This window comes from Massilia sp. 9096 (assembly GCF_000745265.1).
In the GTDB taxonomy this organism is placed as follows: Bacteria; Pseudomonadota; Gammaproteobacteria; order Burkholderiales; family Burkholderiaceae_D; genus Telluria.
Genome location: NZ_JQNN01000001.1, coordinates 967369 through 1428741 on the forward strand (window position 1 = coordinate 967369; position 461373 = coordinate 1428741).

The window sequence follows — 461373 nt, forward strand, 5'->3', positions numbered from 1 at the left end:
CGGCGTGCCGCGCAGCTGCGGGACGGCTTGCCACAGATCGCATCCGATCAGGTCGGCGCGGGTCTTGTGCAGCGGCGCCAGCATCTCGAGCGCGCGGCCATTGATGTAAGTGATGCGCCATGCATGGTCGAGCGCGCAAAAGCCGTCGCTCAGGCTCTCCAGCATGTTTTCCATGCGCGCGGTGGCCTGGGCCAGCGCCGCGCGCGCCGCGTTCAGTTCGGACGCGGCGTCGGCGCCGGACACGCCGGCAGCGGGACGGGGCTGGCCGTATTCCTCGCTCACGGCCCCTCCTTGATGACGGCCGCGCGTGCGCGTGCGTGCGTGGCAGGGTGAGCGGGTTGGCTCGAGTGCGGGAAGTTCCCGATGAAGGATTGCGTCATTGTTCGTAGGACCGGGCGCGCCGGCGCCGCGCCCGGAGATTCCAGGCTCGTGCGCGCGGCAAGGCTTGCGCCGATTCTAGCCCAGCCCGAGCGGTTTGATGCACACCGTTGCCCCATCCTGTCAGGCGCGCACTGCCAGCTGCCGCGCAGCCGCGTCCAGCGCTTGCTGGAGCTGGTCGAGCTCGTAGGGTTTTTGCAGCGAGAGGTAAGGAAACTCGACATGGCGCAGCAGGGTGTCGCCATAGCCGGAAGCAAAGATCACTTGCATCGTCGGCGCATCGGCCACCGCGCGCCGCGCCAGGTCGACGCCGGACATGCCGGGCAGGCTGACGTCGGTGAACAGCACGTCGTAGCGGTTGGCGGCCAGGCGCGCCAGCGCATCGTCCGGATGGCCGACGCCGTCCGCCTCGTGGCCGAAGGCGCGCAGCATCTCGCACACCAGGTATTGCGAATCGAGATTGTTCTCGACCACCAGGATGTGCAGCGGGCCGCCGGCGTCCTGGGTGTCGGCCAGCGTGGGCTGGGCCGCGGCCAGCGCGCACATCACGCCGGCCACGCGGCCATCGGACGCGCGCACCGGCGTCAAATACAGGTCGTAGGCATCGGCGCCGGCGCCGGCGAAGTGCAGGTCGCGCCCAGCGGCGATGGCCGATTCGCCCTGCCAGGCGCGCTGCAGGGCTTCGCCGGCAGCCGCCAGCGGCGGAGGCATGACCGGCGGCACATTCCCGCCCGGCAGCTTGCCGTAGGCCGGGCCGGCCAGCGCGGCATAGCTTTCGTTGAACAGCACCGTCATCTCGCTGCCCCACACCAGCAGCATCGGCAGCGGTGTGTTGAACAGCAGGTCGGCCGTGAGGCGCAGTGCATGCGGCCATGCGCCGGGATCGCCCAGCCGGGAAGTGGACCAGTCGTAGGCGCTGGAAGACATTGCAGGCTTACCGGAGGACATCATGGCGCGTTTGTATATGTTATCGAAACGAAAAGAAGATCAATCGTACACGAAAACGCGCGGGGAGGGCGACACGACTGCCGCGGGCGCACCTCCTCGATATTTACTCATAGCAATGTGCGCAGGCAAAAAAAAGCCCGCTACGGGAGCGGGCTGAATCTATCCTTGGAGGAGAATAGAGGAGACAGGAATCATAATGCTGCATCGCAAAATAAAACGCCAATTTAGAATTGCAATGACCATCATTGGTTTCTTAAATGGCACAGCGTGTTGTACAAGTGGCGCGCACGCTTGGTGCACAAAAGAAAATGTTCTACGATAGCAAAATGTTGAGAAATGTCCCGCCTTCGTCGCGCTGCCCTGCCGCGCCACGATCCACTTTTGCGCACGCCGCCTCCGTTTCCCGATCGCGATCCCGCCGATGCAGCGTCAATTGAATCCCGCTGCGCCGCGGCGCCTGCGCTGTCGCATGGCCGGCTTCGCGATCGCCTTCGCCGCCTCGGTGTGGCTGCAGGGCGGGGCGGCGAGCCCGGCCTCGGCGCAGAACATGGCGTCCAGCACCTCGCTCGAGCGCCGCGTGAAGGCCGCCTTCCTGTATAAATTCCTGGGCTACGCCGAGTTCCCGCAGGGCGCGTTCGCGGACGCCGGCGCACCCCTGGTGATCGGCGTGCTCGATGCCGACGACCTGGCGGCCGAACTGGCGCGCGTGGTGGCCGGACGCACGGTGGGCAACCGCGCGGTCGTGGTGCGCGTGCTGCGCGAAGGCGAGGGCGCGGTGCCGGTGCACATGCTGTTCGTCGGCGGCTTCGAAGGCGCGCGCGTGGCGCGCCTGCTGCGCCAGAGCGGGGGCATGCTGGTGGTCACCGAGTGCGACGGCGGCCTGCCGCCGGGCAGCGCGATCAATTTCCGCATCGTGGACGAGCGAGTACGGTTCGACGTCGCCCTCGATGCGGCCGAACGTAATGGCATCAAGCTGAGTTCGCGGCTCCTGACGGTCGCGAACCGTGTGCAGAAAGGGGCGCAATGATGGGCTTGCGCGACAGCGGCACGGTCCGCGACAAACTGATTCTGATGGCGGTGTCGACCACCCTGGCGGCGCTGGTGGCGGCCGCGCTGGCGATGCTGCTGGTCGACCTGCGCGCCTTCCAGCGCTACTGGACCGACGACCTGATGACCCAGGCCGACATCATGGCGCGCGTGACCGCCCCGGCGCTGGCCTTCAACGACAACGAGAGCGCGCGCCAGAACCTGGCGGTGCTGCGCGTGCGCCCGCAGATCCTGGCGGCGGCGATCTACACCAGCGCCGGCACCCGTTTCGCCTCGTATGCGGCGGTCAAGGATGCGCGCTTCCCCGAGCATCCCGAGGCGTCGGGCTACCGCATCGAAGGCGGCGAGGTGGCGGTGTTCCGCAATATCGTCGAGAACGGCGAGCTGGTCGGCACGGTCTACCTGCGCTCGCGCTACGGCCTGTTCGAGCGCCTGCTCGGCTATGGCGCGATTCTGCTGGCGGTGATGCTGGGCGCGCTGGCGGTGGCGTATTTCGTGGCCGCGCGCCTGCAGGCCGGGATCACCCGGCCGATCGAAGCGGTGACCAGTGTCGCGCGCCAGGTGATGCAGCGGCGCGACTTCAGCCTGCGCGTGCCCGGCAAGGAAAGCGGCGAGATCGGCTTGCTGGTCGACGCCTTCAACGACATGCTGGCCGAGATCGGCCGCCGTTCGCACGCGCTGCAGGAAGCCAACAGCACGCTCGAGCACGAGATGGAAGTGCGCCAGCGCGCCGAGGAACTGCTGCGCCTGGCCGACCGCCGCAAGGACGAGTTCCTGGCCACGCTGGCGCACGAGCTGCGCAATCCGCTGGCGCCGATCCGCACCGGCCTGGACATCCTGCGCCTGCGCAGCGGCGACGCCGCCGCCACCCAGCGCGCGACCGACATCATGGAACGCCAGCTGCGCCAGATGGTGCGCCTGGTCGACGATTTGCTGGACGTCTCGCGCATCAACACCGGCAAGTTCACGATCAAGAGCGGCCGCGTCGAGCTCAAGGCGGTGGTCAACGACGCCTTGGAAGTGGTGCGTCCGACCATCGAGCTGCACGGCCACGAGCTGGAGATCGACTTGCCGGACCGCCCGGTGTTCCTCAACGGCGACGCCACGCGCCTGGCGCAGATACTGTCCAACCTGCTCAACAACGCCGCCAAGTACACCAACCGCGGCGGGCGCGTCAGCCTGAAGGCGACGGTCGAGGACCGCACGCTGGTGCTGGTCGTGCTCGATACCGGCATCGGCATCGCGCCCGACATGCTCGATACGGTGTTCGAGATGTTCGTGCAGGTCGATTCGACGCTCGAGCGCTCGACCGCCGGCCTGGGCGTCGGCCTGTCGCTGGCGCGCAAGCTGGTCGAACTGCACGGCGGCGTGATCGAAGCGCACAGCGCCGGCCTGGGCCACGGCAGCCAGTTCGTGGTGCGCCTGCCGATCGTGGTCGAGCCGGAGATGCCGGCCAAGCCGACCCCGGCCGCCTTCATCAGCGCCGAGACCTACCGCATCCTGCTGGCCGACGACAACGTCGACTTCGTCAACAGCATCGGCGCGTTGCTCACGGCGATGGGGCACAGCGTGGTCATCACCCACAACGGCCGCGATGCGCTGGCCGCGGCGCGGCGCTTCTGCCCGGACTACGCCTTCCTCGACATCGGCCTGCCGCAGATGTCCGGCTACGACCTGGCGCGCGGCATCCGCGACATCCCGTGCGGCGCGCTGACGATCATGATCGCGGTGACCGGCTGGGGCCAGGAAAAGGACCGCCAGCTGGCCTTCGAGGCCGGGTTCGACCACCACATGGTCAAGCCGGTGCGTTTCGAGCAGATCGAGGAAATCCTCAACAACCGCAGCCTGATCAAGAAGCTGCGTACCTGAGTGGAGGCGCGCGCGCGTCCTTTCAAGCGGACATGCGGCCGTCCGGCGTCCACACCATGGTCTGGACGCGGAGATGCGGATGGCTCGCCAAGGGTTCCCATTCGTCGATGAAGACGAAGCCCTGCTTCAGATAGAAGCCGGCGGCCCTGCCGTTGTCGGGGGAGACGTCGAGGAAAATGCGATCCCGGCCTTGTTGCCGGGCGCGGGCTTTGACGGCCTCGACCAGCCGCTCGGCGATGCCGGCGCCGCGCGCCTGCGGTTCGACCCACATGCCGATCAGGTTGTAGCGCTGGGCGGTTTTTTAAACACCGAGGGCTGAGCGGCTTTACTGATCCTGATGCGCGGCCAGTGGCTGCAGCAACCCGGCGGTACGCGCATCCTGTTGCACGAGCCGGCGCAGCCGGGCGTAGGGCAGGGCTGGCGCGCCATGGCGGCGTCCCAGCAGCGCAAGAAAGCCCAGGCCGGCAAGCATGATCCCATAGGCCTCCAGTTCCGGCAGCTGGGCCGGCATGGGAATCGCGCCCTGCGACGCCGCCGCGGCCGCTATCGATGCGCAGCCCAGGGCAAGCGCGGCAATCCATGATGTCTTCATTGCGGACCTCGCTTATTCGCCAAAGAAAGACCTGCATCGCAATCGCGTGATCACGACGCCGGAAAAGCCATCCTAGCAAAATACCGGCGCAAGCCCAGGGCGCGTAGGCACGCGTGCGCACCTTTCGCGCTGCATGGTTGCAAGCGAAAATTTCTTGCAGGATCCGGGTTGAGCCTCTTATTGGGGACAGCGCAGACAGAATGAGCGGCGCGTTGCTGAAAACGATGCTCGCCGGCAGCTCGTGTCGGTCTGATCCCACATCATGACGGGCTGTTGACTGCGCGGGCCGCGTGCTGATATGACGGACGGACAAAGAAAAATGGCCCAGAAATCGCTTTCTGAGCCATTCGTCCTGAAGAAGTTGGTGCGGCTGGCAGGAATCGAACCCACGACCCCTTGGTTCGTAGCCAAGTACTCTATCCAGCTGAGCTACAGCCGCCCGATGCGCGTATTATAGCTGAGTTTTGCCAGTTGGCAAAGTGTCTTGGTCCAGCGCGAGGGAGCCACCGACCGGCACCGCCGTCCAGCGCCGGGTCAGGTCGGCGATCGCCGCGCGCACGTGGAAGGCTGCGCGAATGCGCAAAAGGACAGCGTACGGCGCGTATTGACTTCGTGGCAAGCATGACGAAAGTACGGCCTGAAAAGAAAAATGGCCCAGAAATCGCTTTCTGAGCCATTCGTCCTGAAGAAGTTGGTGCGGCTGGCAGGAATCGAACCCACGACCCCTTGGTTCGTAGCCAAGTACTCTATCCAGCTGAGCTACAGCCGCCCGAGGCACGCATTATAGCAGCCCTTTTCGGATTGGCAAAGTGTCCGGATTTGCAAAGCTCGGTGCGTCGATGCGTTTGCGGGCAGGGCGCACAAAGCGGCTCGACAAAGAAAAATGGCCCAGAAATCGCTTTCTGAGCCATTCGTCCTGAAGAAGTTGGTGCGGCTGGCAGGAATCGAACCCACGACCCCTTGGTTCGTAGCCAAGTACTCTATCCAGCTGAGCTACAGCCGCCCGAGGCACGCATTATAGCAGCCCTTTCCGGATTGGCAAAGCGCCCCCGTTGCCGAGGCTGGCACGCCCGCGCGATCGGCGAAGGCCAAAACGAAAAAGGCCAGATCTCGCGATCTGGCCTTCGTAATAAGTGGTGCGGCTGGCAGGAATCGAACCCACGACCCCTTGGTTCGTAGCCAAGTACTCTATCCAGCTGAGCTACAGCCGCCCGGAGAGAATTATAGCAGTGGCATCCCGATTGCGAAAGGCTTTATTTATTTCAAACGCATCGAGGCTTCTGGTAGATTAACCAGTGTCTTCCGGAAACTCGAGCATATGTCCTTCCTGTTCCATCCCGCGCAGCGCCGGCCCGCGCCCATCCCGTCTTCCCACCCGCTGCCGACGCACCCAGGCTTGTTCCAGGCGCGGCCGGGATGGCTGACCGGTGCGCTGCTGGCGACGTTGGCGACCTTCGCGACCTTCGCCGTCCTGCTGCTGGCCCTGGCCTGGCCCGGCGCCGCCCACGCCGCTACGCCGCGCACGCTGCGTTTCGAGCGCATCGGCCTGGAAGAGGGTTTGCCGCAGGAATCGGTGAACACCGTCCTGCAGGACCGCACCGGCTTCATGTGGTTCGGCACCCAGGGCGGCCTGGCGCGCTTCGACGGCTATCGCGCGCGCGTGTTCCGCAACGATCCGGCCGATCCGCGCAGCCTGGTCGACAATTACGTCCAGGCGGCTTACGAGGACGATGCCGGGCGCCTGTGGTTCGGCACGCGCGGCGGGCTGGTGCGCTTCGACGCCGCCAGCGAGACCTTCGTGCGCTATCCGCTGGCGTCGACCGGCGAACGCGCCACGCGCAACCCCGCCGTCACGGCGATCGTCGGCGACCGCAACGGCGGACTGTGGATCGGCACCGGCGACGGACTGGTCCACGTCGACCCCGACAGTGGCCGCCTGCGCACCTGGCGCCACGATGGGCGCGACCGCGCCAGCCTGCACGACGACCGCGTCACCGCGCTGGCGCTCGACCCGCGCGGCGCGTTGTGGGTTGGCGCCAGCACCGGACTCGACCGCCTCGATCCCGGGGCCGACCGTTTCGAGCATTTCGAGGTCGGCGCCAACAGCGTGCTGGCGCTGTCGATGGGACCGCGCGACACCTTGTGGATCGGCACCGGCGCCGGCCTCGAGGCCTGGCGCATCGGGGAGGGCGCACCCGAGCGCCGCCGCGTCGGCCCCGAGCAAGGCATGAGCGCGACCCGCGTCGCCAGGCTGTACCATGACCGCGGCAACAACCTCTGGGTCGGTACCGACCTGGAGGGCCTGAAGTGGCGCGACCCGGTCAGCGGGCGCTTCATCGGCTATGCCAACCAGCCGCTCGACCGCCATTCGCTGTCGGACAACCAGGTCAGCGCGATCTGGGTCGACCGCACCGGCACGCTGTGGGTCGGCACCAGCCTGGGCGGCGTCAACCGGGCCGACCTCGCCAGCGGCGGCTTCGAGCGTTTTTCGGCGCTGCCGGGGCAGGACGAACAGGGCGGCGTGCGCAAGGTGCGCACGATCGCCGCCGACACCGATGGCCGCCTGTGGCTGGGCACCGGCGGCACCGGTTTGCTGCACCTGGCGCCGGGCAGCGGCCGGGTCGAGCATTTCCGCCACGACCCGCGCGACCAGGGCAGCCTGCCCGACGATTTCGTCACCGCGCTCAAGCCCGGGCGCGCGCGCCTGTGGGTCGGCACCCCGTCCGGCCTGTCCTGGCGCGACCCGGCCAGCGGACGCTTTACCGCGGTCGCGCTGGGCACCGGCGACCTGGGTGCGGGGGCGACCTACGTCCAGGCTCTGATGCTGGACCACCTCGGACGGCTGTGGGTCGCGACCCGCGGCGGCTTGATCATGCTGGACGCCGACGGCCGCCCGGCGCGCACCTGGCGCCACGACCCACTGGACCCGTCCAGCCTCGGCGAAAACTACGCTTTCGCCCTGCTCGAAGACCGCCACGGTGCAATCTGGGTCGGCACCGAGAACGGCCTGGATCGCCTGGACCCCGCCAGCGGCCGGTTCACCCATTTCCGCCATGAGCCGGGCAACCCGTCCAGCCTGCGCCACAACCGCATCTACGACCTGTACGAATCGGCGCGCGGCGATCTGTGGGTCGGCAGCGCCGGCGGCCTGCACCGGCTCGAGCGGCGCAAGGACGGCAGCGTCGGCTTCGTGCTGTTTCCGGTCGCCGGCGGCGCCGACCAGGGCCCGATCGGCGCGATGCTGGAAGACGACAAGGGACGGATCTGGGCCAGCACCATGGGTGGCCTGACCCGCATCGACCCGGTCACGGCGCGCTTCAAGAACTACAGCGCCAAGGACGGGCTGATCGACGGCACCTTCATCGTCGGCTCGGCCGCGGCCGGGCCGGACGGCGAGCTGCATTTCGGCGGCGTCAACGGGATGACCTCATTCCGGCCCGACGAAGTGCGCGACAACCCCTTTCCGCCGACCGTGATCATCACCGGCTTCCAGGTCTTGAACAGGCCGCGTGCGCTGGTCGGCCAGGCCGGCATGGCGCGCACGGTGGCGCTGTCCTGGCGCGATTCGGTGTTCACGCTGGAGTTCGCTGCGCTGCATTACGCCGATCCGCGCGCCAACCGCTACGCCTACCGCCTGCGCGGCTTCGACCGCGACTGGACCGAGACCGACGCCGGCAAGCGTTTCGCCACCTACACCAACCTCGATCCCGGCAGCTACGTGTTCGAGGTGCGCGCCGCCAACAAGGATGGACTGTGGAGCGAACAGCCGGCCAGGCTGGCGATCACGATCGCGCCGCCGTTGTGGAAGACCTGGTGGTTCCGGCTGGCGACGCTGGCGTGCGTGCTGGGCGGCGGCGCCGGCATCTACCGCTTGCGCGTGCGCGCGCTGGTGCAGCAAAAGGAGCGCCTCGAGCGCCAGGTCGGCATGCGCACGGCCGAACTGGTGCTGCAGAAGGAACACGCCGAGCGGCGCAAGCAGGAAGCCGATGCGCAGAGGGAAGCGGTGGAAGAAGCGCGCCGCAACATCGCGCTGTTGTCCGACTTCGGGCGCGAACTGACCGCCAACCTGGACGGCGAGGCGATCATGGCCAACGTGCACGCCCAGGTGCGCCAGCTGATGGACGCCGACGTGTTCGCGGTCGGCGTGGCGGTGGAAACGGGCCGGGTCGACTATCGCTACGTGATGCGCGGCGGCGTGCGCGCCGAAGCCGCCGATTTTTCCGAGCCCGTGCTGCGCCTGGGCGAGCACTGCCTGGCGACCGGCGAAGAGATGCTGGTCGACGACCTCGCGCTGGAATACCCGCGCTACCTGGGCGATCCCGCGCGCGCGCCGGCCTCGTGCTCGCTGCTGTTCGTGCCGGTCATGGTCGGCGCGCGCGTGCTCTGCATGATCTCGGTGCAAAGCCCGCGCACGAACGCCTACCGCCACGTGCAGCTCGACATGCTGAGCACCCTGGCGGCCTACGTCGGCGTGGCGCTCGACAACGCCGATGCCTACCGGCGCCTGAAGGAGACCCAGGCCCAGCTGGCCGCGAGCGAGAAGCTGGCCTCGCTCGGCGCGCTGGTGGCCGGCGTGGCGCACGAGCTGAACACCCCGATCGGCAACAGCCTCCTGATGGCCAGCACGCTGCACGAAAAAACCGAGACGATGGCGGCGCGCTTCGCCGGCAACCAGCTCAAGAAGTCGGAACTGGAAGCGTGGATCGCCGCCGACCGCGAAGCCACCAGCCTGATCATGCGCAGCCTGCACGCGGCCGCCGACCTGGTCGACAGCTTCCGCCAGGTCTCGGTCGACCAGGGCAGCCGCCAGCGCCGCCGCTTCGACCTGGCGCGCGCCTGCCAGGAAATCGCCGCGACGATGATGAACCAGGTGCGCCGCGCCGGCCACACGCTCGAATTGCGGGTCGGCCCGGACATCCGGATGGACAGCTATCCCGGCCCGCTTGGCCAGGTGCTGATCAACTTCATCAACAACGCGATGCTGCACGCCTTCGATGCGCCGGGCGGACGCATGGCGCTGTCGGCGGTGGAACTGGGCAGCGGCCAGGTGCGCATCCAGTTCGCCGACGACGGCCGCGGCATCCCGGGCGAGCACCTGTCGCGCATCTTCGACCCCTTCTTCACCACGCGCATGGGGCAGGGCGGCAACGGGCTCGGGCTGAACATCGCCTACAACCTGGTCACCACGCTGCTGGGCGGGACGATCCGGGTCGAGAGCAGCCCGGGGCAGGGAACGGTGTTCATCCTCGAGCTGCCGCTGCGCGCGCCGGACACGGCGCCACCGGGCCTGCCGCAGGATGCGGCCTGAGCCTGGACCCCGGGCTCAGACCAGGTTGCTCGGCTTGCCCGCCACCCAGGCCTCGAGGTTATCGACCAGCATGTCGGCCAGCGTCTGCATCGCACCGGCGCTGGCCCAGGCGACGTGCGGGGTCAGCACGAAGTTCGGCAGGCGCAGCTTGAGCAGCGGGTTGTCGGGCGCGGGCGGCTCCTTGCTGAGCACGTCGAAGCCGGCGCCGGCGATCACGCCCTTCGTCAGCGCCTCGGCCAGCGCCGCCTCGTCGACCAGGCCGCCGCGCGCCGTGTTGATCAGGATGGCGTTCCTGCGCATCGTCGCCAGTTCGCGCTCGCCGATCATGTGGCGCGTGGCATCGCTGAGCGGCAGGTGCAGGCTGACCACGTCGGCGATGCGCAGCAGCTCGTCCAGCGGCACCTGCGTTACCTGGGGATCGTCCGCATTGTCGATGCGCGAGCGCGAGTGGACCACGACTTCCATGCCGAAGGCGCGCGCGATCTGCGCCACGCGCCGGCCCAGCGCGCCGTAGCCGACGATGCCGAGGCGGCTGCCGGCCAGGTCGCCGATCGGGTGGTCCAGCAGGCAGAAGCGGGTCGAGCGTTGCCACAGGCCGGCGTCGACGTCGGCGGCATACGCCCGCAGGCTGCGCCGCACCGCCAGCATCAGCGCAAAGGTGTGCTCGGGCACCGAGACCACCGAATAGTCGCGGATGTTGGCTACCGCGATCCCGCGTGCGCGGCAGGCGGCCAGGTCGACGTTGTCGGTGCCGGTGGCGGCCACGGCGATCATCTTCAGCGCGGGCAGCCGGGCGATCGCGTCAAGCCGGATCGGCACCTTGTTGGTGATGGCGATGCTCGCGCCCTGCAGCCGTTCGACCACCTGGTCCGCGCCGGTGGCCGAATAGTCGCGCCAGCGGTGGGCAAAAGCCGGCGGGCGAACGGTGGCGTGGAGGCTGTCGCGGTCCAGAAAAACGATATCGTGCATGGCGGTCGTCGCGGAGGAGGATGGAGCCGCTATTCTAGACGAGCATAAAAAAAGACAGGGCGGACCCTGTCTTTTCGAATCGAGTGGGGCTCGAGCCGATTATTTTGCTGCGTCGGTCTTTTCTGCAGCGGTTGCATCCGCTTTGGCTTTTTCGGTTTTCTTGTGGGCCTTGGCCTTGGTCTTGGAGGCGTCGGCCTTGGCGACGGCGACGTCCGCGTTGGCGTCGGCGGCTTTCTTCTCTACCTTGGCGTCGGCCTTGGCATCTGCCTTGGCTTCCTTGGCTTCGGCCTTGGCGACTTTCTTGTCGGCCTTGGCTTCCGCATGGGTGGCGGGCGCCGTCGTCTGTGCGGCAAAAGCCGAGGTGGCGAACAGGCCGGCGATCAGGGCAGCAGCGATTTTGCTCATGGCGTTATTCCTTCAGGTCAGTTTTTGGTATGTAGCCGGATGTTCCGTGCTACTGGTCCAAAAACGCGCCCCGTCCGCGTTCCGTTGACAGCGTTTTACATCCGCTTACAAAGCGTCTGCGCTCAAGGCGAAACGCGCGCCCCCGCCAGCCTCGCTACCCCCGCCAGCGTGGTCTGCGCCGCGTTCAGCCCCAGCATGAAGTCGTCGTCGCTATAGGTCGAGAACAGGTCCGTCGGCTGGTGCCAGTGCGGGTTCCAGCCGGCGCCGATCTGCTGGCCGCGCTCGTTCTCGCGCAGCGAGATCGACGGGACCAGGTCCATGAACGGCGCCGAGTCGGTGTGGGTCATGTGCGGTCCGACCGTGGCCGGGTAGCGCGATGCGTACCGGTTGTTCGCCGCGTGCAGAACCCAGGCCAGCTTTTGCGAACCCTCCATCTGCTTGGAGTCGGACTGGAACTCGATGTTGACGTCGGCTTCGCGCCGCTGCTGCGCCGGCGGGGCGATCACCTGCCTGCCGTGCGCGTCCAGCACCGGCTTGCCGGCGGCGTCGACCTGCGGCACGGGCATGCCGTGGTCGTACATCATCATGTCGTGCTGGATCATGCCCAGCCAGCGCGGTTCCGGATACTTGCCCGAGCCCTTGGGCGACTCGATGCCCTGCAGGGCCTTGCGCTGCTCGACGTAGGCGGTGGCGCCGTTCAGGCCGGTCTCTTCGTTGTTCCACAACGCGAAGCGGACGGTGCGCTCAAGGCTGACGCCGGGCGCGTTCAGGATGCGCGCCAGCTCCATCACGAGCGCCGTGCCCGAACCGTTGTCGTTGGCGCCTTCGCCATAGCCCAGGCCATCCATGTGGGCGGCGACGATGTACATTTCCTCCGGATGGCTGCTGCCGACCTTGGTGCAATAGACTTCCTCGCGCGGGCCGCCGGCCGGATCGGGCTGCTCGGCGTTCAGCGCGCGCAGGCGCGCGTCGGGCTGGGCCATCGGATCCTTGTTGACGCCGGTCGGTGCGACCGTGCCGAACAGCGTGCTGCCGCCGACGCCGGCCGGGCCGCCGCGCATGCCGCTTTGCGTGGGCGCGCGCGCGCCGGCCACGCGCGGGCCCGGCTTGTACTCGTAACGGATGCGTTCGGTCGCGCAGCCATAGGATTTCAGCTGGGCCTCGATCCAGTCGATCGCCTGGCGGTTGCGCGCGGTGCCTTGCTGGCGGTCGCCGAAGCGGGTCAGTTCCTTGATCGTCGCCTTGTAGCGCGCCAGGTCGAGCTGCCCGACCAGGGTGGCGACCGGATCGGCGGCGGCGTTCGACGCGGTACTCGTCGTCGCACTAGCGGCGGCGCCGGTCTGGGCCAGGGCGGGCAGGGTGGACAGGGCGAGGGCGGCGCCCAGGGCAGCGGGCAGGGCGAGACGTGCGGCAGGCTTCATGGAACCTCTTTGGTCAGGGTGGGAATACGGCGGTATTCAATATAGATGAGATTTGTCGAGCTGGAAACACCCGGCGCACTGCAATCGTGCCAATGTTGACAGCGGGATATTTCAGAACTACGCTGTGGCGGCGCTGCCCGATCCAGGCCGCGACCATCACAACTATCGAAGCCAAGAGAACCCCGTGAGAAAACCCGCTTTCGCACTGCTCGCCCTGGCCGCTGCCGCCGCCGCTTTCTGCGCCCAGGCCGCCACGCCCGCCAATACTCCCGTTGCCGGTAACGGCGCCGCCCACATTGATCCCAAGCACCTGGCCGAAGACACCAAGGTGCTGTCGTCCGACGCCTTCGAAGGCCGCGGCCCGAACACCGCCGGCGAAACCAAGACCGTCGCCTACCTGATCAAGCAGTTCAGCGAGGCCGGCCTGAAGCCGGGCGGCGACCTGGTGGGCGGCAAGCGCAGCTGGACCCAGGACGTGCCGCTGGGCCGCTTCGAGATCCAGGGCCCGGTCGACATCTCGGTCACCGACGGCAAGGGCTCGCAGAAGCTGCGCCAGGGCGAGGACGTGGCGTTTCGCGCCGCCATGAACAACATGCGCCTGGTCGACTTCAAGAATGCGCCGCTGGTGTTCGTCGGCTACGGCGTGACCGCGCCGGAGCGCAAGTGGGACGACTTCAAGGGCATGGACCTGAAGGGCAAGCTGGCCGTGGTCCTGATCAACGACCCGGACTTCGAGACCGGCCAGGGCGACTTCGGCGGCAAGGCGATGACCTACTACGGCCGCTGGACCTACAAGTTCGAAGAGATGGCCAAGCGCGGTGCGCTGGGCACGCTGATCGTGCACGAGACCGCGCCCGCGTCCTACGGCTGGAACACGGTCAAGAACTCGAACACCAACGCCCAGTTCGACATCGTGCGCCAGAACCCGACCCAGGCCCATGCCCCGGTCGAAGCCTGGATCCAGCGCGACGTCGCGACCCGGCTGTTCAAGGATGCCGGCCTGGATTTCGACGCGCTCAAGAAAACCGCGCAGTCGCGCGACTTCAAGCCGGTCGAACTCAAAGGCGTGACGATGTCGGCCCACTACGCGGTCGACGCCCAGGTCATCACCTCGAAGAACGTGGTGGCGATCCGCGAAGGCAGCGCGCACCCGGACCAGACCGTGATCTATTCGGCGCACTGGGACCACCTCGGCATCGGCCTGCCGGACGCGAAGGGCGACAAGATCTACAACGGCGCGATCGACAACGCCACCGGCACCGCCGCGCTGCTGGAACTGGGACGCGTTTTCGCCAAGGCGCCGCAGCCGCAGCGCAGCGTGGTGTTCCTGGCCGTGACCGCCGAAGAGAAGGGCCTGCTCGGTTCCGAGTACTACGGCGCCAACCCGCTGTACCCGCTGGCCAAGACCGCCGGCGTGATCAACATGGATGCGCTCGACCCGTACGGCCCGGCGCGCGACTTCTCGATCTCGGGCAACGCCAAGTTCCAGCTGCTCGACGACCTGGTCGCCAAGGCCAAGACCGCCGGCCTGCATTTCAGCCCGGACCCGCGTCCGGAAGCCGGCAGCTTCTTCCGTTCCGACCACTTCTCGTTCGCCAAGCACGGCGTGCCGGCGCTGTCGTTCGAGTCGGGCCAGGAGCTGGAGCAGGGCAGCGCCGCGGCCGGCAAGGCCCATCACGACGCCTACACCAGCGCCAACTACCACCAGCCGTCGGACGAGTTCCATGCCGACTGGCCGTTCACCGGCATGGCGCGCGACCTGGGCATCCTGTACGCGGTCGGCAACGACCTGGCGAACTCCCCGACCTGGCCGAACTGGTCGTCGGACTCGGAGTTCCGCGCGGCGCGCGACAAGAGCGCGGGCGAGCGTAAATAAGCGTCGATGGCAGATAGTTAACTGGCGTACAGTCGGGCACCTAACATCGTCCTAAGCTGGCATCACACTGCGCAAACCAGGTGATGCCATGTCCGACGCCCTCAAGCTGTACAAAGCCAAACGCGATTTTTCGATCACGTCCGAACCCGCGGAGGGCGGCGCGCCGAGCACCGGCGCGCTGACTTTCGTGATCCAGAAGCACTGGGCCACGCGCCTGCACTACGACTTCCGGCTCGAGCTGGACGGCAGCATGAAAAGCTGGGCCGTGCCCAAGGGCCCGAGCTACGACACCCACGACAAACGCATGGCCGTGCACGTCGAGGACCACCCGATCTCCTACTCCGACTTCGAAGGCACGATCCCGCCGCACCAGTACGGCGCCGGCGAAGTGATCGTCTGGGACAAGGGCACCTGGACCCCGCTGGGCGACCCGCGCCAGGGTTATGCCAAGGGCGAAATCAAGTTCGAGATGCACGGCCACAAGATGCATGGGCGCTGGGTGCTGGTGCGCCTGCGCGGCCATGACGACGACAAGCAGGAACCCTGGCTGCTCATCAAGGAAACCGACGAGTATGCGCGCCCGGCGTCCGAATTCTCGGTGGTCGACCAGTTCCCCGACAGCGTCAAGGACCTGCCGATGCCGGCCGCCGAATCCGCCGCCAAGACTGCCACCAAGGCTGTTGCCAAAAGCCCCGGCCGGCGCGGGGCGATGCCCGCGGGCGCGCTCAAGGCCGAGCTGCCCGAGACCCTGAACGCCGAACTGGCGACGCTGGTCGACGGTCCGCCGCCCGACCCCGAGAACTGGATCTACGAGATCAAGTTCGACGGCTACCGCATGCTCACGCGCGTGCAGGGCAAGGATATCCGCCTGATCACCCGCAACGGCAACGACTGGAGCGACAAGCTCGGCCCGCTCAAGAAGGAGCTGGCGCGCATGAAGCTGCCGGACGGCTGGTACGACGGCGAGATCGTCGTGCACGACGAGAACGGCAAGCCCAACTTCAACCTGCTGCAGCTGGCCTTCGACGGCTCCAACAGCGCTCAGATCGTGTATTTCGTGTTCGACGCGCCCTACATGAAGGGCTACGACTTGCGCGACGTGCGCCTGGACGAGCGCCGCCCGCTGCTGGAGGCGGCCCTGGGCGCCAAGCCCTCGGAGATGGTGCGCTTTTCCGCCGAATTCGGCGACGACCCGACCCAGCTGGTGGCCGCCGCCTGCCAGGTCGGCCTGGAGGGCGTGATCGGCAAGCGGCGCGATTCGCGCTACGTGACGCGCCGCTCGCCCGAGTGGATCAAGCTCAAGTGCGGGATGCGCCAGGAATTCGTCATCGGCGGCTACACCGACCCGAAGGGTTCGCGCGTCGGCGTCGGCTCGCTGCTGCTCGGCTACTACGACGACGCGGGCGTGCTGCGCTACGCCGGCCACGTCGGCAGCGGCTTCAACGGCGCCTCGCTACGCCACATGCGCGAGACGCTGGAGGCAATCGGCAGCGACGAGAATCCGTTCCCGCCGCGCGCAGTGCCGGGCCGCGGCAACCACTGGGTCAAGCCGCAACTCGTGGCCGAGGTCAGCTTCTCGGAATGGACTCCGGCCGACATCATCCGCCACCCGGTGTTCCAGGGGCTGCGCAAGGATAAGCCCGCGCGCGCCGTGGTGCGCGAACGGCCCAAGCACGCAGAGGAGGCAAGCGCGATGGCAGCGAACGAACACAAGCAAACCGCATCGGCATCGGCATCGACAGGGGCGCCGGCGAAGGCCAAGGGCCGCACCAAGGCGGCCGCATCGACGCTGCCCGACGGCCTGCCGCCGACATTCAAGGTCACCCACGGCGAGCGCGTGATGGACAAGGAGTCCGGCGTCACCAAGCTCGAGATGGTGCGCTACTACGCCCTGGTCGGCGAATTGATGATGGCGCACCTGAAGGACCGTCCGGTCTCGCTGGTGCGCGCGCCCGAAGGCGTGGGCGGCGAGCTGTTCTTCCAGAAGCACGTGGTCGACACCGCCAAGATGCCGGGCGTGGCGCAGATGGACCCCAGGCTCGACCCCGAGCACCCGAGCATGACCGAGATCGCCACCCTGGAGGGCCTGCTGTCGGCCGCGCAGTGGAACGTGATCGAGATCCACAGCCAGAACGCCACCGGCGCCCATTACGACACGCCCGACCGCATGGTGTTCGACCTCGACCCGGGCGAAGGCGTCGAGTTCGAGCGGGTGCAGGAAGCGGCGCTGCTGATGCGCTCCTTCCTGGCCGACCTCGGCCTGAACGCGTTCCTGAAGACCAGCGGCGGCAAGGGCTTGCACGTGGTGGTGCCGATCAAGCCGAAGCTCGACTGGGACACGGTCAAGGACTTCTCGCATGCGATCGTGAACCACCTGGCCAGGACGCTGCCCGAGCGCTTCTCGGACAAGAGCGGCGCCAAGAACCGGGTCGGACGCATCTTCATCGACTACCTGCGCAACGGCCGCGGCGCGACCACGGTCGCGGCCTGGTCGGCGCGCACCCGGCCTGGCCTGGGCATCTCGGTGCCGGTGCGCTGGGAAGAGCTGCCGCAGTTGACCTCGGGCGCGCACTGGACCGTGCGCACCGTGGGCGAGCGGCTCGAGGCCGGCAACACGCCCTGGGCCGACTACGCCAAGAGCGCGACCACGCTGACGAAGGCGATGAAGACGCTGGGGTTCGCGCCGGCCAAAAAGTAGGCGCTGCTACCGCGCTGCCTGTCGTGCCGCCTACCGCGCCGAGCAGAAGACCGCGTCCACGATGTCCTGGTGCAGCCAGGTCAGCGTGCCGCGGTCCAGCAGCGCCATGACGTCGCTGCCGCCCGGCGCCAGCGCCTTGTTGCCGTTGTCCCACCACACGGTCGGGATGCCGACGGCGTGCGCACCCTTGACGAAGTACGCCGCATGCTTGACCCGCTCGACCGCGTTGTTCTTGTCGGTCGACGCCCATTCGCCCAGTACCACCGGAATGCCCTTGGCGACGAAGCGCGTGTTCAGGCGCGCGAACAGCGCATCGAGCGTCTGGGTGTCCGTGAACACGGCGCTGCCCTGCTGGTTCAGCGCGAAGTCGTAGGGCTGGTAAGCGTGGCTCGAGAGCGCGATCATCGGGTCCGCCGGCAGCACCAGCGGCGCCAGCTGCTGCTCGCCCGGCGCCGCCGCGTACGACGGCAGCATCACCAGGCGGCGTGCGTTGTTCCCGCCGGTGGCGCGGATCGCCGCCAGCGCCGCCGCGTTCAGGCGATTGATCACGTCGTAGTACTCGGCCTTGCCGATCCAGTCGTCGACCCCGTTCACGCTGACTCTCGGCTCGTTCATCGCCTCGAACACCAGCCGATGGTCGTACTTGGCGAAGCGCGTGGCGATCTGGGTCCACAGCTTGGTCAAAGTGTCCTTCGCGTTGGCCTCGTTGGCGTGCGTCGGCGCTTCCCAGCCGTTGTTGTGGTGGATGTTGAGGATGACCGTCATGCCGTCGGCCAGCGCATAGTCGGCGACCTGCTCGACCCGGTCCATCCAGGCCGGATCGATGGTGTGCGCGGCGCCGCTCATGTGGTCGTCCCAGCTGACCGGCATGCGCAGCGTGGTGAAACCGGCCTTGCGCACCGCGTCGATCGTGGCCTGCGTGGTCTTCGGGTTGCCCCAAAAGGTTTCATCCTGCAGCGGCGCCGCGCTGTTGCCGTTGGCGTCGAGCGAATTGCCGAGGTTCCAGCCCTGGCCCATGGCCGCGACGATGTCGGGCGCGCGCCGCACCTGGCAGGCCTGGCCGTTTTCCATGCCGGCGCCGTCGGCGGCGGGTGCGGTGGCCAGGCTGGCGCAGAAGGGCAGGCCCCCGGTGCCTTGCGCGACCGGCGGCTGGTAGGCCGCGGCGCAGGCGGCATATGTGCCGGCGGCCGTGGGAGTGGGTGTGGCCGCGGGCGCGGGCGCGGGCGTCGTGCCGGCGATCGGGGCAGCGGCGCCGGAGCCGCCGCTGCCGCTGCACGCGCTCAGGGCCGCCAGCGTGGCGAGCGCCCACGCGCGCGCAGCCATGTACGCAGGCGGGCGTGCGCCCGCGCGCCGGGCGGGGATGCGATGAAAGGGTGTCATGGATGTCTCCGATGCGCCGGCGCCTGCGTGGGCGCCGCGCTTTTTGATGTGGCTGCGATATGGATGCCCGCCGCCAGCCTACGCCGGCAGCAGCGGGCGCGCAATCGTGCCGGCGGCATCCGTCGCGCCCGGGCCACGCCCGGGTGGCGCCAACGTCATGCCCCCTCCGGCGCGCCCTTCTCGTTCTTGAAGATGCCGCGCACGTTCATCGCGAACAGGCCGACCTGCAGCGCGATCAGGGCCCAGGCCTTGTCGTTCACGCCCCAGGTCACCCAAAGCGCATTGCTGAGGATGAAGGCCCAGAAGCCGAGGATGCGCGTGCGCGCGTGGCGCGAGGCCACCAGGAAGCCGGCGATCAGCGTGACCGCCATCGCCGGCCATTGCAACAGGTCGATCAGATCTTTCCAATCCACGTCAGGCCGCCTTTCGGCGCCGCGCCGGCGCTTTCTCGGTGGCGGCGGACTTGGCGGCAGCGGTCGTTTTCCTGGCTGCCGTCGCCTTCTTGGCGGCGGCGGGGGTCTTCTTGGCCGCGCTGGCGCCCGTGCGCTTGGCGGCGCTGGCCGTCTTGGCATGGACCGGCGCACGTGCAGCCGTGCTCTTGCGCGCGCGCGGCGGCGGGGCGTCGCCGCTGTCCTCGTCGTCGTCGTCGGAAGGCTTCCTCGACTTGCGCGGCGGCGGATCGTCGTCGTCGTCGTCGTCCGCGGCGGGTTTGGCCGGCTTCTTGCCCAGGCTGGCCTGCAGCAGCGCGACCAGGTCGATCACGTTGGACTTGGCCGGCTTGTCCTGCTCCGGCTCCGGCTCGGTCAGGGTCTTGGTCTGGTTGGCCTCGATCTTCTTCTTGATCAGGGCCATGACGTCTTCGCGGTAGGTGTCGTGGTACTGCTGCGGCTTCCACTTCTCGCTCATGCCCTCGACCAGGGCCTTGGCCATCTGCAGTTCCTTTTCGGTGACCTGGGCCGCCTTCGACTCTTCATCGGGGATCTTCAGCTCGTCGGTCGGGCGGATCTCGTCCGGATAGCGCAGCGTGTTGAGCACGATGGTGTCGCCGACGCAGACCAGCGCCGCCAAGTGCTGCTTGACGCGGATGACGACGTTGGCGATGCCGATCTTGCCGACCTCGCGCAGGGTCTCGCGCAGCAGCGCATAGACCTTGTCGCCGCCCTTGCCGGGGGCGAGGTAGTAGGGCTGCTCGTAATAGATCAGCGGGACCTGCTCGGCGTTGACAAAAGCGAGGATGTCGATGGTCTGCGTGGCTTCCGGGTTGGCGCGGCGCAGGTCCTCGTCGGTCAGTACCACGTACTCGCCCGAGGCGTATTCGTAGCCCTTGACGATGTCGTCCCACGACACTTCCTTGCCGGTGCTCTTGTTGTAGCGCTTGAAGCCGATCGGCGAGAAGTCGCGCCGGTCGAGCATGTTCAGGTCGAGCCCGTTGTCGCTGACCGCCGGGTACATCTCGACCGGGATGTGGACCAGCCCGAAGCTGATCGCACCTTTCCACATACTCCTCGCCATGATCGTCTCCTTTCGCTTATTCGCCGACCGAACCCGTAATCGGCAGCACGACCCCGGTCACGTAGCCCGAGCACACGCTCGAGGCCAGGTAGACGTAGGCCGGCGACAGCTCTTCCGGCTGGGCCGGACGGCCGAAGGTGGTAGCCTGGCCGAACTTGGTGATCTCCTCGGGCGACTGGTCGGCCGGGTTGAGCGGGGTCCAGACCGGGCCCGGGGCCACGGCGTTGACGCGGATGCCCTTGTCCAGCAGGTTGGCCGCCAGCGACATCGTGAAGGCGTGGATCGCGCCCTTGGTGGTCGAGTAGTCGAGCAGCTTCTTGGAGCCCTTCAGGCCGGTGACCGAGCCGGTGTTGACGATGGCGGCGCCGCGCTTCATGTAGGGCAGGCAGGCCTTGGCCATGTGGAAGTAGCCGTAGATATTGGTCTTCATCGTCATGTCGAAGCGGTCTTCGGTCAGGTCGAGCAGCGTTTCGGCGTGTTCCTGGAAGGCCGCGTTGTTGACCAGCACGTCGAGACGCCCGAACTTGGCCACGACCTGGTCGACCGCCTGCTGGCAGAACTCCATGTCGCGCACGTCGCCGGCGATGGTCACGCAGCGCGTGCCCTCGGCTTCGCAGTAGCGCTGGGTCTCGGCCGCGTCCTCGTGCTCGTTCAGGTAGAGGATCGCGACGTCGGCGCCTTCGCGCGCGAACAGGATCGCGACCGAGCGGCCGATGCCGGAGTCGCCGCCGGTGATGATCGCGGTCTGGCCGGCCAGCTTGCCGCTGCCTTTATAGCCCTCGGCCATGAACTTCGGCTTGAGCTCCATCTGCGCTTCCAGGCCGGGCTTGGCCAGGTGCTGGGCGGGGAAGTCGCCGGAAGGCTGGTTGACGCCGGTCTGGGCCGCGCCCGAGCTGCTGCCGGAATCGCCTTTCTGCATGCTGCCGTCGAGCTGGTCCTGACGGTTCTGGATGCCTTTCTGCTGGTTTGCGGTATCGTCCTGAATTGCCATGTTGTCCTCCGTATCTTTGATCAGGCCAGTATTCCCGGCAGACGGCGCAGCCAACCGTGCGCTTCCACACACATGAAGCCATTTGCGCACGCCGCGCGAGCGATATGGCAAAATTGTTATGTAGTTAGGCAACTCAGGAGCGAAAAGATGCGGCAGCAGGGCAGGGAAGGCAGGACGAGTACCGGGGTCTATCTGAGCCCGATGGCGCAGCGCCGCGCCGAATTCGAGGACATCTGCGGAATGCTGTTCGCCCGGCTCGAGCTGGCCGACGGCATCGACGCCGCTGCCGACCTGGTGAAGGCCGCCCAGCCCGACCTGCTGGTGCTGGACCTGGACCGCTTCGCGCCCGGCATCGACCTGGAGGCGATGGCCGCGCTGGTGGCGCTGCGCGCCGGCGCCCTGACCTTGTTGCTGTGCCCGTTCGGCAGCGCCGGCTGGATCCCGGCGCTGATGGCGGCCGGCATCGGCGCCAACATGGGCGCCAATCCGGACGCCGATCCGGACGCCCACGGCGTCCATTATGCGATCACGCCGGCGCCGCCCGAGCGCCTGCGCGTGCTGGTGGAGGCCCAGCTGGATGCGCCCGCCGGGCCAGCGGACGCCGGCTTGGCGGGCGCGCGCAGCCTGCTGGCCTTGCGCGCACGCGTGCAGGCGACGCTGCGCGAAGCGGACGATCCGACGCGCCTGGCCGAAGCCTTGTGCGAGGCGCTGGGCAGCTGGCCCGGCGTGGTGCACGCCGCCGTGCTGCGGCGCCAGTCTGATGGCGACCTGCAGATCGAGGCGCAGCTCGGCGCGCCCGGACTGGCCTTGGGCGGCCTGCTTCAGCGCACAGAGCGCCTGTTGCAGGCGCCGCTGCGCCATGCGTTTCCCGGCCTGCTGGCGGCCGCCGGCGGCGAACTGGTGCTGCTGGACGACCCCAGCCAGGCCGGCGAGCCGGACATGGCGGTATTCCTGCGCGAGCACGGGGTGGCGCTGGCGGCCGGCTTGCCGATCCCGGCCGACGGACCGGGCGCGCCACGCGGCGCGCTGTCGCTGCTGATGGACAGCGCCCGCGCCTGGTCGCGCGACGAGTGGGACACGCTGCTCGACATCGCACGGCTGGCCGCCGCCGGCTTTCGCATGGCCGAGCTGCATCAGGAAAACGAGACGCTGCTGGCACGCCTGACGCATGTGTCAACGGTCGATGCGCTGACCGGGGTGGCCAACCGCCGCCACGGCGAGGAGCTGCTGGAAAAGGAGATCCGGCGCGCGCGCCGCTACCGCGTGCCGCTGGCGCTGCTCGCCTTCGACATCGACCGTTTCAAGGCAATCAACGACAACTACGGCCACCCGGTCGGCGACGTCGTGCTGCGCGCGGTGGCCGAGGTGACCCGCGCCGTATTGCGCACCAGCGACGTGCTGGTGCGCTCGGGCGGCCAGGAATTCCAGATCCTGGCGCCGCACACCAGCGCGATCGACGGCCTGAAGGTGGCCGAGAAGATCCGCCATGCGATCGCCCAGGCCGTCATTCCGGGCGTCGACCACGTCACCGTCAGCCTCGGCGTGGCCCAGCTGGGCGAGCAGGAGAGCGCCGATTCGCTGGCCCAGCGGGTCGATGCCGCGATGAGAAGAGCCAAGCGCGCGGGAAGAAATTGTGTCGAATTGGCCATGCAATGAAATGTCGGCACCGCCGCGTCTTGATTTCCATGCGGCGCACCCTATCTGTCCATCATGGTCCAGGCCACGGCGACGCAACGGCAAACGAATCGTGATTGCCAGCAAAAGCCAGCTGTGGCAGGATGGACCTGACGATCATTTTTGAAGGTGTCACCATGTCCCGCTTCGGTACGATCATTCTTGCTGTTCTTTCCATCGTCTTGTTCGTCGCCGGCCTGCCAGCCGCGTCCGTGATCGCCCTGGCCTTCGCCATCGGCGTCGAACTGCTTGCGCTCAAGCGCGCCATGGACGAACAGCGCGCCGCCCAGGCCCTGCGTCCGGTGCGCATCACGCGCACGGTGCGCCAGCCGCGCCGCAACCGCTACTGATCCGCCGCCGCTCGCGTCATCGATCGAGCGGCCACGGCCCGCCGGCCTGCCCGCGCCCGCGGGTGAATCCGGCGCCGCCGTTTTTTATTGTCGCCCCGCGATCTCGATCGCAGGCGGCATGCGCGCCGCCCGGCGTGTCTTTCCGCGTCGCTTCCGCTGTTTTCCGCTTTTCCGCCGCTTTTTCTTCGGTGTGATACTGAACACGTTTTTGCTGCACCAATGTCGTGCGCGCCGTCGCCGCACGTGCCGCTACGGTGCGCACGCATCGGCCGTATCGACCGCATCCGCCGATCCGCATAGCGGGTGAGCCTGCGATGACGGGATGCAAACGCTCTGGCATGCATCCTGCTATATCGATGGTATGCCCGATTGCACCCATCTCGACCGTATCGACGTCCCGCCAGGCTGGCAAGCCAGCCTGGCGCTCGGCTTCGCGCGCGACGGCGAAACCACGCGCCTGGTGCGGCGCGAACACCGCGGCCCGCTGCGCGTGCAAAAGGCGCTGTATCCGGAGGGGCCGCGCGCCTGCCACGTGATACTGGTGCACCCGCCCGGCGGCGTGGTCGGCGGCGACGGGTTGCGCATCGAGCTCGAACAGGGCCCTGGCGCCCAGGTGCTGGCGACCACGCCGGGCGCGGCCAAGTGGTACCGCGCGAATGGCCGCGGCTCCGGCCAGCAGGTGCTGCTGCAGGTCGGCGCCGGCGCCGCACTCGAGTGGCTGCCGCAGGAAACCATCTTCTACGAGGGCGCCGACGTACGTCTCGAGCACGAGGTCGAGCTGGGCGAGGGCGCCTGTTACCTCGGCATGGAAATCCTGTGCTTCGGCCGCCGCGCCGCCGGCGAGCGCTTCGCGCGCGGGCGCGTACGCCAGCGCACGCGCATCCGCGCGGCCGGGCGCACGATCTGGTGGGAGCAGGGCGTGCTGCACGGCGGCGCACCCGGCGAGGGCGCGCTCCACAGTCCGCTCGGCCTGGGCGGCCATCCGGTGTGCGCGACGCTGCTGGCGGTCGGCCGCCCGGCGAGCGCCGCCTTGCTGGCCGAGCTGCGCGCGCTCGATCCCGGCCTGGCGTTCAGCCAGGTCAAGAACGTGCTGGTCGCACGCTGGCTCGGCGACGAGGCGGAAACCGCACGCGCCTGCCTGCTGCGCGCCTGGGCGCTGTTGCGGCCGCACCTGGTCGGCATGCGGGCGGTCGTGCCGCGCATCTGGCATACCTGATTGGAAAGCGCATGGACCTGACACCCCGCGAAAAAGACAAGCTGCTGATCTTCACCGCCGCGCTGCTGGCCGAGCGCCGTCGCGCGCGCGGCCTGAAGCTTAACTATCCGGAAGCGGTCGCCCTGATTACCGCGGCGATCATGGAAGGCGCGCGCGACGGCCGCAGCGTCGCCGAACTGATGAGCGAAGGCACGCGCATCCTGGCGCGCGCCGACGTCATGGACGGGGTGCCGGAAATGATCCCCGAAATCCAGGTCGAAGCCACGTTCCCGGACGGCAGCAAGCTGGTGACCGTCCACGATCCGATTCCATGAGCGACCCGCTGAGCGCCCACTAAGCGACCCGCTGAGAGCCTACTAAGCGACCCACTGAGCGATTCCCATCACGCTGGAGGTTAATGATGAAGATCTGCGCACTCGATGCATCCACCCTAGACGAAGTCCGCCCCGACCTGGTCGAGCTGCTGCTGGACGCGGTCGCCGATGGCGGCCCGCTCGGCGTCGACGCCGCGATCGACCGGCTGGCCGCGCGACGCTATTGGGACGAGGTCGGCGCGGCGATCGCCGGCGGCACGCGCCTGCTGCTGGCGGCCAGCCACGAGGGCAAGCTGCTCGGCAGCGTGCAGCTCGACCTGAGCCAGCAGCCGAACGGCCACCGTTTCGCCGAACTGCAGCAGCTGATGGTGCATCGCCATGCGCGCCGGCGCGGCCTGGGCGGCGTGTTGCTGCGCGCGGCCGAAGCCGAGGCCGGCCTGCTCGGACGCGGCCTGCTGTTCCTCGACCTCGAGGCCGGCTCGGGCGCCGAGCAGCTCTACCATGGCTACGGCTATACCTGCGTCGGCGCAGCGCCGGACAGCGTCTCCCCGGGCGCAGCCAGGCCCGCGATGGCGACGTACTACAAGGCGCTGTTGCCCATGACGCCCCTGGCGGAGCTTGCATGATCCCCGGCGAATACCTGCTCGAGGACGGCGAGATCGAACTCAACGCCGGCCGCCCGACGCTGGTCGTGGCGGTGGCCAACGCCGGCGACCGACCGATCCAGGTCGGTTCGCACTTTCATTTCTACGAAGTCAACGACGCCCTGCAGTTCGAGCGCGAGGGGGCGCGCGGCATGCGCCTGAACATCGCCGCCGGCACCGCCGTGCGCTTCGAGCCGGGCCAGCGCCGCACGGTCGAACTGGTCGCGCTCGCGGGCGCGCGCGCGGTGCACGGCTTCCAGGGACGCGTGAACGGGCCGCTGGATAGGCCGCTGCCTGAACAGGGAGACGCATAAATGGTCAGCATCAGCAGGCAAGCCTACGCCGACATGTACGGCCCGACCACGGGCGACCGCATCCGCCTGGCCGACACCGACCTCGTCATCGAGATCGAGCGCGACTACGCGGCCTACGGCGAAGAAGTCAAATTCGGCGGCGGCAAGGTGATCCGCGACGGCATGGGGCAGTCGCAGCGCCTGCGCGCCGAGGTGATGGACACCGTGATCACCAATGCCGTCATCGTCGAGCACTGGGGCATCGTCAAGGCCGACATCGGCATCAAGGATGGGCGCGTCCATGGCATCGGCAAGGCCGGCAACCCGGACATCCAGCCGGGCGTGACCCTGCCGATCGGCGGCGCCACCGAGATCATCGCCGGCGAAGGGATGATCGTCACCGCCGGCGGCATCGACACCCACATCCACTTCATCTGCCCGCAGCAGATCGAGGAAGCCTTGATGTCGGGCGTGACGACGATGCTGGGCGGCGGCACCGGCCCGGCGGTCGGCACCGCGGCCACCACCTGCACGCCGGGCGCATGGCACATCCACGCGATGCTGCGCGCGGCCGACGCCTTTCCGATGAACCTGGGCTTTTTCGGCAAGGGCAACGTCAGCCAACCCGGACCGCTCGAAGAGCAGATCGGGGCCGGCGCCATCGGCCTGAAATTGCACGAGGACTGGGGCTCCACGCCGGCCGCGATCGACAATTGCCTGGCGGTGGCCGAGCGCATGGACATCCAGGTCGCGCTGCACTCGGACACGCTCAACGAAGCCGGGTTCCTGGAGTCGACACTCGGCGCCTTCAAGGGCCGCACGATCCACACCTTCCACACCGAAGGCGCGGGCGGCGGCCATGCGCCGGACATCATCGCCGCGGTCGGCCAGGACAACGTGCTGCCCTCGTCGACCAATCCGACCCGGCCGTTCACCGTCAACACGCTCGACGAGCACCTCGACATGCTGATGGTCTGCCACCACCTCGACCCGGCGATCGCCGAGGACGTGGCGTTCGCCGAGTCGCGCATCCGGCGCGAGACCATCGCCGCCGAGGACATCCTGCACGACATCGGCGCGATCTCGATGATGTCGTCCGACTCGCAAGCCATGGGGCGCGTGGGCGAGACCATCACGCGCACCTGGCAGACCGCGCACAAGATGAAGGTGCAGCGCGGGTCGTTGCCGGAAGACTCAAGCCGCCACGACAACTTCCGCGTCAAGCGCTACGTGGCCAAGTACACGATCAACCCGGCCATCGCGCACGGCATCGCGCATGCGGTCGGTTCGCTCGAGCCGGGCAAGATCGCCGACCTGGTGCTGTGGCGCCCGGCCTTTTTTGGCGTCAAGCCGTCGATGATACTGAAAGGCGGCAGCATCGCGGCCAGCCTGATGGGCGACCCCAACGCCTCGATCCCGACGCCGCAGCCGGTGCATTACCGGCCGATGTTCGCGGCGTTCGGAGGCGGTTTGAAGACCTCGTTCACCTTCCTCTCGCAGGCCGCTTTCGATGCCGGCGTGGCGCGCCAGCTCGGCTTGAACAAGAGCGCGATCCCGGTGCGCGCCACCCGCGGGTTAAGGAAGCGCGACATGATCCACAACGGCGCCACGCCCCACATGCAGGTCGACCCCGAGACCTATGAAGTGCGCGCCGACGGCCAGCTGCTGGTGTGCGAAGCGGCCAGCGTGCTGCCGCTGGCCCAGCGCTATTTTCTATTCTGATCCGGTTTCAACAGAGAGGTTCGCATGCTGTCCCTGCATACCAAGATCGTCCAGGCCGACACCGTTCACGATTTGCTGGTGCTGCCTTACGACCAGCGCGAGCGCTGCCGCTTCCGCGCGCGCCTGGCCTCGGGCGAGGAGGTCGCGCTGTTCCTGGTGCGCGGCACCGTGCTGCGCGACGGCGAGCTGCTCAGCGACAAGCCGAGCGGCGAAGGCGGCCGCGTGGTGCGCGTGGTCGCGGCGCCCGAGCCGACCTACCTGGTGCGCTGCGTCGACGCGACCATGCTGGCGCGCTGCGCCTACCATCTCGGCAACCGCCACACCCAGGTCCAGATCGGCCAGGGCTGGCTGCGCCTGCGCATCGACCCGGTGTTGAAGGAGATGGTCGAGGGCCTGGGCGCGCAGGTCGACCAGGAACTGGCCAAGTTCGAGCCGGAGCCGGGCGCTTACTCAGGCGGCGGCCATGGGCACCATCACCATGACGGACACGGGCCGCGCGGCTTGCTGGCGCCGGTGCCGCTGCGCCAGAAGATCCACCGGCCGTCGGATCCGGTCCCGGCCGATGCCGGCGCTGGCACTGCGGCTGCAAGCGTGACCGCGCCCGTCACCACGCTGCAGGACGCATGAACGCGGCCAGCCTGCTGCACCTGCTGCAGTTCGCCAGCCCGGCGCTGCCGATCGGCGGCTACAGTTACTCGCAGGGACTCGAAGCGGCGCTGGAGCAGGGCCTGGTGCACGACCCACCCAGCGCCCAGGCGTGGATGCGGCGCTGCCTGCATGAGGTCATGGCGCAGTGGGACGCGCCCATCTTCTGGCGCTTGCTGCGCGCCTTCGCCGCGCGCGACACGGCGGCCGTGGCCGCGTGGAGCGAGTGCTACCTGGCCTCGCGCGACACCGCCGAGCTGCGCGCCGAGACGGTCCAGATGGGCTACTCGCTGACCCGCCTGCTGGCCGAGCTGGGCGTGGCCGAGCCGTCGATGCTGGCCCTGCTCGGTGACACGCGCGACGGGCGTGCCGAGCGTGCAGCCTCGCTGCCGGCCGCGTTTGCCTGCGCGGTCGACGCGCTCGACATCCCGCACGAGGAAGCGCTGGCGGCGTTCCTGTTCGCGTGGCTGGAAAACCAGGTGCTGGTGTGCGTCAAGTCGGTGCCGCTCGGGCAGGTGGCGGGGCAGCGCCTGCTGCTGTCGCTGCGCCCCGACCTGGAAGCGGCTTGCGCACACGCGCGTCTGCTGGAGGACGAACAGATGTCGAACTGGTCGCCCGGCTTGTCCATGCTGTCGATGCGGCACGAGGTGCAGCATGGCAGGCTGTATCGATCCTGATCGCCGATCCTGAAAGAGAAAACATATGACATCGAATTCCACATCCAATCCCCTGCGCGTCGGCATCGGCGGCCCGGTCGGCTCCGGCAAGACGGCGCTGTGCGAAATGCTGTGCAAGCGCATGCGCATGGATTACGACATGGCCGTGATCACCAACGACATCTACACGCGCGAAGACATGGAGATCCTGCTGCGCGCCGAGGCGCTGCCGCCCGAGCGCCTGATGGGCGTCGAGACCGGCGGCTGTCCGCACACGGCGATCCGCGAGGACGCGTCGATCAACCTGGAAGCGATCGCGCGCCTGCAGGCCGACTTTCCGGCGCTGGAACTGGTGCTGGTCGAGTCGGGCGGCGACAACCTGGCCGCGACCTTCAGCCCCGAGCTGTCGGACCTGACGCTGTACGTGATCGACGTCGCCGGCGGCGAGAAGATACCGCGCAAGGGCGGACCGGGCATCACGCGCTCGGACCTCTTGATCATCAACAAGACCGACCTGGCGCCGCACGTCGGGGCGGACCTCGACGTGATGGCGCGCGACGCCAGGGCCCAGCGCGGCAACCGGCCATTCGTGTTCACCAACCTGCGCACCGGCGCCGGCGTGGACGAGGTGGTCGGCTTCATCCGCGAGCAGGGCCTGCTCGATCAATGATTTTTTACGACTTCGGGAGAACGACATGATGCGCATGGCAATCACGACGCGGCGGTTTTCGATGGCGCTGGCGGGCCTGGCCGCTCTGGCCTTCAGCCTGCCGGCGGCCGCCCATCCGGGCCACGGCGAAACCGGCTTCGCAGCCGGCCTGCTGCATCCGCTGACCGGGCTGGATCACCTGCTGGCGCTGCTGGCAGTGGGCTTGTGGAGCCGCCGGCGCGGCTTCCAGGGCCATGGCGGCGTACTGGCGCCGGCCTTCCTGGTGGCGATGGCGCTGGGGGCGTCGACCGGCCTGGTGCCGCCGGCGCTGGAAACCTCGGTGGCCGCCACCGTGCTGCTGCTGGGCGCCCTCGCAGCGAGCGGCTTGCGCATGGCGCCGCAGATGGCGACCCTGCTGGCGGGCGGCTGCGGCTTCCTGCACGGGCTGGCGCACGGCCAGGAGCTGTCCGGCATGGCGAGCGGCGCCGGTTTCCTGCTGGCCAGCGCGCTGGTGATCGGCATCGGCGCGCTGATCGGGCATCGCCTGCGCCCCGGGCTCAGCCGCATCGCCGGCGCGGCGATCGGCGCGGCCGGCTTATGCCTGCTTGCGGGCGTGGTCTGAGGACTTGCCTGAGCCCTTGCCGCTAGCGGGGGCGTCCGGATCGGCCAGCCGGATCGGCGCCGCCAGGTCCGGATAGAGCGCGCGCACGCCTTCGTAGGCCTTGGCGATGGCGGCCATGTCGGCGTCTTCGTCGCCGCTGAGCATCAGGGTCTGGGTGACGTCGACGACCTTGCGGCCGTAGTCGAGCGCCACCAGCAGCACCGGCACCTTGGCCGCGAGCGCGATGCGGTAGAAGCCGCTTTTCCAGTATGGACGGTAGCCGCGCGTGCCTTCCGGCGTGATCGCCAGCCAGAACCAATTCGAGGCCAGCATGGTCCGGGCCAGGCGGCCGATCGCGCCCTGGGGCGAGCTGCGGTCGATCGCGACGCCGCCCCAGTAGCGCATGATCGCGCCCATCGGGCCGCGGAACAGCGAATCCTTTGCCAGCCAGCGGAACTGGATGCCGCACGACCACTTGGCCAGCAAGCCGACGAAAAAGTCGCAGTTCGAGGTGTGCGGGTAGACCACGACCACGCCATGGGGGCCGGGCAGCGGTTTGAAATAGAACTTCCAGCCGATCAGCTCGAGCAGGCGTGTCGCGCTGCGCTGGCCCCAGGTGGGCAGCGCCTCCGGGCGCATCAGGTATTCTTCCATGGTTTCTCCGACCAGGCCGCGGACAGCCTTATGGTTCTTCAACCGGGTTCCGTACGTTGCGGCCCGGCAAGCAAACCGCGCATTCTATCGCCTGAAAAAACGGCGGACAAGCAAAAAAGCTGGAAGCGTTGCGCCGCCGCCGCTATCATGCCTGCGCTTTTATGCCTACGACAATCAGGAATCCATCGATGGACATCACGATCTTCCACAACCCACGCTGCGGCACCTCGCGCAACACCCTGGAGCTGATCCGCGCGGCCGGCCACGCGCCGCATGTGATCGCGTACCTGTCGAGCCCGCCCACACGCGCGCAATTGGCCTCGATGATCGCGCAAGCCGGCCTGTCGGTGCGCGAGGCGGTGCGCAGCAAGGAAAGCCTGTACGGCGAACTCGGTCTCGACGACCCGGCCGTCGGCGACGATGCACTGCTGGACGCGATGATCGCCCATCCGATCCTGATCAACCGCCCCTTCGTGACGACGCCGAATGGCGTGCGCCTGTGCCGGCCGGCCGAGCGGGTGCGAGAAATCTTGTAAGCGCTGGGCCGGTGCGGACACCGGGCGGCGACGATCCGGTGCGGCGCCGCTAGTGCTGGCAGGCGCCGATGTCGATTGCGGCCGCGTGCGCGCGCGGCTTGCCGTTGAAGTCGGGCCCATCGACGCCGGTGTCGGCGCCGGGGCGGGCGCTGGCGCTGGCGCTCGATTCGGCGTCGAGTCCGCTCCCGATCGCCGGCGAATGGGCCGCCAGCCGGAAGTCGGGCGTGCCGTCGCGGCGGTAATCGAGGAAGCGCGGCGCCTGCGTCACCGTCCCGCTGTGCGACATGCCTTTGGCGAGCTGCCAGTCGCCCGCGCCGTTCTGGAACACCAGGTTGTTGCGGTAGCTGTTGTGGGGCCCGGTCGCGCCTTGTTCCGAGATGCCGTGGCGGTTGTCGAACACGATGTTGTTGAACACGCGTGTATGGTCGTTGGGACCCTGCGTATGGTAGAAGTCGCCGCCGCCGACCAGGATGCCGGTGTTCGACGCCGTCACGGTATTGTTGGCGATGACCACCTCGCGCGCGTCGTGCCACAGGTGGATGCCGGCCTCGGCTACGCGGTAGACGATGTTGTTGCGGATGCTGCCCGTGGTCGCGAAATAAATCCCCTGCACATAGCGGCAACCCGGCGGCCCGATGTCGTGCACGCTGTTGCCGTTCACTGCCGAATCCTTGCCGTGGTAATAGCTGTCGACGCCGATGCCCGAGCCGCCGCCGCTGTCGCAGGGCAGGGTGGTGGCGATGTCGTGCACGTGGTTGCCCAGGATGCGGTCGTGCGAGCCGCCGCTGTAGATGCCGATGCGCCAGCGTGCGCCGGCTTCGCCCGGCGCCAGGCTGCCGTCGACCTCGAAGCCCTGGATGTCGACGTAGCTGGCGCGGTTGTCCCAGGCCATCTTGCCGGCCGGTTGCGCGCCGGCAGGCGGCGGCACGATGCGCGCGCCCCAGCGCCGGGTCGAGCGGAACACGATGCGCGCCTCGGGCAGGCCGTCGACCGTGGTGCGAAAGCCGCCCTGGTAGGCGCCGGGCAGCACGTTGACGATGGCGCCCGGCGTGACCAGCTGGGCTGCGCGGGCGAGCGAGCGCAGCGGCGCGGCGGGCGTGCCGGGATTGCTGTCCAGGCCTTCCGGCGCGACGAACAGCTCGGCCGGCACCAGCTGCGGCGTGACGTTGACCGCGTCCTTGTCCCTGACCGTGCAGGCGGCCAGCGCCAGGGCCAGCACCAGCAGCAGAGGAATCAGCAGCAGTACGCCGACCAGCGCATGCAAACGCATGCGGGTATCGGCGTGGCGGCGGGCGGAAGCGGAAGTGTGCATGTCGAGTGCATGAATCGGTCTGCCGCCAGTGTGCCGCAGCAGCCGTGGCCTGACCTTGCCTGCATCAATCTCGTCCTTGCGCCAGCACAAATGGCGTGCTTGCGCGGTCTTGCTTAAATCAAAGCAATTTCTCCTGGGACTCAATCAGGCGCTGTATCGTGCTCGGCCATTCCGTCCGGTTCGCTGTCCAAAATTCATGATTCTGGAGACGCTCGCTCGTTTCGAGGTGTGATCGGCTGTATTTGACTGAATAAGACTCGTTAAACGGAACCGACAATGGCAGCGCCGTTTTCACGCGCCACGGCCACTCGCTGCTGCGCATCACCTCGATGATCGGCGTGGGCGCGATGACGCTGCTGTTCCTGCTGTCCAGCGCCGACGACTTCACCCGGCCGGCGCTGACGGCGGACTACCAGCAGCCGACCGTGGTGGTGCCCTTGGTCGGCAGCGGCAATGGCCTGGAGCGGGTCGGGCCGGAGGGTGAGGGGTCCACGCGCTCGCGCCAGTGATCGTGAATGCAAAGCGCCCGAGCGCCGCGCTCAGCGCTGCGTGCCGCCGACGTGGTCTTTCCAGGTCGCGATCAATTCGCGGTACGCCTCGCCCACCGGCCGGATGTTGCGGTCCAGGTCGAACAGCCCGCGCGGGTTGACGGTGCCGCGCTGCTCGCGCAGTTCGACGTCCCAGTCGATCTGGTCGGTGAGCGAATACCAGGTGAAGCCGAGCACCGGCACCTTGAAGTGCGCCAGGCTGCGCAGCATGGTCCATTGGCGCCGCAGCCACTCGCTGGCGGTGCCCGGGGGATCGTCGTCGCAATTGGTCTCGGTGTACATCAGCGGCACGCGGTAGCGCTCGTGGTACTCGCGCACGATCATCGGGTAGCCGATCAGCTCTTCGGCGCCGCCGCGGCTGCCGTCCGGCTCGACCAGGTGCTCGTTCGAGCTGTAGTAGTCGGTGCCGAGGATGCAGTGGCCGGCGCAGACGGCGTGCTGTTCGAAGAAGCGTATGTCGTCTGCGCTCACGCCATTGTCGAATGCGAAGCTGCGCAGCTCGCCGTCGAGCGCGCGCCCGTAGGTCAGGTCGAGCGACAGGAAACGGCGGTCGTTGCGCGCGTCGGCCAGCGCCAGTGCGTCCGGTGTCCTGGCGTGAAAATACTCGGTCGACTCGCTTTGGATGAAGATGGCGTCGGGCCGATGCTCGAGAATCGTATGCATCGCCAGCACGTTGGCTCGCGCCATGTGCTTGACGGCAGTGACGAAGCTGCGGTCGCTGCGTTCCTGTTCGTTCCACCAGCCGAACAGCGCCGAGGCGCGTGCGCACACGAAGATTTCGTTGACCGGCGTGAAGAGCCGGATCCACGGGTAGCGCTGCGCGAAGGCGGCGGCGTAGTCGGCGAACAGCGCCGGGAAGTCGGGATTCTGGAAACTGGCCAGCCAGTCCGGCAAGCCGAAGTGGCACAGGTCGGCGACCGGCTCGATGCCCAGGCGGCGCAGTTCTGCGAAGGCCTGGTCGGAGAATTCCCAATCGTAGCGGCCAGGTCCCAGCCAGACCCGGAACAGGGGCACGCCGTAACGCAGCGTGCGCAGGCCGAGCTGGTGGACGAGCTGGAAGTCGGTGCGCCAATGGTCGTAGTGGCCACATTCAGCCATCTGATCACGGCGGATGCGGCCGTTGGCGATGGTCGGGCTGCTGTTTTCGATGCCGGTGGCGAAAGTGAACGGGATCATCGGCGTATTATCGCAGACACCCGTGCACTCGTTGGGCAGTCACGACGCCACGCGCAATTGCGATGATCTTGTCCAGCCCGGACAGCGCCCGCGGGCGCAGACGAGTCCGCGTCAATGCGGCCTTCCATCCGCGCCCCTCGACTCACTTCTTTTCCCCCGGCAGGATCGCGCTGAGCACCTGGTGCGCCACGCCGCTCAGCATGCCGCCTTCGTTGGGGTCGCCCTTGAGGATGGTGCTGGTCAGCTTCCTGGCCTGCTCGAAGCTGATGTGCGACGGCAGCGGCGGCACTTCGGGGTCGGTCTTGAACTCCAGCACCACCGGCCGGTCGCTGGCCAGGGCCTGGCGCCAGGCCTCGCCGACCATGTCGGGATCGTCGCAGAAGATACCCTTCAGGCCGATCATGTCGGCGAAGCGGTGGTAGGGCACGTCCGGGATCTGCTGGGTAGCGTCGAATTTCGGGTCGCCTTCCATCACGCGCTGCTCCCAGGTGACCTGGTTCAGGTCCTCGTTGTTGAAGACGCAGCAGATCCAGTGGTGGTCTTCCCACTGTTTCCAGTACTTGGCCACCGTGATCAGCTCGGCCATGTTATTCATCTGCATGGCGCCGTCGCCGACCAGTGCGACCACCGGGCGCTTGGGGTGGGCGAACTTGGCGGCGATCGCATACGGCACCGCCGCACCCATCGAGGCCAGGCCCCCCGACAGCGAATACATCTGGCCACGCTGCACGCGCAGGTCGCGCGCGAACCAGTTGGCGCACGAGCCCGAGTCGCTGGTGACGATGGCGTCGCGCGGCAGCAGCGGCGACAGTTCCCAGCAGACCCGCTGCGGGTTGATCGGGTTGGCCTTGGCCAGCGCGCGGTTTTCCAGCGTTTCCCACGACTCGCGCACTTCCTTTTCGATCTTGCTGCGCCAGCTGTTGTCGCTCTTTTCCTTGAGCAGCGGCAGCAGGGCGCGCAGGGTCTCGGCGCTGTCGCCGTGCAGCGGGACTTCGGCCGGGTAGCGCATGCTCAGCTTTTCCGGATCGATGTCGATCTGCACCGCGCGCACCTTGCCGTCCTTGGGCAGGAATTCGGCGTACGGGAAGTTTGTGCCGATCATCAACAGGGTGTCGCAGTCGTTCATCATCTCCCAGCTGGCCTTGGTGCCGAGGATGCCGATCGAGCCGGTGACCCAGGGCAGGTGGTCGGGCAGCGCGGCCTTGCCGAGCAGGGCCTTGGCGGCGCCGGCCTGCAGGCGGTCGGCCACGGCGATCACCTCGTCGGTGGCGTTCAGCGCCCCCGCGCCGACCAGGATCGCGACCTTGCCGCCGGCATTCAGGACGTCGGCGGCGCGCTGCAGGTCGGCCTCGTAGGGCACGATGCGCGGCCTGGTGTAGCCGACGCCTGAGAACACCGAGCCATGCTTGCGCGGCGGCTCTTCGTACTTTTCGTCCTGCAGGTCGTTGGGCAGCACGATCACGCTGACGGCGCGCTCGGCGATCGCGGTGCGGATCGCGCGGTCGGTGACGTGGCGCGTCTGCGACGGCGTCGACACTTCCTGCACGTACTCGGCCACGTCCTGGAACATGCGCTCCAGGTTCACCTCCTGCTGGTAATGGGCGCCGCGCGCGGTGCGGGCGGCCTGGCCGGAAATCGCCAGCACCGGCTGGTTGTCCAGCTTGGCGTCGTACAGGCCGGTGACCAGGTGGGCCGCGCCCGGGCCGCCAGTCGACAGGCAGACCCCGAGGCCGCCCGAGAACTTGGCGTAGGCCGAGGCCATGAAAGCCGCCATTTCCTCATGGCGCACCTGGATGAAATTGATCTTGTGCTTGGAGCGGTTCATCGCGCCCAGCACGCCGTTGATGCCGTCGCCCGGGTAGCCGAAGATGGTATGGATGCCCCATTCGTGCAGGCGGTCTACGAAGAAATCACCGACAGTCTTGCTCATAATGCCTCGCTGGTCTGGAAAGAGCGGTCCCGCTCCTGTTGCAAAAAGCTTAGCATCAAGCACGGCTGAGGCGCGCTACGTTAGCTTGTTGCAATTATGTATTTACCGGTTCCGTCTGGATTGTTATCGATTCGGCGGGATTCGCGTGCTGCGTTCCGGCAGTCGCTGCTATCGTCGGGTTTTCGACATGGATCGGCTAAGGAGTGCGTATGGAAACGCTGGCGTTACCTTCGGGGCACGGCATCCCCGTGCTGGGACAGGGCACCTGGTATATGGGCGAGGAGCGCGGCAAGCGCGCCGCCGAAGTGGCGGCCCTGCGCCTGGGCATGGAGCTGGGCATGAACCTGATCGACACCGCCGAGATGTACGGCGAGGGCGGCGCCGAGGAAGTGGTCGGCGACGCGATCGCCGGACGGCGCGACGAGGTCTTCCTGGTCAGCAAGGTGTATCCGCACAATGCCTCGCGCGCGGGCGTGCGCGCGGCCTGCGAGCGCAGCCTGCGCCGCATCAAAACCGAGTACCTCGACTTGTACCTGCTGCACTGGCGCGGCAGTGTTCCCCTTGGCGAGACGCTGGAGGCTTTCGAGACGCTGCGCCAGGAAGGCAAGATCCGCGACTATGGCGTGAGCAACTTCGACATGGACGACATGAAGGAGGCGCAATCGTTCGGCGGCGGCATCGGCGTGGCGACCGACCAGGTGCTGTACAACCTGGCCGAGCGCGGCATCGAGTGGGACCTGCTGCCCTGGTGCCGCGAGCTCGGCATGCCGGTGATGGCGTATTCGCCGCTGGAGTCGAGCAGCGGCGGCCAGCGCGCCTTGCTGGGCAATCCGGCCCTGCTCGAGGTGGCGCGCAAGCACGGCGTCACGCCGGCCCAGGTCGCGCTGGCCTGGCTGCTGCGCCAGCACGGCCTGGTGGTGATTCCGAAGGCGACGAATCCCGAACACGTGCGCGCCAACCGCGCCGCGCTCGACCTGGCGCTGCAGGCCGACGACCTGGCCCGGCTCGAGGCGGCGTTCCCGGCGCCGCGCGGCCCGCGTCCGCTGGCGATGCGCTGAACCCGGCGCTGGCCCTGGTCGACGCGCGGTTCGGGACGTGCGGGTCAGCGGCCGCCGGCCAGCGCAGGCGTCGGCGTGAACAGCGGCGCGGTGATCAGGTCGGCGTCGCGTTCACTGTCGAGCGCCGGCTCCGCCGCGCCCGTGACAGCAGGGAGATTGCTGCGCAGCCAGTCGAGCAGGGCGTTCGAGGTCAGCGGCCGGCTGTACAGGTAGCCCTGACCCTTGGCGCACTGCTGGGCGCGCACGGCGGCGGCCTGGGCTTCGGTCTCGATGCCTTCGGCCACGGTGTTCATGCCCAGGCTCTGGGCCACCTTGACCGTGGCTTCGATCAGCACGCGGTGGTGGTTGCTGGTGTCGGCCTGGCACACGAACGAGCGGTCGATCTTGACGGTGTCCACCGGCAGCTGGTGCAGGCTCGACAGCGAAGAATAGCCGGTGCCGAAGTCGTCCAGCGCCAGCGTGACGCCGAGCGCCTTCAATTCGTGCAGCCGCTGTTGCACCTGCTGGTCCTGGGCCGCCAGGCTTTCCGTCACTTCCAGCTGCAGCTGCATCGGCGTCATGCCGTGCTGCTCGAGCACCTCGCGCACCACGGTCGGGAAGCTGGCTTCGGCCAGCTGGGCGCGCGACAGGTTGACCGCCAGCAGGCGCGGGGCGTGGCGCCCGAGCGTGCGCTGCCAGGCGGCGAAGTCGCGGCAGGCGCGCCGCAGCACGAAGTCGCCGACCGCGCCGATCAGACCCGATTCCTCGGCCACCGGAATGAATTCGAAAGGCGGCACGACGCCGCGCACCGGGTGCTGCCAGCGCACCAGCGCCTCGACGCCGGCGCTGAAGTCGGTGGCGCCGTCCGGGCGCAAGCCGACCACCGGCTGGTAGACCACGAACAGCTGGTCTTCGGCCAGCGCCTGGCGCAGGTCGGATTCGATGTCGGCGCGGCGCGCGGCGCGTTCGCGCATCGCGGTTTCGAACAGAACGCTGCGCGCGCCGCCGGCGCGCTTGGCCTCGACCATGGCGATGCTGGCGTCGCGCAGCAGTTCGGCAGCCAGCGCGCCGGGTTCGGCATCCGGGCCCCACACCAGACCCATGCTGAGCTTGCAGACGACTTCCTGGCCGGGAAACTGATACGGGCGCGCGAGCGCGTCGAGCAGGCGCGCGGCGACGCGCTCGGCGTCTTCGCGGCGGCGCATGCCGTCCAGCACCACCACGAATTCGTCGGCGCCGACGCGCGCCGCCATCTGGCCACTGCCGGCCAGCGGGTCGATGCGGTCGCTGGGCGGGCGCAGGGTGGCGCGGATGCGCTCGCCGATCTGCACCAGCAGGCGGTCGCCGGCGCTCTGGCCGAGCGTGTCGTTGATCTGGCGGAAGCGGTCGCAGTTCATGAACAGCAGCGCGAAGCTGGCGCCATGCGCCGGGCCGCCGGCCGGCCGGGCGAGCATCTGCTGCAGCTGTTCCAGCACGGCTTCGCGGTTGGGCATGCGCGTCAGGGCGTCGGTGCGCGCGGCGCTTTTCAGGCGGCGCGTCAGGCGCTCCTGCTCGCGCTGGACTTCGGCGGTGGCGTCGGTCACGGTGGCCATCAGCCGGCTGCTGTCGAGCTTGAGCACGCTCAGCGACAGCACCTGCGGCGCGCCCGGCGCCGCGACGTCGCCCAGCGGCAGGCGCAGGCCTTCGCACACCACGCCCGAGGCCTCGTGGAAGTCCTCAGCCAGCTGGCGCAGCTGGGGCGCGGCGTCGCGCAGCACGTCGAACAGATTGTCCAGGCTGCCGTCGCGCACGAGCGGCATCAGCAGGCTCGACGACATCGGGTTGAGCATGTCGACCGTGCCGTCCAGGCTGGTCTGCACCAGGCCGATCGGCGCGCGGTAGAGAAATTGCACCAATGCTTCGTAGGCGTCGAGCTTATCGGTTTGCATGCTGGAGCCCTTCAGGTTGGCCGAGTTCGGCGTCGACGGATGGGGACCAGTGTTCGACGCGGTTGCGCCCGCCCGCCTTGGCGACGTACAGCGCCCGGTCGGCGCGCTTCATCAGCGTCTCCAGGTTCAGCGCTTCGCCGTCGCAGGCCGCCACGCCGGCGCTGATCGTGTACTCGATGCGTGCGTCCTCGAACGCGACGGCCTGGCGCGCCACCAGCGCGCGCAGGCGTTCGGCCACGGCCAGCGCGCCGTCCAGGTCGCAGGACGGCAGCAGCACGGCGAACTCCTCGCCACCGACCCGCGCCACCACGTCGACCTGGCGGAAGGTGGCCATCAGGAGGTGGCCCAGCTGGCGCAGCACGGCGTCGCCGCCCGGGTGGCCGTGGCGGTCGTTGATGCACTTGAAATGGTCGGCGTCGAGCACGATCAACGCGGTCGGGCGCGGCTGGCGGCGGTTGCGCGTCAGCTCCAGCTCGGCCGCTTCGAAGAAGGCGCGGCGGTTGGCCACGCCGGTCAGGTGGTCGCAGAACACCGACTTGCGGCGGCGCTCGATGGCGTCGTGCTTGTCGCTGATGTCGCGCAGGACCATGCAATAGGCGGCGTCGTTCGGGTCGTCGAGCAGCGGGTCGCGGTCGGGTAGCGGCGAAATGATCGCGCTGGCCCAGAACTGGCTGCCGTCGGCGCGCACGCGCGGGCCTTCGTCCAGGCTCCAGCCGTTCTGGTCGGCGTCGCGCAGGCGGTCGTGCACTTGCTCGGGCGTGGTCGCGTCAGTCGGGTAGAACACCGAATACGGAGTGCCGACCACGGCGTCGGTGTGGCCGGTCACGCGGCCGATGGTGTCGTTCCAGGCGCTGATGCGGCCATCGCGGTCCAGGCCGACAAGGGCATAGTCAGTGATGCTGGTCAGGAGCGCGTTCAGCCACGCGTCGTTCTGGCGCAGCTGGCGTTCGCGGCGCACCTGTTCGGTGACGTCGGACAGCACCGCCATCAGGCGCTCGCCGTCCAGCTTCAGCAGGCTCAGCGACAGCACCTGGGGCATGCGCCGGCCGCGCGTGCCGCTCGCCGGGGCCAGGTGGATGTGCAGGCCGTCGCAAACCATGCCGCTGGCGCGGCCGTAGAGCTGGCACAGCTGGCGCAGTTCGGGCGCCACGTCTTCGAGCGCATCGAACAGGTTGGTCAGGTTGCCGTCGCGCTGCAGCGGCATCAGGAGCTGCGCCGAGATCGGATTGATCATCTGGATCTCGCCGTCGAAACCGGTCTGCACCAGGCCGACCGGGGCCAGGTACAGGAACTGGATCAGGGCCTCGTATTCAGCGCCGAGCTGGGCGTGCGGGTCGTGGTTCACAGTGCGTCTCCTGGGCTGCGATCGACGGGAGGATCAGGGCTTGCGCTGGACCAGCACGTAGCGCACGGCGCTGTCGGGAGCGGCCAGCAGGCGCAGCTTGACCTTGATCGGGCGCATGCGCAGCGTCAGCACGTAGTCGATGGTATCGTCCAGGGCGGCCGCGTCGTCGTGCGCGTCTTCGAAGCGCTGGGCCACCATGAAGTTGTTCAGGCACGGCGCCACGTTGGTAAACAGCGGCTGGCCCAGCACGCGCAGCGCGGTCAGGCCGGCGGCCTCGGACTCGAAGCGGTTGTACCGGCACACATGGGTCGCGTCGTCGAAGCCGATCACGCCGAAGTCGAGCTGGTCGAGATCTTCCGGCTTCATCTGCGCCAAATGCGTGTATAGGCCAGGGGTGGTGAAGGACAGATCGGTGACGGCATTCATGGGCGAGGACTCCGGTTCTCGTTGTGCTGGTAGCATCTGGTTGAAATTCGAGCAGGGCTGCGTGTTGCAGTTAAGAAATGCATGGTGACATGCGCCCATTCCGGTGTCAAATTCAATCGTCGCGTTTTTGACAGTGGTTATGTAGGACAAATGCCACCATAATTGACAGCGTCGTCCCACTTTGCGAACATCGACGCCCACAAATTGCGTAACTCCGAAACGAAATCATGTTCCAGATCGATCGCTCCACCATGTGCGACACCGGCGAAGGCGTCCAGTGGTGGACGCATGCGCCCTCGCTGCACCGCTTCGTCGCCGATTTGCTGTCGGCCGAACTGGGACTGGCCCGTCCGGGACGCCCGCCGCGCGCGACGCCCTGGCCGCTCGACCTGGAGTTCGTGCGCGACCTGGGCGCCGATTCGCTCGAACTGCACGGGATGGCGACCGCGCTGGTGGACGCGCTCGACCTGCGCGTCGCCGGCGTCGACGAGCGCCTGCTGGCGCGGCCCTGCCTGGAAGACTGGCTCGACGCTGCGCGCACGGGCCTGGCCATGGACGCGGTGCGCCTGAACTTCCGGACGTCGGGCAGTTCCGGCAGCCCGAAGCGCTGCACGCATTCCTTGGCCACGATGTGGCAGGAGGTGCGGGAGCTGGCGCGCCTGACGCCCGGCCGCAGGCGCATCCTGACCGCCGTGCCCAGCCATCATATCTATGGTTTCCTGTTCACGATCCTGCTGCCGCGCGCGCTGGGCATCGACGACGTGGTCGACCTGCGCACCGCCAGCCCGGCTGTGGCGCTCGGGCAGGCGCGCGCGGGCGACCTGATCGTCGCCTATCCCGTCTGGTGGGAGGCCCTGGTCCGGCTCGATCCCCGTTTCGAGCCCGATGTCGTCGGCGTCAGCTCGGGCGCGCCGTGCCCGGACGCGCTGGCGGCGCGCCTGGACGCCGTCGGACTGCGCCTGCTGGAGATGTACGGCAGCTCCGAGATCGCCGGTGTCGGCTGGCGCGACCGTGCCGGGAGTGCGTTCACGCTGCTGGCGTATTGGCGCCGCGACCAGGCTGCGGGCGAGCAAAAACCCGACCAAGCACCGGAACGGGAAGCGCAACATGAGCGGGCGCAGCAACAGGATTACGCAGCTAACCATGCGCTGGTACGCAGTCTGCCGGACGGAGGCGAGGCGCGCTACCCGCTGCAGGACACGCTCGCGTGGCAGGACGAGCGCCAGTTCCTGCCGGCCGGGCGCATCGACCAGGCGGTGCAGGTGGGCGGCACGAACGTGTTCCCGGCGTACGTCGCGGACGTGCTGAAACTGCATCCGCGCGTGCTCGACGCCACGGTGCGGATGATGCGCCCGGACGAGGGGCGGCGCTTGAAGGCTTTCGTGGTGCCGCGCCCGGCGCCGGGACCGGCGACATTGCCCGGCGGCGCGGATGAGGGTGGCGAGTTCTTCACCCCGGCCGCCGAGCATGCCGCCCTGGGCGAAGAACTCGCCGTCTGGGCCGCAGCGCGCCTGAGCGCCCCCGAGCGTCCCGCCGCGTTCACGTTCGGCGTGCGCCTGCCGCGCCAGGCCAGCGGCAAGCCGGCCGACTGGATCATCGACGCTGCCTGAGCGCCTCGGCGGCGCGTCATGCCCGGCGTAAACGAGGGTTACGACGGCGCAGGCGCGCCCACCAGCGCGCTCATGTAGGCGTCGAGGAACTCCTGCGGCATGCGCCGCGGCCTGCCGCTCGAGAGTTCGATGCACACGAGGTCCCAGCGTCCGCGCAGCACGGTTGCGCCATCGCGTTCGCGCACCAGCTGGAAGCGCCGCTCCATCGCCAGCTTGCCGTCGCCGGCGACCAGCCAGGTGCCCAGCAGCAGCGCCTCGTCCTGCGCGGTCGGCAGGATGTAGTCGTATTCGCCGCGCCGGATCGCCATCGCGCGGTCGAGGCGCCGGTAGTCTTCCAGCGACAGGCCCAGCGCTTCCGAGTGCGCCCAGCCGGCTTGTTCGCACCAGCGTACGTAGACCGCGTTGTTGGTATGGTTCAGTCCATCGATGTCGGCCGCCTGCGGGGTGCGCGCCAGGGTGAAGGGGTGCGGGTAATCCCAGTCCAAAACATGTCCTTGATGTGAGCTCGGGCGCCGCTATTGTACTGCCGGCTCCGCGGCCGCGCGTCCTCACGCCAGCTCCAGCAGCAGGGGCTGGTGGTCCGAACCGCCGGCGCCGCCGTCGACGCGCACGCTGCGCACGCAGCCGGCCAGGTCGGCGCTGACGAAGGCGTAGTCGAAGGTGAACGGCCTCGCGCCGGGCGAATGGTCGTGCAGGCCGACGGTCGGGGGGTGGGCGCGGCCGGGCTGGGCCACGCGCCAGGCGTCGCGCCAGGCCGGCGTGCCGTCGCCGTAGTCGGCCAGCAGGCGGGTGTAGGCGCTCGAGTCGGGCAGCATGTTGAAGTCGCCGACAAGCACCGCCGCGGACGGCCGCGCGATGTTGGCGAACGGGCCGGGCGCGCCAGGGCGCGGCGCGCGCGCGTGGGCGCATGCTTCCGCGTGCAGCGCGCGCAGGCGCTCGACCTGGGCCAGGCGCTGGCGCGTCGAGAAGAATTCGAGGTGCGTGTTAATAATGCGCAGCATGCCCAGCGGCGTCTCCAGCGTCACCTCGAGCGCGCAGCGCGGCATGCTCATCACCTCGGGGTCGGCCGGCCAGGGCAGGCTGTGGCGCAGTACCTGCAGCACCGGATGGCGCGTAAACAGCATGGCGCCGACGCGGCGTGGCGCACCGTCGGCGTCGGGCGCGTCGAGCGCGATCGCGGACACGGCCTGGCAGTCGGCCAGCCGCCGCGCCAGGCCGGCGAACTGGTCGCCGCCGGGGCGCTTGAGCATGGCCGTCCTTTTCGAAAGTGCTCAGGCTAGCGGCCGAACGTGCGCGTGGACTGATCCAGCTCAGGTGTGTTCGGCGTGCGACGCCGGTCCTGGCCGGCGTTCGGCCTGGGTCAAACCTCGAGCGGAACGGCTGAACCGATCTCCGGCCGCGCCGTCAGATGGATGGAGAGGCGGCAGCAACGCACCAGCAACGCAGCAGGCGCGTCGATGGCATGAAGCGATCGAAGAGCGCGGTTCATTCTTCCTGCTTCCATTGCGCGGAACCGGGACAGGGAACCGAGCCGGCATCGTTGGCGCCGCGGACGCTCAGCACGCCGAGGCTGGGGTCCACGCCACCGGCGACGCTGCCGGTGCGGTAGCACGCGATCCGGCCGCCAACGCGCCGGCGGTAGATCACGACGCCGTCCGGTGAGGTATAGCTGTCCAGGTGGGCGCTCATCGATCGATCGACGTGGGCAGCCTCGAGGCCGCGCTGGAAGCGCGCCCACGGCGTGTCGGCTTCGGTCGGGACACCTGACTTGCCACCGCGCAGTTCACGGTCGATACCGCCAGCCTGGCGCCGGCCCAGGCTGGCGGTAAAGCCGCTATCGGCTGACGCTGATGCCGGCGCAGGGCTGTCGCCGGGCTGGCCAGGGCCTGGGGCGGCGGCGGGATCGGACGCGCTCCCCTGGATGCGCTCCTCGGCGCCGGCCGGCGGCGCAGGCGCGCCAGGCAGGGCGCCGGATGGTGCAGCGGGGGTGGGTTGCGCTGACGGGACATACAGCGGCGGCAGGGTCTGCGGCCGGACGGCTGGCGCGTGCCCGCCAGCGTCGCCGGCAGCCGGCGCGACGCCTGGACGCCGCGGCGTGAGCGGTGATGCGGGTGCGGGTGCGGGCGCGCGGACCGCATCACTCGGACGCAGCAGGATGGTCACCACGGCCGGCGTGTCGGTGGGACGCGGCGGCCGCGCCGGACGTTGCTGCAGCCAGCACCAGGCGGCCAGCAGGTGCAGGCCGACCGTGAGCGCAAGCGCGAAGCGGCTGCGGCGCGCGTGCGCATACGCGTCCGCGCGCACACGGCGCGGCGCCTGCGCTCATGCCTCGACTCGCACGGGTTGTACGGGCGCTCGGCAGGCCATCGGCGGGCGGTCAGCGGGCGGTCACCGAGCCGTCATCGCCTGGCGGATCGCCACGCAGCGCTGCGATTCCTGCAGCGTGTCGAGCAGGGCGCGCCGGGTGCCCGCGGACAGGTCGGTCAGCTTGTCGCTGGCGGCTTGCAGGCGCTTGACGTCGTCAGCGGTGCAGCCGCCCGGGATCAGGCTGGGGCCGTAGGCGCGCATGTAGACCGGGCCAGCGGCCTTGTCGAGTTCCGGCAGCTTGGCCAGGCGCTGGTCCGCGGTTTGTTCCGCCAGGCGGCCCTGTTCGGACGGGTACAGGCTGCCCATCGCGGTGCGCAGCTTCGAGAACGGCAGCTTGGTCTGCAGGTCGAACAGCGTGTCCAGCCACTGGCGCTTGACGGCCGGGTCGGGACGGGCGACGGTGGCGGCGAGTGCGGCGGCCTGGCCGCTGTCGGACTTGTCGCGCGCCTGTTCGGCGTCGATCAGGGCGTTCGCGCCCGGGTAGTCGAAGCGGTTCAGACGCTGGACGATGGCCCAGCGCAGGTCCTGGTTGATCGCCAGGCCGTCGACTTTCTCGCGGCCATCGAGCAAGCCGGCGAGGCGGTCCAGGTCGGCGCGTTCGCTGGCCAGGCCAATGTAGGTGGTGAACCAGCGGCGCTGGAAGTTGTCATCGCCCTTGGCAGCCTGCACACCCTTCCAGGCCATGTCGGCCAGCTGGCGCGTGGCCTGGCGGTTGTAGGTGGCGCCCGGGTCGATCTGGTCGAGGGTGTGCTTGGAGGCGGCGACCTTGCCCAGCACGTCGCCGAGCAGCGTGTAATCCTTCTCTTGCGGTGCGTTGGCGAGCACGGTCGAGATGAAGTCGTTCAGGGGCAGCTTGGCCTCGCGCACGCCGTCCCACAGGCCTTGCCACAGCATCGCGCGCAGCAGCGGATCCGGCACGCCGGCCAGGTGCTGGCGCGCGCTGTCGAACGAGCGGCCGTCGAGTTGCACCTTGACGTAGCCCCAGTCGTCGTAGTTCGGGTACACCAGGTCGGGGCAGGACGCGCCGACCATGCCCGGTACGGCCGTGTCGGCGCCCTTGTAGGTGATGGCGACCGTGCGGTCGACGCGGTAGGCGTCGCCGTTCAGGCGCAGCGCCGCCACCTGCACGCGCTGCTCGCGCAGGGTCGGGAAGGCGGACGGGGCGCTCTGCTTGAGGTGGAAAGCGGCGATCTTGCCGGCCCTGCAGCTGTACTCGGCGGCGATGGTGTTCACGCCCGGCTGATACAGCCATTCACGGGTCCAGCCGGACAGGTCGCGGTGCGCGGCCTGGCCCAGGCTGCCGATGAAGTCGTCGAGCTTCGCATTGCGGTACTGGTACTTGACCAGGTAGTCGTGCACGCCTTTGCGGAACACGTCTTCGCCCAGCAGGTGGCGCAGCTGCACCAGGGTCGAAGCGCCTTTCGAGTAGGTGATGGCGTCGATGTTGTCGAAGGCGTTCTGGGTCGACGGCACCGGCACCTCGATCGGGTGCGTCGTGCTGCGCGAATCCTGTTCGTAAGCGGCCTGCTTGCCTTGCGAGTAAAAGGCGCGCCAGGCATCCTTGAACTCGGTCGCCTCGGCGGTCGCGAGCGTGCCCATGAAGGAGGCGAAGCTTTCGTTCAGCCACAGGCCGTTCCACCACTGCATGGTGACCAGGTCGCCGAACCACTGGTGCGCCATCTCGTGCATGATGACGCCGGCCAGACGTGCGCGCTGCTCGGCCGTCATCTCGGCCTTGTACATGAAGCCGCGCTCGGCAAAGGTGATCGCGCCGGCGTTTTCCATCGCGCCGTACAGGAAGTCGGGCACCAGCACCTGGTCGTACTTGCCGAACTGGTACGGAATGCCGAAGTACTCGTCGAAGAAGCTCAACCCGGCCTTGGTGTACTTGAACCATTCGTCGGGATGGATCTGCGAAGCCACCGACTGGCGCGCGAACAGGCGCATCGGGTATTTGCCGCTGTTGTCTTCCCACTTCTTGTAGGGGCCGGCGTGCATCGAGAAGTTGTAGGGGCTGAGCTTCTTGGTGGTCGGGAAGGTCCAGCGCCGGCCCTCGGTGCAGGGCGCGACGTTGGCTTCGCGCGTGCTCGAGATCACTTCCCAATCCGCTGGCGCGACCACGTTCAACTGGTAGGTCGCCTTCAGGTCGGGCTGGTCGAATACGGCGAACATCTGGTGCGCGGCCGCCGGCTCGAAGTGCGAATAGGTGTAGACGCGGCCGTCGACCGGGTCGACCATGCGGTGCAGGCCTTCGCCGTTGGTGCTGTGCGGACGTTCGTAGGCGACCACGACCGTGTTGCGGCCCTTGGCCAGGCTGGCTGCCGGAAGGGTGATGAACCAGCCGTTGTATTGCGGCGCAACCGCCTTGCCGTTGACGGTGAGCGACTTGATCGTGGCCTTGTCCAGGTCGACGGTCAAGGGCGTGGACGCATCGTTCAGGTCGAAGCGCAGCGTCGTCGTACCGCTGAAGGTGGGCGCGCCGCTCAATACGAAGTCGAGCTGGTAGGCGACGTTCGACACGCGCGCAGCCCGGGCCGCCGCGTCCGCTTGCGACAGGAAGGCATTTTCCGCGCGCGCGGCGGGCGCGGCGGCGGCATCGATGGTCGGGAGCGAGAGCGCCAGCGCGGCGGCGGCGGCGAGCGGAATCAGGCGGGGCAGGCGAGTCTTCACGGAGATCCTTGCAGATTGGCGACAGTATGAAGCGTGCAAGAATAGCATGGAGGCAACGAAATATTGCCTCGGAAAACGGCCTTCCGGACGATTTTTTGCTGGAAACCCTCAAAACCCGGAACGCCAGGCGGATCGACCTATGCATGCCCCTGGCGGTTCGGGAGGTGATTCAGGGCGCACGGACCAGGCCCGGATGCCGGCGCGTCCGCAAGGCGAAGCGGAGGCGCGGCCGACGCGCCCGGGCAGGCGCGTCGGCGCATCGATGATCGCGCGGATCAGACGTTCGCTTGCAGCGCCGGATAGTCGATGTAGCCTTCCGGCGTCGGCGCGTAGAAGGTGGCCGGGCGCGGCTCGTTGAGCGGCGCGTTCTGCTTGAGGCGGGCCGGCAGGTCGGGGTTGGCAATGAACCACACGCCCCAGGCGACGGCGTCGGCCTTGCCGGCAGAGAGCAGCTCCTCGGCGGCTTCCTTGCTCATCTTTTCGTTGGCGATGTACACGCCGCCGAAGATTTCCTTGAGCTGCGGTCCGAGGCTGTCCGGGCCGATCGCTTCGCGTGCGCAAATGAAGGCGATGTTGCGCTTGCCGAGTTCGCGCGCCACGTAGCCGAAGGTCTCGAGCGGGGTCGAGTCGCCCATGTCGTGGGCGTCGCGGCGCGGCGCCAGGTGCATGCCGACGCGGTCGGCGCCCCATACGTCGATGCAGGCGTCGGTGACTTCCAGCATCAGGCGGGCGCGGTTCTCGATCGAGCCGCCGTAGGCATCGCTGCGCTGGTTGGTCTTGTCCTGCAAGAACTGGTCGAGCAGGTAGCCATTCGCGCCGTGCACTTCGACGCCGTCGAAGCCGGCTATCCTGGCGTTCTCGGCGCCCTTGCGGTAGGCCGCGACCACCTGCGGGATCTCTTCCAGGGTCAGCGCGCGCGGGGTCTCGTAGTCCTTGACCGGGCGCACCAGGCTGACATGGCCGGCCGGCTTGATCGCCGACGGGGCGACCGGCAGCTCGCCATTCAGGAAGGACGGGTCGGAGATGCGGCCCACGTGCCACAGCTGCAGGACGATGCGTCCGCCGGCCTGGTGCACGGCGGCGGTGACCTTTTTCCAGCCTTCGACCTGTTCATCGGACCAGATGCCGGGGGTATCGGCGTAACCGACGCCCATCGGGGTGACCGAAGTGGCTTCGGTCAGGATCAGGCCGGCCGAAGCACGCTGTTTGTAGTACTCGACCATCAGGTCGTTCGGTACGCGGCCTTCGCCGGTGGCGCGTGCACGGGTCAGCGGGGCCATGATGATGCGGTTGGGCAGCTCGAGGGCGCCCACCTTCAGCGGGTCGAACAAAGTAGTCATCAATACTCCTGTTTTTGTTGATGAATCGACCCTCATCTTAAGGCACGCACGCAAATCCTGCTGGGGACGCCCCGGTTTTACGCGGTGCTATACTTGCCGCCCTGATTTCGGTGCGTCGTGGGTGCGAGGAGCGTTGCATGAGCTGGTTTTATCTGCTGGTCGCGGGATTGCTGGAAGTGGTATGGGCGGTGGCGCTGAAATACAGCGCCGGCTTCACGCGCCTGGCGCCGTCCGCCCTGACGCTGGCGGCGATGGCCGGCAGCGTCGGCATGCTCGGCCTGGCCCTGCGCGCGCTGCCGCTCGGCACCGCCTACGCGGTCTGGACCGGCATTGGCACGGTCGGCACCGCGGTCGCCGGCATGTGGCTGCTGGGCGAACCGGCCGGGACGCTGCGCCTGCTGTCGATCGCCTTGATCGTGGCCGGCATCGTCGGGCTCAAGCTGCTCAGCCCGCACTGACTGGCTATGGACTGGAGGTGCGCTGGGCGTAGATACGGTCCAGCTCGCCGCTGGCCTTGAGCCGTTCGAGCGCCGGACCGAGCAGGCGCGCGATGGCCGGATCGGCCTTGCGGCTCACCCAGAAATACGCCGGCTCCGTACCGATGACGACCGGCAGGATGCGCAGGCGCCCTTCGAACACGTCGCTGCGCAGGTAGTGCTGCATCGTGATCTCGTTCATTTCGACGAAGCGCCCATGTCCGGCCAGCACCTTGCGCAGATTGACGCCGTTGTCGTCGGTGGCGTCGTCGATCCGCACCCCGGCCGCCCTTAATGTGCCCACGAACACGCCGCCGCGCTGGCCGACCACCAGCGCTCCCATGCGCGCCAGCTCCGTCACGCTGCGCACCTCGATGGCATCATCGCTGCGTGCGGCCAGCCGGTGACGCACCACGTACACCGCCGGGCCGACCCGTTCGGCAATCGCCTGACGGCGTTCGGACGCTATCAACGCACATGCGACGTCGACGCTGCCGCCGTCCAGGCCGGCCTCGATGCCCGGCAGCGAGCGGCTCTGACGATAGCCGGCGAAGCGCAGGCGCGGCTCGATGCGCTCGACCGCCGCAAGAATGTCGGGGCAGATGCCGACCACGCTGTTGCGCAGGTAGACCCACTTCGGCGCCAGCGCTTCCTGTCCGGCGATCCTGACCTCGAGCGCCCGCGCCTGCGCGTGCACGCGCGCGGGTGCGCAGGCAAGGGTGCACGCGATCGCACAGGCGAGCGCGCACGCCAGCGCGCCTTCCAGCGCGGATCGCCGGCGGCCACGCCGTGGCGTCGCCTTGGAAACAGGATTGCGCCGACTCGGCGCGGCAATCGCGTCTGGCTGCATGGGCTCGGTCATCGCTCATTATAAGATGAGCAAAATGATGGCACGAAGTAAAGATGGGCCGCGCACCGATGCGGTTCCGCCCGCTGCACCCCAAGGCTGAGGTTCCCGCGCACGTTTGAGCTGTGTCGGGGTCCGAACCTCCCTGCCGCCCAAGATAGGTCCAGCCAGGCGCAAGGGCCGGGACTCTTTGGGAGAACAGACGATGCCGATGAAAGGAGCGGGCGCCATCCATCCGCCGGGCCCGGCGCCGGCGCGCGCCGCGGGACCCGACGCCGCCGATCCGGACGACGGGGCGCAGCCCGTGCTGTCGATCGTCGTGCCGATGTACGACGAACAAGACAACGTGCTGCCGTTGGCCACGCAGGTGCAGGCCGCGATGGCGGCCTCGCCCTGGCCGTGGGAACTGATCCTGGTCGACGACGGCAGCGGCGACCGCACCGCCGAGCGCATTCGCGAAGCGGTGGCGAGCAGCCCGGACCGGGTCGCGGCGGTCCTGTTGCGGCGGCGCTTCGGCCAGACCGCGGCCATGCAGGCCGGAATCGACCGTGCGCGCGGCAGCGTGGTCGCGACCATGGACGGCGACCTGCAGAACAACCCGCACGACATCGTGCGCATGGTGCGCCGCCTGCTCGACGATGATCTCGACCTGCTGGTCGGCTGGCGGCGCGAGCGCAAGGACAATTTCTGGCTGCGCCGGCTGCCGTCGCGGCTGGCCAACCGGCTGATCGTGGCGGTCACCGGCATCGACCTGCACGATTACGGCTGCTCCCTGAAAATCTACCGCGCCGGCGTGCTGCGCGAAGTGCGCCTGTACGGCGAGATGCACCGCTTCATCCCGACCTGGATGGCGACCGTGACCTCGCCCGCGCGCATCCGCGAGGAAGAAGTCAGCCACTTCCCGCGCGTGCATGGCAGGTCCAAGTACGGGCTGTCGCGCACGCTCAAGGTGCTGCTCGACCTGCTGTCGATGTATTTCTTCGTGCGTTTCCGCGCCAGCCCCGGCCACTTCTTCGGGCGCATCGGCCTGGCCTGCGCGGCGCTCGGCCTGGGCGCGCTCGGCTGGCTGGCCTGGCTCAAGCTGGGCGAGGGCGCAGCGATCGCCAACCGGCCGCTGCTGCTGTTCGGCGTACTGATGATGGTCATTGGCGTGCAGTTCATCTGCACGGGCATCGTCACCGAGATGCTGGCGCGGACCTATTTCGAGGCCGGCGGCGCGCGGACCTACCTGGTGCGGGAAACGCTGGGCGCGGGCGTACAGGCCGGCGCACACGCCGCGCGCGACGGCCTGAAGGGGGAGCCGCCGTGAGGGCCGAGGCTGCGGCGCCCGCAGGCCGCGCGCGCGCACACACGTCCGCGCGCCGGCGCCTGCAGGCGCATGCGCCCGTGCTGGCACTGCTGGCGGCCGTCTACGTCGGACTGTTCCTGCGCCTGGGCGGCATCCCGCTGTTCGACGTCGACGAGGGCGCGTTCGCCGAAGCCACGCGCGAGATGCTCGCGCGCGGCGACTATGTCTCGACCTGGCTGAACGGCCAGCCGCGCTTCGACAAGCCGATCCTGATCTACTGGCTGCAGGCGGCGTCCAGTAAGGTGTTCGGCCTGAACGAGTTCGACCTGCGCCTGCCCTCGAGCCTGGCCAGCTGCGCCTGGATCGCGGCCGTCTACGCCCTCACGCGGCGCTTCACGGACAGGGGCACCGCCTGGGCCGCCGCCTTCATCGCCGCCACCAGCGCGGGCGTGACCGTGATCGGACGCGGCGCGATTGCCGATGCGCTGCTCAACCTTTTGCTGGCGCTGGCGATCTTCGACATCATCCGCTATCAAGCGCAATCGCCGGTCGACACGCGGCCCGGCCTGCGCCGCCGCGTGTTCCTCTGGATCGGCCTGGGCCTGCTGACCAAGGGGCCGGTGGCGCTGCTGGTGCCGGGCGCCGCCAGTGCGCTGGCCTATGCCGCGCTCGGCCGCCTGCGCGAATGGTGGCGCGCGCTGCGCGACCCGGCCGGCTGGCTGATCCTGCTGGCGGTGGCGGCGCCATGGTACTTGCTCGAATATGGCCGGCGCGGCGATGCGTTCCTGGCCGGCTTCTTCATGCGCCACAACGTCGAGCGTTTCATGGCGCCGCTGCAGGGCCACGGCGGCGGCGTGCTGTATTACGCGCCCGCCGTGCTGTTGCTCGTGCTGCCCTACAGCGGTTTGTTCCTGGCGACGCTGCCGACCCTGCGCACCGCCTGGCGCGCGCGGCGCGACGATCCGGCCGGCGTCTTCCTGTGGTGCTGGTTCCTGTTTGTCTTCGTCTTCTTTTCGCTCGCGTCGACCAAGCTGCCGCATTACCTGCTGTATGGGGCGACGCCACTGTTCGTCCTGATGGCGCGTGCGCGCCATCGCCTGCGCTCGAATCTGTCCGGGCATGGGCTCGCTTTTGCGCCGGGGCTGTTGTTCCTTGGTGCCGTGCTGGCCTTGCCCTTCGTGCTGGCGCACTCGGCCCCGGGGATCGGCAATGCCTATCTCCGCGAGGCGCTGGGCCGGCCCGAGGTCTTCGGCCCGGCTTGGCTGGCCGGGGCCGCGCTCCTGTTTGGGACCGTGCTCGGCCTGGTTCTGTGGCGCCGGGCGCCGCTGTGGCCACGCCTGGCGGCAACGGGGCTGGCCTGCGCCGGCGCCACCGGCGCCTTGTTGCTGCCGGCCCTCGCCGAACTGCAGCAGGGACCGGTCAAGGAAGCGGCCTTGCTGGCGCGTAGCCGGGGCTGGGCGGTGCACAGCTGGCGCATCAACGCGCCCAGCTTCTCGCTCTACCGCGGCGCCGTCACGCCGGGCGCGGCCGGTCCCGGCGCCGCGGCCAGGCCGGGGCCGGGGCAGGTGATCCTGACGCGCAGCGACGCGCTGCCGGCGCTGGGTCCGGTGCACGTACTGTACCGCAAGGGCGGGGTCGTCCTCCTGCGGATGCCGGGGTGAGCCGGCATGCGCGCCGCCATGCCTTCCCCCTGGATCTGGGCCCCGCCCGGGGTCGCCGCGCTGCTGTTCCTGCTGGTGCTGGCCACCGGCAGCAACCGGAGCATATTCCTGTGGCTGAACCACGGCGGCCAGGTGCTCGGCCCCGCCGTCTGGCTGCACCTGACGATGCTGGGCGACGGCGGGGTCGCGCTGGCGCTGGTGCTGCCGACGATCCGGCGCGCGCCGCGTGCATTCTGGGCGGCGCTGGTGGCGGCCGTGATCGCCGGCTTGTGGACCCAGGTGACCAAGCAGGTGATCGACCTGCCGCGCCCTCTCGGGGTGTTTGCGCCCGAGTTCTTCTACCAGGCCGGGCCGGCCTACCGCCACGTGTCCTTCCCGTCCGGCCATGCGGCGGCGGCGTTCGCGCTGGCCGGGATCTGGGTGATGGGCGTCGGCCGGCACTGGCTGCTGCGCGCGGCGCTGCTGCTGGTGGCGACGCTGGTCGGGCTGTCGCGCATCATGCTCGGCGTGCACTGGCCGCTGGACGTACTGTGGGGCATGCTGGGCGGCTGGATCGGCGCCTGGCTCGGACTGGCCATGTACGGGCGCCGGGGCTGGCGCACATCGGGGCCGGGCGGTTTCCTGGTCGGCGCCTTGTTGCTGGCGGTGGCGGCCTGGCTGCTGGTCAGCCGCCACATCGGCATCCCCGCGATCATGCCGATGCAGCGCGCGATCGGCAGCGTCTGCCTGGCGTGGGGTGCCTGGGAAATGCTGCGCATGCTGGCGCCCATGGGATGGTGGCGCGCACAGAAAAGGAGATGGGATGGATGAGGACACGTGGTGGCTGCTGCTCGGCTTCGGCGGCCAGGCCCTGTTCATGGGGCGCTTCGTGCTGCAATGGTTCGCCAGCGAGCGCCGGCAGCGCAGCGTGATCCCGGTGTCCTTCTGGTACCTGAGCATCGCCGGGGCACTGGTGCTGCTGGTGTACGCACTGCACCGGCACGACCCGGTATTCACGGCGGGGCAGGGACTGGGGGTGGCGATCTACCTGCGCAACCTGCACCTGATCCGCGCCGAGCGCGCCCGCGCGCGCGCGTAGGCGGGCACGCCCTGGCTATTCGCGTCCGAACTGCGGATTCGGCCGGGTCATGTAATACCATTCCTGGTTCGGTCCGGCATTGGTGTCCGGGAACAGGATGCGGCCCGAGAATTCGGCCGTGACCGGGGTGCCGTCGGCGCGCACGCCGATCTGCTCGCCTTCGCTGACCGCGTCGAAGCTGGCCCATTCGCGCGTGAAGCGGTCGCCCGCATCCAGCTTGTCGTGCACGACGACCATCTGCAGCGCTTCCATCTCCTCGAAAGGGAGCGGCTGAGGCTCGGGCGCGTCCACGACTTTCAGGAAGGCGAGGGTGTTGATGATCGCGCGGTAAGCCACTTCCGGCGCTTGCGGATCGCGGTGCTGGCCGCATTCCAGCGTCAGCGCATAGCCGCCGGTGCTGCGCATGTACTCGGTGGTCCCGACGCCGTAGCGCAGCACGGTCTCGAGTTCGGCCGCGCCAGCGCCGCTGTTGCGCGTGCGGCGCTGCACGCCACCGCCATAGGCCGCCATCCAGCCGGTGACGAAGCGGCGCACACCGAGCCGGCGTGCCAGCGCACGCTCCTGCGCCATGTGGCTGAATGGTTCGAGCGGACCGTCATTATCGGGCGGGCCCACCATCACGAATGGTTCGCCGTGGGCGGCATTGAACGAGTGCAGGTCGAGCAGCACGTCGTGCTGCGCCAGCAGCGGGCACAGCCAGTTGGCAACGCGGTCTTCGAAGTCCTGCGGGTTCGCCTTCGGGAACAGGTCGCGGTTCAGGTTGCGGTCGCCCGAGCGCGTGCCTTGGGCGTAGGCCAGCGGGTTGACGATCGGGACGAAGGTCACGCTGCCACGCTGGATGGCCAACTGGCCGTCGTCGATCTGCGCCATGACGCGCCGGATGGCTTCGGTGCCGCAGGTCTCGTTGCCATGGGTCGCGCCCATGACGATCACGCGCGGACCCGGCGCCTGGCCGGTGTAGTTGAAGGATTTGAAGTGCAGTTGGCTGGCAGCGCTCATGCTCGGGCTTCCGGGAGAAAATGGTGCGGGCATTGTAGCGGGAAAGCGGCGCGCGGCAAGCGGTGGCTGGCGGCGCCGGCCATTGGCGTGGGCGCGTCCAGCATGGCACAATCGGGCGGCTTCGTCGATTCGCACGCTCCTTTGCGAGCTTACCCGCACGCTCATTCATGCGCTCATCCACCCGCTCATCCACCCGCTCATCCACCCTCTTATTTACCCCATCATCTGCACACCCATGAACCGCGCCGACACCACCCATGCCGCACGCCGCATCCACGGCCTGGACACCCTGCGCGCGCTCGCGGTCACGCTGGTGGTGCTGCATCACTACACACTGTTCGTCAGCGATGCGGCCACCTTCGGCTGGGTCGGCGAGATCGGCTGGGCCGGCGTCGACCTGTTCTTCGCGCTGTCCGGCTACCTGATCGGCAACCAGATCTTCAGGGCGCTCGGCCGGCCGCAAGGCTTGTCGATGCCGCGTTTTTACGCGCGCCGCCTGTTGCGCACGCTGCCGAATTTCTACGTGGTGCTGGCGCTGTACGCCTTGTGGCCGGCCTGGCGCGGGTCGACGCCGATGCTGCCGCTGTGGCAGTACCTGACGTTCACGCAGAACATCCACCTCGAGCCGGGCACCGCCTTTTCGCACGCCTGGTCGCTGTGCATCGAAGAGCAGTTCTACATGCTGCTGCCGGCGGCCGCGGCGTTCGGCGCATTCCTGGGACGCAGTGGCACGTCGCCGCGCTGGGCCTGGGCGATGCTGGCGCTCGGCTGGATCGCCGGCATGCTGGTGCGCGCCACGATCTGGCACGACGGCCAGGGCGCCGCCAACTGGATGCATCACTACTACAAGTACGTGTATTACTCGAGCTGGTGCCGCTGCGACGAGCTGCTGGCCGGCGTCGCCCTGGCCCTGCTCAAGAACCGCCATGGCGGCGCCTGGCAGCGCGTGCTCGCGCACGGCAACCGGCTGCTGGCGGCGGGCGCGGCGGCGATCGGGGCGGCGTTCCACTGGTTCGCCGCCGACCATTATGGCCTGTGGACGACGGTGTTCGGCTACCCGCTGCTGGCGCTCGGTTTTTCGCTGCTGATCCTGGCCGCGCTCGCGCCCGGCTCGCTGCTGTACCGCCTGCGCGTGCCGGGCGCGGCCAGCCTGGCGCTGTGGTCGTATGCGATCTACCTGGTCCACAAGCAGGTCAGCGTGATGCTGGCCAAGCCCCTGGCGGCGGCCGGTTACGGGCCCGAGCACCTGTTGACGATCGCGCTGTGCATGCTGGCCTCGGTGCTGGCCGGCTGGCTGCTGTACCGGCTGGTCGAGACGCCCTTCATGCGCCTGCGCGCGCGCTGGGTGCCGGACAACGCCCCGGTGCGCGAGGCGCGTGCCGAGGCCGAGGCGTAAAAACCAGCGGGTGCGCGGGCAAAGTCAGCGCGTGGCGTCGATGACGTCGAAGGCGGCCGGCATGTCGGCCAGGAACGCGGTCAGGTGCGCCACCCGCATCGACGGATCGTAGCCCTCGGTCGAGGCGATCGCCGCGCGCAGGCCGGGCACGGCTTCTTCGGTGACCGGGCTGGCGTAGGCGTCGATCAGCATGCCGACCAGGTCGCCCGGCACGGCCTGCGCACCGGACCCGCGGCGCAGGCGCGCATGGATCGCGGCCAGCAGCGTGCGCTGCATGCGCGGCGTCGGATGTTCGATGTGGGCGAACACGGCCGGCGTGTTCTCGATCGCCGTGCACATGGCGCGCTCGATCGCGTCTGGCTTGAGGTCGGAGGCGATGTCGAAACAAGCCGGGTCCCAGCGCGTGCGCGCGTAGCGGTGGCCGGGCGGGAAGGCGTCGACGGTTTCGAGCCCGAGCGCGCGGCTGGCGCGGGCGAGCAAGTGGGAAAGGACGGGCAGCAGCGGCATCGGCGTCAAAGTCAAACGAAAATCGAACGCCGGCCAGTGTAGCAAAAGATCCGGCGCAAGCCGTGGTCGCGCCTCCGGCCAGCGGTGCCGCACCGCGCGAAACGAAGGCGCGGGCGGGCGGTTCCTGCGACCGCCCGCCCGCGCAGGAAACGATAACGTCAGTCGAACCCGCTCACGCGAACCCGCTCAGGCGAGCTTCCTCAGGCAAAGCGCCCGGCGCGGAAGTCCTCGACCGCCTGGATCAGTTCGGCCTGGGTATTCATCACGAACGGTCCGTACTGCGCGATCGGTTCGCCCAGCGGACGGCCGGCGATCAACAGCAGTCGGCTCGGCTGCGCGGCCTTGATGCGTACGCCGTCGGCGCCTTCCGCATTGTCGAGGATCGCCATGCGCGCTTGCGGCACACCCTTGCCCTCGACCACGACTTCGCCGCGGAACACGTAGATGAAGGCGTTGTGGCCGGCCGGCAGCGGCGCGTCGAGCGTCGCGCCTGCCGGCAGTTCGATGTCGAGGTAGATCGGGGCGGTGCCTTCGCGCCGCACCGCGCCGGCGACGCCGTGCGTGCTGCCGGCGATGACCTGCACCGTGGCGCCCGCGCTGTGCTCACCTCGCAGCGAAAACTTCGGCACGTCCTCGGTCGGGATGTCGCGGTACCAGGGCGCACTCATCTTGTCCTTGGCCGGCAGGTTCAGCCACAGCTGGAAGCCTTCCATCAAGCCCTCGTTCTGCTCCGGCATCTCGGAGTGGGCGACGCCGCGGCCGGCCGTCATCCACTGCACGCCGCCGTCGGTCACCAGGCCTTCATGGCCGGCGCTGTCGCGGTGGCGCATGCGGCCCTTGATCATGTAGGTCACGGTCTCGAAGCCGCGGTGCGGGTGCTCGGGGAAGCCGGCGATGTAGTCGCCCGCCTTGTCGCTGCCGAAGGCGTCCAGCATCAGGAAGGGGTCGAGGCGGCGCTGCAGCGGCTGGGTCAGCACGCGGTTGATCTTGACGCCGGCGCCGTCCATCACGAACTGGCCGCCGACCAGGCGCTCGACGCCGCGCGAGCGCTCGATGCGCGCATCCGGCACGACGGGGGCCGAAGCGGCGGCCTCAGTGGGGGCAGACGGGCTGGTGACTGGTTCGCTCATGATCGATCTCCTCGAAAAAAAATGCCGTCGAAGGACGGCACTGGGCGGCGCCGCCGCAGGGCGCGGCGCCGGTGACTACGGCAGACTGGACTTAAACCAGCGATGCGACGGCGGCGTCGGCTTCGGCCTGGCCCTTGGCCGCGGCTTCCGGACCCATCGCCAGGCCCGACGAGTACACGAAGGTGTTGTCGGTCATGCCCAGGAAGTTCAGCAGCATGCGCACGTGCGGGACCAGCGGGTCGGCATCCGCCGGGTAGATGCCGCCGCGTGCGGTGGCGACGAACACTTTCTTACCCTTGAGCAGGCCTTCCGGACCGGTCTCGGTGTAGCGGAAGGTGACGCCGGCGCGGGCGATGGCGTCGAACCAGGCTTTCAGCTGGACCGGCACGCCGAAGTTGTACATCGGCGCGGCGATCACGACCACGTCGGCAGCCTGGATCTCGGCGATCAGCGCGTCATCCAGCGCCACGCGGGCGGACTGCTCGGCGGTGCGCGATTCGGCCGGGGTGAACAGGGCGCCCAGTGCGGTCTCGTCCAGCACCGGATGCGGCTGCGCGCCGAGGTCGCGCACCTTGATCTGCGCGCCCGGGTAGGCGGCGGCGAACTTGGCGGCGATGCTGCTGGCGACACGGCTCGATTCCGAGGCGGCGCCGCGGACGCTGGAGTTGATCTGCAGAATGTTCATGGTCGTTCCCTTCGTGTTGGGGTGGTGGATTGCGATAGAGACACTTTAGCGGTTCCAAATATAGAGTGGAAGACGATAGAATGGATAACATTATTCAGTCAGTGGAACAATCTGCACGCGATGGACTTGGAACCGAACGATCTGCTGCTGTTTGCCCGCATCGTCGAGGCTGGCAGCTTCAGCATGGCCGCCCAGCGCCTCGATCTGCCCAAGTCGACCGTATCGCGCCGCATCGCGCTGCTCGAGGCCAGCCTGGGCGAGCGCCTGCTGCAGCGCACCACGCGCCGCCTGGTGCTGACCGAGTTCGGCGCCAGCCTGCTCGAGCACGCGCGCAAGGTCGCCGACGAGGTCGAGGCGGCCGGCGCGCTGGCCCAGCATCGCCAGGCCGAGCCGAGCGGCAAGCTGCGCGTGTCGATGCCGCACGACTTCGCCAACCTGGGCATGGGGCCGCTGCTGGCGCGTTTCATGGAGCGCTATCCGGCGGTGTCGCTGGAACTGGACTTGTCGCCGCGCCGGGTCGACCTGGTCGCCGAGAATTTCGACGTCGCCATCCGCATGGGCGAACTGCCGGTCGATTCGACGCTCAACGCGCGCCGCGTGGTGATCAATCGCTTGAGCCTGTTCGCCTCGCCCGGCTACCTGGCGCTGCGCGGCATCCCCGAGCACCCCGACGACCTGGCCAACCACGAGCTGTTGTGCATCCTCAGCCGCAGCGGCGGCCCGGCCCCGTGGATCCTGCAGCGCGGTAAGGTGCACTGGGAACGTGAAATGCGTCCGCGCCTGACCGCCAATTCACCCGAGGTGCTCGCGCGCGTCGCCAGCGGCGGCGCCGGTATCGCGATCAGCTCGCTGCTGTACGCGCGGCCCTTCATCGAACGGGGCGAACTGGTGCGCGTGCTGCCGGACTGGGAGATGCCGGAGAGTAATGGCTGGGCCGTGTTTCCGGGACGGCGGCTGATGCCGGCCAAGCTGCGCGTATTCCTGGATATGCTGGAAGAAGGCTTTTGCAACGAGCAGCGGCGCAGCTTGGGGGGGGGAGCCTGAACGGCGTGCAAAGTTGAATGTCGTTCCCCGACGACATTCTTTCCAAAAATCGAAAAAATCAGCAAAAAGTTTCGATATGGCATTACACTGGTTTCGTATTTACACCTTTGGGCGTCACGTCACCCGATCCCTGGAATGCCATGCTCACTCTTGCCAGCTTTTTTGAAAACGTCCGCCTCCCTACCATTTCCGCAGTGGCCCACGCGCTGATCGCCACGCTCGACAACGACGACGTGTCGACCAGGACCGTCGCCGCCATCATCGGGCGCGACCCCGCGCTCACCGCCAAGCTGCTCCGGCTTGCCAACAGCGCGCGCTTCGGCGCCAGCCGGGCGGTCGCCTCGCTCGATGAAGCGATCACGCTGATCGGTATCGCCCAGTTGCGGACGCTGGCGCTGGCCGCCTGCTTTGCGGATGCGTTCCCGCGATTGCCGGGATTGGACAGCAATGAGTTCTGGCAAAGCAGCAGGGCATGCGCCGGCTACGCGCGCTGGCTGGCCAAAGGGGCCGGCGTGGACGCGAACGAAGCCTGGCTGGCCGGGATGATTCTCCGCCTGGGCGAATTGCTGATCTACCAGGTCGAGCCGAGGGTCTTTGCCGAGATCGAGCAGCTGCCGCACCTGCCGGGCGCACGTTGGGAGCGCGAGCAAAAGCTGCTCGGCATGTCCGAAGGCCAGATCACGGCCGAGCTGGCGCGCCGTTGGAATTTCCCGGAGCGGATCGTCACGGCGCTGGCACGCGCTTCGGCGCCGCACGAGGCGCCGCGGTTCTGCCGCCATGCCGGCGTGGTCCATCTGGCCAGCTTGCTGGCCGATACGCCGGAGGACGACCCGGCCGTGCTGGACACGCTGCCCGCCGACACCGTGGCCGCACTCGGTCTCGATATGGATTGGCTGCGCGCACGCTTTCCGACCCACGATTCGTTCGCGGCGATCGGCTGAGGCCGCCGCGCTTCAGCCCGGCGTCACACCCATCAGCTCGCCGAGGCGCACGCTGCGCTCCGGCGCCCACTCGCCGTTGAAGCGGATCGTATCCGGCTTGAACAGCATCACGACCGTGGAGCCGAGCAGGAAGCGCCCCATCTCCTCGCCCTTTTTCAGGACGATGTTCTGGTCGGCATAGGAAAACTCGGTGACCTTGACCATGCGCGGCGGATTGACCACGCCGTGCCATACGGTCGCCATGCTGCCGACGATGGTCGCGCCGACCAGCACCATCACGAACGGGCCATGCTCCGGCGACTCGAACACGCAGACCACGCGTTCATTGCGGGCGAACAGGTTGGGCACGCCGCGCGCCGTGGTGGGATTGACCGAGAACAGCGCGCCCGGCACGTAGATCATGCGCGTCAGCTTGCCGTCGCACGGCATGTGGATACGGTGGTAGTCCTTCGGCGACAGGTACAGGTTGGCGAAACTGCCATGGCGGAACTGGGCGGCCAGCGCCGCGTCGCCGCCGACCAGCTCGGTGGTGGTGAAGCGGTGACCCTTGGCTTGCAGGATGTGGTGGTCGTCGATCGCGCCGAACTGGCTGATCGCGCCGTCGACCGGGCACACGAAGGCCGCGTTGGCCAGCGGCCGCGCGCCGGCCTTCAGGGGACGCGTGAAGAAATCGTTGAAGCTCTTGTAGCTGGCGATGTCCGGGTTTTCCGCTTCGGCCATGTTGACGCCGTACTTGCCGACGAACCAGCGGATCAGCCGGGTCGTCATCGATCCGCCCTTGGCGCCGGCGACGCGGCCGGCGAAGGTGGTCAGGCGCTGCTTGGGCAGCAGGTATTGCGGCAAGACTTTGAGACGATCGGACACGGTAACCCTCGAATTGAATACGCGCCAATTATAACGGCCAGCCGCGGCCGGGGAACGATTTTTGCCCTCGGGCTCTAAAGCTGCCGCACCTGCACGGGCGCCTGCGCCTGTGCGCGCGCGTGGAACCAGCGCCGCGCCACCAGCATCGCCCCCGCCTGCATGGCCGCGCACAGGTAAAAGGCGCCGCCGACGCGCCAGTCGCCGCGCGGCAGCGTGCCGGCCGCGCCCAGCATCGCCGTGCCGACCAGCGGCATGATCACCAGGCCGAGGCTGCCGATCGACTGCAAGGACCCCATCAGCTCGCCCTGTTCGCGCGTGGAGCTGGTTTTCGACAGGATGCCCTGCAGCGCCGGCCCGGCCGCGAACGACAGCACGTTGCACAGGATGACGGCGTAGATCATCCAGCCCTGTGTCGCCAGGCCGTACAGCAGGAACGCCAGCGCGCCCGATCCCAGGCCGAGCAGCGCCAGGCGCACCTCGCCCAGGCGCCGGATCAGCACCCCCAGCAGGCCGGCCTGCACCACGATCGAGGACAGGCCGACGCAGAACAGCGCGATGCCGTTGTCGGCCGGGGTCCAGGCGAAGCGGAAGGTGGTGAACAGGACGAAGGTCGACTGCAGCATCATCTGCGCGAAGGTCACCAGCGTGTAGACCACCAGCAGGCCGCGGATGTCACGGCGCGCCAGCAGCCGCGCCAGCGCCCCGAACGGATTCACGCGCGCCAGCGAGAAGGGGGCGCGCCGCTCCGGCGGCAGCGATTCCGGCACGGCGATGAAGCCGTAGACGAAGTTGGCTGCGGATAACGCCGCCGCCACGTAGAACGGCAGGTGCAGGCCGACGTTGCCCAGCATCCCGCCCAGTATCGGCCCGCAGATGAAGCCCAGGCCGAAGGCGGCGCCGATCTTGCCGAAGCTTTTCGCGCGGTTGTCCGGCGTCGACAGGTCCGAGGCGTAGGCCGACGCGACCGACATGCTGGCCGACGAGGCGCCGCCGATCACGCGGCCGATGAACAGGCAGGCCAGGTTCGGCGCCCAGGCCGTGGTGAGAAAGTTGATGCACATGCCGGCCATCGAATACAGCAGCACCGGACGCCGTCCGAGCCGGTCCGAGACCGCGCCGAGCATCGGCATGAACGCGAACTGCATCAGCCCGAACACCGCCGACAGCACGCCGTACCACAGCGCCTGCTGGCCGCGCGCGCCGACGTACTCGCCGACCAGCGCCGGCAGCACCGGGACGATCAGCCCGATGCCGAGCATGTCGATGAACACGCAGATCAGGACGAAGTTCAGGTTGCCGGCGCGGGCCGACGCTGCGGTGCGGGACATGAAAGGGCCGGAACAAGACGTAAAGACCCAGTGTAGCACTGTTGACTTGACGTCAACTCGTTCCGCCCGCGCCCGGCAGCGACCGTGGCGCGCGCGCCGCGCCGAGGGCGGCTTCGAGGTCGGCGTGGCGGATCGGCTTGACCAGGTGGGCATCGAACCCGGCCTCGTTCGATTTCCGTTTGTCGCCGCTCTGGCCGTAGCCCGACAGCGCGATCAGCAGCGTGCCTGCCAGAGCCGGCTCGGCGCGGATGGCGCGCGCGACCGCGTAGCCGTCCATCCCGCCCGGCAGGCCGATGTCGCACACGACCGCGTCGGGCCGCAGCGCCATGACTGTTTCCATGCCGCGTACACCGTCCTCGGCGCTGTCGACGCTGTGGCCGTTCAGTTCGAGCAGGCTGGCCAGCATGTCGAGCGCGTCGCGGTTGTCGTCGATGAGCACCACGCGCAGGCCGGCGCCGCCGCCCTGGCCACGCTCGGCATCGGCGCCGGGGAGGGCGTCGGCGCCGGCCGGCAGGCGCACCGTCAAGGTCGAGCCCAGGCCAAGTCCCGGGCTGGACGCCGTGGCGCGCCCGCCATGCAGCTCGACCAGTCCCTTGACCAGCGCCAGCCCGAGCCCGAGGCCGCCGCTGCCGCGCCCCAGTCCCTGGGCGGCCTGGGTAAATGGCGTGAACAGCGTCGCCACCAGTTCCGGCGCCATGCCGGCGCCGTTGTCGCTGACCGCCAGCACGGCCTGCGCGCCGTGCGCGTCGACATCGCGTTCCAGGCGCACCTCGATCCGGCCGCCCTTGCACGTGAATTTCGCGGCGTTGTGCAGCAGGTTGCCGACCACCTGGGCCAGGCGCGTGGCGTCGCCGTCGACCGCGAGCGGACCGTCCGGCAGGTGCAGCGCCAGTTCGACACCGTTCGCTTCGATGGTCGGACGGTAGTCTTCGGCGGTCTGTCGCACGATGCGCGCCAAGTCGCAGGGTTCGCACTGCAGCGCGATGCGCCCGCGCGAGATGCGCGCGACGTCGAGCAGGTCGTCGACCAGGCGCGTGATGTGGCCGACCTGGCGCGCCATCGCCTCGGTGGCGCGCCGCAGCACGGGCTTGTCCGGTCCGAGCATCTGGAACAGGTCGACCGCGGCGCGGATCGGCGCCAGCGGATTGCGCAGCTCGTGCGCCAGCACCGCGATGAACTCGTCCTTGTTGCGGTCGGCCTGGCGCAGCGCGTCCTCGGTGCGCTTCTGCTCGGTGACGTCGCGGATCTCGATCACGGTGGCGACCGGCTTGCCGCCCTTGAACACCGGGCTGGCCGCGCAGGCGACATGGAAGCTGCTCCCATCCTTGCGGAAGAACAGGTCTTCGTGCGCGCGCACGTCGAAGTTTTCCGGCAGCGCGCGGTCGATCGGGCACTCGTGCATCGGATACACGCTGCCGTCCGGGCGGTGGTGGTGTACCAGCGCATGCAGCGGCTGCGATCTCAGCTCGGCGGCGCTGTAGCCGGTCATGTCGACCCAGGCCTTGTTGGCGTAGACGCAGTAGCCGGCCGCGTCCATCATGGCCAGACCCTGGGTCGAGTTCTCGGCGATGATCCTGGCCAGTTCGCCATGGTCGAAGAAGTCGGCATCCTGGGCCTGCGCATCCGGCGCCTGCGCGAACGCCGCCGCTGCGCCGCCGGCCAGTACCTGCGTCCATTCCTCGATCAGCGCCGGCGCCACGCCGAAGCGCGTGGCCAGCGCCTCGACCGGCTGGGCGCCGCGCAGCATTTCGAGCGCGACCGCGGCTTTGAACGAGGGGGGGTAGGAATGTGTGGCTTGCGGCATGAGAAACTGGACCGGTAAAGTATTGTTGAGCGCCAGTGTAGCAAAGCGCGGACCCGCGCGAGGTCAGAGGCAGCTGGAGCGGACGGCGCTGCGCTTGCCGCCGGCGCGCACCACGCCGATCGCTACGCCGCGCCGCTCCACTCGGCCGCGAATGTCGCCCGGAACGCTTCCAGCAGCGCCAGGCGCTGCTCACCCAGCCTGCGTCCGGCCTCGGTGCGCATCATGCCGGGCAATTTGGCCAGCTTGGCCGGGATGTGGTCGAGCGAATATGCCTTGTCGTCGAGCGCGCGCGCCGCCGCCAGCGGGTCGCTGCCGTGCGCCAGGCTGCTGCCCATGCGCCCGGCCGTGTAGAACATGCGCGCCAGGCCGACCGCGCCCAGGCCGTCGAGGCGGTCGGCGTCCTGCACGATGCGCGCTTCCAGCGTCTGCGCTTCGATCCCTGCCGAGAAGCTGTGCGCGGCGATCGCGTGCGCGACCGCGTCCAGGCGCGCGCGCGGAAAGCCGAGCGTCTCCAGTTCGCGCCGCGCCAGCTGCGCCGAGCGGGTCGAGGCCAGGTGACGCTCGGGGTCGTTCTTGGGCAGGTTGACCAGGTCGTGCAGGCAGCAGGCGGCCAGCACGACCAGGCGGTCGGCCTGCGCATGATGGTCCATGATGGCCTGGGCGTTGCGCCAGACCCGTTCGAGGTGGTTGGCGTCGTGGGCGCCGTCGCCGTCGGTGCCTGCCGCTGCGGCGGCCAGGGCCATCAGTCGCGCGCGCCAGGCGTCCAGTTCGGCGGGGTTCGGTTCGGCGGCCTGGGGCGGTTCAAGCGGCGCTGCTGGGTGCGGGGTGTGCATCGGGTTCGGATTCGGATTCAGGGTTGGCGTCGGTGTCGGTGGCGGGCAGAACGCGCTGCGACAGCGCATCGGCCAGCGCGTTCTTGTGGCGCGGCACCCAGCGCAGGTAGACGCGCGCGAAACGCGCCAGCAGCGCGCGCGCGCTGTCGCGGTAGGCGCGCAGCACCGGCGCGGCGTGCGCATCGGGACCGGTGACGTCGCCGATGACGACCTGGCTGTCGCCGTGGATCGCCAGGTCGTCGACGCCGTGCGCCAGCGCGGTCTCGAGCAGGGCGATCAGGGCGCGGTATTCGGCGTCGCTGCTGTCGCCGTGTCCCGCCGCCCGCGCCAGTTCGATGGCGGCGCCGTCGGGGCCGCGCAGCAGCACGCCGATCGCGCAGCGTCCGGGGTTCGGACGGGCCGAGCCGTCGAACCAGGCGCGCCAGGCGGGCGGGCGTGCGTCCCCGGCGGCGATGGCTCCGCTGGCGTCGCCGCCGTCATGGCCGCCGTCATGCCTGGCCTCGCGCCGCGCCTTGGCGGTGGCGCGCAAGGCGGCGCGTGCGGCGGCGCGGACCGACTCGGTTTCGCGCTGGGCCAAGCGCTGGGCCACCAGCGCCGCCAGCCCGGCCTGGCCGGCGCTCAGCGCCAGCGTGCGGCGCAGCGCTTGCGCCTCGCTCAGCCCTTGCGCGCGCGCGAGGCGGCGGCTGGCGGCGCGCTCGGCCTTGTAGGCAATGGCGTCCAGGCTCGCGTCCAAATGAGCGTCAGGATCGAGCGCGGGATCGGTGAGGTCGTTCATGCCGACAGGATAACATTTGCGGCGCCGCGACCGCCAGAACAAAAGGCTGTGTTCGCGTTAGTTAAGTGAACCAAACGGCGTTGCCGAAGTCTTACGCATTGTCGAGTTAGCCCATCGGGAGTGACGATGCAACGGCCCACCTTCAGCGAATTGTTCGCCCTGCTTTCTGGCGCAACATTGTCCAGCAGCGAGCTGGCGCAATTGCGCGCCTGGATCGCCGGCATCCGCGACCCGTCCGAGTGCCTGGCACTGGTCGAAGCGGCCGCGGCAGGCCGGCCCTGTCCGCATTGCAGCGCTGTGCGGCTGCACCGCTGCGGCCGCGCCAGCGGCTTGCAACGGTTTCGCTGCCTCGGCTGTGCCCGCTCTTTCAATGCCCTGACCGGCACGCCGCTGGCGCGGCTGCGCAAGCGCGAACGCTGGCTGCCCTATCTCCAGTGCATGCTCGAGTCGCGTACCGTACGCCAGGCCGCGCGCGACACCGGCGTGCACCGAACCACGAGTTTTCGCTGGCGCCACCGGTTCGGACCGGGCGCCGCGCGCCATCGGCCGTCGACGTTGTCGGCGATCGTCGAAGCCGACGAGACCTATCGCCTCGAATCGCAAAAGGGCGCGCGCCAGTTGACGCGACCGCCCCGGCGACGCGGCGGCGCGGCCAGCCGGCGCGGCGTCAACCGCGAGCACGACTGCCTGCTGGTGGTGCGCGATCGCAACGGCCTGACGCTGGATTTTCATACCGGCCGCGGTCCCGTGACGGCAGCACAATTGCGCTCGCGCCTGACACCCGTGCTTTCTCCAGACGTGCTCTTGATCAGCGACAGTGCAGCGGCGTATGCCCGCTTCGCCGCCGAGACCGGGATCACGCACGCGCCCGTCAACCTGCGCGCGGGCCGGCGTGCACGCGGCGCGATCCATCTCCAGAACGTCAATGGCTGGCACAGCCGTTTCAAAAGCTGGCTGATGCGCTTCAAGGGTGTCGCCAGTCGCTACCTGGCGAACTATTCCGGCTGGCAGCGGTTACTCGATGCACATGAGTTGGAGACACCTGCGCAATGGCTGTGTGCTGCGGTACGTCAAGCTTAGTCAAGGCAGGTGCAAACGTCGACTTAACGCGAACACAGCCAAACAAAAGCGCCGGACGGGCCGGCGCTTGCAAGAGACGAGGAAGGGGTGTCGATCAGCGGCGGTACGGATTGTCCGGCCGGTTGTCGTAGCGGTTGGGCACGCCGTCGCCGTCGCGGTCGCGGTCGAAGCGGTTCGGCACGCCGTCGCGGTCTTCGTCGCGGCGGGGGCCGTGCTCGTAGCGGTCGGGGATGCCGTCGCGGTTGCGGTCATGCTCGTAGCGCGGACCGGCGTAGCGCGGCGCTTCGACCACGCGCGGACCGTAGCCCGGGCCGTAGCCGCCGCGAGGCGCCCAGCGCTCGGGTTCGAGCACCCAGCCGTGGCCGCGCTGGACCCACACCGGCGCACTGTAGACGTAACCGGGGCGTTCCTGCACCCAGTAGCCGCCGACCCAGATGTGGCGGCGGCCGTTCCATTGCCAGTGGCCGGGCGCCCACACGTAGCCATGACGCGGCGCCGGGATCACTTCGACGCGTGGCGGCGGCGGGGCGACGCCGATGAACACGTCGACCGGTGCGGCGTTCGAAGTCAGGGGGACTGCGCCGGCGGACGCGGCGATCAGGATGGCAAGAGCAAGGCGTTTCATGTCAGTCTCCAAAATCGGAAGGTTTCACGAGGTCTGTGAGCGTGAATATAGCGCTGGCGACGGGAAAATTGGAGAGCTGAAGCAAGTGCTTACAAGTGATACAGAATCGCTGAGTTCAGTGTCGCTGGGGGCGCACGGCGCCGGACGCCGATGTCAATGAACAGCGGGCATGACGCGCATGGTGCTGCGCGGGGTTGCCGCAGGCGCGCCGGTCGTCCGGCCGGCCGCGCCTGGGCGAGCGCGCCGTCAAGCGCGGCTCCCGCGCATGTCTTCGGCCAGGCTGCGCAGCTTTTCGATCGTGCTCATGCGCTTGGTACTGACGTGCACCACCGGGATGGCGGACGGGGCGGCGACGGCCGGCGCTGCCATGGCGGCTGAGGCGGCCGGGGCCGTCACGCGGGCCTGCGCCGACGGGATGCCGTCGACCATGACGCTGGCCGCGCCGGCGAGGCCGAGGGTGACGAGGAAGGCGGCTTCCATGTGCTTGATGACGTTCATGATGTCTCTCCTGAGGGGTACGGTTGGTTTGTGTATCGACCGGTTTGCGCTGTCGATGGAGTCACTGTAGGCGCCTGCCGGCGCAGGCTCCAGCGCCCTGCGACAGGCGGTAGGAAACGCGGGACGAAACGCCGATTCGCGCGCACTTTCCGGCCCCCTCCGCTAGAGCTGGGCGCAACCAAGGATGAGTGGAGGAGAGCGATGATCGCAGCGGTATTCGAGGCCCTGGCGGACGGACGCACGCGCTGGCGCCGCGCGCGCAACCTGCGCGCGGGCAGGCGTAACGCGGGCACGGGTACGGGCGCGTGCGCATGGGCGGTGGCGCGCGCAAGGGCGCGGCTGCACGCGGCAGCGCAGGCGCTCGCGCCGGCCCGGTTCGCCGGGTCTGCCCGGACCGCCGTGGCTGCCACCGCAACTTTTGCCGCCGCACCCGCCGCAGCGGCGCCGTCACGGCCACGCACGCCCGCGCCGCTGCGCTGGCTGACGCTGGCCTCGCTGCTGCTGGCCACCGGCGGCGCGCTGCTGATCGGCGTGCATGCGCGCTGGATCGCGGCCGACGCCGAGGCCGCACTCGACCCCGCGGCCGGAACGCGCGCGGCCGCCGTGCTGCGCCAGGCCCTGGCGGGCGCCGTCCTGCACGTGCCCGCCGATGCCGGCGCGCGTCTGCTGCGCCTGCCGCAGGCCAGCGTTCTGATGCTGTCCGGCCTGCGCGCCGAAGCGGCGCGCCGCGTCGACCTGTGCAGCCAGCTCGCCAATCCGGGCGATCCGACCGGCCGCCTGCTGCCGCTGCGGATCGGCTACCGCTTGGCCGATGTCGAGCGCCTGGCCGCGCGCGCCGACGCATCCGGCCAGCCGCTCGTGCTGCGCAACCTGATGCTGGCCGGCGCGCAGGGCGCCATGCCGCGCGTCGAGATCGGCGGCCGCGCGTCGACGCTGGATTCGAACGCGCCGCTGGCGCTGCGCTGGGAAGGCGCAACGGCCGAGTGGATCGCCGACAGCGGCGCCGGGGTGCCGGTGCAGGGGGCCGCCGCGTCGGCCAGCCTGCTGCGTCAGGGCTGGCTGCTGTGGGGCGGCGATGCGGCGCTGCACGTCGAACGCGTGCCGAGCGGCGCCTGCCCGGCGCTGGGCGCGTTGACGCTGCAGCTGTACCACCGCGCCGACGCGGGCGCGGCGATCGGCCAGGCCGGGACGCGCGCGCTGGTGGCCGCTTTCCCGCTCCACGGCGCGCCGGTCGAGACGCGCCTCGCGCCCGGCGACTACCGCGTGCCCGCCGCCGCCCCGGCGCAGATGGAAGACCAGCAGCTGTTCGAGGCCTTGCGCGCGCGCGGCCTGGTGCGCCTCGGGCGCGACGGCCTGGCCGAACTGGCGCCGCCCGATCTGGCCGCCTGGCGCGCGCTCGGCCCCACCGGCTGGGACGCGGTGACGATCGACGCCGCCACCCGGCGCCTGCTGGAGCACTTGTACGGACGCGCCGACGGCGACTTCCTGCGCGAGCAGGTGCGCATCTTCAATAGCGAGCGCCGCCTGCTGGCCTGGCGCGTCGCCGTGCACCCGGCGGACGCCGCTGCGGCCGCCGCCCCTGCGTCCGGCACGGCCGCGACCCTGCACGCCGATTGGCGCGCCGAGACCGCATCCGCAGGCAATGCGGCGCCGCTGCCGCTGGCCGAGGACATGCCGGCCGCCGGCGTGCGCCTGTTCGCGGCCATGCCGCAGGGCTGGGGCGGCTGGCGCCGCGTCGCGGCCTGGCCGGCCGGCGCCGCCGCGGCGCGCCTGCGCCTGGATCTGCGCGGCGCCGGAGCGGCGGACGGGCACGTGCGCGTGATGCTGGCCGGGCGCCTGCTCGACCTCGAGGGCGCCCGGGTGGCGGCGCGGCGCGATGCCTGCGACGGCCGCGCCTGCGCGGCGGCGGACCAGGTGCAGGTGCTCGACCTGGTGCTAGAGCCCGGTGCGCGCGTGCTGGTGCTGGAGGCGGCGCCGCTCGCCATGGATGCGCTGGCCACCCCCGGCGACGCGCGCTACCGCCACCTGGTCGTGCAAGGCGGCCAGCTGGCCTGGCAAGCCTTGCCGTCCACCCCGCTGCACAAGACGGCCGGCGCGGCGGCCGAGGTCATGCTGTTCGATCGCGGCGGCGCGCCGCTGTGGCGCGATGGCGCGCCGAGCCAGGAGGCGCGGGCGGCCGGCTTGTCCACGCTGCTGGGCGTGCGCGCCGAGCAGACCGGCGGCATCGCCGCCATGCTCGGCCGCCTGCCGGGCGCAGGTGGGCGCCACCAGGCCAGCCTGAGCATCGACCTGGCCCTGCAGCGCAGCGCCCAGGCGGCGCTCGACTGCATCGCCATGCGGCGCGGGCGCTGGCAGGACGGCGCCTGCAGCGGCGGCAGCGCGCCCCCGAGCGGACGCCAGGCCGGTATCGTCGTGCTCGACACCGAGACCGGCGCGATCCTGGCGGCGGCTGGCGCCGGCAATGCGCCGGTGGACAACGCCAACTGGACGGAAGCGCGCGACTTCGACCGCATCGACCCGGCCACCAGCCCGCTACGCCTGCCGGCCTTCCAGCATGACGGCGGCGCCAACCGCAGCCCGGGCTCGACGTTCAAGATCGTCAGCGCCCTGGGCCTGGAACTGGCGGCGCAAGCCGATCCGCAGCTCGACGCCTTGCTGGACGGCCTGCCGCTGGCCGGCATCAACGCCTACGCCAGGCGGCGCGGCTGGGCGTTCCGCACCGAGGCCGCCACCTACCCGGTCGACGGCCGCGCGCGCATCACCAATTTCCGCGACCAGGGCCTGGACCGGCGCGCCCAGGACGGCCGGCTCGGCCTGGCCCAGGCGCTGACCTACAGCCTGAACACCTGGTTCGCCTGGGCCGGCGAGCTGTCCGACCGCAGCCTGCTCAAGCGGCCCGATGGCGGCGCGCCCGACCTGCAGCCGCTCGAGGCCGGGGCGCTGGACGGCGTGCGCCCGATCGTCGCGATGGCGCACCGGCTCGGCTTCGGCGCCGCGTTGCGCCTGGACGGCGGCCTGCTGCCGCCGGATTACGCGTGGTCGAGCTGGGACGCGCTGCAGACGACGCCGGCCGGCATCGATCCGGTGCACACCCGCCACGAACTGCGCCAGATGGCGATCGGCTTGCGCATGCAGGCGACGCCGCTGCAGATGGCGCTGGCGGCCGGCGCGGTCGGGCAGGGGCGCGTGATCCATCCGCGTTTGCTGGCCACGCTCGACGGGCGCCGCGCGCAGGACACGCAGGGCGCGCCGGGCGATGCACTCGGCGTGCGCCTGGACCGCATCCGCGCCGGCATGAAGGGCGTGGTCGACGTCGGCACGGCCGCCGGCGCCTTCCGCGCGCCCGAGCTGGCCGGCGTGCGGCGCGGCCTGTCGGGCAAGACCGGCACGGCGCCGGTCGGCGATGGCTCGCAGGCCACGGTCTGGTTCACCGGCTGGCTCGAGCCCGGCAGCCTGCCGCGGCAGAACCACCGGCTGGCGCTGGCGGTGTTCGTCAGCCACTCGGAAGCCACCGGCGGCGAGCATGCGGCGCCGGTCGCGGCCGCACTGCTGGGTTCGCAGGCGGCGCGCAAGCTGAACTTGAACGCGAGATAAGAAGGGTAAACCCGGGCCAGCTGCGCGCCTGACTTTCATGGTTGTATGGCATCATCTGTTGTCATACGAATCGAAAGGAAGGTATGCGTCTGCCGGGAACCCGGTACCAGGAGCCGGGTTGGGAAGAAGTGCGCAAGCTGCTCGGGCAATGCTCGCTGGTGGCCCTGCGCGCCTGCGCGCACGCGGGTCATGCCGACGACGCCGGGGATGGGGCACTGGGCGCCTACGTCGAGCGCATGGGCGCGTTGCTGCACGCCCAGCGGCGCAGCCCGCGCGCCCAGGCCGGCGGCAACGGCTACGGCGAGACCGTGTTCGAACTGGCGCTCGGCCTGGTCTACGAGCTGGGCGCGCGCCCGGGCGACTGGCAGGCGTTTTGCGCGGCGGTCGGCGCCGGATCCGAACGGCTCGGCGCGGGCGTCGACGATGCGCTGTTACGCAAGAAGGTCAACGACATGTATGCCCAGCTGCGCGACAAGGTCGACGCCGACAACTACCAGGCCGCCTGCGGCCGCCCCTGCAGCCCGAACCGCATGTACGCCTACCGCATGCTCGACACCGCGTATGGCGAGATCGCGCGCCTGTTCGGCAACTGGGCCCAGCAACGCGCCCAGGTCGGCGCCATCCTCGGGCGCGCGCTCGACGATGCCGCCGTCACGCCGATCGAGGTGCGCCAGCTGGGTTCGATCGCCGATTGCCGCCCCGAATGGCTGCTGCGCTGGAGCGAGACGCTCGGGCGCTTCGGCGCCGGCCCGGGGCCGCTGCATACGCGCTCGAAGCGCTTCGCCAGCCTGAAGACGAGCCCGGACAAGATCGGCGCGATGCTGCGCGAGATCGGCGAATACGAGACGCTGTCGGCCAACCGCGACGTCGATTTCGCCCAGGACCTGGACGACGCCTCGGTGTGGATGGAAGATTACTGGCGCGTGCTGCAGGAATCGGAACAGGCGGCCGCGCCCGGCCCGGACCGCATCCTCGAGGCGCGCGAGGAGGCGCCGGACGCCGATATAGCCGATGTAGCCGATGTAGCCGCAGTAGCCGCAGTAGCCGACGCGGGCGATGCCGCCGAGGCGTGCGGCGCGCCAGCCGCGGCGGCGCCGGCGCCCGACCCGACGCTGGAAGCGGCCGCCGTCGCGGTTTCACTGCCCCCCGGCTATCTGCACATGGCGGCCGAGGCGGCGGGGGAGGGCGCCGGCGCCGGCGTGATCGCACAGGCTTTCGGCGACGACGTCCTGCCGGTGCGCCTGGCCGTGTACGCGCGCCTGCTCGGCCCCGGCGACGACAGCTACCCGGACGCCTGGCGCGACCCGGCCAGCGGCGAGCTGCCGACCATGCAGCAGCTGGCGGCGCTGGCCGGGGTGTCGCTGCCGACGCTGAGGAAGCGCCGCGACGCCGCCATCGCCCGCCTGCAGGCGCAGGCCCCGCAACCCGCGACGACGAGGAGAGACCGATGAACAACGACAGCGATATCCAGGCGCGCCGCCTGCAGGAAGCGGCATTGCTGGCGCGCCGCGTCGAGGGCGACCGCCTGATGCTTGCCGACGCCGTGCTGGCCGGCGCGCTGGACGGCAGCCGCCCGCTCACCAGCGGCGAACGCGCCGCGCTGCAGGCCTCGCCATTGACCCAGCGCCGCCTGCGCCACCTGGCCCTGGCGCGGCGTGCGCGGGACGCAACGCAGGCCACCCCCTGGCGCGGCAGCCGCGGCCTGCTGCGCGCGGCCAGCACGCTGGATATGGCCGCGCCGGTCAGCGACGACGGCTGGTGGACCCTGCACCTGCTGGGCGAGCAGGGCGCCTGGCGCCTGGTGCTGCAGCTCTCCGGCGGCGCGCCGTTCGCTGCCGGCTTGCTGGCGGCGCGCGCCTCCGTGCGCGTGCGCGACGGCGCCGGCCAGGTAATGCTCGAGGGCCGGCTCGACCTGGACGGCGAATGCGAGGCCGCCTGGCCGTTCGCCGACCCGCCCGCGCTGCACCTGCAGGAGCGCGGCGCGCTGTTCACGGTGGAGCCATGCTAGGGCTGTTCAAACGCACGCAGAAGGTAGCCGACGCCGGCGAACTGGGGCGCAGCATGGTCGCGCTGCCGCTGCGCGCAGGCTGCACGCCTCCGGCCGCCTGCCCGCTGCTGATCGTCGATGCCAGCGGCCACACGCGCCGCGCCGCGCCGGCCAGGCGGGTCGAACTGCGCGACGGCGAGCAGGGCTGGGCCTGGCACCCGGGACCGTACACGGTCGACCTGGCGCCGTTCGCGCAGGCGCCCGAGGTCGGCCTGCGCACGCGCTTCGCGATCGAGCCGGAGCTGGAGGGCGCACGCCAGCGCTTCGAACTGCTGCTGGCGGCCGAAGCCGACGGCCCCTTGCCGCTGGCCGCGCTCGCGCGCGCTCTGGAGTCGGCGCTGCAGCGCGAGCTGGCCGCCGGCGCGCTCGAACTGCCGCCCTGCACCACGATCGAGGAATGGAACGCGTTCCGCCAGGGCTTCGACCAGCTGTGCTACATGCGCTTCGGCCTGAGCGTCGACGATTGCGTGCCGGTCGACCTGGGTGCGTCGGTCGACTACGCGGCGCTGCTGGCGGCGCGCGCGTTCGATGCGCAGCCGTCTTCGGCGCGGCTCGAGCCGGTGCTCGGCCGGATGCCGGCGGCCCGGCCGGCGCGCATCGACGCGCCGGGGCAGGAGGCGGCGGCGCCATGCCCGGTCGGCGATGCGCGTGCACTGCGCCGCCTGTTCATCGAGCTGCCGGGCTTGATGTGCGGCCTGCGCCTGGCCGCGCTGCCGGCCGGGCAGGACCAGTTCCGCCGCCAGCAGGCGCTGCTGCAGAGGCTCGATCTGCTGTCGGTGTCGGCCTCGACCATGCCGGCGCTCGGCCTGGCCGCGCCCGGCCGGCCGCTGGCGATGGACGCGCAGGCACGCCGCGCACGCCATGCCTTGCGCGCCTGCGCGTCGCTGGACGAAGCCTGGGCGCTGCTGGCGCGCTTTCGCGCCCAGGCGGCGCAGGGTGACGCAGGCGGCGCCGATGGCAGCGCCGGCGCCGCCCTGTTGTACGACGAGGCCGAGCGCATCGTCGCCAACCTGGAGCTCGACTGCGGCGCACGGCGCGCCGCCGGCGCCGCGCCTGAACCCGAGGCTGACGCCGACGCTGCTGTTGCCGGTACGGGAGCCATGCCATGAGCGCCCCCACCATCGCCACCTGCCGCAGCGTGCTGCGCGACGGCAGCCTGCTGACCGTCACGGCCACTCGGCGCGAGCGCGCCGGTCGCGCCGACGTCAAGTGCAGCGCGCCGGGCGACGCACGCCTGGCCGAACGGATGCTGGAAGTGGTGCGCCTGGCGCGCCACACCGAGCCGCGCTTCGACAGCCGCGATCAGGTCGTGATCAGCCTGGACCGCAGTCCGGCGCCGGACGAGCGCGATTGGGAGCTGGCCGTGGTGCTGGCCGATCGCATGGTGCGCGGCTTGTGGCGTGCGCGCGGCGAGCCGGTCGCCAACGGCTTTTCGGATGCCTGGCAGCTCGGGCGGCTCAGTGGTCACCTCATTGGTCACCTCAGTGGCCACATCGATGGCCACCCGAGCGGGTCCGCTGGCGCCGACGTGCTGCTGGGCGGCGCGGACGGCCTGGCGCACCTCGGCCAGCTCAGCGGCCACGGCGACCCTTGCGCGGGCGTGTCGAGCGCGCGCGCCTGGTTCCCGCTGCACAGCGGCGGCGCGCACGACAGCCTGTGCTGGGTCGAGGTCAGCGTCCATCCGCTGACTCTGGAGGCGGGCGCCGCGGCGCTCGACGAGGAAGCGACCATCGCGGTGCCCGGCCAGGACGCCGCACGCCAGCTGGCGGTCCGGCAGGTGCTGGGCGGTGCGCGCCACTTCGACGCCCGCGCACCGGGGCGCTGGCGCACCACGGTGCGCTTCGGCGCGCCGCATTTCCAGGGCCGCTCGTACGAGCTGGCGCTGGTCATGGCCGACCGCATGGCGCGCGGGCGCGATTTTCTCCCGCGTGCACGCCTGATCGCGACCGGCTGCTCGGATGCCTGGCATGCCGGACGCGTCGACACGGTCGAGGCCGTGGGCCCGAAATGTGCGCTGCTGTTGCGCGAAGCCGAGCCGGGCGACCGCGTGCTGGTGCCGCGCGCCTGGCAGGGCGCACTGCCGGCCGGGATGGCAAAGGAACTGCGCGCGCGCGGCGCTTCGCTGGCCTGCGTCGAGCGCATCGGGTTGATTTGAATGCACGTCCTGAGCGAGGACGTGCTCGCGCCGCGGCTGCTACAATCGGCCGCGCCGGCACAGGATACGAGGAGTCGCAAATGATGCGGATGTTCGGAATGGGAGGCGCGGCCTGCCCGCGCTGCGAGCGCAAACACGGCGCGCAGGACGGCTACTGCGGCGGCTGCGGCCTGCTGCTGGGCGCGCCGCGCCATGCGCCGGTACTGGTCGAAAACCGCTGGATGCCGGGCGCCGACGAGCTGGCGGTGTTCTTCGGCGTGCGCGCGCTGTCGGGCCTGTTCGTCAAGACCTTGCGCGTGCCGGCCACCTCGCGCGCCTTCATCCTGCAGGGCGGCGCCGCCACCGAGGTGCCCCAGGGCGAATACGAGATCGAGGGCTTCTTCACGCGCCTGAACCACCTGCTGCGCGACCAGCACGCCGAGATCCTGGTCACCAGGAGCGGCCCGCTGGCGGTGGAGTTTTCGCTGTCCGGCCTGGCCAGCGCCGAACACCTCCAGGTCGACGCGCGCCTGTCGCTGCTGCTGCGCGTCGAGAACGTGCCGGCATTCGCGCGCCACTTCATGACGCTGCCCGGGACGGTCGGCGCGGCGCAGTTGCGCGAGCTGCTGCAAGAGCCGCTGCGCCAGGTGGCGCTCGACTTCACCTGCGCGCGCTCGCTGCGCGACATGGCGGGCAAGAGCGAACTCAGGTCGCAGTTCGACCAGCACCTGCAGGGCGGCCTGGCGCCGCTGCTGGCGGACTACGGCCTGGCGGTGGTGCGCGTCGACACGCTGGAGCTGCGCCACGACAAGTACGACGCCCACCGCGCGCGCATCGGCACGCTGTGGCTGGCCGCCGACGAGCGTCACGTCGAACTGGCCCATGCCCGGCAGCTCGACGAACTGTACGACGCCGAGGAAATGCAGCGCATCGCGCGCGAGGAGGCGCACGCGCGCCAGCGCCATCGCCGCGCCGAGCTGCGCCAGGAAGAGAGCCTGGCGGGCGCCGAGCTGTCCTTGACCAACGCTGAACGGGCGCACGCCTTGCGCACGCGCGAGATCGAACTGTACGGCCGCATTGTCGAGGCGAAAACGCGCAAGGAAGCGCTCGCGCGCGGCGCCGCCGATGCGGTCGCCGAACTCGAACAGGAACTGCGCAGCAAGCACCTGGCGCGTCTGGATGAAGCGACCGAGTGGCAGCACCTGCGCGAGCTGGCGGGGCTGCGCATGCGCACCGAGATGGAAGTGGCGCGCGAGGATGCGGCGCAGGCGCGCACCGTGGCCACCCAGCGCTTCGCCCACCAGCTGCTGCAGCAGCAGATCCGCAACAAGATCGAGCAGGCGCGCGGCATCGAAGACGCGGTGCGCCAGCGCGCCGAGCTAGCGCGGCTGCACGAGGAGGAAGGGGCGCTGGCCCAGCGCGCGCGCGCGATCGCCGACGAGGAGCACGCGGCGCGCCTGCGCCTGCTGCAGGTCGAACATGCGGCCCTGCTGCGCGAAACCGAGCGCGTGCTCGAATGGCAGGACGCGGTGGCCTCGGCGCGCCTGCGCGAGCGCGAGCGCGCCGAGGCGCTTGACGCTGAAGCGGTGCAGCAGAAGATCGCCCGGTTGCGGCGCGAAGGGGCCGGACAGGACGCCATCGCCCAGCACGAAAAGCTGCTGCGCACCATCGAGGCCGACCGCGCCGCGCGCGCGATCGATTTCGATGAGCGCGAGGCCGAGCGGCGCCACCAGATCGCGCATGCGCAGGCGCTCGGCGCGCTCGACGACGCCACCAAGCTGGTGCTGGCGCCGGCCGCCAACGCCGGCTTGCTGGCCGAGGTGATGAAGGCGCACCTGCACGCCGATATGGGCGCCGACCAGCTGGCGGCGCTGGCCCAGGTCACCTACGCCGTGCAGAGCCCGGGGGTGGAAGCGGTGCGCGCCGCGCACCAGCAGCTTGACCAGGTGCGCGAGCAGGAGCGCGTGCGGCGCGAGCAGGAGCTCGACAAGGACCGGCGCCACCAGCTCGACTTGCTGGCGCTGCAGAACGACGTCAACAAGACCGCGCTCGAATCGCAGGCGCGGCTCGGCGCCGCCGTGGCGGCCGGCGCGGGGGCTGTCTGCGCGCACACCGGGGCCGCCCCGTCCGACCGTTACTGCGCGGCCTGCGGCGCCGCGCTGCCGGCGCGGGGATGATGCAGACGGCGATCGACAAGCTGCGCGAACTGCGCGCGCTGCACGAAGACGGCCTGTTGAGCCGTGCGGAGTTCGATACCCGCAAGAACGCGATCCTAGACGCGGCCTATGCACTGCCGGCCGGTTCCCAAGCTGACGCCCGCGCCGACGCGCCGGCCGAGCGCGCCGGCACCGAGATCGGCCTGATGGCGGGCCAGGAGGTCGGCCCGTTCGAGCGGCGCTACCGGCTCGAGCGCCTGATCGCCTGCGGCGGCATGGGCCAGGTGTGGCAGGCGACCGATCTGGCCACCCAGGCCGAGATCGGACACAGCGGCAAGGTGGCGCTGAAGATCCTGCCGCCGCAACTGACCGAGAACGGCGCCAACGCGCGCCTGCTGATCGAGGAAGCGGCGCGCGCGCGCCAGCTGGCGCACGAACACATCGTGCGCGTGTACGACTGGGCCCAGGACCCGGCCACCAGCAGCTACTTCATCATCATGGAATGCCTGGACGGCGAAGACCTCGACAGCCTGCTCGCGCGCGAGGGACCGCTGCCGCTGGCGCGCGCGCTCGACTTGCTCGGCCCGGTCGCCGATGCGCTCGACCATGCCTGGGACAAGCATCGGCTGGTACACCGCGACATCAAGCCGGCCAACGTCTTCCTCACCAGCCAGGGCGAGGTCAAGCTGCTCGACTTCGGCATCGCCGCGCGCGCGCGCGCGGGCGCGTCCGGGTTCTCGTCCGTACACGGGAGCGCCGGCGCGGGCGTGGAAGCGCCGGCCAGCTCGGGCACGGCGGGCTACCGCGCGCCCGAGACGCTGGGGGCGCTGGCGCCGGCCGCGCCCGAGCGCGCGCTGGACGTGCACGCGGTTGCGGCGATGCTCTACCGGATGATCGAAGGCCGCCTGCCGTTCGCGCGCGCGCGCGCGGCCGATGCGCTGGCCGCGCGCCCGGCCGCGCTGAGCGACGGCCAGTGGCGCGCGTTGCAAAGCGGATTCGCGTTCGATGCGGCGGCGCGGCCGGCCAGCGTGCGCGCACTGCTGGACGCCCTGGCCGCGCCGGCACCAGGCCTGGACGGCGCCGGCGCCGCTGCCGGGGTCGCCGCCGCCGCGGCTGCGCTCGCGCACCCCGCGCCGGAGCCCGAGGCGGCGCGCCGCAAGGCCCAGATCCAGGCCGCAGCAGCCGCTGCCGCAGTTGCCGCCACCGCGGCCGCCAAGGCGGCGCTGGAGCGCCAGCGCCGTGAGCAGGAAAAGCTGGCGCGCCTGGCCGCCGAGGAATCGCGCCGCGTGCGCAAGGAGGAATTGCGGCGCCAGCTGCAGGCGCGCCGCGCGGCCGACGCGGAACAGGCGCGCCTGGAACGCGAGCAGGCCGAGCGCAAGCTGGACCAGGCCAGGGCCGCCGCGGCCCAGCTGGCCGAGCAGAAGCGCGCGCGCATGCAAGCCGCCGCGCGCAGCCAGGCCGAGCTGGCGGCCCAGATGCCGACGCCCACCAGTCCGGTGGCCGACCTGGAAGGCGTGCTGCGCGACCGCTTCCTTGAAGGCGACGAGCGTGGGCCGGAACTGGTGCTGCTGCCGACCGGCCGCTTCCAGATGGGTTCCCCCGAGCACGAGCGCAAGATCGCGATGGCGGCCGGTTCGCAGCCGTCCTGGCTGGCGCGCGAGCAGCCGCAGCACTGGGTCGGCATCGAGCGGCCGATCGCGATGGGACGCTATCCGGTCACGGTCGGGGAGTGGCGCGCTTTCGTGCGCGCGACCGGCTGGCGCCCGAGCGGCGACGTCGACTGGGAAGCCCCCGGCTTTGGCCAGGGCGAGCGCCATCCGGTGGTCGGCGTGAACTGGTTCGATGCCCTGCATTACGTGCGCTGGCTGAGCGAGATGACCGGCCGCAGCTACCGGCTGCCGAGCGAAGCCGAGTGGGAATACGCCTGCCGCGCCGGCACGAAAACCGCGTTTTCCTTCGGCGACACGATCTCCACCGACCAGGCCAACTACGACGGCAACTTCACCTACAACGGCGGCGCGCGCGGCGAGTACCGGCGCGGCACCACGCCGGTCGGCCTGTTTCCGGCCAATCCCTGGGGACTGTACGACATGCACGGCAACGTCTGGGAGTGGGTGCAGGACGTCGTGCACGAAAACTACGTGGGCGCGCCGCCGGACGGCAGCGCCTGGGAAGAGGGCGGCGACGGTGCACGCCGCATCCTGCGCGGCGGCTCCTGGCTGTATAACCCGCGCTACCTGCGCTCGGCGCTGCGCAACGGGTTCTCGAGCGCGCTGTCGAACGACATCGTCGGCTTGCGCGTGGTGCGCGAGCTGATGTAGCGCGCCGGGTCCAAGCGTACGGGGGTCAGGCGCCCAGGGCCAGGCGCGCCCCGGCCTGCCTGGGGCGGGCGCCATCGTCGGTGCGGAAGGTGCCGACCAGCGCCGCCAATGCCTGCGCCTGGTCCTGCAGCGAGCCCGCCGCGGCCGCGGCTTGCTCGACCAGGGCAGCGTTCTGCTGGGTCACCTGGTCCATCTGCACGACGGCCTGGTTGATTTGCTGCAGGCCGGCGCTCTGTTCCTCGCTGGCGTTCACGATTCCGCCCATGATGCCGGTCACGCGTTCCACGCTGGTCACGATCTCGTCCATCGTCGCGCCGGCGCGTTCGACCAGGGCGTTGCCGGCGTCGACGTTGCCGACCGAGGCCGTGATCAGTTCCTTGATTTCCTTGGCGGCCGCCGCCGAGCGCTGCGCCAGGCTGCGCACCTCGCTGGCCACGACGGCGAAGCCACGCCCCTGTTCGCCGGCGCGCGCCGCTTCCACCGCCGCGTTCAGCGCGAGGATGTTGGTCTGGAAGGCGATGCCGTCGATGACGCCGATGATGTCGACGATGCGGCGCGAGGAGTCGTTGATCCGGCCCATGGTCTGCACCACGTCGGCGACGATCAGGCCGCCGCGCTGGGCGACCGCGGCGGTGTCGAGCACGAACTGGTTGGCCTGGCGCGCATTGTCGGCGTTGTTCTTGACGGTGGCGGTCAGCTCTTCCAGCGAGGACGCGGTCTCTTCCAGGCTGCCGGCCTGCTCTTCGGTGCGGCTCGAGAGGTGCAGGTTGCCGGCGGCGATCTCGCTGCTGGCGCTGGCGATCGAAGCGCTGCTGTCGCGCACGCTCAGCACGGTGCCGGACAGTTGGCGCTGCATGGCCGCCAGGCCTTCCATCAGCTTGCCCATCTCGTCGTTGCGCTCGGCCGCGATCGGAGTGGCCAGGTCGCCGCGCGCCATCGCTTCGAAGCAGCGCAGCGCCTGGTTGAGCGGGCCCATGATGGCGCGCATCAGCGCGACCGAGGCGGCCGCGATCAGCAAGGCGCCGATCACGATCCCGCCAATGCTGGCGTGCAGCACGTTGTCGCCCAGTCGCTCGGCATCGGCAAACTGGTCGCTCGCTTGCCTGACCTGGTATTTGTCGAGCGCGATCGAGGCCTCGTTGAAGGCGCCGTAACTGGTGGTCAGCTTCTTCATCGCCAGCAGGTCGAGCGCGGCGGCGTCATGCTGGCGCACCGCGTTCGCCACCGCGCGCAGATCCTGGATGTAAGCTTCGCGCTTGGCGCCGGCCGCCTGGGCCAGGCTGTCCTCGACCGCATCGCGCGGCAGGGCGAGATAGGCTTGCCACGCCTTGCCGGAGTCGGCCAGGAAGCCTTCGGCCCTGCTGATGGTCTTGTCGACGTCGGGCGCATCGGGATGAAGGGTCGCGCGGTCATAGGTAAAGCGCGCGCGGCTAAGGAAATTCTTGGCGGCGTCGATGTCCTGGCTGCCGGTCAGCTGGTTCGCATACATGTCTTTCAGCGAACCCAGCATGGTGCGGGTCGAGTAGATGCCGGTCAGGCCGAACAGGAGGATGATCAGGCCGAGCAGGCCCATGGTCGACAGCACTCGGGTACGAAGCGTGATGGAACTGAGCATAGTTAGGCATTGAGCAAAGGGATGAGACTCAAGCCTATCTGCAAAATATGATGCCCTGTATGACAAAGTATTTATTTAAGGAAATATTGAACATTTAGTTGTTTTACGGCGACGGTTTCCGCATGCGAACGCAGGCGCCGGCGCCGTAAACGAAAAAGGCCGCCGGGCGCGCCTTTGCGCGGCCGGCGGCCAGCTCACATGCTTCAGGCAGTCAGGGCGAGCCGCTTGGCGTGATTGCCCGGCAGGGCATCGGCCGCGTCGATGCGGAAGCTGCCCACCAGATGCGCCAGCGCGTGCGCCTGGTCCTGCAGCGAGTCGGCGGCGGCCGCGGCTTCCTCGACCAGGGCGGCGTTCTGCTGGGTCACCTGGTCCATCTGCACGATCGCGCCGTTGATCTGCTGGATACCGGCGCTCTGTTCCTCGCTGGCGGACATGATCTCGGCCATGATGTCGGTCACGCGTGCGACGCTGGTCACGACTTCGCCCATGGTGGCGCCGGCGCGTTCGACCAGGGCGTTGCCGGCGTCGACGTTGCTGACCGAGGCGGTGATCAGTTCCTTGATTTCCTTGGCGGCGGCGGCCGAGCGGTGCGCCAGGTTGCGCACCTCGCCGGCCACGACCGCGAACCCGCGGCCCTGTTCGCCGGCGCGCGCGGCTTCGACGGCCGCGTTCAGCGCCAGGATGTTGGTCTGGAAGGCGATGCCGTCGATGACCGAAATGATGTCGACGATCCGTTTCGAGGAGTCGTGGATGCTGCCCATGGTCTGCACCACGTCGGCGACGATCTGGCCGCCGCGCGCGGCCACTTCCGACGCGCCGATGGCCAGCTGGTTGGCCTGGCGCGCGTTGTCGGCGTTGTTCTTGACGGTGGCGGTGAGCTCTTCCAGCGAAGACGCGGTCTCTTCGATGCTGCTGGCCTGCTCTTCGGTGCGGCTCGACAGGTTCAGGTTGCCGGCGGCGATCTCGCCGGTGGCGGTGGCGATCGAGGTGCTGCTGTCACGCACGCTCTTGACGGTGCCGGCGAGCTGGCGCTGCATGTCGGCCAGGCCCTGCATCAGCTTGCCCATCTCGTCGTTGCTGTCGACCGCGATCGGGGTGGACAGGTCGCCGCGCGCCATCGCCTCGAAGCAGCGCAGCGCGCTGTCCAGCGGACGCATGATGGCGCGCATCAGCGACAGCGACGACACCACGATCAGCAGCCCGCCCAGCACGATGCCGGCGACGGCGCCGTTCTGCACGCGGTCGCCGAGGCGCTTGGCGTCCTCGTAGTGTTCGCGCGCCTGCTTGACCTGGAAGTCGTCGAGCTTGATGGCGGCGTCGTTGTAGGCGCCGTAGGCCGCGGTCAGGGTCTTCATCGCCAGCTTGTCGAGCGCTTCGGCGTCGTGGGCGTGGACCGCGCGGCCGACGGCCAGCATGCCGTTGTCGATGTAGGCCTGGCGGGTGTCGCCGGCGGCCTTGGCCAGCACGGCCTCTTCGCCGTCCTGCGGCAGCGCCATGTACTTCTGCCAGGCCTTGTTCGAATCGGCGATGAAGCCGTCGGCCTTGGCCAGGGTCTTGTCGACGTCGGCGGCGTCCGGATGGAGGAAGACCTTGTCAAGGTTGAAGCGGGCGCGGCTCAGGAAGTTCTTGGAATCGTTGACGGCCTGGGTCGAAGCCAGCTGGTTGGAGTACAGGTCTTCGATCGAGGCGGACATCGAGCGCATCGACTTGATGCCGGCCAGGCCGAACACCAGGATGATGACGCCGAGCAGGCCCATGGTCGATAGAAGACGGGTACGGAGCGTGAGTTTGCTGAACATGAAAGTGAACCGGAAAGAGCCGCACGGCGGCGTAGGTGGATCGAGTACTTGCAAGCGAGCGTGACGTCAGGCGCCAACGGATTCGAATGTAGGACTATACCGACAAAATTTCCGAACGGCAATCATTGTGCCAGTAATTGTGTCTTTTGACGGACAAGTCAGGCTGTTGGCGCATCGATCCGCCATGATCGTATTCACGTCTTGGCACCGCAGGCGTGGCGCCCTGATTGGCGCTCTGCCGACGCCGCAGCGTAGTCAATCTTGAAATGGCGGCATGCCAGCCGCAGCTAGCGCCATGCGTTCCATCCACGGAGGCCATCATGCGCATTTCGAAAGACATCCAGATTCCGCTGATCGTGTTTTCCCTGCAGGCCGTGCTGTTGATCGGCACGGCGCTGGTGTTCATCGTGCTGATCCCGCGCTGACGCGGCCCGGGGGCATCGGGCGCGGGCTCAGGCGCCCAGCAGCGCCGGCGGCGGGGCACGGCGGCGTTCGCTGCGCTCGTCCGCGTGCCTGCGCGCGACCCAGTCTTCCGGGCGCGGTCCCCCGGCGAAGCGCACGCGTCCGTGCACGCCGGCGAGGCGCTCGAGCAGCGTCGATGGCGCCAGCGCGGTCTCGACGCCGGTGGCCGGGTCGAGGTGCCAGAAGCCGCCGTCGCGGTGGAACAGCAGCGGCAGGGCGGCCGCGCGCGGCAGCGCGTGCGCGCCCAGGGGCAGGGTTGGCCGGCATCCGGGCGCCAGCAGCATGAAGGCTTCGGCCGCGCCGCCGGCGTCGACCCGATGCAGCACCACGCCGTGCGGCAGAAGCGCCGTGACGACCAGCGTCGCCACACCCTTGATGCTGGCGGTGAATTCGATGCGCATTCCGAGGCGCAGCGGCACCGGCATGCCCTTGCCCGGCCATACGCCGTCGAGCAGGATGCCATAGCGCGACACGTCCTCGATCTCGAAGCCGTTGCCGCCACGCCGGATGAGCGCGTGGCGCGCGGAGATGCGCCGCGTCAGGCCGTCGAGCGCGGGGCCATGTTCGTCGTAGTGCTGCAGCAGCAGGTCGGCCTCGGCGCCGGCTTCGTACCGGCCGAGCACGCATTCGTCGAGCGCGAACAGGCGCAGGTGGCGCTGGGCGCCGGCGTCCGGTTCGGCCAGCACCAGGCAGGCGCTGTCGGTGCTGAACGGATGGGCGGGCGCGCGCGTGCCGCGCATGCCGGGGCGCGCGGGCAGCGCATCGCGCGCCGGGCTGCGCGCGGGCGCATGTGCGAGCTTGCGTGCCGGGTTGCGCGATTCGTCGATCTCGATCAGGTCCTCGTCCCAGGCGATGGTCGGCAGCGCCAGGTCGATGCGGCCCGCATGGGCGGCGCAGTTGGCATGCGCGCCGCCAGGTCCGCCGGCCAGCTGGGACAGGTCGAGTTCGGCGATCGAGGCGTTGCCGGCACGGATGTCGATGTCGAGCGTGCCGCCGCCGTCCAGCCCGCGCAGGCGCGCGATCGAGGCGTCGTCGGCGCTGATGCGCACGTTCTTGTGGGTCGACAGGAAGGTCTGGTGGATTTCGCCCAGCGAGGCGTCGGGACGCGGCACCAGCAGCACCAGCGTGCAGACCCAGGTGCGCGCCGGGCCGGCTTCACCAGCGGGACGCGCGTGCAGTTCGACGTCGATGCGGTACTGGCCGTGCTCGCGTCCGCGCGAGGAAAATTCGACGAACAGCGGGCGCCATTCGCCGCGCATACTGCGCCCGAACTGCTGGCGCGCCGCGCCGCCGGCCAGCAAATCGGATTGCAGCAGCACGGTCAGCTCGCCCACGGCATCCGGCACCAGGTCCGGCCCCACGCCACGCAGCTCGAGCTTGATGGTCTGGCGGCCGCCGGCGGCGCGCGGGTCGAACCCGCTGATATGAAGGTGCGGGTGGGGTGCGGGGGCTGCGGCGGCTTCGACGCGGCCGGCGCGCAGGCGGCCGAGCATGTCGAAGCTCGAACCCAGCGGGTCCGCCGCGCCCGTTGTACCTGTTGCGCCGGTTGCGCCGGCTGCGTCCGCGCGCGCCGCCGGCTGCGCATGGCCGTGCGCGCACACCGGCTCGCCGGGCATGACCCAGACGGTACAGTGCGGATGTTCGGGGCTGCTGCAGCGGTTCATGGTCGGAAAGTCGTCGATGGGCGCGTGGTTGGGTCGAAGCTTACGCGATTCTAACCGGACGCGGCGCGCGCTCGTTCCTCAAATTGCAATACTCATTTCTAAAATACATTTTTGCCACGCCGGCTTGGACATCGAAGTCCATCTCAGGCGCCCGGCAAAGCGGTCTCGTCGTGCCCGTGCGCCGCGGGCACGCGCAACAACACGGCGCTGACGTTGTCGGGGTAGAAAAACGCCGCCGGGTGGGCGTCGTAGGCGTCCAGCAGCCGGGTCAGCATTGCCGCCGCGTCCAGCTGCGTACCGGCGCGCTCGGCCAGCAGCTGCGGCCATCGGCTGACCCAGCCGGCCGGGTCGGAGCACGACCACAGGCCGTCGGTGGCCAGCAGGTAGGACGCGCCCGGCTTGAGTGCAATGGCGCGCCGGTCGGCCAGCGCGCCGAGCCACGGCGGCAGGATCGACGCGGTCAGCTCGAACAACGGATCGTTCAGCTGCATGGTGTCGGAAAACGCGTTGCCGAGGATGAAGGCTTGCGAGACCTGGGGCCGGTGCTCGCCATGCACCTGCTGCCACCATTCGGCCTGGCCAAGCAGCCCACCCATCGCGAACGCCGTGGCCGGCACGTGGTCGACCGTCAGCGGCGCCACGCGCGCGTGCGTGATCTCGTACAGGCGCGAGTCACCGACGTGGTACAGCAGCGGCGTGCCGCCTGCCGGCAGCTCGAGCAGCGTCAGGGTGGTGCCGGGACGCGGTCCGGAAGCGCCGGCGAAGTGGCGCTGCAGGTCGGCGTGCAGGGCGTCGAGGCGGCGCGCGAGTTCGCCGGTCGAGTCGCACGGCGGCAGCGCCAGCAGGCCGGCGGCGACCGCTTCGGCGGCTTCGCGCCCATGTCCGTGGCCGCCCATCCCGTCCAGCACGGCGATGCGCGCGTGGCCTGGACGCCAGCCTTCCAGGCGCTGGCGCCGGGCCTGGGCGTCGTGCAGGCACACGGCCTCGCCGTCGACGTCGATGAGCACCACGTTGTCCTGGTTTTCCGCGCGCAGGCGCGGGCCGGCCCCCAGTCGCGAAGCGGCGGCGACGTCGAAGGCGCCGAAGCGCAGGCCGGCGCCCAGGTCGCGGGACGGGTCGAGGGACGGATCGTGAAGCTCGGAAGACGGCGGAGTCGGCATGGCGTTACTTTACCCGCAAATGACGCAATGCCAACACACGATCAGATGGGTGTTTTGCCCTTTCCTGTCGCGAGCACGGCGGCGTTGACCAGCACGCAGGCGCCGGCCGCGGCCAGCGCGGCGCGTACGCCCCAGGCATCGGCCAGGCATCCCCAGAACAGGCTGCCGGCGCTGTAGCCGCCGGCCATCACGACCAGGTAGATCGCCAGCGTGCGCGCCCGCACCGCGGCCGGGAACGACAACTGCGCGGCCGCGTTCAGGGTCGAGATGGTCGCCGACCAGGCCATCCCGCCGCATACGATCAGCGGCACCAGCGCCGCCAGCGAACGCAGGAAGGGCAGCGCGACCAGCATCGCGCCGTACACGGCCAGCGCCCCGGCCAGGATGCGCGTCTTGTCGACGCGCGCGCGGATCGCCGGCAGGAAGAAGGCCGCGACCACGGCGCCGGCGCCCAGGCTGCCCATCAGCGTGCCGAACACGCTGGACTGCATGCGCAGCACGTCGCGCACGAACACCGGCAACAGGCCGGCGAAGGCGATGGTCGAGAAGAACACGGTCAGCACGTTGCGCAGGATGCGGCGGTAGCGCGGGCAGCCGAAGGCGAGCTGCAATCCCTCGCGCAGGCGGGCGCGGAACGGCGCGCACGCGCCCGGCTGGGCGGGGCGATCGGCGCTCTCGCGCCACCACGCCAGGTAGACCCCGAGCAGGCCCGTGAAAGACAGCGCGTTGAGCAGGAACAGCGGCCCCGCGCCGACCCAGCCGAACAGCACCCCGCCCAGCGCCGGGCCGAGGATGGCGGCGACGTTGTAGGACAGGTTGTTGAGGGTGGCGGCGGCTTCGACCTCGGCCGGTTCGACCAGCGAGCACATCGCCGCCTGCCAGGCCGGCCACATGAAGGCCGAGCCGCAGCCAAGGCAAAACACCAGCGCCAGCACCAGGCCGTGCGGCGCCTGGCCGCCGCTCGCCGCGACCAGGCCGGCCATCGCGCAGGCGCAGGCGGCCATGAAGGCGTTACAGAAGAACAGGAACATGGGCCGGTGCACCCCGTCCGCGACGACGCCCGCGAACAGCGCGAACAGGAATACGGGCACGTAGGTCGAGGTCTGGACAAGGGTGGTGCTGGTGGCCGAGTGCGAGCTGGACGCCACCAGCCAGGCCGAGGCGAAGGTCTGCATCCAGGTGCCGAGATTGGACACGAGGTTGGCGCACCACAGGCTGCGGTAGCGCGGATGGCGCAGCGGCCGGGTCAGCGGCACCTTGGCGCGCGCCGGGGCCGCCGCGGCGGGGACGGCGAGACTGTGTTTCGACATAGAAATAGTCTACGGAGCGGCGGCGCGGCGGTCAACGCGTCATCGGTGTCTCGTGGCCGATTCCTGCGCCGATGCGTGCTTTTCCCAACACCGGGCTGGCTGTCGCGCAGGGTGCGGGGGCGCTCAGCGGCGCTCGCAGTCGCGCGGCGCGGACGCCGATGCTGCCTGGAGCGCACGCAGGCAGCCGGCCGGCAGCGACTCGAAACGGATCTCGTCGAGCTGGGCGCACAGCGCCGGGTCGCCGCGCACGAGCTGGCCGGCCTCGACGCGGCACTCGGCCATCGGGTCGTGCGCTTCCTGCGGGCTTTCGATCCAGGCGACGTGGCCGGCGGCGTAATGCGCGACCGTGATCGCCGACCAGCCGCCGTCGTCCTCGGCCCACAAGGTCTGGCAACCGCCATAAGCCGGACCGATGTCGGGATTGCGCGGATAGACCTTGACCAGCTGGCCCATGCTGCTGTCGATGCCCGCATCAGGCGGCGGCGCGGTCAGACCGCAGTTCGGTGGCGCTGGAAGCGCGGCAGCAGGCGTCGGCCGTTGCGGTCGCTCGGCGGCCGTGGCCCGGCCCGCCAGCAAGGGCAGGGCGAGCAGGAAGATGGCGAGGTGGGGGCGGTCGAAGGTCATTGGCGGGATCGGAACAGGCGCGGCGATTGTACCCGAGCCGGGCGCGCCGGCGCATGCTATCTTGTCGATATGACCAGTTCCCCTGCCATCGGACCCATCATCCGTCCGTTCGCCGATGCCGACGTGGCACCGGCCGCCGCGCTGCTGCGCCGCGCCGCGCTCGACTTCATCGTGCACGAGTCGACCCGGGACGGCGCGCGCGACTTCCTGGCGCGCCACGACGAGGACGGCCTGCGCGCCAACATCGCCGCCGGCTTCGTGTACCACGCCGCGCTGGCCGAGGGCGAGCTGGCCGGCTTCATCGGCGTGCGCGACCGCAGCCACGTGTTCCACCTGTTCGTCGGCGCGCGCTGGATGCGGCCGGCGCGGCGCACCCGGGCGTCTTCACGGTCAATGCGTCCAACCATGCGCTGCCGTTCTACGCCTCGCTGGGCTTCGTGCGCACCGCGCCGATGCAGGTGGCGGCGGTGCTGTACAACCCGATGCGCCTCGGTGCGGCGGGCGGCGCGGCTTCAGTCCTCGTCGCTCCGGCGTAGCCACAGGCTCGAGGTCCAGCCGCTTTGCAGGCGGCCGTCGATGCGCGCGCGCACCTGCCACCAGTCGCCGTCGACCGCGCCGGTGGAAATCACGCCGCTGCCGGCCGGCAGCACGGCCAGGCGCGCCGCGTGCACGCCGCTGCCGCTGCGCAAGTTCAGCGGCGCGGCCACGCGGTAGCGCGCGCCCGGCGCCGGGGTCTTCTTCAGCGCCGCCGGGAATGCGGCCGCGGGCAGCGGCGCCTGCACCGGCTGCGCCGCCAGCGCCGGCACCGGCGACGGCGGTCCGGCCAGCGGCCACGCGGGCGGCAGCAGCAACAGCAATAGCGTGCCGAATGCCAGCGTGCCACCCGCCAGCAAGGCGCCGCCGCGCAGCGTCGGCCGGCGCCACCAGTGGCGTGGCGTGAAGCGCGCGGCCAGCGCCAGGCTCAGGGCCAGCGCGAGCGCGTAGGCCGCCAGCGCGATCGGCCAGGCATGGCCGCCCATGCCGTGCGCAGCGAAGGGAAGGCTCGGCATGGACGTCTACGCCTCGAAGCGCAGCACGTAATGGCCGGCGACCAGATGGTGGCCGGCCGGCAGGCGATACGGCTGCTCGGGCGTGGCGGCCTTGACCTCGGCGACGAACGCCAGGTCCGGGTCGAGGTGGTACAGCGCCTGGGTCGCGGACAGGCGTGCGATGCCGTAGCCGTCCTCGAGCGCTTCGAAGCTGAAGGCGTTGCGCGACAGGCCCAGTCGGTCGGCGCTGGTGGCGGACACGCCGTCGCCGTTGCTCAGGAAGGCCGGCGAATCGAGCACGCGCAGCCCGGCCAGCATCGGCGCGCCACGCCCGAACGCGAAGCGCGCACCCGGCGCCACCGGCAGGTTCGGCGCTTGCGGCAGGCGCAGCAGCGCGCAATAGCGGTCGGCCAGCTCCGGCGCCGCCGCCAACAGCTCGACGGTGGTGCCGTCGAGCGGGTTGAAGCTGGCCGGCGCGGCGATGCGCTCGCGCCCGGCCGCGGTGATCGCGTGCAGGCGGTCTTCGTCATCGACCGACACGCTCAGGAGGGCGCCGCGGCCCGGCGCGGTCGGGGCCAGCGAGCGGTCCAGTCCGATCTGCAGCGCACGCGCGCCGGTCTCGCGGTAGCGCGACAGGCGCGGCAGCGCCAGGGCCGCCAGCGCGACCCGCTGGCGCGCGACCGGGGCGAAGGTGGCGTCGAGTTCGGCCTGGGCGAACGCCGGCGCCCGGACCGGCGCCGGCCTGACAGGCGCCGGGGGCAGCGGCAGCGCCGTCATGTCGATGCCGGCGCGCGTGGCGATGGGCGTCGCGGCGCTCGACTGCGCCGGCGGCTGGGCGGCTGCGCGCGGCTTCCACACGGCGGGGCCGGGCGATGGCATGGCCGCGCCGGGCGCCGCGCTCGCCCGCGCGGACGCGCCCAGGTGGGCAGGCGTCGGGGCGCCTGTGGGCACCGGCATCGACGCCGCAATGGGCGCCGGGACGGACGCGGGCACGGGCGCCGCCGCGATCGGGCGCGCTCCTGCCTGCGCCGGCGCGGCCGGCGTCACGCGCAGCAGCAGCCGCAGCGGCAGGCCGGCGCCATCGACCGCGCCGCGGCGCGAGCGGATCGTGTAGTAGCCGGCGGCGGCGTCGTAGCTGCAATCGAACATGTCCTTCGGCCGCACCTGCAGTTCCAGCGGCGCGCCGGGGCCGTCGTTGATCAACAGGACCGCGCCCTCGGCGCCGAACGGCCAGCCGGGCGCGGCCCAGGTGGCGCCATGCTCGTCGTTGCCGATCAGCGTCAGGCGCTGGTTGGGGTAGATCGCACACACGGTCTTCCAGACGGCGCTGTCGCGCGAGACCGCCACCGTGTACTGCACTTTTTCGTTGGGCGCGGGCAGGTACACCGCGTGGCCGAACTTGACTTCGACCTCGCCCGGGGCCAGGCGCTCGGCGCCGACCACGTGGTAGCGCACCTCGTCGCCGGACAGCAGGTCGCCGAAATCCTTCTGGTGCAGCGCCGCCAGGCCCTGGGCCAGGTCGCGCGTGCGCGCGCCGCGCGTGAGGTGGCGGTCGTCGTCGACGTCTTCCTGCGGCAGCATCAGCGTGACGTGCGAGAAGCAGCGCGTGGCGGAGCGTCCGCGCAGCTCGCGCGGGCTGCGCTCGAGCAGGTCGCGCAGCAGGGGCCGGCGCGAGAACAGCGCCAGGCCCGGCGCCTGCCACAGGGCGTCGGGGTCGAACACATCGTCGACCTTGCCTAGGACTTCATGTTGGACGTAGACCGGCATGTTCGTTCTCCTCTAAAGATTGGCTGCTGGCGGCAGCGAGGCCTAGCAGGGGGCAGATGAAAAACAGCAGGTGCGAGCCGCCGGCCGAGAGAAAACTCATCGGCTGGCCCATCACCGGGAAGATCGCCAGGTTGGTGCCCCAGGACAGCAGGAAGTGGCCGAAGGCGAAGGCGGCGCAGCCGACCAGCAGGAAGCAGCGCAGGCGCGCCAGCCAGGCCAGGCGAAAGTCGCGCGCGTTCGACGCTTGCAGCCAGCAGCGCAGCGCGGTGCGTGCGAGCAGCGCCAGGAACAGCGACTGCAGCAGCCACAGGCCGAGCGCCGCCGCCAGGCCGTGGCGCTCGAGGAAGAACGAGGCCGCGAAGTCGTCCTGCACGGCCGGCACGCGCAGCGCCGGACCGGCGTCCTGGCCGAGCGACAGCAGGCCGAACATGCCGTCGGCGCCGCGCCAGTCGCCGGCCGCGATCGCGCGCGCGCCCAGCAGCAGCTGCTGGCCGGTGTGCGGGTGGGTGAGCGGATCGAGCCAGACCAGGAAGCGGTCGGTATAGAAATTCCATTGCGCGACCTCGCCCGCGCCGGCGCTGCGCAGGAACGCGACCCCGGCCACGCCAAGCAGCGCCGCCCCGATCAATCCCGCGCCCAGCAGCGGCTGGCGCGTGGCCCAGGCGTGCGCCAGCGCCAGCGCGCCGCCCCAGACGGCCAGCAGCACCAGCGGCGAATAATCGTCGACCTGCACCAGCGCGACGGCCAGCAGCACCAGGAACAGCAGGGCCGGCGCGCCCACGCGCAGCCAGCGCCGCAGCGCCCCGCCGCCGCCCTGGCCGGGAGCCGCGCCCGCCAGCGCCAGGCTATGCGCGGCCAATGCCGACAAAGCCAGCTTGGCGAATTCGACCGGCTGCAGGTCGAATACCCCGGTCTCGTCGCCGAACACGACTTCCAGCAGCAGTCCGGCCAGCGCCACCCCGGCCAGCAGCAGCAGGCCGAGTTCGACCCGCGCCTGCGACGGCGGCCGCGCCGGGCGCAGCAGGCGCAACAGGGGAGCGGCGCCGGCGGCGATGGCCAGCACGGCGCTGCTGCGCTCGAACGCGCGCAGCCACGACGATTCGGTCGCGCCCAGGCCGAGTTCGAGCTGGGCCAGCAGCCCGACCGCGAGCAGCAGCAGGCCGGCGCCGAGGACGCCGGGCAAGCGGCGCGGCGCCAGCAGCGCGAACCACAGCGCACCCCAGGCGGCGAGCAAGCCGATGCCGGCGCCGGCTGGATCGCCGCTGCGTTGCAGCGCCAGCAGCGTCAGCCCGGCGCCAAGCAGCAGCGCGCCGCCGAGCGCATGGACGATCTCACGAGGCTGGCGGCGGCGCGTGCGCTGCAGCCGCGCCAATCCCCAGGCCGCCCATGCCAGCGCGAGCGCGACGGCGCCGGCAAACACCGGCGGCGCCTGCGGCGGCAGGTTCCACAGCGCGCGCCGGGTCCAGGTCCATTCGAGGCCGGGCGGCAGGCGGCCCCGGTCGGGCGCGGCGTACAGGGCGACGTGGCTGACGGGCAGCAGCGCCAGCGCGGCGCCGGCCCGCCGCAGGGCGTAGCGGGTGCGGCCGAGCACCAGGCCGCCGGCGCCGTCGAGGCTTTGTTCGCGCTGCGCCAGCAGGGACGGCGCGTCTTCGGGGCCGGCCTGCATCAGCAGGGGAGTGTCGGAGGACGACAGCAGCAAGCCCTCGGATGTGCGGGCGATGCGCGCCGCGGGCGCGGGCAAGCCGGCGATGCCGATGCGGTTGCCGCAATCGAGGTTGCCGCCGAAGACCAGCGGGCGCGCCAGCGTCAGGGCCAGCGGCATGACGCGGTTCCACAGTGCGGCCAGGCGCACGCCGAGATGGGCGTCGGGGCAATCCGGCTGGGCGGCGCCGTCGCGTGTCAGGGTGGCGCCGTCGAAGCGCCAGCGCGCGCGCGCGCGCGCACCTGCGTCCGCGTCCGCGTCCGTGAGGGTGATGCGCGCGCCGGCGCCGCCTTCGGGCGGTTCGGCCGCGAAGGCGGCGGCGCCGAGCTGGAAGCGCTGGCCGGGCGCGAGCAGGATGCTGCCGCTGCGCGCCTGGCGCTCGCCGCGCAGCACGCGCAGCGGCGGTGCGTCTTCCGGGCTGGCGGCCCACCAGGCGCCGGCGCCATCGCGGCGCAGGCGCAGCGCGCGTTCGGCGGCGCCCGGGGCCGCCAGCAGGTCGCGTCCGAGTACGATATCGGCGTCGGGCGCCAGCGCGACCGTAATCTGCGCAGGCATCCAGGCCGCCGGCGCACGTAGCAGGGCCAGCATCTGCAGCGCGCACAGCAGGAGAAGGACGGCGCCGGCGAGGAGACGGGCGGGCTTCATGCGGCGCTCCGCAGCCGCGTCGCCGCGGCCGGGCAGGCGCCGGCAGGCGCAGCGATGCCGGCGCGCGCCGCGGCGATCAGCCGGCTGATCTCGAGCGCATGGCGCGGGCGCCGTTCGGGACGCGGCTGCAACAGCGCGCGCAGCAGCGCCAGCGCCGGCGTCGGGTCGGGGGCGGAGGCGGAGGCGGGCCGCCCGACGCCGCTGTTTTCCATATCGCCGGCCGCCAGGCGCGCGAACAGCGCCGCCTCGTCCTGCGCCAGTACCGGCGGCAAGCCGTTTCCGGGCTGCGCCAGCAAGCGTGCGCCTGCGGCCGCGCCGTGTGCGCGCAAGGCGCAGGCGCAGGCGTTCGAATAGCGCAGCAGGCTGCCCGTGACCAGGTAGTACAGCAGCGCGCCGAGGGCAAAATAGTCGCTGCGCGCATCGGTGAGGTAGCCTCCGTCGATGCCGAAGAACTGCTCGGGCGCCTGCCAGGCGGCGGTGCCGGTGTAGGCGTGCGCGGCACGGTCGGCCAGCGCGCGGCTGGTGCCGAAGTCGGCCAGCTTGAGCGCGCCGTCACGATCGAGCAGCAGGTTCGCGGGTTTGAGGTCGAGGTGGCGCCAGCCGTAGCCGTGCACCTTGGCCAGCGCGGCGTTGACCTGGGCCAGCCAGTCGAGCGCCTCGAGCGGTGCGGGCGCGCTCCCGCGCGCGCGCAGGGCGGCCAGGTGCTGCGCCAGGTCGGTCTCCAGCAGTTCGAGCGCGGCCGCCGGCAAACCCTCGTGCATGCCGCTGTCGAGCAGGCGCACGATATGGCGCCGGTCCCACGGCTGCAGGGCGCGCAGGAAGGCGATCTCGGTGGCGGCGGCCTCGCACCAGCGCGCGCGCTGCGCCGGCGCGGCCAGTGTCATCTGCGCGCTGTTGACCAGCTTGAGCGCGGCCGGCTGGCGCCCGGCGAGCGATTCGGCGCGCCACAGCACGCCGTAGCTCGACCCACCCAAGGGTGCGCACAGGCGCCAGGCGTGGCTGCCCAAGGTGATGATGTCGCCCGTTTCCAGCATGCTGCTCCTCCTGCGGTCGGTTCGTAATGCACGAAGCCGTTCGCTGCCGGATAGCGGAGGGGGAGGGAAAACGAGGGCGGAAAATGAAAACACCCTGGAAGCCTGGACTTCGCAGGGTGCAGGGGACCATCTGATTCACCGCGCACGCGGCGCGGTCGGTTCGGTCGCAAGGTCGCGCCGGTCAGGCCGGCGCCGGGCGATCAGCGGCGATGGTGGTCCCAGCCGCCGCGGTCGTAGTAGCCACGGCCGTGGTCGTAGTAGCCGCGCCCCGGGTTGACGTAGACTACTTCCGGACGGTCGCGGTAATAGTAGCGCGGCGAATCGACGTAGACCGGAGCCGGTTCGACATACACCGGACGCGGCTCGACGTAGACCGGGCGCGGCTCGACATACACCGGGCGCGCTTCGGCGTATACCGGGGCCGGCTGGTAATAGCTGCTCGAGTAGCCGCGGTTGCCGTAGTAATAATCGTCGCGGGTCGGCTGGGCGTTGCCGACCGCCGCGCCGAGCACGCCGCCGACGATGGCGCCGTTACGGCCGCCGACCGCGCCGCCGAGTGCCGCGCCGGCCAGGCCGCCGACGACCGTGTTCGTGCCCCGATCCTGCGCCATCGCTGCCGTGGACGACACCGCGGCCGCGGCCAGGAGCACCGCACCAAAGCAAGTTTTTTTCAACATGGCATTTCCTTGAAGCCTAAACGGGGATCGGGATGATCACGTCTTCGTCAGGCATGGATGTATCCTATTCCTGCCAATTCCTGGTGCCACGCGTTAATACGAATTCTTACATGTGCATCCTGGCCGGTAACACATTTTGGACAACCCTTGCACTCGGGCCAGACTGCCCCATCTACTGGGCTGTTCTTTCTTTCCTTCCCGCATCCATGGCCCGCCGACGATCCTCCGTTTCCGTTCTCGCCATCCTGGCCCTGCTGCATTTGTACATCGGGCTGCGCCTGTTGCCCGCGATGGAGGTGGGGGTGGTCGGCGCCGTGCTGGGCATCGTGCTGCTGGCGGCCTCGGCCGGTCTGGTGCGCATCGGCCTGGTCGCGCCCAGCCTGCGCCGCACGCGCTGGTCGGAACCGCTGGCCTGGGCCGGCTTGTTGGCGATGGGGCTGTTTTCCTCGCTGCTGGTGCTGACCCTGGTGCGCGACCTCGTCTTGCTGGTGATGCACCTGGCCGGCGCCGGCAAGCCTGGCGTGATGCGCGATTCGGCGATCGCCGTGCCGCTCGTGGCGTTGGCCGTGACCGCGATCGGCTTCGTGAATGCGCGCCGGCTCGCGCGCGTGGTCAAGGTCGAGGTGCCGATCGCCGGGCTGCCGGCGCCGCTGCACGGCTATTCGATCGCGCAGATCTCCGACATCCACGTCGGTCCGACCATCAAGCGCCCCTATCTGAACGCGATCGTCGACCGGGTCAATGGCCTGAAGGCGGACGCCATCGCGATCACCGGCGACCTGGTCGACGGCAGCGTCCAGCGCCTGGCGCCGCACACCGAGCCCTTGAAACGGCTGGCGGCGCCGGACGGGACGTTTTTCGTGACCGGCAACCATGAGTACTATTCCGGGGCCGAGCAGTGGGTCGCCGAATTGCGCCGTCTCGGATTGCGCGTGCTGATGAACGAGCACGTGATCTGCAGGCGCGACGATGCCGCCATCATGATCGCCGGCGTCACCGATTATTCGGCGCAGCATTTCAATCCGCTGCACAAGAGCGATCCGCAGCAGGCGGCGGCCGGCGCCCCGAGCGGCGTCGCCGTGAGGGTGTTGCTGGCGCACCAGCCGCGCACTGCGCCGGCCGCGGCGGAGGCCGGCTTCGACCTGCAACTGTCAGGCCATACCCACGGCGGCCAGTTTTTTCCGTGGAATTTGTTCGTGCCCTTGCAGCAGCCTTTCGTCGCCGGCCTCAACCGGGTGAAGTCGCTGTGGGTCTACACCAGCCGCGGCACCGGCTATTGGGGTCCACCAAAGCGCTTCGGCGCACCATCCGAGATCACGCTCGTGACGCTCGTGCCCGCCTGAGGTGCATCGCCGGGCATGACCGGTTTGCAATGATGTATTTACGGCAATAATTCCTTCAAAAGACGGCGGGGATGCGCTATTGTTGTAGGTTTTCAACCTGCACCAGAGGAATCTTCGCATGAACCGTCGCCGCTTTCCCGCTTTGACTCTAGCTGCCGCCTGCCTGATCGGCGCCTTCGCGAACGCCGGCGCCGCCGACCCGGCTCCCGACACCGTCCTGGCCAAGGTGCGCGACACGGCGATGAGCAGCGACTACGCTTACGGGCGCCTGGAAGACCTGACCGACCTGGTCGGCCCGCGCCTGTCCGGTTCGGCCGGCGCGGCGGCGGCGGTGGAGCAGGTGGCCGCCGAACTGCGCAAGCTGGGCGCCAAGGTGACGCTGCAGCCGGTCAAGGTGCCGCACTGGGTGCGCGGTGCCGAATCGGCCGAGCTGGTCGATTACAAGGGCCGTCCTGCGGGCATTACCCAGAAGATCGTCTTGACGGCGCTGGGTGGCTCGGGCGCGACGCCGGCCGCCGGCCTCACCGCCGACGTGCTGGTGCTGCACAGCTTCGATGAGCTGAAAGAGCGCGCGGCCGAAGTCAAGGGCCGCATCGTGCTGTTCGACGTGCCGTTCGACCAGAACATGGCCGATCGCGGCCTGGCCGGCACGGCCTATGGCCAGGCCGGCGCGTATCGCTTTGCCGGCCCGCAGCGCGCGGCCGAGCTCGGCGCCAGCGCCGTGCTGGTGCGCGCCGTCGGCGGCGCCGCCTTCCGCATCGTGCACACCGGCATGACCCGCCTGAACGCGCAGACCCACGTCCCGGCGGCCGCGGTCACCATCGAAGACTCGATGCTGATCACGCGCCTGGCCAAGCGCGGCCCGGTCAAGATGCACCTGACCCTGACCCCGCAGACGCTGCCGGACGCCGACAGCTACAACGTCATCGCCGACTGGCCGGGCACCGACAAGGCCGACGAGATCGTGCTGGTGTCGGGCCACCTCGACTCCTGGGACCTCGCCACCGGCGCCAACGACGATGCTTCCGGCGTGGTCAGCGCCATGGGCGTGATCGACACGCTGCGCCAGCTCGGCGTGCACGGCCACCGCACCATCCGCGCGGTGGCGTGGATGAACGAGGAAAACGGCGGGCGCGGCGGCCAGGCCTACAACGCCTCAGTCAAGGCGCACGCCGACAAGCAGTTTGCGGCCTATGAAGACGACAATGGCTCGGGCCGCCCGTTCGGCCTGCGCGCCGGCGTCAGCCTGCAATCGGCCAAGCTGTTCGCTCCGCTGCAGGCGGCACTGTACCCGATCGGCGCCGGCGCCTTCCGCCGCGAGGACGTGATCGGTTCCGGCGACTTGAGCGAGCTCGAGGAGTCGGGCGTGCCCAGCTTCGAGCCGTGGATCGATTCCTCGGACTACTTCAATTACCATCACACGACCGCCGACACCTTCGATAAGATGAACCCGGACAACCTGCGCCGCCACGTTGCCGTCATGGCAACCACGGCCTGGTTCCTGGCCAATGTGGAGACGCCGATCGGACGCGCCAACATCGCTGCCGGTCCGAAAGCGGCGGCCGCGCATTAAGCCGTACTAAGCGTCGGCGGTCGTCCGAGCATGCCGGCGCTTCGGCCCGGCGTGCTCGGACGGCAGCGGTAGGGCAGGGCGGCGCTTGCGGATGCGCCACGAAGTCAGTACAGCGGTCGGCGCGTCGCGAGCAGGCGCACCGCACCCTGACTGCTCTTGGACACCTGTCCAGCTGCCACATCCTTTAGCGCGCCGGAACGGCCCGGCTCATACACCGTTCAGGCGCCGCACCGCGCGCGCATGCCCACGGAACGGCCTGCCGTACACGGTCTGGATGCCGCTGGCAAAATTTTGCCCCCAGACCAGCTGCGCCCGCGTTTCGTGCTGCTCGCTCGACCAGTACCAGACACGCTCGAATTGCTCGCGCTGGTTGGCGAACAGCAGCGCGAGCTCGCGCCGGTTCGGCAGCAGGCCTTCGCGCCTGGCTGCCCATTCGGTCGCGGCCGGCCAGCTGACGTCGACGGCTTCGTCGGGCATCAGCACGAGATGATAGTCGGGCTCGCCGTTCTTGCCGAGAATGAGCCCGGCATACGATTCGCCTTCCCGCAGCATTTCTTGAATCCTCAGGTATTCACCCATTGCGTAATCCTCCTGGAAGCCTTGCGATCTCTTGTTTATGACCTTGATCGCTCCGCTTGGTTGCGACGTGGGATACGACGTAGCTCATAACGCATTTTCTTTTCCTCAGGTTCCGAATTTGCTTACCGTACTGTCGCCCCGCCAAATTGTTACATCGGCGATAGAGCACGGCGGATGCACGTACGAATAGTTGCAATTGGATGTTCATAAACACCTGATTATTAGAAGCAAAATCCTTTATTCGTTCGTTATCTAGAGAATTTTTTTTTAAAAAAGATTGAACTTAGGAAGTTTCCACCTATCAAAGGGGTACATTCTCTTTTTTTGGTAAGGAAACTTCAGATGAAAAAACTAGTTACTTTTGCTTCGGACATCCGCATCAACGCCCTGCTGTGCTGCAGCGCCACGGTTCTCCTGACCGCGTGCGGCGGCGCCATGAACGACACCGGCGGCGGCGCGCAAGCGCAAACCGCCGCCTACGTGCAGAGCGATGTGGCTGGTTCCGACGCAAACAGTGCTGCCACGACGCCGAATGCGGTCGATGCAACCGCGGCGCAAGCGGCCGAAGCTGCCGGCAACGGCAACTTCGAACTGGTCGGCTACGACACCCATCCGCTGGCGGCATCCACCGCCGACGCGGCCGTTGCCCCTGCTGCGCAGGACGCATCGACCGCCGAGGCCGCGCCGGCAAATGGTGCGCCCCGTCTCCTGGCGATGGTCAGCAGCGTCCCGACTACGACTACAACCACGACTGAGGCAGCAGCTGTGACCAACACCGCGCAAGAAAGCGCCACCGTCCAGCTGTCGACCCCGGCCACGACCTACAACTACTACGTCTCGCCGACCGGCAACGACTCGGCCGCGGGCAGCAAGGCCGCACCGTTCAAGACCCTGGCCAAGGCCGCCAAGATGGCGACCAAGGCGAGCACTACCGTGTGGGTGGCCCCGGGCACCTACGCCGGCGGCATCAAGACCACCGCCAGCGGCGCCGCCTCGGCACGCATCTACTGGGTCTCGACCACCAAGTGGGGCGCCAAGGTGGTTCCGCCGTCGAGCTCGAGCAACAACAACGCCTGGGATAACCGCGGCAATTACGTCAGCATCATCGGCTTCGATATCGACGGCAGCAATTCGGGCAGCGGCACCGCCTGGACCCACGGTATCTACACCGGCGGTTCCTACGGCATGATCGCGAACAACCACATCTACAACGTGGCGCAGAAAGTGGCGTGCACCAGCGCCGGCGGTTCGGCGATCGGCGTGGACAGCTACTACCACGGCGTGCTGACCGACGTGATCGGCAACGTCGTCAACGACATCGGTCCGAAGGGCTGCACCTACGTCCAGGGTATCTATTTCTCGACCTCCGGCACCATCAAGAACAACCTGGTGTACCGCGTGGGCGCGGTGGCGATCCACCTATGGCACGACGCCACCAACGTGACCATCACCAACAACACGGTGACCACCTCGAACTTCGGCATGGTGATCGGCGGCGGCGACTTCTATTACAACAAGACCGGCGCCAACAACGTTTTCGTCGCGAACAACATCGTGTACGACAACAAGTACGGCATCTCGGAGCAGGGCACGACTGGCAAGAACAACCAGTACAAGAACAACCTGATCTACAAGAACCCGTCGTACAACATCTCGCTGCGCAACGGCCTGACCGCCAGCGGCACCGTGAGCTCGGATCCGCTGTTCAAGGCGTATTCGACCACCGCCGCGACGCCGGACTTCCACCTGAGCAGCAGTTCGCCGGCGATCGGGCGCGGCATCGCGACCAATGCCTACGCCACCGACCTGGACGGCAAGGCGCGCAGCGCCTCGACCGGCTACGACATCGGCGCTTATCAGCACTGATGGCAGGGATCGCCGCTGACACGGCGGCGAACCGCTGAGGACCCTCTGGTGCGCCGTGCATGCGGCGTGCGAGTTTGGCCCGCACGCCTTTGGCCTGCGGGCTTTTTTACGTCCAGAGAGGGCACGTGCGCGCGGTACGCGTACGCGCGCGAACCTGTTTTCGATCGATCAGTCTTCGATCGGCTGGGTGATGTCGGGGCCGTCGGCGCCGGCGCGGTTGACCGCCTTGCTGACCTTGTGCCACTCGAAGGCCTCGGACGGCACCGCCGCCTGGCGCGCCAGTTCGATCGCCTGTTGCGGCGTGAGTGTCGGGTCCATCCACAGCGCGGCGTCCTCGGCCTGCAGCACCACCGGGCGGCGGTCGTGGATGTCGAGCATGCCGCCGGACGCATCGTCGGTGACCAGCACGAAGCCGGCCTCGGCGCGGTTTTCCTCGAAGCTGCCGAAGTTGGCCAGCGCCAGCAGATACAGCGTGCCGTGGTCCTTGCGGTGGATGTGCCAGGGCTGCTTGTGACCTTTTTCGCCGGTCCACTCGTACCAGCCTTCGGCCGGCACGATGCCACGCCCGCGCTTGACCAGGCTGGCCCAGTAGCGGTTGGCAAGCTTGTCCAGGCGCGCGTTGATGGTGATCGGCACCTTGCCTTCGGCCCACTTGGCGCGGTAACTCCAGAACACGTCGTCGATGCGCCGCTCGCCGTCCTGCAAGTGCATCACGGGGCGGTAGGTGCCGGGGGCGGCGTTGGTGGTCGGCCCGGACTCGCTGTCGAACACGGCGTCGGTCCAGCCGAACACATTGGCGTAATGGCGAGCCGTCTGGCTCTGGTCAAATCGTCCACACATGCAGTCATGGTAACGCAGACGCACGGCGGGGCGCGTTCGCTAGCGCCGGGTGTCCGGCGCCAGCCCGGGCGCAGGTACCGATCGGGAGGCTCACATCACCAGGCGCCGGCCCGGGCGCCAGCGCGCCAGCAGCCGGGTCAGGGCCAGCGCGCCGGCGAACACCAGTGCGACGTACAGCACGTCCCAGGCGGGCCAGGCGCGCCAGCGCTCGTCGAGCGGGCGCAGCCAATCGACGAACAGGTAGTGCGAGGCGTAGATGCCGAGCACCAGCGGTCCGAGCGCGGCCAGCGCCGGCAGGCGCAGCGCGGGCGCATCCGACAGCGCCATCAGGCCCGCGCACAGGCCGTACAGCCAGGTCGAGGCCACGAAATCCTGCACCGGGGCGGCGCCGAAGCGCAGGTGCAGCCAGCGCACTTCCAGCAGTTGCAGCGCGCAGCCGGCCAGCGCCACCAGCAGGCCCGGCCAGGCGGCCGCCGGCAGGCGCCAGCGGCGCAGCTCGATGCCGGTCACGAAAAAGAGCAGGCCGAAGAAGGGACCGTCGCGCAGGTTGAAACGGGTCGGCCAGCCGAGCGGCGTGAGCGCATATGCCTTGCCGGCCAGGCCGAAAGCGAACAGGACGATCGCCAGCGCGATCAGCAGTGCACGCTGGCGGCGCGCCAGCAGGGCGCCGCTGATCAGGACCGCGCAGGCCAGCGCAGGCAGGTACCACAGGTGGGGCGTGAGGCCCTCCAGCAGGACGCGCTGCACGCCCATCCGGTGGCCGCGCCAGGCCGCGGCCAACTCGTGCAGCGCGGCCGGCGTGCCGGCGTTCCAGATTGCGCCGATGGCGCCGACGGCCGCGTACACCAGCACCCAGCCGGCGTACACCGTGAGCACGCGCCGGCACAGGCGCACTGCGCGCAGCCATCGAGCGTGCGGGCCGGCGCCGCCCCGGGCCCAGAAGTAGCCGGACAGGATGAAAAACAGCGGCACGGCGAAGCGCTCGGCCCCGTCGAGCAGGGTCGGCAAGTCCCATCCGTGGCCGACCGCGCGTTCGCCGTCGTGGCGCGCCGTATGCAGGGCGATGACCGCGACGATGGCCAGCACGCGGAAGGTGTCGGCGCTGCGGATCCGATCCATGCCCGGTGCAGTCGTTTGATGCCTGGTCAGCGGTGTCAGCAGCACGATGTCACTCGAATTGCCTTCTGATTGTGCGATTTTTCCGACGCGACGACGGGAAGAACGCCATGCGCCGCGGGCCTTGTAGACCCGCACGCCAACCCTATCTCGTACCTGTTTCGTCAGCGATGTTCGCTGTTTCTCGTGTCTCCACCTCAGTCATCGGCTGAGCGTTTAGGCCGCTGCCGCGCATGCGTCAGCGGCGTTTTTTTCTTCCTCAGGCCGACAATGCCGCCAGCAGCCTGGCGCCATCCGGCGAGCCCCACCCGGTGCAGGCGTCCCAGCCCGGTGCGGCGCTGTAGGCGCCATTGTTGCCGCTGGTGATGTCGTGGAAGGCGCCGCTGCCGGCCACCGGACCGTACAGCAGCGGATTGAGGAAGCCGACCGGCCTGCCCAGCGCCTGGTTCAGCCGCGCCGCCAGTCCGGCCCACAGCGGCGACACCGCGCTGGTGCCGCCGACCACGAAGCTCAGGTAATCGACGCACACCTGGTAGCCGGTGGCGGGCGAGGCGTTCCCGGCCACGTCCGGCACGCCGCGTCCCACGTGCGCGCCCGCGTTGACCGAGGCCGGCACGTGCGCATCCTTTTGCCAGCCGGGCAGGCCGAACACGTCGCTGACGCCGCCGCCGGTGGCGCTGGTGGCGGGCTCGTCGTCCCACACGGTCTCGCTGGCGATGGCGTTGCCGCTGGCGACCAGGCGGGTGCCGCCGCAGCACAGCACGAATCGGCTGGAGCCGGGAAAATGCGCATGCGCCAGCCCGTCCGGCGTGCCGTTGGCGGGGTTCCGGTGGCCCGAGCCGGCGTCGCCGGCGGCGCAGCAAACCGTGACGCCGAGCGCCGCGGCGGCCTCGAACGCGTCGTTCATTGCGGCGAGGGCCTGTGCGGTCCACTCGGATTCCGGCGCGCCCCAGCTGATCGAGATGACCGACGGCTTGTTGACGCTGTCGTGCACGGCGCTGGTGATGGCGTCGATGAAACCCTGTTCGCTGTTCGGCGCGAAATACACGGCGATGGCCGCGCCCGGGGCCACCGCGCCGGCGATCTCGATGTCGAGCGCCACCTCGGCGTCCGCGCCCCAGGGCAGCGACGGACTGTTCTTGCCGCCGTCGACCGAGACCGGGGTGACCTTGGGCGTGTTCAGGCCGAGTTTCTTGAAATAGGCTTTCAGGTCGGCGCTCCGGTAGCCGCCGCCGAGCTCGATGATGGCGATGCATTGGCGGCCGCCGTCGACGCCGGCCGGGAAATCGTAGAGGCGGGCGACGTCGACCGCGGTGAACGAGCCGGCGGCCGCGGCCGCGTCGGCGGCGCCGTCCTCCGGGTCGGCGTCGGGCCGGCCGGCGGGGCTGCCCGCCGGGTCCTGGCTCGCGATCTGGAAATGCGGACGGGCGATCGGGGTGTCCTCGATGCCGAACACGCCCTGCACGATCCCGGCCAGCTCGGGCGGCACGTGGATCGGCGCGGTGCGCCTGCGCGAGATGCCGGCGCCATGCTCGACGCGTTCGATGCTGGTGCCAAAGGCGCTGGCGACCTGGTCGACCGTGCCCGACAGGTAGACGCTGCGGCGCGCCGGGCAGCGCTCGACCACGCTCAGGCCGCCGCGCTGGGCGAAGGCCGCGACCGCATCGATGTCTTCCTCGCTGGCGCCGTAGGCGGCCGCGTGTTCTTCGCGCGTGAGGTAGCGGCGCGTGGCCAGGCGGCCGTCGAGCGCCAGCGGCGCCGCCGCGGACATCGGCGGGCGCCGCCGCAGCACCGTGATTTCGAAGCGTTCGTCGGCCGGGGCCGGCCCGAGGGAGCGCGCGTCGGCAAGGGGCGCGGGCACACTGCCTGGAAGTTTGACCATGCTTGATCTCATCAAATGAGAACTGCGGGAGAACTGCGGGAGAGCTGCGGAAACATCGCGCAAGGGCTGCGAGCAAGGCTGCTGGATGACCCGGATCAGTATGCTCGTGGTGGTGGTCGCGCCTTTGATCAAAGGCAAACCGTTGCCGAGGTCGCACGGCAGCGCGCGCGACAGCAACATCGGCATTTGCAGGCGCTCCGAAGCAGGCGTATGCTGGAATCACAGCAAAGCCCATTAGAGGAGACAATCATGAACGTTCGGCTCGCGTCAGCCCAGCTGGCAACCCAGTTTCATCGTCCCTTGCGCTTTGGCCGCCTATGGCGCGGTCACGAGCTCGCACTGCGCGCCTTCCAGGTCGTGCTGATCCTGTTCCTGGCGGTATTCGGCGCCAGGCTGATCGCGCACGGCATCGCCCTGGCCAGCCAGGCGATCGCCCGGCTGATATCCTGAACCTTCCCTATTAGCGGCCGCGGCTGTAGTAACCGCAGCAGCCTCAAGCGCCTGCGCTGCAGCCGGCCGTGCGCGAACCCGCCCAAGCGCGCGCGTCGGTAGCGATGCGCGCGCCGAGCGCCGCGATCGCCGCTTGCTGCGCCTGCACCAGCTGCACGTAATCGCCTGACGCCGGCCGTTCGAAACTGCCGCGGCAGGTCAGCCGTGCGTTGCCGCTGTCGTCGGCCACGCCGATGCTCCAGTCGGCATCCATCTGCACGCGCTGGCCCGGCCAGGCGTCCATCCGGCGCACCTGCACCTTGATGCGCACCAGCGGCTTGCCGGCAGGGCGCGGCAGGCCGGCGATGTCCTGCGTGCCGAGATCCTGGCTGATCTCGGCCGACAGCGCAGTGCGGATGCCGTCGGCCAGCGGCCCGGCCCAGCGTTCGCCGTCGAGGATGGCGAGACTGCCGTCGGCCTGGTGCACGACCATCTGTGCCTGGTCGAGTTCGGCCGGGATCCCGACTGCCAGCACCTCGACCAGGAACGGCGCCGGCTGCGCCGCCGCGGCCGCGCCGGCTGCGTTCGGTTTGGGCGGCGCCAGCAGCGAGTGGTAGTGCACCGGCGGCGTCGAGGAGCAGGCTGCCAGAGCGAGGGCGGCGGCGGCCATGGCCAGGCCTGAGGTGAAGCGGGGGCGAATCGTCATGGCTGGTGCTCCGAAGCGGGCGAGGTTGCGGGTGCGGATACGGGCGCGGACGGGGGCGCAGTGACGGGCGCCGGCGTCCCTTTGTCGGCAGGACGCTGCTCGGCTTCCTTCAGGCCGCGCAGCAGCGCTTCCGGGTGGCGTCCGAGCAGGTCAGTCAGGGTACGCACCGAGCGCGCCGCCTTCTGCACTTCCTGTAGCGTGGCGCCGATGTTCTGCTGCAGCGGCGCGTCTTCGGACAGCACGCTCTGCGCGGCGCCGAAGGTGCGCTGGGCTTCCTGCAGCGTCTGGGCGCCTTGCTGCAGGGTCTGGGTGCTTTGCGGGATCAGCTGGCCGTTGACCTGCTTGAGGGTCTTGTCGAGATCCCCGAGCGACTTGTTCAAGTTGTTGCCGATCGATTCGAGCGGGATCTTGTCGACCTTGTTGACGATGCCGGCGATCTGGTCCTGGATCTGGTCGAAGCTGCCGCTGACGGTCGGCACGACGATCGGGCGTGCGCCCGGATCGAAGGTCGCCTTGGGCGCGTTCGGCACGAAGTCGAGCGCAATGTACAGCTGGCCGGTCAGGAGGTTGCCGTTGCGGGCGCGGGCGCGCAGGCCATGCGCCACCAGTTCCCCGAGGAAGGCGGCGGTCTGCTGCTCGTCGTCGCCGCTCAAGGCCGGCAGCTTGGTGCGCGCGCGGCCCAGGCGCTGCGGGTAGATCACGGCACTGACCACGGTCGGGAAGCGCTTCTTGACCGGATCGAAGTCGAGCTCGATCGAGGTGACGCGGCCCAGGTCGATGCCGGCGAACTGCACCGGCGCGCCGACCGACAGGCCGCGCAGCGGACGCTGGAAACGCAGTTGCAGGAACTGCGGCACGCCATCGGGCGGCGCCAGCGCGGTGCGCTGGTCCTGCGCCATCGTGAAGCGCGTCTTGGGGTCGGCCGGGCCGGCCGCGCTGCCATCCGGGACGTCGAAGGCGATGCCGCCGGCCACGATCGTGGTCAGCGACTGGGTCTTGAGGCGCAGGCCGTCGGCGTTGACCGAGGCGTCGACGCCGCTGGCGTTCCAGAAGCGCGCGTCGGCGGTGACGAAGCGGTCGTAGGGCGCGTCCACGAAGATCTGCAGGTCGACGCGCTTGCCGTCGGGGCTGAGCTGGTAGGACGTCACGCGGCCGACGTGGATGCGCTTGTAGTACACCGGCGAGCCGATGTCGAGCGAACCCAGGTCCTCGGTGCGCAGGTTGAACGGCTTGCCGGGCGAGCCGCGGATGACGGCCGGCGCGGTCTCCATGCCGGTGAAGCGGTCGGCGGTGTCGTCGAGCACGCCGGGGTCGGCGCCGATGTAGGCGCCGGACAGCAGGGTGTCGATGCCGGACACGCCGCTGGCGCTGACGCGCGGGCGCACCACCCAGAAGCGGGTGTCCTTGCGCGTCAGCCGCTTGGCGCTCTTGGCCAGCGCGACCTTGACCTCGACGTGCGAACCGTCGTCGCTCAGCGTGATCGCGGTGACCTTGCCGACGCTGACGTCCTTGTACTTGATCGCGGTCTTGTTGGCCTCCAGGCCGGCCGCGGTGCGGAACGAGATCGTGATTTCGTCGCCGGCGCCGAGCCAGGTATGCACCAGCATCGCCAGGCCGACGATGGCCGCGACGGCCGGGACCAGCCAGACCAGCGAGACGCGCCAGCGGCGCCGCACCATCGGCGGCTCGTTAGGCTGCGGTACGGGCCGCGGATCGGGTTGCGGTGTCGGTTGTGTAGGTGTGTCGTTCATTGTTCTTGCCCGTCCCAGTTGAGGCGCGGGTCGAAATTCATCGCTGCCAGCATCGTAAGAATCACCACCAGACCAAAAAAAAGTATGCCGATGCGCGGTTCGGCGTCGCCGATCGCGCCGAACTTGATCGCCGCCGAGGTCACGCCGACCACCATCACGTCCAGCATCGACCAATAGCCGATGAACTCGATCATACGGTAGAGCTTGGCTCTCTCGCGCACGGCTCGCGGACTGCGCCGCTGCGCCATCACCAGCAGGATGGCCAGCACCAGGAATTTGGTGCACGGGACCGCCACGCTGGCGACGAAGATCACCAGCGCGATCCCGTACGAGCCGCTCTTCCAGAACTCGATGACGCCGTTCAGGATCGTGCTCTCGGCGCCGCTGCCGAGCAGCGTGGTGTTCATCACCGGGTACAGGTTGGCCGGGATGTACATGATCAGCGCGGCGACCAGGAAGGCCCAGGTGCGCGCGATGCTGTCCGGGCGCCGGCGGTGCAGGCCGGCGCCGCAGCGCGGGCAATGCGGATGGCTGGCCGGATCGGCATGGACGTGGGCGTGCCGGGCCGGGTCGGCGCCGCACACCAGGCCGCAGTCGTGGCAGGCGACCACGCCCAAATGGTGCGCGCGCGGGACCGGGTCGACGGGGTCGCGCGCGCTCATGCGGTCTCCTCGGCCGCCAGGTCGGGCGCCGGCGCCGGTTCGGTGGCGTCCCACAGCGTGCGCAGGTCGCGCTGGGTGATCAGGGTCAGCAGCACCATCGACGCCGCCATCGCGCCCAGGCCGACGCCGGGGATCACCTTCATGTAGCTGGACAGCTTGATCGCCGCGACCAGAATGCCGAGCAGGCCGACTTCGACCATGCTCCACGGCCGCAGCGCGACCAGCAGGCGCAGCGCCAGCGCGAACCCGGGCGCGCGCCGGCGCACGCGCGCGAAGGCCAGCGTCCAGACGAACAGGGCGATCTGCAGGGCCGGCACGATGATGATCGACAGCGCCAGCGGCACCGCGATCGGCCCGGCCGCGCCATAGTCGAGCGCGCGCGCCGCTTCCCACAGCGTGGCGTCGTTGCGCAGCGACTGCAGGCTGAGGCGGATCACCGGCGAAAGGTTGGCGATGGCGAACGCGATCGCCGCCCCCAGCGCCAGCGCCAGCCAGCTGTCGACGTCGTGGCGCCCGCCGCGGTAGAGCAGGGCGTCGCAAGTGGCGCAGTGCGCCTGTTCGTAGAAGCGGCCGGGGCGGCGGCGGTAGACGCTGTCGCAGTGTTCGCAGACGATGTAGTCGGGATAGGTCTTCATTTCCAAATTGGGTTCAAGCGATCAGTAACTTTGGGCCGGGATCGTATGCCAACTTTAACCGCGAATGGCTGTGCGGGAATGTTCTGTTGCCGTGCGCCAAGCATAACGCACGGCTGGCCGACCTCGACTACCGCTGTGAAACGATGATATGCAACTAACCGACAGAGGTCGCCGCCAGCCCGAACCACCGCGACCAAGCCGGCTCGCCGGCCAGCGCGGCCGCGCAACCGCGGCGCGGATCGCGATCGGCCGGGCGCGGTCCGGCCCGCTCAAGCGGCAGGTTCCGGCCGCGCCAGGATCCGGTCCATCCGCTCGGCTTCGCCGGTCACGACGAAGCGGCGGCGCGCGGCGTCGACGTCTCGAGCACCCAGGTGCGCTCGAACGGCGCCCAACTGGCGCAGCTTGCCCGATTGCTGGATGGGGGCGCGCTCCGCGTCGCCATCGACAGCCGCTTTCCGCCGGCGCAGGCCGCGCGGGCGCACGAGCGCGCCGCGCGCGGACACACATCCAGGGCAAGCTGGTGCTGACGGTGGATTGACCCATGCGTGGACAAGGCAAAGCGGCGATGGCCGCAGGCACCTGCTAGTCCGGCGCCGGCGCGTCGATCAGCAGGCCGGGATCGAGCAGTCGTACGCGCGGCTCGACGTAATAGCCGCCGGCCTCGACATACTTCAGCGCAGCGCGTGAACATACCTCGCAGCGCAGGACCTCGCAGCGGTTGTAGGGAAAGTGGCGTGGCGCGATCGGCGCGGCGGCCGACCAGTACGAGGTGCCGGCCGGGTGATATTCGGCGTAGGTCGCTTCCACGTACGGGTCGTCGGCGAGGGTGCCGACGATGTCCATCTGCGCTTCGGGGAAGGTCGCCGGAATGCGCGTCCATTCGTGGTACGAGGCCAGGTCGCACACGCACGCGCGGGCGACCGCATGCGAAGTCCCGGCCAGCCGCATCAGATCGTCGAAGTTCAGCTTGGGAGCGGTGGGCATGGGCAAGGGTGGCTGCGGTAAATTAAACGGGGCCGATTATACCGTCCTGGCCGACCGGCTCGGCACGTGAACCCATCCAGCGCGCTGTCCAGGCGCCGTTCAGTCAACCAGGAGAGGTGACGGCTGTTCGGTGAGGGCGATCGGGGCTGCGGGCGGCGACGCAGGAGGCGCCACGGCAGGCCTCGGGACAAAGTGGGCGCGTTCGCGGCCTCGCTGCAGCAGCGTCCATTCCGAGCCTGCGGCGCCGCCGCCGACATCGAAGTATTCCTGGCGATCGCACACCGAGCAGACACGGTCCTCGTCGGAGTGGTACTGCCAGGTATGCTCAGGGAACATATTTCGGCGATATCGTTTCAGCTCGGCGACGAGTCCGGCGATCGGGTGTAAAAGGCTGCGCATGGTGAGGTTTCAAGGCCGGCATCTTTGCGTGCCGCTTCGCTCAGCAATAATACGCTGTCAAATTTGCAAAAAAATCACCAATAATCACCGCGGGCCATATTTTCCCGTGTGACAGGCACGCATTGGCGCGTCATGCGCAGGGTTGGGGCCGATGCCGCCCCTGCCTTGGCAAGGGCAACGGCATGAACGATGGGAACCAGAAAAGCGGGGAAGGAGGATGTGCGGCGCTAGGCCGTGGTGCCCGGAGCCGGGATCGAACCGGCACGCCATTGCTGGCACGAGATTTTAAGTCTCGGGTGTCTACCAGTTTCACCATCCGGGCAGCGGGCGAATTCTAGCATAGCCGGACCCGCACCGGGTCAATTTGGAGTCGGATGTGCAATATTGCCGAACGACTTTAGTTGAGTCCCGGCATGGTGTAGCATGCGAACCCAATGGCTGAAGTTAACCAGTCAGCCCCGAAGCACATGCAAGGACACGAATTGAACATCACGATTAACGACGAACTGCGTACCTACGTCGACCCGCTCACCCCCGCCGAACACGAAGCCCTGGAACGCAGCCTCCTGACTGAAGGCTGCCGCGAAGCGCTGATCCTGTGGCGCGACGTGCTGATCGACGGGCATAACCGCTACGCCATCTGCACCCAGCACGACATCCCGTTCCGCACCGTCCAGAACGACAGCTTCGATTCGATCGAAGACGTCAAGTTGTGGATGATCGACAACCAGCTGGCGCGCCGCAGCGTCAGCGATTTCCAGCGCGGCCTGATGGCGCTGCGCAAGAAGGAGATCCTGGCCGCGCGCGTGGTGCCCAAGCTCGAGGGCGAACTGCAGAGCGAGGCCGACCAGGCCGTCCCGTTCACGCCCCCTTGGAACACGCGCGAGGAAGTGGCGCGCGCGGCGCGCGTCTCGGCCAATACCATCAGCCAGATCGAGCGCATCCAGAAGGCGGCGGCGCCGGAACTGGTCGACGCGGTGCGCGCCGGCCAGATCTCGGTGAGCGCGGCGGCCAACGTCGCCTCGCTGCCGCGCGAAGCCCAGGTCGCGGCGGTGGCCGGCGGCAAGAAGGAACTGCAGCAGGCGGCGCGCCAGGTGCGCGAGCAGAAGTCGGCGACCAAGCCGAAGAAGGACAAGGACATGTCGATGGACCCGCCGGAAGACCAGATCAAGGCGCTGCGCGCCCAGGTCGGCGAATTGAAGGACCGGGTGGCCTCCCTGATGACCGAGAACGAAGTGCTCAAGCAGAAGCTGGCCGCGCGCGGCGGCTGAGTCTTTCCTGCGGCCGGACGCCGCCGCTGCAATGAACCCGCGACGATAACGACAATTAGGAGTGACCTGATGCAGACTTCCCGCTTCCTCGTCCGGCACGCGCTGCGCGCCGCTTTCGCCTGCAGTGCAGTGGCCACGCTCGCGCCGGTCCAGGCCGCGCAGGCGCCGGCATCGGCCGCCGGGTCCACGGCGGCGACGGCCGGCCTGCATGCGGCGTCGTTTTCGCCGGCCGAACTGGCGCGCATGAAGGCCACCGCCGGGCGCGTCACGATCCTGCGCGACAAGTGGGGCATCCCGCACGTGTTCGGCAAGACCGACGCCGATGCCGCCTTCGGCATGCTGTACGCCCAGGCCGAGGACGACTTCAACCGCGTCGAGATGAACTTCATCAACGCGATGGGCCGCCTGGCCGAAGTCGAGGGCGAGGGCGAGATCTGGCGCGACCTGCGCATGAAGCTGTACATCCGCCCGGACGACATGCGCGCCAAGTACGCGGCCAGCCCGGCCTATTTGAAAAAGCTGATGGACGCCTGGGCCGACGGCTTGAACTGGTACCTGGTCGGCCATCCGCAGGTGAAGCCGAAGCTGCTCACCCGGTTCGAGCCGTGGATGGCGCTGTCGTTCAGCGAGGGCAGCATCGGCGGCGACATCGAGGAGATCGACCTCAAGGCGCTGGAAGCGTTCTACGGCAAGGCGCCCGTGGCCGCATCCGCAGTTGCGCCCAAGGTGGCGCTGGCCGAACTGTCCAACAACGGCTTCGACCCCGAGCCGACCGGCTCGAACGGTTTCGCGATCGCCCCGTCGCGCACCGCCGACGGCCACGCGCTCCTGATGATCAATCCGCACACCTCGTTCTACTTCCGGCCCGAGATCCACGTGGTCAGCGACGAGGGACTGGATGCCTACGGCGCGGTCACCTGGGGCCAGTTCTTCGTCTACCAGGGCTTCAACCAGCACGTCGGCTGGATGCACACCTCGGGCGGCGGCGACGTGATCGACGAGTATCTGGAAACGGTGGTCGAGCGCGGCGGCAAATTCTTCTACAAATACGGCGCCCAGGAGCGGCCGCTGCGCAGCATCGACATCGACCTGTCCTACAAGACCGCGAACGGCATGGCCAGCCGCAGCGTCACGGCCTACTTTACGCACCACGGTCCGGTGATCCGCTCGCAGGACGGCAAGTGGGTGTCGGTCAAGCTGATGGACGACCCGGTGCACGCGCTCGAACAGTCGTACGGACGCACCAAGGCGCGCAACTACGCCGAGTTCCTGAAGGTCATGCAGCTGCGCACCAATTCGTCGAACAACACCGTCTACGCTGACGGCGACGGCAACATCGCCTACTTCCACGGCAATTTCATCCCGCGCCGCGATACCCGCTTCGACTGGACCAAGCCGGTCGACGGCAGCGATCCGGCCACCGAATGGAAGGGGCTGCACGAGGTCAATGAGACGATCACGCTGTTCAACCCCAAGAGCGGCTACATCTCGAACACCAACAACTGGCCCTGCACCGGTTTCGGCGAGAGCAGCCCGGATTGCTCGAAGTACCCGGCCTACATGTGGTCGCTGCCGCAGAACGCGCGCGGCGTGCACGCCGAACGGGTGCTGCACGACGCGCGCGGCCTGGATCTGGATGGCCTGATCGCCAAGGCCTACGATTCCTACCTGACCGCGTTCGAGCCGCTGGTGCCTGCCGTGGTGAAGGACTGGGAGGCGCTGACGGACGCCGATCCGCGCAAGGCGCGCCTGGCGGAGCAGGTCGCCGCCTTGCGCGGCTGGGACCTGCGCTGGTCGGCGCAATCGGTGCCGACCGCGCTGGCGGTGTACTGGGGCCAGGACATGGTCAAGGCGGCGGCCCCGCGCGCGCGCGCGGCGGCGATCCCGGTGGTCGACTTCATCCAGACCCGCTCCAGCCCGCAGGAACGCCTGGATGCGCTCGCGCGCGCCAGCGACAAGCTGGCCGCCGACTTCGGCTCGTGGAAAACGCCGTGGGGCGAGATCAACCGCTTCCAGCGCCTGTCCGGCGACATCGCCTTGCAGTACGACGACAGCAAGCCCAGCATCCCGGTGCCGTTCACGTCGGCGGTGTGGGGTTCGCTGGCCTCGTTCGGCATGAGCGCCAAACAGGCGACCAAGCGCATCTACGGCGACCGCGGCAACTCCTTCGTTGCGGCAGTCGAGTTCGGCCCGCGCGTGCGCGCCAAGAGCATCCTGGCCGGCGGCGAAAGTGGCGATCCGAAGTCGCCGCACTTCAGCGACCAGGCCGAGATGTACGCGCGTGGCCAATTCAAGGACGTACTGTTCTACAAGGAAGACATCGAGAAACAGCTCGAGCGCAAGTATCATCCTGGCGAGTGAGGTCAAGTTCTCGCTGGAAACATAGAAGTGCGAACGGTGCAAGCGGTCGCAGCAATCTGAGCGCACTTTTATGCACCGCAAAGCGCCCTGAAAAGCGGGGTTATCCGCATTGCATCACGTATTGTCCTGTTATCTACTGATGGGAGCCCCAGGGCTGTCCATCCACCTTTAACGGGAGTACATCGTGAGCAAAAAACTGTTTCCGCTGAAAGCGCTCGGCCTGGCCGCCCTGCTGTGCGCAAGCGCGGCCGCCAACGCCGACATCACCGTCTACACCAGCGAGGCCGCCTTCAACGCCGCCGTCGCCAACCGCGGCGTCGATACCTTCGACGACCTGCCCCTTGGCCTATTGGGCGAGACCCTGACGCGCAGCGCCGGCGCCTACGGCTACACCGCCTCGGCCGAGAACGGCCTGTGGGGCGCCGGCGTCCCCGGCGACACCTGGCTGTCGACCAACTTCCGCACCGACTCGGTGGTGTTCTCGAATTTCACCGGCCACGTCAGCGCTTTCGGCGGCAATTTCTTCGGCTCCGATATCATCGGCGACTACGTGCCCGGCGGCGACCTGGTCCTGACCGCCACCGACGGCTTCACGCTGACCTACAGCCTGAACGGCACGACGCAGTCGTCCTTCCTCGGCTTCGTCTCGGACAGCGACCTCGGTTCGGTGACCGTGACCTCGAGCGGCGGTTCGGCGCTCTGGCCGACCGTCAACAACCTGGTGCTGGCCGTGCCCGAGCCGACGACCTACGGCATGTTCCTGGCCGGCCTGGGCTTCATGGCCGTGATGGCGCGCCGCCGCCGCGGTTGATCGTCGGTCCTGTCTCGCGCCGGTCTGCCGAGGCTGGCGCGCCCCGATGCCGGATTGCTATAATCGTCGGATTGTATTTCGTGTGAATCCGCTTTCAGGCAGGGAAGGGCAGTGGCCAAACTCTATTTCAGGTATTCGGCGATGAACGCCGGTAAATCGACGTCGCTGCTGCAAGTGGCGCACAACTACGAGGAGCAAGGCCAGCGCGTCATGCTGTACACCGCCAAGATCGACGACCGCTACGGCGTCGGCCAGATCACCTCGCGGCTGGGGCCGCATCGCCAGACCGACGTGTTCGACACCAACACCAACTTCTTGGAAAGCACGCCCGACGTCGCCTGCGTGCTGGTCGACGAAGCGCAGTTCCTGAGCACGGCCCAGGTCGTGCAGCTGCACCAGCTGGCCCAGGTGCGCGGCGTGCCGGTGATCTGCTATGGCCTGCGCAGCGACTTCCGCGGCGAACCGTTTCCCGGCTCGGCCTACCTGCTGGCGCTGGCCGACGACATCGAGGAAATCAAGAACATCTGCACCTGCGGGAAGAAGGCGACGATGAACATCCGCGTCGACGCGCACGGGCGGCGCATCCGCGAAGGCGAGCAAGTCAGCATCGGCGGCAACGAAAGCTACCGCCAGGCCTGCGGGCGCTGCTTCTACCGCGGCTGAGCGGGGACCGGCGATGGCGCATGGCTGGACGGCGCTGGCCAACGCCTGGGCCACCACCGGGTTCACTGGCTGGTCCAGCGCCTGGTCCACCGCGTGGTCCACGGCGGCGCCCGCCGGTACCTTCTGGCACGCCCTGGCCGATCTGCTCGCGCAGCTGCCGGCCTGGGCGCGCGGCGGCGCCGACATGCTGCTCTACCTGACGCCCTCGATCGCGCTGGCTTTCCTGATCTGGATGCTGACCGCCCTGCATCCGCTGTTCTTCGTGTTCAGCGCGGCCGGCACGCTGTGCCACGAACTCGCGCATTTCTCGGTCGGCCTGCTGCTCGGCGCCGAACCAACCGGCTTTTCGATCGTGCCGCGCCGCCAGGGCCGCACCTGGGAGCTGGGCTCGGTCACCTTCGCCAACCTGCGCTGGTGGAACGCGGCGCCGGCGGCGCTGGCGCCTTTCCTGGTGCTGCTGGTGCCGCTCACGGCGGCCTGGTGGCGCACCCGAGGCGACTGGCATTTCGGTGCCGCCGACCTGGCGCTCACTTTGCTGCTGGCGCCGCAGTTCCTGTCGTTCTGGCCGTCGCCCGTGGACTGGCGCCTGGCGCTGCGCAGCTGGCCGTGGGCCGTGCTGATCGGGCTCGGCGGCATCGGCTTGTACGCCTGGCATCATGACCTGTTTCAATTTGTAAAAGCGTGAACCGTAGAGCGGAGCGCGACTTAAGCTGCGCTGAAGAAGCGCACGAGCCGACTCTGCGTCGTTGCGCTATCCTGTAGAATTGGTTGCACGCGCCGTCCAGTCGGCGTGGCTGCCGAATCCTTCCTCAAGGCGGCCGCCTTACCAAATCCGTTCGGAGAAACGAAGAATGAAGAAGCAGATGTTGATGGCCGCGATGGCGCTCGCCGTATCGGCCCACGTGGTGACGGCGCAGCCGCAACCGGGCCAGGCGCAAGCGCCGGCCTCGGGTCAGGCGGCCCAGCCGACCGCGCTGCCGCAGCTCAAGCCCGCCGCCGCCCAGACCCAGGCCGCGCTGTGGGCTTCGCGCGTGCTCTCGCGCTACCACTACAAGGCCACGCCGCTCGACGATGCGATGTCGGCCAAGATTTTCGATGCTTACTTCAAATCGCTCGACGGCGAAAAACTGTATTTCACCCAGGCCGACATCGACGGGTACGCGCCCGCGCGCACCAAGCTCGACGATGCGATCAACAACGAGGACCTGACGCTCCCGTTCCAGATCTATAACACCTACCAGCAGCGCTTCAGCGACCGCATGGCCTACGCACGCGAGCTGGTGGCCAAGGGCGGCTTCGATTTCAGCACAGCCGAATCGCTCCAGATCGACCGCGAAAAGTCGCCCTGGGCCAAGAACGAAGACGAGGCGCGCGATCTGTGGCGCAAGCGCGTCAAGAACGACTGGCTGCGCCTGAAGCTGGCCGGCAAGGACGATAAATACATCCGCGAGACCCTCGACAAGCGTTACGAGGGCTACCAGAACCGTCTCAAGAAGCTCAACAACGAAGACGTGTTCCAGATGTTCATGAACGCCTACGCGATGGCGATCGAGCCGCACACCAACTACCTCGGCCCGCGCGCCTCGGAAAACTTCGACATCGCGATGCGCCTGTCTCTGGACGGCATCGGCTGCGTGCTCGAGCAGCGCGACGACTACACCGTGATCCGCGAAGTCGTGACCGGCGGCCCGGCCGACAAGTCCGGCAAGCTGAAGGTCGGCGACCGCATCGTCGCCGTGGCCCAGGCCACCGGCCCGTTCACCGACGTGATGGGCTGGCGCATCGACGACGTGGTCGATCTGGTGCGCGGCCAGCGCAATTCGACCGTGCGCCTGGACGTGATCCCGGCCGACGCCGGCCAGGACGGCAAGCACATCACGGTCTCGCTGGTGCGCCAGAAGATCAGCATGGAAGAGCAGTCGGCCAAGAAGCAGATCATCACGGTCAAGGACGGCGGCGTGACGCGCCGCATCGGCATCATCCAGCTGCCGACCTTCTACCAGGACTTCGACGCACGCCGCAAGGGCGACAAGGACTACAAGAGCGCGACGCGCGACGTGCAGCGCATCCTGGGCGAACTCAAGAAAGACAAGGTCGACAACGTGCTGATCGACCTGCGCAACAACGGCGGCGGCTCGCTGATCGAGGCGGTCGAACTGACCGGCCTGTTCATCGACAAGGGCCCGGTGGTGCAGCAGCGCAGCGCCGAAGGCCGCATCGAGGTCGAGAACGACACCGACGCCGGCCTGGCCTGGAGCGGCCCGATGGGCGTGCTGATCAACCGCGGCTCGGCCTCGGCGTCGGAAATCTTCGCCGCCGCGATCCAGGATTACGGCCGCGGCGTCATCATCGGCGAACCGAGCTTCGGCAAGGGCACCGTGCAGACGCTGATCAGCCTGGACCGCTTCTCGCAAAGCGACAAGGTCAAGTACGGCGAACTGAAGATGACGATCGCCCAGTTCTTCCGCATCAATGGCGGCACCACGCAGCTGAAAGGCGTTACGCCCGACATCAAGCTGCCGGTCACCGCCGATGCCGAGACTTTCGGCGAGTCTTCCTACGAGAACGCCTTGCCGTGGACCCAGATCAAGCCGGCGACCTACATGCCGGCCGGCGACCTGAAGGAGCTGTTCGCGCCGCTGCAGAAGAAGCACGACGTCCGTATCGCCAAGGACAAGGACTTCCTCGACATCGAGTCGGACATCGCCGAGGCGATCAAGCTGCGCAAGGACAACCTGATCTCGCTGAACGAGAACGTGCGCCGCAAGGAGCGCGAGACCCAGGAAGCCAAGGCCAAGGCACGCGAGGCGCGCATGGCCTCGACCCAGGGCACGCCCGACGATGCGACCGCGAATACGAATTCGGGCAACAAGGACCAGCGCGCCAAGGTGCCGACGCCGACGGCGCCGAAGAAAGCCGTTTCGGTAAAAGGCTTGCCGACGTCGGATGACGGCCTGCAGGGCAGCGAGCGCAGCTTGAGCGCCGAACTGGCGGCGGAAAAGGCGGCGAAGAACGCCAAGGACGTCTACCTGCAGGAAGCGGCGCACATCCTGTCGGACGAGGCCGGTATGCTCAAGGCCGACAACCGGATGGCTTCGCGGACGATGCCGTACTTGTCGCAGGCGAAATAAACGTGATCGGTTTCTGTGGCTGGCTTTGCAGCTAGAATTCGTCGCCGCAGTAAATTGAAGTAATGTTAAAAAATCTGAAAAAAGCGGGCGCTCCCTCTGGAATGTCCGCTTTTTTTATGGTATGCAATTGAACACGCTACTTTTTTAACCCATGCTACGCTCGGTATGCAGTTGATTTTAAAGTAACTTTCCCGACCATGTTAGGAGATTATGATGTCAACACGTGAACTCATCGCGGCTTTGCTGATGACCAGCAGCTGCGCAGCCTTCGCACAAACCGCAGCCCCACGCAGCGCGCACCAGATCACCGAGATCCGTCCGGCCATCCTGGCTGACCACATCGCCACGACCAGCCCGCTGGCAAGCGCCGTTGCCAGCGACCCGGCAGCCCTGCCGCCGAGGACCACCGTCGACGCCCCGCAAGTGACGGCGCCGCCGGTTAGCGCCGTGCAAGCAGCCGCCGATGGGACCGCTCTGCCGGAGCCGTCGTCGATCGCGCTGATGGCCGCCGGCCTGTTCGGCGCCATCGGCTTGCGCCGTCGCCGCAACAAGTAGTGGCAAGAACATCGTTAGCGCACATCAGAGCGGGCTTCGGCCCGCTCTTTTTTCGTCTGCGCTTTTCTCCATCGGGTGCTGCAGCCTTGCTTGAACGTCACGCTTTTCAGGTACAATCGTTTGGAACGGTCGTGCTTTTTTAATACAAAAAAACGCTACGGAGACAGAATGGACCTGAACACCACCGACGACGACCTGGCTTTCCGCGACCAGGTGCGCGCCTTCCTCGCGGCCGAATTGCCGGCCGACCTGCGCCGCAAGGTGCTGGATCACCTACGCCTGAGCAAGGACGACTATGTCCGCTGGCACAGGATCCTGGCCAGACAAGGCTGGGTGGCGCCGGGTTGGCCGGTCGAGTTCGGCGGTCCGGGCTGGACGCCACTCCAGCGCCATATCTTCGAGGAAGAGTGCGCGCGCGCCGGCACGCCGCCGATCCTGCCGTTCGGCGTGAACATGGTCGCGCCGGTGATCATGGCCTTCGGCAGCCCGGAGCAGAAAGCCCACTTTTTGCCGCGCATCCTGTCCTGCGACGACTGGTGGTGCCAGGGTTACTCGGAGCCGGGCGCCGGCTCCGACCTGGCGTCGCTCAAGACCACGGCGGTCAGGGACGGCGACCATTACGTGGTCAATGGTCAGAAGACCTGGACCACGCTGGCCCAGCACGCCGACATGATCTTCTGCCTGGTGCGCACCGACCCCGGCGTGCGCAAGCAGGAGGGCATCTCCTTCCTGCTGATCGACATGCACACGCCCGGCATCACCGTGCGCCCGATCGTGATGCTCGATGAAGACCACGAAGTCAACGAAGTCTTCTTCGACAACGTGCGCGTGCCGCTGTCCAACCTGGTCGGCCAGGAAAACCGCGGGTGGACCTATGCCAAGTACCTGCTCGGGCACGAGCGCACCGGGATCGCCGCGGTCGGCCGTTCCAAGCGCGAGCTGGCGGCCTTGAAGCGCCTGGCCCTGCGCGAGCAGAAGAACGGGCGCGCGCTGCTGGAGGATCCGCTGTTCGCCGTCAAGGTCGCCGAACTGGACATCGAATTGATGGCGCTCGAGATGACGGTGTTGCGCGTGCTGGCCGACGCCGGCAAGGCGCCCGGTCCCGAGGCCTCGGTGCTGAAGGTGCGCGGCACCGAGATCCAGCAGCGCTTGAGCGAGCTGATGGTCGAAGCCGCCGGACCGATGGCGCTGCCGTTCGACGAGGACTATCTCGCCGGTGCGCGCGAGCACAGCCTGGTCGACGACGACTTCGCCGCGCCGCTGCTGGGGCATTACTTCAACTACCGCAAGACCTCGATCTACGGCGGCTCGAACGAGATCCAGCGGAATATCATCTCCCAGATGATCCTGGGCCTGTAAGGAACCGACATGGACTTCAACTTCAACCCGGAACAACAGCAGCTGGCGGACGCCCTCAAGCGCTGGATCGCGCGCGACTACGACTTCGAGAAGCGCCGCGCCATCGTCGACTCGGAATCGGGCGTGTCGGAGGCGGCCTGGTCGACGTTGGTCGAGCTCGGCCTGACCGCGCTGCCGGTGCCGCAAGCGCAGGGCGGTTTCGACGGCGGCGCGGTCGACCTGTTCGCGGTGATGCAAGAGCTGGGGCGCGGCCTGGTGGTCGAGCCGTATTTCGCGACCGTGCTCGGCGCCCGATTCCTCGCGCTGGGCGGCGGCCACGACGCCGAACTCGAGCGCGTCGCCACTGGCGAACTGAAGCTGGCCTGCGCGCTCGGCGAGCGCCAGTCGCGCCACGATCTGCGCGACATCGCAACGACAGCCACACCGGACGGCGCCGGCTGGATCCTGGATGGCGAAAAGAAGGTGGTGCTGCACGGCTTTGAAGCCGGGATGCTGGTGGTGTCGAGCCGCACCGGCGGCGCCCAGCGCGACGAGGGCGGCATCAGCCTGTTCCTGGTGCCGCGCGACGCGCCGGGCCTGCGCATCGCCGGCTACCGCATGCTCGACGGCCAGCGCGGCGCCGACGTGGTCCTCGACGGTGTGCGCGTCGATGCGGCGCAGCTGGTCGGGGCTGCGGGGCAGGGCTGGGCGATCCTGGAAGCGGCCGCCGATTACGGCGCCGGCCTGCTGTGCTTCGAGGCGGTCGGCGCGATGGATGCGCTGTTTGCGGCCACGCTCGAGTACCTCAAGACGCGCCAGCAGTTCGGCGTGCCGATCGGGAAGTTCCAGGCGCTGCAGCATCGCATGGCCGACATGTACATCCACCTCGAGCAGGCGCGTTCGATGGCCTTGCTGGCGGCCGTCAGGCTCGACGGCGCCGGCGCGGATGCGGCCGAGGAACGGCGCAAGGCCGTGGCGGCCGCCAAGTACCGGGTCGGCCAGGCGGCGCGCTTCGTCGGCCAGCAGGCGGTCCAGCTGCATGGCGGCATGGGCGTCACCGACGAGCTGCCGGCCGCGCACTATTTCAAGCGCCTGACGACGATCGAGCTGACACTGGGCGACAGCGACCACCACCTGGCGCGCTTCATCGAGCGCCCGGGGTTTCGCGCGCAGGAGGCGGCATGAGCGGCGATGCCAAGGCCAGTGCCGACTGGTACTTCGAAGACTTTTATCCGGGCCAGGAGATCGACCTCGGCACGCGCCCGGTGAAGGAAGACGAGATCATCGCCTTTGCCAGCCAGTTCGATCCGCAGCCCTTCCATGTCGACCGCGCCGCCGCGGCCGCCTCGATCTACGGCGGCGTGATCGCCAGCGGCTGGCACACCTGCTCGATGATGATGCGCATGGTGGTCGACGGCCTCATGGCCAGGTCCTCGAGCATGGGCTCGCCCGGGCTGGACGACGTGCGCTGGCTGGCGCCGGTACGTGCCGGAGACACGCTGCACGTGCGCTACCAGACCGTGCGGGTCAAGGCGTCGGCTTCCAAGCCGGACCGCGGCGTGGTGTGGTCGAAGTGGGTGGCGAGCAACCAGCACGGCGCGACCGTGTGCACGGTCGAGGGCATGGGCATGTTCGCGCGCCGCCAGGAAGCGGGAAGGGCGAAGCGGGACGGCCCTCAGTCCGCGCCCGCCCCCGCACGGTAGCGGTTGCGGCCGTCGGCCTTGGCCTGGTACAGCCGCGCGTCGGCCACCTGCACCAGGTCGGCGGGAATCGTGTGTTCGCCCGGGATCATGCCAGATATGCCCATGCTGGCGGTGAGGTAGGGCGCGGTCGGCGAGGCGGCGTGCGGGATCGCCATCCGTTCCAGTTCCAGGATCAGGCGCCTGGCCACGCCGACGGCGCCGCGCGCGTCCAGCTGCGGCAGCAGGATCGCGAACTCTTCGCCGCCGTAGCGCGCCACCAGGTCCTGGGTGCGCCCCGCCGCGCGCCGCAATGCGCTCGCGACCTGGATCAGGGTGTTGTCGCCGGCCGGATGGCCATAAAAATCGTTGTACAGCTTGAAGTGGTCGACGTCGACCAGCAGCAGCGCCACCGGCAGCCCGCTCCGGCCGCAGCGGCGCCACTCGGCCATCAGGCGCTCGTCGAATGCGCGGCGGTTGGCCACGCCGGTGAGCGCGTCGGTCAGCACCAGGGCGCGCAGGGCGTCGCGCTGGCGCTTGACGGTCAGCTGCGTGCGCACGCGCGCGCGCACGACGGCCGCGTTGACCGGCTTGCTGATGAAATCGGCGGCGCCGGCGCCGAGCGCGCGCGTCTCGTCTTCCGGCGAGCTCAACGCGGTGACGAAGATGACCGGGATGTCGGCGGTCTCGGACGCCGTCTGCAGTTCCTTGATCAGCGCGTAGCCGTCCATGCCCGGCATCACCGCGTCGAGCAGGATCAGGTCGGGATGCTGGGTGCGCGCGATCTCGAGCGCACGCGGACCGTCGAGGGCGAACAGGACCTCGTGCTCGTCCTGGAGGGCGGCATGCAGGATGCGGATGTTTTCCATCGCATCGTCGACCACCAGGATACGGCCGTTCAGGGCCAGGTCGGACCAGCTCATCCAGTCTCCATCGTCGTCATGAGTTCCCGCAGCGTGCCGGCGGCGTCGTCGAAACGCAGCTCGGCCACCGCATCGGCAAGGACCGCCTCTGCGTGCGGTGCGAGGCGTTGTAGTGTGGGGCGCAGGGATTCCCACAGCGCCATCGCCTTCATGTTGTTATTCTGTAGCAAATCGACCAGCTGCGCCAACGCGCGTGGCAGATCCGGGTCATCTGCGGGTCGGGCGCCGGCGGCGTCGACGCCGGGCGCGTGCGCCGCGGCCAGCGTTTGCGCGCTCGCGCGCACGACCCCGAGCGCGGCGTCCAGGCCGGCCAGGCGCGACTCCAGCGCCGCCGTGTCGCCGCTCGGCAGCCGCTGTTCCAGTTCCGCCGCGAGGCGCGCCACCTCGGACGCGCCGAGGTTGGCGGCCACGCCGTGCAGGCGGTGCGCGGCCTGGGCGGCGCGGGTGCGCCTTCCTTCGGCCAGCTCGGCGCGGATACGCTCGGCGTCGTCGGCGTGGCTGGCCGCGAAGCGCGCCAGCAGCTCGGCCAGCACCTTGACGTCGCCCCGGATGCGCGGCAGCGCGGCCGCCAGGTCGATGCCGGGCAGGGCCGGCGCGGCCGCCGGCGCCGCCACGGGCGCCTGCGCCGGCGCTGCGCCCGCCGCGCGCCCGGTCACGCGCGCCAGCGTCGCCACCAGCTCGTCGACGTCGATCGGCTTGGCCACCCAGGCGTCCATGCCGGCCCCGAGCGCGCGCCGGCGGTCGTCCTCGAAGGCGTTGGCGGTCATGGCCACGATCGGCACCGGCAGGCCGAGCCGGCGGATCGCGCCGGTCGCTTCGAACCCGTCCATCACCGGCATCTGCAAGTCCATCAGCACGGCGTCGTAGCGCATCCCGCCGGCCAGCAGGTCGACGCCGATGCGGCCGTTGCCGGCGAAGTCGACCGTCGCTCCGGCCTGGGCCAGCACGAACTGCGCGACTTCCTGGTTGAGCGGATTGTCCTCGACCACCAGCACGCGCAGGCCGGCCAGGCGCGCCGCCAGGGCGCTGCCGACGCGCAGCGGGTGGCTGGGTTCGTCCGGCACGGCGCCAAGCAGCGCCGCCGCGGCTGCGTCCACCGCCTGCGGCGTGAACGGCTTGGCCAGCAGGGCGTCGACGCGCAGGTCGGCCGCCATCGCGTCCAGGCGCTCGTGGTCGGGGTCGGCGGCCATCAGCGCCACGCGCGGGGGCGCGCCGGCGTGAGCGCGTGAGCGCGCGAGGACCGAGGCGCCGTCCAGGTCCGGCATGGCGCTGTCGATGAAAGCCAGGCAGTAGGCGCCGTGCGCCAGGAGCGCCAGCGCCTCGACGCCGCCGGCCGCGACATCGACCTGCCAGCCGCGTGCGCGCAGCATGGCCGCCAGCGCCGCGCGGCTGCTGGCGTTGTCGTCGGCGACCAGCACGTGCAGCGCCGCGCCGGCGTGTGCGGCCGGCGGCGCTGCATCCGGCCCCTGCATCGGTCCCGGCGCAGGCGCCAGCGCGAACGCCGCGCTGAAGCCGAAGGTCGCGCCCTCGCCGGGGCGGCTGTCGACGTCGAGGTGGCCGCCCATCAGGTCGACCAGGCGCCGGCTGATCGCCAGGCCCAGCCCGGTGCCGCCGTACTTGCGGCTGGTCGAGCTGTCGGCCTGCGAAAACGCCTCGAACATGCGCTGCTGCTGCGCCAGGGCGATGCCGATGCCGCTGTCGCGCACCGAAAACGCCAGGCGCACGCCGCTGTCTTCGCTGCCCGCGTCTTGCGCCTCGACCCGGATCGACAGCACCACTTCGCCCGACTCGGTGAACTTGATCGCATTGCCGACCAGGTTCAGCAGCACCTGTTCCAGACGCATCGGGTCGCCCAGCAGGTGGCGCGGGACGTCGGGCGCGACCGCGAACACCGGTTCGATGCCCTTGTTCCAGGCGCTGGTGGCGGTCAGCAGTGCAATGCCGGACAGGACGTCGTCGAGCCGGAACGCGGTGCGCTCGAGCGCCAGCTGGCCGGCCTCGACCTTCGAGTAGTCGAGCACGTCGTTCAGCATCGACAGCAGCGACTTGGCGGCCATCCCGATGCGCGCGACGTAGCCGCGCTCGCGCCGCCCGAGCTGGGCTTCCTCGAGCAGGCGCGCCAGGCCGATGATCGCGTTCATCGGCGTACGGATCTCGTGGCTCATGTTGGCCAGGAACTCGCCCTTGGCGCTGCTGGCCGCCTCGGCCGCGCGCAGCGCCTGCTCGAGGCGCGACTGGGTGCCTTTCAGTTCCGTGACGTCGGCGTGCAACATGTAGAAGCCGCGCACCCGGCCCTCCAGGTCGAGGTCGGGAATGTAGCTGCCCCAGGCGTAGATCACCTTGTCGTAGCCGCGCCGCTGCAGGCGCCGCTCGAAGAACTGCGCCCGCCCGGCCAGCACGCCGTCGAGGTAGGGCTGGACCTGAAACATCTGCTCGGCGTCCATCAGCTCGGCGGCGGTGTGGCCGATCACCTCCTCGACGCTGCGCCCGAGCCACTCGAGGTAAGGGCGGTTGGCGAAACGGCAGCGCAGGCCGGCGTCCCAGTAGCCGACCAGGCCCGGCAGGTGGTCGGTGATGGCGCGCACCATGCGCTCGCTCCGCTCCAGGCGCAGCTCGGTCTCGACCCGCGCCGTGATGTCGCGGATGGTGCCTTGCAGGATGCGGCGGCCGCCCATGTCGACCGCGGTCAGCAGCACGTCGGCGTGGAACAGGCTGCCGTCGCGGCGCTGGTGCAGCCACTCGAAATGGCAACCGCCTTGCGCCAGCGCGCGCATCATGGTTTCGTGCGCAAGTTCGCTCGACCTGCGTCCGTTCGGCTGCAGCTCGGGCGAGGTGTTGGCGGGCGACATCGCCAGCAATTCCTCGAGGCTGGCGCAGCCGTACAGCTTGACCGCGGCCGGGTTGGCGCTGATGAAGCCGGCCTCGGGCACGAGCAGCACCTGGGCGTCGCCGGCGCCTTCGAACAAGGCGCGGAACAGCTCCTGGTTGTCGCGCTCGCGCTGCTCCTGCAGCTTGCGCTCGGTGATGTCGAGCACCACCGCGTTGATGCCGGCCAGTTCGCGCTCGGGTCCGTACACCGGGTAGTAGCTGCAGATCCAGTAGCGCATCACGCCGGGTTCGGCTGGCACCTCCACGCTGTCCTCGACGTCGATCAGCGCCCGCCCGCTGGCCAGCACGCGCCGGTAGGGCGCCTCGAAGTGCACCCCGCGCTCGCCCAGCAGCTCGGGGAGCGTGCGCCCGATGTGGGCGGAGGCCGTCAGCGCGTTGACCGCCGCCAGGTAGTCGTTGACCATCACGATGCGCAGGTCGGCGTCGAGGTAGGCCAGGCCGACCGGCGCGCTGGCGTACACGGTGGACAGCAGCGCGCTGGAGCGGCGCAGTTCCTTGGTGCGCTCGGCCACCAGCGCTTCCAGGCCGGCGCGGTACTGCTGCAGCTCGCCTTCGACCTGGCGCAGCGCGGCGGCCACCGATGCCGCTTCGCGGATCGCCAGCGGCGGAATCGCCAGCGCTTCGCCGCGGCCGAGCGCCGCCGCCGGCCCGGTCAGCGCGCGCACCGAACGTGCGATGCCGCCGCCGATGACCCAAGCCAGCGTCAAGCTCAGCGCCAGCATGGCGCCGATCCCGGCCAGGCTCGTGGCCGGATCGGTGCCGAGGATCTCGCGCTCGGCGTGGTAGGGGTAGCCGATCGTCACCGCCCAGCCGTGCCCCAGCGTGCGCGCGTAGGCGATGTAGACGCGCCCGGCGTCGCGCCCGAGCAGCGCGACCTGGCCGAGGTCGGCGTGGGCCAGCGCCTGCGCCAGTTCGGGACGGATCGGCATGCCGATCCCCCGTTCGGCTGGGCCGCTGCGGGCCACCAGGCGCTGGTGGTTGTCGAAGATGCGTGCATTCCAGCTCTCAGGCAGTTGCTGGCCTGCCAGCAGCGCGTTCAGCCGCTGCGGGCGCAATTCGACCGAGAGCGCATAGGCCACCCGGCCGTCGCGCCAGACCGGCACCGTGATCGAGGCCAGCCACGGCTGGCCGGGGCTGGCGCGGTGCAGGCCCGAGGTCACGGCATTGCCGGAGGCGAACACGGCGCGCACGTCGGCCTCGTTGCCGTTATCCGGCGGCGCGGCGCCGAGCGGATGACGGGCGTCGAGCAGGGCGCGGCCGTCGGCGCCGCTCAGCTCGAAGCCGGCGACCGGGAATTCGGGCCGCAGCAGGCGGCGTGCGGCCATTTGGAAAGCGGCCAGGTCGCCGGTCGCCAGGCTGCTCTGGTTGGCCAGCACGCGCGCGGCGGTGGCCGCGCTGTCCAGGTCGCGGTCGACCGCGGCCGCGAGCGCACGCACGATCATGTCCGCGTCCTGGGCGATGTGGGCCCGCTCGCGCCGGTCGGCGTCGTGGGCGAAAGCGAGGTAGCCGGCCACGATCGGCGCGGCGCAGGCCAGCACCAGGATGATCAGCTTGGAACGGATGGAGGGTAAAGAACGACCTTGTGAAAACAGCAATGCACAGCTCCGCGGATGCGCGCGGAGCCGATGCGCCGCCGGGAGACATGGTAGCCGAGCGGCCCGGCGGCGGCAAACGCACGCGCTCAAGCGGACCGGCGCGGCCCGGCGCGGCGCGGCGTCAGGCGTACTTGCCCAGCTCCAGCTTCGCGATGGCGTTGCGGTGCACCTCGTCCGGGCCGTCGGCCAATGCCATCTCGGCCATCGGGCGGGCGGCCTTGCCGTTTTCCAGCGCCTGCGCGTTGCTGGCGGTGCCGTCGACGTAGCGCTTCATGATGCCTGCATGATGCCGGCCAGGCGGAACAGGTCGTAGGCCAGATAGAAGTTCATGTCCTCGGCGCGCAGCTGCACTGGCCGCCCCTGATGTCGGAAATATTTACAAACACCGGGCTCGTGATTCGGGAAAATCGGCAAGTCCTTGTTCGAGAAGCGAAAAAATTCCTGGCTCGATTCCTGCGTCAGGGTTTGCGCAAGCAAGGCCACTCTCGACAGATGGGATCCCCATGAAAACCACCATTGCCGCATTTGCCGTCGCCGCCAGCCTTCTGTGCCCTGCAGTCGCCAGCGCCAGGATCCTCGAGGTCAGTTTCACTGCAAGCCAGTTCAGCGCCAGAGACGGGGCTGCCGCGCCACAAGATCCGGTCGCAGGATCGATCTTGTTTACCACGCCATTGGAGGACAACGCCTTGCCCGTGGTCCTGGCGATCGACCTGACCATCGGCGGCCACACCTACGCGGTCGACGACATCCTCGCCGGGCCGCGCGGCGGCGGCTATGCATTCGGCGCCAAGGCGTCCGGTCTGGACGACCTCATGATCGGCAGCGACGATTTCTATCTCTACTTCCTGGGCCGCGGCCAGGGCTTCGGGTATTCGACGGCGGGCTCGAACGACTCCTGGACCACCCGCATCATCAGCACGAGCACCGAGGAAATCGCCAGCGTCCCCGAGCCGGGCAGCCTGGCGCTGCTGCTGATCGGCGCGGGCGCGGGCGCTGCCGCGACGCTGCGGCGCCGGCGCAGCGCTTGAGCGTCCACCGCGCGGGCGGCCGAACATGTGGAAACAAGAGTGACAAGCCGCAGGACGCAGCGGCAGCGCCTCACATCCCGCGCCCGCGCCGGTACTGCTCGAACAGCAGCTCCATGGTCGTGCTGCGCGCTCCCGGCTGCAGCACGCCGCGGATTTCCTGCAGCTCGGGCCAGAGCTCGGGCTGCGCCGGCGCGGCGCCCGGCGCCAGTTGCGCCAGCACGCGCGCGGCCGTCTCGACGGTCCTGGGCAGGCCGGACACGATGACGCGCTCGAACGCCACGCCCGCTTCGCGGAATGCCAGACCGGCGCCGTCGGCCTGGGCGCGGCCGTCCTCGTTGAGCGGCACACTCTCCGGCAGGCGTGGTTTGCCGTCGGTGTCGAAGTAAGTCACGCTGCCGTGGCGCATCAGGAAGATGCGGCGGCGTCGGGTGTGCGTCATGCGTCGGTCTCCTACTCGGCTGCACCAGTGGTCATTCCGACCATCTTTGTTGCTCGTCTTGCACGCTCATCACGGCAGGCTGTCGCGCCGGCGCCGCGTCTTTACGGCACTAATATGATTCCCTGAGTCAATTTAACCCTTTTCTGACATAGAATCACGGGTTGAGTCTTACAGGAAATAATAGGGGTGCTATGGCAAGGCCAGAAAAAGTCCGTCTCGGCGAAATATTGGTGCAGCAAAAGCTGCTGACGGAAGAGCAGCTGAACCAGGCGCTGGCCGACCAGAAGCGCACCGGCCGCAAGCTCGGCCGCGTGTTCGTGGAAAGCAGTTTCGTCACCGAGGAGCAGATCTCGGGCGCGCTCGCGCGCCAGCTCGGCATCCCCTACATCAATCTCAAGTTCTACAACATCAACCAGGACGTGGTGCGCCTGCTGCCCGAGACCCAGGCGCGGCGCTTCCGCGCGCTGGTGCTGGAAGACCGGGTTGAAACCGTGCTGGTGGGCGTGTCCGACCCGACCGACCTGTTTGCCTACGACGAGATCGCGCGCCTGCTGAAGAAGGGCATCGAGCTGGCCGTGGTCAACGAGACCGAGGTGCTGCAGGCGATCGACCGCATCTACCGCCGCACCGGCGAGATCACCGGCCTGGCGCGCGAACTCGAGCAGGACCTGGGCGAATCCGGCTCGATCGACTTCGGCGCGCTGGCCGCCAATCCGGGCCTGGAAGAAGCGCCCGTGGTCAAGCTGCTGCAATCGGTGTTCGACGATGCGGCCCAGGTGCGCGCCTCCGACATCCACATCGAGCCGCAGGACGGACGCCTGCAGATCCGCTTCCGCATCGACGGCGTGCTGCACCTGCAGACCGAGGCCGACATCAAGATCGCCACGCCGCTGGCGCTGCGCCTGAAGCTGATGGCCGACCTCGACATCTCGGAAAAGCGCCTGCCGCAGGACGGCCGCTTCGCAGTCAAGGTGCGCAACCAGCGCATCGACGTGCGTATCTCGACCATGCCGACCCAGTTCGGCGAATCGGTCGTGATGCGTCTGCTGAATCAGGTCGGCATGAACCTGCGACTGGACGCGATCGGCATGCCGCCGCGCCTGGTCGAGCGCTTCCGCGCCATCGTCCAGCGCCCCAACGGCCTGGTGCTGGTGACCGGCCCTACCGGTTCAGGCAAGACCACCACGCTGTACAGCGCGCTGGCCGAACTCAATTCGGTGGAAAAGAAGCTGATCACGGTCGAGGACCCGGTCGAATACCGCCTGCCAGGCATCAACCAGGTGCAGGTCAACGACAAGATCGAGCTGAACTTCGCGCGCGTGCTGCGCTCGGCGCTGCGCCAGGACCCGGACATCGTGCTGGTCGGCGAGATGCGCGACCAGGAAACCGCCCAGATCGGCCTGCGCGCCGCGATGACAGGCCACCTGGTGCTCTCGACCCTGCACACCAACGATGCCGCCTCGACCCCGCTGCGCCTGATGGACATGGGGGTCCCGCGCTACATGGTGGGCGGCTCGCTGCAGGCGGTGCTGGCCCAGCGCCTGGTGCGCGTGATCTGCGAAAGCTGCAGCGAACCGTTCCAGGCGCCCGCGCCCGAGCGCGCGTGGCTGCGTGCGGAGCTCGGCGACAAGGCCGGGATCGTGCCGCTGTTCCACGGGCGCGGCTGCTCGCACTGCAACGGCACCGGCTACCGCGGCCGTACCGGCGTCTACGAACTGCTGGAGATGACGCGCGGCGTGAACGAGGCGATCAACCATCCGGACCCGTCGCACTTCCTGAAGGTCGCGCACAGCGAGATGCGCGGCGAGACCCTGCGCCGCGGCGCGGTGCGCCTGGCGATCCAGGGCCGCACCACGGTCGCCGAAGCGATGCGGATCAGTAACCAGGTCGACGACTGAGGCCCCACCCGATGCCATTCTTTGCCTACAAGGCGCGCAACGCGCGCGGGGACCTGCTGCAGGGCGTGCTCGAAGGCGCCGACAGCGGCGCGGTCGCCGACCAGCTGTTCGGCACCGGCGCCACGCCGATCGAGATCGTGCCGAGCAAGCGCGCCGTCACCAGTCAAACCGCCAGCAATGCCGCCAGCGCGGCCGGCGGCGTCGCCGGCGCGGTGGGCGTGGCATCGGAAGGCGGCCTGTGGCTGCGCCTGACCCGCAAGAAGGTGACGTCGCTCGACGTGCAGCTGTTCAGCCGCCAGCTCTACACGCTGCTCAAGTCCGGTGTGCCGATCATGCGCGGCCTGGGCGGCCTGCAGGAATCGAGCACCAATCCCGCGTTCGCCGTCGTCATCCGCGACCTGCGCGAATCGCTCGACGCCGGCCGCGAACTGTCCAGCGCGATGCGCCGTCATCCGAAATGCTTCTCGGCCTTCTACCTGGCGATGGTGCGCGTGGGCGAGATGACCGGCCGCCTGGAAGAAGTGTTCCTGCGCCTGTTCGACCACATGGAGTTCGACCGCGACATGCGCAACCGCGTCAAGAGCGCGATGCGCTACCCGAGCTTCGTGGTGGTAGCGATGATCCTGGCGATGGCGGTGGTGAACATCTTCGTGATCCCGCAGTTCGAGAAGGTGTTCAAGACCTTCCACTCGGAATTGCCGCTGATGACGCGCATCCTGATCGAGACCTCGCGCTTTTCGGTGCATTGGTGGCCGGCGTTCGCGCTGGCCGCGATCGGTTCGGTGCTGGGTTTCCGCGCCTGGACCAACACCACGGCGGGGCGCCTGGCCTGGGACCGCTACAAGCTGCGCATCCCGGTCGCCGGCAAGATCGTCCACAAGGCGACCATGTCGCGTTTCGCGCGCAGCTTCGCGCTGTCGATGCGCAGCGGCGTGCCGATCGTGCACGCGCTGACGGTGGTCGCCCAGACCTCGGACAACGCCTATCTCGCCTGGCGCATGGACCAGATGCGCGACGGCGTCGAGCGCGGCGAAAGCATCCTGCGCACGGCGACCCATGCCCAGGTGTTCACGCCGATCGTCCTGCAGATGATCGCGGTGGGCGAGGAATCGGGTTCGCTCGACGACCTGATGGACGAGATCGCGATCATGTACGAGCGCGAGGTCGACTACGAACTCAAGACGCTGTCGAGCCAGATCGAGCCGATCCTGATCGTCTTCCTCGGCGCGCTGGTGCTGGTGCTGGCGCTCGGCATCTTCCTGCCGATCTGGGACCTGGGGCAGGCCGCCTTGCACGGCAAACAATGAGCAGTCGCGCTGGTGTCTGTACGGCGCGACAGATTTGTTGTCACGAAACTATGTTTTCATAAAAACTTTTGTTGCGGTGGATCAAGTTTGCTCTGATTCCAGTTAGAATTGCCCTACAGCATGGGGCGCGACCCCGCTGATCCAACAGCAACGCGGCGCGGCCGCACCCCAATTTCGGAGATTTCAATGAACAAGAATTTCAAGGCCGGCGCCCAGGGCGGTTTTACCCTGATCGAGTTGATCGTCGTGATCGTGATCCTTGGCATCCTGGCGGCGACCGCGCTGCCCAAGTTTGCGAACCTGAGCGCCGATGCGCGCCTGGCTTCGCTGCAGGCCGCGAAAGGTTCGATCGCTTCGGCCTCGGCCATGATCCATGGTAAGTACCTGGTCAACCCGACCGCCAACGGCACGACCGTGACCGTCGAAGGCAAGACCATCAACCTGACCAATGGCTACCCGAGCGCCGACACGACCCTGGCCGACGCCGCCGGCATCAGCAGCGACGACTACAAGATCGACACCACTGCCGCCGGCAAGGTGACCGTCTCGCCGAAGGGTGTCGCAGATCCGACCAAGTGCAGCATCGTGTACACCGCCGCCACCTCGACGACCTCGGGTGCGACCATCGCTTACCCGACCACGACCAGCAACCCGAGCGGCAGCCCGGTCGTCACCCCGGTCTGCGACTAAGCCGCAAGCTGTATCGCAAGAGCGTGACGGATGCCCGGCCGATTTCCTGAACGAGCAGCGCACGCTCATCCCCTTCGCCGCCAGCGCGGCTTCACCGTGGTCGAACTGATCATGGTGATCGTCCTGGCCGGCATCCTGGCCGCGTTCGCGGCCTCGCGTTTTTATGTGCGCACCGGCTACGACGTCGCAGCCTTCGCCGAGACCATCCGCGCGATGGCGCGTTACGCGCAAAAGCTCGCCGTGGCCCAGAACCGGGTGGTCTGGGTCACCGGCACGGTGGACGCTGCCGGCAACGTGCTCGGCGTCGGCCTGTGCTACACCAATTCGACCAACTGCCCGACCGCTCAGCAGGTCGCGGTCCCGAACGGCACCAACAGCGGCAACCCGAACACGCGCGCCATCTGCGCGGTCGGCGGCGTGTATGCGCCGACCTGGTATTGCGAGTCGGCGCCGTCGAACGGCATGACGATGAAGCTTTCCAGCGGCAGCTTCTCGCCGTTCTTCTTCAACGGTCTGGGCAAGCCCTTCATGCCGAATGACGTGGCGGGCGCGGCCTCGACCTTCCAGACCACCAAATACATCTTCAGCGGCGACAACGTCTCGGTCCCGGTCACGGTGTACCAGGAAACCGGCTATGTCAACTGAGCCGCGCGCCGTGCCGCGGGCGCCGCGCCAGCGCGGGGTGACCCTGATCGAGATGATCGTCTTCATGGTGATCATCGGCGTCGCCCTGGCGGCCATCGTCGGCGTGATGGCGCTGACCACGAGCCAGAGCGCCGACCCGGTGCGGCGCAAGCAGGCGCTGATCCTGGCCGAGGGCCTGCTCGAGGAAGTCGAGCGCGCCAATTTTTCCTACTGCGACCCGTTCGACCCGAACGCCGCGACCGCCGCCAGCAGCAAGGACTGCACCATCCCCGAAGCCTGGGGCCAGCTGGGAGGCGAGCCGAGTTCGTCCGGGCGGCCCTACGACAACGTCAACGATTACGTGGCGGCCGCCGGCACCGCCAATGCCGCCTTCGACGTCGGCGGCAAGCTGGCCGACGCCAACGGCAACGTGCTCGATCTGGCCGGCTACAGCGCGAGCGTGACGATCACGCCGGTCGCGCTCGGCCCGGACGGCGCCCAGGTCGGCGCCAACAACCCGTCCGCCGGCGTCTCCACCGGCAGCAGCGCCGACAACGAAGCCCTGCGGATCACGGTCACGGTCAGCTACGACGGCCAGACCCTGACGCTGGACGGCTACCGCACGCGCTACGCGCCCAACGCCTTATGACGCTCCACGCACACGCACACGCGTACGCACACCCGCCTGCACGCCCGCGCACCCACGCGCGTGGCTTCACGCTGATCGAGGTGATCGTCTCGATCGTCGTGATCGGCATCCTGTCGGCCATCGTCGCCGTGTTCATCCGCGCGCCGATCCTCGGCTACCGCGACACGGTCGACCGCGCCGAGATCACCGACCAGGCCGACCTGGCGCTGCGCCGCATCGCGCGCGATCTGCGCCTGGCGCTGCCCAACAGCGTGCGCATCGCCAGCGACGGCGCCGGCAACACCGTGATGGAATTCCTGCAGACCAAGACGGGCGGGCGCTACCTGTCGATCGACGACGACGGCGTCGACCCGACCAGGATCCTGAACTTCGAGGACCCGATCGACACGGACTTCACCGCGATTGCGCCGCTGAACAGCTTCGCCCAGGTCGCGGTGGGCGACTACGTCGTGGTGTACAACCTCGGCCCCGGCCTGGAGCCGGCCAACGCCTACGTCGTGCAGAGCGCGGCCTGCACCAAGGGCGACGCCACGTCGGCCGCCGTCAACGCCGGCAACATCGCCCAGATCAGCAAGATCGTGACGCCGAGCGCCAGCGGCCTGGCCGACGCGGTCGACATCACGCTGGCCGTCAATCCCTTCGCCTGCCAGGCGCCGCCGATGTCCTCGCCGAACTACCGCTTCCAGGTGGTCTCGGGCCCGGTCAGCTTCTACTGCACCGCCCGCAGCGACGGGACCTGGGACTTGTGGCGCGCCTGGGGCTACAAGATCCAGGCCGGCCAGCCCACGAGTACGCCGAGCGACGCCAAGACCGCCATGCTCGCCAGCCGCCTGACCCGCTGCGACAAGCTGTTCAGCTACAGCACCGCCGCCAACCAGCGCACCGGCCTGGTCGGCATCGACATCTCGCTGCACGGCCGCAACGACAACACCGCCGCGATCCGCCTGGTGCACCAGGTCCACGTCGACAACACCCCATGAACATGCGTATTCCTTCCATGCGGCGCCAGGCCGGCGTCGGCATCGTCACCGCAATCTTCCTGCTGGTCGTGCTGGCCGGCCTGGCCACGGCGATGGTGTCGCTGTACACCGCGCAGCAGACCAGCGCGAACGTCGACCTGCTCGGCGCGCGCGCCTACCAGGCCGCGCGCGCCGGCATGGAGTGGGGGCTGTTCCGCCGGACCCGCAACGGCAGCTGCGCGGCGTCGAGCCGCTTCGCGCTGCCGGCCGGCACCTCGCTGTCGGGCTTCACGGTGGTGGTGCGCTGCGCCGCCAGCGGCAGCGCCAGCCTGGCGCACGCGACCATCACGTCCAGCGCCTGCAACCTGACCGACAGCGAAGGCAACTGCAACTGCGACGGCGGCACCGGCAGCTGCGTGCCCTCGACCAGCCCGGACACGGTCAACCGCCGCGTCGAGGTGCAGCTGTGACGGCGTGGCTGCGCGCGCTGCGCCTGTCGTCGGCGCTGGCCTTGCTGGCGCTGCTGGCGGGCGTGCCGGCGCGCGCCGACACCGCGCTGTCGAACATCAAGAGCTTTCGCGGCAACGTCAACTTCACCGGCACCGAAGTCACGCTGCGCAGCAGCCCCAACGGCACGAATGCCTGCCAGCTGGTCAGCAACGGCAGCGCAAGCGCGACGCTCACGGGCATTCCCTCGGGCGCGACCATCGAGAGCGCGCAGCTGTACTACGCCGCGTCCGGCAGCACGGTGGACAACACCGTGACCATGGACACCACCAGCTACACCGCCAGGAATACCTACCAGTCGAGCAGCGTCGGCTACGACTATTTCTCGGGCGTGGTCGACGTGACCGCCGCGGTCAAGCAAAAGGGCAACGCCACCTACACCTTCAGCGGCCTGAGCGTCAGTACCGGTAGCCCATGGTGCGCGGTACAGGGCGTGGTCGGCGGCTTCGCACTGGTGGTGGTCTACTCGATCTCGAGCGAGCCGTTCCGGATGCTCAACATCTACGAAGGCTTCCAGTACTTCCAGAACAACGGCTTCACGATCAACCTCGGCAACTTCAACGTGCCCAATCCGCTGCCGAGCAACGTCACCGGCCGCATCGGCCACATCACCTGGGAAGGCGACAATACGATCTCGGGCGGCGGCGAAACGCTGTTGTTCAATAACATCGAGCTGACCGACGCGATGAATCCGTCCGGTAACCAGTTCAACTCACAGAGCAATATCAACGGCGACTATTATTCCTACGGCGTCGACTTCGACGCCTACACGCTGACCGCGGCCAACGGCACGCTCACGCCCGGCTCGAGCAGCGCGACCACCACCTACAAGACCGGCCAGGACCTGGTGCTGCTGAGCGCGGAAATCGTGGCCATGCCCTACGTCGCCAACGCCGACCTGGCGCTGACGATGACGCGCAGCGGCGACCTCACCGCCAACTCGACCGCCAGCTACGCGATCACCGTCACCAACAAGGGCATCGACACCGAGATCGGCCCGGTGACCGTGACCGACACGTTGCCGTCCGGCCTGAGCTACGTGTCGGCGACCGGCGCCGGCTGGAGCTGCACGAGCGCGGCCGGCAGCAACGGCGCGACGATCGTCACCTGCAGCCAGAACGGCCCGGTCGCGCCGGGCGCGACCATGAGCACGCTGGTGCTGAACGTGGCCGCAAGCGCCAACGCCAACTACACCAACACCGCCACCGTGTCCGGCAAGACCGGCGACGACAACGCCGGCAACAACAGCGCGTCCAACACCTACACCATGCCGGCATCGTCGACCTACGGCTACCAGGCGGCGTTCACGCGGGAGACCTGCAAGGTGGGCGACCCGATCGTGGTGCTCGACAGCGCGGTCGGCTGCCACACGTTCATCGGCCCGGTGATCGCGGCGGACAGCGCCACCAAGATCTACATCACCGGCGTCACCACCAACAGCAAGGGCCAGCAGATCGCCAGCGCCGTGTCGGGCTCGAGCACCAGCGTGCCGATCAATTTCGCCGCGACCTGCGCACCGAATTCCGGTGTCGCCATCAGTTATGCCGGCGTCACGCTCGATTGCAAGGGTACTGCCGTCACGGCGACCGTGACGGTCAGCGGCAACCAGGCGACCGCCGCGAACGTGTCTTCGTTCTCGTACGCCGACGTCGGGCGCATCACGCTGACGGCCACCTACAACGGGACACAGGTCGGCAGCATCACGTTCATCTCGAAGCCTTACGACATCCGCGTACGCGCCGCGATCCGCGACCTCGGCGCGACGACGGAATACTACGACCAGAAAGGCACCAGCGCCGACAGCTTCAGCAAGCCCGACCTCGCCTTCGTCAGGGCCGGCGACCCGTTCATCCTGCGCCTGGGCGCCTGGATGGCGAACGGCGCCTGGGCGCCGAGCTTCGGCAAAGAGCCGGCTGAACTGGCCGGCAAGATGGACCCCAGCCTGCTGGTGTTCAAGTTCGGGCTCGACAAATTCACCGTGACTTCGCCGCAGAGCTCGCCAGTCACGCAGCTGACCCAGATCACGCTGCCCGGCCAGAGCGCCGCGGTCAGCCCGGACAGCCTGGTGCAGAACGCGTTCGTGTTCAACCAGCCCTTCACATCGAACGGGGCGGCCGGAGCGTTCGACGCCAACGTCAGCTGGTTCGAGGCGGGCAACCTGGCGCTCGTGCCCTCGCTCGAAAACTACCTCGGGGCAGGCACGGTGCCGTCCGCAGACAACACGGCGTCGGCCACCCGCATGGGCCCGACTACGCGCGTGATCGGCCGCTTTTATCCCGATCACCTGGACACCGACATCACCAAGGCCTTCGACTGCCCGGCGTCGCTGAATTGTCCGCCGGCGGCCTACGACGCGGTCAAGCCGAGCTGGCCGATCGCGGGCGCCGTGTATTCCAGTCAGCCGTTCGCCGTCAACGTCCACGCCTATGGCCGGCCGATGGCGGACGGCAGCCTGCCGCAGCTGCGCCTGTTCCAGAACGTCCCGCCTTCCAACGTGACTGCGCCGATGTCCTCGAGCGCCCGCACGACGATCGTGCTGAGCGCGGCGCCGCTGCCGAACGCCAGCGGGGCCGTGATGAGCAGCACGAAGCAGCCGGTCAGTTTTTCCAGCCAGGCGGTGCCGTACTCGAGTGCCAGCACCGATTACCTCGACCTCGGCACCAGCGCCACCATGACGTTGCCGGTCGCTTTTTCCGCCGCCAATCGAACCGCAACCAACGTCGGCGCGCCGACCTTGTTCTACGTGCGCGCTTCGATGACCGAAACGCGCCAGGCCAGCACCGGCGGCGCCGCGCAGGTCATCACCATCAATTCGATCGCGCCCACCACGCCGGCCGGCACCCAATACGAGGATGGCCTGATGGCGGTGAACGGCCGTCTCCAGGTCGGCAATGCGCTCGGTTCCGAGGCGCTGCGCCTGCCGGTGCCGTTGACCGCCCAGTACTGGAGCGGCACCAGCTGGCTGACCAACACCGCCGACAATGACAGCCTGGTGGCCGCGACCGCACCCTGGACCGCCAGCACGCCGGCGCCGTCCTGCAGCGGCGGCCTGGCGTCGAGTCCGCCCGCCACCGCCTGCAAGAGCGGCGTCGTCAGCGCCGTCAACAGCGGTACCCCGATCCGCCTGAACGCGGGCAGGGCGACCATGGTGCTGCAGCAGGCGGCCCCGGGGCGCCTGAACGGCAGCATCGATTACCAGGTCACGGGCGGCGGCTCGGCCGCGTGGCTGCCGAGCACCCAGGCGCGCGCCAAGTTCGGCCTGTACAAGGCGCCGGTGATCTATCTGCGTGAGGTGTACTGACAACGGCGGACGGTCATCCTGTGACAAAAACTGAAAATATTTCCGTAGGATAAAAAAATGGTATCGGCTTTTTCCTACAGTTGAATATAATCAAGGGTCTATAAAACTTTCCTCGAAACATCCTCGACCGCCGCGCATGCGTTTTTTTAATCGATCAAAGAAGAGTGGGGCCTGGCTGGCGCTGGTGCCGCAACGCGACGGCGTCCTCGCCGCCACCGTGGCGCGCCAGCGCGACGCCAAGCCGGCGGTGACCATGGCCGCGTTCTTCGCCGGCACGCCCGGGGTCGACGTCCTGGAACGCGCCGGCCGCGAGACCGGGAGCGGCGCCTACCGCTGCATCACCGTGCTGGCCAACGGCGACTACCAGCTGCTGACCGCCGAGGCGCCCGGCGTCGCGCGCGAGGAACTCAAGGCGGCGATGCGCTGGAAACTCAAGGACATCCTCGACTTCCCGATCGACGACGCCACCTTCGACGTGTTCGACATGCCGCCCGACCCGAACGGCGCCGGGCGCAGCCAGCACAACGTGTTCGCGGTCGCGGCCAGGAACAACGTGGTGCGCGCGCGCCAGGAGCTGTTCCATGCGGCCAAGGTCGGCCTGGCGGTGATCGACATCCCCGACATGGCCCAGCGCAACGTCGCGGCCCTGCTCGAGCCGGAAGGGCGCGGCGTGGCGCTGCTGGCCTTCGGCGAGGACGGCGGTCTGCTGACGGTGTCGTGGCGCGGCGAGCTGTACCTGTCGCGCCGCATCGACGTCACGCTGGCCCAGCTGCGCGAACCCGACGCAGAGCGCAGGCTGGGGGCGTTCGACAGGATCGCCCTCGAGCTGCAGCGCTCGCTGGACAATTTCGAGCGCCAGTTTTCCTTCATCAGCGTGGCCAAGCTGGTGCTGGCGCCGGGCATCGGGCGCGACCTGTACGACTACCTGTCGAGCAACCTGTACACGCGCGTGCACATGCTCGACCTGGGCGACGTGCTCGACCTCGAGGCGGTGCCCGAGCTGCTCGAGCCGGCCATGCAGCAGCGCTTCTTCGTGCCGCTTGGCGCCGCGCTGCGCCAGCTGGAGGACGCCGCATGAGCCAGCAGATCAATTTGTACAACCCGCAGTTCGAGCACCAGGTCGAGGTCTTCACGGTGCGTTCGATGGCGACGGCGCTGGGCGTGCTGGTGCTGGGCCTGATCGGCGTGATCGCGACCGCCGAGCTGCGCGTGGCGCGCCTGCAGGGCGAGGTCGACGCCGGCGCGCGCCGCGTGGCGCACGCCGAAAAGCGCCTGACCGAGGCCAACGCCTCGTTCGCGCCGCGTGCCAGGGATTCGCGCCTGGAGGCCGAGCTGGGCGACGCCGATGCGCAGCACGCGGCGCTGCAGCGCGTGGCCGAGCGCATCGCGCGCGGGGAGCTGGGCGACACCCACGGCTATGCCGAATACTTCCGCGCGCTGGCGCGCCAGAACGTCGAGGGCTTGTGGCTGACCGGCGTGAGCATCGACGGCGCCGGCAGCGAGATCGGCGTGCGCGGGCGCGCGCTCGACGCGGCCCTGGTGCCGGGCTACCTGACGCGCCTGCGCAACGAGCCGGTGCTGCAGGGTAAGGCGATCGGCAGCATGGTCATCAGGCAGGCGGCCCCGGTCAAGACCCGCGCCGCCGACGGCAAGGAAAGCGAAGCGGCCGCGCCCTACGTCGAGTTCACGCTCGGCACGACAGCCGCCGGCGCGGACGGCGTCCAGGCGAATGGAGGTCAGCGATGACCGCCGCCATCGCCCAACGCTGGCAGCGTCTGGCGGCGCGCGTCGAGGCCATGGCCCAGCGCGAGCGCATGCTGAGCTTCGCCGCCGCCGCCGCGCTGCTGCTGTTCGGCGCGCAGATGGCCGTGCTCGGTCCGCTGGCGCGCAAGCAGGATATGCTGCGCGCCGCCAGCGCCGAGCAGGCCGGCCGCGTGGCCGCCATCAACGACGACATCGCGCGCCTGGTCGCTGCCAGCGCCCAGGACCCGAACCAGGCATTGCGCGTCAAGCTCGATGCCGTGCGCGCCGACACGCTGCGCCTGTCCGACCAGATGCGCACCATGGAAAAAGGCCTGGTGCCGCCGGAACGCATCGCGCCGCTGCTGGAATCAATGCTGCGCGCCAACGGCCGCCTGCAGCTGGTGTCGCTGCGCACGCTGCCGGTCGACACGGTCGACGGCGCCAGCGCGGACGCCGGCCCCGCCGGCAACCCCGGCGCCGCCCCGATGCGCCCGGCCGCGCAGCTCGATGCCGCCGCGGCCGCGCTGCGCGCGTCGGCCGGCTCGTCGGCTGCCGGTGCGGTGGCCGGCGCCGCGGCCTCCGGCGCGGTGCTGTACCGCCACGGCGTCGAGCTGACCGTGCGCGGCGGCTACCTCGACATGGTCGATGCCATGGGCGCGCTCGAGTCGCTGCCGACCCAGTTGTTCTGGGGCCGCGCCCAGCTCGACGTCGAGGACTACCCGAACGCGCGCCTGACCCTGACCCTCTACACCCTGAGCCTGGACCCGAAATGGATGAAACTCTGATGCGCCGCACCGCGGTCTTACCGGCCGCCTGTGCGCTGGCCGCCAGCCTGCTGTGCGGCGCCGCCGGCGCCAGCAACGTGCTGCAGGACCCGACCCGTCCGCCAGCCGCCTTGAGCGCGCCGCGCGGCGCCGCCGTGGCGCCGGAAGCCGCCCCGATGCTGCAGTCGGTGCAGGTCGGCCGCGCACCAGGGCGCAGCGCCGTGATCGACGGCGAGAGCGTGCGCGTCGGCGCGGACTTCCGCGGCGCGCGCGTGGTGCGCATCGCCGACAACGAAGTCGAGCTGCAGCGCGGCCGCGAACGCCAGGTGTTGCGCCTGTATGCGGCGCCCGAAAGCGGCATCACCCGCGTCAAAGGACAATAATGACTGACATTCGCCACCGGACCCCGATGCGCGCCGCCGCCGCCACGCTGGCGCTGGCCCTGGCCGGCTGCCAGACCCCGCCCGCCAACAGCACCTTCGATGCGATCCAGCGCGACATGGCCAATACCGCGGCCAATTCGACCGCCGCCGGCGCCAGGCGCCCGGCCGCCGCGGGCGTCGACGCCGCGGTCGCCGACGCGCTGCTGCCGCCGGCGTCCAGCCTCGCCACCCAGCTGCCCAAGGCCCGCCCGGCGCTGGAAGAGCGCTTCAACGTCTCGTTCAACAACGTGCCGGCGCAGCAGTTCTTCCGCTCGATCGTGGCCGGCACGCGCTACAACATCCTGGTCCACCCGGACGTCGGCGGGACCATCACGGTCAGCCTGAAGGACGTGACGCTGCAGGAGACGCTGGACGCGGTACGCGAGATGTACGGCTACGACTACAAGATCGAGGGCACGCGCATCTCGATCAAGCCGCTCACCATGCAGACCCGCATGTTCCATGTGAACTACCTGGTCGGCAAGCGCCAGGGCATGTCGAACACGCGCGTCAGTTCGACCTCAGTCGCCAACGCCAACACCAGCGGCAACGGCTACTCGAACATGAACGGCGTGCAGAACGGCCCCAACAACGGCGGCGTGGGCAGTCCGAACGGGCAGAACGGGCAGAATGGCCAGGTGCTGGACAGCACCGACGTCGGCACCACCTCGACCAACGATTTCTGGGGCGATCTGAAGTCGGCCCTGGAAGCCATCGTCGGCTCGAAGGAGGGCGGGCGCAGCATCGTGATCAGCCCGCAGTCGGGCGTGGTCGTGATCCGCGCCATGCCGGAAGAACTGCGCAACGTCGACGTCTACCTGAAGGCGACCCAGCTGGCGGTCGACCGCCAGGTCATCCTGGAAGCCAAGATCCTCGAGGTCGAGCTGAACGACAGCTTCCAGAGCGGCGTCAACTGGGCTTCGTTCGCCAAGCTGCGCAGCGGCCACGACAACCGCACCTCGGCCGGCGTGGTCGGCCCGGGCGCCGGCCTGGCGCCGCTGCCGTTCGCCGGCGGCCAGCCCGCCACCATCACCGACCCGAGCACCGGCCTCTCGGCCAGCACCGGCTTCTCGCTGTCCAATGCCGCGGCGACGGCCGGCTCGATGTTCGGCCTGGCCGTCCAGACCAGCAACTTCGCGCTGCTGATGTCCTTCCTCGAAACCCAGGGCACGGTGCACGTGCTGTCCAGCCCGCGCGTGGCGGCGGTCAACAACCAGAAGGCCGTGCTCAAGATCGGCACCGACGAATTCTTCGTGACCGGCGTGCAGACCACGACCAACTCGACCAACGCCGGCAATACCACCACGCCGAGCGTCACGCTGCAGCCGTTCTTCTCCGGCGTGGTGCTGGACGTGACCCCGCAGATCGACGACAAGGGCAACATCCTGCTGCACGTGCACCCGTCGGTGAGCCAGGTCTCGACCGTGACCAAGCAGATCGACCTGGGCTCGGCCGGCAACCTGACCTTGCCGCTGGCGGCGTCGGACACCTCGGAGCTGGACAGCATCGTGCGCGGCGGGAACGGCCAGGTAGTCGCGATCGGCGGCCTGATGCGCCAGTCTTCGACCAACGACCAGTCCGGCCTGCCGGGTTCGACCAACGTGCCGGTGATCGGCGCGCTGTTCGGCCAGAAGAAGCGCGTCAACCAGAAGCGCGAACTGGTGGTGCTGATCAAGCCGACCATCGTCGACGGCGCCAACAACTGGAACGACGACCTGATCGAGACCAGCCGCCGCATCGACCAGCTCGATCCGCGCCGGCGCCAGCAGTGATACGGGGAGGGCGATGATGTACACGACTCACTTCGGGCTGCGCGAGGCGCCGTTCGGCATCACGCCGGATACCAGCTTCTTCTTCGGCAGTCCGCGCTCGCAGGAAGCGCTCAACACGCTGCTGGTGGCGGCGCGCGGCGGGGAAGGCTTCATCAAGATCACCGGCGAAGTCGGCACCGGCAAGACGCTCCTGTGCCGCAAGTTCATGGCCACGCTGGGCCCGGACTTCGTCACCGCCTACATCCCGAACCCCTACCTGGAGCCGCGCACGCTGATGCTGGCGCTGGCCGACGAACTCGAGGTCGCCTACGAGCGCGACATCGACCAGCACCAGCTGCTCAAGGCGATCACGCAGCGCCTGCTGGAGCGCGCGGTCGAGGGCAAGCGCGTGCTGCTGTGCCTGGACGAGGCGCAGGCGATCCCGCTCGAGACGCTGGAAGCGCTGCGCCTGCTGACCAACCTCGAGACGCAAAAGCGCAAGCTGCTGCAGATCGTGTTGTTCGGCCAGCCGGAACTGAACCGCAAGCTCGAGCTGGAGTCGATCCGCCAGCTGGCCCAGCGCATCACCTTCCACTATCACCTCGGACCACTGTCGCGCGACGACCTCGACTTCTACCTCGCGCACCGCCTGCGCGTGGCCGGCTTCGACGGCGCGCGCCTGTTCTCGCAGGGCGCGGTCAAGCGGCTGTACGCGGCCAGCGGCGGCGTGCCGCGCCTGGTCAACATCCTGGCGCACAAGTCGCTGATGTTGTGCTACGGTCAGGGCAAGGCGCAGGTCGCGCGCGCGCACGTGGGCGCGGCCGCGCGCGACACGCTGGCCAGCAAGCGGCGCCGTCTGTGGCCCTGGCTGGCCGGCGGCATGCTGACCGCAGGCGTGGCGGCGGCCGGCATGACCTGGGCGCTGACGAGGTAAGCCGATGAGCCTGATTAACAAGATGCTGCAGGACCTGGATGCGCGCGGCACGCCCGGCCAGGACGCGTTTCCTTCGAACGTCAAACCGGTGTCCGCACCCGAGCGGCGCGCCCCGGCGCTGCGCCTGGCCGCGCTGTCCGCCGGCGCGCTGGCGGTCGCGGGCGCGCTGGGCTGGTTCGCATGGGATCGGCTGCACGCGGCGGCGCCGGACAAGCCGGCGGCCGTGCTGGCGCCGGTCGTGCACAAAGCCGACCCCGCCAAGCCGGGCCTGGCGATGACCGGCACGATCACGCAGCTGCCGGCGACCGTGCCGGGGGCCGTTCCCGCCGTGCCGGCGCCGGTGCAGATTGCGTCTTCGTCCGCAGCGCCGGCGACAGCCGCTGACGTGGCGCCGTCGATAACCGCCGGCGTGGCGCCCCCCACGCCGCAGCCGCAGGCCCCTTCCGCGCCCACCCGCGCCGCGCAAGCGGTCCAGGCGGACGGCGACGGCGCGCCCGCGCCGCGCCCGCGCTTGGCCGCGCGCGAGGGCATGCCCGCGCGCGAGCACGCGGGCGCACGGATGCGCGAGGACGAGCCGGCGGCCGCAGCGGCGGCGCCGAAAAGTTTCCTGCCGATGGAACCCGACAGCCCCGAGGCGCGCGAGGCGCGCCGTGCGGCCGTGATCGAACTGGCCACGCGCCAGGCGCGCCTGGCGCGTATCGCACGCCTGTCCGCGCCCGCCGCCGGCCACAAGGGCGCCGCGGGCGCCGAAGGCCGGCAGGAGTCAAACGCCCAGCGCGCCGAAAACGAATACGGCCGCGCGCTGGCCGATTTGCAGGACGGCCGCATGACCGAGGCGCTGGCCGCGCTGCAGGGGGCGCTGCGCATCGACCCCGGCCACGACGCGGCGCGCCAGACCCTGGTCGGCTTGCTGGTCGAGGCGAATCGTCCGGAGGAAGCGATGCGCGAACTGGAGAGCGGCCTGGCGCGCGACCCGCGCCAGCCGGCGCTGGCGATGCTGCTGGCGCGCCTGCAGATCGAGCGTGGCGGCAGCGGCATCGAGACCCTGACGCGCAGCCTGCCGTATGCCGGCAGCGGGTCGGCCGAGAGCGCCGAATACCACGCTTTCCTGGCCGGCGCCCTGCAGCGCCAGGGCCGCCAGCGCGACGCCGCCGAACAGTACCAGCAGGCGCTGCGCACCGTGCCCGGCAATGGCGTGTGGTGGATGGGACTGGGTATTTCGCTGCGCGCCGACAAGCGCAACGCCGAGGCGCTCGATGCGTTTCAGAAGGCGCGCACGAGCGGTGGCTTGAGTACCGAGCTGCAGGCGTTCGTGGAGCGCCAGATCGCGCAGATCGGCCGCTGAGCTCGACGCCGGCCGACGGCGGGCCTTATTGGTGGAGACTGGATCGAGGCTGCGCGCGTAGCGCAGGCGCATTCTCGAAAAAGAAGGCCGCCACCGTGACGACGCTGTGCATCGCCACGGTGGCGGGGCGTTGGCCAGTTACGTCGAACTAGCCAAGCTGGGACGGCAACGACGGCTTACGACGGGTTGCAGAAGTAGATGGCTTTGACGTTGTCTGCACGCGTCGTGAACGACCAGGTCTTGTCGATCGCCGTGCCGCTCTGGGAACCCACGAAGTGAGCCGTGTACTTGGTCGACAGCTTCAACGGCTGGTACGGCATGATGTAGGCGGCGTTTGCGCGCGCATACGCCGGGTTGGCGTCGGTCGCTTGCGTCGACAGCTGGACGTTGACCGCCGCGCCGCTTGCAGCTTCCACCAGCGTGAAAGTGGTCGTGGTCAGCGTCGCATCGGGCCGAACCTGGACCGAGACCGGATAGCCCGCGCATTGGCCATTGTTCGTCGGGATCGGATTCGGGCTCTCGCCGAACGAGCTGTACAACACGCCCGTTGCGCCATCCGCCGGCCACACGCCAACCCAGCCCTTGGCCGGAAGTTGCTGCTGGACGCCTTGGGCCACGCCGAAGTTGGTCACGATCGTATTTTGAATGCCCATGGTCTGGTTCGGCAGGCGGGCCGTCACGTGCGCGTAGCCGACGTCACGATTCGGATCGAGCATCGAGAAACGGTGATACGGACCGGACATCAGCGTATCGATGGAAACGATGCCAGGATCGCTGGGCACGCCGTCCGTCGCCTCGATGCTCGTCAGGTCTTCGCCAACCTGCGAAGCCGCATACTTTGCATAAGCAATGCGGTCGGCCGGCAAGGTGCCGGTGAAGCCGGCGTTGGCCGAGTTCTCGGCATGGCCGACGGCACTGGAATCACCGACCTGAAGGCGGGCATTGATATAGTTCGCGTGATTCTGCGCGGCCGTGTCGAGCAGGCCGTTTTGCGCCACCTGGCCGACACCATAGCTCGTGCGGATCTGGTTCAGCTCGGTGAACGCGGACAGCTCGATCGAGTTGGGTGCGTATGTCGGGGCCGGGACGGTGGTCTGCAGCGCGTTCGGGTCCGTGCCCGGAGTGGTCGGGGTCGACGTGGTCGGCGTCGACGTGGTGGGCGTGGACGTGCTCGGCGTCGACGTGGTTGGCGTCGACGTGCTTGGCGAGGAAGACGACGGCGTCGCTCCCGAACCGCTGCTTCCGCCGCCACCACCGCCACAAGCCGTCAGTGCAACAGAGCTCGAAATTGCCAATGCGATCAGTTTGAGTTTCATAATTTTTTCTACGTAAGTTTATTATTTCAATGGTTTATCTTTTCGCGCGGTGTCTTGCCTTGGCAACTGCTGCCCGCCCACTGCGATCACTTCTCTTCAAGGAAACTTTGGTCGATTTCATCTCGTAATGATTGCGACGACGCTCATTGTTTTCTTTATGCTAACAGCTTTTAAAAAATGTTGTTGTTCAGTACAACATGTGTGCAACACGTCAGATACATTCCATAAATGTTCGAATCAGGCGCGAAGCGGGTGACGGGCGTCGATGACGCGGGGGGGGAGGTGTTGGCCGGATCGAGCGCTGTCGCCGCAGGTTCGTCGGACCGGATTGGCTTTGCCGCTGGGTGCTGCCAGGGCACATCAGGGGCGCCGTACGCGAGCCGCGGCGTCTTCCCTTCGTGGCGGCCGCATGACCGGCCGCTCGACGTCGACTTCAGAACAGCTGCGAGAACAGCCAGTACAGCGAGCCGGACAGCAGGATCGCGGCCGGCAGCGTCAGCACCCAGGCCAGCACCAGGTTGCGTACCGTGGCCATCTGGACACCCGAGTGGCTCGCGACCATGGCGCCCGCCACGCCCGAGGACAGCACGTGCGTGGTCGACACCGGCAAGCCATAGGCGTCGGCCGCGCCGATGGTCAGCATGGCCACGACTTCGGCCGAGGCCCCTTGCGCATAGGTCAGGTGGGCCTTGCCGATCTTTTCGCCGACCGTCACGACGATGCGTTTCCAGCCGACCATCGTGCCTAGGCCGAGCGCGATCGCGACCGCGACTTTCACCCAAAGCGGGATGAAGCGGGTGGCGCTGTCGAGCTGGTGCCTGAACTCCTTCAGATTGTCCGTGGTCTCCTTGTCGAAATGCACGCTCGGTTCCTTCTCGAGATGGCGCATCGTTTCCGCAGCCAGGTACATGTCGTTGCGCACGTTGTTCACGGCACGGGCCGGCACGTTCGCCAGGGTGCCGTAGGCGCGCACGGCGTTGCCGATGTCCCCCGACAGGCTCGACAGTGACGGCAGCACCTCCGGCGCCATCTTCCGCTCACGGATATAGCGCTCGAGGGACTTGCGCGCGGCGCCCGGCGCCGGCAGCGGCGCGCCCGGGGCGTAGCGCGCCAACGATTGCTGGGTGACCTGGCTGACGGCGGCGAATTGCGTCACCTGTTCGGTCGGCAGCGCGCGGTTCAGCGCATAGGCCATCGGCATGGTGCCGACCAGGATCAGCATGATCAGGCCCATCCCTTTCTGGCCGTCGTTGGAGCCGTGCGCGAACGACACGCCGGTACAGGTCAGCACCAGCAGCGAGCGGACATGCCAGGGCGGCGGCGTGTCGCCGTGCGGCGCGTCGTACAGCGCGCGGTCGCGCACGAACTTGCGCAGCGCCGTCAGGAGCAGCGCGGCGCAGACGAAGCCGACCAGCGGCGACAGCAGCAGCGAGTAGCCGACCTTGGCCGCCTGCGACCAGTCGACGCCGCTGGTCCCGCTGCGGCCATGTATCAGCGCATTGGCGACGCCGACGCCGAGGATCGAGCCGACCATCGTATGCGAGGACGACGCCGGCAAGCCGAACCACCAGGTGCCCAGGTTCCACAGGATGGCGGCGATCAGCAGCGCGAAGACCATCGCGAAGCCGGCGTGGGAACCGACCTGGAGGATGAGCTCGACCGGCAGCAGCGAGATGACGCTGAAGGCGACCGCGCCGCTCGAGAGCACCACGCCGATGAAATTGAAGCAGCCGGACCACAGCACGGCGACGTTGGCCGGCAGCGAGTTCGTATAGATTACCGTTGCGACCGCATTCGCGGTGTCGTGGAAGCCGTTGACGAATTCGAAGCCGAGTGCGATCAACAAGGCCACGCCGAGCAGCAGCCAGGGCAGCCAGGTGGTCGCGAGCGGCCCGGCGTCGACCAGGTCGGCGCGCAGGCTGTAGGCGCTGTAGCCGATGCCGGCCAGGAGCAGAACGATGAAAAGCGCAATCGTGGAGGGCGAGCTGCGGCTGTCGCGCAGGCGCGCGGCGGGTGCGGCAACTGTTGCATGGGTACGCATGAAGGTTGACTCCGGGTCAATGGTGTCAACCGACTGTAAATTTGGATTGTGACGGCACGATGACCGTCCAGCGCGCGTGCGCGCCACCTCGGCCCGGCCACTCAGCGCGGCCGCTGCAACCTTACCAGCAGCCAAGCGACCACCGCCGTGAACGCCGCGGTGAAACCGAGCACGATCCAGAAGCCGTTGGCATGCTGGGCCAGCGGCACCCCGCCCACGTTCATGCCGAGCAGGCCGGCGACCAGGTTGATCGGCAGCGCCATCACGGTCACGATGGTCAGCAGGAACAGGCTGCGATTGTTGTCCTCGTTGACCTGGGCGGCGATTTCTTCCTGCAGCAGCTTGATGCGTTCCTGCAGTGCGGCCAGGTCGTTGAGCACCACCGAGAATTCCTCGGTCGCCTGGCGCAGGTCCTGGCGCGCTTGCGCGGCCAGCCACTCGGGCGGACGCTGCAACAGCCGGAACAGCGCGGCCGGCTCCGGCGCCAGCAGCCGCTGCAGGCGCACCAGCACGCGCCGCAGCGCGCCCAGGTCTTCGCGCTTGCGCGTCAGGCGGCCGGCCAGCAGCTGGTCTTCGGTGGTGTCGACGCGCGCCACCGCGTCGCGCACGATGCCGACCAGGATATCGGCCTGGTCTTGCAGCAGATGGATCAGCAGGTCGATCGGCGTGTGCAGCGGTGCCCCGTGCAGCACGGCCTGGCGCAGGCGCTCGACCGACTCGAGCGGCTTGCGGCGCGCGCTGATCACGCCGTGCGGCGTCACGTGGACCCAGAGCGTGGAAATCTCGGCGGCTTCGAAGGAAAACTTGTGCAGCACGTCGTTGACCACCGCGATGAGCGCATTGTGGGCGATCTCGATGCGGGTCGAACGCGAGCCCTGGTGCAGGATTTCGTAGAAATCGTCGCCGAGCTGCGTCTGGCTGCGCAGCCAGCGCTCGCTGGCGCTGTTCGACAGATTGAAATGCAGCCAGACGAACTGGCCGGGGACCGGGTCGCGCAGCAGGAGCGCAGCCTGGCGCGCATCCAGCGCGGCGCTGGCGATGCCTTCGCCGATGCGAAAGCCCCAGACCAGGCCGGAGTCGTCGGAGCCGTAACTGAACGCGGTGACTGCCATGTCGATCCCATGCAAAACGCAATCCCGCGATTGTAGAGCAATTGCGCTCGCAATCGGGCCGCGGCGGGCCGGCGTCAGATCCTGGCGAGCCGCTCCAGCGCCGTCTGCAGCGTCTCGTCCTTCTTGGCAAAACAGAAGCGCACGATGCCCGATTCGCGCGCCTGGCCCGCCGTTTCACCATAAAAGGCCGATACCGGGATCGCGGCGACCTTGATCTCGCGCGTCAGCCACTGGGCGAAGTCGGACTCGGTCTGGCTGGAGATCGCATCGTAGCGCACGCATTGGAAATAGGTGCCGTCGGACGGCAGCAGCGTGAAGCGGGTCGCGGCCAGGCCGGCGCGGAACAGGTCGCGCTTGCGCTGGTAAAAAGCGGGCAGCGCGAGGTAGGGCTCGGGATCGGCCATGTGCGCGGCCAGGCCGTGCTGCATCGGCGTATTGACGCTGAAGACGTTGTACTGGTGGACCTTGCGAAATTCCGCCGTCAAGGCGCTAGGGGCGGCCACGTAGCCGATCTTCCAGCCGGTGACGTGATAGGTCTTGCCGAAGCTGGAGACGACGAAGGCGCGCTCGGCCAGGACCGGGTGGCGGCTGACCGACGCATGTTCCTGGCCATCGTAGACCATGTGTTCGTAGACTTCGTCGGACAGCACCAGTAGGTCGGTGCCGGCGACGATGCCGGCCAGCGCCTCCAGGTCGGCCGCGCGCAGGATGCTGCCGGTCGGGTTGTGCGGCGTGTTCAGCATGATCATGCGGGTGCGCGGCGTCACCGCGGCGGCGACCTGGTCCCAGGGCACGCTGTAGCCAAGCTCGCCGAGCCGCATCGCCACCGGCACCACCACGCCGCCGGCCAGCGTGATGGCCGGCGCGTAGCTGTCGTAGGCCGGCTCGATCACGATCACTTCGTCGCCCGGGTGCACGGCGCACAGGATCGCCGTGGTCAAGGCCTGGGTGGCGCCGGCGGTGACGGTGATCTCGCTGGCGGCGTCGTAGGCGCGCCCGTACAGGCGCCCGATCTTGGCGGCGATCGCCTCGCGCAGCTGCGGCGCGCCGGCCATCGGCGGGTACTGGTTCAGGCCGGCGCGCATGGCGTCGTTGACGTGGTCGAGCAGGCGCGGATCGCAGCCGAAGTCGGGGAATCCCTGGCCGAGGTTGACCGCGCCGTGTTCGACGGCGAGGGCGGACATCAGGGTGAAGACGGTGGTGCCAACAAAGGGCAGGCGCGATTCCAGGGCAGGGGTCGTCATGATGGTGCGGCGGTGTCTCTGGTTGTGGGTGCGCTCATTCAAGCGTGACGGCGGCATGGGCCTTGACCCAGGTTTCCGGGGGCATGATGTGGAACAGGCCTGCGCGCGCGGCGCGGCGCGCCAGCTTGAGCACGGCCTTGTCCTTCGAGATCAGCACCGCCGCGCCGGCGTCGCGCGCGATCTCGAGGAATTTCTGGTCGTCGCGGTCGGTGCAGACGGGCAGGCGCTGCGCGCGCGAGGTCGGCGCGACGACCCGGATCAGCGCGTCGAAGCGCGCCGCCGCGTGCGCGCGGGTGCCCTCGTCGAGCGGCAGGTGCGGGTAGTGCAGCACGTGCAGGTATTCGTCGCGGCAGTCGGCGCGCGTCACCGCATCGAGGGCGCCGGTCTCGATGGCCTCGAGCAGGGGCGCCCAGCGCGGGTCGTGGAACACGAACAGGTCGAGGCAGACGTTGGTGTCGAGGACGATGGTCGCCGGCGTGGCGGCGTCACTGGGTTTCTCTAAAGCAGCTGCGGCAGGTATCATGTCGGGCATTCTACTGCCGTACCGTTTTTTCGACCATGCTGATCGTCCTTTCTCCTGCCAAATCGCTCGACCTCGACTCGCCCCCGACCACCCGGCAGCGCACCACGCCGCGCTTCATCGACCATGCGAGCGCGCTGATCGACGTGCTCAAGCCCTATTCGCCGGCCCAGGTGGGCGCGCTGATGGCCATCTCGGACCCGCTGGCGGTACTGAACGTGACCCGCTACGCCGACTGGCACCCGGACCATGGCCAGGCGCGCCAGGCCGTCATGGCCTTCGACGGCGACGTCTACACCGGCCTGGATGCGCGCACGCTGGCGCCGGCGGCGCTGGACTGGGTGCAGGCGCGCGTGCGCATCCTGTCCGGCCTGTACGGCCTGCTGCGTCCGCTCGACGGCATGCATCCCTACCGGCTGGAGATGGGCACCCGGCTGCCAAATGCGCGCGGCAAGAATCTGTACGACTTCTGGGGCGAGCGCGTCACCGAGGCGCTCAACGCCGACGCCCGGGACGCTGCCGCGTCCGTGCTGGTCAACCTGGCCTCGGAAGAGTACTTCAAGTCGGTCAGGCCGAAGCTGTTGGACGTCGCGGTCGTCAACCCGGTGTTCGAGGACTGGAAGAACGGCAAATACAAGATCATCTCCTTCTTCGCCAAGCGCGCACGCGGGATGATGGCGCGCTACGCGGCCGAGCGCGGGATCACCGATCCGCAGGCGCTCAAGGACTTCGACGTCGACGGCTACGCTTTCGTGCCCGAGGCGTCGAGCGAGCGCGACTGGGTGTTCCGGCGCCGCCAGGAGGCCTGAGGGGCGGCGTGACAATGTGCGCATGTTGAGCCTGCGTGCTTGCGTAATATGGAGGGGATGAAAATCCTCGTCCCTGCCTTCGCCCTGGCGCTGGCCCTGAGCACGCCGCGGGCGGGCGCCGCGCCGGCACAGGCCGGTCCGGCGGCGGCAACACCGCAGGCGGCAGCGCATGCGCGCGTCCGCTTCGACTACCACAGCGGCTTCCTGCTCAACCTGCACCACTACCTGTATAACCTGGCGGTCCACCCGAAACAGGAAGCCGTGGCCCTGGCCGCCGCGACCGCCGGCGAGGCCGATGCCATCCGTGGCGCGCTGGCTTTCTATCGCGCGCACTACGCCGACAGCGACATGATGTTTGGCGAAGACATGGCCGCGATCAAGCGCGCGCTCAGCCTCGGCGACGACGCCCGGCGTGATCCGCACGGCCTGATGCTGCCGCACGGTCTGGCCGACGCACTGGCGCTCGCCGCTCCCGCGTATGCGCGCCTGGCCTGGGCCCATGACGATGCAGCCAACCGCGCCTGGATCGCGCGCGTGTCCGCGCTCGACGCCCGCTACGGCGCCCAGGTGCAGGCGCGCGTCGAACGGGCGCTGGAGGCCGGTTTCCCGGCGCGGCCGGTGCGCGTCGACCTGGTGTCCGAGACCGGGACACGGCAGGGCGGCTACACCGATACCCAGATCGTGATCCCGTCCGGGCGGCCCGAGTACCAGAACCTGGCCTCGCTCGAGATGCTGTACCACGAGGCCGCCCACGTGCAGACGTCCGCGCGCCTCGAAGAAGCGATCGCCGCGCGCGCGCACGAACGCGGGCGCGACGCCGATTCCGAGCTGTGGCACGTGCTGCACTTTTATACGGTCGGCGCGGCGGTGAGCGAAGCGCTGGCGCGCGAGAACATCGCCTATGTCCAGTATGCCGAGCAGCGCGGCCTGTACGCCAGGCCCTGGGCCGGCTACATGGCCTCGGTCGAGGGCGACTGGAAGCCCTACCTGGCAGGGCGCGAATCGTGGGCCGCCGCCATCGAGCATATGGTGGAGCGGCTGCCGGCGGCGAAATAAGTCCACGCTGAACGAACCGGGCGCGCAAAAAAAACAACGCCCGCGGCTGCGGGCGTCGTGCGAGGGTATCAGAACCGGCCGCGACTCACTGCGGCTTAATGCCGCTTACTGCGGCGCCTCCAGCGCATCCTTCGGCGACGGCTCCGGACCCCACTTCGACCAGAACTTCCACCACGGCGCGTCGCCCGAGCCCTTGCCGCCCATGAAGCGGCTGTCCGGGTAGTTCTTGGCGAAGATGCGCTGGGTATCGTCGCGCATGTCGTACATGCCGAGCTTGTCGTAGCAGCGGATCATGAGGAACAGCGCTTCCTCGCGCGCGTTCGCCTGGCTGAACTGGGTGACGGCGCTCTGGGCGCGGTTCAGCGAGGCCAGGTAGGCGCCACGGCGGTAATAATAGTTCGCCACGTGCACTTCGTACGATGCCATCGCGTCGATCAGGTAGTTCATGCGCGCGATCGAGTCGGCCGCGTATTTGCTGTTCGGGAACTTGTCGACCAGTTCCTTGAACGCGGCGAAGGATTCGCGCGTCGCCTTCGGATCGCGCTCGGTCGGATCCTGCGCGTAGATGAAGTTCATGAAACCGAGCTGGTCGTTGAAGTTGATCAGGCCGCGCAGGTAGTACATGTAGTCGACCTGGGGGTGATTCGGGTGCAGCTTGATGAAACGCTCGACCGCCGCCAGCGCCTCGGCCTGGTCGTTGGCCTTGTAGTGGGCGTAGGCGATATTCATCTGCGCCTGGGCCGCGTAAGTGCCGAACGGGTAGTTCGATTCCAGTTTCTCGTACAGCTTGATGGCGGCTTCGTAGTGGCCGCCCGACATTTCATCCTGCGCGTCAGCGTATAATTTCGACGCTGACACGTTCTTGCTCTCGTCCGTACTCTTGGAAAAGAGACCGCAACCGGACAAACCGAGCAGGGCACACGTCACGACCAACACAGACAATTTTTTTTGCATAGCTTTTTGCAAAAGAGTTTTTACCGAAAGGACTCCGACGCGCGCTTCGGCGGCTGTCGACGTTCCTGAGATTCAACGAACAGCTGATTATAGCTGATGGGACTACCGTGATATTAACTGCTGCGCCGAATTCGGCGGAAATGCCTTTTGACCCCGACCTCGACGATGATCTCGACACCGATCTCGACACGGAGCTCGACACCGGCGGAGGAGACGCTTCCGGCGGACTCGACGCCGGTCCGATCACCCTGGCCCTGAACCCCGAGCACTGCGGCCAGCGCCTCGACAAGGTGGTCGCCGCGCTGGTGCCGCAATTCTCGCGCAGCCGCCTGCAGCAGTGGTTCGAGGAAGGCCACATCACGGTCGACGGCAAGCCGGCCAAGGGCAAGAACACCGCCTACGGCGACGAGACCGTCGTGGTGTCGCCGCAACCGGCGCCCGAGGACACCGCGTTCACCCCGGAAGCGATCGCGCTGGACATCGTCTACGAGGACGATGCCATCATCGTCGTCAACAAGCCGGCCGGGCTGGTCGTGCACCCGGGTTCGGGCAACTGGTCGGGCACCTTGCTCAACGGCTTGCTGCACCACTGCCCGCAGCTGGTCTCGGTGCCGCGCGCCGGCATCGTGCACCGCCTGGACAAGGATACCAGCGGCCTGATGGTGGTGGGCAAGACCCTGGCCGCCCAGACCGACCTGGTGCGCCAGCTGCAGGCGCGCAGCGTCAAGCGCGAGTACCTGGCGCTGGTGTGGGGCACGCCGCGTCCGTTCGGCACCATCAATTCGCCGATCAGCCGCGACGCGCACGAGCGCACCAAGATGGCGGTGTCGAACAGCCCGTCGGCCAAGCCGGCCATCACGCATTACGAATGGATCGAAAGCGGCGAACTCGAGCGCCGTCCGGTGAGCCTGGTCCAGTGCCGCCTGGAAACCGGCCGCACGCACCAGATCCGCGTGCACATGCAGTCGATCGGCTACAGCCTGGTCGGCGACGCCGTGTATGGCAAACAACACCTGCGCAGCTTCTTCCATCGCCAGGCGCTGCAGGCGCGCCGCCTCGGCCTGAGCCATCCGGCCACCGGCCAGCACATGGAATGGGTGGTCCCGCTGGCCGCCGATTTCGCCGCACTGCTCGAGCAGGCCGGCATCGAGGAACCGGAAGCGATCTGATGCTGGAGCCCGACGTGCTCGAGGCCGTCCTGATCCGGCCGTTCTGGCCGGACCTGCCGGCCAATGTCGGCGCGCTGGCGACCACGCGCGCCGGCGGCGTCAGCGCGGCGCCGTATGACGATGGCCGCGGGGGTGGCGGCCTCGACCTGGGCCTGCACACCGGCGACGACCCCGAGGCGGTGCTCGCCAACCGCGCGCGCCTGGGCGCGGCGCTGCCGGGCCGGCCGGCCTGGATCCGCCAGGTGCACGGTATCGCGGTGGTCGATGCCGCCGCGGTCCAGGCGGGCGGGCCGACGCTGGAAGGCGACGCCAGCATCGCGACGGCGCCCGGCGTGGTCAGCGCGATCCTGACCGCCGATTGCCTGCCGGTGCTGTTCGCCAGCCTCGACGGCAAGGTGGTCGGCGCCGCGCACGCGGGCTGGCGCGGCCTGGCCGGCGGCGTGCTGCAGGCGACGCTGGCGGCGATGCGCGCGGCCGGCGCGGGCGAGATCACCGCCTGGCTCGGCGCGGCGATCGGGCCGGACGCCTTCGAAGTCGGGCCCGACGTCCTGGCCGCGTTCGAGCGCGCGCTGCCCGATGGCGACGCGCAGCAGGGCTTCCGGCCTTATCCCGGACGCGAAGGCAAGTATCTGGCCGACATGGTTTGGCTGGCGCGCCGCCTGCTCGCGCGCGCGGGCGTGACGCGCGTCGCGGGCGGAGAGCGCTGCACCTTCACCGAGCGTGAAGCGTTCTATTCCTATCGCCGCGACGGCGCAGCCAGCGGGCGTCAGGCAAGTCTGATCTGGATCAAATAAGACGGGCGGCTCGCGGGCATACTGCTCAGCTTTCCGGCGGAGCGGCGGTTTTGGCGCGTGCGGCTGCGCGCCGGCGCCGGCCGCCGGCCAGGTAGAGGACGATTGACAAAGGCAACACGCCATATCCGAAAAAAGTCATAATGCCGCCAACCACGGTCGGCTCGGTTGCCGCCATCAGGGTCACGACGTACATCCATCCTATGGCGACGATCCACATGAGAAAGGCCCTCCGAAGCAATCACTCGATTCTAATCAATGGACGCCGTCATGAATACGCCTGAAGCCTTTTCGCAGATGCTTGTGCCGAACTGGATGTCACAGTTTTCCGATCCCGCCGCCTGGCAAGCCTGGATGACGGCGCCCATGGGACTCGGCGGCGCCGCTGGTGGGGCCGCTGCTGGGGCCACGGACGGGGCTGCAGCAGCGGCTGCAAATGCGGCCAATCCTGCCGCCGCCATGGCCCCGGTGATGCGCATGCTCGGCGAGGCCGGCGCGATGCTCTCGCCCGCCAAGCTGGACGCGCTGCGCAACGACTACCTGCAGAAGGCCGCCAGGCTGTGGCAGGAGCTCATGACCGGGCAGATCCCCGCGTTCCGCGACAGGCGCTTTGCTGCGGCGGAATGGAGCGCCAACCCGATGTCGGCGTTCAGCGTGGCGTCCTACCTGTTGAATTCCGAATTCCTGCTGGCCATGGCCGACGCGATCGAGGCGCCTGCGCGCGAAAAGCAGAAGATCCGCTTCGCGGTGCAGCAAATCGTCGATGCGGTGTCGCCGGCGAACTTCCTGGCGACGAATCCGGAAGCCCAGCAGAAAATGATCGAGACCAACGGCGAAAGCCTGAGCAAAGGTCTGCAGAACATGCTGAGCGACCTGCAGAAGGGCCGCATTTCGCAGTCGGACGAATCGGCGTTCGAAGTCGGCCGCAACGTCGGCGTGACGCCGGGCACGGTCGTGTTCGAAAACGAACTCTTCCAGCTGATCCAATACACCCCGAGCAGCGAAACGGTGCACGCGGTGCCGCTGTTGATGGTGCCGCCTTGCATCAACAAGTTCTACATTCTCGACTTGCAGCCGGAAAACTCGCTGGTGCGCTACCTGGTCGAGCAGGGCAATACGGTGTTCATGATGTCCTGGCGTAACGCGGACGCGAGCATGGGCAACGTCACCTGGGACGATTACGTCGAAAAAGGTGCGATCGAAGCCTTGGGCGTCGTGCGCGAAATTTCTGCGCAGGAAAAGGTGAACGTGTTCGGCTTCTGTGTTGGCGGCACCATCGCCGCGACCGCGCTGGCCGTGCTGGCGGCGCAGGGGCAGAACCCGGCCAACAGCCTGAGCCTGTTCACCACGCTGCTCGACTTTTCCGACACCGGCGTGCTCGACGTCTTCGTCGACGAGACCCAGGTCATGCTGCGCGAGCAGACGCTGGCGCGCGGCGGCCTGATGCCGGGGCGCGACCTGGCCACGACCTTCTCGTCGCTGCGCCCGAACGACCTGGTCTGGAACTACGTGCAGCAGAATTACCTCAAAGGCAAGACGCCGCCGGCCTTCGACCTGTTGTACTGGAACGCCGACAGCACCAACCTGCCGGGGCCGATGTATTGCTGGTATCTGCGCAATACGTACCTGGAAAACAAGCTGAAGGTGCCGGGCGCCTTGACGGTCGCCGGCGTACCGGTCGACCTCGGCAAGATCGATTGCCCGACCTTCATCTACGGTTCGCGCGAAGACCACATCGTACCGTGGGAAGCGGCGTTCGCGTCGACCACGCTGCTGAACCCGAAGCAGGGCAAACAGGACCCGCAGCCCAACCGGTTCGTGCTGGGCGCGTCGGGCCACATCGCCGGCGTGATCAACCCGGCCTCCAAGAACAAGCGCAGCTACTGGGTCAACGAGGCGACGGGGCGCAATCGTCCGAACAGCGCCGCCGAGTGGATGGCCGGCGCCACCGAACACAAGGGCAGCTGGTGGCCCGAGTGGGCGCGCTTCCTGGCCCAGTACGGCGGCGAGGACGTGACCGCGCGCGCGACCCCCGGCAGTGCGCGCTACCAGCCGATCGAGGCGGCGCCGGGACGCTACGTCAAGGCACGCGCCGACTGACACCACGCGCAGGGCGGGGCGGCCGTCGTCGGTCACGTGCGCGTGCGCGCGGCCGCGCTCGGCACCGTTGTGGTGCAATAGATTGCAAGAAAAATAATTCCTTTGTTCATAGAATAAATGCTGCACCTGCGTTCGCAACGTGGTATTTTTGAAGCCTATCCTCTTGGATTCGGAGACGACGCAGGCGATCCCTGCGCTGCCGCATAAGAAAGCGCCCACGGCGCACACAATGGAAACATGAGATGAGTGGTACGAAAAAAAGTGCTGAACGCCTGATCAAGAAATACCCGAACCGCCGGCTGTACGATACCCAGACCAGCTCCTACATCACGCTGTCGGACGTCAAGCAGCTGGTGCTGGACGCCGACGAGTTCACCGTGGTGGACGCCAAGAGCAACGAAGACCTGACCCGCAGCATCCTGCTGCAGATCATCCTCGAGGAAGAGGCGAATGGTGCGCCGATGTTCTCCAGCAGCGTGCTGTCCCAGATCATCCGCTACTACGGTCACGCCATGCAGGGCATGATGGGCTCCTACCTGGAAAAGAACGTCCAGGCCTTCACCGATATCCAGAACAAGTTCCTGGCCAACTCCACCGCCGGCGCCGGCGCGCTCGAAGGCAAGCCGTTCTCGACCGAGATGTGGACCCAGTTCATGAACATCCAGGGCCCGATGATGCAGGGCATGATGAACAGCTACATCGACCAGAGCAAGAACCTGTTCATCCAGATGCAGGAACAGATGCAGAGCCAGAGCAAGGCGATGTTCGGCAGCTTCCCGTTCGGCGTGCCGCCCAACACCGACAAGAAGTAAGCCGGGTTCGCGCCGGGGTAGCTGTCGCAAAATCGGCCCCCGGTTCTCCGCAAGTCCCCACATCCTGTACAATCGCGGATTGCCCAGAATTTTCGTCGCAATCCCATGCCTGAACTCCGCCGCAATCCGCTCCCCGCATCTCATCCTGTCGCCCATGGCGCCGACGTCACGACCCTCGACCCGGTCACCGGCGCCATCGAAGTCGCGCCGAACGCCGCCGCGATTCCGCCTGCGCCCGTGCTGGCCGGCGGCGCCGCACCCAAGGTCGGCTTCGTCTCGCTCGGCTGCCCGAAGGCGCTGGTCGACTCCGAGCAGATCCTGACCCAGCTGCGCGCGGAAGGCTACGAGACCGCCAACTCGTATGCGGGCGCCGACCTGGTCATCGTCAACACCTGCGGCTTCATCGACGCCGCGGTGCAGGAATCGCTCGATGCGATCGGCGAGGCGCTGGCCGAGAATGGCAAGGTGATCGTCACCGGCTGCCTGGGCGCCAAGAAGGATGCCGCAGGCGACGACCTGATCACCAAGGTGCACCCGAAGGTGCTGGCCGTGACCGGTCCGCATGCCGTCACCGAAGTGATGGAGTCGGTGCACCAGCACCTGCCCAAGCCGCATGATCCGTTCATCGACCTGGTGCCCGACCACGGGGTCAAGCTGACCCCGAAGCACTACGCCTACCTGAAGATCTCCGAAGGCTGCAACCACCGCTGCAGCTTCTGCATCATCCCGTCGATGCGCGGCGACCTGGTCTCGCGCCCGGTCCACGAGGTGCTGCAGGAAGCCGAGAACCTGTTCAAGGCCGGCGTCAAGGAACTGCTGGTGATCTCGCAGGACACCAGCGCCTACGGCGTCGACGTCAAGTTCCGCACCGGCTTCTGGAACGGCCGTCCGGTCAAGACCCACATGACCCAACTGATGGAAGAACTCGGCAAGCTCGCCAGGCAGCACGACGCCTGGGTGCGCATGCACTATGTCTACCCGTATCCGCACGTCGACCAGGTGATTCCGCTGATGGGCGAGCACGTCGTGCCTTACCTGGACATCCCGCTGCAGCACGCGCATCCGGACGTCCTCAAGCGCATGAAGCGCCCGGCCAGCGGCGAAAAGAACCTGGACCGCATCCTCGCCTGGCGCAAGATGAACCCGGACCTGGTGATCCGCTCGACCTTCATCGCCGGCTTCCCGGGCGAGACCGAAGAAGAATTCGAATACCTGCTGGACTTCCTGCGCGAGGCGCAGATCGACCGCCTGGGCTGCTTCGCCTACTCGCCGGTCGAGGGCGCGACGGCCAACGAGCTGGCCAACCCGGTGCCGGAAGCGGTACGCGAGGAACGCCGCGCGCGCGTGATGCTGCTGCAGGAAGAGATTTCGCTCAAGCGCCAGCAAGCCAAGATCGGCAAGACGATCCGCGTGCTGGTCGACGAGGTTGGCCCGCGCGAAGCGCTGGGCCGTTCGCGCGCCGATGCGCCGGAGATCGACGGCGTGGTCCACATCAAGCGCGCGCTCGCGCCGGGCAAGGCCAAGCCGGTGGTCGGCCAGTTCATCGACGTGGTCGTGACCAAGGCCGACGCGCACGACCTGTGGGCGACGGTGGCTTGACAAGGACCCGATCATGAAAAAGTCGCTCCCGAAGTCGCTCCAGACCGCGCTGCAGACCGCGCTGCAGAACAGCGACTACCGCCCGCCGGAAGGCTTCGCGGCGTACCCGACCGCGATCCACCACGCCTCGACCGTGCTGTTCAAGGACGTGGCCAGCATGCGCTCGGGCGACTGGAAGGACAAGAGCGCCTATACCTACGGCCTGCACGGCACGCCGACCAGCTTCACGCTGGAAGCGCGCCTGGCCGAGATCGAAGGCGGCGAGCACTGCCTGCTGGCGCCGTCGGGCCTGGCGGCGATCTCGATGGTCGACCTGGCGCTGCTCAAGACCGGCGACGACGTCCTGCTGCCGGATAACGTCTACAACCCGAACCGCGAACTCGGGCGCTGGCTGACGCAGGACTTCGGCATCAGCGCGCGCTTTTATGATCCGATGATCGGCGCCGGCATTCTCGACCTGATCCAGCCGAATACGAAGCTGATCTGGACCGAGTCGCCCGGATCGGTGTCGATGGAAGTGCCGGACCTGCGTGCGATCTGCGCGGCGGCCAAACAGCGCGGCGTGCTGGTCGCGCTCGACAATACCTGGGCGGCCGGCATCGCCCTGAACGGTTTCGAGCTGGGCGTGGACATCGTGATGCAGGCCTTGACCAAGTACCAGTCGGGCGGCTCGGACGTGCTGATGGGCGCGGTGATCACGCGCGATCGCGAGCTCAACGACCGCATCGCCATGGCCCACATGCGCCTGGGCATGGGCGTCGGCATGGACGACGTCTACCTGGTGCTGCGCGGCCTGCAGACCATGAAGCTGCGCTTCGACGCGCACGACGCGGCGGCGCGCAAGGTGGCAGGCTGGCTCAAGGCGCGTCCGGAAATCACCAAGGTGCTGCATCCGGCCTTCGAGGATTGCCCCGGCCACGCGAACTGGAAGCGCGACTTCACCGGCGCGGGCGGCCTGTTCTCGGTGCTGTTCGACCCGCGCTACACGGAAGAGCAAACCGACCGCTTCGTCGATGCCTTGGCCCTGTTCGGCATCGGCTTCAGCTGGGGCGGCACGCACAGCCTGGCGGTGCCATACCGCATCCAGGCGATGCGCAAGGATTGGCCCGACGCCGGCATCCTGGTGCGCTTCAACATCGGCCTTGAAGATCCGGATGACCTGATCGCCGACATCGAGCAGGCGCTGGGTAAGCTGTAAATAAGCTGTAAATAAGCTGTAAAGTCGAGCTGTAAGCTTAATCTGTAAAAGAAAAGCCGGCGCGATGCCGGCTTTTTTTACACCGGCATCGCCCGGTTGTTGTTCAGGTCCATGAAGCCGCGGATGATGCGGTAGGCCATCCATAGCCACGCCAGTCCCCAGATCGCCATCGCGATCGGGATGCCGATAAACGTGATCCAGACGAAGCCGCCGACGATCATCCACAGCGCGTAGAACCAGAACGAGCGGATCATCCAGGTATGGTGCGAATACACCATCGTGCCCAGCGTTTCCGGCCGGCGCACGTAGTTCACGATCAGCACCAGGATCGAGAGCGTGCCGAGCGAAAAGAAAAAGGTGAGCGCGTGCGCGATGTAGAGGATGCGCGCGAACTGCTTGGCATCCTCGATGCCGCGTTCATAGACGAGTTCCTGGGCCATGCGGTACTCCATAGTGGTTGCAGCTGCGCTCAAAGGCGCGGGATTGTCATTACGATACCGTAAATCGTGCGTGCCGTGGCGCGTTTCAAACCGGCTCAGGCGCCAATCTTCGATTGCACCCAGCCGGCGATGCTGCCGGCATCCATCGCCCCGGCCTGGCGCGCGACCTCGCGCCCACCCTGGAACAGCGCCAGCGTCGGAATGCTGCGGATGCCGTAGCGCGCCGCCAGGTCTTGCGAGGCTTCGGTGTCGACCTTCAGCAGGCGCACGTTCGGCTCGAGCCGGCCGGCGGCCTGCTGGTAGGCCGGCGCCATCATGCGGCAGGGCCCGCACCAGGCGGCCCAGAAGTCGACCAGCACCGGGATGTCGTTGCGGCTGACGTGCTTGTCGAAGCGCGCGCTGCTCACGTCCGTCGGCTTGGCGCCGAACAGCGCGTTGGCGCATTTGCCGTAGACCGGCTGGTCGCCCAGGCGATCGACGGCGACGCGGTTGACGGCGTCGCAGTGCGGGCAGACGATGTGCTTGGGTTCGGCCATATCTTTTCTCCTTGTCGTGCATGGATTGGCGTGCGACGGCGACCGCGCTTACGCCCTAGAATCAATCATCGACAGCACAGATGGGGATCGATGAGCCAATTGCAAACACCGTCGCCGGGCCGGCGCCTGATCGGCTGCGCCGGCTGGGGCATCCACAAGGACATCGCGCACGCGTTTCCGGAGGACGGCAGCCAGCTCGAGCGCTACGCCGCCGTGCTGCCGGCGGTCGAGATCAACTCGTCGTTCTACCGCCCGCACCAGCCGCAGACCTACGCGCGCTGGGCCGCCAGCACGCCCGACGGATTTCGCTTTTCGGTCAAGCTGCCGCGCACCATCACCCACGACGCCAGGCTGCGCGAGGCCGACGCCTTGCTCGACCGGTTCGCCGGCGAGGCCGGGCAACTGGGCGACAAGCTCGGCTGCGTACTGGTCCAGCTGCCGCCCAGCGGCGCCTTCGACGAGGCGGTGGTGCGCGATTTCCTGCCGCGCCTGCGCGCGCGCTTCGGTTGCATGCTGGCGCTCGAGGCGCGCCATCCGACCTGGTTCGGCGACGCCGCCACCGAGGTGCTGCGCGAGGCGCAGGTGACGCGCGTGATCGCCGACCCGGCCGCCGGCCAGCCCGGCCCGCATGTGCCGACCACCGCCGCCGGCTACCTGCGCCTGCACGGTTCGCCGAGGATCTACTATTCGAACTATCCGCGCGAGACGCTGCGCCGGGTCGAGCAGGATGTGGCGGCACGCGTGCGCGACGGGGCCGATTGCTGGTGCATCTTCGACAATACGGCGGCGTTCGCCGCGGTGCCGAATGCCCTCGAGGTCTTGCATGGGGTGCTGTCCGGAGACTGAGTCGATGGTCTGCGCCACCTTCCGTTTCTACGATGGCCTGAACGATTTCCTCGCGCGCGAGCGGCGTGGGCGCGAGTTCGACACGGCCTGCGCGCGCGACGCCACCACCAAGCACATGATCGAAGCGCTCGGGGTGCCGCACACCGAGGTCGAGCTGATCCTGGTGAACGGCGTCTCGACCGGGCTGGACACGATCCTCGGGGACGGCGACCGCATCGCCGTCTATCCGCGCTTTTCCAGCCTGGACGTGACGGACACCGCGCGCATCGCCACGCGGCCGCCCGGGCGCCTGCGTTTCGTCGCCGATGCCCACCTGGGCGGGCTGGCGCGGCTCTTGCGAATGGCCGGGTTCGACACCATCTACGACAACGAATTCGATGACGGCGCCGTCGAGGCGCGCGCGCTCGAGGAAGGCCGCATCGTGCTGACCCGCAACCGCGAACTGCTCAAGCGCCGCGCGGTCGAATACGGCGCCTACGTGCGCGCCCTGAAGCCCCAGGACCAGCTGCGCGAGCTGTTCGAGCGTTTCGGCCTGGCCGAGCGCGCGCGGCCGTTCACGCTGTGCCTGCATTGCAACGCGCCGCTGCGCATCGCCGCGAAAGAGGAAGTGCTGGACCGTTTGCCGCCGCTGGTGCGCGCCGTGCAGCACGAATTCTCGACCTGCGACGTGTGCCGGCGCGTGTACTGGAAAGGCTCGCACTGGCAGCGCATGGCGGGCATGCTGGACAGCGCCGCCGGTGCGCGTGCTGGCGAGGATTGACAGGGTCGAGTTCGCCTGCGCCCGTCGCGCCCTTTCTGTTTTACACTGCGCTACATTGAGATCGTCTGCAGTTGTCGACCACTTGAACCCATGCTGCAACAAGTTTCCATACCGATCCGTACCGAATGTCCGCCAGGCGCTTGCGTCTGCGACCGCGACCGCCTGCTGGTCGAGCCCGACGCCGACATCCGCCCGCTGCGCCTGACCCGCCTCGAGGAACAGCTTCTGCTGGAACGCATCGCGACGATCACGAGCTACGAGCAGCTGCGCAAGCTCCAGGCGGCGGTCGAGCGCAACCTCGGCACCACGCTCGTCATCGAGCCGGGACCGAACGAGGTGCGCACGCTGCGCGGCATCGTCATCCGCCTGGAAGACCGCCCCGGTTTGTGCAAGAAAGTGCGCCAGTCGGTGCCGGGGGCGGTGCGCAAGCTGCTCGAGCGCGAGCCGGCGATCGCCTATGCGATCCTGGATTCGCGCGACCTGTTCGGCCAATAGTTCGACCGCTGCTCAGGCGGGCGCCGACTGCCTCCGCAAAGCCCCGTACCCAACCATGATCCTGGCCGGCTGCAAGACCGGTATCGTCGCGCCGGGCAAGTCGGTGCTGGCCACCGCGACTGGCCGCGCCGCCGGCGACGGCAAGCGGGAGGAATCCGATTTCGGGCTGCGGCGGCCGATCGCCCACATCAAGGGAAGCGCACTGTAAGCGTCCGAGCGCCCGTCAGTTCGGCGGCGACAGCAGGGCCGACACGTACAGCAGCAGCCGGTTTTCCATGCGCGTGAGCGCCAGGCCGGTCAGGGCTTCGATGCGGCGCAGGCGGTAGTCGAGCGTGTTGCGGTGGATGTGCAGGGCGGCCGCCGTTTGCGCCGCGGCGCCGTCGTTCTCGAACCAGACGTCGAGGGTGCGCCGCAGCGCCGCGCTGCTGCGCTCGCGCGCCAGGCGCGCCATCGGCTGGCGCAGCTGGTCGGCCTGCCAGCCGGCGTCCAGGTGCGACAGCAGCACCGGCAGGGCCAGGTCGTAGTAGCTGAGCTGCAGTCCGGCATCGCCCCGTTTGATGGCCGGCGCGCCCTGAGCCTGGCGGCGCCGGCCGATGCGCGCCGCCGCGCGCGCGCTCTGGTAGGACACCGCCGCGCCCTCCAGACCGGGCAGCGGCAGGCCCATGGTCAGCGTGAAGGGCAGGGCGCAGGCATCGCGCACCAGCGCCGCCAGGGCCTGGTGACGGCGCCGCGCCTGGGTTTCGAGCGCGCGCGGGTCGGCATCGAACGCGTCCAGCAGCGCCATCTCGGTCGGGCTGACGGTCGCGCACAGCAGATCGGGGCGCTGCGCCAGCCATTGCAGCTGCAGGCGCTGGATCCCGGCCAGCGTTGCTTCCTCGCCGCCGCTCCCGGCATCGAGTTCGAGCACGAACATCAGCCAGGTACGCCCGAGGTCCAGGCCGAGGCGGCGTGCCCACGCTTCGCGTTCGGGCCTGCCTTCCGGATCGTCGCGGATCAGGTTCAGCACGAAGGCTTCGCGGTAACGCGTATCGCGCTGCAATTCGCCGGCCAGGCCGGCCTGTTCCAGGATCATCTCGGCGGTCAGGCGCACCAGTTCGCCGAACTGGCGCACCTCGTCCGGCGCGCCGCTCAACCCGACCGCGCCGCACAGCTGGCCGGCGACCATCAGCGGCAGGTTGACGCCCGGGCGGGCGCCGTGCAGGCGTGGCGCCGAGGCAGCGTCGACCTCGACCGTCGCCTTGCGCGCCAGCGCCAGCAGCGCGCCGTCGTGCAGCTGGCCGACCCGGGCGGCGTCGCCGCTGGCCAGGATCACGCCGCGCGCGTCCATGACGTTGACGTTGAAAGGGATGATGCGCATCGTGCGCGCGACGATGTCGTGCGCGAGGGCGGGGCTGAGATTGACCATCCCTGCACGATACACGTCGGCCAGTTTTGTGCCAAGCGACAACACTGACTGCGGGCGGCCCCCTCGCTACGGCGTCGAATTCGTGCCGATGCCCAAAATGACCCGGCACTGTTCGCGCAAACTCGTGCACGGCGCCGACGCGTGGCGATGACGCTTTCATCATAATATGAGGCGACGCCGGCGAATATTCCAGACCACCCACGGCGGACATCACGGAGACTTATATGAACAACGGCACGAGCACGGGCGCCGCCCACCCCGCCGGCGGGTTCGCCGACACCGGCGCCCTCGAGCGCGGCTACCGCAAGGCGACCTGGCGCCTGATCCCCTTCATCTTCATCTGCTACCTGTTCAACTACCTGGACCGGGTGAACGTCGGCTTCGCCAAGCTGGAGATGCTCGACGCGCTCCACCTGAGCGAGACCGTGTACGGCCTGGGCGCCGGCATTTTCTTCGTCGGCTACGTCACCAGCGGCGTGCCGAGCAACCTCATCCTGCACAAGCTGGGCGCGCGCCGCTGGATCGCGCTGATGATGATCCTGTGGGGCGGTCTGTCCGCGGCGATGCTGCTGGTGACCGGCTCGGTCTCGTTCTACGTGCTGCGCTTCCTGACCGGCGTCGCCGAGGCCGGCTTTTTCCCGGGCATGGTGTACTACTTCAGCGCCTGGTTCCCGTCGCACAAGCGCGGCCAGGTGATGGCGCTGTTCATGTCCGCGATTCCCGTCTCCGGCCTGATCGGCGGACCGCTGTCGGGCTGGATGCTGGCCCATTTCAGCGGCGGCCAGGGCGGCCTGGCCGGCTGGCAGTGGCTGTTCCTGTTGCAGGGCGTGCCGACGATGCTGCTCGGCGTCGCGCTGTTCTTCTACCTGGCCGACAGCCTGCAGGGTGCGCGCTTTCTGGCGCCGCAGGAAAAGGCGGCGATGCAGGCGGCCCTGGACGCCGACGAACAGGCGCGCCGCGCCGGCAGCCACGCCGTGCATTCGTTTTCCGCGGTGCTGCGCAACGGCCACGTGTGGATGCTCGGGGTGATCTATTTCAGCATCCAGATGGGCGTCTACGCGATCAATTTCTGGCTCCCCTCGATCATCAAGGCGCTCGGCTTCGCCAATCCGGTCACGGTCGGCTGGCTGAGTGCCTTGCCTTACCTGTGCGCCGGCGTGTTCATGGTGCTGGTCGGACGCTCGGCCGATGCGCGCCGCGAGCGCCGCTGGCACCTGTCGCTGCCGCTGGTCACCGGCCTGGTCGGCCTGCTGTTGGCGGCGAACTTCTCGCACAACGTGGTCATCGTGATGATCGGCCTGAGCCTGGCCACGATGGGCACGCTGACCGGCCTGCCGATGTTCTGGCCGCTGCCGGCGGCCTTCCTGGGCAGCGCAGCGGCGGCCGGCGGCCTGGCGCTGATCAATTCGCTGGGCCAGATCGCGGGTTTCCTCAGCCCCTTCCTGGTCGGCTGGATCAAGGACCGGACCGGCAGCACCGACCTCGCCCTGTACATCCTGTCGACCGTGCTGCTGGTGGGCGCGGTGCTGGTGATGCGCATGCCGGCGCGCCTGGTGAACCGCTGACACGACTTCGACAACGCTTTTGGAAACCCGACCCATGAAAATCGTCATCGCGCCCGATTCGTTCAAGGAGAGCCTGTCGGCGCTGCAGGTCGCCGCCGCGATCGAGGCCGGCATGCGTGAAGTGTGGCCCGACGCCGAGTACCTGAAAGTGCCGGTCGCCGACGGCGGCGAAGGCACGGTACAGGCGCTGATCGACGCCACCGGCGGGCGCCGCGCCGCGGTGCGCGTGACCGGGCCGCTGGGCGAGCCGGTCGACGCCTTCTACGGCCTGGTCGACGACCGCGACGGCGGCGAAGGCCTGCTGGCGGTGATCGAGATGGCCGCCGCCAGCGGCCTGGAAAGCGTGCCGCCGGCGCGCCGCGATCCGCTCGTGACGACCACGCGCGGCACCGGCGAACTGATCCTGCATGCATTGGACGCCGGCGCGCGCCGCTTCGTGCTCGGCGTGGGCGGCAGCGCCACCAACGACGGCGGGGCCGGCATGCTGCAGGCGCTCGGGGTGCGCCTGCTGGACGGCGGCGGCGGCGAGATCGGAGCGGGCGGCGGCGCACTGGCGCAGCTGGCGCGCATCGACGCCTCGGCGCTGGACGCGCGCGTGCGCGACAGCGACTTCCAGGTCGCCAGCGATGTCGCCAATCCGCTGGTCGGCCCGAACGGCGCCTCGGCCATCTTCGGCCCGCAAAAGGGCGCCACGCCCGAGGTGGTGGCGCAGCTCGACGCGAACCTGCGCCGCTACGCCGCGATCGTCGAGCGCGACCTGGGCCAGGACGTGGCCGAGGTGCCGGGCGCCGGCGCCGGCGGCGGTATCGCGGCGGCGATGATGGTATTCCTGAACGGTCGCATGCGCCCGGGCGTGGAGATCGTCACCGAGGCGGTCGGGCTGGCCGGCGCGCTGGCCGGGGCGGACCTGGTGGTGACGGGCGAAGGCCGCATCGACGGCCAGACCGTCAACGGCAAGACGCCGATGGGCGTGGCGCGCGTGGCGGCGCGCCACGGCGTGCCCGTGATCGGCATCGCCGGCTCGCTGGCGGCGGACGCCGGCGCGGTCCATGCGCACGGCATCGAGGCGGTCAGCGCGGCGGTGACGCGGCCGTGCAGCGTCGCCGAAGCGCTGGCGGCGGGCGAGGAAAACCTGCGCCATGCGGCGCGCAACGTCGCCGCCTTGCTGCGCCTGGGCGGGCGGCTGGGGCGCTGAGGCAAAAAAAAAGGCCGCGCCCGAAGGCGCAGCCTCTATCGTGCCGCATTCGTCCAACCCGGGACCCGCTCGAGGCGGGTCCGGTAGCCGGACGTCAAGCGATAAACGTCAAGCGATCAGCGGTGACGCCAGCCGCCGCGATAGCCGCCGCGGTAACCACCGTAGTGGCCGCCGTGGCAGCACCAGTTGCCGAAGCTGAACCCCAGGCCGATGCTGACTGGCGGGTACCAGTACGGGTCGTACACCGGTGCGGCGTACACCGGGGCCGGCGAATACACCGGCGACGGCGCGTAGACCACGCTCGGCGCGCCGCTGTAGCTGACGGCGCCGGCGTTGCCGTTGGCGGCGACCGCGGCGCCGGTGCCCGGTGCGACCGGGGTCACCGACGTCACTTGCCAGCCGTTGGCGTCAGGTTGCGCATAAGCCCGGGTCGCGTAGGCCGGGGCCGGATAGTAGGTTGCACAGCCGCTCAGCGCGGCCATGGATGCGATGATGATAGCGAGCTTTTTCATGGCGGTTCTCCTCAGGTGCTAATCATAGACCTTTCGGCCGCGTGCGCTCCGGGTTTTACAAGCGGTTACAGCTATCCACTTTCCGAAATAGAAGCTGCGCGAACGCCGTGCGTTTTGCACGGCTTGCTCAGGTCGAGAAGAACGACAAGGGCACCGCTTGCGCCAGCGCGGCGTAGCCGGCGTCGTTCGGATGCAGGTGGTCGCCGCTGTCGTAGGCCGGGTTCAGGCGCGTCGGCTGGTTCGGATCGCGCAGCGCCAGGTCGAAGTCGGCGACCGCGTCGAAGCTGCCGCTGTTGCGAATCCAGTCGTTGACCTGGCTGCGCACCGCTTCGCGCGCCGGCAGGTAGTAGGACAGGCCTTCGAACGGCGTCAGCGTGGCGCCCAGCACGGCGATCCCGCGCGTGCGTGCGCGTGCGACCAGTTGCAGATAGCCGACCGTCATGTCCGCCGCCGGAATCGGGCTGAACGCAGGACTGTAGACGATGTCGTTGATGCCGATCAGTAGTGCCAGCCAGCGCACCCCGGCCGTGGCCAGCACGTCGCGGTCGAAGCGCGCCGCCGCCGAGTGCCCGGCGATCAGTGCGCTGGCGTATTCCGTCAGCATGCAGTTGCCGCAGATGCCGCGGTTGACCACGCCGATCGGCATGCTGCCGGCCGGGCGCGCCCACTGCAGGCGCTGGGCCAGGTAATCCGGCCAGCGGCGGTTGAGGTTGCCGCTGCTGCGCGCACCGTCGGTGATCGAATCGCCCAGCGCGACGACGCTGGCGCCGCCGCTGTCAGCCCCGGCGGCATTGGCGGCGACGTCGACCTCGGCCAGGAAGGGCCAGGACTGGATGGTGCTCTGCACCGGCAGCGCCGGCGCCGTGGCGAAGTTGCCCGCGCTGGACACGTAGCAATAGGTTTGCGCCATGTCGTGCGTGGTCGTGGCTTGCACGTTGTCCGGCAGGTACAGGCTGATGGCGAGGTCGGCGAAGGCCGGGAAGTCCAGGTCGACCGGATCGGACAGCAGGGCGGCGCCGGGCGGAATCACGGCGCTCGCGCGGTTTGAAAACAGCAGGCCGCGCGCGCTGCCGGCGACCAGGCTGGCGCCGCCCGAACGCAGGCCGATCCCGGCGGCGCCGATCCGAAGCGGTGTGGCGCCCATCTCGTTGCTCAGCCGCACGCGCACGCGGCTGCCGCCGGCGCTGGCGTGGACGATCAGGCGCAGCGTCTGGTTGCACAAGGCCAGCATGCCGGACGAGGCCGGCGGACCGGCCGGGGCCGCGCCCCAGGTTGCGAACCAGGCCTCGAGCGGACCCGGGCTGGCATGCGAGGCGGCCGGCGCCAGCGCGAGGGCCGCTGCCGCCGCCGGGCCGGTGCGCAGGAACGCGCGCCGGGCGGCTTGCGCGGGGTCGTATGATTGCGTCGACATGGTCGTCCTCCGATGGGCGTGGCGGCAAAGCGCCGCCGCATGAGGACAATCTATTCGCGCCGGGTGAGCGCAACGCAGCGCAAACGCAGAGGTGCGCTTGCGCTGGATCGAAGCCCGCCGTGATTCCAGTCAGGAAAGGTTCAGCTGGCCCGGCCCGGGACTTCGGCGGGCTTGCGCTCGAGCGGCCGGCGCATGCCGCGCCGGGTCAGCCAGGCGCGCACCGGGATGTCGTAGAAGTGCAGGAACAGCCAGGCCAGCAGCACCGCCGCCGCGAACGCCGCCGCCATCACCGGCAAGCCCTCGGCCAGTGGCACGTCGTGGTTGCGCACCCAGGCCGTGTAGGCGTAGATGAAAGGGTAATGCGTGATATAGAGCGGATAGGACAGGCCGCCCAGGAAGCCGCACAGGCGCGCCGCCGCGCCGGGTGTCGACGACGGTCCGAGCGAACCGCTGGCGCCGAGCCAGACCACCAGCGGGAACACGACCACGATGCACAGCGATTCGTACAGGCCGTTCATCCACAGCGACTCCGGCCCGCCCACGCGCGGCCAGGCCAGCACCGCCACCACGATCAGGCTGCACAGGGGGAAGGCATGCTTGATGCGCCCGGGCGCGACGGCGCGCGACAGCAGCAGGCCGGCAAAGAAGGGGTAGAGCAGGCGCATGAAGCCGATCGGCACCTGGTCCGCCTCGAGCGACCAGCCGCCGATCACGTCGCCGGTCGGCCCGGCGACCAGGTAATGCACCAGCGCGGCGCCGGCCACGAACACGCACAGCCCCAGCAGCAGGTTGGAGAAGCGCCGCACCACCAGCGCATACAGGATGTTGGCGACGTATTCGTAGAACAGCGACCAGGCCGGCCCGTTCAGCGGGTGCATCTCGCTCCAGCCGCGGATGTCGAACGCCGGCCCTACCGGGATCAGGGTCATGCCGATCAGCGTCATCACGACCAGCAGCCATAGCGGCGTGTCGTGGATCAGCGGGAACACCGCATGGCTGTCCTCGAAATAGAACATCAGCGCGCCGACCAGCATGCCGGCGACGATCATCGGATGCAGGCGGATCAGGCGGCGCTTGAAGAAATCCATGGTCGACATGCTGCGCCAGCGGTCGTCGTAGGCGTAGCCGATCACGAAGCCGGACAGCACGAAAAAGAAGTCGACGGCCAGGTAGCCATGGTTGATGTGCTGGGTGAAGCGGTTGTTGTCGGCGTGCGCTTCGAACAGGTGGAAGACCACGACCATCAGTGCGGCCACGCCGCGCAGGCCGTCCAGAATCGGGTAATGGCGTTTGCTGTCCGCGAAGCCTGCGGACGGGGTGGGTGTTGTCACGGCATCTCCTCGTCTATGCCAGCAGCGTAACATGGTTGCCACGAATGCATCAGTTCGTTATGCTGGTCGGCCCGTCAACAGGAGCTTCGATGAATCCACGTTTTCGCATGGCCGGCCTGGCGCTGGCAACCGTGCTGGCCGCTGCGCTCGGAGGCGCGCACGCCCAGGATGCCAAGCCGCTGCCGGCCTTCAAGGGCAGTTGGCCGGGCGCGCCCAAGCCGCAGGAATGGACCCCGGCGGTGGTGTCGATGCCGCCCGCCAGCGCGGTGCCGGCCTCGCCCCAGCGCGGCGGCCGCGGCCCGCAGATGCACCACGTGCTGGTCCTGGGCGGCACGCACGGCTGGCACCACGACTCGATCCCGAGCGGGATGGCGGCGGTGTTCAACTGGGGCCGCGCCACCCACCTGTGGGAAAGCGAACTGCGCACCGAGTTCAGCCTGGTCAATGGCGGCGGCGGCAAGCCGATGAACTCGGGCTTCCAGCCGCAGGGCCTGCACGACTTCGACGCCATCGTCGTGGTCAGCGCGACCGGCGACTGGGGCCTGGACGCGAGCCAGAAGGCGGCGCTGCTCGATTACGTGCGCGGCGGCGGCGGCCTGGTCGTGATGCATGGCGGCCTGGACGGCAACCATGGCTGGAAGGAGTACATCGACATGATCGGCGGCGAATTCGTCGCGCACCCGTTCAACACCAGCACCTGGCCGCTGTTCCCGTTCCCGCTGCTGAACGAAAACCCGAACACGCCGATGACGTCAAACCTGCCGCACCAGTTCATCAAGCAGGACGAGATCTACGTGGTGCGCAACTTCTCGCGCGAGGACACCGACGTCCTGCTCAGCATCGACCGCGACGCCTTCGACATGCGCCCGTCCCAGATCTGGCTGCCGCCGGACCACGACGTGCCGGTCGCCTGGATCAAGAATTATGGCAAGGGCAGGGTGTTCGCCTCGAGTATCGGCCACGCCAGCGAAGCGTTCGACGACCCGGACGTCGCGCGCATGTACACGCAGGCGATCGAGTGGGCGATGCACCTGGTAGGGCCGGAGCCCCGGCCGCACAAGCGCTGACGCGCAGGTGAGATCCAGGTGCGCGACTCAGGCCAGGATGGCCAGCAAGCCATCCAGCCCGCTGAAGTTGAGCGCGACGTCGGCCTGGGCGCGCACCACCGGCTTGGCGCGGAACGCCACCGACAGCCCGGCCACGCTCATCATCCCGAGGTCGTTTGCGCCGTCGCCCATGACGATGGCCTGGCGGGTATCGATGCCGAGCTGCGCGCACACGCGCTCGACGGTGCGGCGCTTTTCCTCGGCGTCGACGATGCCGCCGACCACGCGCCCGGTGAGCTTGCCGTCCTGCGCTTCGAGCAGGTTGGCGTGGGTGAAGTCCAGGTCCAGGCGGGTTTTCAGGCGCTCGGTGAAGAAGGTGAAGCCGCCCGAGACCAGCAGCGTCTTCAAGCCCGCCGCCTGCGCGCTTTGCAGCATCGCCTCGCCGCCATCCGAGATGCGCAGGCGCTCCTCGTACACGCGTCCCAGCGCCTCGACCGGCAAGCCTTCCAGCAGCGCCACGCGGCGCGTCAGGCTCTCGGAAAAACCGAGCTCGCCGCGCATCGCCGCCTCGGTGATCGCGGCCACCTGCGGCTTGAGACCCTGCATGTCGGCGATCTCGTCGATGCATTCGATCGTGATCAGCGTCGAATCCATGTCCATCGCGACCAGCTTGAAGTCGGAAAGCAGGCGCCCGGCGTCGATGAAGGTGGCGTCGACGCCGGCGTCGAACGCGGCGGCTTCGACCTGCGCCTTCAAGTCCGGCGTGAAGTCGAAGCCGTCGGCGCGCAGCGCGCGCGCGTGGAGCATCGTGGACGATGCCGGCGCGGCCATTGCCGCAAGGCGTTCGAGCGTGGCCTGGTCGGCCTGCGGGCCCTGCAGGATCAGTTTCATGGACATGGCAATCTTCTTGGTCTCGTTATTGTTATGGTTGCGCTAAGCGAGCAGCTGGCGGATGGTCTGCTTGACCTGGTTCACGCGCGCCTGCAGGTCCGGCATGCTGGCTGAAATGCGCAGCTTGTCCTGGCCGGCCAGCTTGATCTGGCGGTTCTTCTGGATCAGCGTGATGATCTTGATCGGATCGATCGGCGGCTTTTCCATGAACTGCATGTTGGCCGCCTCCGCGTGGGCGTCGATCTTGACGATGCCGACGCCCTTGGCCAGGATGCGCAGGCGGTGCGTCTCGATCAGCGCCTTGACCGGCTCCGGCAGCTTGCCGAAGCGGTCGATCAGCTCTTCCTGGATGTCGTCGATGCGGTCCTGGGTCTCGCAGTTGGCCAGCCGCTTGTAGATCGACAGGCGCTCGTGCACGTCGCCGCAGAAATCCGCAGGCAGCAGGGCCGGCACGTGCAGGTTGATCTCGGTGGTCGAGGACAGCGGCGCGGCCAGGTCCGGCTCGCGTCCGGCTTTCAGGGCTTTTACCGCTTCGTTGAGCATGTCGGAGTACAGCTGGAAACCGACTTCCAGCATCTCGCCCGACTGGTTCTCGCCCAGCACCTCGCCGGCGCCGCGGATCTCGAGGTCGTGCATGGCCAGATAGAAGCCGCTGCCCAGTTCCTCCATCTGCTGGATCGCGTCCAGCCTGCGCTGCGCCTGCTTGGTGAGATTGAGCGCATCGTTGACCAGCAGGTAGGCATAGGCCTGGTGGTGCGAACGGCCGACGCGCCCGCGCAGCTGGTGCAGCTGGGCCAGGCCGAACTTGTCGGCGCGGTGCATGATGATGGTGTTCGCGGTCGGCACGTCGATGCCGGTCTCGATGATGGTCGTGCACAGCAGGATGTTGTAGCGCTGCTGGACGAAATCGCGCATCACCTTTTCCAGCTCGCGCTCGTGCATCTGGCCGTGCGCCACGCCGATGCGCGCTTCCGGCAGCAGCTCGCGCAGCATCGCCAGGCGGTTATCGATCGTGTCGACTTCGTTGTGCAGGAAGTAGATCTGGCCGCCGCGCTTGAGTTCGCGCAGGCAGGCTTCGCGGATGGTCGAGCCGTCCTCGCTGCGGACAAAAGTCTTGATCGCCAGGCGCTTTTGCGGCGCGGTGGCGATGACGGAAAAGTCGCGCAAGCCTTCCAGCGCCATGCCGAGCGTGCGCGGGATCGGGGTCGCGGTCAGGGTCAGCACGTCGACCTCGGCGCGCAGGGCTTTCAGCGCTTCCTTCTGGCGCACGCCGAAGCGGTGCTCCTCGTCGATGATGACCAGCCCCAGGCGCGTGAACTTGACGTCCGGCGACAAGAGTTTGTGCGTGCCGATCACGATGTCGACGGTGCCGTCGGCCATGCCCTTGATCGCGTTGTTGATCTCCTTGCCGGTGCGGAAGCGCGACAGCTCGGCGATGCGCACCGGCCAGTCGGCGAAGCGGTCGCTGAAGGTTTGCGCGTGCTGCTCGGCCAGCAGCGTGGTCGGCGCCAGGATCGCCACCTGCTTGCCGCCCATGACGGCGATGAAGGCGGCGCGCAGGGCGACCTCGGTCTTGCCGAAGCCGACGTCGCCGCACACCAGGCGGTCCATCGGGCGGCCCGAGGTCATGTCCTTGATCACGTTGCTGATCGCCTCGGCCTGGTCGGGCGTCTCGTCGAAGCCGAAGCTCTGGGCGAAGTTCTCGTAATCGGTGCTCGAATATTCGAAGGAATGGCCCTGGCGCGCGGCGCGGCGCGCGTACAGGTTGAGCAGCTCGGCGGCGGTGTCGCGCACCTGTTCCGCGGCTTTTCGCTTGGCCTTGTCCCACTGGCCGGAACCGAGGGTGTGCAGCGGCGCGTCTTCGGGCGAGGCGCCCGAATAGCGCGAGATCACGTGCAGCTGCGAGACCGGCACGTAGAGTTTGGTTTCTTTAGCGTACTCGAGGTGCAGGAACTCGGCATCGCCTTCGCCCAGGTCCATGCTGATCAGGCCCATGTAGCGGCCGATGCCGTGGTTGATGTGCACGACCGGATCGCCGACCTTCAGCTCGGACAAGTCGCGCACCATCGACTCGACCTGCGAGCTGGCTTCCTGTTTCTTCTTGCCGGCGCGGCGGCCGCTGCCGGCGTACAGCTCGGTCTCGGTGATGAAGACCAGGTGGCCGCACTTGGCGTCCATCAGCTCGAACCCGGCCTGCAGCGGCGCCACGCCGAGCATCGTCCTGGCATTCGACGCGCACAGCGCGGGGTAGCCCTCAACGGCGGCCAGCTCCAGCTTGTATTCGTTGAAGTACTGCTGCAGCGTCTCGCGCCGGCCGGGCGAATCGGCGCAGATCATCACCTTGGCGTCGGTGTGGGCCAAAAAGGCGCGCAGGCTGGCCAGCGGGTCGTCCAGGCGGCGGTTGACGGCGATGTCGGGGATCGGCGCGGACAGCTCCGATGCCCCCACATCGGCGTCCTTGGCGATGGCCCAGCGTGCGTGCGGCTTGGCGCAGGTGAAGAAGGCCTCGCTCGACAAGAAGATTTCCTTCGGCTCGAGCAGCGGGCGTTCGCGGTCGGCCTTGAGGAATTTGTAGCGCGACTCGGTGTCCTGCCAGAAGCGCCCGATCGCGCCTTCGATGTCGCCGACCAGGGCCAGGCTGGCCTCTTGCGGCAGGTAGTCGAACAGGGTCGCGGTCTCCTCGAAGAACAGCGGCAGGTAATACTCGATGCCGGCCGAGGCGATGCCGTTGCCGATGTCCTTGTAGGCCGGCGAGCGGGTCGGGTCGCCCTCGAAGCGCTCGCGCCAGCGCCCGCGAAAAGCGGTCCGCGCCGCCTCGTCCATCGGGAACTCGCGGCCCGGCAGCAGGCGCACTTCCTTGACCGGATACAGCGAGCGCTGGGTGTCGGCGTCGAAGGTCCGGATGGTTTCGATCTCGTCGCCGAACAGGTCGAGGCGGTAGGGCAGCGCCGAACCCATCGGGAACAAATCGATCAGGCCGCCGCGCACCGAGTACTCGCCCGGCGACATCACCTGCGACACGTGGCTGTAGCCGGCCAGGGTCAGCTGGGCCTTGAGCTTGCCTTCGTCGAGCGTCTCGCCCTGGCGGAAAAAGAAAGTGTAGGCGGCCAGGAAGGACGGCGGCGCCAGGCGCACCAGCGCCGTGGTGGCCGGCACGACCAGCACGTCGCACTGGCCATTGCGGATCTCGTGCAGCGTGGCCAGGCGCTCGGACACCAGGTCCTGGTGCGGAGAAAACGCGTCGTAAGGCAGGGTTTCCCAGTCCGGCAGCAGGTGGCAGGCCAGCTTGCCGTCGGCGAACCAGGGGATTTCGTCGAGCAGGCGCTGGCCGTCGCTGGCGTTGGCGACCACGACGGTGAGCATCCGGCCCTTCTGTTTCAGGGCCAGCGCCGCTTGTGCGAGCGCATAGGCATCGGCGGAGCCGTGCAGTTGCGGCAGCGCGAAGCGTTGTCCGGATTTGGGGAGGTGTTGTATGAGGTCGAAAGGCATTGACGCGTGCAGTCCACGATCGGCGAAACGAAGCCTCATTATAGTCGAACAGTGATGCCGCCCGCTGGCGTGCGCCCGGCCGGCGCGGCCTTGGCCGCAGCGCCGCGCCGGCCCTCAGGCGGGATCGGGCGCGAGGCGCTCGAACACCTGCGCGGCATGCGCGTCCAGGCCGGCCAGCGGCGCCGCATCCGCGGCCAGTACGCCGTGATCGAACAGCAGGCGCAGCCGGGCCAGGCGGTCGGCCTGGGCGAGGGCTTGGGCCAGCGGTGTGGCCGGCTCGTCTTCGTGGCCGGCCTGCAGGATGGCGGCGGCGATCGGCGGCGGCAGCTCCCAGTGCAGCGCGATGCGGGCCGACAGCCGGCGCGCGCCGGGGGCGAGCGTGTCCAGCAGCGCCGGATCGGGGCCGGGGCCGCCGGTGCTTGCCTCCAGGCGGTCGAGCAGGCGCAGCGCGACCACCAGGCCGACGTCGATCATCAGGCCGGCCAGGTAACCCTCGAACGGGTCGGCGCCCAGGCGCGGCGCCAGCAGGGCGCAAGCGCGCGCGCAGCGCTCGGAATGCTGCCACAGGCGCGGCGCGGCCGTGCGCGCGACGCGTCCGCTTGCCACGCCCATCACCGGGCGGAACGCGACCCGCGCCAGCAGCATGCGCAAGCCGTTCTGGCCGAGCACCAGGATCGCCGCATCGACCGTGCGCACCGGCTTGGCCTGGCGGTACAGGGGGCCGTTGGCTTCGCGGATGACTTCGGCGACCAGCACCGCGTCCTGGGTCACCTGGCGCGCCAGCTCGGCGCCGGACACGCCTTCCTGGCGCAGGCTGCGCAGCAGGCGCGGAATGACCTCGGGTACGCGCGGGACCAGGTCGGCGGCGTCGCCGGGCGCGCGCGCCAGGCGCGCCAGCTCGTCCAGCACCAGGCCGGCCGCCGCCGGGGTCTCGGCTTGGCTGGCGGCGCTGGCCGTCGGGGCATCGCACAGCCAGCGCCAGAACGGCAGGCCGGCGGGGTCCTCGGCGCCGCTGGCCGAGTGCGCAGTGGCGGCAGCGGCGGCGCCAGGGGCGGCGGCCGGTTCCGGCGCGGGCGCGGGCGTGGGTGCGGGCTCGCCGGCGCCGCCGAGCAGGCGCGCAATCCAGTTCTTCATCGTGGTCCGCCGGGCCGAGTCATCATGCGCGCATTGTACCCCTTGCGTCTGCGGCGGAACGGGCAGGGGCGGCGTGAAAAGCGCAGTGAACAGCGCGATGGAAGACGAATAAAAAGGCTGTGTTCGCGTTAAGTCGACGTTTGCACCTGCCTTGACTAAGCTTGACGTACCGCAGCACACAGCCATTGCGCAGGTGTCTTCAGCTCGTGCCCATCCAGCAGCCGCTGCCAGCCAGAATAGTTCGCCAGGTAACGGCTGGCGACACCTTTGAAGCGCATTAGCCAGCTTTTGAAACGGCTGTGCCAGCCATTGACGTTCTGGAGATGGATCGCGCCGTGTGCACGCCGGCCTGCGCGCAGGTTGACGGGCGCGTGCGTGATCCCTGTCTCGGCGGCGAAGCGGGCATACGCTGCTGCACTGTCGCTGATCAAGAGCACGTCGGGAGAAAGCACGGGTGTCAGGCGCGAGCGCAATTGTGCTGCCGTCACGGGACCGCGGCCGGTATGAAAGTCCAGCGTCAGGCCGTTGCGATCGCGCACCACCAGCAGGCAGTCGTGCTCGCGGTTGATGCCGCGCCGGCTGGCCGCGCCGCCGCGTCGCCGGGACGGGCGCGTCAACTGGCGCGCGCCCTTTTGCGATTCGAGGCGATAGGTCTCGTCGGCTTCGACGATCGCCGACAACGTCGACGGACGATGGTGCGCAGCGCCCGGTCCGAACCGGTGGCGCCAGCGAAAACTCGTGGTTCGGTGCACGCCGGTGTCGCGCGCGGCCTGGCGTACGGTACGCGACTCGAGCATGCACTGAAGATAGGGCAGCCAGCGTTCGCGCTTGCGCAGCCGTGCCAGCGGTGTGCCGGTCAGGGCATTGAAAGAGCGGGCACAGCCGAGGCAGCGAAACCGTTGCAAGCCGCTGGCGCGGCCGCAGCGCTGCAGCCGCATGCCGCTGCAATGCGGACAGGGCCGGCCTGCCGCGGCCGCTTCGACCAGCGCCAGGCACTCGGTCGGGTCGCGGATGCCGGCGATCCAGGCGCGCAATTGCGCCAGCTCGCTGCCGGATAATGTTGCGCCAGAAAGCAGGGCGAACAATTCGCTGAAGGTGGGTCGTTGCATCGTCACTCCCGATGGGCTAACTCGACAATGCGTAAGACTTCGACAACGCTGTTTGGTTCACTTAACTAACGCGAACACAGCCAATAAAAAGCGGCAGGCGGACGGCGCACCCGGTGGGTGGCGCGTCCGCCTGCCGCACGCCGGGCGAACCCGGCGGTGTGTACTGGCCGGAACCGGGATCAGTGGCCGGTGCTGCTGGTACCGGTGCTGTTGCCCGAGGTGTCGGTCGAGCCGGTGGCCGAGGTGCCGGTGCTCGAGCCGCTCGCGCCGGCGCTGCCGCCCGTGGTGGCGCCGGTGCTGGTGGTGCCGCCCGAGCTGACGCTGCTCGAGCCGGTGCCGGTGCCGGTGGCGCCGCTGGTGGTCGAGCCGGCGCCCGAGCTGCCGGACGACATGCTCGAGCTGTCGCCGCTGCTGCCGCTGCCCATGTCGCTGCCGGTGGAGCTGCAGGCCGCCAGGCTGATGGCCATCAGGCCGCCGATGAGGATGCTTTGATAGGTCTTCATGATCGATCTCCTGATTTATTTGCCGTTGGTGGCGCCGGTGGTCGAGGCGCCGGTGCTGGTGCTGCCGCTCATGCCCGAGGTGTCGGTGGTGCCGGTCGACGACATGCCCGAATTCGAACCGGTCGAACCGGTCGAGCCCGAACCGCCGCTGGTGGCGCCGCCGCCGGTCGGCGAGTTGCCGTGCGCCGACATCGGCGAGGTGTTGTCTGCTGCGCTGCTGGTGGTGCCGCCATCGGTGGAGCTGCAGGCGGCCAGGCTCATTGCCATCAGCGCGCCGATCATTACGCTTTGATAAGTCTTCATGATGCTCTCCTGTTTTGATTCACGTTGCCATGATGGCACAGCGGCGCGTGTTCAAAATAGGATGAGCCCGGGATGCCGTGTAGGAGACGACGCACATTCAGGAAGTAAGAACCTGCGCACAAATGCTTCCATCACGGCCGAGGCCCGCTCAAGGGCGCTGCAGCAGGCGCCCCATCAGCACGTCGATGAAGCGAACCTGGTCCGACGCCAGGCACACCGCCGCGTTGGGCGTCCCGGGCCGCTCGCGCGTCAAGCCGTCGTCGCCGATGTCGATGTGCAGCGGCGTCGGCCGGCACACGCGTGGATCGATCAGCCAGGCCACCGGCACCACGTCGAACAGCGAAGGCATGTTGCTCGACCACGGCTGGTAGGCATCGATCCATTGGTGATACAGCAGCGCCAGCGTGTCGGTCACCGGCGAACCGTGGCCGAACAGCGCGTTGCGTTCCACTTCGTCGAGGCGGATCTGGGTCGCGTCGAGCGGCATCATGACGATCGGCACGCCGGCGCCGAACAGGGCGCGCGCGCCGGCCACGTCGGAGGCGATGTTGTATTCCTTGTCCGGCGGACGGTTCGGCACGTACTGCGACTTGCGGTAGCCGGCGCGCACCGAGCCGCCCATCATGACCACCTGCTTGAGCTGGCGGAACGCCGCCGGGTCGCGCGCGATGGCGGCCCCGACGTTGGTGAGCGGGCCGAGCGCGAGCAGGGTGACCTGGCCGGGCCGCAGCCTGGCCTGGCGCAGGATGAAGTCGACCGCCTGCGGCGGCGGCGAGGCGGGCGGCACGCCGCGCGCGGCATAGCGCGCCTGGGTGAAGGGCTGGGGGCTGGCGGTGGCGATGCCTTGCGCGACCGGGATCCCGGGATGGCCGGTGTCGCGCAGCAGCCGTTCCAGTAGGCGCACGCGCAGGGCGGTGTCGCCCCAGGCGGTGGTGATGCCGACGATCTCGAATTCCGGGCTCTCGAGCAGCAGGCCGAGCGCGAAGGCGTCGTCGATGTCGTCGCCGATGTCCATGTCGACGATGACGGGCGTGCGGCCGGCGGGCATCGTCTGCGCCCGGGCCGGCGGCGCGGCCAGGCAAGCCAGCAGCAGCGCCAGCAGCGCTGCCAGCGGCGCCGCGAACTTCGCCGCCGGCGTCGCGGCCGGTTGAATCGTGCGGGACGGCGCGCGCGCCGGGAAAGGGAAGGCGGTCATGGTGGACGGGGGGCAAAAGGCCGCCATCTTACCGCATCGCCGGATCTGCATCTCAGCAAGGCCGGGCGGGTCGCGCGCGTTCGCGCCGGCGGGATTGCGCAGCGGGACAAGTCGGCGTGAAATGAAAAAGGGCGCGCAACGGACCAGGTGGCCCGATGTGCGCCCTCGTGTGCCCGCTCTCCGGTCAGAACAGGCTGTTGGCCGGCGCCTGCTGCGAACCCGCCGGCGGCTGGGCCGGCGCACCCGGCTGGGCCGCACCCGGGTCCACGCTGCCGTCCGGCGCCACCGCCGGCTGCTGCTGGTCGAGGTCGATACCGCTGAAGGCCGTCGATCCGGCGTATTCGGCGTAGACCCAGTCATCGTTCTCGCGCACCAGGCCTTCCGGCTGCACCGGCTCCTCGCCGACCGGGCGCTTGGCCAGCGCCACCCGCATGTAGTCGATCCAGATCGGCAGCGCCAGCGTGGCGCCGAATTCCTTGCCGCCCAGCGAGCGCGGATCGTCGTAGCCCATCCAGGCCACCGCCACCACCTTGCCGCCGTAGCCGGAGAACCAGCCGTCCATGGCGTCGCTGGTGGTGCCGGTCTTGCCGGCGATGTCGTTGCGGCCGAGCGCCTTGGTGGCGGCGGCGCCGGTGCCGTAGCGGGTCACGTCGCGCAGCATGCTGTCCATGACGAACACGTTGCGCGCGTCCAGCACGCGCTGTTCCTCGGTGTGGCCGGCCGGCACGGTGGCCTGGCGGATCACCTTGCCGTCGGCATCCTCGATCCTGCTGATCAGGTAGGGCTGGACGCGGTAGCCGCCGTTGGCGAACACCGCATACGCGTCGGCCATCTGCAGCGCGGTCACCTGGCCGGTACCCAGCGCCAGCGTGAAGTTCTTCGGCTGGCGATCCAGGTCGAAGCCGAAGCGGCCCAGGTACTCGTGCGCGAACGGCACCGACACCGCGCGCAGCAGGCGCACCGAGGCCACGTTCTTCGACTGCGCCAGCGCCTGGCGCATGGTGATCGGGCCGTCCCATTTGCCGTCGTCGTTCTGCGGCGCCCAGGTGGCGCCGGCGTTCTCGCCCGCCATCTCGAGCGGCGCGTCGAGGATGCGCGTGGCCGGCGAATACCCCTTGTCCAGCGAGGCCGAGTAGATGAACGGCTTGATGCCCGAACCCGGCTGGCGCCAGGCTTGCGTGACGTGGTTGAACTTCTGCAGGTTGAAGTCGAAGCCGCCGACCAGCGCGTGATAGGCCCCGGTGTCGGCGTCGAGCGCGACGAAGGCCGCCGCCACCTGCGGCACCTGGGTGATGGCCCAGCCCTTGGCGTCGTTCTTGCCCTCGTGCGCGACCCGCACGATCGCGCCCGGCGTGATGCGTACCGTGTCCTTGGCGTTGGGCGAGAGCGCGCCGGCGGCGAACTTCAGGCCGGCCCCGGTGACGTCGACGGTATCGCCGTCGATGGTCTCGACGCGCACCGCCTTGGGCGAGCTCGACAGCACCACGGCCGGGATCAGGCCGTCGCTGGACGGGCGCTTGCCGAGCGCTTCCGAGATCGCGTCCTCGCGCTCCTGGGCGTCCGAGGGCAGCTCGATGCGGCCTTCCGGACCACGGTAGCCGTGGCGCTGGTCGTAGGCGATCACGTTGCGGCGCACCGAGGCGTAGGCGGCGTCCTGCTCGGGCTTCAGGATCGTGGTGTAGACCTTGATGCCCTTGGTATAGGCGTCGTCCTTGTATTCGTTGTAGACGGCCAGGCGCGCCAGTTCGGCCACGTACTCGGCGTGGGTGTCGAACGCCTGGCCGCGCTGGTTGACGTGCAGCGGTTCCACCAGGGCTGCCTGGTACTGGTCTTCGGTAATGAAGTTCAGCGCGCGCATGCGCCCGAGCACCGCGTGCTGGCGCTCGCGCGCGCGCTGCGGGTTGCTCACCGGGTTGTGGCGCGACGGGTTCTGCGGCAAGCCGGCCAGCATCGCCATCTCGGCCACGGTCAGGTGATCCAGGTCCTTGTTGAAGTAGGTGCGCGCGGCGCTGGCGAAGCCGTAGGCGCGCTGGCCCAGGTAGATCTGGTTCATGTACAGCTCGAGGATCTGGTCCTTGGTCAGGGCGCCCTCGATCTTGTAGGCCAGAGCGATCTCGTTGAGCTTGCGGTCCAGGTGCTTGGCGCGCGACAGGAAGAAGTTGCGCGCCACCTGCATCGTGATGGTCGACGCGCCGCCGGCGCCGAAGCCGTGGCGCAGGTTCGACGCCACCGCGCCCAGGCCGCGCTGGAAGTCGATCGCGCCGTGCTGGTAGAAGCGCGCGTCCTCGATCGCCAGCAGCGACTTTTTCATCAGGTCGGGGATCTTGTCGATCGGGACGAAGTCGCGATGTTCTTCGCCGAACTCGCCGATCAGGACGTTGTCGGCGGTGTACACGCGCAGCGGAATCTTGGGACGGTAGTCGGTCACGGCGTCGAGCGCCGGTACGCTGGGCAGTACGCGCAGCACCACGTAGCCGACGACGGCGGCGACCAGCAGCAGGATCGCGGCCAGGGCGAGGAAAATGAAGCCGCGCAGGCGGCTGGGGCGGCGTTGCGCCGGCTTGCTTTGATTTGCCAAAACTGAACTCTCCGACATGACCGTAAGGACGGTCTAGGAGGAAATTATAATCCGCTTTGCTTCCCGTACAGCATGTGCGATAGTTCGCCCTTAAGTCGGCTTTAAGGGCCCGCAACACGGCCCCGCACGTCCCGCCCCACGATACTGCCAACGTAATAACAGAACGTCACCATGCCTTACGATCCCCATCCGCCCGCCGTCAAGCCCTACATTCCCGCGTCCGCACAGTTGCCCGAGATGACGCTGCGCGCCCTGGTCATGGGCACGATCCTGGGCATGGTGTTCGGCGCCTCGTCGCTGTACCTGGTGCTGAAGGTCGGCCTGACGGTCAGCGCCTCGATTCCGGTCGCCGTGATCGCGATCACGCTGTTCGGCCTGGCCAAGAAGGCGGGCGGGCGCGAATCGACGATCCTGGAAAACTCGATCACCCAGACCGCCGGTTCGGCCGGCGAGTCGCTCGCCTTCGGCCTGGGCGTGACCATGCCGGCCATCATGATCCTCGGCTTCGACCTCGAGATCTCGCGCGTGATGCTGGTCGGGATACTGGGCGGCCTGCTCGGCATCCTGATGATGATCCCGATGCGCCGCACGATGATCGTCGACCAGCACCGCGAACTGAAATACCCGGAAGGCACGGCCTGCGCCGAGGTGCTGAAAGCCGCCGCCACCGAAACCTCGCGCGAGGCGGCCGGCGAAGTGCGCGCCGAAGGCTCGGACGAAGCCGCCGAGGCGCGCCGGCGCGCCTTCATCATCTTCGGCGGGTTCGGCCTCGGTCTGCTGTACAAGGTGCTCGAGATTTCGCTGAAACTCTGGAAGGACACCGTCAACTTCGTGTTCGGCGCGCCCTTGAAGGCCGGTTCGGCCGGCGCCGAGATCTCGCCCGAGCTGCTTGGCGTGGGCTACATCATCGGCCCGCGCATCGCGATGACGATGGCGGCCGGCGGCGTGCTGTCCTATCTGCTGCTTATCCCGATGATCAAGTTCTTCGGCGAGCTGCTCACGGTGCCGCTGGCCCCGGGCACGATGCTCATCAAGGACATGGGGCCGGACGACATCCGCAGCGCCTACGTGCTGTACATCGGCGCCGGCGCGGTCGCGGCCGGCGGCCTGGTCAGCCTGGCGCGTTCGCTGCCGACCATCTGGAATGGCCTGAAGGGCGGCCTGGCCGGCTTCAAGAAGGGCAGCGCTGGCGACAGCAACCTGCGCACCGACCAGGACATCCCGCTCAAGTGGGTCGTGATCGGCTGCCTGGGCATCATCGCCGTGATCACCTTTGCCGCGCCGCTGCACATGAACCTGCTCGGGGCGCTGCTGATCCTGGTGTTCGGCTTCCTGTTCGCGACCGTGTCCTCGCGCCTGACCGGTGAAGTCGGCTCGTCGTCCAACCCGATCTCGGGCATGGCGGTGGCCACGCTGCTGTTCACCTGCCTGATCTTCCTGCTGATGGGCTGGACCGGCGGGCGCTACTACGTGACCGCGCTGTCGGTCGGCGCCATCGTCTGCATCGCCGCCAGCAATGCCGGCACCACCTCGCAAGACCTGAAAACCGGCTACCTGGTCGGCTCGACACCGAAATTGCAGCAATACGCGATCCTGGCCGGCGCGCTGGCCTCGGCGCTGGTGCTGGGTCCGATCCTGCTGAAACTGAACGATGCCGGCACGGTCTACATGCCGGCGGCGAAGGTGTCGCCGCAGCTGGCCGCGGTGCATGTCGATGCCGCCAGGCTGACCGATACGGCGCAGCTGCAGGGCCCGCAGGCCGCGTCGGACAAAGCGAGCTACAAGGTCTGGCAAAAGACGGACACCGTCAACGGCCCGGCCGGCAAATACCTGGTGCGTGCCGACGGTTCGCTGGCCTACCTGGTCGATCCGGGCATCAACGGCCAGTACCACACCCGTCCGGACGGCAGCGAAGTCAAGAAGTACGATGCACCCAAGGCCGTGCTGATGTCGTACATCATCAAGGGCATCCTCGACCAGCAGCTGCCGTGGACGCTGGTGCTGTTCGGCGTGATGATCGCGTTGGTGCTGGAGATGGCCGGCATCCAGTCGCTGGCGTTCTCGGTCGGCGTCTACCTGCCGCTGGTGTCGACGCTGCCGATCGCGATCGGCGGCTTGATCCGCTGGATGGTCGACCGCCGCAACAGCAAGCTGCCGCAGTACGCCAGCCTGGACGAGGAAGAAATGCAGGCCGCGGGCGACCGCAGCTCGGGCACGCTGCTGGCCTCGGGCTATATCGCCGGCGGCGCGCTGGCCGGCATCATCATCGCCATCACGGCCGGGGTGCTGACCGATTTCGACAACGCGATGAACAAGTGGGCAGTGGCGTTCAACCCGTTCTTCAACGATGCGCGGGGCGATTTGCTATCGGTGATTCCGTATGCGGCGATCTGCGTGCTGCTGTATTGGGTCGGGCGCGAGAAGGCCGGCAAACCAGCCGTGAAATAAGCCGGGCGCCGAGCGCGGCGCGCCGTCATCGTCACTTCAATCGTCACATCAGCACGGCCTCGGCATCGACGATGTCGACGCCCTGCAGCTGGCCGAGCCAGGCGTCCAGGCATGGCTTGTGCGTCGCGCCGATGATCGACAGCACGCGCGCGCCCGGGCGCTCGCGGAAGGTCTCGCGGATGTTGGCGACGATGCGCAGGTTGCGCGTTTCCCAGCCAGCGACCCACATCTGCGAATAGTGCTGCGGCGACGTGCCGCGCATGGCCGAGCGCACGTTGCCGTCGGCGCGCACGGCGAGCCGGGCCGGGTCGTTCAGCGCGCGGTACAGCGGCAGCAGGTCGGCGCCATCCCGGCAGGGCACGAACAATCGGATATGCACGTGTGGCGCATCGTGCACTCGCGCGCGCGCACGAGCGAAAACGAAAACGGCGACCCGCAGGCCGCCGTCCATCGTACGAATTGGGGGCGATCGATGCCCCCAGCATCGGTGATCGATGCCCCCAGCATCGATCACTTCACGCCATGCATCAGCTTCTGGATCAGCGGCGCGATCAGGAACAGCAGGAGGCCCGAGCCGATCAGCGCCCAGAAACCGAAGGTGTAGCCGGACAGTGCCGATTCCACGGTCATGCCTTTTTCGCCGGAGACGATGCTGGCGAAGATGCCCGACAGGTTGTTGCCGATGCCGGTCGACAGGAACCAGCCGCCCATGCCCAGGCCGACCAGGCGGGTCGGAGCCAGCTTGGTGACCATCGACAGGCCGATCGGCGACAGGCACAGTTCGCCGATCGACTGGATCACGTAGACCATGAACAGGGTCCAGAACGGGATCTTGCTGTCCGGGCCGACCAGGAACTTCAGCGCATACCACAGCAGCACGAAGGCAAGGCCGTTGAAGATCAGGCCGAGGCCGAACTTGCGCGGGATCGACGGATTGGCGCTGCCCATCCAGACCCACACCGCGGCCACCAGCGGCGCGCACACGATGATGGCGAGGGTATTCACCGACTGGAACCAGCCGGTCGGGAAGATCCAGCCGCCGAAGTCGCGGCGCACGATGTTCTCGGCCAGGAAGGTGAACGAGCTGCCGGCCTGTTCGAAGAAGCACCAGAACATCACGTTGAAGAAGAAGATGATCATCATCGCGATGACCTTGTCGCGCGCCACTTTACCGTTGCGCACGCCTTCGACCACCAGCATCGCGGCCAGCGCCAGGAACAGCACGGTCAGGATGCCCTGCAGCTTTTCCGCGCCCATCTGGAGCAGGAAGTACACGCCCGGGATCACGACCAGCGCGCCGACGATCACGCCGATGATGCGCGCCGGGCTGGCCAGCGGTCCGGTGGCGGCGCCGATGCCCTTCAGGCCGCGGCGGCCGATCTGGAACCAGATCAGCGACAGGATCATGCCGATGCCGGCGGCGAAGAACACCGTCTTGTAGGCCGGCACCCCGGTCTGGGACGACAGGCGCTCGGCCAGGATGCCGGTCAGGATCGGCGCGATGAAGCCGCCGCCGTTGATGCCCATGTAGAAGATGGTGAAGCCGGAATCGCGACGCGTGTCGTGGATGCCGTACAGCTGGCCGACCATGGTCGAGATGTTCGGCTTGAACATGCCGTTGCCGACGATGATCGTGGCCAGACCGAGCTTGAAGATGTCCGGGTTCGGCACCGTGATCGCGAACAGGCCGAGCACCATGAAGGCAGCGCCGACCAGGATCGAGCGCTGGTAACCGATGACCCGGTCGGCGATGTAGCCGCCGAACACGGCGCCGGCGTACACCAGTGCGAGGTAGGAACCGTAGGTCAGGTTGGCGTCGGCCTGGCCGGCGCCGCTGCCGCCGTAGAACTGCGCGACGATGTAGAGCACCAGGGCCCAGCGGATGCCGTAGAAAGCAAAGCGTTCCCAGAATTCCGTCATGAAGAGCATCCACAGCGGCGCTGGGTGGCCCATGATCTGGCGGAATTCCGGCGTCGCTTTCTGCTCGGCGGATGTAGTAGCTGCACCGCTCATGCGGTTCCTCCCGAAAATCGTTTTGTCTCGTTGATGTCGTGGTCAGACCGTATGGACGGACTGCCAATAGCGTCGCATTGTAGTGGAAATCCCCCACGGCAAGGCAAGTTTTTCCAGCTCTTCCATAAGAGTGCAAACGCCTGTCCGAACCGGGACGCAAACTCTCGTGAGTTGTCGTATATTGGTGCATTAGCCACACCCGCACCAAAAAGATTCAGACCAGAAGAAGAGAGGAAATGCATATGAACTACGAAGTCGTCGATACGCTCATTTCGCCCGAAGGCCGCCTGGAAGTACTGTCCAAGGCCGAGGTGGCGAAGCTGCTCGACACCAGCCAGGGTGGTCTTTACCAGATATTCCGCAAATGCGCGCTCGCGGTCCTGAACTCCGGCAGTTCGATCGACGACGGCAAGGAGCTGCTGGAGCGCTACAAGGATTTCGAGATCAGGATCATCCAGCGCGAGCGCGGGATCAAGCTCGATATCCGCGGCGCGCCGGCCCACGCTTTCGTCGACGGCAAGATGATCAAGGGTATCCACGAGCACCTGTTCTCGGTACTGCGCGACATCGTGTACGTGAACTTCGAGGTCACCGACAACCCGCGCTTCGACCTGCACAGCCCGGAAGGCATCACCGACGCCGTCTTCCACATTCTGCGCAACGCCAACGTGATCCAGCCGCAGCGCAACCCGAACCTGGTGGTGTGCTGGGGCGGCCACTCGATCAACCGGGTCGAGTACAACTATTCCAAGCACGTCGGCTACCACCTCGGCCTGCGCGAACTGGACATCTGCACCGGCTGCGGCCCGGGCGCGATGAAAGGCCCGATGAAGGGTGCGACCATCGGCCACGCCAAGCAGCGCCTGCAGGGCGGGCGCTATCTCGGCATCTCGGAGCCGGGCATCATCGCCGCGGAAAGCCCGAACCCGATCGTCAACGACCTGGTCATCATGCCGGACATCGAGAAGCGCCTCGAAGCGTTCGTGCGCACCGGCCACGGCATCGTCGTGTTCCCGGGCGGCGCCGGCACCGCCGAGGAAATCCTCTACATCCTGGGCATCCTGCTCCACCCGGAGAATGCCGACATGCCTTTCCCGCTGATCTTTACCGGCCCCTCGACCGCGGCCGACTACTTCAGGCAGATCGACCAGTTCATCGGCCTGACGCTCGGCGAGGCGGCGCAGAAGCGCTACAAGATCATCGTCGACGATCCGGAAGCCGTGGCCAAGGAAATGCAGACCGGGATCCGCCAGGTGCGCGAATTCCGCAAGGCGCGCAGCGACGCATACTACTTCAACTGGGGCTTGAAGATCGATCCGGAATTCCAGAAGCCGTTCAAGCCGACCCACGAGAACATGCGCAGCCTGTCGCTGCACAAGGGCCAGGCAACCCACCTGCTGGCCGCCAACCTGCGCCGCGCGTTTTCCGGCGTGGTGGCCGGCAACGTCAAGGAAGAGGGCATCCGCGAGATCGAAAAGTACGGCAAGTTCGAGATCCACGGCGAGGACGAGATCATGGCGCCGATGGACCACCTGCTGCAGTCCTTCGTCGAGCAGAGCCGCATGAAGCTGCCGGGCAAGGAGTACATTCCCTGCTATCGCGTGGTGCGCTGAGCATGACGGCATGAAAAAAGCCGCGGAACGAGAAATCGTCCGCGGCTTTTTTACGTCTCACGCGCGCATCATGCACGCGTGCGCGCGACCGGTCAGTCTTCCTTGCGCAGGTGCGGGAACAGCAGCACGTCGCGGATGTTCGGCGAATCGGTCAGGATCATGATCAGGCGGTCGATGCCGATGCCGCAGCCGCCGGCCGGGGGCATGCCGTACTCCAGCGCGCGGATGTAGTCGGCGTCGTAGTACATCGCTTCCTCGTCGCCGGCGTCCTTGGCGTCGACCTGGGCCAGGAAACGCGCCGCCTGGTCTTCCGCATCGTTCAGCTCCGAGAAGCCGTTGGCGATCTCGCGGCCTACCATGAACAATTCGAAGCGCTCGGTGATGCCTTCGCGGGTGTCGGACGCGCGCGCCAGCGGCGAGACTTCGACCGGGTAGTCGATGATGAAGGTCGGCTCCCACAGCTGGGCTTCGGCGGTCTCTTCGAACAGCGCCAGTTGCAGCGCGCCGGTGCCGACGTGGGCCATCGGCTTGACGCCGAATTTCAGCAGTTCGGCGCGCAGGAAGGCGTCGTCATTGAGCTGCTCGGTGGTGTAGCCCGGCGCGTACTTGTCGATCGCCTCGACGATGGTCAGGCGGTGGAAGGGCTTGCCCAGGTCGAGCGCGCGGCCGCCGTAGGTCAGCTCGGCGGTGCCGTGGGCGTCGATCGCAGCCTGGCGGATCACGGCCTCGGTATAGTCCATCACCCACTTGTAGTCGGTGTAGGCGGCGTAGAACTCCATCATCGTGAATTCCGGATTGTGGCGGATCGAGACGCCCTCGTTGCGGAAGTTACGGTTGATCTCGAACACGCGGTCGAAGCCGCCGACCACCAGGCGCTTCAGGTACAGCTCCGGTGCGATGCGCAGGAACATCTGCATGTCGAGCGCATTGTGGTGGGTGATGAAAGGCTTGGCCGCGGCGCCGCCCGGGATCGGGTGCAGCATCGGGGTCTCGACTTCCATGAACTGGTTGTCCTGCATGAAGCGGCGCATCGACGCGATCGCGGCGGTGCGCGCCTTGAAGGTGCGGCGCGTCTCTTCGTTCATGATCAGGTCGACGTAGCGCTGGCGGTACTTGGTCTCCTGGTCGGCCAGGCCGTGGAACTTGTCCGGCAGCGGGCGCAGCGACTTGGTGATCAGGCGCAGGTTCGTGACCTTCACGGTCAGCTCGTCGACCTTGGTCTTGAACAGCGTGCCTTCGATGCCCAGGATGTCGCCCAGGTCGTAGCGGCGGAACGCTTCCATTGCCTCTTCGCCGACGTTGTCGAGCGTGACGTAGATCTGAATGCGGCCGTCGGCGCGCGGGCCCGAGGCGTCCTGCAGGGTCGCGAAGGCGGCCTTCTTGCCGGCTTCGCGCTTGAGCATCATGCGCCCGGCCAGCACCACCGCCTGCGGCTCGGCTTCGAGCTGCTCGCGGGTCCAGCCGCCGTAGGTTTCGGTCAGGTCGGCGGCTTTGTGCTGCGGGACGAAGTCGTTCGGAAACGCCACGCCCTTTTCGCGGATCGCGGCCAGCTTGGCGCGGCGCTCGGCGATGATCTTGTTGTCATCAAGCTGCAGGCTGGTGGTCTGTTCCTGGCCGGTTTGTTCTTGGCTTAGTTGTTCTTGATTGTGAGTGCTCATATCAGGTTCTGTTTCTAGTTTTGGGTCACAGCCGGATCGCGGCCTCGAATCACAGGCCGGCCAGCAGGTCCTCGACCGACAGCTTGTCGTAATCGGTCACGACCTTGATGACGTTGTCGTATTCCTCGAAGGCCTCGGCCGGCAGCGTGGTCGTGATCGCGACCGCGCGCATGCCGGCGCGGCGCGCCGCTTCGACGCCCATCGGCGCGTCTTCGAACACGATGCACTCGGCCGGGGCCAGGCCCAGCTTCTCGGCCGCTTTCAGGAACACGTCCGGATGCGGCTTGCCGTGCTTGACGTCGGCCGCGCCGACCACGGCGTGGAAGTGGCGGCGCAGGTCGAGTTCGTCGAGCGTGAACACGATGTTGCCCGGCGGCGCCGAGGTGGCCACGGCCAGCTGGATGCCGCGCGCGTCGGCCTGCGTCACGAAGGCCTCGAAGCCGGCGATGGCGGCGCGGTGCGGACCGTACATCTCGCGGTACAGCGCATCCTTTTCCAGGGCCAGCAGGGCGATCTGCTCATCGGGGACGTCCGGGCCGAGGCGCGCGCGCAGGATCTCGCGGCCCTGGGCGCCGGCGGTCTCGCGGAAGAACGCGTCGGGATCGTATTCCTTGCCGCGGCGCGCGAAGAACTCGAGCCAGGACTTGGTGTGGTAGGCCATGTTGTCGACGATGGTGCCGTCCATGTCGAAAATGAATGCGCGCGCTGCGTTGCTTGTCGTGCTGTGCATCGAGCTGTGACTCCTCGTGGGTTCTTACACGCCTTGCTTGAGCGAGGCGGAAATGAAATCGTCCAGGTCGCCGTCCAGCACGCCCTTGGTGTTGCCGGTTTCGAAGCCGGTGCGCAGGTCCTTGATGCGCGACTGGTCGAGCACGTAGGAACGGATCTGGTGGCCCCAGCCGACGTCGGTCTTGGAGTCTTCCAGCTTCTGCTGTTCGCTCATGCGCTTGCGCATCTCGAGTTCGAACAGCTTGGCGCGCAGCATGTCGAAGGCTTCGGCCTTGTTGCGGTGCTGCGAGCGGTCGTTCTGGCACTGCACCACGATACCCGATGGCGCGTGCGTGAGGCGCACGGCGGAGTCGGTCTTGTTGATGTGCTGACCACCGGCGCCCGATGCGCGGTAGGTGTCGATGCGCACGTCGGCCGGGTTGATCTCGATCTCGAACGACTCGTCGACCTCCGGGTACACGAACAGCGAGGTGAACGAGGTGTGGCGCCCGTTGGCCGAGTCGAACGGCGACTTGCGCACCAGGCGGTGCACGCCGGTCTCGGTGCGCAGGTGGCCGTAGGCGTACTCGCCCTCGACCTTGATGGTGGCGGTCTTGATGCCGGCGACCTCGCCCTCGGACAGTTCCATCACCTCGGCCTTGAAGCCCTTGCGCTCGCAATAGCGCAGGTACTGGCGCATCAGCATCGACGCCCAGTCCTGGGCCTCGGTGCCGCCGGCGCCGGCCTGGATGTCGATGAAGCAGTTGGCGTGGTCCATCGGGTTGCTGAACATCCGGCGGAATTCCATCGCCTCGATGACCTTCTTGATCTCTTCGGCGTCGCCTTCGACCGATTCGATGGTGTCGTCATCGCCTTCTTCGCGGGCCATGTCGAACAGGTCGCGCGAATCGATCAGATCCGATTTGGCTTTTTCCAGCGTCAGGACGACGCCTTCCAGGGCTTTCTTTTCCTTGCCGAGGTCTTGCGCGCGCTTCTGGTCGTTCCAGACCGTCGGGTCTTCCAGCTCCTGGTTGACCTGTTCTAGTTTCTCCGACTTCCGATCGAAGTCAAAGATACCTCCGAAGTTCGGCTTCACGGCTGGTCAGGTCGTTCAGCAGGGCGGAAAGGGCATTGATGCGTTCAGCTTCCATGATCTTGGGCTTGTTTTAAGTAGTTGAATCGAACCCTCGATTATACCCGATGTCGCCGCCGGCGCGATCGCCTTGCCGCGCCGTATCGGGCTCGCTTATGATGGCCGCCAGATCGCCCATCCCTTATCCGTCCATCATGATCCTCCGTCCCGCCCATCGACTCTGCCTTGCGCTGGCGCCCGTCCTGCTGGCGGCCGGCCCGGCGTCCGCCGCAAGTGCTGCGGCTGGCGCCCCGGCCAACGCCGCGCGCGTGCGCGCAGGCGCGAGCGCCAGCCTGGCCATCCTGGAAACCACCGACCTGCATGCGAACGTGGTCGGCTACGACTACTTCAAGCTGGCCGCCGACCCGTCGCTGGGCCTGGACCGCGCCGCCACGCTGATCGAACAGGCGCGCCGCGAGTTTCCCAACACGCTGCTGTTCGATAACGGCGATACGCTGCAGGGCACCGCGCTCGGCGATTACGAGGCCACGCCCGGCACGCTCGCGTGCGGCCAGTCGCCGGCGATCTACCGGGCGATGCACAAGCTCGGCTACGACGGGGCCAGCGTCGGCAACCACGATTTCGACTTCGGCTTGCCCTACCTGGGCCGGGTGACCGGCAACCGGATCGAGGCGCCGGGCGTGCAGCCCGAGCGCTGCGCCGGCCCGGGTTTCCCGGTGGTGCTGGCCAACGTGGTCAGCCTCGCGACGCACCAGCCGATCTTCGCGCCATATAAAATCATCGAGAAGCGCGTGCAGGCGGTCGGCCCAGGCGGCAAGCCGCTCACGGCGACGCTCAAGGTCGGCATCATCGGCTTTACCACGCCGACCATCGCGGCGTGGGACAAGCGCTGGCTGGACGGCAAGGTCACGACCGAGGGGGTGGTCGAAACGGCCAAACGGTATGTGCCCGAGATGCGTGCCAAGGGCGCCGACCTGATCGTCGCGATCTCGCACGGCGGGCTGGACGCCAGCCCCTACGCGCCGACGATGGAAAACGGGAATTACTATCTGGCGCAGGTGCCGGGCATCGACGCGCTGCTGCTCGGCCATGCGCACCTGCTGTTTCCCGACCCCGCCGCCAGGTCGCCGCAGTTCGACCTGCCGAACGTCGACAAGGTGAAAGGCACCGTGTTCGGCGTGCCGGCCGTGATGGCCAATTTATGGGGCAAGAACATCGGCGTGATCCAGATGCGGCTGCGCTACGACGGCCGCCACTGGCAGGTCGAGCGCGAGCGCACCGTGGTGGAGACGCGCGCGACCCAGCAGCTCGATAAATCCTTCGTCGCACCCGACGAAGGCGTCGACGCGCTGGTGCGGCCGGCGCACGAGGCGACGATCCGCTACGTGCAAACGCCGGTCGGCAGCACCGACTTTCGCATGGCCAGCTATTTCGCCGACGTCGGCGACCCGTCGGCGACGCAAGTCGTCAACCAGGCGCAGACCGCCTACGTAAAAGAGTATGTGAAGGCCAACCTGGCGCAGTACGCCGATCTGCCGGTGCTGTCGATGGCCGCTGCGTTCAAGGCCGGCGGGGCGGGCCTGCAGGACTACACCGACGTGGCGCCGGGCCCGCTGGCGCTGAACAACGCCGCCGACCTCTACCTGTACCCGAACACGGTCAGCGCCGTGAAGATCGATGGCGCTGGTTTGAAGGCCTGGCTGGAAAAGGCGGCGGCGCGCTTCAACACGATCGACCCGGCCAGGCGCGAGCCGCAGGAACTGGTCAACGCCGCGTTTGCGACGTATAACTTCGACACGGTCACCGATCCCGATTTTCACTATGAGATCGACGTCACCCGGCCGGCCGGCGGCCGCATCCGCAACATGAGCTGGCAAGGCAAGCCGGTAGGCGCGGAGCAGCTGTTCCTGGTCGCGACCAACAACTACCGCGCCAGCGGTGGCGGCGGCTTTCCGGGACTGGGATCGGACAAGACCGTGGTGGCGGCGCCGGACACCAACCGCGAGGTGCTGATCGGCTACGTCAAGGCGACCCGGCAACTGACGCGCACGGGCAACGGTGGCGCGCGCAGCTGGCGTTTCGCGCAGCTCAAGACGGCAGGGCCGGTGGTATTCCATGCGCCGCCGGGCAAGCTCGAACTGGCGCGCGCGGCGGGATTGGACAATGTGTCCCAGCTGACCGAGTCGGATGGGCAGGGCAAGGGATTTGCCCTGTATGCGGTCGATCTGTCGAAATAAGTGGACGAAACGAGCGGCGCGTGCGCCCGCAGGCGCACGCGCAGGAATCAGCCGGGACGGTTGCCGGACTGGATCTCTTTGGAGGCGATTTCGGCCAGGTCGAGCAGGCTCTGTACCTCGGCTGCGCGCAGGCGGCGCGGCTCGCGGTCGATCACGCACAGCGTGCCCAGCGGCTGGCCCGACTTGTCGCGCAGCGGCACGCCCGCATAAAAGCGGATGTGCGGATCCTGCTGCACCAGCGGGTTCCGGCGGAAGCGTTCGTCGGCCATCGCATCTTCGACCACGAACAACTCGTTCTGCATGATCGCGTGGGTGCAGAAGGCCCAGTCGCGCGGGGTTTCCTGGACATCCATGCCGACGCGCGCCTTGAACCACTGGCGGGTCGAGGTCAGCAGCGAAATCAGGGCGATCGGCGAGCCGGTCACCATCGAGGCCAGGCGCACCAGGCGGTCGAAGCGCGCTTCGGCGCCGGTGTCGACCAGGCCGCTGGCGGCCAGGGCCGCCAGGCGCGCGCGTTCGTTACCAGGGGCCGGGTACTGCGCATCGGCGGCCGGCTGGTATTCCGGATCGTTGCTGGGGTTCGGGGTGTGGCGGGCGTCGTCGTCGCCGTGGATCAGTCCCTGGATCAGGCTGAGCCGGGTGCGACGGTGGCCGCCCGGGGTTTTCCACGACTGAATGGCGCCACTCTCCATCCAGATCTGGACGGTACTGGTTGCTACGCCCAACAGGCGCGCCACTTCGCTCGTGGTCAGGATTGGGTCGTCTTCTTTCATGGTGCTCTGCATAACTACCTCACATCCTGTCAAGTATAAAGCATTCGGACAAAGCTATCCGACCATTATCTCCGCAGGATGATATTACTGTCGAGAAATTCCTGAGCAGAATGCTCCAGTATTACATAACTTGTCAATCAGTGTTGTGAATACGCGAGTCCAAAGGTGCGATCAGTGCAGTTTGCGCTTTTCGGGCTGGACCAGCACGAAGGGGCTGACCACCGAGGCCCACAGCTGGACGTCGGCGGCCTGCCAGCTCTGGGCTTGTACATCGGATACCTTGGCGATCTTGCCATCGGCCATCCAGCGTGCGATCGTCGCCTTGTCGTCGTGGGCGATGCGCATGGCCGCCTCGACCAGGTCGAGTTCCTCGCTGACCCAGACCACCGCGCCATGCGCGAAATGGCGCTCCAGTTCCGACCAGCGCACGCGTGCGGTCTCCTGGTTGATCTTGTCGTGCAGTTCGGTGTCTTTCAGTGGATCGGTTTTCATGGCGTTTCGGGAATGTCTTATTAAATAGTGTCGATGATGGGCACGGGCGAGCCGGACCAGGTCAGGCGGTAAGCCTGCCCCTTGCGCACGTTGCCCACCAGTGCCGGCCGAAAGCAGGCCAGGTTGGTGCCCTCCGGCCGGCGTACGCTCGGGTAAATGATGCCCATCGAGCCCAGCTCCAGCAATTCGGCGGCCAGCTTTTGCGAGGCGACGTAGCTGCCCGGGTCGAGGCAGGCGCGCCAGGCATCGCTGCCGCGCAGGTCGTGGAAGGGCGCGCCGAAGTCGGCCAGCAGCGCCTGGTAGCTGACGCTGTCGTCGAAGCGCTTGATTTCCTGGTACTCGACCGCCTTGTGAAAAGCGATCTCGGCCAGCGCGGTTTCAAGCTCGAAGGCGCAGTACCAGGCGCCGCGCTCGGCGTCGTTGAAGCGGCTGCCTTCCGGGCGCGCATAGGTGTAGGCGGCGTTGATGATCCGGAAGTTCGGCACGCCGAACACCAGCTCGTCCATGCCGATGCCGGGCAGCTGGCCGGATTCCCCGCGCAGGCGTTCGTTGGTGGCGTTATCGAGGTCGAACAGGTCGCGCAGCAGCGCGTCGTCGCTGCCGGCCAGCGGGCCCAGCACCGAGTCTTCCAGATCGGCGAAGCGCGACGGGATCAGACGGCAGGTATCCACCAGGCGCAGGGCGGTCAGCCGTGGCACGAGTTTCACTCACAGACCTCCGCGGCGCGCGTCGAGCAGGCGCCGCACGGTCTGCATGGCCAGCAGGCCGCCGCCCAGCATGTAGGCGAGCGGCGTGCGGCCGTTGAAGATCGGGTTGGTGTTGGGCAGGTGCACCCATTCGTCGGCCAGTTGGTCGCCGTACAGGATATGCAGCGCCTTGTAGATGCCCAGCAGATAGGATACGCGCGTGATGCGGTCGACTTCCAGCACCCGGTCCGGCTGCTTCTTCCATTCGTAGAACGAGGACGAGGACAGGCCGCCGAGCAGCTCGCGCGCATCGTCGTCCCGGACTTGCCAGGATGACATCAGGCGAAAAAAACCGACCAGCGCCGCTTTCGACAGGCGTTCGCGTTCGGCTTTGGCATTCAGGTCGACCAGTACGGCGGGTTCGAAACGGCTTTTCGGGTAAGAGTAGGCGAGGCTCATGGGAATTCTCCGGTTCTGGAGGTTTTATACTCTATTATCGGACCGATTGCAAGTGCTTGACAAAGTTGCATGCCGTGCGAGAATCATTTGAGAAGCAATCAATATTCCGGCGAAAAGGTGCGTCCATGCGTCTGCTGTCGATTGGGGTGATGGTGATGAGCATATTGATGCTGGCCGTCGCCACGTCGGCGCGGCCGTCGAACGCCGACCTCGCACGCCAGGTCATGGCCGCCGAGCGCGCGTTTGCCGCCACCATGCGCGCGCGCGACCTCGACGCCTTCAGTGACTTCGTCGACCAGGAAGCGGTGTTCTTTTCCGGCGTGGCCCCGGTGCGCGGCCGCGCCGCCATCGTCGAGGTCTGGCGCCGCTATTACCAGGGGCCGCAAGCGCCGTTTTCCTGGGCGCCGGACCGGGTCGAGGTGCTCGATTCGGGCACGCTGGCCTATAGCGGCGGGCCGGTCTACGATGCCGCCGGCCGCCAGGTCGGGCGCTTCAATTCGATCTGGCGGCTGCAGGCGCCGGGGAAATGGAAGGTGGTGTTCGACCGCGCGGAAGGGATGTGCGATTGCGGGCCAAAGGCCCCGATGCATTGAGGATGGCGGACCGATGTCGCGGCATCGGCTGGACCGCCGGCAAAGGGCAGCCGGCGCCCGGTTCGGATCACAGTCTTTATTTCGGCTTTTGCACCTTCGCAACCAGCGCGTCCACCACCTGGAGGGTCTGCTGGAACAACTGCCGCTCGTCCTGTGCGTGGGTCGTCTCGGCCACCTGGGCCGGCGAGACCACGTATTTGCCGTCGACAACGAGGGTCGGCACGGTGTTGATCTTGTAGTTGTTGAACACGATGCCGGGCTCGCGGCTCAGCGCCGTCTTGACCCCGAACGAGTTCCAGGTATCCATGAACTTGGCCTTGTCGATGCCCGGCAGCTGGGTGCCCAGGTCGAGCACCTCCTGCTCGCTCAGCGTCTCGGAGCGCTTGCGCTGGACGATCTGGCCAACGCTGTCCATGATCCTGGCCTGGTACGCTTCGTTCTTGCCCATCGCCTGCAGCGTCAGGAACAGATGCGATTCCGGATCGTTGGCGCCCTGGTAGGGCATGTGGATGCGCTTGAAGACGATGTTGTTGCCCTGCTTTTGCACCCACTGCTCGAGGATCGGTTCCAGCGCATGGCAGTGCGGGCAGTGGTACATGAAGAACTCGGTGACCTCGACCTTCTTGCCGACGGTCCGGCTTGGCTGCGGACTCGAGAGCACGGTGTACTCGGCGCCAAGCTTGGGGTCGGTCGGCGACGCGAACGCGGTGCTGACGATCAGGCTGGCAGCGGCAAGGGCGAAACGCAAGACAGGCATAAGGTTCCTTATTGAAAGAATCAGGCGGACGACCACGAGATTATCACTCGGTGCGGTATGGAACGCGAACCTGCGCCCGCTTTAAGTCTTGTTTAAGTGTAATTGCCAGCGGCGTTCAATCCCTGACCTTGCCGCGCAGCGCCTTGACCTGCCCGCTGCGCGCCTTGGACTCGAGCCGGCGGCGCTGCGAGCCGCGCGTCGGGCGCGTTGCGCGGCGCACCGCCTGCACCACGCTGGCCCCATCGACCAGTTCCTGCAGTCGGCGCAGCGCATCTTCCTTGTTCGCTTCCAGGCTGCGCGACTGCTGCGCCTTGAGAACGATCACGCCGTCCTCGGTGATGCGGCTGTCGTGCAGTGACAGCAGCCGCTCCTTGATCCAGGCCGGCAGCGACGAAGCCTTGACGTCGAAGCGCGCATGCACGGCGTTCGACACCTTGTTGACGTTCTGCCCGCCCGGCCCCTGGGCGCGGATCTGGGTGAACTCGACCTCGCGCGGATCGATGGCGATGGACATGGCGCTACCGATGCCTCAGGCCGGCTCGGCGTGCTCGACCAGCAGCTGCACCTTGGTCACGCCGTTGTACTCGTTGGCGTCCAGGCGGAACGCCACGCGCGCCTTGTCGCCGAGGGCGTCGGTGTGGCCGAACCAGATCGCATCGTAACGCCGGCCGTTACGCTCGAGCAGCAGCTTGAGGTGCTTGTCCTTCAGGATGCGCTGGCTGACCACGCGGAACTCGTCGACGAACACCGGCGGCGCGAAGCCCTGGCCCCAGACCTGGCCGTCGACCAGCTCGATGAACTGGGTGCTGTAGAAGTCGTCCTCGAGCGGGCCGTCGGTCTCGACCACGCGTTCGAGCTGGGCTTCGTCGAGCCAGGCGCGTCCGACCGTCTCGAAGGCTTCGGCAAAGGTGTCGAAGTGCTCGCCGCGGATGGTCAGGCCGGCCGCCATCGCGTGGCCGCCGAACTTGTCGATCAGGCCCGGCACTCTTTTCGAGACCAGGTCGAGCGCGTCGCGCAAGTGGAAACCGGGAATCGAGCGGCCCGAGCCCTTGATCCAGCCGTCGCCGGCCGGCGCGAAGGTGATGGTCGGGCGGTAGAATTTTTCCTTCAGGCGCGAGGCGACGATGCCGATCACGCCCTGGTGCCAGCCGTCGTCGAACACGGCGATGGTGTTGGCGTGGGCCGGCTGGAAGTCGTCCAGGTGGAGCAGGGCGGTGCCCTGCATCTCGGCCTCGATCTCGCGCCGTTTGAGGTTGATCTCGTTGAGCTGCTGCGCGATGGCCCAGGCGCGCCCCTCGTCGTCGGTCGTCAAGCACTCGATCCCGAGCGACATGTCTTCCAGGCGGCCGGCGGCGTTCAGGCGCGGCCCGAGCGCGAAGCCGAGGTCGAACGGCGAGGCGTTGCGGGCGTCGCGCCCGGCCACGCGGAACAGCGCCGCCACACCCGCGTGCATGCGCCCCGCGCGCATGCGCTTGATGCCTTGCGCAACCAGGATGCGGTTGTTGGTGTCGAGCTTGACGACGTCGGCGACCGTCCCCAGCGCGACCAGGTCGAGCAGGTTGTCCAGCTTGGGCTGGGTCTGCGCGTCGAACACGCCGCGCCGGCGCAGCTCGGCGCGCAGCGCCAGCAGCACGTAGAACACCACGCCGACGCCGGCCAGGTGCTTGCTCGGGAAGCCGCATTCCGGCTGGTTCGGGTTGACGATCACGCGCGCGTCCGGCAGGGCGTCGCCCGGCAGGTGGTGGTCGGTGACGACCACGTCGATGCCGCGGCGCCTGGCTTCCTCGACGCCTTCGATGCTGGCGATGCCGTTGTCGACCGTGATGATGACGTCGGGCGCGTGCGTGCGCGCGGTCAGCTCGACGATCTCGGGCGTCAGGCCATAGCCGTACTCGAAACGGTTCGGCACGATGAAGTCGACCGCGGCGCCCATCGCGCGCAGGCCACGCAGCGCCACTGCGCAGGCGGTGGCGCCGTCGCAATCGTAGTCGGCGACGATGGTCATCTTCTTGCTAGACGCGATCGCGTCGGCCAGGTAGACGGCGGCGGCGTCGACGTGGCGCAGCGCGTTCGGTGGCACCAGCGCCTGCAGCTCGCTGGCGAGCTCGCGCGGGTCGGTCAGGCCGCGCGCGGCGAACACGCGCGCGAGCACGGGGTGGATGCCGCCCTGGCGCAGCATTTCGGAATGGCGCACGGGACAGGGGCGGATGGCGATACGGGTCTTCAAGTCAAAGCTTCCAGGCTCGGACGGCGCCAGAACTTACGCTGGGCCATCGTGGTGGTGAGTAGGTCGAGGTGGCCGTCGCGGTGGCTCAGCACCAGGCGCAGGCGCTTGATGCGCCCGCGCGCGACTGCTTCGTGCAGCGGCGCGAACAGTCCCGCTTCCAGGCGCTCCATCTCGGCCAGCCAGCCGGCCCAATCGGCGGCGATGGCCGGCGCGGCGACGTTGCCGCAGGCGATCAGCAGGTCCTCTTGTGCGCCGGCGGCTGCTGCGACCACGGCTTCCAGCGAACCGAGGCGCAGCGCGGGTTCGGCCAGCGCCGTCAGCCAGCCCGGCGCCTCGAACGCGGCGACGCGCGGCCGCGCGGCCGGCTTGCCGCTGGCCTGGGCAAGCAGGCGCTGGGTGTGTTCGGTGGCGATGCTGGCGCCGGCCCAGGGCCAGAAGCCGTTGACCGCCGCCTGGCCGCGGCGTTCGCGCGCGGCGTTGACCGGATGCGTATGCCAGGCCATCTGCACTTCGTTTTGCAGCTTGCGCAAGGCGCGCGCCGGCGCGCCGGACGGCATCCAGTCGGTCAGGTTCATGCCCACGGCGGCGTCCGGGCTGGCGGTATGCAGCTCGTCCCAATCGTCGGCGCCCAGGAACCAGGTGCCGGCGTCGCCATAGGCCAGGGCGTGGCCGGCGTAGTCGGCGGCCTCGCGCGCGGCGTCGAACAGGGCGCGCGCTTCGTCATCGCGCAGGTCGAGCTGGCGCACGTCGCCCAGCATCAGGTGGCTGTGCGCGATCTGGATGTGGGCCGGGTTGACCACGAACCAGGTGCCGGTGCCCGGGTCCAGGCCGAGGCCGCGCATCGCCGCCGCGCCGAACGCTGGCGCCAGGCCTTGCGCGAGCCCGAGCGCGCGTGCGATCCACAGCTCGTGCGGCAGCACGCGCGCCGCTCCTTCCAGCGGATGCCGGGCCGCGCCGGCGTGGCGCGACAGCAGCGCCGCCAGCGCCGGTGCGTCGAGGGCGCGGATCAGGTCGGAGGCGAATTCGGGGGCGGGAAGGGCGAACGGCAGGACGAGCGAAATGTGGGCCATCCGCATATTGTAGGCCATGTCTGCCAGAAATGCGCGCCGTATGCGGGCATGGCCGGGCGCCGAATGCCATGGGTCCTCCTGGACAAGGTGGGCCGGCCAAGCGACGGCCCGCTGGTACGATAGGCAGCGAGCGCTGAAGTTCCCCGGAAGTTCCCGGATGGCGGCGCGCACCTGCAGCCAATGGATTCCAATTGTGACAATCGCCACACGGATGAGTTTTGTATGGCAAACTGCGGGACCTAAGCATTGACCACGGAGCCCATGAGCATCATCCAGAACCTGCCGTACGAATGGCTGGTCGGCCTGCGCTATACGCGAGCCGGCAAGCGCAGCAGCCGCAACAGCTTCATTTCCTTCATTTCGCTGATCTCGGTGTCCGGGATCGCGCTCGGCGTGGCGGCGCTGATCGTCGTGCTGTCGGTGATGAACGGCTTCCAGAAGGAAGTCACCGACCGCATGCTGTCGGTGCTGGCGCACATCGAAGTGTTCGATGCGCGCGGCAGCATGCCCGACTGGCGCCAGGAAGCCCAGGCGGCGTTCAGGAACCCGGCGGTGCGCGGCGCCGCGCCGTTCGTCGAGACCCAGGGCCTGCTGGTACGCGACGACACCATGAAGCCGGCCGTGATTCGCGGCATCCTGCCGTCCGAGGAACACAAGGTATCAAGCGTGGCCAAACAGGTGCGCCAGGGCAGCATCGAGAGCCTGCAGCCGGGCCGCTTCAACATCGTGATCGGCTACCAGCTGGCGCGCCTGCTCGGCGTGGGTATCGGCGACAAGGTCAACATGCTGCTGGCCCAGGGCCAGATGACGCCGGCCGGCATGGTGCCGCGTTCGCGCGTGTTCACGGTGTCGGGCATTTTTGAAGCCGGCCATTACGAATTCGACTCGGCCTTCGCCTTCATCGACATCGAGGACGCGCAGCGCATGATGCGCCAGGACGCGCCCTCGGGCCTGCGCCTGCGCATCGCCGACATGAACGCGGCGCCGCAGGTGGCGCAGGAACTCAAGCGCAGCATGCCGGGCGACCTGAACATGCGCGACTGGTCCAAGCTCAACGCCAACTGGTTCGCCGCGGTGCAGACCGAAAAGCGCATGATGTTCATCATCCTGACCCTGATCGTCGCGGTGGCCGCCTTCAACCTGGTTTCGACGCTGGTCATGACCGTGACCGACAAGCAGGCCGACATCGCCATCCTGCGCACGCTGGGCGCGTCGCCCGGCTCGATCATGAAGGTCTTCATGATCCAGGGCGCCCTGGTCGGCATCATGGGAACGATCGCCGGCGTGCTGCTGGGCGTGATCGTGGCGCTCAACATCGACGTCATCGTCCCTTTCCTCGAACGCCTGCTGCACGTGCAGTTCATGTCCAAGGACATCTACGCGATCAGCGAGATCCCGTCCGACCTGCGCTGGCCGGACGTGGCCAAGATCGGCGTCGTCTCGATCCTGATGGCCTTCGTGGCGACGATCTACCCCAGCCGCGCGGCCGCGCGCGTGAAACCTGCCGAGGCCTTGCGCTATGAATGACATGATCCAGACCACCTCCGACTCATCTATTGACAACGCCGCCGCCGGCGCGCCGGTGCTGGCCTGCCGCGGCGTGGCCAAGACTTTCCGCCAGGGCGAGTATGCGGTGCAGGTGCTCGAGCACATCGACTTTTCGATCGGGCGCGGCGAGCGTGTCGCCATCATCGGCGCCTCGGGTTCGGGCAAGTCCACGCTGCTGCACATCCTTGGCGGCCTCGACACCCCGAGCAGCGGCGTGGTGCAGCTCAAGGGCGAGGACTTCGCCACCCTGTCCGAATCGCGCCGCGGCGAACTGCGCAATGCGGCGCTCGGCTTCGTCTACCAGTTCCACCATCTGCTGCCGGAATTCTCGGCGATCGACAACGTCGCCATGCCGCTCCTGATCCGGCGCCTGCCGCGCGCCCAGGCGGTCGAGCAGGCGCAGGCGATGCTGGCGCGCGTCGGCCTGGCCAAGCGCGCGATCCACCGCCCGGGCGAACTGTCCGGCGGCGAACGCCAGCGCGTGGCCCTGGCGCGCGCGCTGGTCACGGGTCCCGCCTGCGTGCTGGCCGACGAGCCGACCGGCAACCTCGACCACAGCACCGCGCAAGGCATCTTCGACCTGATGCTGGAACTGTCGCGTACGCTCGGCACCGCCTTCGTGATCGTCACCCACGATCCGGAACTGGCGCGCCGCTGCGACCGCGTGCTGCGCCTGACCGAACACGGGTTGCAGGATATGACGGGTCAAGCGTAAGCGAGCGGCCTACGCGATGTGGATCGATACCCACTGCCACCTCGACGCCCATGAATTCGGCGCGGATTCGCTCGCCATCGCGCGCAGCGCCGCCGGCCTGGGCGTCGGCATGATCGTGATCCCGGCGGTCGAGCGCGGCAACTTCGAGCTCGTCAAGCAGTTGGCCGCCGGCACCCCCAACGTCAGTTATGCGCTCGGGATCCACCCGATCTTCGTGCCCCAGGCGCAGGACGAAGACCTGCTCCTGTTGCGCCGGACGGTCGAAGCGGCGATGGCGGATCCGCGCTTCGTCGGCATCGGCGAGATCGGCCTGGACTTCTTCATTCCGATGCTGCGCGAGCCGGCCATGGTGGACAAACAGGAACGCTTCCTGCGCGAGCAGCTGCGCATCGCGCGCGATTTTGAACTGCCGGTGCTGACCCACGTGCGCCGTTCGCAGGACCAGGTGCTCAAGCATATCCGCCAGGTGCGCCCGAACGGGGGCATCGCGCACGCGTTCAACGGCAGCTTCCAGCAGGCGCAGGCCTTCATCGACCTGGGTTTCCATCTCGGCTTCGGCGGCGCCATGACCTTTACCCGTGCGCTGCAGATCCGGCGCCTGGCGACCCAGCTGCCCCTGGATTCCATCGTGCTCGAGACCGACGCCCCCGACATCGCCCCGAGCTGGGTGCACCCGGGCCGCAACAGTCCCGAGCAGCTGCCCGCCATCGGCCAGGCACTGGCGGAGTTGCGCGGGCTCGAGCTCGCTACGGTGCGCGCGGCTTCGCAGCGCAATGCGGTCGCCGCCATCCCGCGCCTGGGCGCCCTGGTCGGCGCCTGATCTTTCTCCGGCACGCGCGCGCATGATGCGCGGATGATGCACGCATGATGCATATCTGCGACGCATGCGTCGCGTACGTGCTTCTCTTCACGCGTAGGCATGCGAACGCTGGACGACCATCCGGCACGCGCACGGTTCCCCCACGCTGCGCCGGTCCACCTTGCGCACCTCGCAGGCGCGCTGCGTGCGACCTGCCGATCCATCCGCGCTCGTTCGGAAACGCCATGACCCACGTTAATCCCACGCTGGATGAAGCGTGAAAAAATGTTTCCTCCTGCCGCACTGCGGTAACGACAAGGGAGGGAATGTGGAGAGCGCGAGCGAGTTCCTCAGGGTCCTGCAGCACGAGAAGTCCCTCAGCACGGCCCACCGGCCATTGCGCCTGCGCCTGGCCCAGGCCGGCGAAGCGCGCGCCCAGGCGCTGATCGATGCGCTGCTGCCGCAGCGCGTGGTCGGCAGCGAGAGCGTGTGCGGTGGCGTCGAGTACCGCATCGCCTGCCTGGCCGGCTCGCCCGCGCTCGCGCTCAAGGCATTGATCGCGCTGCCGGCGGAACTGCAGTTCGTGACGGACCGCGGCCAGCTGCGCAGCGTATGCGGCATCGTCGCCGAGGCGCGCGCCGGCGACGCCGACGGTGGCCTAGCCGCCTACGAACTGGTGCTGCGCGACGTGTTCGCGATCATGGAAAAGCGCACCAACAGCCGCATCTTCCGCTACCTGAACGAACTCGAGATCGTGCAGACGCTGTGCGACGAATGGCGCCATGCGAACACGGTGCTGGCCAGCGCCTTCGAGCTCGAACTCGACCTGGCGTTCGACATGCGCCGGTTTCCCGCGCGCGAACAGACCATGCAGTACAATGAATCGGATGCCGCCTTCATCCGGCGCCTGCTCAAGCGGCGCGGGATCGCGTGGGTGTTCCGGTCCGGACGCAGCAGCGCCAGCGCGGTCGATCCGCTGCACGACCGCACGCCGGCGCACACGCTGGTGCTGTTCGACGACCCCAACAAGCTGCCGCGCAACGCCGCCGGCAGCGTGCGCTACCACCTCGACCCCGTCGCCGACGGGCGCGACACGATCCAGTCGTGGAGCGCCGCGCGCCGCCTGCAGCCGGGCGTCGCCACGCGCCACAGCTGGGACTACAAGAACCCGGCCGGACCGCAGTTCATGACCGTCAGCAGCCGCGGCACGGTCGACCAGGGCCCGAGCGGCAACCCGCTCGCCGCCACCCTCGACGATTACCTGGTCGAGCTGCCGCACGCCGGCAACGACGTCGAAGACCACTGGCGCCTGGGCCAGGTGCGCATGAGCCGCCACGTGTTCGAATCGAAGTGCTTCCATGGCGAAGCCAGCGTGCGCGACTTCTGCGCCGGCGAGTACTTCACGCTCGAGGCCCATCCCGAAATCGACACCCATCCGGCACCCGAGCGCGACTTCGTCATCACCGAGCTGCACGTCGTGGCCGACAACAACCTGCCGCGCGAGCTCGACCGGCAGGCCAGCCGCCTGATGCCGGCCGGCGCGCCGCCCGGGATGCAGGCGCCGCTCGAGCGCCCGCACGCGGGCGATGCGCATGCGCGCGTGCGAGTGAGCTTTACCGCGGTCCGGCGCGGCATCCCGATCGTGCCGGCCTACGATCCGCGCATCGACCTGCCGCATCCCGAGCTGCAAAGCGCGCTGGTGGTCGGCCCGAGCGGCGAGGACGTGCATTGCGACGCGCTCGGACGCGTCAAGATCCGCTTTCCCGGCATGCGCGCGGCCGACCATCGCCATGCGCATGGCGCCGGGGCCTCCGATTCGCCGGCCGACTCGGCCTGGGTGCGGGTCGCCTCCAACTGGGCCGGCAACGGCAACGGCAGCCAGCAGCAGTCGGGCTTTCTCGGCCTGCCGCGCGTCGGCAGCGAGGTACTGGTCGCCTTCCTCGGCGGCGATCCGGACCGGCCCATCGTGCTGGCCCAGCTGTACAACGGGCGCGGCAAGCCGCCGGCCTTCAGCGGCGTCGGCGATTTGCCGGGCAACCGCTACCTGTCCGGCACCCGCTCTCGCGAAGTCAAAGGCATGCGCAGCAACCAGCTGCGCTTCGACGACACCACGGGCCAGATCAGCGCCCAGGTCGCAAGCGACCATGGCGCGTCCGAGCTGAACCTGGGCTGGCTGGCGCGCCCGCGCGAGAACGGCAGCGCCACGCCGCGCGGCGAGGGCGCCGAACTGCGCAGCGAACTATCGGTTGCGCTGCGCGGCGCCCAGGGCGTGTTGATCAGCGCCGAACCGGGCCGCGGCGCCGACGTCGCCCAGCTCGAGCGCGGCGGCTTGCTCGGCCTGGCCCAGGTCATGCAGGGCGTGCTCGACGAGGTCGGCCGCCTGGCCGCCGTGCACACCGAGGACGAACCCGCCAAGCAGCGCCTGGCGGCCCTGGCCGACAAGCTCAGGCACTGGCACGACGGCAGCAACGTCGGCCAGGCCAGGCCGGGCGGCGAGGGCGGCGCGCCGATCGTCGCCGCCAGCGCACCGGCCGGCATGATCCTGGCCAGCGACGACAATCTGGCGCTGGGCGCGGCCACCAAGATCGACGTGGTCAGCGCGGGCGACGCCGAGGTCTCGACCGGCCGCAACCTGTTCCTGCGCGCCGCACGCGCGGTCAGCATGTTCGCGCATCAACTGGGCCTGAAGCTGGTGGCGGGGCGCGGCGACATCATCGTGCAGACCCACCTGGGCAATATCCAGATCAAGTCGGCCGGTCGCATCAGCCTGGTCGCTGCCGAGCGCATCGAACTCGAAGCGCCGGCCGTCAAGATCATCGCGCCGGGCGCCGCGAGCGACTGGGCCGACGGCATGATCACGCACCAGAGCAGCGGGCGCCAGGTGCAGAAGGCGTCCGAGCACATCCACATCGCACCGGGCGGCGCGACGCCGGAGGGCTTGAATCTGCCGACCTCGCATTTGCATACCGACGAATATGCGGTGCTGCGCCACAAGCAGACCTTCGCGCCGGTGCGCAACCAGCGCTACAAGGTCAAGCTCGCCAACGGCAAGATCGTCACCGGCCGCACCGACGAGCAAGGCCGGACGTCGCTGCTGATCGGCGAGATCATCGGCGACGTCGAAGTCACCTACCTGCCCGACGAACCTGCCCGCTGAGCGGGGCCGCATCGATCACGACCGATCACAATAACGGAACACGCATGGCCGACCCGACCCGCCCCTTGCCCAATCTCATTCCCATGCCGGACGGCAGCTGGACCGGCCATACTGTCCTGACGCCTACGGCGCTCAAGACGCGCGCTCTGTTCACGTTGCCGCCGTCGAAGGTGGTGCCAGTGATCGTGGTGCCCGGCATCATGGGCAGCAATCTGCGGGCCGCGACGAGTCCGTCGATGCACGCGAACGAGGCGCTCGGTCCCAACGAACCGGCGTGGCGGCCGCCGAACGGAAAGGTGCAGGGCATCCGCGCCGGCCGCCTGTGGAGCAACCGGAGCGGCAAGACGCGCCAGAAGCTGCTCGACCCCCAGACGCTCGAAGTCGACAATCGCGGGGAAATTTATTTGCCGAAGGAAGCCCGTGATTTCGGCATGGGCGAAGACGAGGCGCGCGATCGCCGTTGGGGCGAGGTCCACTGGGAATCCTACGGCGATCTCCTGTGCAGCTTGTCCATTAGCCTGAATCACACCTTCGACATCGATCCGCTCGACGACCAGCGTGTGCTGCGCCGCTATTGGAAGGACGTGATGGAATGCGAACCGGCGCGCTGGGGCATGCGCTCGATCGACAAAATCACCGAGGCGGAGTTGGAGAAGCATGCGGGTTATTACTATCCGGTGTATGCGTTCGGCTACAACTGGCTCGCGTCCTGCGATGACGCGGCAAGACGCTTGCGGGCGCGCATCGAAAAGATCATCACATTCTGGAATCAGGGCAATCGCGTCTGCCATAAAGTGATTCTCGTGACGCATTCGATGGGCGGCCTGGTCGCACGCGCCTGCGCGAAGCAGATTCCCGACCAGATCCTGGGCGTCATCCACGGCGCGATGCCGGCGCATGGCGCGCCGGTCTGCTATCGCCGCATCGCCAGCGGCACGGAACGCAGCAACCCCAGCGATGGTCCGCTCGATAAGCCCGTCACCGGCATCATTGCCGACATCCTGGGAGACACGCCCGAGCGCACCATGCCGGTCATGTCGCACTCGGCTGGGGCTTTGCAGCTGCTGCCGAATCACCTCTACGCGCAGCCCTGGCTGAACGTGTGCGTGGTCAGCCGGGTCAACAACAAGGACACGGCGCGTGACGTCGTGAGATTGCCAATTGGCAACCCGTACGATCTCTACAGAGATATGCGGTCATGGTATCGGGTCTTCGACCCGCGCCTGGTCGATCCTGCTGGAAAGAACCGCGGCGACGAGCGCAAGATCGCGCATGATGTGTGGGTGGTCATCGACAGTGCGGAGCGCTTTCACCGCGACACCCTGGGTGAGTATTACCATCCGAATACCTATGCATTCTACGGCGCGGACCCGGGTCATCAATCGTTTGGCGCTGTCCGCTGGGTGGCCCGCGACCCGGGCTCGGGCGCCGTGTTCACCGAAGCCAACCTGCGCGCCGCGGCGACCGTCGGCTACGGCGCCCAGGGGGGACGCCGGATCCGGGTCGAAGACAAGACCGCGCTCAGCTTCCAGCCGGCGCATCAGGACAGCGCCGGCGACGGCACTGTGCCTCAACAGTCCGGCGCCGCGCCGCGCGGGAAAATACGGCAACTGTTCGAGATGCGCGGTTTCGATCACCAGGGCGCGTACAAGAACGATGCCGTGCTCATGTTGACCCAGCACCTGATCGTCAAGATCGTCCAGGAGCTCCAATGACCCAGACGCTCGAACCGGGACGGCCTGCAGTCGCCGTTCCGTGGGCCGCGCTCGCCTTGAAGAACACGGCGCCGGCGCCTGATGGCCACACATTGGAATCGGCAGACAAGCCCAGGATTGACACGGTCGAAGAAGGTGCCGTCGCGTTTCGGGATAGGATAGCCGCACGGGGGTTGGCGCCGCCGGCAGACAAAACGCAGGCCATTTCCAAGCGGTCAGCCGGCACGGCCATGCCCCGGAACCTGCACATTCCTCGCATGCCCAGGTACCCCGACATCGATGGCATCATTTGCGCCGTCTTCGAACGCAGGACCGATGCGCCGCGGCATGCCGGTTTGGTGGCGCTGGTTCAGCAGCTTCTCGCCAGAAAAGCAAAGCATCGGCCATGACGCGAGCAAGAGTACGCGGATGGCGCGAGCTAATCGTCCTGCTGGCAGTCCTGGCATGTGCCGGCAGTTGGGCAGCGGGGCAGGTCCGCAGCATGCGGGACAGATCCGAGGTGGCACAGATGACGGAAAAGACAAAAACGGTTTGCGTCGGGCGCTACCTGGTCGATGTGCCGGCGCAGGCTGCAGTCAGTCTGTCGGGCGGCATGCTCGACGGCTTCGACATCGCGACCACTGAAGAGGACGAGGCGTCGTTTCGCGCACGGATCGCGGCGCGTGAAGCCGAGATCGTCAGCAGCGCCGCCGCCGTGGGGCGCGATGGCCCGGGCGGCATCATCGAGGCGCGCGACCTGCGCGTCCCCGGGATGGCGGGGCGGTTTTTCGTGTACGGTCGCACGCGCACCCATGGATTCGAAGGGGAGCAGCGCGTCGAATCCGAATTCGTTTCGGTCGAGTCGCACGGGCATACCGGAGGCTTGAGTTTTTCGCTGCACATGAAGTATGCCTACGACAATGACATCAAGGCGGCCGAGGCCCTGTTGACCCGCCTGCGTGTCCGCGGCGAGGACGAGATTCCGCAGGCGCCCGGGTTTTGCATACGCCGTGGCGTTTTCCTGGACCCCTTGCCTGAACACAAGAACGAACACATGGTCATGCATCTCGGCGTGCCCGCCCATCCCGATCTGGCCATGGTTCTTTTCAGTATCGCGGGCGGCAATGCCGAGCCTGGCTTGCTGGCGCGCGTGGCGCATACCGATGCCGCGAGCAGTGCCGATGACCTGTTGCGGGTTTCCAGGCTGCGCTCGGACAGGCGCAAGATCAACGGCCTCGATGGCGAGGAGCTGGTCGAACGCGTACGCGAGTACAACTTCACGACCGGTTACGCGTTCAACTGGGAGACCAGCGGCGCCGGCGACGACGTTCTGCGGCCCTATCTATCGCTCGAAATGCAGACCGGCGTCAGCGAACGTCCCGGCGGCAAGCCGACCGACACCAGCCTGCATGAAGACGCGCTGCTGGCTTTGTGGGACAGCATTTCATCCAGCATCCGCCTGCGCCGGAGCGAACCGCCGTCTCCGTCCGGCCCGCCACCCGAGCCGCCCGGACCGAAGCCAGGCGCCGTCGTCCACGCCGGTCAGACCTGTCCGCAAACCGGCTGGTGGCAATGCGACGCCGGTGGGCATGGGCTCGACGTGCACGGCGGCTCAGTGCAGTTCCTGCGCAAGGGCGACCGCATGCATCAGGCCCTGCTGTTGCCGCGGCAGAGCTTGTGGCAAAAGGTCAAGCGCATCCAGCCGAGCATGGAGAGCGACAAGCTGACGGCCTGGACGCTCGTCGACAAGCGCCATCGGCCGCGCAATGCGCCGGCGGTCGCGCTGGCCCAGCCCGGCGCGCCGGCGGCCAGCCTCGATCTGACCGCGGACCTGGCGCCGGCGGTCGCGCTCGGCGCCTATGCCCGGACCGGCGAAGTCTGTCCGGCCAGCGGCTGGTGGCGTTGCGAAGAGCTGCACGCACTGGACGGCGCCCGCTGGTTCGCACGCGGCAGTGTGTTGCCGCCCGCAACCTTCCAGGTGCCGACTGGCGTGTTCGCGCGCCCGGGCGGTCCCGAATTCATCCAGCGCCGTAGCGCGTGGCAACTGGTGCGCCTGACGGACATGCGGGTCGGATCCGAGGCGCCATTGAGCGGCTTGCCACTGAGCGGCATGCCGCTGTCCGGCGCATGAGTCCGGGCTACTTCCACCCTGACTGATGCGCAGCGCCATCCTCGGCTTCGTCGCCGGCGCCTTCTGGCTGCAAAATTGCGCGACGCTGCCATCCACGCGCCTGCAGGCGGCCTGCGCGCTGGCCGCGCTGCTGGTGCTGCTTCTCGTGCGCGCGTACGGGCACGGGCGCGCAGGCATGCCCACGCACGTGGGCGTGCGCGCGGGCGCGACGCTGCTGGCCGGCGTCCTGTCCGGCTACGCCTGGGCTGCCTTGCTGGCCCAGGCGGCATTGACGCCACACCTGGCGCCGCAGGACGAGGGCCGCGACCTGGCGGTGGTCGGCGTCGTCGAGAGCCTGCCTTACGTGTTCGAGCAGGGCGTGCGCTTCAACTTCCGCGTCGAGCGGGCCCTCGAGCCGGGTCTCGAGCTGCCTCCGCACCTCGCGCTGGCCTGGTACGCGGCGGACGCCAGCCGAGGCGGCGGCCGCCGCAGCGCCGACTCCCGTCCGGTCCCCGCGCTGCGGCCCGGCGAGCGCTGGCAGCTGACGCTGCGCCTGCAGCGCCCGCACGGCAACGCCAACCCGGGCGGCTTCGATTACGAAGCCTGGCTGCTCGAGCAAGGCCTGCGCGCCACCGGCTACGTGCGCGCCGGGCCGGGCAGGGAGGACGCGGACAACCGGCGGCTCGATGCTTTCGTGCCCTCGGCCGGCGCGATCGTCGAGCGTGTCCGCGCGCTCCTGCGCGCGCGCATCCTGCACGCGCTGGCCGGCAAGACCTATGCGCCGGTGATCGTCGCGCTGGTGATCGGCGACCAGCGCGGCATCGGGCAGTCCGACTGGCAGATGTTCAACCGGACCGGCATCGGCCACCTGATTTCGATCTCGGGCCTGCACATCACCATGATCGCGGGACTGGCCGCGCTGGGCGTGTCGGCGCTGTGGCGGCGGTCCTTCTTCACCGGATTGCAATTGCCGCTGCGTTTGCCGGCGCAGAAGGTCGCGGCGCTGGCGGGGGCGGGAACGGCGCTGGCCTACGTGCTGCTGGCCGGCTTCGGCGTGCCGGCCCAGCGCACCTTGTACATGCTGGCCGTGGTCGCACTGGCGCTGTGGACCGGGCGCAGCGCCGCTGTCTCGCACGTGCTGTGCTGCGCCCTCGGCATCGTGGTCCTGCTCGATCCCTGGGCCGTGCTGTGGCCGGGTTTCTGGCTCTCGTTCGGCGCGGTGGCGATCCTGCTGTACGCCGGCCACGGCCGCATCGGGCCGGCCGCGCGCGCTCTGGGCGCCAGCCTGATCGGGGTGGGGCGCACGCAATGGGCGGTGACGGCCGGGATGGTGCCCTTGTCGATGCTGCTGTTCGCCCAGGTCTCGCTGGTCAGTCCGCTCGCCAACGCGATCGCGATCCCGCTGGTCAGTTTCGTGGTCACGCCGCTGGCGCTGGCCGGCAGCCTGCTGCCCGACCCGCTGTGCGGCTGGCTGCTGCATCTCGCGCACGCGGCGGTGGCGGCCCTGGCCGCGCTGCTCGCAGCGCTGTCGAACTGGCCGGCGGCGGTGTGGCGCGCGCCGGCCCCGAGCTGGTGGGTGTTCGGGTTCGCCCTGGCCGGGACGCTCTGGCTGCTGGCGCCGCGCGGCTGGCCGCTGCGCTGGACCGGCGTTCTGGCCTGGCTGCCGCTGCTGCTGGCCGCGCCCGACACTCCAGAACGCGGCGACGTCCGCGTCACCGCCTTCGACGTGGGCCAGGGCATGGCGCTGCTGGTCGAGACCGCCGGCCATCGCCTTTTGTACGACACGGGGCCCGGCTATGCGCCCGGCAGCGACGCCGGCAGCCGGGTGATCCTGCCTTACCTGCGCAAGCGCGGCATCGTGTCCCTGGACGGCATGGTGATCAGCCATGCGGATGCCGACCATAGCGGCGGCGCGCCGGCACTGCTGGCGGAGCTCGACGTCGGCTGGCTTGCCTCGTCTCTCGGCGACGGCCACCCGGCACTGCAGGCGGCGCGCCGGCCGCTGCGCTGCATGGCGGGACAGCAGTGGACGTGGGACGGGGTGCGCTTCACGATGCTGCATCCGCCGGCGGCGAGCTACCTCGACGCCGGCCTGAAGACCAACGCGCGCAGCTGCGTATTGCGCATCGACGATGGCCGCCACCCGCTGTTGCTGGCCGGCGACATCGAAGCGGCGCAGGAAGCAGCCCTGGTCGCCGCTGCAGCCGGTGCGCTGCGCGCCGACGTCCTGCTCGCGCCGCACCACGGCAGCGGCACATCTTCGAGTCCCGACTTCCTGCAGGCGGTGGCGCCCGAGGTCGGCGTGTTCCAGGTCGGCTGGCGCAACCGCTATCGCCATCCGAAGGCGCAAGTCTATGCGCGCTACGGCGAACTCGGCGTCGCCCGCTTGCGTACCGACGAGCTCGGTGCGCTGACGCTCGACTTCGGCGCAGAGGTGCAGAGCAGCGGCTACCGCATGGCGCACGCACGCTACTGGTACAGCCATTGACACATGGTCAAAGCTGGCTGGAAAACAATGTGTCTTACTATGTGACAATGATGTCGGGAAATTTTACAATCGGAAAAGATTCCAGACGTCACGTAAATGCAAGTGATTGATAACAATACAGAATGTTTTGTAGGCACAATTGTTGCGTACCTTACTCGTGTTGCTTAACTGACTGGGTAAACTCATGAAACAATTCTTGGTTGCGGCGATCGCCGCCATGTCGATTCACGCTAGCAGCCACGCTGATGTGATGTACCGCTGGACCGACGTCACGGACGGCAAACCGGCGAACGCCGCGATGACGCTGGTGTTTTCGGACGACGCCGTGGCGAAGGGCACGTTCAGCTACCATCTGGCGCCGACGAACACGATCTCGGATGGAAACGGCTTGAAGTCGTTCGGCTTCAGCATCGACGGCATCACGCCGATGAGTTACACCCCGGGCGCCGAACTGTTCCGCTATGGCCTGGGCCAGCTGGACCTGAACCTGAGCTTCGATGCGGCCGGCTACCTGACCGGTTCGATCTCGGCCAATGACCAGAACAGCGACTTCGCCATGGCCAGCAGCAGCGCCGGCCTGTTCTCGTTCAGCCGCATGGGTTCCGACCAGGACCCGATGGGGACCAAGTTCAGCTGCGGCGCCTACACCCGCTACACCTGCACCTCGACCGGCATGATGGAGCGCGTGTCGCTGGTGCACACCGCCGCCGTACTGAGCGCGGACGTGCCGGAGCCGGGCAGCCTGGCCCTGATCGGCGCCGGTTTGCTGGGCTTGCTGGGTCTGCGCCGCACGGCCAAGCGCCGCGGCTAAGTCGACCGGCTGAGTCGACCGGCTAAGTCGAGTGGTTGATGCCGGCCGCACGGGTGGCGGCGACTGCGCGCGGCAGCGAAATCGTCACGCGCAGTCCGCCGCCCGGCCGGTTGGCGGCGGCGATGCGCCCGCCGTGGTTCTCGATCACGCGCTTGGCGATCGCCAGGCCCAGCCCGTGGCCGTCGACATTGTTGCGGGTCGGGTTCGAGCGGAAGAAGGGTTCGAAGATCTCGCCCAGGTGTTCCTCGGCGATGCCGGGACCGCGGTCGAGCACGTCGACGTGGACCTGGTCGTGGTCCGGATGCAGCATCAGTTCCACCTTGCCCCCGGCGCCGCCATGCTTGACCGCGTTGCGCACGATGTTCTCGACCGCGCTCCACAGCAGGTCGGGCGCGCCGCGCACCGTCATCGGCAGCGCGGCCTCGACCTCGATCCGGGCGCCGGCCTCGAAGCGGGCGTCGTCGGCGATCTGGTCGACCATCTCGACCACGTCGATCAACTCATCGCCGGCCTGTACGGTCGCCGCTTCCAGGCGCGACAGCGTCAGCAGCTCGCCGACCAGGCGGTCCATGCGCACGCTTTCGCGCTCGATGCGCTCCAGCGACGCCTGCAGCTTGTCGGGCTGCTGGTGCGCCAGGCCGATCGCGGCCTGCAGGCGCGCCAGCGGCGAGCGCAGCTCGTGCGACACGTCGTGCAGCAGGCGGCGCTGGCCCTCCATCAGCGCGCGCAGCTGGGCGCTCATGCGGTCGAAGTCGTGGCCGAGCTCGGCCAGTTCGTCGCCGCCGACGCCGATCCTTGCGGCATCGAACTTGGGCGCCAGGTCGCCGGCGGCGGCCGCTTCGAAGGCGATCCGCAGCGCGCGGATGGGGCGCGAAAAATACCAGGCCAGCAGCACCGCGAACAGCAGGCTGGCCAGCGTGGCCGCGGTCAGCGGCAACCAGCGGTTGACGTGATGGCCGAATTCGGGCGGGAGACCGAACCAGCCGCCGCCCGGACCACCGGGTCCGCCGGGGCCGCCCGCAGCGCCCGGCATGTCGGGCATGCCGGGCGCATCGCCATTCCCCGGCGCCCCCGCGCGCAGCCCGGCCACGCGCGACGCAAACGCCAGGTAATTGCGGCCGTCCGGCCCGCGCAGGCGCGCGACCGCGTGGGTCGCTCCGCCGTTGTCAAGGTTGCGTTCGACTTCTTCGCGCAGGCGTGGCGAGACCGGACGCCCGAGCAGTTCGTGGCCCTCCTCGTCGAGCACGAACAGGCGGATGCGGCGGCTGCCCGCAGCCAGCTCGCGCAGGCCATCGACGCCGCCGTGCTTGAGGGTGGCGGCGGCCGCATCGAGCATGATGAAGGCCGGCGGGCCGAGGTCCAGGGTCGGCTCGCCGCTGCGCTGGCGCGCCTGGTCGCGCAGCCACAGCGTGCCGCCGATGCCGATGGTGGCGGCGACCTGGGCGAGCAGGATCGACAGGAAGAACTTCCAGAACAGACGGCCCATTGCGGCGCCTATTCGCGGATCAGCTGGTAGCCGAGCCGGTACACCGTCTGCAGGCAGGAGCGGCCGTCGGACAGGGTGCCGAGCTTGTGGCGCAGGCTGGACAGGTGGACGTCGATGTTGCGGTCGAAGCGCGCCAGCGGACGTCCCAGGCCCTGCTCGGACAGATCGTTCTTGCTGACCGGGCGGCCGGCATTGCGCGCCAGGACTTCGAGCAGGTTGAATTCGGTGCTGGTCAGTTCCAGCGGCTGGCCTTCCCAGGTCGCGCGGCGCTGCTCGGGCAGCATGGTCAGCTTGCCGACCGTGAGCGTGATGCCGGGCCCCTCGTTGCCGGTATGCTGGGTGCGGCGCAGGATCGCACGCACGCGCGCGGTGAGCTCGCGCGGCGTGCACGGCTTGGTGACATAGTCGTCGGCGCCCAGCTCGAGGCCGAGGATGCGGTCGGCATCGTCGCCGCGCGCGGTCAGCATCAGGATCGGCATGCGGCTGGCGGCGCGGATGCGGCGCAGCGTCTCGATGCCGTTCACGCGCGGCATCATCACGTCGAGAATGGCGATCGCATACTGTCCGCTCAGCGCTTCGCGCGCGCCCAGCTCGCCGTCGTAGGCGCAGCTGACGCGGAAGCCCTCCTGTTCGAGGTATTCGGAAAACATGCCGACGAGCTCGATGTCGTCATCGATGAGCAGTACTTGGTTCATGCTCGCATCTTAGCAAAGGCGGGCAGGGCGCAGGCCGTTGGCGATGTGTCTTTACCCCCTTTTACATCGGGCAACACCGATTAACGGGCGCGGCCCCCAGAATGCAGTCTCCGATTCGACACAGATCCAAGGATGCTCACCATGAAATTGATTCGCCACCGCATGGCGGCTGCGCTGTTGTCCACCGCCATCGGCGCCTGCTGCGCCGGCTCCGCCTTCGCCGCCGGCGCGCCGGAGGCGCCGCCGGCCGAACCAGGCACGGGCGGCCCAGGTGGTTCGCACGGTTTCGGCGGACCCGGACCCGGCATGCCCGGTCCGGAGATGCCTTTCGACGCGGCGCCAGGGATGCCCGGCATGCATGGCGCCCATGATGGCCTCATGGGCCACCTGCACGGCCTGAACCTGAGCGAAGCCCAGCAGGACAAGCTGTTCGCGATCCACCACGCGGCCCAGCCCGAGCAGCGCGAGCACATGAAGGCGGTCCGCAAGGCGCACGAGGCGCTGGCCGAACTGGCGCGCGCCGTGCGTTTCGACGATGCCCGCGCCGCCGCGCTGTCGCGCGACCTCGGCCAGGCCATCGCCGCCGAGGCGCTGCTGCACGCGCGTACCGAAGCGCAGGCGCTGGCCGTGCTCACGCCCGAGCAGCGCGAGCGGCTGCAGCGTCACCGCGCGCCCGGTGCGCAGATGCACGCCGGCCGCGGCGCGCAGGGCCAGCAAGCGCCGCAGGGGCAGCCTGCCCAGCCGGCGGCGCCTGCACGCAACTGAGCGGCAACTGGGCGGCAACCGAGCGGCAACCGAGCGGCAACCGAGCGGCAACCGAGCGGCAACCGAGCGGCAACCGAGCCGCGAGCGCATGGTCGATCGAGCAGGTGGTCGAGTAGGCGCTCGCCTCTAATCGCGGCCGGCATCGGCGGCGCAGACCGTACAATGGGCCTTCGCCACCGACCCTTGCCGCCAATGACCGCGCCGTCCACGCTTCCGCTGCTGCATTTTACCCACGGGAACAGCTACCCGTCCGGCGCCTACGGCCGCCTGCTGGAGGCGCTGGCGCGGGACTACGACGTGCGCGTCACCGACATGCTCGGCCACGATCCGCGCTTCCCGGTCGACGAGAGCTGGCGCTCGCTGGTCGACGAACTGATCGCGCGCCTCGAGCAGCATGCCCGCCCGGCGATCCTGGTCGGCCATTCGCTCGGCGGCGCGGTCAGCACGCTGGCGGCCTGGCGCCGTCCCGACCTGGCGCGCTGCGTCGTGATGCTCGATTCGCCGGTGGTCGCCGGCTGGCGCGCCCAGGTGTGGCGGCTGGCCAAGGCGCTCGGGCTGGGGCCCAGGCTGTCGCCGGGCACGATCGCCGAGCGCCGGCGCGACACCTGGCCCTCGCGCGCGGCCGCGTACGAGCACTTCATCGCCAAGCCGATGTTCCAGGCCTGGGCGCCCGGCGCGCTCGACGATTACCTCGAGCACGGGCTGGTTGCGGACCCGGCGGGCGGCGTGCGCCTGCGTTTCCAGCGCGACGTCGAAGCGGCGATCTACGCCAGCCTGCCGCACGGCATGGGTGCGCTGTTGCGCCGGCCGTTTCCGGTGCCGGTCGGTTTCATCGCCGGCACGCGTTCGAACGAGCTGCGCCAGGCCGGCCTGGCGGCCACGCGCCGGCTGGTCGGCGACAATTTCACCACCATCGAAGGCACGCATCTTTACCCGATGGAGCATCCCGCACTCACCGCTCGATTGACGCGCGCGATGATCGAACGGCTGCTGGCCGGGCAGGGGGCGCCTGCGGGGCACGGCGCCATCGTCGCGTAGTCGTCCCATCATCGCCGCATCATCGCCGCATGATCGTCGCATCCCCGGTGCCTTTTGCCCGTCCTTCGCGTAAAATTGCGGGAATTTCAATTCCACCCAGCACTGGACGTCAGCGATGAGCATCAAGAGCGACAAATGGATCCGCCGCATGGCGGAAGAGACCGGCATGATCGAGCCGTTCTCGCCGAACCAGGTCCGCGAAAGCGAAGGCCGCAAGATCATTTCCTGGGGCACCTCCTCGTACGGCTACGACATCCGCTGCGCCGACGAATTCAAGGTGTTCACCAACATCAACAGCACCATCGTCGACCCGAAGAACTTCGATTCGAACTCGTTCGTGGACATCAAGAGCGACGTCTGCATCATCCCGCCCAATTCCTTCGCGCTGGCGCGCACCATCGAATACTTCCGCATCCCGCGCAACGTGCTGACCGTCTGCCTGGGCAAGTCGACCTATGCGCGCTGCGGCATCATCGTCAACGTGACGCCGTTCGAGCCGGAATGGGAAGGCTACGTGACGCTGGAATTTTCCAACACCACGCCGCTGCCGGCCAAGATCTATGCGGGCGAGGGTTGCGCGCAGGTGCTGTTCTTCGAGAGCGACGAGGTGTGCGAAACCTCGTACAAGGACCGTGGGGGCAAGTACCAGGGCCAGCACGGGGTGACGCTGCCCAAGACCTGAAGCGGCAGGAGTGTGCCATGCAAAAAGGGAGACCGTGGTCTCCCTTTTTCATGTCCCGCTCCCTGATCGGGCTTCAGCCGCCGCGCTGCGCCAGGCTTTCGAGGTCCTTGATGCGCTGTTCGGCGCGTTGGCGCATACATCCGAGGAACATCTGGGCGGCGGCGGTGCCGCCGGCCCAGCGCGCTTCCTCGGCCGCGCAGTCGGCTTCGCGGAACTTGATCCAGGCGCGCTGCGCGACGATGACTTTCTGCTTGAGTGCCGCGGCGTCGGCGCTGCCCAAGGCCTGCATCGTGTGCGCATAGGTCGCGTTCAGCTTGTCCTCCATCGCCTTCTGCTCGACTTGCGCGCATTCGTTCAGGTCGATCGTCGAGTACGCATTCCTGCAGTCGAGCGCGAAGGCGGACCCCGACGCCGTGCCCAGCCCGATGGCCAGCACGGCGCGGAGGATGCCGGCACAAGCAGGGCGGCGAACGCCTGTCATGATCAATCGTCCTGCCGCACGCAATCCACGAAGTAGCCCAGCTTGCCATCCACCTCGCGCTTGACCAGCCCGTGCACGTCGGTCTCGAAGCCCGGGAAGCGCTCGTTGAAGTCGCGCGCGAAGCGCAGGTAGTCGACGATGGTCCTGTTGAAGCGCTCGCCCGGGATCAACAGCGGGATGCCCGGCGGGTAGGGCGTCAGCAGGATCGCGGTGATGCGGCCTTCGAGCTCGTCGATCGCCACGCGGTCGATCTCGCGGTGCGCCATCTTGGCGAAAGCGTCCGACGGCTTCATCGCCGGGATCATGTCCGACAAGTACATCTCTGTGGTCAGGCGCGCCACGTCGCGCGACTTGTAGAAGTCGTGGATCGACTGGCACAGGTCGCGCAGGCCCCAGGATTCGTAGCGCGGGTTGACCGTGCAGAATTCCGGCATGATGCGCCACATCGGCTGGTTGCGGTCGTAGTCGTCCTTGAACTGCTGCAGCGCGGTCACCAGGGTGTTCCAGCGGCCCTTGGTGATACCGATCGTGAACAGGATGAAGAACGAGTACAGGCCGCACTTCTCGATGATCACGCCGTGCTCGGCCAGGTACTTGGTCACGATCGAGGCCGGGATGCCGGACTCGCCGAACGAACCGTCCAGCGCCAGGCCCGGTGTCACCACCGTGGCCTTGATCGGGTCGAGCATGTTGAAGCCCGGCGCCAGGTGGCCGAAGCCGTGCCAGGTGTCTTCGGCGTGGATCATCCAGTCTTCCTGGGTGCCGATGCCTTCCTCGCTGGTGACCTTCGGGCCCCAGACCTGGAACCACCAGTCTTCGCCGATTTCCTCGTCGACCTTTTGCATCGCGCGGCGGAAGTCGAGCGCTTCGTAGATCGATTCCTCGACCAGCGCGGTGCCGCCCGGCGCTTCCATCATCGCCGCGGCGACGTCGCACGAGGCGATGATCGAGTACTGCGGTGAGGTCGACGTATGCATCAGGTAGGCCTCGTTGAAGGCGTCCTGGTCGAGCTTGACGGTTTCCGACTCGCGCACCAGCACCTGCGAGGCCTGCGACAGGCCGGCCAGCAGCTTGTGGGTCGACTGGGTCGAGAAGATCATCGACTGCTTGGCGCGCGGCCGGTCGCGCCCGATCGCGTGCATGTTCTTGTAGAAGTCGTGGAAGGTCGCGTGCGGGATCCAGGCTTCGTCGAAGTGCAGGGTGTCGATCTCGCCGTCGAGCAGCTCGCGCAGGGTCTCGACGTTGTACACCACGCCATCGTAGGTCGACTGCGTGATGGTCAGGATGCGCGGCTTCTTGTTCTTGGCTTCGCGTGCGAACGGGTTCGCTTCGATTTTCCGACGGATCGACTCCGGCGAGAATTCCGACAGCGGGATCGGACCGATGATGCCGAGGTTGTTCCGGGTCGGCATCAGGAACACGGGAATCGCGCCGCACATGATGATCGAGTGCAGGATCGACTTGTGGCAGTTGCGGTCGACCACGACGATGTCGCCCGGCGCCACGGTCGAGTGCCAGACCATCTTGTTCGAGGTCGAGGTGCCGTTGGTCACGAAGTAGCAGTGGTCGGCGTTATAGATGCGCGCGGCGTTGCGCTCGGACTTGGCCACCGGGCCGGTGTGATCCAGCAGCTGGCCGAGTTCCTCGACCGCGTTGCAGACGTCGGCGCGCAGCATGTTCTCGCCAAAGAACTGGTGGAACATCTGGCCGATCGGGCTCTTCAGGAAGGCGACGCCGCCCGAGTGTCCCGGGCAGTGCCAGGAATACGAACCGTCGTTGGCGTAGTTGACCAGCGCGCGGAAGAACGGCGGCGCCAGGCTGTCCAGGTAAGACTTGGCTTCGCGGATGATGTGGCGCGCGACGAATTCCGGCGTGTCCTCGAACATGTGGATGAAGCCGTGCAGCTCCTTCAGGATGTCGTTCGGGATGTGGCGGCTGGTGCGCGTTTCGCCATAGATGTAGATCGGGATGTCCGAGTTCTTGTGGCGGATTTCCTGCACGAAGGCGCGCAGGCCGGCCAGCGCGACATCGGCTTCCTCCGCGCTGCCGCCGCCGAATTCCTCATCGTCGATCGAGAGCACGAAGGCCGACGCGCGCGACTGCTGCTGGGCGAACTGCGACAGGTCGCCGTAGCTGGTCACGCCGACCACCTCCATGCCTTCTTTTTCCATCGCCTCGGCGAGCGCGCGAATGCCGAGACCCGAGGTGTTCTCGGAACGGAAGTCCTCGTCAATGATGACGATAGGGAAACGAAATTTCATGGACAGCTCCAAAGACAAGCGCCGCGCTCCCCATTCCGCTCGTTGAGGAATGGCCGGGCACGGCACCGAAAAAAATCAAGATGCGGATTTTCGCAGAAAATGCTGCGCGCGGTGCAAAAATTTTTGCTAGGTTAGCCAGACTCGGCCGAGAGCGGCGCACCGTTACCGCTCGGGGCGCCGATCCGCCGCGTAGGATAAAAAGCCGACCGTTCGCTTTGCGTTAATCGGCTAACGGAACAGCCCGCCATGCGGCCATAAAGTGATCGAACGGTATCCGCAGCGCACGCCGATACCGGCCGCTATCTTTACGCAATCGAGGTTGTCATGAGCACAGTCAGCGTCACGTTCGAAAGCAAGGTCCCCGCCACCCCCGGCGACCTGTGGAAATGGAGCACCTCGGTGCACGGTGTCGACGCCGAGATGGCGCCGGTGCTCAAGCTCGATTTTCCGAAAGGCATGGAGCAGATTCCGGAAGACCGCAACTCGCTCGGCAAGCCGCTGGGCAACTGCAAATTCCTGCTGTTCGGCCTGATCCCGGTCGACCTGTCGCGCCTGACCTTCGTCGAGGTCGAACCGGGCCGGCGCTTCGTCGAACAGTCGCCGCTGCTGTCGATGAAGGACTGGCGCCACGAGCGCGTGATCGCGCCGGGTCCGGACGGCACGCGCGTGGTCGACAAGCTCGAGTTCACGCCGCGCTTCGCCACCGGCATGGTCAAGTGGTTCATCTCGCAATTCTTCAAGCACCGCCACACGGTGCTGCGCCGGACGTTCCAGGAGCGTCGTTCGCAGGCGCGGGTGCAGCGCACGTCGCCGTACGCGAGCGTATAAACGTCCAACCCAGCGCGCCCGCGCGCGCCGCCTCAGTGCGCGGCCGCCGGGGCCTGGATTTCCGCTTCCGGCGCCACCAGGCTGCCGAGCGGATCGAAGTGGGTCCAGGCGAACGCGCCCAGCACGAAGCCGACCACGGCCACCGCATAGGTGACGGTGAGCAGCCAGCGGCGGCGCGTAAGCAGTGTGATCGCCGCCAGCGAGATCGCGATCTGCTCGGCGGTGGTCGCCAGCGCCCACTGGTGATGGGTGTGCAGCGCGTGCTCGGACTTCCTGTTCCACTCTTCGGATGACGCTTCCAGCTTCTCGGCATCCTTCTTGATTCTGGTTTTGTCGGCGTCGTACTGGGCCATCTTGGCCTTGTACTTGCCCTGGTCGGCGCCGGGCAGATTCATCGCCATCTCGGCCAGGTTCTGGCGGCTCGACTTGGCCTGGTAAAAATTCCACTGGTCGGAGGCGGCGGTCTTGTCGATCGCGGCGTTGCTCTTGTACAGGGCGGCGTCGTTCTGGGTGGCGCCGCCCATGTAGCCGAACAGCGCGCCGACGGTCGCCAGCACGGCGGTCATCACCGCGATCTTGTTGGAGAAGCCGTCGCCGCCGTGTTCGGCGACGTGTTCGACCGCGTGGTCGTGCGGCCCGTGGACGTGGAAACCGTGTTCGGACATGGCGTTACTTTACTTTTTCGTAGGTGACGAAGGAAAAATCGAGGTCCTGTTCGCTCGAATGCTGCGGCTCGCGCGCGACGGCCGCCCATTGGGCCGGGTCGATCTCGGGGAAGAAGGTGTCGCAGCGGTATGCGCGCTCGATGTGGGTGACGATCATGCGGTCGGCGAGCGCCATGCTCTCGCCGAAGATCTGGGCGCCGCCGATGATCGATGCCGGCGCCTCTCCCGCCAGCGCCACCGCGTCTTCCAGCGACGCCGCGACCTCGACGCCCTCGAAGCGCCAGTCCGGGTTGCGCGTGACGACGATGTTGCGCCGGCCCGGCAGCGGCCGCCCGATCGAGTCGAAGGTCTTGCGGCCCATGATGATCGGCTGGCCCATGGTCACGCGCTTGAAGTGCGCCAGGTCCTCGGGCAGCTTCCAGGGCAGGGCGTTGTCGACGCCGATGCCGCGCTGGGCGTCCATCGCGACCACCAGGGTGATGTGCTTGGCCATGTCGTGTCTCCTGCGTTAGACGGCGACCGGCGCCTTGATGGCCGGATGCGGGTCGTAGCCGACGATCTCGAAGTCCTCGAACCGGTAGTCGAACAGCGAGTCCGGCTTGCGGCGGATGACCAGCTGCGGCAGCGCACGCTCGTCGCGCGACAGTTGCAGCCGCACCTGCTCCATGTGGTTCGAGTACAGGTGGCAGTCGCCGCCGGTCCACACGAAGTCGCCGACTTCCAGGCCGGCTTGCTGCGCCATCATGTGGGTCAGCAGCGCGTACGAGGCGATGTTGAACGGCACCCCGAGGAAGATGTCGGCGCTGCGCTGGTACAACTGGCACGACAGCTTGCCGTCGGCGACGTAGAACTGGAACAGCGCATGGCATGGCGGCAGCTTCATCTTCGGCACGTCGGCCACGTTCCAGGCCGAGACGATCATGCGGCGCGAGTCCGGATTGTGCTTGATCTGGTCCATGACCTGGCTGATCTGGTCGATGTGCTCGCCGGACGGCGTGGGCCAGCTGCGCCACTGGTAGCCGTAGATCGGCCCGAGTTCGCCGTCGGCGTCGGCCCATTCGTCCCAGATCGAGACGCCGTTGTCCTTCAGGTAGGCGATGTTGGTCGAACCGGCCAGGAACCAGACCAGTTCATGGATGATCGACTTCAGGTGCAGCTTCTTGGTGGTCACCAGCGGAAAGCCGGCTTGCAGGTCGAAACGCATCTGGTGGCCGAACACCGAGCGCGTGCCGGTGCCGGTGCGGTCGGTTTTGACCGTGCCGTGCTCGAGCACATGGCGCATCAGGTCGAGGTATTGGCGCATCGGAAAATGGTGGGTATGAAAAGCCGCATTTTAACCGATGGCCGCGCGGAAGACTTCGCTCCTTATTTTACCGTAATAAATCAATGACGGATCAGCGGTTCAGCTTAGTTGCCTGTGTCGCTGGGTCACCGCGCCACCGCCTGCGCCAGCAGCGCCACCGCTTCGCGCACGCGCGCGTCCGGCGTGTCCAGCAGGTTGTCGCCCACGTACAGCTCGAAGTAGCAGGTCTCGGGCAGCGCCGCGTGGTTGACGCGGTTGAACAGCCAGATGCCGTGGCGTTCGGCCAGCTCGGCGCGGATCGCCAGCGCGCGCTCGCGGCTCACCGGCAGGTGCAGGTGCAGCATGTTGGCTTGCGGCGCGGCCGGATTGACGCGGATGACGGGATAGTCGCGTAGCACCTCGACCAGGAACTGGGTGCGCCGGAAGTAATCCGGCATGGCGGCCAGGCGCTGTTCGAACTGCATCGCCGCCGCCACCACGTAGGGCGAGCGGTGGATCACGTTGCCGCCCTGGCGCTTGAACCACTCGGCCGCGCGCGCGACAAATGCGTGCGAACCGGCCAGCATCGCGCCGCCCAGGCCACCGATGCCTTTGTACAAAGAGACGTAGACCGAATCGAAGCCGCTGGCGATCTCCGCCGCGCCGCGGCCGTAGCCGGCCTGGGCTTCCCACAGGCGCGCGCCGTCCATGTGCAGATGGATGCCGTGCCGGCGGCAGTGCGCCTTGATCGCTTCGAGTTCGTCCCACTCGGACAACTGGCCGCCGATCTCGCGCATCGGGATTTCCAGCGCCACGGCCGAGAGACGGTCGGGAATCGTGGTGATGTCGGCCGCTGCCCAGGGACGGTGGCGGTCGCCCACCTGCAACGCATCGAAGTGGCCGAGCAGCTGGTAGTTCGAGCGTTCGTGCACGATGATGTGCGAAGTCGGATGCAGCGCCACCGGGGCCATGCCGCGGTCGAGCGCGGCCAGGCGCAGCGCGGTCACCTGGGTCAGGGTGCCGCTGATGCAGAATACCGCCGCCTCGAAGCCGAGCAGGCGTGCGATGCGCTGTTCGAACTCGCGGATCAGCGGTCCGTCGCCGTAGACGTCGTGCTGCACTTGATTGGCCTCGCACCAGGCGGCCATCGCCGCGAAGGTGTCGGCGGGCGTGCGCGCGCGGTGGCCGGGCAGGATGGTGGTGCAGCGATCGAGCAGGTCGGACAAGGTGGGCTCCGTGATGGCGTTGGTCGGCGCGTGATGCGCATCGCCCCGGTCAAAGCCGGGGCGACGGACGCATTACTTTACACGGAATGCCCCTCGCGCGCACGCGTGGGCGCGAGGCTTCAGCCGGCGTTCAGGAGCGGACGACCCGGACCGGTGAGCGCCACGGCCGTATCGGCGGCGGCGTCCAGCTTGAACAGTCGCACCGCTTGCGCCAGCTGGGCCGCCTGCTCGTGCATCGCCTGGGCGGCGGCGCTGGCCTGCTCGACCAGCGCGGCATTCTGCTGGGTCACCTCGTCCATCTGGCCGACCGAGCGGTTGATGTCTTCGATGCCTTCGCTCTGCTCGCTGTTGGCGGCGCTGAGGCGCGCCATGATCGTGGTGACCTGGCTGGCGCTGGCCAGCACTTCCTGCATCGTGTGACCGGCGTCGCCGACCACGCGGCTGCCGGCGTCGACTTCCGCGTTCGACGCCTGGATCAGGGCCTTGATTTCGCGCGCCGCGGCCGCGCTGCGCTGGGCCAGGTTGCGCACCTCGCTGGCGACCACCGCGAAACCGCGGCCCTGTTCGCCGGCGCGCGCCGCTTCCACCGCGGCGTTGAGCGCCAGGATGTTGGTCTGGAAGGCGATGCCGTCGATGACGCCGATGATGTCGTTGATCTTGCCGGAAGACTGCTTGATCGAATTCATGGTGTCGATCACCTGCGACACCATGCGGCCGCCTTCCTGCGCCACCGTCGACGTGTTCACGGCGAGCTGGTTGGCTTGCTGGGTGTCGCCGGCATTGCGGCGCACGGTCTCGGTCAGCTCGTGCATCGCGTTGGCGGTGCTGGCCAGGCTGGCGGCCTGTTCTTCGGTGCGCGAGCACAGGTCGAGGTTGCCGGCCGAGATTTCGCTCGAGGCGGTGGCGATCTGCTCGGCGCCGTTGCGCACCTGGCCGACCACTTCCGACAGGCCGCTGGTGATGTTGTTCATCGCCTGGGCCAGCAGGCCGATCTCGTCGCGCCGCGAGGCGGCGAGGTGCACCGTCAGGTCGCCGTGGGCGATGCGTTCGGCGGCGTCGCGCGCCGCATCCAGCGGACGGGTGACGATGCGCTTGATCACGCCCTGCAGGATCGCGGCGAACACCGCCAGCGCCACCAGGCCGATCACGATGTAGCGGTTGCGCAGCTGCGCCGCTTCGCGCGTGATCTCGTCCTCGTAGGTGGTGCCGACGATCAGCCAGTTCCAGTCCTTGAACAGCGTGAAGGCGGCGACCTTGGCGCGCACCGCGGTTTCGCCTTGCTCGGCGTTGGCCCACGGGTAGGTGGTCAAGCCTTCGTGCTTGTCCAGCATCTCGCGCACGAATTCGCGGCCATCGCTGTCGCGGCTGGCGAGGATGTTCTGGCCTTCCTTGGCCGGGTGCACGATCACGTCGCCGTAGGTCGCGCCGGGCGTGGCCTTGAGCACGTAGAAGTAGCCGGTCTCGCCGATCTTCATCGCCTTGATCTTTTGCTTCATGAAGTTCATCGCGTCGTCGATGTCGACGCCGACGTACAGGATGCCGATGGTGCGGCCGCCCGCATCGCGGATCGGTTCGTAGTCGGTCATGTACTGCTTGCCGAACAGCTTGGCCAGGCCGATGTAGGGCTTGCCGTCGCGCAGCGCCGCATACGCCGGGCTGGCGTGGTCGAGCACGGTGCCGACGGCGCGCTCGCCGTTTTCCTTCTTGACCGAAGTGCTGATGCGCACGAAGTCCTCGCCGTCGAGCACGAACACGGTGGCGTTGCCGCCGGTCTGGCGCGTGAACTGGTCGGGGTGCGAGAAGTCGAGGTTGACCGGCTTGCCGCCGCTCTCGAGCGTGGGCACGTTGCGCTCGCCGATCTTGACCGTGTGCGCGGTATCGAGCGTAAAGGCGCCGTCGAAGCCGGTGGCGAAGATGCGGCCGTAGCTGACGGTCTGGCTGCCCAGCGCCTTGTTGAACAGCTCCACCGCGCTGACCAGGCTGCGCAACTCGCCCTGCATCTTGTCGACGGCGCGGTCGTGCAGCATCGACGAGGTAGTCCAGCTTAGGGTGACGAGCAGGCCGGCGAGGATGGCCCCGACCAGCGCGAAAGTGAACGCCGTGATCTTGGAACCGACGGTCCAGTCGGCGAAACTGAGCAATTTGCTGCGCATAAGTTGTTCGAATTGGACAGGAGATTACCGGATGGTAACCGAATGTCCGCATGGAAACACGCAAATCCGGTAATTCGAACATAAATACAACAGTGAATTACGACTGCAATGACTGTTGTTATATTTATTTATTTGAGCAAATCATTCAGTATGCGGTCTATCCATGCTCGACCTGTACGTGATGAAACTGCAGCGCCGCCAGGTTCGCGTAGATCCCGCCGAGCGCGACCAGCGAGGCGTGCGTCCCGGTCTCGACGATGCGGCCGTCTTCCATCACGACGATGCGGTCGGCGCGCTGCACGGTCGCCAGGCGGTGTGCGATGACCAGGGTGGTGCGCCCGACCATCGCCGCTTCCAGCGCCTTTTGCACCAGGCGTTCCGATTCGGCGTCGAGCGCGCTGGTGGCTTCGTCGAGCAGCAGCAGCGGCGGGTTCTTCAGCAGCGCGCGCGCGATCGCGATGCGCTGGCGCTGGCCGCCCGACAGGCGTACGCCGCGCTCGCCCAGGAACGAGGCGTAGCCTTCCGGCAGGCGCTCGATGAATTCGTGGGCGGCGGCCATTTTTGCGGCGGCGATCACTTCGGCGTCGGTGGCATCGATGCGGCCGTAGCGGATATTTTCCATCGCGTTGGCCGAGAAGATGATGGTGTCCTGCGGGACGATGCCGATCGCGCCGCGCAGCGTGTGCAGTGCCAGCGCGCGGATGTCGACCCCATCGAGCAGGATCGCGCCCGCTTGCGGATCGTAAAAGCGCAGCAGCAGCTGGAACAGCGTGCTCTTGCCGGCGCCCGAAGGGCCGACGATGGCGACCGTCTCGCCCGGCCTGACGTCGAGGCTGACGCGGTCGAGCGCCGCGCTGTCCGGCCGCGACGGGTAGTTGAAGGCGACATCCTGCAAGCGCAATGTGCTGCCTCCGGCCAGGCGCGGCGGCAGGGCTGCGGGCGCCGCCGGTTCCTGGATCGGCGAGCGCACCGCCAGCAGTTCGAGCAAGCGCTCGGCGGCGCCGGCCGCGCGCTGGGCCTCGCCCATCACTTCCGACAGCGCACCGATCGCGCCCGAGACGATCGAGGCGTACAGGATGAACTGGCCGAGGTCGCCGCCGGTCATGGTCCCGGCCAGCACCGCGTGCGCGCCTAGCCACAGCACGAAGACGATGGCGCCGAAGATCAGCACGATCGCGACCATCGTCAGCCAGGCGCGCGCGCGGATGCGCCGCATCGCGGTGGCAAACGCGCTTTCGACCGAGGCGCCGAAGCGCCCGGCTTCGCGTGTCTCCTGGGTGAAGGCCTGCACGGTCGGCATGGCGTTGAGGATCTCGCCGGCCAGCGCGGAGGCGTCGGCGATGCGGTCCTGCGAATCGCGCGAGAGCGTGCGCACGCGCCGCCCGAACAGCACGATCGGCACCACCACCAGCACCAGCAGGCCGAGGATGATCGAGGTCAGCTTGGGGCTGGTCACGAACAGCATCGCCAGGCCGCCGGCGAACAGCAGCGTGTTGCGCAGGGCCAGCGAGATGCTGGTGCCGACCACCGACTGGATCAGCGTGGTGTCGGTGGTCAGGCGCGACAGCACTTCGCCGGTTTGGGTGGTCTCGAAGAATTCCGGGCTCTGGGCCACCACGTGGCGGTAGACCGCGCTGCGGATGTCCGCGGTGACGCGCTCGCCCAGCCAGGACACCATGTAGAAGCGCGCGGCGGTCGCCACCGCCAGCAGGCTGGCGACGCCGAACAGCGCCAGGAAGGTGGCGTTGACGTGTTCGATGCCGGCCTGGCCGGCCTGGGCGTTGAAGCCGTGGTCGATCATCTGCTTGAAGGCGTAGGGGATGGTCAGCGTGGCGCCGGCGGCGAGCACCAGCGCGATCCCGGCCAGCAGGAACTGGCGCCGATACGGCGCGAGGAAGGGCAGCAGGCCGCGCAGGGCGGCCAGGCTGCCCTTGGCGCGGATGCTGGAAGCGTTGGCGCTGTGCGTGGAAGGCGCTTCTTGCGGCGCCGCTGGAGGTCGTGAATCGTTCATCGTTCTTTCAGTTCAGAGATGCATGGCTTGGACGTAGCCGGTCAGTTCGAGGTAGCCGCGCCCGGCCGGCTGGCCGTCGCGCTCGAGGCGCACGGCGCCTTCCCAGTACACCGCGCCGGTCGAGCGGCGCGAGTCGAGTTCCTGGTCGTTCTGCAGCGGGGCCAGGCGCCAACGGGTTGTGCCGGTGTTCAGGACGGTCGCCACCGGATAGCTGGCGCCGGTGCGCGGCGAGGTCCAGTGCGTCTGCGGTGCGAAGCTCACCTGGCTGGTGTCGTACTGCGTGGTGCGGCCGTCGCGTTCGCGCAATGCCGCGTGCGCCCACAGCTTGCTGCCGTCCTTGGCGCGGATCTGGAAGGCCATCAGCGCGGCGCCGTCGTCGAGGTTGGCGCCGACCCAGTCCCAGCCGGCGGCATCCGGGTCGAGCACCTGGCTGGACCATTCGTGGTCGAGCCAGGCGGTGCCGCGCACGCGCGTGCCCGCGTCCGCGCCCGTGCCCGCGACGGTGCCTTCGACCGCCAGCTGCGGCTCGCTGTAGTAATAGCTGGCGTGGCTCGGATCGGCGCCTTTTTGCGAGAAGCCGGCCTGGCCCTGCAGCAGCACCGGCTGGGTCGGGCGCAGCGTGAGGTCGAACGACAGCGCGCCCGAGCGCACGCTGACCCGGTAGCGGCCGTCGCTCTGGCGCCGCATGGTCCAGTCCTCCAGCTTGACGTCGGTGTCGCCGGTCTTGGCGTAGGCCAGGCCGAAGCCTTCGCGCGCGATGCGCTGGTCGTGCACCAGGTGGCCGAGCGCCGGATCGGACAGCGCGGCGTGGCCGATGATCAGCTGCTTCGGCGCGAAGGCGCTCGGGTTGGCGGTGTCGGAGGCGCCGCGGCTGCGAAAGAACGTGACCTGGAAGCCGAGCGGCTTGCCGCCTGGCGTGTCGAGCCAGCCTGTGACGTACCACCACTCGGTGCGGTAGTCCGGATGCGCGCCGAAGTCGTTCGGGAACGCGAGCGTGCGCCCGGGCGTGACCGGGGCGTACACCGGCGGCGCGGCGTGCGCCAGCGCGGCGATGAGGCCGAAGAGCAAGGCGAACAGGACGCGCATCACCAGTCCTCCCGCACCGCGCGCACCGGCCCGCCGGACAGCGCGTACCGCCCCGACACCAGCGCCGTGGCCACCGAGGCCGCGACCAGCACCGCCGCCACGCTGGCGAGCAGCGGCCAGGGCAGGTGCAGCTGCATGGTCCAGTGGAACGATTGCGGATTGACGACGAACACCAGGATCAGGCTGATGAGCAGGCCGAGCACGAAGCCGGTCGCCACCCCGAGCGTGGTCAGCGCGCCGCCTTCGATCGCCAGGATGCGCAGCACCTGTCCGCGCGTCACGCCGACGTGGCGCAGCATGCCGAATTCCTTGGCGCGCGCCAGCGTCTGCGCCGAAAAGGTCGCGGCCACGCCGGACAGGCCGATGACGATGGCGATCGCTTCGAGCAAATAGGTGACGGCGAAACTGCGGTCGAAGATTTTCAGGCTGGCGGAGCGGATGTCGCCGGGTCTCATCAGCGCCAGTGCGCGCCCGAAGGGCAGGGCCCGTACCGCGGCCTCGAGCTTTTCGACCGGCACGCCGGGCGCGGCCCACAGCGCGCAATCGGTGACGGTGGCGTCGCCGGTGAGTCGGCGGTAGTCGGCCAGGCGCACCACCGCCGAGCCGCTCTGGTTGGCGTAGTCGCGCCAGACGCCGGCCACGAAAAAGGGTTCGGCGCGTCCGCCCAGCGGCAGCATGAGGGTCTGGCCCGGGTGGACGCGGTACAGGTCGGTCATCGCTTCGGACACCCAGACCGGACGCGCGCCGGCCGGGAGCGGGACGCTCTCGCCGACCAGCGCCAGCAGGCGGCCGGGATCGGCGGCGTCGATGTCGCGCGCGACCAGCACGATGCTCGGACGCGCGGCGTCCAGCGACAGCGGCCGGGTGCGCAGGAAGGCGGCGCGGCCGGCTTCGGGAAGATGCGCCAGCGCAGCCTGCTCGTCCGGACCAAAGGCGCCGGTGTTGCCCCCGCTTGACGTGCGCAGGTACAGGTCGGCCGGCAGGATGTGCACGATCCAGTCGTCGACCGAGACGCGGAAGCTGGCCACCATGATGCCCATCGCGACCATCAGGGAAAAGCTGGCCAGCACGCCGCCCAGCGCGATCGAGGCCTGGCCCGGGGCATTGGCCAGGCGCGCCAGCGTGAGCGCGAGCACCGGCGACGCGCCCGCGCCTGCATGTGCGCCTGCGCGTGCGTGCGCGCGGCGCTGCTGCAGCCGGTCGAGCGCGCGGAATACGCTCGCGGCCAGGCGCGGCATCAGGCCGATGCCGCCGACCAGCAGCAGCGCCACCGCGAAGTAGCCGAACAGCGGCAGCCCGGCCACCGGCGGTGCGAAAGCGAACAGCGCGGCCAGCGCCAGGCACGCCAGCGAAGGCCGGACACGCGCCAGGCGTTCCAGCGCGGCTTCGTCGTTGCCCGACTTGAGGGCGACGGCCGGCTTGGCGCGCGCCGCTTCCAGCGCCGGCGCCGCGCAGCCGAGCAGCGCCACGCCCAGGCCGAGCGTGAAGAACACCAGCGCCGCGACGGGTGCGAACTGGACCTGCGGATGCACGCCCGGAAAGTAGCCGGCGCCGAGGTCGCCGCCGAACAGGTCGAGCGCGGCGGCCGCCAGCCCGTAGCCGGCGCCGATCCCGAGCAGCGCGCCGAGCACGCCCAGGCTGGCGCCTTCGACCAGCACCTGGCGCAGCAGCGCGCCGCGCGACAGCCCGAGCGTGCGCAGCAGCGCGAACTGGCTGCGCCGGCGCAGCACCGACAGCGCCTGGGTCGAAAACACCAGGAAAGCGCCGGTGAACAGCGCCACCAGCGCCAGCACGGTCAGGTTGACGCGGTAGGCGCGGCTGAGGTTATTGTTGCGGCTTTCCTGGTTGGCGTCGTTGGGACGCGCGACCAGGAAGCGGCCCGGGTAGGCCTGGTCGAGTTCGGCCGCCAGCTCGCGCTCGAAGCGCGCGCGGTCGACGCCGTCGCGCAGCTTGAGGTCGATGCGCGACAGCTTGCCGACCTGGCCGAAGCGCCACTGCGCGGCGCCGATGTCCATCACGCCGATGCGCTGGCCGCTGCGCGCACGCAGCACCGGCCCGGCCACGCGCAGGGGCACGTCCCCGGTGCCGGCGCGCAGAGTCACGGTGGCGCCGGCCGCCTTGCCGAGCCAGGCCTGGCTGGCCGCTGAGAGGAAAATGGCGTCGTCGGCCAGTGTGTCGAACGGCCGATCCTTGTCGGGCACGCCCATCAGGTCGGGCGAGATATAGCTGGCGCGCAGCGCATCGAGGCCGATGATCTTCAGTGCACCGGATACCTTGCCGGATGACGGCGCCACGGCGGCGTCCAGCTCGAGCACCGGCGAGGCGACCGCCACGCCGGCGTGCGCGGCCAGGCGCGGATAGACCGCTTCGTCGAACAGCGCCTCGCGGCCGCTCACCTGGACGTCGGCCTGGCCGGCCAGCGACTGGATCGCCGCCGAGAACTCGTTGAAGGCGGCGGCATTGATCAGGTGGATCGCAAAGCCCATCGCGACGCCGACCGCGATCGCGACCGTGGCGAGGAAGGCGCGCATCGGGTGCGCGCGCCACTCGCCGAGCAGCAGCCAGCGCGAGAGCTGGCTCAGGCCGGACATTGCACCGCCATCGATTCGGCGTGGCGCCGCAGCTTGGTGCGCAGCCCCTCCTGCTGGGCCGGCGTGTGCGCCTTGGACAGGTCTTCCTGCAGCCATTTCTGCTGCAGGCGCAGCTGGTCGCAGTGCTGCACCTGCTTGACCTCGACGCGCCCGCTGCGCGCCTGGGCGCGCCGCTCGCGCTCTGCCGCGGCCTGCGCTTTGGCCGACTGCCTGGCCTGCTCGCGCGCCAGCGCCACCTGGTCCCTGGCCAGTGCGGTACGTTCCTTTTCCAGCTCGAGCAGGGCGCGCGCGTCGCCGGTGCCGACGTCGGCCGCTTCGCCGATGGACACGCCGGCCCCGATGCCGGCGCCGCCCTGCATCGCGGGCGGCGCCAGCGTCTCGCCCTTGCCGTCGGCGCAGGGGCGGTCGCTGTAGCTGACCTTGCCGTCGGCGCGGCATTTGTAGACCGGCTGGGCGGCGTGGGCGGCCGCGCTCAGCAGGGTGCCTGCAAGAAATACGGTCGAGATTTTCAACATCGCCATCGAAGGTCTCCTGGTCATAGTATTTTGCCAGGGTTCATGATGCCGAGCGGGTCGAGCGCTGCCTTGAGCGCACGCATCAGGTTCAGCTCTACCGGCGACTTGTAGCGCGCCAGCTCCTCGCGCTTGAGGGCGCCGATGCCGTGCTCGGCCGAGATCGAGCCGCCGAACTGCGTCACGCTGTCGTGCACGATGCGGTTGACCGCGGCTTGTTCAAACAGGAATTCCTCGTGACCGATGGCTTCCGGCGGCGCGACGTTGTAGTGCAGGTTGCCGTCGCCGAGGTGACCGAAGCACACCACTTGCACGCCTGGATAGGCGCGCGCCAGCAGCGCGTCGGTATGGCGCACGAAGTCGGCGATGCGCGAGATCGGCAGCGAGATGTCGTGCTTGATGTTCTTGCCGGCCGCGGCCTGGGCCAGCGGGATATGTTCGCGGATTGCCCACAGGCCGCGCGACTGGGCGATCGAGGTGGCGACCACGGCGTCGCGCGCGACACCGGCCTCCAGCGCCGCCTCGATCGCGTTTTCCAGCAGCGCCACGGCGTGCGCTTCGGATTCGTGGCTGGACAGCTCGAGCAGGGCGTATTGCGGATAGTGCTCGGGGAAGGGCTGGGGCAGGGCCGGGAAATGGCTGGCGACCAGGCGCAGGCAGATGTCGCTCATCAATTCGTAGCCGGTCAGGGTCGGTCCGCAGGCGTTTTCCGCCAGCTTGAGCAAATCGAGCGCGTCGCGCGCGCTGCCCAGCGCCACCAGCGCCGTGATCGCGGCCTTCGGTTGCGGGAACAGCTTGAGCACGGCGCCGGTGATCACGCCGAGGGTGCCCTCGGCGCCGATGTACAGGTCGCGCAGGTCGTAGCCGGTGTTGTCCTTGCGCAGGCCGCGCAGGCTGTCCCACACCTCGCCCGCGGCGGTGACGACTTCCAGGCCGAGGCACAGTTCACGCGTGTTCCCGTAGCGCAGCACGCCGGTGCCGCCGGCATTGGTCGACAGATTGCCGCCGATGCTGCAGCTGCCTTCGGCCGCCAGCGACAGCGGGAACAGCATGCCGTGGCGGGCGGCTTCCTGCTGGATGTCGTGCAGGATGCAGCCGGCGTCCACCGTCATGGTGCGGTTGAACGGGTCGATCGCGCGGATGCGGTTCAGGCGGCGCAGCGACAGCACCACCGCGTCCCCGCTGGCGTCGGGCACGCTGCCCAGCACCAGGCCGGTGCGGCCGCCCTGCGGCACCAGCGGCACCCGGAACTGCGCGCACAGGCGCACCAGCTGCGCGACGGCGTCGCCGTCGGCCGGGCGCAGCACGGCGCGGCAGCGGCCGGTGAAGCGGCCGCGCCAGTCGGTCAGGTACGATGCGGTGTCGGCCTGCGCCGTCGATACGTGCTCGGCGCCGATGGCCGCGCGGCAGGCCGCCAGGAAGGCATCACTCATCGGCGGCGCCTGGAGCTTCAGTCATGCGGGACCTTGACCTTGTCGAGCAGCTCCTTGGCGAGCTTTTGCGCCTGCTTCTTGTACGGGCGCAGGTAGAGCAGCGCAAACACGAAGTAGCAGCACACCAGCAGCGCCTCGCCGAGCGCCATGATGCGCGACAGCTCGCTGCGGTCGCTCCAGGCGCGCACGGCGCCTTCGACGAAGTAGACCAGGATGACCATCGACGACCATTGCAGCGTGTACAGGTCGCGCTTGATGACGCCGCGCAGCGGCAGCAGCAGCGGCAGCGCCTTGAGCGCCAGCAGCGAGCCGCCCGGATGCAGCGGCGCGACCGCGATTTCCCAGGCCAGCAGCCAGACGCACAGAAGGACCAGGCTGGTCACCGCGCCCGTGTGAAACACCCTTTGCACTTGCATCGCTATTCCATCCCATGCAACTTGCGGCTGGCCGTCGCGAGGCGCCGGCCGAGCGCGATCGCAAGCCGCTTCTCATCGTCGGTCACCGGGCGCTTGCCGTCGACGCCGGCCCAGTGGGTCGCGCCGTAGGGGCTGCCGCCGCTCTCGGTGGTCATCAGTTCCGGCTCGGTGTAGGGCAGGCCCATCACCAGCATGCCGTGGTGCAGCAGCGGGATCATCATCGACAGCAGGGTCGCTTCCTGGCCGCCGTGCAGGCTGCCGGTGGAGGTGAACACGACCGCCGGCTTGCCGGACAGCGTACCCGACAACCATTGCGCCGCGGTGCCGTCGAGGAAATACTTCATCGCCGCCGCCATGTTGCCGAAGCGGGTCGGCGAACCCAGTGCCAGGCCCGCGCATTCGGCCAGATCCTCGGGCTCCACGTAGGGCGCGCCCGAACCCGGAATCTCGGGTTCCGTCGCTTCGGCCACCGTCGACACCGCCGGCACCGTGCGCAGCCGGGCTTCCATGCCCGGCACGCTGTCGATGCCCTGGGCGACCAGCTCCGCCAGCCGGCGCGTCTTGCCGTGACGCGAGTAATACAAAACGAGGATAATCAGATTGGTTGGGTTCATCGCATGTATTATAGGACGGTTTGCAAAGTGATATGCCCCCGGCGAACGCCATTTGCGCTCCCGTTCCGAATCGATCCATGCTCCCGAAATCCGTCACCGAATTCTCCCGTTCCACCAGCGAGATGATTAACGTCAGCGTCGACATGATGCGCGGCCTGACCTGGGGCGAGACGCGCGACCTGGTGCGTTTCGCGCGGCGCCGCCTGCGCGAGGAAAAGCTGCCGCAGGTCGCCGGCAGCCTGACCTTCACCACCACGCTGGCGCTGGTGCCGCTGCTGACCATCGTGCTCGCCATTTTTACCACGTTCCCGATCTTCGGGCAGCTGCGCACGGCGCTGGACCACTACTTCGTGCAGATGGTGATGCCCAGAGCCATCGCCAACACGATCACATCCAACCTGACCCAGTTCGCCAGCAAGGCGACCAAGCTGTCGGCGCTGGGCGCGATCGCGCTGGTGTTCACCTCGGCGGCGATGATCGGCACCATCGAGCGCGCCTTCAACCAGATCTGGCGCGTGCGCCAGGCGCGTCCGCTGCTGCAGCGCGTGCTGGTCTACTGGGCGCTGGTCACGCTGGGGCCGCTGGCCTTCGGTATCTCGCTGACGCTCACCTCGCAGCTGTTCACCGCCACCAACGGCCTGACCGAGGCGGTGCCGTTCGTCGGCGCGCTGTTCTACACGGCGGTGTCGGTCGCCTTGACCACCGCCGCTTATGCGCTGCTGTACATGACGGTGCCGAACCGCTACGTCGACTGGCACGATGCGCTGTGGGGCGGGCTGGTGGCGGCGATCGCGTTTGAAATCGCCAAGCGCGTGTTCGCCGTCTTCATCCGCCAGTTTCCGACCTACGCGATCATCTACGGCGCGCTGGCCGCGCTGCCGCTGTTCCTGCTGTGGATGTACCTGTCGTGGCTGATCACGCTGGTCGGCGCGCTGCTGACGGCGGCGCTGCCGGTGGTGAAATACGAGCGCTGGTGGTACGAGCCGGTGCCGGGCGGCGCCTTCGTCGACGCGGTTGCCGTGCTCAAGGTGCTGCACGGCAGCGCCACGCTGACCGGGACGACGCTGGTCTCGAGCGCCCAGATCCGCGCCCACACGCGCATCGGCTACGACGAGATGACCGAGCTGCTGCAGCGCATGACGGCGGCCGGCTGGGTCGGACGGGTCCAGCACGACGCTGGAGCCCAGTCCTTGTTCCCCTGGGGCGCGCGCGAAGGCCTGGACTGCTGGGTGCTGCTGCTCGATCCGGGGCAGATCCGCCTGGCGGACGTCTACCGCCTGTTCGTGTTCGGCGGCTTCGCGCCCGACGCCGGCGGCATGGGCGCCGAACCGCTGGTCTCGCCGCTGGCGCTCGACACTGGAACGCTGGCGCGCCAGGTCGAGTGCGCGGTCGAGGACGGGTTGCAAGTGACGCTGGCCGAGCATTTCGCGCCGCAGGCGGTGGCCGGGCGGCCGCTGCCGGCTTGAGCCGGAACGTCGAGCGTCTGCCGCGCCGATGGCCGCGCTCGGCCCGGCTTGACACGGCCGTGTTGTTTTTTCGCGAGTAGAAATGGAACAGCGTAGTTAGTTGCGCACAGGATATTTCCAAGCGGAATTGCCGAGCCTATCCTGTTTCTTCATGGATACTTTAAATGCCGCTTTCACTCATTCCCGTCGCGCCGCCGCCTGCGCGCTCGTGTCCCTGCTCAGCGCCTGCGGTGGCGGAGGGGGCGGGTCCGCACCGGACGCCGTCGCCAGCAGCGTAACGCCGGTCGCGCTGCCGGCCGGTAGCGACGTCGCGGTCCTGGGCGCGCCGGGCAGCGCCGGCCCGCTCGTGGTCCCGTCGCCGCCCGACATGTCGATCGCGCCGCCGCCCGGCACGGTCGTCGCGCCGGCAGCGCCCGACCTGTCCGCCAACGCCGTCTCTGCCGGCGCCACGATGGCCGCCAGCGCCGCTGCGCCGGCGAGCGCCCTCACGCTCGGCGACCCGGTCGCCGTCGACCTGCCGGAGGGCGCCACGGCCTGCCAGCCGAGCACCTGCCCGGCGTTCGCCGTCAATGGCTCGGTGACCAATACCCAGGGCGCCGACGACCCGAGCGCGGCCCACGGCTACCTGCTGCCGCCGGACGGCCTGGCCAGCGGCGGCTACCCCGACTTCGGCAACCTGCCGACGATGATCCTGCCGTCGGTGGCGGTCACGGTCGGCGAAGCGCTCAATGCTCCCGACTGAGGCCGAGACCGAGGCGGCGCCGCTCAGCGCATGGCCGAATAAGCGGTCGGCGCCAGGAAGCTGTTCTCGATGCGTTCGACGATGATCTTCTCGGCTTCCGACGCCGCGCGCGCCGCCAGCCACTCGGGGTCGCTCGAGAACGCGCCCCATTTGCGCTCGCGCTCGGCCATGTCGGCCCAGCGCAGGATGTAGGTCAGCTTCTGGTTGCTGTCGCCGACGACGGTGGTCCAGAAACCGACCTGCTCGATGCCGTATTTCTCGAAGAATGCCAGCGTCACGTTGCTGAAGCGGTCGTTGAGTGCGCCGATGCGGCCCGGCGCGCAGTGGTAGATGCGCAGTTCGTAGAGCATGTCGATCCAAAAAAAGGTTGAGACGATCCAGCCGGCTTGCCGGCCTGGCTTACCAGCTCAGCTTCCCGGTCAGCATCTGCCAGTACATGATCCAGTCGGCGCGGAACGAGTACAGCGGATAGCCGAAGGTCGCCGGCTTGTTCTTTTCGAAGAAAAAATGGCCCACCCAGGCGCCGCCGTAGCCGCATGCCAGCGCGAACAGCAGCCACCACGCGTGCCGGCTGACCAGGGCCTGGGCGATCGCGCCGAGCGCCAGCGAGGTCCCGATGAAATGGGCGCGCCGGCACATGCGGTGGTCGTGTTGATCCAGGTAGTAGGGATAAAACGCGGCGAAGCTCTGGTAGCGCACGGCGTCCATGTCGGTCTCCTCGGTGTTTCCTGTTCATTCTACCGTGCCGGCGCCGCCGCCCGCGGCGAGGGCGAAGCCGAGCAGTGCGTCGCGCACGGCGCCGGCCTGTTCGGTCATCAAGGCATGGCCGCAGTCGAGCTGCAGCACCTGCGCCTGCGGCAGCGCGTCGGCCAGCGCACGGGCCGCACGGGGCGGCGTCATCGCGTCATGCCGGCCGAGGATGAACAGCGTCGGACAGGTCACGTTCGAGGCCGCCGCGACCCCACCGGCGTAGGCGTTGCAGGCCGCCAGATCGGTGTGCAGCAGCTGCGCCGGATTGCGCGCCGCCATGCGCTGCATCAGGCGCCGGTTTCCGGCCGGCGCGCAAACCCCAGGCGCCAGAGGCAGGCAGGCCAGCGGCGCCGCGTGCGACCACAGGTTGACCATGTCGATCGCGCGCGCCTCGTCCTCGCGTGCGCGGGTCAGAAGCGCCTCCGACACCTTCATCGGCCAGGCGCTGCCGAGCAGCGCCAGCCCGTGCACGCGTGCGCCCGCGCGCGCGGCCGCTTCCAGCGCCACCAGCGAGCCCATGCTGTGCCCGGCCAGCACGGCCGAGGCGACGCCGGCGCCATCGAGCAGCGCCAGCAGCCAGTCGGCCATCGCTTCGACGCTGGCCAGCGCCGGGCCGGGCGTGCGGCCGTGGCCGGGCAGGTCTGGCGCCAGCACGCGCCAGCCTTGCTCGAGGAAGGCGCGGGTTTGCAGCGCCCACACCGAGTGGTCGTGCTGGGCGCCGTGAATGAAGACGATGGCGGGCGCCGCCGCGCCGGCCGTGCCGCGGCCGCCAGGGCCGGTGTAGGCATACGCGCTCCGGCCGGGGAAGCGGCCGCCGAGGACGAATTCCATTCAGTCTCCTTTGTGCGCGAGCTTGAGCGCGCGCGCCAGGTCGTCGATCAGGTCGTCAGCGTCTTCCAGTCCGACCGAGAGCAGGATGGCGCCCGCGCCGGCGCCGTGCGCGCCCAGGCAGGCCGCGTGCGAGCGGGCGCCGCCGGCAGGCGCCGAGGGCGAAAACAGGCGCAACGCATCGAGCAGGCGCTTGCCGGCCGAGGCGCCGCCATGCGCACGCAGGACGATGGCGGCGCCGGCGCCGCGCGCCAGCAGCGTGCCGGCCAGGGCGCGGTCCGGATGGCCGTCCAGTTCCGGATAAGCGAGCGCTGCGACCGCGCCGTGGCCGGCCAGGAACGCGGCGATCCTGCGCGCGCCGGCGACGTGGCGCTCCATGCGCATTCCGAGCGTCTCCAGGCCGTGCAGGATCGCGCCGGACTCGCTCGGACCGATGGCGGCGCCGAAGTCGGGAAGAACCTCGCGGCGCGCGCGCAGGGCAAAGGCGCCGACCGTCGATTCCTCGGCGTACACGATGCCGTCGAAGCGCGGGTTCGGTTCGCACAGCGCCGCAAAGCGGCCGCTGTCTTCATGCGCGCGCTGCCAGTCGAAGGTGCCGCCGTCGACCAGCAGGCCACCGGCCGCAGCGCCGTGGCCGCTCAGCAGCCCCGCGGCCGCGTGCAGCACCAGGTCGGCGCCGTGTTCGAGCGGCTGCAGCAGCCAGGGCGTGGTGGCGCTGGCGTCGACCAGCAGGGGAAGGCCGTGCTCGTGGGCGAGCGCGCCGATGCGCGGCAGGTCGAGCACGGTCAGTCCCGCGCCGCCGATGGTCGGGCCGACCAGCAGCCGGGTGGCCCGGCGGATCGCGCCGCGCCATGCGTCCAGGTCGCGCGCCTCCACGAACGTGGTCTCGACGCCGAACCTGGGCAAGCCGTGCGCCAGCAGGTCGCGCATGGCGCGTGGCAGCGTGGTGGCGGCGACCACGTGGCTGCCGGCCTGGGCGATGGTCGCGATCGCCAGGTGCAGGGCGGCCTGGGCGCTGGCGCAGGCGATGCCGGCCACGCCGCCATCCAGCGCGGCGATGCGCGTCTCGAGCATGGCCGCCGCCGGCGCCGGGCCAGACGCGGCGGCGTGGCCGGCGTGGGTTGAGAGCGTGTCGAAACCGGGGAGCCTGGGACCCGTCATGGAAACCTCGTCGGCGCTGATGAACAGGATGGCATGCTAGCATCCCGCCGCTATCCGCACCACGGCGGGGCGCAGGTCTGGATTTTTCCGCTTGCATAGGCTAGAGTCGGACTTATGAATCGTACAAGCCAAAGCTCTCCAACCAGGGAGGTCAAAATGAAAGTCTCCGAGATTTTGCAGGTCAAGGGCGACATCCTGTTCACCGTCTCGCCGGACACGGCGCTCGCCGACGCTGCCGAGACCATGGCCGAGCATGACATCGGCTCGCTGGTCGTGATGGAATACGGCGACCTGGTCGGCATGCTGACCTTCCGCGAGGTCATCAAGGCGCTGCACGCCAACGGCGGATCGGTCGGCGCCGGCACGGTGCGGCGCCACATGGACGACAGCCCGATCACGGTCACCCCGGACACCGAGGTCAACGAAGTGCGCCGCATCATGCTGGAAAAGCACGCGCGCTACCTGCCGGTGATGAACGCGCGTACCCTGCTGGGCGTGATCTCGTTCTACGACGTGGCCAAGGCCGTGCTCGAGGCGCAGAGCTTCGAGAACCGCATGCTCAAGGCCTACATCCGCGACTGGCCGGCCGAGCAGGCGGCGGACGACTGAGCCGCCCGCGCGGCATCGATCTCAGGCGGCGGGGCTGAGCGCCTCGCCGTCGAGCCATTCGATCAGCTGGTCGGCCGGCAGCGGCCGTGCGAACAGGTAGCCCTGGGCCAGCGGGCAGCCCAGCGCGTGCAGGATCTGCGCCTGGCGCTCGTCTTCCACGCCTTCGGCCACGATCGACAAGCCGAGGTTGCGCCCCAGCTCGATCACCATCTCGGCGATGCTGCTGCCGCGCGCCGAACCGGTGATCTCCGAGACGAAGGCGCGGTCGATCTTCAGGCGGTCGACCTGCAGCCGCTGCAGGTAGGACAGCGACGAGAAGCCGGTGCCGAAGTCGTCGATCGCGATCGACACGCCCAGGCGCTTGAGCTGGGCCAGGCGCTCGATCAGCAGGCCCGGCTCTTCCATCGCCATCGACTCGGTGATCTCCAGCTCGATGCATTCGGGCGGGGCGCAGGTGTCCGCCAGGGCGCGCGCCACCATCTCCAGGAAGTTCGGGTGGCGGAACTGCACCTGCGACACGTTCACCGACATCGTGAAGTCGAGGTGGCCGGCTGCGCGTACCCGCATCAGTTCGAGGCAGGCCTGGCGCAGCACCCATTCGCCGATCTCGATGATCAGGCCCGAGTACTCTGCGATGGGGATGAAGCGGTCAGGGGGCACCAGGCGGCCGTCCTCGGGGCGCCAGCGCAGCAGCGCCTCGGCGCCGAAGGCGCGCCGGCGGCTCAGGTCGACCTGCGGCTGGAAATTCAGGAACAGCTCGCCGCGCGTGAAGCCGCTGCGCAGCGCGTGCATCATGCGTACGCGCTCGCGGATTTCGACGCCCATGCTGCGCGAGAACCAGAAATGGCCGCCGCGCTGCTGGGTCTTGGCGCGCTTGAGCGCGATATCGGCGTCCTTCAGGGCGTCGGCGCCGTTGCCTTCGTGCTCGCGCAGCCGCACCAGGCCGAGCGTGGCCGAGACACGCACGTCCTGGCCCTCGATCGAGAACGGACTGGCGAACAGGGCGCCGAGCGCGTGCGGATCGACTTCGGTGGCCGGTCCCAGCACGCAGAACACGTCGCTGCCGATGCGCGCCAGGCTCACGCCCGCGTCCGCGCGCGCGTCCAGGCGCGCGCGCAGGCGGTGCGCGACCGCGGCCAGCAGGGCGTCGCCGAACTGGTGGCCGAGGGCGTCGTTGGTCTCGGCGAAGTGGTCGATGTCGACCAGGCACAGCACCGGGTCGGCGCCCGCGCCGTCGCCGGCCGCCGGATCGACCGGCAGGCGCGCCTCGAGCAGCTCGACCAGGCGGGTGCGGTTGGGCAGGCCGGTGAGCGGGTCGTAGAAGGCGGCGCGCTGCAGGTCGGTCATCAGGGCCACGTTGTCCAGGCTGACGGCGATGCTGGAGGCGAACACTTCGAGCAGGCTGCGGCGCAGCGGCTGGATCGGCTCGTGCGGGCGCGCCAGCGGCAGCGCGGCGGCGAAGTCCACGCCCGACTTGCTGGGCAGGTACAGCGCCAGCACGCCGTCGCGGATGGTGTTGGCGCGCGTGGCGAAGCAGCGCGCGATCGCGGCCGCGGCCGGGCCGGCCCCGGCGTCCAGCAGGGCGGCCGGGGCCAGGGCGGCGCTGGCGCCGGCGCTGGCCAGCACCGCCCACGGACCGTCCGGGCCGTCGCGGCGGCAGGCGCACAGCAGGCCGTCCGGGTGCTGCCCGAGCAGCCTGGACGCCTCGGCCAGGATGCCGTGCGCGACGTCGTCGACCGAGTGCAGCGCCATCAGCCCGGCGTTGGCGCGCACCACCTGGGCCAGGGCCTCGCGGCTGTCTTCCAGCGCGCGGATCTGCTGGTAGGCGCGGATCGCCGCCGCCACGCTGGTGTACAGCTTGGTGCGGGTCAGTTCGGACTTGGTGCGGTAATCGTTGATGTCGTAGCCGCGGATCGCGTCCATCTCGGGCGCGTAGCCGGGCTGGCCGGTGCGCAGGATGATGCGCACGTCGTGCATGCCGAGCGTGTCGCGGATGTGGCGCACCAGGTGCAGGCCGGCGTCGGCCTGTTCCATCACCACGTCGAGCAGGATCACGGCAAGCTCGGGTTCGTGCGCCAGCAGGCGCTCGGCCTGGGCACGCGAGTGGGCGTGGACAAATTGCAACGAACGGCCATGGACTTCGAGGCCGGCCAGCGCGAAGGTGGTGGTCGAATGCACGTCCGCGTCGTCGTCGACGACCATCACGCGCCATGCGTCCGGCGCCGCGCGCGCGGACTTGTCTTGAGCCGCCCCGTCGGCCGGACCATGCGCTGGCGCGGGAGCCTCGTCGGCGAAGACCAGGTCCTCTTCCTGCGCGACGCCGTCAGGCGGGTTCGATGCGGGCATTGCAACGTCTCCATGAGCTCGGATAATGTGGTCCTAGTATATCTGTTATGGTATGCAGCGCGGGAAAAAATTCCTTAAAGCAACTTATACCGGTCCAGATCGTTGTTTCCAGGCGGCAAAATCCCGTGGACTGCGCCATACTGGTAAAATCTTCGGTTCCATTCGAACAATTCAAGCAACCATGTCCGGCAATACTTTTGGCAAGCTGTTTTCCGTTTCCACTTTCGGCGAGTCGCACGGCCCCGCGATCGGCTGCGTGATCGACGGCTGCCCGCCGGGCCTGGCCTTGTCGGAAGCCGACATCCAGCCTGAGCTCGACCGCAGGAAGCCGGGCACCTCGCGCCACGTCACCCAGCGCCAGGAAGCCGACAGTGTGCAGATCCTGTCGGGCGTGTACGAGGGCGTCACCACCGGCACCCCGATCGCGCTGCTGATCCCCAACACCGACCAGCGCAGCAAGGACTATGGCAACATCGCCGAGACTTTCCGCCCCGGCCACGCCGACTACGCCTACTGGCACAAGTACGGCGTGCGCGACCCGCGCGGCGGCGGGCGCTCGTCGGCGCGCCTGACGGCGCCGGTGGTGGGCGCCGGCGCGGTGGCGAAAAAATGGCTGCGCGAACAGTACGGCACCGAATTCATGGGCTGCATGCGCGCGCTGGGCGACATCGAGGTGCCGTTCCAGGGCTGGGAACACGTGCACGCCAATCCGTTCTTCGCCGCCACCGCCGACGCCGACCTGCTGGCGCGCATGGAAGCGGCGATGGACGAGCTGCGCCGCGCCGGCGACTCGATCGGGGCGCGCATCGACGTGATGGCGAGGAACGTGCCGGTCGGCCTGGGCCAGCCGCTGTACGACAAGCTGGACGCCGACATCGCCTACGCGATGATGGGCATCAACGCGGTCAAGGGCGTGGAGATCGGCGCCGGCTTCGCGTCGGTGGCGCAAAAAGGCTCGGAGCACGGCGACGAGCTGACGCCGGAAGGCTTCGCGTCGAACAACGCCGGCGGGGTGCTGGGCGGGATCTCGACCGGGCAGGACATCACCGTCTCGATCGCGATCAAGCCGACCTCGTCGATCCGTACGCCGCGCCGCTCGATCGACAAGGCCGGCAACCCGGTCACGGTCGAGACCTTCGGACGCCACGACCCCTGCGTCGGCATCCGCGCCACGCCGATCGCCGAGGCGATGCTGGCGCTGGTGCTGATCGACCATGCGCTGATGCACCGGGCGCAGAGCGGCGACGTGCGGGTGGATACGCCGCGTATTCCGGCGCGGATCGCCGGCTAGTCGTCAGTCGCAGGCGGTACGACGCGCGTGCAAGGCCTCATCAATTCCCGAATTTGTTTCGTTGGGAATTGATCGTGGCGTGAAGCGAGCCGTTTTTCTACACGGGCAAAGTGCGGATCGCGCAGGACCGACGGCGGCCTGCGCTCAGGCCCGGCCCGCCGCCAGCTCGACCTGCTGGCGCCGCTCGACCGTGCGCACCACCAGCGCGCGCAGGTCGTTGAGCAAGCCGAACTCGGTCTGGCTCAGGTAGACCGAGGGGAAGCGGTCGTCCCAGTCGCCGTAGATGAAGCCGACCGGCTCGCCGTTGGTGCACAGCGGGATGACCACGAAGCAGCGCGCATCCTGCAGCGCACCCTTCCACCAGTCGGGGAGCTTGCTGGCGAACTTCGGGTCTTGCGCGTTCTCGATGAAGATCACGCGGTCGCTGCCGAGCGCGGCGAAGAACACGTTCGCTTCGTAGGCGTCGTCGAACACCAGTTCGGGCAGCATGGCCTTGGCGCCGTCGCCCAGGCCGATGCGCGCGCCGTACCTGCCGTCGCGGCGATTGCGCAGGAAGCCGAAGGCGCGCGTGAACGACAGGCCGTGATACGCCGTCTCGATCGCCATCGACATCATCTGGCCCGGCGTCGCGCCGGCGACCGCTTCGCGCATCTCGGCCACGCCCTCGAGCAGCACGCGGTTGCCGGCCTCGCGCATGCGCGTGGCGGCGGCGGCGCGCGCGCGCTTTTCCGGCGGGTTGGCCAGCGGCGCGATCGACAGGTCGGCGATCGCTTCTTCCTTGGCCTTGTCGACCGCGCTGACGATACTGTCGGGCGTGATGCCGATCAGCGGCGCGAACCCGGCCGCGATCGCCTTGATCTGCTCCACGCCGGCCTCGTCGCCGTTCCACAGCGAGTCGGCGCATTGCGAGGACATGGTGCCCAGCGCGGCCAGCCAGTCGTCGTGGCCGAAGCCCTCGCAACGCTCGCCCGGCTGCACGCGGCGCATGCCGGCGACCAGGTTGCGCGGCAGGCCCCAGTGCTCGGCGGTGGCGCGCCCGATCTGCTCGAGCGTCAGGCCGAGTTCGGCGTGCACCGCGCTCTCGCCGGCTCCGGACTGGACGATGCGCTCCCAATGCTCGGGCAGGTAGAAGGTGACCATCATCCGTCCGAGCGAATGCAGGATCGAGCACACCACGGCTTCTTCAGGATCGCGGCTGGCGGCGCTGGCCGCGACCTGCTGCGCGACCATCCCGGCCAGCACCGCCTTTTCCATCTCGACCTGGGCCTGCAGCGAATCCGGGCTCGACTTGGCCAGCTCCTCGATCAGCTTCAGGCCGAGCGCGAGGTGGCCGATGGCTTCGGTGCCGAGCACCAGCACGGCCTTGGAGACCGTGGTGATGCGCTGCCCGAACGCCGAGTACATCGGGCTGTTGGCCAGGCGTAGCACCTTTTGCGTGAGGACCGGGTCGGTCAGCACCGTCTGGGTCATGGAAAAGTCGCGCTCGTCCTCGCCGCGCATCGAGGCCAGGATGGCGTTGATGGCGCGCGTGAAGCCGGGCATGTCGCCGCGCCGGCGGATGCGCTCCCACAGCAGCGACAGGGTGGGCTCGGCGCGCGCCGAGCGTTCGATGGTTGCAGTCTGGTTCATGGTTGGCCCGCGCGTAGTTCGTCCGGCAGCATCGCCTGGTGCAGGTTCTCGGTCAGCGCGGCGATGGCCACCTGGGCCGACATCGGCTTGCCGGTCAGGTAGCCCTGCACGTAGTCGCACCCGCGCGATTCCACATAGTTCAGTTGGTCTTCGGTCTCGACGCCTTCGGCCACCACCGACAGGTCGAGGTGCTTGGCCAGGTCGAGCACGGCGTTGCAGATCGCCGCGTCCTTGCTCGACGCCGGCAAGTCCTTGATGAAGGCGCGGTCGATCTTGAGCACCGAGATCGGGAAGCGTTTCAGGTAGGCCAGCGACGAGTAGCCGGTGCCGAAATCGTCGATCGCGATGCGTGCGCGGCGCTCGGCCATCTTGCCCAGGATGGCCTCGGCATGCAGCGGGTCGACCATCAGCGTGCCCTCGGTGATCTCGAGCACCAGCTTTTCGCCCGGCACCCCGGAAAACGCCAGCGCGTCGTCCAGCACGGTCAGGAAACGGTCGTTGCGGAACTGGCGCGGGCTGATGTTGACCGAGATGTAGAGCGCCCGCTTGGCCGCTTCCTCGAACTGGCGCAGCTGCACCAGAGCCGCCTTGAGCGCCCAGGCCCCGAGCAGGTTGATCAGGCCGTTGGTCTCGGCGATCGGGATGAAGCGCACCGGCGGCACCATGCCCAGGGTCGGGTGCTTCCAGCGCATCAGCGTCTCGAAGCCTTCGATCTGGCGCGTGCTGGCGCACACGATCGGCTGGTAATACAGCAGGAATTCGCCTTCGCGCACGGCCTGGAACATCGCCGCTTCGAGCGAGATGTCGTGCTGCGGCGGCCCGTTGTCGCGAGGGGAATAGACGACGCTGCGCCCGCCGCCCGATTCCTTGGCCCGGCCCATGGCGGCGTCGGCCAGCGCCAGCAGGCGCACCTCGTCTTCGGCGTGTTCCGGATAGGCCGACACGCCGATCGAGGCGCCCAGGTACACGGTGTGCTTGTCGACCTCGAAGGGTGACTGCAGCGCGGCCATCATGCGCCCGCTGACCAGCTTGACCTGCTCCGGGGTAGCGGTGGCGGGCAGGACCGCCACGAATTCGTCGCCGCCGACGCGCGCCAGGGTGTCGCTGTCGCGCAGCGTGCCGCGCAGGCGCGCCGCCGCAAGGCGCAGCACGGCGTCGCCGACCGGGTGGCCGAGGCCGTCGTTGACCTTCTTGAAGCCGTCCAGCCCGATGCTGGCGATCGAAAAGCCCTGGCCCGAGCGGCGCGCGCTGGCGATCACCATGCGGATCCGGTCCGACAGCAGCAGCCGGTTCGGCAGTTCGGTGAGGGCATCGTGGGTCGCCATGTGGCGCAGGCGCTGTTCGGTGGCGCGCTGGCCCGACATGTCGCGTCCGACCGCCAGCAGCTGGTGGCCGCCGGCGATCGGCGTCACGCGCAGCTCGAACCAGGTGCAGGCGTCGAGGTCGCCGCCGGAGTCGTCGGTGGAATGGGAAGCGCCGCCGCGCAGGCGCAGCTCGACCAGCACGCTTTCCTTGCGTGCGCAGGCATCGACGATGGCGGCGCGCAGCGCGGCCTGGTCGACCTCGGGTGCGAGCGCGACCAGGGCACTGCCGGCGCCCAGCGCGCGCTCGCCGGCGAAGCGGCGCGTGCGCTGGCTGGCATGGAGAATCAGCCCGCTCGGGTCGAGACGGAAGGCGACGTCGCCCACCGCATCCATGACCTCGTCCAGGCCGGCCGCCTGGAGCGCATGGCGCTGGTCCTCGTTCGCTGCTGCGGTTGAACTGGGGCGCATCGTGGTATCTCTGCTTTCTAAACTGGACAGGTCCGAAAACCCTTCTGGCCGCCCGGGCAATCCGGAACAGTTTTACTCTGTGGGCTTTCCCTGTAACACAGCGGGGAGTGTACCAAACACCAAGAAATGTATCACGGAAACATTCCTGGAGGCACCGAAAAAGACAATGCCTGAGCCAGGGCGCGTTGCGCTTGATGCGCCGCAGGCGATGCGCCTGGCGCTTGCGCTTGCCCGGGATGACGCTTTCCGCTAGCCTTGTTGCCTGGTCGATAACTCGGTCCCGCCGAGCCTTTGCATTGTCGCCGATGCAGGAGAAATAAGAAACCGATGCAGTGCAAATAGGAAAGGTTGATTTGCTGTTGCGATGCCGCCGTACGACACTTTGTTGTCAGCTGACACGGCCACCGATCCCGAGGAGACCCGCATGAACCGTTTCGAAACGCACGAGGTATTCAACCAGGCGCCGCCGTTTGGCGACCTCAATCTGTTCCGTTGCGATCCGGCGCTGGTCGAGGCCGTCGCGCGCGAGGGCGCCGACTGGGCCGCCGCCTGGCTCGACGGCCTGGGCGCGCGGCTCGGCAGGGCGGAGGTGCTCGACCTGGCACGGGTGGCCAACGAGTTCGCGCCGCGCCTGGTCAATTTCGACCGTAATGGCCACCGCATCGACGAGATCGAGTTCCATCCGGCCTGGCACGGCTTGATGACGATGCTGATCGAGAATGGCGCCCATTCGCTGCCGTGGGAAGCGCCGCGGACGGGGTCTCAGGTGGCGCGCGGCGCCGCCTACCTGTTGTTCGGGCAGGTCGAGAACGGCTCGCAGTGCCCGGTCACGATGACCTATGCCTCGGTGCCGGCGCTGCGCCAGAACCCGGCGGTCGCCGCCCGTTGGCTGCCGAAGATCCTGTCGCGCGAGTACGACCCGCGCTCGTTGCCGGTCGAACAAAAGCGCGGCGCCCTGATCGGCATGGGCATGACCGAAAAGCAGGGCGGCACCGATGTGCGCGCCAACACCACGCGCGCGGTCCGGCTCGATCCGGGCGCGGCGGCGCGCTTGGGCGAGGAGGGCGCGGATGCCTGGCGCATCGTCGGCCACAAGTGGTTTTTCTCGGCGCCGCAGTGTGACGCCCACCTGGTGCTGGCCCAGACCGACGAGGGCTCGAGCGCGGGGTTGAGCTGTTTCTTTGTCCCGCGCTTCCTGCCGGACGGCAGCCGCAATGCGATCCGCGTGCAGCGCCTGAAGAACAAGCTGGGCAACCGTTCGAACGCCTCGTCCGAAGTCGAGTTCCAGGATGCGCTCGGCTGGATGATCGGACGCGCAGGGCGCGGCATCCCGACCATCCTCGAGATGGGCAGCCACACCCGCCTCGACTGCGTGCTGGGCACGGCCGGCATCATGCGCGCCGCGCTGTGCCATGCGCTGCACCACGCGCGCGCGCGCAGCGCGTTCGGGCGCGCGCTGGCCGGGCAGCCGCTGATGCAGAACGTGCTGGCCGACCTCGCGCTCGAATCGGAAGCCGCGACCGCCTTCGCGCTGCGTCTGGCGCGCTGTTATGACCAGATGCGCGACGAGGGGGCCGACCCGCAGCAGGCGCTGCTGGCGCGCATCCTGACCCCGGCCGGCAAGTACTGGCTGTGCAAGCGCGGCCCGGCCTTCGGCGCCGAGGCGATGGAGGTGCTGGGCGGCAACGGCTACGTCGAGGACGGTCCGCTGGCGCGCCTGTACCGCGAGTTCCCGGTCAACTCGATCTGGGAGGGTTCGGGCAACGTCATGTGCCTGGACGTGCTGCGCGCCTTCGCCAAGGGTCCGGAGACCATCGACGCGCTGGGCGCCGAGCTGGCGCTGGCCGGTGGAATCGACGCGCGTTACGACGCCTGGTGCGAGCGCCTGCTGTCCGGCCTGGCTGGCGCTGACGCCGACGAGTTCGGCGCACGCCGCCTGGCCGAGCTGCTGGTGGTGGCGGTCCAGGCCGGCCTGCTGCTGCGCCACGCGCCGGACTACGTCGCGGACGCGTTCGTGGCGTCGCGCATCGCGCGGGATGCCGGCGGCGCATTCGGGCGCTTGCCTAGCGGCATCGATGCCGCGGCGATCCTGGCGCGCGCACTGGTCGAGTAGACAAAAAACGCGACAAACCGGCGCTTGGCTGGGATAATGCCGGCTTATCAAGTTAACAGCACCGACTTCGAACCTGACAATGAAACAAGATTCGCGTTTTCCTAACCTGTTCATCCTGGACCATCCCCTGATTCAGCACAAGCTGTCGCACATGCGCGACCGCTGCACCTCGACGCGCACGTTCCGCGAGCTGCTCAGGGAGATCACGCTGCTGATGGGTTATGAAATCACGCGCGACCTGCCGCTGACCACGCGCGAAATCGAGACGCCGCTGATGACGGTCGATGCCCCGGTCATCGCCGGCAAGAAGCTGGCGATCGTGCCGATCCTGCGCGCCGGCGTCGGCATGAGCGACGGCCTGCTGGAACTGGTGCCGTCGGCGCGTGTCGGTCATATCGGCGTGTTCCGCGACCCGGCCACGCACCATCCGGTCGAGTACCTGGTGCGCCTGCCGGACACCGACGCCCGCACGTTCATCCTGTGCGATCCGATGGTCGCGACCGGCAACTCGGCCGTGTACGCGGTCGACGTGCTGAAAAAGCGCGGCGTGGCCGACGACCAGATCATCTTCCTGGCGCTGGTCGCGGCGCCGGAAGGGGTTGAGGTGTTCCACAAGGCGCACCCGGACGTCAAGCTGTACGTGGCTTCGCTCGACAGCCACCTGAACGAACACGCCTACATCATTCCCGGCCTGGGCGACGCCGGCGACCGCATCTTCGGCACTAAGTAAGCGATGTCGTTCATGCGCGCCGAGGCCGATGCCGACTTCTTCGCCCGCCTGTCGGTATTGAACGACAAGTTCGCCGCCAGCCTGCCGGACACGCTGGGACGGCTGGCAGACGCACGCGCGCGCCTGGATCCGGCAGCGCCGAGCGCGACGCTGGTCGGCGAGATGCACGCGCTGCTGCACACGCTGGCCGGCTCGGCCGCGACCTTCGGCTTCCGCATGCTCGGCCAGCAGGCGCGCGTGCTGGAGCAGCGCATGCGCGTGTTCACGACTTTCGACGCGGTCGCGCCGCAGGACTGGGAGGATTGGCTGGCGCAGCTGGACGTGTTCGTCAGCTGGGGTCGGGCCGATCCCAAATCGGCGTATCCCAGCGATGAGTCTGCTGTTTAGATTCCGCACAAGAAGATTGTCCAAAAGTCGTTTGATCTAAGACAAACTTCTGCCGTGTCGATGACCTATATTCTGCGTACTGCCGACGCAAATCGACGGGGATGAAAGTTGACGGAGATAAATCAACAGGACATGCCGTCTTTATTTTGCGAAAACCGTGTATATTCGGTTTTATTCGGTATAATACGGGATCGTTGGATTCGAGGTAGCAGTGCAGTTAGTCTGTCATTTGTTTCTTGCTTCTTCAAACGATCGTAAACGGGTGAAAACCCACTTCAACTGAAATAGGAAATTGTAATGGCAACTGGCATCGTAAAATGGTTCAATGACTCCAAAGGCTTCGGCTTCATCACCCCGGACGAAGGCGGCGAAGATCTGTTCGCTCACTTCTCGGCTATCCAGAGCCAGGGCTTCAAGTCGCTGCAGGAAAACCAGCGCGTCTCGTTCGACGTGACCTCGGGTCCGAAAGGCAAGCAAGCATCCAACATCCAGCCGCTGTAATACGCTGAATTGTTAGGCAAAAAATCCTCGGAGTTTCCGGGGATTTTTTTTGCCTGTTAGAATCATCTGGAATACCGTTTGCTCAGCCTTTGCAAGCGGACTCATCAAAACGATTCGCGCCAGTAATCCGGCCGTGAATACGCATGGCGCAAAAAATCGACGAACACGCGTATCCTCAGCGGCAAATGGCGGCGCTGCGCAAACACGGCATGGATATCGTTGCCGGGCGCCGCGAAATCGTCCAGCACCGGCACCAGGCGCCCGGCCTCGATATCGGCGCTGACTTCCCACAGCGAACGCCAGGCCAGGCCGCGGCCGGCCAGCGCCCATGCGTGCAGCACTGCGCCATCGTTGCATTCCATATTGCCCGATACCTTGAGCGTGACGACCTTGCCGTCCTCGCTGAAGCTCCAGCCGCGCTGGCTGCCGGCGCGGCCGATCGCCAGGCAGTTGTGGCGCGCCAGCTCATCCAGGCTGCGCGGCGTGCCGTGGCGCTTCAGGTAGGCCGGCGCAGCCACCACCACGCGCCGGTTGTCGGCCAGCTTGACGCCGACCAGGTTCGAATCTTCCAGCGTGGCGATGCGGATCGCCACGTCGACGCCTTCGCCGATCACGTCGACCACGCGGTCGTTCAGGTTCAGGTCGAGCGTGACTTCGCGGTGTTCGAGCAGGAAAGAGGGCACCAGCGGGGCCACGTGCAGGCGCCCGAAGCCGGCCGGCGCGGACACCAGCAAATGCCCGCTGGCATGCGCGCTGCGCTCGGACACGGCGGCTTCGGCTTCCGCCAGTTCGGCCAGGATGCGCTGGCAATCCTCGAGGAAGGCGGCGCCTTCGTCGGTCAGGGCGAGCTTGCGTGTCGTGCGCTGCAGCAGCTTGACCCCGAGACGCGCTTCGAGCGCATCCAAACGCCGTCCGATCATGGCGGGCGCGATGCCTTCCGCGCGCGCGGCCGCGGACAGGCTCCCGCGCGCGATGACTTCGACGAAGGTGGAAATCTGGCGAAATTGTCCCATGCGAACTCTCCATGTGCGGCCCCCGCATCACTTCATCTGTGACGAAAACGCACAGATGAATGTATTTTTTGTCTCGTTTAGGTGAGCGGAAGTGAATATACTTGACCGTATGGCAAACGCCAAGCGGTTCGACCATTCATTATTCAAACCAGAACAGGAGCACACGATGACCATTGCCACCCCAGCAGGAATGGAAATCCGCGGCGCGATGCAGCCCGGCTACGAAAATATCCTCACCCCGGAGGCGCTCGCTCTGGTCGCCAAGCTGAGCCGTGAATTCGAGCCGCGCCGCCAGCAGTTGCTGGCCGCCCGCGTCGAGCGCACCCAGCGCCTGGACGCCGGCGAGCGCCCCGACTTCCTGCCCGAGACCGAGCACATCCGCAACGGCGACTGGAAGATCGCCCCGATCCCGCAGGCGCTGGAATGCCGCCGCGTCGAAATCACCGGTCCGGTCGAGCGCAAGATGGTCATCAACGCCCTCAATTCCGGCGCGGACAGCTACATGACCGACTTCGAGGATTCGAACACGCCCAACTGGGACAATCAGATCACGGGCCAGCTTAATATGGTCGACGCCGTGCGCCGTACGATTGCGCTGGAACAGAACGGCAAGCAGTACAAGCTGAACGACAAGGTGGCGACCTTGGTCGTGCGTCCGCGCGGCTGGCACCTCGACGAAAAGCACGTGCTGGTGGACGGCAAGCGCGTCTCCGGCGGCATCTTCGACTTCGCGCTGTACATGTTCCACAACGCCAAGGAGCTGCTGGGCCGCGGCGCCGGTCCGTATTTCTACCTGCCGAAGATGGAATCGCACCTGGAAGCGCGCCTGTGGAATGACATCTTCGTGATGACGCAGGACGAGCTCGGCCTGCCGCAGGGCACGATCAAGGCGACCGTGCTGATCGAAACGATCCTGGCCGCCTTCGAGATGGACGAGATCCTGTACGAACTGCGCGAGCACAGCGCTGGCCTGAACGCCGGCCGCTGGGACTACATCTTCTCATGCATCAAGAAATTCAAGCTGGACAAGAACTTCTGCCTGGCCGACCGTCCGAAAGTGACGATGACCGCGCCGTTCATGCGCGCGTATGCGCTGCTCTTGCTCAAGACCTGCCACAAGCGCGGCGCGCCGGCAATCGGCGGCATGTCTGCGCTGATTCCAATCAAGAACGATCCGGAAAAGAATGCGACTGCGATGGCTGGCGTCATCGGCGACAAGTCGCGCGACGCTACCGACGGCTACGACGGCGGCTGGGTGGCCCACCCGGGACTGGTCGAGGCGTCCATGGCCGAGTTCAAGAAAATACTCGGCGATAAGCCGAACCAGATCGAGAAGCAGCGCCCGGACGTCGAAGTCACGGCGGCGCAGTTGCTCGACTTCAAGCCGGAAGCGCCGATCACCGAGGCCGGCCTGCGCTACAACATCAACGTCGGCATCCATTACCTGGGCGCCTGGCTGGCCGGCAATGGCTGCGTGCCGATCCACAACCTGATGGAAGACGCGGCCACCGCCGAGATCAGCCGGGCCCAGGTCTGGCAGTGGATCCGCACGCCGAAGGGTGTGCTCGACGATGGCCGCAAGGTCACGGCCGAGATGGTGCGCGCGATGATCCCGGAAGAACTGGCCAAGGTGAAAGAGGCGGCGCCGAACGGCGACAACCCGAGCTACGCACGCGCGGCCCAGATCTTCGAGCAGATGTCGCTGTCGGATGATTTCGCCGAGTTCCTGACGCTGCCGCTGTACGAAGAAATCTGATCGAAGAAATCGGATGCGCGGCGGGACGGCTGGGCCGATGTTGGCATGCGCGGTCAACAGGCCGGCGAACAGCACCGGCACCAGCACCAGCACCAGCTCGGCGCCGGCCGCCTCGATGCGGCCGCTGTCCTGCAGCGCCAGCCAGACGTAAGGGCTGACCGGATCGACGTAGCATTCAACTTCGTGCATGGCGATCGGTCTGATGCGTTAGGCCTCAGAAGACGTTCTTCCACTCACGCAGCGCGGCAAAGGCGTTGACCGGATCGGCGTTCGTGGACAGCTTGCCGGCCGCCACCAGGCTGTCGAGCACGCCCGGCGCGCGCACGCGCAGGAAGGGATTGGTCGACTTTTCGATCGCGATCGTCGACGGGATGGTCGGCAGATGGGTGCCGCGCTTTTCGCTGTCGGCCACCAGGCGCAGCTGCACGGCCTGGTTGCCCGGTTCGACCGCCTCGGCAAAGCGCAGATTCGACAGCGTGTACTCGTGGGCGCAATACACCAGCGTGTCGTCGGGCAGGGCGGCCAGCTTGGCCAGCGACGCCATCATCTGCGCCGGCGTGCCTTCGAACAGGCGGCCGCAGCCGGCGCCGAACAGCGTATCGCCGCAGAACAGCCAATGCGTGTCCTCGCCATCTTCGCCATCGCTGCGCACGTAGGCGATGTGGCCGCGGGTGTGGCCCGGCACCTCCAGCACCGACAATTCCAGCGCGAGGCCGGGCACGGCGATGCGGTCGCCTTCGTCGAGCGGATGCGTTACCGCGGCAATGCCGTCGTTTCTCGGACCAAACACCGGCACCGGGCTGTGCGCGAGCAAAGCCGGGACGCCGCCCGTGTGGTCAGCATGATGATGGGTGAGTAGAATGGCGGTGAGGGTCAGTCCATTGACACGCAGGGCCTCGAGGATGGGGCCGGCATCGCCGGGGTCGACGACCGCCGCATGCGCGCCGTCATGGATGAGCCAGAGATAGTTGTCCTTGAATGCAGGAACGGTCAATACCGAAAGATTGCGGGGCGATGAAGGCATGGGTGGGATCGTAAAAGGGAAGGCATGGACAGCGCAGCATCCGAAAAATCCATTATAGCGCTCGACCGCTGGCTGCAATCGCCGGCGGGGGCGTACGTGCGCGCGTGGGAGCAGGCCTGCCTGGACGAGCTGACCGCCGACATCTTCGGCTTCAACGCCGTCCAGATCGGCGTGCCGCAGATCGACGCGCTGGCGGCCAACCGCATGCCCAACAAATGGCAGGCGGCGACGCGCACCTCGACGGCGGACGAGCTGGCCTATGCCCGCAACAACAAGCAGATCGCGGTGGCGCTCGACTTCGCCGACCTGCCGTTCGCGTCGCAAAGCCTGGACCTGGTGGTGCTGCCGCATGTGCTGGAATTTGCCGCCGAACCGCACCAGGTGCTGCGCGAGGTCGAGCGCGTCCTGATCCCGGAAGGGCAATTGATCATCTGCGGCTTCAATCCGGCCAGCATGTGGGGCGTGCGCCAGGGCATGGGGCGCATCACCAGCAGCAATTACCTGCCGACAGCGGGCGAGTTCATCTCTATGCTGCGCCTGAAAGACTGGTTAAAATTGCTCAACCTTGGGGTGACGCGCAGCCATTTCGGGTGTTATGCGCCGCCATTTCGCAGCAGCCAGTGGCTGGAGCGCTTCCACTTCGTCGAAGGCGCCGGGCAGCGCTGGTGGCCGTATTTCGGCGCGGTCTACATCATCCACGCCATCAAGCGCGTCAAGGGCATGCACCTGATCGGCCCGGCCTGGAACAAGAAGTCGAGCCGGGCGCCGCAGGCGGTGCCGGCCACCAACCGTAACGAACGCAACAAATCATCATAAGAACATGACAACCAAAGTAGAGATTTTTACCGACGGCGCCTGCAAGGGAAACCCAGGCACCGGCGGCTGGGGCGCGCTCCTCGTGGCCGATGGCGGCCATGAAAAGGAAATCTTCGGCGGCGAGCCGAACACCACCAACAACCGCATGGAATTGCGCGCCGTGATCGAGGCGCTGGGCGTGCTCAACCGCCCGTGCCACGTGGTGCTGCACACCGACAGCCAGTACGTGCAGAAGGGCATCTCGGAATGGATCCACGGCTGGAAGGCGCGCGGCTGGAAGACCTCGGCCAAGGAGCCGGTCAAGAACGACGACCTGTGGAAGGCGCTCGACTCGGCCCAGCAGCAGCACGCGGTCGAATGGCGCTGGGTGCGCGGCCACAACGGCCATCCGGGCAACGAGCGGGCCGACGCACTGGCCAACATGGGCGCCGCCTCGGTGCGCCGCTGAGCGCCCGGGCCTGCGCCGCCGCGCCGTGTTTGGTACAATAACTCTTTGATTTTCTTTGCGAATTCGTATTCTCTAAGCGCATGCGCCAAATCGTCCTCGATACCGAAACCACCGGTTTCAACCCGCGCACCGGCGACCGCATCGTCGAAGTCGGCTGCGTCGAAATCTTCAACCGCAAGCTGACCGGTAATAATTTCCACCGCTACGTCAACCCCGAACGCGAGTCCGACGAGGGCGCGCTGGCGGTGCACGGCCTGACCACGGAATTCCTGAGCGATAAGCCGAAGTTCCATGAGATCGCCGAAGAGCTGCGCGCCTTTTGCGCCGACGCCGAAATCATCATTCACAACGCGCCGTTCGACCTGGCCTTCCTGAACTACCAGTTCGAACTGGCCGGCCTGCCGCCGTTCGTCAAGCATTGCCGCAGCGTGATCGATACCCTGGTGCACGCGAAGGAACTGCACCCGGGCAAGCGGAACTCGCTGGATGCGCTGTGCGACCGTTACGGCATCTCGAACGCCCACCGCAAGCTGCACGGCGCGCTGCTCGACTCCGAACTGCTGGCCGACGTCTACCTGGCGATGACCCGTGGCCAGAATACGCTGTCGATGGACGTGGAAGTCGAAGCGGCCGGCGGCGATACACCCGTCGAAGCTGGCCCGCTGGGCGAGATCCTGGTGCTGTCGGCCAGCGTGGACGAACTCGCGTCGCACGACGAGTTGCTGGCCGCGCTCGACAAAGGCGTCAAAGGCGAATGTGTTTGGAGAAAATATTCTCTGCAGGGGTGACAAAACGCAAAAGTCCCCCTATAATGCTCGTCATTGCAGCGACACAATCGCAGCAAAGCAGTAAAAAGTAGGGCGGTTAGCTCAGGGGTAGAGCACAGCATTCACACTGCTGGGGTCGCAAGTTCGAAACTTGCACCGCCCACCAGAATTCAGCGAAAAGGCCGGCAGAGATGCTGGCCTTTTTGTTTTTCCATTTCCGTGTTGCCTCGGCCGCCACCGACCCATCGCCGTCTCAGGGAATCCGGACGATCGGTTTCAGCGTGCTGCCTTTTTCGCTGTCTTCGGCTGCCTGGTTGATCTGGTCGAACGCATAGAACTTCACCAGTTTGTCGAACGGGAAGCGGCCTTGCATGAACAGATCCACCAGCTGCGGAATGAAGATGTCGGGTACGCTGTCGCCTTCGACGATGCCGAAGATGTGCTTGCAGTTCTGCATCAGGTCATTCACGTCGAGCGCGAGGTCGGTGCCCGGCTTCGAGGCCCCGGCGATCCCGCATTTGCCGCGCGGCCTGAGGGCCAGGACCGCCGAGCGGATGACGGGAGCGATACCGGTCGAATCCAGCGCGAAATCGACGCCGCTGCCGGTGACCTGGCGGATCACCTCGACCGGATTCTGCTCGCGGCTGTTGATGACGTGGGTTGCGCCGAGCTCCCTGGCCAGCTCCAGCCGTGAGGGCACGACATCGATGGCGAAGATAATTGTCGCACCGGACGCGCGTGCCGCGAGCACGGCGCTCAAGCCCACCGCACCGCCGCCGAAGGCCGCGAAACTGCTGCCCGGGCCGACTTTGAGGGCATTGATCACGGCGCCCGCACCGGTCTGGATGCCGCAGCCCAGCGGCCCCAGCAGCTCCAGTGGAGCATCCTGGCGGACCTTGATCACGTTGCGCTCGTTGGCGATGGCGTACTGGCCGAAGGACGACTGGCCGAAGAAGCGATCGTTCAGTACCTCTTGCTCGTGATCGTGCAGGGCGTGCGAGCCGTCGTGGCGCTGACCGGAAAAATTCAGGTCGTTGAAGCGCTCGCAACTGGCTGGGGCGCCTTCTTCGCAAGGCCGGCAATAGCCGCACGAGAGGAAGGTCAGCACGACATGGTCGCCGGGCGCCACCTTCCTGACCGAGGGACCGACGGCATCGACTACGCCAGCGCCCTCGTGCCCGAGTACGATCGGCTGCGGGACCGGGTACATCTGGTCGCGGGCGACCATGTCGGTATGGCACATGCCGGTGGCGACGACGCGCACGCGCACCTCGTCGTCGCGCAGATCCAGCAGGCCGACGTTTTCCAGAACGAACGGACCGCCTTGCTGCCGTACGACCGCGGCCTGAAAGCTGTCGCGGGAAATATCATTCATCGTGTTTGCTCCTGAAGTCGGCAATTACGAGGCGGCCCGGTTGGCCGGTAGCGCCAGTCACTGCAATCGTCATGTTGTACTCCTCGAAGGGTTCGATGCGGACGCCGCCTGATTATATGAACACAACTTCCGGTATGGAGGCGCGCACGAATATGGGTTACCGCATCCAGGACCTTTTCCGAGCGCCTCATGTCGAGTACGCGAGTCGCTCGCGAGGAATTGCCATTTGCCAATCACGTCACCCATGCGTACACTTGCCCCACCGTTGCGCGAGCGACGGCAAAAGCTAGGGGTCCTGTGTCGTCCAGTCCGACGCGCGGGTGAGAGAGTCCCTTCGAACCTGATCTGGGTAATGCCAGCGAAGGGAAGCTCGAGAAGCCTGTGCGGACTGCCCGCTGACCATTCTTCTGCGCCCCTGCTGGATCGCCAGTCCTTTGCGATTTGAGGAGTGAACTTGAACGTCATCGTGTTGGGAGCGGGCGTGGTCGGCACGGCCTCGGCGTGGTACTTGCGCCAGGCGGGTCACGACGTGACCGTGCTCGAACGCCAGGGCGGTCCGGCGCTGGAAACGAGTTTCGCGAACGGCTGCCAGATCTCGGTCTCGCATGCCGAGCCGTGGTCCAATCCCGCCAGCCTGCTCAAGGTGCTGCGCTCGCTCGGGCGCGAGGACGCGCCGCTGCTGTTTCGCCTGCGCGCCGATCCGCTGCAATGGCGCTGGTGCCTACGGTTCCTGCGCGAATGCCGGCCGGCGCGGGTCGCCGCCAACCTGCGCCAGATCGTCGCACTGGCCGACTACAGCCGCCGCAGCCTGCAGGCGTTGCGGGCGGAAACGGGGATCGAATACGACAACCTGGCGCGCGGCATCCTGCACTTTTATACCGACCAACAGGAATTCGACAAGGCCTGCCGCGCCGCGGCGGCGATGCGCGCACTGGGCTGCCCGCGCATGACGATCGATGCCGACGAGGCGGTGCGGCTCGAACCGGCATTGGGCGCGGCGCGCCCCAGGCTGGTCGGCGCCGATTTCACGGCGACCGACGAATCCGGCGACGTCTACAAGTTCACCGCGCAGCTGGCGGCCCGGAGCGAGACCATGGGTGTTCGTTTTCGCTACAACACGACCGTGACGCGCCTGCTGGTCGACGCCGGCCGGGTGGAGGGCGTCGAGGTCATCGACGGCGAAGGCCGGCACCGGGTGCTGCATGCCGACGCCGTGGTCGTCGCCCTCGGCAGTTTTTCGCCGGTGCTGCTCGCGCCGCTGGGGCTCAAGCTGATGATCTATCCCGGCAAGGGCTATTCGGCGACCTATCCGGTCATCGATCCGGCCGCGGCGCCGACGGTGTCGCTGACCGACGACGGCCACAAGCTCGTCATGTCGCGGCTGGGATCGCGCCTGCGCGTGGCCGGCACCTGCGAGTTGAGCGGCTATTCGCGTGAACTGAACACGGTGCGCTGCGAAGCGATCACGAACCGGGTGCGCGCACTGTTCCCCGATGCCTGCGACTACACGCAGGCCAGCTACTGGGCCGGCCTGCGGCCGCTGAGGCCGTCGAACGTGCCCTATGTCGGCAGGACGCGCTATGCCAACCTGTACCTCAATACCGGTCACGGCACGCTTGGCTGGACGATGAGTTGCGGCTCGGGGCGGGCGCTGGCCGATATCGTGTCGGGACGCCGGCCGGACCTCGAGTTCGGATTTTCGCTAGACTTACGGAACCGTCTTCCCTAGCCAGGCCATGCTTGTCAATGCTGCTTATTAATGCCGATTTCTCCTTGCCCGCGATCGTCACGCCGGACGACTATCGCTGGGTCGAGTCGCCCCAGGGCGGCGTCAGCCGGGTCATGCTCGACCGCGTGGGTGCAGAGCAGGGCCGTGCGACCAGCATCGTCCGCTATGCGCCCGATTCCTTCTTTCCCCGCCATCAGCACACCGGCGGCGAGGAGATTCTCGTCCTGTCCGGCACGTTCTCGGACGACCAGGGACAGTATCCGGCCGGCTGGTACCTGCGCAATCCTCCCGGCTCGAGCCGCCAGCCGTTCAGCGTCGACGGCCCCCTCATTTTCGTCAAGCTGCGCCAGATGGCCGCGTGCGAGCACCGCCCCATGCGTATCGATACCGGCGACGCATCGAACTGGCGGCGCCTGAAGCACCTGCGTCCAGAATATTTGCAACTAACCGACACCCACCGATAACACCAGCTGGGCCGGCAAGAACGGCGGCGGCGCTCGATCGGGCGTCCACCCGCGTGACGTCTGATATAGTCCTTGCCTCCTTCTTGAATCGAATTGGCCGTACCTGAAAACGAGAACGCATGGAAGAAGCGTGGACCTATCATCCCCAGCTCGACGAGCATGGCCGCAAGCACCGCATTCATGCGCCGTCCTGCGAAGCCAATCTGGCAAACCTGGCGGACGCGCAAGCCGGCCTGACCTTCATCCCCGGCAGCACCTGCGCGCGCATGCTCAACGGGGTGGAACTGACCCGTTGCACGCAATCCGAGATCGACCACGCACTCAAGCAGGCGAGCACGGGGCCGAGCGTGGCCGCGCCGCCTCATCTGGCGCCGGCCGGGATGCGTGCGGCTGCCGGCGCGGTCGTGCTGGAACCGGACGGCAGGATCTGGCTGGTCGCGCCGTCGAACGGCTTTGGCGGCTACCAGGCCACGTTCCCGAAAGGCCGCGTCGAGCCTGGCGCGTCGCTGCAGGCGACCGCGATCAAGGAAATCTGGGAAGAGTCGGGTCTGCTGGTGGCGCTGACTGCATACCTTGGCGACTTCAGCCGCACGCAAACGTTCACCCGGTTTTATCTGGCGCGCCGGGTCGGCGGGCACCCGGCCGACATGGGGTGGGAATCGCAGGCGGTCCACCTGGTCACGCCGGCGCGCGCGCGCCAGCTGTTGAACCGGGAAACCGACCATGCCGTGCTGGACGCCGTGGCCGTGTTCATGGCCCGATGAATGCGGCGCCATAAAAAAAGGCCGTTGACGATGCGCAATCCATCATCAACGGCCTTGTCGTTGGCGGCCAAGGCGCAGCGCCCCGGCCAGGCACGCGGCGCTGCCGAGCGTCCTCAGCCTTCCATCTGCTCCAGTTCCTTGCCGCGCGTTTCTTGCACGCTGCGCACCACGAAATAGATCGACACCACGGCGGCCAGGGTGTACAGGCCGTAGGCGCCGGCCAGGCCGATGCTGGTGAGCAGGATCGGGAAGGTCACGGTGATCAGGAAATTGGCCGTCCACTGGGCCGCGCCGGCGACCGCCAGGCCCGAACCGCGGATCTGGTTGGGGAACATTTCGCCGAGCATCACCCACACCACCGGGCCCCAGGACACGTTGAAGAAGATCACGTAGACGTTTGCCGCGACCAGGGCCAGCACACCCATCGTGCCGGACATCGCCAGTTTGCCGCCGGCGTCGATCGAGGCGCTGGCAAAAGCGAGCGTGACCAGGCCGAGCGTCACCGCCATGCCGATCGAGCCGACCCACAGCAGCGGCTTGCGGCCGATGCGGTCGATCAGGAACACGGTGACGATGCAGGCGCCGATGCTCAGGCTGCCCGACAGCACGTTGATCAGCAAGGCGTCGTTTTCAGAAAAGCCGACCGCCTGCCACAGCACGGCGCCGTAGTAGAACACCACGTTGATGCCGACCAGCTGCTGGAAGGTCGCCAGGCCGATGCCGACCCAGACGATCGGGCGCAGCTTGCCGGTCGCCTTGCTGACCAGGTCCGACAAGCGCGGACGGTGATGGTCCTCCGACAGCGACACGTCGATCGCGGCGAATTTTTCGCGTGCCGAGGCGGCGCCGTACAGGCGCTCCAGCACGGCCAGCGCCTCGTCCTTGCGCTTCTTGACGACCAGGAAGCGCGGGCTTTCCGGGATCGTCAGCAGCAGCAGCAGGAACAGCGCGGAGGGCACCGCCATCATCCAGAACATCCAGCGCCAAGCTTCCTGGCCCAGCCACAGCACGCCGACCGAGCTGCCGGCCGCCTTGGCCAGCACGTAATTGCTCAGGAACGCGCAGGTCAGGCCGCTGATGATGGCGATCTGCTGGATCGTCGCCAGACGGCCGCGGTAGCGGGCCGAGGCCACTTCGGCGATGTAGGCCGGCGACATCACGCTGGCCGCGCCGACGGCGAAGCCGCCCAGCACACGCGCGCACACGAAGACGACCGAACTGGTCGCAAAGCCCGCGCCCAGCGCCGACACCAGGAACATCAGCGACGAGATCAGCAGCACGGTACGGCGTCCCCAGCGGTCGCCCAGGCGACCGGCGGAGAAGGCGCCGACGGCGCAGCCCAGCAGCATCGAAGCGACTTCGAATCCGAGCTCGGCGGAGGTGGAATGGAAGGCCTGCTTCAGGCCGTCGACGGTACCGTTGATGACGCCGCTGTCGAATCCGAACAGGAAACCGCCGATGGTGGCGACGCAGCTGATCAGAATGATGAGGCGGGTGTTTTCCGCCTCCGGAAGGGTACGGGTGCTCTCCAGAGCAACGCTGTTCATAAATGTCTCCTGGGTTTGTTATTGCGTTGGCGATGCATGTTTAACATTCCCTACCATTAAACACATAGCGCTAACATATCCGTTGAGTCTCGCCGGTTTTGATGCTCGTGTCAAATGTTTAAGACGCAATACAGCCCGGGGTATGATGGTCGAGGCAGCAGGCCGATTGCCGCGTAGCAATTTACGCGCTGGTCGGCCGGCTTCACGCTTTTCCGTGAAAGGCAATAACCGGACGCGCCAGCGGATGTTCGAATGGGGGGATGCCCGACAAGCTCTTCAGTGCGCCAGCAGCAGCGGCGCCGGCGCACGCTCGAGCAGCTCGCGCGTGGCGCCGCCCAGCACCCACTCGCGCAAGCGGCTGTGGCCGTAGGCGCCGCTGACCATCAGGCCGGCGCCGCAGTTGCGCGCGATGCCGGCCAAGGCGTCGCCGACCGTCGCCCGGGTGCGCTCGACCACCACCTCGACCTTCACACCGTGGCGCGCCAGGTACAGCGCCATGTCGGCGCCCGGTTCTTCGCCGTGCAGCTCGGACAGCTCGTTCGGATTGACCAGCGCCAGCTTGACGCCGTCCGCCGCCTGCAGCAGCGGCAGGGCCGCTTGCATCGCGCGCAGCGCGCACATGCCGCCATCCCAGCCGACCACCGCCGTCCCGGGCAGCACCGCGCCCTGCCAGGCGCCGGGCACCAGCAGGACCGGACGCACGCCGTGAAGGGCCACGCGCTCGGGCAGGCCGCGCACGCGCGCACCCAGGCCGGCGCGTGGGCTGGCGTCGTCGTCCTGGCTGAGCACGATCAGGTCGGCGTAGCGCGACTGCATCAGCAGCGCGTAGTCGGCGATGTCCTCGACCGGGCGCGCCTCGTACGATGCCACCCCGAGCGCGGCGGCCTGGACGGTGAACGCGCGCAGGCGCTCGGCGGCGGACTCGCGCAGGGCGGTGAAATCGTCGGCAGGAATGGGCGCGCCGGCCGAACCGGTCAGCAGCGCGAAATCCATCCAGGAGATGCCGGTGGCGGCGCTGCCGACCAGGTGCGCGCCGTGCGCATCGGCGAGCATGGCTGCGGCGCGCAGCCGGCTGGACTGATGCGGGCCGCCGTCGATGTAAACCAGGATCGTCTTGTACATGACGGGCTCCAGTCGTGGGTCGTTTTCGTTATACCAGCGGGAACGGGATCGAATCTTTGATGCAGATCAAAGCTGCGCGGGCAGGTTCGGCATTGAGCGCGACCTGTCCGCGAGTGTCGATGCGCGGGATGTCGGTCGGCCAGCCGGCGCCGGGAACCCGTGCGCGCATGAGAACGAATCTGCTAATATCGTCTTCCAATCAATCCGTTCGTCACGTGTTTTGATCAGTCCGGAGGGCTCGCGACATCATGAGCGCCACCACTGCGCAGCAGATCCAGCGCCGCTTCGACGATCTGCTCGACCATTTGCCGGCCGGCGTCGTCGTGCACGGCCCGGATGGCCGCCTGCGCTCGGCCAACGGCCTGGCGCGCCAGCTGCTGGGACGCAGCGACGCGCAGCTGCGCGGCAGCAGCGCGGACGCGGCGACCTGGGGCTTCATCCTGCCCGACAAGACGCCGATGGCGCCGCACGACTACCCGGTCAACGTCGTGCTGCGCACACGCGAGAAGGTCATGGACCTGATCGTCGGCGTGCCGGCCGATGCCCCTGAACCGCTGCGCTGGCTGATCTGCAACGCTTATCCCGGATTCGACGCGGACGGCAGGCTGACCGAAGTGGTCGTATGCTTCACCGATTGCACCGCGCTCAAGCGCGCCAAGCAACACCTGGAAAAGTCCGAGGAGCGGCTGCGCCTGGTCTTGCGCGGCTCGACCGATGCACCCTGGGATTGGGACATCGCCGGCGGCGAGACCTATTATTCGGAGCGCTGGTGGAGCATGCTCGGCTACGCGTCCGGCGAACTGGCGGCGGACGCCGGGCTATGGGCAAGACTGGCGCATCCCGACGACAAGCCGGCGGTGGCGGACCTCATGGCCAAGCTGTATGCCGACCGCGGCGATGCCTATGGCGTCGAATTGCGCCTGCGCCACCGCGACGGGCATTACGTGCCGGTGCTGGCGCGCGGCTACGTGCTGCGCGATGCGAGCGGCCGTCCGCTGCGCGTGTCGGGCACCAACACCGACCTCTCCGAACGCAAGGCGGCCGAGCGGCGTATCTACCGGCTGACGAATTTCGACCCGCTGACCGGATTGCCGAACCGCCTCCATCTGGCCGAGGAACTGGACAAGGTCCTCGCGCACGGCGAGCGCGCCGGCCGCTTCGGCGCCGTCCTGGTGCTCGATCTCGACAATTTCAAGCTGATCAACGACACGATGGGGCGCGACGCCGGCGACGCGCTGTTGCGCCAGGTGGCGCAACGCCTGCGGCATGTGCTACGGCACGGCGACCAGCTGGCGCGACTGGGCGGCGACGAGTTCGCGATCGTGCTGGACGAGCTCGGCCGGACGGCGACGCAGGCGGTGGCGGAGGCCAACCTGGCGGTCGGCAAGATCCTGGCCGCGCTGGGCAAGGCGTACCGCACTGCGGGCCGGCGCCTCGTGACCTCGGTCAGCATCGGCGTGGTCATCGTCGACGGCACCACGGCGAGTGCCGAGACAGTCCTGACTCAGGCCAGCCTCGCCATGCAGCGCGCCAAGGCCGACGGGCGCAACCTGGCGCGCTTCTTCGACCCGGGCATGCAGCATGCGGCCGAGCGCCAGGCGGCGCTCGAGCGCGCGCTGCACGACGAGGTCTCGCTGCGCCAGTTCGTGCTGTTCTGCCAGCCGCAGTTCAGCGACAAGGGCCGCCTGATCGGCGCCGAAGTCCTGGTGCGCTGGCGCCGCGAAGACGGCGAACTGGTCGGGCCGGACGACTTCATCGGCCTGGCGGAGTCGTCCGGCCTGATCGTGACGCTGGGCCGCCATGTGCTCGAGCAAAGCTGCCGCGCGCTGTCCCGCTGGCGCGCCGACCCGGCGCTGGCTGGGCTCAAGCTCGGCGTCAACGTCAGCGTGCAGCAGCTACGCGAGCCGGCCTTTGCCGAAACCGTGGCGGCGATCCTGGCCAGTACCGGCGCGCCGTCGGAAAAGCTGTGCCTGGAGCTGACCGAGAGCGTGTTCGCCGACGACATGGCGCTCATGAACGAGACCATGCATCGCATCCGCGCCCAAGGCGTGCATTTTTCGCTCGACGACTTCGGCACCGGGTATTCGTCGCTGGCCTACCTGAAACGCTTTCCGCTGGGCGGCCTGAAGATCGACCGCTCCTTCGTGCACGACGTGCACGTCGACCCGAACGCGGTCCCGATCGTGAAGGCGATCATCGCGCTGGCGCGCACCCTCAAGCTCGACATCGTGGCCGAAGGCGTGGAGCACGAAGCCCAGCGCAAATTCCTCGTCGAACGCGGCTGTTCGACGCTGCAGGGATTCCTGCTGGGCTTGCCGGTGCCGATCGAAGACTTCGAGCGCGCGCACGGCGTCCCGCCGGCATGAGCGCGCCGAGCAGAATGATGCCTATAATCTACAGTGCACGGGTGTTCGCCATCTGCCTTTATCCTTGGGCCTCCACCGCTCGCCGCGCGGCCGGCGGTGTTCACTCACCGGAAAAAGGAAACCCATGAAAGCACTCGTCTACAACGGACCCTGCGACGTCCAGGTCAAGGACATGCCCGACGCAAAGATCGAAAAGCCCACCGACGTGCTGGTGCGCATCACCACCACCAACATCTGCGGCTCCGACCTGCACATGTACGAAGGCCGCACCAGCATGGAAGCCGGGCGCATCCTCGGTCACGAGAACATGGGCGAAGTGATCGAAGTCGGCAACGCCGTCGACCGCGTCAAGGTCGGCGACATGGTCTGCCTGCCGTTCAACATCGGCTGCGGCTTTTGCGAGAACTGCGAGCGCGGCCTGTCCGGCTTCTGCCTGACCGCCAACCCGGGCACGGCCGGCGCGGCCTACGGCTTTGCCGGCATGGGCCCGTACAGCGGCGGCCAGGCCGAACTGCTGCGCGTGCCGTACGGCGACTACAACTGCCTGGTGCTGCCGGAAGACGCCAAGGAAAAGGAAAACGACTACGTGATGCTGTCCGATATCCTGCCGACCGGCTACCATGCGACCGAACTGGCCGGCGTCAAGCCGGGCGAATCGGTGGTGATCTACGGCGCCGGCCCGGTCGGCCTGATGGCCACGATGTCGGCCTTCATCAAGGGCGCCAGCGAGGTGTTCGTGGTCGACACCCACAAGGACCGCCTGGCGCTGGCCGAGAAGCTGGGCGCGGTCGCGATCGACGACACCGAAGGCGGCGGCGTGCAGAAGATCATGGACCTGACCGACGGCAAGGGCGCCGACTGCGGCTGCGAGTGCGTCGGCTACCAGTGCTGCGACAAGCACGGCAAGGAAGTGCCGAACCTGACCATGAACAACCTGGTGCAGACCGTGAAGGCCACCGGCGGCATCGGCGTGGTCGGCGTGTTCCTGCCGCAGGACCCGGGCGCCAAGGACGCGCTGGCCAAGGAAGGCAAGCTGGCCTTCGACTTCGGCAATTTCTGGTTCAAGGGCCAGCGCATCGGCACCGGCCAGGCCAACGTCAAGCATTACAACCGCTACCTGGCCAAGCTGATCCATGCCGGCAAGGCCAAGCCTTCGACCATCATCTCGCACGAACTGGCCCTGGCCGAAGCGGTCAAGGGTTACGAGCAGTTCGACAAGCGCGCCGAAGGCTGGACCAAGGTCGTCCTGAAGCCCGGCAAGTGAGGGGAGGGCGCCGTCGCCCGCGCGGCGGTGCTCAGTGCGCAGCCGGCAGGCGTTCGGCCAGCGCATGCGTCAGCGCATCGCCCAGCGCATCGCCCAGCGCATCGACCAGCTGGGTCACGCGCGCCACCGTCTGCTTGGCCTTGGGCCAGACGACATGGATCGGCAGGCCCGGCGTCGCATGCGCTGGCAGGATCTGCAGCAGGCGGCCGGCGCCCAGGTCGCCATCGACCAGCCAGGTCGGCAGCTGCGCGATCCCCAGGCCGGCCAGCGCCAGTTCCAGCTGGGCCTCGGCGTTGCCGGCCACCACCTGGGCGTCGTGGATCCTGCGTTCGATGACGGCGTTGCCGCGCTGGAGCAGCCACGGACTGACCGCGCCGTCGCCCCTGGCGTAGGCGATCGCCGCGTGGGCGTCGAGCGCTTCGACCGAGTCCGGCACGCCGCGCGCGGCCAGGTAGGCCGGCGCGGCGCAAAAAATCTTGCGCTCCTGGCCGAGGAAGCGCTGTCCCAGCGACGCCGGCCAGGCCTGCGGCGTGCCGATGCGCACCGCGACGTCGATGCCTTCGTCGTCGATGTCGACGAAGCGGTCGGTGAACGACAGCACCGGCTGCACGCGCGGGTAGCGCTGGAAAAACGGCAGCAGCAGCGGCAACACGATCCTCCTCCCGAAAGTGGCCGGCAAGTCGATGCGCAGGCGCCCGGACGGCAGGTCGGCGTCAAAACGCAAGGCCTGTTCGGCGGCTTCCAGGTCGCCCAGCACCTGGCTGCAGGCCGCCAGGTAGCGCGTGCCGGCATCGGTGAGCGCGAGGGTGCGCGTGGTGCGTTCGAACAGGCGCACCTGCAAGCGTGATTCGAGCCGCGCGATCGCCTTGCCGACCGCCGAGCCGGTCAAGTTCAGGCGCTCGGCCGCGCGCGTAAAACTGCCGGCTTTCGCCACCGCGACGAAGACGTCGACACCCTTGAGGCGCTCGCTGCTCTGCATGATCGATTCCGGAATTTAGTTCCGCTAATTATAGAGAAAATACCCGAGATAGGAATTCTGGTTACAAATAGGATGGCAGGCCAACCCACTTGACAATAAAAACACAGCCATGCCACCAGAATCCCTAGCGCCAGGCTTCAGCGCGACCCCGGGCCGTCCGGGCAGCGCGATCTCGATCCTGATCCTCGCCATCGCCGCCTTCGTCATCGTCACCACCGAGTACCTGATCGTCGGCCTGCTGCCGGCGCTGTCGCGCGACCTCGGCATCTCGATTTCGCTGGCCGGCCAGCTCGTGACGCTGTTCGCGTTCACGGTGATGCTGTTCGGGCCGCCGCTGACGGCCCGGCTGTCGCACCTGGACCGCAAGCGCCTGTTCGTCGCGATCCTGCTGGTGTTCGCCGCGTCCAACGCGCTGGCGGCGCTGGCCTCGAACATCTGGGTGCTGGCGCTGGCGCGCTTCATCCCGGCGCTGGCGCTGCCGGTGTTCTGGGGCACGGCGAGCGAGACCGCCGGCCAGCTCGCAGGTCCCGAGCAGGCCGGGCAGGCGGTGTCGAAGGTATACCTGGGCATCTCCGGGGCGCTGCTGTTCGGCATTCCGCTCGGCACCGTCGCCGCCAACAGCATCGGCTGGCGCAGCGCGTTCTGGCTGCTGGCCGTGCTGTCGCTGCTGATCGCCGCCGCGCTGTGGGCGCTGATGCCGGCCGTGGCGCGCAGCGAGCGGCTCGACTTCAAGCAGCAGGCGCGCCTGTTCCGCGAGCCGTACTTCCTGGCCAACGTGGTTCTGTCGGTGCTGGTGTTTACCGCCATGTTCACGGCCTACACCTACCTGGCCGACCTGCTCGAGCGCGTCGCCGGGGTGGCGCCGGCCCGGGTCGGCTGGTGGCTGATGGGTTTCGGTGCGATCGGCCTGCTCGGCAACTGGGCCGGGGGCAAGGCGGTCGACCGCGCGCCGCTCAAGGCCACCGCGCTGTTTTGCGCCTTGCTCGCGCTCGGGATGGCGCTGAGCGTGCCGCTGGCGCATGCCGGCCTGGCTTTCTGCGCCGTGTTGGCGCTGTGGGGCATCGCCTACACGGCGCTGTTCCCGATCTGCCAGGTGCGCGTGATGAAGTCGGCGACCCATTCGCAGGCGCTGGCGGGGACCACCAACGTGTCGGCGGCCAACGCCGGCATCGGCATCGGCGCGATCATCGGCGGTGTCGCGATTCCGCTGTGGGGGCTGGACAAGATCGTCTACATCGCCGCGGCTGTCGCCGTGCTGGCCGCCGCGGCCGCCCCGGCGGTGGCGCGCCTGCGCCGCTGAAGCCTGATGCACCGTAGTCAACCTTTCAATCTCAACCGCTGGAGGAACACCATGAGCACCGAGTTCGATCGTAGCGATAACCTGCATCGTCCCCCGCTGGGACAAACGCGCGAAGGTGGCACGGCGCCGCTGATCGTGACCCCGACCTTCGTCAGCCGGGTCGACGATACGGCGCGGGGCGAGCGTCCGCAGGATGCGGGCGCGTCGAAGAGCCGCCACGGGCACGAAGTGCACCTGCCCAACTGGCGTCCCCATGCGCTGGCGCTGGAAGGCGATCCCAACCTGGCGTTCGAGCACTGGGACGAATACTGGCGCAAGGTGCACGGTCCGAAGTTCGCCTGGGACGAGCCGGGCAGCTCGTCGGCGCTGGTGCTGCGCTATGACCAGGTGCACCGGATCGCCTCGGGACCGTCCTCGATCTTCCCGCCGCCGTACCGCGCGATGGTCGACGAGGCCGGCCGCCTGCCGTCGGACCCGCACAAGCGCGTCCCGCCGCTGCGCCGTCCGCGCTGGGACGGCTTCGCCTACATCGCCTACGCCGACCAGGACGATATTCAGCGTACGCTCGGCCAGGACAAGTTCGCCGAGCGCATCGTCGCCGACGAGCAGACCGCCTTTCGCATGGTCACGCGCGAGATCACGCGCGAACTCATCCTGATCCCGAGCGAGCGTCACCGCGATCCGGTCAGCCTGGTCAAGATTCACATGCGCGCGCCCGCGCTGTCGCGCGAGGAGTTCCAGCGCCGCCTGCTGCGCGAGCACGCGCCGCTCGTCATGGCCAATGCCGCCACGCGCGAATTCGTGCGACGCTACGCCCAGCTGCACAACATCGGGTCGACCCAGCACGATCCCGAGGGGGGCAAGATCGACGCGGTCTCGGTGCTGTCGTTCGCATCCCTCAACGACGTCGAGGACTACCTGGTCAGCGCCGACCACGCCGCGATCGAGGCGTCCGAGAACGCGCTGCAGGGCGAAGGCTCGGAATGGTGGACGGCGCTGAACTACAGCGTGATCAACCGCATCCTGCCCGAGCGCGCGACCGACTTGTCCTGATCGCTCAAGTCCCTGGACCGCGCGCCAGGCCACGCGCCAGCGCCGGGCGGTCCAGGCTGCGCTCGAACGCCGCCAGCACCAGGCACGCGAGCGCATGTCCGGTCAGGTTGGTCAGCAAGCGGCACTTCATGGTGCGGTCGATCGCGACCAGCATCGCCACGGTCTCGGGCGGCACCACCTGCAGCAGCGCCGCCGTGGCCGCCACGGTCGCCAGCGCCGAGCCGGTGACGCCGGCGGCGCCGCGGCTGCTGACCAGGCCGACGCCCAGCATCACGCCCAGTTCGCGCCAGCCCAGCTGGACGTGCGAGGCCTCGGCCAGGAACACCAGGGCGATGCCGATGTACAGGTAGGTGCCGGCCAGGTTCAGCGAATACGAGAAAGGCAGCACGACGTCGCTCAGGCGGCGCGGGCAGCCCAGGCGCTCGAGCTTGTCGCCCAGCGGGGCCAAGGCCGCCAGCGTCGCCCCGGTGACGGCGACCAGCAGCAGCTCCTCGCGCAGGAACACCAGCAGGCGCGCAAGCGAAACGCGCGCCAGGCGCGCCACCGCGCCGTAGACCACCACGACGAACACGATGCTGACCAGGTTGATGGCGGCGATGAAGCGCAGCAGCGGCAGCAGCGCGCCCAGGCCGCCATGCCCGGCCGCCGACGCCATCGCGCCGAACGCCGCGAACGGCGAAAACCACAGCAGCACGCGCACCGCCGCCAGCAGCGTCGTGCGGCCGCGCTCGACCCAGGCCAGCAGCGGCGTGCGCGGCCACAGGCTGGCGGCCATCCCGACCGGCACGGCCAGCGCCAGCGCCACCAGGTTGGTGGCCGGCAGCGCCTGGAAACGATTGATCCATTCAGGCAGCGCGCGCTGCGCCAGCGCCGCGTGATGCGCCAGCACGGCGCCGCCGTCGGCCACCGCCGCCGTGTCGATACCCGGTTCGAGCAGCCAGCCCGCGACCAGGCCGGCCAGCATCGACAGCAGCGACATCGCGCCGAAGTACGCCAGCATCGCCAGGCCCAGGCGGCCGAGTGCGCGGTTGCGGCCCAGGGCCGTCGTGCCGTCGGCCAGCATGCAAAAGATCAGCGGACACATCAGCCACCCGAGCAGCTGGATGAAGCCGTCGCTGAGCACGTGCGCGCGCGTGGCCGCCGCCGGCGCGATCAAGCCGAACGCGAGTCCGGCGCCGATGGCCAGCACCAGCGCCAGGACCGAAGCGCGGGAGGAAATGCGCAAAGCCGGTCGCAGCCGGGCTACAGCCGGCCGATGCGCATGTGGATCGGCCAGCGCACCGTGCGCTCGACCGCCGGGTCACCCCAGGCCGTCGCCAGCTCGCCAGCGAAGTCGGCCAGCAGCGCCTCGCGGCCGGCTTCCCTGGCGTTGCGCAGCGCCGACCAGGTGCTCAGGTAGCCGAGGAACTGCGGCAGCGACCAGGCGCAGCGCAGTTCCAGCGGCGCCGCGGCCAGTTCGGGGAAGGGAAAGTCGATGGTCGCGTAGCCGCTGTCGACGAGTTGCCGTTCGGGCGGCCAGTAGGGGCCGATCTCGTCGCGGTAGAAACGCCCGAAGCGCTCGGCCAGCGGGTTCTCCAGTTCGAGCACGCCGTAGCTGACCAGCGCCAGCACGGCGCCGGGCATGGCGATGCGGCGCGCTTCGCGATAAAAGGCCGGCAGATCGAACCAGTGCGCGGCCTGCGCCGCCGTGACCAGGCTGGCGCCGGCGTCGGCCAGCGAGATATGCTCGGCGGACGCCTGGCGGTAGTCGATCCGGTCGTCGATGCGCTGGTCGACGAAGGCGTTGGCGATCTGGTCGGCGCTGGGGTCGATGCCGACCACGTGCTCGAAGCAGGGCGCCAGCAGGCGCGTCAGCTGGCCGTTGCCGCAGCCGACGTCGACGGCCAGGCGCCGGTCCGGCGCCAGCTCGGCAAGGCGGGCCGCCAGCGCGGGCGGGTATTCGGGCCGGAAGCGGGCGTAGGCGCTGCCGCCCTGGTCGAACCAGTTGCGCGCGGCTGGGGCGGAAGTCGGCATGGGCTCTGTCCTCGAAACGTGTCGGCCCCCATGATACCCGCAGCGGCCGGCCGCATGCTCATGCCCGCGCTCAGGCGGCCTTGTGCTCCCTGACGATGCCGCGGTAGATCAGGAAGGTGGCGAGCAGGCTGACCACGCCGGCGCCGGCCATCCAGTAACCGGGCGCCGCCTTGTCGCCGGTGGTTTCGATCAGCCAGGTCGACAGCAGCGGCGTCATGCCGCCGAACAGCGCCGTGGCCAAGCTGTAGGCCAGCGAAAAGCCGGTGGTGCGGATCTGGACCGGGATGATCTCGGTGAGGGCGACGATGGTGGCGCCGTTGTAGCTGCCGTACAGGAAGGACAGCCACAGTTCGATCATGACCATGTGGCCGAAGCTCGGGTTGGCGATCAGCCAGGACAATGCCGGGTAGGCGGTGATGGCGGTCAGCGCGGCGCACACCGCCATCACCGGCCAGCGCCCGATGCGGTCCGACACCGCGCCCATGACCGGCAGCCAGATGAAGTTCGACAGGCCGACGCACAGCGTGACCAGCAGGCTTTCCTCGGTCGTCAGTTTCAGCACGCTCTTGCCGAAGGTCGGCGTGTATACGGTGATCAGGTAGAACGCGACCGTGGTCAGCACCACCAGCATGGTGCCGGCCGTGACCAGCGCCCAGTTGGCGCCGATCGTGCGCATCATCTGGCCGAAGGTCGGGCGGGTCTTTTGCGCCAGGTAGGCTTCGGTTTCCTGCAGCGACTTGCGGATGTAGAACACCACCGGGATGATCGAGCAGCCGATGAAGAACGGAATCCTCCAGCCCCAGTCGGCGATGACGTCCTTCGCCATGGTCTGGTTCAGCGCATAGCCCAGGGCGGCCGAGCAGATCACCGCGAGCTGCTGGCTGGCCGACTGCCAGCTGACGTAAAAGCCCTTGTTGCCGGGCGTGGCCATCTCGGACAGGTAGACCGACACGCCGCCCAGTTCGACGCCGGCCGAAAAGCCCTGCAGCAGGCGCCCCAGCAGCACCAGCAGCGGCGCCATCAGGCCGATGGTCGCGTAACCCGGCACGAAGGCGATCAGCGCGGTGCCCGAGGCCATGATCGCCAGCGTCAGCACCAGCCCCTTGCGGCGGCCGATGCGGTCGATGTAGCTGCCCAGGAAGATCGCGCCCAGCGGCCGCATGAAGAAGCCGGCGCCGAAGGTCGCGAAGGTCATCATCAATCCGGCGTATTCGCTCGTGGCCGGGAAGAACGCGGCGGCGATGTGCGTCGCGTAGAACCCGAACAGGAAGAAGTCGTACATCTCGATGAAGTTCCCGCTCGTCACGCGGATGACGGTCGACAGCTTCGAGTGGCGGCGCGCCGGCTGCGGGTTCGCGTCCGATACGCCCGGCGCCGCGCGCTCGGCGGGTTTCAATTTCGCTGCGGATTGAATCGACATGGTGAGCTCCTGTGACGTGGATCAGCGTGCGGGCGCGGCCGGTTCCAGGCCGGACGCGGCGACGACGGGTGCATTGGCCGGCGCGCTCAGGAAGCGCAGCAGCGCGCGTCCGGCGTCCGGATGCGGCGCGCCGCGCACGATCGCGCCGGAAAACTCGGTCTTCATCTGCACCTCGTCCGGCAGCAGGCCGACGATGTCGATGCCCTTGACCGGCGCCAGTTCGCTGCGCTGCTGGCAGCCGAAATCGGCGTCGCCGTGGGCGACGATTTCGCCGACCGGCGTGGCCGGGATCTGCGCGGCCTTGCCTTCCATCTGCTGGCGGATGCCGAGCTTGTCTATCAGCTGGCGCTTGATGTATTCCCCGCTGGCGCTGTCCGAGTAGGCGACGTGCGAGGCGTGCAGGAAGGCCGCACGCAGACCGGCGACGCTGCTGATGTCGGGGTGGGGGGCGCCGTGGCGTACCGCGCAGGCGATCGGCGAGTTGGCCAGGACGACCTTGCTGCCGGCTTCCAGCTTGCCCTCGGCCATCAGCTTGTCGAGCGCGTCGCCGACCATGATCACGACGTCGATCGGCTCGCCGCGCGCCAGGCGTGCGGGAATCGCATTCTTGGTCGCGCCCATCGACGGGCCCCATTCGGACACCAGGTGGTCGCCGCTGGCGCGCTCGAACGGGCCGGCCAGGTCCTTGTAGGCCTGGGCGAAGCCGCCCGAGCTGACCACGTGCAGGTCGGCGGCCTGGGCGGCGCTGCCGCCGGCCAGGGCCAGCGCGGCCAGTGCCGCGAAGGTGAAGTGCTTGAGGTGATGTGCTCGCATGATCGATCTTGTCTCCGTCAGAATTTTTGTTTCAGGCCGAGCGTCAGGCCGCTGCCGTGGCGGTCGTTGGGCTGGCCCGCGGTTTGCCCGGCGGCGTCGGCCAGCCAGGTGGTGGTGTCGGCTTCGAGGTAGGCGGTGGTGCGCGGCCCGAGCGTCTTTTCGACGTACAGGAAGGCGCGGTTGAAGCCGTCGTCGCGCCAGCCGGTCGCTGCGCGCCGCACGCCGTACCAGGCCGCCGTGACCAGCAGGCCGTGGCCGATCGCACGGCTCACGCCGACCGATGACACGCGCTGGCTGACCGTCTTGGCGATGCCGGTGTCGGCATGGTTGCGCGCGAAGTTGGTCTTGAACTGCCAGCTGGCCAGCTTGAGCGCCGCGCCCAGGCTCCAGGCGTCCAGGGCCAGGTCCTCGCGGCTGCGCAGCTGCATGGTCGCCCCCGAGACCGCCCATGCGTCCTGCTGGTAGGCCAGCGCCACGCCGTGGCTCGACATGGCCGACGCATTGCCCGCGACCTCGCCGGCCGAGTAGGCGGCGCGCGCCTGCCAGGGGCCGACGTCGGCGCTATACTTGATCGTGTTGTCGAGGCGGTAGAAATTGTCGGCGTAGCCGCTCGGTCCGTACTGGGTGCCGAACGAATGCGCGCCGAACTTCGTGTTGCTCAGGCCCGCGATGTTGATGTCCGGGTTGAAGCTGGCGAAGCGCTTGCCGAGCGGATCGACGAGCATCAGCTGGTCGGAGATCAGGTTGGGCTGGCGCCCGAGCGCCACCGTGCCGTAGGGCGACCCGAGGGCGATCCAGGCGTGGCGGTCGAACAGGCGGTCGCTCTTGGCCGAGGTGCCGGTGTCGCCGTTGACGCCGCCCTCCAGCCGGACCAGCGCTTTCCAGCCGCCGCCGAGCGACTCCTGCGCCTTGATGCCCCAGACGCTGGTCTGGTCGACGCCACTGGCGAGCGAGGTCGAGTAACTCGATGGCACGGGTGCATTGTTGGCGCTCATGCCCCACAGCGGGCGCACCCCGATGTCGAGGATGCCGTAAGGGGTGACGCTGGTCTGGGCGATACAGGATCCGTTCGCGACGAGCAAACCCATTACCATACATGGGTGACGCATATTGTCTCCGGTTTTTTGTCGGTCGACGGCCCTCTTTGCGGGACCGGTCTGTTATGGACGCATGATCCGCCAGTTCGAGTGATTTGATAATTGCAATTTTCTGGCGTATTCTTGTGTCATGCGCATCAATTACGACATCCTCGATCTGCAGGCTTTCGTCGCGGTGGCGGAACGGGCCAGCTTCCGCCAGGCGGCGGCCGACCTGTTCCTGTCGCAGTCGGCACTCAGCCGGCGCATCGACAAGCTCGAGGAAAGCCTGGGCGTCAAGCTGTTCGAGCGCACCACGCGGCGCGTGCAGCTGACCAACGTCGGCGAGACCTTCCTGGTCAACGTGCGCACCGCGCTCGGCGGGCTGGAAGACGCGGTGCTGGGCATCGCCGACCTGGCCGCGCACCGCACCGGCACCGTCACCTGCGCATGCGTGCCGTCGGCGGTGTGGCATTTCCTGCCGGAGGTGCTCAAGCGCTTCAGCGAGCGCTACCCGCGCATCCGCGTGCGCGTGCACGACGAAAGCGCCCAGGACGTGCTGAACCTGGTCCTGAGCGGTGAGGCGGACTTCGGCATCAACTTCGCCGGGGCGGAAAATCCGGAGATCGTGTTCGCGCCGATCCACGTCGAAAACTACGTGCTGGCGATGCGGCGCGACCATCCGCTGGCCGGGCGCGCCGTGTTGAACTGGAAGGACACCGTCGACGAGCGCTACATCTCGGTCGCCAAATCGAGCGGCAACCGCAGCGTGATCGACGCCGCGCTCGCGGGCGTGGAAAAGCACCCGGTGATCCTGTGCGAGGTGAACCACGTCGCCGGCGTTTTGGCGCTGGTCGAAGCCGGCCTCGGCGTGGCGGCCGTGCCCGGCCTGTCCGTACTGCCGGGGCGTCCGGACGGCATCGTCGGCGTGCCGCTGGCCAACCCCGAGATCAAGCGCACGCTCGGCTTGATCAGCAAGCGCGACCACAGCATGGCGCCGGCTGCGCGCACGCTGTTCGACATGCTGACCGAGGCGCTGCTGCCCGCGGCGACTGACGCGAGCGCTATTGGGGTCGCAGCGCCATGAAACGCCGATCCAGCCGTACGCCGGCGTCGACCTCCCAGCTCGATCTGCCGTTCGCCCAGGCCGGGGCGGCGCAGGCGCTGACGCACGACCTGGCCTACTACGTCGGCCTGTGCACGCTGTTCGCGGCGCACCACAAGCGCTGGCCGACGCCCGCGTCGACGCGCGAAGAATTCCGCAGCGCGCGTGTGCCGGAATACGACGGCACGCGCATCGAGCGCGAGCTGCGTTTCCCCAGCCCGGCGCTCGAGGCCGACCCGGCCTACGCGGCGCTGCTCGAGCGCTGCCGCGCCGACGGCGACGAGGTCGGTATCCATGCCCTCGATCCGCGCTATCGCGACACGCTGGAGCCCGAGGAGGTGGCGGCGCTGCTCGACGGCTTACGCCTGCCCGAAGATGCGGGTCCCGGCACGGTGCGCTACGCGACCGGCCTGCCGGCGCACGCCGAGGACGAGTTGACGCTGCGGCCAGGCGACGCCTTGCGCGCGCAGGCGCTCGCGCGCGCCGGCCTGGATGCCGCCAATGCACGCGTGCGCGCGAAGGCGTTCGCGCTGCGCGTGCGCGCGACCCCGGCGTTACGCAACTTCATGGAGAGGATCGGCATGGCGCCGCCGCCGGCGCCGGAATGGCTGGCCGACCACTACCTGCTGGCGGCCGACGACGAGGGACGGCTGTTCATCCGCTACCAGCTGCTGGCCGGTGGCCGCTATGCCGGGCGCTTCGAGCCGACGGCCTTGGTCGACACGCTGGCCGGCGTGTATGCGGCGAGCGCGGGGCTGGGCCGTCCGGGCAGCTAGATGAGCAAAACAGCGAGCCACAATACGGCTGACGGATCGCGCCACGTTCGGGAAAGGGTTGGCGCAGTCGAGCGATCAATCAGCGCTATACTTGTCAGATAACAACGACCGGAGGAGCGCGCATCGCCATGGCTGTCACACCCGTCCGAACTCTCTGCGCCGCCTTGATCGTGGCCGCCCTCACCACCAACCCCGCAGGCGCAACGGCGCCCGCCATCAAGTCAGGAAGCGCCATGAGCAAGAAGGAAAATTACCCCGCCATCGACGTCATCAAGCGCCAGGAACAGGCGCTGCAGTTCACGTCGTTCGACAACGACACCGCGCTTGCGATCGGCAACCACATCATCGAGCAGGCGAAGGCGGACAAGGTCGCGGTCACGGTGGACGTCACCGTCAACCGCAACCCCTGGTTCTTCCACGCGATGACCGGCACCAGCCCGAACAACGGCGACTGGATCCGCCGCAAGAGCAACCTGGTCAACCGTACCGGCCACGCATCGTTCTTCACACACGTCCAGGCCATCGACAACGGCCAGGACTTCAACAACCTGCCGACCTTCGACACGAAGGACTTTGCCGCCCACGGCGGCTCGTTCCCGATCATCCTGAAGGGCACGGGGCAGATCGGCACCATCACGGTGTCGGGCCTGGAAGGCGTGGACGATCATGCGATGGTCGTTCGTGCACTGAAGTGGTACCTGAAGCAGGACGCCATCCCGCTGATCTGATCCGTCGCTCGCAGGCGCCGTCTTCGACATGCCCTGCGTCCTGAGCGCCATGGCGCCGCAGCGGCGCGGTCTACACGACGTTTTGCGACGATGCGAAGACCCTGCCGACTAATCGGAGTCGCGCAGCCACGACTTGCCCTTGTCGCTTGCGGCGCTGCGGGTGGGGGCGATCGCCGGCTTGGGCGGTTTGAATTCGCGATCCGGCGAGTTGCTGCGCTTCGGAGCAGGGGATTTCGGCGTCAGAAGCGATTTCACCCCCATCATGCATCGGTAAACAGCCGCTGCGGTGGCGACGATGGCCGCGCTGATCGTGATCGCCAGCCCATCAGGCCGGGTCGCTACGATCAGGATGCCCGCCACCACGATGAGGTCGACGAGCACCATGTAGTTGAAGCTTGTGTTTGGATTGTCGGCGGAGCTTTGCTTAGGCATTACGGATCTGGAGCACGCGTGAGGTCGGGGTCGACCGCACGGCGGCATTGTACTGCATCCGCTAAAAACGTGCAGTACGGCAACATTACCACTGGCGATCAAAACGGTGACGCCGGAACCCATGGAGACACGGCCGGCAGCACAACGCGTCACCCGACGTCGTCCTGCCAGAGCGTCCGTCCAACCCGTGTGCCGAACCTCGAATGCGGCAACAGCGTCCGGAACCGGTCCGCCCGGCGGAATCGGTCGCCCTACCTGCGCCCCGCACGCACACGGCGCGCAGCCGGCGCGGCGTCGGCGCCGCCGAACAGGTCGGGCTGCACCGGCGCCGCCGTGGGCAGCGGGGTGGATGGCGGTTCGGCGCTTGTCGCCTCGACGGCAAGCGGCTCAGGCGGTTCGACCGGCGCCACCGACCCGAACGGATCGATCTCGGCGGCCAGGCGGTTGGTGTGCGCCAGCACGTCGTCGAGGATGCGGAATTTGGCCGGATCGACCGGCTCGGTGGCGGCGGCCAGCTTGCGCCGGCACCCGGCGATGGTGGCGCGCACGCTTGCCACCGTGCGGCTGCCGGGGATGCCGGTGATGAGCTTGTCGAAGCGGTGTTCTTCCCACTTGTCCTGCTCGCGCGCGGACAGCGTGCGCGGGAAGTGGCGCGCCTTGTAGCGCAGGAACAGGTCGTCCAGTCATGGGTCGGTAAAGCCCGGCTTGACCGCGGCCAGGCCATCCGCATCGAGCGTACGCAGCTGGTCGAGCAGGCGCCGGTCGGCGCCGACGAAGCCGGCGTACAGCGCCTCCTCCGGGTCGCGCTCGACGGGCTCGCGCGCAAACGCGACCTGCAGCAGCAAGGGCAGCTCGACCGCTTCGAGCACTTCGCGCAGGTCGGCCAGGTTGGCCAGCGCCGCGCCGACGTCGACGCCCAGTTCGGCGGCGCGCCCGCGCGAGAGCAGGCCCAGGTCCTTGAACACGGCCGGCGAGCGGTTCGCGGCGACGCAGTGCAGCGGCATCGGCCGGAACCTCTCGGGGCGCGCCTCCTGCTCGGTGAACAGGCGCCGGCGCAGCGTTTCGGCATCGATGTCGAGCAGCTGGCGCGGGTCCTCGCTCAGGTCCCAGGCGATCACCTCGTTGCGGTTGGTCGGGTGCATGGCCACCGCCAGCATGATGCGCACGCCCGCCGTCGCCGGCGCGCCGCGGCCGACGTGGATGAAGGGCGCCGGCTGCGCCGGGTCCGCCGGCAGCATTTCCTGCAGCGCCAGCGCCTTGTCGTGCATGGCGAAGCAATGCGCGAACAGTTGCGGCTGGCGTTCGCGGATCAGGCGCGCCAGCGCGATCGTGGCAAGCACGTCGGACAGCGCGTCGTGCGCCGATTCGTGCAGCAGGCCGTTGGCGCTGCTGATGCGCTCGAGCTTGAACGAGACTTTGCCCGCCTCGTCGCGCGGCCACTCCAGCGTCTCGGGGCGCAGCGCGTGCACGGCGCGCACCAGGGAGATGAGGTCCCAGCGCCCGCAGCCATCCTTCCATTCGCGCGCATAGGGATCGATCAGGTTACGCCACAACATGAAGCGGGTGATCTCGTCGTCGAAGGCGATCGAGTTGTAGCCGAAGGCGATCGTGCCGGGAAGGCTGAGCTGGCGGTGTACGTCCTCGACGAACTGCAGCTCGGGCAAGCCGACTTCCTCGCACAGCTGGGGCGTGATGCCGGTGACGATGCAGGCGTCCGGGTCCGGCAGGTGGTCGGGCGCCGGCTGGCAGTACAGCGTGGTGGGCGCGCCGATCACGTTCAGGTCGAGGTCGGTGCGCAGGCAGGCGAACTGCATCGGACGGTCGCGGCTCGTGTCCAGGCCCGTCGTCTCGTAGTCGAACACCAGCAAACTGTTCATGGAAGCCTCGCGTGATCGAATTGGCATCATTATAGGCGGGCGGGGCGCAGGGGCCGCGCACCGACGCGCCGCGCACTCAGTCGAAGCTGAAACGCTGCCCGGCGACCGTTACCGTGGGCGGCCCTCGCGTACGCTCGACGCGCGCGCGCGGACGCTTGCAGCCGATGTCGAGCAGCACCATGAATTCGGCCGGGGCGGCGCCGTCGTTGTTCAGGTAAAAGGCGCCATGGTCCTCGGTCACCCCCTTTTTGGGTGGCGGCCCGCTCCACCTGGCGAACGGCGCATTGCCGTTCAGGTCGCGCAGGCACACGGCCTGGCCGCCGGCGGCGATCTTCACGCTGGATCCGCTTTCGAGCTTCATCACGCTCGGTGCGTGCACGTTGAATTCGTAGGTGTGCGGCGCCTTCGCCGCCAGCGTGTCGCGCACCACGATCGCGCCGGCATGGTGCAGATAGACCACCTGGCGCCGCGCCCGCGTCAGCTGGCCGCCGTAGGCCGGCGTGGCGTCGCCTTCGGCGTAATCGTAGCCGGGGCGGGCGGCGAAGGCGGTGATGCGGCCGTTGCGCTGGAGCTGCTCGCGGTAGCCGTCGATCCGCTGCCCCTTGCCGCCATCGAAGGTGATCGCGTTCTGCGCGCGGGTCTGGCGGTACCAGTCGCTCCACAGCGGCGAGCCGTACCAGTCGTACCAGCCGGCCTTGACCAGCAGCGGCCGGCCGGCGACGTTCAGGAGCAGGCCGTTCTGGTCGCCGTGGCTGTGGTTGAACGAGCCGTAGGGGCTGGACTTGAAGTAGAACGCGGTATCCTGGCTGGCGCCGATGTCGCTGTGGACCGCCACCCAGCCGATGCTCGGGAACCAGGCCGAGTTCGACGGCGCGATCCCGCGCCGGGTTGCCGTCACCGGCATCGGGTAGGGCGCTTCCAGCACCGCCAGCGCATCCTCGGTCGCGTCCAGCCGGCTCGCGTACCAGGCGGCCTGCGGCGACGCCATGCGCCTGGCGAACGCGCGCAGCACGCGCAGGTCGGGCCGGGTCTCGGACCCGTCGCCGAAGGCGTGCACCGGCGCGCCCGGCGGCACGAACTCGATGAGGAAGTCGAGAAAGCCGGCGGTCCACGGCTTGAGGTACATGTTCACGCCGGTCGCCTGCAGGATCGGGTCCCACAATGCGATGAAGTAGCCGGCCGTGTACTCGGCGTAGGCGGTGCCGTTGGCATAGCCGCCTTCCGGCCCCGACCACGGCTCCGGCTTGCCGGCATGGGCGCGCAAGCTGAAGTCGAACCATTTTTGCGCCTCGGGCAGGTCGCCCAGCGCCAGCGTCGAGACCAGCGCCAGGTAGCCCTGCAGCGTGGCGCCGTGCGAATCGAAGGGGTGCTGGTCGAGGCGGCCACCATCTTGCGTCAGGTTGGCGAACATCTCGCCGGCGCGCACGCGCACGACATTCAGCCACTGCACCTTGCGCTGCCTGCCCAGGTCGGCGGCCAGCAGGTCGGTGGCCTTGACCAGCGCCAGCGCGATCTGGCGCGTCGCCTGGTCCTGGTGGGCATAGCTGGTCGGCCCCTGCGGATCCAGGGCCGCCAGCTGGTCGCCGCGCTTGAACGCTTCCTGCAGGGCCGCCGTATCCTTCTTGAGGCGCCACAGGATGGCCGCCGCTTCCAGCTGGCGCGACGCCTCGTCGATGCGGTGCGCGATCTCGCTCTGCTGGGCCGCCATCGCGGCGGTCAGCGGCGAGGTGATCGGCAGCGGCCAGCGTGCGTCGGCCAGGTCGGGCAGCGTCCCGGTCTGCAGCCTGACTTCGTTGGCCAGGCGGCTCAGGTAGGGTTCCAGGTCCTGCTTCCTGGCCGGGCTCCAGCTGGCGTACGGCGTGAACGACGGCGCCAGCGCGCGCGGGCGCGGGCGCGCGAGGATGCGCGCGCGCAGCGTGGCATTGTCCGGCACCTCGAAGGTGGTCGAGCCGGCGTCGATCGAGAACGCACGCGGGTCCGACCAGTCGTTCGTGCCGGCCGCGCGCACGCGCCAGGTGTAATTGCCCGGCGCCAGCGCGCGGGTCGGCAGGTACCAGTTGCGATCGGCCGTCGCGCCGGACGCCGGCCCGTCGCGCGGCTGGATGCGGATGTCGTAGCGCGCGGCGCCGCCGGGATACCGCGCCCAGGTGAAAGTGGGCGGGTTCTGCCGCTGCGCCACGCCGTCGGCCGGGGTGGCGCGCACGACCAGCGGATCGGGCGACTGCGCCCAGTCGGCATGGGCGGGCGCGGGCCATGGCAGCGCTGCCAGCAGCGCAGCCAGCAGCGTCTCCGCCAGCGAGTGATGGCCGGCGGTGGCGGCGATCCTGCGTCGATGCGATCTCCTGCCCATGCCCTGTGCGTATCGTTCAACCAAGCGGGAAAACAGCGTATGTGGACAATGGTTGAGTCGATTTGGCCTGGATAAGTTCCCGCGCGTACAATGCAGTTTGAATTTCATTAAGGGAATCGCCGCGTGAATGCAGTCGAAAAAGCCAGCGCCTTCGTGGGCAAGACGTTTTCTTTCTGGGTGCTGCTGTTCGCCTGCTTCGGCTTTTTCGCGCCCCAGCTGTTCGTCGGCTACAAGACCTGGATCACGCCGCTGCTCGGCATCGTCATGTTCGGCATGGGCCTGACGCTGTCGACCGCCGACTTTCGCGAAGTGCTGCGCCGCCCGCGCGACGTGCTGGTCGGCGTGGTCGGGCATTACCTGATCATGCCCGGCATCGCGTATCTGCTGGCGCTGGCGCTACGCCTGCCGCCGGACATCGCGGTCGGCGTGATCCTGGTCGGCTGCTGCCCGAGCGGCACCGCGTCGAACGTGATGACCTTCCTGGCGCGCGGGGACGTCGCGCTCGGGGTGTCGATCGCGCTGGTCTCGACCCTGATCGCGCCGCTGGCCACGCCGGCGCTGGTGTCGCTGCTGGCCGGGACCTGGATGGACATCAATACCGGATCGCTGTTTCGCGACATCGTGCAGGTGGTGATCGTGCCGATCGCGCTCGGCGTCGTCGTCAAGACCCTGTTTGCGCGCCAGGCGGCGGCCAGCGTCAAGGCGCTGCCGCTGGTGTCGACGATCACGATCGTGTTCATCATCGCCATCATCGTCGGCCTGAACCAGGCCAAGATCCTGTCCAACGGCTTGCTGATCCTGGGCGCGGTGGTGCTGCACAACCTGCTCGGCCTGGCGCTCGGTTATGGCTTCGCGCGCCTGTTCGGCATGAACCTGGCCAAGCGCAAGGCGGTGATGCTCGAGACCGCATGCAGAATTCGGGACTGGGTGCGGCGCTCGCGGCCGCCCACTTCAATCCGCTGGCGGCGGTGCCGAGCGCGCTGTTCAGCGTGTGGCACAACCTGTCCGGATCGGCGCTGGCCACCTGGTTCGCGCGCCGCCCGGACTGATCAACGCGGTGCCGGCTCAGTGCCAGCGCACCGGCATCATCATCTTGGAGCGGAACCAGCGCGCCAGCACGTTGGCGGCCATGCGCACCGGACCGAGGTGGCCCATCACGTGGCGCTGGTAGGTCAGGCCGTACATCGCCAGCGCGAACGTGCCCTTGACGCGCACGTTGTGCTTGCCGATCGCGCGGCGCAGGATGCCGACGGCGTCGCCGCGGCCGAGCGACACCAGCGTGCCGTAGTCGCGGTACTTGAAGCCCGGCAGCGCGTCCGGCTGCGCGTGCGTCAGCAGGTTGGCCAGGTAGATCGCCTGCTGGCGTGCGGCCTGGGCGCTGGGCGGCGCGATCGCGCTCTTGTCCGGGTTCTGCAGCGTGCAGCAGTCGCCCAGCGCGTGGATCTCGGGGTCGCTCACGCTGCGCAGATGCTCATCGACCAGCAGCTGGTTGCTGCGGTTGAGCAGCACGTTCAGGTGCGTGCTGAAGTCCGGCCCCTTGACGCCGGCCGCCCACACCGTGATCGCGGCCGGGAACACGCGTCCGTCGACGGTCGCGACCGCGTCCTCGCGCACCTCGGCAACCGCGGTGTCGGTGCAGATCACGATGCCCATCGCTTCCAGCTTGCGCCGCGCCAGGTTCGAGGCCTCGGCGTCCAGCGACGGCAGCACCTGCGAGCCGCGCTCGACGATGCGGATGCGCACCTGCTGCGGCGCCGCCAGGCCGGACAGGCCGTAGTGGGCCAGCGTGTCGACGGTCTGGCGCAGGTCGGCGGCCAGCTCGATGCCGGTCGGGCCGGCGCCGACGATGACGATGTCCAGCGCCGAGTTGGCCTCGGGCTGCGCCTGGCGCCGGCGTCCGGCCGCATCGCACAGCTGCAGGAAGCGCTTGCGGAAGGCTTCGGCGCCGGCGACGCTGTCGAGCGCCATGCAGTGCTGCTCGGCGCCCGGGATGCCGAAGAAGTTGGTCACCGAGCCGTAGGCCAGCACCAGGCGGCCGTAGTCGAGGACGGTGTGGCTGTCGGCCATGTCGTCGAAGCGGCTGCGCACGGTCAGCGTGCGTTGGACGCGGTCGACCTGCACGACTTCGCCGCACACGAAGGTGAAGTGGTTGTCGATCGCCTGGCGTGCGTAGTCGATGGTGTGGCTGGCCGGATCGATGGTGCCGGCGGCGACTTCGTGCAGCAGCGGCTTCCAGAAGTGCGTCGGCGCGGTGTCGATCAGGACCACGCGGTCCTTGTGGCGTGGGCCGAGGGTGCGCCCGAGCCGGGTCGCGAGTTCGAGGCCGGCGACGCCGCCCCCGACGATGACGATGGATTGCATGGGTGTACTCCTGGTAGTCGAATTCGGTGTGACGTGGCTCGGTGGCGCGGCTCAGTGGCGTGCGTCGGCGGCGCGGCTCGATGGCGCGGCGCGGCGGATCGTCGGGCGGCTGCCCTGCACGCCGATGCGCGCCGTGCGGGCGGCGGCGATCGCATGCGCCGAGCCGGTCACGGCCAGCGCCTCGTCGGGCGGCACGCCGAGCTGGTTCAGCACCACGGCGTAGGGCGCCTTGTGCCCGCGCGTCTTGAAATCGGCGCCGGTCAGCACGACCGAGAAGATGTGGTGGGCGGTGTCGCCGAAGCGCCGGCGCAGCTGCGGCTCGGCCTGGGCGTACGGCAGTTCGGAGATCAGCGCGCAGGGCAGGCCGCGTTCGACCGCCTGGCTCAACAAACGCTCCGCGTCCACGCCGGCGTCGCTGGCGCTTTGCATGCCCGGGAATGCGGATAAGTCGAAGATGAGCGCTTGTGCCGTCATGATGATGTCCTTTAGTGAAACCTTGTCGTCAATGTTTCCACTATACGGCTGAGCGAGCTAAAATAAAAATAAAGAATATTCGGAAATCGATCAGGTAAAGCTTATGTATCCAGCCAGTTTCAAGCAACTCCAGGCGCTCGTGCTCGTCGCGCGCCACCAGAGCGTGTCGCGCGCGGCCGAGGCGATGCACGTGACCCAGCCCGCCGTCTCGCTGCACCTCAAGCTGCTGGAAGAAGTCGCCGGCGTGCCGCTCACCCGCCGCCAGGGCCGCACGATCCAGCTGACCTCGGCCGGCGAGCTGCTGGTGGGCTACGCCGAGCGCATCCTCGGCCTGTGGGAAGAAGCCGGCGACGAAATCGCCGCGCTCAAGGGCGTGACCAGCGGTACGCTGCGCATCGGCGCGGTGATGACGGCCGACTACCTGCTGCCGCCGATGCTGGTGCGCTTCACCACCGGGCGGCCGCACGTGCGCATCCGGCTGCAGGTCGGTTCGCGTCCCGAGGTGATCGGCATGCTCAGCCGCGACGAGATCGACCTGGCCATCATGGGCACGCCGCCGCGTGAATTTCCGACCGTCGCCAGCCGCTTCGCACGCCATCCGATGGCTTTTTTCGTGGCGCCCGGCCACCCGCTGCTGGCCTTGCCGGCGCCGACGCTGGCCGACATCGCCGACGCCAACCTGCTGGTGCGCGAGCGCGGTTCGGGCACGCGCGCGGCGATCGAGCGCGTTTACCAGGAGAAGGGCGTGGCGCTGGCGATCGGGTCCGAGCTGTCGAGCAACGAGGCGATCAAGCAGATGACGGCGGCCGGCCTGGGCGTGGCCTTTTTATCGGTGCACGCCTGCACGCTCGAGCTCAGGAACCGGATGCTGTCGGTGCTGGCGGTGCCGGGAGTCGAGGTGGAAAGCCACTGGCACGTGATGCACAAGGAGGCGCGCGCGATACCCAAGGTGGCGGCGTCGTTTCAGGAATTCATGGTCGAGCACGCGCAGCAGGTCATTTCGGACGAGCTTGAGAGCATGGCCTGGCGCACCGGCGGCGCTAATCCTGCTGATGCCGGTCCTGCTGCGCCTGCGGCGCCAGCGGCAGCGTGACCACGATGCGGGTGCCGCCGCCCGGCCGGCTGTCGACCTCGAAGGCCCCGCCGAGCAGGCCGACGCGCTCGCGCATGCCGCTCAGGCCGGCGCGCCCGGCATGCGCCAGTTCCGCCTGGCGCGAGGGGTCGAAGCCGGCGCCGTCGTCACGCACGATCAATTCGAGTTCGGTGCAGGCGGCCCCGCCGTTGACCTCGACGACGGCATGGCGCGCGTGCGCGTGGCGCTGGATGTTGGTGACGCTTTCCTGGACGATGCGAAACACCGTGATCTCGATTTCGGGTGCGAGCCGGCGCGGCAGGCCGGCGTACTCGAATACCCAGGCCGGCCCCTGGCTGAATTGGCGCGTCAGCAGTTCGCGCAGCGTCGGCTCGAGGCCGAAATAATCCAGGCCGGGCGGGCGCAGCGACACCGACATGTCGCGCACAAGTTCGACCATCGCCCCGATCTCCCGCTCGGCCTGGCGCCACCACGCGTGCGCCTCGCCGGCGTGGAAGTAGGGCAGGGAACGGTGCAGCAGCATGTTCAGGGCCGTCAGGCGTTGTCCGAGCTCGTCGTGCAGCTCGCGCGCCACCGCCTTGCGTTCGGCTTCCTGGGCATTGATCAGGTCGAGCGACAGGCGCGCCAGCTTGTCGCGCTTGCAGTCGAGCCGCTCGATCAGCTGCGCGTGCTCGGCCGCCACCTGTTCCAGCGTGGCCACCAGCGAGCGCTCCCGCGTCACGTCATGCTGGGCGCCGATGTAATGCGTGATCGTGCCGTCGGCGTCGGGAAACGGAAAAAGGTGCAGCTTGTTCCAGAACATCTCGCCATTCTTGCGATAATTGCGCATCAGCACCTGGATCGCGCCGCCGTCTGCGAGCGTGCGGGAGACGGCGGCGCGCTCCGGCTGGTCGCAGTCGTCGTTCTGCAGGAAGCGGCAATTGCGGCCCAGCGCTTCCTCGGGCGTGTAGCCGGTCACCCTTTTGAAAGTCGGGTTGACGAAGACGATCGGGTAGTCGGGCGCACGCGCGTCGGCGATCACCACCGACGAGTTGCTGGCATTCAGAAAGGAAAGCAGGAACTGCCACTTCTCGTCCTGCATGTCATGCTGCATGTCATCGGGTGTCATGGCTCGGCTCTTTCACACTTTTTTAACAATCCTAAGCGAGCTGGATCATACGCGTCGCGCGACCGGCAGCCTGGCAGGCTGGGGTCGTTACCAGCACGTCCCTGGGCAAGAGGATTGTGCCTACCAGTGGCGCGTCGTTGTTTTAGAGAATCCAGGAAATTTCCTGAGACTTAACAAGGTAGAGCCGGCGATCAGTCCGGCTTCTTGATCAGGCCGTGCTTGACCGCGAACAGCACCAGGCCCACCACGTCCCTCACGCCGGTACGCTCCATGATCTGGGCGCGGTGGGCGGCGATGGTCTTTTCACTTAAGTCGAGCTCATAGGCAATTTCTTTAGTCGACTTGCGGCTGGCGATCATCGTGAGGATCTGTTGCTGGCGCGCCGTCAGGATGTCGAGTGGCTTCTCGGCGACAGCCGGCTTGCGCACGAAGCGGTCGATCATCTTCTTGGACACCGCCGGACTGAGGTAACTGTCGCCGCGCACCACGGCATTGAGCGCGATCTCGAGTTCGCCCGGCGCCGATTCCTTCAGCAGGTAGGCCGACGCGCCCAGGCGCAGCGCCTCGGCCACCAGCTCTTCGGAAGCGTGCATGCTGAGGATGATGACGTGGGTGGCCGGGCTGGCGGCGCGCACCGCGCCGAGCAGGTCGAGTCCGCTTTCATCGCCGAGCGTGATGTCCGCCACCACCACTTCGGGGCGGAACTGGCGCACCAGTTCCATGGCGTCGCGCAGATTGCTGGCTTCGCCGACGACGTTGAAGTGATCGATCTGGTTGATCAGGTTGCAGATGCCGGCGCGCACCAGCGCGTGGTCATCGACCAGTATGACTTGCATGGCGGGTCTCCAGGGAATGCAGGGGCAGGGTGGCGCCGCGTCGGGTCGAAGCCGACGCCGTCGTCGCGTACGATCGGTTCCAGTTACAGTTCCGCGCCGGCGCCCCACCGTTGATGTCGACGACCACCTGGCGCATGCGCGCATGGCGCACGATGTCGTTCAGGCTGTTCTGGACCAGGAAGAACACGCTGATCGCGGTGGCCGGGTCGACGCGCTGCGGCAGCTCCGCATCGAGCACCGAACCGTCCAGCAGCAGGCGGATCGGACCGGCGTCCAGCGCCCCGTCGTCGTGGCTGCGGTCGCCGGCGCAGGCATTCGCGGCCGGACGCGTCGTGGCGTGCATGGGTTCCTCTCGCGCGCCGTGGCGACGTACAGACGGCGCTGTTTGTGACATCTTATACAAGCGTATGACACGATGTCGCACAGCTCGTCTCGACAAAGGTTCAGGCGCCCCAGCCCAGCGCCCGCTCGACGCTGTTGCGCAAGACCGCGAACGGCGCCGGTTTGGGCAGCACCGGTATATCTTCGGGCAACGCCATCGCCGCAATGGTCGACCGGTCCAGGCCGCTTATCACGATCACCGGCATACCGGCATAGGCGGGGTTGGCGCGCAGCGTGCGGATCATGCGGAATCCGTCCATGCCCGGCATGGTCAGGTCGCTGATCAACAGGTCCGGACGCGCTTCGCCGATCCGGATCAGCGCTTCGTAGCCGTTGCCGGCCGTGATCGTCTCGACGTGCAGGCCCCAGCCCCCGATTTCCAGCTCGTGCAGGCGCAACAGGGCCGGGTCGTCGTCGACCAGCAGGATCCTCCTGGGTGGCGTAGGCGGCGCGGGCGTGACGACAGCCAGCGCCTCGGCGCGCCCGGACATCACCGCGTGCACCGATGCTGTCGCGATGCGCCGGTGTCCACCGGACGTGCGCCACGCGTGCAAGGTGCCGTTCTCGACCCAGAGCTGGATTGTGCGATGCGATACGCCGAGCAGGGCGGCGGCCTCGGCGGTGGTGCAAACGTCGATGGCGCCGCTGTCCGGGTCAGCGGCGCTGTGCGGATGCGCGTCTTTCATGTTGGTGTGGATACTCGGTTGGTGGTACGGGAGCGTTGCCGGGAGGCAGGGACGGGCGCTGTATTGACAAGCGCATTGGCAGTGTAGACGGGCCGGACGGACGTTGGAATCGGGATTGTCCCTAGGGAGCACAGGAGTTTCCTTAGGGCATGCGAGTATTTTCCCTAGGAAGCTCCGATGCGTGCCTTGCGCAATCGGACACTGAAAGCAGTCGGCATGCGTGCGGCACCGGCGGCAGGCCCGTGAAGCGCGCGCAGTTCCGTCAGCGCGATTAAGCCGCGTCAAACCAATGTCGGGCCGAATGCCTACCCTGAACGGATAAGCCGAACAGGGAGAAAGGGATGCTGTGCGCGATGCGATGCGCGAAACTGCGCGAGCGAATGTGCGTGAACGAAAAAGGCGGGCCGTGAACGCGCCACGTCCGTTCGCCATGATGCGTCGGCCTGCGCTGCGCTGCGCCGGGGTCATCCTATCGGCCATCGCTGCGGCGATCGCGGCTTCCGTCATATCCCCCGTCGCGCGCCGGGCGGGGGCCCGCGTTGGCCTGCTGGCCGGCCTCGCGCCTGCGCTGCTGCTGGGCGCATGCCGGCGCAACGATCCGCCTTCCGTAGGGGCTGGCGCGCACGAGCCGCCGACGCCCACCGTCACCGTGGCGCCGGCGCGGCCCGCGCGCTTGCCCGTCACGGTCGAACTGCAGGGCCGCGTCAATCCCGTGCGCGTGGCGCAGGTGCGCGCGCGCGTGGACGCGATCGTGCTCAAGCGCGAGTTCCGCGAAGGCGCCGACGTGCGCGAGGGGCAGCGTCTGTTCAAGATCGATCCCGCCCCCTGCCAGGCCAACCTCGAGAGCGCCCAGGCGTCGCTGCTGCGCGCCGAAGCCAATGTGCGCGCCCAGGAACTGCAGGCCGGGCGGTACCAAGAGCTGGTCGCGAGCAATGCGGTCAGCCGCCAGGACTACGACAACGCCATCGCCTCGCAGGGCCAGGCCTCGGCCGACGTCGCATCCGGGCGCGCTTCGGTGCGCCCGGCGCGCATCAATCTCGGCTACACCGACGTGGCCGCGCCGATCACCGGCCGGGTCGGCATCGCCGCGGTCACCGAGGGCGCCTGCGCCAGGACCTGTCCGCCGGCCGCGTGCAGACCGCCGGCCCCAACCGCGCCCGCGTCAACCTGATCCTGGAAGACGGCAGCCGCTACCCGATCCCCGGGACGCTGCAGTTTTCGGACGTCACCGTCGACCGCGGCACCGGCACGGTCCGGGTGCGCACGATCGTGCCCTATCCTCCTTCGCCAGCGGCCGCTGGACCTACGGTTCGCCCAAGCTGGAGCGCTAAAACGGCGTCTCCTCGTTCGAGATCCAGGGGCAGGGCGCGCCCGGCCACAGCACCGGCGAGGCGATCGAGGCGATGGAAAACCTGGCCAGAAAGCTGCCGCCCGGCATCGGATTCAGCTGGACCGGCATTTCGCTGCAACAGGTCGAGGCCGGCGCCCAGGCCCCCATCCTGTATGGCCTGTCGGTGCTGGTCGTGTTCCTGAGCCTGGCCGCGCTGTACGAAAGCTGGTCGATTCCGGTGTCCGTGATCATGGTGGTGCCGATCGGCATGCTCGGCGCGCTGTCGGCCGCGTTCGCGTTCGGCATGGCCAACGACGTCTATTTCCAGGTTGGCTTGCTCACCACGGTGGGGCTGTCCTCCAGGAACGCCATCCTGATCGTCGAGTTCGCGCGCGAACTGGCGGCGCAGGGCCGCAGCGCGGTCGACGCCGCACTCGAAGCCGCCGACATCCGGCTGCGCCCGATCCTGACGACCTCGCTCGCCTTCGGCCTGGGCGTGCTGCTGGCCGCGACCTTCATCGCCACCTTCCTGATCCCGATGTTCTACGTGGTCGTCGCCGACAAGCTGCGCACGCGGCGCACGCCGTCGCCGCCTACGCCGGCCGGTTCCGACGCCCCGCCCGCGGGTCCTGTGCGCGACGGCAACACTTGAACGGCGTAAATCCGCAACGCTCGCCCCCGGCCGACCCGTTGTTGCACTACAATACGGGCACAACCGCACGACGCGCATTCCGCACGCGCGCCGGCGCGCTCGCATCGGAAAAGTCATCGGAATGCTTCACCCGCAGAACACAATGCGCCGCCGCGCGTTCGCAATCGCCTGCCTGGCCATGGCGCTGGCCCAGCCTCCCATCCAGCCGGCCGCCGCCGCGCCGGCACAGAATGGCGCGAGCGCCTACCTGGAAGACCTCACTTCGCCGGAGCTGGGCGCGCGCATCGCGGCCGGCGCGGCGACGGTGCTGGTGCCGATCGGCGGGACCGAGCAAAGCGGGCCGCACATCGCGCTCGGCAAGCACAACGTGCGCGCGCACGTGCTGGCGGGACGCATCGCCGCGCAGCTGGGCAACGCCGTGGTGGCGCCGACCGTGGCCTACGTGCCGGAAGGATCGATCACCCCGCCGGTCGGCCACATGCGTTTTCCCGGCACGATCTCGATTCCCGACGGGGCTTTCGAGGGCCTGCTGGAAGGCGGCGCGCGCAGCTTTTGCCAGCATGGCCTGCGCGAGATATTCTTTTTGCAAGACCACGGCGGCTACCGCAAGAACGTCGACCGCGTCGTCGCGCACCTGAACGGCGATCGCGCCTGGGCGGCGCGCGGCTGCCGCGCCCATGCCTTGCACGACTATTACGACGCGACCCAGGCCGGCTACGTGGCCGACCTGCAGCGGCGCGGCTACAAGGATGCCGAGATCGGCCTGCATGCCGGCCTGGCCGACACCTCGCTCATGCTGGCGGTCGACCCGGCCCTGGTGCGCGGCAACCAGCTGGCCGCCGGCGCCAAGGCGGGCCCGGGCGGCGGCGTGCGCGGCGATCCGACCCGCGCCTCCGCCGAACTCGGCCAGATCGGCGTGCAGCGCCAGGTCGACGAATCGGTCAAGGCGATCCGCGCCGCACTCAGCCAACATCCCCAGAATCCAACCCAGCCAAAGTAGAAGGTCCAACGTGTCATTCAAAGCATCCACCGGCATCTGCCTGGCCTTAGGCGCCGCCACCGTCGCCGTCGTCGCCACCCGCGTCGTCGACGCCCAGAATTCGCAAGGGCCGGCGCATGCGCCCGCCGCAGCCGCGGCAGGCAATGCCGCGCCGGGCGCCATCGTCACCGTGCCCGGCATGCCGCGCGTGGTCGACGCACGCAACCTGTACAGCGAGATCGGCCCGACCCACATGAGCCCGGCCGTGCACGGCGACCTGGAGCGCATCTACGTGCCCAACCTGCGCACCGACGACGTCTACGTGATCGACCCGAATGCGATGAAGGTGGTCGACCGCTTCAAGGTCGGCGAGAGCCCGCAGCACGTGATCCCGTCCTGGGACCTGCGCACGCTATGGGTGGCCAACAACGCCGAGCGCCGCAAGACCGGCAGCCTGACGCCGATCGATCCGACCACCGGCAAGCCGGGCCAGAGCGTGCCGGTCGACGACCCCTACAACATGTACTTCTCGCCGGACGGCAAGTCGGCGATCGTGGTGGCCGAAGCGCGCCACCGCCTCGACTTCCGCGATCCGCACACGATGGCGATGCAGTATTCGATCGAGGTGCCGCAGTGCGGCGGCATCAACCACGCCGAATTCTCGATGGACGGCAAGTACGCGCTGTTCACCTGCGAATTCGACGGCGCGATGGCCAAGATCGACATGGTCGACCACAAGGTGCTGGGCTACCTGAAACTGACCATGCCGTCCACCCGCATCCGCGAAGGGTTCGACCCGAGCGCGCCGGGCGCCAGCGAGATCTGCTCGAGCAAGAAGGGCATGCCGCAGGACGTGCGCGTCTCGCCGGACGGCAAGCTGTATTACGTGGCCGATATGGAAGCCGACGGCGTGCACGTGGTCGACGGCGACAGCTTCAAGCAGGTCGGCTTCATCCCGGTCGGCATCGGCACGCACGGCCTGTACCCGAGCCGCGACGGCAAGTTCCTGTACATCGCCAGCCGCGGCACCCACCGCATCCACGGCAAGCGCCACGGCCCGGGCGGCGTCGGCGTGCTCGATTTCGCCACCGGCAAGATCGTCAAGTACTGGAAGATCCCGGGCGGCGGCAGCCCCGACATGGGCAACGTCAGCGCCGACGGCAAGTCGCTGTGGCTGTCCGGCCGCTTCGACGACGTGGTCTACCGCATCGACACCACGACCGGCGACGTGCGCCAGGTGAAAGTCGGCGGCGAGCCGCACGGCCTGACCGTGTGGCCCCAGCCGGGCCGCTATTCGCTGGGCCACACCGGCAACCTGCGCTGAATGGAAAATGGTCCGCCGGCGCGGACCTCGCCGATGAAAAAGGCCAGCATCGCGCTGGCCTTTTTTACGTCACCGATGCGCGGGCCGCTTCAGGCAGCGCCTTCCTTGGCAGGGGTGCGCTCCGGGGCGGCAAAGGCCAGCGCTTCCTCGAACGAGCGCAGCACGATGTCGACATGCTTCTCGACGATCGACATCGACACCGTCGAGCGGGCGTCGGTCACGCGCAGCGCCGCCAGCAGCGCGTCCGGCAGGCGCACGTGCAGCTCGTCGACGATGGCCAGCCACAGCTCGAGCGACTCGTCGACCGGGTAGGGCAGGATCACGCTCGAGATCAGGTCGGCGCGGTCCGGACCCGGGCTGGGGTCGCGCGGGTCGATGGTGGTGCTGCGTGCGTCGATGTCGGCTTCGCGCAGCGCCCGCACCAGCAGTTCGCTGAGCGCCTCGTCGCGTTCGGCCGGCAGGCCGGCGCACAGCACGATCGAGCGCGACGGCACGTCCAGCGACCCTTGCCAGCGGCCGTGGCGTTCCTCGCGCATCTGGCGCAGGTGCGCGCCCAGGCTGGTGTCGAGCAGGGCCACGTCGCGGCGCCGGCGCGCGCGCGTGGGCGCGCCCGACTCCGGCGTCAGCGTGCTGGCCACGGTGGCGATGATGATGCGGATCGCCGACACCTGGGTGCCGTCGATCTTGCCGGCGCGGTTGTCCGCCACCGCCATCGCCAGGCCCGGCAGCAGCACCTGGTCGCAGTAGCGCGCGAAGCTGGAACGGCGCAGGTAGGCGTAGGCGTCGGACAGGATGGTATTGGTGTCGCCGGCCAGCATGCGTTGATAGAAGCGCTGGGCCCCGCTGACGCTGGGCGCGTCGCCGAGCAGGATGGTGACCGGCTCCAGCCCGCGCAGGTGGCGTCCGGCCACCACCAGGCACAGCGTCAGGGGCGTCGACAGCAGCAGCCCGACCGGGCCCCACATCGCGCCCCAGAACACCGCCGAGACGATCACCGCCAGCGGCGACAGGCCCGAGCTGTGGCCGTAGATCTTCGGCTCGACCACGTTGGCCACCAGCAGCTCGAGGCCGGCGAACACCAGCATGCACGACACCGCCAGCGTCCAGCCCGGGTCGATCGCGGCCACGAACACCGAGATCACCACGCCGGCCGCCATGATGCCCAGGTAGGGCACGAAACGCAGGATGCCGGACAGCGCGCCCCACAGCGCCGGATGCGGCACCCCGGCCAGCCACAGCAGGAAGGCGACCAGGGTGCCGAAGGTGAGGTTGACCAGCAGCTGCGACAGGAAGAAGCGCGATACGCCCTGGGCGGCGTCGCCCAGCGTCTTGATGGTGCGGCTGACGTCGTCCTGGCCGGCCAGGCGCACCAGGCGGTCGCGCAGCGATTCGTGCTCGAGCGAGATGAACACCAGCAGCACCAGCACCAGGCCGGTCTCGCCGAGCGGTCCCCAGGCCATCGAGAAGGTGCGCGCCAGGGCGTCCTGGGTGGTCAGGCGCGGCGCGCGGATCTCGACCGGCAGCGGCTGGTCGGGGCGGACCACGATGGTGGTCATGTTGCGCCGTCCGCTCAGCGCCGCCGGCGCTTGCGGCGCCACGGCGTTCATCTCGGCTTCCAGGCGCGCGAACGGCCGCTCGGTCAGCTCGCGCACGGCCGCGACCTTGGTGCGGATCGCGGCCCGGTATTTCGGCAGGTCCTCGGTCACGCCGCGCAGCTGGAAGAACAGGACGATGCCGATGCCGACCACGCAGGTGCCCAGCGCCAGCACCGACAGCAGCGTGGCCGGGAATTGCGGCAGGCCGATGCGGCGCAGCGTACGGATCAGCGGCGCCAGCGCGAGGCTGAGGATGGTGGCCAGGGCCAGCGGTTCGAGGACGTCGCGGCCGACGTAAATAAGGCCGAGGACGCAGGTCGCCGTGACGATCGAGCCCGAGGTGATGTGCTTGAACAGGGAAGAAGAATCGCGCATTCGCGGGGCGGTGGATGGGCGGCGGCGCAGCCCGGGGCATCGAAAGCCTCAAATGTAACGAAAAACTGGCTGCGGAGCAAACTGAGTCGGCAGTTTTCCCTCCCGGCGATAGGCTTGCGCGGCGGTTCCGTAACCGGCGGTAACGTGCGGGGTGTCCAAAATCACGCTGATATGATGATTCTCATTCCCTGACACGAGCCCGAGAGGACCATGATGAAAGCAGTCGTATTCCACGCCATCGGCGACATTCGCCTCGACGACGTCCCCGAACCGCAGATCCGGGATCCGCAGGACGCGATCGTGCGCATCACCACCAGCGCCATCTGCGGCACCGACCTGCACTTCGTGCGCGGCACCTTCAGCGGCATGAAGCAGGGCACCATCCTCGGCCACGAGGCGGTCGGCGTGGTCGAGAGCATCGGCCCCAACGTGCGCAACCTGTCGATCGGCGACCGCGTCGTGATCCCCTCGACCATCGCCTGCGGCTACTGTTCGTATTGCCGTTCCGGCTATTACGCCCAGTGCGACAACGCCAACCCGGGCGGGAAGACGGCCGGCACCGCCTTTTACGGCGGCCCGGAAGCGGCCGGCGGCTTCGACGGTCTGCAAGCCGAAAAGGCGCGCGTGCCGTTTGCCAACGTCAACCTGGTGCGCCTGCCCGACGAAGTCACCGACGATCAGGCGATCCTGCTGTCCGACATCGTCCCGACCGGCTGGTTCGGCGCCGACATGGCCAACATCAAGCACGGTCACACGGTCGCGGTGTTCGGCTGCGGCCCGGTCGGCCAGTTCGCGATCGCCTCGGCGATGCTGATGGGCGCCGGGCGCGTGCTGGCGATCGACCACCTGCACGACCGCCTCGACATGGCGCGCCGCCAGGGCGCCGAGATCATCAACTACGACGAGGAAGATCCAGTCCAGACCATCCTCGACCTGACCGGCGGCGTCGGCGTCGATTGCGTGATCGATGCGGTCGGCGTGGACGCCGAATGCCCGCACCACGGCCCGGCGGCGAAAAAGGCCGAGGAAAAGAAAGCCGACTTCCAGGAAGAAGTGCAGAAGATCGCTCCCGAGCAGCACCCCGACGGCAAGAACTGGGTGCCGGGCCAGGCGCCGTCGCAGGCCCAGGAATGGGCGGTGCAGGCGCTGGCCAAGGCCGGCACGCTGTCGATCATCGGCGTGTACCCGCCGGCCGACAATTTCTTCCCGATCGGCGCGGCGATGAACAAGAACCTGACGATCCGGATGGGTAATTGCAACCACCGTAAGTACATCCCGGACCTGGTCGAGCTGGTGCGCACCGGCGCGTTCGACCCGACCGCGATCATCACCCAGCGCCAGGAGATGCATTCGGCCATCGACGCCTACAAGGAATTCGACCTGCGCCAGCCGGGCTGGCTGAAGGTCGAACTGATCCCGTCGCGCGAAGGGGCGCCGGCGCCCGTCGGCAAGCCGACCTGATCAAGCCTAGCTGATCGTTACGCGGCCAGGCCGAGGTCGAGCGCCGCCAGCATCCGGGACGGCACGTCGGCCGATGGCGACCTGCCGTCCCGGATGCTGCGGCGGCAGGCGGTCGCCGCGCCCGCGCGCCTGGTGGCGCAGCGTGGCGCCCTCGTAGTCCTTGCGGTAGCGTCCGCGCCGCTGCAGCTCCGGCACCACCAGCTCGACCACGTCGCGCATCGATTCGTGGGCCACGGCGAAGGCCAGGTTGAAGCCGTCGGCGCCGGTGTTGTCCTGCGCTGCGCCAGGCGCGGCGCGTTCAGGCGGCCGTGCAGCCGCAGCGGAAAGGCGACGTTGTCGAACACGCTCAGGTTGCGCAGCAGGTTGAACTGCTGGAAGATCATGCCGATGTCCTGGCGCGCCGCGCGCAGCGCGGGTTTCGACAGCGCGGTCAACTCGCGCCCGGCCACTTCGGCCCGGCCGGCGTCGGGGCGCTCGAGCAGGTTGATCATGCGCAGCAGCGTCGACTTGCCGGCGCCGCTGCGCCCGGCGATGCCGAAGATCGCGCCGCGCCGCACGCTCAGGTCGATGCCGCGCAGCGCGTTCACGGTCCCGCCGGGGAGCGCGAAGGACTTGGCGAGGTTCGACAGGCGGATGATCGGATCGGCGGCCATGGTTGCTCGGTGGTTCACGGGTGGCTCACGAATACGGCGTCGGTTCGGGCAGGCTGCCGTCCAGCGCATAGCGGCCCAGGTCGCGCAGCTTGTAGTCGACCGGGTCATGCAGCGTGTGCACGCGGGCATTGCGCCAGAAGCGGTCGAAGCCGTACTGCGCCCCGGTCGAGCGCGCCCCGGTCAATTCGAACAATTGGCTGCCGATGTCGAGCGCGGCGCGGTGCGCCAGCACCTTGGCTTCGGCCACCGCCACCGCGACTTCGCCGCGTCCGGCCGCATCCAGGCCGGCGCCGCGGCGCCAGGCGGCGTCCAGCTTGCGCCCGGCCTCGTCGGCCAGTACCTGGGCCGGGCGCACTAGCAAGTGGAACTGGCCGAAGCGGTGCTGGATGAAGGGGGCGTCGACCGCCGCCGCGACGCCGGAGGCGATCCAGGGCCGCGCCCCCTCGCGCAGGTAGCCGCGCGCGGCGTTCAAGGCGCCTTCGGCCAGGCCGAGATACAGGTTGACCAGCACCAGCTGCGCCACCTGCGAGCGCAGCGTTGCCTGCGCGCTGGCCGGCTTGCCCGGCGCCCGCAGCACGTCTTCCTCGGGCAGCAGCACGTCCTTGAAGTGGACGTTGCCGCTGTCGGTCTGGCGCTGGCCGAACGCGTCCCAGTCGGCCTGTACCTCGATGCCGGCCTGGCGCGCCGGCAGCACGCCGATCAGCGGCGCGCCAGCCAGCGGGTCCCAGGCCGAGACGGTCAGCCGGTCCGCGCCGACCGAACCCGAGGCGAAGCTTTTCACGCCGTTCAGTACCCAGCCGCCGGCGCTGGGCGTGGCGATCAGGCGCTTGTCGAGCGGGTTGAGCGCATTGCCCCAGAAGTGGCGTGCGGCGATGGTCTCGGCGTACAGGCGGCGCTGCTGGCGCGCGTTGCCGTACAGCGTCAGGCCGGCCAGCTGCAGGTGGTGAAAGCCGAGCAGGTGGGCCAGCGCGCTGTCCGCGCGGGCGACGATGCGCACCGCCTGGTAGACCGTGCTCCAGTCGGCGCCGATGCCGCCGTACTCGCGCGGCACCGACAGCGCCAGCAGGCCGGAGTCGCGGATCCACTCGCGCTCGTGCGCCGCGTGGCCTCCCGCGCGGTCGCGCTCGACGGCGCTGGCGGCGAGACGCCCGGCCAGCGCCTCGGCGGCGGCGGGGGCATCGAAATCTTCAATCGGTTCCTCGAACGGAGCCGGTGGCGAAACCTTGGAAATGGCCAGGGGCATGGTGAATATCCTGTTCAGTGACCGCGCCAGTATTGCAAACGACGATGGCTGCGTGAACGAAGATATTCAGGATTGCATATTTGCTAAACGCTAAAACGAAAAGCGGATAGGCAAGCGCGCCGGTGCCGGTGCCGGTGCGGGCGCACTGCGGGCCGGCCGCGGCGGCGTCCCGGCGTCAGGCGCCGAGGCGGTCGGCCAGCTCGCCCAGGTCGGCCACGTCCAGGGTCGGACGGTCGGCCAGCGGGAACGGGCGTTCGCCGTCGCGCGCGACGAAAGCGGTCTGCAGGCCGGCCCAGCCGGCGCCGGCCGTGTCCCAGCCGTGCGCGGCGACCAGCATGGCCTGGCCAGGCGTCACGCGCATGCGCCGCACCGCCTCCAGGTAGACGCGCGCATGCGGCTTGTAGACGCCCACTTCGTCGACGCTGAAGGCGGCGTCGAAGTAGCGGGCGATGCCGGCATAATCGAGCTGGGCGCGCAGGCCGGCCGTGGTCGAATTGGACAGCGCCGCCATGCGCACGCCCGCTGCGCGCAGGCGCGCGAGCGCGGGCGCCACGTCCGGGTGCGCGGGCAGGCGCGTGATCGGGCGGAGCGCGGCCGCGGCCTGCGCGGGGGCCAGCTCGATGCCCTTGCCGGCGGCCAGCATGCACAGCACGGCGGTGCCGATCTCGGGCAGCGGCGCGTGGCGCCCGGCCAGGCTCATCGCCATCGCGTGCTGCAGCATCGTGGTGAACCACAGCTTGGGACTGTCGGCGCCGGGCAGGATGGCGCGGATGCTGGCTTGCAGCGGCGCCAGGTCGAGCAAGGTCTGGTTGATGTCGAACAGCAGCAGGGCGGGGCGGTTCGGATTGGCGGCATCACGCATACGTTAGCGGCTGGGAAGTGGCGATGGCCTATTGTGGCCCCCGGCCGGCCCAACCGGGCGCACGCTTCACGCGCCGTGCGCCGTCGTGGTCTCCGTTGCCCCAGCAGCCGGCGCATGCCGCGCCAGCACGTCCATGACCTCCAGCACGCCGATGCGGTCGACCCAGTCCTGCGCGCGCTGCACCGTGATGACGGTGCTGTTGGCCTTGTCGATCGGCGCCCAGTGCGGGGTTTTCTGGCGCATCAGCGCGATCACGGGGACGTGCACGGCATTGGCCAGGTGCATGACCGCGGTCTCGACCGAGACGATCAGGCTGCACAGGCTCAGCACGGCCGGGAGCTGGAAAAAGTTGTCCTCGGCGCTGAACAGGTGGGTGCGATCGAGCCCGGCGGCGGCAAACAGCGCGCGCGCCCGCGCCAAATCTTCCGGGACCACGTTGACCACGAAACCCGCCCCGCGCCAGGCTTGCTGGGCCTGCATTGCGCGGATCAGTTCGATGATGCGGTCGAGCGGCCAGCTGCGCTCGACCGATTTGGAATAGGCGTTCAGGAACAGCACGGGCGGCGCGCCCGGGCCGGTGGCGAAACCCCAGGCGGCGAACTGCGCGCGCGCGTAGCGGCGCCAGCGCTCGCCGACGGCCAGCACCGGGAAGCGCGCCGCCGGGGCGATGTGCAGGCCGAACAGGCGCGCGAACCAGCCGGCATAGATGTCGCTGATGTGCTGGCCGCCGTATGCGGACGAGGGCAGCGCCAGAATGAAGGCGTCCAGCCTGCGGTAGATGGTCTTCTTGAAGAAGTCGAAGCGGCGCACCGGCTTTTTTTGTCCGACCACGAAACCCTGCGGACTGATCTTGCGGGCCAGGATCGCGTACTTGTGGCGCTCGAGTTCGGCCAGCGAGACGACGACGGGATAGCCTTCGCGCCGGGCCTCGGCCAGCGAGCGGCGGTACAAGGCCGGGCTGTAGGTCTCCTTGTAGACCTTGTCGAAACACGGGCACTCGTCGAGCCAGTCGTACAGCGCGTATTTTTTCAGGTGCGGCCAGGCGGCAGGCTTGCGCGTGCGGCGGCGCTCGTCGACCCACAGGTGGATTTTCAGCTGCGGGTGGGCCTGCGCAAAGGCCTGGAAGCAGCTTTGCAGGTAAGTGAAGTCGCCCAGCGCCAGGTGCGCGATGAACAGGATCTTGTCGGCGCCGGCCAGCAGGGTCGGATCGATTAGCGGCGGCTCGCCTGCGGGGACGGACGCTGCGGCCTGGCTGACGACGTGGCTGGCCGCATCGATCGCCGCAGGGATCGCGGCCCGCTGGCCCGGCGGGTGCGCCGCGTCGATGCCGGAAGCGGTCGCATGGGGCGCCGGACGAGCGGCGGCGGCAAGGGCTTGGCGGCGTTCGATCACGTGCGCTCTCCGTGGTGATATTGCAATGTCGGTTATTATATTTTGGAATCGTGACACCGGGTCGTCGACGCCCGTAAAAGTGTGTAAAGCCCGGTTGCGACCTTAGCATGTGCCGGCAGCGGTGTCGTATGCGTGCGCTATCGTGTTGCGTTCGATGGGCAACGGCGAGCGCGGAAACGACAGTGTCGCGCGTAGGCGCGTCAGCGCGCGACGATCAGGCGCACGCCGAGTCCGATGAAGATCGCCCCGGCGATGCGGTCGAGCCACATGCCGGCACGCGGCCTGCGGCCCAGCCAGGCGCCGACGGCGCCGGAAAAGAAGCCGAGCAGTCCGAACAGGATGGCCGCCTGGACCGTGAACACGATGCCGAGCAGGCCGGTCTGCACGTTGGCGTCACCGCGCCCGGCGGCCACGAACTGGGGCAGGAACGACAGGAAGAACAGCGCGACTTTCGGATTGATGGCGTTGGCGAACACCCCGCGCAGGAACAGCGTGCGCGCGGATTCCACCACGCCCTCGGCGCGCCCGACCGCCGCGCCGCCCCGGCTGCGGATCGCCTTGAATCCCATCCATGCCAGGTACAGGCCGCCGCACACCTTGAGCGCCGCGAACGCCAGCGGCGAGGCCGCGATCAGGGCGCTCACCCCGATCACGGCCAGCAGCGTATGGCTCAGGCACCCGAGCGCGCAGCCCAGGCCGAAGGCCATCCCGCGTGCGCGTCCCTTGGCCATGCCGATCCCCAGCACCATCATGTTGTCCGGCCCCGGGGACAAGGTCAGCAGGATGGCGGCGGCGAGGAAAGCGAAGAACTGGTCGGGCGTCAGCATGGCCGGTCGGGGGAGGATAACGGGACCCGCATCTTACCCGGCCTTGCGTGCCGGCACTACCATTCATGGCACGGTGATTGCAAAAGCGCGCCTGGCGCCCCGGGTCCAGTGTAAAGTTACGGTTTTGCAAGATAATCGTATGCCAAAAGCGAAACGTAACCGCTTCGTCCAGGGCGCCACCGAGCGCCTGCTGGGCGCGGTCCTCGCGGGCGGGGTCGCCGCGCGCCTGAGCTACCGGCTCGGCGGGCTGGGCCGCGTCGGCGTTACCCGCCACGAGGTCGCGCTGCCGCCCGGGCTGCGCCTGGCGCGCCCGCTGCGCGTCGGTTTCGCGTCCGATTTCCACGCCGGCCCGACCACCGCCCCGGCCCTGTTCGACGACCTGCTGGCGGCGATCCGGCGCGAAGCGCCCGACGTGCTGCTGCTGGGCGGCGACTACGTCTCGTTCGCCGCGCACCATATCGATGCGTTGCAAGCCTTCCTGCGCGCTGCGCATGCGCCTTTCGGCACCTTTGCGGTGCTCGGCAACCACGACGTGTGGAACGGGCGCGCGTGCGTCGAGGCCGGTTTGCGCGATGCCGGCATCGAGGTGCTGGTCAACCGCAGCCTGCCGCTGCCGGAACCGTTCGGGTCGGTCAGCATCTGCGGCATCGACGATCCCTGGCTGGGCGCGCCCGCGGCCGGCCCCACGTTCGCGCAGGCCGGCCCGGTGCGCATCTACCTGATGCATTCGCCCGACGGGTTGCACTGGCTGGACGGCCAGCAGTTCGCGCTCGGCCTGGCCGGCCACACGCACGGCGGCCAGATCGCCCTGCGCGACGGCACGCCGCTGTTCCACGCCGGCGGCCCATGGTCGCGCGAGCACACCTACGGCCGCTTCGAGCTGCCGGGCAACGGTACCCTGGTCGTAAGCCGCGGCGTCGGCTGCTCGGCGATTCCGCTGCGCATGAACGCCGATCCGGAGCTGCTGATCTGTACGCTCGCCTGAGCGTCGCCGCCCCGGCAATGAGATGTCAGCGTCCATCATCGGGTCTGTTTTGGGACTGTCATGCTCCCAGGGTTGAATTTTTGAGTATTTCCTTTGATTCTCGATAACTTAATGGCGATAATGTGACGCCACAGATGCTTCCGCCCGGCATTGTTCTTGCATGCTGTACGGGTGCAGGCCCGCGACCGAGAGGAGACGGTGTACATAACAACCAGGTCCCGGGATCTATCTACTATCGTATTGGAGAACGCAGTGAGTCTTTTCAGAACCAAGAATCTCGACAACATGGTGGCCAGCACGCAGGCGCCCGGCGGCCTGAAGAAAGTGCTGGGGCCGATGGACCTGATCCTGATGGGGATCGGGGCGATCGTCGGCACCGGCATCTTCGTGCTGACCGGCACCGGTGCGCTGACCGCCGGTCCGGCGCTGACGATTTCCTTCATCGTCGCCGCGATCGCCTGCGGCTTCGCCGCCATGTGCTATGCCGAGTTCGCGTCGACGGTGCCCGTGGCCGGTTCGATCTATACCTATAGTTATGCCGTGCTGGGCGAAGTGGTGGCCTGGATGATCGGCTGGGACTTGCTGCTCGAATATGGCTTGGCGACCTCGACCGTGGCGGTCGGCTGGTCGGGCTACTTCCAGTCGCTGCTGCACGGCTACGGACTGGACCTGCCGACGGCCCTCAGCGCCGCTCCGGGCGCGCGCGTGGGCGTGCACACGGTGATGAACCTGCCGGCGCTGTGCATCATGCTGTTCCTGACCTGGATGCTGTCGCTGGGCGTGCGCGAATCGGCGCGCGTCAACAACGTCATGGTGGCGATCAAGATGACCATCGTGCTGCTGTTCATCATCTTCGGCTTCGGCCACGTCAACACCGCCAACTGGCAGCCGTACGCGCCGTTCGGCGCCTCGGGCATCATGAGCGCCGCCGCGCTGGTGTTCTTCGCCTTCATCGGCTTCGACGCGGTGACCTCGGCCGCCGAGGAAGTCAAGCGTCCGGCGCGCGACCTGCCGATCGGCATCATCGGTTCGCTCGGCATCTGCACGCTGCTCTACGTCGTGGTGGCCGCCATCATGACCGGCATCGTGCCGTTCCAGAAGTTTGCCGGCGTCGACCACCCGGTCTCGCTGGCGCTCGAATACGCCGGCGTGAACTGGCTGGCGCAGTGGACCAACGTCGGCGCGATCCTCGGCATGACCACCGTGATGCTGGTGATGGCCTACGGCCAGACCCGCATCCTGTTCGCGATGTCGCGCGACGGCCTGCTGCCGGCCAAGCTCTCCACCGTGCACCCGAAATACGGCACCCCGTACTTCGCGACCTGGCTGGTCGGCATCGTGTTCGGCGTGATCGCCGCCTTCGTGCCGCTCAACGTCCTGGCCGAGCTGGTCAACATCGGCACTTTGGCCGCTTTCTGCCTGGTGTCGGTGTCGGTGATCGTGCTGCGCAAGAAGCGCCCGGACCTGAAGCGCGCGTTCCGCTGCCCGGGCGTGCCGGTGGTGCCGGCCATCGCCGTGGTGTTCTGCCTGGCGCTGATGTCCTTCCTGTCGGCCCTGACCTGGATCGCCTTCCTGGTCTGGCTGGTGCTGGGTCTGGTCGTGTACTTCGGTTATGCACGTAGCCGTTCGGCATTGAACGGTGTGACCCAGTAATAGACCATGCGTGGCGGCATGCCGCCACCTGTCCGAAGCCGGGTTCATGCCCGGCTTTTTTCATTTTCGCGGGGCGTTTCCGGGTCAACTCAGCAGCTGGTGAATCAATGCAATTTTTGTAAGTTCTGTCTGACATGGACAGAAGGTTCCTACCGATTACGCCAGGATTGCCGGGTGCGCATAATCGGATTAGAACATTTACTAGAAGATTCATCATGAACCAGACTTTTGTGGCGGAGACCCGCACGGCACAAGCCAATACCTCGGCCCGCCTGATCCAACCCCCGCGCTCGAAAGCGCTGTACTTCTCGCTGCTCGACACGCCGGATGGCGCCGCCGTCGCCGCCGCGCGCGACTACCTGCGCGCCCAGATCGAAGTGGCGCGCGCCGAGCCGGCCGACCTGCCCGACACGGTCGCCGAGCTGCCGGGCTGGATCCACGGCCGCGCCGAGAGCGTCGGCCTGGCCTACCGCGAATACCTGGCCGGCCGCAAGCAGGGCGCCCCGCGCCGCTACTTCGGCAGCATGTCGCACGCGCTGTACTTCCTGAAAGGCGCGGCGCCGACCAAGCTGGTCGACGGCGCCTGGCTGTACGGCACGCTGTCGCACTGGGAAAACCCCGATTTCCACGCGCTGATCAAGACCTACCTGGAAGAGCTGGGCGACGGCGTGCCCGACAAGAACCACGTCACGCTGTACCGCCGCCTGCTGGCCGCGCATGGCTGCGAACACTGGGAGTCGCTGTCCGACGAACATTTCGTGCAGGGCGCGATCCAGCTGGCGCTGGCCTACAACGCCGACGCCATGCTGCCCGAGATCGTCGGCTACAACCTCGGCTACGAACAGCTGCCGCTGCACCTCCTGATCACTTCGTACGAGCTGAACGAGCTGGGCATCGACCCGTATTACTTCACGCTGCACGTCACCGTCGACAACGCCGGCAGCGGCCATGCGCACAAGGCCGTGGTGGCGCTGCGTAACCTGATGGCGCAGTCGAGCGACCCTGCGGCGTTCTACCGCCGCGTGCTGGACGGCTACCGCCTGAACGAGCTGGGCGCCGGCACCAGCGCCATCATCGGCTCGTTCGACCTGGAAGCGGAACTGGTCGAGATCTTCCGCGCCAAGGCCGTGATCGGCCAGAACATGCACTCGGACTACTGCCGCGTGGGCGGACGCTCGGTCAACGACTGGCTGTCCGATCCCGAGCAGACTCCTGGTTTCCTGCGCGCCCTGGAAGACGCGGGCTGGATCCAGCGCGGCCAGGAAGTCGAGCAGAGCCGCTTCTGGCGCCTGATCCAGGGCGAGCGCGCCGAGATGTTCGGCGTGTTCTCGAGCTACGAGCAGCAGGTCCTGCGCGACTGGATCGTCACCCCGGTCGAGGCCGATTGCGCGGTGCGCACCGGCCGCGTGCTGAGCCACCGCGCGCGCCAGCGCACGCTCGACAAGCTGAACCAGGCGAACGCGCGCAGCGGCTATCCGGAGCGCGGCCTGATCCGCCGCCGCAACGCCGGCGCCGAGGTCGCCGGCGACAACGAACTGCGCCAGCTCGAGGAGCGCGTCGCCGCCGCCACCGGCAAGCCGGAGGCGATGTCCATGCTGGCGCGCCTGATGTCGCCTTCAGTGCATCATACGGCCATCGGGCTCATGGCTAGCCGCATGTATTCGCGCCTGCTGGACGCCTGAATAGCGACAACTGAAGACATAAGCGACACGCGAGGACGCGGCCGGGAGGCACGCGTCCCGTTTCCATGACAAGGATTTTCTGTGCAGATACTCGAACAACGTTTCCTGCGTGGCCCCAACATCCACGCGGACACTCCATGCCTGCTGTCCGTGCTCGACCTTGAAGACCTGTACGGCGTCTCGACCCGCGAACTTCCTCAATTTACCGAAGCCCTGCTGAACCTGCTGCCCTCGCTGGCGGACTACCTGGTCCCGACCGGCCAGCCGGGCGGTTTCGCCCAGCGCCTGCGCGAAGGCACCTACCTGGCGCGCGTGATCGAACACGTCACGCTCGGCCTGCAATGCCTGGCCGGCGCCCCGGTCGCCTTCGGGCGCACGCGCCCGGTCACCGGCGAGCCCGGCCTGTACCGCATCGTCTGCGCGTACCAGATCGAAAAGCTGGCCCAGCCGGCCTTCGCGCTGGCGGTCGAGATCGTCGACGCGCTGGCCCACGATGAACCCTTCGAACTCGAAGCGCCCCTGCAGGAGCTGCGCGAGCTGGCCGAACACTATGCGATCGGCACCAGCACGGCGGCGGTGCTGGCCGCGGCGCGCGAGCGCAACATCCCGGTCCAGCGCATCACCGAGGACGCCAACCTGTTCCAGCTCGGCTGGGGCGTCAAGCAAAAGCGCATCCAGGCCACCATCACCGGGGACACCAGCAACATCGCGGTGCGCATCGCCAGCGACAAGCAGCTGACCAAGCAGCTGCTGGCCGAAGCGGGCGTGCCGGTGCCCAAGGGCGAGACGGTCGGCTCGATCGAGGAAGCCTTGAGCGTCGCGCGCCGCCTGGACGCGCCGGTGACCGTCAAACCACTCGACGCCAACCAGGGCAAGGGCGTGACCGTGAACTGCCGCAGCGCGGCCGAGATCGAGCAGGCCTACGCGTTCGCGCGCAAGCATGGCCGTCGGATCATCGTCGAGCGCTTCATCGAGGGCGAGGACTACCGCGTGCTGGTCGCCGGCGGCAAGGTCGCCGCGGCCTCGCGCCGGCACCCTGCGCACGTGGTGGGCGATGGCCAAACCAGCATCCAGGACCTGGTCGCGCGCGAGAACGAGAACCCCGCGCGCGGCGAGGGCCACACCAACATCCTGACCCAGATCCGCATCGACGCCCATGCCGAAGACCTGCTGCGCAAGCAGGGCTACGCGCCGGACGCGGTCCCGCCCGAGGGCGCCACGGTCTGGCTGCGCGGGAACGCCAACCTGTCCACCGGCGGCACCGCCGAGGACGTGACCGACCTGCTGCCCGAATCCACGCAGCGCCTGTGCGTGCGCGCGGCTTCCAAGATCGGCCTGGACGTGGCCGGCATCGACATCGTCTGCCGCGACATCTCCCAGCCGCTGGCCGAGCAGGGCGGCGCCGTGATCGAAGTGAACGCCGCGCCCGGCATCCGCATGCACCAGTACCCGGGTAGCGGCACGCCGCGCGACGCCGGCGACGCGATCGTCGACGGCCTGATGGGCAATTCGGACGGGCGCATCCCGATCATCGCCTGCACCGGCACCAACGGCAAGACCACCACCACGCTGCTGATGGCGCACACCGCGCGCCTGACCGGGCGCGTCACCGGCGCGACCACCACCCATGGCGTGTACGTCGACGGCAAGCAGATCGTCAAGGGCGACTGCACCGGCTACTGGTCGGCGCGCACCGTGCTGGCTTCGCCGGATGTCGAGATCGCCGTGCTGGAAACGGCGCGCGGCGGCATCCTCAAGCGCGGCCTGGCGTTCGACAAGTGCGACGTCGGCATGGTGCTGAACGTCTCTCCGGACCACCTCGGCCTGGACGGCGTCGACACCGTGGAAGACCTGGCGCAAGTGAAAGCCGTGGTGCCGCTGTCGGCCACGCGCGCGGTCGTGCTCAACGCCGAAGACGCGCTGTGCGTGGCAATGGCGCGGCGCGTGCACCCGGACGTCGAGATCATCTATTTTTCGATGGAAGCCGACAATCCGGTGCTGCTGCGCCACCTGGAAGAGGGCGGCCGCGCCACCTACTTGCAGGACAATGCGATCGTGATCGCCGACGCCACCTACCACCAGCAGCTGGTGCGGGTGGAGTCGATGCCGATCGCGATGGGAGGCCGCGCGCGCTACAACATCGCCAACAGCCTGGCCGCCGCGGCCGGCCTGCTGGCGGCCGGGTTCTCGAACCTGCAGATCGCGACCGGCCTGTCGACGTTCGTCAGCGACGGCAAGAACAACCCGCTGCGCACCAACGTGTTCGACGTGCGCGGCGTGACCGTGATCATCGACTACGCCCACAACCCGGCCGCCTACCGCGCGATGGCCGAGCTGGGGCGCTCGCTGCTGCCGGGCCAGCTGGTCGGCGTGATCTCGGCGCCGGGCGACCGCCGCGACGACGACCTGCGCGAAGTCGGCCGCGTGTGCGCCGCCAGCTACGACGAGATCGTGGTCTACGAATCGGCCTCGCGCGGGCGCGCGCACGGCGAGACGCTCGACCTCATCATGCAAGGGGCGGAGGAAGCGGTGGGCAAGAGCGATACGCTGCACCGCGTGCCCGACGTGGCCGAGGCGGCGCGGCGCGGCCTGGCCCTGTGCCAGCGCGGCGACGTGCTGCTGTTTTCGTGCGCGACCACGGTCAAGGATTTCGCCGATGCGATCCGCACGGTGGACCCGGAAAGCGCCGAGAAGATCGAGGCGCAGATCGGGTGAGGGAGTTCGCCTCCGCGCGCCTTTCGCCGGCACGCGGACGCAGGCAGTACGGCGGGCCATCCGGCCCGTTTTTTTTATAATTACAACAAGGAGACGGAGAGTTGGCTCAGTTGGAAACCCAGTTGCAAAAAAAGGAACGCAGGACCAAGCCGTATTTGATTTTGTCGGTCGCCGTGGTGATGAGCGCGCTGCTGCTGTCGGCGCTCTGGCACGTGCCCTACATCGATACCCTGACGGCGTTCGCCGGCCTGGCCTTCGTCGGCCACCTGATCACGGTCGACGAGGACATGCCGGGCGGATGGAACAACCCGGACGGCAAGTCGCCCTTGCGCTGGCGCGGGCTGGTCGTCAAGGGCGCGCTGCTGGTGCTGCTGGCGGCATGCGAGATCGGGGTGCCGGCGCTGAGGGAGTTCGGCGCCTGAGGTAAGGGTTGACGCACGACTGCGCGGCGTATGGAGTGAAACGCCCCATCCGGCTTCGGATGGGGCGTTTGGTTTTGCGGCGCCGGGCAGGCTTACACGACCTGCGCCTCGATCCTGCTGGCGGTGGCCGGCGACGTCGGCCGGATGGCGTCGGTCAGTTCGCTGATCGACGAGCCGCAGCCGAACACCAGCACGTCGCCCGGTACGCAGCGCGCCAGGCCGGCGCGGATCGCGGCGTGCACGTCGAGTTCGACCTGCAAGTGGTCCAGCTCGAACCTGCCCTGGCGCGCACCCTGCAGCAGCAGCTGCGATACCGTACCGGCGGCGCGGCCGCGGTTCTCGGTTTCGTAGATCACCAGCTCGTCGAAGCCGGCCGCGCAGGTCTCGCCGATCTCGACCAGGTCGGCGTCGCGGCGATCGCCCGGCGCCGCCACCACGCCGACCACGCGGCCCGGCGTCATCTCGCGCGCGGTCGCGGCCAGGGCGGCGTAGGCGGCGCTGTTGTGGGCGTAGTCGAAGATGACGGTCACGCCGTCGACGTCGAACACGTTCGAGCGCAGCGGGTTGTGCTTCCAGTCGGAGACGAAGGTGCGCAGGCCGTCGATGATCTCGAGGTTGCCAAAGCCGGTCGCGGCCAGCGCGCCAACGGCCGCCAGGCTGTTGGCGATGTTGTAGCGCGCCGCGCCCTTGAGCGTGACCGGCATGCTGCGCACGTCGAGCAGCGCCTCGTGGCGCGCGCCGTTGGCCAGCACGATGGCTTCATCCTGCAGGTAGACCGCGCGCCCGCCCTGTTCGAGGTGGCGCAGCAGTACCGGGTTCTCGGCGTCGAGCGAGAAGTAGAGCACCTCGACCTCGTCGGCGAGGCGGCGCGCCATGGCGACGCAGCGGTCGTCCTCGGCGTTGAGCACCACCGCGCGGCTGGCGCGCTGCGCCACCGTGAACTTCACGTTGGCGAGTTCTTCCACGGTGTCGATGCCGTCCAGCCCGAGGTGGTCGCTGGTCACGTTCAGGACCACGGCGACGTCGCACTTGTCGTAGGCCAGGCCGCGCTTGAGGATGCCGCCGCGCGCCGTCTCCAGCACGGCCAGCTCGACGTCCGGCGAACTGAGCACGGTGCGCGCCGAGCGGAATCCGGTGCAGTCGCCGGCGCTGATGCGCTGGCCGTCGATGAACACGCCTTCGGTGGTGGTCACGCCGGTGCGCAGGCCGGCCATCCGCGTCGCGTGGGCGATCATCAGCGTGGTGGTGGTCTTGCCGTTGGTGCCGGTCACGGCGACCACCGGAATGCGGCCGTCGTCGGCGCCGAACAGCGCCTCGACGATGGCGTCGCCGGCGTCGCGCGCGGTGCCGCGGCTGGGGTACTGGTGCATGCGGATGCCGGGCGCGGCGTTGACTTCGATGATGCCGCCGCGCTGCTCGCGCAGGCTCCGGCCGATGTCTTCGCAGACGATGTCGATGCCGGCCACGTCCAGGCCGATGGTGCGCGCGGCGCGGATGCAGATGTCGCGCGTCTCTTCCGGCAGCGCATCGGTCACGTCCTCGGCGGTGCCGCCGGTGGACAGGTTGGCGTTGCCGCGCAGTTCGACCGTGGCGCCCGGTTCGGGCACGGACTCGAACGTCAGGCCTTGCTTGGCCAGCACGTCTTCGGCCAGCGCATCCATCGGGATCCTGGTCAGGATGTTGGTGTGGCCGTCGCCGCGCGCCGGGTTGCGGTTTTCGATCTCGACCAGTGCGCGCACGCTGTGGCGCCCGTCGCCGGTGACGTGCGGCGGACGGCGCCACGAGGCGGCGGCGATCTTCTTGCCGGTCACGAGCACGCGGTAGTCGCGCCCGCGCAAGTGTTCTTCGACGATCACGTGGCGGCCGTATTTCTGGGCGAATTCGAAGGCGCGCTCGACGTCTTCCGGCGTCGTGCAGGCCACGGTCACGCCCTTGCCCTGGTTGGCGTCGAGCGGCTTGACGGTGACGGCGCCGTGGTTGGCGATGATGCGGCGCGCCACGCGCTGGGCCTGCTGCAGCGTGGTGACGGTGTCGCCAACCGGGACCGGGCAGCCGGCCTGGTCCAGCAGGGCCTTGGTCAGCTGCTTGTCGCTGGCGATGCCGACCGCGATATTGCTGGTGGCGCCGGTGATGGTCGCTTGCAGGCGTTTCTGGCGGCTGCCCCAGCCGAGCTGGAACAGGTTAGCGTTGTCGGTCAGGCGCAGGCTCGGGATGCCGCGCTTGTGGGCGGCAGCCAGCACGGCGGCGGTCGAGGTGCCGATCGCGTGGCGGCGCGCGCTCTCGCGCAGTGCTTCCAGGGCCGGCTCGAGCTCGAGGCGTTCGCCTTGCGCGATCGCGCGGATCATGCGGCGGCCCAGGGCCAAGGCCTCGGTCGCGACCTGTTCGATCGCGTAGCCGCACACCACCCGTGCCGCTTTTTGCGAATGGGCGGGGTTCGCAGGGTTGACGATGGTGCGGCTGAACTCGGCGGGGGCGCCGGCCAGGCGCTGCAGTTGCATCACGATCGGCTCGAGCGCGTCGAGCGGCGACTGGCAGTCGGACAAGCGCGCCGACGGTTCCGGCGCCATGCCGGGCAGCAGCTCGAGCAGGCGCGCGCCCAGGCCGGGAATGCAGTCCGGCAGCGCATTGGCCGCATGCCCGGCCTGGTCGTCGAGGTCGATCACGGCCAGCAGGCAGGGGGTGGCGGCATACAGGTTGGGACCGCGCAGGACGCGTTGTTCAGTGATTCTCATGAAAGCGGATTCCGTTTCGTTACATTTTCAATAAATTCGAGCAGGGACGCCGGGATGCGCGTGCGGTCCTCGCCTTCACGCGGCAGGGTGTACTTGCTGCCCGACGGCAGCAGATGCAGGCGCACGTCGATCAGTTCCGGCGTCTCGCGGTTCGAGATGTCGGCGATGTTGGTGCTCATCTGGCGGCCGTCGACGATGGTCACGGCGCCCTGGCCGAGCACCTCGATGCCGACGCCGCGCTCGACCACCAGCGCGGTGTCCTCGTCGATGCCGATCCCCTGCAGATACGGGTTCTGCGCCACCACCGACAGCAGGCGCGACAGGCGCTGGCGTTCCGAGAAGTGCTGGTCGACCACGACCTTGTGCAGGAAGCCCAGGCCCGCGCCGAGGCTGACCGAGCCTTTTTCCGGGTGCAGTTCGGCGCGGCCCTGGGCCAGCATGTGGCCCGACATGGCCGACGCGCCGGCGCTGGTGCCGCCGATGCAGGCGCCGCGCAGCTTGAGCGCGGCGTGCATTTCTGCGTCGAGCGCGGTGCCGCCGATGATGGCGAGCAGACGCTTCTGGTCGCCGCCGGTCATGAAGATGCCGGTCGCATCGACGATGTCCTTGATGTAGTCTTCGTTGTTGGCGTCGTGGCGGCTCTGCAGGTGCAGGTGCCTGCGGTTTTCCACACCCAGTTCGCCGAAGGTGCGGTCGTAGGTGTCCCACATGTCTTCGGCCACCGTGCTGGCGGCCGTGATGACGACGATCCTGGCCTCGGCGCCGCCGGACAGCTCGACGAAGCGCTTGAGGATGTCCATGTCGTTCTGCTTGTCCTCGTGGCCGCCGATGATGACCAGGTGGCCATGGCTGTGGGCGATCTGTTCGGCTTGCGTGGCCTGGCGGCTCGCCTGGTCGGGTACGTTCTCGTTGGTCATGGCGGTTGTCAAGGTTGGATGATCGTTGCTTGCGGCATGTCGCGGTTGGCGTGGACGGCAGCCTCGGTGCGCGAGACGGCGATCAGGCCGACGGCGATGGCCGGGTCGAACAGGTCGACGCCGCGCTTCAGGGCTTGCTCGAGCGGCATGCCGTCCTCGATCCAGCCGTACACGGTGCGCGCCAGCAGGTGGCGCACGATCTGTTCGCCGATGCCGGTGGCGGCCACGGCGCCCAGCTTGCCGGCATAAAAGCCGCTGCCGATGATCGGCGAGTCGCCCACGCGTCCCAGCAGCGAGGGCGCCGAGCCGCCGGTCGAGACGGCGACGGCGAAATGCCCGTCCGGTGCGCGCACCACGGCGCCGACCGTGTCGCAGGCCATGTGTTCGGGCAGGTTCAGCGGGCTTTGGTAGTTCCAGAAGCGCAGGAAGGCCTGGTTGCTCACGCCCGGCATGGCCGGCACCGTCCCGGCCAGTTCCTTCAATACCTTCTGGTGCGCTTCGCGCTGGTGCTCGGAGATCTGGTCCCAGGTCGGGTGGCGGATCGCGTCGGCGAAGCGCCTGGCGCCTTCGCCGGCCAGCAGCCAGTGCGGGCTGTCGGCCACCGCGCGCGCCAGCAGCACCGGGTTTTTCACGCCCTGCACGCAGGCGACCGCACCCAGGCGGCCGCGCGTGTCCATGACCGACGCATCCATCTCGACGGTGGCGCCGTCCAGGCACAGCACCGAACCGGAGCCGGCGTTGAAGCGGCCGTCGTCTTCCATGGTGGTGACGGCGGCCATCGCCGCCTCGAGCGCATCGCTGCTGAGCGCCAGTTCGTCGGCCGCGGCCCGGGCTGCGCGTTCGCAGCCGTCGTCGTAGTCGCGCGGGCTGCCGGCGCCGCCGTGCACGACGATCGCGTAGCCTTCCATCTCCTTGTTCATTCTTGTTCTCTCTGCCAATGTCATACCGCATTATGCAATTGATGCAGAATTTGTAACATCGGTACCCTCGCCGTGTGGTTGTAAGAGCCCGCTTACACCGATCAGCCAAGTCGACGGGAGATCAGAGTGAAACGCGCAGGGGTTTTTGTAGGACTGGGGGGCGAGCGGGCGCGCCAGGCAAAGGCCCGCGGTGTTTCGCAGGCGAAAGTTTGTGTCTTGACGGGTTATCGAGAGCTCAGGCCAATCACTGCATCGCCGACCTGCCGCGCAGCGCCTGGCGCAGCTCGCGTTCGACCTGGCACCGGCGCGCCTCGCTGACGAAGCGGCCGATCTCGACCTGGTCGCCGCGCGATTCGAGCCGGATCAGCGGCCGGCGCCGCTCGTCGGGCGCCAGCACCCGGGTCCAGAGCGGATCCAGGCGCGCCTGCCGGCAGCGGTCGGCCTGGACGCATTCGACCAGCAGGCAGGTGTCGGCAAGCAGGATGTGCTCGCGGTCGAGCGCATGGCGCGCGTAGACGATCAGCGCCAGCCCGACCAGCGCCAGCTCGAGCAGGCTGAATGCCAGCACCACCCAGATCCCGTGCAGCACCAGCAGGGCCAGGCCGACCGTCAGCGAAAACGCGCATAGCATGGCGTACGCCAGCGCCACCTGGCGCGGGGCCAGGGAACAATTTCGCTGCAGGGTCCATTCACGCGTCATCGCCGCTGCTCCGGGCTCGTTTCGCTCCATAGTCGGGGCCTCCGCCAATAGTGCTCATGCATTGCTGCGGCGCCAAGGCCTGCGCGGCGTCCTTACACTGTACGGGCCCGGGCCGGCCCGCACGATTGAAAATGTCGTGGCGGTGAGACAGCTTGGAGGAGATTCCGGTTCCCACTGGTTTCTGGTAACATCTCGCCCCTTTCCCCTCCAAAGGCTTCCATGGCGATCGCTTGCGGCGTCGATTTCGGCACATCCAATTCCACCGTCGGCTGGGTTCGTCCCGGCCAGCCCAGCCTGCTCCCGCTGGAAGACGGCAAGACCACCTTGCCCTCGGTCGTGTTCTTCAACGCCGACGAGGACGCGGTGCGCTATGGCCGCGCCGCGCTGCTCGACTACCTGGAGGGCTACGACGGGCGCCTGATGCGCTCCCTGAAAAGCCTGCTCGGCACGCCGCTGATGGAAGGCCAGACCGAGGTCGGCGGGCGCGCCTTGCCGTTCCGCCAACTGCTGGGCCAGTTCATCGGCGAACTCAAGGGACGCGCCGAGACGGCTGCCGGCCGCGAGTTTTCCAGCGTGGTGCTGGGCCGCCCGGTGTATTTCGTCGACGAGGATCCGGATGCCGACCGCCTGGCCGAGGACACGCTGGCCGGCATCGCGCGCGCCGCGGGTTTCAGCGACATCGCCTTCCAGTACGAGCCGATCGCGGCCGCCTTCGACTACGAATCGCGCATCGAGCGCGAGGAGCTGGTGCTGATCGCCGACATCGGCGGCGGCACCTCGGACTTTTCGCTGCTGCGCCTGGGCCCCGGCCGGCGCGAGCGCCTGGACCGGCGCGACGACATCCTGGCCACCGGCGGCGTGCACCTGGGCGGCACCGACTTCGACAAGTACCTCAGCCTGGCCGCGGTGATGCCGCTGCTCGGCTACGGCAGCAGCCTGGCTTCGGGCGCGGCGATCCCGTCGAGCTATTATTTCAACCTGGCGACCTGGCACACGATCAACCTGGCCTACACGCGCAAGAGCGTGGTGCAGCTCGACGACCTGGTGCGCGACGCGGCCGAGCCGGCCAAGTTGCGCCGCCTGCGCGCACTGGTCGAGGACCGCGCCGGCCACTGGCTGGCGATGCAGGTCGAGGGCGCCAAGATCGGCTTGTCGGGCGCCGAGCAAGTCGAGCTGGAGCTGGACCGCCTGTCGCCGCCCGAACGCCTGCGGGTCGAACGCGCGACCTTCGTCGACGCGGTCGAGGGGCTGGTCGACGGCATCGGCGCGGCGGTGCGGCGCCTGCTGGTCGAGGCCGGCGTAACGCCGGGGCAGGTCGACACCGTGTTCTTTACCGGCGGCTCGAGCGGCGTGGGCGCGCTGCGCGAACGCATCGCCGCCATCGTCCCGGACGCTCGGCGCGTCGAGGGCGACCTGTTCGGCAGCATCGGCGCCGGCCTGGCGATCGACGCCGTCCGCAAGTTCGGTTAATTGAAAGGATCGCAAACCGTGTTCGAACGCCCCATCGTCATGCTCGACTTCGAGACCACCGGCCTGTCGCCGGAAGCCGGCGACCGCATCACCGAGGTGGCGGCGCTGCGCATCGAGGCGGGGCGCGTGGTCGAGCGCTTCGTCTCGCTGGTGAACTGCGGGGTGCGCATTCCGCCCTTCATCGTCGAGTACACCGGCATCACCCAGCAGATGGTGGACGGCGCGCCGCCGGTCGAGGAAGTGGTGCCGCAGCTGATCGACTTCATCGGCGCCGATACGCTGGCCGCCCACAACGCCAGCTTCGACGACAAGTTCCTGCGCGCCGAAGCGGCGCGCCTGGGCGGCGCCTGCGCACACACCGGCCTGGTGTGCTCGCTGAAACTGTCGCGCCGGGTGTTTCCGGGCGTGGGTTCGTACAAGCTGGGCCAGCTGTCGCGCGCGCTCGGCATCGCCTTCAAGAGCCGCGCCCACCGCGCCGAGGCCGACGCCGAAGTGACCGCCGAGCTGCTGCTGCACATCGGGCGCCACCTGGGCAAGCAATATGGCCTGGACAGCCTCGATCCGGGCTTGCTGGAATCGATCAACCGCCTGGCTGCGGCCAAGGTGCCGCGCTATCTGGGCGACTACGCGGCCGATCTGCGCGCGCGCGCCTGAACCAGGGCTGTCGATACCGATGCCGGGGCGCGCGCGGCGGACGGCCGGGTGGCGCGGTCCCCTTCTTTCAAAATAAATCGTTATCGCAGCATTGCCTGGGTCGCACGACGCGGCCTGGCCAGTGCCGTCCTGTGCGACTTTCGCGACGGCGGCAGCACATGCGCATGCACGGGTGCTGCCGATCAAGCACGCGGTCAAGCACGTCTGCCGGGCCGGTTTTTCGACGCGGGACGGCGCATGCGATTGAGCGACCTCACAAACGGCTCCGTCCTCGACATTAGACTTTTGTCAATTATTCGGTGCGCATCGCGCGCCGTGGCCCTTATCCAAGCCTGACAGGAGAACCCGATGCAAGTCCCGCAGCCCAAGCCGATCGATTCCGACCGCGACTGGTTCGCCCGTGCCGCCGAGCACGGCAATCCGTATGCGCAGTTCAACCTCGGGATGCTGTACCGGAACGGCGAGGGCGTCGAACAGGACGATGCCGAGGCGGTGCGCTGGCTGATGTGCGCCGCCTGCCAGCGCCTGGCGTTCGCCCAGAACCAGCTGGGCAGCATGTATTACCTGGGGCGCGGCGTCGGGCAGTCGGACATGCTGGCTGTGTACTGGTTCCGCCTGGCGGCCGAGCAGGGCGATCCCTCTGCCCAGCAGAACCTCGGCGACATGTTCCGGCTCGGGCGCGGCGTGCCGCGCGACCCGTCCGAAGCCGTGGCCTGGTATTTCAAGGCCGCGGAGCAGGACACGGCGAGCGCCCAGCGCATGCTCGGCGCCTGCTACCTGAACGGCGACGGCGTCGCGCCCGACCACGCGCTGGCGCTGGCCTGGCTGCGCAAGGCGGCCCGCCTGGGCGACGCCGACGCCGAGGTCAGCCTCGGCCTGATGCACCGCCGCGGCCAGGGCGTGGCGCCGAGCGAAGCCCAGGCCGTGCACTGGTTCCGGCGCGCGGCCGGCAAGGGCAACGCGGCCGGGCAGCGCCTGCTCGGCCTGGCCTGCCTGGAGGCCGGCGACGTCAAGGGCGCCTGCCTGTGGCTGAAGCGCGCCGCCGGCCAGGGCGAGGCCGAGGCCCAGTTCCGCCTGGCGCTGCTGCTGGCCGGCGGCCCCGGCGCCCCGACCTCTGATGCGCTCGACGAAGCCGGCGCGCTGAACTGGTACACGCGCGCCGCCGAGCAGGGCCACGTGCTGGCGCAGTACAACCTGGGCGTGCTGTACGCGCGCCGCCACGGCGCCGGGCAGGCGCCGGATTTCAGGCGCGCCGCCTACTGGTATCGCCACGCGGCCGAGCAGGGCATGGCCAAGGCGCAGTTCGCGCTGGCGGTCGCGCACGCCAAGGGGCAGGGCGTGCCGCGTGACGAGGTCCAGGCCGCGCGCTGGTACCGCCGCGCCGCCGAGCAGGGCGACGCCAGCGCGCAGAACAACCTGGGCGTGATGTACGCCAACGGCCAGGGCCTGCGCCAGAACGACGCCGAGGCGGTGCGCTGGTACCGCAAGGCGGCCGAGCAGGGTCACACGCTGGCCCAGTACAACCTGGGCGGCATGTACAACAGCGGCCGCGGCGTCGAGCGCGACAGCGTGCGTTCCTACATGTGGATGCTGCTGGCGGCCGATGCCGGCGACCCGGCCGCCAGCGCCAACAAGGCGGTGCTGGCCGATTGCCTGTCGCCGGGCCAGCTCGACAGCGCCCGCGACATGAGCCGGCGCTGGCGCGACGCGCGCGGCGCCGTCACGGGCGAGCGGCGCGCGGCTTGAGACGGTGAGCGGCCGGCCACTGCAACGGCGCCGCCGCCATGGCAAGCGTGTCCGAGTGCGACCGGCCTGGCCGGCTTGTGGTTGGATCAGCCCGGCGGCGGCCCCAGCCGGGCGATTTCCAGCGAGCCGCCCATGTCGTAGATGGGACAGGCGTCGGCCAGGCGCACCGCCGCGTTGAAGTCTTCAGCGGCAATGACGCAATAGCCCGACAGGGAGCTGGTCGACTCCTTCGGCCCCAGCAGGCGGCTCGGGATCTCGACGGCGGCCGCGTCAAGGGCGCCGCGGTCGAGGGCGTTCGCGCCGAGCGCGTCGAACCAGCCGGTCCAGCGCTGTGGGTCGTGTGAAGCCTCCGGCGTCGCGCCGGGGGCGCCGCGATAAACGATCAGGAATCGTTCCATGCTGGCTCCTGTGCTGGGTTGGCTCCGTGCACATTAGCAGAAACGCCGGCCGCCGGGCGCACCGTGTCCAGGTGCGCGAGCACGCGCTCGAGCGGCATCGGGCGGTGGAACAGGAAGCCCTGCAGGTGCGGGCGCCCGTGCGTGCCGAGGAAGTCGGCCTGCTCGGCCGTCTCGATGCCTTCGGCGACCACGCGCAGGCCGAGGTGGGTGGCCATTGCCAGGATCGACTGCACGATCGCGGTGCCGTTGACGTCGCGCGGCGTATCGCGCATGAAGCCCTTGTCGATCTTCAGTTCGTACAGCGGCATCTTCTTCAGGTAGGCCAGGTTCGAATAGCCGGTGCCGAAGTCGTCGATCGAGAAGCGGACGCCGATCTCGGTCAGGGCCTGCATGCGCGCGATGGTCTGGTCGATGTCGTCGATCAGCAGGCCTTCGGTCACTTCGAAGATGAAGCGGTCGGGCGGCGCGCCGGTCTCGCGGAAGATCGCGCGCACCTGCTCCACGAAGTCGGGCTGGCGGAACTGGTAGGGGCTGACGTTGATCGACAGCGTCAGCGGGTGGCCTGCGCGCGCCAGCACCTGCCAGGCGCGGCAGGCTTCGCGCAGCACCCAGTGGCCGAGCGGCACGATCAGGCCGCTCGATTCGGCGGCCGGGATGAACACGTCCGGCGGCACCATGCGGCCGTCCGCGCGCTGCCAGCGCATCAAGAGCTCGGCGCCGTCCGGGGCGCCGCTGTGGTCGACCTGCAGTTGCAGGTGCATCGACAGCTCGCCGTTCTCGAGCGCGTGCGCCAGGTCGCGTTCGAGCGTCAGGCGGCGCTCGGCCTCGGCCAGCATCCCCGTCTCGAACAGGGCGACGCCGTTGCGCCCGCTGGACTTGGCGTGGTACATGGCGGTGTCGGCTTCGCGCATCAGGTCGTGCGCGCCGCTGGCGCCGTGCAGCGGCAGCGCCACGCCGACGCTGGCCGAGGTCTGGTAGGGCTGGCCCTCGATCTGCACCGCCTGTGCCAGGCGCGCGCGGATGCGTTCGGCCACCGCCAGCGCGGCCTGCGTGGCGACGGCCGGGTCCGGGTCGAGGCCGCCCAGCAGCACCACGAATTCGTCGCCGCCGATGCGCGCCACGGTGTCCCGCTTCGACACCGCCTGGCCCAGGCGCGAGGCGACGTGCCTGAGCAGTGCGTCGCCGGTGGCGTGGCCACGCGCATCGTTGACGTTCTTGAAGTTGTCGAGGTCGAGGTAGAGCAGCGCGCCCAGCGCGCGTCCGGTCCGGGCCTGCAGGACCATTGCTTCCAGTCGCTCGGTCAGCAGGCGCCGGTTCGGCAGGCCGGTCAGGCCATCGTAGAAAGCCAGGCGGTGGATGGCGTCGGCCGCGTTGCGGCGCTCGGTGACGTCGCGTCCGACCACCACCCAGTGGCTGACGTCCGCGCCGCCGCTGGAGAACGGCATCATGTCGAGTTCGACCCAGAACGCGTCGCCATCGCGCGTACAGCTTTTCAGCTCGGCCGTGCAGGGCTGGTTGGCGGCGATCGCCACCAGCAGGCGCGCGATCTCGGCCTGGTCCGTGTCCGGACCCTGCAGCGCGCGCAGGCTGCGCCCGAGGATCTGCTCGCGCGCGAAGCCGGTGCGGCGCAAAAAGGCGTCGTTGACGAAGATGACCGGCTGGGCGACGTCAGGACCGGTCTCGGCGCTGGCGATGATCACCATGTCGTTCAGGCGCGCCACCGCCGCCGAGGTCAGCATCAGTTCCTTGTTCAGCTCGCGCAGTTCGGCCTGGTTGCTTTCGAGCGAGGTCGAAAAGCTGCGCAGGTCCCTCAGGGTGCTGGCCAGTCCCTGCAGGAGCTTGCTGCAGGTCAGGGTCAGCATGCCGCCGACGCTGACGTAGTTGGAGGCCGCGACCAGCGCGGATTTCACCGGATCGTGTTCCCAGCCCGGCACGCCCAGCGGCAGGTGGCCGCTGGCGCCGAAAGCGACGATGGTGACGGCGCCGAGCGCCAGCGCGAGCAGGGCGGGGCGCATGCTCAGCAGCAGGCCGGCGACGATCGGCGGACCCAGCAGGTAGCTCAGGCTGGCCGCGCCGACCTGCAGCATCAGCACCACCGACAGCAGGTACACCACCGCCAGGAAGTGCATCACGCGCGCGTTGTACGACATGCGCTGGAGGCGCCAGATGGCGAAGATCCAGGCCAGCGCCACCGTGTCGACCAGGGCAACGGGCCACATGTTCAGGTGGATCAGGGCGGGCAGGATCGCGACCGTCGCGAGCGCGCCGATGGACAAGATGATCGGCAGCATCGACAAAAAGATCCGGGTTCGCCAGGCGGCGATGTCGTTGACGCTGTCCATGTTCCCCTCGGCCGGGTCACGCGTCCCCGGCAGTCCATTCTATTTGCAATGCAACATTATGAATTGCCCATAGTCAACTGTCACGCGATTTCGTCAAATGCGCGCGCGTATTTACTTGGAAAGTCAACGATGCACAACAACCAGCAAGGCTTTGGCTTCAAATTTGCCGAGATTGCGGATCACGTGGGCCTGGTCCGCCGGATAGCGCGCGGTGGCGCCGTGCTTGACGCGGCGTTTTTCCGCCCCGACTTCGAGCTCGACCGTGCCGGACAGCACGGTCAGGTGTTCGCCGGTGCCGGGGTCGTGCGCCTGCGACGCCAGCTCGCCGCCGGGCGCCAGGGTCAGCTCGTACCACTCGTACTTGCCGGCCAGGTCCATCGGGCCGAGGATGCGCAGCGCGTAGCCGGCGTGGTTGCCGGGCAGGGTCGGGATCTCGTGGGCGTCGACCACGCGGATCAGCTCGACCGGGCGCACTTCGGACGACAGCAGCTCGCCGATCTGCACGCCCAGCGCGTTGGCCAGGCGCCAGGTGATGGCGATGGTCGGATTGGCCTTTTCGCGCTCGATCTGCGACAGCATCGATTTGCTGACGCCGGCGATGCGCGACAGGTCTTCCAGCGTCAGGCCGCGCGCCAGGCGCAGGCGCTGCAGCGTGGCGCCGACTTCGGGTGGGGCGCTGGTGGGTGCTGCGAGATTCGGTAATACGGTTGCCACGTTAGTCATCCAGGGTCGCTTGCCAAGTTCAATGGCCGGGAGTAAGATTCATTATATTGAATTTTTGTTTGATCTTGTTCGACATACAGAACCCGGTTCAATACATCGAACAAACGGATCAACGGTACAACATCCGCCAACCCGCGGTCAAGACAAGGAAGAGGACACCCATGAGCGACCAGGCCTTCTACAGCGACCTCCAGCAGAAACTCGACACGCTCCGCAGCGACGGCCTGTTCAAGCCCGAGCGCGTGCTCGCATCGCGCCAGGGCGCCGAAGTGATCGCCGAAGACGGCCGCACGCTCATCAATATGTGCGCCAACAACTATCTTGGCCTGTCGGGCGATCCGGAGACGCAGAAGGCGGCCGAAGCGGCGCTGCAAAAATACGGCTACGGCCTGTCGTCGGTGCGCTTCATCTGCGGCACCCAGACCGTGCACAAGGAACTCGAGCAGAAGCTGTCGAACTTCCTGGGCACCGAAGACACCATCCTGTACGCCGCGGCGTTCGACGCCAACGGCGGCGTGTTCGAGCCGCTGTTCGACGAGAACGACGCGATCATCTCGGACGCCCTGAACCACGCCTCGATCATCGACGGCGTCCGCCTGTGCAAGGCGGCGCGCTACCGCTACGCCAACAACGACATGGCGGACCTCGAAAAGCAGCTGATCGCCGCCACGGAAGCGGGCAAGCGCCACAAGATCATCGTCACCGACGGCGCCTTCTCGATGGACGGCACCATCGCGCAGCTCGACAAGATCGTCGCGCTGGCCGAACAGTACGGCGCGCTGACCATGATCGACGAGTCGCACGCCTCGGGCTTCATGGGCAAGACCGGGCGCGGCACCCACGAGCATTTCAACGTGATGGGCAAGATCGACATCATCACCGGCACGCTGGGCAAGGCGCTGGGCGGCGCGATGGGCGGCTTCACGTCCGGGCGCAAGGAAGTCATCGAGATGCTGCGCCAGAAATCGCGTCCCTACCTGTTCTCCAACACGCTGGCGCCGATGATCGCCGGCGCCTCGATCGCGGTGCTCGACCGTATCGGCAAGAGCACCGAACTGCGCGACCGCCTGATGGAAAACACCGCCTACTTCCGCCGCGAGATCGAGCGCATCGGCTTCACCATCAAGCCCGGCACGCACCCGGTGGTGCCGGTGATGCTGTTCGACGCCCCGGTAGCGCAGAAATTCGCGGCGCGCATGTTCGAACTCGGCGTGCTGCTGTCGGGCTTCTTCTACCCGGTGGTGCCGATGGGCCAGGCGCGCGTGCGCGTGCAGCTGTCGGCCGCGCACACCCGCGCGCAGCTCGACACGGTCTTGAAAGCCTTCGAGCAGGCCGGCCGCGAGCTGAAGATCATCAGCTGAGCGTCAAGGCTTAAATCCTTATTAGCGGCCGATCCGGCCAACCACGCATCGACCGGCCGCCGCAGCCCAACCGGCGCGGCGGGCCGCATCGATGCCGATCTTCGCAACTCATCCGGTTGCACGCACACAGAAAGACAGGTAACACGCATGGAACGTATCCTCATCATCGGCGCCAACGGCCAGATCGGCAGTGAACTCGTGAGCGCGCTGGCGCAGCAGCATGGCGCCGCCAACGTGATCGCCTCGGACATCGGCGCGGACAACCTGTACGGCGCCGCGCGCTATGCGCGTCTCGACGTGCTGGACAAGGATGCGCTGGCGCGCCTGGTCGAGCAGGAGGGCGTCACCCAGGTCTACCAGCTGGCCGCGCTGCTGTCGGCTACCGGCGAGAAAGCGCCGCTCAAAGCCTGGACGCTGAACATGGACGGCCTGCTCAACATCCTGGAAATCGCGCGCGAGCGCGTCGAGGCAGGCAAACCGCTGAAGGTGTTCTGGCCGTCCTCGATCGCCGCCTTCGGCCCGAACACGCCGGGCGACGCGCCGCAGTACGCGGTCATGGACCCGACCTCGATCTACGGCATCAGCAAGCTGGCCGGCGAGCGCCTGTGCGAGTACTACCACGCCAAGTACGGCGTCGACGTGCGCAGCATCCGCTACCCGGGTATCATCAGCTTCAAGTCGCCGCCGGGTGGCGGCACCACCGACTACGCCATCGCGATCTTCCACGCGGCCCTCAAGGGCGAGACCTACGAATGCTTCCTCGGCCCGGACACCACGCTGCCGATGATCTACATGCCGGACGCGATCCGTGCGACCATCCAGCTGATGGACGCGCCGGGCGAGCAGGTGAAAATCCGTTCCTCGTACAACGTCGCCGGCGTGTCGTTCAACCCGCGCGAGCTGGCCGGCGCCATCAAGGCCAAGTTGCCGGCGTTCGAGATCGCCTACAAGCCCGACAGCCGCCAGCAGATCGCCGATTCCTGGCCGAAGAGCCTGGACGACGAGCGCGCCCGCCAGGACTGGGGCTGGCAGTCGCGCGTCGGCGTCGACGAGATGGTGGCCGACATGCTGGCGAACGTGCAGGTGAGCGTGGACGCCGCCGTCCAGGCTTGACCGCTAACGGCGGGCGCCTGACTGGCCGTCATCGATCTTGCAAGGCGGCATCCCGACCGCATCTAATAAGAAGGCGTTCACGCGCCATCAATGGAGACAGCTCATGGACATGAGCGTATTTGACCTTTTCAAGATCGGCATCGGCCCGTCGAGTTCGCACACCGTCGGCCCGATGGTGGCCGGACGCCGCTTTCTGCTGGAGTGCGGTCCGCTCGAGGACGCGGTTGGCGTCGAGGTCCACCTGTACGGCTCGCTGGCACTGACCGGCGTCGGCCACGCCACCGACAAGGCCGTGATCCTCGGCCTGATGGGCGAGACGCCGCAGGACGTCGATCCGGACAGCGTCGAAGATAAACTCGCCGAAGCCGAGCTGGACGGCGTGATCCGGCTGCTAGGCGCGAAGGAAGTGCCGTTCAGCGCGGCCACGTCCCTGGTCTGGCACAAGCAATCGACGCTGCCCGAGCACCCGAACGGCATGCGCTTCGTGCTCAAGCTGCGTGATGGCAGCATCATCGAACGCATCTATTACTCGATCGGCGGCGGCTTCATCACCGCGGCCGGCGAAGCGCAGAACGGCCAGGCCGCGCTCAAGGATGTCGTCGGCTCGGTCGACGACGTGGTGCAAGGCGCGGTGCCGTTCCCGTTCGACACCATGCGCCAGCTGCTCGAGCAGGGCCGCCGCCATGGCTTGTCGATCCCGGCCATGCTGCGCGCCAACGAATGCGTGCGCATGACCGAGGCTGAGCTGGACGCCGGCCTGGACCGCATCTGGAACGTGATGCGCGACTGTATCGCGCACGGCCTGGTCACCGAAGGCCAGCTGCCCGGCGGCCTGAACGTCAAGCGCCGTGCGGCCAAGCTGTGGCGCCAGGAGCAGGCCACGCGCTGCACCGCCAACCACTTGCCGCACGACGCCGTCAACCAGGTCAGCCTGTACGCGATGGCCGTCAACGAAGAGAACGCGGCCGGCGGCCGGGTGGTGACCGCGCCGACCAACGGCGCGGCCGGCATCATCCCGGCGGTGGGGCGCTACTACTTCGAGGATTGCCGCCCGACCGACCCTCGACGCGGCATCCGCGAGTTCCTGTTGACCTCGAGCGCGATCGGCATGCTGTGCAAGAAGAACGCCTCGATTTCAGGCGCCGAGATCGGTTGCCAGGGCGAAGTCGGCGTGGCCTGCGCGATGGCGGCGGCGGGCCTGGTGGCGGCGCTCGGTGGCACCAACGAGCAGATCGAGAACGCGGCCGAGATCGGCATCGAGCACCACCTGGGCATGACCTGCGACCCGATCGGCGGGCTGGTGCAGATCCCGTGCATCGAGCGCAACGGCATGGGCGCGATCAAGGCGATCACGGCGGCGTCGCTGGCGCTCAAGGGCGACGGTACCCACTTCGTCAGCCTCGACGACGTGATCGAGACCATGCGCCAGACCGGCTACGACATGCAGGCCAAGTACAAGGAAACCTCGCTGGGCGGGCTGGCGATCCACGTGGTGACGGTCAACCACGCCGCGTGCTGAGCGGGCTGCGCCTACGCTTTCTGAACAATATTCGGTAAAACGGCAACATCCGGCTGGCCGGACTATAATAAAAGACCAACGCCAGCCAACCGGATCTTTTACCGTTCATACCGTATGCACTATGTGTCCACCCGCGCCAGCAGCGCGTCCGCAGCACGCAATCCCGAAACCTTTTCCACCATCCTGCTGGGCGGCCTGGCGCCGGACGGCGGGCTGTACCTGCCGGCCGACTACCCGCAGGTGAGTGGCGCCGAGCTCGACGCCTGGCGCGGCTTGTCGTATGCCGAGCTGGCGTTCGAGGTGCTGCGCAAGTTCGCCACCGACATCCCGGAAGCCGACCTGAAGGCGCTCACCAGCAAGACCTACACGCCCGAGGTGTACCGCAACGCGCGCGCCGACGAATCGGCGCAGGAAATCACGCCGCTGCGCGTGCTCGAGCAAGCGCCCGAGGGCACACTGATCCTGCAGGGCTTGTCGAACGGCCCGACGCTGGCGTTCAAGGACATGGCGATGCAGTTGCTGGGCAACCTGTTCGAGTACGCGCTGGCCAGGAACGACGATGAGCTGAACATTTTTGGCGCGACCTCGGGCGACACCGGCAGCGCCGCCGAGTACGCGATGCGCGGCAAGCGCGGCATCCGCGTGTTCATGCTGTCGCCGCACAAGAAGATGAGCGCCTTCCAGACCGCGCAGATGTTCAGCCTGCAGGACCCGAACATCTTCAACATCGCCGTCGAAGGCGTGTTCGACGATTGCCAGGACCTGGTGAAAGCGGTGTCGAACGACCTGTCGTTCAAGGCGCGCCACAAGATCGGCACCGTCAATTCGATCAACTGGGCGCGCGTCGTGGCCCAGGTCGTGTACTACTTCCGCGGCTACCTGAAGGCGACCACGTCGAACGACCAGAAAGTGTCGTTCACGGTGCCGTCGGGGAACTTCGGCAATATCTGCGCCGGCCACATCGCGCGCATGATGGGCCTGCCGATCCATAAACTGGTGGTGGCGACCAACGAGAACAACGTGCTCGACGAATTCTTCCGCACCGGCGTCTACCGTGTGCGCAAGTCGAGCGAGACGTATCACACCAGCAGCCCGTCGATGGACATCTCGAAAGCCTCGAACTTCGAGCGCTTCGTCTACGACCTGGTCGGGCGCGACGCGCAGCGCACGCATGCGCTGTTCCGCAAGGTCGAGAGCCATGGCGGCTTCGATCTGTCCGGTGCGCCGGGCAGCGATGGCGACGAGTTCAAGCGCGTGGCCGAGTATGGCTTCGTGTCCGGCAGCTCGACGCACGAGGACCGGCTGGCCACCATCCGCGAGGTGTTCGACGACTACGGCATCACCATCGACACCCACACCGCGGATGGCGTCAAGGTCGCGCGCGAGCATCTCGAGCCCGGGATCCCGATGATCGTTCTGGAAACCGCGCTGGCGGCGAAGTTCAACGAAACCATCCTGGAAGCGCTCGGCACCGACGCCGCCCGGCCAGGCGGTTTCGAGGACATCGAGAGCCTGCCGCAGCGCTTCACGGTGATGCATCCGGACGTGACGCAGATGAAGGCCTTCATCGCCGCCCATACCGGCCTGGAACACGTTGCGGAGGCGGTGCAATGAACGCCCCCGCCCGCAAGCCGATGGTGAGCGTGCAGCAGGCGCTCGACTTCCTGCTCGACGCCGTGCGCCCGGTGCAGGACGTCGAGAGCGTGCCGACCCTGGACGCGAACGGCCGCGTGCTGGCCGCGGACCAGGTCTCGCTGCTCGACGTCCCATCCTTCGATAATACCCAGATGGACGGTTACGCCGTACGCGCCGAGGACTGCGCCGGCGGCGCGGCGACCTTGCGCGTGGCCCAGCGTATCCCGGCCGGCCACGTCGGCCAGCCTCTGGAGCCGGGCACCGCCGCGCGCATCTTCACTGGCGCGCTGATCCCCGAGGGCGCCGACGCGGTGGTGATGCAGGAACAGTGCGAAGCGGATGGCGACGAAGTCACGGTGCGCCATGCGCCCGAGGCCGGCGAATGGATCCGCCGGCGCGGCGAGGACGTGCGCGACGGCTCGGTGATCCTGCCGGCCGGCACCCGCCTGCGCAGCCAGGAGCTGGGCCTGGCCGCCTCCGTCGGCCTGGCGGCGCTGCCGGTGCGCCGGCGCGTGCGCGTCGCCGTGTTCTTTACCGGCGACGAGCTGGCGATGCCGGGCGAGCCGCTGGCGCCGGGCGCGATCTACAACTCGAACCGCTTCACCCTGCGCGCGCTGCTGGAGAACTTCGGCTGCGAGTTCACCGACTTCGGCATCGTGCCGGACACGCTCGAGGCCACGCGCGCGACCCTGCGCGCGGCCGCGCGCGCGCACGACCTGATCATCACCTCGGGCGGCGTCTCGGTCGGCGAGGAAGACCACATTAAGCCGGCGGTGGAGGCAGAGGGCACGCTGAACATGTGGCAGATCGCGGTCAAGCCGGGCAAGCCGCTGGCCTTCGGCGTGGTGCGGCGCGAGGCGGCGGACGGATCGGCGTACTTCCTCGGCCTGCCGGGCAACCCGGTATCGAGCTTCGTCACCTTCCTGCTGTTCGTGCGGCCGTTCCTGCTGCGCCTGCAGGGCGTGAGCGGGCCGGTGGCGCCGCTGGCGATGCCGGTGCGCGCCGACTTCGACTGGCCGAAACCCGACCGCCGCAACGAGTTCCTGCGCGCGCGCATGAACGCGGACGGTGGCCTGGAACTGTTCCCGAACCAGGGCTCGGGCGTGCTGACCTCGACCGTGTGGGCCGATGGGCTGGTCGACAACCCGGCCGGACAGGCCATCGCGCGTGGCGACGTCGTGCGCTTCATTCCGTTCGCGGCTTTACAACACTGAGCAACCCTGAGCAACACCAATGCATATCAACCTGCGATTTTTTGCCAGCGTACGCGAAGCCGTCGGCAGCGGCTCGGAAACCATCGATTTGCCGGACGGCGTGGCGACGGTCGGCGCGGTGCGCGACTTGCTGATCGCGCGCGGTGGCGCCTGGGCCGAGGCGCTCGGTCGCCAGCGTGCGCTGCGCATGGCCTTCAACCAGCAGATGTGCGCTCCCGATACCAGGATCGCGGCGGGCGGCGAAGTGGCGTTCTTCCCGCCGGTGACCGGCGGCTGAACCGGCCGGGTGGCCGGTGGCGCCGCCGTCCGGCTCACGCCACCGTCTTTTCCGCCAGCGACATCAAGCGCGCGCAGTTGGCATTGCGCCCCGCATAATCCTGCCAGGCGGTGTTGCGCGCGATGTCCTGCCATTTGCGCAGCGCGGTAGCGTTCAGGTCGACGGTGCGACCGCCGGCGCCCTGGAACAGCGCCGCCACCGCGGCATCGTCCATCTGCGCGGAGCGCTGCGCGAAGCTTTCCAGGTCGGCGCCGATCGCCATCAAGGTCGCTTGCTGGTCGCGCGGCAGCTTTTCGAAAGCGGCGCGCGACATCAGGAGCGGCTCCAGCATGAACCAGTAGGCGCCGCCGCGCGCCGTGGTCACGTACTTCGAGACCTCGTCCAGGCGGAACGAGATCAGCGAGGACGACGAGGTCATGGCCGCGTCGAGCTGGCCTTGCTGCATGGCCTTGCGGATCTCGTTGGACGGCATGTCGGCCACGCTGGCGCCGGCTTTTTCGAGGATCATGTTCATCTCGCGCGAGCCGCCGCGCACTTTCAAGCCCGCGGCGTCCGCCGGGTCGACGATCGCCTTGCCGCGCGAGGCCACGCCGCCGGCCTGCCAGATCCAGCTCAGGATCACGATGCCGCGGTCCATCAGCACGCGCTGGAATTCCTTGCCGATGTCTTCGTTCTTCCAGGCGTAGCCTTGCCGGTACGAAGTCACCAGGCCTGGCATCAGGCCGATGCTCACTTCCGGGATCTCGGCGCCTGCATATGACAGCGGCACCAGCGACATGTCGAGCGCGCCGTGGGACAGGGCCGGGATCTGGGCCTCGCTCTTCATCAGCGACGAGCCGGGGTAGATCGAGAATTTCAGCTTGCCCTTGGTGCGGCGTTCGGCCTCGGCCGCGAACATGCGGCACAGGCGGTCGCGGAAGTCTCCCTCGGCGACGCTGCCGCCCGGGAACTGATGCGAAATCTTGAGGTTGGTGGCTTGGGCCCAGGCAGTGTGAAGCCAGAGCGGGCTGGTCGCGATTGCGCCCAGCAGTGTCCTGCGAGTCATGACCGACGACATAAACATCCTCCAAGATGGCGCTACGGACTACTTGTCGAATCGCGGACCCCTCGGGACGACGCCGAGGCGTGCATCGTTCGTTTTTGAACGTATAAGCATAGGCTCAGCCATGCAGTTGTCAAGAAATTATTTACTGGAATATCACCTATTCACAACAGTTATGTGTTGCGGATGGCAATAGTTCGGTAAGAGTATGTCGAACGCATGAGCTTGCTCTTTGCGCTGGCTCAAACGATTCGCTGGCGGCCAGTGAAACGCCGCGGCGATGACGGCCGCGGCGTTGGAGGAGGGAAGCTCGAATCAGGGAGGGAAGCTCGAATCAGCGTCCCGGCAGCGGGTAGGTCGCCGGGCTGACGTTGCCGTCCTTGTCCACGGCCTGGACGCCGAAGATCAGGTTGTCGTGCGACAGCTCGAGACGGGCGCTGGTCACGTTGCCGACGAACTTCGCGCCTTGCCACAGCGGCGCGGTGGTCTCGCGCCACACCACCCGGTAGCCGGCCAGGTCGGGTTCGCTGTTCGCCTTCCACGCCAGGTCGGTGCCGTTGTCGAGGTTCTTGGTCAGCACCTTCACGCCTTCCGGCGCGGCCGGCGCCAGCGCCAGCGAGGCCAGCGAGGCCGCGTTCACGCGCGTGACCTGGGCGATGTAGTCCGGGTCGACGAATTCAGCCAGGTCGCCGATCTTCTTGCCGTTCTCGCTGCGCAGGTCCTGGTGCTGGTGGTCGAAGTCTTCGTGCGGCTCGGTGAAGCGCACCGCGGCGTAGCCGGCGTCCAGGAAGGGGCTGTGGTCGCCGCCGCGCAGGTAGCGGTCGCGGCGGTAGATCAGGTCGACGTGGAAGTTCGGCACATAGGCTTCGCCGGTTTCCTTCACGTAGCGGCCCAGCTGGCGCGTGATCGAATCGTTCTCGCCGCCGGTGGCGATCAGGGTGCGCAGCTCCGGCGTGATCAGATTGGGCGGCGGCACGCCTTCGGCGAACAGGCGCACGCGCGAGCCGTCCTTGTTGCCTTTTTCGTCGTGCGAGCTGCCGATGATGTCGTTGTCGAACATGCCGGCGATGTTCAGGTGGCGCGCCTTGGCCAGGGCGGCCCAGTTGGCGGCGCCGTACAGGCCCTGTTCCTCGGCGGCGACCGTCATGAACACCAGTGTCGCGTCGAATTTGTGCTTGGCCATCACGCAGGCCATCTCCATCACCGCCGCGGTACCGGAGGCGTCGTCATTGGCGCCCGGGGCGTCGGCCGTGTAGTTCATGACGTCGGTGACGCGCGAGTCGTAGTGGCCGCTGACCACGTAGTAGCGGTCCTTCGAGGCCGCCTGGGTGCCGGGCAGGGTCGCGACCACGTTGACGATCTCGGTCGGGCGCGAGATGCGGCTGTCGACCATGTGCATGTGGCTGTCGAACTGCACGTCCAGCTTGCCCGCGCCGCAGCGCTCCAGCTCGGCCTTGATCCAGCGCCGCGCCGCGCCGATGCCGCGCGTGTTCGACGTGGTGTCGGACATGGTGTGGCGGGTGCCGAAGCCGACCAGTTTGTCGTCATAGGCCTTGATGCGCGCCGGCGAGATCTCGCGCACGATGGCGTCGATTTCGGCCTGGTGCGCGGGCAGGACGGGATCGGCGGCCTGGGCGGAAGCGAGCGAACCGGCGCTGGCCAGCAGCAGGGGCAGGGTGTTCTTGACGATGCGATGCATGTGACTCCTTACACGAACATGAAAGCGCCGGTCGTGGCCGGCGCCGGGAAAAGCGTGAAAGCGCCGGCTCGTGGCCGGCGCCGGGAACGGCAATGCTTGTTTCGATACTTACTTGAAGCTGTAGGTCAGGTTCACGTAGGCGAAGCGCCCGCGCGGATCGGCGTAGCTGACATCGTATCCGCCGAGGAAGTTCGAGGTCAGGTTGGTGTACGGCGGATCGCGGTCGAACAGGTTCTTGATGCCGACCGCCAGGTGCGTGTTGCGAAAGCCATTGTAGGCCAGTTGCAGGTCGAAGGTGTCATAGGCGTCGACCTTGGTCGGCGCCGAACCGGCCGGCGCGCGGCTGGCCAGCGCGTCGGTGTAGCCCTTCTGGTAGTTCTGCTCCAGCGTCGCTTCGTACGGACCCATCTGCCATGTCGCGCTGGCGTTGTGCTTCCAGCGCAGGACCACGCCGCCGGAGGCGTTCAGCGCCTGGTCGAGCGCACTGGTGTAGCTGCCGTCCGGGCCCTGGGTGTCGTACTTGCCGAGCCAGGTGCCCGACAGGCGCAGCAGCAGGCGGTTGGCGTTCGGCAGGCGCAGCGCCCAGCGGCCGTCGATGTCGGCGCCGGCCACGTTGGTGCGGAACAGGTTGGCGTTGGTCTGCAGGATGCTGACGATCGGGCCGGCGCCACTGGCGTTGCCGTCCGGCGCGCCGCGCTGGATGTACTGGGCGTACTGCAGCGCGCGGTCGGTGCTGGCCAGGAAGTAGGTCGAGGACAGGCCGCCGACCACGATCGCATCCTTCAGGTTGACCTTGAAGCCGTCGACGCTGAACGAGATGTCGCGGGTCGGCTCGAACATGATGCCGGCCGTGACCGACACCGACTTCTCGGGTTTCAGGTTCGGGTTGCCGCCGGTGACGGTGGTGAACTGGAAGTTGCAGTCGTTCGGCGCGCCGGTGGCGATGTTCGGGCAGCGCACCGGGTCGCGCGTGCCGTTGGCGGTGATGCTGGTGGCCTGGGGCGTGTACAGGTCGGTCAGCGAAGGCGCACGGTAGCCGGTGCCGACCGAGCCGCGCACCAGCCAGGCGCTGGTCGGCTGCCAGCGCAGCGAGGCCTTCGGGTTGGTGGTGCTGCCCACGCCCTGGTAATGGTCGTAGCGCACCGCGACGTCGCCGTCGAGCGTCTTGACGATCGGGACGCTGGCTTCGACGTAGACGCCCTCGACGTTGCGCTGGCCGGTCACCGGGAAGGCGTTGCCGCCCAGGCCCGCGATGTCGCCGGTCTGGATCGCCACCGACGGGTTGTACGAGAACTTCTCGCGCCGCACCTCGCCGCCGACCGCGATTGCCAGCGCACCGGCCGGCAGCTGGAACAGCTCGCGCGTGCCCTTGAAGTCGAGCGAGGTGGTCGAGGTCAGGCTGCCGTACGACGTGCCGCGGAATTCGGCGTTGCGCACGCTTTGCAGCGCCGTCGCGTCGGTGGTGTCGCCGAACGGGTTGATCACGCCGGAGTTCAGGATCGGCAGCACTTTCGAGTACTGGGCATAGCCGGCCAGCAGGTCTTCGTACACCTTGCTCTGGCTCCACATCAGGCCGGCGTCGACGTCCCAGCCGGCCAGCGTGCCGCGCACGCCGCCGAGCGCGCGCGTGGCCTGCGCGGTGTCGCGGGTCTGGCGCACGCCGTTGGCGACGTCGCGGTACTGCAGCGGCAGCGGCAGGCCGAGCATGGCGGGGTCGTTGGCCGTCAGCCAGGCGGTCGGGTAATAGGGGCTGCCTGGCACCAGCACGAAACCGCCGATGCCGTAGTTGTACTTGGCGGCGCCCGGGTACCGGCCGATCAGCGCCTTGTAGGCGGGCACGTAGGGATTGGTCGCGGTGGTGATGGCGTTGTAGGCCATCGGCACGGCCTGGGTGGTCGACAGGATGCGGTTTTCGGTGTAGCCCGTTTCGAAATAGGCTTCCAGGTCGCCGGTGAGCTTGCGGCGGCCGTTGAGCAGCAGGCTGAGCCTTTCGGTGCTCGGCTGCAGCGACACCGAGGGGCTGTTGTCGAAGCTGCAGCGGGTGCTGGTGTACGGCGACACTTCGGACACCGGGCCGCAATTCGGCAGCATCGGGTTGCCCAGCGCGTTCTTCTTGTCGAGCATGGTGACGTTGGCCGGGAAGCTGATCGACGAGGTGTAGTCGTTCATGTGGCCGACGTCGAGGCGGCGCGCGTAGGCGCGCTCGTAGCCGTAGATCGCGCTGGTCTTCTGGGTCGACAGGCCGGCGGTCAGGTTGTAGCCGTCGTTTTCGAAGTCGCCCTTGCCGGCGAAGATGCTCAGCTTCTGGTCCTGGCCATGGCCGCCGCGGGTCGGCTGGCCGTCGCTGGCGGAGATTTCGACACCCCTGTAGTCCTTGCGCAGGATGAAGTTGACCACCCCGGCCACGGCGTCGCTGCCGTACACCGCCGAGGCGCCGTCCTTGAGCACCTCCACCCGGTCGATCGCGCTCAAGGGGATGCTGTTGATGTCGACCGAGGAGCCGGCGCTGCCGGCCGAGCCGCCGCCGTACACCGACATGCGGCGGCCGTTGACCAGCACCAGCGTGCGCGCGCTGCCCAGGCCGCGCAGCGACACGGTGGCGATGCTGCCGCCGCCGTAGCCGGACGAGGTGGCCGCCGTGGTCGAGGTGCCGGCGCTGGACAGCGAGCTGAGCTGCTTGACCAGTTCCTCGGTCGAGGTGGCGCCGCTGCGTTCGATGTCGGCGCGTTTCAGCACCTGCACCGGGAGCGCGGTCTCGCCTTCGATGCGCTTGATCGACGAGCCGGTGACGACCACCTGTTTCATCAGGCTGTCGTCGGCCTCGCTCTGCGCCAGCGCGCCCTGGCTGGCAAAAGCGGCGAGGGCGGCGCCGACGATCAAGGCGGTCGGTTTGAGTCTCAATACTGCAAGGGTCATGCGGTAACTCCTGTAGTCGACGAAAGGGAAACCTGGGCGCACATCGCTGCAAACGGGGCCGGCCTGTTGCGTAAACGTTGCTGATGAAAAAATTATATGATTTACGCATAGGAAAGTTTTGCTATAGTGAGCTCTCGCTGCACTGCAACACGCAACGTTTATTTCAATTTCGTGACATCGACGCAATGACTACATCGCGACTGGACCGGGTGGATCTCCAGATCCTCGAACAACTGCAGGACAATGCGCGGCTGTCGAGCGCCGACCTGGCCGAGCGCGTGTCGCTGTCGACCTCGCCGTGCTGGCGGCGCGTCAAGCGGCTCGAAGAAGATGGCGTGATCCGCGCCTACCAGGCACGGCTGGACCCGGCCCGGCTGGGCTACCAGGTGACGGCATTCGTGCACATCTCGCTCGACAAGAAGGACACGCGCCACCTGCAGGCCTTCGAGCGCGCGGTGCAGGGCATCCCGCAGGTGCTGTCCTGCCACCGCATCTCGGGGCGCTACGATTACCAGCTGATGGCGCTGGCCAAGGACCTGGAAGCGTATGGCGTGTTTTCGGAAAGCTGCATCAATGCGCTGCCGAGCGTGAAGGAGGTCTACACCTCGTTCGTGATGCGCGAGGTGAAGGCGGGCGGGACCGTGCCGCTGCCGGGTGAATGCCGGGCCGGCCCCGCCCCGGGCCGATCAAAGCGTTTTCAGGAAGCTGGCGATGGCATCGTTGATTTTCTGCGGCTCGTCGAACATCGCGAAGTGGCGCGCCGGCGCCACCGGCAGCACCTGCAGCTTCGGCGTGCCTTCCATCAGCCTGGCGTAATAGCCGGCCTTGTCCTTTTCGCCGATGCCCTGCGAGGCGCCGTCCTGGTCGTAGAACGGCGCGATCACCAGCACCGGCGCCGTGATCGTCTTCAAGCCCGGCCTGAGGTCGAGCGCCACCACGTCGGCGGCGTAGCGCGCGCTGGACACCGGGTCGCTGCGCGCGGTCAGCTTGGCCAGCTCGCCGGCCATGTCCATGTCGAGCACGCCGATGGTACGCATGTAGCTCTGCTGCTGGCCGGCGAACGCGTCGCCCCTGGCGCTCGCCATGCTGGCGCGGATGCGCTCGGCCGCGGCCGGACGCGCGCCTGGCGGCAGGTCTTCGGTCCCGGGGAACACCGCCAGCCCGTCGATCGAGACCAGACCGCCGATGACGTCCGGGCGGTCCTCGGCCACGGCAATACCGAGCGTGCCGCCGATGCTGTGGCCGACGATGACCGGCTTGGCCAGCTTGCGGCTGGCGATCAGTTCCTCGACCGCGGCGCGCGCATTGGCGAAGGCGTCCGCACCGGCCGCGGGACGGCCGTCGAAGCCGGGCAGCGTCAGCACGTAGATCGCGTGGTCCTTGCTGAAGGCGCGGATCGTGTCTTGCCAGACCCAGCTGCCGCTCATCAGGCCGGGGATCAGGATCAGCGGGCGGCCGCCGCTGCCGTGGCGCTCGACCAGCACGCCGCGCACTTCGAAGCGCTCGGCCGGGGCGATGGTGGCGGCGAAGCGGTTGGCCGCCGGCGCGGACGATGCAGCAGCCGAGGGCGCCGCCGGGGTGGGAGCGGACACGGTCTGGGCGTCCGATTGGCGCGCCGAAGCGAGGGCGCTGAGGATGGCGGTGATGAAGATGGCGCGGGCGACGGCGGGTTTCATGCTGGCTCCTGGTCTGGATAAAAGATCGTTTCGATCGCTTGGTCGAACAGCTTGGATATCGCGAAGGCAAGCGGCAGGCTCGGGTCGTAGCGCCCGGTCTCGATCGCGATCACGGTCTGGCGCGACACCGACAGCTGCTCGGCCAGGTGGGCCTGGCTCCAGCCGCGCGCGGCGCGCAATTCTCGGATCTGGTTCTTCATGGTCGATGGCTTTTGTTCATTCTCGCTCACGCCACGCGCGCGTGGCGCAGACCAGCGCGAAGCTGCCGGCCAGCGCGATCCACACGGCGAACATCGACAGCCTGGGGTAGCCGGCGGTCTCCAGGAAGCCGTAGCTGAAGCTCAGCGCCGCGGTGATGGCGGCGGCCAGCGCGACGTTTTCCAGCAGGCGCACGCGCTGGTACTCGTCGATGCGCGCGGCGTGGCGCACCAGCGCGCGGATCATCAGGGCGAAGCCGATCATCGGCGCCAGCAGGACCAGGGAGCGGGGCAGGCCCTCGTCCATCGGCCGGCCGAAGCGGATCGATGCGAGCAGCAGCAGCGCGTACACCGCCAGCGACACGAGCAGCTCGAGGTTGTAGGCACGCGAGACGCGTTTCTCGTACATGGCTTCCTCCTGATGTAAAGTATGCTTTACATCGTAGGCGCGCCTGGGGAGGATGTCAAGCTCCCTTTACATCGTTTGTTCGCGCCTTTTTCCGGCTCGTGCACTACAATGCCCGGTTTCCGGTTTTCCCATCCGTCCCGCCATGAACGTCACTCCTACCGCAACGCGCCGCGCCATCGTCGTCGGCGCCGGTCCCGCCGGCCTGATGGCGGCCGAAGTCCTGGCCGCGGGCGGCGTGCAAGTCGACGTGTACGACGCGATGGCGTCGTGCGGCCGCAAGTTCCTGCTGGCGGGCAAGGGCGGCATGAACATCACGCACTCGGAGGACATCGACGCTTTCAAGGGCCGCTACGGCGTACGCCGCGGCGAGGTGGCGCGCTGGTTAGAGGGCTTCACGCCGCAGCAGGTGCGCGCATGGATCCACGGCCTGGGCATCGACACCTTCGTCGGCAGCTCGGGGCGCGTGTTCCCGACCGACATGAAGGCGGCGCCGCTGCTGCGCGCCTGGCTGCACCGTCTGCGCGAAGCCGGCGTGCGCTTGCACATGCGCCATCGCTGGACCGGCTGGCGCGACGGCCGGCTGGTGTTCGCCACGCCCGAGGGCGAGCGGCTGGGAAGCGCCGCCGCGACCGTGCTGGCGCTGGGCGGCGCCAGCTGGTCGCGCCTCGGTTCGGACGGCGCCTGGGTGCCGCTGCTGCGCGAACGCGCGGTCGAGGTGGCCGACCTGGTGCCGATGAATTGCGGTTTCGAGGCCGACTGGAGCGAACACTTCCGCGAGCGCCATGCCGGCGCGCCGCTCACCACCGTGGCGCTCGGACTGGACGGCGAGGATGGCCGCATCGCCTGGCGCAAGGGCCAGTTCGTGGTCACCGCGACCGGCATCGAGGGCAGCCTGGTGTACGCGCTGTCCGGCGCGATCCGCGACCGCATCGCGCACGCCGGCCAGGCCACGGTCCGGCTCGACCTGCTGCCCGACCACGGCCTCGAGCGCGTGCTGGAGGAAGTGACACGTCCGCGCGGCTCGCGTTCGCTGTCGAGCCATCTGCAAAGCCGGCTCGGCATCGCCGGCGTGAAGGCCGGCCTGCTGCGCGAATGCCTGGGCAAGGCGGAATTCGCCGATCCGGTGCGGCTGGCGCACGCGCTCAAGGCCCTGCCGCTGACCCTGCTGCGCGCGCGCCCGATCGACGAGGCGATCAGCAGCGGCGGCGGCGTGCGCTTCGAAGCGCTGGAGGGTGCGGGCGGCATGCTGCGCGCGCTGCCCGGCGTGTTCGTGGCCGGCGAGATGGTCGACTGGGAAGCGCCGACCGGCGGCTACCTGCTCACCGCCTGCTTCGGCAGCGGACGGGCGGCCGGACAGGGCGCGCTCGACTGGCTGCGCGGCGCGCAGGCCTGACCGCAGACTCGCCCGGGCCGACGCGCGCAGGCACACGCGCGTGCACACGTATACGCGTGCGCGCGGCGCCACGCTTCGAAATGCGGCCGGCGCGCTTCCGCTATAATTGTCATATGCACAAACTCGTCAAACAAAAGGTCGCCTGGATCTGGATCGCCGCACTGGCCATCCTGTTCAGCGCCCTGGCGCCGACGATTTCGCACGCGATGGCGGCGGCCGCCCCGGCGGACGAGGAAGTGCAGGTGTGCACGATGGAAGGCATGAAGACCATCGTCATCGCCAATGGCCCGGCCCGCAAGTTCGATCCGCACCGCTTCGAGCACTTCCTCGAGCATTGCCCCTACTGCGCCGTGCACGCCGGCCCGGCGCTGCTGCCTTCGCCGCTCCAGAGCGTCTTCGCGGCGCCGCTGGCCCGCCCGGCCCATCCACCGCTGTTCTACCAGTCGATCGCGCCGCTGTTCGCCTGGACCCCTTCGAGTCCGCGCGGGCCGCCTGCCTCCGTCTGAATCCATCCCTGTTTGCCGCCGTGACGCTTTATCGCATCCGCAAGGACGCGCTTTGCGTGCGCGCCAATGCATGCCGCATCGTGCGTGGCAGTCTTTGCCGGCCCGCGACGCCATGCTGACGCGCGCCGTGCGGCGTCGATGAATCCAGTTCGAGGAACCCCAATGTCCCAACCCATCCGCCTGTCCAACGCTTCCGGTAACACCCGCGCCACGCCGATCGCCGTGGCCCTGTCGTTTGCTTTCCCTTTTGCCCTCGCTTCCCATATGGTGCCGGCGCGCGCCGGCGACGAGACCGCCCCCCAGGCGCTGCCGACCGTGACCGTGCACGGCGCCGCCGAGGGCTACCAGGCCGCGAGCGCGGCCAGCACCACCCGCAGCGACGCCCCGCTCAAGGACCTGGCGGCCTCGATCCAGGTGGTGCCGCACGAAGTCCTGAGCGACCGTGGCGTCACCCGCACCGACCAGCTGCTGGAAAACGTCAGCGGCGTGCTGGCCGAGTCGACCTACGGCGGCAATGGCGCGACCTTCTTCAACATCCGCGGCTTTTCCGAAAACAACGGTTTGCGCGACGGCTTCCGCGACTATGGCTACCTGGCCTTCCGCGATGTCCAGAACATCGAGCGCGTCGAAGTCTTCAAGGGTCCGGCCGGCGCCTTGTACGGCGGCGTCGGCGCCGTCGGCGGGTACGTCAACACGGTCTCCAAGCGTCCGCAAGCGGAGGATTTCGGTCAAGTCGCCCTGACCGCCGGCAGCTACGGCCTGTACCGCGGCATGCTCGACGTCAACCGCGCGCTGGACAGCGGCCTGTCGATACGCCTGAACGGCGCGGTCGAAAAGAACCACGGCTACCGCGACGATGCCGGGTACGACTCCTGGTCGCTGGCCCCGGCGATCAGCTGGACCGACAAGCGCGGCACCTCGATCGTGTTCCTGGCCGAGTTCAACCATCTGAGCCGGGACGGCTTCGACTTTGGCGTGCCGAACATCGCCGACTACCGTGCGCTGCCGCCGACCCGCTACTACGGCCTGCGCGACGGCATGGCGCCGGGCGCCGCCGGCGACTATGGCAGGAACGGCACCCAGGCCGCGTCGCTGCTGTTCGAGCACGCGCTGAATGACGATTGGAAGCTGCGCATGGCCGCGCATTACGCCTATGCGCACCAGCGCTCGCAGCAGAGCTTTCCGAACCTGGACGGCTACACCGGCGGCAATCTGCTCGACTATTCGGTGTACAGCGCCGCCAACGAAGCCTCGCGCCAGTACGACGTGCAGGCCGAGCTGGCCGGGCGCGTGCTCGCGGCCGGGCTCAAGCATAACCTGCTGGCCGGCATCGACTACGGCTACCTCGAGCAGGGCGGCGCCGGCTCGCCGGTGGCGACGCTGACGCTCGACCTGTCCAACCCCGCCGCGCTGTTCCCGCTGGCGCCGACGTCACCGGCCGGGCCCTACCACCAGGCCCAGGGCAAGGACTTGGGCGTGTACCTGCAGGACCTGGTCGACCTCGCACCGCAATGGAAGCTGCACCTGGGCCTGCGCGCCGACCGCTTCGAGAACCGCGAGCTGCTGGGCGGCGCCGAAGTCGCGCGCAGCTCGCAGAACGCCGTCTCGCCGCGCATCGGCGTGGTCTGGCAGCCGGACGAGCGCACCTCGCTGTTCGCCGACTGGAGCCGCAGCCACGCGCCGAACGTCGCCCACGGTGTCAGCACCAGCACCTACGACGCCGAGATCGGCCAGCAGACCGAGGCCGGCGTCAAATACGAATTCGTCAAGGACCGCCTGAATTCGACGCTGGCGATCTTCAACCTCGAGCGCGAGAACATCCTGACGGCCGATCCGACGGACCCGATGCGCGAAGTCCTGACCGGCAGGCAGCGCAGCCGCGGGCTCGAATTCGACGTCGCCGGCACGCTGGCGCCGAACTGGAAGCTGATCGCCAGCTACACCTGCCTCGACGCCACGGTCGTGAGCGACAACGTGCTGCCGGTCGGCGACGCGCTGTCGAACGTGCCGCGCCACCACGCCAGCGCCTGGAGCACCTACGAATTCCAGGCGCCCGCCTTGCACGGCTTGGGCGTCGGTGCCGGCCTGTACTACGTCGGCGCGCGCGAAGCCAACCTGCCCAACACCTGGCGGTTGCCGGGCTACGTGCGCGCCGACGCGGCCGTGTACTACCAGGCCGGCCGCTGGCGCACCCAGTTGAACTTTACCAACCTGTTCGACCGCCGCTATTACACGGGCGGTTCGGCGAGCGTCTTCAACTACACGCTGGCACCGAGCCAGCCGTTCTCTGGCCAGCTGACCGTGGCCTACCGCTTCTGAGATGAGCAGCCCATCTTCGATCGAGGCGGCGCGCCGACCCTGGCTCGACTACGTCAGCGTGTGGCGCTGGCATTTCTACGCCGGCCTGTTCTGCATGCCGTTCTTTTGCTGGCTGGCGATCACCGGTTCGGTCTACCTGTTCCGCCCGGATATCGAGGCGATCCTGGACCGGCCCTACGAGGCGCTGGTGCTGGACGGGCCGCGCGCGGCGCCCTCCAGCGAAGTGCGCGCCGCGCTCGCCACGCTGCCGGGCGCCGCGTTCGACCATTACGAGCCGCCGGCGACCCCCACCGGCGCGGCGCAGGTCGTGCTGCGCCGCGATGGCCAGCCCGTGCGGGTCTACGTCCACCCGCGCACGCTGCAGCCTCTGAAGACGATCCGCGACGACGACCGCATCATGGACGTGGTCTCGCACCTGCACGGCGAACTGCTGCTCGGGCCGCGCGGCTCGATGCTGGTCGAACTGGCCGGTTCCTGGGGCGTGATCATGATTCTCAGCGGCCTGTATCTCTGGCTGCCGCGCGACCGATGGCGCCTGGCCGGGATGGTCTATCCGCGTCTCGAACAGCGCGGGCGCGCGTTCTGGCGCGACCTGCACGCGGTGGCCGGCCTGTGGATCTCGCTGGTGACCTTGTTCCTGCTGCTCAGCGGCCTGCCGTGGTCGGCCAACTGGGGCAACTACCTGACCTGGGCGCGCAATCACTGGGCCGCCACGCGCGGCGCGCCCGACTGGACCATCGGCGGCGAGGCGCCCGGTCCGCAGCGTTCGACCGCCACCGCGTCGGGCGAGCCGGCCGAGGATGCGATGGCCAGCATGCCCGGCATGAGCGCCGCCGAGATGGCGGCCATGACCCCGCGGTCCGGCGGCCACGACATGGCGCACCCAGACCAGAGGCAGGATCTGCGCCCGCTCGACCGCCTGGTCCCGCTCGCCGCGCGCCTGCAGCTGGCGCGCCCGGTGTGGATCGCGGCCCCGGCCGCGGGCGTGCGCGACTGGTCGATCTCGTCGCACGCCCAGAACCGGCCGCAGCGCATCACCTACAGCGTGGCGCCGGCCAGCGCCGCCGTCACCGCGGTGCAGGGCTTCGCCGACCAGAACATCGTCGACCGCGTCGTCAACGTCTCGGTGGCGGCGCACGAGGGCCAGCTGTTCGGACGCGCCAACCAGGCGATCCTGCTGCTCAATGCGATCGGGATCGTCCTGATCACGGTGAGCGGCGTGGTGATGTGGTGGCGCCGCCGCCCGGCGCGTTCGCTGGGCGCGCCGCCGCAGTCGAAGCGGACCACGGGGCGGGCGCGGCCGCCGGCTTCGCTGATCGCGGCGGTGCTCCTGCTGGCGCTGCTGCTGCCGCTGTTCGGCGCTTCGCTGCTGCTGGTGCTGCTGATCGAGTGCACGCTGCTGCGCGGCCTGCCGTCGGCGCGCCGCTGGCTGGGGCTGCGCCAAAGCTGAGGCGCGGCATGCCACGCCACGCCGTGCTTCAGTCGTGGAAGGTGACGCTGCCGCTGCCGCTGCGTGTGACGGTCCTGCGGTCGGGATTGCCGTACACGGCGATGTCGCCGCTGCCGGTGAGCGTCACCTCGGCCTGGCGGCGCGCGTAGATGCTGCTGCTGCCGGAGCCCTGGTGGGTCAGCGTCGCGACCTCGGCGCGCAGGTGGCGCGCGTCGAGCTGGCCCGAGCCTTGCACCCCGGCGTTCAGCGATTGGGCGGCGCCGACCAGGGTCAGGCTGCCCGAACCGGTCAGTTCGGCGTTCATCGCTTCGCAGTTGCCGCCGGTGAGTTCGAGGTCGCCGCTGCCGTGCACGCCGACGTGGACGATGCGGTAGCGGCCGTTGAAGCGCATGCTGCCGGTGCCGTCCATCGACAGCGCCAGGCGCTCGCCGGAAAAGCCGCTGACCGTGTGCTCGCCGCTGCCGTTGATGCGCAGCGTGCTCAGTGCCGGCAGCGTGACGCGCACCTCGATCGGCTGGCGGTGGCGCAGCAGGATGCCGCGCGGGGCGATGCGCAGCGTGTCGCCGTCGATCGTGGTGTCGACGTTGGCCAGCACGCGCTGCTCGCCGCGCACTTCCAGCGCCGGCGCCGGGCCCTGGCGCAGCACCAGGTTGAATGGACCGCTGAGTTCGACCGTGCCGGGGCTGCGGTCGAGCGGGCGGCTTTCGCTGGCCGCCAGGCGGTTGCCTGCAGCAAGCGCGCCGCTGGCGACCTGGGCGCGCAGCATGCTGTACGAGATCCCGATCAGCAGGAAGGCGAGCAGCAGCAGCGTGAAGCCGGTCTTGAGCAGGGCACGCATGTCAGCCTCCGTGGCCGCGCAAGAGCGACCAGTTCATGTGCAGGTAGCGCTTGAAGCCGATCCAGGTGTAGCGCGTGACGGTCAGGGCCAGCAGGCACAATCCGATCCCGCCCAGCACCATCGCGAAGCCGAACGCGGTCTGGGCGCTGCGCGAGCCGGCGTCCATGCCGGTGCTGATGCGCACGGTGCTGTCGGCCATCGCCTCGGCGCCGCGCAGCACGCGCGAGCGGGCGCGGCGTTCGCGCGCACGCGCGCTGCCGGTGTCGTCGTCGCCGGCCTCGTCGTCGTTACCTGCGCTGTTGTCGCCGGCGCGGTCGTCGGCGCGGTCGTCGGCCAGGGCCGGCGCGCGTTCGGGATGCACGTTGATGCCGCGCTCGCCGATGTCGATGCGCAGCTGGCGCGGGCGGCCGTCGTCGGCGCTGATGTCGGCGAAACGGGTCGGCCAGTCGAGCACCAGCTCGTTGGTGCCGGCCAGGCCGCTGGCGGTGGTGGCGATGCCGGCCAGGTAGAACGTCAGTGCGCACACGTACACCGCGGCCAGCAGCGCCGACACCACCAGCGCCGGCACCAGCATGAACAGGTTGAACACGGCCAGGCCCGCGCCCGACACCAGCATGCGCAGCATGCGCGCCGGGTTGCGCATCCCGGTTCCGCCCTTGACCGCGAACGATGCGTTCGGCGCTGCAGGCGCTGCCGGCGCGGCTGCCGCAGCTCCTGCCGCTCCAGCCGCTCCAGCTGCTCCTGCCGCCGCGCCGGCGCCGAGCGACTGCAGATGCGCGCTGGTGCGCAGCGCGAGCGCGACCTGGTTCGGGTCGTCGAGTTCGCGCCCGACGTCGAGCTCGTCGCGCCCGGCCGCTTCGCCATCGACGAAGCGCTGCTCGTAAGCGGCCAGGGTGCGCGCCTGCATCTCGGGCGGCAGGCCCAGCATGGAGCGCTTGAGGGCATTCAGGTAGTCGAGTTTTCCCATCGTGGCGTTCATCGATCCTTCATCGGCATTCGCGGCGCCGGCTCAGCTGCCCGCCAGCACCAGCAGCGTCTCGAGGGCCGGGTGGCCACCGGCCAGCGCCGGATGCACCAGGACCACGGTGGCCGCGGTCACGACGGCCAGGAGCAGCAGGGTGCGCACGCCAAGAGTCAGGTTCATTGCCTATCCGTTCACAGGGGTTTCGATGCTGCCACTGTAAGCAAGGCGCCCGGACGCGGCCACTGCCGTGCGACAAACTGCGTTTTTCGCGGGGCAGGCGGTTGCCCGCGCCGACGAGGGGCACGCGGCGTCATCGCTCATTGGCCGCCCTTTGCCGGCGCGGCTGCCAGCGCCGCCGCCAGGCCGCTGCGCACCGCCGACTCCAGCGTGGCCGGATAGTCGCTGGCGGTATAGTCGCCGGCCAGCAGCAGGCCACGCGGGCCGCTGTCGACGCCGGGGCGGTCCAGGTCCGGCGTGCAGGCGAAGGTGGCGCGCTTTTCGGCGATCACCTGGGTCCACGCCGGCAAGCCGAGCGCCGCGTTCCCGAAGGCCTCGGCCAGCTGGCGCGCCACCGCCTCGGCGAGCAGCGCCTGCTCGAGCGCGATGGCGCGGCCGGCGCTGCTGACCACCACCGCCAGCAAGCCGTCCTGGCTGGCGTCGAGCTGGCCGCGGTCGAAGGCGAACTGGCCCCAGGCGCCGGCGTCCGGATCGTCGAGCAGGGCGCAGAAGGGCAGCGGCAGCCGCGTTCCGGGCGCATATTGCAGGTAGACCGTGCAGATCGGCTCGTAGGCGAGGGCCTCCAGGCGGCCGACCAGGCTTGCCGTGCCGGCCAGCGGGCGCAGCAGCGACGCGCTCTGCCAGGGCGCGGTGGCCAGCACCACGGCGTCGTACCGTGCGTCGACTCCGCCGGCGCGCACGCTCCAGCCTCCGTCTTCCAGCGGTGCGATCGACTCGACCCGGCTGCCCAGCAGCACGCGCGCGCCGGCCGCCTCCAGGTGGCGCCGCGCCGCCTGCGGGAACAGTTCGTCGAGCAGCACGCGCGGCAGCAGCATGTCCGACGCCGCGCGTTTCGCGCCCAGGCTGTCGCGCAGCACCGCCAGGAACACGCGCGCCGATGCCTGCGCCGGGTCGGTGTTGAGCGCCGCGATGCACAGCGGGCGCCACAGCAGCCGGTACAGGCGCGGGGTCTGGTCGAAGCGCTCCAGCAGTTCGATGACGCTGCAGTCGTTTTTCAGATGCCAGTCCATCCAGCGCGCGCTGGTGGTGAAACGCGCCAGCGCCAGCTTGTCGGCGCGCTCCAGCCCCTGCGCGCGCAGCAGCGCCACCAGCACGTGCAGCGGCGCCGGCAGGCGCGGCGCGGCGAAATCCAGCAGGGCAGGGGCGTCGTGACCGGCGGCGGGCGGATAGCGCATCTGCAGCGGCAGGCGCAGCATCGTCTGATTCGGGTCGAGGCCGACGCGCCGCATCAGCCCCAGGCTGTCGCGGTAGGCGCCGAGCAGGATGTGCTGGCCATTGTCCAGCACGCGTCCGCGCGCCTGCACCGCGCGTGCGCGTCCGCCCAGCGCGCGCGCCGCCTCGTGCAGCGTGACCTCGCAGCCGCGCGCGCTCAGCTCGAGCGCCGCCGCGCAGCCGGCCCAGCCGCCGCCGATCACGGCGACGCTGCGCCGGGCGGTGCCGGTCTTAGTTGCGGACATAGGTCTTCCACGCCAGCCACAGCTTGCGCAGCGGCGTCAGGGAAATCTTCTGGTTCAGTACATGAAAGCCGTCGCGCTCGATCTCGTCGAGCAGCGTGCGGTAGATCGCCGCCATCATCAGCCCCGGGCGCTGCGCGCGCCGGTCCTGCTTCGGCAGCAGCGCCAGGGCTTCGTCGTAGAAGCCCTGGGCGCGTTCGGCCTGGAACTTCATCAGCGCGACGAACTTGTCGGTGTGGCGGAAGCTCATGATGTCGGCCGCGGTCACGCCGAACTGCTGCAGTTCGTTGACGGGAAGGTAGATGCGGCCCTTGCGCGCATCCTCGCCGACGTCGCGGATGATGTTGGTCATCTGGAACGCCAGGCCGAGCTTTTCGGCATACTCCAAGGTCCGGGGATCGGTCACGCCGAAGATGCTGGCCGACAGGATGCCGACCACGCCGGCCACGTGCCAGCAGTACTTGCGCAGGCCCGGCCAGTCCAGGTAGCGCGACTGGTCCAGGTCCATCTCCATGCCGTCGACGATGGCAAGCAAGTGTTCCTGCTTCAGATCGAAGGCTTGCAGGTGGGGTTTCAGGGCCTGGCTGACCGGATGGGTCGGCGCGCCGGCGTACAGCTGGGCGATCTCGCCGCGCCACCAGGCCAGCTTGATGCGCGCCACCGAGGGGTCGGTGGTTTCGTCGACGATGTCGTCGACTTCCCGGCAAAAGGCATACAGCGCCGTGATCGCGCGGCGCCGCTCGGGCGGCAGGAACAGGAAGCTGTAATAGAAGCTGGAGCCGCTTTGGACGGTCTTTTGTTGGCAGTATTCGTCGGGGGACATATCGTAGTGTTGGTGTTGGCCCGCTATATTAGCCGATGGCAGATGGGCGATGGCGGATCGGGTGGTCGCAGCCGCGTTTACATCCGGGCCGCGCGCCACAGCAGCATCACCCAGTCGACTTTGCCGAGCTGCGGGCGGTGGCGGAACACGTCGTAGCGCGCCGCTTCGATGGCTTCCAGGATGCGCAGGCCGCCCTGCACGACCAGGCGCAGCTCCCAGCCGATGCGGCCCGGCAGGCGCGTGGCCAGCGGCGCACCCTCGAGCATCAGCGCGCGCGCCCGCTCGACCTCGAAGCGCATCAGCGCCTCCCAGGCCGGCCCGGTGCGCGCCTGGCGGATGTCGTCCTCGCCCACGTTGAAACGCGCCAGATCCTCGAGCGGCAGGTAGATCCGGCCCTTGTCGATGTCGATCGCCACGTCCTGCCAGAAGTTGATCAGCTGTAGGGCGCTGCAGACCGCATCGGACTGGCGCAGGCTCAGGGCGTCGACTTCGCCGTACAGCGCCAGCATCAGGCGCCCGACCGGATTGGCCGAGCGTCGGCAATAGTCGAGCAGCAATGCATAGTCGGCATAGCGTTTGGTGACCACGTCCTGCTTGAACGCGCTGAGCAGGTCGCGCAGCGGCTGCAACGGCAGGCGGTATTGTTCGATGGCCGCGGCCAGGCGCGTCCACATCTGGGCGGCCGGCGGCGCGCCGGCGTCGATCATGTCAAGCGCCTCCTCATACCCCTGCAGCGCGGCCAGGCGCTCGTGGGGCAGGGCGTCGCCCTCGTCGGCGATGTCGTCGGCGCTGCGCGCGAAAGCGTAGATGGCCTCGACCGCCGGCACCAGGCGGCGCGGCAGCAGGATCGAGGCGACGGGGAAGTTTTCGTAATGGTCGACGGCCATGAGCAGGAATCTGGATTGAGCGGCCATTATAATTGCTGGGTTGTCGATCCGGACAGATTGGCGAACCGGCAAGCGCGTCGGTGTGGCACGCTGATTCTTCGGCGAAAAATTGCCAGTCGCGCACGGTATTAAAAAACTGGCCAATCGTGTCAGAAAATCCAGTAAAATATCGGGTTGAAGTTGTAGCCCCTAAGCAAAAAGGGTGTCGAACACCGTCATTGGCGGCATTCAATGCGACGCGCGTGCGGTTATCGGGATACCCGTGAGGCGTGCAGGGCGGCCGGTATTCAGTCGGGCGCCCTTTGTTTTTGTGGCAAGAAGCAATCCTGAGCGAGGATGGCGAAATTGGTAGACGCACCAGGTTTAGGTCCTGACGCCAGCAATGGTGTGGGGGTTCGAGTCCCCCTCCTCGCACCACGAATAATTATTTTTTTGGACGATTTTTACAATGGCAACTGCAGTCGAAAACCTGGGTAAACTCGAGCGTCGCTTGACGATTACTTTTCCGCTGAGCGACGTTCGTACGGAAGTTGAAAAGCGCCTCAAGAAGCAGGCCAAGACCGCGCGCGCTCCGGGCTTCCGTCCGGGCAAGGTGCCGCTCAAGATGGTCGCTGCCCAGTACGGCTTCCAGATCGAGTCCGACGTGCTGAACGACAAAGTCGGCCAGGCCTTCGGCCAGGCTGCCGACGAAGCCCAGCTGCGCGTCGCCGGCATGCCGAAAATCGAGCCGAAACAGGACGCGCCGGAAGGCATGCTGGCCTTCGACGCGACTTTCGAAGTCTATCCGGAAGTGTCGCTGCCGGACCTGGCGAGCGTCGAAGTCGAGACCGTCAAGGCCGACGTGTCGGACGCCGAAATCGACAAGACCATCGACATCCTGCGCAAGCAGCGCGTGCACTACCACACCAAGGGTGAATCGGGCGAGCACGGCGACGGCGGCGAAGCCGTGGCCGCTGATGGCGACCGCGTGACCGTGGACTTCACCGGCACCATCGACGGCGTCGAGTTCGATGGCGGCAAGGCGGAAGACTACGCCTTCGTGCTGGGCGAAGGCCGCATGCTGCCGGAATTCGAAGCCGCCACCATCGGCCTGAAAGTCGGCGAGAGCAAGACCTTCCCGCTGGCCTTCCCTGAGGATTACCACGGCAAGGACGTGGCCGGCAAGACCGCCGAGTTTACCATCACCCTGAAGAAGCTGGAGTGGGCGCACATGCCGGCAGTCGACGAGGAATTCGCCCGCTCGCTGGGCATCGAAGACGGCAGCGTCGAGAAGATGCGCGAAGACATCAAGGTCAACCTGGAGCGCGAAGTCAACGCCCGCATCAAGGCGCGCAACAAGGAAACCGTGATGGACGCCCTGGTCAAGCACACCGAAATGGACGTGCCGCAAGTCATGGTCGCCCAGGATTCGGAGCGCCTGGCCGAGCAGACCCGCCAGGACATGGCCCAGCGCGGCATGGACGTCAAGAGCCTGCCGTTCCCGGCCGACCTGTTCGCCACCAAGGCCGAGCGCCGCGTGCGCCTGGGCCTGATCCTGTCGCAGCTGGTCCAGGAAAACAGCCTGCAAGCCAGCCAGGACCAGGTCAAGGCCCAGATCGAAGACTTCGCACAAAGCTACGAAGATCCGAAGGAAGTGCTGAAGTACTACTACAGCGACCGCCGCCGCCTGGGCGAGATCGAAGCTCTTGTATTGGAAGAAAACGTCGTTAACTATGTGCTGGGCAAGGCAAAGGTGACGACCAAGGACATCGGCTTCGACGAGCTGATGGGCAGCGCCGCCCAGGCTTGAGACTGAAACGGTCTCAGGCTTCCTTGCCGGGAGCCCTTTGACGCCGCCGCGCACCGTTTGCGACCGTACGCAGGATCCCGCGCCTGCCGCTGTACAATAACAGCGGTAGGCAGTTCAGGAGCCGCGTGCGGCCAGCGACCGGATCGCGGGCCGTCGGGGGCTCCCTTAACTTTTCTGAAAGGACATTGGCAGGTATGAATCATAATCCGGCATTGGATACCCAAGCCCTCGGCCTCGTGCCGATGGTGATCGAGCAGAGCGGCCGCGGCGAGCGCGCCTATGACATCTACTCGCGCCTGCTGAAGGAGCGAGTCATTTTCCTGGTCGGCCCTGTCAACGACCAGATGGCCAACCTCATCGTGGCCCAGCTGCTGTTCCTGGAGAGCGAGAATCCGGACAAGGACATCTCGCTGTACATCAACTCCCCGGGCGGTTCGGTCTCGGCCGGCCTGGCGATCTTCGATACGATGAACTTCATCAAGCCGGACGTCTCGACCCTGTGCACCGGCCTGGCTGCGTCGATGGGCGCCTTCCTGCTGGCCGCCGGCGCCAAGGGCAAGCGCTTCTCGCTGCCGAACTCGCGCGTGATGATCCACCAGCCGTCCGGCGGTTCGCAGGGCATGGCGTCGGACATCGAGATCCAGGCCAAGGAAATCCTGTACCTGCGCGAGCGCCTGGCGCGCATCATGGCCGACAATACCGGCCAGACGATCGAACAGATCCACAAGGACACGGACCGCGACCGCTTCATGTCGTCGGACGAAGCCGTGGAATACGGGCTGATCGACAAGGTGCTGACGAACCGCGCCTGACACGCTTTTTTGAGCCATCCTTAGCTGTTGCTCAAATACGCCCGGACGCGACAGCGCTTCGGGCGTTTATTTTTCATTTGCGGTAGCATGGAGACGTGCGCTCTTGTTGCGCCCCCGTATTAGCGTTATATTCGAAGCAATTCAACAGAAACCTGCCCCATGTCTGACAAAAAATCTTCCAGCGGCGAAAAACTCCTGTACTGCTCGTTCTGCGGCAAGAGCCAGCACGAGGTCAAGAAGCTGATCGCCGGACCTTCGGTCTTCATCTGCGACGAGTGCATCGACTTGTGCAACGACATCATCCGCGATGAGACCTCGAACGTGGAATCGGTGGCGGGTGCCAAGTCCGACCTGCCGACGCCACACGAGATCGCCGAACTGCTCGACCAGTACGTGATCGGCCAGCAGACGGCCAAGCGCATCCTGTCGGTGGCGGTGTACAACCATTACAAGCGCCTCAAGCACCTGGGCAAGAAGGACGATATCGAGCTGTCCAAGAGCAATATCCTGCTCGTCGGCCCGACCGGTTCCGGCAAGACCCTGCTGGCCCAGACGCTGGCGCGCATGCTCAACGTGCCGTTCGTGATCGCCGACGCCACCACGCTGACCGAAGCCGGCTACGTGGGCGAGGACGTCGAGAACATCATCCAGAAGCTGCTGCAGAGCTGCAATTACGAAGTCGAGAAGGCGCAGCGCGGCATCGTCTACATCGACGAAATCGACAAGATCTCGCGCAAGTCCGACAACCCGTCGATCACGCGCGACGTCTCGGGCGAGGGCGTGCAGCAGGCGCTGCTGAAACTGATCGAGGGCACCATGGCTTCGGTACCGCCGCAAGGCGGTCGCAAGCACCCGAACCAGGATTTCGTCCAGATCGACACGACCAACATCCTGTTCATTTGCGGCGGCGCGTTCGACGGCCTCGACAAGGTGATCCAGAGCCGCTCGGAAAAATCGGGCATCGGTTTCGGCGCCAGCGTCAAGAGCCAGACCCAGCGGTCGGTCAGCGACGTGCTGATGGAAGCGGAACCGGAAGACCTGATCAAGTTCGGCCTGATTCCCGAGCTGGTCGGCCGCCTGCCGGTCGTCGCGACCCTGGCCGAACTGACCGAGGATGCGCTGATCCAGATCCTGGTCGAGCCGAAAAACGCCCTGATCAAGCAGTATTCGAAGCTGCTCGACATGGAAGGCGCTGAACTCGAAATCCGTCCGGCCGGCCTGCATGCGATCGCCAAGAAAGCGCTGGCACGCAAGACCGGTGCACGCGGCCTGCGTTCGATCCTGGAACACGCGCTGCTGGACGTGATGTACGAATTGCCGAGCCAGCAAAACGTCGTGAAAGTCGTGATCGATGAAAACACGATCACGAACGGCGCAAAGCCTTTGCTGATTTACAGCGAAAGCCCAAAAGCCGCCGGAGAAAATTAAAAAATTTCCCGACGCAAACACAACAAAGGTATTGAATCGCCCCGTTGAGACGGTACAATAAATCTCGACAAAAGGCGGTTTCCCACGAAAAGCCACTCGTGACCGCGGTCTCGACGTGGCTTTTTTATTCGAAAAACGTGTTTTTGTTGAAACGGCTATACTCCAGGCCTAGTTATAGAACTTTTATCTGGAGAAATATTTATAGGGCCGGTCTTGTGTTTTGGGGGTGTGCTCCCACATCGAAAACACGCTTTCTATAAGGTATGCCATGACAACTTCTAAATTGACCGAGCAAACGACACTGCCGCTGCTGCCGCTGCGCGATGTGGTGGTGTTTCCGCATATGGTGATACCGCTTTTCGTCGGCCGTCCCAAATCCATCAAGGCGCTCGAAGCCGCGATGGAACAGGGTAAGAGCATCATGCTCGCTGCTCAAAAGGCAGCTGCCAAAGACGAACCCTCGGCCGCAGACATCTACGACATCGGCTGCGTGGCCAATATTCTGCAAATGCTGAAGCTGCCCGACGGCACCGTGAAGGTGCTGGTCGAAGGCGCGCAGCGCGCCCGTATCAATCACATCACCGATGGCGCCAGCCACTTCATCTCCGACCTGACGCCGATCAATTCGGAAGTCGGCGACGATTCCGAAGTCGAGGCCATGCGCCGCGCCATCGTCCAGCAGTTCGACCAGTATGTCAAACTGAACAAGAAAATCCCGCCCGAGATCCTGGCTTCGCTGGCCGGCATCGACGACGCGGGCCGCCTGGCCGACACCGTCGCGGCCCACCTGCCGCTGAAACTCGAACAAAAGCAGGTGATCCTCGAGATCTTCAACGTCGCCAAGCGCCTCGAGCACCTGCTCGGCCAGCTGGAAGGCGAGCTCGACATCCTGCAAGTCGAGAAGCGCATCCGCGGCCGCGTCAAGCGCCAGATGGAAAAATCGCAGCGCGAGTACTACCTGAACGAACAGGTCAAGGCGATCCAGAAAGAGCTGGGTGAAGGCGAAGATGGCGCCGACATCGAAGAGCTCGAGAAGAAAGTGATCGCTGCCAAGATGCCGAAAGAGGCGATGGAAAAGGCGCAGGGCGAGATCAAGAAGCTCAAGATGATGTCGCCGATGTCGGCCGAAGCCACCGTCGTGCGCAACTACATCGACACCCTGGTCGGCCTGCCGTGGCGTAAGAAATCGAAGGTCACGATCGACCTCGAGAAAGCCCAGGAAGTGCTCGAGTCCGACCATTACGGCCTGGACAAGATCAAGGAACGCATCCTCGAGTACCTCGCGGTGCAGCAGCGCGTCGACAAGCTGAAAGCCCCGATCCTGTGCTTCGTCGGTCCTCCGGGTGTCGGCAAGACCTCGCTGGGCGAGTCGATCGCCCGTGCGACCGGCCGCAAGTACGTGCGCATGGCGCTGGGCGGCGTGCGCGACGAGGCCGAGATCCGCGGCCACCGCCGTACCTACATCGGCTCGATGCCGGGCAAGGTGCTGCAATCGCTGTCGAAAGTCGGCGTGCGCAACCCGCTGTTCCTGCTCGACGAGATCGACAAGATGGGCGCGGACTTCCGCGGCGATCCATCCTCGGCCCTGCTCGAAGTGCTCGACCCGGCGCAGAACCACACGTTCTCCGACCACTACGTCGAAGTCGACTTCGACCTGTCGGACGTGATGTTCGTGGCGACCTCGAACTCGTTCAACATCCCGCCGGCACTGCTGGACCGGATGGAAGTGATCCGCCTGTCGGGTTACACCGAGGACGAGAAGACCTCGATCGCGCAGCGCTACCTGCTGCCGAAGCAGATCAAGGCCAATGGCTTGAAGGACGAGGAGATCAAGGTCGAAGAGGCCGCGATCCGCGACATCATCCGTTACTACACCCGTGAAGCGGGCGTGCGTTCGCTCGAGCGCGAAGTGTCGAAGATCTGCCGCAAGGTGGTCAAGATGCTGCTGCTCAAGAAGGACGGCAAGCGCGTCGTCGTCGGCGCCAAGAACCTCGACAAGTTCCTCGGCGTGCGCCGCTACGATTTCGGTGCGGCGGGCAAGGAAAACCAGATCGGCCAGGTGGTCGGCCTGGCCTGGACCGAGGTGGGAGGCGACCTGCTGACCATCGAAGCCGTGGGAGTGCCTGGCAAGGGCGCGGTGATCCGTACCGGTACGCTGGGCGACGTCATGAAGGAATCGATCGAAGCCGCGCGCACCGTGGTCCGTTCGCGTGCACCGCGCCTGGGCATCAAGAGCGAGGTGTTCGAGAAGACCGACATCCACATCCACGTGCCGGAAGGCGCGACGCCGAAGGACGGTCCGTCCGCCGGTATCGCGATGACCACCGCGCTGGTGTCGGTGTTCACCGGCATCCCGGTCCGCGCCGACGTCGCCATGACCGGCGAGATCACGCTGCGCGGCGAAGTCCTGCCGATCGGCGGCCTGAAGGAAAAACTGCTGGCGGCGCAGCGCGGCGGCATCAAGACCGTGCTGATCCCCGAGCAGAACGTGAAGGACCTGGCCGACATTCCGGACAACGTCAAGAACAAGCTCGAGATCGTGCCGGTGCGCTGGATCGAGAAGGTGCTCGAAGTTGCCCTGGAACGCCAGCCGGAGCCGATCGTCGACGTGCCGGCGGTGCCGGTCGCGCCGGCCGCCCCGGCCGCCACGGCCGAAGGTCCGGGCGGCGTGGTCAAGCACTGATCGTCGTCATCCGACGGGCGCCCACGCGGCGCCCTATGCAAGGCGCCCATGCGGCGCCTTTTTTTATGCCCAGGACCCGGAACATGCGCCTCGCCAGACTCGAACCCGAGACAAACCCGGCCGCGGACAAGCTCGGCGCCGGGGTCTGCAAGATCGTCGCGGTGGTGATCGTCGGCCCGCTGCTGGCGCAGCTGGACGCGACCATCGTCAACGTCTCGCTGTCGAACCTGGCGCAGGAACTGCACACGACGCTGTCGACGATCCAGTGGTCACCAGCGCCTATCTGCCGGCCCCGACCCTGGTGCTGCCCGCGAGCGGCTGCCTGGTCGATCGCGCCGGGGCGCGCGCCGTCTATCTATAGTGCTTCGCGCTGTTCACCGCCAGCCCGGCGCTGTGCGCGCTGGCCTGGTCGGCGCCCTCGCTGATCGGGTTCCGCATCCTGCAGGGCGTGGGCGGCGGCCTGCTGGCGCTGTTCTGGCGCGTGCAGAGGCGCAAGGGCAAGCATGCCTTGATCGACCTCGGCCAGTTCGCAACCGCGTGTTCAACGTGGCCGCGGCCGCACAGTTCCTCACCAACGGCGTGTCGTTTGCGGGACAGATGCTGATCCCGCTGTTTCTGATCGAGGCGTGCGGACAATCGCCGGCCGCGATGGTGTGGCTGCCGGCGCCGCTCGGGCTGGCGATGATGGTCAGCTATCCGTCGCCCGGCGCACCGGTCGCGCATTTCGGGCCGCGCGCGGTTGCGCTGGCCGGCGCGGCGCTGGCGCTGGCGCGGGCCGGGACGCGGGCGCTGGCCTGCAGGCCGGGCGCCCGCTGATCTTGCCGCTGTTGCCGCCGGCGTTGTTCATGCGCGGGATCAGCCAGGGCGCGCGCACCGGCGCGTGATCGAGTGGCTTGCAAGCAACTGAACGCGGTCTATGCGGTGCGGATGCGGCTCCGAGGCATACCCGGCTTGACACAAGGCATTTCCGAAATGTCTAATACGCCCTTACGGTTTGCCAGCGGTCAATTTCTGACGTAAAAAAACAAGCCGTGTCCAGAACGTGAACGAGGGAAGAGAGTGAACAAAACTGAACTGATCGAAGAAATCGCGAAGTCCGCGGACCTGACCAAAGCCTCTGCGGCGCGCGCCCTCGATGCGATGATCGACGCCGTGACCCAGACCCTGAAGAACAACGACAGCGTGACCCTGGTGGGTTTCGGCACCTTCACCGTGGGCGAGCGCGCCGCGCGCACCGGCCGCGATCCGCGTACCAAGGAAGCCATCACGATCAAGGCCGCCAAGGTCCCGAAATTTAAGGCTGGCAAAGCCCTGAAAGATGCAGTAAACTAATGCCTCCGCTGCGCTGACACGCAGCAGGAAGCATCCTGGACCGTTGTGGGTTCCCGGCCGGTCCGGATGACGCAGTACCCAGTATTTCGTGGAGCGGTAGTTCAGTTGGTTAGAATACCGGCCTGTCACGCCGGGGGTCGCGGGTTCGAGTCCCGTCCGCTCCGCCACGAATTTAGTCGCCGTAGCGACGTCCCTGCGGACGTCGCGGTCGGGGCTCGAAGGGATTCGCTTGCAAGCGAATCCGCGGCCGGCCGCAGGTCGGCGAGTCTCCCGATTCTTCGGCGCTAAGCAGTAAAGTGGCTAAGAAATGCAAAGATTTTGGAGCGGTAGTTCAGTTGGTTAGAATACCGGCCTGTCACGCCGGGGGTCGCGGGTTCGAGCCCCGTCCGCTCCGCCAGACTGTCGAGAAAGGGCGAACCCACGGTTCGCCTTTTTTTTTGCGGTTTTTTTGAAACGCATCTTCAACCTTGATTGGCTGACCATGTTTGAATTTATCCGTAATCACCAGCGCCTGATGCAGTTCCTGCTGTTGCTGCTGATCCTGCCGTCTTTCGTGCTGGTGGGCGTGAGCCGTTACAACGACCGTGGCAGCGACAGTGGCGTGGCCACCGTGGACGGGCGCGAGATCACCCGCCAGGAATGGGACAACGCGCAGCGCCGCGAGATCGACCAGGCGCGCCAGCAGATGGGCGCCCGCTTCGACCAGAAGCTGTTCGATTCGCCGGAAGCCAAGCAGGCCATTCTCGACAACCTGGTGGCCGAGCGCGCCGTCAACGCCGAGGTGACCCGCGAGCACCTGACCGTCAGCGACGCCGCGCTGCAAAAGGCCATCCTGGACATCCAGGCCTTCCGCAAACCCGACGGCAGCTTCGACATGGACCAGTACAAGGCCGCGCTGGCCGCCCAGGGCATGACCCCGGAGATGTTCGACGCGCGCATGCGCCACGACATGGCGGTGCAGCAGCTTGCCGCCGGCGTCCAGGCGACCGCGTTCGCCCCGCGCAGCGTCGCCGCGCGTCTGTCGGACCTGAACGACCAGCAGCGCCAGGTTCAGGAACTGCTGTTCCCGGCCGCGAACTACGCGGCCCAGGTCAAGGTCACCGACGATATGGTCAAGGCCTACTACGACAAGCATCCGGAGCAGTTCCAGGTGCCGGCCACGGTCAAGGCTGAATACCTGGTGTTCGACCAGGCCGCCGTCGAGAAGGCGGTGACGGTGTCCGACGCCGAGATCCTCGATGCCTACAACAAGGGCAAGGCGCGCTTCTCGACCCCGGAGACGCGCAACGCCAGCCACATCCTGATCACGGTCGCCAAGGACGCGCCGGCGGCGGCCGATGCCGCGGCCAAGGCCAAGGCCGAAGCGATCCTCGCCGAGGTGAAGAAGAACCCGAACGATTTCGCCAGGATCGCCAAGGCGCAGTCGCAAGACCCGGGTTCGGCCGAACTGGGCGGCGACCTCGGCAACATCGGAAAGGGTGTGTTCGCCAAGCCGGTCGAAGACGCGATCTATAGCCTGAAGGAAGGTGAGATCGGCAACCTGGTCAAGTCGGAGTTCGGCTACCACATCGTCAAGGTCACCAAGGTCGTGCCGGCCGCGCAGCAGACGCTGGAACAAGCCAAGCCGCAGATCGTCGCCGAGCTGAAAAAGCAGAAGATGTCGGCCAAGTACACCGAACTGGCCGACAGCTTCGCCAACACCATCGAAGACCAGTCCGACAGCCTGAAGCCGGCCGCGGACAAGCTCGACCTGAGCATCCAGACCGCCGACGGCCTGACCGCCACGCCGAACCCGGCACTGGGCGCTTCGCCGGTCAACAACGAGAAGTTCCTCAAGGCGATCTTCTCGAACGACGCCCTGACCAACAAGCGCAACACCCAGGCGATCGAAGTCGCGCCGAGCACCCTGGTGGCTGGCCGCGTGGTCGAGTTCAAGCCGGCTTCCAAGCGCTCGCTGGCCGAAGTCGCAGGTAGCATCCGCCAGCGCGTGACCCAGGAGGAAGCGGCACGTCTGGCGCGCCAGGCCGGCGAAGCCAAGCTCGCGGCGGCCAAGGGCGGCGACGCCGCCGGTTTCGGCGAGGCCAAGACCCTCTCGCGCACCCAGCAGCCGCCGATCAACCCGGCCGCCGCGCTCGCGGTGCTCAAGGCCGACGTCAGCAAGCTGCCGGCCGTGGTGGGCGTCGACATCCCGAACGTGGGCTACGGCGTGTACCGTATTACCCAGGTCACCCAGCCGGCCCAGCCGGACGTGACGCGCCGCCAGCAGGAGGCGCAGGAAATCGGCCGGGCCGTCGGCAGCGCCGAGATGTATGGCTACGTCGAAGCCCTGAAGCACAAGGCCAAGGCCAAGGTCAACGTCAAGGCCGCCGATCTCGGCGCCACCAAGAACGACGACTGACCGGGCCCGTCCCGCCAATGTCGAAAAGCCCGGCCGCGCGAGCGGACCGGGCTTTTTTCATGGGGCCGGGGCCTTAAGCCGTATAGTGCGCGCTGTCGCCCGCCGTGACGTCATAGGTCGAACCGGAGATGCGGGCCGCCTCGTCCGAGGCCAGGAACACCGCCACCGGCGCGATGTCGGCCGCGTCCAGCCAGGGCAGGTGCATCGGGCTCTGCTTGGCCAGGCCGGCCGCGACCTCGTCGATCGACGGCGGCTGCGCCGGCGGTTCCGAGTGCTGGATCTCGGCGATCGCGCCCTTCAGGCGGGTCGGGTTGCGCGTCAGCAGGGTGTCCACCAGGCCCGGTTCGATGCAGTTGACGGTGATGCCCTTGTCGGCCAGTTCGAGCGACACCGACTTCATCAGCCCGATGATGCCCCATTTCGAGGCCGAGTAGCTCGAGCCGTTCTTCCAGCCCTGGCGGCCCTGGCGCGACGCGATCATCAGGATGCGGCCGTTCTTGCGCGCCACCATCGACGGCGCGAAGGCGCGCACCGTGTTGGCATAGCCGTTCAGGTTGACGTCGATGACGTCGCGCCACTCGTGGTCGTCCATCTCGATCAGCGGCTTCATGGTCTGGATGGCGGCGTTGGCGATCACGATGTCGATCTTGCCGAATTCGTGATTCGCGCGGTCGGCAGCCTTGCGCAGCGCGGCGACGTCGCGCACGTCGGCCACCACCGGCACGAACTTGCGGCCGTAGCCCTGCACCAGGCGCGCTGTCTCGTCGAGGTCGGCGCGCGAGGACGGCGTCGCCTCGGAAATCGCGCTGACCGGGCCGGCGATGTCGATGCCCATCACGTCGGCACCCTCGGCGGCAAAGGCCACCGCCAGCGCGCGCCCGATACCGCGCGCGGCGCCGGTGATCACCACCGACTTGCCTTGCAGGCGGCCTTTCTTTTGCACCTTGATGTCGCCCGGCGGCGCCATCGGCACGGCGCCGGCAGCGTTGCCGGTTGCGCCGGCGGCTGCGGCCGCGCCGGCGGCTGCGCTCATCAGGAAAGCGCGGCGTCCAATTTGTTGATTCGAGTCCTGCTGGGGCAGGGAATCCGGAGTTTCCATTGTATTTACCTCCCTATTGATTCGGTTTAGAAGTAATTTCGTCAATTTACTTCAGCGAGTATAGGGAAGGGCGGACAGGGCGGGCGCTCGCTAGCGCAGCGCCGCCATCAGGCGATGCTGCCGTGCTCCAGCGGCTATTCGGTGGGTCGGCGATGCCGGTGAAGCATGCCATGACGCAGCTCCGGGTGTCTTGCCGGCGCAGGATAGCGCGGCCACGCGCACGCGCGCACGGCCGGGCGCGTGCAGGCCTGCACCCGGGGCGCGTGGATCAGGCCGCGTGCAGCGTACGCGCGGCGGCCAGGAAATCGTCCTGGCCGATGCCGGGCAGGACCAGCGCTTGCGCCTGAGGATACTGGACGAAGTTGCGGTCGATCGAGCGCAGGTAGGCCGGGTCGTAGTGCTGCACCAGCAGCTGGTCGACCAGTTCCGGCATGCCGCCGCCGTGCGCCAGCTCGCGCCAGGCGTCGATCCTGGCGCGCCCGTGCAGTTGCACCAGGTGCTCGAGCTGGACCAGCAGGGCGTCCGGGTCGCGCGCGAAGTGCTGGTAATCCTCCATCAGCAGGTCGACCCGCTTGGGACGATCGAGCTGCAGCGCGATGCAGGGCGCGGCGCGCATGCGTTCCATGACGGCCTCGGGCACGCGCAAATTGCCCACCTTCTTGCTCTCGGACTCGACGAACACCGGACGCGCCGCATCGAAACGGCGCAGCTTGTCCCAGATCTCGGTCTCGAAGCGCTTCTGGCTCGGCTGCGGTTCGCCCGGGAGCTGGCCCAGCACCGAGCCGCGGTGGGCGGCCAGGCGTTCCAGGTCGAGCACCTGGGCGCCGATCGACTCCAGCGTCTCGAGCAGGCGGCTCTTGCCGCTGCCGGTGGTGCCGCAGATCACCCGGAAGTCGAGTTCCGGCGGGGTGTCCAGCGCGCCGTTGACGTAGTTGCGGAAGGCTTTGTAGCCGCCGTCGAGCTGCACCACCGGCCAGCCGACCTTGGCCAGGATGTACGCCATCGAGCCGCTGCGGTTGCCGCCGCGCCAGCAGTAGACCAGCGGCTTCCAGTCTTTCGGTTTGTCGGCGAACAGCGTGTCGATCGCGTGCGCGATATTGCGCGCGACCAGCGGCGCGCCGATCTTTTTCGCCTCGAATGCGCCGACCTGCTTGTAGGTGGTGCCGACCAGGATGCGCTCCTCGTCGTTCAGCACCGGGCAGTTGATGGCGCCGGGGATGCGGTCGAGCGCGAACTCGGACTCGCTGCGCGCGTCGATGATGGTATCGAAGGCGTCGAGTTGGGGCAGGATGTCGGCAAAGCTCAGGACGGCGGGGTATTTCATTGTCGTTGTTGTATCGCGTTGGATGGGCGCGCTGTTATCGTTTGAGGAGCGGCGCCAGTTGGGGCCAGATATTGTTGAGGATGGTCGGATGGGCGGTCGCCAGCGGATGCAGGCGATCGGCCTGGAAATTGGCCGGCACCAGCGCCACGCCGTCCAGCATGAACGGCACCAGCGGCACCTTTTCCTGCGTCGACAGGTCCGTGTACATGCCGGCGAAGCGGTCGGTGTAGGCGCGGCCGTAGTTGGGCGGCATGCGCATGCCGACCAGCAGCACCTTGGCGTGCGCCTGTTCGGCCATGTCGACCATCGCGCGCAGGTTGTCCTCGGCCGATTTCACCGGCAGGCCGCGCAGGCCGTCGTTGGCGCCCAGTTCCAGCACCACCACGTTCGGATGGTGCTGGGCCAGCAGGGCCGGCAGGCGCGAGCGGCCGCCGCTGGTGGTGTCGCCGCTGATGCTGGCGTTGACGATGGTGGCGTCGATCTTTTCGGCGCGCAGGCGCTGGTCCAGCAGCGCGACCCAGCCGGTGCCGCGCACCAGCCCGTACTCGGCCGACAGGCTGTCGCCGACCACCAGAATGGTTTTTGGTGCAGAATACGCGTTCCCGGCGGCGGCCAGCGCGAAGGCCGCGCCCAGGCCGACGATCCATTTCTTCATATGAGCAAGCATGCGTGATATTCCCGAGGCTTCAAAAAACGAGGTGCCAAATCCGGCTGCGAGCGTGGCAGCGAGCGTGACGGCAGGCGGCGATACCGGCCGCGACGGCCGCAACGGCGCGCATCCGGCGATCGAGGTGATCGGCCTGTCCAAGCGCGTCGCCGACGCCAGCGGCGAACTCACCATCCTGCACGAAGTGGATTTTACCGTGCAACCGGCCGAAACGCTCGCCCTGGTCGGCGCATCGGGGTCGGGCAAGTCGACGCTGCTGGGCCTGCTGGCCGGCCTGGACACGCCCTCGACCGGCAAGGTGCTGCTCGACGGGACCGACATCTTCGCCCTCGACGAGGACGGCCGCGCCGCCTTCCGCAAGGCCAAGTTGGGGTTCGTGTTCCAATCTTTCCAGTTGCTGGCGCACCTGAATGCGGTGGAAAACGTGATGTTGCCGCTGGAATTGCGCGGCGACGGCAACGCGCGCGCAAAAGCCGAGGCGATGCTGGGCCGGGTCGGCCTGTCGAGCCGCTTACGCCACTACCCGAAATACCTGTCCGGCGGCGAGCAGCAGCGCGTGGCGCTGGCGCGCGCTTTCGTCACCGAGCCGCCGCTGCTGTTCGCGGACGAGCCGACCGGCAGCCTGGACGCCGCCACCGGCGAAGCGGTGGTGCAGCTGATGTTCGAACTGAACCGCGAGCGCGGCTCGACGCTGGTGCTGGTCACGCACGACCCGTCGATGGCGGCGCGCTGCGGACGGACGCTGACGATCGCCGCCGGAAAGTTGGTCGCCTGAGTTGGTGGCCCGAACCGGCCGCCTAGCGCGCCTGGTGGTCGACCACCAGTGCATTGAGCGCCGCGCGGATCGCCGCCGGCAGCTCGCCGGCCGTGATCCCGATCGGCCCCACGCCATCCGCCACCAGCCGGTCCGCCGCCGCCCCATGCAGCCACACCGCGCCCAGCGCCGCTTCCCACGCCGGCCAATGCTGGGCCAGCAAGGCCGCGCATAACCCTGCCAGCACGTCGCCGGTGCCGCCGGTGGCCAGGCCCGGGTTGCCGGTCGGGTTGATCGCCACCGCGCCGTCGGGCCGCGCGATCACGCTGCCGGCGCCTTTGAGCACCACCACCGCGTTCAGGCGCATCGCCAGCTCGCGCGCGTTTTCCAGCCGGTCGGCCTGGATGACCGCCGCGGTCACCCCGAGCAGGCGCGCCGCCTCGAGCGGATGCGGGGTCAGGATCGCCGGCTCGTGCCGGGCCGCCACGCGTGCCTGCAGGTCCGGACTGGCGGCGATCAGGTTGAGCGCGTCGGCGTCCAGCACCAGGGCCTTGCTTGCCTCCAGCGCCTTGGCCAGCACGCGCGTGGCGACCGCCGAGTCGCCCATGCCGGGGCCGGCGGCGGCGGTGCGGTCTTCAAAAGCGAAGCCGGCCGCGTCGCGGAACATGATCTCCGGATGGGTTGGATCCACCCCGAGCCCCGGATCGATGGCGGCGGCGAACACCTTGCCGGCGCCCGCGTACAGCGCGGCGCGCGCGGCCAGCAGCAGCGCGCCGGCCATGCCGTGGGCGCCGCCCAGCACGGCCACGTCGCCGTAGCTGCCCTTGTGCGAGTTCTGGCGGCGCGGCCGCAGCTGCGTCCTGAACAGCGCCGGTGCGTTCATGCCGGCCCGGGGCGGGGCCGTCTGCGCCGGGTCGACGCCGAGCCGCTCGACCCGTACCCGGCCGGCGTGGTCGCAGCCGTCGGCGGTGTGCAGGCCGGGTTTGTCGCCCAGGAAGGTGAGGGTGTGGGTGGCGCGCACGGCGACGCCGTCGTGGCCAACGATAGCGCCGGTATCCGCGTCCAGGCCGCTGGGCACGTCGAGCGCCAGCACCGGACAGGCGAGCGTGTCGAGCTGTTGCACCAGTGCGCGCGCGCGTCCCGCCAGCGCGCGCGCGAGGCCGATGCCGAACAGGCCGTCGAGCGCGAGCCGGTAGCCGCGTCCAGCGTCGATCTGGTGGACCCAGCGGACCGTGGCGGCGCGTGCGCGCGCCATGGCCTGCGCCGCCTCGGGCGAGGGCGCCGGCGCGTCCGGGACCAGCAGCACCAGGTCGAGCTCGACCCCGGCGTCGGCGAGGTTGGCGGCGCATTCGAGCGCGTCGCCGCCGTTGTTGCCGGGGCCGGCCAGCACCAGCACCGGCCCCTTGGCGCCGGCCAGCAGCTCGAGCGCCATGCTCGAGGCGGCCTCGCCGGCGCGCCGCATCAGCGTGCCCGGCGCCAGCCTGGCCTGGGATTCGGTTTCGATCGCGCGGATCTCGGCGACGCTGTACAGCGCGCCCGCGCTCGACTGGTCACTACGCGGCTGGTCCATGCAGACTCCATCGTGGTCGGGATGTCATTGTCGCACCGCACGGGCGATTGCGCCTGCACGACGCGCCTGCACTACAATGTGGCCTCGTTTCGACAGCATGGAGTACGCATGGACTGGCAGTTCTGGATCGACCGCGGCGGCACTTTCACCGACATCGTGGCGCGCCGCCCCGACGGCACCCTGACGACGCATAAACTGCTGTCGGAGAATCCCGAGCAGTACCGCGACGCGGCCGTGGCCGGCATCCGCCACCTGCTCGGCCTGAAGGCCGGCGAGGCCTTGCCGTCCGGCGCCGCCCGGTCGATCAGCGCGGTAAAGATGGGCACCACGGTGGCCACCAACGCCCTGCTCGAGCGCAAGGGCGAGCCGACGCTGCTGGTCATCACGCGCGGCTTTCGCGACGCGTTGCGCATCGCCTACCAGAACCGGCCGCGCCTGTTCGACCGCCACATCGTGCTGCCCGAGCTGCTGTACGCGCGCGTGGCCGAGATCGACGAACGCATGGGCGCCCACGGCGACGTGGTCCAGCCCCTCGACGAGGGCCAGGCGCGGCGCGCGCTGCAGGCGGCGTTCGACGCCGGCCTGCGCTCGCTCGCCATCGTCTTCATGCACGGCTACCGCTACAGCGCGCACGAGGAAGCGGTGGCGCGCATCGCGCGCGAGATCGGCTTCACGCAAATCTCCACCTCGCACGCGGTCAGTCCGATGATGAAGCTGGTCGCGCGCGGCGACACCACGGTCGTCGACGCCTATCTGTCGCCGATCCTGCGCCGCTACGTCGACCAGGTCGCGAGCGAGCTGCCCGGCGTGAACCTGCAGTTCATGCAATCGAGCGGGGGCCTGACCGATGCGCGCGCCTTCCAGGGCAAGGACAGCATCCTGTCCGGCCCGGCCGGCGGCATCGTCGGCATGGTGCGCGCCAGCGAACTGGCCGGCTTTTCCAAGGTGATCGGCTTCGACATGGGCGGCACCTCGACCGACGTGTCGCACTATGCGGGCGAATTCGAACGCGTGTTCGAGACCCAGGTCGCCGGGGTGCGCATGCGCGCGCCGATGATGAGCATCCACACGGTGGCCGCTGGCGGCGGCTCGATCCTGCACTTCGACGGCAGCCGCTACCGCGTCGGTCCGGACAGCGCCAGCGCCAATCCGGGCCCGGCCAGCTACCGGCGCGGCGGGCCGCTGACGGTTACCGACTGCAACGTCATGCTCGGCAAGATCCGGCCCGAGAATTTCCCGCGCCTGTTCGGGCCGAATGCCGACCAGCCGCTCGACGTCGACGCCGTGCGCGCCGGTTTCGAGGCGATGGCGGTGCGGATCGGCGCGGCGACCGGGGAGAAGCCAGCGCCGGAGGCCGTGGCCGAAGGCTTCATCCGCATCGCCGTCGGTAACATGGCCAACGCGATCAAGCAGATCTCGGTGCAGCGCGGCCACGACGTCACGGAGTACGCGTTGACCAGCTTCGGCGGCGCCGGTGGCCAGCACGCCTGCCTGGTGGCCGACGCGCTCGGCATGAAGACCGTCTTCATCCACTCGCTGGCCGGCGTGCTGTCGGCCTACGGCATGGGCCTGGCCGACCAGAGCGCGATGCGCGAGCGCGCGATCGAACGGCGCCTGCTCGATCTCGAGCCCGACGCGTTGGGAGCGCAGCTCGATGCGCTGGCCGCCTCGGCGCGCGCGGCCTTGCTGGCGCAGGGCGTGCTTGGAGAGCGGATCGACGTGATCCGGCGCGTGCACCTGCGTTACGAAGGCACCGATTCGGCGATCGTGGTCGGCTTCGACGCTGTCGGTGCGATGCAGGCCGCGTTCGAGACGGCTTACCGCCGCCGCTTTTCCTTCCTCATGCCGGGCAAGGCGCTGGTCGTCGAAGCGCTGTCGGTCGAGGCGCTGGGGCGCTCGGACGCGCCGCCCGAGCAGCCGGTGGCGATCGACGCGCCGGCCGCGCGCACGCCTGCGCGCGCGCGCGAGGCCGTGCCGATGTTCGGCGACGGCCAGTGGCGCGACACCGCCGTCTACCAGCGCGCCGACATCCGGCCCGGTGACGTGATCCGCGGCCCGGCCATCGTCGCCGAGGCGAATGCGACCACCGTGGTGGAGCAGGGCTGGCAGGCCGAGGTGACGGCCTACGACCACCTGGTGCTGCGCCGCGTCGAAGCGCTGCCCGAGCGCCACGCGATCGGCACCACGGTCGATCCGGTGATGCTCGAGATCTTCAACAACCTGTTCATGTCGATCGCCGAGCAGATGGGCCTGCGCCTGCAGAACACGGCGTATTCCGTCAACATCAAGGAGCGCCTGGACTTCTCGTGCGCGATCTTCGATGCGGACGGCAACCTGGTCGCCAACGCGCCGCACATGCCGGTGCACCTCGGTTCGATGGGCGAGAGCATCAAGACGGTGATGCGCCAGAATGCCGGCCGGATGAAGGCCGGCGACGTCTACGTGCTGAACGACCCGTACAATGGCGGCACCCACCTGCCGGACGTCACCGTCATCTCGCCGGTGTTCGACGAGGCCGGCCAGGAGATCCTCTTTTACGTCGGCTCGCGCGGGCACCACGCCGACATCGGCGGCACCACGCCCGGTTCGATGCCGCCGGACTCGACGCACATCGAGCAGGAGGGCGTCCTGATCAACAATTTCAAGCTGGTCGACGGTCTTGATGGCGTGCTGCGCGAGCCTGAAACGCGCGCCATGCTCGGCGCCGCGCCCTATCCGGCGCGCAATCCCGACCAGAACATGGCCGATCTGCGCGCCCAGGTCGCGGCCAACCAGAAGGGCGTCGACGAATTGCGCAAGATGGTCGCCTACTACGGCTTGCCGACGGTGCGCGCCTACATGGGCCACGTCCAGGACAACGCCGAGGAAGCGGTGCGGCGCGTGGTCAAAGTCTTGAAGGACGGCGCCTTCACGGTCGACCTGGACAACGGCGCGCGCATCCAGGTGGCGATCCGCGTCGACCAGGCCGCGCGCAGCGCCGAAGTCGACTTTACCGGCACCTCGGCCCAGCTGCCGAACAACTTCAACGCGCCCTCGAGCGTCTGCATGGCGGCGGTGCTGTACGTGTTCCGCACGCTGGTCGAGGACCAGATCCCGCTCAACGGCGGCTGCCTGAAACCGCTGAAGGTCATCATCCCGCCGGGCTCGATGCTCAACCCGCATTATCCGGCGTCGGTTGTGTCGGGCAACGTCGAGACCTCGACCTGCATCACCAACGCGCTGTACGGCGCGCTCGGCGTGATGGCGGCCTCGCAGGGCACGATGAACAACTTCACCTTCGGGAATGCGCGCTACCAGTACTACGAGACCATTTCGGGCGGCTCGGGCGCCGGCGACGGCTTCGACGGCACCTCGGTGGTGCAAACCAACATGACCAACTCGCGCCTGACCGATCCGGAGATCCTGGAATTCCGCTTCCCGGTGCGCCTCGACAGTTATGCGATTCGTGAAGGTTCGGGCGGGGCGGGGCGCTGGCATGGGGGCAATGGCGGCACGCGCCGCATCCGGTTCCTGGAGCCGATGACGGCGGCGATCCTGTCCAACAACCGGATCCATGCGCCGTTCGGGATGGCCGGCGGCGCGCCCGGGGAGAAAGGACGCAACCTGGTCGAGCGGGCGGATGGGCGCGTCAAGCAGCTGGGACACATCGGCAAGACCGAGATGGGGCCGGGGGATGTGTTCGTGGTCGAGACGCCCGGCGGCGGTGGCTACGGCGTTTGATCTGCGCTGCCGGCGATGGCGGCAGCCTCACGACGGCGCGATACCGACCTGTCGCAGTTCACCTGACGTAGCTCGGATGGCGTTCCCGAATCTCCTCGATATTCGATAGCGTGCCCGAAAGATGGCGGCGCAGCACCGTCTGCGCCAGCGCCGCGTCACGCTGTTCGATGGCGCCCACCAATTCGGCATGGTCCGCGAGCACACGTTCGCGCTTGCCCGGCGAGGGCAGATCGAGACGTCGCAGGCGGTCGATGTGGCCGCTCTGGCTGCGCACGATATGCCACAGGTTCGGCACGCCTGCTGCCACGTACATCATCTGGTGAAAGGCCTGGTCGGCCTGGCTGAATTCATGCACGTCGTCTTCTTCGGCAAGGGCGCGCTGGCGTGCGAGGTTGGACTTCAGTCTCGCGATCAGGGTGGCGTCCTGTCGCTCGGCCAGCGTGTGCACGACCTCCAGTTCGATTGCGCTGCGTAGAAAATGGGCTTCGCGCGCCAGCGCGACCTCGATCGGCCGCACGACGGTCGCATGCTGCGGAAAGATGTCGACCAGGCCTTCCTCGCCCAGGCGCTGCAGCGCGTCGCGGATCGGCGTCTGACTGAGTCCGAAGCGCGCCGCGAGTTCCGTGCGCGACAGAACCGTCCCGGGCGTCAGGGACATGTCGATGATCATGTCGCGCAGCCGCTCGAACACCTGGGGCGCCGCATGGCGCGAACGGTCGAGCGTGAATTCCGGCGATTGAAGAAGTGCATTCATGGCGGAAAGTTCGAAAATCATTATAAGAATGTACCGGCATCATAGCCGATTTGGTCCGATACAAAGTTTTTGACACACTAATATATTAGTGCTTTAATGCTTTAACTACTCCGCTTAACTGGATTACCGAGGCACGATGATCACTAAAAAAACGCCCGAAACGCTGCGCAGCGCGCGCTGGTTCGCTCCCGATGACCTGCGTTCTTCCGGCCACCGCTCCCGTATCATGCAGATGGGCTATTCACCAGATGAGTTCATGGGAAAGCCCGTCATCGGCATCATCAACACCTGGTCCGACATCAATCCTTGCCACCAGCACTTCAAGCAGCGCGTCGATGACGTCAAGCGCGGGATCCTGCAAGCTGGCGGCTTCCCTGTCGAGTTGCCGGCGATTTCGCTGTCGGAGAGCGCCGTCAAGCCGACCACGATGATGTACCGTAACCTGCTGGCCATCGAGGCGGAAGAGTTGATCCGCATGCACCCGATCGACGGCGCGGTGCTGATGGGCGGCTGCGACAAGACCACGCCCGGCCTGCTGCTGGGCGCGACCAGCGCCGCCGTGCCGGCGATCTACGTACCGGCCGGTCCCATGTTGCGCGGTAACTACAAGGGCCAGGTATTGGGTTCCGGCTCGGACGCCTGGAAATTCTGGGACGAGCGCCGCGCCGGCAACATCACCGACGAGCAATGGACCGGCATCGAATACGGCATCGCGCGCAGCGCCGGTACCTGCATGACGATGGGAACGGCCAGCACGATGATGGCGATCGCGGAGTCGATCGGCATGACGCTGCCGGGGGCGTCGTCGATCCCGGCCGCCGATGCCAACCACATCCGCATGTGCGCCAACGCCGGCCGGCGCATCGTCGACATGGTCTGGGAAGACCTGACCCCGAAGCGCATCCAGACCCACGCCGCGTTCGAGAACGCGATCACGGTGGCCATGGCGATGGGCTGCTCGACCAACGCGGTGATCCACCTGATCGCGATGGCGCGCCGTGCCGGTCATGCGATCGGCCTGCAGGACTTCGACCGCATCAGCCGTACCGTGCCGGTGATCGCCAACATCCGCCCGAGCGGCGAGAAGTACTTGATGGAGGACTTCTTCTACGCCGGCGGCCTGCCGGCCCTGATGGGACGGATCCGCGACAAGCTGCACCTGGACTGCCTGACCGCGAACGGCAAGACGCTCGCCGAGAACATCGAGGGCGCCGAGGTCTACAACGACGACGTGATCCGCACGCCGGAGAACGCGCTGTATCAGGAAGGCGCACTGGCCGTTTTACGCGGGAACATCGCCCCGGACGGATGCGTGATGAAGCCGAGCGCCTGCGAGAAGCGCTTCTACAAGCATACCGGTCCGGCGCTGGTGTTCGACGACTATCCGAGCATGAAGGAAGCGGTCGAGCGCGACGACCTCGACGTCACCGCCGACCACGTCCTCATCCTGCGCAACGCCGGTCCGATGGGAGGCCCAGGCATGCCCGAATGGGGGATGCTGCCCATCCCCAAGAAGCTGGTCAAGCAGGGCGTGCGCGACATGCTGCGCATGTCCGACGCGCGCATGAGCGGCACCAGCTACGGCGCATGCATCCTGCACGTCGCGCCCGAAGCCTACCTGGGCGGACCGTTCGCGCTGATCCATACCGGCGACATGATCTCGGTCGACATCGAGGCGCGCTCGATCCACCTGGACGTATCGGACGACGAGCTGGCACGCCGCAAGGCCGCGTGGACGCCGCAGCCGCCACGCTTCGAGCGCGGCTACGGCTGGATGTTCTCGCAGCATATCCGGCAGGCGAACGAAGGCTGCGACTTCGATTTCCTGCAGACCGATTTCGGTGCGCCGGTCGGAGAACCGGACATCTTCTAAGCAGCATCGCAGACAAAAACCATAACGGAGACAGGTATGAACAAGGCAACATTCGCAACGGCGGTCGCGCTGGCTGCGCTCGCGCTGACGCAACAGGCGGCGCGGGCGCAAACCGGCGTGACGATCTACGGCGTGGTCGACGGCGGCGTCGCCTATGAGTCGGGCAACAAGGCCGGATCAATCACCAAGGTTACCGGCGGCAACGAGTCCGGCTCGCGCCTGGGCTTCAAGGGCACTGAGGACCTCGGCGGCGGCAACACGGCGCTGTTCCTGCTCGAAAGCGGCATCCAGGCCGACACCGGCTTGTCGGGGCAGGGCGGCATCCTGTTCGGGCGCCAGGCCTACGTCGGATTGTCGAACCGCGACTTCGGCACCGTCACGCTGGGCCGCCAGTATGCGCCGCACTACCTGGCGGCGGTGTTCGTCGACCCCTTCGTGAGCGGCACCTCGGGCGACGAGAAAAACCTGATCAACGCGGTGTCCGACGGCGGGCGTCTGAACAACAGCATCAAGTACGCCAGCCCGATCTGGGGCGGCGCCAGCGCGGAACTCGTGTACGCGGCCGGCGAAGTGGCCGGCAGCGCCACTGCCGGGCGTTCGATGGGCCTGGGCCTGGCCTACAACAACGGGCCGCTGGCGCTGCGCTTCGCCTTCCACGACAAGAGCAACGAGACCGTCGCCAGCACCCTGCCGAGCGCGCGCAACACGCTGATCGGCGGCACTTACGACTTCAAGGTCGCCAAGCTCTACCTAGCCTACAACGTCAACAAGGGTCCGCTCAGCTCGACGCTGCGCAACAGCACCAATCCTTATGGCTATGCGGTGGCCCCGACCTCGACCTCGGTCACCTGGGACAGCACCGACACCCTGGTCGGCGTATCGATCCCGCGCGGTCCGCATACGCTGCTGGCATCCTGGATCCACAAGGACGACAAGACCGCAGCCAGGAGCGACGCGGATCAGTTTGCCGCAGGCTACCGCTACAACTTCTCGCGCACGACCGACGTGTACCTGGTTTACGCACGCATGCTCAACAAGAACGGCGCCAGCTACACGCTCGGCAACGCCGCCGACGGCGGCACCGGCGACCGCGCGATCGACATCGGCATCCGCCATCTTTTCTGAACCGAATCCTCCAAGGAGAACACCATGGAACGTATGAAAGACTCGACCCGCCAGAAACTCAAGGGCGTCAGCGTGGCGACCCTGTGCACCGCCCTGTTCAAGCGCGGCCTGCGCAACCAGTACATCCAGGACGTGCGTCCGCTTAACCCGGCCGGCGGCACCATGGTCGGCGAAGCGTACACGTTGCGCTACATCCCGGCGCGCGAAGATCTGAACCCGATCACGGTGTTTCAGGACCGCGGGCATCCGCAGCGCAAGGCGGTCGAGGAATGTCCGCCGGGCGCCGTGCTCGTGATCGACAGCCGCAAGGACGCGCGTGCCGCCTCGGCGGGCTCGATCCTGGTGTCGCGCCTGATGGTGCGCGGGGTGGCCGGCATCGTCACCGACGGCGGCTTCCGGGATTCGCCCGAGATCGCCGCGCTGGCAATCCCGAGCTACCACAGCCGCCCATCGTCGCCGACCAACCTGACCCTGCACCAGGCGCTCGACATCAACGTGCCGATCGGCTGCGGCGACGCGGCCGTGTTCCCGGGCGATGTCGTGGTGGGCGATGCCGAGGGCGTGATCGTGATCCCGGCCGGCATCGCCGACGAGATTGCCGACGAGGCGGTCGAGATGACCGCGTTCGAAGACTTCGTCACCGAGCAGGTGCTGGGCGGCCGCACGATCCTCGGCCTGTACCCGCCGACCGACCCGGATGTGAAGGACACGTTCGCGACCTGGCGCCAGGCCAAGGGGCGCTGAGATGCGCGGCTTGTGCCGACGCCGCTAGCCGAGCACGATTGAAGTAAGCTCGGCGCAGGCCACGCCTCTGGGCCGGTCGAGAACAATCAAGGAGACATTCGTGAAACCAACCAATACCAGCGCAGCGCAGACTGCGACGACGCCGGCCGCCCACGGCGCCGGTCCTGACCTGGCACGGGCGATCAGCAAGGTGAATTGGCGCGTGCTGCCGCTGTTCGTCATCATGTTCATCGCCAACTACATCGATCGTGTCAACATCGGTTTCGTGCGGCCGCACCTGAAAGCCGACCTTGGCATCGGCGCGGCGGCGTTCGGCCTGGGCGCCGGCCTGTTTTTCATCGGCTATGCGATTTTCGAGGTGCCCTCGAACATGTTGTTGCAGCGCTTCGGCGCGAAAGCGTGGCTGACCCGCATCATGGTGACCTGGGGCCTGGCGGCCACCGCCATGGCCTTCGTGCAGGGCGAGATGTCGTTCTATGCCTTGCGCTTCCTGCTGGGCGTGGCGGAAGCCGGCTTCTTTCCGGGCGTGGTGTTTTATTTCACGCGCTGGCTGCCGCGCGCAGACCGCGGCAAGGCGATGGCGGTCTTCCTCAGTGGTTCCGCCGCGGCCTCGGTCCTGTCCGGGCCGGTCTCCGGCGGCCTGCTCCAGGTCGAGGGCATGGGACTGCACGGCTGGCAGTGGATGTTCATCATCGAAGGCCTCTTCTCCGTCGTGCTCGGCGTCGCGGTGTGGTTCCTGCTCGATTCGGAGCCGCGCGACGCCAAGTGGCTGAGCGACGCCGAACGCGAGGCGCTGACGCACGAGATCGCGGCCGAACAGAAGGAGCGCGAGGCCGACCGCCCGGTCGGCGTCAGCGGCTGGGCCCTGCTGCGCGACGCCCAGATCCTGTTGTTCTGTGCGATCTACTTCCTGATTTCGTTGACGATCTACGGCGCCACCTTCTGGCTACCGACGATCATCAAGAAGATGGGTCACTACAGCGAGTTCCAGGTCGGCCTGTTCAACTCGATCCCGTGGCTCATCTCGATCGTGGCCATGTACGCGTTTGCCGCGCTGTCGAGGCGCTACCGTCATCAGCAGGGCTGGACTGCGGCGGCGTTCGCGGTCGCGGGCGTCGGCATGTTCGCGTCGGCCGCCACATCGGATCCAGTGTATGGTTTCGTCGCGATCTGCTTCGCCGCGATCGGCTTCAAGGCCGCGTCCTCGCTGTTCTGGCCGATCCCGCAGTCTTACCTGGACGTGCGTGTCGCCGCCGGCGTCATCGCCTTGATCAATTCGCTCGGCAACCTGGGCGGGTTCGTGGCCCCGGCGGCCTTCGGCATCCTCGAGCAGCGCACCGGGTCGATCCAGGGCGGTCTGTATGGACTGGCCTTTTCCTCGCTGCTCGGCGCGGTCGCGGTGATGTTCGCGCGATCGCGGCCCACGACCGGTACGCCAGGTACGATCCCGGCCGTCAGCAGCATGAAGTAGGGGAGTCGCTTCGTTCGGGTCCGAGCCCGAACGAGCGGCTGGCTGCCTGTGGATGGCAAGCCTGAGTGCCGATCAGCCCGAAATGCCGTACTTGCGCTTGCAGGCCGCCAGCTCGCCATCCAGCGCCGCCAGGCGCGGATGTGCAGGATCGAGCGTGCGGATATTCTCCAGCTGCTCCTGCGCCAGCCCCGCCAGCGGATGATCCCACCCCATCTCGGCGATCTGCCTGAGCACGCCGCCGACGGTGGCGATCATCACCTGCAGGTTGCCCGGCGCCATGTGCAGCGCTTCGAGCAGCGTTTGCACGGCGCCGCGCACGTCGCCCATGTTGCGCTTCTCGTCGGCCACGCCGAGCAGGATCTGGGCCTGGGCGCGCAGCTGCCGGCCCATGCCGTCGGCCAGTTCGGGACGGCCGGCCTGGATGAACACGTCGACCGCCTGCTGCGGCGTGACCGGACCGGCATCCGGGCCGGCGCCGGTGTCGGCGTTGCTCATCGCGCCGATCATCACCTCGGCCGCTTCCTGGTCGAGCCGGTGCGCCAGGCAGGAGCGCGCCACGCCGACGCGCAAGACGTTCGACAGCGCGGCGCCGCTGCGCAGCGCCCCGACGGTCTGCTTGAGTTCCGCCACCGCCGCGCCGGCGTTGCCGGTGGCGTCCAGCAGCAGGGCGCTCGACAGCGACTTGCAGGCTTGCGCTTCGAGTGTGCCACGCAGCGAGCGTTCGAGGTCGCGGATCACGTTGCCGGCGCCCACGGGGTCGCCCTTGCCGACCAGCGCACGCACCAGGTTGACGTGGTCTTCGGGATTGCGGAATTCCGAGTGGCGCGAGCGCGTCACGACCTGCCTGAGCGACTTCTCGGCGGTCTCCATGTCGCCGCTGTCCAGCGCCACTTCGCCCAGCTTGCGCAGGCGCCGCAGCACGTGGGGCGAGATCGCCACCGCGCCGGCCAGCGTCTTTTGCGCCGCGGCCGTCTCGCCGCGCGCCTCGTGGCAGCGCGCCAGCAGGTCGTAGGCGGCCATCAGGCGCGGGTTGTCGGCGATGAGTTGTTCCAGATGCTCGGCCGCTTCCGGCGCGCGGCCCTGGGCGAACAACGCGCGCGCCAATCCCAGCCTGGCCCAGCCCAGGGCATGGCTGGCGACCACCTGGCGGTACAGGCTTTCCGCCTCCGCGTGTTCGCGCAGCGCCGTGTGCAGCTCGGCGCGCAGGCGCGCGAAGTCGAGCGCGTAGCGCGGCTGTTCCTTGGCGGCTTGCGCGCACACGGCGATCGCCGCGCGCAGGTCGCCCTGGGCCGCCGCCGTGTAGGCCGGCAGCAGGGCGGCGCGGCGCGCCAGCGCGCGTGCGATGCGCCCGTTGAGCGTCTCGGCGGTGAACGGTTTCAGGACGTAGTCGGTCGGCTGCAGCTCGGCGGCGCCGAGCACGCGCTCGTAGCTGCCCTCGGAGGTCAGCATGATGAAGATCGCCCACGGCGGGATCAGCTTGTGGTGGCGCAGGTCTTCCAGCAGCTGCTGGCCGTCCTGGCCTTCGCCGCTGCCGCCCGTCGCGCCGCGCGCGCCGCCGAGGTCGTACTCGCACAGGATGACGTCCGGCTGGCGCCGCTGCAGCTGCTTGACGGCGGTGGCGGCATTGACCGCGTATTCGATGCGCGTGATGCCCAGCGCGTTCAGCATGTTCTGCAGGTTGGCGCGGATGCCCGGATTCGGGTCGATCACGAGCACCGTGAGCTGGGTGTTCGGCTGGACGATCGATGGCGCGTTCGGCGCGCTGGGAGCTTGGCTGGGTTCTGGCATGGATGGGCGCGTCGGGCGTGTTGATCCGCACTACGATACCGCTTCCTCCGGCGCAGGGCAACCGCTGGCCGCCGCCTCGGTCAGGGGCGGGACGGCGGGTTGTCCGACACTGTATAATAACGGGCTATCTTCCACCCGCAGCCACGCTGCATCAACCGACTTCCAAGCCATGTTGATTCTGCCGGGTTCCAACGCCCTCTCTGCATTCCGTAGCCAACGCCTCCTCACGCAACTGCAAACCGTCGCTCCGACGGTCGCCGCCGTGCAGGCGCGCTACGTCCATTTCATCGACGCCAGCGCCCCGTTATCGAACGAGGACACGCAGCGTCTCACCAGCATGCTCACCTACGGCGAGCCGGTGCCGGAAACGCAGTACGAGGGCGTGACCGAAAGCTTCTTCGTGGTCCCGCGCCTGGGCACGATCTCGCCGTGGGCCTCGAAAGCCACCGACATCGTGCACAACTGCGGCATGGCCCAGGTGCACCGCGTCGAGCGCGGCGTGGCCTTCACGGTGGTGCTCAAGAGCGGCCTGTTCGGCACCGGCCTGGGCGCGCCCAAGCAGCTCTCGAACGAGGAAGTCCAGGCCGTGGCGGCGCTGCTGCACGACCGCATGACCGAGACCGTGTTGCGCTCCACCGAGCAGGCCGAGTCGCTGTTTTCCGAACTCGAAGGCCGTCCGCTCGAGCAGATCGACGTGCTGGGCAAAGGCCGCCAGGCGCTGGTGGACGCCAACGTCGACATGGGCCTGGCCCTGGCCGAAGACGAGATCGACTACCTGTTCGACGCCTTCACCCGGTCCGAGCGCAACCCGACCGACGTCGAACTGATGATGTTCGCCCAGGCCAACAGCGAACACTGCCGCCACAAGATCTTCAACGCCGACTGGACCATCGACGGCGTCAAGCAGGAGAAGTCGCTGTTTCAGATGATCAAGAACACGCACCAGCTGCAGCCCAAGGGCACGATCGTGGCCTACAGCGACAACTCGGCGATCATGGAAGGCGCCGAGGCCGTGCGCTTCTTCCCGCGCGAGGGCAACGAATACGCCCCGGCGACGGATCTCACGCACACGCTGATGAAGGTCGAGACCCACAACCACCCGACCGCCATCTCGCCGTTCCCGGGGGCCTCGACCGGCGCCGGCGGCGAAATCCGCGACGAAGGCGCGACCGGCCGCGGCGCCAAACCCAAGGCCGGCCTGGCCGGCTTCACGGTGTCGAACCTGAACATCCCGGGCGCTGAGCAAGCTTGGGAAGACCCGGCCTACGGCAAGCCCGAGCGCATCGCCTCGCCGCTGCAGATCATGGTCGACGGGCCGCTGGGCGGCGCCGCCTTCAACAACGAGTTCGGGCGTCCCAACCTGGGCGGCTACTTCCGCACCTACGAGCAGAACGTCGGCGCCACCGCGCTCAGTGGCAATACCGGCAGCACCGTGTTCGGCTACCACAAGCCGATCATGATCGCCGGCGGCATCGGCAACATCTCGGACGCGCACACCCACAAGAACGACATCCCGGTCGGCAGCCTGCTGATCCAGCTGGGCGGTCCGGGCATGCGCATCGGGATGGCCGGCGCCGCCGCCTCGTCGATGGCGACCGGCACCAACACCGCCGACCTGGACTTCGACTCGGTCCAGCGCGGCAACCCGGAGATGGAGCGCCGCGCCCAGGAAGTCATCAACAGCTGCTGGCAGCTGGGCGGCGCCAACCCGATCATCTCGATCCACGACGTCGGCGCCGGCGGCATCTCGAACGCCTTCCCGGAAATCACCAACGACGCCAAGCGCGGCGCGACCTTCGATCTGCGCAAGGTGCCGCTGGAAGAATCGGGCATGTCGCCGCGTGAAATCTGGAGCAACGAGTCGCAGGAGCGCTACGTCCTGGCGATCGCGCCCGACGACCTGCCGGCCTTCGCCGCCATCTGCGCGCGCGAGCGCTGCCCGTTCGCGGCCGTCGGTGTCGCGACCGAAGAGCGCCAGCTCAAGCTGATCGACCCGGAGACGAATACGACGCCGGTCGACATGCCGATGGAGGTCCTGCTCGGCAAGCCGCCCAAGATGTCGCGCAACGTCCGGCACGTCAACAATGACTTCCAGCCGGTCGACTTGACCGGCCTGGACCTGGAAGAGGTCGCGCGCCGCGTGCTGCTGAACCCGACGGTGGCCGATAAATCCTTCCTGATCACGATCGGCGACCGCAGCGTCGGCGGCATGACCGTGCGCGACCAGATGGTCGGCCCGTGGCAGGTGCCAGTGGCGGACGTCGCCGTCACCACCATGAGCTTCGAGGGCTATCGCGGCGAAGCGATGGCGATGGGCGAGCGTACCCCGGTCGCCGTGATCGACGCCGCCGCCTCGGGCCGCATGGCGGTCGGCGAGGCGATCACCAACATCGCCGCCGCGCCGATTGCATCGATCGAAGACATCAAGCTGTCCGCCAACTGGATGGCCGCCTGCGGCCAGCCGGGCCAGGACGCCGCGCTGTTCGACACCGTCAAGGCGGTCGGCATGGAACTGTGCCCGGCACTGGGCCTGTCGATCCCGGTCGGCAAGGATTCGCTGTCGATGCGCACCACCTGGAATGACGATGGCGAATCGAAAGCTGTCATTTCTCCGGTGTCGCTGATCGTCTCGAGCTTCGCCCCGGTACCGGATGTGCGCAAGACCTTGACCCCGCAGCTGCGCATGGACCAGGGCGACACGGCGCTGATCCTGGTCGACCTGGGCCGCGGCAAGAACCGCCTCGGCGCCTCGATCCTGGCGCAGGTGACCCAGCAGGTCGGCAACGACACGCCGGACCTCGACGACCCGGCCGACCTGAAGGCCTTCTTCGCCGCGATCCAGCAATTGAACGCAGACGACAAGCTGCTGGCCTACCACGACCGTTCCGACGGCGGCCTGTACGCGGCGCTGGTCGAGATGGCCTTCGCCGGCCGCGCCGGTGTCTCGGTCAACCTCGACATCCTGACCATGGAAGGCGAGCATGCGTCGGACCACGGCGACGCCAAGAACTGGGCCGCGCAAGTGGCCGAGCGCCGCAACGAGATGACCCTGCGCGCCTTGTTCAGCGAAGAACTCGGCGCAGTGCTGCAGGTGCGCCACGGTGAGCGCAGCGAGGTGATGAACGTGCTGCGCAGCTTCAACCTGGGCGCCTGCAGCCACATCATCGGCAAGGTCAACGACCGCGGCGTGATCGAATTCACGCGCGACACCAAGGTCATCTACCACCAGCGCCGCAGCGAATTGCACCGCCTGTGGAGCGAGACCAGCTGGCGCATCGCGCGCCTGCGCGACAACCCGGCATGCGTCGACCAGGAATACGAGCGCCTGCTGGACGAATCGGATCCTGGTTTCACGCCCAAACTGGTGCACGACACCGACGTCGACATCGCCGCGCCTTTCATCAATACCGGCGCGCGCCCGAGCGTGGCGATCCTGCGCGAGCAGGGCGTCAACTCGCACATCGAGACCGCGTGGGCGGTGCACCAGGCCGGCTTCAAGGCGATCGACGTGCACATGAGCGACCTGATCGCCGGGCGCGTGACGCTCGAGCAGTTCAAGGGCCTGATCGCGGTCGGCGGCTTCTCCTACGGCGACGTGCTGGGCGCGGGCGAGGGCTGGGCCAAGACCATCCTGTTCAACGACAAGCTCAAGGACGCGTTCGCGGCGTACTTCGCCAAGCCCGACACCTTCAGCCTGGGCGTGTGCAACGGCTGCCAGATGATGAGCAACCTGAAATCCATCATCCCGGGCGCCGAGGCGTGGCCGAAGTTCACCCGCAACAAGTCCGAGCAGTTCGAAGCCCGCTTCGGCATGGTCGAGGTGCTCGACTCGCCGTCGATCTTCTTCAAGGACCTGGCCGGCACCCACGCCCCGCTGGCGATCGCGCACGGCGAAGGCTTCGCCGACTTTTCCGTGACGGGCGACCAGTCGTCGGTCATCGGGGCGCTGCGCTACATCGACAACCGCGGCCAGGCGACCGAGCAGTATCCGTTCAACCCGAACGGTTCGCCCGGCGGCCTGACGGCGGTGACCACGCCCGACGGCCGCTTCACGGTGATGATGCCGCACGCCGAACGCGTGGCGCGCACCGTGACGATGTCGTGGCATCCGGAGAACTGGGGCGAGAACTCGCCTTGGGCACGCATGTTCCAGAATGCGCGCAAGTGGGTCGGCTGATGCGGGTTTGATGCGCACTTGATGTGATGCGTCACGAAAAAGCGCTCCTCACGGGGCGCTTTTTAATTCCCCGCCCGCTTGATTGCAAGCCTGCCGCGGCCGGTAAACGCCATCCCATTGAGCCGTCACAACACGGCACAGAGGCGCCAAAGCGCATGCGAACCGGCCGCCCACGCACCTGTCCAACCTTGCGACAAGAACGAGCAAGAGAGGGATGCGCATGGGACTCCGACTGGCTAGCTTGATAGAACGTTTCGGTGGCCGACTGCACGGCACGGCCGACCTGGAAGTCACCGCCATCGCACCGCTCGACCGGGCCGGCCCGGCCGACATCAGCTTTCTCGCCAACGCAAAACTGCGCGCCCGGGCTGGGTGCAGCGGGGCGGCGGCGCTGATCCTCGCGCCGGGCGATGATGCCGCCGTGGCCGCGAACTACCGCGGCGCGCGCATCGTCACGGCCAATCCTCACGCCTATTTCGCGCGTGTTGCGCAGTTGCTGGTGCCCGCCAGGGCCGATGCGCCGCCGCCCGGCGTCCACGTCTGCGCCGTCGTGCACGAGACCGCCCGCATCGACCCCACCGCGCGCATCGGCCCGCTGGTGACGGTCGAAGCCGGCGCGGTCGTCAAAGCCCGGGCGGTCATCGACGCCGGCTGCTTCATCGGTCGCGAAGCCGTGATCGGCGAGGAGACGCACCTGTTCGCCAACGTCAGCTTCCACGCCCGCTGCATCATCGGCAAGCGCGGCACGATCCACTCGGGCGCGGTGATCGGCGGCGACGGCTTCGGCTTCGCTGTCGAGGATGGCGTCTACGTCAAGATCCCGCAGATCGGGCGGGTGGTGATCGGCGACGACGTCGACATCGGCTGCAACACCACGGTCGACCGCGGCGCGCTGGACGACACCGTCATCGAAGATGGCGTCAAGCTCGACAACCAGATCCAGATCGGCCACAACACCCGCATCGGCGCCCACACGGCAATGGCCGGCTGCGTCGGCGTGGCCGGCAGCGCGCGCATCGGCCGCCACTGCACCTTCGGCGGCGCGGCCATGGTCAACGGCCATATCGAGATCGCCGACCACGTCGACATTACTGCCGGCACGCTGGTGGCGAATTCGATCAGCGAGCCGGGCCGCTACACCGGCTTTTATCCGATCACGCCGAACGCCGACTGGGAACGCAACGCGGCGCTGCTGCGTAAGCTGCCGGCGCTGCGCGAGCGCATCCGTATGTTGGAAAGGCAGCTGAAGGCGTTGGGCGCCGAGGCGGGGGCGAGCCTCGGCCGGCACCCGGGCAGCGGGCGCAGCAGCAGTGCCGGACCTCCGTCAACCGAGCCCTGAGTGCCGGCGCGTGCTGCGCGCAGGCGTGCACGGTCACGGCGCCGGCTCTGTAGATGCCGCGCTCGCCAGCGCGCGCTGGAGGTCGTCCACGCTGGCCGGCTTGGTGAGGTGCAGGTCGAAGCCGGCCGCGCGGGCGCGCTGGACGTCCTCTTTCTGGCCGTAGCCGGTGAGGGCGACCAGCCGCAGCCCGCGCGCCTGCGCAGCCGCGTCCGCGTCCACGCCCACGCCCATACGCGTGCGCGCGCGCAAGGCCGCCGCCAGCGCATAGCCGTCCATGTCCGGCAGGCCGATGTCGAGGATGGCGACATCGGGCGCCAGGTCGCCGGCGAGTGCCAGCGCCGCGGCGCCATCGTGGGCGATGCGCACGCTGTGGCCCAGGCTTGCGAGCAGGCTGGCCGTGGTCTCGGCCGCGTCGCGGTTGTCGTCGACCAGCAGGATGCGCCGTGCGCGCGTGTCGTGCGGCGCGGCCGTGGGGGCGGGCGCGTGCGCGGGCTGGACGAGCGGCAGCACGACCTCGAAACGGCTTCCTTGGCCCGGGCCGGCGCTGCTGGCGCTGATGCGTCCGCCGTGCAGTTCGACGATGCGGCGCACGATCGCGAGGCCCAGGCCGAGGCCGCCGGTGGCGCGCGCCAGCGCTTGCGGCGCCTGGAAGAACGGCTCGAAGATGTGCGGCAGGTGCTCGAGTGCGATGCCGGCGCCGTTGTCGATCACGGCCAGGCGTGCTTCGCCCTCCACGACCTCGAGCACGACGCGCGTTCGGGTGCTGCCGAAGCGCGCGGCGTTCGACAGCAGGTTGCCCAGCACCTGCGTCAGGCGGCTGTCGTCGCCCGTCACCCAGGCGGCGTCCGGCGCCTCGAGCGTGACGGCCTGGCTGTTCAGCGCCGCCACGGCGTGGCGCACCGTGTCGGCCAGGTTGAGTGGACGCGGTTCGATCGTGAGCTTGCCGGAGGCGATGCGCGAGACGTCCAGCAAATCGTCGACCAGGCGCTTGAGGTGGGTCACCTGGCGCCGCATGATGCCGCGTTCGCGCCGGGCCGAGGGTTCGTCGCGCATGTCCATCAGGTCCAGGGCGGTGACGATCGGGCTGAGCGGATTGCGCAGTTCGTGGCCGAGTACCGCCAGGAACTCGTCCTTGGCGCGGCCGGCGCGGCGCGCCTGCTCGAGCGCGTCGTCCTGGCTGCGCAGCGCCTGTTCGAGCGATTCCAGCAGGCGCGTACGCTCCTGCTCGTGGCGGTCGCGGCGGCGGGCGGCGGCTACGAGCGCCTGGCCCATGGCGTCGATTTCACGGATGCCCGACGGCGCGGGCAGAACCGGTGCGCCGGCGCCGAGCGCGGCCGCGCCCTGCGCCAGCTGGTCGATGCGGCGTGCGATGCGCCCGGCCAGCCAGGTGGCCAGCGCCACGCAAGCGACCAGCGTCGCGCCCAGGCCGCTGCCGTACAGCGCCAGGCCGGCGGGCGCGCTGCTCGGCGCCGCCCCGACCGCGACCACCCAGCCGTAGCGCGACAGGGTGGTGTAGGCGGTGCTCACCCGCCGTCCTTCCATGGTGACCGTCTCCCCGGTGTTTTCGAGGCCGCCCTGGCGCATCAGGGCCAGCAGCGATGCGCTCGGCGCCCGGGTGACGGTGCCGTCCTGGTCGATCGAGCGCGCCACCATCGAGCGCGACCCGTCCAGCACGCCGATGACCGAGCCGCTCGGCGCGCGCTGGCGTTCGACCACGCGCAGGATGCGGGTCGGGCGGATCACCGCCGTCAACACGTACAGCCGGCCGGCGCTGTCCGTCACCGGGACCCGGACCGGCACCGCGGGCCGTCCACCGCCGCCGCGCGCGATGCGGCCCGCGACCGGGTGGCGCAGCGCCAGCGCCTGCTGCAGGCTGGCCGGATCGGCGATGGGCGCCGGCGGCGCACCGTAGGGCGCCATGGTGCGAAACAGCATCTTGCCGTCGGCATCGGCCAGCATCACGCCCAGCCACTCCGGGTGGACCTGCGACTGCTGGGCCGCAATCGCGTAGAAGGCGGGGATGTCGCCGCGCAGCAGCGCCGGGGAGCGCGCCATCCCGCTTAGGGTGGCGACAGTGCCGTCGAGTTCGGCGTCGACCGCGCTCGCGAGCGCGCGCGCAAGGTCGAGCAGACCGCGTTCCTGCTCGCGCAGCCGGTGCTGGCCGGCGGCGTCGATGCTCCACACGCCGAGCAGCGCCAGCGGCAGCAGGCCGATCGCCGCCAGCAGGATCAGCAGGTGGCGCAGCGACAGGGTGGTACCGGCGGCAGTGCGCATGAGTTCCCCTGGCTCCTGTCAGCGCACCAGGGCGTCCAGCGCCGGCGCCATCGCGTCGGCCCAGATCCGGTAGCCGCGCTCGTTCGGATGCAGCAGGTCCGGCATGATGTCCTTCGACAGCGTGCCGTCCGGCGCCAGGAAGGCCGCGCCGATGTCCAGGAAGACGACCTGGCGACCGTCGGCCAGGCCCGCCAGCTGCGCGTTGACCTGCGCGTTCAGCCGGCGCCCCGGGTCGTCCGGGCCCGCGCCGCGCGGGAAGATCGCCAGCAGCAGGATGCGCGTGCGCGGCAGGCGCCGGCGCAGTTCTTCGATATCGGCGCGCACGCCCGCGACGGTGGCCTCGGGCGCATCCTGGCGCGCGCCGCCGTTGTTGGTGCCGATCATCAGCACCGCGGCCTTTGGGTCGATGCCGTCGACTTCGCCATGGCGCAGGCGCCACAGCAGGTTCTCGGTGCGGTCGCCGGCAAAGCCGAGGTTGAGCGGGTGCAGCGCGGCGTAGCGTTCGGCCCACACCGTCTTGCCCTGGTTTTCCCAGTTATTCGTGATCGAATCGCCGATGAAAACGACGCCGGTCGACTCGGCGGCCTGGCGCCGCCGTGCGATCTCGGCCAGCACGGCGGCGTGGCGCGGCATCCACCACGCCAGCGACCAGGATTCCTCGAGCGGCGCCGGCGTGACCGAGGCGGTGCGGTAGTCCGGGCAGGCCGTGTTCGAACGGCCGTGCGCCTCGATGCGCACGTTGGCCACCTCGACGTCGCCGGCTCCGGTGCCGTCCAGCGCGAACGGGTGGGTGACGGCGCCGTAGTCGTCGCCGTCGCGCCAGAAGCAGCGCAGCGCATAGCTCAGGCGGCGCCAGCCCTGGCCCTGGGCCGCGCGTGCGGCGACCACGTCGACCACCTTGCGCTCGCAGCCTTCGCCGCAATCGACGCGGTAGGCCAGGCCGCCCTGCGCCAGTTCGTTGACCTTCAGGTCGAACGACAGCGTGCCGTCGGCGAGGTAGGGGCGCAGGTCGAGCGGCGCGCTGTCGATGCGCAGCGTGGCGATCCAGCTGTCCTTCCAGCGCAGGCCGAGCGCGGCGCCCGACCCTGGCGCAGCGCCCGCGGGCGGCGCCACGCGGCGCGCTTCGATCACGGCGCCGGGCTGCTTGGGGTCGACATCCATGCGCGCGGCCGCGCTGGTGGCGGCGTCGAGCGTCTGCTGGACGTCGGCGTCACCGAACACGATGTGCGCGCCGGCGACCGGCTTGCCGTCGTACAGGGACAGGGCCGGCGCGGTCTGGGCATGAACGGCGCCGCCGCTGCAGGCCAGCACGCCCAGCAGCATGGCGGAGACGACCGGGGCAGCGGCCGCTGCGCGACTGCGTGTACGAGGAAAAAGGAACATGCGCCCTCCATGGCGATGATTGGTGAACTGGCCCGCGGCGCGAACGGCAAAGCGCCGGGCCAAAAAAAAGCGCCCCCGCGGGAGCGCTTTTGCTGGCCGATCCGGATTATTGGATCTTGGCTTTCTTCATCAGGTCGTCGCGGAAGGCGGCGACGCGGCGCTGCTGCAGCGATTCCGCGATCTGCTGCTTGACGTCGGCCAGGGCCGGGACCTTGGCCGGACGCACGTCTTCCAGCTTGATGACGTGGTAGCCGTACTGGGTCTTGACCGGAGTCTGGGTGACTTCGCCTTTTTTCAGCGAGGTCATCGCTTGCGAGAACTCAGGCACGAAGTTGGCCGGGCTTGCCCAGTCCAGGTCGCCGCCATTGGCTGCCGAACCCGGGTCCTTCGACTGCTTGGCCAGGTCTTCGAACTTGGCGCCGCCTTTCAGCTTGGCGATGATCTGCTTGGCTTCGTCTTCGGTCGCGACCAGGATGTGGCGCGCGTGGTATTCCTTGTCGCCGACCTGGGACTTGTACTTGTCGTACTCGGCCTGGATCTCGGCGTCGGTGACCGGGTGCTTCTTGACGTAGTCGGCCAGCATCGCGTTGATGATGATGCTCTGGCGAGCGTTGTCGATGGCGTTCTTGACGTCCGGACGGGCGCCGACGCCTTCCTTGTCGGCTTGCTGGATCAGGACTTCACGGCTGATCAGGTCCTTCTTGATCGCATCGCGCAGCTGCGGGGAGTCGGTGGCCTTGCCTTGCGCGACGACCTGCTTGACCACCTGGTCAACCTTGGACGCCGGGATGGGCTTGCCATTGACGGTCGCAACGTTTTGCGCGAACGACGGCAGAGCTACCATCGCGATCATGGCGAACAACAGGCGGGCGGGCTTCACAATCATGTATCGATCCTATTCATTCCAAACGAAACAGTCGCCGCGGCGACGAAAACCGGCGGTCGAAACCGCCGGGAGACAGCATCTTACTGCACCTTGGCGTTCTTGACCATTTGCTCCTGGTAAGCAGCCAGTTTCTGCTGCGCCAGGGCATCGGAGATCTGGGGCTTGACTTCATCCAGCGACGGCAGCTTGGCGGCGCGCACGTCGTCCAGCTTGATCACGTGCCAGCCGACCTGGGTGTGCACCGGGTTCTCGGTCACCTGGCCTTTTTGCAGGCCGGTGAAGCCGGCGGCGAACTCGGGCGGGAACGAGGACGGGCTCGCCCAGTCCAGGTCGCCGCCGTTGTTGGCGGTGCCGGTGTCCTTCGACTGCTTGGCCAGGTCTTCGAACTTGGCGCCGCCCTTGATCTTGGCGATGATCGCCTTGGCGTCGGCTTCGTTCTCGACCAGGATGTGGCGCACGTGGTATTCCTTGTCGCCGGTCTGCTTGGTGAAGCGGTCGTACTCGGCCTTGATTTCGGCATCGCTGACCGGGTGCTTCTGGATGTAGTCGCGGGCCAGGGCGTTGACGACGATGGTCTGGCGGGCGTTCTCCAGCGCCTGCTTCACCTCGGGATTCTTGTCGTAACCTTCCTTGACGGCTTCCTGCATCATCACTTCGCGTGCGATCAGGTCTTTCTTGACCGCGTCGCGCAGCTGCGGGCCGTCGGTCGCCTGGCCCTGCGCTACGACTTGCTTGACGATGGCGTCGGCGCGCGAGGACGGAATCGGCTTGCCGTTCACGACGGCAAGGTTCTGCGCGAAAGCAGGCGTAACGGCGATGGCGATCAGGGCTAACAGCAGCCGTGCTGGCTTAAAAGTCATTTTCATTCCTGTGAGGGGGTTGCTTGGACGAGGTTGGATTAATTCTTATAGTCAGTGCGTATTGTCGAACAGAATTCTTAAGACTCCCTGAAACCCGCGATCAAGACAGTTCCGAAGGCGCAAGGGCGGTGATCGCCAGCGCGTGAATGTCGGTATGCATCATACCTTGCACGGCATCATACACCAGCCGATGACGCATGACGAGCCTCTGCCCTTCGAACCGTTCGGAAACGACCCGAACGCTATAGTGGCCGCCGCCCGAGGCTGCGCCGGCATGGCCGGCGTGCAGGTGGGAGTCGTCACCGACCGAAAGTTCGACCGGCGCCAGCGCCGCCTGCAGCGCGGCACGGATGCGCTCGACCCGTCCGTCGGCGCGCGTATTCATACTAGTGTCGGCGGCGCTCATGCGTCCTCCTGGATGTATTTGGACAGCATGAAGGTCTGCGCCACCACGAAGGCGAACAGCAGGCCGGTGGCGCCGAACAGCTTGAAGCTGACCCAGGCGTCGGTGTTGCCGCGGAAGACGACGAAGGCCATGAACAGGTTCAACAGGCCCATCGCGGCGAAGAACGCCATCCAGGCATAGCCGACGCGGTTCCAGACCGCATCGGGCAGCTTGATCTGGCTTTCCATCGCCGCACGCATCAGGTTGTTGCGGAAGCCCACCTGGCCGACCAGCAGCACCAGCGCGAACGCCCAATACAGGATGGTCGGTTTCCACTTGATGAATTCTTCATCGTGGAAATAGATTGTCAGGCCGCCCATCACGACGATCACCGCCAGCGACACCCACAGCATGCCGTCGACCTTGCGGCCGCGCACCAGCAGGTAGCCGATCTGCAGCACCGTACCGACGATGCCGACCACGGTGGCCAGCAGGATCGGCGCCTGGTCGGCGGTGATGATGCCGCCGGAAACGAAGCCGCCCAGGGTGTGCTGGGTCAGCGCCTGCGCCGCGTCGGGCTGCAGCTTCGCCACCTTGTAGGCGAGGAAGAACAGGATGACCGGAAACAGGTCGAACAAAAACTTCTTCATGCGCAGTATCCGATCAGAGCGGCTCGAAGCTCAGCGCGGCCGAGTTGATGCAGTAGCGCAGGCCGGTCGGCGGCGGGCCGTCCGGAAACACGTGGCCCAGGTGGGCGTCGCACACCGCGCAGACGATCTCGGTGCGCACCATGCCGTGGGTGCGGTCTTGCTTCTCGATGACGTTGTCCGGATCGAGTGCCTTGAAGTAGCTGGGCCAGCCGCAGCCGGACTCGAACTTGGCGTCCGATTCGAACAGCGCGGTGCCGCAGCAGACGCAGCGGTAGATGCCGTGTTCGTGGTGGTCCCAGAATTTGCCGGTGAAGGCGCGTTCGGTGGCCGCGTGGCGCGTCACCTGGTATTCCATCGGGTCCAGCTGGGCGCGCCATTCGGCGTCGGTCTTGGTCACTTTGTCGCTCATGATGTGCTCGTCGTGTTTATATAGGGATGATGCGGGGCCGGCTCAGGAAGAGCAGCTGACCTCGAGCTGCGCGGCCCAGTCCGGCGGCAGCTCGGCGTAGGTCTCGTGCTCGGGCTGCTCGTCGAAAGGACGCGACAGGATGTCCAGCAGTTTCGAGACCTCGCTGAAGTCGCCGTTCTGCGCACGTTCGATCGCAGTCTGCGCCAGGTAGTTGCGCAACACATATTTCGGGTTGACTTTGCGCATTGCAAGCTGGCGTTCGGTATCAACGCTGCCTTCGGCGCGCAGGCGTGCGCGGTAGCGCAGGGCCCAGACGTCGAAGGCCGGGCGGTCGATGAACAGGTCGCGCAGCGGGGCGTCCGCGTCCGGGACCTCGGCCTCGGGCACGTCGACACGCAGGTCGGCCAGCTTGCGAAAGAACTGGGTGAAGTCGACGTGGCCGGCCTGCATGGCCTGGAACATGGCGTCGAACAGGGCCTTGTCGTCTTCCAGCGCCGTGGTCAAGCCGAGCTTGGCGTGCATCAGCCGGTCGAACTGCTCGCCGTAGGCGTCGATATAGGTGTCGAGCGCGGCTTCGGCGCCTTCCTTGTCGCCGATCAGCGGCATCAGGGCATTGGCCAGCGCGTAGCAGTTCCAGTGGCCGACCGGTACCTGGTTCGAATACGAGTAGCGTCCGCCCTGGTCGGTGTGGTTGCAGATGTGGTCGACGTCGAAGGCTTCCATGAAGCCGAACGGGCCGTAGTCCAGGGTCAGGCCCAGGATCGACATATTGTCAGTGTTCATCACGCCATGCATGAAGCCGACCGCCTGCCAATGCGCGATCATACGGCCGGTGCGCTGCGTCACTTCTTCGAGCAGCGCCAGGTAAGGGTTGGCGGCGCCGCGCAGCTCGGGATAAAAGCCATCGATCACGTAGTCGGCCAGGATGCGCAATTCCTCGTGCCTGTTGTTATACGAGAAGTGCTCAAAAGAACCGAAACGCACGAAGCTGGGCGCCATGCGGGTCACCACGGCGGCGCTCTCGACGGTTTCGCGCACCACGCGCTGGTTCGATCCGGTGACCATCAGCGCGCGCGTGGTCGGGATGCCCAGGGCCGCCATCGCTTCCGAGCACAGGAATTCGCGGATCGACGAGCGCAGCACCGCGCGGCCGTCGCCCATGCGCGAGTAAGGCGTCATGCCGGCGCCCTTGAGCTGCAGTTCCAGCTTGCCGCCAGGCCCCGACAATTCGCCCAGCAGGATGGCGCGGCCATCGCCGAGTTGGCCTGCCCAGTGCCCGAACTGGTGTCCGGAATACACGGCGGACAACGGCTTGGCGCGCGGCGGCACCTGGTTACCGGTGAATACGGTGACGAAGTCCTCATGCGACAGTTCGGCCGGGTCGAGCCCGACCAGCGCAGCCGCCGACGCGCTGCCCGCCACAAAATAGGGCGCTGGCAACGGCGTCGGCATCAGTCGCGTGTAGAACGCGGGCGGCAATTCGGCAAACGAATTGTCCAGTTGCAGGTCATCGGCGCGGATAGGAGTTCCTTCAGGGTTGGCGCAATCAATGGCGGGATTCTACCGCAGCTGCGCAAATTGCATGGCGACGCTTGCGCACGGCACACGCGCCTTGCATCTGCTAACGCATCGTTAATGAATAGAAAGACAATGCCTGCGGTGGCGGTGCGCCGCAGCATCGAAATCCATTGACGCTGCTTTATGACGCGCGCAACACTCGTCCTTGCCACGAGCGCTCGGCGGTTGGCCACGATGCGCGCGGGCACCAAGCACGGAGGAGATGATGGACACCGCACCCAGAGCGCTTCCAGGCCAGATGATGATCGAGCCGCTTATGATCTCGAGCATCATCCGCTTTGCGGCACGTCACTACGGCGCCAGCGAGATCGTGTCGCGCCGCACCGAGCCGGCACTGCAGGGCGAGCTGCACCGCAGTACTTACCGTGCATGCGAACGGCGCGCGCGCCGCCTGGCGCAGGCAATCGAAGATTGCGGCGTCAGCATGGGCGAGCGCGTCGGCACGCTGGCCTGGAACGGCCATCGCCACCTCGAGCTGTATTACGCCGTGTCCGGTTCGGGCGCCGTGCTGCACACGATTAATCCACGCCTGCATCCCGAGCAGATCGCCTGGATCGTCAACCACGCGCAAGACCAGATGCTGTTCTTCGACCTGGGTTTTCTGCCGCTGGTGGAAAGCATCGCCGCGCTGTGCCCGACGGTGCGCCATTTCGTGGCGATGACCGAACGCGCCCACATGCCGGCCGCCTCCAGCATCCCGGACCTGCTGTGCTACGAAGACCTGCTCGACGCCTCCGCATCGGCCGGCGACGCGTATGCGTGGCCGCAGTTCGACGAGAACGCGGCCGCCTCGCTGTGCTACACCTCGGGCACCACCGGCAACCCGAAGGGGGCGCTGTACTCGCACCGTTCGACCGTACTGCATGCCTACGCGTCGAGCATGCCGAACGTGCTCAACGTCAGCGCGGCCGACACTGTGCTGCCGGTGGTGCCGATGTTCCACGTCAACGCCTGGGGCTTGCCGTATTCGGCGTTATTGAGCGGCGCCAAGCTGGTGCTGCCAGCCGCGGCGCTGGACGGCAAGTCGCTGTACGACCTGTTCGAGGGCGAGGGCGTGACCTTTTCGGCCGGCGTGCCGACCGTCTGGCTCGGCCTGGTCAACTACGCGCTGCAGAACGATTTGCGCTTCTCGACCTTCCGGCGCACGGTGATCGGCGGTTCGGCCTGCCCGCCGGCGCTGATGGACACGCTGGTCGACCGCTTCGACGTGCAGGTCGTGCACGGTTGGGGCATGACCGAAATGTCGCCGCTCGGGACCACCGGCGGCCTGCTGGCCAGGCATCGCAGCCTGCCGAAGGAAGCGCAGCGGCGGATCCTGCAAAAGCAGGGCCATGCGATCTTCGGGGTCGACATGAAGATCGTCGACCAACACGGCGCCGAGCTGCCCTGGGACGGCGTGAGCGCCGGCGACCTGCTGGTGCGCGGGCCGTGGATCGTCGCCAGCTACTTTCGCGGCGAGACCGACCCGCTCCAGGACGGCTGGTTCCCGACCGGCGACGTGGCCACCATCGACCCGGACGGCTTCATGCAGATCACCGACCGCAGCAAGGACGTGATCAAGTCCGGCGGCGAGTGGATCGGCTCGATCGACCTGGAAAACATCGCGATGTCGCACCCCGGCGTGCTGCAGGCGGCCTGCATCGGCGTGCGCCATCCGAAGTGGGACGAGCGCCCGCTGCTGCTGGTGGTGCGCCGGCCGGGCGTCGAAGTCACGCGCGAGGACATCCTGGGCGCGTTCGAAGGGAAGATCGCCAGGTTCTGGATGCCGGACGACGTCGTGTTCGTCGATGCGCTGCCGATCGGCGGGACCGGCAAGGTGCAGAAGAACCGGCTGCGCGAGGCCTATGCCCGCCATCTGGAGGAATAACACGACCGTTCTTTTTGGCGGTATAGTGTGGCGCAGTGTTGTCACTCTAATAGAAGATCAAGGAGACCCATGAGCGCCGATTACCAGGTCCTGAACAATGTGGCCGTCATCACCCTGAACAACCCGCCGGTGAACGGCCTCGGTCTGGAGACGCGCACCGCGGCGGTCGCGGCGATCGAACGCGCCGGGCTCGACGACGCGGTCAAGGCGATCGTCATCACGGGTGCCGGCAAGGCCTTTTCGGGCGGCGCCGACATCCGCGAGTTCAACTCCCCGAGAGCGCTGACCGAGCCGACGCTGCACACGCTGATCCGCACCGCCGAGAGCGCCGCCAAGCCGACCGTGGCCGCGATCCACAGCGTGTGCATGGGCGGCGGCCTGGAGCTGGCGCTGGGCTGCCATTACCGCGTCGCCGTGCCGGGCGCACAGATCGCGCTGCCGGAAGTCAAGCTCGGCCTGCTGCCGGGCGCCGGCGGCACCCAGCGTTTGCCGCGCGTGCTCGGCCTGGAAGCCGCGCTCGACATGATCGTCAGCGGCGCGCCGGTCGCCTCGGAAAAGCTGCCGGCGCTGTTCGACGCGGTGTTCGCCGCCGGGGCCGACCTGGTGGCCGCCGCGGTCGACTTCGCGAACGGGGTCGCCGACGTGCGCCCGCTGCCCAAGGTACGTGACCGTCAGGTAGCGCACCCGGATGCGCAGGCCTTCCTCGCGCTCGCGCGTGCGCGCGTGGCGAAGGAAGCCGGCCCGTTCCCGGCGCCGCGCGAGTGCGTCGAATGCATCGCCGGGGCCGTCGACATGCCGATCGAGGATGGCCTGGCGTTCGAGCGCGCGCGCTTCATCGCGCTGACGCAGACCCCGGAGTCGAAGGCGCTGCGCCATGCCTTCTTCGCCGAGCGCGCCGCCAGCAAGGTGCCCGACGTTCCGCCGGATACCCCGATCCGCGCGATCAAGTCGGCCGCCGTGATCGGCGCCGGCACCATGGGCGGCGGCATTGCGATGAACTTCGCCAACGCCGGCATCCCGGTGACGATCCTCGAGATGAAACGGGAAGCGCTCGACAAGGGCCTGGCGACCATCCGCAAGAATTACGAAAACACCGTCAGGAAGGGCAAGCTGAGCGCGGAACAATGCGAGCAGCGCCTGAGCCTGGTGAAAGGCACGCTGTCGTACGAAGACATCGCCCAGGCCGACATCGTGATCGAAGCCGTGTTCGAAGACCTGGGCGTCAAGGAGGTCGTGTTCCGCGAGCTCGACGCCATCATGAAGCCAGGCGCGATCCTGGCCTCGAACACCTCGACGCTGGACCTGGACAAGATCGCCGGCTTCACGGCGCGCCCGCAGGACGTGATCGGCCTGCACTTCTTCAGCCCGGCCAACGTGATGAAGCTGCTCGAGATCGTGCGCGGCCGCGAGACCGGCAAGGACGTGCTGGCCACCGCGCTGGCGCTGTCCAAGAAGCTCAGGAAGACCGGCGTGGTGTCGGGCGTGTGCGACGGCTTCATCGGCAACCGCATGGTCGAGCAGTACGTGCGCCAGGCCGGCTTCCTGCTCGACGAGGGCGCGCTGCCCGAACAGGTCGACCGCGCCATCGAAGAATTCGGCTTCGCGATGGGGCCGTTTCGCATGGGGGACCTGGCCGGGAACGACATCGGCTGGGCGATCCGCAAGCGCCGTTACCTGGACATGCCGGACGTGAAGTACTCGAAGACCGCCGACCTGCTGTGCGAGGCGGGCCGCTTCGGCCAGAAGACCGGCGCCGGCTGGTACGACTACCGGCCGGGCGAGCGCACGCCGCATCCGTCGCGGCGCGTGAACGACATGATCGTCCAGCATTCGAAGGACCTCGGCATCGAGCGGCGCCGGATCGGCGACGAGGAGATCGTCGAGCGCCTGGTCTATGCGCTGGTCAACGAGGGCGCCAGGATCCTGCTGGAAGGGATCGCGCTGCGGGCTTCCGACATCGACATGGTCTACCTGACCGGCTATGGTTTCCCGCTGTTTCGCGGCGGGCCGATGTTCTACGCCGATACCGTCGGCTTGCCGAAGGCGCTGGAGGCGATGCACAAGTATGCGCGCGGCTACCACGGCGAGGCGTGGCAGCCGGCGCCGCTGCTGGTGCAGCTGGCGCGCGAGGGCAAGGGGTTCAACGCCTGACTCAAGGCGTGACTCTGGGACTGACTCAGGGCCTGGCTGCCTGCCACAGGGTCCACGCGGCCGCCAGGTTCCAGAGCGGCTGCAGGGCGGTCAGCATGATGAGGCTATGTGGCGTGATCGACATCCCCGCCACCACGGCCGGGCACGGCAGCACGGCGGCGGCTGCCCGCCGGCGCATGCGTCATCAGCCACCCGGCCATGGGCGGGGTGGTAAAGCCGTCCAGCAGCATGGCCCTGAGGCGCGGGATGGCGGCGGCGTGCTAGGCTGTCAGGTCTGCCACCGTCATCACGCCAGTCCAGTGAAAAATGTCTTACTGATCGCCTCCGCCTGCCTGCTCGGCATCCTGTCCACCGTCGGCGCCTCGTTGCCGTACCCGATCCTGCCGCCGCTGTTCGCCAACGCGGCGGCGGGCGACAGCCTGACCCATTTCCTCGGCCTGCCTCCCAAGCTGCTGTTCGCGATCGCGCTGATGGTCAACCCGGTCGGCCTGCTGATCGGCACCGCCACGCTCGGTTCGCTGTCGGACCGCTACGGCCGCCGTCCGTTGCTGCTGACGACCGCGCTGGGCGCCGCGCTCGGGCACATGCTCACGGCCTGGGCGCTGGCGATCCGCTCGTATCCGCTGTTCCTGCTGGCGCGCTTCTGCACCGGCCTGCTCGAAGGGAACGGCTCGATCGTGCGCGCGATGCTGGCCGAGCGCCTGCAGGGCATGCTGCGCAACCAGGCGCTGTCGTGGCTGAACGGCTCGTTTTATCTCGGCTGGCTGGTCGGGCCGCTGCTGGCCGGCTTGACCATCGGCTGGGGCTTGACGGTGCCGTTCTACGTCGCCGCCGGTTTCCTGCTGCTCGGTGCGCTGCTGGTGACGCTGGCGCTGGAGCGCGAGGTCAAGCCCGCCGGGGCAGCCTGGTGGCAGGTCGCGCGCGAACGCCATGCCTTCAACCTGCTGCGCCACCCGGGCCTGCGCACGCTGTTCGGCGTGCAGCTGGCCTACACCTGCGGCGTCACCGCGTTCTACGAGTTCTATCCGCTCTGGCTGGTCGAGGTCGGCCACTACGGCACGCGCGCGATCTCGCTGGCCAACGTCGGCATGTGCGGCGTGATGACGGCGTCGTCCCTGGTCGCCGGGCGCCAGAACCGCGACGACCCGCTGCGTCGCGCGGCCTGGCTGGCGGCCGTGGTGGCGCTGGCGATCGCCACGCTCGGCACCGGCAAGCTGTGGATCGGCCTGGTCGGGATCGTCGCGTTCGGCTTGCCGCACGCGTTCTACAACGCCATCGTGCAGGTGTGGGCCGCCGACCGCTTTTCCGACCATGGCCAAGGCGCGGTGATGGGGCTGTTGTCCACGACCTTCTGCCTGGCCAACATCGTCATGGCGGCGGTCGGCGCGGTGCTGACGCTGGTCGACACGCGCCTGGTGCTGGTACTGGGCGCCCTGATGACGGCGTGGTCGGCCACGCGCATGCGCGCGTGGGCGCGCGTGCCGGCGTCCGATCCGGCAACGGATCCGGGGCGCGACGGCGGCGCCGCTCAATAATCCTGCGCGTAGATATTGTTGTCCTTGGTCTCCCTGACGAACAGGGCGCCGATCACGAAGGTGATCAGGGCCACCACGATCGGGTACCACAGCCCGAAATAGATGTCGCCGCGCGCCGCCACCATCGCGAACGCGAAGGTCGGCAGCAGGCCGCCGAACCAGCCGTTGCCGATGTGGTAGGGCAGGGACATCGAGGTGTAGCGGATGCGGGTCGGGAACATCTCGACCAGCATCGCCGCGATCGGGCCGTAGACCATGGTCACGTACAGCACCAGCACGAACAGCAGCAGCACCACCATCGGCCGGTTGATCTGGGTGGCGTCGGCCTTGGCCGGGTAGCCGGCGGCCTTGAGCGCGGCGCCCAGGTCTTTCTTGAGGGCGGCGTCGCGCGCCTTGCTGGCGGCGTCGAAGTCGCGTCCGGCGGCCGTCATCGTGGCGTTGAACGAGGGATAGACGCGGTCGCCGACCTTGATGCTGGCGATGGTGCCGGCCGGCGCGTCCTGGCGCGTGTAGCTGACCGAGGCCGCGGTGAGCTGGGCGGTGGCGATGTCGCACGAGGACGGGAACTTCTCGGTGCCGGTCAGCTTGAACTGGAAGTGGCAGGATTGCGGGTCGGCGACCACCACCACCGGCGAGCTGGCCAGCGCGCTGGCCAGGGCCGGATTGCCGTAGTTGGTCAGGCCCTTGAAGATCGGGAAGTAGGTCAGCGCGGCGATCAGGCAGCCGGCCAGGATGATGCGCTTGCGCCCGATCCGGTCCGACAGCGAGCCGAAGAACACGAAGAACGGCGTGGCGATCGCCAGGGCGATGGCGAGCAGGATGTTGGCCAGCGCGGCGTCGATCTTGAGCGTTTGGGTGAGGAAGAACAGCGCGTAGAACTGGCCGGTGTACCACACGACGGCCTGGCCCATCGTCAGCCCGAGCAGGGCCAGCAGGGCAATGCGGCCGTTCTTCCAGGTCAGGAAGGCTTCCGACACCGGCGCCTTCGAGGTCTTGCCCTCCGCCTTCATCCGGGCAAAAGCGGGCGACTCCGACATCGACAGCCGGATCCACACCGAGATCCCGAGCAGCAGCACCGAGACCAGGAAGGGTATCCGCCAGCCCCAGGCGTCGAAGGCCTGGGTGTCCATCGCCGCGCGTACCCCGGTGATCACCAGCAGCGACAGGAACAGGCCGAGCGTGGCCGTGGTCTGGATCCAGGAGGTGAAGAAGCCGCGCCGGCCCTCGGGCGCGTGCTCGGCCACGTAGGTGGCGGCGCCGCCGTACTCGCCGCCCAGGGCCAGGCCCTGCAGGATGCGCAGGGAGACCAGGATGATCGGCGCGGCGATGCCCCACGAGGCATAGCCCGGCAGCAGGCCGACGATGAAGGTCGAGGCGCCCATGATCAGGATGGTGATCAGGAAGGTGTACTTGCGCCCGACCATGTCGCCCAGGCGCCCGAACACGAGGGCTCCGAACGGACGCACGATGAAGCCGGCGGCGAAGGCCAGCAGCGCGAAGATGAAGCTGGTGGTGGGGTCGCCGGCAAAGAACTGCTTGGCGATGATCGCGGCCAGCGAGCCGTAGAGGTAGAAGTCGTACCACTCGAAGACGGTGCCGAGGGACGAAGCGAAGATGACCTTGCGCTCTTCCTTCGTGAGTCCGCCGCTGGACGGCAGCGACTTGCCGCCCGCAGCCATGCCAGGTGTGAATGCCATCATGGTCTCCGTATGTTTGTTATCGCATCCGACTGTGCGCCGACAAGCTTACGCGATGCTGTCACCAGCCCCCAGGGCGCGGGCTTGATCGGCCTCAAGCATCAACCTGCCGCGTCGCCGTCACCGGGTTCGCCGCCGGGTGTGCTGTGTCGTTCGACATCGGAATCGTCGTCCGGTTCAGCGCCGGGCTCATCTTCGGGATTGGTGCGCGCGTATTTGTAGGCCGCGGCCGAGCGTTCCAGCGCCAGGCCGAGCACGCCGGTCAGTTCGCCCTGCGAGGTGCCCTGGCGCAGCTGCTGGTTGGCGAAGGTGTTGCGCAGCGTGCGCCCGCCCGCGCGCGCGATGGCGATGCCGGCGCGCTCGAAGCTGGCGCGCACCTGGCGATAGACGGTGGCCTTGTGCAGCGGGTCGCCATCCAGGTTGGCCGGGAAGGCCAGCTCGCCCGGGATCTTCAGGGCGGCGCGTTCGGCCAGCCAGGCGCGCAGCTCGGCCACGCCTTCGCGCGGCAGCGTGGTGGTGTGCTCATGGCTGGTCGGGTGCTTGCTTTCCGGCGTGATGTTCAGTGCGACGCCGCCTTCGAGGTCCGGTTGGCGGCCCACCTCGCCGACCAGCAGGCCGATCGCTTCCGCCACGCGCAAGCCGGCCAGCGCCATCGTCACCTGCATCGCGCGGTCGCGCCGGCGCTTCCAGGCGCCGGCGCCCTCGTTCCTGTCGCCGGGGCCGGCGGGCAGGGCGGCCAGGAAGCGCTGCAGCTCCTCGGCGGTCAGCGCGGTCATCGGCGCATCCTTGGCGATCTGGGCGCGGTCGGTCAGCGCGATCGCCTGGCGCGCCGGGTTGGGCGAGCGTTCCAGGTAATCGAAGCAGCGTTCCAGCAGGCGCAGGTAGCGGTAGGCGATCTTGCTGTTCAAGTCGCGCTTGCCGTCGCTGGCGAGGGCGATGAAGCGCTGCAGGTCGGCCGCGTTCACGGTCGTCATCTTCAGCTTCTCGCTCACCATCCAGCCGGCGAACTTGCCGAACATGAAGGTATAGACCGCCGCCGACTCGGCCGAGACCGGGCGCGGCACCTCGGGCTGGCGGCTGGAGGTCATAACGAAGTCGGGCGACGCCACGAAGGCGGCGAAGGCGACGTTGGGACTGCGGTCCCAGGCGGCGATGGAATGCGGGTCGATCGATGGCGTGGTCATGGGGCACCTTGGATGAGTTTTGCTGTTGACGCTATTTTGCAACTAACCGACCAATAAAACAAGCCAAACCAAAAAACCGCCACCAGCACCGACGGCGCCGGCAAGAGGGATGCCAGCAACGCCGGCCCGCCGGCCCTGGACCCAGGCTGGCAGCCGGGCCCGTACCCGGGCTCGCCATCGCGCCCGCGAACCGCTATGCTGGCCGTATCCATGATCAACCAGAATCGAAACGGAACACCATGCTCAAGCACATCGTCATGTGGAAGTTGAAGGACCACGCCGAAGGCGCCGACCGCGCCGCGAACGCCCTGGAAATGAAGCGGCGGCTGGACGCCTGCGCCGGCATCGTCCCCGGCATGGGCGCCTTCGAAGTGACGCTCGCCCAGCCGGGCCTGGAAGCGACCTATGACGTGGTGCTGTATTCCGAGTTCGACGACCAGGCCGCGCTGGAGGCCTACGCCAGCCATCCGACCCACAAGGCGCTGGTGCCGTTCATCGGCGCGATCCGCGAAGCGCGCCAGTGCATGGACTACATCGTGTGAGGCCGAGGTAGCGAGCGCCCAGGTCGCAAACGCCGGACGCGCGCCGTGATTGCAGTCTCAGTACGGTCCGCGGATGTATTCGCGCACGTGTTCGCGGTACAGCTGCGCGAGCGCCTCGTGGGTTTGCGGGTCGAGCGGGGGCAGGGCGGCGGCGCTGACGTTGGCCTGGACCTGCTGCGGCGAACTGGCGCCCGGGATCACCACCGACACCGCCGGCTGGTCGAGGATCCAGCGCAGCGCCGTCTGGGCCATCGTGACGCCGGGTGGGATCAGCGCGCCGACACGCTCGCTGGCTTCCACGCCGCGCGCCTGGCCAAGGCCGGCGAAGGTTTCGCCGACGTTGAAGGCGGCGCCGTCCTGGTTGAAGTTGCGGTGGTCGTCCGGGCGGAAGGTGGTGGCGCGCGTGATCTTCCCCGCTAGCAGGCCACTGGCCAGCGGCAGGCGCACGATGATGCCGACGCTGCGGGCGGCAGCCTGCGGCAGCAGTTCCTCGAGCGGCTTCTGGCGGAAGATATTCAGGATCACCTGCAGCGAGGTCAGGCCGTCCTGCTGCAGGCAGATCAGGCCTTCCTCGACCGACTCGACGCTCGCGCCCCAGCGCTTGATCAAGCCCTCCTGCTGCAGTTCGCGCAGCCAGTCGAACACGTGGCCCTGCCGCAGCACCTCGGTCGGCACGCAATGCAGCTGCGTCAGGTCGAGGCTGTCCACGCCCAGGCGTTCGAGCGAGCGCTGGGTCGCTTCGCGCAGCGATTCGCGCGTGTAGCCGTCGGGGTAGATGCCGGCGCGGCCCAACTTGGTGGCGACGAACAGGCCGGCGTCGACGCGGCTGCGCAAAAAGCGGCCGATCGAGCGTTCGCTGGCGCCATCGCCATAGACATCGGCGGTATCGATGAAGCGCACGCCGGCCCCATACGCGGTTTCCAGCGTCTGCTGGGCGACGTCGTCGTTCCAGTCGTCGCGCCAGCCGCCGCCGAGCTGCCAGCAGCCCAGGCCGATTTCCGGAACTTCCACGCCGTCGCGGCCGAATCTTCGTGATTGCATGCTATCTCCTTGTATGTCTTGTGGCGGCGTCGTGCCGAACGCTCCGAAGTGTACGCGGGGTTTGTTGCGTGCAGCGCAGGCAAGAAAAAAGAAGGCATGCCGATGAAATCGATTACACGAGAAAAGTCCGGAAAATGTTAACGGAATCATTGGCGATTCAGATTCCTTGGAGCAATATATCGCCTGTATTTACGTGAGAAAGCGCGTAATTGTGTTGCGTATTGCACCATATTTCCGATATACATTGACCAAACTTTAATTTGTGCCTACTCTTTGCAAATACGTGATGAAATCCATTTCATAAGGATTCGCACGCAGCGGTGTACGCCCAGGAAGGTGCGGCACCGCTTCAACTGATGCAGTCCCTATAACAAGAACAAAAGGGGCAAGGTGAGATTTTGCAAGACCACCGCCGGTGCCGGCCCTAAGAGCGCGGCATCACTATTCAGAGAGAGAGAGGAGACGACGTGCCGTACCATACCAAGGGGACAACCCATCAACTCAACACGCGCCATCGGCTGATCAGCCTGGCCGTGGCCGGCGCCTGCGCGGCTTTCATCGCGCCGGCGTTCGCCCAGCAGACCGAAACCGGCGCATCGGCTGGCGTCGCCACGCCGACCGATCCGGCTGCAGTCACGCCAAATTCGAGCGCGGGCCAGTCGGGCAACACCATCGAGGCGGCCAACACCGTCCATGTGACCGGTATCCGCGCCGCCATGCAGTCGACGCTGAACCTCAAGCGTAACTCGGACGGCATCGTCGACGGCATCGTCGCCGACGACATCGGCAAGTTCCCGGATACCAACCTGGCCGAGTCGCTGCAGCGCATCTCGGGCGTGTCGATCGACCGTAACCGCGGCGAAGGCTCGCAAGTGACGGTGCGCGGCGTCGGTCCGGACCTGAACATGGTCCTGCTGAACGGCCGCCAGATGCCGACCGCTAACCTGGGCGACCAGGCCGGCCGCGCCTTCGACTTCTCGAACCTGGCGTCGGAAGCGATCTCGCAGATCCAGGTCTACAAGAGCGCGCGCGCCGACACCCCACCGGGCGGCATCGGCGCCACCATCAACGTGATGACCGGCCGTCCGCTCGACCTGGGCAACCAGGCCAGCGTCGGCATCAAGGGCGTGTACGACAAGTCGAACAACAACTTGCCGGACAACGTCAAGATGGGCAAATCGCTGACGCCGGAAGTCTCGGGCCTGTACAGCAAGGTCTGGCACGACGGCGTGTTCGGCATCTCGGTTACCGGCAGCTATCAAAAGCGCGACCTGGGCGTGAACCAGGCTGCGATCACCAACGGCTGGCTCGGTCCGTTCCAGGGCAACACCGTGTCGGACACCCCGGGCCCGATTCCGGTCAGCGGCGTCGGCGTGACCAACGCGCCGAAGCCGACCGACATCTACTCGACGCCGCAGAACATGTCGTACTTCGTGCGCGGTTCGCAACGCGAGCGCACCAACGGCCAGGTGACCTTCCAGTTCCGTCCGGTCAAGGAACTGACCACCACGCTGGACTACACCTACGCGCAGAACAAGATCCACACCAAGTACAACGAGCTGTCGATCTGGTTCAACCATCCGATCAACGCGCAGACCAGCACCTGGACCAACGGCCCGAACGCCTCGCCGCTGTACTACCAGGAGAATGTCCCGAACCAGGACATCGACATGAACGGCGGCGACTTCGCCACCAAGTCGACTCTCGAGTCCTTCGGCTTCAACACCCAGTGGAAAGCCACGCCGGACCTGCGTTTCTCGTTCGACGCGCACCACTCGGTCGCCAAGGCCGGCGCGGATAGCCCGTTCGGCTCGAACAACGACCTGGGCACCGCCAGCTTCAGCCGCAATGTGTCGGCGGTCGACTTCACGCAGGAGATGCCGATCATGATCATCGGCGGCGCCGACTACAATCGCGCGCCGAGCCAGGTCATCGGTTCGTGGTTCCAGGACGGCGAGAACGAGATGCGGATCAATCAGGTGCAGGCCGGCGGCAGCTGGAAGCTGCTCGAGTCGTCGAACCTGAACTTCGGCGGGTCGTACACCAAGGTCAACAACCGCTCGGTCTTCCAGCAGGTCCAGCGCGACACCTGGAGCGGCACCTCGTCCAATCCGGGCGTGGACTACAACCAGGCGCTGTGGACGCCGGCGGCGATCGCCCCGTACTTCAGCAAGGTCGGCGGTTCGGGCGACCCGCGCATGTACAACCAGTTCATGCTGTTCAACTTCGCCGACGTGCGCGCCAACGCGATCAAGGTCACCGGCGACCAGGCCGGCTATACCCCGAGCCTGGCCAACCCGAGCTTCGACCGCACCACCGTCGAGAAGACCAAGGCCTTGTACATGCAGTTCAACACCGAGTGGGATCTGGCGATGCCGATGCACACCGGCGTGGGCTTCCGCTACGAGAAAACCGACGTCGCCTCGACCGGCCTGTCGAAGACCCCGACCCGCGTCGACTGGATCTCGCAGAACGAGTTGCCGCTGGTGTTCGGCAGCCAGATCCACCAGACCCAATACGGCAGCTACAACAACTTCCTGCCGACCGTCGACTGGGACATGGACGTGCGCTCCGACCTGAAGGTACGCGCCAGCTACGGCGTGTCGATCGGCCGTCCGCGCTACGACCAGATCCAGGGCGGTACCACCTACAACACCACCGCGACCGTGAACGGCACCACCGCCAGCAGCGGCAACCCGGCGCTGACGCCGGTGAAGTCGAAGAACCTGGACCTGTCGGCCGAGTGGTACTACAGCAAGCAGAGCATGGTTTCGCTGGGTCTGTTCCACAAGAACCTGGATGGCTATGCCGGCCAGACCGTGATCAACGACCCGTCGACCAGCGCCACGACCCCGGTCGGCGGCAAGTACTGGAACGCGGCGATCGCATCGGGCTGCGTGGCGACCGATACCAACTGCATGCGCGACTACATCCTGGGGAACTTCAACGGCCAGCCGGGCGTGACGCGCACCGGTGTCAGCCCGACGACGGGCCACCTGACCGGCACGATCAGCGGCATCGCCGGCGATCCGGCGCTGATCTACCAGACCACCACCTACATCAACGAGGACAAGGCGACGCTCAAGGGCGCCGAGGTGAACTGGCAGCACATGTTCTCCAACGGTCTCGGCTTCCAGGCCAACTACACGTACGTGAAGTCGGACCTCACCTACGACAACATGGGGCTGGGTAACCAGTTCGCGCTGATCGGCCAGGCCAACTCGGCCAACCTGGTCGGTATCTACGAAGACCAGCACTGGTCGACGCGCCTGGCCTACAACTGGCGCGGCGAGTTCCTGGCCAACGTGGCCGACAACGGCCGTCCGAACCCGGCCTACGTCGAGCCGTACGGCCAGGTCGACCTGAGCGTCGGCTACAACGTCAACAAGAACCTGAGCCTGACGCTCGAGGCGATCAACCTCACCGACAAGCACCAGCGCACGCATGGCCGCACCGACCAGCAGGTGCTGACCGTCACCACCGGCGGCCCGCGCTACATGGTGGGCGCACGCTACAAGTTCTGATGATCGTTTAGCCGTGACAGCGGGCCGCCGGCAGCATCGGCGGCCCGTTTTTTTTCTTTTCGCACGGACGCAACCGTGCGACACTGACACCCCATGAGACCTCGCGAGATCAACCACATCGTCATCGTCGGCGGCGGATCGGCCGGCTGGCTGACCGCCTGCGTGATCGCCGCCGCCCATCCACGCGCCGCCGGCTCCGGGCTGCAGGTGACGCTGCTCGAGTCGCCGGAAGTGGCGCCGATCGGCGTCGGCGAGGGCACCTGGCCGAGCATGCGCGAGACGCTGCAGCGCATCGGCGTGCTCGAATCGGACTTCGTGCGCGCCTGCGACGCCGCGTTCAAGCAGGGCTCGCGCTTCGACAGCTGGATCGACGGCGTCGACGCGCACCGTTACTATCATCCCTTCGCCGCGCCGCACGGCTACGGCGAAGCCAACCTGGCGGCGCGCTGGCGCGCGGCCTATCCGCAAGCCGCGTTCGCCGAGCTGGTGAGCTACCAGCCGGTCCTGTGCATGGAAGGGCGCGCCCCCAAGCAGCCGGGCACGCCGGAATATGCGGGCGTGGCCAATTACGGCTACCACCTGGACGCCGGCAAGTTCGGCGAGTTCCTGCGCGCGCACGCGTGTACGCGCCTGGGCGTGCGCCACGTGCGCGACCACGTGGTGGCGATCGACGCCGTGCCCGATGGCGCCGCGCAGGGCGACATACGGGCCTTGCAGACACGCGAACACGGCGCCATCGAAGGCGATCTGTTCGTCGATTGCACCGGCTCGCGCGCGCTGCTGATCAAAGGGCATTTCGGCGTGCCGCTGCGTTCGCAGAAACACCTGCTGTTCAACGATAGCGCGCTCGCGGTGCAGGTGCCGTACGCCGGCGCGGATTCCCCGATCGCCTCGCCGACGGTGTCGACCGCGCGCGCGGCCGGCTGGATCTGGGACATCGGCCTGCCGAGCCGGCGCGGGGTCGGCTACGTGTATTCGAGCGCGCACATGGACGACGCCGCCGCCCAGCGCGTGCTGCAGGATTACCTGACGCTGACGGGCAGCCCGGCGGCCCTGGCGGCGCCGCGCAAGCTGAGCTTCGAGCCCGGTTACCGCGAACGCTTCTGGGCAGGCAACTGCGTGGCCGTGGGCCAGGCCGCCGGCTTCATCGAGCCGCTGGAAGCCTCGGCGCTGGCGATGGTCGAGCTGTCGGCCGCGATGATCGCCGATACGCTGCCGGCTACCGTCGACACCATGCCGCTGGCGGCGCGCCGCTTCAACGACACCTTCGGCTATCGATGGGAACGCGTGATCGAGTTCCTCAAGCTGCACTACGTGCTGTCCAAACGCCGGGATTCGGACTACTGGCTGGATAACCTGGCGGCCGCCTCGATCCCGGAACGGCTGCAGGAGTCGCTGCTGCTATGGAAGCACCGGCCGCCGTCGCGCCACGATTTTCCGCGCATCGAAGAGATCTTCCCGGCCGCCAGCTACCAGTACGTCCTGTACGGCATGGGGTTCGAGACCGCCTACGGCGACGTCGTGCGCGACACCGACCAGCCGCAGCTGGCGGACCGTTATTTCCGCGAGACCGCCGCGCTCACGCGCCGGATGCTGGGCGGCTTGCCGGCCAACCGCGAGCTGCTCGAGCACCTGCGCCGGCACGGCATGCCGCGCGCCTGATTCAGGCCGCGGCCGCGCTGCCCGTCTGCGCCGTCGGCTGCGCACCCGGTTGCAGCACGCGCTCGCGCAGCTCCGGCGGCGCGTCGCGGTACAGTCGCACCACGGTCGAGGTGCGGGTGCCGTAGCCCTCGATCTCGATGCACACCGCCGAGAGCTGGCGTTCGACCTCGATCGGCACGCCGGTGTCGGGCAGGCGCAGGTCCGGTGCGCGCGTGGTGTCGGCCAGCATCTCGAAATACGCTTCTTCCGGCGCGCCCTGCAGCAGCAGGCTGGCGAAGCTGGCCTTGGTGCGCAGCACTTTCGGCCAGGGCGCATCGAGCAGTCCGTTCGAAACGCCGTAGATGCCGGGCTCGAGCGCCTTGCCATTGCGCGGATCGTCGCCGGCGCGGTTCGAGAACCAGTAGATGCCGTCGCGGTCGCCCAGGATCAGGTTGAAGCCGTTGTAGACGCCGGCGGTGGGCGCGATCGCCGCCAGGTAGTCGAGCGCGTCCATGTCACCCTTGAGGAAATCGGCGACCAGCGCGCCGCGCGTGGGCGCATCGGGCTTGACCTCGTGCGGTGCGCGGATGTTGGTCAGCGCCGCGAACTTCGGGCCGTGCGCGCCTTCCTTGGTCACCCCCATCCAGCTGCCGCCACCCTGCAAATCGCGGCCGGCGACGACGTTGGGGTTGTCCGGCCATGGTGCGGCCGGGGTGGCGGGGCGGTCGTAGAATTCGTCGCGGTTGGCGCAGGCGATCAGGGGCATGCCGGGGATCACCCGCCATGCGAAAACAATCAGGCACATGGTAAATGTCCTAAGGGATCAGATCTACAAAGATTTCCGAATGGCGCGGCCCGGCAAGCAGGGCGTTGAAGCCCGCCCGGCCCACGGCATCCTCCAGCTGCGCGCCGAACTGCGCGTCGACCGCCGGATAGACTTCCATCCAGGTCTGTACGCCGTCGCGCGCTTCCGGGCGGCGTTTCAGCTGGCCCTGCACGCCATGCCGGGCTTCGAGCTCGGCCTGCAGCGCGCGCACGCGCGGCGCGAGCGTATCGGCGTCGCCGGCGCGCACCTTGTAGTAGACGTACAAGTCGATCATGGCGCGTTATGCCTCGGGCGCGTCGACCGGGTAGGGCAAGGGTTGGAAGCGCAGCAGCGTGCCGCCCGGCGCGCCGTGGCGCACCTCGTGCTCGAGCGCGGCCAGCTTGATCTCGACCAGCGCGTCGGCGCCGCCCAGTCCGTTGGGCGCGGCATTGACGATCATGCCGGACGGCTGCGACGGGTCGTCGCTCGCATAGACTTCGTCGCCGGCGCGCGCCGCGGCGTCCTCGAGCGTGGCCAGGGCCATGCGGCGTTTCAGCTTGCCCAGGTACTGGCTGCGCGCGACGATCTCCTGGCCGGGGTAGCAGCCTTTCTTGAAGTTGACGCCGCCGATCAGTTCGAAATTGATCATCTGCGGGACGAACTGTTCCTGCGTCGCCAGCGCCACCTGCGGCACCCCGGCGTGGATCTGCGACAGCTGCCAGGCCGCGTTGCCGCCCAGGGCCAGCGCCGGTTGCAGCGCGCCCAGCGCGGCGATCGCGGTCTCGGGCGCGCTCACCCACAGCAGGCGCGGCGCGCCGAAGGCGTCGGCCAGGCGGATCACGGTGCCGAACTCGCCCGCGACGGTGCGGTAGGGTGCATCCGGCAGGGCCACGCCGAGCCGGGCCGCCAGCGCCTCGAAGGCCTTGGCGCCGCCCAGGCCGAGCACGGCGCCGGTCGCGGCTTCGTCGGTGGCGTCGCGCAGCTTGGCCTTGGCGCGCAGTACGAACATGCTCAGGCGTTTTTGCAGCGGGGCCTGGATGGCGCGCGGCAGCTGCAGATAGACGTTGTCCGCGTCGCGCCACATCAGGAAGGTCGCCTGCAGGCGGCCCTTGGGCGTGCAGTAGCCGGCCAGGCGCGCTTCGCCCGTGCCGAGGTGTTCGACGTCGTTGGTGAGCTGGTTGTGCAGGAAGGCGGCGGCATCGTCGCCGGCGACCGCGATCAGCCCGAGGTCGGTGAGCGGGGCGACGAAGCCCGCGGCAAGGTCGGACGGCGTCAATACGCGCCCGAAGTCTTCGATCTGGCTGGCTTCATCGGCATGAAAGCGCGCGCCCAGCGTTGACAGGTGTTCGATCCAGTGGTTCATACGGATTTATTTCCGGTTTGGCAGTAACGGCTATATGATTACGGCCTCATTATAGGGTTATCGATCAATCCTCGCCGGGATCGGAAAAAACAACACAGAATGGCACTATTCAAAAAACTCATCTTGACGGGCGTGATCGTGTCAGTCGCGGCCGTGGCGGGCTTCCAGTGGTGGGCCAGGCAGCCGATCGCCGGCGCCGGCGCCGGCCAGGTCATTCCCTTCGCCATTGCGCAAGGCAGCGGCGTGGCCGCTGCCGCGCAGCAGATGGCGACCGCCGGCGTGCCGGTCAATCCCTTCCTGTTCGGGGTGCTGGCGCGCGTGACCGGCAAGGCCGGCCAGATCAAGGCCGGCAGCTACGAGCTCAAGCCCGGCACCACGCCGCGGCGCCTGTTGAGCCAACTGGTGCGCGGTGAGTTCGCCCAGGAGTCGCTGACCATCATCGAGGGCTGGACCTTCCGCCAGATGCGCCAGACGGTCGACGCCGCACCCAACATCAAGCACGAGACCGCGGCCCTGTCGGACCGGGAGCTGCTGGCCAAGGTGCTCGGGCCGGACGAAAAATACCCGGCCGCGGAAGGCCTGTTCTTTCCCGACACCTACCTGTTCGCCAAGAACGCCAGCGACCTGTCGATCTACCGCCGCGCGCACGACATGATGATGAAGCGCCTCAAGAGCGCCTGGGACAAGCGCGACCCTGACCTGCCGTACGGCGACCCCTACCAGGCCCTGATCATGGCCTCGCTGGTGGAAAAGGAAACGGGCTTGAAGAGCGACCGGCCGATGGTCGCCGGCGTGTTCGTCAACCGCCTGAAAACCGGCATGCTGCTGCAGACCGATCCGACCGTGATCTACGGCCTGGGCGACAAGTACGACGGCAAGATCCATAAAAAAGACCTGGAAACCGACACGCCGTACAATACCTATACCCGCCCGGGACTGCCGCCCACGCCGATCGCGCTGCCGGGCGCGCCCTCGCTGCTGGCCGCGACCGCGCCGGCCAAGACCGACGCCCTGTATTTCGTCTCGCGCGGCGACGGCACCAGCCACTTTTCGGCCAACCTGACCGAACATAACAAAGCGGTCAACCAGTATCAGATTCGTAATGACGCACGCAAGTAACACCCTGGCCGACAGTGCCGGCTCCTCCCCGGCGCGCGGGCGCTTCATCACTTTCGAAGGCATCGACGGCGCCGGCAAGTCGACCCACATCGGCTTCGTCACGGGCTGGCTCAAATCTGCGGGGCGGCGCGTGGTCTCCTCGCGCGAGCCGGGCGGCACCGCGGTCGGGGAAAAGCTGCGCGATTTGCTGCTGCACGAGAAGATGGACCTGGAAACCGAAGCGCTGCTGATGTTCGCCAGCCGGCGCGAGCACATCGCCCAGGTCATCGAACCGGCGCTGGCCCAGGGCAGCTGGGTGCTGTCCGACCGCTTCACCGACGCCAGCTTCGCCTACCAGGGCGGCGGGCGCGGCCTGCCGCTGGCGAAATTGGACGCGCTCGAAGCCTGGGTCCATCCGCACCTGCAGCCCGACCTGACGCTGCTGTTCGACGTGCCGCTCGGCGTTGCGCGCGCGCGCCTGGACGCCACCCGCACGCTCGACAAGTTCGAGCAGGAAGAAGCCGATTTCTTCGCGCGCTGCCGCGCCGAATACCTGCGCCGCGCCGCCGAACATCCCGGGCGCATCGTCGTCATCGACTCGACCGCCTCGATCGAGGACGTGCGCCTCGCGCTGGTGGCTGCGCTGGAGAAGCTGTCGTGAGTATCTATCCCTGGCAACAAGATGCGTGGACGCGCCTGCAGCAGATGCGCGCGCGCCTGCCGCACGCGATCCTGTTCCACGGCCCGGCCGGCATCGGCAAGGCCGATTTTCTGGAGGCGTTCGCCCAGGCGCTGCTGTGCGAGAACGTGCGTCCCGACGGGCACGCGTGCGGGCAATGCGCGTCGTGTAATTGGTTTATCCAGGGCAACCACCCGGACTACCGCCGCGTCCGGCCCGAAGCGCTCGAGGACGAAGCCCCCGCCGCCGAAGGGGAAGACGGCGCCGCCGGCGACGGCGAAAAGAAATCCAAGTCCAAGACCGCCTCGAAAGACATCAAGATCGAGCAGGTGCGCGCGCTGGCCGACTTCATGAACATCTCGACCCACCGCCAGGGGCTGCGCGTGGTCGTGCTGTACCCGGCCGAGGCGCTCAACATGCCGGCCTCGAATGCGCTGCTGAAGACCTTGGAAGAGCCGCCGCCGGGCACCGTGTTCCTGCTGGCCTCGAATGGCCTGGACCGGCTGCTGCCGACGATCCTGTCGCGCTGCCGCAAGTTCGCGCTGCCGATGCCGGACCATGCACAGGCGCTGGCCTGGCTGCAGGCGCAGGGCGTGAACGATGCCGACGGCTGGCTGCGCGAGCAGGGCGGGGCGCCGCTGGCGGCGCTGGCCCAGGCCGAGGGCGGCAGCCGCGACGAGCTCGACACGCTGCTGCAGATACTGGCCCAGCCGAGCGTCGAGGGCGCGTTGCGCGCTGCCGACAAACTGAGCAAGGCTCCGCTCGGATCGCTCGTGGCTTGGCAGCAGCGCTGGCTTTATGACGTATTTTCGTACAAGCTCTCGGGCGTGATCCGCTATTATCCGCGCTACCAGCGCGAGCTGGCGGCGCTGGCCGGCCGCGTGCACACGGCCAAGCTGATGCGGGCGATCAAATCGGCCAACGAACGGCGCGCGGTGGCGGACCACCCGCTGTCGCCGAAATTGTTTGTCGAAGACATGTTGCTTGATTACACTGCCTGCTGCACCTAGATAAACACCCGAGCAAAGGACCCCGATGACTGGCACGACCGTAGACCCCAACGCCCCGCAAGCGCCGCGGCCGTCGGTGCTGTCGCTTGCCATCAAGGAAAAAGCCGCGCTGTATGCGGCCTACATGCCTTTCCTCAAGAACGGCGGCATGTTCGTACCGACCGCCAAGCCGTATAAAATTGGCGACGAGATCTACCTGATCCTGTCGCTGATGGACGATCCGAACAAATACCCGATCGCCGGCAAGGTCGCCTGGATCACGCCGCCCGGCGCCAACAACAACAAGGCGCAGGGCATCGGCGTGCATTTCCCGGCCGACGAAACCGGCCAGCGCGCCAAGCTGCGCATCGAAGAGATCCTGGGCGCCGCACTGCGTTCCTCGCGCGCGACCCACACGCTTTAATTGTCCGTTCCATCACCTCCAGCAATCCCAAGCAATCCATGCCGTCCGATTCGAACTCCAGCGTGCAAGCCACGCAGCCAGTCAACTACGTCCACCGCCTCGCCACGATCGAAGACCTGCCGGCCATCGTCGCGATCTACAATTCGACCATCGCGTCGCGCGAAGTCACCGCCGACACCGAACCGATCACGGTCCAGTCGCGCGAAGGCTGGTTCGCCGACCACACCCCGGAACGCCGCCCGCTGTGGGTGATCCACGCCGCGGACGACAAGTCCGGCCAGCCGGAAGTGGTCGGCTGGCTGTCGTATTCGAACTTTTACGGCCGCCCGGCGTATTCCGGTACGGCCGAGCTGTCGATCTACATCGCCGAGGCCTGGCGCGGCAAGGGCATCGGCCGCTACTGCCTGGAACAGGCGATGGCGTATGCGCCGAACGTCAAGGTGCACACGCTGCTGGGCTTCATCTTCGGCCATAACGAACCGAGCCTGGCGCTGTTCCGCAAATACGGCTTCGATACCTGGGCGCATTTCCCGCGCGTGGCCAACCTGGACGGCATCGAGCGCGATCTGATCATCCTGGGCAAGCGCGTCGCCTGAGGCGCGCGATCGGCTTCGCGGATGGGCCGTTCGCGCGGCCCATCGTGTTTCAGCCGCGCCAGCGCGCCCGCATCCCCAGCACCCCGAGGCCGGCCAGCAGCAGCGCGAACGTTTCCGGTTCCGGCACTGGCGGCGTCGGCGTGCCGGCGGTGGTCAGGTCGATCATCGCCATCGAGTTCGCGCCGATGTTCAGGCCGGCTTCGTTGACGAACACCTGGTTGCCGCTGAAGGTCACCGCCGGTGCATACGTGCTGGCCGGGTCCAGCGTGGCGCCGGTAATGGCCGGGGCGTTGGCGAAGCTGAACACGAATCCGTTGAAGCCGCCCGCCGTGGCGGCGCCGCCGGCCGAATAATTGAGTTCGATATAGGCGGTGCCGACATCGATCGCGACCGGCAAGGGCGCCAGGCCGCTCGTCAGCGAGGTGAAGCTTCCGGTGGGAAACTCGGTGCCGGGGCCGACGGTCTGGGTCAGCGCATTCGTCACCTGCGTGGCGGCGCCCGGGGGCGAGGTGCAGCAATAGCCGGCGACGGTCACCTGGGCGCCGGCCAGGTCTTGCGCCTGTGCCGCGTGCGCCAGCGATAATGCGGCGACGGTGGCGGTGGCGGCGCTCAAGGTCTTGATGTGGAAAGCTCGGGTTGCCATGGGGTCCTCCTTGATCTGAATCGTTCAGTAGGAGCTTTTCAATATCAAGGTTTGCTTGAGTTATCGTTTGATACTCGTCAATTAGATGTCAGCCGTTTTACGGTAGCGCACTCGGCCTTCACCTGGGCCGCGCCGCCGCGCCGCCCGCGCGTCTGACGTACAATGGCGCGATGTACATCGATTCCCATTGCCACATCAATTTCCCCGAGCTGGCCGCCCGGATGCCCGAGGTCCTCGCCAGGATGGCCGAGAACAAGGTGACGCATGCGCTGTGCGTCTCGGTCGACCTGCCGGCGTTTCCGAGCGTGCTCGCGCTGGCCGAGCAATACCCGCACATCTACGCCTCGGTCGGCGTGCATCCCGATTACGAGGACACTCCCGAGCCGAGCGTCGAGCAGCTGGTCGACATGGCGCAGCACCCGAAGATCGTCGCGATCGGCGAGACCGGCCTGGATTACTACCGCCTCGAGGGCGACCTCGAATGGCAGCGCGAACGCTTCCGCACCCACATCCGCGCGTCGCGCGCGACGCGCAAACCCTTGATCATCCACACCCGTTCGGCCAGCGCCGACACCATCCGCATCCTGCGCGAAGAGGGCGCCGGCGTCGAGGCGGGCGGGGTGGCCGGCGTGATGCACTGCTTTACCGAGTCGCTGGAAGTGGCGCAGGCGGCGATCGAGATGGGTTTTTACATCTCGTTCTCCGGGATCGTCACCTTCAAGAGCGCGAAAGACCTGCAAGCGGTGGCCAAAGCACTTCCGCTGGACCGCATATTGATCGAAACCGATTCGCCGTATCTCGCGCCGGTCCCGTATCGTGGGAAAATGAACGAACCGGGATACGTGCCGCACGTCGCGGAGTATCTCGCCACGCTCAAGGACGTGCCGCTGCGCGAAGTCGCGGACCGCACGACCGAAAACTTCTTCGATCTGTTCAACGTGCCAAGGGACTGAACGATGACCACGCGCCGCCGCTTCCTGACCCTGTCTTCGCTATCCGTGCTGTGGCTCGCCGCCGCCGGACTCGGTCCCGGGTTCGGCATGCCGGCGACGGCGGCGCCATCATCGAATGCGTCGCCGGAGCAGGTGCGCGACTTCTTCCGCGCCGTGCAGATGGACGACACGCGTACCGTGCAGAGCCTGTTGCGCGTGGTCGACCCGAACGGCCTGAACCCGGTCGGCGGCGAGCCGGCGCTGGTCGTGGCCGTGCGCGAAGGCTCGATGAACGTCCTCAAGCTGCTGCTGGCGCATCCGGGCACGCAGGTCGACGCCAGCGCCATGAACGGCAACACCGCGCTGATGATGGCGGCCTACAAGCGCAACATGGCGGCGGTCGAAGCGCTGCTGGCCAAGGGCGCCGCCGTCAACCGCCCGGGCTGGACCGCGCTGCATTACGCGGCCGCGGGCGGCGACAACGACATCGCGGCCTTGCTGCTCAAGCGCGGCGCGCGCGTCGATGCGGTGTCGCCGGCCGCCAGCGGCGCCTACACCCCGCTGATGATGGCGGCGCGCGAAGGCCACGAGTACAGCGCGCTGTTCCTGCTCGAGCGGGGCGCCAATCCCATGCTCAAGAATGGCGAAGGCTTGACCGCCGCCCAGATCGCCGAGCGCGCCGATCACAAGGCCATCGCCGGCGCGATCCGGGCGCGGCTGCGCGTCGCCCCCTGATCGTGCGCACGCGTCACCGGCCGCGGCCGCATGTTCGCGCGCGAGCTGATGTTTCGCTACGGCATCAATCCGGCGAACTGGCGTCGGATTCCCCCTCAGCTTGGCTCATCGCCGCATGGCCCCGGATCGCATAATGTCGGCATACCACCACTTGGGACGACCATGCTGAACGAACGCGAAATCGAAAGCTGCTACCTCGGACAATTCATTCCGGTCCACTATCACCACAACATGCTGATGGACCAGAACCGCATGCACAGCTTCAAATCGGCGATCTTCCACGCCGTCAAGCCGGGCATGAAGGTGCTCGAACTGGGCGGCGGCACCGGCGTGCTGTCTTTCTTCGCCGCGCAGCAGGCGGACAAGGTCTACTGCGTCGAGTTCAACCCCGACATGGTGCGCGAAGCGCGCCGCTTCCTGGCGATCAACGAGAACGGCCACAAGGTCGAGGTGATCCACGCCGACGCCTTCGAATACTTGCCGCCCGAGCCGGTCGACATCGTGATCTGCGAGATGATCCACGTCGGCATGCTGCGCGAAAAGCAGGTCGAGGTGATCGAATCGTTCAAGCGCCGCTATGCCGCGCGCTTCGGCGGCCCGCTGCCGATCTTCATGCCCGAGGCGGTCATCATGGCGGCCCAGCCGCTGCAGCAGGAATACGATTTCGAAGGTTTCCACGCGCCGATCGTGCAATTCCAGCAGACCAATGTGGTGTCGCCGGGCACCGTCGAGCTGGCCCAGCCGGCCGTGTACGGCATCATCGACTTTGCCCAACCGGTCGACGGCCAGTTCGCCTGGACCGGCCAGTTCCTGGTCGAGAAGGCGGGGCGCCTGAACGCACTGCGCTTCATCACCAAGAACGTGTTGTCGATCATCGAATCGCGCGGCACCACCATCGACTGGCTGAACCACTACATGATGCTGCCGCTGGCGCAGCCTGTCGACGTGCAGGCCGGCGACGTGGTGCAGGTGAGCTTCGCCTACCGTGCCGGCGGTTCGATCCCGTCGCTGGAAGCCTCGATGCAGGCCGCCGTGGTGGGACGTGTGACGCAGGAGCAGGGGGCTGACGCGGGCCTGGCCGTGTTCGCCTGAGCGGCGCGGCGCGCGGCCCTTGCGCCGCGCGTTGCATCAGCATCAGCATCAGAATCAGGGGCATCGCCGGCAGCCGTCCCGCTCATCCCCGCTTTCCCACCGCTTATCCTTCCTCCTCGCCATCCATCGCATCCGGATTGCGGCCGCCGCGTGCCATCCTTACAGTACACTCCGTAACGTTTCCATTCGGTTTCCATACGGAGTCTGCGATGCTGGGTTTCCTCTTCTGGTTGCTGCTGCTGTTCCTGTGCTGGCCGCTGGCCCTGCTGGCGCTGGTCCTGTATCCACTGTTCTGGCTGGTCCTGCTGCCGTTCCGGCTGGTGGGCATCGGTGTCGAGGCCGTATTCTCGCTGCTGCGCGCCATCGTGCTGCTGCCGGCGCGCGTGCTGGGCGGCGGTCCGGTGCGCTGAGCGGGGACGTTTCTCCCTTGATGCCCAGCCAGTGTGCGTCGATTAACAGACGCTGGATTGTCGTTCGCCTATCGTGAAGCTACTGATGGCTTTCGCCTCAATAACTTATAAAACCATTCATAGGAAACGACTATGCGCCTGGATATCTACCGCAGAGCCGAGCAGGACGGCAAATTCTCCTACCTGGCCGTGCCCGAGACCAAAAACATCCCCGAGGAAGCCACCAACACCGACTGGGAAGTCGAAGCCCGCGCACTCGAAGTCGACGATGGCGCCCAGCAACTGGACGACTACGACATCCAGAACCTGTCCGGCCAGCTGGACGAAAAAGGCTACGCAGTCACCTCGAACGAGCACCTGCAGCACTGATCCTGCCGGCAATCGGCGGGTTGTCGCGCTCGCACGACAACTCGCCGCCGTGCCGCCCGGATCATGCCGAAGCGGGCGACACACCCTCCAGTCGAGGGAGTGTCGCCCTACGGCCGTTGAACGCCTATGGTATCCTTGCGACCTTGATTCGAAGTGTCTGGAGGCGCAATGAAGTGGGCAGTTATCGGTTTTCTCATCCTTTCCGTTCTGCACATCCATTTCCGCGGTAAGGTGCGCCTGCCGTTCGGCCGCCAGTTGTTCGACCATTCGTCGTTCATGGCGCCGATCAATATCTTCATGCACTTGTTCTCGCGCGTGCCGAGCACCCCGTACATCCCGGTGCGCGAGTTCCCCGAGCTGTCCGTGCTGCAGGAAAACTGGCCTGTCATCCGCGAGGAGGGCCTGAAGCTGATCGAAATGAAGAAGATCAAGGCCTCCGAACAGAACAACGACGCCGGCTTCAATTCCTTCTTCAAGACCGGCTGGAAGCGCTTCTACCTGAAGTGGTACGACGCCAGCCACCCGTCGGCCGAGCGCCTGTGCCCGCGCACCCACGCGCTGCTGGCCGGCATCCCTTCGGTCAAGGCCGCGATGTTCGCCGAGCTGCCGCCGGGCGCCAAGCTCAACCCGCACCGCGACCCGTTCGCCGGTTCGATGCGTTATCACCTGGGCCTGGCCACGCCCAACGACGACCGCTGCTTCATCGAAGTCGACGGACAGCGCTACAGCTGGCGCGACGGCCAGGGCGTGATCTTCGACGAAACCTATATCCACTGGGCCGAGAACACCAGCGGCCAGGACCGCCTGATCCTGTTCTGCGACGTCGAGCGCCCGATGCGATTCCGCTGGGCGCAGGCGGTCAACCGCTGGCTGGGCCGGACGATGATGACCGCCGCCGCTTCGCCCAACGAGACCGGCGACCAGACCGGCCTGGTCAGCAAGCTGTTCAAGATCTCGTATGTGATGGGCCAGTACCGCCGCCGCTACAAGGCCTGGAACAAGACCGCGTACAAGGCGACCAAGGTCGCGCTGGTGGTGGCGCTGGCCGCGCTGGTTTACTACATCTGATCCTGGCTCGAGCCAAAACGAAAGGGACCACGCGTGGTCCCTTTTTTTATCGGTGTGGCACGCGTCACGCGAATTCACGTGACGCGTCACGTCATCACAGGTTGAACGGCACCCGCACCATCAGCGTCACGTCCGGGGTGTCGCGCGTCATGCCGGCGCCGACCGAGACGCTCAGCGAGCGCTTGTCGTTCAGCTTGTACGAGTAGCCCAGCAGCAGCGTGCCGAGCTGGACGCGCACCGAACCCGGCACCACCACGCCGCCCTGGTAGGTGCGGCCGACCGAGTTGTGGTCGTAGCCGATGCTGAACGACGCCTTTTCGTTGAGCGCCAGGCCCATGCCGAAGTTAAAGCCGAACACGTCGCCCGGGCGCACTTCACCCAGGTATTCCTGTTCGCCGCTCAGCACGGTGCGGTAGACGTTGTCGCGCTTGAAGTTCTTGGTGTAGCTGAAGGTGCCGAAGAAGATCGCCGGGTCGGACGGCATCAGCCAGGTCAGGCTCGGCTGCAGCGAGTAGAAGCCGGAGCCGGTCGGCAGGTCGAGCGGGAGGCCGGTGCCGGTCACGTTCTGGCCGATGCAGCGGGTCTGGCAGTCGGTCACGACCTGGAACGGATCGCGTCCGGTGCGGGTCTTGAAGCGCAGGCCGCCGATGAAGTAGGGCTTGTCGACGCCGCCGTCGTTGAGCTGGTAGCGCCCCGCCAGTTCGATGTCGCCGACCGCCTTGCCGCTGGTCTCGAACACATTGTCCTGCGAGGTGCCGGTGAAGATCTCGCGGCTGATGGTCGAGTCGCTGCGGTAGATGTAAGGCACCTTGGCCTCGACTTCGACGCGGTTGGTCAGGCCGTAGCGGAAGGTGGCGGTGGCGCTGGTGGTGTTGTTCTTGACCTCGCGCACGTCCAGCAGGCCGATCAGCAGCGCGGGGATCACGGTATAGCCGACCAGTGCCACGCGGTTGCTCGACGAATAGCTGTACGACACCGACGGCTCGAACACGGCGTGGCCCTTGGGCGTGAGCACGCCCGGCGTTTCGAACAGCGTCGAGGCGGCGACCGCCTGGGTCTGCTGTTGCTGTTGCTGTTGCTGGCTCTGGGCCGGCGCCGCGCCGACCGGTGCGATCCCGGTCTGGTCGGCCGCGGCCACCGCGCCTGCGCCGCGCAGCGGCGCCAGGTTCGACGGCGGCACGTAGCCAGGCGCGTACGGCACCGGGCCGGCCGCGGCCGGGATGGCGGTCGGGACCACCACGCCCTGGGCCGGGTAAGCGCCGGCGACGGCGGCCGGGACCGGTGCCGGTACCGGTGCAAGCGCGGGTGCAGGGGCCGGCGATGTCGCAACCACGGGCGCAGCTTGCGCCTGCGGATCCTGCACCGGGCCGTTGCCGGTGCCGCGCAGTCCCGACAGTTGGGACGCGCTCGCCGCGGGGGCGGGCGCCGCGCCGCCGGCGCGCAGCTGGCGCTCGAGGTCGTCGACGCGCGCACGCTGCTCTTCCAGCTGCTGCCGCATGATCTTGATCTGCTCCAGCAGTTCCGGGCCGGTCTGGGCTGCCGCTGGGAGGGTTGCCAGGGCCAGGCTGGCGCCGATCACGCTGGTCAGCGCTGGAAGTTTTTGCATATTCTTTTCTCCGTGTTGGGATTGCTACCTGCCGTTGGCGGCCGTGTTCAATGCGTTGGCGAGGGTGGAGCCGAAATTCATGCTCTGCAACATGCCTCGCGCGTTCACGCTGGCGTTAATGATAGTCTGATTATTGATGAGCTGGTCGTTCAGTGTGTTCTGGATCACGGTGCCGCCCAGCGCGTTCTGCCCGAGATTGACCGCAAGGTTGTTGCCGACCCCGTTCTGGACCAGGCGCAGCTGGCCGATGGCCTCCTGCGACAGCGTGGCCTGGCCGCTGGTCAGCTTGCCCAGGTCGCCGAAATTGATCTGCGTCTGGTCGACGGTGATGCCGTTGATGCTGACGATGCGCTCGAGGCCGAGCGTCACCGACATGCCGTTGTCGGTGGTGAAGCCGCCACGGTAATCGTCGAGCGAGCTCGCATCGACCGCGTTGGCGGCGCTGAACAGGTCTGCTTGCCCTTCCTGCGCGCGCGCGCTGCTCTGCAGTACGAGCGCGGCGCAGGCCAGGACGAGTCCGATCGGGACGTTCAGGCGCATGGTGTCTCCTGTTAAAAGTCGCCGGGACCGAACTTCGGCAAGGCGAAGGTGGTGTCGAGCGCGGATTGGCTGACGCCTTCGCCCAGCGGCGCATGCGGTGCGGCGCGCCAGTCCATGGCGGTGTTGAACTGTGGCTTGGTGGGCGCGTCGTGGATCACGAACAGCAGCCGGGTCGGCCAGATGGATTCGAAGTGCGCGCGCGTGATCGCGCGCGTGCCGCTCGAAGGATCGCCGAGCAGGACGCGGCCGTCCTCGGCGCCCTTGATCACGACGAAGTGGTTGTAGCCGTGCTCGGTGATCAGCACGATCGCCGGCAGCTTGCTGTCGATGAGTTTTTGCAGCGGCACGGTAAAGCCGTCCGCCTTGAAGCCGATCTCGGCCAGGTAGCGCTGCATGTCGAGCAGCGAGAACCCTTCGCGGCGGATCTTGGCCTGGTCGCCGCGTTCCCACATGGCCTGGAAGGCGGTGGTCTCGGAAACCGGATAGCCGTAGTGATAGGTCAGCAGCGTGGCCAGCGCGGCCGAGCCGCAGCTGAAGTCGTACTGCTGGCGCGTAATCGAGCGGAAGCGCAAGGCCTTCATGCTGTGCACCGGGACGTCGTAGCTGGAACTGCCGGCAATCGACAGGTCGGCGGCCAGGGTGTTGGCGGCGCCCAGGGCGCCCAGCGCGGTGCAGATGAGGGTCAGGAACAGGCGTTTCATTTGAACTGCAGGTTCACGGTGGTGGAGCTCTGGATCAGTACGTTGGCGCCGGTGTTCTGGATCACCACCGGAATGCCCGCCATGTTGGCGAAGGAGCCGGCGTCGATGGTGTTGCTGCCGGTAACCACGTTAATGGCGTTGTTGTCGGTCACCGCACCGCTGATGCGTGTGTTGTTGGTGACGTTGCTGGTGTCGGTACCGCCGCGCGACTGTTCCAGCTGGCCGAGGTCGGCTGCCTGGCCGAAGTCCATGCCGTCGAGCTTCGCACTGGACGGCGCTGCCGCCAGCGTCACTGGCTGAGCCAGGGCTTGCGCGGCCTCGAGCGGCATCGCCACAGGCGCGGCGCCGAGCGCGCGGGCCGCCAGGGCATTCTCGACACCTTCCGGCGCGGCCCAGGCTGCAGACGCGAACGCCGCGAGCACAGCGACGCTGCACACGCGGCCGCAAATTGTCTTGAACTCAGGTTGCTGCATTATTGTCCCCCGTCGCTTGAAAAAACTGCCGTGCCCGGGGGCACGGCAGTCCGACTGCTTATCGCATTACTTGCCGACGCCCAGGTTGCTTTGGACGTTGACGTTTTGCTGGATCAGGGACGAGAAGCCGTTGTTCTGGCTCACCACCATGATGCCGGCGGCCGACTGGCCGACGCCGCTCATGTTGTTCGACATGTCGAACGAACCGGCGTTGACGCTGTTCGAGCCGCCTGCACCGCCGGTGCCGGCGCCGCCCAGGCCACCCACGCCGTAGCCGGCGCTGATCGAGGCCAGCGAACCGCCGTTGCCGCCGGTCGACGAGCCGCCCGAGCCGCCCATGCCGCCGTTGCCGCCGGTCGAAGCGCCCGAGGTCTGGGAGCCGGTAGTGGCCGAACCGCTGGTGGCCGCGCCGCTGGTCGACGAACCGCCGGCTGCGCCGTTGCCTGCCGTGTTCTGGGCCAGGCCGCTCGAGGCGCCCGCGCCGCCGGCTGCACCGGCACCGCCAACGCCTGCGGTGGCGGTGCCCGAAGCACCTGCACCGCCTGCGCCGCCCGCGCCGCCGGTGCCGGCTGCGCCGGAACCCGCGGTGCTGCTCAGCGCTGCGCCGTTACCAGCCGAGCCGCCGGTGGCTGCGCCGCCTGCTGCGCCGCTGCCTGCCGTGTTCGAAGCCATCGCGCCCGCACCGCCTGCGCCGCCGGTGCCGCCCGCTGCACCCATGCCGCCGGCGCCGCCTGCTGCACCCGCGCCGCCTGCCGCGCCTGCACCGCCCATGCCGCCGGCGCCGCCGGTCGAGGTGCCGGCCGTAGCGGTTGCGGTGCCCGAAGTGGTCGCGCCGCCGGTGCCGGTCGGTGCGCCCGAGGTAGCGCCGCTACCCGACGGGGTGCCCGTGCCGGTACCGGTGCCCGAGCCGGTGCCCGGGGTGGTGGTGGCGTAGGAGCCGCCGGCGCCGTTGGTCGAGCCGGTTGCGCCGGTGCCCGAGGTCGCATCGGTACGGCCAGCCAGGCCGCCGGCTGCGCCAGCGCCGCCCATGCCGCCTGCCGCACCGGCGCCGCCGATGCCGCCTGCTGCGCCACGGCCGCCCATGCCGCCTGCCGCGCCCGAACCGCCCATGCCGCCCGTTGCCGAGCCGGTGGTGCCGCCTGCGCCGCCGGCGCCGGCGGTGATCATGCCGTTCGAGCCGCCGTTGCCGCCCGACAGCGAGCCGGAGCCGCCGCCGTTGCCGCCCGAAGCCAGGCCGCCGGCTGCGCCAGCACCGCCCAGGCCGCCGGTTGCGCCGGCCGAGCCGCCGGTTGCGCCGGAACCGCCGGTGCCGCCGTTACCGCCCATGCCGCTGGTGGCCGAGCCGGTGGTGCCGCCTGCGCCGCCCAGTGCGCCGCTCGACGAACCGGTCGTTGCCAGGCCGGCCGTTGCCGAGCCGCCGCTTGCCGAGCCGCTCGACGCCGAGCCGCCGGCTGCGCCAGCTGCGCCGTTCGATGCGCCGGCCGAAGCGCCGTTGCCGGTCATGGCCGACACCGAGCCGCCGGTGCCGGTCGCGCCGTTGCCCGCGTTGCCCTGGGCGCCGTTGGCGTTACCGAGGTTGGTGGCGACGTTGCCGATGTTGGTGATGTTGTTGCCGTTGACCGAGCCGGTCAGGGTGGCGTTGGCGTTGGCGTTCGAGGTGTTGAACGAGTTCGAGAAGCTCGAGGTGGCCGTGCCGCCGTTGTTGGCGGCGATCGCGCCTGCAGCCGAAGCGGCGGAGCCGCCGCTGCTGTTGTTCTGGCCGGTGTGGCTGTCGGTATTGGTGTTGGTGTTCGTGCGGGTGCTCGAATCGCTGTTGTTGCTGTTGGTGTTGGTCGACGCGGTGCGCTGGCTGTTGTCGCTGTTGTCGGTCGTGGTGGTGTGGCTGTCGGTGTTGGTGTTCGCGGTGTTATGCGAATCGGTGCTGGTGTTGTTGGTCGTCGACGCCTGCGTGTTGTTCGCGGTGTTGGTGCTGGTCGAGGCCTGGTTGTGCGAATCGGTGCTGGTGTTGTTCGAGGTGTTGTAGCCCGAAGCGCGGTTGCTGCTGTCGGTCTGGGCGCTCGTGTTGTTGGCCGTGTTGTAGCCGGAAGCGTTGTTGCTGTTGTTGGTGCGGGTCGTGGTGTTGTAACCCGAAGCGCTGTTGCTGTTGTCGGTCTGGGTGTTCGAACGGTTGCTGCTGTCGGTCGACGTCTGCGTGTTGGTGTTCGTGTTGGTGTTGTAACCCGTCGCGTTGTTGCTGCTGTTGGTGTTGGTGTTGTAACCCGAAGCGTTGTTGCTGTTGTCGGTCGGGGTGCTGGTGTTCGTCGTGGTGCTGGTGTGGGTGCTGCTGTCCGTTGCAGTGTTGTAGCCAGACGCTGCGTTCGTCGTCTGGGTCGCCGTGCTACCGCCACGCGCGTCGAGCGAGTCTTGTGCCTGGGCGCTCACGGAGAAAGCGAGCGAGATGGCGGTCACGAGCAAAGTCTTGTTCATTCTGAATTCCCCTCTGGGTATTGGTTGGTAATGGATCGGCCCTATTTCGCCGATACCTTGTTCTTTGCACAATCAATGCCAGCACACTCGTAACAAGTTGTAAGTGCTTGTTTTTGCTGGCTTTGTGCGATTTGTCTTACGCCGGTGTCAGAGAAGAACTTGGGCAAATTGTTGAAATTGTCGAGAATGTGTACCGTTCCCGGTACAGTTGTGTCACATTGGGTGAGGGACGTACACCTTTCCTGTACACGTGTAGCGCTAACCCTGCTACACGTGTACAGGTCGCGGCTCAGGAGCGCATGCCGTGCTTGCTCAGCAGGCGGTACATGGTGGTGCGCGACACGCCCAGGTCGCGCGCGGCCCGGCTGACGTTCTGACCGCTGCGGTCGAGGCATTCGCGCAGGGCGCTGCGCTCGGTGCGCATGCGCGCATCGTCCAGGGCGGGGGCATTGACGTGGATGGCGCGCGCCAGGCCCAGGTCTTCCGGCATGATCAGGCGGCCGTCCGCCATGACCATCGCACGTCGGACGCGGTTGATGAGTTCGCGCACGTTGCCGGGCCAGTCGTGGTCGAGGATGGCCTCGATCGCGCGCGTCGAAAAACCTTTCAGGCGTGGCGATTTTTCGCTGGCGTACACCTGGAAAAAGTGTTCCGCCAGCGTGACCAGGTCGTCGGTGCGCTCGCGCAGCGGCGGTACGGTCACCGGCAGCACGGCCAGGCGGTAGTACAAGTCTTCGCGGAAGTCGCCCTTGGCGACGGCTTGCTGCAGCTGCACGTGCGAGGCCGCGATGACGCGCACGTCGACCCGCAACTGGCGCGTGCTGCCCAGGCGCGTGATGGTCTTCTCCTGCAGGAAGCGCAGCAGGTTGGCCTGCTGGTCCTTGGGCAGGTCGCCGATCTCGTCGAGGAACAGCGTGCCGCCGTCGGCCGATTCGATCAGGCCGGCCTTGGCGCGCTGCGCACCGGTGAAGGCGCCGCGCTCGTAGCCGAACAGCTCGGAATGGATCAGGCTGGGCGAGATGGCGCCGCAATTGATCGGGATAAAAGGCCCGCTGGCGCGCTCGGAGCTGGCGTGGATCGCCTGCGCCGTCAGTTCCTTGCCGCTGCCGCTTTCGCCCCAGATCAGCACCGGCGCCGCCACCTTCGCCACCCGCTCGACCTGGGTGCGCAGGTGCACGATGGCGTCGCAGCTGCCGATCAAGGGCGAATCGTCGTCGCGCGGGGCGGCCTGCATGCCGGTGCTGCGCCTGAGCATGGCCCAGCCGTGCGCGTGGCCGAGCGTATGCGCCAGGCGTACCGGATCGACCGGGGCGGTATGATAGTCGCACAAGTGTTCCACGACCAGGTCGCGGCAGGACGCGGTTTCCAGGTCACGCGGCTGGAATACGCCGACCCACTGGATGTCGCTGTGGCGGCGCAGGAAGGTATCGACTTCGGCGGGGCGGTTCAGTTCGCGGTGGTGCATCAGCAGGCCGACCAGGTAGCGGTTGTTGCGCAGTTCACGTCCGGCCTCGGCCAGGCTGCCGACGCAACGTATGTCCCAGTCGAGCATCACGTCGCGCAACAGCATGTCGGCGCGATTGGCGTCAATGGCAATGCAAAGCAGGCGCTTTTGGGTCATCCATCCTCCTTGTCATTCTCGGTTTTTGCCGTAGCGGAGGGCCGGTCTGCACAAACTGCTGTGATGGCAGATGAGCAACGCGTCATGCGTCGCTTTACGGCTCTTCTTCCAGCCGCGCGCTGACGGAAAACCAGTCAATATTATTTTCGAGTGTAACCAGATGTAAGACTTGACGGTTTACAGTAGCCGCCAGGCAACTTCTCTTGGCTTATTAAGATTTCGTTAAGATTATGGCCTGATGAGCAAAACCATGTCGGACGATATGGAAGCGTTGCGTCAGAGGGCAAACCGGACGCGGTGGGGATGTGTGCAAGTATATTTATCATCATGCAGTTGGTGCGCAGAATGTTTCACAATTGCACCTACCGTCCGCAGAGGTGTGCCGAGATGGTTACGGTTTTGTGACTTACGGTAACTGTGGGGCATGGTGGCGAGTGCCATGCGCAGGCGCAGCCGAAGCACTCCGGTTTTTTCGGTTCCAGCCAGCGCAAGGGGCAAAGCCGCGCGCGGCAGGCCGCGTACACAGGACGGCCGGGCAGGCGAATGCGGCGCGGCCAGCGGCTGGCCGCGCAAATGAGCGCAATAGAAGAGGGTGAGCCTGGAAAGCCTGACGTGGAGCGCGCCGCCAGGCGCGCGAGGGTGGGAAGCGTGCCGTCAGGGCCGCGCGAGCGGCGGTTCAGCGCACATCAGCGCACGCGGCGCACCTTGGGCGAGTTGTTAGTGCCGGGGATCTCGAGGAACATGGTGCCGAACAGGTTGCGCACGATGCGCACCTTGGGGTCCTGCACCGGCGCCAGTACGGCTTCGCTGCCGTCGACGACGCGCCAGACCTGGCCGTTGGCGAGCTTGAACCGGGTGTTGGGGCCCCAGCCCTGGAAGACACCGGAAATGGCAGTTTCGATAAATTTCGGCTCTTCCGGCTCGGCGCGCTTGACCGTGGCCATGCCGAAGCTTTGCTCGGGCGTCGGCGTCGGCACGGCGGCAGGAGCGGGCGCCGCAACGGCAGCCGGATACACAACGCGGCCGGGCGCGAGCTCGATCGCATCGTAACAGGCCAGGCGCTCGCCCGTATCGTTGAGGGCGCGGCAGCGCAGGAGGGCGGCGTCGTCGGCCAGGGCGGCGCCGGCGGCGAGCAGCAGGGGGAGGGCGTACAGGGATTTCATCGTGGCGGGATTATACGGACTCAAGCGCGTGGGCGCTGCTTGTGGAACACCAGCGGGCTGTATGGAATGTTGGAGGGCGGCGGCGAATTCAGGATGCCCGGCTTCATCGCGCCGACGATGTGCATCTCGCACGGCTTGCAGTCGAAGCGCAAGGTGTATTTTTCCTCGCCCGACACCAGCGTCATCGGCTCGGCCCGCACCTGGCCCTGCACGCCCTGCACGCCCTTGGCCTGCTTCGGGCACAGGTTGAACGAGAAGCGCAGGCAGTGCTTGGTGATCATCAGCGAGACTTCGCCCGGTTCCTCGTGCGCCTCGTAAGCCGCGTCGATCAGTTGCACGCCATGCTTGTGATAGAACGCGCGCGCCTTTTCGTTGTAGACGTTGGCCAGGTAGCTCAGCTGGGTGTCCGGGTAGGTCGGCAGCGGATCGAGCGGCTTGGCGCGCTCCGGACGCTGCCAGCCCGCCAGGCGCGCCGCCTCGTGCGCAGCTACCGCATCGCGACGCAATCCGTTGATGACGCTGGACGGCACGAACGGCGCCGGCGCCAGGTCGAGCGTCACTTCGCCGGCCTCGAACATCGTGTTGCCCAGCTTGGCCAGGCTGGCGCGCAGGCCGGCCAGCGCCTTGTCCTGCTGGTCGGCGCTCTGCAGCGCTGCGCTCGCGACGGTGCTGCTGGCGATGCCGTCCTCGTCGACGAGGTCCAGGCGCAGGCCGTCAGGCGTGCCGGACAGCCGCAGGTCGATGCGCACGCGCCGCTCGGACGACTTCTTGGTCAGCGCCGCTTCCCACTGGTGGTCGCGGTTGCGGTGGATGGCGGCGCCGACCTTCAGGCCGGGCAGGCCGGAGATCGGCTCGTTCGGGAACACGCGCCAGCGCTGGCCATCCGCGTCCTCGCCGAGCTTTTGCACGACGTTGGCCTGGATGCCGACCGTCTCGCGCTTGTGCATGTAGTTCAAGCCGTCGCCATTGGCCATCGCGTCGTTGGCGAGAACGTCGAAGTTGTCGCCGCCGATGCGGGTCACGCTGCCCAGTTCGATGCCGACGTACTTCGGCGAATCGAAGGCGCCGATGGTCTCCTGGCGGCCGTTGGCGAAGTAGTCGGTATGACCGCGGTGGAAGTTCTTGTCGACGTCCGGGGTGAACAGGATCTCGGTCCGGCCGCTCGAGGCGCGCACCAGTTCCGGACGGCGTTCCAGGATCTCGTCGAGCAGCAGGCGGTAGTTGGCGGTGATGTTCTTGACATAGCCCATGTCCTTGTAGCGGCCCTCGATCTTGAAAGAGCGGATGCCGGCGTCGATCAGCGCTTCCAGGTTGGCGCTCTGGTCGTTGTCCTTCATCGACAGCAGGTGCTTTTCGAAGGCGACCACGCGACCCTGGCCGTCGGACAGCGTGTAGGGCAGGCGGCAAGCCTGCGAGCAGTCGCCGCGGTTGGCGCTGCGCCCGTTGTCGGCGTGCGAGATATAGCACTGGCCCGAGAACGCCACGCACAGCGCGCCGTGGATGAAATACTCCAGCGGCGTGTCGACCGCGGCGTGGATCTTCCTGATCTGTTCGATCGTGAGTTCACGCGCCAGGACCAGCTGCGAAAAGCCGGCCTGGCCGAGGAATTTCGCCTTTTCAAGCGTGCGGATGTCGCATTGGGTCGAGGCGTGCAGCTGGATCGGCGGCAGGTCCATCTCCAGCAAGCCCATGTCCTGCACGATCAGCGCGTCGACGCCGGCCTCGTACAGCTGCCAGATCTGCTTGCGCGCCGCGTCGAGTTCGGCGTCGTGCAGGATCGTGTTCAGGGTCACGAAGATGCGCGCGCGGTAGCGGTGGGCGAATTGCACCAGCGCCGAGATGTCTTCGATGCTGTTGCTGGCGTTGTGGCGCGCGCCGAAGGCCGGGCCGCCGATGTACACCGCGTCGGCGCCATGCAGGATGGCTTCGCGGCCGATCTCGGCAGTCTTGGCGGGTGACAGGAGTTCGATCTGATGGGAGAGCAGCGACATGGAGAATCCTCGGAGGCGAAGGCCGAAATTATAGCCAGATCAAGCAGTTATGTCACCGCATCGGGACCCGTGTTGGCGCAATCGCGTCGCTCGCGCCGGCGTGACGCGTCACGAAAAAGCCTCGCCGGTCCGCAGGGTATGTTCGCCAACTGACATGGGGCTGTGTCGTAAACGCTGCAAACGTCAAATACGTGCTGCGCGGCAATTAAAGATCGTGTTACTCTGCGGAAAAATAAGACACGAATCCACTTCACATGCCGTTTCGCACGTCCACCTTTCCCAAGCCGCGGGGACTCGCCGGCTACATGGCCCTGGCCTTCACCCTGCTGTCGGTGCTGCTCACCTTCATCATCGTCGCCGTGGTCGAACGGAAGACCACCGAGCACGTCGAGCAGACGATCGGGCGTGGCCTGGCCGAGCTCGCCGTCCAGACTGTCGACAAGCTCGACCGCGGCATGTACGAGCGCTATCGCGAGATCGCGCTGCTTGCGCGCCGCCGCGAGCTGGGCGACGAGACCCGGTCGATCGAGGCGCGGCGCGAACTGCTGGACGATGTCCTGACCAGTTACCGCTACTACGGGTGGATCGGCCTGGCTGGCCTGGACGGCAAGGTCGAAGTCGCCGGCAACGGCTTACTCGAAGGCGCCGACGTGTCGCAGCGGCCATGGTTCGGCAATGCCCTGCGCGGGCTGCACGTCGGCGACGTGCACGAGGCCAAGCTGCTGTATCGCCTGCTGGCCCCGCAGGCCAAGGAGCCGATGCGTTTCGTCGACGTGGCCTTTCCCTATCTCGGACGCGACGGCAAGCCGCGCGGCGTGGTCGGCGCCCACCTGTCCTGGGCCTGGGCCAAGGACGTCCAGCAATCGATCATCGCGCCGCTCGAAGCCAGCCGCAAGGTCGATGCGATGATCGTCGACGCGCGCGGCAAGGTGCTGCTCGGCCCGCCTGGCCTGCAGGGCACGCGCCTGCCGGCCAGCGCGATGGGCCAGCTGGCCAACCGCGACCGCGGCTTCGAACAGCAAATGTGGCCGGACGGCCAGCATTACCTGGTCGGCATGGCCGGCTCGCAGGGCTACGCCGATTATCCGGGCCTGGGCTGGAAGGTGCTGGTGCGCGAGAACCTCGACACCGCGCTGGCGCCGGTGCAGCTCCTGCGCCGCTATGCGCTGGCCAGCGGCGTCGGCCTGGCGCTGCTGTTTTCCGTGGCCGGCGCTTTCGTCGCGCGCTGGATCACCCGTCCGCTGAACCGCCTGGCCGGCGCGGCGCGCAACCTGCGCGAAGACGACGACCAGCTGATCGACGGCGGCGCCAGCAGCTATGAAGAGGTGCGCGAGCTGGCCGCGTCCTTGAACCGCCTGGTGCGCGACCTGGTCCTGCGCCGCGCCGACGTCGAGAAGCTGAATGCGACGCTGGAGCGGCGCGTGGCCGACCGGACGCTCGAACTCGCCGCGGCGCTGGACGAGGTCAAGGCCGGCGCCGACCGCGTGCGCGACATCATCGAGATCGCCCAGGACGGTTATGTCGCTGTCGACCTGGACGGCGCCATCGTCGACTGGAATTCGCAGGCGGCCACGATGTTCGGTTGGCGCCGCGAGGAGGCGCTTGGCCAGCCGGTCGCGCGGCTGGTGCCGGAACGCTTCCGCGACAGCGTGCGCAGGAGCCTGAGCCAGTTCGTGGCGACCGGTACGCTCGGGGTGCTGGGGCGGCGCGTCGAGCGCATCGTATGCGACCGCGACGGCGCCGAATTCACGGTCGAACTGACGATCAACCTGGTCGGCAGCGGGCCGCGCCCGTTCTTCAGCATCTTCCTGCACGATATTTCCTTGCGCAAGAAGGTCGAGCGCATGAAGAACGAATTCATCGGTACCGTCTCGCACGAGCTGCGCACGCCGCTGACCTCGATGCGGGTGTCGCTGTCGCTGTTGGCCCAGGGCAACGTGGGCCAGCTCGATCCCGAAGCCCAGGAACTGGCCGACATCGCCCATCGCCACTGCGAGCGGCTGGTGCGCCTGGTCGACGACATGCTCGACATCCAGAAGATCGAGGCCGGCGTGCTGGGCCTGCGCACCAGCCAGCACCTGCTGTTGCCGATGGTCCAGGAAGCGGCCGGGGCGATGCGCGGGCTGGGCCGCGACCGCAGCATCGTGGTCTCTTGCGCCAGCGCCGGCGGCTGCGCCGAGTTGGCCGCCGAGATCGATTACGACCGCATGCTGCAGGTACTGACCAACCTGCTGTCGAACGCGATCAAGTTCTCGCCGCCGGGTTCGAAGGTGGACATCACCGTGGCCGCGAATGCGGGCGGGGCGCGCATCTCGGTGGCCGACCACGGACGCGGCATCCCGGCGCCGTTCCGCGAGCGCGTCTTTAGCCGCTTCGCCCACCATGGCAGCGGCGGCGGCAGCGGCCTCGGGCTGTCGATCTGCAAGGGCATCGTCGAGGAGCACGGCGGACGCATCGGTTTCGTGTCCGAAGAAGGCAAGGGCACGACCTTCCACATCGATTTGCCGGCCAGCGCGGTCAAGGCCGTGCCTGCAGCGGCGCCGGGCGTGCCGCACGTCGCGGCGTGAGCGCGGCCTGAGCCGGCGCCCGCCGGCGGCCGCCCGGTCCTCTACTCAGTCCCCACCGAGCCGCCGCGTGCCGCGCGGCGCCAGGCCAGCGGCGCCATGCCGCTGCGCTCGCGGAAGGCGGTCGAAAAATTCCGTGCGTTCCTGAATCCCACCAGCACGGCAATCTCTCCCACACCCAGATCGGTCTCGCGCAGCAGCTGCAGCGCGCGCGCATGGCGCCGTTCGCGCACGTGCTCGAACACGCTCATGCCCAGGCGCTCGTTGAACAGCGCGTTCAGGCGCTCGCGGTAGGTGCCGGCGGCGCGTGCGATCTCGGGCAGGGCCGGCAGGCTGGCCAGGTTGGCGTCGATCACCCGGCAAGCCGTGGCCAGCACCAGCATGTCGAGCTCGAGCGGTCGCGCCGCCTCGCCCGTGTCGTTCAGCGCCGTCGCGGGCGCGCCCTCGCGCGCGCGCGCGGCCAGGCCCAGGTGTACGCGGATGCGCGCCAGCAGCTCGTCCATGTCGTAAGGCTTGCTCAGGAAGTCGACGGCGCCGAGCAGCAGGCCGGCCGTGCGCTCGCGCGGGCCGGCGTCCGCCCCCACCAGGATCAGCGGAATCGCCGCGCAGGCGGGATCGGCTTTCAGCAAGCGGCAACAGGCGTAGCCGTCGACCTCGGGCAAGGCCAGGTCGGCCACGATCAGCTCGGGCCGGTCGAGCGCGGCCAGGCGGCAGCCCGGCAGGGCCGCCCCGGCCAGGCTGACCGGATGGCCCGCGCGGCCGAGCGTCGCACCGAGCAGGCTGCGCTCCGGGCTGTCGGGAAAAATCAGCAAAATGCGTTGGCGTGATTGCGGCATAGGTCAAAAACGTTGTAAATCGAGTCAACGAGTTGCGATTTTATCGTCATTTCGCATCCAGCAGATGGTTTATCTCATCCAGAAGACTTACTGGATTTGCTGAATTAACTGGAATTTGCGATAGTTGTCACACGGAAACACAACACCGCAACTTTCATCGAATCAGGCGTAAAGGAGAATCCCATGTCGACGTCCAAGTCCAAGCTGCTGGCGGCAACCCTCATCGGCGCACTGGCGCTGCCCCTGGCGGCCCAGGCTGCCACTTACAGCAACGGCAGCAAGAGCTCGACCATGGACGTCAGCATGAAGATCGTGGCCGACTGCACGATCGCCGCCAACGGCATGGATTTCGGCCAGAACCAGGGCGTGCTGAGCGCCGCGCTGACCGCCAGCTCGTCCATCAACGTGACCTGCACCAACACCACCCCGTACAACGTCGGCCTGAACGCCGGCACCGGCACCGGTTCGAGCGGCACCACCCGCTACATGAGCGGCACCGGCGCCAACGCCGGCACGGTGCGCTTCAACCTGTACCAGGCGCCGGGCGCCACGGCCTGGGGCAACACCCAGGGCACCGACACCCTGGCCGGCACCGGTACCGGCGCCCAGCAGACCCTGACCGTCTACGGCGAAGTCCCGGCCCAGCAGACCCCGGCGCCGGACGCGTACAAGTCGACCGTCACCGCCACCGTGTACTTCTGATTGCGCGGCTAACCGAGATTACGGATCAATGATGCCACGTCACGCTTTCCTCCCGGCGCTGGCCTGCCGCTTTCTTCAGGCCCTGCATTATGGCCTGTTCGCCTGCGCCGTGGCCTGCGTCTGCCTGGCATCGGGCGGCGCCACGGCGGCCAACCTGCAGATCTCGCCGGTCTCGATCGCTTTCGCCCCGGACCAGGGTGCGGCCGGCATCAACCTGCAGAATTTCGGCGACACGCCGCTGTACGGCCAGGTACGCGTCTACACCTGGGCGCAGAAGGACGGCGTCGACGTGCTCACCCCGACCGGCGACGTGGTGGCCAGCCCGCCGATCATCGAAGTCGCGGCCAAGTCGACCCAGACCATCCGCCTGGTGCGGCGCAGGGCGGGCCAGGACGGCGTCGAGCGCAGCTACCGCATCCTGATCGACGAGATCCCGCGCAACGAGGTGGGCAGCGGCGTGGCGATCCGGCTGCAGTATTCGGTGCCGGTGTTCGTCGCGCCCGCGACGGCCGGCGCGGCGCCCGATGTGCGCTTCAGTCTCGGACACCGCGACGGCGCCCTGGTCCTGCGTGCCCGCAACGACGGCGCGCTGCATGCGCAGCTGGGCGCCACGCGCGTGCGCGCGCAGGGCGGCGCCGAGGTCGAGGTCAGCAAGGGCCTGCTCGGCTATGCGCTGGCCGGCCAGGCGCGCGAATGGCCGCTGCCCAAGGACAAGGCGGCGCAACTGTCGGCCACGTCCAGCGTGACCGCGACCGTCAACGGGCGCGAGCAAACCTTTCCCGTGGCCGCCGGCGCCGACTGAGTCGTGGCGGGCAAGGCAAGCGCGGCCTGGCGGCCGCTGTCGGTATTCGCGCTGGGGCTGATGGGCCTGGCGCCGTGCGGCGCGCGCGCGCAGCTGGCCGCGCCCGCGCGCGCGAGCACGCCCGCCCCCGCGCGCGAGGGCGAAGCGGCGCCCGCGGCGAACGACGCCGAGCTGTACCTGGAAGTGAGCATCGACGGCCAGGACAGCGGCCAGGTCGCCCCGTTCACCCAAGGTCCGCGCGGCTTGCGCACCCAGGTGCAGGCGCTGCGCGACCTGGGCCTCGATCCGCTGCGCTTCGGCGTCGACGGCCAGGACAGCTTCGAGCTGGACGCCGTGCCGTCGCTCACCTACACCTACGATCGCGCCGGCCAGAGCATCGACCTGCACCTGGGCGGCGCCCTGCGCGCTCCCCTGGCGCTGCTGGCGCGCCCCACGGTCGAGGCGGGCGCGGGGGCGGTGAGCCCGGGCGCGCTGCTCAACTACGATTTGTACGGCCAGCTCGGCGGCAGCGGCGGTGCCGCGCTGCTGCACGAAGCGCGCTGGTTCGATGCGCACGGGGTGCTCAGCAGCACCGGCAACCTGGTGTTGCGCGGGCCGCAAGCCGGCTACGTGCGCTACGACACGGCCTGGAGCCATTCCGATCCGGCCAGCCTGGCCACCTTCCTGGTCGGCGACACCGTCACGCCCTCGCTGTCCTGGACCCGCTCGCTGCGCCTGGGCGGGGTCGAATGGCGCAAGAACTTCGCGTTGCGCCCGGACCTGCTGACTTATCCGCTGGCGGCGCTGAGCGGCTCGGCGGTGGTGCCGAGCAACGTCAGCCTGTACGTGAACGGCATCCAGCAGTACAACGCGGCGGTGCCGAGTGGCCCCTTCGTGCTGAACGGGGTTGCCGGCCTGAACGGCGCCGGCCAGGCCACGATCGTCACCCGCGACGCACTCGGGCGCGCGGTCTCGGCCAGCGTCCCGCTGTACGTCGACACGCGCATGCTGGCGCCGGGCCTGGTCGACTATGCGTTCGACCTGGGCGCGCTGCGGCGCGGCTACGGCGTGCGCTCGTTGGCCTACGATCCGGCCCCGGTCGCCACAGGTTCGCTGCGCTACGGCCTGAACGAGCGCCTGACGCTCGAGGCGCATGCGGAAACCGGGCATGGCCTGGTCAACGGCGGCGCCGGCCTGCTGTGGCGCCTGGGCCAGCTGGGCGTGTTGTCTGGTTCGCTGGCGGCGAGCCAGCACGGTGCGCAGGCGGCACTGGGCTACCAGTACGTGTCGCCGCGCTTTTCGATCGATACCGAACGCCGGCGCGCCAGCCGCGCCTATGCCGACCTGGGCACGGCGGCGGGAACGCCGGTCGACCGCGTGAGCGACCGCCTGAACCTGAACCTCGCGCTGCCGCGCGCGCAGAGCCTGGGGCTGTCGTATGTCGCGACCCGGCAAGGCTTGCAGGATGGGCGCGTGCGCATCGCCTCGCTGGTGTGGTCGGCCAGCGTCGCCCGTGTGCTGTACCTGAGCCTGTCCGCTTACCGCGACTTCAAGGACCGCGGCGTGCGTGGCCTGGCCTTCAGCCTGAGCATGTCGCTCGGCGGGCACGTCGGCGCCAGCGCCAACGTCGGCCGCCAGGGCAATGACACCACGCGCAGCGTGCAGCTGTCGCGCGCGCCCGACTACGGCGGCGGCTTCGGCTGGGCGCTGCAAAAGGGCAGCAGCGCGCGCTACGGCTTCGACGCGGCCCAGGGCCGCTATCTCGGCAACGCGGGCGAAGTCATGCTGTTCACCCAGTCCAGCGGCGGCGCACGCAGCACCTCGGTCGACGCCAGCGGCGCGATCGTGGCGATGGACGGCAGCGTCACCGCGGCGCGCCAGGTCGGCAGCGGCTTCGCGCTGGTCTCGACCGGAGTGGCCGGGGTGCCGGTGATCCATGAGAACCGCGAGATCGGCCGCACCGACGCCTCCGGCCACCTGCTGGTGCCGAACCTGGTGCCGTACATGCCGAATCGGATCGCGATCGATACCAGCAACTTGCCGATCGACAGCCATATCGGCGCGGCCAGCGCCAGCGTCGTGCCGCAGCGCCAGGCCGGTGTGCTGGCGTCGTTCAAGATCGAGCGCTACGCCGCCGCCACCGTGACCGTACAGGGCGCGGACGGCAAGCCGATGCCGGATGGCACCCCGGTGCTGAATGCCGACAGCGGCGCCGCCACCGTGGTCGGCTACGACGGCGTGCTGTTCGTCGACGGCCTGAAGGAACACAACCGCCTGCTGCTCGGCAGCGGCGCCGCGCGCTGCGAAGTGCGCTTCGATTACCGCCCGGGACCGGCCGGCGAGCTGCCGGCCATCGGCCCGCTCGCCTGCAAGCCTGCGGGCGGCATCCAACCAGAGAACGATCCACGAGGAGCCCAACAATGATCCGACGTATCCTGATGCTGGCCGGCCTGTGCTGGCTGCTGTTCGGCTGCCAGCCGGCGCGCGCCGACGATTGCAGCGCCGCCGCCACCGATGTCGTGTTCGGCGCGGTCAGCCCGATCGCCGGCAGCGATTACTACGCCAGCGGCACGATCACCGTGACCTGCTACTGGAATTTCTCCGGCGGCACGCTGCTGGGCACCTCGGCGGTCCTGCTGCCGAACGCCACGGTGTGCATCAACCTCGGCCTGGGCAGCCCGACCAGCGGCGGCGCGCGCGCGATGGGCTATGGCGGCGCCGTGCTGTCGTACGAGCTGTACCGGGATTCCACCTACGCCGCCGGGTCTGTCTGGGGCGGCGGGGCCGGCATGCCGACCAGCGCCAAGCCGGTGACCACTACCTTTACGGCTTTGCTGGCCTTGAGCGTGCAGACGGCCACGTTTCCGGTCTACGCGCGCATCCCGGCCGCGGCGCTGACCGGCCTGAAACCGTCGGGCGCGGGCACACCGTACACGGCCAGTTTTGCCGGGTCCGGCAGCATCAGCTACAACTTCTCGACGCTGGTGGGCGCCGGCTGCAGCGGCGGCAAGACGGCGTCGTTCAGCTTCCAGGTCACGGCCAACGTCATCAATGACTGCCAGATCACGGCCGGCAGCCTGGTGTTCGGCAGCAAGGGCATCCTCAGCGGCGCCGCGCGCGCCAGCAGCACACTGTCGGCCAAGTGCAGCGCCGGCACCACATACCAGGTCGCGCTGAGCGGCGGTACGGTTGGCAGCCTGGCGCTCGGGCGCAAAATGAAGAACGCGGCCACTGGCGAGACGATCGCCTATTCGCTGTCGCGCACGCTCGATGGCCCGGTCTGGGGCGATGGCGTCAGCGCCAGCGCGAGCGACGTCCTGTCCGGCATCGGCACTGGCGTGGTACAAAGCATGACGGTGTATGGACTCGTGCCCAAGCAGAACACGCCCTCGCCGGGCGACTACCAGGACCGGGTGACGGCGACGATCGTGTTCTAGGACTCAGGCGGCGCGCGAGCTGCGCGCCATATAGGCAGGGACGGGAACGGGGCGCTGCGGCGCCTTTTTCTTTATGCGCAGGGGGATCAGAAGGCCACGGTGATGACCGGGGCGGCAGCCGTGGCGCCGGACGGAGCCGCCTGGATCGAGTAGGGGCTGCCCTCTTTGCACTCGACGCTGGCGCCGGTGCTCGGGCTGGTCTGGATCGCGCAGGCATCGACGATGCGCAGGCCGACTTCCATGCTGGCGCTGCTGCTGTGGGTTGCGACGGTACCGGCTGCCTGGGACATGGTGGTCCATGCCAGCAGTACCAGGGTCAGCGCCTTCAACCGTTTCAGCTTCATTCTATCCTCGCGTTGCGATATCAATACAGTGATTGCATTATCGCGAAGGCTGGCAAAGCACGCAAGTTGCGTATTTACATCGCAAAAACGGGCGGCAGGAAAGGGAGTTTCGGTTTAGCGGCTTTCGAGAACGTTTCTTAAGATTGCATTAAAGAAATAAGAGATTCTCATAAGAAACTTCATTTGCTGTTGCTGCTTTTATCGATTCGAAGCGCGAAAAATATATTAGAGGTTTTCCTCTAAAGCGCAGCTCAGTCTGCGAGGAGGCTGGACGCCGCCTGAACCAGACTTTCGGGGCTGAACGGCTTGACGACATAGCGGTCGGCACCGGCAGCGAGCCCGGCCTCGACGTCGCTCTGCTGGCCGCAGGCCGACAGCATCAGCACCTTCGGAATATGCCCGGCAGCGCCGGCTTTCAGTTCGCGGCAGACCTCCAGCCCGTTCAAGCCGGCGCCGAGCCACACGTCGAGCACCAGCAGCGCAGGCTGCTCAGTGCGCACCAGCTCGATAACCGCGCGCGCGTCCGCATGGGCGCTGACGCGGCCGAGTTGTTTCAGGGTGAGGCGAATCAGCAGGCGCAGGTCGTCCTGGTCCTCGATGACGAGTATCGTTTTTTCCATGGTCAGGTCGGGACGCCTGCGGGCAGCACCATCGTGATACTGGTGCCGCTGCCCGGCGTCGAGGTGAGTTCGACCGTGCCGCCGTGCAGGTCGATGATTTCTTTGAAGATCGTCATGCCCAGGCCGCTGCCTGTGGCGCCGGACGCGTTGTCCGCGCGGTAAAAGGCGTCGAACACCTGCGCGACCTGCTCGGGCGTCATGCCGATGCCCTGGTCGCGCACCCGGATCGCCACCGCCGGCGTGGCCTCGAGGAGGGCAGGGGCAGCGTCCAGCAGGATCGGGCTGCCCGGCGCCGAGTATTTGACGCTGTTGCTGACGATGTTGGTCAGCGCCTGCTGCAGCTTGTCGGCATCGCCCAGCAGCGGCGGCAGGCTATCCTCCAGCGTGACCTGGATGCGTGCGGTGTCGCCCAGGCCGACCAGGCCGGCCAGCGTCTGTTCGATCAGCTCGGGCGCCGCCAGCGCGCGGATGTCGAGCGACTCCTTGCCGCCGGCCTCGATGCGCGCCAGGTCGAGCAACTGGTTGATCAGGGCCACCAGGCGGCTGGCCTGGCGGTGGATGATCTCGATCAGTTCGCGTCCGGTGGCGGGGTCGAAGTCGCGTTTCAGCAGCAACTCGGAAAAGCCGAGCACGCTGGCCATCGGCGTGCGCAGCTCGTGGGTGGCGGTAGCGAAGTACTTGCGGCGGCGCTCGTCGGTGGCGCGGTTGCTGTCGTCGACCTGGCGCCGTATCGAAATGTCGCGCACGATCGCGGTGATGCGGCGCTCGCCGGCCAGCAGCATGCGGTTGATGGTGAACTCGAGCGGGAACTGGCTGCCGTCGGCGCGCCGGCCCACGGTCTCGACCGCCTGCAGGTTCGGCAGGCTGCCGGGCGCCGCCCAGGCGCGGACGTCCGGCTCGGCCAGCAGGCCCAAGGCCGAGCGGCCGACCAGGTCGCCCGTCGTGCGCTGGAAGATGCGCTCGGCGGCGGGGTTGACGAACAGGATGTTGCCGGCGGCGTCCAGCAGCAGTACGCCTTCGGGCATGTATTCGATCAGCGCGTGCATGCCGGCTTCGCTCTCGCGCTGGACCTGGATCGCGCGGTTCAGCTCGACGGCCGCAAGTTCGTTGGCCACGATCGCCGCCAGGTCGCGCAGCGTGGCCGCTTGTTCCGCGCTGAACGCGCGCGGCGCGCGATCGATCAGGCACAGCGTACCGACTCGGCTGCCGTCGGGCGCGACCAGCGGCGAGCCGGCGTAGAAGCGGATGTTGGGGTCGCCGCTGACCAGCGGGTTGGCGACGAAGCGGGGATCTTGCAGTGCATCCTCGACCACCATGACCTGCTCTTGCTTGATCGCATGGCTGCAGAAGGACATCGAGCGGTCGGTTTGCGCCACAGCAAGACCTTGGCGCGACTTGAACCACTGGCGGTTGGCATCGACCAGGCTGACCAGGGCGATAGGGACGTTGAACAGACGCGAAGCGAGGCGGGTGATGCGGTCGAACCGCTCCTCGGCAGGGGTGTCGAGGATGTTCAGGTTGAGCAGAACTTGGAGGCGGTGCGCTTCGTCGTCGTTGTTCGGTGTTTCAGCCATGGTCGGTCAATAAGCGCGTCTAACAGATGATGTCAATCTTCCAAGAAGAAATTGCAAGCTGTCAAGTCGCGACCCGGAGTTGACACCGATCAAGCCGCTTTTGTGAGCACCTGGTCGACGGCCTTGCGTAATTCGACGAAGGGAACCGGCTTGGAAAACACCGGAATATCTTCCGGCAAGCCCATCGACTTGATGGTCGCACGATCCAGGCCGCTGATGACGATGATCGCCATGCCGCTATACGCCGGATCGGCGCGCAGCGTGCGGATCATGCGGAACCCGTCCATCCCGGGCATGCTGAGGTCGCTGATCAGGAGGTCGGGCTTGGCTTCGCCGATCTTGATCAGGGCCTCAAACCCGTTGCCGGCCTTGATCACGTCGAGCGGGAGGTCCCAGCCGCCGATTTCCAGCTCGTACAGGCGCAGCATGGTCGAGTCGTCGTCGACCAGCAGCACCTTGCGTTCGAGCGAGACGCCGTCGTGGGCGGGCGGCGGCTGGATCGCGTGGCTGCGCTGGTCGACCAGCCGGTTCACCGACGCGAGCGCGATGCGGCGATGCCCGCCGGCGGTTTTCCACGCCTGCAGCACGCCGCTCTCCACCCACAGCTGCACCGTGCGATGGGACACGCCCAACATCGTCGCTGCCTCTTTGGTGGAGCAGAAGTCGGCTGCGTCGTAGCTGTGCTCCCGCACACTCTGACTGCTATGCAATTTCATATTTATCGATTTTACGTTGTTTGCTGGTACTGTCAAGCAGGATTAGCAGAAATACATCGAATGATTCCTTAAGGAACGCAACAGGGTAGCATCTTATCAAGCGAAAAGTGTATTTACAGCTGTATCCGTGTGCTCAAGCTCATGCTTATTGATTACAGCTGCAATTGTTCTAACTGGCATTTTAACCGCGTATCACGCCTTGTTGTCCACTAATGTGTGAAGTCCTTGCGTTTTTTATTAAGTTTCGATTCTATCGAATTATCACCTGCAGTGACAGCGAAAACTGCATTTCGTCAATTTATTGCATAACCCATCTCGCCACATTTGTGACAATGTTTGTTGTATCTAAACAATATTAGACCGCTACTGTATCGTCACCGTGACCGTCACCTGCCCGGTGGCGCCCGGCGCCAAGGTACCGCTGAAGCGCCACTCGACCGCGCCGCTGGCCCCCGGCGCCGGGCTGCTGGCCACGTTGCAGCCGGTCAGGCCCGAGCCTGGTGGCAATGGACCGCAGGTACTGGCCGCATAGGTCGTGAACGGTGGCGTCGTGTCCGTGATCTTCAGGCCGCTGAGCGTCGCGGTGCCAGTGTTGGTGTACGCGATCGTGTAGGTAATGGTCGAGCCCGGGGCAGCGCCGGTCTTGTCGACGGCCTTGGTCAGCTTGAAGTCGTCGCAGGCCTGGCAGATTCCGTCCACCGTCACGACCATCTGGCCCAGGCCAATGCCGAGCAGCTGCAGCAGCGGGTCGGCGATTCCAGTGAGGATCTGGGCCAAGACCGGATTGAGCGCACCGACCACCAGCGTTTTCAGCACCGGCAGCACGGCCGCGTCCAGCAAGCCCAGCGAAGGGGCGATCGTCAGGTCGAGGTTGTTCATCAGGCTGCCGGCCAGGTTGGTGGCGAAGGCCGTGCTGGTGCTGACAGTGCGGGTCTGGGGGAAGGCCCCGCTCATGGTGACGCTGGTGGCGAACGGCGCCTGGCCGCGCGCCGCGCTCTTGACGCGGATGTCGACCTTGGCGCCGTTCAGGATCAGCTGGCCGATGACGCCGTAGCCGACGTCCGAGGCCGACAGCGTGCGCGTGCGGTTGAAGAATACTTCGTCGGCGATGCTGCCGATGTAGGCGTCGGCCACGCCGGGGGTCACCTGCAGCGTCACCGATTTGGCGGCGGCATCGACTGCCGACAGCGCGCCGTCACCGCGCGCGCTTTCTATATAGACGTCGAGCTTGCTGATGGCGATCGAGGCCGCATACACGCCGGGAATCGCAGTCAGCGCGGTGGTCGCGGGGCTCAGCGTCACCAGGTCGAGTTTGAGCTTGACGCGCACCGCCGCCGAGTGGAAGCTCGAGCCCGCCGGTCCGCAGATGTAGACCGGCGACTCGATCACCTGTGCGGACAGCAGCAGGCTGTTGACCACGCCCGCCATGCCCAGCGCGCCGCCCGAGACGCCGACCGGGGTCGGGGTGCTCAGCACGTTGCGCCGGTTGTACAGCTGGACCAGGCCGCTGAGCATGTCGAGCGAATTGATGGCGGTGTTGGCCAGCGCGGCGGGCTCGGCGCTCACCTGCAGCAGGTCGGCCAGGCGCACGGTGGCGCCGGCGACGGCCAACTGGCCCTGCAGCCTCGACAAGGCGCCCGACAGGCTGGTGTTGGCCTGGGCTTGCGCCTGGGCCTGCAGCGCGGCGGCGACTTGGGCCAGCGTCACGTTGGCGGCCAGCGCCTGGGACGGGCTGGACACGTTGGCGCCGGCGTGAAGGGCGTTGAGCACGCCGAGCAGATTGACGTCGCCCTGGGCCAGCGCATTCCAGTCGGCCGCGGTCAAGCTGATATTGGTGCCGGTCAGGCTCGAGAGCAGCGGGCCGAGCAGGGCGCTCTGGGCGGTGCTGACGCTGGCCAGGCGCGGACCGGCCGAGACGCAGGCGCCGATCGAGCAAGCCGCTCGGGCCGGCTGGATCGACAGCAGCAGCGCGATCAGGGGCAGGATCAAGGCCGAGGCCAGGCTGCCCGCCAGCCAGCGCAGCACGGCGCAGATGCGGTTCAGGGTCGGATTCGAGTACGGGTTCGGGTGCGGGATCATCACGGTGTCCGGATCTGTTTTTGGTATGCGGGCGCTCATTTCATTGCATCGGCCGCCAGCAGCCCGTCGAGCGAGCGCTCGTCGAACTTGATGCGCAGGCGCGCGTAGATGCCTTTGGCGGTGGCGTCCTGGCCGGCCAGGTCGCGCTCGTGGAAGCCGAGCAGGTTGTAGCCGACCGAGACCCAGGTGTTGCGGCGCAGCTGATATCCGGCTTCAAGGCCGGCGCCGAACTGGCGGCTGCCGGCGGAGACCAGCACCTGGGCCACCGCGCCGACGTCCCAGTCCTTGCCGAGCTGGCGCGTGAGGTGGCCGCTGACCAGCTGGGCGACGCTGCGGCTGGCGATGCCGCCCGAGCGGTCCGCGGCGGCCTTGGCGGCCCAGCGCGCCGACAGCACGGTGGCGCTGTCCGGCTGCCAGTTGGCGTTGGCGGCGACCAGGTGCACCGTGCGCGCGAAGTCGGCCGGCCCATTGTCCTGCTCGCGCTTGAGTTCGTATTTGGCCAGGCCGTTCCAGCCGATCGTCTCCAGGCCGCGGTAGGCCACGCCGGTCTGCAGCCATTCGGTGCCGCGCACGCTGTGGCCGTTGACACCGCCTTCGGCGCTGCGGTTGGCCGACAGCGTGTTCTTGCCCAGCAGCGCCCAGCTGTCCGACAGCTTGTACGCCAGCGCCAGGGTGTTCAGCACGCTGTCGGCGTCGGCGCCGTGGCGCAGCTCGAGGCGGGCGTTGGCCTTCCAGCGCGGGTCGCGACTGTATTCGATGGCGCCGGCCACGGCGATCGCCTGGTCGGCGTTCGAACCGGCGATGACCTGCACGCGCTCGAAGCTGGTGCTGCCGCGCACGCCGTCGGCGATGTTCCACAGGTTGCGCAGGCCGATCGCGGCCTCGGCCTGGCGCGCGCCGCTGGCGCCGCTGGCGCCGATGCCGGTCATGCCGTCCTGGGCGCCGCGCGCGCGATATTCCGAAAAGACGCGGCCATCCTTCATGTAGTCGGCGTCGATGCCGAACACCGTGGCGTTGCGCTGCTGGCCTTCGTTGAGCGCGTAGTTCGAGCCAAGGCTGCTGATCAGTTCATGGCGGCCGTACAGGCGGGCGCCGTTGTTCATGCGGTACTCGCCGCCCAGCGCGGCCATGCGGCGGCCGCTGTCGCGCACGTCCTGTTCGGCTTCCACGTACACGCCGGCCTGGGGCAGGCCCGGGATCTGGCTCGAGACCTTGGCGCGCAGGCTGGTCAGGTCCGGGCTGGCCAGCACGGTGTTGGCACCAGCGACTTCATGGGCGCGGCGCACGCCGCCCTCGACCTTCACGCCGTTGCCGAAGGCATAGCTGCCGGAGACCTGCACGCCGTCGCGCGCGGCGCCAGTGGTCAGGTCTTCGGTATGCAGCAGTTCGCCCTGCACGCCGACGCGCTCGAGCGCCTGCCAGCGCACGCGCGCCCCCGCATCCACGCGCCCGCGCGGGAGGCTCGAGCTCGGGTTGTCGAAGCCGAGATCGGCGCGGCCGGCGTACACGCGGGTGTCCAGGCTGCCGTCGCTGTGGACGGCGTCGATGCGCGCCGCGCGGCCCGCCGCGCCGGCCTTGTCCATCTGGGCGGCTTCGATCGTCACACTGGTTTTCTCGCCGGCGCGGACGGTGGCGTTCACGCTCGACAGGGTGGTCGGCAGGGCCGGGTTGCGGTCGTCGACGTGGCTGGCGCCGAGCTCGACGTGCTCGCCGATCTTGTATTGGATGGCGGCGCCGCCGACCCAGAATGCCGGCTCGCCCTGGTCGACTTCGTAGCTGATGCGCACGGTCACCGGGTTCAGGTCGGCGTCCAGGCTGGGAACCGGGGCGCGGAACAGGATGCGGCCGGTGAGCGGCTCGATGTCGTAGTCGACGTAGCGCACCTGCGCCTTGCGCGACAGGATCATGCCGCTCTGGTTGCGGTCCCGCACCAGGATCTCGATGCGCTCGCTGTTGACGACCATCGTGCCGCTGCCGGTGTGGTACGGGCCCGAGGTGCCGTTGGCGGCCGTTTCCTCGACCATCTGGCGGGTGCTGTCGTGGCTGGCGAAGGCGTCGACAGCCAGGCTACCGAACTCGGTGTGGGTGCGCAGGCCGTTCAGGTTGCGGGTGTAGGCGCCCAGGTTGCGCTGCGGCGTCGCGCCCGGCGGGGTCATGTCGCCGAACAGCAGCCACGACTTGTCGCGGTCGGCGCGCAGGTACAGGCGCACGCTCGACTGGGCGTCGAAGCCGCGCTTGCTGTCGTCGCCGTAGGTGGTGTAGTAGGCGTTCGGGTCGAGGTCGCGGAACAGTTTGCCGTCGCTGGCCTTGTCCGAATCGTAAGCGGCGGTGAGCAGCGTATTCTCGCCGACCTTGCCCTTCATGAACATCGCGGCGCGGGCCCCGACCTGGGTCTGGTCGCCGACGTGGCGCAGCTGGTCTTCGAAAGCGTCGAACTCGCGCACCGGGTCCGAGGTGTTGCCCTTGCTGCGGTTCAAGCTGACCGCGCCGTCGAACACGCCGGCCGCGACCAGCGGGCGCAGCTCGGGCACGAACGACAGGCCGGTTTCGGCGCTGACGTTGCTGGAAGCGGCGCGGATGCGGGTCTCGCCCGGTTCGACCGGGGCGCGCAACGCAAAGTCGGCGCTGCCGCCTTCGACGAACACCTGCAGCCCCGGGGTACGCGGGTCGAGGTCGGTCTGCTGCCACAGGCCCAGTTTGCTGTCGATCGTGAGCGGGGTGCGCTCGGTCACCGCCAGGCCGTTGACGTCTTCCAGGCGCACGCGCAGCATCGCCGTCGCCTTGCCGTCGGCCGGCACGGTGGTCTTGTCGAGGTCGATGCGGATGCGTTTCAGGGCGCCGGGCGCCTTGACGTCGATGCGACGGCTGCCGCGCGGATTGCCGAACTGGTCGATCTGGCGTACTTCGAGCACGTTGCTGCCCGGACGCAGTGCGACGCCGACGAATTCCCAGCTCTCGAGCTGGCGCGCATCGACCTTGCTGCGCCGGCCGATGCGGGTCTCGGCCACGGCTTCGCCGTTGACGATCAATGCGAAGGTCGAGCCGACCGTGCCCTTGACGCGGATGGTGGCCTGGGCGCGCGGCAGGATGGCGCCGTCTTCGAGGTCGACGAAGCCGAGGGTGTTGTCGAGCGCGGCCAGGTCGGCGCCGGCGTTGTTCGCGTCGGCGGGCTTGTTCCGGGCGGCGGCGGGCTTCGCGCTCTGCTCGGCGGCACGCAGCTGGGCGCGGCGCGCATCGATGTCGGCGCGCAACCGGGGCGAACAGCCGGCCAGGGCGAAATCGGCCTTGGCCAGTTCGCCGTCCTTGAGGTCGACGAAGCGGCTGCCGGCGTCGCCCGCGTTGCGCCCGGAGGTGATGGCCAGCATCGCTCCGGCCGGCAGGGTGAAGCCGTCCAGCTTGGCCACGTGGGTGCGCGGACGCACTTCGGCGAAGCTGTAGCGGCCTTCGGCGTCCGTGATCGACCAGCTGCCGTCTTCCAGGTAGATGCGCACGCCCGGCACGCCCGGTTCCTGCGCGGCCTTGACGCCGTCGCCGTCGCCGTCGCAATCGGCGAACACGCGGCCGACGATGAAGCCTTTTTCGCTGAACACGCCGGCCTCGACCTTGACCTTGGCGGCGGCCACGCTGCTGGCCAGCACCAGCGGGGCGGCGCTGGTGGCGCGCGCGCGGTTGATGCCGTCGCCCTGCAGCGCACCGGCGCCGATGCGTACGCGGTAGCGCAGGGTGCGCACGCCGCCGGCGGCCAGCTGGCCGACCTCGACATGCAGTTTCGAATCGTTGGCCCCGGGCGCATCGGCCTGCGCCGCGTCGTCCAGGCGCAGCGTGCCGGCCTGGTAGTGGAAGCCGGCCGGGAGGTCGTCGTCGACGATCACGCCCTGCAGGTTCTGCTCGGCGGCGTTGTGCACGCGGATCGTGTAGTCGACGAAGTCGCCCAGCTCGGCGTTGGCGCGCGAGGCGCTCTTTTCCAGGTAGAGCGCGCCCGGGACCGGGTCGAGCGGGACATCGAGGGTGACCGCGCCGGTGGCTTCGTTGACCGGGAAATTCGCGCCGTACGAGCCGTACAGGTGGATGGTGCGGCCGGCCGCGAGCTGCGATGCCGGGACTTTCGACGGGTAGGTGTAATTGGTCGGGGCGGTCACTTGCAGGCGGTACAGGCTGGGGCCGACCAGCGGGAACACGTAGCCGCCGTTGGCGCCGGTGACCAGGGTGCTCGGGGCCGGCGTGACGCCGTCGACGTCGAACACGCGCGCCGGGCCCCCCGCATGGCCGCCGTTGCCGGCGCCGGTGACGTCGATCAGGGTGACGGTGGCACCGGCCAGCGGCTGGTTGGTATGGCTGTCGAACACCACGCCGGACGGGTCGACCAGGATCGAAGTCGTGCTGACGCCCGTGCCGCAGCCTTCGATGGATGCGGTCAAGGTGTCGTTCTTGGCCGCGGCGAGTGCGCCGTCGCCCGAGGTCACCTTGGTGCTGTCCTCGTCGCTGCTGACGGAGCGCGACGTGGCGGCCGTATTCGAGGCGGACGTCACCACCGGCATGGCGTTGCGCGGCACGCGGAACACCCCGCTGTCCGGCGAGGTTTCGATGGCGGTGAAGGTCTCGATGTCGCCGCTGTTGCTGGAGCGGACGTCGATCTTGATCGTGTCGAGCTCATTCGGGTTGGCGTTGCAGGCGGGGGCGACGGCTTGCATGTACAGAAGCTGGCCGGCGGCGGTGATCGCCGCGCGCTTCGTATAGTCGAATCCGGTGAAATACGTGATGGTGTTGCGTTGGGTCCCCAGCGCGCTGACGATGTTCGACCGCTGCGCAGGGCTGGCTGCGGCGGGGCTGGCGAAGCTGACGCTGGCCTGGTTGACGACCTGGGCGCCGCAGACGGAGGTCAGCAGGGCCAGGCAGGTGCAGAGAAAAAATCGGAACAGGGCTTGCATGATGGGGGCCGTAGCTGCAAACGTTTCAGGTTCGGGCAGTGCCCGCGCCGGTCGGCGGCGCGGGATCGCTATGGGGTCGGCATTACGGGTTGATGCGCACGCCGAAGTTCATGGTGGCGGACTGGCCGGGGCTCAGCACGCCGACGTTCGCCGACACCACGCCGGTCGTGCCGGCCACTGGCGCCACCACCGCGCCCAGCGTGCTGTTGGCGGCCACGCTGGCGTGATAAGTGGTGTTGGCCGGCACGTTGTCGTTGATGACGACGGTGTTGACCGGCGTCGCCCCGCTGTTGGTGGCGGTGATCTGGTAGCGGATGCAGGCGCCCGGGATCGCGCCGGTGGTGATCGGGCTGCTGCTGAACGCGGTGTCGGCCACGCCGTCGCAGTTGGCGTCGATCGCCTGCACCTTGGTCAGCGTGACCTGGATCGCGTTGGCGGCGATGGTGACGGCGTCGTGGATGCGGTCGGACACGCCCGAAGTGGGCGACAGCGCGCGGAAGTACAGGTCGGTCGTGCCGACGGTCGCGCCGGCGGCCGGGGTCACGTCGGCGTACACGACGTTGCTTGCGCCCGGGTTGACGGTACTGGAAGTGATGACGGCGCCGCTGGCGTCCTTGAACACCACGGTCCAGCCGCTCGGGAGCGAGATGCTGCCGAAGCTGCCGTCGGTGCTGGCGGCCAGGTTGAAGGTGTCGGCGCTGCCGCCCATGTTGTTCAAGTACAGCGTGAAACGGGTGGTGCTGCCGGCGGTCGTGATGTTGGTCACCACGGGGCTGGATTCCACGCCCGGGCCCGCGCCGGGCGCGCTGCTGCCGGCCGAGTTGGCGGTGATGTCGATGGTCGAGGCGGCGGTGACGGTGGTGGTGTCGGTGGCGGCGGCCGAGATCGCGCCGTTGAAGACGCTGGTCGCGGTCACGACCATCGCGTTCGTGCTGCCGACGCTGGCCGAACCCGGCAGCGTGGCGACGGCGACGTAGCGGAAGGTCGTGCCGGCGGACAGCGGACCGGTGCTGGTGATGGGGGTCGCGTTGTCGGCCACGCCGTCGCCGTTGGCGTCGGCGAAGAACTGCACGTTGGCCATGGCGTAGGCGCCGCTGTTGGCCGCGGTCAGGTTGAAGCTGTCGCTGCCGTTGCCGGTGTTGGTCACGCTCTGGGCGTACACGACCTGGGTGCCGGCGGCCGCGTTCTTGGCTTCGTTAGGGCCGACGCTCAGGCTGGCGACCTGCTGGACCGTGGTGATCACCGTGTTCGAGGTCGCGGTGTGCGCGCCCAGGGCGGCGTCCAGGTAGGTCGCACTGGCGGTGTTGGTGATCTGGGTGCCGGCCGCGGTCGCGGCTTGGGCGCCATGGGCGGCCGCGAACATCACGGCGGCGGCGACGACGGTAAGACGGGGGTTCATGGTGTGCGCTCCTTGTGTGCTTGGGGGTTATGGATCAGGACTGCTTGTCGTTGGTGGAGGGCAGGCGCATGCGCGCGCTGACCGTGACCTGCTGGCCGGCGGCGAGGTCGCCCAGGTTCCAGCGCAGGAATTTGTATTCGGATGGGGGTACGGTTTCGCTCACGCGCTTGCCCTCGCGCGTCACTTCGCGCTTGAGCGGCGCCGGAGCGAAATGCACGCCGTCGAGGCTGGCCTGCAGCAGCCCCGGACTGGCGCTGCCGTCCAGGTAGGCCATCCCGCCGGCCGGCACCGGCAGCGTGGCGGCGACCTGCCTGGCGGCCGCCTTGGCCGGGTTGCGGCAGGTGACCTGGTATTCGATGACGTCACCGGGACGGGCCTCCAGCGTCGGCACCAGCTTGCCGCCCAGGGCGGCATTGACCTGGAAAGCACGCAGCGTGACTTCGACCGGGGTCGAATCGGCGGCGAGGGCAAGGCCGGTCCACAGCATCAGTGCGCATGCCGCTACCAGCGAGACTATTCGATTCATCATCTTGTGTTCCTCATGTCGGAAAAGGCGTCGCCGTTGCGACGCCGAGGTTTCGAATTTGCCGATTACGCGGCATTCAGAACAGTATCACTTTTGCCGAGTTTCTCAAGAAAAACTTTCTAAATTACATTTATGTTGTACTTACGAAACAACAATGCGGGTCGAATCAGACGGATTTGCACGGAAAAGCGCAGGGAAGAGCGAGCAATCCAATGCCGCGCAATGAAAGGCACGGTCCACATGCTTGGGAAAATCAAGTGCGCACAGACGTGCGCTGCGTAAGGCGTTGCCACTCTACAACGCAAATACGCAAGTTCCGTTTTTATCGGCTTTGCGTGATTTACGTTTGGAAAGATTTGCGAGATGATGTCGTTAAGCAATAACGCGGCTGACCCAGAGGGCCAAACGGGCCTGCCGGCCACCCCACTTTCTTTCGATACGACGACATGGACCAACATCAACCGGAATCCCAAGGGGCCTTGCAGGAACTGCGCGCCGCCTACGCCGCACTGGACAGTGCGCAAGCGATCATCGAGTTCTCCGCCGACGGCATCATCCAGCGCGCCAACGGCAACTTCCTGCGCCTGACCGGCTACGGCGCCGACGAGATCGTCGGCCGTCACCACGCGATGTTCTGCGAGCGCGACTTTGCCGCTTCGGCCGAATACAAGCGCTTCTGGGAAGAGCTGAGCATCGGCATCGCCGATCGCGCTGAATACAAGCGCGTGGGCAAGGACGGCAAGGAGTTCTGGATCAACGCGTCGTACAACCCGGTGGTCGACGCCGAAGGCCGCGTGTCCAAGGTGATCAAGTTTGCGACCGACATCACCGAACAGAAACTGCGCAACGCCGAGCACTGCGGCCTGGTCACCGCGATCGGCAAGGCCCAGGCAGTGGTCGAATTCGACATGGAAGGCCAGCTGCTGAGCGCCAACCGGAATTTCCTCGAGCTGCTCGACTACGAACTGGCCGACGTGCAGGGCGAACACCACCGCGTGTTCTGCGAAGACGAGTACGCGGCGAGCGCCGCCTACCGCAAGTTCTGGCAAAAGCTCAACCGCGGCGAATTCGACAGCGGCCGCTACAAGCGCATCGGCAACAACGGCAAGCAGGTCTGGATCCAGGCCACCTACAACCCGATCTTCGACCTCAACGGCAAGCCGTTCAAAGTGGTCAAGTTCGCCACCGACATCACCGAGCAGGTGCGCCTGGAGGAGGAAACCGCCGCGCGCACCGAAGCCGAGCACCGCAAGGTCGGCTGCCTGCTGGCCGTGGTGGCGCGCGCCGCCCAGGGCGACCTGACCGGCGCCTGCGACGTCGAGGGCGACGAGCCGCTCGACCAGCTGGCGCGCGGCGTGATGCAGATGATCGGCGACCTGCGCACCGTGATCGGCGACGTGGTCAGAGCCGCCGACCAGCTGTCCGATTCCTCGCGCGCCATCGCCGAGCGTTCCAACACCGTCGCGGCCAGCGCCCAGGCCCTGGGCGCCACGGTCGAGCAGATGAACGCCTCGGTCGACGGCCTGACCGCCTCGATCGAGACCATCGCGCGCAGCACCCAAGACGCCAACACCCTGGCCCAGGCCACCCACAACGAGGCGGAGCTGGGCGCCAAGGCCATCGCCCGCTCGATCGAGGCGATGGGCGCGATCAACCAGTCCTCGGAAGACATCGGCGAGATCGTCAAGGTGATCGGCGAGATCGCCAGCCAGACCAATATGCTCGCGTTCAACGCCGCGATCGAGGCGGCGCGCGCCGGCGAACACGGCCTCGGTTTCTCGGTCGTGGCCGACGAGGTGCGCAAGCTGGCCGAGCGTTCCTCGCAGGCGACCAAGGAAATCTCCAAGCTGATCAACGAATCGGTGCGCCGCGTGGCCCAGGGCAGCGACATCTCGCGCCAGGCCAGCGAAGCATTCGACCGCATCAGCACCGGCGTGCAAAAGACCTCGCTGGCGATCGCCGATATCTCCGCCAGCGCCGGCGAGCAGTCGCTGACGGCCAAGGAAGTGGGCGTGGCGATCTCGTACATCGCCCAGGAAACCGAGCGCTCGGCCGGTTCGTGCGACAGCATCGCGCGCTCCACCGAGGGCTTGAACAACAACGCCGAACGCCTGTCGAGCGCGGTCGGCCGCTTTTCGGTCTGATTGCAGTTCGAACGGGAGACGACGATGAACATGGGAGCCAGCATGGAACTGGGTGACGAGGACCTCGACGCGGTGATCAAACTGGTGCGCAGCCACACCGGGATCGCCATGAACGGCACCAAGCGCGTGCTGCTGCAGGGCCGCCTGCTGCCGCGCATGCGTGCGGTGGGCAGCGCCAGTTACCGCGACTACATCGAGACGGTGCGCCGCGGCGGCGCCGAGGTGACCCGCTTCGTCGACGCGGTCACGACCAACGACAGCGCGTTCTTCCGCACCCCGGCAGTGTGGTGGTACCTGAGCGACGAGTTCCTGCCGACCTGGCAGGCGCGCATGACGGCCAGGATGAATGCGCGCCCGCTGCGGATCTGGTCGGCGGCGGCGGCCACCGGCGAGGAAGCCTATTCGCTGGCCATGATCTGCCTCGAATTCCAGCGCCGCCATCCGTCGTTCCGCTTCGCGATCGAGGGCACCGACATCTCGTCCCAGGCATTGGAAGCCGCGCGCGCCGGCGTCTACCGCGGCCGCACCGTGGAGCGTTTCGAAGCCACCCGCCCGGAGCTGTTCCAGCGCTACCTGGAAGGTGGCCCGGAGCGCTATACCGTGGCGCCCGCGCTGCGCGACCACGTCGGCTTCGCGCCGCACAACCTGCTGGAAGCGCCGCCCAGCGTGGCGCGCTACGACCTGGTAATGCTGCGCAACGTGCTGATCTACTTCGACGAACCGCACCAGCAGCGCGTCCTGGCCCAGGTGCGCAAGGCCATGTGCCCGGGCGCCAAGCTGATCCTGGGCGAGCAGGAATCGATCACCCGCCTGAACACCGCGTTCGCGTTCGAGCAGGCGCACGTGTATCACATCGACGAGGAGGCAGCATGAACCGCATGACTGGCGCGACCCTGGCGCGCACCCAGCCGATGATGCCCGGCCTGGTTCCCAGGTATGTGCCGGACGGATGTGCGCGCGATGCCCGCCGCCACGTCTGGACCGGCCAGATCGAAGTCGGCCGCGGCGGCGACGTCCTGACCGCGCTGCTCGGTTCCTGTGTGGGCATCGGCATGATCTGGCGCGCGCGCGGCGTGTGCGCGCTGGCGCATTGCCTGCTGCCCGAAGGCGTGCTGGACAATGGCATGCACAGCGCGCGCTACGTCAGCACGGCGGTGCCGGCGCTGCTGGCCGCCTTGGGTGTGCGGCGCGAGCAGTACGACGAGGTCGAGATCGTGATCGCCGGTGGCGCACGCATGCTGCGCCTGCCGGGCGGCGATGCGGCGGTCGGCTGCCGCAACATCCTGGCCGCGCACGCGCAACTGGGCTCGCGCGGCCTGCAGGTGGCGTTCGAAGACGTCGGCGGGCACCAGGGCCGCCGCTTGTCGATCGACTGTGCCGCCATGAGCTACAAGATCGAGCGGGTGGCGCAGACCGATCCGGCGCCTGCGCGCCGCGCCGTCGGGTTGGGCGCAGGGGCGGCCGTATGACCGCGCACATCATGCTTCAAGCGCACAGCCTGGCGCCCGCCGCGGCGCAGGCCGACGCGGTCAAGGCCGCCCTGGCTGCCGAGCAGGCGGCGCGCGCCGCCGCCGGCGCCGTGCTGGCCCAGGCCGCCGGCTGGGCATTGTTCGGCAGCTTCTACCTGGACGGCCAGGAATTCGCGCTCGACGCCGCCTGCATCCGCGAGGTGGTGGGCATGCCCGGGCGCATGACCCGGCTGCCGCTGTCGCCGGACTGCCTGGAGGGGATCTTCATGCTGCGCGGCAGCGCCATTCCCGTGCTGAACCTGGCGCGCATCTTCGATCCGTGCGCGCCCGCCGCCGGCGCGGAACAGCGGGTGGCGATCATCGAACACGAGGAAGTGCTGGTCGGCCTGGTGTTCGACAGCACTGGCGAAGTGCTGCGCGTGCGTCCCGAGCAGCGCCATCACCTGAGCCAGCCGGCCGCCTGCGGCCGGGATAGCGTGATCGCCGGCGCCCTGGCGCTGGACGACGGTGCGCGCCTGGTGCAGGTGCTCGATCCGGCCGCGCTGGTGCGCATCGACAACGTGCCCCAGGTGCGCGCCCAGAGCGCCGCGCGCGATGCCGAGCGCCTGCGCTTCCTGCGCCGCGCCCAGGGCCGCAAGGCGCTGGCCTTCCGCGCCGGCGGCCTGGCGTTCGCACTGGCGATCGACGCCGTGCAGGAAATCATACGGGTGCCGGAACTGCGCTCCTCGGTCATGCTGGGCAAGCTGTGCAAGGGCTGGCTCGACCTGCGCGGCCAGGCGGTCGGCGTGGTCGACCTGGGCGCGCTGCTGCAGTGCGCGGTCCCGGAGGCGGACCCGGAGCACCGGCGCATCATGATCGTGCGCGTGCAGGACGGCCTGCTCGGCCTGCTGGTCGATGCGGTCGACGACATCCGTCCGTATTTCGATGCCGACGTGCTGCCGATCCCGATGCTGGGGACGCGCCGCGCGGCGATGTTCCGCGGCTGCCTGCCGAACACCGAACGTGGCGACCTGCTGTTCCTGGCCCACGAGCAGATCTTTTCGGAAGGCGAGGTGGCCGAGATCTGTGCCGGCCACCGGCGCCTCTACCAGCACGAGCTGGACGGCAGCCAGTGCGCCGCGGCGCGCACCCGGCGCCAGGTGTATCTGGCGTTCTCGCTCGATACCGGCTGGGCCACCGACATCGGCCAGGTGCGCGAGATCGTGGCGCTGCAGGACGGCCTGACGCGTCCGCCCGGCCTGCCCGATTGCGTGCAGGGCATGATGCAGCTGCGCCAGCAGATGATCTGCGTGGTCGATCTGCGCCGCCTGTACGGCATGGCGCCGGGGCCGGAATCGGAAGCCGAGCTGGCCGAGCGCCGCGTGCTGGTGCTCGAGCACGAGGGCGAGCGCTACGGCGTGGTCGTCGACCGCGTCGACAGCATCCTCAACCTGGCCGACAGCCAGCGCCGTCCGTCGCCCAAGCTGCTGCGCCAGAACGGCCCGCAGGACATGCGCCAGGACGCCGGCGAGGTGCTCGAAGTGCCGGGCGAGGGCGGGGAAGAGGTGCGCACGCTGTTCGACAAGGCGCGCTTCATGGCGACGCTGCGCGCCGCGCTGGACGCCTGAAGTACGGTGAGGGGTCCCCCGGCGCGGGCCGGGGCCCGGTTACCCCCCATCCTGCGGCAGTTGCAGGATATTCGCCCCGATCTCCTCGTTCTTGACCCGCTCCAGCCGGCGCTCGTGCAGCACGATCGTCACTTCGAGCGATCCACGCCCCACCGTCAGGCCGAGCAGATGCCCCCCGACCGTGGTGTAGTGGGCCCCGCCGCCCACGCCATGCGCATGGATCGACGGCTTGCCGTCCTGCCAGGCCAGCGTGCCGCTGATCCCGGTCATCTCCCGCTGGTGAAAACGCGCCGGCCGGTATGCCTTCTTCTCGAAGTCGAAAAAGCCGATGGTCACTTCCCCGGCGAAGCCGAAGGCGGTGAGGCTGGCCGACGGCACCTGCTCGGCGATCATCAGCATCGTCAGGTGGGCGAAGAAATCGTCGCCCTCCGTCAACACCATCAGGTAGCCGGTCGGCGTGCGCATCCATTTTGCCGCGTGCGTCATGAAAGCCTCAATGCAGGTGGCGTTTGCTGCCGCCGCCAGTGGGCGTGACGCGGATATCGATCGACTTGGCGGCCGGCACCTTGCTGTCCTTGGCGTAGTGCCACAGCGGGATCAGGGGATTGCACTCGGGGTAGTAGCCGGCCACGCAGCCTTCCGGGATCGGGAACTCGACCACGCGCAACTTGTCGACGCTGCGCTTGACCGTTTCCTCGACGGCGGCGCTGGCGCTGACCCAGTCCCCTTCCTTGAGGCCGAGGCGCTCCATGTCGGCGCGCGCCATGAACAGCACCATGCGGTCCAGCACGCCGCGGAAGCGGTCTTCCAGGCTGTAGATCGTGGTGTTGAACTGGCCGTCGCTACGCACCGTGAACAGGCGCAGCGCATCGGGCGCGCGCGGCATGTCGGGGTCGGCGTTCAGGCCTCCCGGGACCGTGAAGTTGGCCTTGCCGGTCTCGGTCTTCCATTCGCGCTTGGCGGCCGCGACCGGCTTGCGAAAGCCGCCGGGCGTCCACATGCGCGCGTTAAATTCATGGAAGATCTCGGGGTAGGTCTCGGCGATGGCGTCGCGGATCTTGCTGTAGTCGGCGACCCAGGCGTCCCAGTCCAGCTTCGGGTTCGGCGCCAGCGTCGCCTTGGCGATGCCGGCCACGATCGCCGGCTCCGACAGCAGCGTATCGGCCACCGGCTCGACCTGGCCGCGCGAGCCGTGCATGCAGGCGGTCGAGTCTTCCATCGACACCGCCTGCTCGCCGCTGGCCTGGCGGTCCTTCTCGATGCGGCCCAGGCACGGCAGGATCCAGCTGTCCTGGCCGTGCACCAGATGGCTGCGATTCAGCTTGGTCGAGATCTGCACGTTCAGCGGCAGATTGCGGAACGCCGGCTCCATCACGTCGCGGTCGGGCACCGCGCGCACCAGGTTGCCGCCCAGGCTGATCAGGGCCTGCACCTTGCCGGCGACCATGGCCTCGCAGGCGTCGATGGTGTTCATGCCTTTCTCGCGCGGCGGCTCGAAGCCGTACTGTTGCGCGAGCTTGTCGAGCGGGACCAGCTCGGGCTTTTCGCTGATGCCGACGGTGCGCTGGCCCTGCACGTTGGAGTGGCCGCGCACCGGGCAGATGCCGGCGCCCAGCTTGCCGATGTTACCACGCAGCAGCAGCAGGTTGACCAGCATGTTGATGTTCTCGACGCCGTTGCGGTGCTGGGTCAGGCCCATGCCGAAGATACCGATGACCTTCTTCGCGCGCATGTACTGCTCGGCGGCTTCGCGCAGCGCCAGCCGGGTCAGGCCCGATTCGCGCTCGATCTCGTCCCAGTCGGCGGCGCGCGCGCTGGCTGCGAATTCCTCGAAGCCGTGCGCGTGCTCGGCCAGGAAGTCGACGTCGAGCACGCGCGCGGCCCCGCGCATGCGCGCGTCGTCGTCGCCCTCGATCACGATCTTGCAGATGCCCATCAGCGCGGCCAGGTCGCCGCCGGCCTTGAGCTGGTGGTACTGGGTGCTGATGCAGGTCTCGGCGCCGCTGAGCATTTCGATGGGGGATTGCGGGTTGACGAAGCTGACCAGGCCGCGCTCGCGCAGCGGGTTGAAGGTCACGATCGGCACGCCGCGTTTGCGCGCGTCCTGCAGCTGGTGCAGCATGCGCGGGCTGTTCACCCCGACGTTCTGGCCGAAGAAGAAGATACAGTCGGTGTTGTCGAAGTCGTCCAGCACCACGGTGCCGACCGGCACGCCGATGCTCTTGGGCAGGGCCACCGAGGTGCTCTCGTGGCACATGTTCGAGCTGTCCGGCAGGTTGTTGTTGCCGTAC

The 461373-nt window shown here is 68.2% G+C and carries 387 protein-coding genes, 9 tRNA genes, 7 pseudogenes and 1 riboswitch (2 of these 404 cut by a window edge); of the genes and pseudogenes, 194 read left to right on the forward strand and 209 right to left on the reverse strand.

Annotated elements, in window-relative coordinates:
• Positions 1–282 carry the start of an ATP-binding protein gene (locus FA90_RS04230; protein ID WP_239700530.1) on the reverse strand. Its footprint begins 2769 nt before the window's first position, so the window shows 282 of its 3051 coding nt (coding positions 1–282); the start codon lies at positions 280–282; its stop codon lies beyond the left edge, outside the window.
• 219 nt (positions 283–501) lie between these two features.
• Entirely contained in the window at positions 502–1305 is an 804-nt protein-coding gene (locus FA90_RS25480) for a response regulator (RefSeq protein ID WP_239700531.1), read from the reverse strand.
• A 442-nt stretch (positions 1306–1747) separates the two neighbouring features.
• Between FA90_RS25480 and FA90_RS04240 the strand changes: the two genes are divergently transcribed.
• Together FA90_RS04240 and FA90_RS04245 are read left to right on the forward strand one after the other, a co-directional pair.
• On the forward strand, positions 1748–2353 hold the full coding sequence (locus tag FA90_RS04240) for a YfiR family protein (protein WP_156116580.1): 606 nt from the start codon (positions 1748–1750) through the stop codon (positions 2351–2353).
• A complete protein-coding gene (locus FA90_RS04245) occupies positions 2350–4242 on the forward strand; it encodes an ATP-binding protein (protein WP_081933634.1) in 1893 nt (630 codons plus the stop codon). The genes FA90_RS04240 and FA90_RS04245 overlap by 4 nt, the downstream gene beginning before the upstream one ends.
• A 22-nt stretch (positions 4243–4264) precedes the next feature.
• Here FA90_RS04245 and FA90_RS04250 read toward each other — a convergent pair whose 3' ends face one another.
• From FA90_RS04250 to FA90_RS04275, 6 genes are all read right to left on the reverse strand, one after another.
• The gene (locus FA90_RS04250) at positions 4265–4522 is read right to left on the reverse strand and encodes an N-acetyltransferase (protein ID WP_307172377.1); all 258 of its coding nucleotides are present in this window, start codon (positions 4520–4522) and stop codon (positions 4265–4267) included.
• Between the two features lie 45 nt (positions 4523–4567).
• Positions 4568–4834 carry a hypothetical protein gene (locus FA90_RS04255; RefSeq protein ID WP_036166269.1) on the reverse strand — a complete coding sequence of 89 codons (267 nt, stop codon included), beginning with the start codon at positions 4832–4834 and terminating at the stop codon, positions 4568–4570.
• 362 nt (positions 4835–5196) lie between these two features.
• Positions 5197–5273, reverse strand: a tRNA-Arg gene (locus FA90_RS04260).
• A 253-nt stretch (positions 5274–5526) separates the two neighbouring features.
• A tRNA-Arg gene (locus FA90_RS04265) sits at positions 5527–5603 on the reverse strand.
• Between the two features lie 157 nt (positions 5604–5760).
• Positions 5761–5837, reverse strand: a tRNA-Arg gene (locus tag FA90_RS04270).
• 131 nt (positions 5838–5968) lie between these two features.
• Positions 5969–6045: transfer RNA gene (locus FA90_RS04275), tRNA-Arg, on the reverse strand.
• Between the two features lie 107 nt (positions 6046–6152).
• On the opposite strand from FA90_RS04275, the gene FA90_RS04280 reads away from it, so the two are divergent.
• Positions 6153–10142 (forward strand): two-component regulator propeller domain-containing protein, encoded by a 3990-nt coding sequence (locus FA90_RS04280; RefSeq protein ID WP_081933636.1) that lies wholly within the window; start codon positions 6153–6155, stop codon positions 10140–10142.
• Positions 10143–10157: 15 nt separating this feature from the next.
• Here the strand turns inward: FA90_RS04280 and FA90_RS04285 are convergent, their stop codons facing one another.
• The 3 genes from FA90_RS04285 to FA90_RS04295 all read right to left on the reverse strand — a co-directional run bounded on the left by FA90_RS04285 (position 10158) and on the right by FA90_RS04295 (position 12937).
• Positions 10158–11111 (reverse strand): D-2-hydroxyacid dehydrogenase, encoded by a 954-nt coding sequence (locus tag FA90_RS04285; protein ID WP_036166272.1) that lies wholly within the window; start codon positions 11109–11111, stop codon positions 10158–10160.
• Between the two features lie 99 nt (positions 11112–11210).
• The gene (locus FA90_RS04290) at positions 11211–11516 is read right to left on the reverse strand and encodes a hypothetical protein (protein ID WP_036166275.1); all 306 of its coding nucleotides are present in this window, start codon (positions 11514–11516) and stop codon (positions 11211–11213) included.
• A 122-nt stretch (positions 11517–11638) separates the two neighbouring features.
• Positions 11639–12937: a M20/M25/M40 family metallo-hydrolase gene (locus tag FA90_RS04295; RefSeq protein WP_036166278.1), complete on the reverse strand. Its 1299-nt coding sequence runs from the start codon at positions 12935–12937 to the stop codon at positions 11639–11641.
• A 184-nt stretch (positions 12938–13121) separates the two neighbouring features.
• Between FA90_RS04295 and FA90_RS04300 the strand changes: the two genes are divergently transcribed.
• Entirely contained in the window at positions 13122–14813 is a 1692-nt protein-coding gene (locus FA90_RS04300; RefSeq protein WP_081933637.1) for a M28 family metallopeptidase, read from the forward strand.
• Between the two features lie 88 nt (positions 14814–14901).
• On the forward strand, positions 14902–17511 hold the full coding sequence (gene ligD, locus FA90_RS04305) for a DNA ligase D (protein ID WP_036166281.1): 2610 nt from the start codon (positions 14902–14904) through the stop codon (positions 17509–17511).
• A 30-nt stretch (positions 17512–17541) separates the two neighbouring features.
• On the opposite strand, the gene FA90_RS04310 is transcribed toward ligD, so the two are convergent.
• The 4 genes from FA90_RS04310 to FA90_RS04325 all read right to left on the reverse strand — a co-directional run bounded on the left by FA90_RS04310 (position 17542) and on the right by FA90_RS04325 (position 21394).
• The gene (locus tag FA90_RS04310; protein WP_156116581.1) at positions 17542–18891 is read right to left on the reverse strand and encodes a glycoside hydrolase family 5 protein; all 1350 of its coding nucleotides are present in this window, start codon (positions 18889–18891) and stop codon (positions 17542–17544) included.
• 155 nt (positions 18892–19046) lie between these two features.
• Positions 19047–19304 (reverse strand): hypothetical protein, encoded by a 258-nt coding sequence (locus FA90_RS04315; protein WP_036166284.1) that lies wholly within the window; start codon positions 19302–19304, stop codon positions 19047–19049.
• Position 19305: 1 nt separating this feature from the next.
• Positions 19306–20403: a Ku protein gene (locus FA90_RS04320; RefSeq protein ID WP_036166286.1), complete on the reverse strand. Its 1098-nt coding sequence runs from the start codon at positions 20401–20403 to the stop codon at positions 19306–19308.
• A gap of 16 nt (positions 20404–20419) precedes the next feature.
• Entirely contained in the window at positions 20420–21394 is a 975-nt protein-coding gene (locus FA90_RS04325; RefSeq protein WP_036166288.1) for an SDR family oxidoreductase, read from the reverse strand.
• 147 nt (positions 21395–21541) lie between these two features.
• Here FA90_RS04325 and FA90_RS04330 point away from each other — a divergent pair, with 147 nt between their 5' ends.
• Both FA90_RS04330 and FA90_RS26190 read left to right on the forward strand, forming a co-directional pair.
• The gene (locus tag FA90_RS04330) at positions 21542–23050 is read left to right on the forward strand and encodes a GGDEF domain-containing protein (RefSeq protein ID WP_036166292.1); all 1509 of its coding nucleotides are present in this window, start codon (positions 21542–21544) and stop codon (positions 23048–23050) included.
• A gap of 122 nt (positions 23051–23172) precedes the next feature.
• Positions 23173–23418, forward strand: coding sequence for a hypothetical protein (locus FA90_RS26190; RefSeq protein ID WP_156116582.1), 246 nt, complete (start codon positions 23173–23175; stop codon positions 23416–23418).
• A 16-nt stretch (positions 23419–23434) separates the two neighbouring features.
• Here the strand turns inward: FA90_RS26190 and FA90_RS26195 are convergent, their stop codons facing one another.
• Positions 23435–23758: a hypothetical protein gene (locus FA90_RS26195; RefSeq protein ID WP_197065242.1), complete on the reverse strand. Its 324-nt coding sequence runs from the start codon at positions 23756–23758 to the stop codon at positions 23435–23437.
• A gap of 21 nt (positions 23759–23779) precedes the next feature.
• On the opposite strand from FA90_RS26195, the gene FA90_RS04335 reads away from it, so the two are divergent.
• The 9 genes from FA90_RS04335 to FA90_RS04375 all read left to right on the forward strand — a co-directional run bounded on the left by FA90_RS04335 (position 23780) and on the right by FA90_RS04375 (position 30179).
• Complete coding sequence (locus tag FA90_RS04335; protein WP_156116584.1) at positions 23780–24634, forward strand: urease accessory protein UreD; 855 nt, start codon at positions 23780–23782, stop codon at positions 24632–24634.
• A gap of 11 nt (positions 24635–24645) precedes the next feature.
• Positions 24646–24948, forward strand: a complete 303-nt coding sequence (locus FA90_RS04340) for an urease subunit gamma (RefSeq protein WP_036166296.1) — start codon at positions 24646–24648, stop codon at positions 24946–24948.
• Between the two features lie 83 nt (positions 24949–25031).
• Complete coding sequence (locus tag FA90_RS04345) at positions 25032–25574, forward strand: GNAT family N-acetyltransferase (RefSeq protein WP_051971413.1); 543 nt, start codon at positions 25032–25034, stop codon at positions 25572–25574.
• A complete protein-coding gene (locus tag FA90_RS04350; protein ID WP_036166298.1) occupies positions 25571–25906 on the forward strand; it encodes an urease subunit beta in 336 nt (111 codons plus the stop codon). Before FA90_RS04345 ends, FA90_RS04350 begins: the two co-directional genes overlap by 4 nt.
• A complete protein-coding gene (ureC, locus tag FA90_RS04355; protein ID WP_036166301.1) occupies positions 25907–27607 on the forward strand; it encodes an urease subunit alpha in 1701 nt (566 codons plus the stop codon).
• A 24-nt stretch (positions 27608–27631) separates the two neighbouring features.
• On the forward strand, positions 27632–28234 hold the full coding sequence (ureE, locus tag FA90_RS04360; protein WP_081933638.1) for an urease accessory protein UreE: 603 nt from the start codon (positions 27632–27634) through the stop codon (positions 28232–28234).
• The gene (locus FA90_RS04365) at positions 28231–28929 is read left to right on the forward strand and encodes an urease accessory protein UreF (RefSeq protein WP_036166304.1); all 699 of its coding nucleotides are present in this window, start codon (positions 28231–28233) and stop codon (positions 28927–28929) included. Before ureE ends, FA90_RS04365 begins: the two co-directional genes overlap by 4 nt.
• Positions 28930–28954: 25 nt before the next feature.
• Positions 28955–29578, forward strand: coding sequence for an urease accessory protein UreG (ureG, locus tag FA90_RS04370; RefSeq protein WP_036166307.1), 624 nt, complete (start codon positions 28955–28957; stop codon positions 29576–29578).
• Between the two features lie 25 nt (positions 29579–29603).
• On the forward strand, positions 29604–30179 hold the full coding sequence (locus FA90_RS04375; RefSeq protein ID WP_197065243.1) for a HupE/UreJ family protein: 576 nt from the start codon (positions 29604–29606) through the stop codon (positions 30177–30179).
• Here the strand turns inward: FA90_RS04375 and FA90_RS04380 are convergent.
• On the reverse strand, positions 30153–30812 hold the full coding sequence (locus tag FA90_RS04380) for a 1-acyl-sn-glycerol-3-phosphate acyltransferase (protein WP_081934040.1): 660 nt from the start codon (positions 30810–30812) through the stop codon (positions 30153–30155). The genes FA90_RS04375 and FA90_RS04380 overlap by 27 nt on opposite strands.
• A 188-nt stretch (positions 30813–31000) precedes the next feature.
• On the opposite strand from FA90_RS04380, the gene arsC reads away from it, so the two are divergent.
• Positions 31001–31348, forward strand: coding sequence for an arsenate reductase (glutaredoxin) (arsC, locus tag FA90_RS04385; RefSeq protein ID WP_036166310.1), 348 nt, complete (start codon positions 31001–31003; stop codon positions 31346–31348).
• A gap of 49 nt (positions 31349–31397) precedes the next feature.
• Here the strand turns inward: arsC and FA90_RS04390 are convergent, their stop codons facing one another.
• Positions 31398–32660 (reverse strand): right-handed parallel beta-helix repeat-containing protein, encoded by a 1263-nt coding sequence (locus FA90_RS04390; RefSeq protein ID WP_051971414.1) that lies wholly within the window; start codon positions 32658–32660, stop codon positions 31398–31400.
• 329 nt (positions 32661–32989) lie between these two features.
• Between FA90_RS04390 and FA90_RS04395 the strand changes: the two genes are divergently transcribed.
• Positions 32990–33169, forward strand: a complete 180-nt coding sequence (locus tag FA90_RS04395; protein WP_036166312.1) for a hypothetical protein — start codon at positions 32990–32992, stop codon at positions 33167–33169.
• A gap of 30 nt (positions 33170–33199) precedes the next feature.
• On the opposite strand, the gene FA90_RS04400 is transcribed toward FA90_RS04395, so the two are convergent.
• Positions 33200–34384, reverse strand: coding sequence for a family 1 glycosylhydrolase (locus tag FA90_RS04400; protein ID WP_051971415.1), 1185 nt, complete (start codon positions 34382–34384; stop codon positions 33200–33202).
• Positions 34385–34526: 142 nt separating this feature from the next.
• On the reverse strand, positions 34527–36314 hold the full coding sequence (locus FA90_RS04405; RefSeq protein WP_036166315.1) for a thiamine pyrophosphate-requiring protein: 1788 nt from the start codon (positions 36312–36314) through the stop codon (positions 34527–34529).
• A 209-nt stretch (positions 36315–36523) separates the two neighbouring features.
• On the opposite strand from FA90_RS04405, the gene FA90_RS04410 reads away from it, so the two are divergent.
• Complete coding sequence (locus tag FA90_RS04410; RefSeq protein WP_036166318.1) at positions 36524–37372, forward strand: aldo/keto reductase; 849 nt, start codon at positions 36524–36526, stop codon at positions 37370–37372.
• Positions 37373–37416: 44 nt separating this feature from the next.
• Here the strand turns inward: FA90_RS04410 and FA90_RS04415 are convergent, their stop codons facing one another.
• From FA90_RS04415 to FA90_RS04425, 3 genes are read right to left on the reverse strand one after another with little or no spacing between them, the layout of a single operon-like run.
• Positions 37417–39279 (reverse strand): bifunctional diguanylate cyclase/phosphodiesterase, encoded by a 1863-nt coding sequence (locus FA90_RS04415; RefSeq protein ID WP_081933639.1) that lies wholly within the window; start codon positions 39277–39279, stop codon positions 37417–37419.
• Positions 39266–40624, reverse strand: a complete 1359-nt coding sequence (locus FA90_RS04420; RefSeq protein WP_051971416.1) for a sensor domain-containing diguanylate cyclase — start codon at positions 40622–40624, stop codon at positions 39266–39268. Before FA90_RS04420 ends, FA90_RS04415 begins: the two co-directional genes overlap by 14 nt.
• 33 nt (positions 40625–40657) lie before the next feature.
• Positions 40658–41050 carry a phosphonate transporter gene (locus tag FA90_RS04425; protein ID WP_036166321.1) on the reverse strand — a complete coding sequence of 131 codons (393 nt, stop codon included), beginning with the start codon at positions 41048–41050 and terminating at the stop codon, positions 40658–40660.
• A 227-nt stretch (positions 41051–41277) separates the two neighbouring features.
• Between FA90_RS04425 and FA90_RS04430 the strand changes: the two genes are divergently transcribed.
• Positions 41278–42660, forward strand: coding sequence for an AMP-binding protein (locus FA90_RS04430; protein ID WP_197065244.1), 1383 nt, complete (start codon positions 41278–41280; stop codon positions 42658–42660).
• A gap of 38 nt (positions 42661–42698) precedes the next feature.
• Here the strand turns inward: FA90_RS04430 and FA90_RS04435 are convergent, their stop codons facing one another.
• The 5 genes from FA90_RS04435 to FA90_RS04455 all read right to left on the reverse strand — a co-directional run bounded on the left by FA90_RS04435 (position 42699) and on the right by FA90_RS04455 (position 49037).
• Positions 42699–43145, reverse strand: a complete 447-nt coding sequence (locus FA90_RS04435) for a thioesterase family protein (protein ID WP_036166323.1) — start codon at positions 43143–43145, stop codon at positions 42699–42701.
• A 63-nt stretch (positions 43146–43208) separates the two neighbouring features.
• On the reverse strand, positions 43209–43910 hold the full coding sequence (locus tag FA90_RS04440) for an endonuclease/exonuclease/phosphatase family protein (RefSeq protein WP_051971417.1): 702 nt from the start codon (positions 43908–43910) through the stop codon (positions 43209–43211).
• 235 nt (positions 43911–44145) lie between these two features.
• Complete coding sequence (locus FA90_RS04445; protein ID WP_036166326.1) at positions 44146–44964, reverse strand: hypothetical protein; 819 nt, start codon at positions 44962–44964, stop codon at positions 44146–44148.
• Positions 44965–45048: 84 nt separating this feature from the next.
• Complete coding sequence (gene pepN / locus FA90_RS04450; protein WP_239700532.1) at positions 45049–47697, reverse strand: aminopeptidase N; 2649 nt, start codon at positions 47695–47697, stop codon at positions 45049–45051.
• Positions 47698–47972: 275 nt separating this feature from the next.
• On the reverse strand, positions 47973–49037 hold the full coding sequence (locus FA90_RS04455; RefSeq protein WP_036166329.1) for an alkene reductase: 1065 nt from the start codon (positions 49035–49037) through the stop codon (positions 47973–47975).
• Between the two features lie 137 nt (positions 49038–49174).
• Between FA90_RS04455 and sugE the strand changes: the two genes are divergently transcribed.
• Complete coding sequence (sugE, locus tag FA90_RS04460; protein ID WP_036166332.1) at positions 49175–49495, forward strand: quaternary ammonium compound efflux SMR transporter SugE; 321 nt, start codon at positions 49175–49177, stop codon at positions 49493–49495.
• Positions 49496–49499: 4 nt separating this feature from the next.
• Here sugE and FA90_RS04465 read toward each other — a convergent pair whose 3' ends face one another.
• A complete protein-coding gene (locus FA90_RS04465) occupies positions 49500–50363 on the reverse strand; it encodes an ABC transporter substrate-binding protein (protein WP_197065245.1) in 864 nt (287 codons plus the stop codon).
• A 202-nt stretch (positions 50364–50565) separates the two neighbouring features.
• Between FA90_RS04465 and FA90_RS04470 the strand changes: the two genes are divergently transcribed.
• The 4 genes from FA90_RS04470 to FA90_RS04485 are packed head-to-tail and all read left to right on the forward strand — an operon-like array spanning position 50566 to position 54387.
• Positions 50566–51669, forward strand: coding sequence for a glycosyltransferase family 2 protein (locus FA90_RS04470; protein WP_239700533.1), 1104 nt, complete (start codon positions 50566–50568; stop codon positions 51667–51669).
• Complete coding sequence (locus FA90_RS04475) at positions 51666–53309, forward strand: glycosyltransferase family 39 protein (RefSeq protein ID WP_081933641.1); 1644 nt, start codon at positions 51666–51668, stop codon at positions 53307–53309. The genes FA90_RS04470 and FA90_RS04475 overlap by 4 nt, the downstream gene beginning before the upstream one ends.
• Positions 53310–53327: 18 nt before the next feature.
• Positions 53328–54119 (forward strand): phosphatase PAP2 family protein, encoded by a 792-nt coding sequence (locus FA90_RS24780; RefSeq protein ID WP_239700534.1) that lies wholly within the window; start codon positions 53328–53330, stop codon positions 54117–54119.
• Positions 54112–54387 (forward strand): lipid-A-disaccharide synthase N-terminal domain-containing protein, encoded by a 276-nt coding sequence (locus FA90_RS04485; RefSeq protein ID WP_036166338.1) that lies wholly within the window; start codon positions 54112–54114, stop codon positions 54385–54387. The genes FA90_RS24780 and FA90_RS04485 overlap by 8 nt, the downstream gene beginning before the upstream one ends.
• A gap of 15 nt (positions 54388–54402) precedes the next feature.
• Here the strand turns inward: FA90_RS04485 and FA90_RS04490 are convergent, their stop codons facing one another.
• Positions 54403–55386: a succinylglutamate desuccinylase/aspartoacylase family protein gene (locus tag FA90_RS04490; protein ID WP_036166340.1), complete on the reverse strand. Its 984-nt coding sequence runs from the start codon at positions 55384–55386 to the stop codon at positions 54403–54405.
• A gap of 235 nt (positions 55387–55621) precedes the next feature.
• Here FA90_RS04490 and FA90_RS04495 point away from each other — a divergent pair, with 235 nt between their 5' ends.
• The gene (locus FA90_RS04495; protein ID WP_051971420.1) at positions 55622–56782 is read left to right on the forward strand and encodes an acyltransferase; all 1161 of its coding nucleotides are present in this window, start codon (positions 55622–55624) and stop codon (positions 56780–56782) included.
• A 24-nt stretch (positions 56783–56806) separates the two neighbouring features.
• On the opposite strand, the gene FA90_RS04500 is transcribed toward FA90_RS04495, so the two are convergent.
• From FA90_RS04500 to FA90_RS04510, 3 genes are all read right to left on the reverse strand, one after another.
• Positions 56807–57304 (reverse strand): hypothetical protein, encoded by a 498-nt coding sequence (locus FA90_RS04500; RefSeq protein WP_239700536.1) that lies wholly within the window; start codon positions 57302–57304, stop codon positions 56807–56809.
• Positions 57305–57489: 185 nt separating this feature from the next.
• A complete protein-coding gene (locus FA90_RS04505) occupies positions 57490–58296 on the reverse strand; it encodes a pirin family protein (protein WP_239700984.1) in 807 nt (268 codons plus the stop codon).
• Between the two features lie 214 nt (positions 58297–58510).
• A complete protein-coding gene (locus FA90_RS04510; protein WP_036166343.1) occupies positions 58511–59104 on the reverse strand; it encodes an FMN-dependent NADH-azoreductase in 594 nt (197 codons plus the stop codon).
• 120 nt (positions 59105–59224) lie between these two features.
• On the opposite strand from FA90_RS04510, the gene FA90_RS04515 reads away from it, so the two are divergent.
• A complete protein-coding gene (locus tag FA90_RS04515) occupies positions 59225–60148 on the forward strand; it encodes a LysR family transcriptional regulator (protein ID WP_036166346.1) in 924 nt (307 codons plus the stop codon).
• Positions 60149–60165: 17 nt separating this feature from the next.
• Positions 60166–61089 (forward strand): HDOD domain-containing protein, encoded by a 924-nt coding sequence (locus FA90_RS04520; RefSeq protein ID WP_239700537.1) that lies wholly within the window; start codon positions 60166–60168, stop codon positions 61087–61089.
• A 12-nt stretch (positions 61090–61101) separates the two neighbouring features.
• On the opposite strand, the gene asd is transcribed toward FA90_RS04520, so the two are convergent.
• The 5 genes from asd to FA90_RS04545 form a co-directional block, all read right to left on the reverse strand.
• Positions 61102–61953 (reverse strand): archaetidylserine decarboxylase, encoded by an 852-nt coding sequence (asd, locus tag FA90_RS04525; protein WP_036166352.1) that lies wholly within the window; start codon positions 61951–61953, stop codon positions 61102–61104.
• Positions 61954–62027: 74 nt separating this feature from the next.
• Positions 62028–63281, reverse strand: coding sequence for a tetracycline resistance MFS efflux pump (locus FA90_RS04530; protein ID WP_036166356.1), 1254 nt, complete (start codon positions 63279–63281; stop codon positions 62028–62030).
• Positions 63282–63333: 52 nt separating this feature from the next.
• Entirely contained in the window at positions 63334–65085 is a 1752-nt protein-coding gene (locus FA90_RS24785; protein WP_051971422.1) for an ATP-binding protein, read from the reverse strand.
• Between the two features lie 122 nt (positions 65086–65207).
• Positions 65208–65828 carry an HD domain-containing protein gene (locus tag FA90_RS04540; protein WP_373994630.1) on the reverse strand — a complete coding sequence of 207 codons (621 nt, stop codon included), beginning with the start codon at positions 65826–65828 and terminating at the stop codon, positions 65208–65210.
• Positions 65829–65886: 58 nt separating this feature from the next.
• On the reverse strand, positions 65887–66693 hold the full coding sequence (locus FA90_RS04545) for a ribonuclease HI family protein (RefSeq protein WP_081933643.1): 807 nt from the start codon (positions 66691–66693) through the stop codon (positions 65887–65889).
• Between the two features lie 126 nt (positions 66694–66819).
• Between FA90_RS04545 and FA90_RS04550 the strand changes: the two genes are divergently transcribed.
• A complete protein-coding gene (locus FA90_RS04550) occupies positions 66820–67773 on the forward strand; it encodes an IS1595 family transposase (protein WP_036166359.1) in 954 nt (317 codons plus the stop codon).
• Between the two features lie 94 nt (positions 67774–67867).
• Here FA90_RS04550 and FA90_RS04555 read toward each other — a convergent pair whose 3' ends face one another.
• Positions 67868–68398 (reverse strand): YXWGXW repeat-containing protein, encoded by a 531-nt coding sequence (locus FA90_RS04555; RefSeq protein ID WP_036166362.1) that lies wholly within the window; start codon positions 68396–68398, stop codon positions 67868–67870.
• Positions 68399–68644: 246 nt separating this feature from the next.
• The gene (locus tag FA90_RS04560; RefSeq protein ID WP_036166363.1) at positions 68645–68896 is read right to left on the reverse strand and encodes a hypothetical protein; all 252 of its coding nucleotides are present in this window, start codon (positions 68894–68896) and stop codon (positions 68645–68647) included.
• A 201-nt stretch (positions 68897–69097) separates the two neighbouring features.
• On the opposite strand from FA90_RS04560, the gene FA90_RS04565 reads away from it, so the two are divergent.
• From FA90_RS04565 to FA90_RS04595, 7 genes are all read left to right on the forward strand, one after another.
• Positions 69098–72490, forward strand: coding sequence for a penicillin-binding transpeptidase domain-containing protein (locus FA90_RS04565; protein ID WP_036166366.1), 3393 nt, complete (start codon positions 69098–69100; stop codon positions 72488–72490).
• An 83-nt stretch (positions 72491–72573) separates the two neighbouring features.
• The gene (locus FA90_RS04570) at positions 72574–73941 is read left to right on the forward strand and encodes a hypothetical protein (protein WP_036166368.1); all 1368 of its coding nucleotides are present in this window, start codon (positions 72574–72576) and stop codon (positions 73939–73941) included.
• On the forward strand, positions 73938–74498 hold the full coding sequence (locus tag FA90_RS04575; protein WP_036166371.1) for a hypothetical protein: 561 nt from the start codon (positions 73938–73940) through the stop codon (positions 74496–74498). The genes FA90_RS04570 and FA90_RS04575 overlap by 4 nt, the downstream gene beginning before the upstream one ends.
• Positions 74492–75646, forward strand: a complete 1155-nt coding sequence (locus FA90_RS04580; protein ID WP_051971424.1) for a hypothetical protein — start codon at positions 74492–74494, stop codon at positions 75644–75646. Before FA90_RS04575 ends, FA90_RS04580 begins: the two co-directional genes overlap by 7 nt.
• On the forward strand, positions 75643–76692 hold the full coding sequence (locus FA90_RS04585; protein WP_036166374.1) for a hypothetical protein: 1050 nt from the start codon (positions 75643–75645) through the stop codon (positions 76690–76692). The genes FA90_RS04580 and FA90_RS04585 overlap by 4 nt, the downstream gene beginning before the upstream one ends.
• A gap of 80 nt (positions 76693–76772) precedes the next feature.
• Entirely contained in the window at positions 76773–78848 is a 2076-nt protein-coding gene (locus FA90_RS04590) for a hypothetical protein (RefSeq protein WP_036166377.1), read from the forward strand.
• Complete coding sequence (locus FA90_RS04595; RefSeq protein ID WP_036166380.1) at positions 78845–81148, forward strand: SUMF1/EgtB/PvdO family nonheme iron enzyme; 2304 nt, start codon at positions 78845–78847, stop codon at positions 81146–81148. Before FA90_RS04590 ends, FA90_RS04595 begins: the two co-directional genes overlap by 4 nt.
• A gap of 25 nt (positions 81149–81173) precedes the next feature.
• Here FA90_RS04595 and FA90_RS04600 read toward each other — a convergent pair whose 3' ends face one another.
• The 6 genes from FA90_RS04600 to FA90_RS27115 all read right to left on the reverse strand — a co-directional run bounded on the left by FA90_RS04600 (position 81174) and on the right by FA90_RS27115 (position 90115).
• Positions 81174–82763, reverse strand: a complete 1590-nt coding sequence (locus tag FA90_RS04600) for a methyl-accepting chemotaxis protein (RefSeq protein ID WP_036166382.1) — start codon at positions 82761–82763, stop codon at positions 81174–81176.
• 203 nt (positions 82764–82966) lie between these two features.
• Positions 82967–84562, reverse strand: coding sequence for a methyl-accepting chemotaxis protein (locus FA90_RS27480; protein WP_036166385.1), 1596 nt, complete (start codon positions 84560–84562; stop codon positions 82967–82969).
• A gap of 452 nt (positions 84563–85014) precedes the next feature.
• Positions 85015–86688 (reverse strand): FHA domain-containing protein, encoded by a 1674-nt coding sequence (locus FA90_RS04610; protein WP_081933645.1) that lies wholly within the window; start codon positions 86686–86688, stop codon positions 85015–85017.
• A gap of 143 nt (positions 86689–86831) precedes the next feature.
• Entirely contained in the window at positions 86832–87848 is a 1017-nt protein-coding gene (locus tag FA90_RS04615; protein WP_156116587.1) for a PP2C family serine/threonine-protein phosphatase, read from the reverse strand.
• 41 nt (positions 87849–87889) lie between these two features.
• Positions 87890–89158 (reverse strand): MFS transporter, encoded by a 1269-nt coding sequence (locus FA90_RS04620; RefSeq protein WP_051971425.1) that lies wholly within the window; start codon positions 89156–89158, stop codon positions 87890–87892.
• A 123-nt stretch (positions 89159–89281) separates the two neighbouring features.
• Complete coding sequence (locus FA90_RS27115) at positions 89282–90115, reverse strand: hypothetical protein (RefSeq protein ID WP_036166389.1); 834 nt, start codon at positions 90113–90115, stop codon at positions 89282–89284.
• A gap of 77 nt (positions 90116–90192) precedes the next feature.
• Between FA90_RS27115 and FA90_RS27120 the strand changes: the two genes are divergently transcribed.
• Positions 90193–90318: a GNAT family N-acetyltransferase gene (locus tag FA90_RS27120; RefSeq protein ID WP_239700987.1), complete on the forward strand. Its 126-nt coding sequence runs from the start codon at positions 90193–90195 to the stop codon at positions 90316–90318.
• Here the strand turns inward: FA90_RS27120 and FA90_RS04630 are convergent.
• The 5 genes from FA90_RS04630 to FA90_RS04650 form a co-directional block, all read right to left on the reverse strand.
• Positions 90295–90831 (reverse strand): SH3 domain-containing protein, encoded by a 537-nt coding sequence (locus FA90_RS04630; RefSeq protein ID WP_239700538.1) that lies wholly within the window; start codon positions 90829–90831, stop codon positions 90295–90297. The two genes, FA90_RS27120 and FA90_RS04630, sit on opposite strands and share 24 nt — an antisense overlap.
• A gap of 6 nt (positions 90832–90837) precedes the next feature.
• Positions 90838–92577, reverse strand: coding sequence for a hypothetical protein (locus tag FA90_RS04635; RefSeq protein ID WP_036166392.1), 1740 nt, complete (start codon positions 92575–92577; stop codon positions 90838–90840).
• Entirely contained in the window at positions 92555–94924 is a 2370-nt protein-coding gene (locus FA90_RS04640) for an FtsW/RodA/SpoVE family cell cycle protein (RefSeq protein ID WP_036166395.1), read from the reverse strand. The genes FA90_RS04635 and FA90_RS04640 overlap by 23 nt, the downstream gene beginning before the upstream one ends.
• Positions 94921–95958, reverse strand: coding sequence for a protein kinase (locus tag FA90_RS04645; RefSeq protein ID WP_036166398.1), 1038 nt, complete (start codon positions 95956–95958; stop codon positions 94921–94923). Before FA90_RS04645 ends, FA90_RS04640 begins: the two co-directional genes overlap by 4 nt.
• 200 nt (positions 95959–96158) lie before the next feature.
• A complete protein-coding gene (locus tag FA90_RS04650) occupies positions 96159–96635 on the reverse strand; it encodes a glycine zipper domain-containing protein (protein ID WP_036166402.1) in 477 nt (158 codons plus the stop codon).
• A gap of 206 nt (positions 96636–96841) precedes the next feature.
• Between FA90_RS04650 and FA90_RS04655 the strand changes: the two genes are divergently transcribed.
• Together FA90_RS04655 and FA90_RS04660 are read left to right on the forward strand one after the other, a co-directional pair.
• On the forward strand, positions 96842–97978 hold the full coding sequence (locus FA90_RS04655) for a metallophosphoesterase (protein ID WP_036166405.1): 1137 nt from the start codon (positions 96842–96844) through the stop codon (positions 97976–97978).
• Between the two features lie 118 nt (positions 97979–98096).
• A complete protein-coding gene (locus tag FA90_RS04660) occupies positions 98097–99551 on the forward strand; it encodes a M28 family peptidase (protein WP_036166407.1) in 1455 nt (484 codons plus the stop codon).
• Positions 99552–99758: 207 nt separating this feature from the next.
• Here FA90_RS04660 and FA90_RS04665 read toward each other — a convergent pair whose 3' ends face one another.
• The gene (locus FA90_RS04665) at positions 99759–100130 is read right to left on the reverse strand and encodes a DUF1566 domain-containing protein (RefSeq protein ID WP_036166409.1); all 372 of its coding nucleotides are present in this window, start codon (positions 100128–100130) and stop codon (positions 99759–99761) included.
• 342 nt (positions 100131–100472) lie between these two features.
• Here FA90_RS04665 and FA90_RS24790 point away from each other — a divergent pair, with 342 nt between their 5' ends.
• Positions 100473–101996 (forward strand): choice-of-anchor Q domain-containing protein, encoded by a 1524-nt coding sequence (locus tag FA90_RS24790; RefSeq protein WP_051971426.1) that lies wholly within the window; start codon positions 100473–100475, stop codon positions 101994–101996.
• Between the two features lie 168 nt (positions 101997–102164).
• On the opposite strand, the gene FA90_RS04675 is transcribed toward FA90_RS24790, so the two are convergent.
• From FA90_RS04675 to FA90_RS04685, 3 genes are all read right to left on the reverse strand, one after another.
• Complete coding sequence (locus FA90_RS04675) at positions 102165–102836, reverse strand: SOS response-associated peptidase (RefSeq protein ID WP_036166411.1); 672 nt, start codon at positions 102834–102836, stop codon at positions 102165–102167.
• 90 nt (positions 102837–102926) lie between these two features.
• On the reverse strand, positions 102927–103955 hold the full coding sequence (locus FA90_RS04680; protein WP_036166413.1) for an acyltransferase: 1029 nt from the start codon (positions 103953–103955) through the stop codon (positions 102927–102929).
• A 256-nt stretch (positions 103956–104211) separates the two neighbouring features.
• Entirely contained in the window at positions 104212–105834 is a 1623-nt protein-coding gene (locus FA90_RS04685; RefSeq protein ID WP_036166414.1) for a protease pro-enzyme activation domain-containing protein, read from the reverse strand.
• A gap of 249 nt (positions 105835–106083) precedes the next feature.
• On the opposite strand from FA90_RS04685, the gene FA90_RS26200 reads away from it, so the two are divergent.
• On the forward strand, positions 106084–106284 hold the full coding sequence (locus tag FA90_RS26200) for a hypothetical protein (RefSeq protein ID WP_156116588.1): 201 nt from the start codon (positions 106084–106086) through the stop codon (positions 106282–106284).
• A 43-nt stretch (positions 106285–106327) separates the two neighbouring features.
• On the opposite strand, the gene FA90_RS04690 is transcribed toward FA90_RS26200, so the two are convergent.
• From FA90_RS04690 to FA90_RS04705, 4 genes are all read right to left on the reverse strand, one after another.
• Positions 106328–106969, reverse strand: a complete 642-nt coding sequence (locus tag FA90_RS04690) for a membrane integrity-associated transporter subunit PqiC (RefSeq protein ID WP_036166418.1) — start codon at positions 106967–106969, stop codon at positions 106328–106330.
• Complete coding sequence (locus FA90_RS04695; RefSeq protein WP_051971427.1) at positions 106966–108648, reverse strand: intermembrane transport protein PqiB; 1683 nt, start codon at positions 108646–108648, stop codon at positions 106966–106968. The genes FA90_RS04690 and FA90_RS04695 overlap by 4 nt, the downstream gene beginning before the upstream one ends.
• A 68-nt stretch (positions 108649–108716) precedes the next feature.
• Positions 108717–109382 (reverse strand): paraquat-inducible protein A, encoded by a 666-nt coding sequence (locus FA90_RS04700; protein WP_036166420.1) that lies wholly within the window; start codon positions 109380–109382, stop codon positions 108717–108719.
• Positions 109379–110017, reverse strand: coding sequence for a paraquat-inducible protein A (locus FA90_RS04705; RefSeq protein WP_036166423.1), 639 nt, complete (start codon positions 110015–110017; stop codon positions 109379–109381). Before FA90_RS04705 ends, FA90_RS04700 begins: the two co-directional genes overlap by 4 nt.
• A gap of 371 nt (positions 110018–110388) precedes the next feature.
• Here FA90_RS04705 and FA90_RS25495 point away from each other — a divergent pair, with 371 nt between their 5' ends.
• Positions 110389–110544: a zinc-binding dehydrogenase gene (locus FA90_RS25495; RefSeq protein WP_239700539.1), complete on the forward strand. Its 156-nt coding sequence runs from the start codon at positions 110389–110391 to the stop codon at positions 110542–110544.
• Positions 110545–110599: 55 nt separating this feature from the next.
• On the opposite strand, the gene FA90_RS04715 is transcribed toward FA90_RS25495, so the two are convergent.
• The 3 genes from FA90_RS04715 to FA90_RS04725 all read right to left on the reverse strand — a co-directional run bounded on the left by FA90_RS04715 (position 110600) and on the right by FA90_RS04725 (position 111722).
• Positions 110600–111001, reverse strand: coding sequence for a hypothetical protein (locus tag FA90_RS04715; RefSeq protein ID WP_036166427.1), 402 nt, complete (start codon positions 110999–111001; stop codon positions 110600–110602).
• Positions 111002–111100: 99 nt separating this feature from the next.
• Positions 111101–111400, reverse strand: a complete 300-nt coding sequence (locus FA90_RS04720; RefSeq protein ID WP_156116589.1) for a hypothetical protein — start codon at positions 111398–111400, stop codon at positions 111101–111103.
• Between the two features lie 235 nt (positions 111401–111635).
• A tRNA-Leu gene (locus FA90_RS04725) sits at positions 111636–111722 on the reverse strand.
• A 160-nt stretch (positions 111723–111882) separates the two neighbouring features.
• On the opposite strand from FA90_RS04725, the gene FA90_RS04730 reads away from it, so the two are divergent.
• The 10 genes from FA90_RS04730 (at position 111883) to FA90_RS04775 (ending at position 123233) form a co-directional block, all read left to right on the forward strand.
• A complete protein-coding gene (locus FA90_RS04730; protein WP_036166433.1) occupies positions 111883–112671 on the forward strand; it encodes a hypothetical protein in 789 nt (262 codons plus the stop codon).
• A gap of 69 nt (positions 112672–112740) precedes the next feature.
• Positions 112741–115032 carry a penicillin acylase family protein gene (locus FA90_RS04735; RefSeq protein ID WP_081933648.1) on the forward strand — a complete coding sequence of 764 codons (2292 nt, stop codon included), beginning with the start codon at positions 112741–112743 and terminating at the stop codon, positions 115030–115032.
• A 184-nt stretch (positions 115033–115216) separates the two neighbouring features.
• Positions 115217–115843, forward strand: coding sequence for a PEP-CTERM sorting domain-containing protein (locus tag FA90_RS04740; RefSeq protein WP_239700540.1), 627 nt, complete (start codon positions 115217–115219; stop codon positions 115841–115843).
• A 111-nt stretch (positions 115844–115954) separates the two neighbouring features.
• Positions 115955–116506 carry a thymidine kinase gene (locus FA90_RS04745; protein ID WP_036166441.1) on the forward strand — a complete coding sequence of 184 codons (552 nt, stop codon included), beginning with the start codon at positions 115955–115957 and terminating at the stop codon, positions 116504–116506.
• Between the two features lie 13 nt (positions 116507–116519).
• Positions 116520–117191 (forward strand): hypothetical protein, encoded by a 672-nt coding sequence (locus FA90_RS04750; RefSeq protein ID WP_239700541.1) that lies wholly within the window; start codon positions 116520–116522, stop codon positions 117189–117191.
• Between the two features lie 166 nt (positions 117192–117357).
• Complete coding sequence (locus FA90_RS04755) at positions 117358–119637, forward strand: carboxy terminal-processing peptidase (protein WP_036166452.1); 2280 nt, start codon at positions 117358–117360, stop codon at positions 119635–119637.
• Between the two features lie 213 nt (positions 119638–119850).
• On the forward strand, positions 119851–120192 hold the full coding sequence (locus FA90_RS04760) for a PEP-CTERM sorting domain-containing protein (protein WP_197065246.1): 342 nt from the start codon (positions 119851–119853) through the stop codon (positions 120190–120192).
• Between the two features lie 168 nt (positions 120193–120360).
• The gene (locus FA90_RS04765; protein WP_036166457.1) at positions 120361–121551 is read left to right on the forward strand and encodes an acyl-CoA dehydrogenase family protein; all 1191 of its coding nucleotides are present in this window, start codon (positions 120361–120363) and stop codon (positions 121549–121551) included.
• Positions 121552–121560: 9 nt separating this feature from the next.
• Positions 121561–122715 carry an acyl-CoA dehydrogenase family protein gene (locus FA90_RS04770; protein ID WP_036166461.1) on the forward strand — a complete coding sequence of 385 codons (1155 nt, stop codon included), beginning with the start codon at positions 121561–121563 and terminating at the stop codon, positions 122713–122715.
• Complete coding sequence (locus FA90_RS04775; protein ID WP_051971428.1) at positions 122712–123233, forward strand: MaoC family dehydratase; 522 nt, start codon at positions 122712–122714, stop codon at positions 123231–123233. The genes FA90_RS04770 and FA90_RS04775 overlap by 4 nt, the downstream gene beginning before the upstream one ends.
• On the opposite strand, the gene FA90_RS04780 is transcribed toward FA90_RS04775, so the two are convergent.
• From FA90_RS04780 to FA90_RS27125, 3 genes and pseudogenes are all read right to left on the reverse strand, one after another.
• Positions 123206–124132 carry a diguanylate cyclase domain-containing protein gene (locus FA90_RS04780; RefSeq protein WP_036166464.1) on the reverse strand — a complete coding sequence of 309 codons (927 nt, stop codon included), beginning with the start codon at positions 124130–124132 and terminating at the stop codon, positions 123206–123208. The genes FA90_RS04775 and FA90_RS04780 overlap by 28 nt on opposite strands.
• Complete coding sequence (locus FA90_RS04785) at positions 124129–128616, reverse strand: response regulator (protein ID WP_036166467.1); 4488 nt, start codon at positions 128614–128616, stop codon at positions 124129–124131. Before FA90_RS04785 ends, FA90_RS04780 begins: the two co-directional genes overlap by 4 nt.
• 121 nt (positions 128617–128737) lie before the next feature.
• Positions 128738–128949, reverse strand: a pseudogene (locus tag FA90_RS27125) (hypothetical protein); the annotation flags it as partial.
• Positions 128950–129119: 170 nt separating this feature from the next.
• Here FA90_RS27125 and FA90_RS04790 point away from each other — a divergent pair.
• On the forward strand, positions 129120–129644 hold the full coding sequence (locus tag FA90_RS04790) for a PEP-CTERM sorting domain-containing protein (protein ID WP_081933650.1): 525 nt from the start codon (positions 129120–129122) through the stop codon (positions 129642–129644).
• 145 nt (positions 129645–129789) lie between these two features.
• Here FA90_RS04790 and FA90_RS04795 read toward each other — a convergent pair.
• Positions 129790–130083 (reverse strand): annotated as a pseudogene (locus tag FA90_RS04795) (phosphoglycerate mutase family protein); the annotation flags it as partial.
• A 191-nt stretch (positions 130084–130274) separates the two neighbouring features.
• Between FA90_RS04795 and FA90_RS04800 the strand changes: the two are divergent.
• The 15 genes from FA90_RS04800 to FA90_RS24795 all read left to right on the forward strand — a co-directional run bounded on the left by FA90_RS04800 (position 130275) and on the right by FA90_RS24795 (position 146977).
• Positions 130275–131981 carry a GspE/PulE family protein gene (locus FA90_RS04800; protein ID WP_036166473.1) on the forward strand — a complete coding sequence of 569 codons (1707 nt, stop codon included), beginning with the start codon at positions 130275–130277 and terminating at the stop codon, positions 131979–131981.
• Positions 131982–131992: 11 nt separating this feature from the next.
• Positions 131993–133288 carry a type II secretion system F family protein gene (locus FA90_RS04805; RefSeq protein ID WP_036166475.1) on the forward strand — a complete coding sequence of 432 codons (1296 nt, stop codon included), beginning with the start codon at positions 131993–131995 and terminating at the stop codon, positions 133286–133288.
• 186 nt (positions 133289–133474) lie between these two features.
• Positions 133475–133978, forward strand: coding sequence for a prepilin-type N-terminal cleavage/methylation domain-containing protein (locus FA90_RS27485; RefSeq protein WP_036166478.1), 504 nt, complete (start codon positions 133475–133477; stop codon positions 133976–133978).
• 30 nt (positions 133979–134008) lie between these two features.
• Positions 134009–134623 carry a Tfp pilus assembly protein FimT/FimU gene (locus FA90_RS04815; RefSeq protein WP_081933651.1) on the forward strand — a complete coding sequence of 205 codons (615 nt, stop codon included), beginning with the start codon at positions 134009–134011 and terminating at the stop codon, positions 134621–134623.
• The gene (locus tag FA90_RS04820) at positions 134613–135251 is read left to right on the forward strand and encodes a prepilin-type N-terminal cleavage/methylation domain-containing protein (RefSeq protein WP_036166480.1); all 639 of its coding nucleotides are present in this window, start codon (positions 134613–134615) and stop codon (positions 135249–135251) included. The genes FA90_RS04815 and FA90_RS04820 overlap by 11 nt, the downstream gene beginning before the upstream one ends.
• A complete protein-coding gene (locus FA90_RS04825; protein ID WP_036166483.1) occupies positions 135248–136231 on the forward strand; it encodes a prepilin-type N-terminal cleavage/methylation domain-containing protein in 984 nt (327 codons plus the stop codon). Before FA90_RS04820 ends, FA90_RS04825 begins: the two co-directional genes overlap by 4 nt.
• 2 nt (positions 136232–136233) lie before the next feature.
• The gene (locus FA90_RS04830; RefSeq protein ID WP_239700543.1) at positions 136234–136680 is read left to right on the forward strand and encodes an agglutinin biogenesis protein MshP; all 447 of its coding nucleotides are present in this window, start codon (positions 136234–136236) and stop codon (positions 136678–136680) included.
• Complete coding sequence (locus FA90_RS04835) at positions 136677–140018, forward strand: DUF6701 domain-containing protein (RefSeq protein WP_036166485.1); 3342 nt, start codon at positions 136677–136679, stop codon at positions 140016–140018. Before FA90_RS04830 ends, FA90_RS04835 begins: the two co-directional genes overlap by 4 nt.
• A 136-nt stretch (positions 140019–140154) precedes the next feature.
• Positions 140155–141096, forward strand: coding sequence for a type IV pilus biogenesis protein PilM (pilM, locus tag FA90_RS04840; RefSeq protein WP_036166489.1), 942 nt, complete (start codon positions 140155–140157; stop codon positions 141094–141096).
• Entirely contained in the window at positions 141093–141764 is a 672-nt protein-coding gene (locus FA90_RS04845; protein WP_036166493.1) for a PilN domain-containing protein, read from the forward strand. The genes pilM and FA90_RS04845 overlap by 4 nt, the downstream gene beginning before the upstream one ends.
• On the forward strand, positions 141761–142546 hold the full coding sequence (locus FA90_RS04850; protein WP_051971433.1) for a hypothetical protein: 786 nt from the start codon (positions 141761–141763) through the stop codon (positions 142544–142546). Before FA90_RS04845 ends, FA90_RS04850 begins: the two co-directional genes overlap by 4 nt.
• Complete coding sequence (locus FA90_RS04855) at positions 142531–142908, forward strand: hypothetical protein (protein ID WP_239700544.1); 378 nt, start codon at positions 142531–142533, stop codon at positions 142906–142908. The genes FA90_RS04850 and FA90_RS04855 overlap by 16 nt, the downstream gene beginning before the upstream one ends.
• Positions 142908–144719 carry a secretin N-terminal domain-containing protein gene (locus FA90_RS04860; protein ID WP_051971434.1) on the forward strand — a complete coding sequence of 604 codons (1812 nt, stop codon included), beginning with the start codon at positions 142908–142910 and terminating at the stop codon, positions 144717–144719. The genes FA90_RS04855 and FA90_RS04860 overlap by 1 nt, the downstream gene beginning before the upstream one ends.
• A 16-nt stretch (positions 144720–144735) precedes the next feature.
• Positions 144736–145632 (forward strand): ExeA family protein, encoded by an 897-nt coding sequence (locus FA90_RS04865; RefSeq protein ID WP_036174192.1) that lies wholly within the window; start codon positions 144736–144738, stop codon positions 145630–145632.
• Between the two features lie 4 nt (positions 145633–145636).
• Positions 145637–146977: a tetratricopeptide repeat protein gene (locus FA90_RS24795; RefSeq protein WP_051971435.1), complete on the forward strand. Its 1341-nt coding sequence runs from the start codon at positions 145637–145639 to the stop codon at positions 146975–146977.
• Between the two features lie 176 nt (positions 146978–147153).
• Here the strand turns inward: FA90_RS24795 and FA90_RS04875 are convergent, their stop codons facing one another.
• The 5 genes from FA90_RS04875 to FA90_RS04900 all read right to left on the reverse strand — a co-directional run bounded on the left by FA90_RS04875 (position 147154) and on the right by FA90_RS04900 (position 153213).
• Positions 147154–148293, reverse strand: coding sequence for a CAP domain-containing protein (locus tag FA90_RS04875; protein WP_156116591.1), 1140 nt, complete (start codon positions 148291–148293; stop codon positions 147154–147156).
• Between the two features lie 433 nt (positions 148294–148726).
• Positions 148727–150334 (reverse strand): inorganic phosphate transporter, encoded by a 1608-nt coding sequence (locus FA90_RS04885; RefSeq protein ID WP_036166503.1) that lies wholly within the window; start codon positions 150332–150334, stop codon positions 148727–148729.
• Positions 150335–150435: 101 nt separating this feature from the next.
• The gene (locus FA90_RS04890) at positions 150436–151446 is read right to left on the reverse strand and encodes a transporter (RefSeq protein ID WP_036166505.1); all 1011 of its coding nucleotides are present in this window, start codon (positions 151444–151446) and stop codon (positions 150436–150438) included.
• Positions 151447–151520: 74 nt separating this feature from the next.
• Positions 151521–152690 (reverse strand): pyridoxal phosphate-dependent aminotransferase, encoded by a 1170-nt coding sequence (locus FA90_RS04895; protein WP_036174201.1) that lies wholly within the window; start codon positions 152688–152690, stop codon positions 151521–151523.
• A gap of 34 nt (positions 152691–152724) precedes the next feature.
• Positions 152725–153213 carry a putative toxin-antitoxin system toxin component, PIN family gene (locus FA90_RS04900; RefSeq protein ID WP_051972103.1) on the reverse strand — a complete coding sequence of 163 codons (489 nt, stop codon included), beginning with the start codon at positions 153211–153213 and terminating at the stop codon, positions 152725–152727.
• Between the two features lie 35 nt (positions 153214–153248).
• On the opposite strand from FA90_RS04900, the gene yaaA reads away from it, so the two are divergent.
• Both yaaA and FA90_RS04910 read left to right on the forward strand, forming a co-directional pair.
• Positions 153249–154019 (forward strand): peroxide stress protein YaaA, encoded by a 771-nt coding sequence (gene yaaA / locus FA90_RS04905; RefSeq protein ID WP_036166506.1) that lies wholly within the window; start codon positions 153249–153251, stop codon positions 154017–154019.
• 57 nt (positions 154020–154076) lie between these two features.
• On the forward strand, positions 154077–155075 hold the full coding sequence (locus FA90_RS04910; protein ID WP_036166508.1) for a hypothetical protein: 999 nt from the start codon (positions 154077–154079) through the stop codon (positions 155073–155075).
• 105 nt (positions 155076–155180) lie between these two features.
• On the opposite strand, the gene FA90_RS04915 is transcribed toward FA90_RS04910, so the two are convergent.
• Positions 155181–156029 carry an outer membrane protein assembly factor BamD gene (locus FA90_RS04915; protein WP_036166511.1) on the reverse strand — a complete coding sequence of 283 codons (849 nt, stop codon included), beginning with the start codon at positions 156027–156029 and terminating at the stop codon, positions 155181–155183.
• A gap of 140 nt (positions 156030–156169) precedes the next feature.
• On the opposite strand from FA90_RS04915, the gene FA90_RS04920 reads away from it, so the two are divergent.
• Both FA90_RS04920 and pgeF read left to right on the forward strand, forming a co-directional pair.
• The gene (locus FA90_RS04920) at positions 156170–157198 is read left to right on the forward strand and encodes an RluA family pseudouridine synthase (RefSeq protein ID WP_051971437.1); all 1029 of its coding nucleotides are present in this window, start codon (positions 156170–156172) and stop codon (positions 157196–157198) included.
• Positions 157198–157992, forward strand: coding sequence for a peptidoglycan editing factor PgeF (gene pgeF / locus FA90_RS04925; protein ID WP_036166517.1), 795 nt, complete (start codon positions 157198–157200; stop codon positions 157990–157992). Before FA90_RS04920 ends, pgeF begins: the two co-directional genes overlap by 1 nt.
• 25 nt (positions 157993–158017) lie before the next feature.
• Here pgeF and FA90_RS04930 read toward each other — a convergent pair whose 3' ends face one another.
• On the reverse strand, positions 158018–158209 hold the full coding sequence (locus tag FA90_RS04930; RefSeq protein WP_036174205.1) for a hypothetical protein: 192 nt from the start codon (positions 158207–158209) through the stop codon (positions 158018–158020).
• Between the two features lie 50 nt (positions 158210–158259).
• Between FA90_RS04930 and phaC the strand changes: the two genes are divergently transcribed.
• The 4 genes from phaC (at position 158260) to FA90_RS04950 (ending at position 163698) form a co-directional block, all read left to right on the forward strand.
• A complete protein-coding gene (gene phaC / locus FA90_RS04935; protein WP_036174207.1) occupies positions 158260–160089 on the forward strand; it encodes a class I poly(R)-hydroxyalkanoic acid synthase in 1830 nt (609 codons plus the stop codon).
• A 242-nt stretch (positions 160090–160331) separates the two neighbouring features.
• Positions 160332–160901, forward strand: coding sequence for a polyhydroxyalkanoate synthesis repressor PhaR (phaR, locus tag FA90_RS04940; protein ID WP_036166520.1), 570 nt, complete (start codon positions 160332–160334; stop codon positions 160899–160901).
• Positions 160902–161006: 105 nt separating this feature from the next.
• On the forward strand, positions 161007–162500 hold the full coding sequence (gene rimO, locus FA90_RS04945; RefSeq protein ID WP_081933652.1) for a 30S ribosomal protein S12 methylthiotransferase RimO: 1494 nt from the start codon (positions 161007–161009) through the stop codon (positions 162498–162500).
• A 13-nt stretch (positions 162501–162513) separates the two neighbouring features.
• A complete protein-coding gene (locus FA90_RS04950; RefSeq protein WP_036166523.1) occupies positions 162514–163698 on the forward strand; it encodes a cystathionine beta-lyase in 1185 nt (394 codons plus the stop codon).
• Positions 163699–163775: 77 nt separating this feature from the next.
• Here the strand turns inward: FA90_RS04950 and FA90_RS04955 are convergent, their stop codons facing one another.
• A complete protein-coding gene (locus tag FA90_RS04955) occupies positions 163776–164138 on the reverse strand; it encodes a membrane protein (RefSeq protein ID WP_036174211.1) in 363 nt (120 codons plus the stop codon).
• A 95-nt stretch (positions 164139–164233) separates the two neighbouring features.
• Positions 164234–164674 (reverse strand): thioredoxin TrxC, encoded by a 441-nt coding sequence (trxC, locus tag FA90_RS04960; RefSeq protein ID WP_036166525.1) that lies wholly within the window; start codon positions 164672–164674, stop codon positions 164234–164236.
• A gap of 90 nt (positions 164675–164764) precedes the next feature.
• On the opposite strand from trxC, the gene FA90_RS04965 reads away from it, so the two are divergent.
• The 4 genes from FA90_RS04965 (at position 164765) to FA90_RS26210 (ending at position 166983) form a co-directional block, all read left to right on the forward strand.
• Entirely contained in the window at positions 164765–165520 is a 756-nt protein-coding gene (locus FA90_RS04965; RefSeq protein WP_036166528.1) for a DUF72 domain-containing protein, read from the forward strand.
• Between the two features lie 4 nt (positions 165521–165524).
• Positions 165525–166280, forward strand: coding sequence for a Mut7-C RNAse domain-containing protein (locus FA90_RS04970; RefSeq protein WP_036166530.1), 756 nt, complete (start codon positions 165525–165527; stop codon positions 166278–166280).
• A gap of 90 nt (positions 166281–166370) precedes the next feature.
• Positions 166371–166775 (forward strand): hypothetical protein, encoded by a 405-nt coding sequence (locus FA90_RS04975; RefSeq protein ID WP_197065247.1) that lies wholly within the window; start codon positions 166371–166373, stop codon positions 166773–166775.
• Positions 166776–166830: 55 nt separating this feature from the next.
• Positions 166831–166983, forward strand: a complete 153-nt coding sequence (locus FA90_RS26210; protein WP_156116592.1) for a hypothetical protein — start codon at positions 166831–166833, stop codon at positions 166981–166983.
• A 15-nt stretch (positions 166984–166998) separates the two neighbouring features.
• Here FA90_RS26210 and FA90_RS04980 read toward each other — a convergent pair whose 3' ends face one another.
• Positions 166999–168180, reverse strand: a complete 1182-nt coding sequence (locus FA90_RS04980; RefSeq protein ID WP_036166533.1) for a sugar diacid recognition domain-containing protein — start codon at positions 168178–168180, stop codon at positions 166999–167001.
• A gap of 224 nt (positions 168181–168404) precedes the next feature.
• On the opposite strand from FA90_RS04980, the gene FA90_RS04985 reads away from it, so the two are divergent.
• Both FA90_RS04985 and FA90_RS04990 read left to right on the forward strand, forming a co-directional pair.
• Positions 168405–169745 carry an MFS transporter gene (locus FA90_RS04985; protein ID WP_051971438.1) on the forward strand — a complete coding sequence of 447 codons (1341 nt, stop codon included), beginning with the start codon at positions 168405–168407 and terminating at the stop codon, positions 169743–169745.
• Positions 169746–169779: 34 nt separating this feature from the next.
• The gene (locus tag FA90_RS04990) at positions 169780–170940 is read left to right on the forward strand and encodes a glycerate kinase (RefSeq protein ID WP_036166537.1); all 1161 of its coding nucleotides are present in this window, start codon (positions 169780–169782) and stop codon (positions 170938–170940) included.
• Positions 170941–171056: 116 nt separating this feature from the next.
• Here FA90_RS04990 and FA90_RS04995 read toward each other — a convergent pair whose 3' ends face one another.
• The 3 genes from FA90_RS04995 to FA90_RS05005 form a co-directional block, all read right to left on the reverse strand.
• Positions 171057–171452 (reverse strand): hypothetical protein, encoded by a 396-nt coding sequence (locus FA90_RS04995; protein WP_036166540.1) that lies wholly within the window; start codon positions 171450–171452, stop codon positions 171057–171059.
• A 127-nt stretch (positions 171453–171579) separates the two neighbouring features.
• Positions 171580–172863, reverse strand: coding sequence for an SGNH/GDSL hydrolase family protein (locus FA90_RS05000; protein ID WP_051971439.1), 1284 nt, complete (start codon positions 172861–172863; stop codon positions 171580–171582).
• 140 nt (positions 172864–173003) lie between these two features.
• Positions 173004–174194 (reverse strand): acyltransferase, encoded by a 1191-nt coding sequence (locus FA90_RS05005; protein WP_051971440.1) that lies wholly within the window; start codon positions 174192–174194, stop codon positions 173004–173006.
• 89 nt (positions 174195–174283) lie between these two features.
• Here FA90_RS05005 and FA90_RS05010 point away from each other — a divergent pair, with 89 nt between their 5' ends.
• Positions 174284–175261 carry a ThuA domain-containing protein gene (locus FA90_RS05010; RefSeq protein ID WP_081933654.1) on the forward strand — a complete coding sequence of 326 codons (978 nt, stop codon included), beginning with the start codon at positions 174284–174286 and terminating at the stop codon, positions 175259–175261.
• 27 nt (positions 175262–175288) lie between these two features.
• On the opposite strand, the gene serB is transcribed toward FA90_RS05010, so the two are convergent.
• From serB to FA90_RS05050, 8 genes are all read right to left on the reverse strand, one after another.
• Positions 175289–176137, reverse strand: a complete 849-nt coding sequence (serB, locus tag FA90_RS05015; RefSeq protein WP_081933655.1) for a phosphoserine phosphatase SerB — start codon at positions 176135–176137, stop codon at positions 175289–175291.
• A 36-nt stretch (positions 176138–176173) separates the two neighbouring features.
• Positions 176174–179620, reverse strand: coding sequence for a transcription-repair coupling factor (mfd, locus tag FA90_RS05020; protein WP_036166546.1), 3447 nt, complete (start codon positions 179618–179620; stop codon positions 176174–176176).
• 114 nt (positions 179621–179734) lie between these two features.
• Positions 179735–180754 carry an HDOD domain-containing protein gene (locus FA90_RS05025; RefSeq protein ID WP_036166549.1) on the reverse strand — a complete coding sequence of 340 codons (1020 nt, stop codon included), beginning with the start codon at positions 180752–180754 and terminating at the stop codon, positions 179735–179737.
• 155 nt (positions 180755–180909) lie between these two features.
• Positions 180910–181863: an IS1595 family transposase gene (locus tag FA90_RS05030; protein WP_036166552.1), complete on the reverse strand. Its 954-nt coding sequence runs from the start codon at positions 181861–181863 to the stop codon at positions 180910–180912.
• 179 nt (positions 181864–182042) lie between these two features.
• Positions 182043–182366 carry a hypothetical protein gene (locus FA90_RS05035; protein WP_051971442.1) on the reverse strand — a complete coding sequence of 108 codons (324 nt, stop codon included), beginning with the start codon at positions 182364–182366 and terminating at the stop codon, positions 182043–182045.
• A 15-nt stretch (positions 182367–182381) separates the two neighbouring features.
• Entirely contained in the window at positions 182382–182669 is a 288-nt protein-coding gene (locus tag FA90_RS26215; RefSeq protein ID WP_156116593.1) for a hypothetical protein, read from the reverse strand.
• Positions 182670–182817: 148 nt separating this feature from the next.
• Positions 182818–183864 carry a nucleoside hydrolase gene (locus tag FA90_RS05045; RefSeq protein WP_081933656.1) on the reverse strand — a complete coding sequence of 349 codons (1047 nt, stop codon included), beginning with the start codon at positions 183862–183864 and terminating at the stop codon, positions 182818–182820.
• Positions 183865–184048: 184 nt separating this feature from the next.
• The gene (locus FA90_RS05050; RefSeq protein WP_081933657.1) at positions 184049–186460 is read right to left on the reverse strand and encodes a penicillin-binding protein 1A; all 2412 of its coding nucleotides are present in this window, start codon (positions 186458–186460) and stop codon (positions 184049–184051) included.
• A 153-nt stretch (positions 186461–186613) separates the two neighbouring features.
• Here FA90_RS05050 and FA90_RS05055 point away from each other — a divergent pair, with 153 nt between their 5' ends.
• Positions 186614–188890: an OPT family oligopeptide transporter gene (locus FA90_RS05055; RefSeq protein ID WP_036166558.1), complete on the forward strand. Its 2277-nt coding sequence runs from the start codon at positions 186614–186616 to the stop codon at positions 188888–188890.
• A gap of 43 nt (positions 188891–188933) precedes the next feature.
• Here FA90_RS05055 and FA90_RS05060 read toward each other — a convergent pair whose 3' ends face one another.
• Complete coding sequence (locus tag FA90_RS05060) at positions 188934–189269, reverse strand: DUF5694 domain-containing protein (protein ID WP_197065248.1); 336 nt, start codon at positions 189267–189269, stop codon at positions 188934–188936.
• A 131-nt stretch (positions 189270–189400) separates the two neighbouring features.
• On the reverse strand, positions 189401–190903 hold the full coding sequence (locus FA90_RS05065; protein ID WP_036166561.1) for a peptide MFS transporter: 1503 nt from the start codon (positions 190901–190903) through the stop codon (positions 189401–189403).
• 242 nt (positions 190904–191145) lie between these two features.
• Here FA90_RS05065 and ppnN point away from each other — a divergent pair, with 242 nt between their 5' ends.
• The gene (ppnN, locus tag FA90_RS05070; RefSeq protein ID WP_036166564.1) at positions 191146–192516 is read left to right on the forward strand and encodes a nucleotide 5'-monophosphate nucleosidase PpnN; all 1371 of its coding nucleotides are present in this window, start codon (positions 191146–191148) and stop codon (positions 192514–192516) included.
• A 92-nt stretch (positions 192517–192608) separates the two neighbouring features.
• On the opposite strand, the gene lysS is transcribed toward ppnN, so the two are convergent.
• From lysS to prfB, 3 genes are all read right to left on the reverse strand, one after another.
• A complete protein-coding gene (gene lysS / locus FA90_RS05075; protein WP_081933658.1) occupies positions 192609–194174 on the reverse strand; it encodes a lysine--tRNA ligase in 1566 nt (521 codons plus the stop codon).
• Positions 194175–194223: 49 nt separating this feature from the next.
• Positions 194224–194904 (reverse strand): HAD family phosphatase, encoded by a 681-nt coding sequence (locus FA90_RS05080; protein WP_036166567.1) that lies wholly within the window; start codon positions 194902–194904, stop codon positions 194224–194226.
• 24 nt (positions 194905–194928) lie between these two features.
• Positions 194929–196033 (reverse strand): peptide chain release factor 2 gene (prfB, locus tag FA90_RS05085; protein WP_156116594.1). Its coding sequence is split into 2 segments (ribosomal slippage): positions 194929–195951 and positions 195953–196033, totalling 1104 coding nucleotides; the frame shifts between segments, so codons are not numbered across the junction.
• Between the two features lie 136 nt (positions 196034–196169).
• Between prfB and FA90_RS05090 the strand changes: the two genes are divergently transcribed.
• Complete coding sequence (locus FA90_RS05090; protein ID WP_036174237.1) at positions 196170–198212, forward strand: bifunctional 2',3'-cyclic-nucleotide 2'-phosphodiesterase/3'-nucleotidase; 2043 nt, start codon at positions 196170–196172, stop codon at positions 198210–198212.
• 47 nt (positions 198213–198259) lie between these two features.
• On the opposite strand, the gene FA90_RS05095 is transcribed toward FA90_RS05090, so the two are convergent.
• From FA90_RS05095 to FA90_RS05110, 4 genes are all read right to left on the reverse strand, one after another.
• The gene (locus tag FA90_RS05095; protein ID WP_239700545.1) at positions 198260–198985 is read right to left on the reverse strand and encodes a GAF domain-containing protein; all 726 of its coding nucleotides are present in this window, start codon (positions 198983–198985) and stop codon (positions 198260–198262) included.
• A gap of 171 nt (positions 198986–199156) precedes the next feature.
• A complete protein-coding gene (locus FA90_RS05100) occupies positions 199157–199477 on the reverse strand; it encodes a DUF2288 domain-containing protein (RefSeq protein ID WP_036166573.1) in 321 nt (106 codons plus the stop codon).
• A gap of 20 nt (positions 199478–199497) precedes the next feature.
• Complete coding sequence (locus tag FA90_RS05105; RefSeq protein WP_036166576.1) at positions 199498–200184, reverse strand: RES family NAD+ phosphorylase; 687 nt, start codon at positions 200182–200184, stop codon at positions 199498–199500.
• A complete protein-coding gene (locus FA90_RS05110; RefSeq protein ID WP_036166579.1) occupies positions 200185–200622 on the reverse strand; it encodes an MbcA/ParS/Xre antitoxin family protein in 438 nt (145 codons plus the stop codon).
• Between the two features lie 125 nt (positions 200623–200747).
• Here FA90_RS05110 and FA90_RS05115 point away from each other — a divergent pair, with 125 nt between their 5' ends.
• Positions 200748–201215: a DUF4440 domain-containing protein gene (locus tag FA90_RS05115; protein WP_036166582.1), complete on the forward strand. Its 468-nt coding sequence runs from the start codon at positions 200748–200750 to the stop codon at positions 201213–201215.
• 76 nt (positions 201216–201291) lie between these two features.
• On the opposite strand, the gene FA90_RS05120 is transcribed toward FA90_RS05115, so the two are convergent.
• The 4 genes from FA90_RS05120 to FA90_RS05135 form a co-directional block, all read right to left on the reverse strand.
• On the reverse strand, positions 201292–201972 hold the full coding sequence (locus FA90_RS05120) for a thiol:disulfide interchange protein DsbA/DsbL (protein ID WP_036166585.1): 681 nt from the start codon (positions 201970–201972) through the stop codon (positions 201292–201294).
• A 115-nt stretch (positions 201973–202087) separates the two neighbouring features.
• Positions 202088–202486: an alternative ribosome rescue aminoacyl-tRNA hydrolase ArfB gene (gene arfB, locus FA90_RS05125; RefSeq protein WP_036166588.1), complete on the reverse strand. Its 399-nt coding sequence runs from the start codon at positions 202484–202486 to the stop codon at positions 202088–202090.
• Between the two features lie 15 nt (positions 202487–202501).
• Positions 202502–204151: a single-stranded-DNA-specific exonuclease RecJ gene (gene recJ, locus FA90_RS05130; protein WP_051972105.1), complete on the reverse strand. Its 1650-nt coding sequence runs from the start codon at positions 204149–204151 to the stop codon at positions 202502–202504.
• Between the two features lie 44 nt (positions 204152–204195).
• Positions 204196–205269, reverse strand: a complete 1074-nt coding sequence (locus tag FA90_RS05135; protein ID WP_051972106.1) for a hypothetical protein — start codon at positions 205267–205269, stop codon at positions 204196–204198.
• Between the two features lie 261 nt (positions 205270–205530).
• Here FA90_RS05135 and FA90_RS05140 point away from each other — a divergent pair, with 261 nt between their 5' ends.
• From FA90_RS05140 to FA90_RS05180, 9 genes are all read left to right on the forward strand, one after another.
• Positions 205531–206796, forward strand: coding sequence for a lipoprotein-releasing ABC transporter permease subunit (locus FA90_RS05140; protein ID WP_036166594.1), 1266 nt, complete (start codon positions 205531–205533; stop codon positions 206794–206796).
• The gene (gene lolD / locus FA90_RS05145) at positions 206789–207532 is read left to right on the forward strand and encodes a lipoprotein-releasing ABC transporter ATP-binding protein LolD (protein WP_081933660.1); all 744 of its coding nucleotides are present in this window, start codon (positions 206789–206791) and stop codon (positions 207530–207532) included. The genes FA90_RS05140 and lolD overlap by 8 nt, the downstream gene beginning before the upstream one ends.
• Before the next feature lie 16 nt (positions 207533–207548).
• Positions 207549–208352 carry a TatD family hydrolase gene (locus FA90_RS05150; protein WP_036166596.1) on the forward strand — a complete coding sequence of 268 codons (804 nt, stop codon included), beginning with the start codon at positions 207549–207551 and terminating at the stop codon, positions 208350–208352.
• Between the two features lie 256 nt (positions 208353–208608).
• Complete coding sequence (locus FA90_RS05155; RefSeq protein WP_239700547.1) at positions 208609–211488, forward strand: type VI secretion system Vgr family protein; 2880 nt, start codon at positions 208609–208611, stop codon at positions 211486–211488.
• A 44-nt stretch (positions 211489–211532) separates the two neighbouring features.
• Entirely contained in the window at positions 211533–213203 is a 1671-nt protein-coding gene (locus tag FA90_RS05160) for a triacylglycerol lipase (protein WP_036166598.1), read from the forward strand.
• Positions 213200–213592, forward strand: a complete 393-nt coding sequence (locus tag FA90_RS05165; RefSeq protein WP_036166608.1) for a hypothetical protein — start codon at positions 213200–213202, stop codon at positions 213590–213592. The genes FA90_RS05160 and FA90_RS05165 overlap by 4 nt, the downstream gene beginning before the upstream one ends.
• A 119-nt stretch (positions 213593–213711) precedes the next feature.
• A complete protein-coding gene (locus tag FA90_RS05170; protein WP_036166610.1) occupies positions 213712–215313 on the forward strand; it encodes a T6SS immunity protein Tli4 family protein in 1602 nt (533 codons plus the stop codon).
• Between the two features lie 25 nt (positions 215314–215338).
• On the forward strand, positions 215339–217780 hold the full coding sequence (locus FA90_RS05175; protein WP_036166613.1) for a DNA internalization-related competence protein ComEC/Rec2: 2442 nt from the start codon (positions 215339–215341) through the stop codon (positions 217778–217780).
• 184 nt (positions 217781–217964) lie between these two features.
• Positions 217965–218591 carry a PEP-CTERM sorting domain-containing protein gene (locus tag FA90_RS05180; protein ID WP_081933661.1) on the forward strand — a complete coding sequence of 209 codons (627 nt, stop codon included), beginning with the start codon at positions 217965–217967 and terminating at the stop codon, positions 218589–218591.
• Between the two features lie 22 nt (positions 218592–218613).
• Here the strand turns inward: FA90_RS05180 and FA90_RS05185 are convergent, their stop codons facing one another.
• Together FA90_RS05185 and FA90_RS05190 are read right to left on the reverse strand one after the other, a co-directional pair.
• On the reverse strand, positions 218614–220077 hold the full coding sequence (locus tag FA90_RS05185) for an ATP-binding protein (RefSeq protein ID WP_051971447.1): 1464 nt from the start codon (positions 220075–220077) through the stop codon (positions 218614–218616).
• 8 nt (positions 220078–220085) lie between these two features.
• Positions 220086–220772 carry a response regulator transcription factor gene (locus FA90_RS05190; RefSeq protein ID WP_036166619.1) on the reverse strand — a complete coding sequence of 229 codons (687 nt, stop codon included), beginning with the start codon at positions 220770–220772 and terminating at the stop codon, positions 220086–220088.
• Between the two features lie 141 nt (positions 220773–220913).
• Between FA90_RS05190 and FA90_RS05195 the strand changes: the two genes are divergently transcribed.
• The 3 genes from FA90_RS05195 to dcd all read left to right on the forward strand — a co-directional run bounded on the left by FA90_RS05195 (position 220914) and on the right by dcd (position 223257).
• Positions 220914–221537 (forward strand): Spy/CpxP family protein refolding chaperone, encoded by a 624-nt coding sequence (locus tag FA90_RS05195; RefSeq protein ID WP_239700549.1) that lies wholly within the window; start codon positions 220914–220916, stop codon positions 221535–221537.
• 192 nt (positions 221538–221729) lie between these two features.
• Complete coding sequence (locus tag FA90_RS05200; RefSeq protein ID WP_036166622.1) at positions 221730–222575, forward strand: alpha/beta fold hydrolase; 846 nt, start codon at positions 221730–221732, stop codon at positions 222573–222575.
• Between the two features lie 115 nt (positions 222576–222690).
• Complete coding sequence (gene dcd, locus FA90_RS05205; protein ID WP_036166625.1) at positions 222691–223257, forward strand: dCTP deaminase; 567 nt, start codon at positions 222691–222693, stop codon at positions 223255–223257.
• Positions 223258–223330: 73 nt separating this feature from the next.
• Here dcd and FA90_RS05210 read toward each other — a convergent pair whose 3' ends face one another.
• On the reverse strand, positions 223331–223738 hold the full coding sequence (locus FA90_RS05210) for a lysozyme inhibitor LprI family protein (RefSeq protein ID WP_081933662.1): 408 nt from the start codon (positions 223736–223738) through the stop codon (positions 223331–223333).
• Between the two features lie 2 nt (positions 223739–223740).
• A complete protein-coding gene (locus FA90_RS05215) occupies positions 223741–225999 on the reverse strand; it encodes an arginine/lysine/ornithine decarboxylase (RefSeq protein WP_036174250.1) in 2259 nt (752 codons plus the stop codon).
• Positions 226000–226323: 324 nt separating this feature from the next.
• Between FA90_RS05215 and FA90_RS05220 the strand changes: the two genes are divergently transcribed.
• Complete coding sequence (locus FA90_RS05220) at positions 226324–226827, forward strand: hypothetical protein (RefSeq protein WP_051971450.1); 504 nt, start codon at positions 226324–226326, stop codon at positions 226825–226827.
• 32 nt (positions 226828–226859) lie between these two features.
• On the opposite strand, the gene FA90_RS05225 is transcribed toward FA90_RS05220, so the two are convergent.
• The 12 genes from FA90_RS05225 to wrbA all read right to left on the reverse strand — a co-directional run bounded on the left by FA90_RS05225 (position 226860) and on the right by wrbA (position 240816).
• Positions 226860–227492 (reverse strand): DUF4337 domain-containing protein, encoded by a 633-nt coding sequence (locus FA90_RS05225; protein WP_036166631.1) that lies wholly within the window; start codon positions 227490–227492, stop codon positions 226860–226862.
• A gap of 4 nt (positions 227493–227496) precedes the next feature.
• A complete protein-coding gene (locus FA90_RS05230) occupies positions 227497–227985 on the reverse strand; it encodes a dihydrofolate reductase (RefSeq protein WP_036166633.1) in 489 nt (162 codons plus the stop codon).
• A gap of 15 nt (positions 227986–228000) precedes the next feature.
• The gene (gene thyA, locus FA90_RS05235; protein WP_036166636.1) at positions 228001–228795 is read right to left on the reverse strand and encodes a thymidylate synthase; all 795 of its coding nucleotides are present in this window, start codon (positions 228793–228795) and stop codon (positions 228001–228003) included.
• Positions 228796–228920: 125 nt separating this feature from the next.
• Entirely contained in the window at positions 228921–230000 is a 1080-nt protein-coding gene (locus tag FA90_RS05240; RefSeq protein WP_239700551.1) for a low specificity L-threonine aldolase, read from the reverse strand.
• Positions 230001–230119: 119 nt separating this feature from the next.
• Positions 230120–232153, reverse strand: a complete 2034-nt coding sequence (locus FA90_RS05245) for a Cache 3/Cache 2 fusion domain-containing protein (RefSeq protein ID WP_036166641.1) — start codon at positions 232151–232153, stop codon at positions 230120–230122.
• A 157-nt stretch (positions 232154–232310) separates the two neighbouring features.
• Positions 232311–234164, reverse strand: coding sequence for an ABC transporter transmembrane domain-containing protein (locus FA90_RS05250; RefSeq protein WP_036166644.1), 1854 nt, complete (start codon positions 234162–234164; stop codon positions 232311–232313).
• Positions 234165–234176: 12 nt separating this feature from the next.
• On the reverse strand, positions 234177–235250 hold the full coding sequence (locus FA90_RS05255; RefSeq protein ID WP_036166647.1) for a lipocalin-like domain-containing protein: 1074 nt from the start codon (positions 235248–235250) through the stop codon (positions 234177–234179).
• Positions 235250–237841, reverse strand: a complete 2592-nt coding sequence (locus FA90_RS05260) for an FtsX-like permease family protein (RefSeq protein ID WP_036166649.1) — start codon at positions 237839–237841, stop codon at positions 235250–235252. Before FA90_RS05260 ends, FA90_RS05255 begins: the two co-directional genes overlap by 1 nt.
• A complete protein-coding gene (locus FA90_RS05265) occupies positions 237829–238362 on the reverse strand; it encodes a DUF4124 domain-containing protein (RefSeq protein ID WP_036166652.1) in 534 nt (177 codons plus the stop codon). Before FA90_RS05265 ends, FA90_RS05260 begins: the two co-directional genes overlap by 13 nt.
• A 14-nt stretch (positions 238363–238376) precedes the next feature.
• Positions 238377–239786, reverse strand: coding sequence for an FAD-binding oxidoreductase (locus FA90_RS05270; protein WP_036166655.1), 1410 nt, complete (start codon positions 239784–239786; stop codon positions 238377–238379).
• A 17-nt stretch (positions 239787–239803) separates the two neighbouring features.
• A complete protein-coding gene (locus FA90_RS05275; protein ID WP_036166658.1) occupies positions 239804–240202 on the reverse strand; it encodes a DUF2069 domain-containing protein in 399 nt (132 codons plus the stop codon).
• A gap of 2 nt (positions 240203–240204) precedes the next feature.
• Positions 240205–240816: an NAD(P)H:quinone oxidoreductase gene (gene wrbA, locus FA90_RS05280; protein WP_036166661.1), complete on the reverse strand. Its 612-nt coding sequence runs from the start codon at positions 240814–240816 to the stop codon at positions 240205–240207.
• A gap of 77 nt (positions 240817–240893) precedes the next feature.
• Between wrbA and FA90_RS05285 the strand changes: the two genes are divergently transcribed.
• Complete coding sequence (locus tag FA90_RS05285) at positions 240894–242282, forward strand: YihY family inner membrane protein (protein ID WP_373994588.1); 1389 nt, start codon at positions 240894–240896, stop codon at positions 242280–242282.
• A gap of 208 nt (positions 242283–242490) precedes the next feature.
• Positions 242491–243024, forward strand: a complete 534-nt coding sequence (locus tag FA90_RS05290; RefSeq protein ID WP_036166665.1) for a hypothetical protein — start codon at positions 242491–242493, stop codon at positions 243022–243024.
• Between the two features lie 23 nt (positions 243025–243047).
• Here FA90_RS05290 and FA90_RS05295 read toward each other — a convergent pair whose 3' ends face one another.
• Genes FA90_RS05295 through FA90_RS05310 form a run of 4 tightly spaced genes read right to left on the reverse strand, consistent with a single transcriptional unit; the run spans position 243048 to position 245763 of the window.
• Complete coding sequence (locus FA90_RS05295; RefSeq protein WP_036166668.1) at positions 243048–243374, reverse strand: NIPSNAP family protein; 327 nt, start codon at positions 243372–243374, stop codon at positions 243048–243050.
• Positions 243375–243423: 49 nt separating this feature from the next.
• Positions 243424–243732 (reverse strand): DUF962 domain-containing protein, encoded by a 309-nt coding sequence (locus FA90_RS05300; RefSeq protein WP_036166671.1) that lies wholly within the window; start codon positions 243730–243732, stop codon positions 243424–243426.
• 24 nt (positions 243733–243756) lie between these two features.
• Complete coding sequence (locus FA90_RS05305; protein WP_036166675.1) at positions 243757–244605, reverse strand: alpha/beta fold hydrolase; 849 nt, start codon at positions 244603–244605, stop codon at positions 243757–243759.
• The gene (locus FA90_RS05310; RefSeq protein WP_036166678.1) at positions 244606–245763 is read right to left on the reverse strand and encodes a PLP-dependent transferase; all 1158 of its coding nucleotides are present in this window, start codon (positions 245761–245763) and stop codon (positions 244606–244608) included. It lies immediately after the preceding gene.
• Positions 245764–245919: 156 nt separating this feature from the next.
• Between FA90_RS05310 and FA90_RS05315 the strand changes: the two genes are divergently transcribed.
• On the forward strand, positions 245920–246372 hold the full coding sequence (locus FA90_RS05315; protein WP_036166681.1) for a CBS domain-containing protein: 453 nt from the start codon (positions 245920–245922) through the stop codon (positions 246370–246372).
• A gap of 21 nt (positions 246373–246393) precedes the next feature.
• Here the strand turns inward: FA90_RS05315 and FA90_RS05320 are convergent, their stop codons facing one another.
• A complete protein-coding gene (locus FA90_RS05320) occupies positions 246394–248718 on the reverse strand; it encodes a bifunctional diguanylate cyclase/phosphodiesterase (protein WP_036166684.1) in 2325 nt (774 codons plus the stop codon).
• Between the two features lie 181 nt (positions 248719–248899).
• On the opposite strand from FA90_RS05320, the gene aroC reads away from it, so the two are divergent.
• Complete coding sequence (gene aroC / locus FA90_RS05325; RefSeq protein WP_036166687.1) at positions 248900–250009, forward strand: chorismate synthase; 1110 nt, start codon at positions 248900–248902, stop codon at positions 250007–250009.
• 144 nt (positions 250010–250153) lie between these two features.
• Here aroC and FA90_RS05330 read toward each other — a convergent pair whose 3' ends face one another.
• Both FA90_RS05330 and FA90_RS05335 read right to left on the reverse strand, forming a co-directional pair.
• Positions 250154–251638 carry an HDOD domain-containing protein gene (locus tag FA90_RS05330; RefSeq protein WP_036166690.1) on the reverse strand — a complete coding sequence of 495 codons (1485 nt, stop codon included), beginning with the start codon at positions 251636–251638 and terminating at the stop codon, positions 250154–250156.
• Positions 251635–253410, reverse strand: a complete 1776-nt coding sequence (locus FA90_RS05335; RefSeq protein WP_373994589.1) for a putative bifunctional diguanylate cyclase/phosphodiesterase — start codon at positions 253408–253410, stop codon at positions 251635–251637. The genes FA90_RS05330 and FA90_RS05335 overlap by 4 nt, the downstream gene beginning before the upstream one ends.
• 424 nt (positions 253411–253834) lie before the next feature.
• Between FA90_RS05335 and FA90_RS05340 the strand changes: the two genes are divergently transcribed.
• From FA90_RS05340 to FA90_RS05355, 4 genes are all read left to right on the forward strand, one after another.
• Positions 253835–255523, forward strand: coding sequence for an isovaleryl-CoA dehydrogenase (locus tag FA90_RS05340; RefSeq protein ID WP_036166692.1), 1689 nt, complete (start codon positions 253835–253837; stop codon positions 255521–255523).
• Between the two features lie 79 nt (positions 255524–255602).
• Complete coding sequence (upp, locus tag FA90_RS05345; protein ID WP_036166695.1) at positions 255603–256253, forward strand: uracil phosphoribosyltransferase; 651 nt, start codon at positions 255603–255605, stop codon at positions 256251–256253.
• Between the two features lie 3 nt (positions 256254–256256).
• Positions 256257–256640: an Hpt domain-containing protein gene (locus FA90_RS05350; RefSeq protein WP_239700552.1), complete on the forward strand. Its 384-nt coding sequence runs from the start codon at positions 256257–256259 to the stop codon at positions 256638–256640.
• 297 nt (positions 256641–256937) lie between these two features.
• Positions 256938–257141 (forward strand): cold-shock protein, encoded by a 204-nt coding sequence (locus FA90_RS05355; RefSeq protein WP_036166698.1) that lies wholly within the window; start codon positions 256938–256940, stop codon positions 257139–257141.
• 104 nt (positions 257142–257245) lie between these two features.
• Here FA90_RS05355 and FA90_RS05360 read toward each other — a convergent pair whose 3' ends face one another.
• Positions 257246–258154: a LysR family transcriptional regulator gene (locus FA90_RS05360; RefSeq protein WP_036166703.1), complete on the reverse strand. Its 909-nt coding sequence runs from the start codon at positions 258152–258154 to the stop codon at positions 257246–257248.
• 166 nt (positions 258155–258320) lie between these two features.
• Here FA90_RS05360 and aceB point away from each other — a divergent pair, with 166 nt between their 5' ends.
• Positions 258321–259910 (forward strand): malate synthase A, encoded by a 1590-nt coding sequence (aceB, locus tag FA90_RS05365; protein WP_036166706.1) that lies wholly within the window; start codon positions 258321–258323, stop codon positions 259908–259910.
• Positions 259911–260124: 214 nt separating this feature from the next.
• Here the strand turns inward: aceB and gloB are convergent, their stop codons facing one another.
• Positions 260125–260934, reverse strand: coding sequence for a hydroxyacylglutathione hydrolase (gene gloB / locus FA90_RS05370; RefSeq protein WP_036166709.1), 810 nt, complete (start codon positions 260932–260934; stop codon positions 260125–260127).
• 24 nt (positions 260935–260958) lie between these two features.
• On the opposite strand from gloB, the gene FA90_RS05375 reads away from it, so the two are divergent.
• The 4 genes from FA90_RS05375 (at position 260959) to FA90_RS05390 (ending at position 263131) form a co-directional block, all read left to right on the forward strand.
• Positions 260959–261750 carry a class I SAM-dependent methyltransferase gene (locus FA90_RS05375; RefSeq protein WP_036166712.1) on the forward strand — a complete coding sequence of 264 codons (792 nt, stop codon included), beginning with the start codon at positions 260959–260961 and terminating at the stop codon, positions 261748–261750.
• A 4-nt stretch (positions 261751–261754) separates the two neighbouring features.
• The gene (rnhA, locus tag FA90_RS05380; protein WP_036166715.1) at positions 261755–262198 is read left to right on the forward strand and encodes a ribonuclease HI; all 444 of its coding nucleotides are present in this window, start codon (positions 261755–261757) and stop codon (positions 262196–262198) included.
• Between the two features lie 80 nt (positions 262199–262278).
• Positions 262279–262986, forward strand: a complete 708-nt coding sequence (gene dnaQ, locus FA90_RS05385) for a DNA polymerase III subunit epsilon (protein ID WP_036166718.1) — start codon at positions 262279–262281, stop codon at positions 262984–262986.
• A 70-nt stretch (positions 262987–263056) separates the two neighbouring features.
• Positions 263057–263131, forward strand: a tRNA-Val gene (locus FA90_RS05390).
• 87 nt (positions 263132–263218) lie between these two features.
• On the opposite strand, the gene FA90_RS05395 is transcribed toward FA90_RS05390, so the two are convergent.
• Positions 263219–264340, reverse strand: a complete 1122-nt coding sequence (locus FA90_RS05395) for an NAD(P)-dependent alcohol dehydrogenase (RefSeq protein WP_036166720.1) — start codon at positions 264338–264340, stop codon at positions 263219–263221.
• A gap of 278 nt (positions 264341–264618) precedes the next feature.
• Positions 264619–264724, forward strand: a riboswitch (TPP riboswitch).
• A gap of 70 nt (positions 264725–264794) precedes the next feature.
• Here FA90_RS05395 and FA90_RS05400 point away from each other — a divergent pair.
• The 3 genes and pseudogenes from FA90_RS05400 to FA90_RS05410 all read left to right on the forward strand — a co-directional run bounded on the left by FA90_RS05400 (position 264795) and on the right by FA90_RS05410 (position 267297).
• On the forward strand, positions 264795–266069 hold the full coding sequence (locus FA90_RS05400) for a D-amino acid dehydrogenase (RefSeq protein WP_036166723.1): 1275 nt from the start codon (positions 264795–264797) through the stop codon (positions 266067–266069).
• A gap of 20 nt (positions 266070–266089) precedes the next feature.
• Positions 266090–266479: pseudogene (locus FA90_RS05405) on the forward strand (cupin domain-containing protein); the annotation flags it as partial.
• A gap of 173 nt (positions 266480–266652) precedes the next feature.
• A complete protein-coding gene (locus tag FA90_RS05410; protein ID WP_036166725.1) occupies positions 266653–267297 on the forward strand; it encodes an NUDIX hydrolase in 645 nt (214 codons plus the stop codon).
• Between the two features lie 113 nt (positions 267298–267410).
• On the opposite strand, the gene FA90_RS05415 is transcribed toward FA90_RS05410, so the two are convergent.
• From FA90_RS05415 to FA90_RS26220, 3 genes are all read right to left on the reverse strand, one after another.
• Entirely contained in the window at positions 267411–268844 is a 1434-nt protein-coding gene (locus FA90_RS05415; protein ID WP_036166729.1) for a sugar porter family MFS transporter, read from the reverse strand.
• 276 nt (positions 268845–269120) lie between these two features.
• Positions 269121–269966 (reverse strand): universal stress protein, encoded by an 846-nt coding sequence (locus FA90_RS05420; RefSeq protein WP_036166732.1) that lies wholly within the window; start codon positions 269964–269966, stop codon positions 269121–269123.
• A gap of 28 nt (positions 269967–269994) precedes the next feature.
• A complete protein-coding gene (locus FA90_RS26220; RefSeq protein ID WP_156116596.1) occupies positions 269995–270165 on the reverse strand; it encodes a hypothetical protein in 171 nt (56 codons plus the stop codon).
• Between the two features lie 49 nt (positions 270166–270214).
• Between FA90_RS26220 and FA90_RS05425 the strand changes: the two genes are divergently transcribed.
• Positions 270215–272332, forward strand: a complete 2118-nt coding sequence (locus FA90_RS05425) for a GGDEF and EAL domain-containing protein (RefSeq protein WP_051971451.1) — start codon at positions 270215–270217, stop codon at positions 272330–272332.
• Positions 272333–272456: 124 nt separating this feature from the next.
• Positions 272457–273596 carry a glutathione-independent formaldehyde dehydrogenase gene (locus tag FA90_RS05430; protein ID WP_036166735.1) on the forward strand — a complete coding sequence of 380 codons (1140 nt, stop codon included), beginning with the start codon at positions 272457–272459 and terminating at the stop codon, positions 273594–273596.
• Positions 273597–273627: 31 nt separating this feature from the next.
• On the opposite strand, the gene FA90_RS05435 is transcribed toward FA90_RS05430, so the two are convergent.
• Positions 273628–274575 carry a LysR substrate-binding domain-containing protein gene (locus FA90_RS05435; protein WP_051971452.1) on the reverse strand — a complete coding sequence of 316 codons (948 nt, stop codon included), beginning with the start codon at positions 274573–274575 and terminating at the stop codon, positions 273628–273630.
• Between the two features lie 109 nt (positions 274576–274684).
• Here FA90_RS05435 and FA90_RS05440 point away from each other — a divergent pair, with 109 nt between their 5' ends.
• Both FA90_RS05440 and FA90_RS05445 read left to right on the forward strand, forming a co-directional pair.
• Positions 274685–275875, forward strand: a complete 1191-nt coding sequence (locus FA90_RS05440) for an MFS transporter (RefSeq protein WP_036166738.1) — start codon at positions 274685–274687, stop codon at positions 275873–275875.
• A gap of 51 nt (positions 275876–275926) precedes the next feature.
• Entirely contained in the window at positions 275927–276928 is a 1002-nt protein-coding gene (locus tag FA90_RS05445; protein ID WP_036166741.1) for an EthD domain-containing protein, read from the forward strand.
• 4 nt (positions 276929–276932) lie between these two features.
• On the opposite strand, the gene FA90_RS05450 is transcribed toward FA90_RS05445, so the two are convergent.
• The 5 genes from FA90_RS05450 to FA90_RS05470 form a co-directional block, all read right to left on the reverse strand.
• On the reverse strand, positions 276933–278153 hold the full coding sequence (locus FA90_RS05450; protein WP_036166743.1) for a cation:dicarboxylate symporter family transporter: 1221 nt from the start codon (positions 278151–278153) through the stop codon (positions 276933–276935).
• Between the two features lie 17 nt (positions 278154–278170).
• Complete coding sequence (locus FA90_RS05455) at positions 278171–278941, reverse strand: class I SAM-dependent methyltransferase (protein ID WP_036166745.1); 771 nt, start codon at positions 278939–278941, stop codon at positions 278171–278173.
• 70 nt (positions 278942–279011) lie between these two features.
• Positions 279012–280361, reverse strand: coding sequence for an MFS transporter (locus FA90_RS05460; RefSeq protein ID WP_156116597.1), 1350 nt, complete (start codon positions 280359–280361; stop codon positions 279012–279014).
• A 21-nt stretch (positions 280362–280382) separates the two neighbouring features.
• Positions 280383–281174: a substrate-binding domain-containing protein gene (locus FA90_RS05465; RefSeq protein ID WP_051971453.1), complete on the reverse strand. Its 792-nt coding sequence runs from the start codon at positions 281172–281174 to the stop codon at positions 280383–280385.
• A gap of 17 nt (positions 281175–281191) precedes the next feature.
• Complete coding sequence (locus tag FA90_RS05470) at positions 281192–282262, reverse strand: porin (RefSeq protein ID WP_051971454.1); 1071 nt, start codon at positions 282260–282262, stop codon at positions 281192–281194.
• A 139-nt stretch (positions 282263–282401) separates the two neighbouring features.
• On the opposite strand from FA90_RS05470, the gene FA90_RS05475 reads away from it, so the two are divergent.
• From FA90_RS05475 to FA90_RS05485, 3 genes are all read left to right on the forward strand, one after another.
• Positions 282402–283337 carry a LysR family transcriptional regulator gene (locus FA90_RS05475; protein ID WP_051971455.1) on the forward strand — a complete coding sequence of 312 codons (936 nt, stop codon included), beginning with the start codon at positions 282402–282404 and terminating at the stop codon, positions 283335–283337.
• Positions 283334–284131 (forward strand): hypothetical protein, encoded by a 798-nt coding sequence (locus FA90_RS05480; protein ID WP_036166751.1) that lies wholly within the window; start codon positions 283334–283336, stop codon positions 284129–284131. Before FA90_RS05475 ends, FA90_RS05480 begins: the two co-directional genes overlap by 4 nt.
• 233 nt (positions 284132–284364) lie before the next feature.
• Positions 284365–284859 carry a heme-degrading domain-containing protein gene (locus FA90_RS05485; protein ID WP_036166753.1) on the forward strand — a complete coding sequence of 165 codons (495 nt, stop codon included), beginning with the start codon at positions 284365–284367 and terminating at the stop codon, positions 284857–284859.
• Positions 284860–284967: 108 nt separating this feature from the next.
• On the opposite strand, the gene FA90_RS05490 is transcribed toward FA90_RS05485, so the two are convergent.
• The 3 genes and pseudogenes from FA90_RS05490 to FA90_RS05500 all read right to left on the reverse strand — a co-directional run bounded on the left by FA90_RS05490 (position 284968) and on the right by FA90_RS05500 (position 289518).
• Positions 284968–285291, reverse strand: a complete 324-nt coding sequence (locus FA90_RS05490; RefSeq protein WP_156116598.1) for a hypothetical protein — start codon at positions 285289–285291, stop codon at positions 284968–284970.
• Positions 285292–285542: 251 nt separating this feature from the next.
• Positions 285543–287198: pseudogene (sbcB, locus tag FA90_RS05495) on the reverse strand (exodeoxyribonuclease I).
• A gap of 46 nt (positions 287199–287244) precedes the next feature.
• Positions 287245–289518: a heparinase II/III family protein gene (locus tag FA90_RS05500; RefSeq protein WP_081933668.1), complete on the reverse strand. Its 2274-nt coding sequence runs from the start codon at positions 289516–289518 to the stop codon at positions 287245–287247.
• 123 nt (positions 289519–289641) lie between these two features.
• Here FA90_RS05500 and FA90_RS05505 point away from each other — a divergent pair.
• Positions 289642–290567: pseudogene (locus FA90_RS05505) on the forward strand (bile acid:sodium symporter family protein).
• Positions 290568–290583: 16 nt separating this feature from the next.
• Here the strand turns inward: FA90_RS05505 and FA90_RS05510 are convergent.
• Entirely contained in the window at positions 290584–291879 is a 1296-nt protein-coding gene (locus tag FA90_RS05510; protein WP_036166759.1) for an NAD(P)/FAD-dependent oxidoreductase, read from the reverse strand.
• A 51-nt stretch (positions 291880–291930) separates the two neighbouring features.
• Positions 291931–292353, reverse strand: coding sequence for a hypothetical protein (locus tag FA90_RS05515; protein ID WP_036166762.1), 423 nt, complete (start codon positions 292351–292353; stop codon positions 291931–291933).
• A gap of 103 nt (positions 292354–292456) precedes the next feature.
• Here FA90_RS05515 and FA90_RS05520 point away from each other — a divergent pair, with 103 nt between their 5' ends.
• A complete protein-coding gene (locus FA90_RS05520) occupies positions 292457–293446 on the forward strand; it encodes a LysR family transcriptional regulator (protein ID WP_081933669.1) in 990 nt (329 codons plus the stop codon).
• Here the strand turns inward: FA90_RS05520 and FA90_RS24815 are convergent.
• From FA90_RS24815 to FA90_RS05540, 4 genes are all read right to left on the reverse strand, one after another.
• A complete protein-coding gene (locus tag FA90_RS24815) occupies positions 293394–294554 on the reverse strand; it encodes a sensor histidine kinase (RefSeq protein ID WP_081933670.1) in 1161 nt (386 codons plus the stop codon). The two genes, FA90_RS05520 and FA90_RS24815, sit on opposite strands and share 53 nt — an antisense overlap.
• Positions 294555–294745: 191 nt before the next feature.
• Complete coding sequence (locus FA90_RS05530; protein WP_036166765.1) at positions 294746–295390, reverse strand: response regulator transcription factor; 645 nt, start codon at positions 295388–295390, stop codon at positions 294746–294748.
• Entirely contained in the window at positions 295368–295733 is a 366-nt protein-coding gene (locus FA90_RS26880; protein WP_036166767.1) for a hypothetical protein, read from the reverse strand. Before FA90_RS26880 ends, FA90_RS05530 begins: the two co-directional genes overlap by 23 nt.
• Positions 295734–295833: 100 nt before the next feature.
• Positions 295834–296457, reverse strand: a complete 624-nt coding sequence (locus tag FA90_RS05540; RefSeq protein WP_051971459.1) for a response regulator — start codon at positions 296455–296457, stop codon at positions 295834–295836.
• 406 nt (positions 296458–296863) lie between these two features.
• Here FA90_RS05540 and FA90_RS05545 point away from each other — a divergent pair, with 406 nt between their 5' ends.
• The 4 genes and pseudogenes from FA90_RS05545 (at position 296864) to FA90_RS05560 (ending at position 300742) form a co-directional block, all read left to right on the forward strand.
• Entirely contained in the window at positions 296864–297628 is a 765-nt protein-coding gene (locus FA90_RS05545; RefSeq protein ID WP_373994590.1) for an efflux RND transporter periplasmic adaptor subunit, read from the forward strand.
• A 106-nt stretch (positions 297629–297734) separates the two neighbouring features.
• Positions 297735–298439 (forward strand): annotated as a pseudogene (locus FA90_RS27145) (efflux RND transporter permease subunit); the annotation flags it as partial.
• Positions 298440–298581: 142 nt separating this feature from the next.
• Entirely contained in the window at positions 298582–299439 is an 858-nt protein-coding gene (locus FA90_RS05555; protein WP_036166772.1) for a creatininase family protein, read from the forward strand.
• 178 nt (positions 299440–299617) lie between these two features.
• Complete coding sequence (locus FA90_RS05560; RefSeq protein ID WP_156116844.1) at positions 299618–300742, forward strand: YncE family protein; 1125 nt, start codon at positions 299618–299620, stop codon at positions 300740–300742.
• An 89-nt stretch (positions 300743–300831) separates the two neighbouring features.
• Here FA90_RS05560 and FA90_RS05565 read toward each other — a convergent pair whose 3' ends face one another.
• Complete coding sequence (locus FA90_RS05565; RefSeq protein ID WP_036166774.1) at positions 300832–302712, reverse strand: AI-2E family transporter; 1881 nt, start codon at positions 302710–302712, stop codon at positions 300832–300834.
• A 213-nt stretch (positions 302713–302925) separates the two neighbouring features.
• On the opposite strand from FA90_RS05565, the gene FA90_RS05570 reads away from it, so the two are divergent.
• Positions 302926–304173, forward strand: coding sequence for a zinc-dependent alcohol dehydrogenase (locus FA90_RS05570; protein WP_036174293.1), 1248 nt, complete (start codon positions 302926–302928; stop codon positions 304171–304173).
• A 17-nt stretch (positions 304174–304190) separates the two neighbouring features.
• Here FA90_RS05570 and FA90_RS27590 read toward each other — a convergent pair whose 3' ends face one another.
• The 5 genes from FA90_RS27590 to FA90_RS05595 all read right to left on the reverse strand — a co-directional run bounded on the left by FA90_RS27590 (position 304191) and on the right by FA90_RS05595 (position 309150).
• A complete protein-coding gene (locus FA90_RS27590) occupies positions 304191–304844 on the reverse strand; it encodes an ATP-binding cassette domain-containing protein (RefSeq protein WP_307170728.1) in 654 nt (217 codons plus the stop codon).
• Positions 304845–304851: 7 nt separating this feature from the next.
• Complete coding sequence (locus tag FA90_RS05580) at positions 304852–306069, reverse strand: acyl-CoA dehydrogenase family protein (protein WP_036166776.1); 1218 nt, start codon at positions 306067–306069, stop codon at positions 304852–304854.
• A 175-nt stretch (positions 306070–306244) separates the two neighbouring features.
• Positions 306245–306931: a haloacid dehalogenase type II gene (locus FA90_RS05585; protein ID WP_036166779.1), complete on the reverse strand. Its 687-nt coding sequence runs from the start codon at positions 306929–306931 to the stop codon at positions 306245–306247.
• A 66-nt stretch (positions 306932–306997) separates the two neighbouring features.
• Positions 306998–308323, reverse strand: a complete 1326-nt coding sequence (locus FA90_RS05590) for a glycosyltransferase family 9 protein (protein ID WP_307170731.1) — start codon at positions 308321–308323, stop codon at positions 306998–307000.
• A 200-nt stretch (positions 308324–308523) separates the two neighbouring features.
• Positions 308524–309150, reverse strand: a complete 627-nt coding sequence (locus tag FA90_RS05595) for a LysE family translocator (protein ID WP_036166782.1) — start codon at positions 309148–309150, stop codon at positions 308524–308526.
• Positions 309151–309289: 139 nt separating this feature from the next.
• On the opposite strand from FA90_RS05595, the gene FA90_RS05600 reads away from it, so the two are divergent.
• The 5 genes from FA90_RS05600 to FA90_RS05620 all read left to right on the forward strand — a co-directional run bounded on the left by FA90_RS05600 (position 309290) and on the right by FA90_RS05620 (position 316607).
• On the forward strand, positions 309290–310135 hold the full coding sequence (locus FA90_RS05600) for a metallophosphoesterase (protein ID WP_051971462.1): 846 nt from the start codon (positions 309290–309292) through the stop codon (positions 310133–310135).
• A gap of 252 nt (positions 310136–310387) precedes the next feature.
• Positions 310388–311788 (forward strand): amino acid permease, encoded by a 1401-nt coding sequence (locus FA90_RS05605; protein ID WP_081933674.1) that lies wholly within the window; start codon positions 310388–310390, stop codon positions 311786–311788.
• A 215-nt stretch (positions 311789–312003) separates the two neighbouring features.
• The gene (locus FA90_RS05610) at positions 312004–313470 is read left to right on the forward strand and encodes an iron-containing redox enzyme family protein (RefSeq protein ID WP_036166788.1); all 1467 of its coding nucleotides are present in this window, start codon (positions 312004–312006) and stop codon (positions 313468–313470) included.
• A gap of 81 nt (positions 313471–313551) precedes the next feature.
• The gene (gene cphA / locus FA90_RS05615; RefSeq protein ID WP_036166792.1) at positions 313552–316185 is read left to right on the forward strand and encodes a cyanophycin synthetase; all 2634 of its coding nucleotides are present in this window, start codon (positions 313552–313554) and stop codon (positions 316183–316185) included.
• 122 nt (positions 316186–316307) lie between these two features.
• On the forward strand, positions 316308–316607 hold the full coding sequence (locus FA90_RS05620) for a hypothetical protein (RefSeq protein ID WP_156116599.1): 300 nt from the start codon (positions 316308–316310) through the stop codon (positions 316605–316607).
• 92 nt (positions 316608–316699) lie between these two features.
• Here FA90_RS05620 and cphA (FA90_RS05625) read toward each other — a convergent pair whose 3' ends face one another.
• The 4 genes from cphA (FA90_RS05625) to FA90_RS05640 form a co-directional block, all read right to left on the reverse strand.
• On the reverse strand, positions 316700–319339 hold the full coding sequence (gene cphA / locus FA90_RS05625) for a cyanophycin synthetase (RefSeq protein WP_036166798.1): 2640 nt from the start codon (positions 319337–319339) through the stop codon (positions 316700–316702).
• The gene (locus FA90_RS05630; protein WP_081933675.1) at positions 319336–320256 is read right to left on the reverse strand and encodes a cyanophycinase; all 921 of its coding nucleotides are present in this window, start codon (positions 320254–320256) and stop codon (positions 319336–319338) included. The genes cphA (FA90_RS05625) and FA90_RS05630 overlap by 4 nt, the downstream gene beginning before the upstream one ends.
• An 8-nt stretch (positions 320257–320264) precedes the next feature.
• Entirely contained in the window at positions 320265–321176 is a 912-nt protein-coding gene (locus tag FA90_RS05635; RefSeq protein WP_051971463.1) for an isoaspartyl peptidase/L-asparaginase, read from the reverse strand.
• Between the two features lie 244 nt (positions 321177–321420).
• Positions 321421–321876: a DUF2244 domain-containing protein gene (locus tag FA90_RS05640; RefSeq protein WP_051971464.1), complete on the reverse strand. Its 456-nt coding sequence runs from the start codon at positions 321874–321876 to the stop codon at positions 321421–321423.
• 219 nt (positions 321877–322095) lie between these two features.
• Between FA90_RS05640 and FA90_RS05645 the strand changes: the two genes are divergently transcribed.
• The 3 genes from FA90_RS05645 to FA90_RS05655 all read left to right on the forward strand — a co-directional run bounded on the left by FA90_RS05645 (position 322096) and on the right by FA90_RS05655 (position 325746).
• A complete protein-coding gene (locus FA90_RS05645; RefSeq protein WP_036166804.1) occupies positions 322096–323346 on the forward strand; it encodes an Hsp70 family protein in 1251 nt (416 codons plus the stop codon).
• 18 nt (positions 323347–323364) lie between these two features.
• Complete coding sequence (locus FA90_RS05650) at positions 323365–324000, forward strand: PolC-type DNA polymerase III (protein ID WP_051972112.1); 636 nt, start codon at positions 323365–323367, stop codon at positions 323998–324000.
• A gap of 348 nt (positions 324001–324348) precedes the next feature.
• Entirely contained in the window at positions 324349–325746 is a 1398-nt protein-coding gene (locus FA90_RS05655; protein WP_051971465.1) for a tetratricopeptide repeat protein, read from the forward strand.
• An 86-nt stretch (positions 325747–325832) separates the two neighbouring features.
• On the opposite strand, the gene FA90_RS05660 is transcribed toward FA90_RS05655, so the two are convergent.
• The 3 genes from FA90_RS05660 to FA90_RS05670 form a co-directional block, all read right to left on the reverse strand.
• Positions 325833–326144: a hypothetical protein gene (locus FA90_RS05660; RefSeq protein ID WP_036166809.1), complete on the reverse strand. Its 312-nt coding sequence runs from the start codon at positions 326142–326144 to the stop codon at positions 325833–325835.
• Complete coding sequence (locus FA90_RS05665) at positions 326129–328486, reverse strand: bifunctional diguanylate cyclase/phosphodiesterase (protein ID WP_081933676.1); 2358 nt, start codon at positions 328484–328486, stop codon at positions 326129–326131. The genes FA90_RS05660 and FA90_RS05665 overlap by 16 nt, the downstream gene beginning before the upstream one ends.
• Positions 328487–328609: 123 nt before the next feature.
• The gene (locus FA90_RS05670; RefSeq protein WP_036166812.1) at positions 328610–329209 is read right to left on the reverse strand and encodes an XRE family transcriptional regulator; all 600 of its coding nucleotides are present in this window, start codon (positions 329207–329209) and stop codon (positions 328610–328612) included.
• A gap of 161 nt (positions 329210–329370) precedes the next feature.
• On the opposite strand from FA90_RS05670, the gene kbl reads away from it, so the two are divergent.
• From kbl to moaD, 6 genes are all read left to right on the forward strand, one after another.
• Positions 329371–330570, forward strand: coding sequence for a glycine C-acetyltransferase (gene kbl, locus FA90_RS05675; protein ID WP_036166816.1), 1200 nt, complete (start codon positions 329371–329373; stop codon positions 330568–330570).
• A 147-nt stretch (positions 330571–330717) separates the two neighbouring features.
• A complete protein-coding gene (locus tag FA90_RS05680; RefSeq protein WP_036166819.1) occupies positions 330718–331683 on the forward strand; it encodes an NAD-dependent epimerase/dehydratase family protein in 966 nt (321 codons plus the stop codon).
• Positions 331684–331786: 103 nt separating this feature from the next.
• Positions 331787–333202 (forward strand): L-serine ammonia-lyase, encoded by a 1416-nt coding sequence (locus FA90_RS05685; RefSeq protein WP_036166822.1) that lies wholly within the window; start codon positions 331787–331789, stop codon positions 333200–333202.
• Between the two features lie 114 nt (positions 333203–333316).
• Positions 333317–334816 carry a threonine synthase gene (gene thrC, locus FA90_RS05690; RefSeq protein WP_036166825.1) on the forward strand — a complete coding sequence of 500 codons (1500 nt, stop codon included), beginning with the start codon at positions 333317–333319 and terminating at the stop codon, positions 334814–334816.
• A 20-nt stretch (positions 334817–334836) separates the two neighbouring features.
• A complete protein-coding gene (gene glp, locus FA90_RS05695; protein ID WP_156116845.1) occupies positions 334837–336051 on the forward strand; it encodes a gephyrin-like molybdotransferase Glp in 1215 nt (404 codons plus the stop codon).
• 19 nt (positions 336052–336070) lie between these two features.
• On the forward strand, positions 336071–336328 hold the full coding sequence (gene moaD / locus FA90_RS05700; RefSeq protein WP_036166830.1) for a molybdopterin converting factor subunit 1: 258 nt from the start codon (positions 336071–336073) through the stop codon (positions 336326–336328).
• A 34-nt stretch (positions 336329–336362) separates the two neighbouring features.
• Here the strand turns inward: moaD and dctP are convergent, their stop codons facing one another.
• From dctP to FA90_RS05715, 3 genes are all read right to left on the reverse strand, one after another.
• Complete coding sequence (dctP, locus tag FA90_RS05705; RefSeq protein WP_239700555.1) at positions 336363–337373, reverse strand: TRAP transporter substrate-binding protein DctP; 1011 nt, start codon at positions 337371–337373, stop codon at positions 336363–336365.
• Positions 337374–337704: 331 nt separating this feature from the next.
• Positions 337705–339069, reverse strand: coding sequence for a M28 family peptidase (locus FA90_RS05710; protein WP_036166834.1), 1365 nt, complete (start codon positions 339067–339069; stop codon positions 337705–337707).
• A gap of 108 nt (positions 339070–339177) precedes the next feature.
• Positions 339178–341985: a TonB-dependent receptor gene (locus tag FA90_RS05715; RefSeq protein ID WP_081933677.1), complete on the reverse strand. Its 2808-nt coding sequence runs from the start codon at positions 341983–341985 to the stop codon at positions 339178–339180.
• Positions 341986–342170: 185 nt separating this feature from the next.
• On the opposite strand from FA90_RS05715, the pseudogene FA90_RS25505 reads away from it, so the two are divergent.
• Positions 342171–342548: pseudogene (locus FA90_RS25505) on the forward strand (Lrp/AsnC family transcriptional regulator); the annotation flags it as partial.
• A 123-nt stretch (positions 342549–342671) separates the two neighbouring features.
• Here FA90_RS25505 and FA90_RS05725 read toward each other — a convergent pair.
• The 3 genes from FA90_RS05725 to FA90_RS05735 are packed head-to-tail and all read right to left on the reverse strand — an operon-like array spanning position 342672 to position 344267.
• On the reverse strand, positions 342672–343661 hold the full coding sequence (locus FA90_RS05725) for an alpha/beta fold hydrolase (RefSeq protein WP_036166842.1): 990 nt from the start codon (positions 343659–343661) through the stop codon (positions 342672–342674).
• Entirely contained in the window at positions 343658–343861 is a 204-nt protein-coding gene (locus FA90_RS05730; protein WP_036166845.1) for a helix-turn-helix transcriptional regulator, read from the reverse strand. The genes FA90_RS05725 and FA90_RS05730 overlap by 4 nt, the downstream gene beginning before the upstream one ends.
• Positions 343862–343877: 16 nt before the next feature.
• Positions 343878–344267 (reverse strand): hypothetical protein, encoded by a 390-nt coding sequence (locus FA90_RS05735; protein ID WP_036166847.1) that lies wholly within the window; start codon positions 344265–344267, stop codon positions 343878–343880.
• 142 nt (positions 344268–344409) lie between these two features.
• Here FA90_RS05735 and FA90_RS05740 point away from each other — a divergent pair, with 142 nt between their 5' ends.
• The 4 genes from FA90_RS05740 (at position 344410) to FA90_RS05755 (ending at position 349935) form a co-directional block, all read left to right on the forward strand.
• Positions 344410–345660 carry a TIGR03862 family flavoprotein gene (locus FA90_RS05740; protein ID WP_051971466.1) on the forward strand — a complete coding sequence of 417 codons (1251 nt, stop codon included), beginning with the start codon at positions 344410–344412 and terminating at the stop codon, positions 345658–345660.
• A gap of 113 nt (positions 345661–345773) precedes the next feature.
• Complete coding sequence (locus FA90_RS05745) at positions 345774–346166, forward strand: DUF2946 domain-containing protein (RefSeq protein ID WP_036166850.1); 393 nt, start codon at positions 345774–345776, stop codon at positions 346164–346166.
• 162 nt (positions 346167–346328) lie between these two features.
• A complete protein-coding gene (locus tag FA90_RS05750) occupies positions 346329–348485 on the forward strand; it encodes a TonB-dependent siderophore receptor (protein WP_036166853.1) in 2157 nt (718 codons plus the stop codon).
• 1 nt (position 348486) lies between these two features.
• Positions 348487–349935 (forward strand): PepSY domain-containing protein, encoded by a 1449-nt coding sequence (locus FA90_RS05755; RefSeq protein ID WP_051971467.1) that lies wholly within the window; start codon positions 348487–348489, stop codon positions 349933–349935.
• A 28-nt stretch (positions 349936–349963) separates the two neighbouring features.
• Here the strand turns inward: FA90_RS05755 and FA90_RS05760 are convergent, their stop codons facing one another.
• From FA90_RS05760 to hpnC, 6 genes are all read right to left on the reverse strand, one after another.
• Complete coding sequence (locus FA90_RS05760) at positions 349964–350773, reverse strand: head GIN domain-containing protein (RefSeq protein WP_036166856.1); 810 nt, start codon at positions 350771–350773, stop codon at positions 349964–349966.
• Between the two features lies 1 nt (position 350774).
• Positions 350775–351752 carry a DUF1700 domain-containing protein gene (locus tag FA90_RS05765; protein WP_051971468.1) on the reverse strand — a complete coding sequence of 326 codons (978 nt, stop codon included), beginning with the start codon at positions 351750–351752 and terminating at the stop codon, positions 350775–350777.
• Between the two features lie 30 nt (positions 351753–351782).
• Positions 351783–351917, reverse strand: a complete 135-nt coding sequence (locus tag FA90_RS27490; RefSeq protein ID WP_275041308.1) for a hypothetical protein — start codon at positions 351915–351917, stop codon at positions 351783–351785.
• Between the two features lie 137 nt (positions 351918–352054).
• Entirely contained in the window at positions 352055–353431 is a 1377-nt protein-coding gene (gene hpnE, locus FA90_RS05770) for a hydroxysqualene dehydroxylase HpnE (RefSeq protein ID WP_036166859.1), read from the reverse strand.
• Complete coding sequence (hpnD, locus tag FA90_RS05775; protein WP_036166862.1) at positions 353418–354251, reverse strand: presqualene diphosphate synthase HpnD; 834 nt, start codon at positions 354249–354251, stop codon at positions 353418–353420. The genes hpnE and hpnD overlap by 14 nt, the downstream gene beginning before the upstream one ends.
• A gap of 77 nt (positions 354252–354328) precedes the next feature.
• Positions 354329–355138, reverse strand: coding sequence for a squalene synthase HpnC (gene hpnC, locus FA90_RS05780; protein WP_036166865.1), 810 nt, complete (start codon positions 355136–355138; stop codon positions 354329–354331).
• Positions 355139–355468: 330 nt separating this feature from the next.
• On the opposite strand from hpnC, the gene FA90_RS05785 reads away from it, so the two are divergent.
• From FA90_RS05785 to FA90_RS05830, 11 genes are all read left to right on the forward strand, one after another.
• Positions 355469–355555 (forward strand) — tRNA-Leu (locus FA90_RS05785).
• A gap of 31 nt (positions 355556–355586) precedes the next feature.
• Positions 355587–356927 (forward strand): trigger factor, encoded by a 1341-nt coding sequence (gene tig / locus FA90_RS05790; RefSeq protein WP_036166869.1) that lies wholly within the window; start codon positions 355587–355589, stop codon positions 356925–356927.
• A 194-nt stretch (positions 356928–357121) separates the two neighbouring features.
• The gene (gene clpP / locus FA90_RS05795; protein WP_036166872.1) at positions 357122–357739 is read left to right on the forward strand and encodes an ATP-dependent Clp endopeptidase proteolytic subunit ClpP; all 618 of its coding nucleotides are present in this window, start codon (positions 357122–357124) and stop codon (positions 357737–357739) included.
• A 159-nt stretch (positions 357740–357898) separates the two neighbouring features.
• Positions 357899–359167 (forward strand): ATP-dependent Clp protease ATP-binding subunit ClpX, encoded by a 1269-nt coding sequence (gene clpX / locus FA90_RS05800; RefSeq protein WP_036166874.1) that lies wholly within the window; start codon positions 357899–357901, stop codon positions 359165–359167.
• A 268-nt stretch (positions 359168–359435) separates the two neighbouring features.
• Positions 359436–361850, forward strand: coding sequence for an endopeptidase La (gene lon, locus FA90_RS05805; protein ID WP_036166876.1), 2415 nt, complete (start codon positions 359436–359438; stop codon positions 361848–361850).
• 83 nt (positions 361851–361933) lie between these two features.
• Entirely contained in the window at positions 361934–362275 is a 342-nt protein-coding gene (locus FA90_RS27635; RefSeq protein ID WP_156116601.1) for a hypothetical protein, read from the forward strand.
• Between the two features lie 112 nt (positions 362276–362387).
• Positions 362388–362666 carry a hypothetical protein gene (locus FA90_RS27640; RefSeq protein ID WP_051971470.1) on the forward strand — a complete coding sequence of 93 codons (279 nt, stop codon included), beginning with the start codon at positions 362388–362390 and terminating at the stop codon, positions 362664–362666.
• Between the two features lie 243 nt (positions 362667–362909).
• Positions 362910–363182 carry an HU family DNA-binding protein gene (locus FA90_RS05815; RefSeq protein ID WP_036166878.1) on the forward strand — a complete coding sequence of 91 codons (273 nt, stop codon included), beginning with the start codon at positions 362910–362912 and terminating at the stop codon, positions 363180–363182.
• A gap of 90 nt (positions 363183–363272) precedes the next feature.
• A tRNA-Asp gene (locus tag FA90_RS05820) sits at positions 363273–363349 on the forward strand.
• Between the two features lie 153 nt (positions 363350–363502).
• Positions 363503–363579, forward strand: a tRNA-Asp gene (locus tag FA90_RS05825).
• 84 nt (positions 363580–363663) lie between these two features.
• Positions 363664–365580 carry a SurA N-terminal domain-containing protein gene (locus tag FA90_RS05830; protein ID WP_036174325.1) on the forward strand — a complete coding sequence of 639 codons (1917 nt, stop codon included), beginning with the start codon at positions 363664–363666 and terminating at the stop codon, positions 365578–365580.
• 73 nt (positions 365581–365653) lie between these two features.
• Here the strand turns inward: FA90_RS05830 and FA90_RS05835 are convergent, their stop codons facing one another.
• The 3 genes from FA90_RS05835 to FA90_RS05845 form a co-directional block, all read right to left on the reverse strand.
• The gene (locus tag FA90_RS05835; protein ID WP_051971471.1) at positions 365654–366679 is read right to left on the reverse strand and encodes an SDR family NAD(P)-dependent oxidoreductase; all 1026 of its coding nucleotides are present in this window, start codon (positions 366677–366679) and stop codon (positions 365654–365656) included.
• 268 nt (positions 366680–366947) lie between these two features.
• Positions 366948–368003: a tRNA 2-selenouridine(34) synthase MnmH gene (mnmH, locus tag FA90_RS05840; protein ID WP_036166880.1), complete on the reverse strand. Its 1056-nt coding sequence runs from the start codon at positions 368001–368003 to the stop codon at positions 366948–366950.
• A gap of 34 nt (positions 368004–368037) precedes the next feature.
• Entirely contained in the window at positions 368038–368658 is a 621-nt protein-coding gene (locus FA90_RS05845; RefSeq protein WP_239700556.1) for an arylesterase, read from the reverse strand.
• A 10-nt stretch (positions 368659–368668) separates the two neighbouring features.
• Here FA90_RS05845 and FA90_RS05850 point away from each other — a divergent pair, with 10 nt between their 5' ends.
• A complete protein-coding gene (locus tag FA90_RS05850; protein WP_373994591.1) occupies positions 368669–369445 on the forward strand; it encodes an ABC transporter ATP-binding protein in 777 nt (258 codons plus the stop codon).
• Positions 369446–369467: 22 nt separating this feature from the next.
• Here FA90_RS05850 and FA90_RS05855 read toward each other — a convergent pair whose 3' ends face one another.
• Entirely contained in the window at positions 369468–370994 is a 1527-nt protein-coding gene (locus FA90_RS05855) for a bifunctional ADP-dependent NAD(P)H-hydrate dehydratase/NAD(P)H-hydrate epimerase (RefSeq protein ID WP_051971472.1), read from the reverse strand.
• 108 nt (positions 370995–371102) lie between these two features.
• Here FA90_RS05855 and FA90_RS05860 point away from each other — a divergent pair, with 108 nt between their 5' ends.
• Complete coding sequence (locus FA90_RS05860; protein WP_036166884.1) at positions 371103–374714, forward strand: hydantoinase B/oxoprolinase family protein; 3612 nt, start codon at positions 371103–371105, stop codon at positions 374712–374714.
• A 58-nt stretch (positions 374715–374772) separates the two neighbouring features.
• Here the strand turns inward: FA90_RS05860 and FA90_RS05865 are convergent, their stop codons facing one another.
• Entirely contained in the window at positions 374773–375468 is a 696-nt protein-coding gene (locus tag FA90_RS05865) for a GntR family transcriptional regulator (protein ID WP_036174337.1), read from the reverse strand.
• A gap of 136 nt (positions 375469–375604) precedes the next feature.
• Between FA90_RS05865 and araD the strand changes: the two genes are divergently transcribed.
• From araD to FA90_RS05885, 4 genes are all read left to right on the forward strand, one after another.
• Positions 375605–377341: an L-arabinonate dehydratase gene (gene araD, locus FA90_RS05870; RefSeq protein WP_036166888.1), complete on the forward strand. Its 1737-nt coding sequence runs from the start codon at positions 375605–375607 to the stop codon at positions 377339–377341.
• A 36-nt stretch (positions 377342–377377) separates the two neighbouring features.
• Complete coding sequence (locus tag FA90_RS05875; protein ID WP_036166890.1) at positions 377378–378466, forward strand: porin; 1089 nt, start codon at positions 377378–377380, stop codon at positions 378464–378466.
• Positions 378467–378499: 33 nt separating this feature from the next.
• Positions 378500–379210: a ribonuclease activity regulator RraA gene (locus tag FA90_RS05880; protein ID WP_036166893.1), complete on the forward strand. Its 711-nt coding sequence runs from the start codon at positions 378500–378502 to the stop codon at positions 379208–379210.
• Positions 379211–379379: 169 nt separating this feature from the next.
• The gene (locus tag FA90_RS05885) at positions 379380–380681 is read left to right on the forward strand and encodes an MFS transporter (RefSeq protein ID WP_051972113.1); all 1302 of its coding nucleotides are present in this window, start codon (positions 379380–379382) and stop codon (positions 380679–380681) included.
• 72 nt (positions 380682–380753) lie between these two features.
• Here the strand turns inward: FA90_RS05885 and FA90_RS05890 are convergent, their stop codons facing one another.
• Complete coding sequence (locus FA90_RS05890; protein ID WP_051971473.1) at positions 380754–382469, reverse strand: tetratricopeptide repeat protein; 1716 nt, start codon at positions 382467–382469, stop codon at positions 380754–380756.
• Positions 382470–382638: 169 nt separating this feature from the next.
• Between FA90_RS05890 and purL the strand changes: the two genes are divergently transcribed.
• Positions 382639–386646, forward strand: coding sequence for a phosphoribosylformylglycinamidine synthase (purL, locus tag FA90_RS05895; protein WP_036166895.1), 4008 nt, complete (start codon positions 382639–382641; stop codon positions 386644–386646).
• A 220-nt stretch (positions 386647–386866) separates the two neighbouring features.
• Entirely contained in the window at positions 386867–387985 is a 1119-nt protein-coding gene (lpxD, locus tag FA90_RS05900) for a UDP-3-O-(3-hydroxymyristoyl)glucosamine N-acyltransferase (protein WP_081934051.1), read from the forward strand.
• Positions 387986–388018: 33 nt separating this feature from the next.
• Here lpxD and FA90_RS05905 read toward each other — a convergent pair whose 3' ends face one another.
• The 8 genes from FA90_RS05905 to FA90_RS05940 form a co-directional block, all read right to left on the reverse strand.
• Positions 388019–390259, reverse strand: a complete 2241-nt coding sequence (locus FA90_RS05905; RefSeq protein ID WP_036166898.1) for an ATP-binding protein — start codon at positions 390257–390259, stop codon at positions 388019–388021.
• A gap of 18 nt (positions 390260–390277) precedes the next feature.
• Positions 390278–391642: a GDSL-type esterase/lipase family protein gene (locus FA90_RS05910; protein ID WP_081933680.1), complete on the reverse strand. Its 1365-nt coding sequence runs from the start codon at positions 391640–391642 to the stop codon at positions 390278–390280.
• 106 nt (positions 391643–391748) lie between these two features.
• Positions 391749–392528, reverse strand: coding sequence for a peptidylprolyl isomerase (locus FA90_RS05915; protein WP_036166906.1), 780 nt, complete (start codon positions 392526–392528; stop codon positions 391749–391751).
• 80 nt (positions 392529–392608) lie between these two features.
• Entirely contained in the window at positions 392609–393388 is a 780-nt protein-coding gene (locus FA90_RS05920) for a peptidyl-prolyl cis-trans isomerase (protein ID WP_036174349.1), read from the reverse strand.
• A 100-nt stretch (positions 393389–393488) separates the two neighbouring features.
• Complete coding sequence (locus FA90_RS05925) at positions 393489–393794, reverse strand: BolA family transcriptional regulator (RefSeq protein WP_239700557.1); 306 nt, start codon at positions 393792–393794, stop codon at positions 393489–393491.
• Complete coding sequence (locus tag FA90_RS05930) at positions 393791–394423, reverse strand: septation protein A (RefSeq protein WP_036166909.1); 633 nt, start codon at positions 394421–394423, stop codon at positions 393791–393793. Before FA90_RS05930 ends, FA90_RS05925 begins: the two co-directional genes overlap by 4 nt.
• Before the next feature lie 13 nt (positions 394424–394436).
• Positions 394437–394832, reverse strand: coding sequence for a peptide-methionine (R)-S-oxide reductase MsrB (gene msrB / locus FA90_RS05935; RefSeq protein ID WP_036166912.1), 396 nt, complete (start codon positions 394830–394832; stop codon positions 394437–394439).
• Positions 394833–394874: 42 nt separating this feature from the next.
• The gene (locus FA90_RS05940; protein ID WP_307172385.1) at positions 394875–396338 is read right to left on the reverse strand and encodes a YdiU family protein; all 1464 of its coding nucleotides are present in this window, start codon (positions 396336–396338) and stop codon (positions 394875–394877) included.
• Positions 396339–396615: 277 nt separating this feature from the next.
• Here FA90_RS05940 and FA90_RS05945 point away from each other — a divergent pair, with 277 nt between their 5' ends.
• The 3 genes from FA90_RS05945 (at position 396616) to FA90_RS05955 (ending at position 401963) form a co-directional block, all read left to right on the forward strand.
• Entirely contained in the window at positions 396616–398277 is a 1662-nt protein-coding gene (locus FA90_RS05945) for a 3-(methylthio)propionyl-CoA ligase (RefSeq protein WP_373994592.1), read from the forward strand.
• A gap of 69 nt (positions 398278–398346) precedes the next feature.
• On the forward strand, positions 398347–400428 hold the full coding sequence (locus FA90_RS05950) for a 3-hydroxyacyl-CoA dehydrogenase NAD-binding domain-containing protein (protein ID WP_036166920.1): 2082 nt from the start codon (positions 398347–398349) through the stop codon (positions 400426–400428).
• A gap of 299 nt (positions 400429–400727) precedes the next feature.
• Positions 400728–401963 (forward strand): MFS transporter, encoded by a 1236-nt coding sequence (locus tag FA90_RS05955; RefSeq protein ID WP_051971474.1) that lies wholly within the window; start codon positions 400728–400730, stop codon positions 401961–401963.
• Here the strand turns inward: FA90_RS05955 and FA90_RS05960 are convergent.
• Both FA90_RS05960 and FA90_RS24835 read right to left on the reverse strand, forming a co-directional pair.
• A complete protein-coding gene (locus FA90_RS05960; RefSeq protein WP_036174358.1) occupies positions 401957–403660 on the reverse strand; it encodes an MFS transporter in 1704 nt (567 codons plus the stop codon). The genes FA90_RS05955 and FA90_RS05960 overlap by 7 nt on opposite strands.
• A 101-nt stretch (positions 403661–403761) precedes the next feature.
• The gene (locus FA90_RS24835; protein ID WP_051971475.1) at positions 403762–404844 is read right to left on the reverse strand and encodes a tyrosine-type recombinase/integrase; all 1083 of its coding nucleotides are present in this window, start codon (positions 404842–404844) and stop codon (positions 403762–403764) included.
• 239 nt (positions 404845–405083) lie between these two features.
• On the opposite strand from FA90_RS24835, the gene FA90_RS05970 reads away from it, so the two are divergent.
• Complete coding sequence (locus FA90_RS05970) at positions 405084–405386, forward strand: Dabb family protein (RefSeq protein ID WP_036166923.1); 303 nt, start codon at positions 405084–405086, stop codon at positions 405384–405386.
• A 57-nt stretch (positions 405387–405443) separates the two neighbouring features.
• On the opposite strand, the gene FA90_RS05975 is transcribed toward FA90_RS05970, so the two are convergent.
• Complete coding sequence (locus FA90_RS05975; RefSeq protein ID WP_036166926.1) at positions 405444–406427, reverse strand: aldo/keto reductase; 984 nt, start codon at positions 406425–406427, stop codon at positions 405444–405446.
• A 467-nt stretch (positions 406428–406894) separates the two neighbouring features.
• Here FA90_RS05975 and FA90_RS05980 point away from each other — a divergent pair, with 467 nt between their 5' ends.
• The gene (locus FA90_RS05980; protein WP_051971476.1) at positions 406895–409951 is read left to right on the forward strand and encodes a TonB-dependent receptor; all 3057 of its coding nucleotides are present in this window, start codon (positions 406895–406897) and stop codon (positions 409949–409951) included.
• A gap of 93 nt (positions 409952–410044) precedes the next feature.
• On the forward strand, positions 410045–411613 hold the full coding sequence (locus FA90_RS05985) for a tryptophan halogenase family protein (protein WP_036166929.1): 1569 nt from the start codon (positions 410045–410047) through the stop codon (positions 411611–411613).
• Between the two features lies 1 nt (position 411614).
• Here the strand turns inward: FA90_RS05985 and FA90_RS05990 are convergent, their stop codons facing one another.
• Genes FA90_RS05990 through FA90_RS06000 form a run of 3 tightly spaced genes read right to left on the reverse strand, consistent with a single transcriptional unit; the run spans position 411615 to position 413760 of the window.
• Positions 411615–412397 carry an NRDE family protein gene (locus FA90_RS05990; protein ID WP_051971477.1) on the reverse strand — a complete coding sequence of 261 codons (783 nt, stop codon included), beginning with the start codon at positions 412395–412397 and terminating at the stop codon, positions 411615–411617.
• Positions 412398–412407: 10 nt separating this feature from the next.
• Positions 412408–412692, reverse strand: a complete 285-nt coding sequence (locus FA90_RS05995; protein WP_051971478.1) for a DUF4936 family protein — start codon at positions 412690–412692, stop codon at positions 412408–412410.
• 6 nt (positions 412693–412698) lie between these two features.
• Positions 412699–413760 (reverse strand): folate-binding protein YgfZ, encoded by a 1062-nt coding sequence (locus FA90_RS06000; protein ID WP_036166931.1) that lies wholly within the window; start codon positions 413758–413760, stop codon positions 412699–412701.
• Positions 413761–413859: 99 nt separating this feature from the next.
• Between FA90_RS06000 and mltG the strand changes: the two genes are divergently transcribed.
• The 5 genes from mltG to FA90_RS06025 are packed head-to-tail and all read left to right on the forward strand — an operon-like array spanning position 413860 to position 417546.
• Positions 413860–414879, forward strand: a complete 1020-nt coding sequence (gene mltG, locus FA90_RS06005; protein WP_036166934.1) for an endolytic transglycosylase MltG — start codon at positions 413860–413862, stop codon at positions 414877–414879.
• On the forward strand, positions 414863–415519 hold the full coding sequence (gene tmk / locus FA90_RS06010; RefSeq protein ID WP_051971479.1) for a dTMP kinase: 657 nt from the start codon (positions 414863–414865) through the stop codon (positions 415517–415519). The genes mltG and tmk overlap by 17 nt, the downstream gene beginning before the upstream one ends.
• Positions 415516–416547 (forward strand): DNA polymerase III subunit delta', encoded by a 1032-nt coding sequence (locus tag FA90_RS06015; RefSeq protein ID WP_036166938.1) that lies wholly within the window; start codon positions 415516–415518, stop codon positions 416545–416547. The genes tmk and FA90_RS06015 overlap by 4 nt, the downstream gene beginning before the upstream one ends.
• Before the next feature lie 25 nt (positions 416548–416572).
• Positions 416573–416950: a PilZ domain-containing protein gene (locus FA90_RS06020; RefSeq protein WP_036166940.1), complete on the forward strand. Its 378-nt coding sequence runs from the start codon at positions 416573–416575 to the stop codon at positions 416948–416950.
• Between the two features lie 38 nt (positions 416951–416988).
• Entirely contained in the window at positions 416989–417546 is a 558-nt protein-coding gene (locus tag FA90_RS06025) for a GNAT family N-acetyltransferase (protein ID WP_051971481.1), read from the forward strand.
• 49 nt (positions 417547–417595) lie between these two features.
• Here FA90_RS06025 and FA90_RS06030 read toward each other — a convergent pair whose 3' ends face one another.
• On the reverse strand, positions 417596–418189 hold the full coding sequence (locus tag FA90_RS06030) for a PEP-CTERM sorting domain-containing protein (protein WP_081933682.1): 594 nt from the start codon (positions 418187–418189) through the stop codon (positions 417596–417598).
• Between the two features lie 170 nt (positions 418190–418359).
• Between FA90_RS06030 and FA90_RS06035 the strand changes: the two genes are divergently transcribed.
• The 6 genes from FA90_RS06035 to lpxO all read left to right on the forward strand — a co-directional run bounded on the left by FA90_RS06035 (position 418360) and on the right by lpxO (position 422795).
• Positions 418360–419142, forward strand: coding sequence for a TatD family hydrolase (locus FA90_RS06035; protein ID WP_036166944.1), 783 nt, complete (start codon positions 418360–418362; stop codon positions 419140–419142).
• A gap of 3 nt (positions 419143–419145) precedes the next feature.
• On the forward strand, positions 419146–419856 hold the full coding sequence (locus FA90_RS06040; RefSeq protein WP_051971482.1) for an ankyrin repeat domain-containing protein: 711 nt from the start codon (positions 419146–419148) through the stop codon (positions 419854–419856).
• Between the two features lie 162 nt (positions 419857–420018).
• The gene (locus tag FA90_RS06045; RefSeq protein WP_051971483.1) at positions 420019–420948 is read left to right on the forward strand and encodes a methyltransferase domain-containing protein; all 930 of its coding nucleotides are present in this window, start codon (positions 420019–420021) and stop codon (positions 420946–420948) included.
• 209 nt (positions 420949–421157) lie between these two features.
• Complete coding sequence (locus FA90_RS06050; protein ID WP_036166946.1) at positions 421158–421358, forward strand: hypothetical protein; 201 nt, start codon at positions 421158–421160, stop codon at positions 421356–421358.
• A 132-nt stretch (positions 421359–421490) separates the two neighbouring features.
• Entirely contained in the window at positions 421491–421727 is a 237-nt protein-coding gene (locus FA90_RS06055; RefSeq protein ID WP_036166949.1) for a DUF6139 family protein, read from the forward strand.
• A gap of 168 nt (positions 421728–421895) precedes the next feature.
• Positions 421896–422795, forward strand: a complete 900-nt coding sequence (gene lpxO / locus FA90_RS06060) for a lipid A hydroxylase LpxO (RefSeq protein WP_036166951.1) — start codon at positions 421896–421898, stop codon at positions 422793–422795.
• 94 nt (positions 422796–422889) lie between these two features.
• Here the strand turns inward: lpxO and FA90_RS26885 are convergent, their stop codons facing one another.
• The 8 genes from FA90_RS26885 to FA90_RS06100 all read right to left on the reverse strand — a co-directional run bounded on the left by FA90_RS26885 (position 422890) and on the right by FA90_RS06100 (position 433356).
• Positions 422890–424401, reverse strand: a complete 1512-nt coding sequence (locus FA90_RS26885; protein ID WP_197065249.1) for an acetate kinase — start codon at positions 424399–424401, stop codon at positions 422890–422892.
• A gap of 24 nt (positions 424402–424425) precedes the next feature.
• The gene (locus FA90_RS06070; protein ID WP_036166952.1) at positions 424426–424941 is read right to left on the reverse strand and encodes a hypothetical protein; all 516 of its coding nucleotides are present in this window, start codon (positions 424939–424941) and stop codon (positions 424426–424428) included.
• An 11-nt stretch (positions 424942–424952) separates the two neighbouring features.
• A complete protein-coding gene (locus tag FA90_RS06075) occupies positions 424953–425642 on the reverse strand; it encodes a C39 family peptidase (protein ID WP_051971484.1) in 690 nt (229 codons plus the stop codon).
• A complete protein-coding gene (locus FA90_RS06080) occupies positions 425639–426115 on the reverse strand; it encodes a hypothetical protein (protein WP_156116603.1) in 477 nt (158 codons plus the stop codon). Before FA90_RS06080 ends, FA90_RS06075 begins: the two co-directional genes overlap by 4 nt.
• 66 nt (positions 426116–426181) lie before the next feature.
• The gene (locus FA90_RS27495; RefSeq protein ID WP_051971486.1) at positions 426182–428581 is read right to left on the reverse strand and encodes a hypothetical protein; all 2400 of its coding nucleotides are present in this window, start codon (positions 428579–428581) and stop codon (positions 426182–426184) included.
• 289 nt (positions 428582–428870) lie between these two features.
• Positions 428871–430202: a sigma-54 dependent transcriptional regulator gene (locus tag FA90_RS06090; RefSeq protein ID WP_036166955.1), complete on the reverse strand. Its 1332-nt coding sequence runs from the start codon at positions 430200–430202 to the stop codon at positions 428871–428873.
• Positions 430203–430888: 686 nt separating this feature from the next.
• Complete coding sequence (locus tag FA90_RS06095) at positions 430889–431365, reverse strand: hypothetical protein (RefSeq protein ID WP_036166957.1); 477 nt, start codon at positions 431363–431365, stop codon at positions 430889–430891.
• Positions 431366–431385: 20 nt separating this feature from the next.
• Entirely contained in the window at positions 431386–433356 is a 1971-nt protein-coding gene (locus FA90_RS06100) for a U32 family peptidase (protein ID WP_036166961.1), read from the reverse strand.
• Positions 433357–433610: 254 nt separating this feature from the next.
• On the opposite strand from FA90_RS06100, the gene FA90_RS06105 reads away from it, so the two are divergent.
• Entirely contained in the window at positions 433611–435923 is a 2313-nt protein-coding gene (locus FA90_RS06105) for a sensor histidine kinase (protein ID WP_051971487.1), read from the forward strand.
• Positions 435924–435964: 41 nt separating this feature from the next.
• On the opposite strand, the gene FA90_RS06110 is transcribed toward FA90_RS06105, so the two are convergent.
• Complete coding sequence (locus FA90_RS06110) at positions 435965–436732, reverse strand: DNA-binding response regulator (protein ID WP_051971488.1); 768 nt, start codon at positions 436730–436732, stop codon at positions 435965–435967.
• 207 nt (positions 436733–436939) lie between these two features.
• Between FA90_RS06110 and FA90_RS06115 the strand changes: the two genes are divergently transcribed.
• The 4 genes from FA90_RS06115 to FA90_RS06130 are packed head-to-tail and all read left to right on the forward strand — an operon-like array spanning position 436940 to position 441676.
• The gene (locus tag FA90_RS06115; protein WP_036166965.1) at positions 436940–437458 is read left to right on the forward strand and encodes a spore coat U domain-containing protein; all 519 of its coding nucleotides are present in this window, start codon (positions 436940–436942) and stop codon (positions 437456–437458) included.
• A 31-nt stretch (positions 437459–437489) separates the two neighbouring features.
• Positions 437490–438260, forward strand: a complete 771-nt coding sequence (locus tag FA90_RS06120; RefSeq protein WP_081934052.1) for a molecular chaperone — start codon at positions 437490–437492, stop codon at positions 438258–438260.
• Positions 438261–438263: 3 nt separating this feature from the next.
• On the forward strand, positions 438264–440663 hold the full coding sequence (locus tag FA90_RS06125) for a fimbria/pilus outer membrane usher protein (protein WP_051971489.1): 2400 nt from the start codon (positions 438264–438266) through the stop codon (positions 440661–440663).
• Positions 440660–441676, forward strand: a complete 1017-nt coding sequence (locus FA90_RS06130) for a spore coat U domain-containing protein (RefSeq protein WP_036166968.1) — start codon at positions 440660–440662, stop codon at positions 441674–441676. The genes FA90_RS06125 and FA90_RS06130 overlap by 4 nt, the downstream gene beginning before the upstream one ends.
• Positions 441677–441762: 86 nt before the next feature.
• Here FA90_RS06130 and FA90_RS06135 read toward each other — a convergent pair whose 3' ends face one another.
• From FA90_RS06135 to FA90_RS06170, 8 genes are all read right to left on the reverse strand, one after another.
• Complete coding sequence (locus FA90_RS06135; protein ID WP_036166970.1) at positions 441763–442020, reverse strand: hypothetical protein; 258 nt, start codon at positions 442018–442020, stop codon at positions 441763–441765.
• A 251-nt stretch (positions 442021–442271) separates the two neighbouring features.
• Complete coding sequence (locus tag FA90_RS06140; protein ID WP_036166973.1) at positions 442272–442640, reverse strand: response regulator transcription factor; 369 nt, start codon at positions 442638–442640, stop codon at positions 442272–442274.
• A 2-nt stretch (positions 442641–442642) separates the two neighbouring features.
• On the reverse strand, positions 442643–444214 hold the full coding sequence (locus tag FA90_RS06145) for an ATP-binding protein (RefSeq protein WP_036166976.1): 1572 nt from the start codon (positions 444212–444214) through the stop codon (positions 442643–442645).
• Between the two features lie 89 nt (positions 444215–444303).
• Positions 444304–444849, reverse strand: a complete 546-nt coding sequence (locus FA90_RS06150; protein ID WP_239700558.1) for a response regulator — start codon at positions 444847–444849, stop codon at positions 444304–444306.
• Positions 444850–445293: 444 nt separating this feature from the next.
• On the reverse strand, positions 445294–447009 hold the full coding sequence (locus FA90_RS06155) for a DUF11 domain-containing protein (RefSeq protein WP_036166982.1): 1716 nt from the start codon (positions 447007–447009) through the stop codon (positions 445294–445296).
• A gap of 35 nt (positions 447010–447044) precedes the next feature.
• The gene (locus tag FA90_RS06160; RefSeq protein ID WP_036166985.1) at positions 447045–451937 is read right to left on the reverse strand and encodes a DUF11 domain-containing protein; all 4893 of its coding nucleotides are present in this window, start codon (positions 451935–451937) and stop codon (positions 447045–447047) included.
• A gap of 82 nt (positions 451938–452019) precedes the next feature.
• Positions 452020–453336, reverse strand: coding sequence for an NEW3 domain-containing protein (locus FA90_RS06165; protein WP_036166987.1), 1317 nt, complete (start codon positions 453334–453336; stop codon positions 452020–452022).
• A gap of 34 nt (positions 453337–453370) precedes the next feature.
• Complete coding sequence (locus FA90_RS06170; protein ID WP_081933684.1) at positions 453371–453865, reverse strand: DUF11 domain-containing protein; 495 nt, start codon at positions 453863–453865, stop codon at positions 453371–453373.
• Positions 453866–454308: 443 nt separating this feature from the next.
• Between FA90_RS06170 and FA90_RS06175 the strand changes: the two genes are divergently transcribed.
• From FA90_RS06175 to FA90_RS06190, 4 genes are read left to right on the forward strand one after another with little or no spacing between them, the layout of a single operon-like run.
• Entirely contained in the window at positions 454309–456006 is a 1698-nt protein-coding gene (locus FA90_RS06175; RefSeq protein WP_036166990.1) for a PAS domain-containing methyl-accepting chemotaxis protein, read from the forward strand.
• 24 nt (positions 456007–456030) lie between these two features.
• Positions 456031–456879 carry a protein-glutamate O-methyltransferase CheR gene (locus FA90_RS06180; protein WP_051972115.1) on the forward strand — a complete coding sequence of 283 codons (849 nt, stop codon included), beginning with the start codon at positions 456031–456033 and terminating at the stop codon, positions 456877–456879.
• Positions 456876–457475 (forward strand): chemotaxis protein CheD, encoded by a 600-nt coding sequence (locus FA90_RS06185; RefSeq protein WP_051971492.1) that lies wholly within the window; start codon positions 456876–456878, stop codon positions 457473–457475. Before FA90_RS06180 ends, FA90_RS06185 begins: the two co-directional genes overlap by 4 nt.
• On the forward strand, positions 457472–459082 hold the full coding sequence (locus FA90_RS06190; protein WP_051971493.1) for a chemotaxis protein CheW: 1611 nt from the start codon (positions 457472–457474) through the stop codon (positions 459080–459082). Before FA90_RS06185 ends, FA90_RS06190 begins: the two co-directional genes overlap by 4 nt.
• A gap of 39 nt (positions 459083–459121) precedes the next feature.
• Here FA90_RS06190 and FA90_RS06195 read toward each other — a convergent pair whose 3' ends face one another.
• The gene (locus FA90_RS06195; RefSeq protein ID WP_051971494.1) at positions 459122–459568 is read right to left on the reverse strand and encodes a PPC domain-containing DNA-binding protein; all 447 of its coding nucleotides are present in this window, start codon (positions 459566–459568) and stop codon (positions 459122–459124) included.
• A gap of 7 nt (positions 459569–459575) precedes the next feature.
• Positions 459576–461373: the 3' portion of an FdhF/YdeP family oxidoreductase gene (locus tag FA90_RS06200; protein ID WP_036166992.1), read on the reverse strand. 509 nt of this gene lie beyond the right edge of the window; 1798 of the gene's 2307 nt are visible here — the last part of the coding sequence; its start codon lies beyond the right edge, outside the window — the gene reads right to left on this strand; its stop codon occupies positions 459576–459578.

What these genes read in the sequence shown, in the direction of transcription:
- FA90_RS05875 (WP_036166890.1), top strand. Translation starts at nt 377,378, where the DNA reads ATGAACAAGGCAACATTCGCAACGGCGGTCGCGCTGGCTGCGCTCGCG.
- FA90_RS06190 (WP_051971493.1), top strand. Translation starts at nt 457,472, where the DNA reads ATGACCGCGCACATCATGCTTCAAGCGCACAGCCTGGCGCCCGCCGCG.
- FA90_RS05635 (WP_051971463.1), bottom strand. Translation starts at nt 321,176, where the DNA reads ATGAACAAGGAGATGGAAGGCTACGCGATCGTCGTGCACGGCGGCGCC.
- hpnC (WP_036166865.1), bottom strand. Translation starts at nt 355,138, where the DNA reads ATGGCCGTCGACCATTACGAAAACTTCCCCGTCGCCTCGATCCTGCTG.
- FA90_RS27480 (WP_036166385.1), bottom strand. Translation starts at nt 84,562, where the DNA reads ATGTTCAGCAAACTCACGCTCCGTACCCGTCTTCTATCGACCATGGGC.
- FA90_RS05680 (WP_036166819.1), top strand. Translation starts at nt 330,718, where the DNA reads ATGGAACGTATCCTCATCATCGGCGCCAACGGCCAGATCGGCAGTGAA.
- FA90_RS04790 (WP_081933650.1), top strand. Translation starts at nt 129,120, where the DNA reads ATGAAAACCACCATTGCCGCATTTGCCGTCGCCGCCAGCCTTCTGTGC.
- arsC (WP_036166310.1), top strand. Translation starts at nt 31,001, where the DNA reads ATGGACATCACGATCTTCCACAACCCACGCTGCGGCACCTCGCGCAAC.
- FA90_RS04470 (WP_239700533.1), top strand. Translation starts at nt 50,566, where the DNA reads ATGCCGATGAAAGGAGCGGGCGCCATCCATCCGCCGGGCCCGGCGCCG.
- FA90_RS05090 (WP_036174237.1), top strand. Translation starts at nt 196,170, where the DNA reads ATGATCCTCCGTCCCGCCCATCGACTCTGCCTTGCGCTGGCGCCCGTC.
- FA90_RS05915 (WP_036166906.1), bottom strand. Translation starts at nt 392,528, where the DNA reads ATGATTGTGAAGCCCGCCCGCCTGTTGTTCGCCATGATCGCGATGGTA.
- ureC (WP_036166301.1), top strand. Translation starts at nt 25,907, where the DNA reads ATGGTCAGCATCAGCAGGCAAGCCTACGCCGACATGTACGGCCCGACC.
- FA90_RS05585 (WP_036166779.1), bottom strand. Translation starts at nt 306,931, where the DNA reads ATGCGTGATGCCGCCAATCCGAACCGCCCCGCCCTGCTGCTGTTCGAC.
- FA90_RS05445 (WP_036166741.1), top strand. Translation starts at nt 275,927, where the DNA reads ATGAGCACCGAGTTCGATCGTAGCGATAACCTGCATCGTCCCCCGCTG.
- sugE (WP_036166332.1), top strand. Translation starts at nt 49,175, where the DNA reads ATGAGCTGGTTTTATCTGCTGGTCGCGGGATTGCTGGAAGTGGTATGG.
- FA90_RS04630 (WP_239700538.1), bottom strand. Translation starts at nt 90,831, where the DNA reads ATGCCGAGCCTTCCCTTCGCTGCGCACGGCATGGGCGGCCATGCCTGG.
- FA90_RS05670 (WP_036166812.1), bottom strand. Translation starts at nt 329,209, where the DNA reads ATGACTAACGTGGCAACCGTATTACCGAATCTCGCAGCACCCACCAGC.
- FA90_RS06075 (WP_051971484.1), bottom strand. Translation starts at nt 425,642, where the DNA reads ATGAAACGCCTGTTCCTGACCCTCATCTGCACCGCGCTGGGCGCCCTG.
- FA90_RS04815 (WP_081933651.1), top strand. Translation starts at nt 134,009, where the DNA reads ATGCCCGGCCGATTTCCTGAACGAGCAGCGCACGCTCATCCCCTTCGC.
- FA90_RS04990 (WP_036166537.1), top strand. Translation starts at nt 169,780, where the DNA reads ATGAAAATCGTCATCGCGCCCGATTCGTTCAAGGAGAGCCTGTCGGCG.
- FA90_RS26200 (WP_156116588.1), top strand. Translation starts at nt 106,084, where the DNA reads ATGAACGTTCGGCTCGCGTCAGCCCAGCTGGCAACCCAGTTTCATCGT.
- FA90_RS05460 (WP_156116597.1), bottom strand. Translation starts at nt 280,361, where the DNA reads ATGTCGATTCAATCCGCAGCGAAATTGAAACCCGCCGAGCGCGCGGCG.
- upp (WP_036166695.1), top strand. Translation starts at nt 255,603, where the DNA reads ATGAAACAAGATTCGCGTTTTCCTAACCTGTTCATCCTGGACCATCCC.
- FA90_RS05095 (WP_239700545.1), bottom strand. Translation starts at nt 198,985, where the DNA reads ATGAAAGAAGACGACCCAATCCTGACCACGAGCGAAGTGGCGCGCCTG.
- FA90_RS26195 (WP_197065242.1), bottom strand. Translation starts at nt 23,758, where the DNA reads ATGCCAGAGCGTTTGCATCCCGTCATCGCAGGCTCACCCGCTATGCGG.
- FA90_RS04705 (WP_036166423.1), bottom strand. Translation starts at nt 110,017, where the DNA reads ATGAAGACCTATCCCGACTACATCGTCTGCGAACACTGCGACAGCGTC.
- FA90_RS26215 (WP_156116593.1), bottom strand. Translation starts at nt 182,669, where the DNA reads ATGAAGACTTATCAAAGCGTAATGATCGGCGCGCTGATGGCAATGAGC.
- FA90_RS04830 (WP_239700543.1), top strand. Translation starts at nt 136,234, where the DNA reads ATGCGTATTCCTTCCATGCGGCGCCAGGCCGGCGTCGGCATCGTCACC.
- FA90_RS05010 (WP_081933654.1), top strand. Translation starts at nt 174,284, where the DNA reads ATGAATCCACGTTTTCGCATGGCCGGCCTGGCGCTGGCAACCGTGCTG.
- FA90_RS05685 (WP_036166822.1), top strand. Translation starts at nt 331,787, where the DNA reads ATGGACATGAGCGTATTTGACCTTTTCAAGATCGGCATCGGCCCGTCG.
- lysS (WP_081933658.1), bottom strand. Translation starts at nt 194,174, where the DNA reads ATGAGCACTCACAATCAAGAACAACTAAGCCAAGAACAAACCGGCCAG.
- FA90_RS06165 (WP_036166987.1), bottom strand. Translation starts at nt 453,336, where the DNA reads ATGAACCCCCGTCTTACCGTCGTCGCCGCCGCCGTGATGTTCGCGGCC.
- FA90_RS04850 (WP_051971433.1), top strand. Translation starts at nt 141,761, where the DNA reads ATGACCGCCGCCATCGCCCAACGCTGGCAGCGTCTGGCGGCGCGCGTC.
- FA90_RS06020 (WP_036166940.1), top strand. Translation starts at nt 416,573, where the DNA reads ATGACTGGCACGACCGTAGACCCCAACGCCCCGCAAGCGCCGCGGCCG.
- FA90_RS05120 (WP_036166585.1), bottom strand. Translation starts at nt 201,972, where the DNA reads ATGCCTGTCTTGCGTTTCGCCCTTGCCGCTGCCAGCCTGATCGTCAGC.
- FA90_RS05295 (WP_036166668.1), bottom strand. Translation starts at nt 243,374, where the DNA reads ATGCTCTACGAACTGCGCATCTACCACTGCGCGCCGGGCCGCATCGGC.
- gloB (WP_036166709.1), bottom strand. Translation starts at nt 260,934, where the DNA reads ATGCCTTCATCGCCCCGCAATCTTTCGGTATTGACCGTTCCTGCATTC.
- FA90_RS05430 (WP_036166735.1), top strand. Translation starts at nt 272,457, where the DNA reads ATGAAAGCACTCGTCTACAACGGACCCTGCGACGTCCAGGTCAAGGAC.
- FA90_RS06180 (WP_051972115.1), top strand. Translation starts at nt 456,031, where the DNA reads ATGAACATGGGAGCCAGCATGGAACTGGGTGACGAGGACCTCGACGCG.
- FA90_RS04995 (WP_036166540.1), bottom strand. Translation starts at nt 171,452, where the DNA reads ATGAAAAAGCTCGCTATCATCATCGCATCCATGGCCGCGCTGAGCGGC.
- FA90_RS05360 (WP_036166703.1), bottom strand. Translation starts at nt 258,154, where the DNA reads ATGGGACAATTTCGCCAGATTTCCACCTTCGTCGAAGTCATCGCGCGC.
- FA90_RS05600 (WP_051971462.1), top strand. Translation starts at nt 309,290, where the DNA reads ATGCCAAAAGCGAAACGTAACCGCTTCGTCCAGGGCGCCACCGAGCGC.
- FA90_RS24790 (WP_051971426.1), top strand. Translation starts at nt 100,473, where the DNA reads ATGAAAAAACTAGTTACTTTTGCTTCGGACATCCGCATCAACGCCCTG.
- FA90_RS04320 (WP_036166286.1), bottom strand. Translation starts at nt 20,403, where the DNA reads ATGGCGAGGAGTATGTGGAAAGGTGCGATCAGCTTCGGGCTGGTCCAC.
- thrC (WP_036166825.1), top strand. Translation starts at nt 333,317, where the DNA reads ATGCACTATGTGTCCACCCGCGCCAGCAGCGCGTCCGCAGCACGCAAT.
- FA90_RS04495 (WP_051971420.1), top strand. Translation starts at nt 55,622, where the DNA reads ATGAACCGCGCCGACACCACCCATGCCGCACGCCGCATCCACGGCCTG.
- FA90_RS04400 (WP_051971415.1), bottom strand. Translation starts at nt 34,384, where the DNA reads ATGATCCCGTTCACTTTCGCCACCGGCATCGAAAACAGCAGCCCGACC.
- FA90_RS05530 (WP_036166765.1), bottom strand. Translation starts at nt 295,390, where the DNA reads ATGCAAGTCATACTGGTCGATGACCACGCGCTGGTGCGCGCCGGCATC.
- rnhA (WP_036166715.1), top strand. Translation starts at nt 261,755, where the DNA reads ATGACAACCAAAGTAGAGATTTTTACCGACGGCGCCTGCAAGGGAAAC.
- FA90_RS05660 (WP_036166809.1), bottom strand. Translation starts at nt 326,144, where the DNA reads ATGGAACGATTCCTGATCGTTTATCGCGGCGCCCCCGGCGCGACGCCG.
- FA90_RS05415 (WP_036166729.1), bottom strand. Translation starts at nt 268,844, where the DNA reads ATGAACAGCGTTGCTCTGGAGAGCACCCGTACCCTTCCGGAGGCGGAA.
- FA90_RS05725 (WP_036166842.1), bottom strand. Translation starts at nt 343,661, where the DNA reads ATGAAACCCGCCGTCGCCCGCGCCATCTTCATCACCGCCATCCTCAGC.
- FA90_RS05485 (WP_036166753.1), top strand. Translation starts at nt 284,365, where the DNA reads ATGAGCAAGAAGGAAAATTACCCCGCCATCGACGTCATCAAGCGCCAG.
- FA90_RS04655 (WP_036166405.1), top strand. Translation starts at nt 96,842, where the DNA reads ATGGCCCGCCGACGATCCTCCGTTTCCGTTCTCGCCATCCTGGCCCTG.
- FA90_RS04885 (WP_036166503.1), bottom strand. Translation starts at nt 150,334, where the DNA reads ATGCGTACCCATGCAACAGTTGCCGCACCCGCCGCGCGCCTGCGCGAC.
- FA90_RS04600 (WP_036166382.1), bottom strand. Translation starts at nt 82,763, where the DNA reads ATGCTCAGTTCCATCACGCTTCGTACCCGAGTGCTGTCGACCATGGGC.
- FA90_RS06095 (WP_036166957.1), bottom strand. Translation starts at nt 431,365, where the DNA reads ATGAAATCCCTGTACGCCCTCCCCCTGCTGCTCGCCGCCGGCGCCGCC.
- FA90_RS06050 (WP_036166946.1), top strand. Translation starts at nt 421,158, where the DNA reads ATGCTGGGTTTCCTCTTCTGGTTGCTGCTGCTGTTCCTGTGCTGGCCG.
- pgeF (WP_036166517.1), top strand. Translation starts at nt 157,198, where the DNA reads ATGCTGGAGCCCGACGTGCTCGAGGCCGTCCTGATCCGGCCGTTCTGG.
- FA90_RS05110 (WP_036166579.1), bottom strand. Translation starts at nt 200,622, where the DNA reads ATGAGCCTCGCCTACTCTTACCCGAAAAGCCGTTTCGAACCCGCCGTA.
- FA90_RS04595 (WP_036166380.1), top strand. Translation starts at nt 78,845, where the DNA reads ATGATGCAGACGGCGATCGACAAGCTGCGCGAACTGCGCGCGCTGCAC.
- FA90_RS04240 (WP_156116580.1), top strand. Translation starts at nt 1,748, where the DNA reads ATGCAGCGTCAATTGAATCCCGCTGCGCCGCGGCGCCTGCGCTGTCGC.
- FA90_RS05975 (WP_036166926.1), bottom strand. Translation starts at nt 406,427, where the DNA reads ATGCAATCACGAAGATTCGGCCGCGACGGCGTGGAAGTTCCGGAAATC.
- FA90_RS05595 (WP_036166782.1), bottom strand. Translation starts at nt 309,150, where the DNA reads ATGCTGACGCCCGACCAGTTCTTCGCTTTCCTCGCCGCCGCCATCCTG.
- FA90_RS06140 (WP_036166973.1), bottom strand. Translation starts at nt 442,640, where the DNA reads ATGGAAAAAACGATACTCGTCATCGAGGACCAGGACGACCTGCGCCTG.
- glp (WP_156116845.1), top strand. Translation starts at nt 334,837, where the DNA reads ATGGTGAGCGTGCAGCAGGCGCTCGACTTCCTGCTCGACGCCGTGCGC.
- FA90_RS04950 (WP_036166523.1), top strand. Translation starts at nt 162,514, where the DNA reads ATGAAAAAGTCGCTCCCGAAGTCGCTCCAGACCGCGCTGCAGACCGCG.
- FA90_RS05055 (WP_036166558.1), top strand. Translation starts at nt 186,614, where the DNA reads ATGCCTTACGATCCCCATCCGCCCGCCGTCAAGCCCTACATTCCCGCG.
- FA90_RS05865 (WP_036174337.1), bottom strand. Translation starts at nt 375,468, where the DNA reads ATGAATGCACTTCTTCAATCGCCGGAATTCACGCTCGACCGTTCGCGC.
- hpnE (WP_036166859.1), bottom strand. Translation starts at nt 353,431, where the DNA reads ATGTCCGCAACTAAGACCGGCACCGCCCGGCGCAGCGTCGCCGTGATC.
- FA90_RS05555 (WP_036166772.1), top strand. Translation starts at nt 298,582, where the DNA reads ATGCGCCGCCGCGCGTTCGCAATCGCCTGCCTGGCCATGGCGCTGGCC.
- FA90_RS06145 (WP_036166976.1), bottom strand. Translation starts at nt 444,214, where the DNA reads ATGGCTGAAACACCGAACAACGACGACGAAGCGCACCGCCTCCAAGTT.
- FA90_RS06185 (WP_051971492.1), top strand. Translation starts at nt 456,876, where the DNA reads ATGAACCGCATGACTGGCGCGACCCTGGCGCGCACCCAGCCGATGATG.
- aceB (WP_036166706.1), top strand. Translation starts at nt 258,321, where the DNA reads ATGACCATTGCCACCCCAGCAGGAATGGAAATCCGCGGCGCGATGCAG.
- FA90_RS05285 (WP_373994588.1), top strand. Translation starts at nt 240,894, where the DNA reads ATGCTCCCGAAATCCGTCACCGAATTCTCCCGTTCCACCAGCGAGATG.
- FA90_RS04965 (WP_036166528.1), top strand. Translation starts at nt 164,765, where the DNA reads ATGAGCCAATTGCAAACACCGTCGCCGGGCCGGCGCCTGATCGGCTGC.
- FA90_RS05420 (WP_036166732.1), bottom strand. Translation starts at nt 269,966, where the DNA reads ATGTACAAGACGATCCTGGTTTACATCGACGGCGGCCCGCATCAGTCC.
- FA90_RS06055 (WP_036166949.1), top strand. Translation starts at nt 421,491, where the DNA reads ATGCGCCTGGATATCTACCGCAGAGCCGAGCAGGACGGCAAATTCTCC.
- FA90_RS24815 (WP_081933670.1), bottom strand. Translation starts at nt 294,554, where the DNA reads ATGACACCCGATGACATGCAGCATGACATGCAGGACGAGAAGTGGCAG.
- FA90_RS26210 (WP_156116592.1), top strand. Translation starts at nt 166,831, where the DNA reads ATGATCCTGGCCGGCTGCAAGACCGGTATCGTCGCGCCGGGCAAGTCG.
- FA90_RS05350 (WP_239700552.1), top strand. Translation starts at nt 256,257, where the DNA reads ATGTCGTTCATGCGCGCCGAGGCCGATGCCGACTTCTTCGCCCGCCTG.
- FA90_RS04545 (WP_081933643.1), bottom strand. Translation starts at nt 66,693, where the DNA reads ATGAACGACCTCACCGATCCCGCGCTCGATCCTGACGCTCATTTGGAC.
- FA90_RS04650 (WP_036166402.1), bottom strand. Translation starts at nt 96,635, where the DNA reads ATGTTGAAAAAAACTTGCTTTGGTGCGGTGCTCCTGGCCGCGGCCGCG.
- FA90_RS05465 (WP_051971453.1), bottom strand. Translation starts at nt 281,174, where the DNA reads ATGCGAGCACATCACCTCAAGCACTTCACCTTCGCGGCACTGGCCGCG.
- FA90_RS04390 (WP_051971414.1), bottom strand. Translation starts at nt 32,660, where the DNA reads ATGCACACTTCCGCTTCCGCCCGCCGCCACGCCGATACCCGCATGCGT.
- FA90_RS05190 (WP_036166619.1), bottom strand. Translation starts at nt 220,772, where the DNA reads ATGAACCAAGTACTGCTCATCGATGACGACATCGAGCTCGTCGGCATG.
- FA90_RS04465 (WP_197065245.1), bottom strand. Translation starts at nt 50,363, where the DNA reads ATGCAGCCAGACGCGATTGCCGCGCCGAGTCGGCGCAATCCTGTTTCC.
- FA90_RS05395 (WP_036166720.1), bottom strand. Translation starts at nt 264,340, where the DNA reads ATGAATGATATTTCCCGCGACAGCTTTCAGGCCGCGGTCGTACGGCAG.
- FA90_RS04895 (WP_036174201.1), bottom strand. Translation starts at nt 152,690, where the DNA reads ATGACGACCCCTGCCCTGGAATCGCGCCTGCCCTTTGTTGGCACCACC.
- FA90_RS04510 (WP_036166343.1), bottom strand. Translation starts at nt 59,104, where the DNA reads ATGAACATTCTGCAGATCAACTCCAGCGTCCGCGGCGCCGCCTCGGAA.
- FA90_RS04970 (WP_036166530.1), top strand. Translation starts at nt 165,525, where the DNA reads ATGGTCTGCGCCACCTTCCGTTTCTACGATGGCCTGAACGATTTCCTC.
- FA90_RS05510 (WP_036166759.1), bottom strand. Translation starts at nt 291,879, where the DNA reads ATGCAATCCATCGTCATCGTCGGGGGCGGCGTCGCCGGCCTCGAACTC.
- FA90_RS04610 (WP_081933645.1), bottom strand. Translation starts at nt 86,688, where the DNA reads ATGAACCGCTGCAGCAGCCCCGAACATCCGCACTGTACCGTCTGGGTC.
- FA90_RS05835 (WP_051971471.1), bottom strand. Translation starts at nt 366,679, where the DNA reads ATGGAAACTCCGGATTCCCTGCCCCAGCAGGACTCGAATCAACAAATT.
- FA90_RS05045 (WP_081933656.1), bottom strand. Translation starts at nt 183,864, where the DNA reads ATGACCGCCTTCCCTTTCCCGGCGCGCGCGCCGTCCCGCACGATTCAA.
- FA90_RS05960 (WP_036174358.1), bottom strand. Translation starts at nt 403,660, where the DNA reads ATGGCATTCACACCTGGCATGGCTGCGGGCGGCAAGTCGCTGCCGTCC.
- FA90_RS05665 (WP_081933676.1), bottom strand. Translation starts at nt 328,486, where the DNA reads ATGGACAGCGTCAACGACATCGCCGCCTGGCGAACCCGGATCTTTTTG.
- FA90_RS05175 (WP_036166613.1), top strand. Translation starts at nt 215,339, where the DNA reads ATGCGCAGCGCCATCCTCGGCTTCGTCGCCGGCGCCTTCTGGCTGCAA.
- FA90_RS04430 (WP_197065244.1), top strand. Translation starts at nt 41,278, where the DNA reads ATGTTCCAGATCGATCGCTCCACCATGTGCGACACCGGCGAAGGCGTC.
- FA90_RS05830 (WP_036174325.1), top strand. Translation starts at nt 363,664, where the DNA reads ATGTTTGAATTTATCCGTAATCACCAGCGCCTGATGCAGTTCCTGCTG.
- dctP (WP_239700555.1), bottom strand. Translation starts at nt 337,373, where the DNA reads ATGACTCGCAGGACACTGCTGGGCGCAATCGCGACCAGCCCGCTCTGG.
- FA90_RS04985 (WP_051971438.1), top strand. Translation starts at nt 168,405, where the DNA reads ATGAACAACGGCACGAGCACGGGCGCCGCCCACCCCGCCGGCGGGTTC.
- arfB (WP_036166588.1), bottom strand. Translation starts at nt 202,486, where the DNA reads ATGTCCATCGCCATCGATCCGCGCGAGGTCGAGTTCACCCAGATCCGC.
- FA90_RS05730 (WP_036166845.1), bottom strand. Translation starts at nt 343,861, where the DNA reads ATGAAGAACCAGATCCGAGAATTGCGCGCCGCGCGCGGCTGGAGCCAG.
- FA90_RS04620 (WP_051971425.1), bottom strand. Translation starts at nt 89,158, where the DNA reads ATGTCGAAACACAGTCTCGCCGTCCCCGCCGCGGCGGCCCCGGCGCGC.
- FA90_RS04890 (WP_036166505.1), bottom strand. Translation starts at nt 151,446, where the DNA reads ATGGCAGTCACCGCGTTCAGTTACGGCTCCGACGACTCCGGCCTGGTC.
- FA90_RS05335 (WP_373994589.1), bottom strand. Translation starts at nt 253,410, where the DNA reads ATGCGCCCCAGTTCAACCGCAGCAGCGAACGAGGACCAGCGCCATGCG.
- FA90_RS05990 (WP_051971477.1), bottom strand. Translation starts at nt 412,397, where the DNA reads ATGTGCCTGATTGTTTTCGCATGGCGGGTGATCCCCGGCATGCCCCTG.
- FA90_RS04365 (WP_036166304.1), top strand. Translation starts at nt 28,231, where the DNA reads ATGAACGCGGCCAGCCTGCTGCACCTGCTGCAGTTCGCCAGCCCGGCG.
- araD (WP_036166888.1), top strand. Translation starts at nt 375,605, where the DNA reads ATGATCACTAAAAAAACGCCCGAAACGCTGCGCAGCGCGCGCTGGTTC.
- FA90_RS04405 (WP_036166315.1), bottom strand. Translation starts at nt 36,314, where the DNA reads ATGAGCAAGACTGTCGGTGATTTCTTCGTAGACCGCCTGCACGAATGG.
- FA90_RS06040 (WP_051971482.1), top strand. Translation starts at nt 419,146, where the DNA reads ATGACCACGCGCCGCCGCTTCCTGACCCTGTCTTCGCTATCCGTGCTG.
- FA90_RS04695 (WP_051971427.1), bottom strand. Translation starts at nt 108,648, where the DNA reads ATGGTGCGGCGCCGCTGGCGCGTCTCGCTGGTCTGGCTGGTCCCGGCC.
- FA90_RS05065 (WP_036166561.1), bottom strand. Translation starts at nt 190,903, where the DNA reads ATGAGCGGTGCAGCTACTACATCCGCCGAGCAGAAAGCGACGCCGGAA.
- FA90_RS05300 (WP_036166671.1), bottom strand. Translation starts at nt 243,732, where the DNA reads ATGGACGCCGTGCGCTACCAGAGCTTCGCCGCGTTTTATCCCTACTAC.
- FA90_RS04350 (WP_036166298.1), top strand. Translation starts at nt 25,571, where the DNA reads ATGATCCCCGGCGAATACCTGCTCGAGGACGGCGAGATCGAACTCAAC.
- FA90_RS05160 (WP_036166598.1), top strand. Translation starts at nt 211,533, where the DNA reads ATGGCCGACCCGACCCGCCCCTTGCCCAATCTCATTCCCATGCCGGAC.
- FA90_RS05540 (WP_051971459.1), bottom strand. Translation starts at nt 296,457, where the DNA reads ATGAAAGACGCGCATCCGCACAGCGCCGCTGACCCGGACAGCGGCGCC.
- FA90_RS06175 (WP_036166990.1), top strand. Translation starts at nt 454,309, where the DNA reads ATGGACCAACATCAACCGGAATCCCAAGGGGCCTTGCAGGAACTGCGC.
- lolD (WP_081933660.1), top strand. Translation starts at nt 206,789, where the DNA reads ATGAATGACATGATCCAGACCACCTCCGACTCATCTATTGACAACGCC.
- FA90_RS05215 (WP_036174250.1), bottom strand. Translation starts at nt 225,999, where the DNA reads ATGAAATTTCGTTTCCCTATCGTCATCATTGACGAGGACTTCCGTTCC.
- FA90_RS06100 (WP_036166961.1), bottom strand. Translation starts at nt 433,356, where the DNA reads ATGTCGCTGCTCTCCCATCAGATCGAACTCCTGTCACCCGCCAAGACT.
- FA90_RS04875 (WP_156116591.1), bottom strand. Translation starts at nt 148,293, where the DNA reads ATGAAACTCAAACTGATCGCATTGGCAATTTCGAGCTCTGTTGCACTG.
- FA90_RS04455 (WP_036166329.1), bottom strand. Translation starts at nt 49,037, where the DNA reads ATGACTACTTTGTTCGACCCGCTGAAGGTGGGCGCCCTCGAGCTGCCC.
- FA90_RS05755 (WP_051971467.1), top strand. Translation starts at nt 348,487, where the DNA reads ATGAGCAGCCCATCTTCGATCGAGGCGGCGCGCCGACCCTGGCTCGAC.
- FA90_RS05890 (WP_051971473.1), bottom strand. Translation starts at nt 382,469, where the DNA reads ATGCCAGAACCCAGCCAAGCTCCCAGCGCGCCGAACGCGCCATCGATC.
- serB (WP_081933655.1), bottom strand. Translation starts at nt 176,137, where the DNA reads ATGTCCATGAAACTGATCCTGCAGGGCCCGCAGGCCGACCAGGCCACG.
- FA90_RS05115 (WP_036166582.1), top strand. Translation starts at nt 200,748, where the DNA reads ATGCGTCTGCTGTCGATTGGGGTGATGGTGATGAGCATATTGATGCTG.
- FA90_RS05945 (WP_373994592.1), top strand. Translation starts at nt 396,616, where the DNA reads ATGGACACCGCACCCAGAGCGCTTCCAGGCCAGATGATGATCGAGCCG.
- FA90_RS05310 (WP_036166678.1), bottom strand. Translation starts at nt 245,763, where the DNA reads ATGACGGGTCCCAGGCTCCCCGGTTTCGACACGCTCTCAACCCACGCC.
- FA90_RS04540 (WP_373994630.1), bottom strand. Translation starts at nt 65,828, where the DNA reads ATGGCCCTGGCCGCCGCAGCGGCAGGCACCGACGGCGACGGCGCCCAC.
- FA90_RS04805 (WP_036166475.1), top strand. Translation starts at nt 131,993, where the DNA reads ATGCCATTCTTTGCCTACAAGGCGCGCAACGCGCGCGGGGACCTGCTG.
- FA90_RS05305 (WP_036166675.1), bottom strand. Translation starts at nt 244,605, where the DNA reads ATGGAATTCGTCCTCGGCGGCCGCTTCCCCGGCCGGAGCGCGTATGCC.
- FA90_RS05185 (WP_051971447.1), bottom strand. Translation starts at nt 220,077, where the DNA reads ATGGGCCGTCTGTTCTGGAAGTTCTTCCTGTCGATCCTGCTCGCCCAG.
- FA90_RS04635 (WP_036166392.1), bottom strand. Translation starts at nt 92,577, where the DNA reads ATGCCGGTCTACGTCCAACATGAAGTCCTAGGCAAGGTCGACGATGTG.
- FA90_RS05515 (WP_036166762.1), bottom strand. Translation starts at nt 292,353, where the DNA reads ATGACGGCACAAGCGCTCATCTTCGACTTATCCGCATTCCCGGGCATG.
- FA90_RS05435 (WP_051971452.1), bottom strand. Translation starts at nt 274,575, where the DNA reads ATGCAGAGCAGCGAGCGCCTCAAGGGTGTCGACGTCTTCGTCGCGGTG.
- FA90_RS05475 (WP_051971455.1), top strand. Translation starts at nt 282,402, where the DNA reads ATGCGCATCAATTACGACATCCTCGATCTGCAGGCTTTCGTCGCGGTG.
- rimO (WP_081933652.1), top strand. Translation starts at nt 161,007, where the DNA reads ATGCCTGAACTCCGCCGCAATCCGCTCCCCGCATCTCATCCTGTCGCC.
- hpnD (WP_036166862.1), bottom strand. Translation starts at nt 354,251, where the DNA reads ATGTCCCCCGACGAATACTGCCAACAAAAGACCGTCCAAAGCGGCTCC.
- FA90_RS24785 (WP_051971422.1), bottom strand. Translation starts at nt 65,085, where the DNA reads ATGCCGCAAGCCACACATTCCTACCCCCCCTCGTTCAAAGCCGCGGTC.
- FA90_RS05920 (WP_036174349.1), bottom strand. Translation starts at nt 393,388, where the DNA reads ATGACTTTTAAGCCAGCACGGCTGCTGTTAGCCCTGATCGCCATCGCC.
- FA90_RS06035 (WP_036166944.1), top strand. Translation starts at nt 418,360, where the DNA reads ATGTACATCGATTCCCATTGCCACATCAATTTCCCCGAGCTGGCCGCC.
- FA90_RS06115 (WP_036166965.1), top strand. Translation starts at nt 436,940, where the DNA reads ATGTCGACGTCCAAGTCCAAGCTGCTGGCGGCAACCCTCATCGGCGCA.
- FA90_RS05315 (WP_036166681.1), top strand. Translation starts at nt 245,920, where the DNA reads ATGAAAGTCTCCGAGATTTTGCAGGTCAAGGGCGACATCCTGTTCACC.
- FA90_RS05320 (WP_036166684.1), bottom strand. Translation starts at nt 248,718, where the DNA reads ATGCCCGCATCGAACCCGCCTGACGGCGTCGCGCAGGAAGAGGACCTG.
- FA90_RS04820 (WP_036166480.1), top strand. Translation starts at nt 134,613, where the DNA reads ATGTCAACTGAGCCGCGCGCCGTGCCGCGGGCGCCGCGCCAGCGCGGG.
- FA90_RS06135 (WP_036166970.1), bottom strand. Translation starts at nt 442,020, where the DNA reads ATGAAGCTGAAACGGTTGAAGGCGCTGACCCTGGTACTGCTGGCATGG.
- FA90_RS06025 (WP_051971481.1), top strand. Translation starts at nt 416,989, where the DNA reads ATGCCGTCCGATTCGAACTCCAGCGTGCAAGCCACGCAGCCAGTCAAC.
- FA90_RS04700 (WP_036166420.1), bottom strand. Translation starts at nt 109,382, where the DNA reads ATGAGCGCGCGCGACCCCGTCGACCCGGTCCCGCGCGCGCACCATTTG.
- FA90_RS05275 (WP_036166658.1), bottom strand. Translation starts at nt 240,202, where the DNA reads ATGCAAGTGCAAAGGGTGTTTCACACGGGCGCGGTGACCAGCCTGGTC.
- FA90_RS05765 (WP_051971468.1), bottom strand. Translation starts at nt 351,752, where the DNA reads ATGAACGCCACGATGGGAAAACTCGACTACCTGAATGCCCTCAAGCGC.
- FA90_RS05425 (WP_051971451.1), top strand. Translation starts at nt 270,215, where the DNA reads ATGAGCGCCACCACTGCGCAGCAGATCCAGCGCCGCTTCGACGATCTG.
- FA90_RS05250 (WP_036166644.1), bottom strand. Translation starts at nt 234,164, where the DNA reads ATGAACGATTCACGACCTCCAGCGGCGCCGCAAGAAGCGCCTTCCACG.
- FA90_RS04570 (WP_036166368.1), top strand. Translation starts at nt 72,574, where the DNA reads ATGCGTCTGCCGGGAACCCGGTACCAGGAGCCGGGTTGGGAAGAAGTG.
- FA90_RS05410 (WP_036166725.1), top strand. Translation starts at nt 266,653, where the DNA reads ATGGAAGAAGCGTGGACCTATCATCCCCAGCTCGACGAGCATGGCCGC.
- FA90_RS05025 (WP_036166549.1), bottom strand. Translation starts at nt 180,754, where the DNA reads ATGAAGAACTGGATTGCGCGCCTGCTCGGCGGCGCCGGCGAGCCCGCA.
- FA90_RS05640 (WP_051971464.1), bottom strand. Translation starts at nt 321,876, where the DNA reads ATGACGCGTGAATGGACCCTGCAGCGAAATTGTTCCCTGGCCCCGCGC.
- FA90_RS04490 (WP_036166340.1), bottom strand. Translation starts at nt 55,386, where the DNA reads ATGAGCGCTGCCAGCCAACTGCACTTCAAATCCTTCAACTACACCGGC.
- FA90_RS04295 (WP_036166278.1), bottom strand. Translation starts at nt 12,937, where the DNA reads ATGAAGCCTGCCGCACGTCTCGCCCTGCCCGCTGCCCTGGGCGCCGCC.
- FA90_RS05135 (WP_051972106.1), bottom strand. Translation starts at nt 205,269, where the DNA reads ATGGCCCACATTTCGCTCGTCCTGCCGTTCGCCCTTCCCGCCCCCGAA.
- FA90_RS05490 (WP_156116598.1), bottom strand. Translation starts at nt 285,291, where the DNA reads ATGCCTAAGCAAAGCTCCGCCGACAATCCAAACACAAGCTTCAACTAC.
- FA90_RS05560 (WP_156116844.1), top strand. Translation starts at nt 299,618, where the DNA reads ATGCCGCGCGTGGTCGACGCACGCAACCTGTACAGCGAGATCGGCCCG.
- FA90_RS05580 (WP_036166776.1), bottom strand. Translation starts at nt 306,069, where the DNA reads ATGCCCCTGGCCATTTCCAAGGTTTCGCCACCGGCTCCGTTCGAGGAA.
- FA90_RS24780 (WP_239700534.1), top strand. Translation starts at nt 53,328, where the DNA reads ATGCCTTCCCCCTGGATCTGGGCCCCGCCCGGGGTCGCCGCGCTGCTG.
- FA90_RS05150 (WP_036166596.1), top strand. Translation starts at nt 207,549, where the DNA reads ATGTGGATCGATACCCACTGCCACCTCGACGCCCATGAATTCGGCGCG.
- FA90_RS04930 (WP_036174205.1), bottom strand. Translation starts at nt 158,209, where the DNA reads ATGTGGATCGTCGCCATAGGATGGATGTACGTCGTGACCCTGATGGCG.
- FA90_RS04845 (WP_036166493.1), top strand. Translation starts at nt 141,093, where the DNA reads ATGAGCCAGCAGATCAATTTGTACAACCCGCAGTTCGAGCACCAGGTC.
- FA90_RS05230 (WP_036166633.1), bottom strand. Translation starts at nt 227,985, where the DNA reads ATGGCCAAGCACATCACCCTGGTGGTCGCGATGGACGCCCAGCGCGGC.
- FA90_RS05035 (WP_051971442.1), bottom strand. Translation starts at nt 182,366, where the DNA reads ATGAAGACCTATCAAAGCATCCTCATCGGCGGCCTGATGGCCATCAGC.
- FA90_RS05565 (WP_036166774.1), bottom strand. Translation starts at nt 302,712, where the DNA reads ATGCGCGATTCTTCTTCCCTGTTCAAGCACATCACCTCGGGCTCGATC.
- FA90_RS05180 (WP_081933661.1), top strand. Translation starts at nt 217,965, where the DNA reads ATGAAACAATTCTTGGTTGCGGCGATCGCCGCCATGTCGATTCACGCT.
- thyA (WP_036166636.1), bottom strand. Translation starts at nt 228,795, where the DNA reads ATGCGCCAATACCTCGACCTGATGCGCCATGTGCTCGAGCACGGCACG.
- FA90_RS27495 (WP_051971486.1), bottom strand. Translation starts at nt 428,581, where the DNA reads ATGAACAAGACTTTGCTCGTGACCGCCATCTCGCTCGCTTTCTCCGTG.
- FA90_RS04675 (WP_036166411.1), bottom strand. Translation starts at nt 102,836, where the DNA reads ATGTGTGGACGATTTGACCAGAGCCAGACGGCTCGCCATTACGCCAAT.
- FA90_RS06195 (WP_051971494.1), bottom strand. Translation starts at nt 459,568, where the DNA reads ATGACGCACGCGGCAAAATGGATGCGCACGCCGACCGGCTACCTGATG.
- FA90_RS04770 (WP_036166461.1), top strand. Translation starts at nt 121,561, where the DNA reads ATGGACTTCAACTTCAACCCGGAACAACAGCAGCTGGCGGACGCCCTC.
- FA90_RS04415 (WP_081933639.1), bottom strand. Translation starts at nt 39,279, where the DNA reads ATGCAAACCGATAAGCTCGACGCCTACGAAGCATTGGTGCAATTTCTC.
- FA90_RS05760 (WP_036166856.1), bottom strand. Translation starts at nt 350,773, where the DNA reads ATGCGTGCCCTGCTCAAGACCGGCTTCACGCTGCTGCTGCTCGCCTTC.
- FA90_RS05910 (WP_081933680.1), bottom strand. Translation starts at nt 391,642, where the DNA reads ATGTTCCTTTTTCCTCGTACACGCAGTCGCGCAGCGGCCGCTGCCCCG.
- FA90_RS04685 (WP_036166414.1), bottom strand. Translation starts at nt 105,834, where the DNA reads ATGGTCAAACTTCCAGGCAGTGTGCCCGCGCCCCTTGCCGACGCGCGC.
- FA90_RS05500 (WP_081933668.1), bottom strand. Translation starts at nt 289,518, where the DNA reads ATGGGCAGGAGATCGCATCGACGCAGGATCGCCGCCACCGCCGGCCAT.
- FA90_RS05645 (WP_036166804.1), top strand. Translation starts at nt 322,096, where the DNA reads ATGGCGATCGCTTGCGGCGTCGATTTCGGCACATCCAATTCCACCGTC.
- FA90_RS05455 (WP_036166745.1), bottom strand. Translation starts at nt 278,941, where the DNA reads ATGCCGACTTCCGCCCCAGCCGCGCGCAACTGGTTCGACCAGGGCGGC.
- FA90_RS27635 (WP_156116601.1), top strand. Translation starts at nt 361,934, where the DNA reads ATGCGCCTCGCCAGACTCGAACCCGAGACAAACCCGGCCGCGGACAAG.
- FA90_RS05570 (WP_036174293.1), top strand. Translation starts at nt 302,926, where the DNA reads ATGAAAGCAGTCGTATTCCACGCCATCGGCGACATTCGCCTCGACGAC.
- phaR (WP_036166520.1), top strand. Translation starts at nt 160,332, where the DNA reads ATGAGTGGTACGAAAAAAAGTGCTGAACGCCTGATCAAGAAATACCCG.
- wrbA (WP_036166661.1), bottom strand. Translation starts at nt 240,816, where the DNA reads ATGAACCCAACCAATCTGATTATCCTCGTTTTGTATTACTCGCGTCAC.
- recJ (WP_051972105.1), bottom strand. Translation starts at nt 204,151, where the DNA reads ATGCTGCGCCAGGGCGGCATCCACCCCGTGCTCGCGCGCGTGTTCGCC.
- FA90_RS26190 (WP_156116582.1), top strand. Translation starts at nt 23,173, where the DNA reads ATGGACCTGACGATCATTTTTGAAGGTGTCACCATGTCCCGCTTCGGT.
- FA90_RS05080 (WP_036166567.1), bottom strand. Translation starts at nt 194,904, where the DNA reads ATGCACAGCACGACAAGCAACGCAGCGCGCGCATTCATTTTCGACATG.
- FA90_RS04380 (WP_081934040.1), bottom strand. Translation starts at nt 30,812, where the DNA reads ATGGAAGAATACCTGATGCGCCCGGAGGCGCTGCCCACCTGGGGCCAG.
- FA90_RS04555 (WP_036166362.1), bottom strand. Translation starts at nt 68,398, where the DNA reads ATGAAACGCCTTGCTCTTGCCATCCTGATCGCCGCGTCCGCCGGCGCA.
- FA90_RS05440 (WP_036166738.1), top strand. Translation starts at nt 274,685, where the DNA reads ATGCCACCAGAATCCCTAGCGCCAGGCTTCAGCGCGACCCCGGGCCGT.
- moaD (WP_036166830.1), top strand. Translation starts at nt 336,071, where the DNA reads ATGCATATCAACCTGCGATTTTTTGCCAGCGTACGCGAAGCCGTCGGC.
- FA90_RS04330 (WP_036166292.1), top strand. Translation starts at nt 21,542, where the DNA reads ATGCGGCAGCAGGGCAGGGAAGGCAGGACGAGTACCGGGGTCTATCTG.
- FA90_RS05470 (WP_051971454.1), bottom strand. Translation starts at nt 282,262, where the DNA reads ATGGGTTTGCTCGTCGCGAACGGATCCTGTATCGCCCAGACCAGCGTC.
- FA90_RS05030 (WP_036166552.1), bottom strand. Translation starts at nt 181,863, where the DNA reads ATGCAACGACCCACCTTCAGCGAATTGTTCGCCCTGCTTTCTGGCGCA.
- FA90_RS06160 (WP_036166985.1), bottom strand. Translation starts at nt 451,937, where the DNA reads ATGCAAGCCCTGTTCCGATTTTTTCTCTGCACCTGCCTGGCCCTGCTG.
- FA90_RS04340 (WP_036166296.1), top strand. Translation starts at nt 24,646, where the DNA reads ATGGACCTGACACCCCGCGAAAAAGACAAGCTGCTGATCTTCACCGCC.
- FA90_RS05195 (WP_239700549.1), top strand. Translation starts at nt 220,914, where the DNA reads ATGAAATTGATTCGCCACCGCATGGCGGCTGCGCTGTTGTCCACCGCC.
- FA90_RS05480 (WP_036166751.1), top strand. Translation starts at nt 283,334, where the DNA reads ATGAAACGCCGATCCAGCCGTACGCCGGCGTCGACCTCCCAGCTCGAT.
- FA90_RS05200 (WP_036166622.1), top strand. Translation starts at nt 221,730, where the DNA reads ATGACCGCGCCGTCCACGCTTCCGCTGCTGCATTTTACCCACGGGAAC.
- FA90_RS27485 (WP_036166478.1), top strand. Translation starts at nt 133,475, where the DNA reads ATGAACAAGAATTTCAAGGCCGGCGCCCAGGGCGGTTTTACCCTGATC.
- FA90_RS05970 (WP_036166923.1), top strand. Translation starts at nt 405,084, where the DNA reads ATGCTCAAGCACATCGTCATGTGGAAGTTGAAGGACCACGCCGAAGGC.
- FA90_RS04860 (WP_051971434.1), top strand. Translation starts at nt 142,908, where the DNA reads ATGACTGACATTCGCCACCGGACCCCGATGCGCGCCGCCGCCGCCACG.
- FA90_RS04800 (WP_036166473.1), top strand. Translation starts at nt 130,275, where the DNA reads ATGGCAAGGCCAGAAAAAGTCCGTCTCGGCGAAATATTGGTGCAGCAA.
- FA90_RS05375 (WP_036166712.1), top strand. Translation starts at nt 260,959, where the DNA reads ATGGACAGCGCAGCATCCGAAAAATCCATTATAGCGCTCGACCGCTGG.
- FA90_RS04910 (WP_036166508.1), top strand. Translation starts at nt 154,077, where the DNA reads ATGAAAATCCTCGTCCCTGCCTTCGCCCTGGCGCTGGCCCTGAGCACG.
- FA90_RS06150 (WP_239700558.1), bottom strand. Translation starts at nt 444,849, where the DNA reads ATGTTGGGCGTGTCCCATCGCACGGTGCAGCTGTGGGTGGAGAGCGGC.
- pilM (WP_036166489.1), top strand. Translation starts at nt 140,155, where the DNA reads ATGCGTTTTTTTAATCGATCAAAGAAGAGTGGGGCCTGGCTGGCGCTG.
- FA90_RS04425 (WP_036166321.1), bottom strand. Translation starts at nt 41,050, where the DNA reads ATGAATGCCGTCACCGATCTGTCCTTCACCACCCCTGGCCTATACACG.
- FA90_RS04285 (WP_036166272.1), bottom strand. Translation starts at nt 11,111, where the DNA reads ATGCACGATATCGTTTTTCTGGACCGCGACAGCCTCCACGCCACCGTT.
- FA90_RS05740 (WP_051971466.1), top strand. Translation starts at nt 344,410, where the DNA reads ATGAACGTCACTCCTACCGCAACGCGCCGCGCCATCGTCGTCGGCGCC.
- aroC (WP_036166687.1), top strand. Translation starts at nt 248,900, where the DNA reads ATGTCCGGCAATACTTTTGGCAAGCTGTTTTCCGTTTCCACTTTCGGC.
- FA90_RS06130 (WP_036166968.1), top strand. Translation starts at nt 440,660, where the DNA reads ATGATCCGACGTATCCTGATGCTGGCCGGCCTGTGCTGGCTGCTGTTC.
- FA90_RS05225 (WP_036166631.1), bottom strand. Translation starts at nt 227,492, where the DNA reads ATGTCCGAACACGGTTTCCACGTCCACGGGCCGCACGACCACGCGGTC.
- FA90_RS04325 (WP_036166288.1), bottom strand. Translation starts at nt 21,394, where the DNA reads ATGGCAATTCAGGACGATACCGCAAACCAGCAGAAAGGCATCCAGAAC.
- FA90_RS04410 (WP_036166318.1), top strand. Translation starts at nt 36,524, where the DNA reads ATGGAAACGCTGGCGTTACCTTCGGGGCACGGCATCCCCGTGCTGGGA.
- FA90_RS04565 (WP_036166366.1), top strand. Translation starts at nt 69,098, where the DNA reads ATGATCGCAGCGGTATTCGAGGCCCTGGCGGACGGACGCACGCGCTGG.
- FA90_RS04520 (WP_239700537.1), top strand. Translation starts at nt 60,166, where the DNA reads ATGTCGTTCCCCGACGACATTCTTTCCAAAAATCGAAAAAATCAGCAA.
- FA90_RS05715 (WP_081933677.1), bottom strand. Translation starts at nt 341,985, where the DNA reads ATGACCCTTGCAGTATTGAGACTCAAACCGACCGCCTTGATCGTCGGC.
- FA90_RS05995 (WP_051971478.1), bottom strand. Translation starts at nt 412,692, where the DNA reads ATGATCGACTTGTACGTCTACTACAAGGTGCGCGCCGGCGACGCCGAT.
- ppnN (WP_036166564.1), top strand. Translation starts at nt 191,146, where the DNA reads ATGAACTACGAAGTCGTCGATACGCTCATTTCGCCCGAAGGCCGCCTG.
- FA90_RS04505 (WP_239700984.1), bottom strand. Translation starts at nt 58,296, where the DNA reads ATGGACGGCGCCGGCGTCAAGATCAACCGCGTGCTGACCCAGCCGCTG.
- FA90_RS04640 (WP_036166395.1), bottom strand. Translation starts at nt 94,924, where the DNA reads ATGAAGCCCGCCCGTCTCCTCGCCGGCGCCGTCCTTCTCCTGCTGTGC.
- mfd (WP_036166546.1), bottom strand. Translation starts at nt 179,620, where the DNA reads ATGCCTTTCGACCTCATACAACACCTCCCCAAATCCGGACAACGCTTC.
- FA90_RS04615 (WP_156116587.1), bottom strand. Translation starts at nt 87,848, where the DNA reads ATGCCGACTCCGCCGTCTTCCGAGCTTCACGATCCGTCCCTCGACCCG.
- lpxO (WP_036166951.1), top strand. Translation starts at nt 421,896, where the DNA reads ATGAAGTGGGCAGTTATCGGTTTTCTCATCCTTTCCGTTCTGCACATC.
- FA90_RS05050 (WP_081933657.1), bottom strand. Translation starts at nt 186,460, where the DNA reads ATGTCGGAGAGTTCAGTTTTGGCAAATCAAAGCAAGCCGGCGCAACGC.
- FA90_RS27490 (WP_275041308.1), bottom strand. Translation starts at nt 351,917, where the DNA reads ATGAACCTGACTCTTGGCGTGCGCACCCTGCTGCTCCTGGCCGTCGTG.
- FA90_RS05210 (WP_081933662.1), bottom strand. Translation starts at nt 223,738, where the DNA reads ATGACAGGCGTTCGCCGCCCTGCTTGTGCCGGCATCCTCCGCGCCGTG.
- FA90_RS04955 (WP_036174211.1), bottom strand. Translation starts at nt 164,138, where the DNA reads ATGGCCCAGGAACTCGTCTATGAACGCGGCATCGAGGATGCCAAGCAG.
- FA90_RS05100 (WP_036166573.1), bottom strand. Translation starts at nt 199,477, where the DNA reads ATGAAAACCGATCCACTGAAAGACACCGAACTGCACGACAAGATCAAC.
- FA90_RS06030 (WP_081933682.1), bottom strand. Translation starts at nt 418,189, where the DNA reads ATGGCAACCCGAGCTTTCCACATCAAGACCTTGAGCGCCGCCACCGCC.
- FA90_RS04715 (WP_036166427.1), bottom strand. Translation starts at nt 111,001, where the DNA reads ATGCCCACCGCTCCCAAGCTGAACTTCGACGATCTGATGCGGCTGGCC.
- FA90_RS04750 (WP_239700541.1), top strand. Translation starts at nt 116,520, where the DNA reads ATGGCGCATGGCTGGACGGCGCTGGCCAACGCCTGGGCCACCACCGGG.
- FA90_RS04280 (WP_081933636.1), top strand. Translation starts at nt 6,153, where the DNA reads ATGTCCTTCCTGTTCCATCCCGCGCAGCGCCGGCCCGCGCCCATCCCG.
- FA90_RS05845 (WP_239700556.1), bottom strand. Translation starts at nt 368,658, where the DNA reads ATGAAGAAATGGATCGTCGGCCTGGGCGCGGCCTTCGCGCTGGCCGCC.
- trxC (WP_036166525.1), bottom strand. Translation starts at nt 164,674, where the DNA reads ATGGCCGAACCCAAGCACATCGTCTGCCCGCACTGCGACGCCGTCAAC.
- FA90_RS06000 (WP_036166931.1), bottom strand. Translation starts at nt 413,760, where the DNA reads ATGAACCACTGGATCGAACACCTGTCAACGCTGGGCGCGCGCTTTCAT.
- FA90_RS05140 (WP_036166594.1), top strand. Translation starts at nt 205,531, where the DNA reads ATGAGCATCATCCAGAACCTGCCGTACGAATGGCTGGTCGGCCTGCGC.
- FA90_RS05950 (WP_036166920.1), top strand. Translation starts at nt 398,347, where the DNA reads ATGAGCGCCGATTACCAGGTCCTGAACAATGTGGCCGTCATCACCCTG.
- FA90_RS24835 (WP_051971475.1), bottom strand. Translation starts at nt 404,844, where the DNA reads ATGACCACGCCATCGATCGACCCGCATTCCATCGCCGCCTGGGACCGC.
- mnmH (WP_036166880.1), bottom strand. Translation starts at nt 368,003, where the DNA reads ATGAAATACCCCGCCGTCCTGAGCTTTGCCGACATCCTGCCCCAACTC.
- FA90_RS05850 (WP_373994591.1), top strand. Translation starts at nt 368,669, where the DNA reads ATGCGTGATATTCCCGAGGCTTCAAAAAACGAGGTGCCAAATCCGGCT.
- FA90_RS05710 (WP_036166834.1), bottom strand. Translation starts at nt 339,069, where the DNA reads ATGCATCGCATCGTCAAGAACACCCTGCCCCTGCTGCTGGCCAGCGCC.
- FA90_RS04645 (WP_036166398.1), bottom strand. Translation starts at nt 95,958, where the DNA reads ATGCTGGAAACGGGCGACATCATCACCTTGGGCAGCCACGCCTGGCGC.
- lpxD (WP_081934051.1), top strand. Translation starts at nt 386,867, where the DNA reads ATGGGACTCCGACTGGCTAGCTTGATAGAACGTTTCGGTGGCCGACTG.
- FA90_RS05610 (WP_036166788.1), top strand. Translation starts at nt 312,004, where the DNA reads ATGAACCAGACTTTTGTGGCGGAGACCCGCACGGCACAAGCCAATACC.
- FA90_RS05355 (WP_036166698.1), top strand. Translation starts at nt 256,938, where the DNA reads ATGGCAACTGGCATCGTAAAATGGTTCAATGACTCCAAAGGCTTCGGC.
- FA90_RS05880 (WP_036166893.1), top strand. Translation starts at nt 378,500, where the DNA reads ATGAAAGACTCGACCCGCCAGAAACTCAAGGGCGTCAGCGTGGCGACC.
- dcd (WP_036166625.1), top strand. Translation starts at nt 222,691, where the DNA reads ATGAGCATCAAGAGCGACAAATGGATCCGCCGCATGGCGGAAGAGACC.
- FA90_RS05750 (WP_036166853.1), top strand. Translation starts at nt 346,329, where the DNA reads ATGTCCCAACCCATCCGCCTGTCCAACGCTTCCGGTAACACCCGCGCC.
- FA90_RS04335 (WP_156116584.1), top strand. Translation starts at nt 23,780, where the DNA reads ATGCCCGATTGCACCCATCTCGACCGTATCGACGTCCCGCCAGGCTGG.
- FA90_RS04915 (WP_036166511.1), bottom strand. Translation starts at nt 156,029, where the DNA reads ATGCAAAAAAAATTGTCTGTGTTGGTCGTGACGTGTGCCCTGCTCGGT.
- FA90_RS05340 (WP_036166692.1), top strand. Translation starts at nt 253,835, where the DNA reads ATGAACCGTTTCGAAACGCACGAGGTATTCAACCAGGCGCCGCCGTTT.
- FA90_RS05260 (WP_036166649.1), bottom strand. Translation starts at nt 237,841, where the DNA reads ATGTCCGGCCTGAGCCAGCTCTCGCGCTGGCTGCTGCTCGGCGAGTGG.
- clpP (WP_036166872.1), top strand. Translation starts at nt 357,122, where the DNA reads ATGAATCATAATCCGGCATTGGATACCCAAGCCCTCGGCCTCGTGCCG.
- ureE (WP_081933638.1), top strand. Translation starts at nt 27,632, where the DNA reads ATGCTGTCCCTGCATACCAAGATCGTCCAGGCCGACACCGTTCACGAT.
- FA90_RS06090 (WP_036166955.1), bottom strand. Translation starts at nt 430,202, where the DNA reads ATGACCCAAAAGCGCCTGCTTTGCATTGCCATTGACGCCAATCGCGCC.
- FA90_RS05930 (WP_036166909.1), bottom strand. Translation starts at nt 394,423, where the DNA reads ATGAAGAAGTTTTTGTTCGACCTGTTTCCGGTCATCCTGTTCTTCCTC.
- FA90_RS06170 (WP_081933684.1), bottom strand. Translation starts at nt 453,865, where the DNA reads ATGATGAATCGAATAGTCTCGCTGGTAGCGGCATGCGCACTGATGCTG.
- FA90_RS05265 (WP_036166652.1), bottom strand. Translation starts at nt 238,362, where the DNA reads ATGGCGATGTTGAAAATCTCGACCGTATTTCTTGCAGGCACCCTGCTG.
- FA90_RS04290 (WP_036166275.1), bottom strand. Translation starts at nt 11,516, where the DNA reads ATGAGCAAAATCGCTGCTGCCCTGATCGCCGGCCTGTTCGCCACCTCG.
- lon (WP_036166876.1), top strand. Translation starts at nt 359,436, where the DNA reads ATGACAACTTCTAAATTGACCGAGCAAACGACACTGCCGCTGCTGCCG.
- ureG (WP_036166307.1), top strand. Translation starts at nt 28,955, where the DNA reads ATGACATCGAATTCCACATCCAATCCCCTGCGCGTCGGCATCGGCGGC.
- phaC (WP_036174207.1), top strand. Translation starts at nt 158,260, where the DNA reads ATGAATACGCCTGAAGCCTTTTCGCAGATGCTTGTGCCGAACTGGATG.
- FA90_RS04975 (WP_197065247.1), top strand. Translation starts at nt 166,371, where the DNA reads ATGCTGCAACAAGTTTCCATACCGATCCGTACCGAATGTCCGCCAGGC.
- FA90_RS06120 (WP_081934052.1), top strand. Translation starts at nt 437,490, where the DNA reads ATGCCACGTCACGCTTTCCTCCCGGCGCTGGCCTGCCGCTTTCTTCAG.
- FA90_RS05245 (WP_036166641.1), bottom strand. Translation starts at nt 232,153, where the DNA reads ATGCGCAGCAAATTGCTCAGTTTCGCCGACTGGACCGTCGGTTCCAAG.
- FA90_RS05655 (WP_051971465.1), top strand. Translation starts at nt 324,349, where the DNA reads ATGCAAGTCCCGCAGCCCAAGCCGATCGATTCCGACCGCGACTGGTTC.
- FA90_RS04345 (WP_051971413.1), top strand. Translation starts at nt 25,032, where the DNA reads ATGATGAAGATCTGCGCACTCGATGCATCCACCCTAGACGAAGTCCGC.
- FA90_RS04755 (WP_036166452.1), top strand. Translation starts at nt 117,358, where the DNA reads ATGAAGAAGCAGATGTTGATGGCCGCGATGGCGCTCGCCGTATCGGCC.
- FA90_RS05745 (WP_036166850.1), top strand. Translation starts at nt 345,774, where the DNA reads ATGCACAAACTCGTCAAACAAAAGGTCGCCTGGATCTGGATCGCCGCA.
- FA90_RS04825 (WP_036166483.1), top strand. Translation starts at nt 135,248, where the DNA reads ATGACGCTCCACGCACACGCACACGCGTACGCACACCCGCCTGCACGC.
- FA90_RS26880 (WP_036166767.1), bottom strand. Translation starts at nt 295,733, where the DNA reads ATGCACGCCACGACGCGTCCGGCCGCGAATGCCTGCGCCGGCGACCGC.
- FA90_RS04735 (WP_081933648.1), top strand. Translation starts at nt 112,741, where the DNA reads ATGCAGACTTCCCGCTTCCTCGTCCGGCACGCGCTGCGCGCCGCTTTC.
- FA90_RS05925 (WP_239700557.1), bottom strand. Translation starts at nt 393,794, where the DNA reads ATGAGCGCCGCCGACACTAGTATGAATACGCGCGCCGACGGACGGGTC.
- FA90_RS06070 (WP_036166952.1), bottom strand. Translation starts at nt 424,941, where the DNA reads ATGCGCCTGAACGTCCCGATCGGACTCGTCCTGGCCTGCGCCGCGCTC.
- mltG (WP_036166934.1), top strand. Translation starts at nt 413,860, where the DNA reads ATGGCACTATTCAAAAAACTCATCTTGACGGGCGTGATCGTGTCAGTC.
- FA90_RS04310 (WP_156116581.1), bottom strand. Translation starts at nt 18,891, where the DNA reads ATGACACCCTTTCATCGCATCCCCGCCCGGCGCGCGGGCGCACGCCCG.
- FA90_RS04920 (WP_051971437.1), top strand. Translation starts at nt 156,170, where the DNA reads ATGCCTTTTGACCCCGACCTCGACGATGATCTCGACACCGATCTCGAC.
- FA90_RS05330 (WP_036166690.1), bottom strand. Translation starts at nt 251,638, where the DNA reads ATGAACCAGACTGCAACCATCGAACGCTCGGCGCGCGCCGAGCCCACC.
- purL (WP_036166895.1), top strand. Translation starts at nt 382,639, where the DNA reads ATGTTGATTCTGCCGGGTTCCAACGCCCTCTCTGCATTCCGTAGCCAA.
- FA90_RS04765 (WP_036166457.1), top strand. Translation starts at nt 120,361, where the DNA reads ATGGACCTGAACACCACCGACGACGACCTGGCTTTCCGCGACCAGGTG.
- FA90_RS04760 (WP_197065246.1), top strand. Translation starts at nt 119,851, where the DNA reads ATGTCAACACGTGAACTCATCGCGGCTTTGCTGATGACCAGCAGCTGC.
- FA90_RS25480 (WP_239700531.1), bottom strand. Translation starts at nt 1,305, where the DNA reads ATGTCTTCCAGCGCCTACGACTGGTCCACTTCCCGGCTGGGCGATCCC.
- FA90_RS05630 (WP_081933675.1), bottom strand. Translation starts at nt 320,256, where the DNA reads ATGACCAACGAGAACGTACCCGACCAGGCGAGCCGCCAGGCCACGCAA.
- FA90_RS06105 (WP_051971487.1), top strand. Translation starts at nt 433,611, where the DNA reads ATGCCGTTTCGCACGTCCACCTTTCCCAAGCCGCGGGGACTCGCCGGC.
- FA90_RS05855 (WP_051971472.1), bottom strand. Translation starts at nt 370,994, where the DNA reads ATGGACCAGCCGCGTAGTGACCAGTCGAGCGCGGGCGCGCTGTACAGC.
- FA90_RS04530 (WP_036166356.1), bottom strand. Translation starts at nt 63,281, where the DNA reads ATGTCCCGCACCGCAGCGTCGGCCCGCGCCGGCAACCTGAACTTCGTC.
- FA90_RS04780 (WP_036166464.1), bottom strand. Translation starts at nt 124,132, where the DNA reads ATGAGCTGGTCCGACCTGGCCCTGAACGGCCGTATCCTGGTGGTCGAC.
- FA90_RS04560 (WP_036166363.1), bottom strand. Translation starts at nt 68,896, where the DNA reads ATGAACGTCATCAAGCACATGGAAGCCGCCTTCCTCGTCACCCTCGGC.
- FA90_RS06080 (WP_156116603.1), bottom strand. Translation starts at nt 426,115, where the DNA reads ATGCAGCAACCTGAGTTCAAGACAATTTGCGGCCGCGTGTGCAGCGTC.
- FA90_RS24795 (WP_051971435.1), top strand. Translation starts at nt 145,637, where the DNA reads ATGAGCCTGATTAACAAGATGCTGCAGGACCTGGATGCGCGCGGCACG.
- FA90_RS04660 (WP_036166407.1), top strand. Translation starts at nt 98,097, where the DNA reads ATGAACCGTCGCCGCTTTCCCGCTTTGACTCTAGCTGCCGCCTGCCTG.
- tig (WP_036166869.1), top strand. Translation starts at nt 355,587, where the DNA reads ATGGCAACTGCAGTCGAAAACCTGGGTAAACTCGAGCGTCGCTTGACG.
- FA90_RS04375 (WP_197065243.1), top strand. Translation starts at nt 29,604, where the DNA reads ATGATGCGCATGGCAATCACGACGCGGCGGTTTTCGATGGCGCTGGCG.
- FA90_RS04515 (WP_036166346.1), top strand. Translation starts at nt 59,225, where the DNA reads ATGGACTTGGAACCGAACGATCTGCTGCTGTTTGCCCGCATCGTCGAG.
- FA90_RS05270 (WP_036166655.1), bottom strand. Translation starts at nt 239,786, where the DNA reads ATGAGTGATGCCTTCCTGGCGGCCTGCCGCGCGGCCATCGGCGCCGAG.
- FA90_RS05985 (WP_036166929.1), top strand. Translation starts at nt 410,045, where the DNA reads ATGAGACCTCGCGAGATCAACCACATCGTCATCGTCGGCGGCGGATCG.
- FA90_RS05520 (WP_081933669.1), top strand. Translation starts at nt 292,457, where the DNA reads ATGTATCCAGCCAGTTTCAAGCAACTCCAGGCGCTCGTGCTCGTCGCG.
- FA90_RS05735 (WP_036166847.1), bottom strand. Translation starts at nt 344,267, where the DNA reads ATGTACGAGAAACGCGTCTCGCGTGCCTACAACCTCGAGCTGCTCGTG.
- FA90_RS04245 (WP_081933634.1), top strand. Translation starts at nt 2,350, where the DNA reads ATGATGGGCTTGCGCGACAGCGGCACGGTCCGCGACAAACTGATTCTG.
- FA90_RS05860 (WP_036166884.1), top strand. Translation starts at nt 371,103, where the DNA reads ATGGACTGGCAGTTCTGGATCGACCGCGGCGGCACTTTCACCGACATC.
- FA90_RS05000 (WP_051971439.1), bottom strand. Translation starts at nt 172,863, where the DNA reads ATGTCGACGCAATCATACGACCCCGCGCAAGCCGCCCGGCGCGCGTTC.
- FA90_RS04900 (WP_051972103.1), bottom strand. Translation starts at nt 153,213, where the DNA reads ATGATACCTGCCGCAGCTGCTTTAGAGAAACCCAGTGACGCCGCCACG.
- FA90_RS04580 (WP_051971424.1), top strand. Translation starts at nt 74,492, where the DNA reads ATGCTAGGGCTGTTCAAACGCACGCAGAAGGTAGCCGACGCCGGCGAA.
- FA90_RS04575 (WP_036166371.1), top strand. Translation starts at nt 73,938, where the DNA reads ATGAACAACGACAGCGATATCCAGGCGCGCCGCCTGCAGGAAGCGGCA.
- kbl (WP_036166816.1), top strand. Translation starts at nt 329,371, where the DNA reads ATGAGCGACCAGGCCTTCTACAGCGACCTCCAGCAGAAACTCGACACG.
- clpX (WP_036166874.1), top strand. Translation starts at nt 357,899, where the DNA reads ATGTCTGACAAAAAATCTTCCAGCGGCGAAAAACTCCTGTACTGCTCG.
- FA90_RS05170 (WP_036166610.1), top strand. Translation starts at nt 213,712, where the DNA reads ATGACGGAAAAGACAAAAACGGTTTGCGTCGGGCGCTACCTGGTCGAT.
- FA90_RS06045 (WP_051971483.1), top strand. Translation starts at nt 420,019, where the DNA reads ATGCTGAACGAACGCGAAATCGAAAGCTGCTACCTCGGACAATTCATT.
- FA90_RS04775 (WP_051971428.1), top strand. Translation starts at nt 122,712, where the DNA reads ATGAGCGGCGATGCCAAGGCCAGTGCCGACTGGTACTTCGAAGACTTT.
- FA90_RS04855 (WP_239700544.1), top strand. Translation starts at nt 142,531, where the DNA reads ATGGATGAAACTCTGATGCGCCGCACCGCGGTCTTACCGGCCGCCTGT.
- dnaQ (WP_036166718.1), top strand. Translation starts at nt 262,279, where the DNA reads ATGCGCCAAATCGTCCTCGATACCGAAACCACCGGTTTCAACCCGCGC.
- FA90_RS04585 (WP_036166374.1), top strand. Translation starts at nt 75,643, where the DNA reads ATGAGCGCCCCCACCATCGCCACCTGCCGCAGCGTGCTGCGCGACGGC.
- FA90_RS04485 (WP_036166338.1), top strand. Translation starts at nt 54,112, where the DNA reads ATGGATGAGGACACGTGGTGGCTGCTGCTCGGCTTCGGCGGCCAGGCC.
- FA90_RS05165 (WP_036166608.1), top strand. Translation starts at nt 213,200, where the DNA reads ATGACCCAGACGCTCGAACCGGGACGGCCTGCAGTCGCCGTTCCGTGG.
- FA90_RS04865 (WP_036174192.1), top strand. Translation starts at nt 144,736, where the DNA reads ATGTACACGACTCACTTCGGGCTGCGCGAGGCGCCGTTCGGCATCACG.
- cphA (WP_036166798.1), bottom strand. Translation starts at nt 319,339, where the DNA reads ATGAGAATCACTGAACAACGCGTCCTGCGCGGTCCCAACCTGTATGCC.
- FA90_RS04665 (WP_036166409.1), bottom strand. Translation starts at nt 100,130, where the DNA reads ATGGGTGAATACCTGAGGATTCAAGAAATGCTGCGGGAAGGCGAATCG.
- FA90_RS05255 (WP_036166647.1), bottom strand. Translation starts at nt 235,250, where the DNA reads ATGCGCGTCCTGTTCGCCTTGCTCTTCGGCCTCATCGCCGCGCTGGCG.
- tmk (WP_051971479.1), top strand. Translation starts at nt 414,863, where the DNA reads ATGACGCACGCAAGTAACACCCTGGCCGACAGTGCCGGCTCCTCCCCG.
- FA90_RS04690 (WP_036166418.1), bottom strand. Translation starts at nt 106,969, where the DNA reads ATGACGATTCGCCCCCGCTTCACCTCAGGCCTGGCCATGGCCGCCGCC.
- FA90_RS26885 (WP_197065249.1), bottom strand. Translation starts at nt 424,401, where the DNA reads ATGCAAAAACTTCCAGCGCTGACCAGCGTGATCGGCGCCAGCCTGGCC.
- FA90_RS05905 (WP_036166898.1), bottom strand. Translation starts at nt 390,259, where the DNA reads ATGCGCACTGCCGCCGGTACCACCCTGTCGCTGCGCCACCTGCTGATC.
- msrB (WP_036166912.1), bottom strand. Translation starts at nt 394,832, where the DNA reads ATGAGCGACAAAGTGACCAAGACCGACGCCGAATGGCGCGCCCAGCTG.
- ligD (WP_036166281.1), top strand. Translation starts at nt 14,902, where the DNA reads ATGTCCGACGCCCTCAAGCTGTACAAAGCCAAACGCGATTTTTCGATC.
- FA90_RS04255 (WP_036166269.1), bottom strand. Translation starts at nt 4,834, where the DNA reads ATGAAGACATCATGGATTGCCGCGCTTGCCCTGGGCTGCGCATCGATA.
- FA90_RS06155 (WP_036166982.1), bottom strand. Translation starts at nt 447,009, where the DNA reads ATGATCCCGCACCCGAACCCGTACTCGAATCCGACCCTGAACCGCATC.
- FA90_RS04680 (WP_036166413.1), bottom strand. Translation starts at nt 103,955, where the DNA reads ATGGATCGGATCCGCAGCGCCGACACCTTCCGCGTGCTGGCCATCGTC.
- FA90_RS04590 (WP_036166377.1), top strand. Translation starts at nt 76,773, where the DNA reads ATGATGCGGATGTTCGGAATGGGAGGCGCGGCCTGCCCGCGCTGCGAG.
- FA90_RS04440 (WP_051971417.1), bottom strand. Translation starts at nt 43,910, where the DNA reads ATGCTCAAGCGCCCCGGCGGCGACCAGTTCGCCGGCCTGGCGCGGCGG.
- FA90_RS04720 (WP_156116589.1), bottom strand. Translation starts at nt 111,400, where the DNA reads ATGCGCAGCCTTTTACACCCGATCGCCGGACTCGTCGCCGAGCTGAAA.
- yaaA (WP_036166506.1), top strand. Translation starts at nt 153,249, where the DNA reads ATGCTGATCGTCCTTTCTCCTGCCAAATCGCTCGACCTCGACTCGCCC.
- FA90_RS04980 (WP_036166533.1), bottom strand. Translation starts at nt 168,180, where the DNA reads ATGGTCAATCTCAGCCCCGCCCTCGCGCACGACATCGTCGCGCGCACG.
- FA90_RS04395 (WP_036166312.1), top strand. Translation starts at nt 32,990, where the DNA reads ATGATCGGCGTGGGCGCGATGACGCTGCTGTTCCTGCTGTCCAGCGCC.
- FA90_RS05220 (WP_051971450.1), top strand. Translation starts at nt 226,324, where the DNA reads ATGAGCACAGTCAGCGTCACGTTCGAAAGCAAGGTCCCCGCCACCCCC.
- FA90_RS04550 (WP_036166359.1), top strand. Translation starts at nt 66,820, where the DNA reads ATGCAACGGCCCACCTTCAGCGAATTGTTCGCCCTGCTTTCTGGCGCA.